The organism is Micromonospora sp. NBC_01740, from assembly GCF_035920365.1.
Classification (GTDB): domain Bacteria; phylum Actinomycetota; class Actinomycetes; order Mycobacteriales; family Micromonosporaceae; genus Micromonospora; species Micromonospora reichwaldensis.
Map to the genome: position 1 here is coordinate 1,975,926 of NZ_CP109150.1, position 451,487 is coordinate 2,427,412.

Sequence of the window (451,487 nt, forward strand, 5' to 3'; positions counted from 1 at the left end):
GCGTTGGCGTTGGTCACCGTCCACTCCTCGGTGCTGCCCCAGGCGATGGTGGTGTCGATCCGCGCCGGATCGAAGACCTTGCCGTCTATGTACGCCTGGTGCCCACCGGAGCCCGGCTCGTCCATCCGCAGCTCGATGTTGCGGCGCACGGTCGGCGTGGGCAGTGGAGGCAGGGTGCGCAGCCGCTGCGGTACCGAGGTGCGGTCCCGCCCCTTCGTCCGTACGACGTCGAAGCGCATCACCTGGCCTACCTGCTCGGCCGGGCCCGGCCCCATCAGGTTCTGCAGCACCACCGAGGTGCCAGGCTGGTAGCGGGCGAAGTCGATCACCACGTCGAGCCGTTCGCCGGGCGAGAACAGCAGGTGCTGCATGGTGACCGGTGCCTCCAGCAGGCCTCCGTCGGAACCGATCACCGTGATGTCCCCGCCGTCGGCGAGCCGCAGCAGGAAGAACCGCAGATTGCTTGAGTTGACCAAACGGAAACGGTAGCGGCGGGCCTGTACCTCAAAGCGCGGCCACGGCCGCCCGTTGACCAGCAGGGTGGTCCGGTTGTCGGCGTCGTCCATGGTCCAGACCAGCTGAGCGTTGGCGTCCAGGTGCGCGTCGCGTAGCACCAGCGGGACGTCGAACCGGCCGCGGGGCAACGGGAGCGCCGTCTCGGTGCGGTCGGTGAGCAGGTAGAGGCTGGACAGGCCCCGGTAGAGGTGCTCGGCCTCCATGTGGTGGGTGTGGTCGTGCATCCAGAGCGTGGCGTGCGGCTGCCGGTTCGGATAGTTGTAGACCCGCTCGCCGCCGGGCGGAATCGTGGCGTCGCCCGACCCGTCGTCGCCGGGGGCGGTGGCGCCGCCGTGCAGGTGCACCGCCGTGGGCATGTCCAGCCGGTTGCGCTGGCGTACCACCACCCGCCGACCCGACGTAGCGCGGATCGTCGGGCCGGGCAGGTCGCCGTTGTAGGTGTACACCTCGGTGCGAGTGCCCGGCACGATCTCCAGGCGCCTGCGGTGCATCGTGACCGAGTAGTAGTCGGTGGTGGCGGTCCGCAGCACCGGGCGCAGGGTCTGCGGCACGGTCAACGGGACGGTGAACGGGGTCACGGGCGGGGGCGTCGGGGAGGCTACCCCTGCCGCTGCGGGGGCTGCGCCCAACCTTCCGGCGAGGCTGGCCAGGCCGCTGGTCGCCCCGATGATGCCCGACGCCGCACCGAGGCGCAGCAGTTGACGACGAGTGGACAAGTTGGTCCCTTCCCAGGATGTTCGCGAGAGTTCCCGCAGGCGCCGGCGGCTGGCGGACCGGACGGTCGTCGCAGGCACGATGATGCCGGCAATCACACAGAGAGGTGACCCCTATCGGCCGCGCACCTGGAGACGCTCTGCGGGTCGAATGCCCCTATGGATGGCAGGGCGGGTGGGCGTGACGGGTGCGGGGAGATGCCGGTGGATCTCGCGGGCGACGACGGGCCGCCGAGGTGGCGAGGCGTGTCGTACGGTCGACGCATGCCCGCACCCGATGACGTCCTGGCCGCCCTCCGCGACTTCGTGGCCCGCGTCGACGCCCTCGATCCGGCCGCCGCGCCGCAGGGCGAGCTGGTCGTCGGCCTGCGGGGCGTGGAGTCGCGGCTGGCGCTGAGCGCCCCGGTCGCCCGCGCCCTGGTGGAGGCGTTGCGGGCGTACCACGACCCGCGCGACCGGGGTCGCTGCGACCACTGCGGCGGCGGGCGACTCGACGACAACTTCCTGTGCGGAGACTGCGGCCGACCCAGCGGGCTGTTCGGCCAGTTGGTCTCCGAGCGGGCCGCCCGGCACCCGGAGCAGGGCGCGGTCCCGGCGGCGCCCGCCGCGGGCGGCCGGCACGCCCGCGCCGACGGTCGCTGACCCCGGCGGGCCCGACCCGACCGCGCGGTGCCGCGGCCCTGCCGGCGGCGACCACGGCCGGGAGGCATGGCGTACGTCGGCGACCCACGACTTTTGTCGGTCCTCGTCGCTACCCTCCCGGCGTGACTGATCTGGTGGATGGCGTGCGGGTGCCGAGCGTCGAGGAGGAGGCCCGGTTCTGGGCCCTCGTCGAGGCCGCCTGGGAACGGCTCGGCGACGAGCCCGCCGCGCTCCGGCGCGCGTTGCCGACGCGGGACCCGGCAGCCGGCGACGAGGGCCTGTACGCCATCGACGCGTGGCTCGACCGGTTCCTCGACAACCTGCGCCAGCTCGCCGAGGGGCTGTCCAGCCGGGAGCTGACCGACCTGGACCGGGTGCTCGAGCGCAAACTGCACGACATCGACCGGGCCGACGTGCACGAGGTGACCGACGGCTCCGACGACGGTTTCCTCTACTCCCGGGGCCACATCGTCGCGCTCGGGCGGGATTTCTACGAGGCGGTGCACGCCGATCCGACCGTCGCTCTGCCCGACACCGCGTACGAGGCCATGTGCTACTTCTTCGCCAGGCTGCACAGGGAGCGCTTCGGCGCCTGGCCGGAGACCGGCTCGGGCATCTCCCGCGAGTCCTGCACCAACCCGGCCGGCTGGAGCGCCTGACACCACGCCCGCCACGGCGGGGGCAACCAGGAGTTCCGCGCGACGGCCCGCACACTGACCGTACGCAGTCGTCAACCCTCCGGAGGCAGCCTCATGCAGTACGCACCCGTCGTCGTCGCCCTGCCGATCGCCGACCGCCCCACCTCGTACCGCTTCTACTCGGAAGGGCTCGGCCTGGAGGCCATCGGAGAGTTGGCCGAGGACGGCATCCCCGAGCCCCTGCAGTACGCCGTCAACGACGGCCTCCGCGTCATGCTGGTGCCCACCGGCGGCTTCGGCTGGGTCATCGGCGACCACGAGGTGGCCCCGCGCGGGCAGAGCGAGTGCCTCGTCAGCCTCCCGGCCGCGACGCCGGCCGAGGTCGACGAACTCGTCGGGCGGGCCCGGGCCGCCGGCGCGCAGGTCGTCGTCGAGCCGGCTGCCCAGCCGTGGGGCTACACGGGCACCTTCGCCGACCCGGACGGTCACCTCTGGACGGTGCAGGCCGACGGGCGCTGACGCCACCGACCGGACCGAGACGAGCGGACGGCCCGGTTCGCGGGGAACCGGGCCGTCCGCCGACAGGGGCAGGCGTGCGGGGAGATCAGAGGGTGCGGTGCGGGTAGCCGGCGGGGCCGGGCTCCGGAACGACCTCGACCTCGGTCACCACGTACTCCGTGTCGGTCGTCGTGGTGGCCGGCCGGTCGTCGGCGTCGGAGCGGCGCTTCGCCGCCGCGGCGGCTCCGGCGGCTGCGGCGGCCCCGGCCACGGCGGCACCCGCCGCCACGGCCTTGCCGGACACGCCGGCGCTGCCGCTGTCGCCGCGGGTGGCGGCGGCGTGCTCGACGCCCGGGGTGCCGACACCGAGGCCGCTGTCGACCGAGCCGCGCCAGGCGCCGCTCTCGACGCCGCGCTCCTCGATGTACGTCTTGAACTTCCGCAGGTCGGATTCCGCCTGCCGCTCGATGATGTTGAGCTTGTCGCCGGCCTTCTCGAGCAGGCCCTCGGGCTCGTACTCGAGGTGCAGGCTGACCATGGTGCGGTCGGCGTCGACGGGCTGGAAGTAGACCGCGCCGGCGTTGGTCACGCCTTCGGTGGCCGCCCAGGCCACCTTCCGGTCGGGCACCTGCTCCAGCACCCTGGCGTCCCACTCGCGCTGGACGCCACCGATCTCGGCGACCCAGTGCATGCGCCTGTCGTCGAGCTGGCGCACCTCACGGACGCCCCCCATGAAGCGGGGGAACTCCTCGAACTGCGTCCACTGGTTGTACGCGGTGCTGACCGGAACCTGTACTTCGATGGACTTCTCGACCTTCGTGGTCATGGGCAATCCTCCTCGTCAGGTTGAGCCGTCATCGTCGACGAAACTCCTACCCCGACCGAGGGCACTCAACCGCCGGACCTGCCGACACACCACATCGGAGGGCCGCCGATCGCCCGTCGGGGCCGGTCAGTCGGCCTGCTCGGGGAGCCCGTGAAGGCGGCGTACCGGGGAGAAGGCGACCCACAGCACCCCGGCGAGCGCGCCCGCCGTCGCGATCCACAACGCCGGCCGTACGCCGAGGGCGGTGCCGAGCGCGCCGCCGAGCAGCGCGCCGATCGGCCGGATGCCGTAGTTGATGGTGCGCCGGGCCCCGGCGATCCGCGCCAGCAGCGCCTCCGGGGTCAGCGCGGTCTGCACCGAGCCGACCGTGATGTCGAGCAGCATCACCCCGGCAGCGGAGAGGAACTCGGCGGCGAAGAGCATCCCGACCATCAGCGGTGTCGGCCCGCCGGCGAGGGGGATGAGCACCAGGGGGGCGGGGAAGAGGACGAACCCGGCCAGCAGGGTCGGGCCGACGCCGAAGCGGCGGACCAGCCGGCCGGTGAGCGCCGCCCCGATCAGGCCGCCCACCGCCCCCGCGCCCAGCACGGCGCCCAGCAGGCCGGGCGCGAGGCCCAGCTCCTGCGTGGCGTAGAGCACGAAGAGCGCGATGAACATGAAGTTGAACAGGTTGATCGTGGTGGTGCCGAGCACGGTCGCGCGCATCATCGGCGTCCGCGCGATAAACCGCAGCCCGGCGCCGAGGGCCAGCCCACCGCCGCGCGCGGGCGCCGGCTCCGTCGGCCGGATGCGCACCAGGAAGTACGCGGACACGAGGTACGACAGCGCGTCGGCGACCAGGGCGATCGGCGCGGTGAGCACCTGCACCAGGACGCCGCCGATGCTCGGCCCGGCCACCAGGGACATCGCCCGGCTGCCGTTGATGAGGGTGTTCGCCTCGACGTAGTCGGCGCGCCCGACCACGGAGACGAAGAGCGGCCCCCGGGCGACCTCGAAGATCACGGCGAGCGTGCCGACCGCGAAGGCCGCCAGGTAGAGCTGCGGCATCGTCAGCAGGTCCAGCATGTACGCCACCGGCACGGCGGTGAGCAGCAGCGCCCGCCCGAGGTCCGTCAGGATCATGAGCCGGCGCTTGTGCGGGTACCGGTCGACCCAGGCGCCGGCGAGCAGCGAGAAGAGCAGGTTCGGGGCGAGCGCGGCGGCGGTCAGGTAGCCCATCTCGGCGGGGGTCGCCTCGAAGACCAGCACGGCCAGCAGCGGCAGGGCCAGGGTGGAGATCTCGTCGCCGAAGTACGAGACGGTCTGCGCCGACCAGTACCGACGGAACACGCGCTCGCGCAGCAACCGGGGCAGCGGGCCGCGCCGGGCGGGACCGTCGGGTGGGGCGGCAACCGGGACGCCGGTCGCCTGACCGCTCATCGGTCGCTCTCCTGCTCACCGAGGTCGCGGGCAACCGGTCCGCTGACCGGAAGCTCCCCGTCACCGCCACCGTCACCGTCCCCGCCGCCGGCGCCGGTGGTGGCCGCGTTGGCGTGGTCGGTGGTCGGGCTGGCTCCGGCGACGGCCGTGTTGGTGTTGGCGGTGGTCGGGCTGTCATTGGTGGCAGCGGTGGTGGTAGGGCCGGTGGCGTCGGCGAGGGCATCGGTGGGTGGCGGGTCGGCGAGGAGGGCCAGGCGGATGAGGCTGACCTTCCGGCTGCCGGCCGGACGCTTCGCCGGGTCGGCGATCCGGTCGTCGTACTCGGTGACCAGGGCGTCGATCCGTGCCCTGAGCGCGGCCATCTCGTCGACGGTGACGTAGACCGGCCGGTCGGCGAAGCCGGTGACCGCCCGCCAGGCCGTCGACTCCTCGGCGCGTCGGGCCAGGAACTCCTCGGCCTTGCGGACGTAGAGGGCGAGCTGGACGGCGCTCAGTTCGTCGACGGCCGCGCGGGTCTGCGGGTCGTCCGAGACGTCGTCCCAGGAGGTGTTGAGGGCGGTGGCCCGCCAGGGCCGCTCGCGGGCGTCGGCGCCGGGTGCCCGCTCGGCGAGCCCGTACTTGGCGAGCTGCCGGAGGTGGAACGAGCAGTTCGGGACGCTCTCGCCGAGCCGCTCGGCAGCCTGGGTCGCGGTCATCGGGCCCTGCTGGCGCAGCAGACCGATCAGCGCCATCCGCAGCGGGTGTGCGTACCCGCGCAGGGCCTTGGGGTCGGAGAGTTTCACCTCGGGCAACGACATACCCTAAAGCTATCTTTATAAAGAACCCTTTAGCAACACCCCAGCCGCCACCACGTATGACCAACACCCACCCGCCGATGGCCGCCCAACACCGCATCAACCGGAGGTGATCAGGACGCCATGGACGTCAAAAGCGCCCCTTGACGTCCATGGCGTCCTGATCACCAAGGGGCTCACTGGGGTGGGTGCCCTGGCGGGTGGCGCGGTGGGGCCAACGGCGTGCCACATCTGCGGCGGGTGGCAGCGCGGTGTCTCACCCGCGCGGGCGGCCAGGGGACGCGGCCCGGGAGACATGGCCCAGTGCGGGGGAGGGCTCAGGAGCTGACGGCTAAGCGTCAGGTGGGCACGAGCGAGGGCTCAGAAGCTGACGGCGAGGCGGCAAGTGCGGACAGGGGAGGGCTCAGGGACCGGCGGCGAGGTGTCAGGTGTAGATGGTGGTGGCGTAGTTCGGGCCGTAGTGGCGTTCCAGGTCGGCCAGGCTCTCGGCCGGGTTCTCGACCTCCTTGATCAGCCGGGCCCGGGACGGCAGTGCGTCCGGCTGCCAGCTCTCCGGCTGCCACAACTCGGAGCGCAGGAACGCCTTGGCGCAGTGGTAGAAGATCTGCTCGATCTCCACCACCACGGCGAGGATCGGGCGGTGCCCCTTGACCACCATGTCGTCGAACCACGGCGCGTCGCGGACCAGCCGGGCCCGGCCGTTGATCCGCAGCGTGTCCGTACGCCCGGGAATCAGGAAGATCAGTCCGACGTGCGGGTTGTCCAGGATGTTGCGGTAGCCGTCGGCGCGCCGGTTGCCCGGCCGTTCCGGGATGGCGATGGTCCGCTCGTCCAGCACCAGCGCGAAGCCGGGCGGGTCGCCCTTCGGCGAGACGTCGCAGCTGCCGTCCGCGCCTGCCGTCGCCACCAGGCAGAACGGCGACGCGGCCAGCCAGTCCCGGTCCCGGGCGTGCAGGACGGGCCGCTCCTTGGTCACCGCGCGCGGCATCGGCGCCCCCAGCAGCTCGCGCAGTTCCTCGTGCGAGGTGATGTCCACCGTCACGTGATCCTCCCCCGTGCGTTGACTCCGGTGGCGGGGTGTCCGCCACGAGTCAGCCTAGAGCGCGACCAGCGCGAGGTTTGTCCCTCCAGGGCGGGGGTACCGCCTCACCCGACCCGCCCCGGAGAGACCGACCCGCCCGGAGAGACTGACCCGACCCGCCCGGAGATATCGAGCAGTGGAGGCCCGATGGAGAGCCGGCTCAAGGTGCTGGGTCATCCCGTCCACCCGATGCTGGTCATGTTCCCGGTCGGCCTGCTGGTCACCGCGGTCCTGTTCGACCTGGTGGACACCGTCGGCGGGCCGGACTTCCTCGGCGAGGTCGCGTACTGGAACATCACCGTCGGCCTGATCGGCGGCCTGCTGGCCGCGGCGGCCGGGACGTTCGACCTGCTGGCCATCCCGTCGGCCACCCGCGCGAAGCGGGTGGCGCTGACCCACGCCGCCGCCAACGTGGCGGTGATCCTGCTCTTCGCCGCGATCTGGGTGGTCCGGCTCAACGCCGAATCCCGGGCCGCCGGGGGCGCGCTGATCGCCATCGAGGTGGTCGCGCTGGCCATCCTCGGCGTGAGCGCCTGGCTGGGCGGGGAACTGGTCGACCGGCTCGGCGTCGGCGTGGACCGGGAGGCCGGGCTGGACGCGCCCAGCTCACTGCGATCCCCGGCGGCCACCCACCGGATCGGAGAGGTGCAATGAGCGAGCGCAGCGAGCGGGTCGTCAGCGGAGGGCCGGCATGAGCGAGCAGAGCGGCGGGACCGGCCGGGGTTGGCGCGGCCGTCAGCAGGGCTGGGATCCGATGGGCGAACTCCAGTCGCTGCGTTCGGAGCTGCGCCGGCTGGTCGGGGGCCGGGCCGGGCCGCCGGACGTCGAGATGGCCGAGACCGCCGACGGCTGGGAGGTCGTGGTGCGGCTGCCCGGGGTGGCGCCGGAGGAGGTGGCCGTCGAACTGGACGACCGCGAGCTCTGCGTCCGGGCCCGCTCCGAGGCCGAGGTCAACGCCGACCACGGCATCCCCGGCGGCTTCGAGACCAGGGGCTTCGAGTACCGGGTCGACCTGCCGTCCCGGGTGGACCCGGACAGCATCGACGCGGTCATGGACCACGGCCTGCTCCGGGTGCGGCTGCCCCGGGCCGCCCGGCCCGCGCCGCGCACCATCACCGTCGGCCGCACCGGCCCCCGACCCGCCGGCCCCGACGGGGGTACGCCGAGCGTCCTCGACCCGGCCGCGGACCGGGAGATGCACCACCCGGACATCGCCGTCGGCGAGACCGACCGGCCGTAACGAGCCGCGTGGGCACCCCGAACCTGCTCGGCCCGGCCAGCGGCCGCGTGCCCGACGTCGAGCGGATCGCCGTGCTGCGCGCCAACGCGCTCGGGGACTTCATCTTCGTCCTGCCGGCGCTGGAGGCGCTGCGGGCCGCGTACCCGGAAGCGGAGATCGTGCTGCTCGGCGCGCCGTGGCACGCGAAGTTCTGGCGCGACCGGCCCGGGCCGGTGGACCGCGTGCTGGTGGTGCCGCCCGCGCCGGGGATCCGGGGTCCCGATCCGGGCGAGCCGGAGTCGACGCTTGACGACTTCCTGGCCGCGGCCCGTGGGGAACGCTTCGACCTGGCGTTGCAGCTGCACGGCGGCGGGGCCAACTCCAACCCGTTCGTCGCCGCCCTCGGGGCGCGGGTCACCGCCGGGCTGCGCGCCGAGGACGCGCCGCCGCTGGACCGCTGGATCCGGTACGTCTACTACCAGCAGGAGGTGATCCGCTACCTGGAGGTGGCCGGCCTGGTCGGCGCGGGCGCCACCACGATCGTCCCGGCGCTGGCCGTGACCGACGCCGACCGGGCCGAGGCGGCCGAGGTGCTCGGCCCGGCGGAGCGGCCGAGAGTGGCGCTGCACCCCGGCGCCACCGACACCCGCCGCCGGTGGCCCGCCGAACGCTTCGCCGAGGTGGCCCGCGAACTGGTCGGCGACGGGTACGAGGTGCTGATCACGGGCACGCCCGCCGAGCAGGACGTGGTGGACCGGGTGGTCGCGGCGGCCGGGGTGCCGGTCCGGCCGCAGGTGGGCACACTCAGCCTCGGCGGCCTGGCCGGCTGCTACGCCGGCTGCGAGCTGGTGGTCTCCAACGACACCGGGCCACTGCACCTGGCCGCCGCCGTGGGCACCGCGACCGTCGGCATCTACTGGGTCGGCAACCTGATCACGGTGGCGAACCTGCTGCGCGGCCGGCACCGGCCGATCAGCTCGTGGACGGTGCTCTGCCCGGTCTGCGGCGTGGACTGCACCCCGGGCATCTACCCGCACCGCCCCGGCGACGGCGAGTGCCCGCACCGGGACTCCTTCGTCACCGACGTGCCGGTGGTCGAGGTCCTGGAGGCGGCCCGCGAGCTGCTCCGCCCGGAGCCCGGCGCCTCCTGAACGGCCCCGGGGCGGGCGCGCGTCGGCTCAGGCCGGCTGCGCCGTCTCCTCCTCGGCGAGCACGACCTCCCACGCCTCCACCTCCCGGTCGGTGACCGTGGTGGGCGACTCCAGGTGGTAGGCGCCGCTGGGCAGGACGCCGGCGCCGCCGAAGCGCGCCAGCACGGCGAGCTGGGCGGCGACGTCCTCGCCCTGGTGCTTCTCGTCCACCCGCCGCCAGAAGTCGAACCCGCCGGAGTCGACCAGCTTCGCCCGGTCGAAGAGCACGCAGCCGCCGATCCAGGACACCCTGTACGCCCGCCAGCCACCCGACGGCAGGTCCAGTTGCCGCGTGACGTGCAGCAGGTTCGCCGCCGAATGGATCGACGCCCGCTCCCACTCCGGCGTGCCGGGGCGGATCCGTTCCGGCGTGGGCGGGCCGGTCCACTCCTCGTAGTGCCGGTGCGTCTCCGGCCGGACGTCGTCGGCGTACGACAGCCCGTGCACCGCGTTGCCGACGAAGCCGCAGCCCAGCTCCTCGATGGCGGTGACCAGCCGGCGCAACGTGCCCGGCTCCAGCCAGACGTCGTCGTCGAGGCAGAGCACGTACCGGGCGGCGGAGGCGGCCAGCAGGTACGCCCGGTGCTCGGCCAGCCCGCGCCGGGGGAGCCGGCGGGTCAGCAGCACGGGGTGCCCCCGGTGGCGCAGCGCCCGGACCATGGTGGCCGCCGCCGGGTGCCGGTACGCGGCGTCGCCGTCGGACTGGTCGCTGACCACCACGCCGAAGCCGGGTACGCCCTCCTGGGCGGCCAGCCCGGAGAGGGTGACCGCCAGTTCGGCGGGGCGGTTGCGGGTCGGGATCAGCACGTCGAGCAGCCGATCCGCGCGGAACCCGCCGGCCGTGCCGAGGTCTAGCGGGCGGTTCACGACGGCTCGGGCGTCAGGGAGGTGTCCTCCTGCGGCTCCTGGCCGTGCGCCCGGATCCGGTCGATGATCGCCGAGGTGGACCGGTCGGGGACGTACCCGAGGGTGCGGACCTGCCCGCCGAGGCTGCGTACCAGCGGCGCCTCGGGCACCATCTCCGGCGGGTAGTCGCCGCCCTTGACGTACACGTCGGGGCGGACCGCCTCGATCAGCTCCGCCGGGGAGTCCTCCTCGAAGACCACCACGTGGTCGACGCAGGCCAGCGCGGCGAGCAGGGCGATGCGGTCCTCCACCGGGTTGACCGGCCGGTCCGGGCCCTTCAGCCGGCGTACGCTGCCGTCGGAGTTGACCGCCACCACCAGCAGGTCGCCGAGCGCGCGGGCCTGCTCCAGGTAGCGCACGTGGCCCCGGTGCAGCACGTCGAAGCAGCCGTTGGTGAAGACGATCGCGCGGCCCGCCCGGCGGTGTTCCTCGACGAGCGCGGCCAGCTCGTCGATGCCGACCAGCGCCCGGTGGCCGGCCCCGTCGACCGGTGCGTCCAGCGCGACGAGCAGGTCCTCCCGGCGGCACACGCAGGTGCCGGTGTCCGAGACGGTGATGGTCGCGGCCAGCTGGGCCAGCTGCGCGGCGGTGGGCAGCGGCGCGTCGGCGGCCAACGCCAGCGTCATCGCCGCCAGGTACGCGTCGCCCGCCCCGACCGCGTGGCTGGCCGGCACGGGGGTGCTGTGGCTGCGTCGGGGCTCGCCGTCCGCCCCGCCGACCACCGCGCCGTCGGTGTCCAGGGTCACCGCCACCACGTCGGCGCCGGTGTGCGCGCGCAGCTCGGCGAGGCGGGACTCGGCCAGCACGGCCCGGTCGACGCCCTCGCCGGCCGTGGCGTTGACGGTGACGCCGGTGCCGGTCACGGTGAGCCCGTTCCCGGTCATCGCCACCCGGCCCTCGCCGGCCGTCGGCTCGCCGGTCGGGTTCGTCGGGCCGGGGCGGTGGACGGCGTGGTGCGGCGCGACACCGCCGGGGGAGACGCCCACCGTCAGTTCGGAGGGGCCGTCGGCCGGGTCGCCGTCCGGGTGGTCCAGGTGCAGCCCGGCACCGGGTGCCGGACGGGCGCCGGCGGCCCGGGCGAGCAGCCGGGTCGCCTCGGCGAAGCTGGGGGTCACCACCGTCGGGGCCAGGCCGCGCCAGTCGGCAAGGTCGTGGGCGTCCAGCGCGACCGTCGCGTACCGCTCCCGGTGGGTCACCAGCCAGGCGCGCACGGGCGCGGGCAGCGCGCCCAGGCCGTAGTCGCAGACCACCAGGGTGGGCGCCTCGCCGCCAGCGGCGCGCAGCTCCTCGGTGGCGCAGTCCAGCGCGGTGAGCAGCCGGGCCACCCCGTCGGCGTCGAGCACGTCGTCGGGGTCGCCGGAGTCCTCCCGGAGCAGGATCTGGTTGCCCGCCAGCATCCGCCGCTTCACCGGCGTCGGGCGTGCGGGCTGGTTGACCGTACGGTCCCAGACGCCGGCCCGGTCCAGACAGTCGTGCAGTTCGTCGCCGGCGACGTCCGCGCCGACCGGCGCCACCAGCACCGCCCGACCCCCGAGCGCGGCGACGTTCACGGCGGTGTTCGCCGCCCCGCCGGCCGCGGAGATCCGCCGGCGCAGGGTGAGGACCGGGGCTGGCGCCTCCCGGCAGAGCCGGTCGGACTCGGCGAAGCGCCACTCGTCGAGCATGGCGTCTCCGACAACCAGGACGGGACGACCCAGCCAGCCCTCCACCACCGCGGCGAGCCGGCGCTGTTCCGCTGCTCCTCCTGCCATGCCGTCCCGGGTCCCCCGGGGCATCCGGGCCAAACCTGCCGCCGCCGGTAGGGGTTTCGGGCACCGGGCCCCGGGAAGGGACGGACGGTACCCCCGGAGAGGAGAGAGACCGAGATGGCAGCGACGACACTTCAGGGCAAGCGGATCGCGTTCCTGGCCGCCGACGGCGTCGAGGAGGTCGAGTACGTCCAGCCCCGCGAGGCGGTGGAGCAGGCCGGCGCCACGGTGGAGCTGGTCTCGCTCAAGCCCGGCACCATCCAGTCCTTCAACCACCTGGACCAGTCGAAGACGTACGACGTGGACGTGACCGCGGCCGACGCGGACGCCGGCGGCTACGACGCGCTGGTGCTGCCCGGCGGGGTGGCGAACCCGGACTTCCTGCGGGCCGACGCGGACGCGGTGCGCTTCGTCAGGGCGTTCTTCGACGCCGGCAAGCCGGTCGGGGTGATCTGCCACGGGCCGTGGACACTCATCGAGGCGGACGTGGTGCGGGGCCGCCGGCTCACCTCCTGGCCCAGCCTGCGCACCGACCTGGCCAACGCCGGCGCGGACTGGGTCGACGAGCAGGTCGTCACGGACGGCGGCCTGGTCAGCAGCCGCAAGCCGGACGATCTGCCGGCCTTCTGCGCCAAGATCGTCGAAGAGTTCGCCGAGGGCCCGCACTCGTCCCGCTGACCGATCGTTGGTCGTGAGGTCGGTGGCCGGAGCGCCACCGGCCCCACGATCGACAAGGTGCCCTACGCTCCGCACGCATGTTTCGGGTGAGCGGGGAAAGGAGGCGGGATGACCACGGAAGCCCCGGCGCTCGGCGGGCGACAGATCCGGCTGCTGATGTTCGGCCTGATGACCGGCATGTTGTTGGCCGCCCTCGACCAGACCATCGTCGGCACCGCGCTGCCGACCATCGTCGGCGAGTTGGGCGGGATCAACCACTACTCGTGGGTGGTGACCGCGTACCTGCTGGCCTCCACGGCCTCGACGCCGCTCTACGGCAAGATGGCCGACCTGTACGGGCGACGCCCCGTCTTCCTCTTCTCCATCGGCACGTTCCTGCTCGGCTCGCTGCTGGCCGGCCTGTCGCAGGACATGACCCAGCTCATCGTCACCCGGGGGGTCCAGGGCCTCGGCGCCGGCGGCCTGATGACGCTGGCGTTCACCATCATCTCGGACGTGGTGTCGCCCCGGGAGCGCGGTCGCTACCAGGGCCTGTTCGGGGCGGTCTTCGGCCTCTCGTCGGTCGCCGGACCGCTGGTCGGCGGCTACTTCGCCGAGACCGACTGGCGGTGGATCTTCTACATCAACGTGCCGCTGGGGATCCTGGCGATCATCGTGTGCTCCCGGGTGCTGCGGCTGATCCCGTTCACCAGGCGCGACCACTCGATCGACTGGCTCGGCGCGGCGCTGCTGGTCGCCGGGGTGAGCAGCCTGCTGCTCGCGCTGAGCTGGGGCGGCAACGAGTACGCCTGGGGCTCCGGGGTGATCATCGGCCTCTTCGTCGCGGGCGCGGTGCTCGGCGTGCTCTTCGTGCTCCAGGAGGCCCGGGTGGCCGAGCCGATCCTGCCGCTGCGGCTGTTCCGCAGCGCCACGTTCGCGCTGGCCAACTCGGCCGGCTTCGTGCTCGGCCTGGTGATGTTCGGCTCGATCATCTTCATCCCGCTCTACCTCCAGATCGTCCGGGGCGCCTCGCCCACCCGCAGCGGACTGCTGATGCTGCCGATGATGGCCGGCATCATCGTCACCTCGGTGCTGACGGGCCGGGCGATGAGCCGGATCGGGCGGTACAAGTGGTTCCCGGTATCCGGCGCGGCGGTGCTGCTGGTCGGCATGCTGCTGTTCACCCGGCTGGAGGTGGACACCTCGCTCTGGGTGGCCTTCGGCTACATGGTCGTGATCGGGGTCGGGCTGGGGCTCTGCATGCAGTCGCTGATCCTGGCCGTGCAGAACTCCGTGTCGATGCGCGACCTGGGCGCCGGCACCTCGTCGGCGACGTTCTTCCGGTCGCTGGGCGGCTCGTTCGGCGTCGCCATCCTCGGCGCGGTGCTGTCGTCGCGGCTCACCTCGGAACTCGCGGACCGGCTGCCGGGCGCGATCGCCGTACTGCCGCCGGAGCAGCAGGCCGCCGTCGCGGCGAGCGGCGGGGCGGACGTCTCGGTCAACGATCCGGCGACCATCCTGGCGCTCCCCGCCCCGGTGCGCGCGGCCGTCCAGGCGGCGTTCGTCGAGTCGCTGCACCTGGTCTTCCTGACCACCGGCCTGATCGCGATCGTGGCGGTGCTGGTCACGCTGGCGCTGCCCAACGAGAAGCTGCGCGGTGCGGGCCCGGGCGGCGCCACGGGCGGCACGGACGGCCTCGGCGGCGAGGGCCCGGCGCCCGGCGGCAAGCCGCTGGACAGGGAGTCGAAGCAGGAGGCCGCCGCCGAGATGGAGGCGAAGAGCCAGACGATGCTCTGACCGGCCCGACCGCGGCTCCGGCTCCCGACCTCGGCCTCGGCTCCGGTCCCGACCTAGGGTCCGAGTCGGGACCGGTCGGGGCCGGGTCGGGCGGCCTACTTGAGGATCAGCCGGTTGGTCTGCTCGAAGACGTCCAGGTCGGCGACGGTCTCGGCGACGCTCGCGGAGAGCGGGGCCGGCAGTTGCGCCCGGTGGAAGAAGCCCGCGTCGGTCGTCTCGTCGGTGATCCGGGTCAGCGCGCCGTCCCACTCGTCGACGCGGAACGCGGTCGTGAAGATCTGGTACGTGTGGCCGTACATGTTGGTGTGGGTGCGGTCCGGGCCCGTGTAGAGGGCGAAGGCGCTGACCCGCAGCGCGCGCAGCCCGGTCTCCTCGCGTACCTCCCGGACGGCGCAGTCGGCGATGGACTCGCCCAGCTCCATCGCCCCGGCGGGCAGGGCCCACTGCCCGTTGTCTGAGCGCTGGATCAGCAGGAGGCGCCCCGCCTTGTCGCGGACCACGGCGCGGGCGCCGACGAACATCAGCGTCCGGTCACCGGCGAGCGCGCGTAGCTGTCCCACGTACGAATCGGCCCAGGAGATGCTCACCCGGACAATTTACGGTGCCGTTACGGTCTCGACCGGCATTCCAGGGTTCCCAACCTGTGACCGCCGACACTACTTTGTTACCCATGCGTAGCACGATGATGGACGCTCCCCTCCAGGTCTCCCGGATCCTCGGTCACGGCGCCACCGTGCACGGCACGGCGGAGGTCGTCACCTGGACGGGCGGCGAGCCGCGCCGGATGACGTACGCCGAGGTCGGGCGCACGGCGGCCCGGCTGGCCCACGCGCTGCGCGACGAGTGCGGTGTCACCGGCGACGAGCGGGTCGCCACCTTCATGTGGAACAACGCCGAGCACCTGGTGGCGTACTTCGCGGTGCCCAGCATGGGCGCGGTGCTGCACACCCTCAACCTCCGGCTCTTCCCCGACCAGGTCGCCTACATCGCCAACCACGCCGAGGACCGGGTGGTGCTGGTCGACTCGACGCTCATCCCGCTGCTGGCCCGGGTGATCGGCGAGATGGGCACCGTGCGGCACGTGGTGGTCGTCGGCGGCGGCGACCCGGCCCCGCTCGCGGCGGCGGCCGGCGACCGGATCGCCGTGCACCACTGGGACGCGCTGCTGGCCGACCGCCCGGACGTCTTCGACTGGCCCGAGGTGGACGAGCGCGACGCCGCCGCCCTCTGCTACACCTCGGGGACCACCGGCAACCCGAAGGGCGTGGCCTACTCGCACCGCTCGATCTACCTGCACTCCCTCCAGGTCTGCATGCCGGAGGGCTTCGGCCTTGGCCCGACCGACCGCGAGCTGGCCATCGTGCCGATGTTCCACGCGATGTCCTGGGGCCTGCCGTACGCGGCCTTCCTCTCGGGGGCGTCGCTGATCATGCCGGACAGGTTCCTCCAGGCCGGGCCGATCGCCGACATGATCGCCGCCGAGCGGCCCACCCTGGCCGGCGCGGTGCCGACCATCTGGACCGACCTGCTTGCCCACCTGGACGCCCACGACGTGGACAGTTCCTCGCTGCGGGAGGTGATCGTCGGCGGCTCGGCCTGCCCGCCGGCGCTGATGCACGCGTTCGCCGAGCGGCACGGCATCGACGTCATCCACGCCTGGGGGATGACGGAGATGTCCCCGTTGGGCTCGGTCTCCCGGCCGCCGGCCGGCGCGACCGGCGAGGAGGCCTGGCGCTACCGCTACACGCAGGGCCGGGTGCCGGCCGGGGTCGAGGCCCGCATCGTCGGCCCGCTGGGCGAGCCGCTGCCCGCCGACGGGGCGTCGGTCGGCGAGCTGGAGGTCCGCGGGCCGTGGGTGACCGCGCGGTACGTCGGCGACGACGTGCCGGACGAGGAGAAGTTCCGCGACGGCTGGCTGCGTACCGGCGACGTCGGCACCCTCTCGCCGGACGGCTACATCACGCTCACGGACCGGGCCAAGGACGTCATCAAGTCCGGCGGCGAGTGGATCTCCTCGGTCGAGCTGGAGAACGCCCTGATGGCCCACCCGGCGGTGCTGGAGGCCTGCGTGGTGGGGGTGCCCGACGAGCGCTGGGGTGAGCGGCCGCTGGCCACCGTCGTGCTCCGCGAGGGCGCGTCGGCGACGGTCGAGGAGCTGCGGGAGTTCCTGGCCGGGTCGGTGGCCCGCTGGCAGCTGCCGGAACGCTGGGCCGTCATCGACGCGGTGCCGAAGACCAGCGTCGGCAAGTTCGACAAGAAGGTCGTCCGTTCCCGGTACGCCGGGGGCGAACTGAGTGTCCGGGAGCTGACCGCCCCGTAACGTTCTCAGGCGCACCGTCGCCTGTTGGGGTAGGGAACACTCCTGAATTCCCTCCCCAGGGGCGGCCCCGGCGTTCGCACCGCGCCGGGGCCGCCCGCTCCATGCGGGGTACCCGCACCGTCATTGTTGCGAAACTTGTTCGCCTCTGTGCCCACTACGGGGAAATCCGCCCAGCTCAGAGGGCTTTCGGCCTCCGGCCGTCACTCGTCCCCGCTCGTGGTGATCAGCACCTTCCCGACCACCGAGTTCTCCACCGCCTCGTGGGCCGCGACGGCCGCCGAGAGCGGGTGACGGTGCAGCGGCAGGCCCGCGTCCTCGCCCACCCGGATCCCGCCCTGCGCCGCCGCGGCGGCCACGTCCACCACCGCCTGGGCCTTGGCCGCCTTCGGCTCGGTGTAGACGAGGACGAACTGGAACCGCGCGTTCGGCGCCATCAACGGCCGGATCGGCAGGGTCACCTCGTCCCCGCCGTCGTCGGCGTAGACGCAGACCGCCCCGCCACGCCGGAGCAGTTGGACGTCGGCGGCGGCGTTGCGCGCCGCGGAGACCTCGATGATCGTGTGCACCCCGTCGGGCGCGATCTTGCGGACCTCCTCGACCACGTCCTGCTCTCGGTAGTCGACCACGAAAGACGCGCCGGCCGCCGCCGCCAACTGCGCCTTCTCCGGGCTGCTGACGGTGGCGACCACGCAGGCGTCCGCCCAGCGGGCGAGCTGGATGGCCGCGTTGCCCACCGCGCCCGCCCCGCCCTGCACGAGCACCGTGTGGTCGCTGAGCGCGCCCGCGCGCAGCCGGTCCGGCGTGTACTCGCCGGCGGTAAGGCAGCGGTGCGCGGTGAGGAAGGGGATGCCCAGACTGGCCCCCAGTTCGAAGGAGGCGTCGCCGAGGGGCACCGCCTGCCGTACCGGCACCACCGTGTACTCGGCGGCGGTGCCCCAGGGCCGCTGCCACGCGGCCTCCCACAGCCAGACCCGCTCGCCGATCAGGTCCCGGTCGACGCCCTCGCCCACCGCCTCGATCACCCCCGCGCCGTCCTGCCCGGGCGTCTGCCAGTCGCCCGGCATCGGCCCCTGCGAGCGGGCCTTCCAGTCCGTCGGGTTCACCCCGGAGAATGCCACCCGCACCAGGACCTCGCCGGGGCCGGGCTCCGGCACCGGCCGGTCGACCAGTTGCAGCACCGAGGCGTCGCCGGTGCGCTCGTACACGATCGCCTTCATCCCCGTCTCCTCACCCGGCGGCCCCGGCCGGGGCGCCGTGGCTGCGGTACCCGGCGGATCCGCGCTCATGCCCGCGCCGGGCACGGTGCCTACCCGAGGCGGTCCACGGCCTGCGGGGTCAGCTCCCCGACCGTGCCCAGGACCAGCGTCGCGAGGCGCTCGGCGTCCGGGTCCAGCGGGTACGCCCCGTGCGGCACCGCCACCACAGTCATCCGGGCGGCGGCGGCCGAGCGGACGCCGTTGGACGAGTCCTCCACGGCCACGCAGCGGGCCGGGTCGACCCCCAGCCGCTCGGCGACCGCCAGGTAGACGTCGGGCGCCGGCTTGCCCCGCTCGGTCTCCTCGGTCGACAGCGTGGCGCCGAACGCCCCGGTCAGGTCCGTCGCGGCCAGCGCCGCCGCGATCAGCCGGGTAGGCGACGAGCTGGCCAGCCCCAGCGGCCACCGTTCGGCCAGCCGGCGCACGACCTGGTCGGCCCCGTCGATCAGCGGTACGCGCTCCGCGTACCGCCGGGTCATCTCCTCGATCACCTCGGCGGCGACCTGCTCGGGGCTGCGGTCGACGCCCAGCTCACCGCTCAGGTAGCGGGCCCACTCGCCGGTGCTCATGCCCATCAGCCGGCGCTGCGTGTCGGGCTGCCAGGTGCCGCCGTGCGCCGCGACGTACGCCCGCCGGACCTCCTCCCACACCGGCTCGGAGTCCACGATCACGCCGTCCAGGTCGAAGACCACCGCATCCGCCACGAACCCATCCTGCCCCATCGGCGGCGTCCGGGCCGGCGGGCGGGGGTCAGCTCCGCAGCGCGGGCAGGCCGATCGGGTTGCCCTCCGGGATGACGGTGTGGGCGGCGCGGGCGATCGGCTCGAGCAGCTCCCGCAGCCGCTCGGCGCGCTCCGGGCCCAGGGTCCGCCACGGGCGGGCGGCGGCGGCGTCGGTGGCGTCCTCGATCGCCTGGAACCGGGCGAGACCCTGCTCGGTCGGCTTCCCGTCCGGGGTGAGCCAGCCCCGCTCGGCCAGCCGGGCGCGGGCGGCGGCCCACTGCTCCTCGGACCAGCCGCGCCCGAGCAGGTTCAGCGGCGAGATGTCGACCGCGACCCGCCAGGCCAGCGTCTCCACCGGGTCGAGGTCGGCCGCGACCAGGGCGGCGATGTGCCCGTCGCCGCGCTGCTCGCGCAGGGTGGTGGCGGCCTGCCAGAGCCGGGCCAGCGGGTACTCGCCGCGCGGCAGGGCGGCGTTGGCGGCGCCCAGCACCCGGCCGGCGGGCTCCGCCTCGGCGGCGGCGGCCTCCAGCAGCTCGGCCGCCTCGACGAGGTGCGACTCCGGCAGCTCGTAGGTCAGCTCGGCCAGCGCCTGCACCGCGCCCGTGAGCCGCGCCCGCAGCGCCTCCTCCGGGGTGGCCAGCCGCCAGACGGCCGGCAGCGCCCGCGCCACCGTGTGCGGGGCGAAGTTGAAGAACGCCGCCGTCACCGGGGCGGGCTCGGCGGCCCCCAGCGGCGCGGCCCGGCCGGCGAAGTAGCCGCGCCAGAAGCCCCGCAGCCCGACCGCCTCGAAGGCGGCCCGGGCGCGGGGGTGGAAGTAGGTGATCGCGTGGACCGGCTCGTAGTGGGTCCACAACACCCGGGCGGTCCGCCCCGCGTCGTCCAGCGCCGTCACGTGCACCTCCGCGTCCGGTCCGGTCATCACCCCGGACGGTCGGACCGCCCGGGGTGACGCTGAACCTACTGCCGGTGGCTGAGGGGCCGGAAGCCCTCTGTGGGCTACTGCATCAACGACGGGCGACATCCCGGGCGAACCGGGCCGCTATCGCGGGGCAACGGCCCGGTCACGGGCCGCCCGGCGGGTCACTGGGCCGCGAGCACGTCTACCACGAAGCGCAGCGGGCCGGCGGGACGGCCGCCGGGCGGGTTCGTGCCGTACGCCAGCTCGGCCGGGAGGTCGAGCTGCACGCGGCTGCCCACGGTCACCCCGACCAGGCCCTGGTCCCAGCCCGGGATGACCTGGCCGACGCCGATGGCGAAGGAGGCCGGCTGCCCGGCGTTCCACGAGGAGTCGAACTCCTTGCCGTCCTTGTAGAAGACGCCGACGTAGTTCGTGGTGATCATCTGACCCTTCTTCACCGCCGGGCCGGTGCCCTTGATCATCGGGGTCACGACGAGCTTCTTCAGCTCGCCCTCGCCGGCGGTGACCTTCGGCTTGGTGCCCAGGGCCGGGTCGGCCCCCTCCGGCAGCTGCGGGGCGGGGGGCGCGTCGGCGGCGGGGGCGCTGGCGGACGGGCCGGCCGAGGGGGCGCTGGCCGTCTGGTCCTTGTCACCGTCGCTGTTGCGCCCGATCGTCACGAAGACGGTGATCAGCACCGCGACGACCGCGACCCCGGCGAGCCCGCCGGCCCAGGCCTGCCGGCGGCGCTTCGCCTCGGCCGCCTTCTGGGCGGCCAACTGGGCGGCCAGCCGCCGCTCCGACTTCTGGGACCGGTTCTGCGTACGCTCGCTCACGGCGTCGACTCCCTGCTGCGAAGGTGGTGGCCGGCATCGGAGTGCCGGGGGGAAAGCCGACGCACACGGTACCCGCCCGGCCGCCCACCGCGCCGCCTCGACCGTGGCCGCTCCCGTCGCACGGGTCACGCCGGCCCCGGCACCACCATGAAGTCGGTCACGAACGAGGTGACCCGGCCGTCGGCGGTCCGCCCGATCCAGGTGCCGTAGCAGCCGTCGCCCCAGCCGGACCAGACCGTCACCACGTTGGCCCCGGTCGCCTCGTCGAGCACCGCGGCGACGTGCCCCGGCACCGGCCCGCCCGCGGGCTCGTCCGCGACGAAGACGTCCGTCACCGCGCCCTCGTCCCACGTTTCCAGGGCGGCCAGCGCGGTGGGATCGGCCAGGGTGCCGATGCCGGTGTCCACCCCGTAGCCGAACCAACCGTCGGGCTTGAGGGCCGAGACGTCCTGGTCGCCGACCAGCGCCATCTCCCAGCGCGCCGTCGGCTCGTCGTGGACCACCAGTTCGAGGGCGGCCACCCGCCGGTCCGCCTCGGTGTCCTCGCCCCGCACCACCGCGACCCAGGCCCGCGCCGGGTAGCGGCCGGGGGCCACCCCGACCGTGAACGGTTCGTCCTCGGGGCAGGCCACCGGGTCGCAGCCGACCACCCGCCCCGTCGGCAGCACGACGTCGCCCAGCGGGTGCACCTCCACGACGTATGTGGCGTGCTCGTCGGCGAAGCGGGCGCCGGGTGTCAGCAGCCGGTCCAGGTCGGGGGTGTACGGCATGGGGTTCCTCTCGCGGCGGGGGCCGGCGGAGCGTACCCGCGGCGATCCGCACCCGCGAGACCGCACCGCGCCGGCCGGCGGTTCAGCCCTCGAGATGCCGTGCCAACCCCTGGCGCAGGTGGTGCTTCGGGCGGGAGCCGACGATCGAGCCGACCACCTGCCCGTGGCGGAAGACCAGGAGGGTGGGCAGGGACATCACGCCGTAGGTGCGGGTGGCCGTCGGGTTGGCGTCGGTGTCGATCGTGGCCACGACCAGCCGCCCGGCGAACTCCTCGGCGAGCTCGGCGAGGCTGCGGGAGATGGCCCGGCACGGCGGGCACCAGTCCGCCCAGAAGTCGACCACCACCGGCCGGTCGGCGGCGAGCACCACGGTGGCGAAGGTGTCGTCGGTGACAGCGGTCAGCGAGCCGTCCGGCGCAGTCTCGAGCATGTTTCCTCCCGGTGGGTGATGGCGTGGGCGAGTTGGTCGCGCAGCTCCTGGCGGACCGCGTGCAGCCGGTCGATGCCGGCGTCGAGCTCGGCCAGCTTGCGCCGCAGCACGGCCACCGAGTCGGGGCAGACGTGACCGGAGGCGTTTCCGGCCCGCAGGCAGGCGACGAACGGGCGGATGTCGTCCAGGCCGAAGCCCACCGCCAGCAGCGCCCGGATCTCGCGTACGACGTGCAGCTCCGCCTCGTCGTAGACCCGGTAGCCGTTGGCCGAGCGGGCCGCCCGGACCAGGCCGTGCGTCTCGTAGTAACGCAGGGCCCGGGTGCTCGTGCCGGCGCGCTCCGCCAGCTCACCGATCAGCATCCGACCTCCCTCGTCCGACCCGACCGACGCTAGACCTTGTCACCGGCGTCAAGGCAACCTCGGCCGGGCGGGCGGCGGTACGCGTACGACCAGGGGTCAGGCCGTCTTGCGGGCCGTCTTCTTCGCGGCGGCCTTCTTGGCGGCGGGCTTCTTCTCGCCCTCGGCGGCCTTCTTCGGGGCGGCCTTCTTGGCGGCGGCCTTCTTCGGCGCGGCCTTCTTCTCGGCGGTCTTCCTGGCCGGCGCCTTCGCCGCCTTCTTCTCGGCGGCCTTCTTCTGCGCGGAGCGGGCGGCCGAGATCGGGGTCGGCTCCCCGCCGCCGCCGGCCGGCGCCTCGCCCCGGGCGGACCGGGCGCGCTCGACGGACGCCTTCAGCGCCGCCATCAGGTCCACCGCCGCGGCCGGGGCCTCCTCGACCTCCTCCGGCTGGACCACCTCGCGACCCTCCACCTTGGCGTCGATGACCTCCTGCAGGGCCGCCCGGTAGTCGTCGGTGAAGGCGTCCGGCTCGAACTCGCCGGCCATCGAGTCGATCAGCGAGCTGGCCATCGCCAGCTCCGGCGGGCGGACCTTCAGGTCCTCGTCGAGGAAGCCGAAGTCGGGCTTCCGGATCTCGTCCGGCCAGAGCATCGTGTTGAGCAGCAGCACGCCCTCGCGGACCCGCAGCGTGGCGAGCTGCTCCCGCTGGCGCAACGCCACCTTGACGATCGCCACCCGCTCCGAGTCGGCGAGCGCGTCGCGCAGCAGCACGTACGGCTTGGTGGCGGTGCCCTCCGGCTCCAGGAAGTACGCCTTGTTGTAGAGGATCGGGTCGACCTGCTCGGCGGGGACGAACTCCAGCACGTCGATCGCGCGCGAGCTGGACAGTGGCAGCTCGGCGAAGTCCTCGTCGGTGAGGATCACCATCTCGCCGCCGCCGATGTCGTAGCCCTTGGCGATGTCGTCGTAGGTGACCTCCTCGCCGCAGATCTGGCAGGTGCGCTTGTAGCGGATGCGCCCTCCGTCCTCCCGGTGCACCTGGTGGAAGCGGATGTCCTTCTCCTCGGTGGCCGAGTAGAGCTTGACCCCGATGGAGACGAGCCCGAACGAGACGGCTCCCTTCCAGATGGCCCGCATCCCCGTGCTCCTCTCGCCGGTACAGCCCAGGATCGCAAATGATCGAAGGCCACGCGAGCGCTTCGGTGCGCAAGTACAGTCGGGACGTGCCCGGCGCGCCGCTCAAGCCGATGCTCGCGATGACCGGGCAGCTCCCGGCGGGTGCCGGCTGGGCGTACGAGTTCAAGTGGGACGGCGTCCGCGCGCTCGCCGACATCTCCGGCGGCCGGCAGCACCTGTACGCCCGCAGCGGCGTGGAGATCACCGCCGCGTACCCCGAGCTGGCCACCCTGCACGAGCAGGCGGGCGACGCGCTGCTCGACGGCGAGGTGGTGCTGCTCGGCGAGACCGGCCAGCCCTCGTTCACGGCCCTGGCGGAGCGGATGCACGTGCGCGACCGGAACAAGGCCGCTCGGCTGGCGGCGGTCGCCCCGGTGACGTACATGATCTTCGACCTGCTCCGGCTCGACGGCGAGGACCTGACCGGCCGGTCGTACGCCCGCCGGCGGGAGGCCCTGGACGGCCTGGCGCTCGGCGGTGCCCGGTGGGCGGTGTCTCCCCTCTTCGGCGACGGCCCGGCCACCTACGAGGCGGCCGGCGAGCACGGCCTGGAGGGGGTGATGGCCAAGCGGGTCGACTCGGTCTACCGGCCGGGCGTGCGCTCGCCGGACTGGGTCAAGGTCAAGCTGGAGGTCACCGGCGACTTCGTGGTCGGCGGCTGGCGGCCCGGGGCGCGCCGGATCGGCGGCCTGCTGGTCGGGGTGCCGCGCCCGGACGGGCGGCTCACCTACCGGGGGCGCGTCGGTGGCGGCATCGGCGCGGCCATCGAGCGGGAACTGCTCCGCGAGCTGGAGCCGCTGCGCGCCGGCGCGTCGCCGTTCGCCGGGGACGTGCCGCGCGAGGATGCCCGGGGCGCGATCTGGGTAACACCCCTGGTCGTGGTGGAGGTCAAGTACGGCCAGCGCACCCCGGACGGGCGACTGCGGTTCCCCCGGGTGCTCCGGCTGCGGCCGGACAAACCCGCCGAGGAGGTCGACGATGCCGGCTGAGCGGTTCAAGGTGGACGTCGAGGGACGCGCGCTGGAGCTGTCCAACCTGGACAAGGTGCTCTATCCCGAGGCCGGGTTCACCAAGGGCGAGGTGATCGACTACTACACCCGGATCGCCCCGGTGCTCCTGCCGCACCTGGCCGACCGGGCGCTCACCCGGATCCGCTTCCCCAACGGGGTCACCGGCGGCTCCTTCTTCGAGAAGAACGCCCCCGCCGCCACCCCCGGCTGGGTACGCACCGAGACGCTGCCCGCGCCCGGGTCCAGCAAGGGCCGGGACACCATCGACTACGTGGTCGCCGACGACCTGCCCACCCTCGTCTGGCTGGCCAACCTCGCCGCGCTGGAGCTGCACACGCCGCAGTGGAAGGTCGGCGAGCACCCCGACATGATGGTCGTCGACCTCGATCCCGGGCCGCCGGCGGCGCTGCGCCAGTGCTGCCAGGTGGCGCTGCTGATGCGCGACCGGCTCGCCGACGACGGCATCTCCTCGTATCCCAAGACGTCGGGGAAGAAGGGCATGCAGCTCTGCTGCCCGATCGCCGGCAGCCAGTCCTCCGACCACGTGTCCGACTACGCCAAGCGGATCGCGCAGGAGCTGGAGCGGGCGCACCCGAAGCTGGTCGTGTCGAAAATGGCCAAGAACCTGCGGCCGGGCAAGGTCTTCATCGACTGGAGCCAGAACAACGCCGCCAAGACGACCGTGTCGCCGTACTCGCTGCGGGCGCAGTCCGTGCCGTCCGTCTCCACCCCGCTGACCTGGGACGAGGTCGAGGCGGGCGCGGCGGGGAAGCGGCCGGCGACGAAGCCGTACACGGCGGGGGAGGTGTTGAAGCGGGTGGAGAAGCAGGGCGACCTGCTGGCCCCGCTACTCGACGGCGGCCCCGAACTGCCCGCCCCCTGACAGAACCCGGCCGGCGGGAGCGGGCCGGCCGGGCAGCGGCGTCAGGCGGCCGGCCAGGTGGTGTACGAGATCCGCGCGTTCAGGTTGGCCGGCACGCCCAGCCAGGTGTAGCAGTTGACCGAGACGACGGTGTCGGCCCCGGACGGGGACCACCCGGCCAGTACGCAGTAGCCGCGCGGCGGACGTTGGAGACTGGTCACGAACGAGTTCACGAAGGCGGTGCCGTAACCGGTGGCCGTGCCGGCGAAGCGCGCCTGGTAGCGGCCGGTGCCGAGCACTGTGCCCGTCGCGCCGCCGAAGCCCGGGATCGTCGAGTTGTAGCTCTCGCCGCCGATCCAGGTGCCGCTGACGTTCTCGCCGTGGAACACGCCGCTGGCGAAGCGCGGCCCGAACGCCCGGCCCAACAGGTCCACCCGGGAGCCGTACGTGACCACGAAGCGGGCGTCCACCGGGTTTCCGGCGGCGTTCGCACAGTGGACCACCCACCCGTCCGGCGGATCGAGCTGGCAGTGCACGGCGGTGCCGCCCAGCGCGGTCACGTGCGCCACCGGGAAGATCGCCCCGCCCTCGCTGGGCGGGTTCGGGTTCATCAGGAAGCGGTACCGGCCCTTGTCGAGGCGCTCGTAGGAGACCGTCCCGCCGGTCGAGTCGTAGCGGTAGGCGGCGGGCAGCGTGCGTACGCCGGTCGGCTGCGCCTGGTCGGTGACGAACCACGCCAGCCGGCCCTGACCGACCTGCCGGACGTTGGTGAAGGTGGCCACGAAGCGGCTGTCCGCCGGGCTGCCGGTCGCGGCGAAGCAGCGCACCTGGATCAGCAGGTCGGGAGCGCCGATCGGGCTGCGGTACCAGCTCGCCACCGTGCAGAGGACCGGCCCGCCCCCGTACGCCACCGCGTGCGCCACCCCGCCGCTGGTCGCCGCCCCCTCCAGCATCACCGTGTACGCCCCGGTGCCGGTCCGCCGCACCACGACGTCTCCGTCGCCGGAGTGGGCGCTGTAGCCGCCGGTGATGCGGTACTCAGTCGTGGTCGGGGCGTGCGCCCAGACCGTGGCGGTCACCGTGGGGTTGGGGTCCGGCAGCGGGTCCGCCACGGCGGGCACCGGCCGGGCCAGCGCCGCCCCGGCGAGCAGTACCGCCAGCGCCACGGCGCCCCGTAGCGTCCCGCCCCGCCGGGTCCGGGGCACACGTTCGTCTGTCTGCATGACGCAGCCTCCCTGGGCCTCGGCGGAGGTGTCCGCGTCACGAGTGTGGCAACGCCGGTCAATGCCCGTGCCGGTGCGGCGGCGCTGCCTGCCCGACCCACCGCACCCGGGAGTGTCACGCACGGTGCGGTGCCAGTGCCTGTGCGGTGCCCCCGCGGTGTCGGCGCGGGTGCCCGGGACCGGCGCGTCGGTGCCCCGTCGGCCCGTCGCCCGTTGAGTAGGGTGGCCGCAGCCTGCCGAGGAGTGCGAGATGAACATGACCGATGCCCTCGTTCGGGAGCCGCTGGCCGGTGGCCGGACGGCGGAGGTGGACCGGCCCCTGCTGACCTACCTCGACGACGCGACCGGCGAGCGGGTCGACCTGACCGCGACGGAGCTGGGCGGCTGGGCGGCGCGGGCCGCCGGGTTGCTGCGCGACGGGTGCGGGCTCGGTGTCGGCGACCGGGCGGCGGTGATGCTCCCGGCGCACTGGCAGACCGCCGCCGTGCTGCTGGGCGCCTGGTCGGCCGGGGTGGCGGTGTCGTTCCGCCCCCGGGCGACCGCCGGCCTGCCGTCGCTCGAACCGGGCGCCGACCGGCCGTACGACGCGCTCTTCGTCAGCGCGCAGCGGCTGGACGACTGGCTGGAGGACGTGCCCGAGGCGCGGCACCGCTACGTGCTCTCCCTCGGCGCCGCGCCGCGCGGGGAGCGGCCCCTGGGCTACCTGGACTGGCTCGCCGAGGTCGGCCGGCACACCGACGCGCTGCCCGCGTCCGCCCCGCTGACCAGCTCGGACGCGGCCAGCCCCGACGGCACGAGCTACCGCGAGTGGGGCAGCGTCGCGCTGGCCGTCGCGGAGCGGCTCGACCTGCGGGCGGGCGACCGGCTGCTGGTCGACGTCGCCGAGCACGAGCAACCCGTCTACTGGCTGCTGGCGCCGCTGGCCGTCGGCGCGTCGGTGGTGCTCTGCGCCAACCTGGATCCGGCCCGGCTCGACGCCCGGATCGCCGCCGAGCAGATCACCCGGGTGCTGTAGATGGCCGGGATCTACACCGAGGCGAGCATGTCGCTGGACGGCTACATCGCCGGCCCGGGCGAGAGCGGCTTCGACCACCTCTTCCAGTGGTACGGCAACGGCGACGTCGCCACCGCAACCGCCAAGCCGGAGATGACGTTCCACACCTCGCAGGCGAGCGCCGGGCACCTGCGGCACACCCTGGACGACACCGGCGCCCTGGTCGTCGGCCGACGGCTGTTCGACCTCGTGGACGCCTGGGACGGCCGGCACCCCATGGACAAGCCCGTCGTGGTCGTCACCCACCACGTGCCGGACGGCTGGCCCCGGCCGGGCGCGCCGTTCACCTTCGTGACCGAGGGCGTCGAGGCCGCCGTCGCGCGGGCCAGGGAGCTGGCCGGCGACCGCTGGGTGGCGGTGAACGGGGGCAACATCGCCCGCCAGTGCCTGGCGGCCGGGCTGCTCGACGAGATCAGGGTCAACCTGGTGCCGGTCCTACTCGGCGACGGCGTGCCGTTCTTCGACCACGTCCGCGACGCCCCCGTCGAGCTGTCGAACCCGACGGTCGTCGAGGGCGACCGGGTCACCCACCTCTACTACCGGGTCCGCCGACAGTAGCCGTCCGAAAGGACGAAACGAGCCTCGCCGGTACGCCCCGAACAGGCGTGGCGCGGGCCGCGGAACGCCCCGCGCGCCTTCGATCAGCGCTCCCCGGCCCCCTGGCGTTACAGGGAAACAGGCTCTTTCCGCAGGTCTGTTGCATGGGCGATCGACGTGGTCTCATACCGGGGAGACGACGTCATCGACCTGGTCATGACAACCCCGCGTCGACTTCGCACCGCCTCCATCCTCCTGAAAGGTGCACCGATGCACAGGAGACCCATCTTCCGACTCGCGGTCCTCACCGCCACCGCCGCGACGCTCCTGGCGTCCGGCGGCGCCTACGGCGCGGTGTCGGCGGCGCCCTTGCCCGTCTCCCCGGGCGCGGCCGAGTGCGAGCCGGACGCCCACGGGCACGGCGCGGCCCGGCTCGCCGAGGGCGCCACGGCCAAGGAGCCGGAGCTGTACTCCAAGAACGAGGCGAAGGCCTACGGCGTCATCAAGGACGCCCCGCGCCTGGCCAACGGCAGCGTCACCGTGCCGACGGTCTTCCACATGATCTCCGACCACCCGCTCAGCGCGGCCGAGACGACCCGGTGGAACACCCTGATCGCGGCGCAGGTGAAGGTGCTCAACGACTCGTTCGCGGGCCGTACCGCCGCCAACGCCTCCGACACGCCGTTCCGGTTCGACCTCGTCGACACGACGTGGACGGTGAACAGCAACTGGTACACCGTCGTGCCGGGCAAGAACGAGCGCGACATGAAGAAGGCGCTGTACACCGGCGACTCCGAGACCCTCAACGTATACGCGGCCAACATCGGCGGCGGCCTGCTCGGCTGGGCGTACTTCCCGAAGGGCTACAACAACGGCCGCGACTACATCGACGGTGTGGTCATGCTCGACGAGTCGATGCCGGGCGGCACGGCCGGCAAGTACGCCCTCGGTGACACGCTGACGCACGAGGTCGGGCACTGGCTGATGCTGGAGCACACCTTCGCGCACGGCTGCTCCGCCGCCGGCGACTTCGTCGCGGACACCCCGCGCGAGGCGGCGCCGCAGTTCAACTGCCCGGTGGGCGCGGACACCTGCACCGCACCCGGGCTGGACCCGATCCACAACTTCATGGACTACACGCAGGACTCCTGCATGAACATGTTCACGCCGGGTCAGGCGGACCGGATGAGCGACGCCTGGGTCGCCTTCCGAGCCGGCGGCGCCGGCTGACGCAGTGCGCGGGTGGCGGCCGGTCGTCGACCGGCCGCCACCGTCGGCCCCGGACCGGCTGATCCCGGGCCCGGGCCTGATCTCGATTCAGTCGAACGCGGCGGCGAACATGCCCGGCTGGTAGGAGCCGCCCCGCTGATGCACGATCACGGCGAGGCGATTGGCCGCGTTGATCAGGGCGACCAGCGCGACCAGCGCGGCGACCTGATCGTCGTCGTAGTGCTTGCGCACCTCGGCCCAGGTCTCGTCGGACACGCCCTGATAGGCGTCGGCGAGCCGGGTGCCCTCCTCGGCGAGCGCCAGCGCGGCCTGCTCGGCCTCGGTGAAGACGGTGGACTCGCGCCAGGCGGCGACCAGGTTGAGCCGGACCGCGCTCTCGCCGGCCGCTGCGGCCTCCTTGGTGTGCATGTCGATGCACCAGCCGCAGCCGTTGATCTGGCTGGCCCGCAGCGACACCAACTCCTGCGTGGCCTTGGGCAGCGGCGACTGCTGGATCACCAGGCCGGCGTTCGCGAACCGCTTGGCGAACTTCCCGGCGACCTTGTTGTCGAACAAGTTGAATCGGGCGTCCATGCTTCCGTCCTTCACTCCTGGAATTCGGTTGGACGAACACGAGATGCCGGCGTGCAGCGCCGTGTGACGGCGCGGCCGGGGTGACGACTGCCACAACCGGAGGTGTCACAGAACGGTCCGGTCCGGCATCTGATGGGTGACCCAGCCGCGAGGAACAGGAGCCACCCATGGTGGGTACGCCGCAGACCGCCGCCGACGATCGCCCGGACCCGGCCACCGAGGCGTTCCTCGCCCACCGCAACCTGCTCTTCACCGTCGCGTACGAGATGCTCGGCTCGGCCGCCGACGCGGAGGATGTTCTCCAGGAGACCTGGCTGCGGTGGGTGGGCGTCGACCTGGGCACGGTCCGGGACCGGCGCGCCTACCTGGTCCGCATCACCACCCGCCAGGCACTCGTCCGACTGCGTACGCTCAGCCGCCGCAGGGAGTCCTACGTCGGCCCCTGGCTGCCTGAGCCGCTGCTCACCGCTCCGGACGTCGCCGAGGACGTCGCGCTGGCCGACAGCGTCTCGATGGCGATGCTGCTGGTGCTGGAGACGCTGGCACCGACCGAACGGGCGGTGTTCGTGCTGCGCGAGGTGTTCGACCTCGGTTACGACGAGATCGCCGAAGCCGTCGACAAGAACCCCGCCGCTGTCCGTCAGATCGCCCACCGGGCACGGGCACACGTCGCGGCGCGCCGGCCCCGCCGCGTCGTCTCCGCGGCCGAGACCCGGTACGCGCTCGACGCGTTCCAGCGGGCGGTCGAGACCGGCGACCTGCAGGGCCTGCTCGACATCCTCGCGCCGGACGTGGTCCTGCTCGGCGACGGTGGCGGCATCAAGCAGGCAGTCCCGCGGCCCATCCTCGGAGCCGACAAGGTGGCCCGCCTGCTGGCCGGCGGGTGGGGCAAGATCGCGGGCAGCACGTCGTGGCGGCCGGCACAGGTCAACGGCCACCCGGCGCTGATCGTCCAACTCAAGGGCGAGATGGACACGGTCCTGGCCGTGCGCATCGACGGCGGCCTCATCACCGGAATCTACGCCGTACGCAATCCCGAGAAGCTGTCCCACATGGAACGGGAGACCGTCCTGCGCCGGTGAGCCGGAATTCCCCGTCCACCATGGACGCGATCCGATCCCGGTCAGCTTGGTAGCGTGCCCCGTGCGTCCTTCCCTCCTGCTGTTCGCCGGTGGTGCGCTGGCTCTCGCGCAGTCAGCAAGCGGAGCCCGCATCGTCCTTCGTGACGCGGTCGACGCGGAGGCGATGTACGGCGGCGGATTGGATGTCGTCCTGCTGCTGATGCTGGTGGTTACCTCGGTGACCGGCGCGGCCGTTCTGTTCGCCGCCGGTGGGCTGCTGGTTCGTCACCGGGTCAGGCCCGGCCGGACCTTGCTCTATCTGTGGACCGGTCCGATCCTCGTCCGGTCGGCATATGGCGGCTTCCTCGTGAGCGTTCCGAACGACGGTGGCCCGTTTCCGGCGTGGGCTGTCGTGACAGAGGCCGTCGCCGGTCCAGCTCTGGTTCTGACGGTGATCGCAGCAACGTGGTTGCTGTCTTGCGGTCCAGCCGCACGCGGCGACTCCACGGCCTGCCGGCCTGGGCTCGGCCCCGGTCCGAGTTGCGCAGGCACGTGGAAGGCCTGATCGGCGAGTCACGGACGGTCGGGTACGCCGACCACGGAGCCGCCGGAATGCTGACTCTCTTCATCCGGGTGTCCGGTGCCACTGGATGGTCTCCACCGGCGTCGTCGCCGCGGTGATCTCGACGTCCGTGTTGGGGGAGGTGATCGGGATGCGGATGCCGAACCTGGTCTTCTTTACATAGGATTCGAGCACTCCGTGGTGAAGAAGTTCCTGTTCCCTGCCGGCCTGATGCTCGGCGGTGACTTCTCCAACGGCGACTACCTGATGTAGAACGAGACTCAGACGGCGGTCGGCAACCTCGTCGGCGGTCTGGTCTTCGTGGGGCTCGACCTCTACGTGACGCACGTCTGTACCAGTGCGAACCGCAACCGCCCGCCACATCGGGAAGTCGGCATCCGGGCCACGGTGAGCACGGCAGTTCTCACGCGTGGATCTGGGGCGAAAGCTCCCGATCTGGTTCACCAACTACGGATCAGATGCCCGGCCGCACCCGTCTCGCGCAGGGCGGCAGGTGGTCGGTGGGCAGCGCACACCGCGCGCCGCCGGGCAGTGGCCGGGCGCAGAAGACCCAATGGCGTACGCCCTGCTGGTCCTCGGCCGACACGGTGACCCCGCCGGGCTCGACGCGGACGGTGAGCCGCGCCAGCACCCGGGCGGCGGTCCGGGCGAGGATCCGGGCCCGGGGCAGGTCGGGCGCGGTGACTGGCAGGTGGATTACCCAGCGGTCGGTCATCGGTAGAGATGGTTTGTCGACTGGGCGCTTTGCCAGGCGCGCAGCACGTTCTTGATCCGTACGTTCTCCTCCTGCACCGCGACCAGGGCGGTCTGCGCGACGGCGAGTTCGTCGGCCACTTGGTGCAGGAAGGCGCGGATCTCGACGGGGTCGAGGCCGCGCCGGCGGACGTTGAAGCACCGGTCGCGGATCTGCCACGGCCGTAGCTCGCGTGGCGGACGGACGACGTCCGCCGGAGGACGTTGCTCGCGTCGGCTCGTCAGCCGACGGATCAGATTGCGCACAGGTGATCGCCCTTCGTCGGGGTCGCGTCGGTGGAGGGGCGGCCTCCGCCGGTTGCGGGCGACGGAGACCGTCCCGCCCTGCCACCGCAGCCTCGATCGACGGTACGGCGATAGGGCCGCGCCGGGGAGCGCGGGGGAGTGGGGTCTTGGCGGCGATGCGAGACCGGTACGAGAGGCGCCAACCGACCGCAGCAGCACCGCATCACTGAGAGCGACGCTATTGCCACCGAGTTACCTATGTCATCAGTGCTACGTGTGTTGCCTATGCCGTGAAGGTCGATCGATACTGGGCGGGCCAACCGACTGCAAGGGGCCTGACGTGCCTATCCCGCCCACGATGGACGAGTTGCTCGCCGATTTGCTGAAGAAGATCAAGGACGGGGCGTATCCGCCCGGCTCGCAGCTGCCCTCCGGGCGGTCGCTGGCAGCGGAGTACGACGTCTCCCAGTCCACGATCAGCCGTGCGGTGGCGAGGTTGCGGGAGCAGGGCGTGCTGGTCGGCCGCCCAGGGCGCGGCGTCTTCGTCGCCGAGTCCCCCCCCTGCATGATCAGCCAAAACTTACGGCCGCATCCACTCCGCAATTTGCACTTGACAAGACGTCGCCGCTCTCGGGGGTTCTCCTGGCAGGGAATAGGACGTGGCTTGCTTCCCGACGCGCACTGCGGCCCACTCGTCATCTCACTGCCCCTTGCCCCGGCTCGCCCTACGCTTGCATGTAGCCCTCTCGGCCAGCGAACCCGCTACCTAGGCACCCGTGTCTGGTGACCTTGGTGGCTCCTTGGGGGTACGCTGCCAACGGCCCCATAGGAGACATCATGCTTACACGGCTGGAAGTTGACGGCTTCAAGAATCTGCTTGACTTGAACATCGAGCTCGGAGCCTTTACATGTATCGCCGGGCCAAATGGTACCGGTAAGTCGAACGTGTTCGATGCGATCCAGTTCCTGAGCTTACTGTCTGATATGCCGATGATGGACGCGGCGCAGCAGGTTAGGGGTGTCCATGGCGAGCGTGTCGGTGATCCTCGCGACCTGTTTTGGAACGGATATGACGCGAAAGAGCGTCGCATGCGATTCGCTGCGGAAATGATCGTGCCACTCACAGTTGAAGACGACTTCGGTCGGGTGGCAAGCCCAACTATCTCCTTCCTGCGTTACGAGCTTGAGATCGGCTATCAGTCCCCAACGGGAGTGGAGCGCATCGGGCGACTTCGCCTCCTCAAGGAGGCACTTCGGCACATTAACATTGGTGATGCGCCCTCTCGCCTCAGATTCCCGCATAGCGCGTCTAGATTCCGCTCACGCGTACTTCAGGGGCGCCGTAGCGGCGTCGCGTTTATCTCTACCTCAGAAGAGCACGGCGAGCCGGTAATTAGCATACATCAGGATGGAGGGAGTCGCGGGAAGCCTCGGCCATCTGCTGCGTCCCGCGCCCCTGGAACGGTTGTCAGTACTGTGACCGGAAGTGACGATCCGACGATTCTTGCGGCCCGACGTGAAATGCAGTCATGGCGGAGACTCGCGTTGGAGCCGTCAGCCCTTCGTACTTCGGACCGCTTCGTTGATCCGCGCTTCATGGAAGCGGATGGCAGGCATCTGCCAGGGGCGCTCTACAGAATTGCTACCTCTGATCCGAGCGGTGATCCTCAACGAGTCTACTCTCGTGTTGCGAACCGGCTAGCGGAACTTACAGGGGTTTCAGTTCATGGTATCGAAGTTGTGGCGGACGACGTGCGAGAGTTGTTAACGGTCTACCTCAAGGAGCGTTCGGGGCTTCGATTGCCCGCACGCAGTTTGTCTGAAGGAACTCTGCGGTTCCTCGCCCTCTGCGTACTTTTAGAGGATCCCGGAGCCGAAGGGCTCTTCTGCATGGAAGAGCCCGAGAACGGGATTCATCCCGCAAACCTTCCTTCGATGGTTCGCTTGGTCCAAGAGTTGGCAGTAGACACGTCGGACGCACCGGGAGAAGATAATCCGTTCCGTCAAGTCATCATCAACACTCATTCACCGTTCGTCGTGCAGTTGGTCAGCCCTGAATACTTGCTCTTTGCGTCAGTAGGCACTCGCCCCGCTCCAGATGGAACGGCCTCGCGAGGCCTTATTCTCAGGCCACTTTCGGATACGTGGCGGGCCGCACGCGAGGCCGGCACATATACGAAGGCAGACATACTTCCGTACCTTGTTGCGCCTCCTGGCGCGCAGCTAACTCTGGGACTGGATGCCGCGTGATTCACAGAGGTGTGTTCCTTGGGGAGGGGTCAAGTGACGCGGGAATTGCCGTTCACATCGAGCGAATCGCTACCGAGTGCGGTGTCGAAATCCAGCTGACCACACCTGACGCAGACCTGCTGCCAACTGCCGACAAGACGATAGCCGGCAAGCTTCGCGCGCTGATGCGGTTGGGGGGCGAGTATCATGTCATTTTCATTCATCGTGACGCTGACGGAGCCGGCCGAGAGGCCCGCTTATCTGAAATTCAGAATGCGATAATCGAAGTTGCGCCGGACGCTGTCCACGTTCCAATTGTGCCAGTGCGGATGACGGAAGCCTGGCTTGTGCTGGATGAAAGGCTAATTAGAGAGGTCGCGGGCAATCCGAATGGTCGGATTCGCCTCAACATGCCAACCTCCAGGGAAGCCGAACGGATTGCGGATCCTAAGGCACTTCTCAAGGAATTAATAGCAGACGCATCTGAGACGGCGGGTCGGCGAAGGAAATTACTGCAGGCAGCCTTTCCGTATAACAGACGCAGGCTCCTAGAGGAATTAGATCCAGGCGGGCCGGTTCGGCAGTTGGAGTCGTGGCGCCGTTTCATAGACGATACCGCTGAGGGCCTTCAGAAGCTTGGCCCGCTCTAACTTTGGTCGTTTTCTGATTGACCTGACTGACGGTGGCGGTGGCGTTACCGTTTTTCGCGCAGATCTGATCGGGCAGCGGCGGGCCCAGCTAGTGCAGGTGCTCGTCCTGCACGGGCGCACCGTGATCGGCTCCGCTCCGGAACGGCACGTCGGGGCTAATCCGAACGCGTTACATCCAACAATCGGCCTCGGTAAACATGGGTCAGTCGACCGTCGGGAGCTTCGGGCCGAGGACGTCGTCGGCGTCGACGATCGTGTACGCGTACCCCTGCTCGGCCAGGAAGCGCTGCCGGTGGGCCGCGTACTCGGTGTCGATCGTGTCGCGGGAGACGACCGTGTAGAAGTGCGCCTGGCGTCCGTCGGCCTTCGGCCGTAGGACCCGGCCGAGCCGCTGCGCCTCCTCCTGCCGGGAGCCGAACGTGCCCGACACCTGGATCGCCACGGCCGCCTCTGGCAGGTCGATGGAGAAGTTGCCGACCTTCGAGATGACCAGGGTCCGCACCTCGCCGGAGCGGAACGCGTCGAAGAGCCGCTCGCGTTCCTTGTTGGTGGTGGAGCCCTGCACGATCGGCGCGTCTAGGTACTCCCCGAGTTGGTGGAGCTGGTCGATGTAGCCGCCGATGACGAGCACCTGGTCGTCCGGGTGCCGGTCGACCAGCGCCTTCACCACGGGCAGCTTCGTGCGGGCGGTGGCCGCCATCCGGTAGCGCTCCTCGGCCTCCGCCGTCGCGTACGACATGCGCTCCGCGTCGGTGAGCGTCACGCGTACCTCGGTGCACTCGGCCGGGGCGATCCAGCCCTGCTGCTCGATGTCCTTCCACGGCGCGTCGTACCGCTTCGGGCCGATCAGGCTGAACACGTCGCCCTCGCGGCCGTCCTCGCGTACCAGCGTCGCCGTGAGGCCCAGCCGGCGGCGGGCCTGGAGGTCCGCGGTGAAGCGGAAGATCGGCGCGGGCAGCAGGTGCACCTCGTCGTAGACGACCAGGCCCCAGTCGCGGGCCCCGAACAGGTCCAGGTGGGTGAACGTGCCCTTCTTACGCGAGGTGAGCACCTGGTACGTGGCGATGGTGACCGGGCGGATCTCCTTGCGCTCGCCCGAGTACTCGCCGATCTCCTCCTCGGTCAGCGACGTGCGCGCGATCAGCTCGCGCTTCCACTGCCGGCCCGCCACCGTGTTCGTGACGAGGATCAGGGTGGTCGCCTTCGCCTCGGCCATCGCCGCCGCCCCGACCAGCGTCTTGCCGGCGCCGCACGGCAGCACCACGACGCCCGACCCGCCGGCCCAGAACGCCTCCACGGCCTCCCGCTGGTACGACCGCAGCGTCCACGGCTTGCGGCCGTCCTTGCCGGCCTCGGCCAGCTCGATCGGGTGCGCCTCGCCGTCGACGTAGCCGGCGAGGTCCTCGGCCGGCCAGCCCAGCTTGAGCAGCGCCTGCTTGAGCCGGCCCCGCTCGGACGGGTGCACCGCGATCGTGTCGTCGTCGAGCTTCGCGCCGAGCATCCCGGCGAGCTTCTTGCTCTTCGCGACCTCGATCAGCACCAGCCGGTCCAGCGCCCGCAGGACGAGGCCGTGCGCCGGGTCGTTGGCGAGCTGGAGGCGGCCGTACCGGTCCATCGTCTCGGCCACGTCGACCAGCAGCCCGTGCGGCACCGGGTAGCGGGAGTACTTGATCAGGGAGTCCACCACGCCCTCGGCGTCGTGGCCGGCGGCGCGCGCGTTCCACAGCCCGAGCGGGGTCAGCCGGTAGGTGTGCACGTGCTCCGGGGAGCGCTCCAACTCGGCGAAGGGCGCGATGGCCATCCGGCACGCCTGCGCATCCGGGTGGTCGATCTCCAGCAGCAGGGTCTTGTCCGACTGCACGATCAGGGGTCCACCGCTCACGCCAGTGCCTCTCCTCCACCTCGGGTCGCCGGCTGTCCGGGAGGCGACTGACCCGCCCAGGCCGACCCACCAGTGTTGCACGCAGCCGGGTGACCGCAGAAAAATCTGGTCACCTGGAGCAACCGGAGCGGTACTCGCAACGTCTAGCAAAGGGAACACCTGTCAGGGAGGCAGCATGAAGCATGTCCGGATCAGCAGCCGGCTGGTCGCCCTGGCAGTGGTCACGCTGGTCGGTGCCGGTGCGTGCACGTTCGATCCGCAGGCCGGTGGCGGTGGGGGCGGGGGACCCGTCGCGGCCGGGGCTGCGGAGCGGGTAACGGGGGCGAGCGGTACGCCCGGGCCGGACCAGCGGGCGCAGCCGACCACGGCGCCGCCGAAGCCCAAGGTCAAGCCGACGCGGAGCACACCGCAACCGACGCGCCCCACGGCGGAGCCGACGCGCCCCGCGACGAAGCCCACCGCGTCGCCGTCCGTCGCCGGCTGCCCGCAGGGCGAGCACCAGCGCGAGGTGGAGGCGTACCTCGCCCGGCTGGGCGGGTTCGGGCGGGTGACCGTCGACGGCCGGCAGTCCGCCGGCGACTGCGACGCCATCAGGAAGTTCCAGAGGCGGTACGACATCCGCCCCGCCCACGGTCGCGCCGGGCCGACCACCCACGACGTGGCGAAGCGGCTCGCCACCACCGACACGGCGCGCTGCCGGGCCGGCTCGGGCACCACCTTCTGCATCGACCTGACCCGGCAGACCACCTGGGTCATGCGCAACGGCAAGGTGCTCGTGCAGCCGACCGTCACCCGCACGGGCATGCCCGGCTACCGCACCCCCGCCGGCACGTTCACGATCAACTACCGCAACGTCAAGGAGTGGTCCGACCCGTACGAGGTGTGGCTGCCGTACTGGCAGCACTTCACCCAGGGCATGGGCTTCCACCAGACCACGACCTACCTGCACGAGAAGTCGATCGGGTCGCACGGCTGCGTCAACCTGCTGCCCGGCGACGCCGTCCGCTACTGGAAGCTGGGCAAGGTCGGCAGCAAGGTGGTGCTGGTGGGCCGGCGCCCCGGCACCTGAGCCGCCCGGCGCACCTGAGCCGCCCCGACACGCCTCCGTGGCATCGCACAACTCGTCCGATCCGGGTTTTATCCCCTGTCACTCCCGCCACGGCGGTGTCACGCTGGATGCCAGGCGTCGAACCGGACGGGGAGGCTGGAGATGACGGTCGACCGTGAAGTGATACCGGAGCACAGTCCCGCGCCCGACCGGTCGCCCGTCGAGGAGGTCTCCACCGCCACCGTGGTCGCGTACGGGGTGGCGGCGGTGGTGCTCGTCGGCTGGTTCCTCTTCGGCTGGCTGGTGCTCGAACAGGGCTTCGTCGACTCGGTCGGCGAGTCGGCCGGCGCCGGGTTCACGCTGCTGCTGATCGTCTCCGTCGTCGGGACCGTACGCCGCAGCCGGCGCTGACCCGACCCGCTCAGTCCTCCAGTACCGCCGCCGTGATCCGGTGCAGGGCGAACGTGTGCAGCATCTCCGTCCGGTCGTCCTCGGCGCGCAGGTAGCCCGCGCCCATCGAGACCGGCCGGACGAGCCGGGACGCGGTCGCCCCGTGCGCGTCGACGTACCCGACCCAGACCCGCGCCCGGTCCCGGATCGCCTGCTGGAGCACCGCGAGGGCGTCGCTGTGGGAGGGCGCCGGCGCCGGACCGGTGCGCCCGACCCCGCCCCGGACCATGGCCGGCGCCCGTCGCGCGGCCCGGGCGGCGGCGTCGCCCCGCCGGATCTGCTCCACCACGCCGAGCAGGCGGGGCATGGCCAGCTTCGATGTGGTCAGCGGGTCGACCGTCCGGGTCGTCACCGGCACCCGGGCCGGGGCCCGCCGGGTCTTCGGGCGGGCGAGCACCGCCGACCCGCTCGCGTCCTCCGGCACCGGGGCGTACCCGGCGTCGCGCAGCACCATCAGCATCCGACCCACCTGGTACGGCGTCGACAGCACCGTCGGCGCCAGCCGGCGCAACGCCAGCGGCTCCAGCCGCCGGTCGGCGAGCACCTCCGTCAGCAGCGCCTCGTCGTCGCTCCGTACGTACGCCCCGGCGGAGCCGACGCGCAGCCCGCCGTGCTTGCGGGCCACGTCGTCCACCAGGTACGTCAGCCCCTGCGGGACGGGGGTGCGGGACCGCCGGCGGAACAGGGCGTGCAGGTCGTCGGCCGAGTAGCCGGCGTCCAGGGCCCGGCGCACGCTGGCCGGGGTGACCCGGTGCACGCTGGCCCCGCCGGCCGACTCGTGCTCCGCCACCACCTCCAACTCGGCGGCCAGCGCCGGGTCGGGCGGGCCGGGAACCACGACGGTCAGGTCCGCCTGCACGAGGAAGTGGTCCACCGGGGCGGGCAGCAGCGCGTCCAGCGCGCGTACGGTGCTGGTCGGGTCGCCGCTCTCGGTGTCCGCCCGCAGCCCGAGCGGGTCGTCGCCGCCCCGCTCGTCGGCGGCGGTCACGTCGGCGAGCAGCAGCCGCCCGTACGAGGTGAGCGCCCCCAGCCCCGTCACGCCCAGCGTGGCCGCCTCGGTCAGCACCTCCCGGTGCGCGGCCTCCCGCCCCCGGCTGCGCCGCGGCGCCCGCCAGTCGAGCAGGGCCAGCACCTCCCCGGGGGTGGGCCCGGTGGCCGGCTCCAGGTCGGCGAGGACCTCCAGCACGGCCCGTCGGGCGGCCGGCGCGCCGGCCCGTTCCGCCTCGGCGGAGAGCACCGTGATCGGCCGGTCCCGGTCGTCGCGCTGCCCGACCAGCCCGGCCTGCCGGGTCATGGTCAGCCAGGCCCGGGCGAGCTGCTCCCAGCGCTGCGCGAGCGTCCCCGCCCGCCACACCTCGTACCCGGCGGTGGGCAGGACCTGCTGGTCGGCGCCGTGCCGGGTGGTGGTGGCCCCGGGCAGGTCGACCTCGCCGGCCAGCCCGCCCGCGTACGCCGCCTCCAGCAGCAGGGCCGCCGTCGACTCGTCCACCCCGACGGCCTTGGCGAGCCGGCGCAGGTCGCGGACGCCCAGGCCGCCCGAGCGCAGCACCGGCGCCGGTTCGGCGGCGAGCTGCTCCAGCAGCGCCTCGGTGTGGCGTACCACCTCCATGGTCTGCCCGGCCCCGGCGGAGTCGGCGGCCTTCGGCTCGCGCGGCGCCGTGGCCACGGGCGGCGGGCTGCTGCGCAGCGGGCCGAGCGGGCCGCTGTCGCGGCGCAGCAGCAGGCCCACCTCCCGGGGCAGTTCGACGGTGCCCGTGGCGCCGGCCCGGCCGCCGGAGACCGGCACCAGCAGGTGGTGGTCGACGAGCCAGCGCACCGGCGAGCCGGTCGGCACGCCGCCGTTCGTCGGGTCCGGGGGCAGGTCGGCCTCCGCACCGAGCGGGGGCGCCTGCAACGCGCCCGCCGGCACGCTGCCGACCGGCGGCCCGGCGGCCAGCCGGTCCAGGATCGCCCGGGCCGAGGGCGGGGCGGCCAGCAGCGTCCGCCGCAGCTTCGCCGGGTCCGCGCAGAGCGCCGCCGCCCGCGGGCCGAGCTCCGCCGCCGATCGACCCAGGCCCGCCGGGTACGGGGAGACCTCGTCGACGCTCGCCACCACGCGCAGGGCACTCTCGGGGCCGTACAGCACGAAGAGCGCGCGCAGCCGGTCCACGGCGGCGCGGACGGTGGTGGGGGCGGGCGGCTGCGACCCGGCGGTCGCCATGGCGAGCACCGCGTCGGTGGAGGTGGTCTGCTCGGCCGCGTCCCGGGTCAGCCGGGCGGCGTCGAGCATCAGCAGGGTGAACTGGTCCAGCGCGTCGAGGGCGCGGGCCACCGAGACCCGCGACTGGGCCCGGGTGGCGAGCGCGGAGACGTCGGCCGGCACGGGTACGACGAGGTCCGGCCGCAACTGGAGGAGGGCGGCGAGCGACTCGTCGGGAAGTGACCGCAGGTGGTCGGCGAGTGAGGTGGTCATCGTCGTTCCACGCTAGCCCGGCAGAGGGTCCTCCCGCCCCTCGGACGTCCGGCTGACCGGGGGTTGGGCGGGTACGTTCTCCCGCATGGCAGCGCTGACGGTCGGCTTCGACCTCGACATGACCCTGGTCGACTCGCGTCCCGGCATCGCCGACACGTTCCGGGCGTTGACGGCCCGCACGGGGGTGCACGTGGACGCGGCGGCCGCCGTGGCGCGGCTCGGCCCGCCGCTGCGTACGGAGATCGCCCGCTGGTTCCCGCCGGAGCAGGTCGACGAGGCCGTCCGGACGTACCGCGAGCTGTATCCGGCGTACGCGATCACACCCACCGTCCCGCTGCCCGGGGCGGTCGCCGCGATCGACGCGGTACGCGAACGCGGCGGGCGGGTGCTGGTGGTCACCGCCAAGCACGGCCGCCTGGCCCGGCTGCACCTCGACCACCTGGGCCTGGTGGTCGACGAGGTGGCCGGCGACCTGTTCGCGGAGGGGAAGGCGACCGCCCTGCGGCAGCACGGCGCGACCCACTACGTCGGCGACCACGTGGCCGACATGGTGGCGGCGGGGGCGGCGGGCGTACCCGGCATCGGGGTCGCCACGGGCCCGTGTGCCGCCGACGAGCTGCGCGCGGCCGGGGCGGCGGTGGTGCTGGATGATCTCACCGGATTCCCGGCGGCGCTGGACGGCATGATCCGGCTAGCCTTGGAGCGGTAGACGTCTCAAGCTCAAGCGAAGCAGGGGTTCTCAGGTGCCGACGGGTCGAGTGAAGTGGTTTGACGCGGCCAAGGGATACGGGTTTGTCACCAGTGACGAGGGTGGCGACGTGTTCCTGCCCAAGGGCGCGCTACCGACGGGTGTCACCGACCTCAAGGGCGGTCAGCGGATCGACTTCAGCGTGGTGGACAGCCGCCGGGGCGCGCAGGCGATGGGGGTCAAGCTGCTCGACGCCCCGCCGTCGATGGCGGAGTTGCGTCGCCGGCCGGCCGAGGAGCTGCACGGCCTGGTCGAGGACATGATCAAGGTGCTGGAGGCGAAGGTCCAGCCGGACCTGCGCCGGGGTCGCTTCCCCGACCGCAAGACGGCGCAGAAGATCGCTCAGCTGGTCCACGCGGTCGCCAACGAGCTGGAGGTCTGAGGCACCAGCCCGGCGTCGGCGGCCCGGCCGAGCAACGCCTCGACGGCGGCGAACCCCGCGTCCCCCAGGTCGGCGGTGAACTCGTTGACGTAGAGCCCGATGTGCCGGTCCACCACGTCGGGCTCCATCTCCTGGGCGTGGGTCAGCACGTACTCCCGGCTGGCGGCCGGATCGGCCCAGGCCTGGCGTACCGACTCGCGGATCCACCCGGCTGCGGCCTCCGGGTCGACCGCGCCGCGCCGGGCCAGGATGGCCCCGAGTGGGATGGGCAGGCCGGTGTCGGCCTCCCACCACTCGCCGAGGTCGACCAGGGCGGTCAGGCCGTGCCGTGGGTAGGTGAACCGGGCCTCGTGGATGACCAGCCCGGCGTCGTACCGGCCGGCGGCGACGCCCGGCATGATCTCGTGGAACGGCACGACCTCGATCCGCGCCGGGGGCCGGTCGGCCGCCCAGAGCCGGAAGAGCAGGTACGCCGTCGTCCGGTCGCCCGGCACCGCCACCGTGGCACCGCTCAGGTCGGCGCGCCCGGGGCCGTCAGGCCGGTCGGGGTGGTCGCCACGGGTCAGCACCAGCGGGCCGCAGCCGCGGCCCAGCGCGCCCCCGCAGGGCAGCAGGTGGTAGTCGTCCAGCAGCCACGGCAGCGCCGCGTAGCTCACCTTGACCAGGTCGAACGCACCCCGTTCGGCGGCCGTGTTGGTGACGTCCACGTCGGCGTACGTGACATCGACCGGCGGTGCGCCGGGCACGAGACCGTGCACCAGGGCGTGGAAGACGAACGTGTCGTTGGGGCAGGGCGAGAAAGCCAGCGAGAGCGCCACACCCTCACCGTATCCCCGCCGCCGGGGGCCCGGCTTCGCCCGGCCCTCACGACTGTGACCTGCCCCGCGAGGTGGCCCTGCCCCGCGAGGTGGCCCTGCCCCGCGAGGTGGAGGCGCGGGAGGTGGAAGTGTGCGCAGTGACGAGCAGCTAGCTTCCGCCGAGCGGGAGCTCTGACGCCACGAGCCACGGGTCGAGTGGACGCGACGGCGACAACCAGGGCGGCAATGGTGTTCTGTTCGGCCCCTGTCGAGCTGCCCTCACGGATGGGGCAAGCCGCGATTCGGCAGATAGGGCAAGCCGCGATGCGGCAGCTGGGCAAGTTGCGATCCGGCGAGTGCCGCCCGCACCAGCGCGGAAGCGGCCTGAGGCCGGTCGGTCCGGTGCGGCGGGCGCCGAGTACCGCTCGGTCGCCGCCGTCGCATCCCTGCTGCCGGATGACCCGGCTGATGCCCGAGTGCACGCACATCGCACGCCGGGGACCAGTGCAGACGGCCATTCCTGGATACCCGGCCGCTCAACGGTGCCGGCATCTCCGTAGGCCAGTGGTCTCACGAACGGGGCAGCTCGACAGCGTGCCGAAGAACACTCGGCCGTAAAGCGCCAAGCCAGTTGTCCACAGGATTGTCCACAGGTGTGTCGCGCTTGTTGACGGGCGCTTGTGGCGTCGCAACGATCGACATGTGGCGGAGCCGACCGGACCGATCGAGGTGGGGGCGGCGCTGCGTGCTCTCCGGCGCCAGGCAGACCTGAGCCAGCGGGAGTTGGCGCGTCGGTCGGGCGTACCCAAGAGCACGCTGGCGCGGATCGAGGCCGATCCGGCAGCCGATCCGAAGCTGCGGACGGTGGAGCGGTTGGTGCGGGCTGCTGGCGGAGAGCTGGCGGTGGGCGTCCGGACCGCTGACCAACGGAGCACGGACGGCGAACCGGGGGACGGCGAACTGGGGGCCGTCACCGTGTTGCCGTTCGTACCGCACGACGGACGACGCGACGAGGGAGGCCGCCGCTATCCCGCGCACCTCGACGTCCGGGAGGTCCGGACGCTGAAGGACTGGCCGGGTGCGTGGTGGGGGCACTGGTACGTTCCGCCGGAGCAGTGGCCGGCGCGGGTGCCGGAGAGGACGTACGACCTCCACCGTGGGCGACGCGACGCGCGACGGGTACGGGAACGGGCCCGCGCCGTCGTCAGTTTCCGTCGTGTGACGGAGGGGGTGCCGGACGGGTGCTGGCGGTTCGTGGCCCAACTGCCGGGCGGCGAACTGGTCGGCGAACTCCGGGCACACGAACGCAGCGAGGACCTGCTGCTCGGTGAGGATATGGGCGACCGGCGGGAGATGGTGCTGGACGGAGTCCTCGTCGTGCCCCAGTTGCGCTTCCTGGGCATCGGCCGCCGGCTGCTTCAGCTCCTCGGCGAGGGAATGGACGGGGCCGGTATCCAAACGGTGCGCGTCGTCGCCGACATCGGTGGGGCCGGCTTCCTGATCGCCTGCGGCTACCAGGTGGAGGCGGGGCGACCGACGGCTCTGCGGTTCGACCGGCGACCGACGTCCGGAGGATGATCGCAGGGCAGGGCAGGGCAGGGCAGGGGCAGGGGCAGGGGCAGGGCGGGCCAGCGCGAGGGCAGGTGGGCGGGCTCAGCTCAGGGCCGTGGCGGCGGTGGTGAGGGCGGCGAGCGCCTCGCGCATGCGCCAGGCGTCGCGGTCGCGGGGGCCGATCGGGTTGGAGACGGTACGCAGCTCGGCGAAGGGGACGCCGGCCTGCGCGGCGGCGACGGCCACGCCGTACCCCTCCATGGCCTCGGCGACCGCGTCGGGGTGACGCCGGCGCAGGGCGTCGGTGCTGGTGGCGCTGCCGGTCACCGTGCTGACGGTGAGCACCGCGCCCACCGTCGCCGTCGGCAGCGCGGCCCGCAGGGCGGCCAGCAGGCCGGGATCGGCGGCGAGCGCGATGCCGCCACCGAGCCACTCCGGGGGCATGCCCAGCTCGTCCACCGGGAGGAAGCCCGCCGGCGACTCGGCGCCCAGGTCGGCGGCGACGGACATGGCGCCCAGCACCGTCGCGCCGACGTCCGCCCGGCCGGCGAAGCCGCCCGCCACGCCCGCGCTGACCACACCGCGGTACGGGCGCCCGGCCGCCTCGGCGAGCACCAGCAGCCGGGCGGTGGTGGCGGCGGCGACGGCGGGGCCGACGCCCACGGGCAGCACCGTCGTCGACGCATCCGTCAGGCCCGCGCGGACCGCCTCGGCCTCGGCGGGCACCGCCGTGACCACCAGCAGGCCCGTCACGGCAGGGGCCCCTGCGGCTCCCGCCGGGTCTCGTCGTCCGCCCCGCCCGGCCCGCCGACGGCCGACGACGGCCGGTAGATGTGGTACCCCGGCGGGGCCAGGGCCGGGTCGTCCAGCGGCGAGCCGCCCTGGGCCGGAGCGGGCGAGACCGGTGCCACCCCCGTGTCGGGGCCGCCCCCTGCCTCGGCGCGTGCGCCGGCGTCCGTGCCGGCCGGGTCTTCCCCGTTACCTCTGCCGGTGCCGGTGTCGCTGCCGGGTTCGTCGGTCTCGTCGGACAGTTCGTCGTCGGCGAGTGGACGACCGGCCAGCCGCTCGGCGCGCAGGCGGCTTGCCACCACCACGCCTCGGACGGCGGCCAGCGTTCCGGCCCCGGCGGCGACCGCGATCCCGATCCGGCCGTCGAAGGGTACGAGCCCCAGCCCGCCCCCGGCGACGAACGCGAGCATCAGCACGGTCTCGGAGTGGGCGAAGGAGCTGGCCCGCAGCCGCTCCGGGATGCGCTCCTGGATCGAGGCGTCCACGGTGAGCTTGGCGATGCCGCTCATCAGCGCGGCCACCAGGCAGAGCAGGGCGACCATCGGCAGCGAGAACTTCAACGCGGCGAGGACCGCCACCCCACCCACGATGATCATGCCGCTGGACTGGATCGCGACGGGTCGGTGGATGCGCAGCCGGGTGCCGATCGCGGTGGCGAGGAAGGTGCCCACGGCCAGCGCGGCGCCGACGAGGCCCAGCGCTCCCTCGTCGCCCAGGTCCCGGCCGAAGACGACGGTGGTCAGGTCGCCGGCCTTGATCGCGAAGGCCAGGAAGAGCAGCAGGAACCCGTACAGCCCGCGCAGCGTTGCGGCACCGATCAGGGTGGCGATCACGAGCCGGCCGGCCGGCCGTCCCCGGCCCAGCGGGCGGTCGCCGGTGCGCCGCCAGAGCGCACGCAGCGGCCGGGGCACCCGCTCCGGTGGCTCGGAGTCGGCCTTCGGCGGCAGGCGCAGGGAGATCACCATACCGACCAGGAAGATGATCGAGGCGACCCGGAGCGGCCACTGCGGCCCGAACCAGAAGGCGGCCAGCCCGATCGGAGCGACCAGGGCGCCGGCCACCGTGCCGTAGACGCTGGCCCGGGCGCCCACCTGGGAGAGCCCCAGCCCCTCCGGCAGCAGCCGTGGGACGGCCGCCGAGCGGGCCACCCCGTACGCGCGGGAGAGCGCCAGCACGCCGAAGGCCGCCGGGTAGAGGCCGAAACCGTGGATGTAGTCGGAGATCAGCCAGGCCAGGAAGGCGCGGCCGAGCATGGTGGCGGCCAGCGCGTACCGGCGGCCGTGGCGGAAGTGGTCGAGCAGCGGGCCCACCACCGGGGCGAGCATGGCGAACGGCACCATGGTCACCAGCAGGTAGAGGGCGACCTTGCTGCGCGCCTCGCCGAGCGGGACGTTGAAGAAGATCGTCCCGGCGAGGCCGATGGCGATCAGCGTGTCCCCGGCGCAGGAGACGGCGTGCAGGTCGAAGAGGCGGACCATGCCGACCTCGCCCCCGGCGCCCCGGGTGCGGGCCCGGCCCGCCCGCCGGGTCATCCAGCGACCACTGCTGACCGAGCCACGGAACAGCAGGCGGACGGCCTTGATGCCGGTGCCGACGGTCCGCCCGAGTACGGACCGCCCGGAGCGGGAGAACAGCGGCATGCCCACCATCCTCACCCATCCGGTCCGTCCGTGCCGCACCACTGTCCCAGAACGTCGTCGGCGGGTGCCTGTCGGTCGGCCGTACGCATGGGGAACAATGGTTGGGTGACCAGGCCTGCCTCCGCCCGTGCCGCTCGTCTCGACCAGGTCTGCGCCGCCGCCGTCGAGGTGGCACGTGACGCCATCACCGAGGTCGACCCCTCGGACATCGGCGACCACCTGCAGGCCGTCGCGGAGGGCGATCGACTCGTCACCCATTATTTCGAGTGCCGGCTCGCCGGCTACCGGGGCTGGCGGTGGGCGGTCACCGTCACCCGCGTGCCGCGCAGCCGGCACGTCACCGTCTGCGAGACGGTGCTGATCCCCGGCACGGACGCGATGCTCGCGCCCGGCTGGCTGCCGTGGCAGGAGCGGCTCAAGCCGGGCGACCTCGGCCCCGGCGACCTGCTGCCCACCCCGGCGGACGACGACCGGCTCCAGCCCGGCTACCTGCTCTCCGACGACCCGGCGGTCGAGGAGACCGCGTGGGAGCTGGGTCTCGGTCGGGCCCGGGTGCTCTCCCGGGAAGGGCGCAGCGAGGCCGCCCAGCGCTGGTACGACGGCGACCACGGCCCGTCCGCCGCGATCTCGGCCGCGGCCCCCGCCGCCGCCCGCTGCGGCACCTGCGGCTTCTACCTGCCGCTCGCCGGCGCCCTGCGGCAGTCCTTCGGGGCCTGCGGCAACTTCTACGCCCCCGACGACGGCCGGGTGGTCAGCGCCGACCACGGCTGCGGGGCGCACTCGGAGACCCTGATCGAGGCCGCCGAGACCCCGGTCGAGGAGATGCCGACGGTCTACGACGACAGCGCGGTCGAGCCCATGGCGGTCAGCCGGGCGCCGGGCTCCGTCGAGGCCGCGGAGCCGGCGGAGCCGTACGGCCACCCCTGACGCCGTTGGCACGGCGCCGGTCCGGCGGACCGGTGTCGTCGCAGGTCAGCGGCCGGCGCGGCGGCGACGTCGGTTGGCGTCGTGCCGCATCATCACGGCGAGACCGGGGAAACCCCACAGGAAACCGGCCAGGCAGGTCCACAGCCAGTCCTGGTGATCGTGTGCGGTCAGCCAGTCGCGGAAGAAGACCAGCAGCACCAGCCCGGCGAGCGCCCAGGCCGCGATCCCGGCGAGGGCGAACGGCACCATCGGCGGGTCGAGCGGCTCGGGCCGCGGGGGCTGCTCCTTCGGCACGCGGCAAGCGTACGCGATCAACTTTTCCTGCTGGCCGGTGATCTGCGACGATGCGCGCGACAACGGAAGATCCACCTGCGAGGACCTGATGGCAGTAGCGCCGCCCGAGAACGGCACACCACCCGACCCAGCGCACCCCCGTAACGGTTTCGACCGGTACTTCGAGATCTCCGCCCGTGGCTCGACGATGAGCCGCGAGGTACGCGGGGGCCTGGCGACCTTCTTCACGATGGCGTACATCGTGGTGCTCAACCCGCTCATCATTGGTGGTGCCGTCGACGGCGACGGCAAGAAGCTCTCCATCGCCGCCCTCGCCGCGGCAACCGCCCTCGTCGCCGGCCTGATGACCATCCTGATGGGCGTGGTCGGCCGGTTCCCGCTGGCGCTCGCCGCCGGCCTCGGCGTCAACGCGCTGGTCGCGTACGAGATCGCCCCGGAGATGACCTGGGCGGACGCGATGGGCCTCGTGGTGATCGAGGGCCTGATCATCGCGGTGCTGGTGCTGACCGGCCTGCGTACGGCGGTGTTCCGCTCGGTACCGACGCAGATGAAGACGGCGATCGGCGTCGGCATCGGCCTCTTCCTGACCATCATCGGCCTGGTCGACGCCGGCTTCGTCCGCCGGGTGCCGGACTCGGAGAACACCACGGTCCCCGTCGGGCTGGGCATCGACGGCAGCCTCGGCAGCTGGCCGATGCTGGTCTTCGTGGTGGGCCTGCTGCTGACCATCGTGCTGATGGTGCGGCGGGTCAAGGGCGCGATCCTGATCGGCATCCTCGGCTCCACCGCGTTGGCGATCGTCGTCGAGGCGTTGTTGAACATCGGGCCGTCCTTCGTCGACGGCAAGCCCAACCCGAAGGGCTGGGCGCTGAACGTCCCCGAGCTGCCGAAGACCTGGGTGGACGTGCCGGACCTGTCGCTGCTCGGCAACTTCAACCTGTTCGACTCTTGGGGCCGCGCCGGCTGGGTCGTCGTGCTGATGTTCGTGTTCACCCTGCTGATCACGGACTTCTTCGACACCATGGGCACGATGGTGGCGGTCGGCCAGGAGGGGAGCATGCTCGACGAGCAGGGCACCCCGCCGCGGGCCAAGGAGATCCTGCTGGTCGACTCGATCGCGGCGGCTGCCGGCGGTGCGGCGAGCACGTCCAGCAACACGTCGTACATCGAGAGTGCCGCCGGTGTGGCGGAGGGCGCCCGTACGGGCGTGGCCAACCTGGTCACCGGCGGGTTGTTCCTGCTGGCGATGTTCCTGGCGCCGCTGGTCGTGGTGGTGCCGTTCGAGGCGGCGTCGACGGCGCTGGTGGTGGTCGGCTTCCTGATGATGACCGCGGTGCGGACGATCGACTGGTCCGACTACGAGATCGCGATCCCGGCGTTCCTGACGATCGTGCTGATGCCCTTCACGTACTCGATCTCCAACGGCATCGGCGCCGGCCTGATCTCGTACGTGGTGGTGAAGCTCGCCCGGGGCAAGGCACGGGAGATCCACCCGCTGCTGTACGGGGTGGCCGCCCTCTTCGTGCTCTACTTCCTGCGCGGGCCGATCGAGTCGGTGCTCTGAACACGGCCTGCTCCGGGCCGGTGACCGAACGGGGTACCCGGCCCGGAGCAGGACAAACTTCTCGTGAGCGTGGTCATATCAGTGGTCATTCGCCAAGCTAATTAGTTAGGCTAACTATCGTGACGGAGCGGACGGTGACGGCGAAACGCGTGCCACCGGCGCAGCTGGCACCTCAGTTGCGTGATGCGATCACCCGGCTGAACCGGCGGGTCCGCCAGGCCCGGCCGGTCGGCGACCTCACGGTCACCCAGCTCTCCGCGCTCACCAGCCTCCGGCTGGCGGGTGCGCTGACGCCTCGGGAACTGGCCGACGTGGAACGGGTGCAGCCGCCCACGATGACCAGGATCGTCGCGAAGTTGGAGGAGCGCGGCCTCGTGCAGCGCACCCCCCATCCGACCGACGGCCGGCAGGTCATCCTGGCGGCGACCGAGGGGGGACGGGCGGTGCTCGACCAGTTCGAGCGGGTCCGTGACGAGTGGCTGGCCCGCCGGCTGGCCGACCTGACCGAAGCCGAGCGGGAAACCCTGCGGCAGGCCGCCGAGATCCTTCAGCAGCTCGCCCGCGCCTGACCCGCGCGTCGTGCCACCGCGCCGTCCGCCGTCGATGACGCGTACGACCGCGAGGAGGCGCACCAAGAGTGCAGGCGAAGCTGAGCACGATGTTCCAGTCCCTACAGGTCCGCAACTACCGGCTCTTCGCATCCGGGCAACTGATCAAGCTGATCGGCGTCTGGATGATGTTCATCGCCCAGGACTGGCTGGTCCTCGAGCTCTCCGACAACTCCGCCACCGCGCTCGGCGTGGTGACCGCGCTCCAGTTCACCCCGGTGCTGCTGCTCACCCTGCTCTCCGGGCGGCTCGCCGACCGCTACGACAAGCGGATGCTGCTCTTCGTCGCGAACGCGTTCTGGACCGTCCTGGCCCTCGCCATGGCCCTGCTGGTGATCACCGGCCTCGTGCAGCTCTGGCACGTCTTCGCGTTCGCGGCCCTGCTCGGCGTCGCCAACGCCGTGGAGACCCCCGTCCGGCAGGCGTTCGTCTCCGAGCTGGTCGGTACGTCGCTGCTGCCGAACGCGCTCTCGCTCAACGCGGCCGTGTTCAACTCCGCCCGGATCGTGGGGCCGGCCGTCGCCGGCCTGGCCATCGCCGCCTTCGACGTCGGGCCGGTCTTCATGTTCACCGCGCTCAGCTCGATCGCCCCACTGGTCACCGTGATCCGGATGCGCCCCGCCGAGCTGCACCGGGAAGCGCTGCCGCCGCGCGACGAGCGGGCGTCGGCCAAGGTCGTCGACGGCCTGCGCTACGTCTGGCGCCGGCCCGACCTGCTGCTGCCCATGGCGGTGATGTCGGTGATCGGCATGTCGCTGTTCAACTTCCAGCTGACCCTCGCCGCGCTGGCCAAGACCGTGTTCCAGACCGGCGCCGCCTCGTTCGGGCTGTTCAGCACCGCGCTGGCGGTCGGCGCGCTGGTCGGGGCGCTCGCCGGCACCGGGCGGCGCAGCCGCCCGTCGGTCTGGCTGGTGCTCGGCGCGGGGGTCGGCTGTGCCAGCTTCGGCACGCTGGTGGGGCTCGCCCCGGCGTACTGGATGGTGGTGACGCTGCTGCTGCCGACCGGGTTCTTCATGGTCTTCTTCGCCCAGGCGGCCAACCAGCGGGTCCAGCTCGGCACGGACGCCGCCTTCCGCGGCCGGGTGATGGCCCTGTGGGTGCTGGTCTTCCTCGGCACCAACCCGGTCGGTGCGCCGCTCATCGGCTGGGTCGCCGAGACCTACGGCGCCGGTGCCAGCATCTGGATCGGTGGGCTGATCTCGCTGGCCACCATCCTGGTCGCGCTCACCTGGCAGCTGCGCCGCTCCGGCGCCCGGCTGCGCTTCCGCATCCTGCCGATGCCGCGCTTCTACGTCACCTCCGCCGACTGCTGAGCCTGTCGCCCGGGCGGGCCGACCGCTTCCTCGACCGAGGGCGCGGATGACACGAAAGCGGTGGCGGTAAGGGGGAAAGCGGCTTAGCGTCGATACGTGGAGCTCGGACGCGCGCTGCTGCTGATCCTGGCCATCGTCGCCATGGCCAGCCTGCCGGCGCTGATCGCCCTGGTCTTCTGCGCGGACGAGATCATCGACCGGGTCGCCTGCGGGTACGCCGAGTGGCGTGAGCGCCGGCGGGAGCGGCGCACCATCGTCCGGCTGGACCGGGCCGTCGAGGCAGACGCGCTGACCCGCGACATCGACCTCACCGCCTTCGACCGGCCCGACCGGCGCCCGCTGGAGGAACTCGCCGCCGACCTGCGCCGCCTGCGCAGCCAGGGGGTGGGTTCCGACGGCCGCCAGCCCGTCTGGCACGCCATGGTCCTCCAGGCGTACGACGACCGGCTCCGGCTGGCCTGCCGGGCCCTCGGGCTGGCCGAGCACCTGACGGAGCTGGAGGGCGTCGACCTGGAGCTGGAACGCGTCCGGGTGGAGGGCCTGCTGCACGCCGCCGGGCTGACCCTGCCGGCCGCCCGGGCCGGTCACTGGCAGCGTCACCGCTGAGGGCGGGGCCCGCGTGAGGCTCTTCGTCGCGCTCTACCCGCCGCCCGAGGCGGTCGCGCACCTCGGCGCGCAGGTCGCCCGCCTGCGGATCGGCGCGGCGGCCGCCGCCGGGACCAACGTCCGGCTCGCCGACCCGGCCAACGCGCACGTCACCCTCGCCTTCCTCGGCGACGTCGAGGCGGACCGGCTGGTCGCCGTGGAGAGCGCGCTCGGGCTCGCCGCCGAGTGGTCCCGCGACGGCCGCCAGGCCGCGCCCCGGCTCCGGCTGGCCGGCGGCGGGCGGTTCGGGCGGGGCCGGTTCACCGTGCTCTGGGTCGACCTGCGGGGCGAGGTGGAGCCGGTGCTGGTGCTGGCCCGGCTGATCCGCTCCCGGCTGCGGCACGCCCGCCTGCCGCACGACGAGAAGCCGTTCCGCCCGCACCTGACCGTCGCGCGCCCCGGCGACCGGGTGCCCCCGGCCGACGTGGCCGCCGACGTCGCCACCCTCGACGACTACGAGGGCCCGGAGTGGCCGGCCGGCGAGATGGTCCTCGTGCGCAGCCACCCCGGCCCCCGCCCCACCTACGACCGCCTGGCCGCCTGGCCCCTCTGACGCTCCCCGGTCACCAGGCCCAGGCCTCGGGGCCGGGGCCGCCGTTGCCGACGGGCGGGAAGAGCTCGTCCAGGCGGGTGAGGGTGTCCTCGTCGAGGTCGACGGTCAGGGCGCCCAGGGAACGGTCGAGCTGGTCGGTGGTGCGCGGTCCGATGATCGGGGCGGTCACCCCGGGACGGGACAGCAGCCAGCCGAGGGCCACGTCCGCCGGGTCGTGACCGAGGTCGCCGCAGAGTTTCTCGTACGCCTCGATGGTCGGCCGGTGCTCGGCGAGCGCGTCGGCGGAGCGGCCGCTGGCGCCCCGCGCGGCCCCGCCCTCGGCCATCTTCCGCAGCACTCCGGCGAGCAGCCCGCCGTGCAGCGGCGACCACGGGATGACGCCCAGCCCGTGGTGCTGCGCGGCGGGCACCACCTCCAGCTCGACGTACCGGGTCATGAGGTTGTAGATGCACTGCTCCGAGACCAGGCCGAGGAAGTGGCGCTTACCCGCCGCCTCCTGCGCCACGGAGATGTGCCAGCCGGCGAAGTTGGACGATCCGACGTAGAGGACCTTGCCCTGGGCGACCAGGGTCTCCATGGCCTGCCAGATCTCCTCCCACGGCGTGCTCCGCGAGACGTGGTGCATCTGGTAGAGGTCGATGGTGTCGGTCTGGAGGCGGCGCAGCGAGTCCTCGCAGGCCCGGACGATGTGCCGGGCGGAGAGGCCCTGCTGGTTGGGCCACTCGCCCATCTTGCCGTAGACCTTGGTGGCCAGCACGACCTTCTCCCGCCGGCCGCCGCCCTGGGCGAACCAGCGCCCGATGATCTGCTCGGTGATCCCCTCGCCGGTCTGCCAGCCGTAGACGTCGGCGGTGTCGAAGAAGTTGATGCCGTGGTCGAGGGCCCGGTCCATGATCGCGAAGCTGTCCGGCTCGGTGGTCTGCGGCCCGAAGTTCATCGTGCCGAGGCAGAGGCGGCTGACCGACAGGCCCGTACGGCCGAGGTTCGTGTACTCCATGAGGCCACCCTGCCACGGCGGCAGTTGGAGCGCCTCGCGTTGACTCCGGCGACCGGGTGGTCGCCGGAGTCAGGCGGTCACGAGGACTCGCGGGCCGCCGGGCCGCTGCCGAAGAGCACGTCGTCCCAGCTCGGCAGGCGCTTGCGCGGCTTACCGCTGGCGTCGGTCGACTCGCCCGACGCTGCCGCCGGCGCGCCCGTGCGACGGGGCCGGAGCACCGCCAGCGACGGCACGGCCGGCACCTCCTTGGGCGCGTCCGAGTCGTCGTCGAAGGCGGAACCCTGGCCACCGCCGAGCAGTGCCGCCGCCCCGCCACCGACCGGCCGCTGGCGCGGCGCGTCCTGCCCGGCAAGGGCGGCCGGGGTGCGGGGTTCGAGCCCACGACCCGAGGTCGAGCCGAGCGGACGGTCGAGCGAGGCGAGCAGGGCGTCCCGCCCGGCCCGGATCGGGTCGCGGCCGGGACGGCTGTGCTCCGCCGCCGCCGGCAGACCGTGCCCGCCCCGGCTCGGCTCGCCGCGCGACGGGCCGGGCAGCGCGTGGCCGCCCCGCTCCGGTGCCGGCTCCTGGCCGAGGATCGGGGTGGGCCGCTCGGCGCAGAGGTATTGCGCCATGTCGTCGTGCGGGGTGACCGACTGCCGGGTCTTGTCGAGATCCCAGATCGCCTGCGCGGTCGCCTTGCCCGAGGGCCAGGTCGCCACGATCCGCCAGGTGCCGTCGTCGCGGCGCCACGCGTCCCAGGAGATCTTCTCGGTGTCGATCCCGTGCTGGGCGAGCCGGCCGTTGACCACCTCGGCGAGCGGGGTGGGCTTCTCCGCGCCCTTCAGCCGGGTGCGGCGGGCGTGCTGGGCGAGCATGGCCCGCTCCTGGAGCACCGGGCCGGCGTAGCGCAGCACGCGGTCGACCGGCACGCCGGCGATCCGGGCGACGTCCTCGGCGGACTCGCCGGAACGGATCTTGGCCTGGATGTCCCGTGGGGAGAGTGAGGGCACCGGGTCGGCGGTCGCCGTCGGGGCCACCGCGAGCGGCGGGGCGCCGGGCTCGGCGTGCAACGCGCCGGCGATCCGCTCGTCGATGGGCAGGGCGAGCAGTCGCCCGACCTCGTCGGCGAGCACCAGGGCCTGGCCGTCCTCGGAGAGGGCGACGAAGCGTACTGGGCGCATGGCGTAGCCTCCGTCCCGCTTCGCTGGCCGTCACGCCACGAGCCGGCCACCCGGGCGTCCTCGCACCACCGTACGCGCATCTGTCCGCAGGTGGGGGATGCGACACCCGCATGTCGCGACTGAGCTGCGACGATGATCACGGTCGGTGGCCGCCGACGCGTCCGACGGCCACCGACCGTGACGGCGATCAGAGTCGCTCGACCACGTAGTCGATCGACGCGGTCAGCGCCTCGACGTCGGCCGGCTCGACGGCCGGGAAGAGCGCGACGCGGAGCTGGTTGCGGCCCAGCTTCCGGTACGGCTCCGTGTCCACGATGCCGTTGGCGCGCAGCGCCTTGGCGATCGCGGTGGCGTCGACGGACTCGGCGAAGTCGATGGTGGCGACCACGTTGGAGCGCAGCGCCGGGTCGGTGACGAACGGCGTCGCCACCTCGGAGCGCTCCGCCCAGCCGTACACGATCGCGGCGCTCTCGGCCGTGCGCTTGGCCGCCCAGGCCAGCCCGCCCTGGGAGTTCATCCAGTCGGTCTGCTCGGCGGCCAGGAAGATGGTGGCCAGCGCCGGGGTGTTGTAGGTCTGCTCCAGCCGCGAGTTGTCGATCGCGGTGACCAGGTCGAGGAAGGCCGGGATGTAGCGGCCGGACGCCTTGATCTCGCCGGCCCGCTCCAGCGCGGCCGGCGACATCAGGGCCAGCCACAGGCCGCCGTCGGAGCCGAAGCACTTCTGCGGGGCGAAGTAGTAGACGTCGGTCTCGCCGACGTTGACGTCCAGGCCGCCGGCGCCCGAGGTGGCGTCGACCAGCAGCAGCGAGCCGGGGTCGGCGCCGGCCACCCGGCTGATCGGCACCGCGACACCCGTCGAGGTCTCGTTGTGCGGGGTGGCGTAGACGTCCACCCCGGCCTCGGCGGTCAGGGTGGGCGCGGTGCCGGCCTCCGACTTGCGGACGGTGGGCTCGCCGAGGAACGGGGCGTCCTTGACGGACTTGGCGAACTTGGCGCCGAACTCGCCGAAGCTGGCGAACTGCGCCCGGTCGCGGACCAGGCCGAACGTCGCGACCTCCCAGAAGGCCGTGGTGCCGCCGTTGCCCAGCACCACCTCGTAGCCCTCGGGGAGGGAGAAGAAGTCGGCGATGCCGCGGCGCAGCCGGGCCACCTCGTCGCGGACGGTCTTCTGCCGGTGCGAGGTGCCGAGGTAGCTGGTCGCCACCTCTGCGAGGGCGGAGACCGCCGCCGGACGGACCTTGGACGGCCCGCAGCCGAACCTCCCGTCGGCGGGCTTGAGGTCGTCGGGAATCCGGATGGTCGGTGCGTCAGCCACGGTTGTCGAGATCCTTCCGCATGGGCGAGGGCGGGCCCGGTGTTCAGGCGGGCACGGATCGACGGCGGACGCGCGCTCAGGCGCACGACGTGGCCGGGACCCGGGCCCGGTCCGGCGTCACTGCCGGCCCTCATCCTCCCACCCGCGCCGGCCCCGCCGGCCGCTGATCCCACCAGCGACGTTGAGGCGTCCACCACAATCCGTGCCAGTGCGCCGCACCCGACCGCACCCGGAGGCAAGGAAGGGCCCCCTCCTGTACGCCAGGCGTTGGGAGGGGGCCCTTCCTCACATCTCAGACGCCGTGCGGGATGGCGTCCCAGCCCTCGACGTCGCTCGGCTTGCGGGTGCCCGGGCCGACGTAGCGGGCCGACGGGCGGACCAGCCGCTGGAGCTTCTTCTGCTCCAGGATGTGCGCGCTCCAGCCGCCCATCCGGGCGCAGGTGAACATGGAGGTGAACATGTGCGCCGGCACCTCGGCGAAGTCCAGCACCACGGCCGACCAGAACTCGACGTTGGTGGCGAGCACCCGGTCCGGCCGGCGGGCCTGGAGCTCGGCCAGGGCGGCCTTCTCCAGCGCCTCGGCGATCTCGAAGCGCGGCGCGCCCAGCTCCTTGGCGGTGCGGCGGAGCACTCGGGCGCGCGGGTCCTCGGCCCGGTATACGCGGTGGCCGAAGCCCATCAGCCGCTCGCCCCGGTCGAGGACGCCCTTGACGTAGCCCTCGGCGTCGCCGCTGCGCTCGACCGCCTCCAGCATGCTGAGCACGCGGGACGGGGCGCCGCCGTGCAGCGGGCCGGAGAGGGCGCCGATGCCGGAGGAGATGCAGGCCGCGGCGTCCGCGCCGGTGGAGGCGACGATCCGGGCGGTGAAGGTGGAGGCGTTCAGGCCGTGCTCGGCGGCCGAGATGAAGTAGGCGTCGACCGCCTTGACGTGCCGCGGGTCCGGCTCGCCCCGCCAGCGCTTCATGAAGCGCTCGACGATGGTGGACGCCTTGTCGATCTCCTTCTGCGGCACGGCCGGCAGGCCCAGGCCGCGCGCCGACTGGGCGACGAAGGAGAGCGCCGTGACCGACACCCGGGCGAGGTCCTCGCGGGCCTGCTCTTCGGAGATGTCGAGCAGCTGGTTGAGACCCCAGTACGGGGCCAGCATCGCGACCGCGGACTGCACGTCCACCCGGATGTCACCGGAGTGCACCGGCACCGGGAACGGCTCCGCCGGCGGCAGCCCCGGGCCGAACCGCCCGTCGACCAGCAGCGCCCACACGTTGCCGAAGGAGACCTGGCCGATCAGATCCTCGATGTCGACGCCGCGATAGCGCAGCGCGCCGCCCTCGCGGTCGGGTTCGGCGATCTCGGTCTCGAAGGCTACGACGCCCTCGAGCCCGGGTTTGAAATCGGCCATGTCGCTCTCCTGGATCTGCTCGGTGCGCCCGCCCGGGGCTCCGGTCCCGGCCCAGCCGGGCGAGCGCCTTAGGCGACCCTCAGGGATGTGTTCGTGACATCTTGCCTGCTGGGTAACCGGATTCGCGACCCACTGCGACTGTGCCGCACACGACATCCCCGGTCCGGGCGGCCCGGACCGCGTCGGTGACACTGTGCAGTGCGGGCTGGCCAGCGCCGCAGGCGGTGGGCCGGGTCGACGACGAGGAGGGGGAACGTGACGGGGGACACAGTCCGGCCGGCGGGTATGCGTAACGAGTACGCCCGGGAGCTGGGCCTTTCCGAGACGGATCTGGCCGCCGACTGGCACGGCCAGTTCGCCCGCTGGTTCGCCGACGCGGTCGCCGCCGGACTGCCCGAACCGAACGCGATGGTGGTCGGCACCGCCGACGCCGCGGGCCGCCCGAGCGCGCGCACCGTGCTGCTGAAGGGGTACGACCCCGAGGGCTTCGTCTTCTTCACCAACTACGGGTCCCGCAAGGGCGCCGAGGCGGCCGTCAACCCGCACGTGAGCCTCGTCTTCCCCTGGTTCCCGCTGCACCGGCAGGTGGTGGTGGCCGGCCGGGTCGAGCGGGTCGACCGGGCGGAGACGGAGGCGTACTTCGCCAGCCGGCCGCGCGGCTCCCAGCTCGGGGCCTGGGCCAGCACCCAGTCCCGGGTGATCCCCGGGCGGACCGTGCTGGACGAGGCGTACCGGGCGGCGGCGGAGCGGTTCGCCGAGGTCGAGCCGATCCCCGCCCCGCCGTACTGGGGCGGCCTGCGGGTGCGGCCGGAGTCGGTGGAGTTCTGGCAGGGCCGGGTCAGCCGGCTGCACGACCGGCTGCGGTTCCGGCTCACCGGGCCCGGGGAGTGGACCGTCGAGCGGCTGGCGCCGTGACCCAGCTCAAGGACGCGCGGCCGACCGGGCTGCGCCGGTTCGCGATCGACGTGCGCCCGCTGGCCGTGCCGGCGTACCGGCGGATGTGGCTCGGCAACGGCATCGCGATGTTCGGCATCCAGCTCACCGCCGTCGCCGTGCCGGTGGAGATGTACGCGCTGACCGGTAGCTCGCTCTGGGTCGGCCTGATCGGGATCGCGGCGTTCGTACCGCTGCTGGTCTTCGGGCTCTGGGGCGGCGCGGTGGCCGACGCGCACGACCGGCGCAAGGTGCTGCTGGCGACGGCGGCGGTGCTCTGGGCCGCCACGCTCGGCCTGGCGGTGCAGGCGGTGCTCGGGATCGGCAGCCCGCTGCTGCTGCTCGTCCTGGTGGCGGTGCAGTCGATCGCCTTCGCGATCAGCTCGCCCACCCGCAACGCGATCCTGCCCCGGCTGGTGCCGGCGGAGCTGGTGCCGGCGGCGACCACGCTGAACTTCACCACCTACACGGCCGCCTCGGTGGTCGGCCCGCTGGCCGCCGGCCTGATCTTCGCCTGGTGGGGCACCGACCTCGGCCTGCCGATCGCCTACGCGGCCGACGCGGTGCTCTACGCGGTCGCCGTCTGGGCGACGGTGAAGCTGCCGGCCATGCCGCCGGAGCCGGACCCGGACGCGTCCGCCGCCCCACGGCGGGCCGGGCTGGCCAGCATCGTCGACGGCCTGCGCTACCTGGCCACCACCCCGGTGCTGATGCTCTCCTTCGTCATCGACCTGATCGCCATGGTGCTGGCCATGCCCCGGGCGCTCTTCCCCGAGATCGCCGAGTCCCGGTTCGGCGGCGGCGCGGCCGTCGGCTGGCTCTACAGCGCGATCGCGGCGGGCGCGATGCTCGGCGGGCTGACCTCCGGGTGGATCGGGCGGCTGCGCCGGCAGGGGCTGGTGCTGGTGCTGGCGGTGGTCGGCTGGGGGCTGGCGATCGCGGCGGCCGGCCTCGCCGGCCAGCTCTGGCTGATGGTGCTGCTGCTCGCGGTGGCCGGGGCGGCCGACCTGGTCAGCGCCGTGCTGCGGCAGTCGATGCTGCTGGTCTACGCGCCGGACCGGATGCGCGGGCGGCTGATGGGCGTCAACACGGTGGTCATCGCCGGCGGCCCGCGCCTGGGCGACCTGCGGGCCGGTGCGGTGGCGGCCGGTTTCGGCGGCGGCGTCGCCTGGGTCGGCGGCGGGCTGCTCTCGGCGGCCCTCGCGGTGCTGCTCGCGGTGGCTTTCCCGGTGCTGCTGCGCTACCGGGCGGCGGACCCCTCCGGCGGTGACAAGGCGTGACGGGGCGGGTCGGGGCGAGCGACGGCGGGGCGGGAACCGTTAGGGTCGCCCGCATGGACACCCCCGACCAGCGTCCGCCCTCGGGCGCGCAGTGGACCATTTCCGCCGCCGGCCACGAGGCCGTCATCGTGGAGGTGGGCGGTGGGGTCCGGACATACCGGCACGACGGGACCGACCACCTCGACGGGTACGCCGCCGACGAGATCTGTCCCGGCTGCGCGGGACAGGTGCTGGCCCCCTGGCCGAACCGGATCCGCGACGGGCGCTACACCTTCGGTGAGCGGTCGTTGCAGCTCACCCTCAGCGAGCCGGACCGGGGCGTGGCCATCCACGGGCTGGTCAACTGGGTGCCGTGGCGGCTGGTGGAGCAGTCGTCCGACGCGGTGACCGTCGGCTACGACCTGCCGCCGCAGCCGGGCTACCCGTGGCCGCTGCGGCTGCGTACCCGCTGGAGCGTCGGCCCGGACGGGTTGCGCGCGGAGCACGAGGCGACGAACCTCGGTGCCGAGCCCGCGCCGTTCGGCTTCGCGGTGCACCCGTACCTGCGGGTGCCCGGGGTGGCGGTGGACGACCTGTCGATGCGGCTGCCGGCCCGGACGCGGTTGCAGGTGGACGGGCGGCTGCTGCCGATCGGGGGCACCCCGGTCGCCGGCACCGAGTACGACTGGACCAGCCCCCGCCGGATCGGCGGCGCCCGGCTCGACCTCTGCTTCGGCGACGTGATCCGCGACGACGACGGCGGTTCGGTGGTCAGCCTGGCGGCCCCGGACGGCACGGCCGGCGTACGGATCTGGGCGGACCGGGAGTTCGGCTGGTGGCAGGTGTTCACCGGCGACGCCCTGCCCGGCGAGCGGCGGCGCCGTTCCGTGGCGGTGGAGCCGATGACCTGCCCGCCGGACGCGTTCCGTTCGGGCCGGGACGTGATCACCCTGAAGCCGGGCGCGACCTGGCGGGGTGCCTGGGGCGTACGGCCCGGGGCCTGAGGCGGGGAGCGCATGGAGTTCGGCGAGGTGGTCCGGCGACGCCGGATGGTGCGCAACTACGACCCGGACCGGCCCGTCCCGCCCGACGTGGTGGAGCGGCTGCTCGACCACGCGGTCCGCGCGCCGTCGGCCGGCTTCGCCCAGGGCTGGGGCTTCCTGGTGCTGGAGGCGCCGGAGGACCGGGAGCGGTTCTGGGCGGCGACCACGCCGGGCGGCGGCGGCCGGGAGCGGTGGCTGGCGGGGATGCGCCGGGCCCCGCTGATCGTCGTCCCGCACGCGAACCGGTCGGCCTACCTGGAGCGCTACGCGGAACCGGACAAGGGCTGGGCGGACCGCTCGACCGAGCGCTGGCCGGTGCCCTACTGGTACGTGGACACCGGCTTCGCCGCCCTGCTGATGCTGCTGACCGCCGTGGACGAGGGGCTGGGGGCGTGCTTCTTCGGCATCCCCGCGCAGCGCCTCGACGCCTACCGGGAGGCGTTCGGGGTGCCGGGGGAGTACGAGCCCGTCGGTGCCGTCACGGTGGGTTATCGTGCGGCTGACCACCGGTCACCGTCGCTGCGCCGGGGGCGTCGCCCGGTGGACGAGGTGGTCCGGCGGGGGCGCTGGAGCTGACCGGCGCCGGACAGGCCGTCGGGTGTTTCCTCCGGTGGCGATCCGGATGGCGGGTGGCGAAACTGACATCGGGGAGCAGAACGCGGTGTGGTGCAGCCCGCTACGCTGGCACGGTCATCGGCGCCGCGGGTCGCGGTGCCGCGCCGCGACCCGACCCGGTGTCGTGGGTCGGCCCGGCCAGGGGGAGGGGAGCGTGCCGTCGTGATCTTCAGAGCGGTCCGGGACGGGCGTCCCTACCCGGAGCACAACCTGACGCTCAAGCAGTGGGCGGAGATCCCGCCGAGGCCACTGCGCCTGGACCAGTTGATCACCACCAAGCGTGAGCTGGCGCTGGACAAGCTCCTCGCCGAGGACTCCACCTTCTACGGCGACCTCTTCCCGCACGTCGTGCAGTGGAACGGCGGGCTCTACCTGGAGGACGGGCTGCACCGCGCCCTGCGGGCGGCGCTCCAGCAGCGCAACCAGATCCACGCCCGGGTGCTCGTCCTCTCCGGCCCGATCGAGTGAGCGCGGCCCGCCGGCCGTCCGACCCGTACTGACCTGCGATTTCGCGGATTCGACGCGGCGGTTTCGTCTGCCGGCGCCCTTCGACGAGCGGCTGTCGCACCGGAGCCGTACCGTCATCTCCAGACGACGTGTCTGACGAGGACGGTGAGGGCCATGGCCCGCGACGGTGACATCAACGAGCCCACGAGGGAGTTCCCCGGTTATCCGACCGGCGAGGCGCTCAAGGAGCGGTCGGCTGTCACAACCGAACCGGATCCGGGTGCGCCACCACCACCGGCGGGCGGGCCCGCGCGCGGCCTGCTCTGGGTGCTCGGCGCGGCGGCGCTGGCGGTGGTGGTGCTGCTCGGTGTGCAGGCCACCGGCCTGCTGCCGGACTTCCGCAACCCGTTCGCCAAGGAACAGACCGACCGCAGCCAGCCGCCGCTGCTCAAGTCGATCCAGGATCTCAGCCGCTACGTCGCGGCCGAGGGCAACTTCCAGGTGGTCGTCGATCTCCAGAACGACCGGCGCAACGTGCCCGACTGGCTGCTCAGCCAGCGCACCCTCTTCGTCGGGGCGGGCAGCGTGGAGGCGTACGTCGACTTCGCCAAGATCTCCGAGGGTGCGGTGGTCGAGTCGGCCGACGGCAAGTCGGTGGAGATCAGGCTGCCGGCGCCGCAGCTCGGCAAGACCAACCTCGACCTGGAGAAGAGCTACGTCTTCGCCGAGGAGCGCGGGCTGCTCAACCGGGTCGGCGAGCTGGTCAAGGGCGACCCCAACCGCCAGCAGCAGGTCTACCAGCTCGCCGAGGAGCGGATCACCACCGCCGCCCGCGACAGCGGCCTGACCCAGCGGGCCGAGGAGAACACCCGCAAGATGCTGGAGGGGCTGCTGCGCTCCCTCGGCTACGAGAAGGTGACGGTCACCTACACCGCCCCGTGACGGTGGGCCCACGACGCGACGGCGCCCGCCCCGGTCGACGGGACGGGCGCCTCGTGCTCACCCCCGCCTCGGGCGGGGGCGGGGCTCAGTAGCGGGCGGCGGCGTAGCGGTCCTCGTTCGGCATCAGGACCCAGAGCACCAGGTAGACGACCACCTGGGTGCCGGGCAGCAGCAGCGACAGCAGGAACAGCAGCCGGATGAAGCCGGCCGACCTGCCGAAACGCTGGGCCAGGCCGGCACAGACGCCGGCGATCATGCGCCCCTGACGGGGGCGGACCAGTTTGCGACTCATCGTCGTACTCCCACTCTGCGGCGTTCGCCGCCTCTGCCCTCAACGGTAGGAAGGGGTGGCCACCGCGCCCTCGGTCCGGAGGAGGATCGACGGTGCCCGTACCCGTAGGTGGTTACCCGGGAACCGGCCCCGCGACGCCCCCGGGACCCGCCGGGCCGTGCCGAGCGGTCGCGGCTGGCGGCAGGGGCTGAGCTGGGCGGGTAGGCTCGCCGGTCGGGCACCCACACCCCCGGGTGCCGGACGGCCGCCCCGACCGGGCCGGCCACGACCGTGCCGGAGACCCACGAGGTACGACGGCGAGGAAGTGCAGCCATGATCAGCGTTTTCGACCTCTTCAGTGTCGGCATCGGGCCGTCCAGCTCCCACACGGTGGGGCCGATGCGGGCCGCCCGTACCTTCGTCGCGGGCCTGAAGGCCGACGGGTTGCTGACCGGCACGGCACGGGTGCAGGCGGAGCTCTTCGGCTCGCTGGGCGCGACCGGGCACGGCCACGGCAGCGACCGGGCGGTGCTGCTCGGGCTGGCCGGCGAGGCCCCGGAGACCGTCGACACCGACACCGTCGACGCGCGGATCACCCGGATCCGTGCCGAGCGCCGGCTGAGCCTGCTCGACGCGCACGAGATCGACTTCGACCCGGACCGTGACCTGGTGCTGCACCGGCGCCGGTCGTTGCCGTACCACCCCAACGGGATGACCTTCGTCGCGTACGACGACCGGGGCGCGGAGCTGCGGGCACGGACGTACTACTCGGTCGGCGGCGGTTTCGTGGTCGACGAGGCGGCGGCCGGGGCGGACCGGATCAAGCCCGACGCCACCCGGGTACGGCACCCGTTCCTCACCGGCGCGCAGCTGCTCGGCGTGACCGCGTCGACGGGGCTGTCGATCAGCGAGGTGATGCTCGCCAACGAGCTCTCCTGGCGCGGCGAGGGCGAGGTGCGCGCCGGCCTGCTGGAGATCTGGCGGGTGATGCGCGAGTGCGTCGAGCGGGGCTGCTCGCGCGACGGGGTGCTGCCCGGCGGGCTGAAGGTCCGCCGCCGCGCGGCCGAGCTGCGCCGCAGCCTGGAGACGGAGTCCGATCCCGCCGACCCGCTGCGGGCGATGGACTGGGTGACCCTCTTCGCCCTCGCCGTCAATGAGGAGAACGCGGCCGGCGGCCGGGTCGTCACCGCGCCGACCAACGGGGCGGCTGGCATCATTCCGGCGGTGCTGCACTACTACACCCGGTTCGTGCCGGGCGCCTCCGAGGAGGGGGTGGTGCGGTTCCTGCTGGCGGCGGGCGCGATCGGCGTGCTGTTCAAGGAGAACGCCTCGATCTCCGGCGCTGAGGTGGGCTGCCAGGGCGAGGTGGGCTCGGCCTGCTCGATGGCCGCCGCCGGGCTGGCCGAGGCGCTGGGCGGCACCCCCGCGCAGGTGGAGAACGCCGCCGAGATCGGCATGGAGCACAACCTGGGTCTGACCTGCGACCCGGTCGGTGGTCTGGTGCAGATCCCCTGCATCGAGCGGAACGCGGTGGCTAGCATCAAGGCGATCACGGCCGCCCGGCTGGCGCTGCGCGGCGACGGGGTGCACCACGTCTCGCTGGACAAGGTCATCAAGACCATGCGCGAGACCGGCGCGGACATGAAGGTGAAGTACAAGGAGACGGCGCGCGGCGGACTGGCCGTCAACGTGATCGAGTGCTGAGGGGGCGTTCGTTCATCGACTGCTAGCCTGTCGTCCGTCCGGTGAGGCGGGAGGCGGCGGTGACCTCTGGCGTCGCGGCGTTGTGGTCGCACCGCACCTCGCTGCGCATCCTCGTCCGGCGCGACCTCGCCGTGAAGTACCAGCAGTCCGTGCTCGGCTATCTCTGGTCGCTGATCGAGCCCCTCGGCCTGGGCGCCATCTACTGGTTCGTCTTCGGGATCCTCTACTCCCGGGACACCAACCGCCACCTCGGCGACGCGGCCGACTCGTACCCGCTGTTCCTGCTCACCGGGATCTTCGCCTGGATGTGGACCAGTTCGGCGCTGAGCGAGGCGACCAACGCGCTGACCGGCCAGGCCCGGCTGATCACGACGATGAACGTGCCGCGGCAGGTCTTCCCGATCGGCCGGGTCACCGGCCGCTTCGCCGAGTACGCCGCCGGCCTGCCGATCCTGCTCGCCGTCGCCGTCGGGTACGCCGCGGCCGGCCGGGTCGAGCCGGGCTGGTCGCTGCTGGCCCTGCCGCTCGCGGTGGCGGTGCAGGCCGTCCTGCTGGTCGGGCTGGCGCTGCTGCTCTCGGCGGTCAACGTGCTGATGCGCGACGTCGAGCGCTTCATGCGGCTGGTCGTCCGGGTGCTCTTCTACGCCACCCCGATCATCTATCCGCTGAGCCTCGTGCGCGACGCCGACCTGCCGGGCTGGCTGAAGGTCGCCTTCGAGCTGAATCCGCTGGTCGGCATCTTCCAGCTGCACCACTCGGTCTGGTACCCGGACGAGTTCCCGGACGCCCGGCTGCTCGCCACCTCCGTCGGCGTCAGCCTGCTGGTGCTGGCCGCCGGCTGGTGGTCGTTCCGCCGGCTCGAACCCGCCGTGCTCAAGGAACTGTAGGGATGGCCGATCCGATCATCGAGGCGGAGGGGCTGGGCATCCGGTTCGTCCGCAACCGGCGGCGGCAGTTGCGGCTGCGGGAGCTGTTGATCCACCGGGGGCGGCGCGGCGCGGACGACGGGCGGTTCTGGCCGCTGCGGGACGTGTCGTTCTCGGTCCGGGCCGGGGAGACCGTGGGCGTGGTCGGCCGCAACGGCACGGGCAAGAGCACCCTGCTGCGGCTGATCGCCGGCGTGCTCATCCCCGACGAGGGCCGGATCCGGGTGCGCGGGGACGTCGCGCCGCTGCTGGAACTCTCCGCCGGGTTCTCCAACGACCTGACCGGGCGGGAGAACCTCTACCTGGTCGGCGGCCTGCACGGGCTCCCGTCGGGCTACCTGCGGCGGCACTTCGACGACATCGTCTCGTTCGCCGGCGAGCAGGTGGAGCGGGCCGTCGACACGTCGGTGCGGCACTACTCGTCCGGCATGAAGGTCCGGCTCGGCTTCGCCATCATCTCGCACCTGCCGCACCCGATCCTGCTCATGGACGAGGTGACCGCGGTCGGGGACGAGGAGTTCCGCAAGAAGTGTTATGCGACGATCGACCGTCTGCTCGGGGAGGGGCGCACTCTGGTGCTGGTGTCACACAACGAAAAGGACCTGACCCGGTTCTGCCGTCGGGGGTTGTACCTCGACGGGGGCCGGGTGGGCGTCGACGGCACGATCGCCGAGGCGCTGCACGCGTACCACGTCGCGGTTCCGCGGTGACGCTCGCGATCGTGCTCGCCGCCGACGCACCGGCCGCGAGCCTGCCGACCCGCTCGGGCGAGCACCTCGCCGACCGGCTGGCCGACCAGCTCCGGCGCGCCGGGGCGCACGAGGTGCGCCACGCCGCCGGCCTGGACGAGCTGGCCGACCTCGTCGACGCGGCCACGCAGCCGGTGCTCGTCACCGGCGCCGACCTGGTCGCGCACACCGCCGTACTGCGGCACCTGGCCACCAGCCCGGTGGGGCCGACGGTCGCGCTGGTGCTCACCGACCCGCCCGGCGACGGCCACACGGCCGTGCGCGAGGAGCGCGGCCAGGTGGTCGGGGCCGGACCGGCGCAGGCGCTGGACGGCGAAGCCACCGGCGTGTTCGGTGGCGCGCTGCGGGTCGGCGTCGACGACCTGCCGTCGCTCGCCGCCGCCGCGCGCGCGGCCGCCGCCGGGGTGGTGCCCGTCGGCGCGCCGTCGGCCGCCGCGCCGCCGCCGGCCGGGCCCGCCGTGGACCGGCTCTTCGCCGGCCTCGCCGGGCTCGGTGTGCTGACCTTCGCCCAGCGGGTACGCCTGCTCGTGGCGCACCGGGTGGGCGACCCGGCGGGGCTGGCCGCCGCGGAGGCGGCCGTGGCCGCCGTCGACGAGGACCGGGCCGAGCTGAAGCTCTCGGTGAAGGAGCGGGACGACTTCTTCACCACCTTCTTCGTCAGCACCTGGTCGCCGTACGTGACGAAGGCGTCGGCGAAGCTCGGGCTCGGCCCGACCGCCGTCACGATGATCTCGGTGGCCTTCGCGGTGGCCGCCGCCGTGCTCTTCGGTACGGGCGGCCGGCTGGCGCTGGTCGCCGGGGCGGTGCTGCTCTACCTCGGCTTCGTGCTGGACTGCGTGGACGGCCAGGTCGCCCGCTACACCCGGCACTTCAGCGCGTGGGGCGGCTGGCTGGACACGATGGCCGACCGGGCGAAGGAGTACGTGGTCTACGCCGGCCTCGGCTACGGGGCCACCCAGGCCGGCTTCCGGTACGGCTGGGCGCTGGCGATCGCCGCGATCACCCTCCAGACCGTCCGGCACATGACGGACACCTGGTACGGCGTGCTGCACGACGAGGCGGCGCGCCGGCCGAAGGCGGTCGGCACCGCCGGCGGTGGCATCGGCGACAAGCTGAACGCCGCCTCCAACCGGGTGCAGGCCGACACGGGTTCGGTCTCGTACTGGCTGAAGCGCACGGTGGTCTTCCCGATCGGGGAGCGGTGGGCGCTGATCGCGATCACGGTGGCGCTGTTCGGCCCGCTGGTCAGCCTGTACGCGGTGCTGGCCTGGGGGGTGCTGGCCTTCGCGTACACCGGGGCGCTGCGTACGCTGCGGGCCCGCTGGATGCGGGTGCCGGTGCTGGACACGGTCGACGCCACCCTGCACCGCGACGACGGGCCGCTGGCCCGGCTCCTGCCGGCGCTCCGGCCGGTGGGCCCGCTGGCGCTGGCGGTCGTCGCGGCGCTGGGCCCGGCGGCGCTGCTGGTGGCGGCGCTGCTGACCCGCGACGGGGCGGAGGTCCCGCGGTGGGCGGTGCCGGTCGCGCTGCTGGTGCTGCTGGTCGCCGGCCTCGGCGCGGGCGCGACGCACGCCGGGCCGCTGGACTGGCTGGTGCCGGCCGCGCTGCGGGCGGGCGAGTTCCTGTTCGCCATCGCAGTCGGGGTGGTCGGCGACGTGCCGCCGTGGCTGATCTTCGGGTACGTCTTCGTGCTGACCCTGCACCACTACGACCTGACCGCGCGGCTGGAGAAGCGGCAGTCCGCCCCGCCGCTGCATGGCGGCACGCTGGGCTGGGAGGGCCGGTCCGTGCTGCTGGCCCTAGCGGCGATCGTCGGTTTTGCGGGTATCGGGATGGCTACACTCGGTACGTACCTTCTCGTGGTTTTCGTGGGGAGTGTCGCCCTCGCCTGGGTCGTCCTGCCCGCCCGCGCCGCGCGGGCGTCGGTGGGCCTGGTCGGCGCGGGAGGTCGCTCGCCGGGCTGACGACAGGGGCCGGCCGATGACACTGATCAGCTTCGTCGTGCCGGCCTACCGGGTGCAGGGATACCTGCGCGAATGCCTCGACTCGATTCTCGGCCAGCCGGTCGCCGACATCGAGGTGATCGGCGTCGACGACTGCTCGCCCGACGACAGCGGCGAGATCCTCACCGAGTACGCGGCCCGCGACCCGCGGATGCGCGCCGTCCGGCTGACGGAGAACGTGGGGCTCGGTCCGGCCCGCAACATCGGGCTGGACCGGGCCGCCGGCGAGTACGTCTGGTTCGTCGACGGCGACGACTGGCTCGCCCCGGAGTGCCTGCCCGAGGTGGTCGAGCGCCTCCGCGCGACCCGCCCCGACGTGCTCCTGGTCGACCACGTCCGGACGCACTGGAACGACGCCACCAGCCGCAGCGCGATGGAAGAGGTGTTCCCGGAGCCGCCCGGCGAGGAGACCTTCCGGCTGCGGGACCGGCCCGAGACGCTGCGGCTGCTGCACACCGCCTGGAACCGGCTGGTCCGCCGGCAGTTCCTGATCGAGGAGGGGCTGCGCTTCGCCCCCGGCTGGTACGAGGACGTCTCGTTCAGCTATCCCGTGCTGATGGCCGCCGAGCGGATCGGTGTGCTGGACCGGGTCTGCGTCAACTACCGGCAGCGCCGCACCGGGGCGATCACCAGGACCAGGGGCGAGCGGCACTTCGAGGTCTTCGACCAGTGGCACCGGGTGTTCCGGCTGATGGACGCCTGGGGGCCGGCGGTCGACGACCTGCGTCCCGCGCTGTTCGAGCGGATGATTTGGCACTACCTGAGCGTGCTCGGCAACGGGGAGCGGATCGACCCCGAGCTGCGGCCGGCCTTCTTCGCCCAGATCACCGCCGACCACGCGCGCTGGCTGCCCCCCGGTGGCTATCCGGCCCCGGCGGGCGCGGAGGGGCTCAAGCACCGGCTGGTGGCGGCCGGGCGCTGGCGTACCTTCAGCGCGCTGCGCACCGCCTACCGCGCGCGGGACGTCGCCCGGCGTACCGCGCGGAGCGCGAAGCGGCGGGTCGCGCCCCCGGCCCGGCGCGCGGTCCGGCTGGCCCGGGACGCCCTGCTGCGCGAGTACTACCGGGCCGAACTGCGCCGCCCGGTCGATGAGGCGCTGGCCGTCTACGCGGCCTACTGGTACCGGGGCTACTCGGACAACCCGGCCGCGATCTTCGAGGCGGCCCGGCGGCTGGCGCCGCAGGTGCGCGGGGTGTGGATCGTCCGGCGGGACCGCGTGCACACCGTGCCCGAGGGCGTCGCGTACGTGGTCGCCGGGACGCCCGCGTACTACCGGGCGCTGGCCCAGGCGCGGTGGCTGGTCAACAACGTGAACTTCCCGGACCACGTCCGCAAGCGGCCGGGCAGCGTGCACGTGCAGACCCACCACGGCACGCCGGTGAAGGTGATGGGCCTGGACCAGCAGCGGTACCCGGTCGGCGCGGTCGGGATGGACTTCGCCGGGCTGCTGCGCCGGGTGGACCGGTGGGACTACAGCGTCAGCGCGAACAGCTTCTCCACGCAGATGTGGGAGCGCGCGTACCCGGCCGCGTACACCACGTTGGAGGTCGGCTACCCGCGCAACGACCGGCTGGTCACCGCGACCGCGGGGGAGGTGCGCCGGCTGCGTGCCGAACTCGGCCTCGGGCCCGACGAACGGGTCGTCCTGTACGCCCCGACGCACCGGGAGCACCTGCCCGGCTATCGGCCGCCCTTCGACCCGGAGCGGCTGCTCGACGTGCTCGGCCCGGCCGGTCGGCTGCTGATCCGCAGCCACTACTTCCACGACCGGGACCTACGCGCCCGGCGCCCCGCCGACCGGGACCGCGTACGCGACGTCAGCGGCCATCCGCGCGTGGAGGACCTCTACCTCGTCGCGGACGTGCTGATCACGGACTACTCCTCGGCGATGTTCGACTACGCCGTGCTCGACCGGCCGATCGTCGTCTACGCCCCCGACTGGGAGGCGTACCGGCTGGCCCGGGGCGTCTACTTCGACGTGACGGCGGAGCCGCCGGGCGCGGTGGCCACCAGCTTCGCCGACCTGCTCGACCTGTTCAGCGCCGGCGGCGTCGACTCGGCGGCGGCGCGTACGGCCCGGCAGCGGTTCCGGGCCCGGTTCTGTGCGCTCGACGACGGCCACGCCGCCGAGCGGGTCGTCCGCCGGGTCTTCCTCGGCGAACCGGCCACCGCCGGCCGGCCGGCGCGCGGAGTCGGCGCGCTGGCCCCGGCGTCGCAGGCGGGAGGCGGACCCCGCTGACGCCGGCTCGTCCCGCCGGGTGGGCGTCACAGGGCCGTCACAAGCCGAACATGGCACGTTTACCCGATGTGCGAACCGCATGATCCTCGTCACAGTCATTCGGGATTCGGTCGACGAGGTGGGGGGAGGGCACGGTGACAACCGTCGCACTCAAGGATGTCACGAAGGTGTTCCGGGACGGCACCCTCGCCGTCGACAGCGTCAATCTCGACGTCAACGACGGCGAGTTCATGGTGCTGCTCGGCCCGTCGGGCTGCGGGAAGTCCACCGTGCTGCGGATGGTGGCCGGGCTGGAGGACCCGACGTCGGGCGCGGTGATGCTCGACGGCGAGCTGGCCAACGACCTGCCGCCGCGCGACCGGAAGATCGCCATGGTCTTCCAGGACTTCGCGCTCTACCCGCACATGACCGTCGGCGACAACATCGCCTTCCCGCTCAAGCTGGCCGGGTTGGAGCCCGAGCCGCGCGGCGAGCGGGTCACCGACGTGGCCAGCGCGCTCGGCATCGGCGACGTACTCGGCCGCAAGCCCAGCCAGCTCTCCGGCGGGCAACGCCAGCGGGTCGCGATGGGCCGGGCGATCGTGCGCCGTCCGGGCCTCTTCCTGATGGACGAGCCGCTGTCGAACCTCGACAGCGGGCTCCGGGCCGAACTGCGCGCCGAGATCTCCGGCCTGACCCGGGAGCTGGGCGTCACCACCATCTACGTCACGCACGACCAGGCCGAGGCGCTGACCATGGCCGACCGGGTCGCCATCATGCGCAAGGGCGTCCTCCAGGACGTCGGCACCCCCACCCAGGTCTACGGCCGCCCGGCCACCCTCTACGTGGCCGCGTTCCTCGGCAGCCCGCGGATGAACCTGCTGGAGGCCTCGGTCTACGTCCACCTCGACCGCTACGTCACCCTCACCCTCGGCGACCAGGCGCTCCACCTGCCGTGGGACGACATCCGCAGCCGGGCGGTCGCGCACTACCACGGTGAGCGGATCGTGGTCGGGATGCGGGCCGAGGCGCTCACCCCGGTCGCGCCGGACACCCAGGGCGCCGTGCTGCACGGCCGCATCCGCTACCTGGAGCACCACGGGCACGAGTCGCTCGCCTTCCTCGACATCGGGGCCACCGCGATCGTGGTGGACGAGATGGGTACCCGGACGGAGGAGGCGCCCACCGGCCAGCGCGGCCTGCGCCGCTTCGGGCAGGTGATGCAGCGGCTGACCGGGCGCGCCCCCGAGGAGGAGGCCCCCGCCCCGGTTGCCGCCACCCGCACCAGCGTGCTCAACGACCCGGGCCGGCACCACCGGCGCCCCGCCGAGCTCGCGGTCCGGCTCGCGCCGTACCCGGGGATCGCCGCCGGGCACCCCCTGGCCGTCTCCGTACGCATGGACGCGCTGCACTTCTTCGACGAGCGCGGCGACCGGATCGACGTGGGCTGGCGCTGACGGGGGCGGTCCTTGCCGACAAAGTTACCGGCTAGTAACGTCGGGCTATGACCATCGACTCGCGCCAGGTGGCGGCCGGCATGCTGGCGGCTGTGCCGTTCGCCCGTACGCTCGGCATCGAATTCGTCGAAGTGGCCCCCGAGGCGGAGGGCGGGGTACGGGTGACCGTCCGACTGCCCGACTCGCCGGCCACCCACAACCACGTCGGCGGCCCGCACGCCGGGGCCATGTTCACCCTCGGCGAGACCGCCTCCGGCGCGGTCGTGCTGGCCGCGTTCGGGCAACTGCTCGACCGGGCCACGCCGCTGGCCGTGCGGGCCGAGATCGCGTACCGGAAGCTGGCCATGGGCCCCGTCCTGGCCACCGCGCGCCTCGACCGGCCGGTCGCCGAGGTGGTCGCGGAACTGGAGTCCGGCCGCCGGCCGGAGTTCCCGGTCCAGGTGGAGATCGCCACCGAGGAGGGCAAGCCGACCGGCGGGATGACCGTGGTCTGGACGCTGCGCCCGAACTGAGCCGCGCGGCAAGCGCACCGAAAGCGGTTTACGGGCGTGGAGGTCTGGATAGATTCGTACCGTGCTGGGCCTACCTGCTCACGTGACCGCCTGTCTCTTCGATCTGGACGGTGTGCTGACGCAGACCGCCCGGGTGCACAACGCCGCGTGGACCGAGACGTTCGACGCCTTCCTGCGCCGCCACGCCGCCACCACCGGCGCGGAGTTCCGTCCCTTCGACCCCGGGCCGGACTACAACCGCTACGTCGACGGCCGGCCGCGCGCCGACGGGGTGCGCACCTTCCTCGCCTCCCGGGGCATCGTGCTGCCCGAGGGGTCGCCCGACGACCCGCCGGACGCCGACACCGTCAACGGGGTCGGCAACAGCAAGAACGTGCTGCTGCTGGAGCGGCTGCGCACCCACGGCGTGGACGTCTACCCCGGCTCCGTCGCGTACCTGGAGGCGGCGAGTGCCGCCGGACTGCGCCGGGCGGTCGTCACGGCCAGCGCGAACGGCCGGGAGGTGGTCGCCGCCGCCGGGCTGGAACCACTGTTGGAGGCGCGGGTGGACGGGCTCGTCGCCCGCGCCGAGGGGCTGCGCGGCAAGCCCGAGCCGGACACGTTCCTGGCCGGCGCGAAACTGCTCGGGGTCGACCCGCGCAACGCCGCCGTCTTCGAGGACGCCCTCGCCGGGGTCGCCGCCGGCCGCGCCGGCGGGTTCGGGTACGTGATCGGGGTGGACCGGGTCGGCCAGGCCGCCGAGCTGCTGGCCCACGGCGCCGACGTCGTGGTCACCGACCTCGCCGACCTGCTCGACACCGGGCAGACCGCGTGATCCGGGAACGGGCCTATCCGGTCGAGCCGTGGCACGTCCGGGAGATACGGCTGGACATGGACGTCCTGGCCCAGTCCGAGTCGGTCTTCGCCCTCTCCAACGGGCACGTCGGGCTGCGCGGCAACCTCGACGAGGGGGAGCCCCACGGCCTGCCCGGCACGTACCTCAACTCCTTCTACGAGCTGCGCCCGCTGCCGTACGCCGAGGCCGGCTTCGGGTTCCCCGAGTCCGGCCAGACGGTCGTCAACGTGACCAACGGCAAGCTGATCCGGCTGCTCGTCGACGACGAGCCGCTCGACGTCCGCTACGGCGAGCTCCTCGCCCACGAACGGGTCCTCGACCTGCGCGCCGGCACCCTGCACCGGGAACTGCACTGGCGCTCCCCGGCCGGCCGCGAGATCAAGGTCCGCAGCACCCGGCTCGTCTCGTTCACCCAGCGTGCCGTCGCCGCGATCAGCTACGAGGTCGAGGCGGTGGACGGCCCGCTGCGGCTGATCCTCCAGTCGGAACTCGTGGCGAACGAGGCGCTGCCCGCGCAGAGCGGGGACCCGCGGGTCGCGGCCGTGCTGGAGTCGCCGTTGCAGGCCGAGGAGGAACTCACCACCGCCGACGGCGGGCTGCTGATCCACCGGACCAAGGTCTCCGGTCTGCGGGTGGCCGCCGCCATGGAACACGAGGTGTACGCACCGGGGCGCACGACCAGCCAGTCCGAGGGGTACGAGGACTGGGTGCGTACCACGATCGGGTGCGTGCTCCAGCCCGGCGAGACGCTGCGCGTGGTCAAGTACCTCGCGTACGGCTGGTCGAGCCGCCGGTCGTTGCCGGCGATGCGCGACCAGGTCGAGGCGGCCCTGACGGGGGCGCGGATCGACGGCTGGGACGGGCTCCTCCGCGAGCAGCGCGAATACCTCGACGAGTTCTGGGACGCCGCCGACGTGGTGGTGGAGGGCGACCCGGAGATCCAGCAGGCCGTCCGGTTCGGCATGTTCCACGTCCTCCAGGCCGGCTCCCGGGCGGAGCGGCGGCCCATCGCCGCGAAGGGCCTGACCGGTCCGGGGTACGACGGGCACGCGTTCTGGGACACGGAGATGTTCGTCCTGCCGGTGCTCACCTACACCCAACCGGCCGCCGTGCGGGACGCGCTGCACTGGCGGCACGGCACCCTGGCCGCCGCGCGCGAGCGGGCCCGGACGCTCAACCTGGAGGGCGCGGCGTTCCCCTGGCGCACCATCGAGGGGCCGGAGTCGTCGGGGTACTGGCCGGCCGGCACCGCCGCCTTCCACATCGCGGCTGGCATCGCCGACGCGCTGCGGCGCTACGTCCAGGTCACCCAGGACACCGAGCTGGAACGCGAGATCGGGCTGGAGCTGCTGGTGGAGACCGCCCGGCTGTGGCGGTCGCTGGGTCACCACGACCGGCACGGCCAGTTCCACATCGACGGGGTCACCGGCCCCGACGAGTACACGGCGGTGAAGAACGACAACATCTACACCAACCTGATGGCGCAGCGGAACCTGATCAGCGCGGCCGACGCGGTCATGCGCTACCGGGACGAGGCGTTCCACCTCGGCGTGACCGACGAGGAGGCGGCAGCCTGGCGGGACGCGGCGGCGTCCATGCACATCCCGTACGACGAGGAGGTCGACGTCCACGAGCAGGTGGAGGGCTTCACCCGGCTCCAGGAGTGGGACTTCGTGCACACGCCGCCGGAGAAGTACCCGCTGCTGCTGCACTACCCGTACTTCGACCTCTACCGCAAGCAGGTCGTCAAGCAGGCGGACCTGATCCTGGCCATGCACTGGCGCGGCGACGCCTTCACGCCGGAGGAGAAGCTGCGCAACTTCCTCTACTACGAGCGGCGTACGGTGCGCGACTCGTCGCTGTCGGCGTGCACGCAGGCCGTGCTGGCGGCCGAGGTGGGCCACCCCGAACTGGCGCACGTGTACCTGCGCGAGGCCGCGCTGATGGACCTGCACGACCTCAACGAGAACACCCGCGACGGCGTGCACATGGCCTCGCTCGCCGGCGCCTGGATCGCCCTGGTGGGCGGGTTCGGCGGGCTGCGCGACCACGACGGCAACCTCTCCTTCGCGCCGCGGCTGTCGAGCCGGCTCGAGCGGCTGGAGTTCTCCCTCCAGTGGCGCGGGATGCGGCTGCGGGTCGACGTCCGGCGGCACCAGACCACGTACGCGCTGCGCTACGGCGACCCGGGAGACGTGCTGGAGTTGCGGCACCACGGTGAGCCGGTCCGGGTCACCTGCGGGGAGCCGGTGACGATGCCGATCCCCGCGGCGGAGGTGTCGGGCCCCGTCCCGGAGCAGGCCCCCGGCCGGGCTCCCCTGCTCCGCCTGCCCGAGAGCGAGCCGTGACCGACCGCCGGCCCGCCGTCGACGACGGCGGGCCGGCGGCGTTAGGACCCTGGTGCCGGTCGCCCGGCGGCGTCGGTCAGAGCGGCTTGCCCTGTGACGGGCGGTCCGCCGCGTCGCGGGGCGCCATCGCCCGCGGGTCGTCGGCCGTGCGCGCCTGGGCGGCGTCGTCCGCCCAGTCCCGGCCGCGTTCGGTGTCCTGTTCCCGCCGGTCCTGGTCGGTGGTCTGCTGCCGGGTCTCCCGCTGCTGCTGGGCCATGGCGATCCTCGCGATCCGTCGGGGCGCGGCTGCGCCGGTACGGTCTGCGGTCACCCGACGCCTACCCGGGCCCCTCGGCGACAAACGCCGGGGGCGCCGGGGCCGCTTGCCGGCGCCGGGGACGGGTATGCGGCCGGAACGGGGACGACCGAGGACGTACGGAGGCGAGATGGACGTACGCAGCAGCGCGGTGGCGATCCCGGCGGGGGACGCCGAACTTCCGGCCGACCTGCTGGTCCCGGCGGAGCCGGCCGGCGTGGTGCTCTTCGCACACGGCAGCGGCAGCTCCCGGCACAGCCCGCGCAACACGGCCGTGGCGCACGTGCTCAACCGCAGTGCCCTCGGCACCGTGCTGGTCGACCTGCTGACGCCGGCCGAGGACCAGGTGGATGCCCGTACCGCCGAGCTGCGCTTCGACATCCCCCTGCTCGCCCGTCGGCTCGCCGCGATCGTGGACTGGCTGGCGGCGGAGCGACCCCTCGGCGCCGTGCCGATCGGGCTGTTCGGGGCCAGCACCGGGGCCGCCGCCGCCCTGGTGGCGGCGGCGGCCCGGCCGGACCTCGTCGGCGCGGTGGTCTCCCGTGGTGGCCGTCCCGACCTGGCCGGCGCCGCGCTCGATCAGGTGCGCGCGCCCACGCTGCTGCTGGTCGGCGGCCTGGACGAGCAGGTGATCACGCTCAACGAGCAGGCCCAGGAGGCGCTGCCGGACACGGCCGAGCTGACGGTGATCCCGGGGGCGACCCACCTCTTCGAGGAGCCCGGCACCCTGGAACAGGTGGCACACAGCGCCGCCGACTGGTTCACCACCCACCTCCCCTCCCCCCACTGAGGACCCACCCGGCAGGGTGGTCAGGCGGGGGTCGGGGGCGCGGGCGTCGGGCGCTGGCGGTGTTGCTGGATGGTGTCGATGACCCGCCAGACGACGGCGGTGATCGGCACCGAGACGAAGGCCCCGGCGATGCCGGCGATCAGGGTGCCGGCGGTCACCGCCACCAGGATCACCGCCGGGTGCAGGCGCACCTGACGCTTCATGACCAGCGGCTCCAGCAGGTTGCCCTCGACCTGCTGGACGGTGATCACGGCGGCGAGGACGAGCAGTGCGGTCACCGGCCCCTTCGCCGCGAGCGCGACCAGCACCGCCACGGCGCCGGCCACGGTCGCCCCGATGATCGGGATGAAGCCGCCGAAGAAGGTGATGAGCGCGAGCGGGAAGGCCAGCGGCACCCGGAGCACCACCAGTGCCAGGCCGATGCCGATCGCGTCGATCGCGGCGATCAGCATGGTGCCCCGGCTGTATGCGCCGAGTGTCCGCCAACCCATCCGGCCCGCCTCGGCGGTCACTTCCCGGTTCGGCCCGGTCGTGCGGGATAGCGTCCAGCGCCACATGGACCTGCCGTCCTTGAGCAGGAAGAACAGCAGGACGAGCGCGAGCAGCGCCGAGCCGAGCACCTCCGCGGCCGTCCTGGCGCCGGAGACCGGGTCGACCGAGCCCTGCCCGAGCCCCTGGCGGGCCTGGTCGAGCAGCTGGTCGAGCTGTCGGTCGCTGACCGGCAGCGTCGAGGTCACGAAGTCCCGGGTCCGTTGCAGGCCCTGCACCAGCTCCTCGCTCAACTCGCTGAACTGGTTGGCGGTGAGGCTCCACACCAGCGCGCCGACGCCGAACAGCAGGCCGAGCAGCAGCAGTACGGTGAGCAGGGCGGCCAGTGCGGCGGGCAGATGGAGCCGGCGCAGCGCGAGCTGCACCGGGTCGAGCAGCGCGGTGAGGAAGATGGTGACGGCCAGCGCGATGGCCAGCGGCGCGAGCAGCACCGCGATCTTCCCCAGCAGGTACAGCCCGGCGACGATCACCACCAGGCAGGCGCTCCACACCACGGCCGAGCGGACCAGCCAGGGGAGCGCGGCCCAGGTCTGTCGGGAGCCGGCGCCCCGGCCGGGCGTTCTCTCGGGCGTACGCCCGGCATCGTCTGCGACCACGTCGGCCCTCCTCGATCTCCGGCGAGTCGGTACCCGGCCGGCGTCCCTTCGACACCCGCGTCCCCTTTCACGCTAGATGGGCGGCCGGGGCGTCGGGGGCGACCGCCGTTTCCCGACCGCCCCCGGGCCGCTGCTCCGTCGCGTTTGGGCCCCCGGGCTCAGGGAAGGCAGGGATCGGAACCGGCTTCGAGGAGGACCCCGATGAGCGACTTCATGGACAAGGCCAAGGACTTCGCCGACAAGCACGACGAGCAGGTCGACAAGGGCATGGAGAAGGGCGGCGACATGGCCGACAAGCGCACGGGCGGCAAGTACGACGAGCAGATCGACAAGGGCGTCGACCAGGCCCAGGCGCGCACCGGCGAAGGCGACCAGGTCCGCTGAACCCCTCGTAGCGTCCCGGGTCGCCGCGTAGCAGGTGGCCCGGGACGACTGTTTCCTGACGGATCGACGCGTACCGCTAGCCAAGGATCGATGACTCTCGCTACTATCCGCAGTCGGAACATGACTCAACGTGGAGTCGTCCCCGACCGGACCGGCGCCCTCCCCTTGGGGCGCCGTGACGAGAGGAAACCATCCGGTGACCGAGGCCCCCGAGACGACCGTCCCCCACCGCTATCCGTTCAGCGACCCCGACCGGCTCAACCTCGACCCGCGCTACGCCCGGCTGCGCCGGGACGAACCGCTCACCCGGATCCGGATGCCGTTCGGCGAGCCGGCCTGGCTCGCCACCCGGCACGCCGACGTCCGGACCGTGCTCGGCGACGCCCGGTTCAGCCGGGCCGCCTCGGTGGGTCGGGACGAGCCCCGCAACTCGCCGCGACAGCAGGAGGGCGGGATCCTGTCGATGGACCCGCCGGAGCACACCCGGCTGCGTCGGCTGGTGGCGAAGGCGTTCACCGCCCGCCGGGTGGAGGAACTGCGGCCCCGGACCAGGGAGGTGGCCCACGAGCTGGTGGACGGCATGCTCGCGGCCGGTCCACCGGCCGACCTGGTGGAGCACCTGGCCACCCCGCTGCCGATCCGGGTCATCTGCGACCTGCTCGGCGTACCCGTGGCCGACCAGGACCGATTCCACGCCTGGTCCGAGGCGATCGTGTCGACCACCTCGTTGAGCCCGGAGCAGGCCCAGGAGTACATCGACAGTCTCCTCGCGTACATGGGCGAGCTGATCGCGCAGCGGCGCGAGCAACCCACCGACGACCTGATCGGCGCGATGGTCCGGGCCCGGGACGCCGACGACCGGCTCGCGGAGGACGAGGTCGTGCGCCTGGCCGCCGGGCTGCTCGCGGCAGGGCACGAGACGACGGTGACCCAGATCCCCAACTTCGTGTACGCCCTGCTCACCCACCCGGACGAGTGGGCCCGGCTACGGTCGCGGCCGCACCTGGTGCCGGCTGCCGTCGAGGAGCTGATGCGGTACGTGCCGCTCGGCGCGTCCTCGGCCTTCGCCCGCTACGCGATGGAGGACGTCGAGGTCGGTGGCGTGCTGGTACGGGCCGGCGAGCCGGTGGTGGTGTCGATCTCGTCGGCCAACCGGGACGAGACGGTCTTCGCCGACGCGGACCGGCTCGACCTGACCCGGCAGGTCAACCCCCACCTCGGCTTCGGGCACGGGGTGCACCACTGCGTCGGCGCGCAGCTCGCCCGGATGGAGCTCCAGGTCGTCCTGGAGACGCTGATCGCCCGCACGCCCGACCTGAGGCTGGCCGTGCCGGAATCCGAGCTGACCTGGAAGAGCGGCCTGCTGGTCCGGGGGCTCGTCGCCATGCCGGTGAGTTGGTGAACAGATGAGTGCGACGGACGAGCAGTGGCGGGTGCACGTGGACCCGACGCGGTGCATCGGGTCGGGGATCTGCGCGGGCACCGCGCCGAGGCACTTCGTGCTGGTGGACGGGTTGGCCCGCCCGCTGGCCGAGCGGGTGGCGCCGGACGACGCATTGGTGGACGCGGCGGACTCCTGCCCGATGGAGGCGGTCATCGTGTCCGAGGCGGACGGCCTGCGCCGGATCGCCCCGGAGACCTGAGCCGGCCGGTGACATGCCGGTGGCCACGCCCCGGGCCGGGCGTGGCCACCATGAGCGGCGGCGGTCAGCGCTGCTGCTGGCCCAGCTCCGCCGTCGACGTGACGCGGCCGCTCAGCGCGTCCCGCATCCGGTCCACCAGGCCGGCGCCGGGGTTGAGCAGCCGGTTCGCCGGCGGCCGGTCGGGTGCGGCCGGGTGCGGCCGGGTCGGGGCGGTCTTCTTGGTCGCCTCCACCTTGCCGGCCAGTTCGACCATCTCCTCGGTGGCGACCGCGGCGCGCAGGCGGGGGAAGAGGTCCGACTCCTCGTCCTTGACGTGGTGCCGGATCGTGCTCGTCAGGTGCGCCAGGAGCTCGTCGAAGCGCGGGTCGGACGGGTCGACCGACTCGAGCTCCTTCATGGTCCGCTCGGCGTCGGCGTGCTCGGAGATCTCGTGCTCGGCGATCTGGTCGCCGTCCGGCAGCGCCTTGCGGGCGGTCGGATAGACGTGCATCTCCTCGGCGACGGCGTGCCGGACCAGCTCGGCGATCACCACGTCGGCCAGCTGCCGACGGTGCTCGGGGGTGCCCTGCCGGCTCTCCAACTGCACGAAGAGCGCCTCGACCTCACGGTGGTCGGCGGTCAGGACGTCCACGACGTCCTGACCCCTGATGTCCTGTGGGTTGGTCATGTCTGCCCCTTACCGGTTGCGGAACGGTCGGTTGTGGGCCTGGTACCCGGGAACCGTCCACCGAATCCACCGGTCATCGATGTGTCGCCGACCCGCGTCCCGTGCTCGGGGGGCGCCCGTCGCGCCGGCACGGCAGAGGGCCGGCCCCCGTAGGAGGCCGGCCCTCGGCGGGTCGGATCAGGACGAGTAGCCGCGCTCGGCGGTCCAGTTGGCGACCTTCTCCAGGGTCATCCAGTACTCCCCCTCGGGGGCGGCCGGGTCGGCGATCCGGATCAGGTCGCCGCCGTCCCGGTAGCCGACCAGGGTCAGGTAGTGCCCGCCCTCGTACGAGTGCGGGTTGCCGACCGTGTCGACCGCGGTGCCCTTGATGTTGGCCACCACCGGCCGGCCCTTGTCGAGGGCCGCGACGACGTCGGACCGCAGCCGGTCGACCTGCTCCGGCTTGGCCACCGGATCCGGGATCTCGGTGGTCCGGTATCCGCCGCCGGTCAGCTCGTTGAGCACGCGGGTGATGTCGAGGGCGGAGTCGGTGCCGGCCTCGGTGGTGCCCAGCCTCTTCGCGACCTCGTCCTGGGGGAGCGCCCGGCCCAGCGCCGACAGGGCGATCCGGGTCGCGGCCGGACCGCAGTAGTAGAAGTTGGGCTGCGCCTGGTACTCGATGCCCACGGCGCGCTCGGCACGCCGGTCGGGGCGGCCGTTCTTGGCGGCGCGGTCGTCCGTGTGCACCGCGCCGACCGGGGTGGTCGTCGCCGGCGCCGCCTGGGCGGTCACCGCCGGACCCGCGAGGCATCCGCCGGCCACCAGCAGGCCGGCGACGGAGAGACCGCTCTTCTGGACGATCGGATTCATGGTCGGGCTCCAATCGGGGGTCGACGCCGCCGGGGGGACCGGGGCGCACAGCACCGGGAGAGGCGCTCGGCTCGGGGAATTCGACGGCCCGGGGCGGTCGGCCCACGGGGCGTACTCAGGGATGCAACGGCCCTGCTCCGGTGGGCATTCCGGGCCCGCGACCGGGGGCGCACCGGCCGCACGTCGAGGTTCAACCGGGCCACGGGCGGCAGGATTCCGGCGTACGGATGCCCCGCGTCACACCCGGACCGGTCAGGCGTACGTGGGTGGCGCGGGACGGGACGAACCGGTCAACCGGTCACAGGCTGCCCAGCAGGCGCGTCACCGTGATCTCGATGACCACCCGGTCCGGATTCGGGCGGGGCGTCCGGTAGCGCTCGGCGTACCGGTGCTCGGCCTCGGCGACGGCCGGCTGGTCGGAGCGCACGACGGCCCGCCCCTCGATGGTGAGCCAGCGCCGCCCGTCGACGTGGCAGACGGCCACCGGGGCGCCCCCGGGGCCGGCGGCGGCGACGTGCCGCGCCTTGCGGGACGCGCCGCCGGTGATCACGCGGGCCAGCCCGGTCGACGCGTCGAAGGTGACCCCCACCGGTACGACGTGCGGGGTGCCGTCCGGGCGCAGGGTGGTCAACGTGGCCAGGTGCCGTTCCCGGCAGAACGCCACGACCCGCTCGTCGTGGGGCGCCAACCGATGGTCGCCGGGCATGTCCGTCCCCTGTCTCGCGGTGCGGCGCCGATCATGGCACGCGACGGTCCGCCCGGTCGGCGCCGGACGGCGCGTCGGGTGCCCCGGGCAGCGGCGCGCTCGCGGCGCGGCGCTGCCGGACCAGCCGACCCAGGTAGAGCAGCGCGCCGGTCAGCACCGCCATGTCGTCCAGGTAGATGGGGTCGGGAAGCAGGTCGATCGGCAGGACGGTGTAGAGCATCGCCCCGTAGAAGGCGAGCTTGCCGTTCAGCCCGAGCGTGCCGAGCAGGCGGCGGGTGCGGATCACGCGGACGGCCAGCACCACCGCGCCGACCAACGTGACGACCGCCACGACGCCGACGACGATCCACGCCTCCCTGGACATGCCGTCACGCTAGCCCAGCGGGACCGGTTCCGCCCGGCCATGCCGGTCAGTACGCGGGAACCGCCGCCCGGCCCCGGGCCACCGACGGCACCTCGCGGCCGGTCAGCACCGGGAACTCCCGGGTCTGCTCCGCCACTGCGGCGCCCTCGACAAGCGGCAGCAGCGACTGCGACTCCTCGGGGCGGCGGTTGACCGCGGCGAACGCCTCGTCCCGCAGGCTGCGCGCCGCCTCGGCGGCGTTCTCGGCCGCCCGCCACGCCGCCTGCTCCCGCTCCCGGGCCGCCCGCTGCCGGGCGAGCAGGTGGTCGCGTACCGCCCGGCGCAGCACCAGTTCCTGCTCGACCGGGTGCAGCCGGGGGTCCCACCCGTCGCGGTGCGCGAAGACGTCGCTGAGTTGTTCGACCGACAACTCCTTGCGCCAGTACGCGTCGAGGGCGGCCCGGTGCAGGAAGCGCTCGCGCTCGGCGTACTCGGCGGGCGTCCGGACGGTACGCGGCAGGGGCATCGCCTCGGTGACCGCCAGCCGGCGGACGTCCACCTCGGCGGCCTCGTACGCCTGCCAGGCCGCCTCGACCTCCTCCTGCGCGGTCAGCCACTCGGCCCGCAGGCGGGCGGCGGTGGTGGCGGCCCGTTCCGCGGCGACCGAGACCTCCCCCGCGTACCGGGAACGTTCGCGCTCCTCCTCGGCCCGTTCCAGCTCACTCGGCATCGCGGCGCGCCGGATGCGGGAGCCGGCGTCGAAGCGGAGGCGACCGGGACGCAGCACCAGGCCGGCCACGGTGACGGCGACGACCCCGAGCAGGCTCAGCCAGATCACGGCGGCCCGGGGCACGTCGAGCAGGACGGAGGAGAACACGTTTTCCATGGTCAGCACCTCGCGGTCGATCGAGGGAATCGACAGGGTCTGTGCCCGGCGTACGGGCGGGTGGGCATCGTGGGCGCGCGTGCGGGCGTACCGCGGCGGTGGCCGCTCCGGCGACGGACCGACGGGTGGCCGCCGGTGACGTGGCGGCCGGGGCACGGGGCGGACGGACGCGCGTGCCGGTGGTCCGTCGCCCCGGCCGCGGAGCCGGTGGGCCGACGGTTCAGGCGGCGGGCGGACCGCGCCGGGCGGGGACGCCCCTGCCGGGGCCGCGGGCGGGGCCGTCCGGGCGGGCGACCGCCACGGCGGCGGTGTCGGCCGGAGTGTCGTCGCGCCGGACCGCCGGCGGGGCGGCGAAGCCGTCGGCCTGCTCGGCCACCGGCTCGCGGCGCGACAGCGGTGGGGTGAGCCGGGCGCTCGCGACGGCCGGACCGGCGGCCGGAACGGGGGCGGTGACGGCGGCCGGGCCGGCGGCGAACGGTGGCGGGGCCGGTGCGGCGCTCGCGGCTCCGAGGCCCACAGCGAGCACCAGCGCGGCGATCGCCAGCCGGGTCAGCTCACGCAGGGAGCGCAGCGTCAACGACCAGAACGGGTCGACGGACGCTACGGAGGGCACCCGTCCAACCTATCGCCCGGGCCGGGCTCGTGCAGCGCGCCGACGACCTGGGATCGGGTGACCGCCGCCACGATGTCCGAAAAGGATCGTCGAGCGGGTGTGACGGCGCCCGCCGGGACCGACGCCGCACGTGCGACGGCCCACCCGGTGGTACGCCCGCCGGGTGGGCCGTCGTCGTGCTGGTGCGCGTCAGCTGTCGGTGCCGAGCACGGGCGGAGCGGCGGCGGCGCCGTCGCCCCAGACCATGTCGTCCTCCGTCAGCCAGGTCAGCCGGCCGTCGGCGTCGTCGTCGTGCGTGCCCCGGGTGCCGCCCAGGACGCCGGGGCGACCCGCCCCGCCGCGTGCGCCGCCCGCACGTCCCGTCCCGCTGGCCGCCCGGTCGCCGCCCTGTCGTGCGCCGTTGTCGAAGCGCCGGCCCATCCCGGTCGCGGACCGGTTGTCCGCCACCGGAGTGCCGCCGACGGACCGGACCGCCGAGGCCGGTGCGTTGCCGCTCGCGGCGAGGGCTCCGGTGCCGAGCACGCCGCCCGACGGTCCGAACTGAAGGCCCGGCCCGCCGGCCGAGGCCGTCGAGGTGCCGCCCAGCCCGACGGGACCCGTCGTGGGGGGCGTGCCGGTCAGTGCCGTGGCACCGGCGAGGGAGGTGCCGGCCGGGACGCCGCCGGGAACGCCGTCGGTCACGCCGCCGCCCGGCTGCCCGCCGCCGACGGCGCCCGGGACGAGCGTCCCGGTCGCGCCGCCGCCCGGTCCGGAGCTCGGCCGGTCGGGGGCCGCGACGGTGGCGCCGCCGGGCTTCCCGGCGAGGCTGGAGGTGGTCGGCGCGGCCGTCGGCGTGCTGGCGCCCGGGCCGCTGCGCGGGGGCGTCGAATCGCGGCTGGTCGTGCCCGGGGTGTCCGGATGCGGTGGCGGCGGCGGGACGAGCCGGCCGTACGCCGAGAGGTCGTAGCCGGCGGCCAGCTCGGCCACCACGTTGACCATGCGCTGGTGGGCCTTCTCCTGCTCGGCCTTGTCCTGCTGGTGCCCCAGCAGCCCGCCGACCACGATGCCCGGCACGCCGAACACGGCGCCCTTGGCCGCGCCGGAGAGCGCCTGGTCGTGGTCGTCGGTCTCGGCCGGACTCTCCGCCTGCGTGCGGGCGGTGCGCAGCTCGCCGGACATCAGGGTCAGGCCCCGGCTCACGTCCGCCATGCCCTCGCCGAGCTTGTCGGCGTAGTCGGTGACGAGCGTCAACCGCCGCTGGAACTCCTGCGAGGCCGAGCCCGTCCAGGTGTTGGCGAGCTTGTCGAGGTCGCCGCTGAGCTCGCGGGACAGCCCGTCGAGCATGCCCTTGAGCGCCGTCCACTGCGCGGCGACGCCGTCGATCTGGCCCGGCTGGCCGGCCATCACGGCGTCGTAGAGCTGCTGGTGGCTGACGTGCTGGTAGCGCTGGGTGTATTCAGACACGCGGATCCTCCTTCCGCTTCAACGCGTCGTCCACGCCGTTCAGCGCGGCGGCGATGTCGGCGGAGTTGGCCGCGTTGCGCTCCTCGGCGGTGCGGTAGTTGGCCAGGATCGTCGCGGTGGCGCTCTGCGCGGCCTTCACCGCCGCACGCAGCCGGTCGACCTGGTCCACGTAGGACTGGTGGATCTCGGAGTAGCGGCGGGAGTTCTCGGTGGCGTCGGCGAACGAGCCCAGCGCCGGGGGCCGGCACTGCATCTCGGTGCTCAGCTTCCGCAACGCCTTCTCCGCCTCGGTCAGCCGGTTGGCCAACTTCTGGTGGAAGTCTTCCAGGGACAGCAGGTCGACTGTCGTGCGCCCGGTCATGGCAGCATCCCCGTACGTCATCGTCGATAACCGTTGGCAGGGCTCAGGTTAGTCGACGGGTGCGACGCGGGCGACCCGCCACCGGCGTCGATCCGTCACGCGCGGGTCCGGCCCCGCTCGCGGGCTGACCTCAGCCGTCCGCTCCGGGGCTGGCGGACGAGCCGTCCGGCGAGGCCGGCGCGTCCGACGCCGGTTGCCCGGAGGGCGTCACCGGCGTACCGGACCGCTCCGGCCCGGGGCTGCCCGTCGGCTTCGCCGCGCCGGCCGACGGCTTCGCCGGGGCCGACGGCGCGGGGCCGGGCGCGAAGTGGGCGAGCGCGTCGTCCCGCGAGAGCGTCGGCCCCGTGGGCACGAGGGCCAGCAGCGACGCGGGTACGGCCAGCGGGGCGACCCCCTCGTAGCCCAGCGCCGACATGGCGCCGACGCCGAGCGGGTAGCGGACGCCCTGGGCGCTGATCAGGTGGACGGTGGCGCCGGGGGCGGCCGTGCCGCTCTCGCCGGACCCGGGCGTGGCCTGCACGAGCACGCCCTTGCCGCCGGGCAGCAGCACGCCCTCGGCGGTGCGCACGCCGTCGCGCGCGCTCTGCCGCACGGGCACCCCACCGGGCGCGGCCAGCTCCGCCGGCACCCGGTCGAAGACCTCCAGCGTGGTGGTGGGCGGCCCGCCGTCGGCGCCCGCCCGGTAGGTCGCGCAGACCGCCGTCCGGCCCGCGGTGACCGGGTGCAGCGCGGGCAGGGCCTGCGGCATCCCGGCCTCCTCCGCCCGCTGGTCGGTCAGCAGCTTGCCGGCCTGCGCCGGGGTGATGTCGGTGACCTGGCCGCCGTCGCGCAGCAGCAGCAGCGCGCTGATCTCGCCGATCGCGGAGAGACCCTCCCGGGTGAGCACGTAGTGCTGACCCGCCGCCCGGAAGACCTGACCGACCTTGGCCGGGCGCTCGGTCAGGGTGCTGGCCTCGTCCTCGCCGGCGATCGTCGGCTGCCGCATGACCGGCCCGGCCGGCACGGCGTTGAGCAGCTGCTGCCCCACGGGCAGGCGGGGCGCGTTGGCCATCCGCAGCGCGGCGAGCGCGGAGTCGCCGCCCGTCACCTGCAACCGCCGGTCGCCGGTGAGCAGGTGCCGCTGGCCGTCGGCCTCCACCAGCACGGCCCGGTCGCCGAGCGGCGCACCACCGGGCAGCGGGCGGTCGATCACCACCCGGGTGCCGGAGCGGCGGGGATCGGCCGGGTCCGGGACGTCGCAGACGGACCACGGCAGGCCCGTCAGGGACTTGCGGTCCGGCAGCGCGTCGGGGGCGCCGACGATGCCGACCGTACGACCCCGGGGCCGGTCCCGGATCGACGCCTGGGACATCGTGCGGACCTGCGGGGCCGGCTCGTTGATGATCAGTCGGGCCGAGGCGTAGTTGAGGGTGGGGTGCAGCTGCCCGTCGACGAAGACGTACGTCGCCCCGGTCTCCCGCTCGATCACCAGGGTGTTCGGCTCCAGCGGCGCCGTGTTGCCGGTGAACTGCCCGTACGCGCCGACGCCACCGAGCACCACGGCTGCGGCGATGACGCTGCCGAAGACCGCCATGCCGAGCCGCCGCATCGGCAGGTTGCTGGTCTCCGGGTCGCCCGACAGCAACGCCGAGACGATCCGGCGGGTGACGAAGCGGTACGCCTGCACCTGGTCGCGGCGGGTCCGCATGACTTACCTCCGGCGGGGGTGGGTCCGCGACGAGCAGGTCCGAGTCGGTGTCGCGGGCTTCCCTACGATAAGGGGCCGTCGACGGGTCACCGGGACCAGCGCCCGACCCGATCCGGCGGACGCTCCGCCGTCCAGAAAGGGACTGTCAGCGATGACGCAGGTTCAGGCGCCACCCGGTCGTCCGGCACCGCAGCCGTCCGGCGTCGCCCAGCGGCCGGTCGTCCCGGCCGACCGGCGCGGCCGTGGTCGGATCGGGCCCGTGGCCGTGGGGCAGCTCGTGGTGCTGGAACTCTGCGCCCTGGCCGTCTGGGCGGCGCTGGGCGGGCAGGTCTGGCTGGCCGCCACCGTCGGGGTGCTGTCGCTGGCGGTGGTGGGCGCGGTCTTCGCCCGCCGGGGTGGCCGCTGGTGGTACGAGGACCTGCTGCTGCGCCGGCGGCTGCGGCGGCGTCGGGAGGCGGCCAGGAGCGCCGTCGCGGCGGGCGGCGGGACCGATCCGAGGCTGGCACCCCTGGCCCCGGAGCTGACTGTGACCGAGCTCACGGACCGCGGCACCCGCCTCGGCATCGGGCAGGACGCGCAGGGCTGGTTCGCGGCGGTGGCGTTGCAGGGCCACGCCGGGGCGCCCGCCGGATCGGTCGACGCGTCGGTGTTGGACCGGGCGCTGCGCGTGCTCGCCGACTTCACCGGCCCGGTCACCCGCACCCAGGTCGTCTCGCACACCCTGGTCTGGTACCCGGCGCCGGGGGCGCCACCCGCGGCCCACCGGACGGTCTGGCTGGCGCTGCGGCTCTCCGTACGGGACGCCCGCGTCGAGACCGTCAGCCGGGGCGGCGGCATGCCAGGCGTGCACCGCACGCTCTCCGCCGGCGTCGGCCGGCTGGGCAAGGCGTTGACCGCCGCCGGGCTCGCCCACCGCCCCCTCAGCCGCGACGAGCTGCGCGCGGCGGTCGTCTCGGCGGCCGGGCTTGACCTGGCGCCGGCGCCGCCGGCGGAGACCTGGACGGGGCTGCGCGGCGGCGGCTGGACCCAGCGTTGCCTGGTCCTGCGGCCCCGGGCCGACGCGCCGTTCGGCCCGCTGGTGGACGCGGTGACGGCCACGTCCGCCCCCTCGCACACCCTGGCCGTCGTGGTGCAGCCGGGCGGGCGCGTCGCCCCGCCGATGCTCCGGGTGGCGGCGCTCGACGACCACGTGGAGGCGCTGGTCAAGGCGGTACGGGAGGTGGCCCGCCGGTCCGGCGCCCCGGCCCGCCCCGTGGACGGCCAGCACGGCCCCGGCGTCTACGCCACCGCCCCGGCCGCCACCACGATCACGACCCTGCACCCGACCGACTGAGGACCGGGGACGCCGAGCGCGGGTCAGGGGCGCAGGTTGACGATCCAGCCGTAGAGGCCGACGACCCAGAAGGCCAGCGGGACCAGCGCGATGATCAGCATGATCTCCACGATGTCGAGCAGCCGGCCCCAGACCGGGGAGATCCGCTTGCCGGCCACGGTGAGCCCGTAGATCAGGCTCACCACGGCCGCGAGCACCAGGCCGCCGAGGATCAGGCCGAGGCGTACCGCCGTCGAGCCGTTGCCGAACGTGGCGGCGGCGGTCAGGCCGAGCCCGGCCGTGCCGGCGAACAGCACCGGGGTGCGCTGGGCGCGGCCCAGGAACGGCCGGGCCCGCAGCAGCGACAGCAGGGCCAGCACGAGGCAGAGCAGCACCGCCGGCAGGCTGCCGTGCAGCGCGAGCACGACCTGGGCGCCGAGCACCAGCAGCGACACCGTCCAGAGCAGGCCCGTCAGGAACCCGTCGGCCCGCTCGCTGAGCTGGAGGACCTGCCGGCCGTCCACCGACTCGGTGTCGCTCTTCAGGTCGTCGGGGCCGGTCGGGATGGACGGCACCGGCAGCCGGGCCAGCCGGTACGCCGCCATCGGCAGCGCCGGCACCGCGCCGAACGCGACCGCGGCGACGACGGCCGCCGCGGCCGGCGCGTCGGTGTCGAAGGCGAGGCTGACCACTGCGCCGAGGCCGGTGCCCGCGCCGACCGCGACCGCGCCGAAGAAGAGCGGAAGCCGGTCGCCGACGGCCAGCGCGGCCACCGCCGCGCAGAGCACCACCGCCGTGGCGCCGAGGAGCACGTGCGGGGCGCCCAGCCCGGTCAGCGGGCGGTCGCCGGCGAGCAGCAGCAGGCCGCCGACGCCCGCGTACGCCAGGCCGACGACCCCCAGCACCGACCCGGTCGCGCTGTCGGCGGCGGCCCGGGACAGCACGGCCGCGGAGACCACCAGGGCGACCGCGACGACCAGCGCGGCCAGCGCGCCCGGCAGGTGCGGCGGCCCGGTGAACAGCGCCGCCACCGCGCCGGCGCCGAGCGCAGCGGCGGCGAAGAGCACCGCGAAGGAACGGGTGGTGCCGACCTGCCAGGCGCCCGGGCGCTGGTTGGTGGCGGTGGCCACGGCGTCGACCACGTCGTCGAAGACGATCTCCGGCGCGGTGGCCGACCGGGGGTTGAAGTAGAGCACCTCGCCGTCGCGGACGCCGAGCTGCGTGGCGGTCCGGCCGCCGTCCAGCGGCTGGCCGCCCAGCCGGGCCAGGCTCCAGCCGCCGTGCCGCACCCCCTCGTCGGCCAGGTCCTCACCCGCGTAACGGAGCAGGGTCGGCAGCAGGTCGGCGAGCGGTACGTCCGACGGCAGCGCGAGGTCCATCCGGGTACGGGGCGCCACGATGGTGATCCGGCTCAGGCCGCCGGTCGCCGTCTTCGTCGCCACAGTGGCCTCCTCGCGCTCTCTACGATCACCCCTGGCCGGCGGCGCCGACGCACGGGTTCCTGACGCCCACGGGAGATTACCTACGATGGCGGGCACGTACGATGCCCACCCGACGACTCCGGTCGCTCGCCGAACTTCATCAGGGCCGCTTCTGGGGAGGAGACAGCCGTGAGCACGGTGGTGTTCCGCCGGCTCCCGCGTCAGCCGGGGCCTGCGCTGCCGCGAGGCGAGGTGCTGCTGGAGTCGCCTCCGGAGCTGCCCGAGCCCACCCCACGCGGGATGGGGCAGCTGCTGATGATCCTGCCGATGGTCTGCGGCGTGGGCGCCATGGCGTTCCTCTACGCCGGCCGGGGCGGCGGCACGATGACCTACATCGCCGGCGGCCTCTTCGGTGTCTCGATGCTGGGCATGGCGATCGGGTCGCTGAGCAACGGCAACAACGACAAGGCCGAGCTCAACGCCGACCGGCGCGACTACATGCGCTACCTGGCCCAGATGCGCAAGCGCACCCGGCGCGCCGCCGAGCAGCAGCGGGCGGCGATGGCCTGGCGGCACCCGGAGCCCGACGCGCTCTGGTCGATCGCCGCCTCCCGGCGGCTGTGGGAGCGGCGGATCACCGAGGACGACTTCGGCGAGACCCGGATCGCCACCGGGCCGCAGCGCCTGGCCGTGGAGATCGTCCCGCCGGAGACCAAGCCGGTCGAGGACCTGGAGCCGATGAGCGCCATCGCGCTGCGGCGCTTCGTCCGCGCCCACTCGAGCGTGCCGGACCTGCCGACCGCGCTCTCCGTACGGGCGTTCAGCCGGGTGGTCCTGCGCGGCGACCGGGAGCCGGTGCTCGACCTGACGCGGGCGGCGCTCGGCCAGCTCGCCACCTTCCACGCCCCGGACGACATGGTCGTCGCGATCGTCGCCGCGCCCGACCGGCAGCCGTCCTGGGACTGGGTGAAGTGGCTGCCGCACAACCACCACAGCGCCCGGACCGACGCGGCGGGCGCCCGCCGGATGGTCTTCGCGAGCCTCGCCGAGGCCGAGGAGGCGCTCGCCGGCGAGCTGGCCGGCCGGCCCCGGTTCGCGCCGGAGGCGAAGCCGCTGACCAGCGCGGCGCACCTCGTGGTGGTCATCGACGGCGGCGAGGTCTCGGCGGCCTGCCAGCTCATGGGGCCGGGGCTGCTCGGCGCGACCGTGATCGACCTCTCCGGCACCGTGCCCCGGGACGCCGGGCGCTGGCTGCTCTGCCTCGACGTGGGCGACGGCAGCTCCCTCGAACTGGTCCGCGGCACCTCCTCGTCGCGGCTCGGCCGGCCGGACCGGCTCACCGAGTCCGCCGCCGAGGGGCTGGCCCGGCAGATCGCCCCGTACCGGCTGTCGCAGCAGCAGACCACGTCGGAGGAGCCCCTGGCGAAGAGCATGGAGCTGCCGGACCTGCTCGGCGTCGGCGACGCCGCCGCGGTCGACGTGCAGCAGACCTGGCGCCCGCGCAGCCACCGCGACCGGCTGCGCATCCCGCTCGGCGTCGGGCCGGACGGCAACGTGGTCGAGCTGGACTTCAAGGAGTCCGCGCACGAGGGCATGGGCCCGCACGGCCTGATCATCGGCGCGACCGGCTCCGGCAAGAGCGAGCTGCTGCGCACGATCGTCGGCGCGCTGGCCGTGACGCACTCCTCCGAGGAGCTCAACTTCGTCCTGGTCGACTTCAAGGGCGGCGCCACCTTCGCCTCGCTGGACGCGCTGCCGCACACCAGCGCCGTGATCACCAACCTGGCCGACGAGCTGCCGCTGGTCGACCGCATGAAGGACGCGCTGGCCGGCGAGATGACCCGCCGCCAGGAGGTGCTGCGGGCCGCCGGCAACTACGTCTCCCGCTACGACTACGAGAAGGCCCGCGCGGCCGGCGAGCCGCTGGACCCGATGCCCAGCCTGCTCATCATCTGCGACGAGTTCAGCGAACTGCTCGCCGCGAAGCCCGACTTCATCGACCTCTTCGTGATGATCGGCCGGCTGGGCCGGTCGCTCGGCGTGCACCTGCTGCTGGCCAGCCAGCGGCTGGAGGAGGGCAAGCTGCGCGGCCTCGACACCCACCTGTCGTACCGGATCGGTCTGCGTACCTTCTCGGCGGTGGAGAGCCGGATCGTGCTCGGCGTGCCCGACGCGTACGAGCTGCCCAACGCCCCCGGCCACGGCTACCTGAAGACCGACACCAGCACCATGCTGCGGTTCCGGGCCGCGTACGTGTCCGGGCCGTACCGGGCCCCGGGGCAGGCCGCCGCGTCGTCGCGGGCGCTGGTGCAGCGCCGGATCGTCCGGTACGGGGTGGACTTCGTACCGGTGCAGAACCCGACCCTGCCGGTGCCGGACGCGCCCGAGCCGGAGCAGCCCGCCGACGGCAAGGCCGTGGCGATGCTGGACGTGCTGATCGACCGGCTGAAGGGGCGGGGTCGCCCGGCGCACCAGGTCTGGCTGCCGCCGCTGGCGGAGCCGCCGGGCCTGGGCGAGCTGCTGCCGCCGCTGAGCGTCGACCCGAGGTACGGCCTCTGCACCGCCTCGTGGCGTGGTCGCGGGCGGCTGGCCGCTCCGGTGGGCATCGTGGACCGGCCGTACGAGCAACGCCGTGACCCGATGCTCGTGGACCTGGCCGGCGCGGGCGGCAACGTGGTGATCGTCGGCGCCTCGCTCAGCGGCAAGAGCACGATGCTGCGCTCCATGCTCGCCTCGCTCGCGCTCACCCACACCCCACGCGAGGTGCAGTTCTTCTGCCTGGACTTCGGTGGCGGCGCGCTGCGCAGCCTGGACGGGCTGCCGCACACGGCCGGCGTGGCCGGGCGGCGGGACACCGAGGCGGTACGCCGTACGGTGGCCGAGGTGGTGGCCGTCCTGGACGAGCGGGAGAACCGGTTCGCCCAGCACGGCATCGACTCGGTGGCGAGCTACCGCCGCCGCCGGGCGGCCGGGGAGTTCGCCGACGACCCGTTCGGCGACGTCTTCCTCGTCGTCGACGGCTGGAACACCCTGCGCCAGGAGTACGAGGAGCTGGAGCAGACGATCACCACCCTGGCCAACCGTGGCCTGGGCTTCGGCGTGCACGTGGTGCTGACCGCCGTGCGGTGGGCGGAGATCCGGATCAACATGCGGGACCTGCTCGGCACGAAGCTGGAGCTGCGTCTCGGTGACGCCAACGAGTCGGAGATCGACCGGCGGGCGGCGGCGAACGTCCCGACCGGCTCGCCCGGCCGGGGTCTGACCCGCGACAAGCTGCACTTCCTGACCGCCATCTCCCGGATCGACGGCCGGCGCGACATCGACGACCTGACCGAGGCGTCCATCGCCCTGTCCCGGCACGTCGCGGAGGCCTGGAAGGGCCAGCCGGCGCCGAAGGTACGGCTGCTGCCGCGCAGGCTGCCCCTCAGCGAGCTGGCCCGGGTCGTGGACCGCTCGGCGCCGGGCCTGCCGATCGGCGTCAACGAGTCGGCGCTGGCCCCGGTCTACCTGGACCTCGCCAACGAGCCGCACCTGACGGTCTTCGGCGACGCCGAGTGCGGCAAGACCAACCTGCTGCGGCTGATCGCGCGGGGCATCACGGAGCGGTACACGCCGGCGCAGGCCCGGCTGGTCATCGCCGACTACCGGCGCGGGCTGCTCGGTGCGGTCGAGGGTGACCACCTGCTCGACTACGCGCCGTCGAACCAGGTGTTCGCGCAGGGGCTCGCCTCGATCCGCAGCGCGCTGTCCAACCGGCTGCCCGGCCCGGACGTCACCACCGCGCAGCTGCGCGACCGCAGCTGGTGGAAGGGGCCGGACCTCTACATCCTGGTCGACGACTACGACCTGGTCGCCTCGGGCGGGAACAATCCGCTCAGCGCCCTGCACGAGCTGCTGCCCCAGGCCCGCGACATCGGCCTGCACCTGATCGTCACCCGGCGCGCGGGTGGTGTGGCCCGGGCGCTCTACGAGCCGGTCCTGCAACGCCTGCGCGAGCTGGACCAGCCCGGCCTGCTGATGTCCGGCAACCGGGAGGAGGGCGCGGTCTTCGGCACGCTGCGGCCGAGCCCGCAACCGCCCGGCCGGGGCACCCTGGTGCGCCGCCGCGACGGCCAGCAGCTCATCCAGACGGCCTGGTCGGAGCCGGCCTGAGGGGCGCCCACCGATGCGGCGGTCGGCGGGACCGCCCCGGTGTGACGGCATCCGGTAACCTGCGGCACGAGCGTCGCAGCCGACGAGAGGACCGTTTTGAGCACATCGTGGACGCCCGGCGGCATGGGCGGGGCCGGCCTGGAGGGCATCCTGCGTCAGGCGCAGGAGCAGCAGCGCCGGCTCGCGGACTTCCAGCGGCAGCGCGCCGAGCTGCGGATCGTCGGGGAGAGCCCGGACGGCCTGGTCCAGGTCACCGTCGACGGCGACATGAAGGTCGGCGACATCCAGATCGACGCCCGGGCGATGCGGCTGGACAGCTTCAGCCTGGCCGAGTCGCTCCAGGCCGCCATCGACGCCGCCTACGACGCGCACGCCGAGCGGCAGCGCGAGCTGCTGGAGGAGATGCTCGGCGGTGCCGACCTGGTCCGGCGGGCCGAGGCGGGCAAGGTCACCCCCGAGGAGTGGTTCCAGCAGTTCGGGGTGGATCTCAACGACCCGCTGCGCCGGCTGCGCGGCTGACGAGAGGGAGGGTCCCGTGGCCAACGTCGTCGACGTCGACGCCATCCGCAAGGCCGGGCAGAAGCTCGCGGCCGCCGACGGCCCGATGGCCTACCTGCGCAACGCGCAGCGGGCACTGGAGGGCGTCAAGCTGTCGGGCATGTCCATGACACTGCTCGGCCTGTCCGCCGTCAGCGCGCACAACGATGCCGTCGACGGTCACCTCGACAACCTGCGCACCGGCGTCGAGCACCTGGAGAGGGCCGCCGCCAACCTCGAACAGAGCGCGCTCAACTGGGAGAAGTCGGACCAGCCCTGGGTGGTCAAGTGACCTCGCGGGTGCGGGACGCAGGGAGGGCTCGATGCCGGAGATCCTGATCGCGAATTCCTCGGGCTCGGTGGTGGGGACGCACAGCGTCGCCGCGCAGACCGCGCCGGTCCGCTCGCTGGCCGGGGCGGCCCGGGCCAACTGGGTGTGGCTGGTCGGCGCCGCCTTCCTGACCGCCGCCATCATCCACCTCGAGACGTTCGACAACGACGAGGTCAACCAGTCCATCAAGGAGTGGGGCGACGCGGCCCGCTTCCTGGGCGGCGACCAGTTCGGCGCGGCGCTGGAGAGCGTGATCCCGTCCAGCGAGGAGTGGGACTTCGACGACCGGGACGCGTTCGACGCCTTCGTGCAGAAGCTGAACGCCGAGATCGGGGCGCTCGCGGAGGCGCTCAACGCCAACAAGGACGCGCTGACCGCCGTCCGCGACCACTTCAACGCCTCGATCGACGCCCTGGTCGGCGCGCTGGTGCCGATCCTCATCGCGGTCATCGCGGCCGTGGCCCTCCAGGCGTTCCCCGCGACCGCGCCGCTGGCGCAGGCGATCGGGGTGGCCGGCCTCACCGCCACCGCGGCGATCCTCGGGCTCATCTTCACGGACATCGGCGCGCTGTTCTCCACGGTGGCGTCGGCGTTCCGCGGTAACAGTCAGTACAACTTCGTCTCGGACTCGCGCCCGGGCTGGGCGACCGGCGACGCCGACCCCGACATCCAGGACATCCAGATCGACTGGGTGCAGGACCCGGGCTTCTACCGGGCCTGACCGACCGGGCCGAGAGGTGGGGGCCACCGTGTGGCAGAGCATGTTGTTCGGGTACGCGCTGGTGACCATCCCGGTCTTCATCGTCCTGGGGCTGGTCGCGCAGCTCACCCGGTCGCGCCTGGCCCGCAGGGCGATGGAACTCGTCCTGCTCAGCGGGGTGGCAGCATTCGCGGTGGCCCTCGGCACCCTCGCCGACGACGCGGTGCAGTGGCTGCTCGCATCGATGCTCGCCCTGACCTTCGTGGTCGGGGTGGTGCTGCACGTGCGCTCGTACTCCCGCTCCGGATAGGTGCGAGGGGCCGCTCCGGCGGCGGTCGGGCAACCCACTCGGGGCAGGGCTGCGGGGCATGGACACCGTCCGCTACGGTCTTGACTGAGTGTCCGTCGGTGGGGTGATTGCCTTGCGGCGGGGGAGGACGCGGCGACTGCGCCGCCACAAGAAGACGGAAGGGTGTGAAGCATGGCGTTCGAGGTCGAAGCAGCGACTCTGCATACCGCCGCGGGTGACGTGCGCTCCACGCGCAGCGATGTCGACGGCGAGCTGAAGAAGCTGTGGAACGTGGTCGACGACCTGGCCATCGCCTGGAAGGGGCAGGCGTCCACCGGCTTCCAGTCGCTCATGCAGCGCTGGAACGAGGACACGGGCAAGCTGCTGACGGCGATGGACAACATCGCCGACCTGCTCGACAAGTCGGGTACGACGCACCAGGTCAACGACGAAGAGCAGCAGCAGATGCTGGACAAGTTCCACTCTGCACTCAACCCGTGATCCGCCGAGACGAGCAGAGGAGGAACTCATGAGCATCAAGGTCGACTACGCGGTCCTCGAGAGCAGCAACCAGCAGATGATGGCCATCTCGAAGACCATCGACGAGAAGCTGGACACGCTGCGTTCGATGCTGTCGAAGCTCCAGTGGGACGGCGAGGACCGTGCCGCCTACGAGCAGCACCAGGCGCAGTGGGACGCCGCCGTCCGGGATATCAACAAGATCCTGAACGACATCGGTGGCGCCGTGGGCATCGCCCGCGAGAACTACGTCAGCACCGAGATGAGCAACGCCAAGGCGTGGAACTGACACAGTCGCCGACGCGGCTCCGGTCCGGTTCGACCGGGCCGGAGCCGCGTCGCGTTGTGCGCCGATAGGTCCTGGGAGAATCATGCGTGCGGGCAAGCCTTCGCGGTCCAAGCTCCGGCTGGCCGTCGCGGCGCTGGCGGTGGTCGTCGTCGGCGCCGGTCTCGGTCCACTGGCCGCGCCGGCCCCGGCCCGCGCCGACACGGTGCGCGGCCTCCAGTGGTACCTCGACACCCTGAAGATCCCGCAGGCCCACAAGCTCACCAAGGGCAGGGGCGTGACCGTCGCGGTCATCGACACCGGGGTCAACCCCAACCTGCCGGACCTGCGTGGTCAGGTCCTGCCGGGCAAGGGCATCGGTTCCGGGACGGCGGCCGACGGTCGCCGCGACGACGACGCCAGGAAGGCCCACGGTTCGGCGATGGCCGGGATCATCGCGTCCCGGGGCGGTGGCGCGATGCGGCACCTGGGCATCGCCCCGGAGGCGAAGATCCTGCCCGTCGCGATGGGTGACTCCTTCGATTCGGCAGACCTCTCGAAGGGCATCCGCTGGGCGGCCGACGCCGGCGCCGACGTGATCAACATGTCCGTCGGGACGGGCACGGCGGCGACCCCCGACGAGATCGCCGCCGTCCGCTACGCCCTGGACAAGGACGTCGTGCTGATCGCCTCGGCCGGCAATCGGCTGCAGAACGACCGCGTCGTCACCAGCCCCGCCAACATCCCCGGCGTCATCGCGGTGACCGGGCTGGCGAAGAACGGCGAGTTCTTCGCGCAGAGCGCCACCGGTCGGGAGGCCGTGCTCGCCGCGCCGATGCAGGAGATCATCTCTCCCCGGTCCGCGTCCGTGTCGTCCAACGGTTACGGCATCGGCAGCGGCACGAGCGACGCCGCCGCCATCACCTCCGGGGTGGCGGCGCTGGTCCGCGCCAAGTACCCGGACCTGGACGCGGCCAACGTGGTGAACCGGCTGATCCGCACCGCCCGCGACCTGGGCCCGACCGGCCGCGACAGCCAGCACGGCTTCGGCGCGGTCGACCCGCTCGCCGCGCTGACGCGATCGGTGCCGGCGGTCGACGCGCACCCGCTGCTCGCCGGCGCCCCGGACGGCGCCGCCCCGTCCGCGGGCGCGGCCACGCCGCAGAAGGACGACGGGCCGGCGGTGTCGATCAGCATGAAGAAGGACACCGGCGCGCTGGTGCAGGGGGCGCTCTGCCTGCTCGTGCCCGTCGCGTTGCTGATCCTCGTGATCGTGCTGGTGCGCCGGTCCCGCCGGAAGGCGGCCGTCGCCCGGCCCGGCCCGCCGGGTTACCCGCCGCCCGGCGGCCCGCCCGGCTATCCGCCGCCGGGCTATCCGCAGGCCGGTCCGTCCGGTTACCCGCCGCCCCCCGGCCACCCGCCGGCCGGCGGCGCCCCGGGAGGATCGCACGGCAACCCGCAGTTCGGCGCGCCCGGCTATCCGCCGCCCGGCGGGGCACCGGGCACGCCCGCACCGCCCCAGGCGGGACCCCCGCCCGGGTACGGCCCGACGCCCACCGGCGGAACCCACCCGTACGGTGCGCCGCCGGCACCACCCCCGCCGGCCCCCGGCGGACACCAGCAGTAAGCCACATTGTCAGTCGGCGACGGGGAGGAACCGATGACGGACGATAGGACGGACCAGCCGGAGGAGATCCGGGTGGACACCCCATACATGCCCATCACCCCGCTGGCACCCACCGTGCACGTCAGCGGCATCACGATGGACAACGTCAACCGGGCGCAGACCCCCTCCGGCCTGGTGCCGGGGTCGGGCGAGAGCGGCGACAACACGGAGTGGGACGCGTCCAGCCTGGACAAGGCCATCGAGTGGTTGGAGTCGCACGCCTCGTTTCTCAACAAGCAGTCGTACACGATGGTCGAGATCCAGGACCGGATGGGCGGCGCGGCGGCGTCGGGCGGCATGAACGGCGTGGGGGGCGGGGCGACGAGCCCGCTCGGCGCCTTCGACCGGGCGGGCGACCTGGCCCGCAAGCACGGCAGCCTCTTCACCACCACGCAGCAGAGCGTCCGCAAGCTCGCCGAGGACCTCTACCAGGCCGCCAACGCGCTGCGCGAGGTCAAGGAGAACTACGAGACGGCGGAGAAGGCGAACGCCATGTCCGCCGCCGAGATGGAGCGTGCCTTCAGCCAAGCCGCCACCAACGGATCCAACGGCTGATCGGGAGGGTGACAGGATGCCGAGCTGGGAAGAGATGTGCCAGCAGATCGTCGTCGCGGGCAGGCCGGGCGACGTCACCAGCGCCGCCCTGGGCTGGGAGCAGCTGCTGAAGAACCTGAACTCCGTCAAGGAGAGCCTGGAGACGAACGTCGCCGATCTCGGTGAGGTGTGGAAGGGCCCGGCGTACGAGTCCTTCAAGACCCACGTCAAGCAGATCGCCACGGACACGGGCCGGGTCGTCGACGACGCCGAGAAGCACAACGGCATCGTCCAGTCGCTGAAGACCGCCGCCGACAAGCTGAGCGCCGCGCAGGCCGAGTTCCCCATCCCCGCGAGCTGCGTCAACGACGTGCTGGAGGCGCGCAACGGCCGCATCGTGATCGACACGGGCCTCTTCGAGATGAAGGTCAAGCCCGACTTCCTGGGCCTGCTCGACCCGCTCACCTCGCTCGCCGACTGGCTCAACGACAAGTCCGACGAGGCGGCCAAGGTCTACAACCAGGTCAGCGGCGAATACGTGACCATCGACTCGGGCACGCCCGGCCAGACCACGCCGGGCACCACCCAGTCGCCGGACGTGCAGACCCCGGACCTCGGCGGCGGCCCCGGCGCCGGCAGCACCGGCGGCGCGCCCAGCATGGGCGGGATGCCCTCGACCGGTGGCATGCCGGGCGGTGGCATGCCGTCGCTCAGCGGGGCCGGCGTGCCCGAGACCGGGACCACCGGGATCGGCTCCACCGCGCACCCCGGCCTGACCACTGGCGGCTACGACCCGAGCGGTGGTTACGACCCCAACGGTGGCTACGACCCGAGCACGGGCAGCCTCGCCGACGACTACGGCAGCGGTCTGGCCGGTGCCGGCGCCCCGACGGTCCCCGCGCTCGGCGGCGGTGGCGGTGGCGGCGGCCTGCCCGGCACCACCGGGCTCGGTGGCGGTGGCGGTGGCGGGCTGGGCGGCGGGGGCGTCATCCCGGGCGGCGGCTCGCTCGGCCGGCCGGTGAGCCCCAACATGGGCCCGATGATGGGCGGCGGCGCGGCCGGCGCCAATCGCGGTGGCGGCCGGGGCGCTGGTGGCAAGCTCGGCGCCGGCGGCAAGCTCGGTGCGGGTGGCATGGGCCCGATGATGGGCGGTGCGGCCGGTGGGGCCGGCCGTGGCGGCGGGCGCGCGGGTGCCGCCGGCGTGGGCGCCAAGGGCGTCGGTGCGGGCGCGCGGGGCGTCGGTGGCATGGCCGGCATGGGCGCCGGCTACGGCGAGGAGGAGACCCCTCGCAACACCTGGCTGGAGGAGGACGAGGACGTCTGGGGTGCGGACGGCGGCGGTACGCCGGGCATCCTGCGCTGACGGAGTCACGCCGAGCGCCGTCCACCGCACCGGTGGGCGGCGCTCGACGTTGTCCGGGCGGTGCGGGAGAAGGGCGTCAGCCGGTCGTGGCGTCCGTTGCGGACGGGCGGCGGCCCGGGCGCCAGCCCCGGCGTCGCCCGCGGATCAGGATCGGTTTGACGGACAGCAGCAGCGCGGCGACGAGCGCGCCGACGACGGCGGCCCAGACCGCGACGGTGCCCTGCCAGGCGAGCGGGTCCTCGGTGGAGGGCGGTGCCGGCATCGCGCCGGCCGGCGGATCGGTACGGGTGCCGAGCACGGTCGCCACCGCCCGGTACGGGTTCACCACCCCGTGGCCGACCTCGGCGTTCTTCCCCTCGGGCGGGCTGTCGGCCGTCCGGATCAGCCGGTCGGCGACCTGCTCCGGGTCGAGGTCGGGGTGGGCGGCCCGGACCAGCGCGGCCACCCCGGAGACGTACGCGGCGGCGAAGCTGGTGCCGCCCTGCGGCTCGGCGAGGAAGCCCTCGCCCCCGGGGGCCGGGCCGAGGATGTTCAGCCCGGGTGCCGCGAGGTCGACGTAGTCCCCGCTGACCGAGCTGCCCACGTGACCGCCTTCCTCGTCCACCCCGGCGACCGCGATCACTCCCGGGTAGGCAGCCGGGAACGCGGGCCTGTCCTGCTGGTTCTCCTGGCGGTTGCCGGCGGCGGCCACCACGACCACCCCCTCGTCGAGGGCGTAGCGGACGGCGTCGGCGAGGTCCTGCCGGTCCAGGGTCACCAGCGACAGGTTGATCACGTCGGCGCCGTTCTGCACCGACCAGCGGATCGCCTCGGCGATCTGCCCCGGCAGCCCCTCGTCGGCGGTGGTCCTGGTGTCGGGCAGGACGCGTACCGGGAGGATCCTGGCCTGCGGCGCGATGCCGCTGAACGACGCGCCGGTGCCCTCCTTCCCGGCGATGATGCCGCCGACGATGGTGCCGTGGCCGGCGAGGTCGCAGCGGCCCTGCTGCTGCGGCAGGCCGTTGAAGTCCCGGCCCGCCTTGACCTGGCCCTTCAGGGCGGGATGGAGGGCGGAGACGCCGGAGTCGATGACCGCCACCGTGATGCCGGCGCCCCGGGAGATCCGCCAGGCCGACGAGGGTTCGAGTCTCCTCAGCGGCCACGGCGTCTCGGCGGGGGCGGCGACGCCGGGGGGCCCGCAGCGGGGGACCGCCGCCGAGGCGGGCGACGGGGCGATGACGGCGGTGCCGAGCAGGACCGCGGCCGCTCCACCGAGGACCGCGCGGGCACCGCGCCCGCCTCGGCGGGCCGGCCCGGTCCCGCCCGGTCGGAAACTCTCGCGCACGCGGTGAGATTACCGCCGAGGGCCGGAGCGGCGTGCCGCCGCCCGGACCCCTCGTCAGGAACGCTCGCTGGCCTCGGCCGGCTCCTGGTCGTCGGCGAAGAGGGCGAGGAGGGCGCCGACCTGCCGGTCCGCTTCGGCGGGGTGTCGGAACCGCCCGGCGGGGTTGAGCGTGTACTCGTTGCGTCGGCCCACCCGGGTGCGGTTCAGGTAGCCGCCGGCCTCCAGGTCGGCGACGATCGCCTGCGCGGCCCGCTCGGTGACGCCCACCTCGTCGGCGACGTCGCGGAGCCGGGCGGTGGGGTTGCGGGCGATGGCGAGCAGCACGTGCCCGTGGTTGGTGAGGAAGGTCCAGTTGCGGGTGCTCCCGTTCTCCCCTGTCGTCGCCATGCCCGCCATCGTATGGCCCCTGCTTCGTGTTTTCCTGCGCGCCCTCGCGGCCGAGGGACGCGCGGAGGCCCGGCCGCCGTCGCACCGGGCCGCCGGACATATGAAATGCATATCACGCATCCCTTGACGTATCTTGCAGTGCGTGTGACGGTGGTGGCAGCCCGCGTCCAGCGTCGGCCCGGGTGACCAGGCCGTTCACGTGAGGTAGCGAGGTGTGGGATGAGTCGTCCCGGATCGCCAGGAACCCAACCGGGCCCGGAGCGGACGCTCCCGGCGCCGGCCACGGGCGGGACCCCGGCCGACGTCGGCACCGCGTTCGCCGTCCCCGCGAGTCCCGAGCAGGCGCTCGCCGAGCTGCACGCCGGTAACCGGCGGTTCGTGACCGGCGCCCCGCGCCACCCCAACCAGGACGCCGGGCACCGCGCCGCGGTCGCCGACGGGCAGCACCCCTTCGCGGTGATCGTCGGTTGCTCCGACTCCCGGCTCGCCGCCGAGATCATCTTCGACCGCGGCCTCGGTGACCTCTTCGTGGTCCGCACCGCCGGGCACACCATCGGTCCCGAGGTGCTGGGCAGCGTGGAGTACGCCGTCACGGTCCTGGGCACGCCGCTGGTGGTGGTGCTCGGGCACGACTCCTGCGGGGCCGTCCAGGCGGCGCGTACGGCGGCCGCCACCGGCACCCCGCCGGTCGGGCACCTGTGCGCCGTGGTGGACGCCGTGGTGCCCAGCCTGCGCCGGGCCGCCGCCGAGGGCGTGGACGACATCGACGGGATCGTCGACATCCACATCGCGCACACCGTCGAGGCGATGCTGGGCCGCTCCGCCGTCCTCGCCGCGGAGGTGGCCGCCGGCCGTTGCGGGGTGGTCGGCATGTCGTACCGGCTGACCGCCGGCGAGGTGCGGACGGTGGCCGAGGTGCCCGCCGCTGCGGCCGACGCGCCGGAGGCGGCGGCCAGCGCCGCGCTCGCCTGAACAACCACCCACCCACCGCCCGCCCGTCACCGCCCTGGCGGGCGGGTCCGTACGACGAGACAGGGCCGCCCCGCGTTCGGCGGGGCGGCCCTGTCCGCGCTCTCGGCTGTGCCGCGCGCGTGCGTGTCTACCAGAGGGACACGTGGACGTGGTCGGTGTGGTTCGACGGACCGCTGTAGGAGCTCCAGCCCGTCGCCGGGAACCAGATCTGTCTGTTCCAGATCACGTAGTAGACGCCGAGCCGGTCGGCGTTGCGGACCAGGAACGCGGTCAGGTTGTTGCCGTACATGTAGGTGTCGTCGTTGTGCCAGGGGGAGAAGCCGCTCTTCTGCAGCGACCAGTCGCAGGCCCGGCCCTTCGGGTGCTCGTAGGGCCCGCCGGGGCGGTAACAGCCGACGAACCGGTTGAAGCCGGCCCGCTTGACCTCCTTGTACATGTGCAGGGTGCGCGCGGTGATACGGCCGGAGGTGGTGGGGTCGGCCTCGGTGGGTGACAGCGGCGTCCAGTCGCCGTCGGCCGCCCGCCCCGGCGCGATCTTCGCCACCGGCGAGGTGGCGACCACCTTGCCGCTGGTCAGCCCTCTGCCGCCGACCAGCGCGAGCGCCTTCTCCGCCTCCCGCTTGCCGCGCGCCATCTCGTTCGTCAGCTTCTGCTGTTCGCGGACCTCGGTGTCGAGCGCCAGCTTGGCCTGCTCGGCGCGGTCCTTGACCGCGTTCACCTCGGCGAGCTTCTTGGAGTTGACCAGGTTGAGCTCGTCGAGGGCGGCGGCGCGCTTGACGAACGAGTCGGGGCTGGCGGTGTCCAGCAGCATGGACACCGCGCCGATCCGCCCGGTGCGGTAGGACTGGGCGGCGATCTGGCTGACCTGGGGAGCCAGCGCGTTCAGTTCGGCCTGCGCCCGGGAGACCTCCAGGGCCAGTTCGAGCTGGCGCTTCTTCGACTTCGCCAGCTTCGCCTTGGCCTGCACGTAGGACCGGTTCCGGGCCTCGATGAGGTCGTCGAGCAGCTTGGGCTCGTCGTCCCCGTGCCCGGAGGGCTTGGGCGGGGTGGGCGCGGCCGCCGCCGGGAGAGGCCCGGCGAAGACCGCCAGAGCGGCGAGTACGGCCACCACGGGCGTCAGCCAGCGGCGTAGGGGTGCCGTCACAGTTTTCCCTTCCGTCGACCGCCGACCGGGTTAGCTGACGGGTTCGGGGCGGAAGTGGCCCCTACCGCTGTCGCGGATTCACCCCACGTACCTGGGTCCCCGGTTCGCCTCGCGGCGATTGGGCGGCGGCACCGCAGGCGCCGCTGCGCGCCTTCGGCGGTGACCGGCAGCGAGGTTACCCGAGAACGCTCCCGGGGATCTACGTCCCTAAGCCGACTAAATGCGTTATTTCGTAATGGCGGACGGTGACCAGTGACGCATTTATCAGGACGAACGTCCTGTTCGGTCACGCTGAGGAGCGTCACCATGCGGTGTCCGTACTTCTGTGCCCATCGGGCCATCCGGCGGGAGCGGCGGACGGCGTGTCCCCGCGCGGCCCGCTGAGGGCCTCCAGCGCCTCGGACCGGTCGGTGGCCGGCCGGGGCGTCGGCGCGGGCGCGGTGGCGGCGCGGTCGGTCGCGTCCCCGCCGCGTCGGCCGGCCGTGGTCACCAGGGCCGCCAGCGCGGTGGTCAGCGGCACGGCGGCGATCAGACCCAGGGTGGCGACCGCGCTGCGGACGATCTCCTGGGCGAGGAACTCGCTGGTGAGAAGTTGGGTCACCGCCCGCGAGTCGGCGGTCAGCAGGAGCAGCACCGGCAGCGAGGCGCCGGCGTACGCCAGCACGATGGTGTTCACCGTCGAGGCGATGTGCGCCCGGCCGACCCGGGTCGCCGCCCGGTAGAGCTGCGTCCGGGACAGCCCGGGGTTGGCGTGCGCCAGCTCGGTGACCGTGGCGGCCTGGGTCACCGTGACGTCGTCCAGCACGCCGAGGGAGCCGATGATGATCCCGGCCAGCAGCAGCCCGTGCAGGTCGACGTCGGCCTGGTACATCGACAGCGTGGTGGCGTCCTCGGAGCCGAACCCGGTCAGGTGGGTCGCGGCGGTGGCGATCGTGCCGAGGACACCGGTCAGCACCAGGCTGCCCAGCGTGCCGAGCACGGCGACCGAGGTCTGCGCCGTCACGCCGTGGGTCAGGTAGAGCACCACGAACATGATCAGAGCGGCGCCGACGACCGCGACCAGCAGGGGCGGGTTCCCGGCGCTGATGCCCGGCAGCACGAAGGTCAGCAGGATGGCGAAGCTCGCCGCCAGGCCGCCCAGCGCGGCCAGCCCACGCCACCGCCCGAAGGCGACGATGGCGGCCGCGAAGAGCGCCACCAGCCAGACCAGCGGCTTGCCGCGCTGGTGCTCGGCGATGTTGTAGGTGCTGGCCGTGGGGTCGGCGGGGTCGGTGAGCTCGACCAGGATGATCTCGTCGTCCACGGCGACGGTCGGCGCGCCGGGGCCCGCGGGCACCGGCGTCTCCACCTGCTGGCCGGCGTCGGGGCCGTCCTGCACCCGTACGGTGACCGTGCCGCAGGGGCCCTGTGGCGCGTCGGGGCTCCCCTCCGGGGTCTCCGGGGCGGGCGGGCACGGCTCCGTCACCACCCGGGTCACCGTGCCGTGGTAGCGGGGCGCATCGGTGCCGGTCGCCGGGTCGGGCGCGTCCCACGGCCACAGCACCAGGGCGGCGATCAGCGTGGCGACGAAGAGGGGCACCACCGTCGCGACGAGGATCCGCCGCACCCTCGGCGGGGCGGACGGAGCGGGACGGGTGTGGTCGGCGCCCATCGAGTGTCTCCCTACGAATCCAGGGCGGGGTACGTGCCGGCGGGGCCGGTCGGTTCACCCGTCGCCGCGTGGCCGGGACGGGGATCGCTTCCGCGTGGCGGTGCGGTCACGTACCGCGGTCCTGGGCCCCCGTCCGGTCGCGGGCGGGCGGTGCCGCCGCCCGGCGGGGCGCGCGGGGCGGGCGGTGCGGAATCCGGAGGGCCACCGGCCGAATGGTAGCCACCCCGGCATCCGGGCGCAGGTCGTGCGGGTGGTGTCGGAGGTGTGGCGTCGGAGGTGTGGCGTCGCCGTGGGGCCGCGCCTCGCCGGGGGCGGGTGCCGGGACGGGTCAGCCGCGCTTCATCAGGCGGCCGACGGCGGCCATCATCTCGGTGGCCATCTCGTCGGCGCGGCCCTCGGCCGCGCCCTCGCGCATGCAGTGCCGGGCGTGCCCGTCGAGCAGGCCCAGCGCGACCTTGTCCAGAGCGGCCTGGATCGCGGAGATCTGGGTGAGCACGTCGATGCAGTAGCGATCCTCGTCGACCATCTTCTCGATGCCACGGACCTGCCCCTCGACGCGGCGCAGCCGCGCGAGCAGCTGATCCTTGCTGGCGGTGTAACCCCTGGTCGGGGTGGGCGTCGGTGTGGTCATGGGGTCGAGGATACCGTACCCCTCGGGGGTATGGTACGTTCGTTCCTGGCCGGGATACCCCCACCGGGTACCGGTACAAGGCACGGGCACCGGTCCGCCTCCGATGTACCCCTGGGGGGTATAGGCTGGGGGCGGCGAGAGGAGAGTTCGATGATCACCACGACGTACCAGGTGCAGGGCATGACCTGCGGGCACTGCGCCACCGCGGTCAGCACCGAGGTCGGCGCGATCCAGGGCGTCAGCGACGTCCAGGTCGACGTCGCCGCCGGTCGGGTCACCGTCACCAGCGAGGGCCCGTTGGAAACCGACACCGTGCGCTCCGCCGTCGACGAGGCCGGTTACGACCTCGTCGGCGCCTGAGATCGGGCACGGGGAAAACGAGGCACACCATGAACACGGCGACGAAGCTGAGCGGTTTCGCCCTCGGCCTCGCGGTGGTGTTCGGCGCGACGTACGGGGTCGGCCGGGTGGCCGACCCCGTGGCGCCGCCCGCCGAGGCCCCGCACGAGGCCGGCGGGGGGCACGGCGAGGACGGCGGAGCCGGACACGGGGGCGACAACGGCGCGGCGGCGCACCTGCCCGGCGGCCTGCTCGTCTCCGACCGCGGCTACACCCTGCGCCCGGTGGACGCCCCGGCCGGGCAGTTCGCCTTCCAGGTCACCGGCCCGGACGGCGGGGCGGTGACCGCGTACGACGTGGCGCACGACAAGCGCATGCACCTGATCGTGGCCCGCCGCGACCTCTCCGGTTTCCGGCACGTGCACCCCGAGATGGCGCCGGACGGCACCTGGCGGGTCGACTCGCCGCTCGCCGGGCCCGGCGTCTGGCGGGCGTTCGCCGACTTCACCCCGACGGGGGGCGAGGCGCTGACGCTCGGCGTCGACGTGACCGTCCCCGGCGCGCTGACCGGGCGGCCCCTGCCCGCCCCGGCGACCAGCACCACGGTCGACGGCTACACGGTGACGCTCGCCGGCGCCCCGGAGCCCGGCCGCACCGCCGAGCTGACCCTGACCGTGAGCCGCGCCGGCGCCCCGGTCACCGACCTGGAGCCCTACCTGGGCGCGTACGGCCACCTGGTGGCGCTGCGCCAGGGCGACCTGGCTTACCTGCACGTGCACCCGCACGGCGAGCCGGGCGACGGGCGGACGCGGCCCGGCCCCGAGGTGAGCTTCTCGGCGGAGATGCCGTCGGCCGGCGCCTACCGCCTCTACCTGGACTTCAAGCACGGCGGCGTGGTGCGTACCGCCGAGTTCACCATCGTCGCCGGCAGCCCTCCGACCGCGCCGGGTGTCCCGGCGGCGACCAGCTCCCCGACGGCGGGCACGCCCGCCGCCACGAGCTCCCCGACCGCCGGCGCCGGCCACGGCGTCCCCGGTCACGGGCACGACTGACGGGAAGCATGATGACCACCAAGCCCTTGCTGACGGCGCCGAACCAGATCGAGCTGGCGATCGGCGGTATGACCTGCGCCTCCTGCGCGGCCCGGATCGAGAAGAAGCTGAACCGGATGGACGGGGTGACCGCCACCGTCAACTACGCCACGGAGAAGGCCACCGTCCGGTACGCCGACGAGGTCACCCCGGACGAGCTGATCGCCACGGTGGAGAAGACCGGCTACACGGCGGCCCTGCCGCCCCCGCCCACGCCCGCCGGCGGCGAACCGGCCGCCGAGCCGGTGGACGAGCTGCGCGGCCTGCGTACCCGGCTGTGGGTCTCGGCCGTGCTCACCGTGCCGGTGATCGTGCTGGCGATGGTGCCCGCCTGGCAGTTCGACTTCTGGCAGTGGCTGTCGCTCACCCTGGCCGCCCCGGTCGTGGCCTACGGCGGGCTGCCCTTCCACCGGGCGGCCTTCATCAACCTGCGGCACGGAGCGGCGACCATGGACACCCTGGTCTCGCTCGGCACCCTGGCGGCGTTCGGCTGGTCGGTCTGGGCGCTCTTCCTCGGCACCGCCGGTACGCCGGGGATGACCCACCCGTTCAGTCTCGCCATCAACCGATCCGACGGCGCCGGCAACATCTACCTGGAGGCGGCGGCCGGGGTGACCGTGTTCATCCTCGCCGGCCGCTACTTCGAGGCGCGGGCGAAGCGGACCGCCGGCGCGGCCCTGCGGGCCCTGCTCGAACTCGGCGCCAAGGACGTCGCGGTGCTGCGCGGCGGCACGGAGACCCGGATCCCGGTGGACCAGCTCGTGGTGGGGGACCGGTTCGTCGTGCGGCCCGGTGAGAAGATCGCCACGGACGGCGTGGTCGACGAGGGCACCTCGGCGGTCGACGCCAGCATGCTCACCGGCGAGTCCGTCCCGGTCGAGGTCGGCCCGGGCGAGCCCGTGGTCGGCGCGACCGTCAACGCGGGCGGCCGGCTGGTGGTCACCGCCACCCGCATCGGCGGCGACACCCAACTGGCCCAGATGGCCCGGCTGGTCGAGCAGGCGCAGACCGGCAAGGCGGCGGTGCAGCGGCTGGCCGACCGGATCTCCGGCGTCTTCGTGCCGATCGTGATCGCCCTCGCGGTGGGCACCCTCGGCTGGTGGCTCGGCAACGGGTCGGGCGGCACCGCCGCGTTCACCGCCGCCGTGGCGGTGCTGATCATCGCCTGCCCGTGCGCCCTCGGGCTGGCCACGCCGACCGCCCTGCTGGTCGGCACCGGCCGGGGCGCGCAGCTCGGCGTCCTGATCAAGGGGCCGGAGGTGCTGGAGTCCACGAAGCAGGTCGACACGGTCGTGCTGGACAAGACCGGCACCGTCACCACCGGTCGGATGACGCTTGTGGACGTGGTCCCGGCGGCCGGCGAGGACCGTGCGGAGCTGCTGCGGCTCGCCGGGGCGCTGGAGTCCGCGTCCGAGCACCCGATCGCCCGGGCCGTCGCCGCCGGGGCGGCCGAGGCGGGCACGCTGCCGCCGGTGACCGGCTTCGTCAACGCCGAGGGGCTCGGCGTGAGCGGGACGGTCGACGGTCGGGAGATGCTGATCGGTCGGCCCCGACTGCTGCGCGAGCACGGCCTCGACGTACCGGAGGAGGTCGCGCGGGCGGCGGCCACGGCGGAGGCCCAGGGACGGACGGCGGTGCTGGCCGGCTGGGACGGTCGGGCCCGCGGGGTCCTCGCGGTGGCCGACGTGGTCCGACCGACGAGCCGGGCGGCGATCGCACAGCTGCGCGCGCTCGGCCTGACGCCGGTGCTGCTGACCGGCGACAACACCACCGTCGCCCACGCGGTGGCCGCCGAGTTGGGCATCGACGAGGTGGTCGCCGAGGTGCTGCCCGCCGACAAGGTCGACGTCGTGCGGCGGCTCCAGGACGAGGGTCGGGTGGTGGCGATGGTCGGCGACGGGGTCAACGACGCCGCCGCGCTGGCCCAGGCCGACCTCGGCCTGGCCATGGGCACCGGCACGGACGTGGCGATCGAGGCGTCCGACCTGACCCTGGTCCGGGGTGACCTGATGGCCGCCGTGGACGCGATCCGGCTCGCCCGGCGCACCCTCGGCATCATCAAGGGCAACCTGTTCTGGGCCTTCGCCTACAACGTGGCGGCCCTGCCGCTGGCCGCCGCCGGCCTGCTGAACCCGATGATCGCCGGCGCCGCGATGGCCTTCTCCTCGGTCTTCGTGGTTGCCAACAGCCTCCGGCTGCGGGGCTTCCGCCCGGTCTCCTGACCCCTGCGCACCGTGCCGCCGGCCCCGTCCGTCAGGGGCCGGCGGCACCGGTCGTGGCGGGCCCGGCGGCCCGCCGGCCGGCGGCGGTGGGTGACCGGACGGTTGGACGCTGGCGGTGCGGGGTATTCGAGGGGCGTACCGGCACCGCCAATCGGGAGGTCGACATGGGTTTCGAAGACAAGGTCAACAACACGACCGAGGATGCGGCCGGCAAGCTGAAGGAAGGCGCCGGCCGGGCCACCGACAACGAACGGCTCGAGGCCGAGGGGCGCAACGACCAGGCCAGCGCCAAGCTCAAGCAGGCCGGCGAGAAGATCAAGGACGCCTTCAAGAGCTGACCCGCGTACGCGCCCTCCGCCGGATCGGTCACCAGCCGACCCGGCGGAGGGCGTACTGGCGCGTCCGGCGGACGTTTCCCCCGGCAGGCGCCACTCGTTGGCAGGTCGACGTCCCGCCGCCCGGCGCCGGCCGCACCCGTGCCGTCACCCCCGGGAAGGCCGAGACCCCGAACGGGAGGTCCCGTGTCCCGATCCGTCGTCTACGCGCGCCGCGCCGCCGCCACGGTGGCGCTCGGGGTGCTGGCCGTGGGATGCCAGGACACCGCGCGGGAGGAGACCGCCCGGACCGGCGCGGCCCCGCCGAGCCCGACGGCCCCGGCGAGCGCCGCCCCGAGCCCCTCCCCGGTCGCCACGACCGCCGCCAACACCGTCGAGGTCTGCCGCGAGGTCGACCAGCTCATCCTCGCCGGCAGCCGGCGGATCGCCACCGACTCGGCGGCCTCGGTCCCCCGCGACCTGACCGGTGAGCAGGTCGCCGACCAGCTCCGGCGCAACCTGGCGGGGCTGGCGGACGACGTACGCGTGCAGGCCCGCCGCGCCGCCGACCCGGAGATCCGCGCCCTGATCCAGGACACCGCCGACCGGATCGACGCCGGTTCCCGGGCGTCCCGGCCGGCCGCCTGGATGGACTCCACCTTCACCGCGATCCCCCCGAAGCTGACCCGCGAGTGCCGCGCCTGAGGCCGACGGGCACGTCGCCCGGCGTCGTCGACACCTGACCCGGGACTCCGGTCGGCATGCACCCCCGTGCCGCACGCCGGCCGGCGTCCGTCAATGTGACTCCCGTGGGCGCCGGGACTCGTCGGTCCCCGTCAGCCGGGCGGCCCGCAACTCCAGGTAGCGCTGCTCCGGCAGGCTCGTCGTCCCCCGGGCCGCAGCCAGGTACGCCGCCCGGGCCCGCTCCGGTTCGCCGGCCAGCTCCAGCAGGTGGGCGCGGACGGCGGCGAGCCGATGGTGCCCGGCCGTGCGGTCGTCGTCGTCGAGCGGGGCGAGCAGGGCCAGGCCGGCGCGGGGACCGTCCACCATGGCCACCGCGACGGCCTGGTTCAGGGTGACCATCGGGCTCGGGGCGGTCCGGGCGAGCAGCCGGTAGAGCGCCAGGATCTGTCGCCAGTCGGTGCGTCCGGCGGACGGGGCCTCGGCGTGCACGGCGGCGATCGCCGCCTGGAGCTGGTACGGGCCGGGCGGTGACCAGGTCAACGCCTCGGTGACCAGCGCGGTCCCCTCGCCGATGGCCTCGTGGTCCCAGCGGTCGCGGTCCTGCTCGGCGAGCGGGACCAGCTCCCCGGCCGGCCCGGTGCGGGCGGCCCGGTGCGCGTCGGTGAGCAGCATCAACGCGAGCAGCCCGGTCACCTCGCCGTCGCCCGGGAGCAGCCGGTGCACCAGCCGGGCCAGCCGGATCGCCTCGGTGGTCAGGTCGGCCCGGTGCAGGTCCGGCCCGCTGGACGCGGTGTACCCCTCGTTGAAGATCAGGTAGAGCACCTGGAGCACGGCCCGTAGCCGCTCGTCCCGATCCCCGGGGGCGGGCATCGTGAACCGCGCCCCGGCGGCCTCGATCCGCTGCTTGGCCCGGCGGATGCGCTGGCTCATCGTCGCCTCGGGCACGAGGTACGCCCTCGCGATCTGCGCGGTGGTGAGGCCGCCGACCGCCCGTAGCGTCAGCGCGACCTGGGCCGACCGGGCCAGCGCCGGATGGCAGCAGAGGAACAGCAGGGCCAGGGTGTCGTCCCCTGCCGGTGACTGTTCGTCGACGGCCGGCGCGTACGCCGGCTCGCGGGCGGCCAGCGCGGCCTCCCGGTTGCGCCGGGCACGCTCGCTGCGCCACTCGTCGGTCAGCCGGCGCGTGGCGACGGTGAGCAACCAGGCCCGGGGGTTGTCCGGCACGCCCTGTCGCGGCCACTGCACGGTGGCGGCGAGCAGCGCCTCCTGCACGGCGTCCTCGGCGGCGTCGAACTGGCCGTGCCGGCGGACGAGCAGGCCGAGGACCTGCGGCGCCAGGTCGCGCAGCAGGTCCTCCAGGTGGCCTCCGCTCACATTTCCGTCCCGGCCTCATCCATGATCGCCCGCACCTCCAGCACGCCGAAGCCCCGCCGCACGTCCGGCCAGCTGGCGGCGATCTCGGCGGCCCGCTCGGGACTGTCGCAGTCGACCATCAGGTAGCCGGCGAACTGTTCCTTGCTCTCCATGTACGGCCCGTCGGTCACCTCCGGCCGGTCACCGGCCAGCCGGACCGTACGCGCCTGCGACGGGTCGGCCAGGGCCTGGCCGCCGAGGAACTCGCCCGACTCGGTCAGTTCCCGCATGAGCTCGTCGACCTCGCCGAAGAGCGCGCTGCGCTCCTGCTCCGACAGCCCGTCCACGAACCCCGGGCGGTTCCAGATCAGCAGCATGTACTTCATCGGGTGCTCCTCGTTTCCTCGGCCGAGCCCATGGTGGCGCGTTTCCGGTGAGGGGTCGGAGCCGACCCGCCGGTTCCGACAGCCGGCGGTACGGAATCTCAGCGCCGGCCGCGTACCTGGCGCTTCGGGGCGGGGCCGGCGCCGAGCGAGGCGCGGTCGGCGGCGGAGGTGCCCGACGACCAGCCCTCGGCGTCGCGCACCGTGAGCCGCCCCCGGACGACGCCGGGGAAGAGCGTGTCGAGGCGTTCGCGTACCGCCTCGGCGCGGGTGGCGAGCACCGGCAGCAGCCGTTCCGGCCCGGCCTGCGCCGTCGCCTCCCGGTCGGCCGCGTCCGTGGCGGCCCGCAGCCGCTCGCCGATCCGCAGCGCGAAGGCGTTGAGGAAGGACTCGTCGTAGTTCCGGGTCCGCCGGCCGGTGCTCCTGGCCCGCCGTTCCCCCCGGCCGCGCAGCATCGCGGTGGTGGCCTGCACCAGCAGCGAGGTGTAGAGCAGCTCGACCGCCTCCAGGTCGGCCGGCCAGCCCAGCACGGTAGTGAAGCCGAGGTCGTCGGACCAGACGGCCTCGCAGCGGTTCGCCGCCGCCACCTCCTGCGCCAGCAGCGCCTTCGCGCCCGCGTACGGGGGCTCGGTGCCGAGGCGCATCCCGCCGGGCCGGTCGGCGGGCTCGGCGACGCCCGCCAGCAGCGCCTGGTCGATGCTGTGCCGGGCGATCAGCTCCTGGGCCTTGCCGGTCAGCGCCTCCGCCTCGGCCGGGTAGGTGGTCGACTCCGCCTTGGCCAGCAGCGCCCGCACCCGGTCGAGCATCCGGGAGCCGCTGCCCGACCCGCCGCGCGCGACGGCCGTACCGGGCGCGCCGGGCGGCGGGCGCAGCACGGCGATCGGCGGGAGCCCCTCGACCAGGGCCAGCGCGTCGACCGCCGCCCGCAGCGCGGTGAACCGGTCGCACCCGACGCGGGTGGACCAGGCGGCCAGGTGGCTCTCGCCGGCGTCCCACCACACCCCGGCGCCCAGGTCGCGCAGCTGGTCGTCCCACCACGGCGGCACCGGGTCGGTCAGCTCGCGGCGCTGCGCGGCGAGCGCGTCGGTGACCAGCCCGGCCGCCCGGGGGTCGAGCCGGCGGGCGGCGAGCCGGCCGAGGTCCACCGGCTGCCAGCCGTGCTGGGCCAGCCGCCCCACGCCCCGCGCCAGGCGGCGCAGGAGCGCGGCGTCCACCGCCGCCGCGCCGTCCGCGGCGCCCGTCCCGATCATCAGCCGGTCCAGCTGCCGCTCCGCGAGGCGTACGTCGGTGCCGCGTACCGCCGCGAGCGCGTCGTTGACCAGTTCCTCGGCGTCCGGCACGGCCGTGTCCTCCTGGGGTCTGCTTCTTCCGCGCCGGGAAACGATCGTCGCCCGCCCGCCGAAGGTACCGCCGGGTCCGCGCGCCGTCCGCCGGTCGTGACCCGTGCCACCGGAAGGCCCCGGCCCGGCCGTCCCGTCAACGGGGAACTTCCGCATGGTTCGGCCGGTCCTGGGTAGTTCGGGGGTGGCGAGCGATGCGAGGTGGTGAGATGGCGGGATCGCGGTTTTCGGGCAACGGCTCCGGCGCACCTGATCTTCGCCGGTCGGTCCTCGCCGCCGCGGTCATCGGGGTGGCGGTGATGGCCGCCGTCGACGAGATCGTCTTCCACCAGATCCTCGGCTGGCACCACTTCTACGACCGGTCCACCCTCTCCGTCGGGCTGCTCTCCGACGGGCTGCTGCACTCGGCCGAGCTGCTCGCCCTGGTCGGCGGCTTCTTCTGGTTCGCCGACCTGCGCCGCCGGGGCGCCCTGGTGCCCCGGGCCGCCTGGGGCGGGTTCCTGCTCGGCGCGGGGGCGTTCCAGCTCTTCGACGGGATCGTCGACCACAAGGTGCTGCGGCTGCACCAGATCCGCTACGGGGTGCACCTGCTCCCGTACGACGTGGTGTGGAACGTGGCGGCGGTGGCGCTGCTGCTGCTCGGCGCGTGGGTGACCTGGCGGGTGCGGTCCCGCTCCGGCCGCGACGCCCGGTGACGGCGCTCGCGCACACCGGTGCCGCCGCGGGGCCCGCCCCGCTGCCGCTCGCGGCGGTCGCGTTGCTCGCCGCCGGCTACCTGCTGGCCGTGTCCCGGGACGGGCGCGGCTGGCGTCGCCGGCGTACGGTCGCCTGGCTGGCCGGCTGCGGGGTGCTCGCGGTCGCCCTCGGCCCGCTGGCGGGCGGGCCCGGCGACCCGCGCGTGCACATGGCCCAGCATGTGCTGCTGGGCATGGTCGCGCCGCTCGCGCTGGCCCTCGGCGCGCCGGTGACCCTGCTGCTGCGGGTCGTGCCGCCGGCGGCCGGCCGCCGGGTGGGCCGGTTCCTGCGGGCCAGGCCGGTGCACGTGCTCGCCCATCCGGTGACGGCGGGGCTGCTCACCACCGGCGGGCTGGCGCTGGTGCTGCTCACGCCGCTCTACGCGGCGGCCGAGCGGAACCCGGTGCTGCACCACGCCCTGCACGTGCACTACGTGGTCGCCGGCTACCTGTTCGCCTGGTCGGTGGCCGGCCCGGACCCGGCGCCGCGCCGGCCGGGCCCGGCGGTGCGGGTTGGCGCCCTGCTCGCGGCGGGGGCCGGGCACGCCGTGCTGGCCAAGTACCTCTACGCGCACGCCGCCACCCTCCCGCCCGGGCTGCCCGAGCGGGACATCGACGCGCTGCGCGCGGCGGCCCGGTTCATGTACTACGGCGGCGACGTCGCCGAACTGCTGCTCGCCACCGCCCTCTTCGCGGCCTGGTACCACCGGCGTCGGCCCCGCCGACCGGCACCCGCCGCCGGCGCGGGCCCGCCCGCAGTCGAGGCCGTCCCGGTCAGCCGGTGTACGCCTTCCCGGCCGTCAGCCGGAGCGTGAACCCGGTGTCGTCGCGCTGCCAGGTGACGTGGTTGCAGGACTGGTAGGTGATCCAGAGGCCGAGCCCGCCGGGGGCGCCGTCGGACACGGGGAGCAGCCCGCAGAACGGATCGCCCGGCCCGTCGCCGCCGTCGCTGACCGTCGCCACGATGCGGTCGTCGCCGGCCCACACGCGCAGTCGGACCGGCGGCCTGCCGTGGCGCAGCGCGTTGGTGACGATCTCGCTCACCGCGACGACCAGATCCTCCACGTCGTCGTCCGGCACCTGGCCCTGGTCGGCCTTGTGCACGGCGGCGCGCGCCTCGGCCGCCGTCGGGTCCGTCAGCTCCATGGCCGGCGGCTGCGCCTGGAGGGGGTCGGGCACGACCCGGCGGCCCTGCCGCAGGAATTCCCTCGGCGGCGTCCAGGTCGGGCTGGGCACGTGCCGCCCGTCGGGGGTGGCGAACCGGGGGTGCGTCCGGGCCACGTCCGCCAGCACCTCCGGCGGCGTGATCCGGGTGTCGTACGCGCACATGCTCCACAGCGGGAAGTCGTCGTACGCGTGGTTTATCGCCGACTCGTAGCGGGCCCACCAGTCCCAGGTCGCGCCGAACGAGACCGAGGGCACCTCACCGATGATCCGGATCTGCCCGGCGCCGGCGGCCACCTGCTCGGCGAGGAGCTGGCGGTAGGAGCGGATGGCGGCGGCGGGCCGGGCGTAGACGTCGCCGCCGGGCAGGAACTCGACCCCGGAACCGGCCGGCAGCGCCGAGCGGACCAGCCCGCCGGTGCGCTCGCCCAGGGCCACGAAGGTCGGCTCGCCCGCCTCGACGCCGCCGAGCAGGAACGGCACCGCCACGGCGAGCAGCTCGTCGTCGGAGTCGTAGCGCACGGCCTCGTGGTAGTAGCCGTGGTGCTGGGCGGCCGCACCCGTCCTCATGGCGTGACCTCCACCCGCACGCCGGGCAGGTCCAGCAGCTCCACCAGGCGGGCCGCGGCCGAGCGGGGGGTGCGCAGCACGGCGGTCGCGCCGCGGCGGTGCGCGTACTCGGCCAGGTGGGTCAGGGCGCGGTGGTCCACGAAACGCAGGCCGGCCGCCGACAGCACCAGCTCACCGTCGGTGGGCCGCAGGTCGGCGCGGTCCAGGGCGGTGCGGAACAGGTCGTGGTTCGACATGTCCAGCTCGCCGGCGAGCGCGGCGTGCCCGTCGGCGGGCGCCACGGCGTACAACTGGAACAGCAGGTCCTCGACGTTGGTCCGCGGGTGCATGCAGGCCAGCTCGGTGACCGCCCGGTCGCCCAGCTTCACCCGGTGGTAGGCGCACATGGCCTTGAACGGCCGGGTGCGCATGTAGCGGTCGATCTGGTGCTCGTAGCGGGTGAAGACGTCGAGCTGGGCCGGGGTGCGGACGAGTTCGGTGGCCTCCGCGACCACGCGTAGGCCGGTGTGGCCGGCGGCCAGCGCCTCGTCCGTGGCGGCCGCGTAGGCGGCGACCTGCGTCGCCGGGTCGACGACCTGGTCGGGCGAGTAGGTCGAGACCAGGGGGACCACCGCGGCGGCGCCCCGGCGCTCCGCGTCGGTGAAACTCGGCAGCGCGTGCAGCCGCTCGGCCACCAGGTCCGAGGGGCGCGGTGTCACGTACCAGAAGCGCTCGCCGGCCGCGAGGCCCGCGGCGAGGTGGCGCTCCGCCTGGTCGGCGAGGGATTCCAGGTCGTCGTACGACCAGCAGATGTGACTGCCCGGCGCGGTCCGCCGTTCGCTGTTGATCATGCTGGTCGCCTCACGCTGACCAGTGTAGGCCGCCTCGGAACGGGCACCGGGTCCGCGACCTGCCGGGACGCCGGGGGCGGATGCTTTCGACCGGTTCGCCGCCCGACGGTGGGCCGGCCGGCCGTTCCGCCCCCCGGGGGCTGCGCCGCCGCGCCGGCCGGTGCCCGGTCAGGCGCTCCGCGCGCCACTGAGGCGCTCGGTGCGGGGAAAGGACGCCCAGATGTTCTTGGTGGTGCCCGTGGCGTACCAGCCGACGTCGAGGGAGAGGGCGCGGGCCAGCTCCAGGCCGCGCCCGCCGTCGCCGACGGGCCGGGCCTCGGCGAGCTGCGGCAGGGACCCCAGGTCGTGGTCGGCGACGTCGAGGATGAGGCAGTCGTCGGTCGCGAGCAGCCGGACGATGGTCGGCGGGATCCCGTGGCGCAGGGCGTTCGTCGCCAGCTCCGTGGCGATCAGCGCGACGAGCTCGGGAACCTCCTCCAGGGCCTCGCCCTCCCCGAGCACGTCGCCGGTCAGTTCCTCGTGCAGGGACGCCCGCAGGGCACGCAGGTCCACCGCCTCCTGCAACGTCCACCGCCGCAGCTCAACGGCCTGCGGCGGGGGTGTGGAACTGCTCAGCTGGCCCATGGTCTCGTTCTACCCGATCTCCGGCCGGCTCACTCCAGGGCTCATCGGTCGGCGCACCGGATCGTGGGTGCCCCGGGGCACCCCCGGGCGGCAGCGACGCACCCGCTCGGCGGCCATCCGTCCGCCCACCGCCAACCCGTGCCGTTCCACCGCCGTCAACCCGTACGCCCCGCAGGTCGGCGTGAAGCGGCACCGTCCCGGCCAGTGCGGCGACAGCCACCGGCGGTAGCCCCGGATCGCCGCCACCCCCGCCCGGTCCAGCACCGGCGCCCGGGTCGCCGCCGCCGTCGCCGCGCCGAGCGTCAGCAGGGTCGAGAACAGCCCCAGGTCGCAGCAGTCGCAGCAGCCGTCGGGGTTCTTCGACTTCGACATGAGCCGTTGCTGCCGGCGGTTCTCGCGGGCCGTCTCCCGGAGGCGTCTGAACATCACGGTCCGATCATCGGCCAATGCGACGCCCGACGCGTTGTCGCCCCCGGAGCCGACCGGCCGGTGGGACCCGGAAGCGGTGTCGCCCCGGACGCGGTATCGACCGGTACCGCCGCGGGCCGCATGCCGGGCGACGGTCGCGGGTAGTGCACAGGCAATGACCGAGAGGAGAACGCCGTGCCAAGCACCACGATGCCGATGCTCGAGACGTACCCGAAGTCGATCAACCTGGACCGGGCCAAGCTGGCCGCCGTCGTCGAGGCGCTCAACACCTGCGCCCAGGCGTGCACCGCCTGCGCCGACGCCTGCCTGAGCGAGGACATGGTCGCCGAGCTGACGAAGTGCGTACGGACGAACCTGGACTGCGCGGACATCTGCACGACGACCGCCCGGGTGTTGTCCCGGCACACCGGCTACGACGCCAACATCACCCGCACGCTGCTGGAGGCGTGCGCCACCGCCTGCAAGTCCTGCGGCGACGAGTGCGCCGGCCACGCGGGCATGCACGAGCACTGCCGGATCTGCGCCGAGGCCTGCCGCGCGTGCGAGCGGGCCTGCCGGGACCTGCTCGCCACCATGAGCTGACCGTCCCCGGAGGACACGGCGCCGGCATCCCGCGTGGGGTGCCGGCGCCGTGCCGTCAGCGGCGATGGTCAGCGCAGCCGGACCGGGCCGGCGTCGATCCGGATGCGGAACAGGGCGTACGGCTTGCGCCGGAGGTCCTGCCCGCGCTGGTACTTCGCCTGGCGGTGCAACTGGTTGGCGGTCACGTACAGGTGCCCGTCGCTCGCCACGGACATGGTGTCGGGCCACAGCAGCCGCGGGTCGTGGGCCACGGTCTCGTATCCGCCGTCGGGGAGGCGGCGCAGCACCGCGTCGTGCTCGTACGACGTGAGGTAGAGCCGGCCGGCGTCGTCGGTCTCCAGGCCGTCGGAGGCGCCGCCCTTGTCGCCCTCGTCCACCACCGACGCGGCGACCTGATCGTCGGCAGTCGAGCGGTCGGTGAGCGCGTCGGTGGACACGCTGTACCAGCGGCGGGAGGCGAGCGGGCAGTAGTGGAGCCGGGACCCGTCGGCGGAGATGGCGATGCCGTCCGCGCCCATCGTCACCGGCTTCGGCGGCCCGTCGGCGGGGCGCTCCAGGAACGGCCGGCCCTCGACCACCGGCCGGAACGTCTCCAGCGGCTCGGCCTTCGTGGACGGATGGTCGTGCAGCCGCCGCCAGGACGCGCCGCTGGCCAGGTCCACCACGATGATCCCGTTCGGGCCGGAGTCGGAGGAGTCGGTGATGTAGGCGGTGCCCGCCTCGCCGCGGCGCAGGTCGAAGCGCACGTCGTTGAGGTAGGTGCTGGGCAGGGCGACGTCGGTCGGGAAGGTGATCACCTGGGCGACGGTGTCGGTGTCCAGGTCGACGCGGACCAGTTTCGGGCCGCCGGGCGTGGTGGGGCGGAACATCGGGCTGCCGGTGTCGAGGACCCAGAGCCGGTCGGCGGGGTCGACGACGACGCTCTGCACCGACACGAACGCCTCCGCGTCGTCGTCGCCCGACGGGCTGTTCCACCGTTCGTCGGGGAAGGGCACCTCGCGGCCGTCGCGCAGTTCGACCACCGTGGCGGGCACCTCGTCGCCCCACTTCGGGAAGTTGACGAAGATCCGGCCGGTGTGCGAGACGCTCACGCCGGTGGGCATCGGGCCGGTGAAGGCGTGGACGAGTTCCAGCTCGCCGACCGGCTCGGCGGCGACCGGCCCGCTCACGACGCGCCCCCGGGACGCGGCGCGGCCTCGTCCCTCACCCGACGCGGATCCTCATGGAGCACGTGCATGGCGTCATCTCCCTCTCGCGCGGGTTCGACCGTCGGGCTTCCCGGCGCCCACCGCCGCAAACCCTCCGCCCGCCTCTCCCAGGTGACCCGCCGGGGGTCAGCCAAACCCGGGGCTGCCGTGCGGGACCGCCGGGGAGGCGCGGGCCCCGGGGCCGGCTTCTCGAAGCGATCCGACGACGTATACCCGGAGGGGGTATATCGTGGGTCGGGAGGAGGCGCAGATGCCCCACGAGACGCACCACCACGACGGCCACCCGCCCCGCGCGACGGGTGCCTCCGACACGCACGCCGGCCAGCACGCCCACGGCGCGGGCGGGCACGCCGGGCACGACAAGCACGCCGGGCACGACCCGGAGATGTTCCGCCGGAAGTTCTGGCTGAGCCTGGCGCTCACCGTGCCGATCGTCCTGACCAGCGAGATGGTGATGGACTGGTTCGGCTACCGGCTGGAGTTCCCGGGCATGGCATGGGTCGGCCCGGTCCTCGGCACCGTCGTCTTCCTCTACGGCGGCTGGCCGTTCCTGGCCGGGGCCGTGCGGGAGGTGCGCGACCGGGCGCCCGGCATGATGCTGCTCATCGCGATGGCCATCACGGTGGCGTACGTCGCCTCGGCGGCCACCGCGCTCGGCGTCTTCGACCTGGACTTCTGGTGGGAACTCGCCGCCCTGGTCACGATCATGCTGCTCGGGCACTGGCAGGAGATGAAGGCCATCGGGCAGGCGCAGGGCGCGCTGTCCGCCCTGGCGGCGCTGCTGCCCGACGACGCCGAGCGGGTGGCGGCGGACGGTGGGGTCGAGCGGGTGTCCGTGGCGGACCTGCGGGTCGACGACCTGGTGCTGGTCCGGCCCGGTGCGCGGGTGCCGGCCGACGGCCGGATCGTCGAGGGCGGCGCCGAGCTGGACGAGTCCATGGTGACCGGCGAGTCGCGGCCGGTCTCCCGGGGCGTCGGGGACCGGGTGGTCGCCGGCACGGTGGCCACCGACGCGGCGGTCCGGGTACGCGTCGAGGCGGTCGGCGAGGACACCGCGCTGGCCGGCATCCAGCGCCTGGTGGCCCAGGCCCAGCAGTCCAGCGGTCGCGCGCAGGTGCTCGCCGACCGCTTCGCCGCCTGGCTGTTCTACGTCGCGACCGTGGTGGCCCTGGCGACCCTGGTGACCTGGGCCGTGCTCGGCGACCTCGGCGGGGCCGTGGTGCGTACCGTCACCGTGCTGGTGATCGCCTGCCCGCACGCGCTGGGCCTGGCCATCCCGCTGGTGATCGCGCTGTCGACCGCCGTGGCGGCCAGGGGCGGGATCCTGGTCAAGGACCGGTTGGCGCTGGAGCGGATGCGCACGGTCGACGCGGTGCTGTTCGACAAGACCGGCACCCTCACCCGGGGCGAGCACGTGGTGTCGGGGGTGGCGGCCACGGGGAACGGCAGCGAGGACGAGGTGCTCGCCCTGGCGGCGGCGGTGGAGGCGGACAGCGAGCATCCGCTGGCCCGGGCCATCGTGACCGCCGGGGCCGGGCGCGGCGTGGCCCGGCGGGCGACGGGGTTCCGCTCGCTGACCGGGCGCGGCGTCCGCGCCGAGGTCGACGGCACGGCGTACGCCGTCGGGGGTCCCGCCCTGCTCCGCGAGCTGGGCGCGCGGACGCCGGACGACCTGGCCGACCGGCAGGGCGAGTGGTCGCGCCGGGGCGCGGCGGTGCTGCACCTGCTGCGCCTCGACGGCGACACGGCCACCGTCCTCGGCGCCCTGGCGCTGGAGGACCAGGTCCGTCCCGAGGCCCGCGAGGCGATCGCCGAGCTGCGGGAGCAGGGCGTCGGCAAGATCGTCATGATCACCGGGGACGCCCGCCCGGTCGCCGAGGCGGTCGCCGCCGACCTCGGGTTCCGTCCCGGCGTCGACGAGGTGTTCGCCGAGGTGCTGCCCGCCGACAAGGACGACGCCGTGGCCGACCTGCAACGGCGCGGGCTGCGGGTGGCGATGGTCGGCGACGGGGTGAACGACGCCCCCGCCCTGGCCCGGGCCGACGTGGGCATCGCCATCGGCGCCGGCACCGACGTGGCGATCGAGTCCGCCGGGGTGGTGCTCGCCTCGTCCGACCCGCGGGGCGTCACCGGCGTGATCCGGCTGTCGCGGGCCTCGTACCGCAAGATGATCCAGAACCTGGGCTGGGCGGCCGGCTACAACGTCGTCGCCCTTCCGCTGGCCGCGGGCGTGCTGGCCTGGGCCGGGGTGACGCTCAGCCCGGCGGTCGGCGCGATCCTGATGTCCGCCTCGACGATCGTGGTGGCGCTCAACGCCCAACTGCTGCGCCGCGTACGCCTGCGCCCTCGGGAGGAGTGAGCGGCGGCCCCGCCGAACAATCCGATTGTCTTGACAAGAAAAATTGTCGGTGGGACGCTGTGCCCATGTTCGACATCGCAGTGATCGAGGACCCGGCGGCGGCCGAGGCGTCGCTGGACCCGATGCGGGCCCGGCTGCTGGCCGCGCTCGCCGAGCCGGCCTCGGCGACGATGCTCGCCGCCCGCGTCGGCCTGCCCCGACAGAAGGTCAACTACCACCTCCGGGCGCTGGAGCAGCACGGCCTGGTCGAACTGGTGGAGGAGCGCCGGAAGGGCAACGTGACCGAGCGGGTCATGCGGGCGACCGCGGCGTCGTACGTGATCTCGCCCGCCGCCCTCGCCGCCGTCCGGCCCGACCCGGCGCAGTCGCCGGACCGGCTGTCGGCGCGGTGGCTGCTGGCACTGGCCGCCCGCCTGGTGCAGGACGTCGGCGCGCTCGTCACCGGCGCGGAGCGGGCGAAGCGGCGGGTGGCGACGTTCGCGGTCGACGGCACCGTCCGGTTCGCCTCGGCGGCCGACCGGGCGGCCTTCGCCGAGGAACTGGCGGCCACCGTCACCGCCCTGGTCGGCAGGTACCACGACGAGAACGCCCCCGGCGGCCGCGAGCACCGGGTGGTGGTCGCCCTGCACCCCAGCACCGACCCCGACGACAGCACCGCGAACGAGGAGCACTGACATGGGACACCACTTCGAGCTGCGCAAGGACGTCGAGCTGGCCGCCACGCCCGAGCAGGTGTGGGAAGCCATCGCCACCGGTCCGGGCATCGACTCCTGGTTCATGGGCCGCACGGAGGTCGAGCCGGGCGAGGGCGGCCGGACCCGCCTGACGATGGCCGGCCACGTCGAGGAGTCGACGATCACCGCCTGGGAGCCCGGCAAACGGCTCGCCGACCGCACCGAACCGGCCCCGGACGGCACGTTCATGGCCATGGAATACCTGATCGAGGGCCGCGAGCGGGGCAGCACGACCCTGCGGCTCGTCCAGAGCGGCGTCCTCGGGGACGACTGGGAGACCGAGTACGAGGCCATGGGGATCGGCTGGGACATGTACCTCGGGACGCTGGCCGCGTACCTCGCCCACTTCCCCGGCCGGACCGCGACCCCGGTCTCGGCCTTCCGCCCGGGCGTCGGCGGCGCGGACCGGGCGTGGGCGGCCGTGGCCGAAGCCCTCGGCGCGGCCGGTCCGCTCGCCGAGGGGGAGCGCGTCCGGTTCACCGTCGCCGGGCTGCCGCCGATCGAGGGCGTCGTCGACCTGGCCGGCCTGCCGACCTACGTCGGTGTCCGCACCGCCGACGCGCTCTACCGGTTCCTGCACTCCGGTGCCGAGCGCGGCGACGCCCTGGTCCTCGGCCACCACGTCTTCGCCCCCGGGCAGGACCCGGCCCGGAGCGAGCGGGCCTGGCAGGACTGGCTGGCCGCCCTGCCCGTCGGCTGACCCCGACGACGAGAACGCCCGGCGGACGGGCCGGCCCGGACGCCCGGGTGGTGGACGGGGGCCGATCCGGCCGCCCGGCAGGCGCTGCCCGGTGGGAGCCGGGCCGGCCCCGCCGGGCGTCCGAGTGTGGTCAGGGCGTGAGGACGAGGCGCCCGCGCAGGCCGCCTCCGGCGAGGCGGTCGTGGGCCACGCCGACCTGGTCCAGCGGCAGGGTGTCCGCGACGCGCGGGCTGAGCCGTCCCGCGCCCACCAGCGCGGCCAGTTCGGTCAACCGCGCGCCGTCGGCGAACACCTCCTGCACGACGACGCGCGTGGCCCGCAGGGGCGGCGGCGCGAACGGTGCGACCAGGGCCACGAAGGTGCCCTCCGGCCGCAGTGCCTCGTGCGCCGCGACACCGACCACCGCGGCGTCGACCACCGCGTCGACGCCACCGGGCACCTTTCGGCGTACGGCCTCGGCGAGCCGTTGCGTGCGCGGCACGAACCAGGTCGCGCCCAGGCCGCGGACGACCGCTTCGTCGTCGGAGTCGGCGACGGCCACGGTGCGCACGCCCCGCATGGTGGCCAGTTCGAGCAGCAGCCCGCCGACGCCGCCCGCGGCGCCGGTGACGAGCAGCGTCTGCCCGGCGCGCAGGCCCGTGAGGGTGAGCGACCGGTCGGCCGTGAGCCCGGCGAGCGGCAGGGCGGCGGCCCGCGCGGCGGGGACGCCGGCCGGCGCCGGGGCCACCGCGCGGTCGTCCAGGACGACGTACTCCGCCTGGGCGCCGCCGGCCGACAGCACGTCGCGCAGGCCGATCACCTGGTCCCCGGGGGCGAACCGGGTGACGCCGGGGCCGACCTGGTCGACCCGTCCGGCCACGTCCCAGCCGAGCCACACCACCGGGGCGGGGGCGAGCAGTCCGGCCTCGCTGAGCGCCCCATTGCGGGTGGACAGGTCGATCCGGTTGACCGCCGCCGCGGCCACGCGGACGCGCACCTGGCCGGGCCCGGCCTCGGGCACAGGTACGTCGACGATTTCCAGGACCTCGGGGCCGCCGAAGCGGCGTACGGCAACAGCCTTCATGCCGCTCACGCTAGGGCTGCTACTCTCCAGCGGTAAGTAGGTACCCGAAGGTGCGTAACCCTCCCGGAGGTCCGTCATGGCGACCCTCAGCGCCGCCCAGCTGCGGGAGCACCAGCGCGACGAGTACAACGCCTTCCTCGCGCAGTGCCCGGGTCACCAGCTGCTGGCGACGCTCAGCGACAAGTGGGTGACGCTGGTCCTCGCCGCCCTCGCCGACGGGCCCCTGCGCTACAGCGACCTGAGCCGCACCATCCCCGGGGCCAGCCAGAAGATGCTGACCCAGACGCTGCGCAAGCTGGAACGCGACGGCCTGCTCACCCGCACCGTCACGCCGTCGGTGCCGGTGCGCGTCGATTACGGGATCACCGCGCTGGGTCGTACCCTGCTTCCGATCCAACAGGCGATCAAGAACTGGGCCGAGACGCACATCGAGCAGGTTCATCGCGCCCGCGCCGCGTACGACCGCGGCGCCGCCGGCTGACCGTCGCGCTCCGACGTGGACGGGGTGTGGCCTGGGCTACATGGCCGCCTGGCGCTTGTTGCACGAGATTGGCAATTGCGGAATGCTGGCGTTAGTGGCCGGCTGCCCCGGGCGCGATGATCCAGACCACGGCCGGGGCGTCCGCCCGCTCGTGACCGTGGACCGCCGCGGGCACGTCGGCCAAGATCAGGACGCCGGCCCGAGTGCGACGCCGGGCGGTCGTGCGAAGAACAGACCCGGGAGCATGTGATGGGTACGCCTGTGTCCAAGCGCGTGGCGGCGGTGGCCGTCGCCGGTGTCCTCGCCGTGGCCGGCTGCTCCTCGCCGACGACCACGTCGACGGGCGCGGCCGGCGCCGGCACGCTCGTCGTGGCGACGGCGGGCGAGCCGGACGCGTTGAACCCGGTGCTGAACTACGGCGTCGACGGCGGCTCCCTGATCTTCGACGGGCTGGTCGCCCGCGACGCCCGCAACGAGCTGGTGCCGGCGCTGGCCCGGGAACTGCCGACCGTGTCGGCGGACGGCAGGACGGTCACCGCGAAGCTCCGCGACGGCGTGCTGTTCCACGACGGCAGCCCGTTCACTGCCCAGGACGTGGTCTTCACCTACCAGGCGGTGCTGGACCCGAAGGTCGACTCCACGCTCCGCTCCGACCTGGACATGCTCGCCTCGGTCACCGCGCCCGACCCGTCGACCGTGGTGTTCACCCTGAAGTACGCCTACGCGCCCTTCGCGCAGCGGCTGGCCCTCGGCATCGTGCCGGCCAAGGCGCTGACCGGGCAGGACATCAACAAGGCCGAGTTCAACCGCAAGCCGGTGGGCACCGGCCCGTACCGCGTGACCTCGTGGACCCCGGGCGACCGGCTCGTGCTCGCGGCCAACGAGAGCTATTGGGGTGGCAAGCCCGCCAACGGCGGCGTGGTGGTGGCCTTCGTCGCCGACGACAACGTACGCGCGCAGCGGATGCGGGCGGGGGAGTTCGACGCGGCGGAGCTGGCGCCGAAGCTGACCACCGGCTTCGACGGGCAGGCCGGCTACCGGGTGCAGCGGGTGCCCACCGCCGACTACCGGGGCGTGATGTTGCCGATGGGCAACCCGGTCACCGCCGACCTCGCGGTGCGGCGGGCACTGAACGCGGCGGTGGACCGCGCGGCGATGGTCACCGGGCTGCTCGGCGGGGCGGGCGAGCCCGCGTTCGGGCCGGTCCCGCCGACGTCGGAGTTCGCCGAGCCGTCGATCGTGGGCAGGCCCGCCGCCGATCCGGCCGCCGCGACCGCCGCCCTCGACGCCGCCGGCTGGAAGCCGGGCCCGGACGGGATCCGTGCCAAGGACGGTCGGCAGGCGGCGTTCGCACTGATGTACCCGGCCACGGACAGCCTCCGCAAGGAGCTCGCCCTCGCGGTGACCGCCGACGCGAAGAAGGTCGGCATCAAGATCACCCCTGAGGGGCTGACCTGGGACGCGATCACCCCCCGGATGGGCAGCGACGCGCTCGTGATGGGCTACGGCACCCCGTACGATCCGGACTTCGTCTCCTACAAGCTGTTCGGCTCCGCCTTCGCCGGCCAGGGCTTCTTCAACCCCGGCTCCTACCGGTCGTCCGTGGTGGACAAGGCGTTGCAGGACGGCCGCGCCAACGCCGAACCGGCCGCCCGCAAGGCCGCGTACGCCACGTTCCAGAAGCAGCTCGCCACCGACATGCCGTGGGTGTTCCTCACCTACCTCCAGCACACCTACGTGGTGAAGGACGCGGTCGCCGGCGTGACCCCCCGGGTGGAGCCGCACGAGCACGACGTCGCCAACAGCCTCTGGTGGAACATCCACACCTGGACGAGGAAGTCGTGACGACGCCCGCCCCGACAGCGAAGACCCCCGCCCCGACCGCCGCGCCGCCCCCGGCGAGGACCACCGTCCGGCGCCGGCCGCGGCGGCTGGCGGGAGCCGGCACGGTGGTCCGCCGGCGACTGCTGGTGGCCGTACCCATCCTCGCCGCCACCAGCGTCGGCATGTTCGCCCTCGGCGCGGCCTCGCCCATCGACCCCGCCCAGCAGTACGCGGGCGCGGCGGCGTTCACCGCCACCGAGGAGAACCTGGCGCAGATTCGCGCCAACTGGGGCGTCGACGACCCGCTGCCCGTGCAGTACCTGCGCTGGGTGGGCAACCTGCTCCAGGGCGACCTGGGCTGGTCCACCAGCCGCCACGAACCGGTGACCGCCGTGCTCGCCGCCCGCGCCGGCTGGACCCTGCTGCTCGTCGGCGCCGCCCTCGCCCTCGTCCTCGTGGCGAGCCTGCTGCTGGGCACGCTGGCCGCGTACCGGCGGGGCGGCTGGTTCGACCGGGCGCTGCGCGCCACCGCGTACGCCGTGCAGTCGATGCCGGTGTTCTGGATCGGGCTGGCCGCGATCGCCCTGTTCGCCCTCACCCTCGGCTGGCTGCCGGCGGGCGGGCTCACCGACATCACCGCCACCGGCACCGACCCCGCCGACGTGGCCCGGCACCTGATCCTGCCGGTGGGCGTGCTGGCGATCGCCCAGATGCCGTGGTTCGTGCTGTTCATCCGGGACGCCGTCGCCGACAGCCTCCGCGACGACCACGTCCTCGCCGCCCGGGCCCGGGGCCTGCCGGGCCGCACCGTCCTGTTCGGCCACGCCCTGCGTACGGCCCTGCTGCCGTTCCTCACCCTCGTCGGCACCCACCTGCCGGAGCTGATCGGCGGCGCCGTCCTGGTGGAGACCGTGTTCTCCCTGCCCGGCCTCGGCGCGGTGACCGTACAGGCCGCGCTGGGCAGCGACTTCCCGCTGCTGGCCGCCACGACCCTGGCCACCACCGTCGTGGTGCTGGCCGCGAACCTGGGCACCGACCTCGCCTACGCCGCCGCCGATCCCCGGGTACGCCTCGATGACTGACCTCGCCCTGCCAGCCCGGCTCCGGCGGCCGAAGCCGCGTACGGGCCGGGTCGGTGCCGCCGTCGCCTGGGCCGTGCTCGTCGGCGCGGGCCTGGCCTGCCTCCTCGCCCCCGTCCTCTGGCCGCTCGACGAGAGCGCGGTGGACCTGGCCCGTACCCGGCTGGCGCCATCCTGGGCGGACCCGGCGGGCACCGACGACCTGGGCCGCGACGTGGCCCACCGCAGCCTCTACGGCCTGCGGGTCTCGCTGCTCGTCGGCGCGGTCGCCGCGCTCGTCGCCACCGTGATCGGCGGCCTCGTCGGCGCGGTGGCCGGCACCCTCGGCGGCTGGGTCGACCGGGTGCTGATGCGGGTGGTCGACACCATCGCGGCGCTGCCGCACCTGCTGCTGGGCATCTTCATCGTCGCGATGCTGCGTCCGAGCCTCGGCGCGGTGATCCTGTCGATCGGGCTGACGCACTGGCTCTCCACCGCCCGCATCGTCCGGTCGGAGCTGCTCAGCCTGCGCACCCGGCCGTTCATCGACGCCGCGATCTCTGGCGGCGCGAGCCGTGCCCGGGTCATCACCCGGCACCTGCTCCCGCACGTGCTGCCCCGGTTGGCGCTGGCCACCACGCTGATGGTGCCGCACGCCGTCTGGCACGAGACCGCGCTGTCCTTCCTCGGCCTGGGCCTGCCCCCGCACCTGGCCTCGATCGGCAACATGATCAACGACGGGCAGCGGTCCCTGCTCACCGGCGCCTGGTGGGCCAGCATCGTGCCCGGCCTGCTCCTCGTCGTCGTCACGCTGGCCCTGGCCGCCCTCACGGGCCGGTGGCGCGACCGCCTCGACCCGCGCGTACGAGCGGAGCTGCACCTGTGACCACCACCCGCGAGCCCACCGCCGTCCGGGCCGACACCGCCGCCCCCGCCGGCAGCGCCGCCACGGGCGACGCCGTCGCCCCGGCCGGTGCCGCCGCCGACGGTCGGCCGGGCCTGTTGGAGGTCGACGGGCTCACCGTCCGCTTCGAACTCCGCGACGCCGTCGTGCAGGCCGTCACCGACCTGCACCTGACGATCCACCCGGGCGAACTCCTGGCGGTGGTCGGGGAGTCCGGCTGCGGCAAGTCGGTGCTCGCGCACGCCCTGCTCGGCCTGCTCCCCGGCAACGCCACCGTCACGGGTCACGCCCACCTGCGCCCGCCCACCGGGGCGCAGGTCGACCTGGTCAACTCCTCCGAGCGGCACCTCGCCCGCGCCGTACGCGGCCGCGCGGTCGGGCTGGTGCCGCAGAGCCCCGCCACCGCCCTCACCCCCGTACGGACGGGCCGGCGGCTGCTGGAGGAGACCCTGCGCGCCCACGGGCGCACCCGGCGCGAGGCGCCCGCGGCGGCCGAGCGGGTCGCCGACGACGTCGGGCTCGACCCCGCCGACCTCGACCGCTATCCCCACGAGCTCTCCGGCGGCATGGCCCAACGCCTGGCCACCGCCCTCGCCCTCGCCCCCGACCCGCCGCTGCTGCTCGCCGACGAACCCACCACGGGCCTCGACCGGCCCCTGGTCGACCACACCCTCGACCTGCTGCGCCGCCGCTGCGACGCCGGCGGCGCCGTCCTGCTCATCACCCACGACCTGGCCGCCGCCCGCCGGGTCGCCGACACGGTCGCCGTCATGTACGCCAGCCGGATCGTGGAGCGGCGGCCGACGGCCGAACTCTTCGCGGCACCCGCCCACCCCTACACCGCCGGCCTGCTCGACGCCCGGCCCGAGCGGGCCTTCCGGCCGGTACCCGGCCACCCGCCGATGCTCACCGACCTGCCTCCCGGCTGCGCCTTCGCCCCGCGCTGCGACCGCGCCACCGACGTCTGCCGCACCCCGCCCGCGCCCTCGGCGGGCGCCCCGGCCCGGATCGCCTGTCACCACCCGCTGACCCTCGGAGCGCCGGCATGACCAGCACTGCCGGCATGACCAGCACTGCCGGCGTGCCCAGCACCGCCGGAGCACCGGCCATGAGCAGCACCGCCGGCATGACCACCACCGCGCTCGCCGCCCACGAGGTCGCCGTCTCCTACGGTGGCCGGCGCGTCCTCGACGGCGTCGACCTGCGCGTCGCCCCCGGCGAGACGGTCGGCCTGCGCGGGCCCTCGGGCAGCGGAAAGTCCACCCTCGCCCGGGTGCTGGCCCTGCTGCACGCCCCCGAGGCCGGGCACGTCACCCTCGACGGCCACCGGATCGTGGGGGCCCGGCACCGGCTGCCCGCCGCCGTCCGTACCCGCGTCGCGATCCTCTTCCAGAGCCCCCGCGCGGCCACCGACCCCCGGCTGGGCCTCGCCGACATCATCGCCGAACCGCTGCGCGCCACCGGCACGCCCGAGGCGCAGGCGCGGGCCCGCGCGGCGGAGCTGGCCGACCTCGTCGGCCTCACGCCCGACCTGCTCGCCCGCCGCCCCCACGCCGTCAGCGACGGGCAGCTGCAACGCGCCTGCCTCGCCCGCGCGCTCGTGCACCGGCCGGACTACCTGCTCTGCGACGAGGCCACCGCCATGCTCGACGCCTCCACCCAGGCGCACCTCGCGGCCGTCATCACCGACTACCAGCGGGAGCACGCCGCCGGGGTCCTGCTCATCACCCACGATCCGGCGCTGATGGCCCGCTGGGCCACCCGGGTGGTCGACCTGCCGTCCCCGCCGCAGCCCTGACCGGCCCGCCTCCTCCGGGCCGCGCGCCGACGCCTACGGGGTACGGGCCGACGTCGCGGCGGAACCACCGGAGTCGGCGGCGTCGGCGCGGCCGGCGGCGGCGAGGAACGAGTTGTAGTGGGCCAGGTCGTCCGGCTCGCCGGTGGCCTCGGCTCGGGCGGCGGCCCGGTCGAGGCGGGCCTGCTCCCGCCGGTCGGCGCGGATCCACTGGCGGACCAGCACGACCAGCACGATCGCGGCGGGGATCTCCCCGAACGCCCAGGCGATGCCCGCGCCCAGCCGCTGGTCCTCCAGCAGCGACGACGCCCAGTCGGGGTGGACGGCGACGTACCAGTCCGGCGCGATGACGCTGGTGGTCTGCATCAGCACGAGGCCGAAGAAGCCGTGCGCCATCATCGCCGCGAGGTGGATGATCACCAGGATGGGGTGGGGGAGCCTCGGCCGGCCCGGATCGACCCCGATGAGCACCCAGAACAGCAGGTACCCCGCGACCACGAAGTGCGTGAGCATGGCCAGGTGGCCGAGGTGGGAGCGCATCAGCGTGCCGAGCAGGTCGCTCAGGTAGAGACCGAAGAGGCTGCCGGCGTAGATGCCCAGCGCGACCAGAGGATGGGTGAGCAGCCTCGCGGGCCGGCTGTGCAGCACCAGCAGAAGCCACTCCCGGGCACCACGGACCTGCGGGTCGGCGGGGCGACGCAGGGCGCGCAGCGCGAGGGTGACCGGGGCGCCGCCGACGAGCAGGATCGGCACCAGCATCGACAGCACCATGTGCTGCACCATGTGGGCGCTGAACAGCACGTACGCGTAGCGGGCCACGCCCAGGTTGGTGACGGCGGCCAGCAGCAGCAGACCGGCCGACCAGCTCGCGGTCCGGGCCAGCGGCCAGCGGTGCCCGGCCCGGTGCAGCCGCCACACCCCGGCCAGGTAGCCGCCGATGCCGAGGACGGTGAGGGTCAGGAAGAACATGTCCGGCAGCGGCTGGCCCACCAGGCGTTCCGGGGTCGGCGCGGCGGGCATCGGGAAGCCGAGCAGCTCGGTGATCGGATCGGCGTCGAGCGGGTCCTGCGTCACCGGGGTGGGGCTGCGGGACAACGCCACCGCCAGCCCGACGGTGGCGGCGAACACGACCACCTCGCCGGCGGCAAGCCGGGCGAACGCGCCGCGTCGACCCGTACGCAGGGCCGGCAGGGTCCGCGACCGGTGCACGGCGCCCAGGGTGCCCAGGACCGCCAGGGCGACGAGCTTGCCGAGGACCAGCCAGCCGTACCGGGACTGCCAGAGCTGGGCGACGTCGCCGAGGCGTACGGCCGCGTTGGCCGATCCGCTCACCGCGACGGCCACGAAGCAGCCCAGAGCGAGGCGGCCGTACCGGTGGGCGGCGTCGGCGAGCTGCCGGCTGCGGCGGACCATCAGCAGCGCCACCAGCCCGCCGACCCAGAGGGCGGCGGCCAGCACGTGCAGGGCGAGGCTGGACACCGCGATCTGGTGGTTGCCCGCCCCGGCGGCGTGCCCGGTGAACGCCGGCGGCAGCACCCCGACCAGCGCGACCAACGCCGTCACGGCGGCGAGCCCGCGCGACACGCCCGCCCGGGCCAGCACGGCCACCGTCAGCGCCAGCCCCGCCTGGAGCAGCAGCGCCTGCCCCTGCGAGATCGAGGTGGCGAAGCTGACCACGGTGGGGGCGCCGAGCCCGTCCACGGGGACGCCGAGCAGGTCCGAGACCGTCAGCACGATCAGCGTCACCGCGGCCACCGCCCAGCCCGCCGCCGCCGTGCCCGCGCGGCGCAGCAGCAGCCAGCCGTACGCCGAGACGCTCCGCCCGTCGCCGGGCAGCAGGAAGGCCGCCGTCACCAGCATCCCGACCGTCAGGGTGGCGAGGCCGTCGGCGAGCAGCCGGACCACGGGCAGCGCCCACGCCGTGACCGGCCCCGGATCCGGCAGCCCGGGGATCGCGACCGCGAGCGCGTCGCCGGCCCGCAGACCGAGTAGGAGTACGGCCACCGCCGACGCCACGGCCGCGACGGGTACGAGCCACGCGCCTCGCCCCCGGGAGCCGGGACGGACGCCGGCGCCGGGCGGGCCCGCGACCGGCCCGGCGTCACCGGGCGGCGTCGTCGCCACGGCGTCGGCGTCCGGGCCCCGGGCGGGCTGGGCGGGGCGGGAGGTGGTGTCTGGCACGTCGGTGTCCCTTGGGTTCGGGGAGGGCGGCGGTTCGCGTCCGGGGGCGGCCCGGGGCGCGGTGCCGGAGGGGCGGGGTCGGGGTGCTGCCGGTCAGCGGGTCTCGCGGCGCCGGCGCAGCAGCAGCGCGGTCCCGCCGAGGACGGCGACCAGGACCCCGGCGGCCAGCAGCACGCCGCCCGTCCCGAGGCCGCCGGAGCCGGTCGCGGCGGCGGGGTCGACCGACCCGGCGGCCGGCGGGGCGGCAGCAGCGGTCGGGGCCGCGGCAGCGGTCGGTGCGGCGGCGGCAGACGCGGCGGCGGCCGGCGGATCGGTGACCGCCCCGGTCGCCGTGCCCGCCCCGCCGGTGGTGTCGCCGCCGCCGGCGACGGTGAACCGGTACGACCCCTGCACCGGATGCCCGTCGGCGGAGACGATCCGGTAGGCGACGGTGTAGGTGCCCTCGCCCAGCGTCTCGTCGACGGTCACCGTGCCCTTCGTCCCGTCGACGGTGGGCCCGCCGGTGGGGATCTTCCGCCGGGCGGCGTCGGTCAGCGCGATGGTGGTGAAGGTCGGGTCGAGCCGCTGCGCGAACTCCAGCGTGACCCGCGTCGGTGGTGTCGTCAGGCGGTCGCCGTCGGCGGGGCTGGCGGCCCGCAGCGTGTTGTGCGCGGCGGCGGGGGCGGCCGGTACGAGCAGCAGCGCGGCGGCCAGCGCGGCGGCGACGAGGGCCGCGACGGTCGGGCGGCGGGACGGGATGTGCATGTCTGGCGCTTCTCCTGGTTGGTGGTGGTCGGCCGGGCAGCTGGTGACCGGTCAGGCCGCGCGGCGGTCGGAGACGTGGGCGGAGCCGGGATACGGCGACGGGAGCAGCCGCAGCCCCGGTGCCTCCGTGGGCTCGTCGGCGGGCAGGCTCCAGCGGGGTTCGTCCGGGCGGCTGCGCCGCGCCGGGCCGTCGGGGCGCAGCCCCGGGCGGGACAGGGCGACGACGATGACGTAGCCCGCGAGCAGGAAGCCGTGGCTGACCAGCCGGGCGGTGTCCACCCGCCCGGTCAGCAGGTCGTTGACCGACAGCAGCGCCAGCATGCCGACGAAGGCGCTCAACATCGGCACCAGTCCGGTCGGCGGGGTGCGCCGGGCGGCCACGAAGAGGAAGCCCGCGCCCACGGCGACGTTCCACGCCGCCGACTCGTGCCACAGGTGCCCCGACATCAGCCCGCCGGTCGCCGCGTGTGCGTGGGCGCTCGCCGTGCCGCGTCCGATCTGCGCCAGGCCCAGCACGAGTTGCAGCGCCCCGACCAGGCCCAGGACCGCCCGCAGCGTGAGCACGACCCGTTCCCGCCGGCGGCGCGGAGCCGGGGCGGGCAGCGCGCCGAGGATGGCGTCGGTGCGGTCGTCACCGGCGACGGCGACCGACAGCCGCGCCCGGCGGGTCACCGCCGTGGCCCGGTCGTACCACGTCCGGCAGCCGGCGCAGCCGGCCAGGTGGGCCGCCACGGCTGTCCGCTCGGCGGCGGTCTCCTCCCCGTCCAACTGCGCCGACAGCACCTCACGCCACTGCTCACACCCCATGTACCGGTAGTCGTCCCGGACCCGTCGTTGGTTCCCGCGCAGTTTCGTGGGCCGTAGCCTTCCCGCAGGTCAGCGCGGGCGGGTGGGTCAACCGGTGGCGTCGCCGCCCCGGCCCGCGTCCGGCTCCGACCAGCCGTGCGCGGCGGCGACCAGATCCTCCCGGGCCCGGGCCACCCGGGAGCGGATGGTGCCCACCGGGCAGCCGCACACCTCCGCGGCCTCGGCGTAGGACAGGCCCAGCACCTGGGTGGCGACGAACGCCTCCCGCCGGTCCCTGGGCAACGCCGCGATGAGGCGTTCGAGCACGACCTGCCGGTCGAAGCCGCTGCGCGCCGGGTCGGGGACGTCGTACCCGTCGGGCATCGGCACCGTGCGCGGCCGTGACGTGACGGTACGGACGTGGTCCGCCGCGACCCGGCGGGCGATGGCGAGCAGCCACGTCCGCGTCGAGGAGCGTCCGGCGTACGACGGCAGCGACCGCATCGCTCGCAGGAAGGTCTCCTGGGTCAGGTCGTCCGCCTCGCGGGGCGCGACCAGCGCGGCGAGGAAGCGGCGGACCTGCTGCTGCGTCGCCCGGACGAAGCAGGCGGCGGCCGTCCGGTCACCCCGGCCGGCGGCCAGCGCCCACGCGGTCAGCTCCGCGTCGTCAGCCATCCGGCACCTCCGTGTCGGCCACCGGAGGGCGGGTGCCCGACGGTGATCACGACGGGTCGTAGTAGTGACTGGTCGGTAGCGTACCGCAAGCGGCCCGGTGGCGACCCTCCCCGACGCCCCCGCCGCCGGGTGCCACCGCGCCCGTCGCCGAGGGCTGCTGTCTAGCATGGACGGCCCCGCCCGACCGTCGAAGCAGGCAGCCCATGACCGGTACGGTTTTCGAGAACGCCCGGATCCACACCCTCGACCCCGCCCGTCCGCACGCCGAGGCGATGCTGGTGCGCGGCGAGCGCATCGTCGCCGTCGGGGACCTCGACGAGTGCCGTGACCGCGCCGGCGCCGGCGCGCGCCGCGTCGACCTCGGCGGGATGACGGTGCTGCCCGGCCTGATCGACAGCCACCTGCACTCGGCGCTCTACGTGCGCGGCCTGGAGCAGGTGGACCTGCGCGGCACCACCAGCCTCGACGAGGCGCTGACGCGGATCGCCCGGCACGCGGCCACCCTGCCGCCCGACGCCTGGCTCTTCGGCGGGCGCTGGGACAGCCACAAGTGGGACCGCCCGGTGCAGCCGACCCGGGCCGACCTGGACCGTGTCTGCCCGGACCGGCCCGCCGTGCTGCCCACCATCGACGGGCACACCACCTGGGTCAACACCGCCGCGCTCCGGCGACTCGGCATCGACGCCGGCACCCCCGATCCGATCGGCGGGCAGATCGTCCGCGACGAACGCGGCGAGCCGACCGGCATCCTGCGGGAGGCGGCCGGCGACGCGGCGTACGACGTCATGCGCACCTCGCTCAGCGGTGACCTGGTCGCGCAACTGCGCACCCACCTGCCCCGGCTGCTCTCCGTCGGCCTGACCAGCATCCACGACATCGACGGGCAGGACTGCCGGGCCGCCTACGAGACCCTGTACGCCCGGGGCGAGCTGCCGCTGCGGGTGCACAAGTCGATCCCGTCGACCGCGTTGGACGAGGTGATCGACCTGGGCTGGGCGACCGGCGACGGGGACCGCTGGCTGAGCACCGGCCCCGTCAAGATCTTCACCGACGGGGCGCTCGGCTCGCACACCTGCCTGATGACCGAGCCGTACGACGGCGAGCCCGACAACCACGGCATCGCCGTCACCCCGGCGGAGGAGTTCGAGCGGCTGGTGGCGAAGGCGGCCGGGGCCGGCATCGCCGTGGCGGCGCACGCCATCGGCGACGCGGCGAACGGGATGGTGCTGCGGGCGTACGCCAACTGGCAGGAGTCGGCGCGCACCAACCCGACGGCGGTACGGCGGCTGCGGCACCGGATCGAGCACACCCAGCACCTGCGCCCGGCGGACGTGCCGCTGCTGGCCCGGCTGGGCGTGATCGCCTCGATGCAGCCCACCCACTGCACCAGCGACATCCCCCTGACCAGCCGGATGCTCGCCGGCCGGGACCTCGCCTCGTACGCCTGGCGCAGCCTGCTGGACGCCGGCGCGACGGTGGCCTTCGGCTCGGACGCCCCGGTGGAGGACCCGGATCCGTTCTTCGGCATCCACGCCGCGGTGACCCGGCAGCAGCCCGACGGCACCCCGCCCGGCGGCGTGGACCCGCACGAGCGGGTCGATCTCGACACGGCGCTGCGCTGCTTCACCGAGGCGGGCGCGTACGCCTCCTATGAGGAGCACCTGAAGGGGCGGCTGACCCCGGGGATGCTCGCGGACTTCATCGCGCTGCCCACCGACCCGTACCGGGTCGAGCCGGCGGACCTGCGCGACCTCACGGTGGCGCTCACCGTGGTCGGCGGGGTCGTGCGCTGGCAGCGCTGACCGGGGCCGTCGCTCGGGGTCGCCCCTTGCCCGCCACCCCGCGTTCGCCCGCCGGGCCGGGGTCGGCGGTCAGGCGGGCCGCTCGGGCGGCAGGTCGACCACCAGTGCCGGGCCGGTCCGGCGGCCGCCGCCGGGGCGTCGGGTCAGCGCGACCACGGCGTCCGCGGCACGCGGGGACCGCAGCGCCTCCTCGGTCGGCCGGCGCGGCCCGGCGTCGGCCGGGGCGACCGTCAGTCGCCGGGCGCCGGCCGGCGCCTCCGTCACGCTGGTCGCCGCCCCGGTCAGGCCGAGCGGGCCGGCGTCGGGCAGGTCCGCGGGACGGGCCCCGTCTCCGGCGTGCGCGGTGACGTCCGGGCCGCCGCAGCGCAGCAGGGTGACGCGCCCCTCGGGGGAGACCTCCACCAGGGTGGCGGCGAGGTAACCGCCCGGGGCGATGCCCCGCACGAGGTCGTCGAGGGCCCCGGCGATCCGCGGCAACGATCCGCCGCCGCGCAGGGCCTCGTCGCGGAAGGCCGACTCCAGCGCCCGGGTGTGCTCCGGGCGGGCCAGGGTGGCGCCGTGCGCCACGCCGAGGAGGACGCGCAGGCCACCCCGGCGCAGCGGTACCGCCGCCGCGACCTCCCCGGGGGCGCGGCAGACGGCCAGCGCGGCGCGTCCCGTGCCGGCGGGCATGGTGAACACGGCGACGTCGCGGGGCGCGGGCACGCGGGCGACGGCCCGCGCCTCGCGGCGTCGCCTGGCCCAGGCCAGCAGCGGTACGGCGGCCAGGCTCGCCGCGGAGGCGCCGAGCGCCCACGGATCGGCGCGGTGTCCGGGTACGACGGGAACGACCACGGACGCCGCCAGCAGGACGGCCGCCCAGGCGGAGATCAGCGCCGCCACCCGGGGGCGGGTGGACACGCCGAGCAGCCCCGGAAGCAGCACCCAGCCGAGCGGCGTGCTCACCTCGGCCACACCCATCACGAGGGCGTTGCCCGTCGCCCCGGCGAGAGCCGTCCGGGTCGACACCAGCATCCCACTCCGCATCGCCCCACCCATCCGTCGCCCTCGATTTCCGGCACCGTCGCGTCGCGCCCGGGTGCGCGTCGTCGCCCTGCTCGCCAGGTCGCCAAGGGTATCCGCAAGGTGGGCGATCGCCTCCTGATCATGATAAGCAGGAGGGGCGCGGGCGACGAGGCCGCCGCATCGGCCCCCGTGGACCTCCCGACGGGAGGCCGACGGCCGGTCGTTCGCGCCGCCGGCGGGCACGGGCACGCCGGCGGCGCCGTATCGCCGATATGCAGATTCGCTCCTTACCGGTTAGGGTTGGCTAACCGGTTGTCGAACTCTGGGGAGGGTATGTGCTGGTTCTGGTGGCGGTCCACGCACTCGCAGCCGTGATCGCCCCGGGACTGATACGTATCTGGGGCCGAAAAGGGCTCTACCTGGTGGCCCTGGCCCCCGCGGCGACCCTGGTCTGGGCGCTGACCCGGACCGGGACGGTCCGCTCCGGCAATCCGGTCGTCGAGACGGTCACCTGGGTTCCCCAGCTCGGCCTGGAGATCGCCCTGCGGATGGGCACCCTGGCCTGGCTGATGGTGGTGCTCGTCGGCGGGGTCGGGGCGCTGGTGCTCGCCTACAGCGCCCGCTACTTCCGCTCCGACGACCCAGGCCTGGGCCGCTTCGCGGCCGTCTTCGTCGCGTTCGCCGGGGCGATGCTCGGCCTGGTGGTCTCCGACGACCTGCTGCTGCTGTACGTGTTCTGGGAGCTGACGACCGTCCTCTCCTACCTGCTGATCGGCAGCGACCCCACCAAGCGGGCCAGCCGGCGCGCAGCCATGCAGGCGCTGCTGGTGACCACCCTGGGTGGCCTGGCGATGCTCGCCGGGTTCGTCATGCTCGGCCAGCACGCCGGCACGTACCGCTGGTCGCAGATCGCCACCGACCTGCCCGGCGGCGGCTACCTGGCCGTGGCCCTGGTGCTGATCCTGCTCGGCGCGCTGAGCAAGTCGGCGATCTTCCCCTTCAGCTTCTGGCTGCCCGGCGCGATGGCCGCGCCCACCCCGGTCAGCGCCTACCTGCACGCCGCGGCGATGGTCAAAGCGGGTGTGTTCCTCGTCGCGCTGATGGGACCGGCCGTGGTCGGGGTCACGCCGTGGCGGCCGGTGCTGCTGGCCGGCGGGCTGATCACCATGTTCCTCGGCGGATGGGCGGCGCTGCGGCAGGCCGACCTGAAGCTGCTGCTGGCCTACGGCACGGTCAGCCAGCTCGGCCTGCTGATGGTGGTCCTCGGTGCCGGCACCCGCGACACCGCGCTGGCCGGCGCGGCGATGGTGCTGGCCCACGCGCTGTTCAAGTCCACCCTGTTCCTCGTCGTCGGGGTCGTCGACCACGTAGCCGGCACCCGTGACCTGCGCGAACTCAGCGGCCTCGGGCGGCGGGCGCCGGCGCTCGCGGTGGTGGCGGGCCTCGCGGCGGCCTCCATGGCCGGCCTCCCGCCGCTGGCCGGATTCGTCGCCAAGGAGGCGGCGGTCGAGGCGTTCCTGCACGGCGGCACCGGCGACCTGGTGGTGCTCGCCGGCCTGGTGCTCGGCTCGGCGCTGACCGTGGCGTACACGCTGCGTTTCGTCTGGGGCGCGTTCGCGACCAAAGGCGACGTGCCCGCCACCGAGGCCCGGTCGGCCGGGTGGCCCTTCCTCGCGCCGGCCGTCGTGCTCGCCGCCGCCGGCCTGGCGGTGGGGCTCTTCGCGCCCGCCGTCGACAAGGTCCTCGCCCCGTACGCGGACCTGTACGAGAGTGCGGAGCCCGGCTACCACCTCGCGCTGTGGCACGGGCCGACCCTGGCGCTGGGCCTGTCGGCGCTGGCGGTCGCCGGCGGCGTGGGGCTGTTCCTCCTGCGGCACCGGGGGCGACTGGGCGCGTCGGTTCGACTGCCCTTCGACGGGGCCGCGGTCTACGACCGGCTCATCGGCGGGGTGGACCGGCTTGCGGTGGAGCTGACCGGCGCCACCCAGCGCGGCTCCCTCCCCTTCTACCTCGGCGTCATCCTGCTGGTGATGATCACCTTGCCGGGTGGGGCGCTGCTGGCCGGGATGCCCTGGCCGCAGCGGTTCCAACTGTGGGACACCCCGTTGCAGGCCGTCGCCGCCGCGGTGGTGATCGTGGCCGCCGTGGCCGCCGCCCGCGCCCGGCGCCGACTGACCGCGATGATCCTCGTCGGCGTCGCCGGCTACGGCACCGCGCTGCTGTTCATCCTGCACGGCGCCCCGGACCTGGCCCTGACCCAGTTCCTGGTGGAGACCGTCACGATCGTCATGTTCGTACTGGTCCTGCGCCACCTTCCCGCCAAGTTCTCCGAACGGCCCATCCGGTCCAGCCGGCGCGGTCGCATCGCGCTCGGCGTCGCCGTGGGCGTGGTCACCGCAGGCATGGCGTACGTGGCGGCGGGAGCGCGGATCGCCACCCCGATCTCCGTCGACTTCCCCGACGAGGCCGTCTCCTACGGCGGCGGCAAGAACATCGTCAACGTGACCCTGGTCGACATCCGGGCCTGGGACACCATGGGCGAGATCGCCGTGCTGGTGGTGGCCGCCACCGGCGTGGCCAGCCTCATCTTCCGCCACTCCCGGGACCTCGACCTGCGCAGGGGCATCCCCGGCGTCGGCCGCACCGAGTCGGCGCGGCCCCGCTGGCTCACCACCGGCGCCACCACCCGTCAGCAGTCGGTCATCCTCCAGGTCGTCACCCGGCTGCTGTTCCACGCCATCGTGCTCTTCTCGATCTACCTGCTCTTCTCCGGGCACAACGCCCCCGGCGGCGGCTTCGCCGCCGGACTGGTGGCCGGGCTCGCGCTGGCCGTGCGCTACCTGGCGGGCGGGCGCACGGAACTCAACGGGGCCGCCCCGGTCGACGCCGGCGCGGTGCTCGGCGCCGGGCTGTTCGTCGCGGTCGGCACGGGCGTCGCCGCGATGCTGCTGGGCGGGGAGTTCCTCCAGAGCGCCCTGCTGGACCTGCACCTGCCGGTCTTCGGCCACGTCCACTTCGTCACGTCGGTCTTCTTCGACGTCGGCGTCTACCTCATCGTGGTCGGCCTGGTCCTGGACATCCTGCGCAGCCTGGGCGCGGAGATGGACCGGCAACAGGAGACCGACCAACGCGAGACCGAACAGGCCGACGACCGGACGAAGGAGCTGGTGTGAACCCGAACCTGACCTACGTCCTCGTGGTGGGCGTCCTCTTCGCCGCTGGGGTGACGCTGCTGCTGGAGCGCAGCCTGACGCGGGTGCTGATGGGCGTCATCCTGCTCGGCAACGGCGCCAACCTCCTGCTGCTCACCGGCGGCAAGGCCGGCGGGCCGCCGATCGTCGGCACCACCGCCGAGGGGGACATGAGCGACCCGCTGCCCCAGGCCATGGTGCTGACCGCGATCGTCATCACCCTCGGCATGACCGCGTTCCTGCTCGCCCTGGCGTACCGCAGCTGGCACCTCAACGGGCACGACGAGGTGCAGGACGACGTCGAGGACCGCCGCATCATGGAGTTGGCCGACCGGGACGAGGGACCGGGCACCGCCGACAACGACGCCGGAGACGGTGACGGCGACGGCGACGTCGCCCTGGCCACCGTGCCCGCCGACGACACCACGGCCAGCCCGGCCGGGGACGCGGGGAGGGGCCGATGACCTGGCTCGTACCCCTGCCGGTGGTGATGCCGCTGCTCGGCGCGGCCCTGACGCTGCTGCTCGTCGGCCGGCCCCGCGCCCAGCGCTGGGTCAGCCTCACGGTCCTCACCGCCACCGTCGCCGTGGCGGCCACGCTGCTGGTCCGCTCCTCCGTGGACGGGCCGCTGGTCGTCGAGGTCGGCGGCTGGGTGGCGCCGCTGGGCATCGTCCTGGTCGCCGACCAGCTCGCCGCGCTGATGCTCGTCGTCTCCGCCGCCGTCACCCTCTGCGTGCTCGTCTACTCGATCGGGCAGGGCACGGCCGACGGCAACGAGGAGACGCCGCTGTCGGTCTACCACCCGACCTACCTCGTGCTGACCGCCGGCGTGTGCAACGCGTTCCTCTCCGGCGACCTGTTCAACCTCTACGTCGGCTTCGAGATCCTGCTGGTCGCCAGCTACGTGCTGCTGACCCTGGGCAGCACGGAGACCCGGATCCGGGCCGGCACCACGTACGTCGTGGTCAGCCTGCTCTCGTCGCTGATCTTCCTGGTCGCGATCGGCCTGGTCTACGCGGCGACCGGCACGCTCAACCTGGCCCAGCTCGTGGACCGGCTCGACGCGCTGCCGGACGACATCCGGCTGGTGCTGCAGGGCATGCTGCTGCTCGCCTTCGGCATCAAGGCGGCCGTGTTCCCGCTGTCGGCCTGGCTGCCGGACAGCTACCCCACCGCCCCGGCGCCGGTCACGGCGGTCTTCGCCGGCCTGCTCACCAAGGTCGGCGTCTACGCGATCATCCGCACCGAGACGCTGCTGTTCCCCGGCGGGCGCACCGCCGACCTGCTGCTGGTGGTGGCGGCGCTGACGATGGTGGTGGGCATCCTCGGCGCGGTCGCCCAGTCCGACGTCAAACGGCTGTTGTCGTTCACCCTCATCAGCCACATCGGTTACATGCTCTTCGGCGTCGGGTTGAGCACCTCCCTCGGGCTGTCCGCGGCGATCTTCTACGTGGTGCACCACATCACCATCCAGACCACCCTGTTCCTCGCCGCCGGCCTCGTCGAACGCCGGGGCGGGAGCACCGCCCTGGACCGGCTCGGCGGGCTGGCCCGACTCTCGCCGCTGCTGGCCGTGCTGTTCTTCCTGCCCGCGCTCAACCTCGCCGGCATCCCACCGTTCTCCGGCTTCCTCGGCAAGCTCGGCCTCGTCCAGGCCGGCGTGGACGACGGCGGTCCGCTGGCCTGGACGCTCGTCGTCGGCGGTCTGCTCACCAGCCTGCTCACCCTCTACGCCATCGCCCGCGTCTGGAACCTGGCCTTCTGGCGTGCCCCGCACCCGGACATGCCCGCCGCCGGCGACGCCGTGCGGGCCGCCCGCACCGAGGGCGCCGAGCAGCCGCACCGGGAAGCGGACCCCGAGGCGTCGGGCGCCGTGCTGCCGCGGCTGATGATCGGGTCGACCGCCGCCCTGGTGGTGCTCGGCCTGGCGCTGACCGTGGTGGCCGGGCCGCTGTTCGACATCAGCACCGACGCGGCCGACGACCTGCTGCGCCGGACCCCGTACGTCGAGGCCGTGTTTCCGGACGGTGCCCCGTGACCAGTGACCCGATGAGCCCGCCGAAGCCCGTCGCGCCGGCGAACCCGCCGCTGACCCGCACGGCCCTCCGGCGCAACCGGATCGTCGCCGTGACCGGGCTGACCGGCGTCTGGGTGCTGCTGTGGGGCACCCTCTCCTGGGCCAACCTGATCAGCGGGCTGGTGCTCTCCGTCGTGCTGCTGGCGGTCTTCCCACTGCCACCGGTGACCTTCGCCGGACGGATCCGCCCCGTGCCGCTCGCGCGGTTCTGGGTGCGTTTCCTGCGGGACCTCGTGGTCGCCTCCGCCCAGATCGCCTGGCTGGCGGTGCGGATCGGGAAACCCCCGCTCAGCGCGATCATCGCCGTGCCGCTGCGGGTCAACACCGACCTCAACCTCACGCTGACCGCCGAGGCGCTGTCCCTGGTGCCCGGCAGCCTCATCATCGAGGCCGACCGGACGACCGGCACCCTCTACGTGCACGTCATCGGCGTACGCAGCCGCGAGGAGGTCGAGCGGTTCCGGCAGGGCGTGCTCGACCTCGAAGCGCGGATCGTCGCCGCCATCGGCTCGCCCGACGAACTGCGCCGCGTGACGCAACCCCACGCCGCCGGCCCGTCGGAGCCGGCCCACCCGGAAGGGGTACCCAGATGACCGTCGTCGCCGTGACCGTCGCCGCGCTGCTCGCCGTGGCCGTCGGGCTGACCCTCGTCCGCATCATCCGCGGACCGTCCATCCTCGACCGCGCCGTCGCGACCGACGTCCTGCTCGCCGTCGTCGTCGCCGCCATCGCCACCGAGGCCGCCTACAGCCGCGACGCCACCGCGCTGCCCGTGCTGGTCGTCCTCGCCATCCTCGGGTTCGTCGGCTCGGTCAGCGTCGCCCGGTTCGCCGCCCGGAGGAACGACAAGTGACGCTCGACGCCGTCCTCGACGTCGCCGCCGGCGTGTGCCTGATCGCCGGCGCGCTGCTCTGCGTCGCCGCCGGGGCGGCGCTGCTGCGCTTCCCCGACCTGCTCGCCCGGATGCACGCGGCGGCCAAGCCCCAGGTGCTCGGCCTGCTGCTCGTCCTGCTCGGCTGCGCGCTGCGCCTGCGTACGGGCGTGGACATCACCACCCTCGTGCTCGTCGGCGCCTTCCAACTCGCCACCGCGCCCGTCGCGGCGCACATGGTGGGCCGGGCCGGCTACCCGCACGACGAGATCCGCCGCGACCTGCTGATCACCGACGAACTCGCGCCCCACCTGGACCGCATCAGCTCCGGCCGCTCCTGACCGGAGGGCCCCGGCAGTTCTGCGAGGGCCGGCCGGGACGACTCGCGGGAACGGATCGAGGCCCATTCCGGGCCGGGGCCGTCACGATCGGCGTCCGACCGGACATGGAATGGACGTGACCTCCGCGACCGAGCACGAGGACCATTTCCGACGCGTCTACGCCGACGGCTTCGAGCCGCTGCTGGCGTACGCCCTGCGGCGCGTCGAGCATCCCGAGGACGCGGCCGACGTGGTCGCGGAGACCTTCCTCGTGGCCTGGCGGCGCAGACACGAGATGCCGACGGACGCCGAGACCCGGCTGTGGCTGTACGGCGTCGCCCGGCGTGTGCTCGCCAACCACCACCGCAGCGGCAGACGCCGGCAGCGGCTGGGCGAGCGGCTACGGCAGGGGATCACGGCCGCGATCGCCGCCGACCCGGGCAGTGAGGTGCCGGAACGGCTCGCCGTCCGGGCCGCGCTGGCCCGCCTGTGCGAGCTGGACCGGGAGGTGCTGATGCTGACCGTCTGGGAGGGCCTGGAGCCCCGTGAGGCGGCCGCGGTCCTCCGGGTGAACCCGGCCGTGGTCCGTACCCGCCTCTCGCGCGCCCGGGCCAGGCTGCGCGACCTCGTCCGTGACGACCCCGACCCAGCCGGACATGTACTCGACGTCCTGACCGCACCCACCCCGAAGGAGGACCGATGACCGAGGAGCACCTCGACCGGATGGTTCGAGACGCCGACCCCTACCGACCCGATGTCGTCGGGCACCTGGACGGGGCGAAGCAGATCCTCCTGGAGGAGATCATGTCCGAGCCGAGGCTCGAACGCGTCGTCGAATCACCGCCACCACGCTCCCGCGTGGGCCGCGGCACGGTCCGCCGCTTCGCCGGCGCGCTGACCGCCGCCGCCGTCCTCACCGGTGTCCTCGTCGTCTCCACCGTGTTCCGAGAGCATCCGGACGACAGCCAGTCCCCTCCCACGGACGCCGCCAGCGCGGGCGCCCCCGTCGTCTACTCGCCCGTGGCGATGAAGGCCGCCGAGGGGAACCCGCGGCTGCTCATCGACCAGCCGGGCTGGAAGGTGACCACCGTCTACGGGTTCACCGAGCAGCAGGGCACCATCGCGTTCAGCAACGGCGGGCGCCAGTTGGAGATGAACTGGTACCCGGCCGCACAGTACGAGGGCTACCACGCCGACCGGCGCAATGTCAGCCCCCCGAAAGCGGTGCGGGTCGACGGCTGGCCGGGTGACCTGTTCCGCTACAGCGCCGACGACTTCGCGGTCATGCTCCGCCCCCGCGACGGCGTCTTCGTCGAGCTCCGTACCGGAGGAGGCTGGAGCCGGGACGAGTTCGACGAGGTCCTCGCCGCCGTCGTCCGTGTCGACGTACGCACCTGGCTGGCCGCGCTACCGGCGGAGATCGTCACGCCCGCGCGGGTAAACGAGGAGGCGGCCAAGGTGCTCGCCGACGTGCCGCTTCCGCCGAACTTCGACCCCACCGCGCTGGGTGACGTCGGCACCAACGACTCCTACCAGTTCGGCGCCCAGGTGACCTCCCGGGTCGGCTGCGCATGGATTGCCGAATGGCTACGCGCGAAGCGGGTCGGCGACGACGCCGCTCTCCAGCGCGCCGGCGACGCCCTGCGCAGCAGCCACAACTGGCGGGTGCTGCACCAGATGAACGACGAGGGCGACTGGCCGGAGGTGTTCTGGGAGATCGCCGACAAGGTCGCCGCCGGGAACCCGCCGCCCGCGTACGCCCAGGGGTTGGGCTGCGACTGAGCACCTCGGCCGTTCCGACGCCGGCACTCGCGCAGCGTGAGTGCCGGCGCGGCCGAACGTCCAGGTCGGGCTGAAACTACTCGGTGGGCAGTTTCCGCGCGGTGGTGTCCGATTCCTGGGAGGCGGCCCAGGAGGCGAGCAGGCGCAGCGCGTCCTCGGACGGTGAGCCGGGTTCGGCGGCGTAGATGGTGAGGGTGAGGCCGGGTTCGGCGGCCATCTCCAGGCCCTCGTAGGCGAGGGTGAGGTCGCCGACGATGTGATGGTGGAACCGTTTCGCGCCGGTGCCGTGGTGGCGGACGTCGTGGGTTCCCCACCGGGTGCGGAACTCGGCGCTGCGGGTGGACAACTCCGCGCCGCCCGACAGCGACGGCGCAACAGCGCGGGAGGGTGCAGGGCGGTCCCACCGTCACCATCGCTGACGCCGGCTGGCACCGCGAGCAGATTCAACACCCGGCTAGAGGGAAGCCAGCCGGTGGCCCCGCAGCTTCCGCACCGGGCTGCGAGGCCATGACGAGCGCCCGCGCCAGCAGGGCGCTGCCTCGCCCCTGGCCGAGCACCACACCGAGGAGCAGTACCTGATCGCGAACCAGCACCACGCCTGACAGCCACCCGCCGGCACCCACGAGGGCACGAGCCGGCGCCACCGACCCCGACGACGAGGAGCAGACCATGACCGCCACGGGCAAGACCGCCGACTACGAGGGCAAGGTCGCCTTCGTCACCGGCGCGGCCAGCGGCATCGGCCGCGCCACCGCACTGGCGTTCGCCCGCGCCGGTGCCAGCGTCACCGCCGCCGACGTCTCCGAGCCAGGCGTCCGGGAAACCGTGCGCATGATCGAGGAACTCGGCGGTCGGGCGCTCGCCGTCCGGTGCGACGTCACCTCGTCCCAGGACGTGACCGCCGCCCTGGCACAGACCGTCGAGACGTTCGGCCGCCTCGACGTCGCCTTCAACAACGCCGGCGTCGAGCAGCCCGTCACGCCCACCGCCGACATCACCGAGGACGACTGGGACCGGACCGTCGCGATCAACCTGCGCGGCGTGTTCCTGTGCATGAAGCACGAGATCCCGCTGCTGCTCCAGCACGGCGGTGGCGCGATCGTGAACACCTCCTCCGGCGCCGGGGTCGTCGGTATCGCGGGACAGGCCGCCTACACCGCCGCCAAGCACGGCGTCGTCGGGCTCACCAGGTCCGCCGCCCTCGACTACGCCCGTTCCGGCGTACGCATCAACGCCGTCTGCCCCGGCATCGTCGCCACCGAGATGATGGACCGCTTCACCGGCGGCACTTCCGAAGGACGCGACCGCGTCATCGCCCAGGAACCGATCGGGCGCATGGGCACCGCCGACGAGATCGCCGCAGCCGTGCTCTGGCTCTGTTCGGACGCCGCGGCCTTCGTCATCGGCCACGCCATGGTCATCGACGGCGGCCAGACCGTCGGACCGGCATGAGCCCGAGGCCATGGCCTTGATGGACCCGCGAGGTGATGACGACCCGCCCCGAGCCGGCGCCGTCCGGCCGCAGCGTTCCCTCCACGGGCGCGGTTCCCGCTCCGTCAGTCATCACCGCCTTGAGCGGCTGGTCCCTAGGAAGCCTGGCGGACGGGCATGTCGGCCCGCCAGACGTCGGCCAGGTCGCTGAGCGGGACGTCGAGCGCCTGACTGAGGCCGACCACGGTGCCGAACGCCGGTGCGGGAAGGCGGCCCGCCTCGATCTTGCGCAGCGTCTCGGGGGAGATGCCGGCTGCCAGGGCCACCTCGACGAGGCTGCGGCCCGCCCGCGCGGCCCGGAGGGCGGCTCCGAGGCGCTGGCCCGCTGCGATCTGTTCGGCGGTGAGTGGTTGGCGAACCATGCCAGCAGGATACCCCCGGAGCATCCCGACCTGGCGTGGTATAAAAATACCGCACAGGGGAGAGGGAGGCTGTCGTGATCGAGCTCAAGTCCGCCGAGGAGATCGACCGGATGGCGGTGACCGGCCAGTTCGTCGGCGAACTGCTCGCCGAACTGCGCGACGTCGCCGCGGTCGGCGTCAACCTGATGGACCTCGAACACCACGCCCGCCGCCGGATCAAGGAACGCGGCGCCGAATCCTGCTACTGGGACTACGCCCCTTCGTTCGGCCGCGGCCCGTTCCGCAACGTGCTGTGTCTGTCGGTCAACGACGCGGTGCTGCACGGCCTGCCGCACGACTATGTCCTGCGCGACGGCGACCTGCTCAGCATCGACATGGCGGTCGGCATCGACGGCTGGGTCGCCGACTCCGCGCTCTCCGTCGTCGTCGGCACCCCCGACCCGGCCGACCTGAAGCTGATCGAGGCCACCGAGGTCGCACTGGAGGCCGCCATCACCGCCGCCCAGCCCGGTGGCCGCCTCGGCGACATCTCCGCCGCGATCGGCGAGGTCGCCCGCTCCTACGGCTACGGCGTCAACGCCGAGTTCGGTGGCCACGGCATCGGCCGCACCATGCACGAGGCCCCGCACGTGTCCAACGACGGCCGCCCCCGCCGCGGCCTGAAGCTCAACCCCGGCCTCACCATCGCCATCGAGCCCTGGTTCTGCCGCTCCACGGACAAGATCAAGTTCGACAAGGACGGCTGGACGATCCGCTCCGCCGACGGCTCCCGCACCGCCCACTCCGAACACACCGTCGCCATCACGGCTTCCGGCCCTCAGGTCCTGACCCGCCGCCTCACTCAGGGCGCCGCCTCGGCCGGCCCCGCCACGAAGTCCGCCACAGCCTCCTGACCCACTGCCCGCCTCGGGCGTCAGCGGATATCGACGGGACGGCGGGCCGGGGCTGCGCCGACGGCTCTCGCGGACGACGGTCCCGCTGACGGCTCTCGCCGACGACGGTCTCGCTGGAAGCTGAGACCTGGTCAGGATTCAGAGCGCCTGACGTTCCGCCGCTCCTGCTGGCCGGCCGGCACCGGGTCGAGCGCTGTCTCATCGGCCCGTCGGGGCGGCTGCCGGTCGTCGGGCGGTTGCGGCGGCGAGATCCAGGTGACCAGCACGACCGAAATGATCATCAAGAGAAACCACGACGTCAGCTTTGTCAGCGAGACCGGATGCCATCCGCCCACTTGGCTCGGGTAGAGCCAGGCGTTCGACCAGGTGGCGATGTTCTCCGCGAGCCAGATGAAGAAGGCGACGAGGAGGAAGGCCAGCAGCAGCGGTATCCGCCACCGCACCCGGAATATGCGGAAGTGCATGACACAGCGCCCGAACACGAGTGCGACGAGCGCGACGAGCAGCCACCGCAGGTCCTGCACGTAGTGGTTGGCGAAGAAGTTGAGATAGATCGCAGCCGCCACCACGGCCGTCGACCAGCGCTTCGGGTAGCGCGTGAAGCGCAGGTCGAACAACCGGTTCACCCGGACCATGTAGGAGCCGACCGCGGCGTACATGAAGCCGCTGAACAGGGGCACCCCGCCGAGCCGGAGCACGCCGTCGGGCTCGTAGGTCCACGAACCGATGTGGGTCTTGAACAGCTCCATGAGCGTTCCGACGAGGTGGAACAGGACGATCACTCGTAGCTCGCGCAGGGTCTCGAGGCGGCCGGCCACCATCGCGACCTGGATGGCGACGGCGGCGACCGTGAGGGCATCGTTGCGGGCGAACGCTGCTTCGTCCGGATACCACAGGTGCGCCGCGCAGATGACCGCGAGCATGGCAGCGCCAAACACACATGCCCATGCCTGTTTGAGCCCGAAGGCCAGGAACTCGGTCAGCCACCCGGCCGGCCCGTGACGCGGCAGCCGGGCCAGCGCGACGCGCAAGCGGGCATCGATCGCGCGTTCGGCCGAGGTGAGCGAGGCCGGTTCGACGGGGACGTGTCGCATCGCCCGAGGTTAGTGCTCTCGAAACGGCGACATCCGCGCCGGCGGCACGCGGATGGCCCACACGATCGCGACTTGCCGGACGGCGATGACGGCAGCAGCCGGCGGCACTGGAAGACCTACTGTGTTTCGTCGAGTGGGCCGCAGGACGGCGGTTCGTCTGGGTCGACGACGAGATGGCCGACGCCGAACGGACCTGGGTGGCGACGCACGACAACGCTGCCGTTTTCCTGCACCGCGTGTATCCCTGGCCGCCGTGACGCGTCAGGCCAGATCAGCCGATGCCGTCGACCGCGGCCCTGAGTGCATTGATCGACGGGTCCCAGCTGAAGTTCAGGACGGGGAGGCCGGAAGCGCCGGCATTGCTGTCGCCACCAAGGACCACCGCCCGCGGCTTGCCGGTGCCCTGGGGAACAACGAGGTACCAGTTGCCCTTCACATTCGCGATGAACACTTCATCTACCTCCTGGTCGGACGGGTTCGGGTTGGCGACGTCTCCGACGTAGTTCTCGAAATCCACCGTCGCGCGGAAATTCGTCGGACTGCCGGTGTTCAGCCAGAGACTCGTATGCACATGCGGCCCGACACCGCGGTCACTGCCGTTCGCCGAGGCGCCGGAGTACGCGATCGTCTGGCCTCGCGACACACGTTGCCCGGTCGAGACGGCGATCGTCGACAGGTGCAGGTGCCGGGTGTAGTTGCCATCATCGTGGGCCATCCCCACGACGCGCCCGGTCGCGGTGGAGGTGTCGGTCTTCACGTAACGGATGGTGCCGTTCGCCGCGGCCTTGACGGGAGTGCCGGTTCCGACCGCATAGTCGGTGCCCGGCTCTCCCGAGGGCGGCGTCCGGTTCCGGTGGTCTTGCCACGAGCTCGAGATCCGGACGTTTCCGCACGGCCTCTGATAGCTGCCGGCAGCCTGAGCGGAGCCGGGCAGCAGAGCAAAGGCGGCCGACACCCCGGATGCCGCCAACGCGGCGCCTGTGATGAACCCCCGTCTCGAAAGTCCACGCAGATAGGCGATGCCACCGAGATCCTCGGGCGGCAGATCGTGGCTGACACCCTGAGGAGGGTCAGGGCGAGGCTCCTCGCTGAGGATCATCGATGCAACCTAAGGCTACTTCCGTTGGAGGGCAAGGGTTTCCCTGCGATCGCTTTGGGGCGTCACGCGAGCCCTCTCCGTGAAGTAGCCAGGCCAGGGCATGCGTCTTCGTAGGTCACATTGCGCGTCGGTCGCTTCCAGGAAGATCGCCGGGTGGACCGGGCCGGTTGCTGCGTGCTTGGGCGACGCCCAGCCACTCGCTGCGCTGACGGCGGACCCGGCTGCGGCGATACCCGCCGTGCACCGCCCCGGTTGGTGGTGGATCAGACAGCGATCCCGACCCGGGTGCGGCTGTGGCCGGCTTGGTCAAGAACGTCGCGCTCCACCGGGCGACCAACGACTCGGAGGTATGCGGTGCCAGTGGGGTCGCGGCCAGCGCCAGGTGTGGGACCACCCCGTTGTTGCCTGCCTGTGCAGGCGGCGGCGCACGCGAGGATCTTGGCAGCGAGACGCGCCGGTGCGTACGCGGGCGGGATGGCTCGTAGTTGAATGTCGTTGATCTTCGATGAGGTGCGCGGTGTGTGCTCTCCGGCGGGTGCCAACATGGGCGAACCGGTGCCAGTGTGGGTCACCGCTGCCGACCATCGGCCGCAACCGGGTTCGTGTGCTCCGGGTGTAGTCCTGGGCTGGGAGAACGGCGGTCCGAGAAGCGTGGGTGAACGTGGGCCACGCCCTGCCACCCAGGTGAACCCTCAGGTCGCTAGACTAGGCCCTCGCGCCCTCGTAGCTCAGGGGATAGAGCATCGGTTTCCTAAACCGTGTGTCGCAGGTTCGAATCCTGCCGGGGGCACCTCGAAGATCAGCCAGAACGCCATCTGAGCAGCGGATACGTTCGTGCGTCGATCGATCGACCTGTGCAACCGGATGCCACCCGAAGCCGCCGTTCGTCGCTGCCCACGGACTATTCACGGATTGATCTTGGCTGCGTTTTCCCAGGTCGCGCCGGCTGTTTCCGCCAAGATCCGGACTGGTGAGGACACCTCGCAGACTACGCACCCGGACCACCCAACGCGGCCTCGATCTGCTCGTTGACCGTCGCCTCCTGGCCGTCGATGCACTTGGCGTACACCTTCAGCAGCACGTCCACGGAACTCCGGTGCAGGTGGTGTCCCCGCTGGCCAGGCGGCCGTACGACCCTACGGCACGCGGCGGTGTCGCTGCGGCTGAACTCCGGTGTTCCGGCAATCGACGTCGCCGCCCGTGCGGGGCACTTCAGCGCCAGCCCTCGCGCCGCCTTCCACACCCGCGAGTATGTCGACGCGGCCACCACGTTTCCCTTGTCGCTGCGGAACAACCGACCATCATCGGCGGCGCCGAACCGGTTGACGTGTCGCCGCAGGATCCCCACCAGCTCCGGCGGGATCGGCACGACCCGCGACTCCGCCCCGCCCGGTGCTTCAACCCACGCGGTCGTGCACCCGCTGACCAGGCGTACCGGACACATCACGACAGCCGAGAATGATCTCCAAAACTGGCGATCTGGCGCTGCTATGGTGCGGCCGTGCCGGATCCCGTGACCGTTGCCGCTCCACTTCGCCCGCTCCTGGGTCGACGACTGCTTGCGGTGACCGAGGCGCGGCACTGGTTCGACGACAAGCCGGCGACGGGAACTGACGGCCTGCTGCATTTCTGGCTGCACTTCGAGGGAGCGCCAGCCATCATGGCTCACGGCTGCGGTGAGCTGCTGAAGCTCACAGAGGAAGATCCCTACTCGTCGTACGATATGCAGGAGTACGGGCGGACCGCAGTTGGGCCGGTCCAACTCACAGACCTGCTCGGCGAGGTCATTGGACAGCACCTCGTTGACGTAGGGCTCCTCCAGGGATACAGCACGATTCCGGCTGTCGGTGGGCTCCTGCTGCGCTTCGACCGGACCGAGCTGCTCGTCGCGACCCTGGCGGACGAATGGGTCTGCCAGCCGGGGCCAATCCCGGACGAACTCCGCCAGTACCTGTCGCTCATCGGTTGGCTGAATAGCTCCGCGCCCACTGCCGAAGGGCAGTGACGGCGGACGCTGTGGCCTACCGAGGTCGCGGACTATTTACGGACTGATCTTGCCCACGGGGTGGCATACGTGACTCATTGCAGCAGATCAGAGGGCCGTATGCGCATTGAGCCGTACTCCATTCCTAACCCTGATCAAGACGCGCTGCGGACCGTTCTGCGGGCGCCTCCGGCCGTCCTCAGACGCCCGCAGCCCGTCATCCGGAAGTCAGCGGATTCTCAGCGAAAGCCGTACCCCGTGGCAACTATCGATCATGCTCGACGGCACGACCGGTACGTCTGACCACGCGGTACGGCACTTGACCACACTCGCCACTACGTCAGGTCACTTTCCCCGAAGGGGTCGTCCATCCGTGAGCGGTCTTCCGGCTCGGGTGAAGATCCGCCAAGCTCTACTCAATCTTCCAACCTTTGCGATCAAGAACATCCACCCGCCCGCGCGCACGCCTGACACGCCGGGCGTCGAGCCAAAGTGCTATCCGTTCGCGACAGCGGTACGCGGCGATGCCGGTCACCAGGACGGGGATGAGGATGGTCCAGAACCAGAATCGGGGGCCCACGCGGGGCGGGCTTGCCTCACGGGTGCGGCCGCTGCGGATCACGTCGTCGGAAACGTCGATCGCGACGACGTCCCTTGGGGCGGTGAGCAGGGTGGCGGGAGCGTCCGCGCCACGACCGAGGGCCAGCACCCGCACCGTGCCGACGTTGCCGTACGCCAGTCGTTGCTCCATCTCGAGGGGCCGGTCGAACGCGGCCGGAGCGTGGGGTGCGGGCTGGTAGGCGACGACCCACGCAGTCCCATCCACCGCCCAGCCCAGCAGCCTGATGGCGGTCACACCGGAGACGGCCGGCGTGCCGGTCGCGCCGAGGTCCCTGCCCGTGGCCGCGTCGATCCGCCACAGGCTCCAGCTGTCGCCGTCCCGCCGGGTGACCGTCAGCGTCCTACCGTCGGTGCTCCAGGCACCCTTGCCGGCCAACTCCGTGTCGGACGCGAGGGTGAACGAGGAGAGCCGCCGGCCGTCGAGGTCGGCGACGGTGACCGTCCGCCCGGTTTGGAAGGCGAGCCGTGCACCGTCCGGGGCGAACGCGATCGGGGACCCGTGCCCCTCGTGATCGTCGGCCAGCCGGGTCCGGCGGTCGCCAGTCAGCCAGACGATGCTGAGCACCTGCCGGTAGGCGCTGCGCTCCGGGTTGGCCGGCACAGTGTCTCGGACGACCAGCGCCCGCCCGTCCGGCGACCAGCCCGCCGGTTCGGCCATGGCGGTGCCGGCGACGCCGCTGGTCACGGTACGGCTGCGCCCGGTCACCAGGTCGACGATCTCCACTCGGGTGTTCGTGAAGCCGACTGATGTGAAGGCGACGCGGCGACCGTCGGGAGACAGCACCGTGTCCTCGCCGGCTTGAGCCTCGATTTCGCCTTTGATGATCCGGTAGCGGTCGGCGTCCGCGCCGACGACCGCGATGATGCTGCCCTCGTCGCCGTATGTCAGGCGCGGGGCCTGACCGGTGAAGATCACCGAGGCGGGACCGAGGCGCGGTCGATCGGTGGCGTGCAGGCTGCCGAGGGGCGGCACGCCGACCCGGTCGGGCAGCGCGGCCGCAGCTTCGGCCGCCGGGTCGACGGCGGGGGTACCCGCCAGCGGCAGCGCCGCCCCGGCCAGCGCGACCAGCACCAGCGCCGCCGCGGCCGCGAGGGCGGTACGGCGGCGGGAGCGGCGGGCGGTGGCGAGCGCCCGTTCGTAGACCGGGTACGCGGGAACGTCGGCCGCCGCTGTGTGCAGCGACTCGCGTAGTCGGTTGGTCATCGCGGAATCCTCTCCGCCGCTGGGTCGACCAGGTTGGGGGCGATGGCGCGCAGCCGGCGTACCGCATCGTGGCCGTGCCGCTTCACCGTGCCGACGGAGCAGCCCAGCACCTCGGCGACCTGCGTCTCGGTCAGGTCCTCGTAGAACCGCAGCACGACCACGGCGCGTTGGCGCGGGGTGAGTTGGCGCAGCGCAGCCGCCAGGGTGAGCCGCAGGGCGGTCGTGTCGGAGTGGTCGTCGCCGGGTTGGTCGCTGGGCTCCGGGTCCAGCCGTTCGGCGAGGCGGCGGCGCCGCCACCAGGAGACCTGATGGTGGTACATCACCCGCCGCACGTAGGCATCCGGGTCGCCGCTGCGGATGCGCCGCCAGTGCTGGTACGTCTTCGCCAGCGCGCTCTGCAGCAGATCCTCGGCGAGATGGTGATCACCGGTGAGCAGATAGGCCGTCCGGGACAACGCTGGTGAGCGGTGCGCCACGAACTCGTGGAACGTCTTGGTCATGCCCACCCCCTCGTCAGGTAAGACGCCTCCCGTCGCCACAATGGTTGAGGCCGGGCACGGTGGCGCACCGTCGCGCCTGACGCTGGTCAGCCGGTGAAACCGCCGTCCACGTCGACCACCGCGCCGGCCAGCTCCAGCCTGCTGGCGGCCTCCGGCCGCATCGGCTGGGCAGGCTGGCCACCTCAAATTTCTGCGCCCGCAGCAACGCCTGTGTGACCATCTGCGGTGGAGACCTGGACTCACGCTGGCAAGCAGTACGAGGTTGTCTCCCTCTACTGCCTGCCTGAAGAGGCCTGGTGCTACGAACTGGGCAAGCTGTGTGGAGCCCCAGGGGCCGGGCCACATATCGCCTTCGCCATCCCAGACGCAACGCCGTACGGGGGACCTTTCACGCCGCAGCCGGCCCGCCTCGCCGTAGTCCACGTTGACGAAGGCCAAACACCCTGGCCGGTCCTGCGCCGGTTCCTCGACCTGTCCGCACACCCGACGCCTCTCCGAACAACGGACCCTTCGTGCCCGAGGCAGCCGACCGCGTCACTCTTGTCGGCTCCGCCTGAAAACTGACCCCGTGGTTCCGGCTGAATTTTGACCCCTTCCGGAAGCATCGGGAGGTGCTGAGCGTGGAGGACTGGGCGGAGATCCGTCGGTTGCACCGGGCGGAGCGGATGGCGATCAAGGCCATCTGCCGTCGGCTGGGGGTGTCGCGGAACACGGTGCGCAAGGCCTTGGCCAGTCATGAGCCGCCTCGTTATCAGCGGGCGGCGAAGGGTTCGATCGTGGACGCGGTCGAGCCGCAGATCAGGGCGTTGTTGGCGGAGTTCCCGGACATGCCGACGACGGTGATCATGGAGCGGGTCGGGTGGACCCGTGGCAAGACGGTGTTCGCCGATCGGGTGCAGCAGCTGCGGCCGTTGTTCCGCCGCCCTGACCCGGTTCAGCGGACGGAGTATCTGCCGGGAGAGCTGGCGCAGTGCGACCTGTGGTTCCCGCCGGCGGACGTGCCGTTGGGCTTCGGGCAGGTCGGCCGGCCGCCGGTGCTGGTGATGGTGTCGGGGTATTCGCGGTGGCTGTCAGCGGTGATGATTCCGACCAGGCAGTCGCCGGACCTGCTGGTCGGGCACTGGATGCTGATCTCCGGCTGGGGTCGGGTGCCCAAGGCGTTGGTGTGGGACAACGAGTCTGCGGTCGGGCAGTGGCGGGCCGGGCGGCCGCAGTTGACCGAGGCGATGAACGCCTTCCGCGGCACCCTCGGCATCAAGGTGATCCAGTGCCGGCCGGCGGACCCTGAGGCGAAGGGCCTGGTGGAGCGGGCCAACGGCTATCTGGAGACGTCGTTCCTGCCCGGCCGCCGCTTCGCCTCACCTCAGGACTTCAACGCGCAGCTCACCGACTGGCTGGTGCGGGCGAACAACCGCCAGCACCGGATGCTGGGCTGCCGCCCGCTGGACCGGTGGGACGCCGACCGGGCCGCGATGCTGCCATTGCCACCGGTTGCGCCGGTGGTCGGCTGGCGGCAGACCACCCGCCTGCCCCGCGATCATTACGTGCGCTTGGACGGCAACGACTACTCGGTGCACCCAGCGGTGGTCGGCCGGCGGGTCGAGGTCACCGCCGACTGCGACCACGTGACGGTGCTCTGCGACGGCCGACCCGCGGCCCGGCACGACCGCTGCTGGGCAAGCCATCAGAGCATCACCGATCCCGCCCACCGGCAAGCCGCCGCAGACCTGCGCGTCGCTGCCCAACACACCCCGACGACCGCCGTCGACGCCCAGGTCGAACGCCGGCCGTTGAGCGACTACGACCGCCTGTTCGGCCTGGACGTCGAGGTGGCTGCGTGATGGCCGCCAAGACCAGCCGCAACGTCGCCTCGGAGATCGCGTTCCTCACCCGCGCCCTCAAGGCGCCGTCTCTGGCTGCCTCAGTCGAGAGGTTGGCGGAACGGGCCAGGACCGAGTCCTGGACGCATGAGGAGTTCCTCGCCGCCTGCCTGCAACGCGAGGTCGCCGCCCGCGAAGCCCACGGCGGGGAAGGACGCATCCGGACAGCGAGATTTCCGGCCCGCAAGAGCCTGGAGGAGTTCGACTTCGAGCACCAACGCTCTCTGAAGCGGGAGACGATCGCTCACCTGGGAACCCTCGACTTCGTGGCGTCGAAGGAGAACGTCGTCTTCTTGGGCCCGCCCGGCACCGGCAAGACGCACCTGTCCATCGGCCTCGGGATCCGGGCCTGCCAGGCCGGGCATCGGGTCGCGTTCGCCACCGCAGCCCAGTGGGTGTCCCGCCTCGCTGATGCCCACCACGCCGGTCGGCTGCAGGACGAGCTGGTCAAACTCGGCCGGATCCCGCTGCTGATCGTCGACGAGGTCGGCTACATCCCCTTCGAAGCAGAAGCCGCGAACCTGTTCTTCCAACTGGTCTCCAACCGCTACGAACGAGCCTCACTGATCGTCACCAGCAACAAGCCCTTCGGAAGGTGGGGCGAAGTGTTCGGCGACGATGTCGTCGCCGCAGCCATGATCGACCGCCTCGTCCACCACGCCGAAGTGATCTCGATGAAGGGCGACAGCTACCGGCTCAAAGACCGCGACCTCGGCCGCGTTCCCGCAGCCACCAAGACCAACGACTGAACATCAACAACCAGCGAGGGGGTCAACATTCGGCCGGAACAGAGGGGTCAAAGTTCGGCCGGCGTTGACAACTCTGACGGTCCACGGCACCTGGACCATCCCTTGGCCGCCATTCCGTCGCTTCATTGCAGCGATTGAGGCGTCCGGCGACATCGTGGGAGAACGGTCGGGACCGGACGGGCCAGAGCCGTAGCGGCCATATCGATTGCGTCGCTGCTCGCTCACCGTCGCGGGGCACACGTGCGAGAAGCGTGTCCAGACGGTCAGCAGCAGCCATGATCGGGCACCATGACGCCGCAGCTGAGCAGGCGTTCTAGGCGGATCAGGTCAGTCGAGAACGATCTTCCAAAGTGCAGCTGCACTCCGGCGTCATGCGTAGGTGTATCGCAGCAAGCAGGAAGTCCGGTGCGCACGGCGAGGTTATCGGGTCTCCGCCGGGCATGTGAGACGCCACGATCGCTGCCGCAGCGATGGCCGAGACGGCCTCGTCATGCTCGAGGTATCCGGTGTTGAGGGCGGCCGTTGTCAGGGCAGCGCGAACCATTGCCGACCGCGCAGACGGATCGGCATCGTGGAGGTCACCGCACCAGTCGGCGGCAGTGTCGTTGTCAAACGGATCGATCGGGCGATGATGGCTACGGCCGAGCCAGTCGGGGCAGGCCAGAGGCTCGGAGGTGACCCGGCCCGTACTCCATTCCTGAACCGTGTGTCGCAGGTTGGGATCCCGCCGAGGCACCTCGAAGATCAGCAAGGAAGCGCGCCATGGCGTCGCGCAGCTGCCAGTTCGGGTCACGCGGCCTGAGGTCAGGTTCGGAGAACGGGGGGCCGGCAACGAGTCGAGCCACAGTCGAGGCCAGGCGCTTCCGTTCGGCTCGGAAATTCGACCACGCTGAGTTTGATAGCCGCAGCACGTTGAAGAGCAGGTCGCCCGGATAGTAGTCACCCTCGGCCAAGGGATCGCGGAGCAAGACTTGCACCGCGAGAGGCAGCAGGGCCGACACCCCGATTTGCTGACCGAGCATGATGCGCAGGTCTTCGACCGTGAACTCTGCTACCGGCTTGCGCCGCAGCTCGGTGCAGCGTCGGACGAGGAAGGTGCTGTCCGGGTCGGGGTCCGGCCATACCTCCCGCTCAAGCTGCTCGATGGTCGTCACGGCGGCCAGGGTAGTCAGCCTTGTGCCCACGTGGGCGGCTGTTTCGCGCTGCTCGACGGCACGGCTCGTCGAACCAGATAACGATCTTGTTGGGGTGGCGGCGAGAAAAGCGGTCCGGGAGCGGAGTGTCGGACGACCAGCGAACGCACCGCGGCGACGTTGTGCGTCTTGCGGACGAGCTGGTACGTCCTCCGCGCCCCGGGCAGATCGCCGACGACCGGAAGGAGTGCGCCTGGTGGTGCCCGACGAACTCCTTCCGGCGATCGGCGAGGGGTGGCTCAGTTGAAGGTGTAGCAGTACAACTGCACGTTGGCGGTGTAGTAGTAGTCGCTGACCTTCGTGCTGCTGCTGTAGGTCGTGCGGCAGTCGAGGTAGGTGTTGAAGCCGCCCATCTGGGCCTTCCACTTGGCGTCGTTCTCCGCCGACCAGATGGCGAGCGAGGCGGAGGATCCCGAGCCGTAACCCGTGTACCAGCCGACTGCGTTGGCTCCAGCGTCGGCGGACGCGGGAGCCGCACCCGTCAGCAGGGACACCGCGGTCGCGCCGGTGACGGCGGTGGCAGCGAGGATCTTTCGAATCGCGCGCATTGAAGCTCCGTTCTGTTCGAAGGGATGCCCTGAGCCTGCCACGAGAATCAACCACTGTCAATTAAATCGCGCCTGGTGTTGACGGTTGTTAAATCGTTCGTGGGGCGCGAGAGCTGTTTCGAGGATGTCGTCTGCTACCCCCGCCCAGGTAGACGGCTTGAGGCGGCGTTCGTGCCGCGATCCAGGCGGTCACATCTGCTTTCAGGTCGGTGAGACTGCGCCGGGCAAGCCGACGTGGTTGCGGTAGGTTGGTTCGCGGAACCAGTTCGCCCAGGTTCAGCCACGACGAGTAGTTCGGGGTGAAGTTCAGGTGGAACTGGCGTGCTCAATGAGTCCCTGCTGGATGGCGGGCTGGCGTATCTGCCCAGCATGATATGTGGTTCCAGTTCGGTCCTGGCCCGCCCGGTCGATGGTGCGGAGGAAGCGCACAACTCCCTGGTCGCGGCGTATGCGCTGGGTCTGGCCGATGGGCCACGTCCACCGCGGCAAACAGGTCGGTGGTGCCGTGGCGGACGTAGTCGATGGTCACGGTCCGTCAAATTGGGCCAATCCCAGAGGGCGCGACCTTGGGGCGGCGCGGGCCGGTTAGTAATTGGTCGTTCGACCTGGCGCACCATGCTGTTGTTGGCTGCGATCGAGGTGGTTATGGCGACCGGTGCGGGGCGATTTGCCGAGTCGCGGTCGAGCCGCCCATGGGCGTTGGACCATTGGCAGCTCGCTCTTGCCCTAATGGCTTGGAGCGCCTTCCGTGGCAGCAGGTGATAGGCCCGCACGAGGCGTGCGTCGTGCGGTATTCCTGACCGGGCTGGTTGTCGCAGGTTCGGATCCTGGCCGGGCGAAGGGAATTGGCCATGACGCGACAGTGCTCGTCCCGAAAGGGAGGGGCTCGTTTGTCTGGTTGCCATCCCCCTGTACTCCGTCGTCGTACCCGAATCGCGGCCCGCGCGGCGCGGGGCGGCGGACGCCGCCGGGTGGGGTGGGCCTTTACGCGGCCGACACCGCCGGGGGCACCGGCGCGATCGACCGGTACGACCCGTGGAGATAGAGCAGCGGCGCCTTCGCCGGATTCAGTGGGCCGTACGACACCGCCTCCCCGATGACCACCGAGTGGTCGCCCTGGTCGGAGAGGTCGCGTACGCGGCAGTCGAAGTAGGCCAGTCCCTCGCTGAACACGAGGCAGCCGGTGGCCGGCGCCCGGTGCACCCGGACGCCGGCGAACGCGGCCGCGCCGGAGGGCCGCCGGGCGTCGGCGAACCAACGGGCGACGTCCCGTTGGTCCGCCGCCAGCACGGTGACCGCGAAGATGCCGGAGTCGCGGATCTGGGTGAGCAGTCGACTCCGGTGCTTCAGGCAGGTCAGGACCAGGGTGGGGTGCAGTGAGACGGTGGTGAACGAGTTGACCGTCATCGCCAGCGGGATGTCGTCGTACACGCTGCTGACGATGCCGACGCCGGTGGCGAACGCCCCGGCGGTACGGCGGAACTCCACTGCCCGGTCCTGGTTGGTCATGGCGTCAGTCCTGACCCCAGACCAGGCAGAACGGGTGTCCCACCGGGTCGGCGTAGACCCGGAAGCCGTGGTTGCGGCTGCCGCCGCCGCGCAGCCGGGTGGCGCCCAGCCGCAGCACCGCTTCCTCGGCCTCCTGGATGTCGTCCACCTCCACGTCGAGGTGGGCCTGCTGCGGGAAGGCCGGATCCGGCCACTGCGGCGGCTGGTAGTCGGCGACGCTCTGGAGGCAGAGGCGGGGATGCCCGTCCGCGCCCTTCAACGTCACCCAGTACCCGTCGCTGTCGGCCCACTCCAGGCCGGTCAGCTCGACGTAGAACTCCGCCAACTTCTCGGCGTCCGGACAGTCCAGCACCACCGAGTGCAGTCGACCGATCATCCGACCTCTCCCGTCATCGTCGTACGCGCGATGACCGGCGCCCCCGGTCACCGTGTCAGTGAAGGTACTCGCCGAAGGTGGTGAAGTAGTCGATGGCACGCACGGGTGGCCCGGTCTCGGTGGAGACCTGGAGCAGCACCACCCCGCGGTCGTCGCCGTCGCCCGGTCCGCCGCTGGCGACGACCACACCGCCGTAGTCGGCCTTGACGATCCGGCCGGGCGTGCCGCCGTGCGCCCGGGTCGGCCGGGTGGCGGCCTTGACCCACAGCCGGAACCCCCGGTGCGTCGTCCACGCGTTGACGAACGGGTCCGACTGGCCGCGCACCAGGTTGCAGATCGTGGTGGCGCTGTCCCGCCAGTCGATGCGGGTGTCCTCGACCCCGATCCGGTGGTAGAAGGACGCCCCCTCGGGCGGCTGCGGCTCGCCCCGGTGGCCCTCGGCGACCCGCTCCAACGCCTCGAGCGTGACCGGCACGTACTCCGCGAGGAGGCGCTCCAGGATCTGGCCGGCGGTGTCGTGCGGGCCGATCTTCACGCGGGCCTGGGTGATGACCGGGCCGGTGTCCAGCTCCTCCGCCATGTAGTGCACGGTGAGGCCGGTCTCCTCCTCGCCGTTGCGGATGGCCCAGTTGACGGCGCCGAACCCGGCGTACGCGGGCAGCAGCGCGTCGTGCGTGTTGACCGCGCCGCGTTCCGGGATCCGCAGCACCTCCGCCGGCACCCGGGTCCGCCAGTTGGTGGAGACGATGAGTTCCGGTGCGAGGTCGCGCAGCTGCTCGTGCAGGTCGGGCTCGCGGGCGGTGGCCGAGTAGCGCACCGGCAGTCCCAGCTCCGCCGCGGCCAGCTCCACGTCCGGCTCGCCGAGCCCGCTGAACTCGGCCCGGTGGGTGAGCACCAGCAGCACCTCGTGGTGCGGCGCGATGCCCCGCAGCACGGTCGCGCCGAGCTCGCCGTACCCGAAGAAGACGATCCTCACGGCTTCGCCGCCCGGGTGGCCCGCCCGGCCCGGAAGCGGACGGTGTTGACCCGCAGCCAGCCGGAGGAGTCGCGCTGGTCGAACACGTCGTCCGCCTCGAAGGTGGCGAACGCGGTGTCGTAGCGGCTGTGCGGGGAGCGGCGGCCGATCACCTGGACGGTGCCCCGGTGCACCCGCAGGATCGCGTCGCCGGTGACGTCCTGCTGGCTGAAGTCGATGGCGGTCTGCAACATCAGCCGCTCGGGGGCGAACCACAGGCCCCGGTAGACCAGGGCGGTGTACTTCGGCATCAGCTCCTCCTTGAGCTGCGCCACCTCCGGGTCGAGCACCAGCGACTCCACCGCCCGGTGGGCGTGCCAGAGCAGGCTGCCCGACGGGGCCTCGTAGATGTTGCGGGTCTTCATGCCGAAGATCCGGTTCTCCACGATGTCGAGCCGGCCGATGCCGTGCCGGCGGCCGATCTCGTCGAGCGCCTCCAGCACGGCGCTGGCGGACAGGGGAGTCCCGTTGACGCCGACCGGGTTGCCGCCCTGGAAGTGGATCTCGACGGTCTCGGGCTCGTCGGGGGTGTCGGCGATGTCGCGCACCCGGAACAGCAGCCCCTCGGGCGCGGGCTGCGCCGGGTCCTCCAGCGCCTCGCCCTCGTACGAGGTGTGCAGCAGGTTGCTGTCGATGGAGTACGGCCGTTCGCCGCTGCTCAGGTCCAGCTCGATGCCGTGCCTGCCGGCGTACGCGAGCAGGTCGCTGCGGGAGGCCAGGTCCCACTCCCGCCACGGGCTGATCACCGTGAGGTCGGGGCGCAGCGCGGCGAAGGTCATCTCGAAGCGGATCTGGTCGTTGCCCTTGCCGGTGGCCCCGTGCGCCACGGCGTCGGCGCCGACCTCCTCGGCTACCCGCACCTGCGCGGCGGCGATCAGCGGCCGGCCGATGGAGGACCCCATCAGGTACTGCCCCTCGTAGAGGGCGTTGGCCCGGTACATGGGGAAGGCGTAGTCCCGGGCGAACTCCTCGCGCAGGTCGACCACCCGCACCTCGTCGGCGCCGAGCTTCTCGGCCTTGCGGGCGGCCGTGTCCAGCTCCTCGCCCTGCCCGAGGTCCGCGATGAACGCGGTCAGCCGGCAGCGGTACCGCTCCTTGAGCCAGACCAGGGCCACCGACGTGTCGAGCCCGCCGGAGAAGGCGAGCACGATGTGCTGGGGGGCGATGTTGTTCCGAGTCGACATGATGGTCACACCTCTCCGGCGGGCACGGTCGCCCACAGCTGGTCCATGGTTTCGTGGGTGAAGTCGCGGGTCAGGTCGGACGTCGAGGCGTACCCCATGTTGATGATCTTGCGGCGGCCCTGGCGGACCGGGGCGACCCGGTGCAGCGTGGTGTTGGTCCGCATCAGGTACAGGTCGCCGGGGAACAGCTCCATCGAGTAGATCGGGCGGCTGACCAGCGCCCGGTTGATCTCCGGACGCTCCTTGTTCCAGACGGTGTTGGGCACGCACTGGACGAAGCCGCCGTGCTCCACCGGCGGGCACTCGACCACCCAGACCAGCGCGAAGGTGAAGTCGTCCCAGTGCCAGCCGTGGGTGTCGCCGTCCTTCTCCAGGCAGGTGATGACGAACTGCTCCGGCTCGTACGGGCAGGGGTGCACCGGCTCGCCGGCCACCTCCGACAACACCCGCAGGATCGGCTCCGCGGTGTAGATCCCGTTGATGACGGTGCCCAGTTCGGCGATCTCGGCCCGGGTCACGTTGCGCATCCGGCGGGGCGTGTAGTCGGTCTCGGCGAACCGCAGGTCCCGGCGCGTACCGGCCTTGTCGATCAACTCGTTGACCTCGTCGGCGACGGCCTTCTTGACGCTGTCGGGGGCGACGAAGGAGACCTTCGCGTGCCCCAGGTAGGAGAAGTCGCGGCGGGCTGTGGCGATGTCGTCCGGCGCCACGTCGCGCTCCACGTGCTCCCGCAGTTCCTGGTACAAGACTCTCGAGTCGAACACGGATCCTCCTTGGTTAACCTCGCGCCGCCGCGACGCGCGCGAAATCGATGACGGCCGCCGCCACCTGCGTCACGGCGGCGGAATGCAACACTCCGAAGTGGTCGGTGCCGATCCGCTGGGACCGGGCCGCCCCGACCCGCGCCGTCCACTGGGCGAGCTGCGCGTCGAGCAGGTCCGCGCCGATCACCAGCGCGGGAGTGTCGACCGGGCCGTCGTGGACGTACTCGGCGCTGGCCCGGACGTGGCGCTCGTAGCTGCGCCACCGGTGCGCCAGCAGCGCCGTGGGCACGGGCTGCTGGACGGCGGCCAGGCTGGCCGCGAGCGCGCCGAGGGCCAGCCGCTCGTCGAAGCCGGCCGGCTCCGGGCCACCCGTCACCCGGGGCCTCGGGGCGTCCGGCTCCAGGTCGAGGGCCCGGTGGATGTTCTCGGTGAAGGTGTCGAAGCGGTCCCGGACCTCGTCGGCCGGCAGCTCGTACCCGACGGGCGGGGCGGAGTCCAGCACGACCAGCGCCGAGCGCCGTCCGGCCTGGTCGGCGGCCATCTGGTAGGCGACCTGACCGCCGAAGGACCACCCGCCGAGCAGGTCCGGGACCATCCCCGCCGCGTCCAGGTCGGCCCGGTACCGGCGGGCCAGCGCCGCCACCGTCGGCAGCTCCGCGCTGTCGCGGGAGGCGGTCACCCGCCAGTGCTCCGGCAGCTCCGCCAGCAGGTCCTGGTAGTCCTGCGGGCTGCCCCCGGCGCCGTGCACGAGGTGCAGGTGCGGCCCCGGGCCCGCCCGCAACTCCACAAGCGTCGACTCCGCCGCCACCGGCTGCGACCCGTTGCCCAGCAGGTCGGCCAGCCGGCGGGGGGTCGGCTCGCCCAGCCACCGCACGACGTCCACCGCCGGTCGCCCGTCGGCCGTCAGCGCGTCCACGAGGCGCAGGGCGCTCAGCGAGTTTCCGCCGGCGGCGAAGAAGTCGACGTCCGCGTCGGCCGGCGGGCCGCCGAGCACGTCGGTCCAGGCGGCGACGACGTGCTGCCAGTCCGCCGACTCGGGCAGCGGGCCGGTCGCCCGGTCGCGGTCCATGGTGGCCGGGGCCGCGCGGCCGGCCCGGGCGCGGGTGGCGACGTCGAACGAGCCGACCGTACGCTGCGGCTCGGCGCCGCCGTCGGCCAGCACCTCGTCCAGGTCGTGCAGCAGGGCCAGCACGCTGCTCTCCCGGTAGCGCCCGGTGTGGTACTCGATCTCGGCGAGGTAGCCGCCGTCGGCCTCCCAGACGGACATCGCCAGGTCGGCCCGGGCGGCCCGGTTCGGGCTGGGCAGCAGCGTCGCCGGGACCGGGCCGAGCCGCAGGTCGGTGCCGATCGGGCCGAGGTAGCTCAGCAGCAGCGGCGCGGGATCGCCCAGCGCGCTCCGGGTCGCCTCGGGCAGCGCCCCGAACACCACCGGGTACGGCACCGCCTGGTGGGTCAGCATCTGCCACATCCCGTCCCGGGCGGCACCCACCACCCCCGCGACGGTGTCCGCCCCGTCGACCGTGGCCCGGGCCACGCAGAGGTTGGCGGTGTACCCGAGCAGCGCCTGGTCGCGGGCGGTCATCCGGTTCGCGGTCACCACGCCCACCGCCACGTCCGGCCCGGCGCCGGCCCGGGCGAGCACGATCTGCGCCGCGCCGAGGATGACCGCGAACGGGGTGGCGAAGGTGGCCTTCGCCAGGGCGGCGATCCCGGCGCCCGCCTCGGCGCTGAAGCCGTAGCGCAGGATCGCGCCGGGCGCGCCGCTGGCCACCTCGCCCGGCAGGTCGGGTTCCAGGACGGCGGAGGTGGCGCCCGCGAGCGCGTCGCGCCAGTACGCCAGGCTCTTGTCCCACCGGCCGTCCGCGCGGGCCGCGGCCTGCTCCCGCGCGTACGTGCTGAACGGCACCGGGTCGGCCGGGAAGCTGACGGCACGTCCCTCCCGAGTCGCCGCGTACGCCTCGGACAGCTCGCCGACGAGCAGTTGGACCGCCCAGCCGTCGAGCACCACGTGGTGCACGGTCAGCAGCACCTCGTGCCGGTCGCCGACCCGGACCAGGGTGATCCGGGCCAGTGGCGCCGCCTCCGGTTCCATCGGCCCGGCGTGCACCTCCTCGGCGACGAGCCGCAGCAGGGTGCCCGGGTCGGCGGGCCCCGGGTCGTCCACCTCCACCCGGTGCAGGCCCACGACGATCCGGGGCGCCACCACCAGCGTGACGGCGTCCGCCTGCCGTACGACCGAGGTCCGCAACGCCTCGTGCCGGTCGACCATCGCCTGCCAGGCGACGGCCAGCGCCGCCTCGTCGAGCGGCTCATCGACCGCGAGCCGCCAGGTGAGGTGGTAGACGGACCGGTTCCGGGCCCGCTGGTGCACCCACCACAGGGCCTCCTGCATGCCGGTGGCCGGGACCGGGCCCGGGGCCGCCCCGGCGTGCTGCTCAGCCACGGGTGGCGAGCAGCTCGGAGGTCAACCGCTTGCGGTCGACCTTGTCCACCTCGGTCAGCGGGATCTCCGCCCGGTGGTGGAACGCCCGCGGCCGCATGTACGGGGGCAGGTGTCCCACCAGGTGGGTGAGGTCGTCGTCGGCGAGCGCGGCGCCGGTGTAGACGGCGTGCAGGTCCAGCTCCCCGTCGGAGCCGGCCACGGTGAGCACCACGGCCTCCACCACGTCCGCGTGGGCGCGCAGGGCGGCCTCGATCTCGGCCAGCTCGACGCGGTTGCCGCGCACCTTCACCTGGTGGTCGATGCGGCCCTGGTGCACCAGCTCGCCGAACTCGCGACGGACCCGGTCGCCGGTGCGGTACCAGTGCGCGGCGGTCAACGGCCCGGTGCCGTCGTAGAGCCGGGCCCGGTCGCCGTCGAAGGAGACGAACCGGCCCGCGTTCTCCGTCGGGTCCAGGTAGCCGGGGAAGCGCTGCTCACCACGGACGCACAGCTCGCCGTCGTCGCACGGGCGCAGGTCCTCGTCGAGCAGCACGTAGTCGAGGTGCGGGTAGATGTCCCCGATCGGCACCGACCGGTTCGACGACTCGATCCGGGCGGCCGGGTCGGCGGGCACCTCGTACGCGGTGACGATGACCGTGGTCTCGGTGGGGCCGTAGCAGTTGATCACGGCGGTGTTCGGCGCGGCGGCCGTCCAGTCGTTGACCTGCTCGATGGTCAGCGGCTCCCCGCCGAAGGAACTCAGCCGCAGCGTCGGCATGCTCTCCGGCGCCAGCGCCCGCAACCGCTTGGCGAACGAGATCAGCGACGGTACGGACAGCCAGTGCGTGAGCCGCTTCGTGTTGATGAAGCGCACCGGCGTCAGCACGTCGCCGCGCTGCGCCACGCACAGGGTGGCGCCGGTGCCCCACGCGCCGAACATCGCCAGGATCGAGCCGTCGAAGCACATCTCGAAGGTCTGCGAGACCCGCGACTCGGGTCGGAACCGGTACCGCTTGGTCACCTCGGTCAGGAACGAGTCGACGTTGGCGTGGGTCGCCGGCACGCCCTTGGGCTTCCCGGTGGTGCCGCTGGTGAAGATGATGTACGCGAAGTCGTCGCGGCCCCGCTCCACCTCCGGCGGGATCTCCGTCGCGTCGCCCGGGGCGAGGAACCGGCGCCAGCCCTCACCGGTCAGGTCGAGGACCGTGACGGTGGTCTGCGCCCGCAACTCGGCCAGCCCGTCGCCGGAGGTGTCGTCGACCATGACGAGGTCGAGCCCTGCCTCGTCGGAGATGGCGAGGTTCCGGGCCGCCGGGTTGGCGGGGTTGAGCGGCACCACCGTCGCACCGAGCCGCAGGGCGGCCAGGTAGGCGATGTAGCCGACGAGGCTGCGGGAGGTGAGCAGCCCGACCCGTCGGGGTGGCCGTCCCGGCGCGCGCTGCATGGCGGCCGACAACCGCTCGGCCGCGGCCCGCAACTCGGCGTAGGTCAGTGCGTCCGAGGCGACCTCGATCGCCACGTTGTCCGGGTACTGCCGGGCCGACGTACGGAACCAGTCGTAGAGGGTACGGGTCTGCATCGCACATCCTTCACAAGGTCTGCCGGTGCGGGCGTTCCGCCGCCGGCGCTGGGGTGGTCGACCGGTCTCGTTCCAGGTGCCGCAGGTGGTCGAAGGTGGTCCGCACCAGCGCGGACCGGGGGCGTCCCCGGCGGGCCGACTCCACCGCGAAGCGCAGGGCCCGGGGCAGGTCCGCCCAGGCCCGCACCGCCTCGTCGTCGCCGAGGTGGCGGTACCGGAACGTCCGGTGCTGCGCGACGGCCCACAGGTCGTCCAGGTGCGCCCCGGCGGCCTCCGGGTGCGTGACGACGTGGTCGCGGAGGAACTCCAGGGCCGCGTCCTCGTCCAGCAGCCAGTCGCCGGGCAGCTCCGGCTCGTCCCCGGGGGCGCCGGTACGGACCAGCCAGTGCGGGTGCCCGCCGGCTGGCGGGGGCATCCAGAAGCCGAAGGCCAGCGCGTTGCGCCGGTCCTGTTCCGGGCGCCACGCGGGCGGCGGGGTCATCGCGGCGAGCAGCCCGGCGGTTCCGAGCCAGCCGGCGTACGGCTCCTGTTCGCCGGCGGGCAGCAGCCCGCTGAACCCGTCGACCACGTGCCAGTCGTCGCCGCGCCGGTCGTCGACCAGCAGCCAGTGCGGCGCGTGGGCCGTGCCGCCGGTCGAGGGGGACCAGGGCAGCGCCGCGTTGTCGGTGACCACCAGCACCCGGCCGTGGCGCCGCAGCTCCGCGTCGACGGACTCGACGATGCCGTCGGCCGGAGCGGTGGCCCACGCCAGTCGGGTGCCGTCCGGCAGCCGGTCGAGCGGCACCCGGTGGTGGGAGAAGGCGAGCTGCCCCTCCGGCAGGTCCGTGCGCACCGCGACGCGTACCGAGTCGGCGAACCGGTCGGGGGTGTCGGCGAACTCGCCGGCCCGGTAGCCGGCCAGGTTGGCGGTGTAGCAGCTCAGCCCGGCGAAGCGGGGGTCGGGGGCGGTCATCGCGTACCCACCACGTGCGCCACGCTCGCCGGCACCCGGCTGTGCCCGCGCAGGCTCACCCACCGCAGGTCGGCCCAGCGGCCCGTCCGTCGTCCCGCCGGCACTGGAATGGCCCAGGGCCGGCCGGCGAGGCCCGCGCCGGTCGCCTTCACGCACGCCTCCTGCACCGTCCAGATCCAGGCGAACTCGCGGTCCCGGGCCGGCGCGGGCAGCCGGTCCAGGGCGGCGCGGACCGCCGGGGCGCAGCAGCGGCGCAGCAGGGCCGGCGGCGCGGGCACGGGCACCTGGACGTCGACGCCGACCGGCACGCCCCGGCCGAGCGCGGCGGCCACCGTCCCGGCGTCGTGGGACAGGCTGACGCTGATCCCCGGCCACTCGGGCAGGTGGGGCTGGCCGCCGTCGCGGGCGGCGATCGGCGTGGCGCCGGCCGCCCGGCCCAGCTCGGCGGCGAGCAGCAGGCGCAGCAGCGCCCGCGCGGCCAGCCGTTCGGCGCGCGGGCCGGCGGGGAGGTCACCGACGGTCGCCAGGTCCGCCGGGGCCGGCGGAAGGTGGGCGAGCAGTCGCTGCTCGGCCACGGCCACCCGCACCCGGGCGCCCAGCCGCAGCCGGACGATGCCCCGGTGGCGGCCCGTCGGGTCCCGGCGCGGCCGTGCCCGGCAGGCCAGCGCCGTCCGCTGCCGGGCCGTCACCACGGCCGGTCCCGCAGCAGGTCCGGCACGTGCTCGGCGATCCCGGCGAGCATCGCGCCGGTGGCGCCGCCGGCCGTGGCGAACATGCCGGCGGCGGCCCGCAGCTGCGCCAGCCCGCCCTCGGCGTACGCCTCCGCGCCGAGCAGGGCGGCGCACTCGCCGAGCACCACGTCCAGGCCCTGCGCCACCGAGGTCTTCAGCAGCATGCTGGTCACCAGGGGCTCGGTGCTTCTCCGGTGGGCGTCGCAGGCCGCCCCGATCCGCCAGGCCTCCACCACGCACCGGGCGAACCGCTCCCGGATCGCCGCGTTGTCCCAGGCCCGGCCGTCGCCGAGGGGACGCTCGACGAGCCGGCGGTGGGTGTCGGCGAGCACCCGCCGGCACATCGCGGCGGCCCACACGCCGCCCGCGAAGCGTTCCGTGGCGATGTGCCGGGCGAAGCTGACCATGCCCCGGCCGGGCCGGCCGACCAGGTACGACCGGTCCAGGCACACCTGGTCGAAGTGCAGGTCGCCCAGGCCGGCGCCGCTCAGCGGGGTGCCCCGGGTCGCGGACACCCGCACGCCGGGGGCGTCCGTGGGCACCAGTACCCACACGAAGCTGGTGAAGTGCCGCTGCGGGCGGTGCCGGGCCAGCACGAGCGCGTGGCCGGCGGTGCGGGCGTTGGTGATCCACCGCTTCCCGCCGTCGAGCACCAGCGACCGGTCGTCGAGGCGTACCGTCGTGCCCAGCTCCATCAGGTCGGAGCCGGCGCCGTCGCGGTCCGTCGCGGCCAGCGCGAGCGTCGCGCGACCGGCGACCGCGTCGAGGTACGCGGCCCGCACCGGCCCGTCCGCCGGCTCCGCGTCGACCTGTTCGCGCAGGACGGGCAGCGCGCTGGCGACCTGGACGCAGACCGACAGCACCACCCCGACCGGGCAGTACGCGTCGAGGGTGCCGAGCAGCCCCGGCAGCTCGGCCGGCCCGAGGTCGCGCAGCAGGCCGTGCTCGCCGAGCGCCCGCCACACCGCGCGGGCGTCGGCGGGGGTGGCCAGCCCGCGCAGCGCCGCCTCGGTACGCGCGGCCACGTCGGCGCCGGGATCGGGTGCCGCCGGGACGGGCGCCGTGGGGGCCGTCGTCGGTGCCGTCCGCAGCTCAGGCAAGGTGCACCTGCCGGTCGCGCAGTGTCAGCGCCCCGTTGACGAGCAGCAGCCGGTCGTTGGCGTAGTTCAGCGAGGCCGAGCGGAGGTCCCGGAAGACGCGCTCCAGGTACAGCGGCGACGACCTGAGGTAGCCGTGCCGCAGGCCCACCAGCTCCACCATCTCGTCGGCGGCGGCGAAGCACTGCTCGGCGGCGTGCACCTTCAGGGAGTTGACCAGCAGCTGGGTCGACGGGTCGGCCACGTCCGGGGTGCCCTCCACGGCGGCGACGGTGTGCCGCAGCAGGGCGTTGACCAGGTCGAGCCGGCCCCGGACCCGGGCCAGCCGGGTCAGCAGCAGCTCCGAGGAGGGATCGAACTGGCCCCGGCCGGCGTCGCGGATGTGGTGCAGGATCCGCGACAGCGCGCCGGTCGCCGCGCCGAGCCACGCCGCCGACCAGCCGATGTGTGCCAGCGGCCCGAAGGTGGGGGCGACGATCTCGCGGAACTTCCCGGGTGCGCCGATCACCTGGTCGGCCGGCACCCGCCCGGTCAGCCGCATCGGCACGCTCTGGGTGGCCCGCATCCCGAGCGGCTGCCAGCCGCCGCGCACCTCCAGGGTCAGCTGGTCGCGGCGGGCGTACACCAGGGAGACCTGGCTGGGCGAGGTGGCGTCCGGCGCCAGCGTGGTGATGAGGTACGCGTCGGCGTGCTGGCCGCCCGTCACGATCGGGGCGTCCCGGTCGATCGTCAACGTCCCGGCGTCCTGCCGGACCGTCGACTCCGAGCTGAGCAGGTGTCCGCCCTTGCCGCGTTCGGTGGTCACCGAGGCGAGGTAGACGTCGCCCTTGCCGAGCTCCGGCAGGAGCCGCGCGGCGAGGGGCCCGTCGGCGTGCCGGACCACCGCCACCACCTGCTGGCAGTGCATTGCGAAGATCAACGCGACGGACATGTCCACCCGGGCCAGCCGCAGCGTCACGTCGACGAGGTCGCCGAGCCCGCCGCCCCCGCCGCCGTGCTCCGCCGGCACGAGCAGGCCGAGCAGGCCGGTGGCCCGCATCGCGTCCAGCGCCGCGACGGGGAACTCCGCCGCCTCGTCGGCCTGCTCCGCGTGCGCGGCGGTGGCGGCCAGCACCTGCTCCAGCGCGGCCTCGTGGCGGGTCGCGGTGCTCACGCCGCCCGCCCCCGCAGCGACTCGATGGTGTTCCACAGGCTGCCGGCGGTGGCGAAGGTGCTGTCGGTCAGCAGCTCGTCGGGCATGGACACGCCGTAGGTGTCCTCGATGGTGAACAGCAGCTCGATCGCGCGCATCGAGTCCAGGCCCAGCTCGTTGAGCGAGGCCTCGGCGGTGATGGGCTGCGTTCCCGCGTACTTGAGGAACGGCTTGAGCAGGTCCGGAAAAGCGGCGTCCATTGTCAGATCAACCCCTGTCGCTGCCGATGACGGTGTGCCGGGTGAGCTCCAGCCGGGTCACGCCGGTGATCCGGCCCCCGGCGACGGTGACCTCGACCGGCATGGGATGCGCGAGGAAGGCCACCAGGCTGGCGTAGAGGCCGTACGCGCCCACGTTGGGCACGGCGACCAGCTGGCCCGGGACCAGCGGCGGGAGGGCCGCGGCGCGGGCCCACGTGTCCAGCGGCGTGCACAGCGGCCCGGTGACGATGGTCCCGGGCACCGGCGCGCCGGCCGCCGCGTCCACGGTGACCAGGTCCGGCACGATCGGCGGCAGCCGGCGCAGCCCGGACATCCCGCCGAGGTGGTGGATGCCCGACTCCAGCACCACCACGGTGGCGCCCTGCGACCGCTTCACGTCCAGGACCCGGGTGACGAGCGTGCCGCAGGTGCCGACCAGGTACCGGCCGGACTCGAAGGCCACCCCCGGTCCACGCTCCGGCCAGCCCGGGAAGGCGTCGCCCAGCAACGCCGTCAGCCGGTCCGCCAGCTTCGGCAGGTCCGGTCGGTCGCCGGCCCGCGCGAAGGGCGCCCCGAAGCCGCCGCCCAGGTCGATCAGCTCCGGCTGCGTCCCGGTCGCCGCCGCCAGCCGCCGTACGGTGTCGACGGACTGGGTGAACTGGGCGAGCAGGGCGTCCTCGCCGTCGACGTTGCTGCCCATGTAGAGGTGGAACCCGACCGGGGACACGTTCCGGCGCGGCCCGAACAGCTCGGGCCGGTCCAGCACCCAGCGCACGTCCGCGCCGAACTGCGAGGCGACGCCGGTCATGGTGAGCCCCTGCCCGGGGGCCGGGGTGTCGTCGTTGATGCGCACCAGCGTGCGGACCTCGACGTCGTGCTCGCGGGCCACCCGGTCGAGCTGGTCCAGCCCGTACGGCGAGTCGACGGAGAAGAGCCCCACCCCGGCCCGTACGGCCTCGACCAGGTCGACGTCCCGCTTGCCGGGGCCGGTGTAGAGGACCTCGGCCGGATCGCAGCCGGCCGCCAGCGCGACGCGCAGCTCGCCGGGGGAGCAGACCTCCGCCCGGCACCCCGCGGCGGTGAGGTCGGCGACCACCGTCGGGTGCGGGTTGGCCTTGAGCGAGTAGAACAGCTCGGCGGGCCCGGGCAGGGCGGCCCGCAGCGCGGCGTACGAGCGGGCCAGCTCGTCGGTGTCGTAGAGGTACGCCGGGGTCTGCGGCGCGTCCGGCCGGTCGAAGAGTTCCGCGAGCTCAGACACGGGCGCGCTCCGACCACATCCGGTACAGCTCCGCCCGGTCGACCTTGCCGTTGCGGGTCAGCGGGATCTCCGGCACGACCAGGCAGGTCCGGGGCGTCTTGATCTCGTCGAGTTCGGTGCGCAGCGCGGCGAGCACCTCCGGCGCGGTCAGCTCGGTCACCGCGAACAGGGTGGCCGAGTCGCCGCCGTCCTCGGCGCGGGGCGGCAGCACGGCGGCGGCCTGCATCTGCGGTATCCGGTGCGCCGCCGCCTCGACCTCGGTGACGCTGACGCGGATGCCGCGTTCCTTGTAGATGTCGTCGCGCCGGCCGACGAAGTAGAGGTAGCCGTCGGCGTCGAGCCAGCCGTGGTCGCCCGTGCGTAGCTGGGGGAAGAGCCCCTCGGCGCGGGGGAAGCGCTGCGCGGTGAGGTCCGGGCGACGCCAGTAGCCGGCCATCACGTGCGGGCCGCGGACCACGATCTCGCCGACGGTGCCGGGCGGCACCGCCGCGCCGTCCGCGTCCACGATCAGGATCTCGGTGCCGGGCAGGGCCCGCCCGGAGGCGCCGGGCCGGCGCAGGTCCTCGTCCACCGGCATGATCGCGGCCCGCTTGCACTCGGTGAGCCCGAACATCAGCTGTACGCGCAGCGTGGGGATGCGGGCGCGCAGGTCGCGCAGCACCTCGGGCGGCATCGCCGCGCCGGTGTTGGTGAGCAGGCGCAGCGCCGGCACGGCCGTGCCCGGGCGGGACAGCATCCGGGCCAGGCCACGGGCGAGGGCGGGCACGGCGGGCAGCACGGTCGCGCCGCTGTTCACCAGGTGCCGGGGCAGCGTCGGGCCGGTGTCGGCGGGGGAGGCCAGGTGCAGCCGGGCGCCGGCCAGCGTGCTGAGGAAGATCTGGTACATGCCGTAGTCGAAGGAGAGCGGCAGGGCGCACCACACGACGTCGTCGGCCCGGTAGCCGAGCTGGGCGGCGATGGCCCCGGCGGCGAAGACCACCTGCGCGTGGGTGGACACCACCGCCTTCGGCATGCCGGTGCTGCCGGAGGTGTAGATGAGGCAGACCGGATCGACGGCCAGCGGGGCCGCCGCCGGCTCGGCGTCCGGGCCGTCGCGCACGATCCGGCGCAGCTCCGCCGAGCCGACGGCCGGCACCCCGTGCTCGGCGGCCACGGCGAGCGCCCGGGGGCTGTCGCTGACGAGCAGCGCCGGCTCGGCGTCGGTCAGCACGTGGGCCAGGGCGATCGCGGGGGACTGGTCGTTGACGACGCTGAACACGGCGCCCGCCCGGGAACAGGCGTACAGCAGGGCGGGCAGCAGCGGGTCGGTGGGCAGGCAGACCACCACCCGCTCGCCCCGGCGCACACCCCGCCCGGCGAGCCAGCCGGCGAGCCGCCGGCTGGCGGCGTCCAGCTCGCCGTAGCTCTGGACCAGGTCGCCACGCGCGATCGCCGGTGCGTCCGGCCGGGCGGCCGCGGTGCGGTCCAGCAGTTCGTGCAGCAGCCCGCTCACCGGCCCGACACCCCCTGCGTCGCCGGCCGGGCCCGCTCGAACACGGCGCCCAGCGAGTCGAGGTCGTGCAGGGCCGTCCCGGTGAGGTCGTCCGGGTCCAGCTCCACCCCCAGCCGGGTCTCCGCCCGCTCGATCACCTCGACCAGCCGGAACGAGTTGAAGCCCGACAGCGTCCGCAGCGGACGCCCGTCGACCGGCACCTCCGGGCCCACACCGAGGACGCCACGCACCTCGTCGGCCAGCACCTCGCGGATCCGGCCCGGGTCGGCGGCCGGCCCGCCCCTCGGCGGTGGCACCGGCCCGGCGTCGGCGAGCCGTCCGGCGAGCGCCACGTCGTCGCGCAGCAGGCCGGCGAGCTGGTCGAGGACGGGGGCGGGGAAGACGCCGCCCCGGCGGACCCGGCGCATCGCCACGTAGCTCTGCCCGGCGAGCGCGAGCCAGGCGTCGGCGCGACCGGCGGCCTCCCGTGCCGCGTCGGCGGCGTCCGGGTCGCCGGCCAGCCAGGCGGCGTGCAGGGCCCGGGACCGGCCGAGCAGCCACACGTCGAGCACCAGTTGGGCCGCCGCCTCCGCCTCGCCCGCCCGCCGCCGGACGGCCGCCAGGTAGTCCTCGATCCGGTCGGCCTCGGCGCGCAACGCGGCGGCGTTGTCCCGCAGCACCGCCGCCCGGTCGAGCACCGGGGTGCCGTCGGCGACGACGGTCATCGCGGTCGCGCGGGGCACCGCCGCGTCGAAGTCGGCGGCCGACATCCGCCACGTCCCCGGTCGCGCGTCACCCCACTGGGTGGAGTTGTGGTAGCCGTCGACCACGACGCAGTGCTCACCGGCGTCGACCAGCAGGAAGCTGTGCTCCATGTGCTGGTTTCCGGCGTACGGCAGCCAGCTCATGGTGAACGTGTCGGCGACCACGTAGAGCGGCGAGTGCTCCGCCACCAGCTCGCGCAGCCGCGCGCCCGGCACGTCGTCCCAGCGTCGGGCGACCCGCAGGCCGAGCAGGTCGGCCGCCTCGGCCAGCCGCTGGTCCACCGACGCGGTCACCGCCGGCGTCCCGGCCGGCCCCTCGGCGGTGTGGAAGCGCAGGGTGGCCCCGAGCGCCAGGTGCGCCCCGGGCCCGTAGGCCCGGTCGGCCAGCGCGGCCAGGTTCACCTGTACGCAGTCCAGCACGTCGGCGCGGAGACCGGTCAGCACCGGCGTCCACTCCCGGCGGCGCGTCGGCACCGCAGGCACAGCGACCATGTCACGCCCTTCAGATCTCGTGGACCGCGCGGAGCGACGCCGTCGCCGCCCGCAACGCGTCCGCGTCGGCCGGCCGGTCCTCGGGCAGACCGGCGAGGAGCTTGTCGTACGCGGCCAGGTCGAGCAGGCCGTGCCCGCTGACGCAGACCAGCACCCCGTGCCGCGCCGGGTGCCCGGACTCCCGCCCGGTCGCCACGCGGGCGGCGGCGGCCAGCGCGTGACCCGACTCCGGCGCGGGCAGCACCAGCTCGGTCAGGGCGAACGTCCGGCCGGCGGTCAGCGCCTCCCGCTGGCCCACCGCCAGCGCCGAGATCTGCTCCCGGTGCCGCATGGCGGAGATCAGCTTCGCCGCGCCGTGGAAGCGCAGCCCGGCCGAGTGCGACGCGGGGATCGCGTACCCGCTGCCGATCGTGTACATCGGCTCCATCGGGCCGGTGCCGGTGGAGTCGGTGTGGTCGTAGGCGTACACCCCACGGGTCAGCTTCGGGGTGGCGCTGGACTCGACCGCGATCAGGTCGGCGGGCACGTCCAGCTCGCCGGCCCGCCAGGCGGCGAAGAACGGCAGGGCCAGGCCGCCGAAGTTGCTGCCGGCGCCCACGCAGCCGATCACCGCGTCCACGGGGGCGTCGACGGCGGCGAGCTGGTCGATCGCCTCCAGGCCGATCACCGACTGGTGCAGGATGCTGTACGTCTCGCCGCTGCCGATGCAGAACGCCCGCTTGGGATCCGCCCGGGCGTACTCGACGGCCTCGCCGATGGCCAGCGCGAGGCTGTTGCCCTGCCCCGGCTGCTCGGCGGCGGCGCGTCCCACCCCGGTCAGCGGGCTGGGACTGGCGTGCAGCTCCGCGCCGTAGAGCCGCATCAGGCTGCCCCGGTACGGCTTGTCGCGCAGGCTCCCGCCGACCATGAAGACGGTGCAGGCCATGCCGAACGCGGCGCAGGCGGCGGCGAGGGCGCTGCCCCACTGCCCGGCGCCGGTGCCGGTGACCAGCTCCCGGAAGCCCGCCCGGTGGTAGTAGTGGGCCTGCGCCAGGGCGGTGTTGAACTTGTGGCTGCCGGAGATGTTCCCGCCCTCGTACTTGACGTAGATCGGGACGGTGGCCCCGATCTCGGCCTCGAAGCGGCGGGCCCGCCACAGCGGCGCCGGCCGGTAGGCCCGGTAGCGCTCGGCCACGGGCTCCGGGATCGGCCAGAACTCCCGGGCCGACACGCTCTGCCGGATCAGCTCCAGGGGCAGGGTGGCGGTCACCGGGCCGTCGGTGTCCTCCGGCGTCACGTCCGCGGGCAGTTCGTAGCCGAGGTGCGGCAGGACGCTGCGCCAGGCCCGGGGCGTCTCGGTCACGACTCCTCCTTCACCACGTCGGCGACGACGTCGACCAGGTCCGCGACGGTCGTGAAGACCCGCCCGGCGAAGATGTCGTCCGGCAGCGTCACGTCCAGCTCGTCCTCCAGCCGGACGAGCATGCCGAGGAAACCGAGCGAGTTGACCCGCAGCAGGTCGCCGTTGAGGGGCTCGTGGTCGTCGACCGTGCCGGGGTCGACCGCGAGCCGGGACTCGCGTACGACCAGCCGTTTCACCGCCTCGTTGATCAGGGACCGGTCCGTCATGCCGCCTCCGTCCCGTCGCCGCGCAGCCTGCCCCCGGCGTCGACGACCCAGCTCCAGGTCAGCAGGGCGGACAGGTCGACGGGCCCGCGTACGTGCAGCCGGCCCGTGCTGATGGACAGCTCCGGCCCCAGCGCCATCGTCGGACCGTCGTGCAGGCGCAGGGAGCCGTTGACCACCAGCGCGGCGGCGTCCACCCTGGCCAGGAACCCGTCCACGACCGTCGGGTCGGTGGCCACCACGCCCTCGGTGTGCCGGGAACCGAAGCGGCGGATGTGGGCCGCCGCCTCGTCGAGGCCGGCGACGGGCCGGATGCCGACCGCGCGTTCCAGGAACTCGCGGCCGTCGTCGGCGGCGGTCAGCTCGGCCACCGGCGCCCCGGCGGGCACGGCGGCGGTCAGCCGGGGGTCGACCCGCAGCAGCCACGGCTCGGTCAGCCCGGCGCCGGCCCGCAGCAGGGCCCGGGTCAGCTCCTCGGCCACGTCGGCGTGGGCCAGCACCAGTTCGAGCGTGTTGCACGCGGTGGGCTCGCCCAGCTTGCTGTCGAGCGCGATCCGGGCGGCCAGTTCCAGGTCGGCGCTGCGGTCGACGTAGAGGTGGTTGACCCCGCCGCCGCTGGCGATAACCGGGATGGTGGAGCTGGTCAGGCAGTAGTCGATCAGCGTCGGGCTGCCCCGGGGGATCAGCACGTCGACCGCGTCGTGCCGCTTCAGCAGGGCCCGCACCAGCCGGCGGTCGGGGTCGGTGACGATCCGTACGGTGCCGGCGGGCAGCCCCGCGTCCGCCAGCGCCTGCCCGACGACGACGGCGAGGGCCCGGTTGGTGGCCGCGATCTCCGACCCGCCGCGCAGGACGGCCACGTTGCCGACCGCCACCGGGAGCAGGGCGCCCTCGACCGTCACCGTCGGCCGCGCCTCGAAGATCATCAGAACCACGCCGAGCGGCTTGGGCAGCCGGCGTACGGTGGCGCCGTTGCCGGCCCGGTGTCCGGCGCTCGGCGCGGTCACCGCCGGCAGCGCCGCACGGGTCCGCGCGATCAGGTCGACCAGCGCGTCGAGGTGGCGCTTGCCGAGCGCCAGGCGGTCCACCAGTTCGGGGCCGAGGCCCGCCTCGGTGCCCCGGGCCACGTCGGTGGCGTTCGCCGCCAGGACGTCGGCCCAGCCGGCGGCGAGCCGGTCGGCGAGCGCCGCGCAGTACCGGTCGTAGCGCACGTCGCCGGGCGGGGGCAGCTCGGCCCGGGCCCGCGTCGCGCCGTCCAGGATCTCGTCCACATCGGTCACCACATGAACTGCCCACCGTCCACGATCAGCTTCTGCCCGGTCAGGTATCCACTCGCCGGCCCGACGAGGAACTCCAGGGCGTCGGCGATCTCCTCGGTGGTGCCGATGCGGCCCCGGGGGATCTCCGCGACCACCGCCGCCCGGGCGGCCGGGTCGTCCAGCCGGAACCGGGTCACCAGCTCGTCGGTCTCGGTCATGCCCGGGATCAGGCAGTTGACCCTGATCCGGGGCGCCAGCTCCAGCGCCAGGCACTTGGTGAGCTGGAGCAGGCCGGCCTTGCTGGCGCAGTAGTTCACGCCGTTGCGGCGGGGGCGGATGCCGGTGGTGGCCCCCACGTTGACGATCACGCCGTCGTGCCCGGCCGCCAGCATCGCGGGCGCGAACGCCCGGGTGAGGTGGAAGACGCCGGAGAGGTTGGTGTCGAGCACCCGCCGCCAGTCCTCGGTCGACATCTCCAGGAACGGCCGGTCGATGTTGATGCCCGCGTTGTTGACCAGCACGGTCGGCGGGCCGTGCTCCGCGAGGACCGTCTCCACGGCGGCGTTGACCGCGTCGGCGTCGCCGACGTCGAGCCGGACCGGGTGGAACGCGGCGCCGAGCTCGGCCGCCGCCGACGCCGCCGCGGCGGCGTCACCCCGGTACGGCGCGACCACCCGGTGCCCCAGCTTGACCAGCCGGCGGCTGAAGGTGAGCCCGATGCCCCGGGTGCCGCCGCTGACGACCGCGAGCGGGCTCATCGCAGCACCGCACCGGAGGCGCGGCCGAGGAACGGCGTCACCTCGTCGACGAGCTGCGGCAGGCGCTCGGGGTCGAAGACGTCGAAGTGCCCCGCGTCGAGCCGCCCGGCGCTCAGCTCCGGCGCCAGTTCCCGCCACCGGGCCTCGGCCTCGGCGCGGAACCCGAACTCCTCGTCGGTGCACATCAGCATCAGCACCCGGCCGGCGTACGACCGTTCGGCCCGGTAGTCGGCGAGGGCGGCGACCTGGGTGTCGAAGACCCGCCGGACCCGCTCGACGGTCGCCGGGGCGGGGCGCGGCCCGAGCATCCCGACGACGGTCTCGCGGACCCGGGCGTCCTCCTCGGCCGTGGCGCGGCGCGGCAGCGGCGTCGCGTCCACCAGCACCAGGTCGGGCAGGTGCCCCCGCTCGGCCAGCCGGACGCACAGCTCCCAGGCGACCGAGCCGCCGAGGGACCAGCCGAGGACGGCCGCCGGGACCGTGCCGTCCGCGTCCAGCGCCTGCGCCGCCGCGTCGGCCATCTCGGCGATGCTGAGTTCCGGCTCCTCGTCGGGCAGCAGGCCGGCCGCGCGTACCGCCGCGACGTTGTGGGTCTTGCCGATGGCCGCGGCGAGCCGCAGGTAGGGGTGCAGCCCGCCGCCGGCGCCCGGCAGCAGTACGCACGCCGGTCGGGCGCCCCGCCGCAGCAGGGGGACCAGCCGGCCGGGCAGCCTGGTCGTCACGGCGTCACCGCCGCATCGTCGCCGCCCCGCCCCGCGCGGACGAGCCCCGCCAGGGTGGCCACGGTGGGCGCGGCGAAGAAGTCGACAAGCGGCACCGCCACCCCGTAGCGCTCCTGCACCTCGGCGAGGGTGGTGAAGATGTTCAGCGAGTGTGCGCCGTACTCGATGAGCGGGCGGTCCGGCCGGATGCCCTCGACGTCGAGCACCCCGCCCCACAGCCCGGCCAGCTCCCGCTCCAGGTCGTCGGCGTACGCGACCTCGGCGGTGTCGGCGCTCTGCTGCTCGACCAGCAGCTCGTCGGCGAGCCGCAGCAGGGCGTCGCGGTCGGTCTTGCCGGTCGGCGTGGTCGGGACCCGGTCGACCGGGAAGATCCACAGGGGACGCATGTAGACCGGCAGCGCCGTGGTCAGCCGTTGGCGGACCTGTTCCGGGTCGACGGTCGAGTCCGCGTCGGGACGGACGAACAGCCCGAGTTCCCGGTCGGACCCGGAGCCCCGGACCACGGCCACCGACTGTCGGACGCCGTCGACCTGGTTCGCGACCGCCTCGATCTCGCCCAGCTCGATCCGGTACCCCCGGATCTTGACCTGGGTGTCCATCCGGCCCAGGAAGACCAGGTCGCCCCGGTCGTCGCGGACCACGAGGTCCCCGGTGCGGTACATGGTCGCGTCGGGCGCACCGGAGAACCGGTCGGGCACGAACCGTTCGGCCGTGATCTCCGGGTCGTTGATGTAGCCGTCGGCGGGGCAGTCCCCGCCCAGGAGCAGCTCGCCGGCGACGCCGGGCGGGGCGAGGTGGCCGGTGGCGTCGACCACGTACGCGCTCACCCGCGGGTACGGCTGGCCGATCGGCACGTGGGTCGGCCACACCGCGTCCCGGTACGACAGCCGGTGCGAGGTGACCGCGTGGGTCTCGGTGGGGCCGTACAGGTTGACCAGGGTGCAGTGCGGGTGGGCGAGGAAGAAGTCGCGGATCTCGTCGTCGACGATGAGCTGCTCGCCGGAGACGCACAGGTAGCGCAGCGCGGGCAACCGGGTGCCCCGGCTCGCGGCGGTCTGCACCAGGGGGCGCAGCGCCGCGACCGGCAGGTAGACGTGGGTCACCTCGGTCCTGGCGATCCGGCTGAGGACGGCGGTGAACATCCGCCGGTCGGCCGGCTCGCGGGAGACCACCGTCCCGCCCGCCGCCAGGGTCGGCAGGATCTCCTGGAAGGAGACGTCGAAGCCGAGCGGGGCGTACTGGAGGAAGCGGGTCTCGGCGTCCATGCCGAGGGCCGCGATCTGCCAGCTGGTGAGGTTGGCCAGGGGGCGGTGTCCCATCTGGACGCCCTTGGGCTGCCCGGTGGAGCCCGACGTGTACATCACGTAGATCGGGGCGTCGGGATCGGCCAGCGGGTCGGGCACCGGCTCCGTCGTGGCGGCCAGGTCCGCCACCGCGACCGTGGGCACGTCGGGCACCAGGGCCTCGCCGACGACGAACTCGCAGCCGGCCCGCCGGACCATGTACTCCAGCCGCTCGGCGGGCAGGCCCGGATCCAGGGGGAGGTACGCCGCGCCCCGGCGGAGGATGGCCAGGATGGCGGTCACCGTGTCGCAGAGCGTCGTCGCGGCGAGGCCCACCACGGCCCGGGGGCCCACGCCGTGCGCGGCGAGCCCGGCGCTGATCCGCTCGGCCTCGGCCAGCAACTGGCGGTAGTCGAGCCGGCGGGTCGGGTCCTCGATCGCGGGGGCGTCGGGTCGCTGCCGGGCCGCCGCCGTCACCCAGTCCCACGGCGTGTCGCCGGTCAGCGGGCTGGTCCAGCCGTCGGAGCGGACGCTGGCCGTGGCGGAGGCGTCGGCGAAGAGGTCACCGAGCCGTTGCGAGCCGTCCCGGACCGTTCCGCGTACGGCGTCGCGCAGCGAGGTGAGCAGCCCGTCGGCGACGACGGGTGCGATGAGCTGCCGGTCGTACTCGAGTTCGAGCAGCCAGCGGCCGTCGACGGGGGTGGCGCCCAGCCAGAGGTCGAACTTGGCGGTGCCGTTGCCGGGCTCCAGGACCCGCAGCACGGCCCCGCCCGGTTCGGGTGTGAAGGTGTCCTGCATGGCGAGCATCGCCGAGAACAGCGGGTTGCGGTTGCTGGATCGGTCGGGCCGTACGTCGGCGACGAGCCGGTTGAAGGTGACGTCGACGTTCGCGCGGCAGAAGTCGATGGACTCCCGGACCACCTTGCCGAGATGCTCGTCGACGGTGCGGCTCCACTCCACGTCGACGGTGACCGGCAGCGTGTTGACGAAGAAGCCGCCCAGGTCGAAGGCGCCGATCGTGCGGCGGGCCATGAACGGGCTGCCGACCAGGACGCTGGACACGTTGCCGTGCCGGGCCAGCACGGTGCCGTAGATGCCGGAGAAGAAGACGAAGGGGGAGATCTCCAGCCGCCGGCAGGTCTCCGACAGCGCGGCCGTCTCGGCCGCGCTCAGGTACCAGCTGACCCGGTCGCCGGTGAACTCCGTCTGCGCGGCGCGGCCGGGCAGGGGGGCCAGCACCAGGGGCGGGACCTCCCGCAACCGGGCCGCCCACTCCCGGGACCGGTCGACGACGCGGTCGGAGGTGGCGGTGCGGTTCTGCGCCGCCAGCTCCTTGACGAAGGCCTTCTCGCGGGCGGCGCGCCGCTGCTCGACCTCCGCCCCGGCGAGGCGGCCGGACAGTGCCTCCTGGAGGTCCCGCACCAGGGGCCCCATCGACACGCCGTCGAGGATGATGTGGTGGTCGCAGAGGATGACGGCCACCCGGGGCTCGTCGACGCAGCGGACGACGGCGAAGCGGTACGCGGGGCCGTTGGCCAGGTCGAACTCGGGTCGGCCGATCCGCCGCTGCGCCGCGCCGACGGCCTCCTCGAAGTCGCGCAGCCGAGCCGTGACCCGTTCGAGCGGGAAGTCCTCCGGACCCGGCGGCGGGGTGAGCCGCGCGTGCATCTCCGGGAGCAGCCCGAAGACCTGGCGCATCGCCGGCTGGACGGCGACCACCGTGGCCAGCGCGCGTTCGATCGTCTCGTCGGGGATCGACGGGTCGATGTCGAAGCGGACGAGCTGGTTGTAGACGGCGCGGCCGGGCGAGCGTTCGTTGACGACCAGCAGCCCCTTCTGCGACTCGGTGATCGGCAGTCGCACCGGCCCGGTGTCCGTCGCGGGTTCCGTCCCGGCCGTCGTGGTCACCGTGCGCCCCCGGTCTCGGCGCCCACGGCGCTCAGCTCGCGTAGCCACTGCTTGAGGTCACCGACGGTGCGGAGGTCCACCAGGCGGGTGGCGTCGATCTCCGCGTCGTCGTCGTCGGCCAGCTCGACGGCGAGCCGCAGCAGGGACAGCGATTCGAGGCCGGCCTCCAGCAGGGGGGTCGAGTCGTCGAAGGCCACCGACGCGTACTTCGCGATCGTCGTGTCGAGGTCAGCTGGAGTCGTCATCCCTGCTTCCCGTTCACCTGAGGTCGGCCGCGCCGCAATGATCGGAAACCGGGCGAGGAGCCGGGCCGCCGATCGAGGTGGGGGTCGACTGAATTTGCGCTTGAAAGTTCTACGGGTCCGAGCATCCCGGCGCCGATGTTCTCTCGATGTTCCCGGGATGGAATGTCGTTGGTCGCTGATTCGGGTGGCATCCCGGAGCCCGTCCGGTACCGGGCGGAGGCGGCGTAAAAGGGGCGCTGGCCAGTGGCGCGAGCCTGGAGGCGGGGCCCGGCGGGGCGGCAATGCCGCCGTAATCGCCTCAGATGCGGCACCGGGCGACAGAAACCCCCGTACGTATTATTCGGGTCCCCGGTGGGCTGCCGTGGCCGCCGCCGGAAGGGCCGGCCGACGCACTGACGTGAGGATGGACACGTTCCCCCGGATGACCTATGGTGCAACCAGCGCAACGCAGAGTATTCCCATAAGGTGCGAAAAGGACTTTCCGCGATTGTTGGAGCCGCCTGCCGATACCCGTACGACCACCCTGTCAACGCGCGGACCCCGATGACCTGCGACTCCGTTCAGCCCCGGCGACCGGTCCGATCGGAATTGCCGGCGATGGCCGGGGCGGAAGTGCGGGATCGGTCCCCGACCCGCCCGGCATTGCGTGTCAGCTAATTGACAAGCACGGTCGGGTAAATGGTCCCTTATCGTTTGTCCGGGTGCTGTGCGAACTCCGCGGCGGAGTTCTGATTCACTTCTCCCAATTCAAGACCGTGCGAGGGATTGTCGTGGCCACAGCTCAAACCACAGCGCAGGCGGATCCGCCCGGAGCCAGGCGAAACGAATGGATTCTGGTCATCTTCACGGGCACTACCAACATCGCCGACGCGGTGGCCCGGATCGCCCTCCCGCTGCTCGCCGCCCAGATCAGTCGATCACCCGTCGTCGTCACCGCCGTCGCGGCCATCATGAGCCTGCCGTGGTTGGTGGCCGCGCTGCACGTCGGCGTCTTCGTCGACCGGATGGACCGGCGGGCCCTGCTGATGGGCGCCGAGATCGCCCGGATGGTCGCCGTCGGCGCGCTCCTCGTCGCCGTGCTCGCCGCGAGCCCCACCCTGGCGTTGATCTACGCCGCCGCCCTGGTCATCGGCCTGGCCGACGTGGTGGCCGGGATCGCCGGAGTCTCCATCGTCCCGTCGGCCGTGCCGAAACACCGCTGGGAGACCGCCAACGCGCGGATCACGGCCCTGGAATACCTGTTCAACGGCTTCGCCGGGCAGCCGATCGGCGGCTTCCTGGTGGCGGTCGGGTTCGGGCTCGCGCTCAGCGTCACCGGGTTCGCCTACGTGGCCGGCGCGGTCCTGCTGCTCCTGTTGGTCGGCAACTTCAAGGTCGCGGCCCCCGAGCGCAAGCGCTCGGTCAACGAGGACATCCGCGAGGGCCTCCGGTTCCTCTGGCAGCACCGGCTGCTCCGGACGATGGCGCTGCTCATCGCGATCATGGCCGGCTGCTGGGCGGCGTGGCTCGCCCTCATCCCGGTCTACGCCGTCGGCGGCCCGCTCGGCCTCGACGAACGGCAGTACGGCTTCCTGCTCACCGGCCTCGGCGCGGGCGGGGTGATCGGCACCGTCATCGTCGGGCCGGTCAACCGGTGGATCGGCCGACGCTGGTCCATGTTCACCGACATCGTCGGCGCCTTCGCCCTCGTCGCGGCCCCGGCGCTGCTGCCCGCCGCGCCGTCCAGCGCCTGGGCCATCGGCGCCGCGGCGTTCCTCGCCGGCGCCGGCGGCACGATGTGGACGGTCAACTCCCGGTTCATCACGCAGTCCCTGGTGCCGGCCGACATGCTCGGTCGGTTCAGCGCCGCGAGCCGCCTCGTGGCCTGGGGCATGACCCCGGTCGCCGCGATCCTCGCCGGCATCCTCGCCGAGTTCTTCTCCTACCAGGTGGCGTTCGGCTTCTTCGCGGTGCTCTGCGTACTGCTGATCTACCCGTTCTTCAAGGTGGTCACCCGGGAGCGCATGGCTGAGGTCGACGGCCCGGCCGCCGCCCCGGCGTCCGGCGACCCGGACGACAGCGGGGGCGCCGGCACCGCCGACGACGGTGGGGACCTGCCGGAGGCGGCGACCACCGGCGGCTCCCGGTGAGCGCGGACGACCCGACGCTCTTCCAGGGGTTCACCGACACGGTCCGCCGCCATCCCGACGCCCCGGCGCTGCGCGTCGCCGGGCACGAGCTGACGTACGCCGAACTCCTGGACCGGGTCGAGCGGCTGGCCACCCGGCTGGTCGCCCTGCACGGCCGCCCGCCCCGGGTCGTCGGGCTCTGCGCGTCGCGCAGCCTCGCGGCGTACGTCGGCTATCTCGCCACGCTGCGGCTGGCCGCGACCGTCGTGCCGCTTGGCCCCGACGCGCCGGCGGAACGGATCCGGCGGACCTGCGCCCACGCCGGGGTGGACGCCCTGCTCTCCGACGACGCGGGCGGCCGGGTGGCCGACGAGGCGGCCGGGCCGGTCGGCGTCCTGCACCTGCCCGACACCCCGGAGCAGCGCTGGTACGACGTGCCGGCCGAGCGGTGGACCGACGCGTACGCCGGCGGCCCCGACGACGTCGCGTACACCCTGTTCACCTCCGGATCCACCGGCACGCCCAAGGGGGTGCCGATCCGGCACCGCAACCTCGCCCCCTACCTCGCGCACTGCGTGCAGGCCTACCAGGTGGGGCCGGGGTCGCGGCTGTCGCAGACCTTCGAGCTGACCTTCGACCCGTCGGTGTTCGACATGTTCGTCGCCTGGTCGTCCGGTGCGCTGCTGGTGGTCGCCGCGCCCGGCGACACCCTGGCCCCCGTCCGCTACGTGAACGACAACCAGATCACCCACTGGTTCTCCGTACCGTCGGTGATCTCCCTGGCCCGCCGCCTGCGCACCCTGCGTCCCGGCAGCATGCCGGGCCTGCGGTGGAGCCTCTTCGCCGGTGAGCAGCTCACCCTGGCCCAGGCGCGGGCGTGGGCGGACGCCGCGCCGGGCAGCACCCTGGAGAACCTGTACGGGCCCACCGAACTCACCGTCACCTGCACCCGCTACCAGCTTCCCGCCGATCCGGCGCGGTGGCCCCGCACCAGCAACGACACCGTGCCGATCGGGCGGATCCATCCGCACCTGGAGGGGGTCCTGCTGGCGGCCGACGGGGCCGCCGGGGACGACGGCGAGCTCTGCGTGCGGGGCGGCCAGCGGTTCGACGGCTACCTCGACCCCGCGCAGAACCCCGGCCGGTTCGTCGACCACGACGGCCGCCAGTCGACGCCGGTCGACGGCCCGCCCGGCCCGGCGAGCTGGTACCGGACGGGGGACCGGGTCCGCCGGGAGGACGGCGAGCTGGTCCACCTGGGGCGGCTCGACGACCAGGTCAAGATCCACGGCTACCGCATCGAGCTGGGCGAGATCGAGTCCGTCCTGCGCCGGCACCCGGGGGTGCACGACGTCGTCGTCCTGGCGCTGCCCGGTGCCGGAGCGGTCGAGCTGCACGCGCTCTACACCTGCGACACCGTGGCGGAGGCGGCCCTGGCGGAACTGGTGGCCGACCACCTGCCGCCCTACATGGCGCCGGCGCGGTACCACCGGGTCGAGTTCTTCCCGGTCAACGCCAACGGCAAGGTCGACCGCCGGCGGCTGGCAGCGGACGTCGGACTGGTCTGAGCGGCGCCGACTCCCACCACGCTCACGAATCGAGAGCAGAGATGCCCATCCCGCGGCAAGCACCACCCGCCCGCCTGCGTTTCCGGTTGATGGGGCCGGTGGAGTTCCACGACGGCGTCCAGTGGCGGGGGATCGGCTCGGCGAAACAGCGCGCGTTGCTGGCGATGCTGCTGCTCAAGGCCGATCAGGTGGTGTCGCTCGAACAACTGGTGGCCGAACTCTGGGACGACAACCCGCCGGCCTCGGCCAGCGGCCTCGTCGCCGGGTACGCGTGGCGGCTGCGCCGCGCCCTGAACGACCGCGACGGCCGCGTCCTGACCACCCGCAGTCCCGGCTACCGCCTGGTGGTCGCCGCGGAGACGATCGACATCGGCGAGTGCGAGCGGCTGATCAGGCAGGCCCACGCCGATCTCGCGGCCGGCCTGCCGGACGCCGCCGTCGAGGGGTTCGACGCGGCGCTGGCGCTGTGGCGCGGCGCCCCGCTGGCCGACGTCCGGCCGACCCCGCTGGTGATGGCCGAGGTGGCCCGCCTGGAGGAGACCCGGATCGCGACGGTCGAGGCCCGCATCGGCGCCGAGCTGGAGCTGGGCCGGCACGGCATGCTGCTGCCGGAACTCAAGGTGCTCGTCAGCCAGCATCCCCTGCGGGAGCGCCTGCACGCCCACCTGATGACCGCCCTGTACCGCGACGGCCAGCAGGCGGTCGCCCTGGGCGCGTACCGCGACCTGCGGCGGTTGCTGGTCGACGAGCTGGGCATCGAGCCCAGCGAGTCCCTGCGCGACCTGGAACAGCGGATCCTGCGCAACGATCCGGCGCTGCGGCTGCACCACCCCGGGGCCCGCCCACCCGTGCGGGTGGTCACGCCGAGCCCGCCGGCCTCCCGGTTCCCCGCCGACCCGGTGGCCCTGCACGGGCGGGGGGTCGAGCTGGGCCGGCTGGTCAAGGGAGTGCGGTCCGGGCGGCCGGGCGTGGTCCAGGGGCTGGCCGGCGCCGGCAAGACCGCCCTGGCGGTGCGCGCCGCGCACGAGCTGGCCGCGGAGCACCCGGGCGGGTCGGTGTTCGTGCCCATGGGCGGGGGGACACCCGACGGGCCGGCGGAGGCCGCCCGGGCGGTGCGGGTCCTGGCCGAGGCGCTCGGGTTGTCGTCGCCGACGGGCGACCACCCCGCGTCGGGCTGGTCCGCCCTGTTGACCGGCCGTCGGGTCGTGGTCGTCCTCGACGACGTGGCGACCGCCGCCCAGGTACGCGTCCTCGGGCCGGTGCCCGTCGGATGCGCCCTGATCGTCACCTCACGCTCCGGGATGACCACCCTCGACGGGGCCACCCGGGTCTCCGTCGGCGCCCTGGACACGGACGACGCGCTCGACGTGCTCCGGTACCACCTCGGCGCCGAGCGGGTGGACGCCGAGCCCGAGGCGGCGCGGACGCTCGTGCAGCGCTGCGACGCACTGCCCCTGGCCCTGCGGATCGTGGCCGCCCGGCTGGCGACGCGGCAGAACTGGTCGCTCGCCGCCTTCGCCGCCCGGCTGGCCGATCCCGCCGCCCGGCTCGACGCCCTGGTCTGCGAGTCGATGTCGATCCGGGACTGCCTCGCCGGCGCGGTACGGGTGCTGACCCGGTACGGCGACGGCGACGGTGTGGCGCTGCGGGCCCTGCGGCTGCTGAGTCGACTGGACCGGGGCCTGGTCGGCGTGTCGAACCTCGCCGCGCTGTCGGGCCAGCCGATGGCCGCCGCCGAGGTCGCCGCCGAACGCCTGGTCGACGCGGGGCTCGCCGAGGCGCTGCCCGACGGCCGCTACCGGATCCCCGAGCTCGTCCGTGCCCACGTACGCGAACTGGGCCGCAGCCCGGAGTGCGACCAGGTCGTGGCCCTGCGCGGTCAGCATCCCACCACGACTGCCCGACCGCGCCGGTGAGCCGGCCCGGACGGGCACGCGGCACGGCGGCCCGGCTGCCGGCGGGTGATCGTCGCCGGGTCGGCCGTCGGACGGGCCGGTCAGGCGACGGCGATCGCCTCGATCTCGATGATCCACTCCGGGTCGAAGATTCCGGTGACGATCACCGTCAGGGCGGGGCGGTGTGCGCCGAGCACCTCGTTGCGGACCTTGGTGTTGACGTCGGCGTGCCGGCGGTCGGCCAGGAACGTGGTCACCTTGACCAGATTGTCGACGTCCATGCCGGCGTCGGCGAGGACGGCCCGGATGTTGTCCCAGACCAGCCGGCACTGCGCCTCGGGGGTGGCCGGGACGTGGCCGTCCCGGGACTGGGGGATCTGCCCGCTGATGAACAGCATCCGCCCGGCGGTCTGGACCTCCAGCGCGTTGTGGTAACCGCCCGTGGCCTCCGGCACCGACTCGGGGTTGATCGGCCTCATCTGCATGGTCTCGATCACGTGTAGTCCTTCCGATTGTCCGGGGAATCCGGATTACGGACTGTGACCTTAGTCTAAAGGTCGTCCCGGGGGACCGAATCCCGGACGGACCGGAACCGCGTCTCGCCCGGGTGTCTTCTGGTACCCGGATCGGGGTCCGACCCAACCTTTCCGGGGGGTGTCTTCGGCGTGGGAACGTCAGCTACGGGCGGGAGGCCCCTCCGGGCTCGTCGGCGGTGTGCCTCATCGCGGCGGCGCGGCCCGGCGTGTAGCCGTACTCCCGGGCGAAGGCGGCGATGAAGGCGGACGGGCTGGCGTAGCCGATGCGGTGGGCGACCTCCCCGACGGGCCGGGTCTCCAGCAGCGCCAGCGAGGCACGCAGGCGCAGCTTCGTCCGCCACTGCGAGTACGACATGCCGAACTCGCGGGTGAAGTCGCGTTGCAGGGTCTTGACGCTGACGTGCAGGCGTTCGGCCCACTCGGCGAGGCCGGTGGTGTCACCGGGGTCGTGTGCCAGCGCCATGGCGACCGTCACCGCGACGCCGGGCCGGCCGGCCTGCCGGTCGTCGGCCGGGTGGGACGGGACGCCGATGCCGGCCATGATGCGGCCGCGGGCCTCGGGGGCGTCCCGCTCGTCGTACCCGGGGTCGGTGAGCGCGAGGACGAGCCGTGCCGCCTCGGCGTCGATGGCGGCGACGCCGGCCCGCAGCCCGTCGAGGGCGGCGGGCACCTCGCGCAGGCAGATCCGGTAGACGGTCTGCCGGTCCGCCGCCTGCACCTCGTGGGTCACCGCCCGGTGGGCCCAGAACACCTCGTCGGGGCCGATGAAGCTGGTGTGCCGGCCGTGCCGGGCGGAGAGCAGGCCGTCGGGCGACCAGTAGAGCTGGTGCAGGAAGTCCTGCCGGTTCTCGCCGAACGCCAGGCGGGTCACCGAGCGGTATCTCAGGACGAGGATGCCGTCGGGTTGGCCGAGGCCGTAGCCGAACTCCTCGCAGCTGACGGGATCCGCCGCGAGGGACTCCGTGACGGTGACGCTCTGACCTCTCCCCGACATGGGTTGACCTCTCGTCGACATCCCGGAACCTTTGGTAAGGCTAGCCTAAGCTTTGCAGCCCAGCGGGGCTGCCACCCCCTTGCAGCCCCTCGAAGGATCAGTAGATGTCCGTACGACAGCACTGGCGTCTGGCCGCCGCCGCCCTGGCGCTCGCCGTGGTCACCGGTTGCGGCTCCGACGGCGCCGAATCCGCCGCGACGTCCGACGGCTCCGCCGGGACCCGCGTCTTCTCCGCCGACAACGGCGAGATCACCATCCCGGTCGACCCTGAGCGCGTCGTCGCCACCGGATACGCGGTGCCGGTCCTCATCGAGGCGGACGCCGCCCTGGTGGGGATCTCCACCTGGAAGCGCGGCCTGGCGATGATGACCGCGCAGGACCGGGCCACCTACGACCGGCTGCCCAAGGTGGCCGGCGAGGCGGCCGCCGAGACCAACTACGAGGCCATCGCCGCCGCCAAGCCGGACCTCATCGTGATCGGCGTGCCGAAGCCCGTCCTCGGCGACATCGACATGAAGCGGCTCGAGAGCATCGCGCCCGTCGTGGCGATCGGCCCGACGGTCCCCGACGCCTGGCGCGAGCTGTCCCGCCGCCAGTCCGACGCCGCCGGGCGCACCACGCACTTCCAGGCGGCCAAGGACGCGTACGAGAAGAAGGCGGGGGAGCTGAAGGCCAAGTACGGCGACGCCCTCGCCAGCCTCAAGTTCGGGCACGTCGGCGCGTACGGCGACATCTCCAAGGGCACGTTCCACCGCGAGTTCGCCAAGTCGTGGGGCACCAACATCGCCCAGGACGTGGGCGTGACCTACTACGGCGAGGTCAAGGAGAAGGGCGGGGGCGGGCTCGAAGTCACCGAGTACCCGGCGATCGAGGAACTGCCGGAGAGCCTCGGCGCGGCCGACGCGATCACGTACACGCTCCAGCCCGACGGCACCCCCGCCGAGGCGGTGAAGCAGGTGCTCGACTCCGCACTGTGGAAGAACCTGCCCGCGGTCAAGGCCGGCCGGGTGTTCCCGTTGCAGTACACGGAGGCGGCGACGTACGAGTCTGCCCTCAGGACCCTCGACTCCGTCGACAAGGCGTTCGCGCCGCTGCTCGCGTCATGACCGCCGACCGCCACGATCCGGCCGGCCGGGTCGCCGCCCACCACCGCGCCGGCAGCGGTACGGCCCGGATCGGCTACCCGATCGGGGTGCGCGGCGTCCGGGTCGTCGCCCGGCGGCAGCTGACCCCGCGCATGCTGCGGCTGACCCTCGGCGGCCCGGCCCTCGCCGACTTCCACACCTACCAGGCGGACGACCACGTCAAGATCGTCTTCCCCGACCCGGACGGCACCCGCCGCGACCCCGTCCCGGACGGCCGGGGCATGCTCGACTGGCCACGCCCGCTGCCGACCACCCGCAAGTACACGGTGCGCCGGTACGACCCCGCCACCAACGAACTCGACCTGGACTTCGTGCTGCACGACGGCGGCGTCGCCTCGACGTGGGCGGCCACGGCGGCCGTGGGCGACGAGGTGACGATCGCGGGCCCGCCCGGAGCGAAGGCGTTCCCGCACACCTACGACCACTACGTCCTCGCCGTCGACGCCACCGCCCTGCCGGCCGTCGCGCGGTGGCTGGAGGAAGCGCCGGCCGACGTGTCGGCGCACCTGGTGGCCGAGGTCGACGACGCCGCCGAACGGGGCTACCCGCTGGCGCCGCGCGACCGGGTGGCCGTGACGTGGCTGGTACGCGAGGGCACCGGGTCGACGCTGGCGGAGGAGGTGCGGTCGCTGCGCCTGCCGGCCGGGCGTACGTTCCTCTTCGCGGCCGGCGAGGCGACCGACATCAGGCCCCTGCGCGCCTGGAGCCGGGACCGCCTGGACTCGCTGATCACCGGGTACTGGAAACGCGGGATCGCCGGGCTTGAAGACTGACCTGCCCCGACGGGCGACGCTCCTGCTCGTGTCCGCCGCGCTGCTCGTCGTCGCGGCGGGCACGAGCATGGCCGTGGGGGCGCGCCCCGTCGCGCCGGCCGAGGTGTGGCGGGCGCTCACCGACTTCGCGGGCACCACCGACCACCTCGTCGTACGCGACATCCGGCTGCCCCGCACGATCCTCGGCGTCTGCGTCGGCGCCGCCCTCGGCGCGGCCGGCGTGCTGATCCAGACCCTGACCCGCAACCCGCTGGCCGAGCCCGGGATCCTCGGCGTGACCGCCGGGGCCGGTTTCGCGATCAACCTGGGTGTCCTGGCGGGCGTCGCCGGGTCACAGGCCGGTCAGCTCGGCCTCGCGGTGGCCGGTGCCGTCGCCGCGGCGGTCGCGGTCCACGCCGTCGGGCGCTCCTCGCCGCTGCGGCTGGTCCTCGCCGGCGTCGCGCTGAGCTGGGTCCTGATGGGCGTCTCGCTCGGCCTGCGGCTGACCTTCCCCGACGTCTTCGACCGGTACCGGTTCTGGTCGGTGGGGGCGATGGCCGGCACCGAGCAGACCCCGTTGGTCCTGCCCGTGCTTGTGACCGTGGCCGGCCTGGTCGCCGCGATGGTCGCGGCCCGGCCGTTGAACGCGCTGGCGCTCGGCGAGCACGTCGCCCACGCGCTCGGCGCCCACGTGACGCGGATCAGGGTCACCGTCCTGGTGCTCGTCACGCTGCTCACCGGAGTCGCCACGGCCGTCGCCGGGCCGATCGCGTTCGTCGGCCTCATGGTGCCGCACCTGGCGCGGCGGCTCGCCGTCGACTCGATTCCCTGGATCATGGCGTACTCGATGCTGCTCGGCCCGTTCCTGCTGCTCGCCGCCGACGTCGGGTCGCGGATCCTGCTGCCCACGGGCGAGGTGCCGGTGTCGATCGTCACGGCGTTCCTGGGCGGCCCGGTGCTGATCTGGGCCGTCCGTCGCTACGGCACGGCGGCGCTGTGAGCACGCTGACGCTGCGGGCTGGGCCGGTGATGGTCGAGGTCGAACGGCGTACCGCCGTCGTGACGTCGGCGCTCGTCGCGGTCGCCGCAGCCCTCGCCCTGCTGGGGCTCTGCCAGGGGCAGGACTGGGCCAGCCCGGCGGAGGTGCTCACCGCACTGACCCGGGGCGGCGAGTCCGCCTTCGTGATCCGGGAGTGGCGGCTGCCCCGGGTGGCCGCGGCGCTGGTCTTCGGCGCCTCCCTCGGGCTCGCCGGGGCGGTCTTCCAGAACCTGACCCGCAACGCGCTGGGCAGCCCGGACGTCATCGGCCTCGACGCGGGCGCGTACACCGGGGCGCTGGTGGCGATCACGGTGCTGAACGGCACCGCCGGGCAGCTCGCGGCGGGCTCGGTGGCCGGCGGACTGCTGGCCGCCGCGGTCATCTACGTGCTGTCGCTGGACTCCGGGCTCAGCGGCCTCCGGCTGATCGTCGTCGGAATCGCCGTCAACGCGATGCTGACGGCGCTCAACTCCTGGATCGTCCTGCGGGCCGAGATCGACGTGGCGCTCGCCGCGACCGGGTGGAGCGCCGGCTCGCTCAACGGCGTCGACTGGGCCGAGGTCCGTCTCCCGTTCGCCGTCATCGGGCTGTTCGTGCTGCTGCTCGTCGTGATCTCCCACGCCATGCACCAGGCGGCGCTGGGCGACCAGGTCGCCCGCACCACCGGCGTACGCCTGGGCCGGCTCCGGCTGCTGATGGTCCTGGCCGGCGTCGGCTGCACCGCGACCGTGACCGCGATCGCCGGGCCGGTGGTGTTCATCGCCCTCGCCGCGCCCCAGATCGGTCGGCGGCTCGTGCGGGCCGCCGGGGTGCCCCTGGTGCCGGCGGCGCTGACCGGCGGGGTGCTGCTGCTGGCCGCCGACCTCGTCGCGCAGGTGCTGCTGGCGCCGGTCGCGCTGCCGGTCGGCGTGGTCACGACGGCCATCGGCGGCTGCTATCTCATCTGGCTGCTCGGCATGGAGGTGAAACGACGGTGACCAGCCGCCTGACCGCGGAGGACGTCACGCTCGGCTACGGCGAGCGGGTGGTGTCGACGCGGGTGAGCCTGGCCGTGCCGGACGGCACGTTCACGGCAATTGTCGGGCCCAACGCGTGCGGGAAGTCGACGTTGCTGAAGGCGTTCGTCCGGCTGCTCACGCCCTCGTCGGGCACGATCCGCCTCGACGGCCGGGACGTCGCCGAGCACCGGCCGAAGCGGTTCGCGCGTCAGGTCGGCTTCCTGCCCCAGGGCCTCGTCGCCCCGGAGGACATCGTCGTCCGGCGGCTCGTCGCCCGGGGCCGGTACCCGCACCAGTCCCTGCTCGCCACCGGGTCGGCCGCCGACGAGGAGGCCGTCCGGTCGGCCATGGCGGTGGCCGGCGTCACGGACCTCGCCGAGCGGCCCGTCGAGGAGCTCTCCGGGGGCCAGCGGCAACGGGTCTGGATCGCGATGGTGCTGGCCCAGGAGACGCCGTACCTGCTGCTCGACGAGCCCACCACCTTCCTCGACATCACCCACCAGTACGAGCTGCTGGCGCTCTTCGCGCGGCTGCGCGACGAGGGGCGCACGATCGTCGCCGTCCTGCACGACATCAACCAGGCGTGCCGGTTCGCCGACCACATCGTGGCGATGAAGGACGGCCGGGTCGTCGCGCAGGGGCCGCCGGCCGACGTGGTGGACGCCGCCCTCATGCGCGAGGTGTTCGGCCTGCCGAGCCTGGTGATGCCGAACCCGGCGACGGGGACCCCGATGGTGGTGCCGACCGTCTGACTCCGGGGTTGACCTGAAGCGGGATTGAGGTTGTCGGATGGGGACATGCGTGCCATTCGGCTTCACGAGTTCGGTCCCCCCGGAAACCTGGTGCTCGACGACCTGCCCGACCTGACACCCGGCCCCGGCCAGGTCCGGATCGCGGTGTCGGCCAGCGGCGTGCACCTGCTCGACACGACCCTGCGCCGGGGCGAGGCCGGCGGCCCGCTCCCGCTGCCCGACCTGCCCACCATCCCCGGCCGGGAGGTCGCCGGCGTCGTCGACGAGCTGGGCGAGGGCGTGGACGGGGCGTGGCGCGGGCGGCGGGTCGTCGCGCACCTGGGCATGGTGCCGGGCGGGTACGCCGAGCAGGCGGTCACCGACGTCGGCTCCCTGTACGCCGTACCGCCGGGGCTGACCGACGCTGAGGCGGTGGCCGCGGTCGGCACGGGCCGTACGACACTCGGGATCTTCGGCCTGGAGCCGCCGACGGCGGACGACGTCGTCTTCGTGCCGTCGGCGGCCGGCGGGGTCGGCTGGCTGCTGGCGCAGGCCGCGCGGACGACCGGCGCCACCGTGGTGGCGGCGGCGCGCGGCGCCGACCGGACGGCGAAGCTGCGCGAGCTGGGCGCGGACCTCGTGGTGGACTACGGCCAGCCGGACTGGGTCGGGACGGTGCGGGACCGGGTCGGCGGCCTGAGCCTGGTGTACGACGGGGTGGGCGGCGCGGTGGGCCGGGCCGCCCTGGAGCTGACGCGGCCGGGCGGCCGGTTCATGATGTTCGGCTGGTCGGCCGGCGAGGCGACCCGGATCGACACCGGCGACGTCATCGGTCGGGGCCTGACCGTGGGCTGGCTGGGTCAGCGGCTTCGCGCCCTGCCCGGCGGCATCCCGGCGCTGGCCGCCCGGTCGCTGGAGCTGGCCGGGCAGGGCTGGTGGCGACCGCTGGTCTCGACCTACCCGCTGGCCGACGCCGCCACCGCGCACGCCGACCTGGAGGGACGCCGGGCGCTCGGCAAGGTGGTGCTCACCGTCGCACGCTGACCCGGCGCCTCAGCCGGCCGGCCGGCGGGCCACCAGGTACGCCTGCGGCGTGCGCTCCGGCTGGCTCCCGAAGGCCTCGGGCTCGCGCACCAGCCGGACGCGGACGTCCAGCCCCGCGTCGGTCAGCAGCTCGGCGACCCGGTCCGGTCGGCGGCGCCGGAATTCCAGCGAGACCGGGTGGCCGAGCGCCTCGGTCAGGTGCAGCGGCTCGTCGCCGACCTGGAACGCCAGGACCAGGTGACCGCCGGGCGTCAACGTCCGGTGGAAGTCCGCGAAGGTGGCCGGGAGCAGGTCGTCCGGGACGTGGATGGTCGAGTACCAGGCCACGACGCCGCTGAGGGAGGCGTCGGGCAGCCCCAGATCGGGCATCGCGCCCACGTCGAAGCGCAGGTCGGGGTGGACCCGGCGGGCGACCTCGACCATCCGCGGGGAGAGGTCGATGCCGAACGCGTCGAGCCCGAGCCCGTGCAGGTACCCGGTGAGCCGGCCGGGGCCGCAGCCGACGTCGGCGACGGGCCCGTTCCCGGCGGCGCGCACGAGGTCGGCGAAGGCGGTGAGGACCGCCCGCTCCCACGGGTTGGCGACCAGCTCGTCCTGGAACCGCTCGGCGTAGTCGACGGCCAGGGCGTCGTAGGACGATCGGGTGTCATGCGGGTGCTCGGATTCGATCACGCCCAGGCACGCTACCGGTCCTGCGCGCCGAACGGCGAACACCTGCGCTACGCGGCGTAGGCAGACGTAACGAGATTCGTGCACAAGACGCTGCGCCGGCAGTCCGCGCGGATTCCCACTGGCGGGAATAGGCTCCGTCGTATCGGCGGCCAGCACGGCGATGGCCATCGCGTACCGGAGGTCGGACGCGGATCGAGGGGGCGCGTCCGGCGCCGGTGTCGCTGCCTCCCGTCGCGGCCCGGCTCCGTCAGCTCCCCGGGAGTTGCTCGGCCCTCGTGACCACCCGGTCGATCAGGCCGTACTCGCGGGCCTGCTCGGCGGTGAACCACCGGTCGCGGTCCCAGTCCCGCTGGATCTCCTCCAGGCTGCGCCCGCTGTGCCGGGCGATCAGCTCCTGCATTGTCTGCTTCACGTGCAGCATGTTCTCCGCCTGGATCGTGATGTCCGCGGCGGTGCCGCCCATCCCGCCGGACGGCTGGTGCATCATGATCCGTGAGTGGGGCAGCGCGTAACGCTTGCCGGCCGTGCCCGCGCAGAGCAGGAACTGCCCCATCGAGCCGGCGAAGCCGAGCGCCACCGTCGCCACGTCGTTGCGGACGAACCGCATCGTGTCGTAGACGGCCATGCCCGCGCTGACCGAGCCACCCGGCGAGTTGATGTAGAGCACGATGTCCCGCTCCGGATCCTCGGCGGCGAGCAGCAGCATCTGGGCGCAGATCTGGTTCGCCGAGGCGTCGGTGACCTCGGTGCCGAGGAAGATGATGCGCTCCTTCAGCAGCCGGTCGAACACCTGGTCGCCGAAGGACGGCTGCCCACCGTCAAACATCCGTACGTCGAGACCGATCATCGCGTCCGCCCTTCCGGCACTGCCGGCGGGCGACCGGAGGGGCGCCCGGGGGACCGGCACCTCCAGCCTGCGTGGAACGTGACGCGCGGGGCCAGCCATTCTGCCGGCGGCAGATCAGCCGACGGCAGATCAGCCGACGGCAGAACCGGCCGGCCTAGACGACGGTCAACGTCCGCGTGCCCGCCCGTGTCCGCCCGCAGCCCAGCGCGACGCGGGTACGCGGACCGGAGCGCCCGCCCACGGCGGAGGTGGGCCGCCCGACCCGCAGGGTCGTGCCGCCCGAACGCGGAGCCAGGTGGAGCAGGGGGCCGCCGGCCCGGGGAGCGACCCGCACGGCCGGGGCGGCGGCGTCGGGCCGGCCGACCTCCGCCCGCTCCAGCCGGGCCAGGCCGGCCCGGGGTGCGGACGGGATGCGCGGCTCGACCCGACGCAGGTCGTCGCGCGCCTCCTCCAACAGGTCGGACAGGTGGATGCCGAGCGCCCGGCAGATCGCCGCGAGCACCTCCGAGGAGGCCTCCTTGCGACCGCGTTCGACCTCGGAAAGGTAGGGCACCGACACTCCGGCGGCCTCGGCCACCTCGCGCAGCGTGCGGCCCTGCCGCAGCCGGAGCCGGCGCAGCACCCCGCCGATCACTCGTCGCAGCAACGACATGCGGGCCTCACTCTCGGGCTCGTCGTCCGGGACACCCCCATCATGCCCCCTGTCGGGCGCGCGGGTCGTCCCGTCGTGCCGCGCGTCGTGGGGTGAGCCGTGGGGTGAGCCGGGGTGACCCGGGTCGACGACCCCGCCGTGCGAGATCCGCGCTGGCCGCTATGTTGTGGTCGTGCAGGCGACGACAGGGCCGGGACAGGCCCTCACGTGATCCACTTTCCGGCCCAGCGACGGGGCCCCCTGAGCGCGCTGAGTCTCCGACTGGCCGCCGCCATCGGCCTGGTCTTCGCCACCGTCGCCGTGGTCTACCTCGACCGGGACGGCTACCGCGACGTCAACGAGGACGCGCTGACCCTCCTCGACTGCTTCTACTACGCGGTGGTCACCCTCTCGACCACCGGCTACGGGGACATCACCCCGGTCAGCCAGACGGCCCGGCTGATCAACGTCGTCTACATCACGCCCGCCCGGGTGATCTTCCTGATCATCCTGGTCGGCACCACCCTGGAAGTGCTGACCGAGCAGTACCGCACCGGGCGTCGCCTGTCGCGGTGGAGGAGAGCCGTGAAGGACCACGTCATCATCTGCGGCTACGGGACGAAGGGCCGCAGCGCGGTCTCCGCCCTGATGGAGAACGGGCTCGACAAGTCCCGGATCGTGGTGGTGGAACGCAGCGGTCCGGCGCTGCGGCAGGCCACCTCGGCCGGCCTGGTGGCGATCGAGGGCTCGGCGACCCGCTCGTCGGTGCTCAACGAGGCGCACGTACGCAACGCCAAGGCGGTGATCATCGCGACCGACAGCGACGACGCCTCGGTCCTGGTGGCGTTGACCGTACGGCAGCTCACCGCCGGGCAGGTGCGGATCATCGCCGCCGCCCGGGAGGCGGAGAACGCCCCGCTGCTCAAGCAGAGCGGCGCCCACCACGTGATCGTCTCCTCGGCCACCGCCGGCCGGCTGCTGGGCCTGTCCACCTCGGCCCCGCCGCTGATCGACGTGGTGGAGGACCTGCTCACCCCCGGCCAGGGCATGGCGCTGGCGATGCGCTCCGCCGAGCGCTCCGAGGTGGGCCGGTCGCCCCGCGAGCTGGAATCGCTGGTCATCGCCCTGGTTCGGCGGGGCAAGGTGGTCACCCTGGCCGACAAGGCCGGCGCGGTCATCGAGACCGGCGACATGCTGGTGCACGTACGCGACGACCGCCCGCACGCGACAGCCGCCCCCTGATCCGTGGTCGCCCTTGATCGGTCGGGCGTTGGTGGCGGGCCGCGGACGTCCGATCCGTGGGTCCGAGCCGGCACCGCTCTTCGCATGGTCAACGGACCCGTCTGTGGTCACGTTCGGTAACAACTCGTCATCCGAGCGCCACTGCAGTCCGTGCCCTTTGCTCTGCATCCATATACGCGCCAGCTACCCTGAGTGCCTGGTGCGTATGCGGCTGCAGAGCAAAGGGCCCACAAGGTCGGGGCGACCCGTCAGCGCGACTTTCAATGAATTCGCTGTTCACAGGGCTGCCAACCTCATTGGCGGCAGTTAGGGCTCGTTTCAAAGCCGACGTCGCTGTCACTGAACGTAGTGAATCGCGAGGAGGCGAGTCCTGTCACTCAACGTGACGCGGCGATGCGGCCCAGGCTCTCGGGTTCCGGCAACCGCGAGAAGGGTCCGCCACCGGTCGGTGGCGGACCCTTCTCGCGGTTCTGGCCCCTTGGGCGGCCAGCCTCCCCGACTTCTCGCTCAGGGGCGGCCGGCCGCGCCGGTCAGAGGATGGTCCAGGTGTCCCCGCTGGCGAGGAGTCCGGCGAGCTGCTGCTCCGGGGTCTCGGTGACCTTCGCCTTCGCCTCGGCGAGCTGCTCCTGCACCACGCTGTCGTACGACGGCCGGTCCACCGAGCGGAACACGCCGATCGGGGTGTTCCGCAGGTCCAGGCCGGGCAGGCGGGAGAGCGCGAAGGCGTACGCCGGGTCGGTGACCGTCGCGTCGTGCACGACGATCTCACCCGGGCTGACCGACGCGGTCTCCCGGACCTCCAGGCCGAACCCGCCGGGCGGGTGCACGACGCAGAACTGCCCGTCCTTGCCGAACGTGATCGGCTGCCCGTGCTCCAGCCGGATCAGGAAGTCGTCGCGGGTGGCCGGCTCCTTGAGCTGGTCGAACGCGCCGTCGTTGAAGATGTTGCAGTTCTGGTAGATCTCCACGAACGCCGAGCCCTGGTGCTCCGCCGCCGCCCGCAGCACCGACTGGAGGTGCTTGCGGTCCGAGTCGATGGTGCGGCCGACGAAGGTGGCCTCGGCCCCGAGGGCGAGCGACAGCGGGTTGAACGGCGCGTCGGCCGAGCCGGCCGGGGTCGACTTCGTGACCTTCCCGACCTCGGAGGTCGGCGAGTACTGCCCCTTCGTCAGGCCGTAGATCCGGTTGTTGAACAGCAGGATCTTCAGGTTGACGTTGCGGCGCAGCGCGTGGATCAGGTGGTTGCCGCCGATGGAGAGGGCGTCGCCGTCGCCGGTCACCACCCAGACCGACAGGTCGGGCCGGGAGACCGACAGGCCGGTGGCGATCGCCGGGGCGCGGCCGTGGATCGAGTGCATCCCGTAGGTGTTCATGTAGTACGGGAAGCGGGAGGAACAGCCAATGCCGGAGACGAACACGGTCCGCTCGCGGGGGATGTTCAGTTCCGGCATGAACTGCTGGATCGCGGCGAGGATCGCGTAGTCGCCGCAGCCGGGGCACCAGCGCACCTCCTGGTCGGACTTGAAGTCCTTGGCGGTGAGCTTGAGGGCGACGGGCTCAGACATTCTTCAGGACCTCTTCCAGCATCGTCTCCAGCTCGACGGCCGTGAACGGCAGGCCGCGGACCTGGTTGTAGCCGATCGCGTCGACCAGGTACTTCGCCCGGATCACATGGGCGAGCTGGCCGAGGTTCATCTCGGGGATGACCACGCGGTCGTAGGAGCGCAGCACCGTGCCGAGGTTGGCCGGCATCGGGGCGAGGTGCCGCAGGTGCGCCTGCGCGATGGCGTGGCCGCGCTGGCGCAGGCCCCGGCACGCCGCGCCGATCGGCCCGTACGTGGAGCCCCAGCCGAGGACCAGCACCCGGGCGTCGCCATCCGGGTCCTCGACCTCGACGTCCGGCACCGGGATCGTCTCGATCCGGGCCGCCCGGGTGCGCACCATGAAGTCGTGGTTCGCCGGGTCGTACGAGATGTCGCCGGTCTTGTCGGCCTTCTCCAGGCCGCCGATGCGGTGCTCCAGCCCGGCGGTGCCCGGGATGGCCCACGGCCGGGCCAGGGTCTCCGGGTCGCGCAGGTACGGCAGGAACGTGGTGCCGTCGTCGCCGTTGGGCTTCGTGGCGAACTCGACCCGCAGGTCGGGCAGCGACTCGACGTCGGGCAGCAGCCACGGCTCGGAGCCGTTGGCGACGTAGTTGTCGGACAGCAGGATGACCGGCGTGCGGTAGGTCAGCGCGATCCGGGCCGCCTCGATGGCCGCGTGGAAGCAGTCCGACGGCGACTTCGGCGCGATCACCGCGACCGGCGCCTCGCCGTGACGGCCGTAGAGCGCCATGTTGAGGTCGGCCTGCTCGGTCTTGGTGGGCATGCCCGTGGAGGGACCGGCCCGCTGCACGTCGACGATGACCAGCGGCAGCTCCAGCGCCACCGCGAGGGAGATCGTCTCGCTCTTGAGCGCGACGCCCGGGCCGCTGGTGGTGGTGACGCCGAGCGAGCCGCCGTACGACGCGCCCAACGCCGCGCCGACCGCGGCGATCTCGTCCTCGGCCTGCATGGTGAGCACGCCGAAGCGCTTGTGCTTGCTCAGCTCGTGCAGGATGTCCGAGGCCGGGGTGATCGGGTAGGCGCCCAGGAAGACCGGCAGCCCGGAGCGGACGCCGGCGGCCACCAGGCCGAGCGACAGGGCCGCGTTGCCGGTGATGTTGCGGTAGGTGCCCGGCCGCATCTTCGCCGGCTTGACCTCGTAGCGGACCGCGAAGTCCTCGGTGGTCTCGCCGAAGTTCCAGCCGGCCCGGAACGCCGCGACGTTCGCCGCGACCAGCTCGGGGCGGGCGGCGAACTTGCGCTCCAGGAAGCGCAGCGTCGACTCGTACGGCCGGTTGTACATCCAGGAGAGCAGGCCGAGGGCGAACATGTTCTTGGCCCGTTCGGCGTCCTTCTTGGACACGGCAAGCTCGGCGAGCGCGCCCACCGTCATCGAGGTCAGCGCCACCGGGTGCACGACGTAGCCGGCGAGGGAGTCGTCCTCGAGCGGGTTCGACTGGTAGCCGACCTTGGCCAGGTTGCGCTTGGTGAACTCGTCGGTGTTGACGATGATGTCCGCGCCCCGCGGCAGGTCGGCGAGGTTCGCCTTGAGCGCCGCCGGGTTCATCGCCACCAGCACGTTCGGCGAGTCGCCGGGGGTCAGGATGTCGTAGTCGGCGAAGTGCACCTGGAAGCTCGACACGCCCGGCAGGGTGCCGGCGGGAGCCCGGATCTCCGCCGGGAAGTTCGGCAACGTGGAGATGTCGTTGCCGAGCTGCGCGGTCTCCGAGGTGAACCGGTCGCCGGTGAGCTGCATGCCGTCGCCGGAGTCACCGGCAAACCGGATCACCACCCGGTCCAGTTGACGGATCTGCTTGGTCACGCCTGCACCTCGCTTCGCTGGGCGCGGTCGCGCGGGCGGCTGAACATGATGGTGACCTCGCCTTGCCCGGCCACGTGACCTCCTTGACGCACCGCTGCACCAGACCCGCCGAGGCGGGCCCGGTCCGCTGTAGTTACCTCACCTGAGAGCCTACGTCGAATCGCGGCCCCAACCTTCTCGGAGGCCGCCCTGTGGGATGCGATCCAGCGAGATTCCACCCCGATTTGAGGTGTTTCCGTCCGCCCGCCGTAATCCAGATCACCGGTCGCGGGGTGGGCGGGACGCAGACCCGGTCGGACCAGGGCCGCCCGGGTCACTCGGTCGGTGCCGTGGACGGTCCACCCGCCGGGGCGGTCGTCCGCCGCCGCAGGGACGTGGTCGCCAGCGTGAGGGCGAACACCACCAGCAGCGTCGAGACCACGATCAGCAGGATCGCCGTCCGCCGTACCGAGCCACCTCCGCCGTCGCCGCTGACGGCCGCGGCGTCGGCGGCGAGAACGCCCTGCGACCCGGTCGGCGCGGGCGGCGAGGCCACCGGGGTCGCCAGCGCGGCGGCGGCGGTGATCCGGAAGCTCATCTGCACCTGCCGGGCCCGGCCGCTGCGCGGGTCGAGCTGGCCGAGCACCGCGCCGGCCAGCGGGGCCTGCCGCTGCGCCTCGGGGGTCGCGGAGACCGGCAGCCGCAGCTGTACGGTCCGGCCGGCGGCGAGAGTGCCGAGCTCGCAGCGCGTACGGGAGGGGTCGACCGTGGTGCAGCCGGACGGGGGCGTCGGCACGGTCACCCCGGCCGGCAGGACCACCTCGATCCGGCCCTCGGCGTCCACCTTCCCGGTGTTGCCCAGGCGCACGTCGAGCCCGCTCGACCCGCCACTGATGTCGAAGGAGACCGCGTCGGCGTCCAGCCTGATCCCCGGCACCGGCGGGCCGGGCGGGAAGAGCACGGCGAACCCCTCGTCGTCGCCGACCGGGCCGGGCACGCCGGGGGCGGTCGCGGTGACCCGGACGGAGCCGCTGAGCGGCATCCGCTTCCAGGCGTCGCCGTCGACGCGTACCCGGAGCAGGGTGCTGAACCGGGCGCCGGGCGCGCTGGCCCACTCCCCGCAGCGGCGCTCCCCGCCGCCGACCGGGGCGCAGCCCGCGGTGCCGGCGTCGGACAGCCCGGCCGGCAGCGTGTAGGACAGCCCGATCCGGGTGGGCGTGGCGCCCGTGTTCGTGATGGTCACCCGGAGCGTGGTCACCGTGCTCGGCGCGTTCCAGTACGCGGCGGTCAGGGTGATGTCGTCGGTCGTGACGCTGACCCCGGCCAGGGGCGCCGGCGGGGTGGTGGCGGGCGCGGAGGGCCGGACCGGCGGCACCGACGGCGCCGGGGGCGGTGCGGCGGTGGTCGGTGCGGCGGTGGTCGGCGCCGGCTGCTCCGGGGCTGTCGTCGTCGGGGCCGGCTCGGTCGTCGGGGCCGGTGGCGTGGTCTCCGGCGGCGGCGCCGTGGTCGAGGGCGCCTCGGTGGGCACCGGCCCCGTGTCCGTCGGATCCGCCGTGGGCGTGTCCCCGCCCGGCTCGCCGGCCGGCTCGGTCGCGGTGGAGGCGGCCCGGGCGCCGGTCGGTGCGGCGGTCGCCCAGCCGGGCACCGCGGCGACGGTCAGCCCGACCGCGAGGCCGATCGCCAACAGGGGCACGACGCGTCGGTCACGCGCCCGCCGGCCGGGCCGTACGTCCACGCGAGCCATCTGTCCTCCGGTGACGATGAGTGAGATCCCAATATTCGGCAATTGTTGCCAGAGGGCACTAGTCCCGCCGGGAAACGAATCCGTAACGGGTTCGACCCGGGCCGCGACGAGGAGCGGTAGGCTCAGCGACCGTGACCGGTTACCTGGGCTCGTACGCGACGCTCGGGCTGCTGCTGCTCGCCAGCGTCCTCTTCTTCGTTACGGCGTTCTCGGCCAACCGGGTGTTACGTCCTGCCCGTCCGGCGGATCCCTTCGGCAAGCGCACCAGCTACGAGTGCGGCCTCGACCCCGTCGGCGCCGACTGGGCGCAGATGCAGATCCGTTACTACGTGTACGCGTACCTCTACGTGTTGTTCGCCGTGGAGTCGGTGTTCCTCTTCCCCTGGGCGGTCGTCTTCGACCGGCCAGGGTTCGGCATGGTCACGGTCGTGGAGATGGCGGTCTTCGTCGCGGTGCTGGCGCTCGGCATCCTCTACGCCTGGCGCAAGAACATCCTGCGCTGGTCCTGACCTCGGCCTCGGTCAGCCCCTCACCACCCTGTTCCGCCACGGGCGGCCGCCGCTCCCGCACGGCGACGGTCAGGCGAGCCCGCGCCGGGTCAGCGTCGGCGGACGGTCGCCCCGGATCGAGGCGACCATGTCGAGCACCCGCCGGGTGGGGCGCACCTGGTGCGCGCGGAACACCCGGGCGCCCAGCCAGGCCGAGACCGCCGTGGCCGCGAGCGTTCCCTCCAGCCGTTCGGCCACCGGCAGGTCCAGCGTCTCGCCGATGAAGTCCTTGTTCGACAGGGCCACCAGCAGCGGCCAGCCGGTGCCGGAGAGCTCGCCGAGCCGGCGGGTGATCTCCAAGGAGTGGCGGGTGTTCTTGCCGAAGTCGTGCGCCGGGTCGATCAGGATCCCGTCGGCGCGTACGCCCAACGCGACCGCGCGTTCGGCGAGCCCGGTCACCGTCGTGAGCACGTCGGCGACCACGTCGGCGAAGGCCGCGCGGTGCGGGCGGGTCCGGGGCGCCAGGCCGCCGGCGTGCGAGCAGACCAGTCCGGCGCCCGTCTGCGCCGCCACCTGGGCCAGGGCCGGGTCGGCGCCGGACCAGGTGTCGTTGAGCAGGTCGGCGCCCGCCGCCACCGCCTCCACCGCCACCTCGGCCCGCCAGGTGTCGATCGAGATCACCACGTCGGGGAAGGCGGCCCGGACGGCGGCGATGGTCGCCACCGTGCGACGGATCTCCTCGGCCACGTCGACCTCGGCGCCGGGACCGGCCTTGACCCCGCCGATGTCGATGATCTCGGCGCCCTCCTCGATCGCCCGCTCCACGGCGCGCAGCGCGCTGTCCTGCGCGAAGGTCGCCCCCTGGTCGAAGAACGAGTCCGGCGTGCGGTTGACGATCGCCATCACCACCAGCTCGTCCGGGCCGAACGTGCGCCCACCGAGCCGAAGCGCCCCGGCCATGCCGCCTCCTGAAGGTCCACCGCCGACCCGTCCCCGCCGTCGGCCGATGACGACGCTAGCCGGTCCGCCCGGGTCGGGCCCCGCCGGTCCGCCGTCGCCGCCTCCCGTACGGGTGCGTCGGGCGGGGGGTCTTCGGCACGGATCCGGGGCGCGGCGGGTGGCGGGGTCGCTCCCGGCGGTTCGACGTGCCACGATCTGTGCATGGGTCAGGTTCTGCTCCTGCTGGTCGTGGCGTTGACCGTCGCGGCGGTCGTGTTCGGGGTGACGGTGCTGGTCTCCGGCCGGGATCCCGGCCTGGTGCCGGCCGAGCCGGACGGACGGTCCGTGCCGCTGCCGGCGTCCCGCCCGCTCGCCGAGTCCGACGTGGGCGAGGTCCGGTTCGACACGGCGCCGCGGGGCTACCGCATGGCCCAGGTCGACCACGCGTTGCGCCGGGCGGCCTACGACATCGGCTACAAGTCCGAGCTGATCGGCGTGCTGGAGGCGGAGGTCGCCGCGCTGCGCGAGGGGCGGACGGCGGATGCCGACGCCCTGCGCCGGGCGCGGGAGCAGGCGGCCGGGGCCGCCGCCGCCGCCGAGCCGTCGCCGGAGGCCCGGGGGACGGTGCCGGTCGGGGCCGACCGGGCGGACGCACCGGGGGGCACCGACGTGGTCGTCGCGCCGATCCCCGCGTTCGCGGGCCCGACCGTCGCGTCGGCGGCGAAGGACGCGACGCCGGCCGGCTCCGCAGCCGCCAGGCACTCCGGCGACGCCGCCTTTGCCCGGCCCGGCGCCGACCGCGCCGCGGACCGGACCGGCGAGGACGACGCCGACACCGCCGCCGACACCCCCGTGGACCGGACGGGGGCGGGCGACACCGCCGTGGACCGGTCCGACGCGGGCGACGCGGCCGTGGACCGGCCCGGCGTGGGCGACGCCGCCGTGGACCGGCCTGACGCGGGCGACGCGGTCGTGGACCGGCCTGACGCGAGCGACGCCGCCGTGGATCGGCCCGGCGCGGGCGACGCCGCACCGCACCGCACCGACGCGGGCGACGGCACGACGCGGCCGGCGGGTGACGCGACCAGCCCCGGCCCGGTGGTCGGGTCGGGGTCGGAGTCGAAGTGACCGGTCCGGAACCCGGCGACGACCTGCGCGACGTGGCGCAGCCCGGCGCGGGCGAGGTCACGGCCACGGTGATCGTCGACGCGCCGGCGGAGCGGGTCTTCGCGGCGCTGACCGCCTGGGAGCGGCAGTCGGACTGGATCCCCTTCACCACCGTCCGGGTGGTCGAGGGCGACGGCGGCGAGGGCAGCCTGGTCGAGGCGGTCACGGCGCTCGGCCCCGCCGTGCTGCGTGACGAGATGCGGGTGGTCCGGGTGGACGCGCCCTACGAGGTGGGCGTGGTGCACTGCGGGAAGCTGCTGCGCGGCCCCGGCGTGCTCCGCTGCACGCCGCTGGAGCGGAACCGCACCCAGGTGGTCTGGCACGAGTGGTTCCACCTGCCCGGCGGGCCGGCGGGCCGGGTGGCCTGGCCGGTGCTCTGGCCCGGGTCGAAGTTCAGCCTCAGCCAGGCGCTGAAGAAGTTCGGTCGGCTGGTGGAGCAGGGCCGGCTCCCCTGACCGGGGCGGCCGGGGATCGTGCCCCGTCGGGCGACTTGGCGTGATCGACTCGATGTCGCCGACATCGGGGTGTCGGCGTGACCGGGACGCCCCGATGTCGGCGAACCCGGGCGGACCGGTCCCGGCGGCCGGGGCGCGGCGCGGGGCCGCAGGGCGCGGGCCCGTCGGGGCCGTGCCCTAGCGTGGACGCGTGACTGACCTGGTGATCGGCGCCGACGGGCTGCCGCGATGCGGCTGGGGGCACAGCACCCCCGACTACGCCGCCTACCACGACACCGAGTGGGGCCGGCCCCTGCGCGGCGACGACGCGCTCTACGAGCGGCTCACGCTGGAGGCGTTCCAGTCGGGGCTGTCCTGGCTGACCATCCTGCGCAAACGTCCCGCGTTCCGGCTGGCCTTCGACGAGTTCCGGATCGAGACCGTGGCCGACTACGGCGACGCCGACGTCGCCCGGCTGCTCGCCGACGCCGGCATCGTCCGCAACCGGGCCAAGATCGAGGCGGCGATCGCCAACGCCCGGGCGGCGCTGGAGCTTCCGGAGGGGCTCTCCGCGCTGCTCTGGTCCTTCGCCCCGCCGCCCCGGCCGGCCCGACCCACGTCGTTCGCGGAGGTGCCGGCGTTGACCGCCGAGTCCACCGCGATGGCCAAGGCGCTCAAGAAGCGGGGCTTCCGCTTCGTCGGCCCGACCACGGCCTACGCGCTGATGCAGGCCACCGGGATGGTCGACGACCACCTTGCGGGCTGCCACGTCGTGGCGGCACGGGCGGCGTGATGGGATGGAGGCCATGACGACCGACACCGCGCACCGGGTGGACGGGGCGCGCCCCGCCGACGGCACGGGCGCCTGGGCGGTGCTGCTGCCCACCGGGCGCTACGAGGCCGAGCGGCTCGTCCACCACGACACGCTCGAGTTGACCGGCCTGGCCGACGCCGCCCGACCCCGCCCCGGCGACCGGGTGGCCGTGCTGGTCGACGCGCCGCCCCGGCTGGTGGCGCTGGGCCGGGTCACCGGGGCCGGCGGCGAGGAGCGGGAGGACCCGGACGACCCGCAGTCCGAGCGGGTCGAGGCGCCGCTGGTGGTGGCGTACACCCGGCGGGCCTTCGACGAGCCGGCGCCGGCCGACGCGCTGGCGCTCGACGGGCCGGTGACCGCGCTGGACCCGGCGGCCTTCCGGGCCCTGGCCGACCGGCTCGGCCCGCCGCCGCAGCGGCGCTCCTGGCTGGTCAGCCTGGACCTGCCGATCGAGGCCGCGTCACCCGCCGAGGCGGTCCGCCTGTTCTGGGCCTACGTGCAGGAGCTGGGCCCCCGCGAGCTGCCGGCCTTCGTCTCGCCCTCCGGCGACGAGCTGGCCATGCAGGCGTTCGTGCTCGGCGCGGAGGCCAACCAGGATCCGGAGGAGGACGACTGACCCGACCGTCGACGGCCGCCGGCCCACCGGCCGGGTGGAATGCGGGGCCGGGCGGGTCCGGGGAGGCGTCAGCGGCCCTCGAAGACCGGCTTCTGCTTGTTGACGAAGGCCAGGGTGCCGGCGCGGTGGTCGGCGGTGCCTCCGCAGATCGACTGCGCCTGCGCCTCGGCGGACAGGGCGTCGGCCAGCGTGCCCGCGTCGGCGATGGAGAGCTGCCGCTTGATCGCCCCGTACGCGACGGTCGGGCCGGCGGCCAGCCGGGCGGCCAGCTCCTGCGCGGTCGGCAGCACCTGCTCGTCGTCCTCCACCAGGCGGTTGAGCAGCCCGATCTGGCAGGCGTCCGCCGCGCCCACCGGCTCGGCCAGCATCAGCAGCTCGATGGCCTTGGCGTGCCCGACCAGCCGGGGCAGCGTCCAGGAGGCGCCGGTGTCGGCGGCGAGCCCGACCTTGGCGAAGGCCATCAGGAAGCTGGTCGACGGCCCGCCGATGCGGATGTCGGCCAGGAAGGCCAGCGAGGCGCCCGCCCCGGCGGCCATCCCCCGCACGGCGGCGACCACCGGCTTGGGCAGGTTGGCCAGCCGGGCGGCGATCGGGTTGTAGTGCGCGCGGACGGTGTCCAGCGGGTTGCCGTCGGTGGACTCCAGGGTCTGCACGTGCTCACGCAGGTCCTGGCCGGCGCTGAACGACCGGCCCGCGCCCGCGAGCACCACCGCGCGGCAGGACCGGTCGGTCTCCAGCTCGGCCAGCGTGTCCCGCAGCGCCTCCTTGAGCGCGACGTCGAGCGCGTTCATCGCCGTGGGGCGGTTCAGCGTCAGGGTGACGACGGCGTCGGTTCGGTCGACGAGCAGCGGCTCGGTCACTTCTAACGACCCTTCTGTCGGGCGATGCGGTTGCCGGAGTCGAGGCACTGCTCGACGTACCGGTCGGCGGCCGGCCGCAGCCGCGCCGCGTGCCGGTCGAAGAAACTGGCCGCGGCGGTGCCGGGCCAACGCTCGGGGAGCAGCGCCGGGGGCAACTGCGGGTCCCGGAACAGGAAGGTACGCCACGCGTGCACGAGCCGGAACCGGGCGGCGTACGCCTCCTCGTCGAGGCTGCGCACGGTGACCCCGGCCAGCAGCGGTCGCTGCTCGGCGACGAACTGCTCGTACGCCTGGCCGATCTCCGTCAGGTCCCAGGCCCGGCGCACCACACCCATCGCGCCGGGGGTGCCGGCGGTGTGCGCGGCGGTGAACCGCTCGAAGCGCACGCCCGCCTCGTCGAGCAGCACATCCACGTCCTCGCCGGGCCGGGTCGCCACCCAGGTGCACTCGTCCAGGGCGCCGTAGCCGAGGAAGGTCAGGTTGGCGGCGAGCCGCTGCCGGTCCCGGCGGGACAGGGGGGCCTCCAGCACCAGCAGGTCGAACCGCCCGTCCCAGGTGATCCGACCCGTCCGGTAGATCCGCGCCGCCGCCTCGTCCAGCCGGCGGGCGGCTTTCGGGGTGATCGAATATCCCGGCCCGGAGGTCAGCCGACACGGGTCGAGCCACCCCTGGCGGACCATCCGGGAGACCGCCGTGCGCACGGCGGGCGGGGCGATCCCGAGCGGCGCCAGCAGCCTGACCAGGGCGGCGACGGGTGCCCGGCCGCCCCTCGCCCGGAGGTGGTCGCCGTACAGGTCGAAGAGTGCCGACCGTGCCTGCATGACCGCACATTGTGACAGGCCTTCTCAGGATAAGCTAGATGCTGTTACATCAATGCTGCTTCGGTTTGGGTCCGGCGGTGTTCATCAGGGAAAATCGTTGGTCGACACCCCCGCGTAGGTTGCGGTGGTCAAGACGAAGTGGCTGTGGGGCAACCCACCGACCCTGGTGTAGGTCTGAGGGGAGACAACATGGCGGCGATGAAGCCGCGGACGGGCGACGGTCCGCTGGAAGTCACCAAGGAGGGCCGGGGCATCGTCATGCGCGTCCCGCTGGAGGGCGGTGGCCGGCTCGTCGTCGAGATGACTCCCGACGAGGCCAACGCGCTCGGTGACGCACTGAAGGCAGCCGCCGGCTGACCGAGGAATCGTCCGCGCGTCCGCGTGGGCCTTTCGTCAAGCCCTGAGCCACCGGCCCCGCCGGTGGCTCAGGGTCTTCATTCTCCCGCGGAGCCACGCTCCGCGAGCTTCCTGGAGGTACGGCTCCGCGTGCTCGCCATCCGTCTGCTCGCCGAGCCGGACCGGCTCGACACCCTCGTTCTCCCCGTCCGGCCAGATGCGGCCGGCGACGAACCGGCCCGACCGGCCCCGACCGGGGCGACGCTGCCCGACGGCGTGGCCGAGGAGGCCGTCGCCCTGGTGCCGGCGGCACGACTGACCGGGCGCCCCGGTGAGGTCCATGCGCAGCTGCGACCCGGGCGAGACCCCGGCCGGCTGCTGCTGCTCGGCGTCGGCGAGGGCGACGAGGCGGGCTGGCGGACGGCCGGCGCGGCTCTGGCCCGGGCCGCGAAGGATGAGATACACGTCACGTTGGCCATGCCTGCCGACGTCACCGAGGCGGCCGTACGCGGACTTGTCGAGGGGCTGCTGCTGGCCTCGTACCGGTTCCGGCTGACCGACGCCGGCACCGCCCCCGCCCTGGCGGAGGTCGACGTCGTGGTGGCCGACCCGGACGCGCACAGCACGGCCCTCGATGTGGCCCGGACGACGGCCCGGATGACCCGGTTCGCCCGCGACCTCACCAACACCCCCTCGTCGGTGAAGAACCCGCAGTGGTTCGCCGACCAGGTCGCCGCCCTCGCCGCCGACGTGCCGGACCTGCACCTGCGGGTCCGCGACCCGGAGGAGCTGGCGGCCGAGGGCTTCGGCGGGATCCTCGCCGTCGGGGGCGGCTCGGCCAGCGGCCCGCGCCTGGTCGAGCTGGACTGGCGGCCGGCCGACGCGCGTACCCACGTGGTGCTGGTCGGCAAGGGGATCACGTTCGACACCGGCGGCATCTCGATCAAGCCGGTGGCGTCGATGAAGCTGATGCGCAAGGACATGGCGGGCGCCGCGGCGGTGGTTGCGGCGACCCTCGGCGCGGCGGCCCTGCGCCTGCCGGTCCGGATCACCACGCTCGCGCCGCTGGCGGAGAACATGCTGAGCGGCTCGGCGTTCCGCCCCGGCGACATCATCCGCCACTACGGCGGCACGACCAGCGAGACCACCAACTCCGACGCCGAGGGGCGGCTGGTCCTGGCCGACGCGCTCGCGTACGCCGTCGCCGAACTCCAGCCCGACCTGCTGGTCGACCTCGCCACGCTCACCGGGGCGAACGCGGTCGCGCTGGGCAAGCGCACCGGCGCCCTCTACAGCGACAACGACGGGCTCGCCGCGGACGTGCTGGCCGCTGTCGCCGCCGCCGGCGAGGCCGCCTGGCGGATGCCGCTGCCCGCCGACTACGCCGAGCACCTCGGCAGCGACCTGGCCGACCTGCACAGCTCGCCGGACCGGGGCGCCGGGTCCGTGATGGCCGCGCTCTACCTGCGGGAGTTCACCGGCGGGCTGCGCGACCGGTGGCTGCACGTGGACATGTCCGCGCCGTCGTGGGCCGACGGCGACGACGCCGAGCTGACCCGGGGCGCGACCGGCTGGGGCGTACGCTCGCTGCTGCGCTGGCTGGGCTCGCTGGGTTGACCGCCCGGCGGCGCCCGCCCCCGGCGGGCCCCCGGTCAGCGGCGGGTCAGCACTTGACGGCGGCGAGCAGCCCGTGGCCGACCGGCAGCAGCGCCGGGATCCAGTGCTCGGACTCCCGGATCGCCTTGATCGCCTCGCGGACGGTCACCGTCTCGACGTCCCGAGCGGCGGGGTCGCCGATCCGGCCGCCGGCCAGCGTGCCGTTGAGCGCGACCACGCCGCCCGGTCGCAGCAGCCGCAGCGCGGCGTCCACGCAGGCGGCGAACCCGGTCGCCTCCGCGTCCACGAAGACCAGGTCGTACGCGCCGTCGGCGAGCCGGGGGAGCACGTCCAGCGCCCGGCCGGTGATGATCCGGGTGCGACCGGCGGCGAAGCCCGCCTCGGTGAAGATCCGCCGAGCGATCCGCTGGTGCTCGACCTCGACGTCGATGGTGGTGAGTACGCCGTCGGCGCGCATCCCGCGCAGCAGCCAGACCCCGCTGACTCCCGTGCCGGTGCCGATCTCCACCACCGCCCGGGCGCTGCCGGCGGCGGCGAGCAGCCGCAGCGCCGCGCCGGCGCCGGGGGTCACCGCCTCCAGGCCGACCTCGTGGGCCAGGCTGCGGGCGGTGCGCAGGACGAGATCCTCGGTCACGTACGACTCGGCGAAGTGCAGGGTCTGGGCCGTCGAATTGCCGGAACCGGCGACCGTGGCGATGGGACACCTCCGGGCGGCATGCGTGGTGCGGGGGCGGGTGGGCACTGTGAGCCTAGAGGCGACGTCGAACGGGCGCAGCCGCGCGTCCGCCACCCGACGATCACGGTCGGCAACCGGTGACTCCATCCGCGGCATCCGTGTAATCCTGGAAGCGGTGTTCCGGCCAGCGCGACCGGGCGACGCTGTCGCCAGGTCCGTGGAGCGCGGGATCCGGGGATGGACTGGGAGGGCACCGACGTGACCGACGGCTGGGACTGGCGCCAGCCCGGGGGAACTCCGACACCGGCGCGACCGCCGGTGCCCGGACATCCGCCGGTGGGGTCGCCGCCGACGCCTCAGGGCGCCGGGGGCGGCACGACTTCGCCCTGGTGGACCGACGCGCTGGCCGACCCGTGGCGCGACCCGACCGCGCCGGCCGCCGTGGTGCTGCCGGCCGCGCCGAGCCCCGGCACCGAGCCGGAGCCGGTCAGCGACCCGGACGCACCGGGCCGGCCGACGCTGCGGCAGCTCCTCCTCATCCCGTTGATCACCGCGCTGCTCGCGGGCAGCCTGGGCGGCGCGCTCGGGTACGCCTTCGCGGTCCGCGGTGGCGCCGTGGCCGGCACGGTGCTCGGCGCGGACCCGCAGGCGCCCGGCCTGGCCCAGCGCAGGCCCGAGTCGCTGGCCGGGGTCGCCGAGCGGGTGCTGCCCAGCGTGGTGACCGTCCGGGTGGCGGGTCTCGGCGGCACGAGCGAGGGCTCCGGCTTCATCGCCAGCGCCGATGGGCACGTCATCACCAACGACCACGTGGTGGCGGGGGCGACCGGCAAGGCGTCGGTGGTCTTCAACGACGGCAGTTCGGCCCCGGCGACCGTCGTCGGGCAGGACCCGGAGTCCGACATCGCAGTGATCAAGGTCTCCCGGACGGGCCTGCGGCCGGTCGAGTTCGGCGACTCCGACGCGCTGGCCGTGGGCGACCCGGTGCTGGCCATGGGCTCGCCGCTCTCGCTGGCCAACACGGTCACGGCCGGCATCGTCAGCGCCCTGGACCGGACGATGCGGGCCGGTGAGCCCGGCGGCCCGACGCGCTACTACGCGGCGATCCAGACCGACGCGGCGGTCAACCACGGCAACTCGGGCGGCCCGCTGGTCGACGGCGCGGGCCGGGTGATCGGGGTCAACTCGACGATCAAGTCGCTGGTCTCCGAGGGGCAGGAGGCGGGCAACATCGGCCTCGCCTTCGCCATCCCGATCAACCAGGCCAAGCGGATCACGCAGGACATCATCGGCACCGGCAAGGCCCGGCGCACGGTTATCGGCGCCCAGGTCGGCGGGTCCGGCGCGGGCACCGGAGGAGCCGGCGTACGCCTGGCGGCCGTGGAGCCGTCCGGCCCGGCTGCCGGCGCGGGGCTGCGGGCCGGTGACGTGATCCTCAAGCTCGACGGTCGGCCGATGACCGAACCGACCGACCTGATCGCCCTGGTCCGCAAGTTCGCGCCCGGCGCGGTGGTGACCGTGGAGTACCGCCGGGGCGCCAACCGGCAGAACGCCTCCGTGACCCTGGCCGCGGACGCCAAGTAGGGACCGGTCACCCCCTCCCCGACCGGTGCCCCACGTGCGTAGTCTTGCTGCTGACGCCGAAGGAGGCCCGCGCAGTGTTCGAGAACCTGAACTGGTGGGAGATCGGTGCGCTGCTGCTCCTGGCGCTGCTGATCTTCGGTGACCGGCTGCCCGCGGTGATCAGCGACGGCCTGCGCATGGTGCGCAACCTGCGCGCGATGGCCAGCAACGCCACCACCGACCTCAGTCGCGAGCTGGGCACCGACATCCAGCTGGAGGACCTGCACCCGAAGGCGTTCATCCGCAAGCACCTGCTCAGCGAGGAGGACGAGCAGGCGATCCGGAAGCCCCTCCAGGGCGTCTACGACAACCTGCGGGCGGACGTCACCGGCGTGCACAACGAGCTGAAGGACGTGGCCTCCGCTGCCGACGTGCGCGCGAACGGCAGCCGCCCGGCGACCGCCACCGGCGCCGCCCCGGCCCCCGCCCCCCGGGCCAGCTACGACGACGCGACCTGACCCCGGGCCAGCTGCGACGACGTGACTTGCTTCCGGGTCAGCTACGACGCGAGCTGACTCCGGTCAGCGGCGACGCCGTGCCGCCCTGACCCCGGCCCGCCTCGGCGTCGCCACGGACGGCGACGGGGGCGGCGCTCCCGGGGGAACGCCGCCCCCGTGCGGGTGGCGACAGCGCCGGCCGTGGCCGGCGTACGGTCAGCGGCCGGCGGGCTTGAGGCCCAGCGGCTTGCCGAGCAGCGACTCCCGGCGCAGGGCGAGCCGGTCGGCGACCTGGCCCAGTGCCTTCGCGGCCGGCGACTCCGGCTCGGCCAGCACGATCGGGGTGCCCACGTCGCCGGCCTCGCGCACGCGGGTGTCGAGCGGGACCTGCCCGAGCAGCGGCACCTGCGCGCCGATGGTCTTCGTCAGCGACTCGGCGACCGCCTGGCCGCCGCCCGCGCCGAAGACCTCCATCCGGGAGCCGTCCGGCAGCTCCAGCCAGGACATGTTCTCGATGACGCCGACCACGCGCTGGTGGGTCTGCAACGCGATCGCGCCGGCCCGCTCCGCCACCTCGGCGGCGGCGGCCTGCGGGGTCGTGACGATCAGGATCTCGGAGTTGGGCAGCAGCTGGGCCAGGGAGATCGCCACGTCGCCGGTGCCCGGGGGCAGGTCGAGCAGGAGCACGTCCAGCTCGCCCCAGTAGACGTCGGCGAGGAACTGCTGCAACGCCCGGTGCAGCATCGGGCCGCGCCACACCACGGCGGCGTTGCCAGCGGTGAACATACCGATCGAGATGACCTTCACGCCGTGCGACTGCGGCGGCATGATCATGTCCTCGACGCGGGTCGGGCGCCCGTCCGCGCCGAGCATCCGGGGCACCGAGTGGCCGTAGATGTCGGCGTCGACCACGCCGACGGAGAGCCCGCGGGCGGCCAGCGCGGCGGCCAGGTTGACCGTCACGCTGGACTTGCCGACGCCGCCCTTGCCGCTGGCGACCGCGTACACGCGGGTGCGGGAGCCCGGCTGGGCGAACGGGATGACCGGCTCCTGGGAGGCGCCGCCGCCGCGCAGCTTCGCCTGGAGTTCCTGGCGCTGCTCGGGGCTCATCACGCCGAACTCGATCGCCACGCCGGTCACCCCGGACACCGCGCCGACGGCGGCCGTGATGTCCGAGCGCAGCTTGTCCTTCAGCGGGCAGCCGGCGACGGTGAGCAGCAGCTCGACCCGTACGACGCCGTCGTCGCCGACCTCGGCGGAGCGGACCATGCCCAGTTCGGTGATGGGCCGGCGGATCTCCGGGTCGTTGACGGTGGCCAGCGCGGCCTGGATCGCGTCGGAGACGGTGCTGACGGGTGCTGACATGCCCGCAATGCTACGTCGGTGGCCCTGACCCACCGCCGTCAGCGGGGGGCGGTGTGAGCGAATCGATGGCGACGGCCGCGCCGGGCGGCATATCGGACGAAGCGGGACGATCGAGTCGATCCCGCCGAGCCGGACCCCCGGGGCGGGCGGCGTCCGGGCCGCTCAGGCCTCGGCCTCCCGGCCCTCCGGGCGGCCGTCGTGGGCCTGATCGCCGTCCAGGTCGTCGCGGGGCTCCTCCAGCCCGTCGCCGTGCTGCGGGATCCTGTCCTGCTGCCGGCGCTCCAGCCGCTGCCGGCGCCGGCCCGCCTCGTCCAGCTCCTCGGCCAGCCGGGCCAGCTCCGAACGGAGGAAGTCCCGGGTCGCGACCTCGCCCATCGCGTTGCGCAGCGCGGCGATCTCCCGCGCCAGGTACTCCGTGTCGGCCTTCTGCATGGTCGCCCGGCGGCGGTCCTCCTCCAGGGAGACCCGGTCCCGGTCGGCCTGCCGGTTCTGCGCCAGCAGGATCAGCGGCGCCGCGTAGCTGGCCTGGAGGGACAGCACCAGGGTCAGGAACGTGAAGGTGTACGGGTCGAAGCGCAGGTGCGCGGGGGCCAGGGTGTTCCAGCCGAACCACAGCGCGATCACGATCGTCATGTAGACGATGAAGTTCGCGGTGCCCATCCCCCGGGCGATCCCCTCGGACCACCGGCCGAAGGCCTCCGGGTCGAACCGGGGCAGCTTGACGCCTCGGGGCTCGCGCGGCTGGTCGAGCCGCTGCGCCCGTCGCTGCTCAGTCATCCGCGCCGTCCAGCGTCGGCCCGGCGGCGGACGGGCGCTCGGCGGCGTCCCGGTCCCGCCAGTCCCGGGGCAGGAGGTGGTCCAGCACGTCGTCGACCGTGACCGCGCCGACCAGCCGGTTGTTGCGGTCGATAACGGGCATGGCGACCAGGTCGTACGTGGCCATCCGGCGGGTGATCTCCGGCAGCGGGGTGGTCGGCCGCAGCGGGTCGATGTCGTTGACCACGATGCCGCCGAGCAGGTCGGCCGGCGGCTCGCGGAGCAGCCGCTGGAAGTGCACCATGCCGAGGTAACGGCCGGTCGGCGTGGTCATCGGCGCCCGGGACACGAAGACCTGCGCGGCGATCGCGGGGGAGAGCTGCGGTTCCCGGATCCGGGCCAGGGCCTCGGCGACGGTGGCGTCCGGCGGCAGGATGACCGGCTCGGAGGTCATCACGCTGCCCGCCGTTCCCGGCGTGTACTTGAGCAGCTGACGCACCGGGTCGGCCTCGCCCGGCTGCATCAGGTCGAGCAGCACGTCCTGCTCGGGCGGCGGCAGCTCACTGAGCAGGTCGGCGGCGTCGTCCGGGTCCATCTCCTCCAGCACGTCGGCGGCCCGCTCGCGGTCCAGCGCGGCCAGGATCTCCACCTGGTCGCGCTCCGGCAGCTCGCTCAGCACGTCGGCCAGGCGCTCGTCGTCCAGCGCGGCGGCGACCTCGTTGCGCCGGGTGTCGGGGAGATCCTGGAGGGCGTTGGCGAGGTCGGCGGGGCGCATGTCCTCCAGCACCGAGAGCAGGTTGGCCGTGCCCCGGCTGTCGGCGATGCCGCTGAGCCCGCGTACCCGCTCCCACTCGACCTGGTGCAGGTGGCCCCGGCGGGTCAACCGGCCGGTCTGCTCGCGTACGGCGACCCGGGCCAGCGACCACTCGCCGCCCCGGCTGCACTCCATCGCCACGTCCACCACGGAGCCCGACTGCCCGCCGGGCTCGACCTGCACCCGGCGATCCAGCAGCTCCTGGAGCACGAGCAGCTCGTTCGGGCGCTTCTCGAAGCGGCGCAGGTTGAGCGTGCCGCTGCCGAGCACGACCGCGTCGGCGTCGATGGAGGTGATCCGGTTCAGCGAGAGGAAGATGCGCCGCCGCATCGGCATCTCGGCGACCAGACCGACCACCTCGGGCGGGCGTTGCGTCGGCCGCAGCCTGCCCACCGCGTCGCGGACCCGGCCCACCTGGTCGCCGTTGGGATCGAAGACGGCCACCCCGGCGAGCCGGGCGAGGTAGACCCGGGTCGGCGTGCTCACGGGCACCAGCCTAAGCGCCTAGTGTTTATCAACATGTCGACCTTGGCCTACGAGATCGTGGACGTCTTCACCGACCGCCCGTTCGCCGGCAACCCGCTGGCGGTGGTGTTCGGCGCCGAAGGGCTGGCCACCGAGCAGATGCAGGCGCTCGCGCTGGAGTTCAACCTCTCCGAGACGGTGTTCGTGCTCCCGCCCACCCAGGTCGGCGCCACCTACCGGGCCCGCATCTTCACGCCGGCCGAGGAGTTGCCCTTCGCCGGTCACCCCAGCGTCGGCGCGGCGGTGACCGCCAGCCGCCGTGGCATGTTCGGTGTGGGGCAGGTCACCCAGGAATGTGGGGCGGGCGTGCTGCCGATCGAGGTGACCGCGACCGGGGCCACGCTCACCGGCGGCGTACCCACCCTCGGCCCCGAGCTGGACCCGGAGCCGCTGCTGGAGATGGCCGGCCTGAACGCGGACGACCACGTCGGCCCGGCGCCCCGGGTGGCCGGCTGCGGGCTGGAGTTTCCCTACCTTCCGGTCCGCCCGGACGCGGTGGCCCGCGCACGGGTCAACGCGGCGGCGGCACAGCGGTACGGAGTGGAGCACGTCAGCGTCTTCTCCTGGGACGCCGCCGCTCAAACCGCGCACGCCCGGGTCTTCGTCCCCGGGTTGGGTGTGCCGGAGGACCCGGCCACCGGCTCGGCGGCCCTGGGCCTGGGGGTGTGGCTGGTCGCCAGCGGCCTGCTGCCCGCCGACGGGCGCGCGGAGTACACCGTCCACCAGGGCATCGAGATCAACCGCCCGTCCGTGCTGGCCTGCACGGTGACCGCCGAGGACGGTCAGGCGGTGGGCGCCACCGTGGCCGGGCACGTCGTACCGGTGGCCCGGGGCGAGATCACGGTCCCGCCGTTCGTCGGCTGACCTGCGCGATCCGTGCCGCCGGATCGGATCGTCCGGCGTCGTGCCCGTGCCGTGCGCCCCGACCGCGTCCACGGCGGCGAGCGGCCGGACCCGGGGCGGCACTGACGGGACGGGGACGGATGCGGGAGGATGCGAGGGTGACCGACGCGGAGCGGACCAGCACGCCGCTGGTCGACGAGGCGATGAAGAAGGCCGCCGTGGCCTGGGTGAGCGTGCCCGGCGGGCCGGCGCTCGCGCTGTGGTGCCTGCCCCTGCAGGGGGCGCTCTTCGTGGTCAGCGGCCCCGGGGAGCAGTCCGCCCCGGGGCTGGCCGACGCGACCGAGGCACAGGTCACCCTGCGCGGTGACCACGGCGGGCGGATCGTCACCTGGCCGGCGCGGGTGAGCCGCCTGGCGCCCGGCACCGAGCACTGGGAGACGACCGCGCCGTTGGTGGCCGCGAAGCGGCTCAACGCGCCCGGGCCCGCGGCGGAGCTGGCGGAGCGCTGGGCGACCGACGGCTGTGCGGTGAACCGGCTGGAGCCGGCCGGCGAGCCGCTCGCCGGCGCCGGGCTGCCCGCGGACTCGCTGGCCGAGGTGCCCCGCGAGACGCCGGCCGTCCGGGCGACCCGCAAGCCGTTCCGCCTGCACCGGGTCCGCCGCCGCTGAGACGCCCGGCCGCCGGCTCAGGAGACGCAGCCGGCCGGCACGGGGGCGATCGCGGGAACGAGGCCAGTCGCGCGCCCCGGCACCCGCGCGACGAGTTCGACCACCTCGTCGAGCGAGCGCAGCACCGGCCCGATCCAGGCCTCGTCGGCGTTGAACACCATGTGGCCGGCCAGGTCCGGCGCGGCCAGCCGTACGGCTGTCATCCCGGCCCGCTCCGCCCCGGTCAGCTCCTGGCTGCCGCCGTCGCCCACGTAGAGGCAGTCCGCCGGCGCCAGGTCGAGCCGCCGGCACGCCGCCTGGTAGAGCGCCGGGTCCGGCTTGCAGCGCCCCACCTGCACGGAGAAGACCCGCACGTCGAGCAGCGGGGCGATCGGCAGCTGCGGCAGGAACGCCGGCAGCTCGTGCGTGCAGTCGCTGATCACTCCCGTACGCAGGCCGAGCCCCCGCAGCGCGGCGAGCGTGGGCACGGCCTCGTCGCGCAGCCGGGTGTCGGCGCGGATGGCCCGGTGACGGGAGGCGACCGCCGCGCGGACGGCGTCGTCGGAGGGGTGCACGCCGGCCTGCTCGCAGACCCAGCGCAGGGTCGCCTCGGCGTTGCCGAGCCGCCCGCAGGCCCGCTCGTAGTAGGTGCGGTCGAGCACGTCGACGAGCGTGCGCGGGGCGCAGCCGAGCAGCTCGGCGGTCGACCGGTGGGCCTCGCCCCGCTGGACGGAACGGGTCAGCGTGCCGAAGAAGTCGAACAGGACCGCCTGGTAGGTGGGCATGGGGGAGCGCCTCCAGGCGGTAGGGGAATCGCCGGCGCGGACAGGCATGATCGTAACGGAGTGCTGACGTTCCGTGTCGGCCCGTGGCGTGTGAGGATTGCTCCCCGTGTCCCCCGCAGCGCACCGCCCGTCGTTCCACCCGGCGACCACCGGGGCGCTCGTCCTGGCCGTCGTCGCCGTCTCGTCGTCCGCGCCGCTGGTGGCCGTCGCGGCGGCGCCGGCGCTGGCCGTCGCGTTCTGGCGCAACCTGCTCTCGGTCGCCGTGCTCGGCCCGTTCTCGGCGGCCCGGCGACGCGCCGAGTTCCGGTCGCTGACCGTCGGCGCCGGCCGTCGCGAAGGCGTCTACTGCGTGCTGTCGGGGGTCGCGCTCGCCGCGCACTTCGCCACCTGGATGCCCAGCACCAAGCTCACCTCGGTCGCGGCGGCGACCGCGCTCTGCGCCACCCAGCCGGTCTGGCAGGGGCTGATCGCCCGCGCCCAGGGCCGCCGGCTGCCGGGCGCCGTCTGGGCCGGCGTCGGGGTGGCGGTCGCGGGCGCGGTCGTGGCGACCGGGGCGGACTTCGCCGTCTCCGGCCGGGCCGTGGCCGGCGACCTGCTCGCGGTGGCCGGCGGCCTGTTCGCGGCGGTCTACACCGCGCTCGGCGAGCGGGCCCGTACGACGATCAGCACGACCACCTACACCACCGTCTGCTACGGGGTCTGCGCCCTGGTCCTGCTCGTGGTCTGCCTGGTCGGCCGGGTGCCGCTGACCGGCTTCGACACCGGCACCTGGCTCGTCGTGCTGGCCCTGGTGGCCGGGGCCCAGCTGCTCGGGCACTCGATGTTCAACTACGCCCTGAAGAAGGTCTCGGCGACCACGGTCAGCGTGCTGGCCCTGCTGGAGGCCCCGGGCGCCGCCCTGATCGGCTGGGCCTGGCTGGGGCAGTTGCCCGGGGCGACCGCCCTGGCCGGGCTGGGGCTGCTGCTGGCCGGCGTCGCTGTGGTGGTGCTCGGCGGCGCCCGCTCGGCCCGCCGCCTCCGCCCGGTCGCCACCGCCGTCCCCCCCGACGCCGTCCCACCGCCCGACTGACGCGGTGGGATGGCCCCCGGCCGGCGAACGGCCACTCCTTCGGCGCGGGAACGGCCGTTCCGCCTGCCGGATCCGGCGGCGTCCGTGAGAGTGCGAGGGAGGGCACGCGGCGGCGGGAAGGCGGATGGCGGAGCGGGACGGCGACGAGGGCGGCACGACCGTCACGCCGTCGGCCGAGTTCCCGCCGCTCGACCCGGACGAGCTGCGGGCCCTACGCCGGATCGGTGACCGGTGGCGGAACGCCCGGCGGGGCCGACCCCCCGGCGCGGACACGCTGCCGGTGGACCCGACGCTGCGCCGGCACCCCGACCGGCCGGCCCCCACGCGGTTCGGTCGCCTCGCCCCGATCGCGATGTTCCGGATCGGGGAGCCGGACGAGTTGGTCGCCACCGCACCGGCCAACCTGCCCGGCAGCCGGCTCGGCCGGGCGACCACCCGGCTGCGGCGGGCGCTGTTCGGGCCGCCACTGACCAGCGCCGCCGTGGTCTACGAGCGGATGCGCAAGCTGGTGGCCCTGCCGGTGCTCTCCTCCGACCTGCTCAGCTCGGTGGCGTACGGGCCGGAGGCGATGCTCGCCGTGCTGCTGCTCGCCGGCAGCGGGGCGCTCGGGCTGTCCCTGCCGCTGGCCGCCGGGCTGGCGCTGCTCATGATCGCGGTCGGCGTCTCCTACCGGCAGACCGTCGCCGCCTACCCGCACGGGGCCGGGTCGTACATCGTGGCGGGCGACAACCTGGGCGCGGGGGCGGGGCTGGCCGCGGCGGCGGGACTGATGACGGACTACGTGCTCACCGTGGCGGTGTCCGTCTCCGCCGGCATCAGGGCGATCACCTCGGCGATGCCGGGACTGGCCGCCTGGACGGTGCCCCTCGGGCTCGCCGTGATCGGTCTGCTGCTGGCGGGCAACCTGCGCGGCGTACGGGCCGCCGGCAACCTCTTCGTGCTGCCCACGTACGCCTTCGTGGTCGCGCTGCTGGCGCTGCTCGCGGTCGGCTGGTTCCGCGCGGCCGGGCGGGGTTTCGTCCCGGTCGCCCCGCCGCCGGTGCCGGCCGTGGAGGGGTTGGGGCTGCTGCTGGTGCTCCGCGCGTTCTCCTCCGGCGCGGTCTCGATGACCGGCATCGAGGCGGTCTCCAACGCGGTTCCGGCGTTCCGGCCTCCCGAGTGGCGCAACTCGCGCACCACGCTCACCTGGATGGTCGCGATGCTGGTGCTGTTCTTCGGCGGCCTCGTCGGGTTGATCCACCTGTCCGGGCTGGTGCCCACCGCCGAGCAGTCGATCCTCTCCCAACTGGCCCGGGTCACCTTTCCCAGCGGTCCCTGGTACGCCCTGATCCAGGCCGCCACCGCGCTGATCCTGCTGCTGGCCGCGAACACCGCCTTCAACGACTTCCCCCGCCTGCTCTTCTTCATGGCCCGGGACGGGCACGCGCCGCGCCGGTTCCTGCACATGGGCGACCGGCTCGCCTTCAGTAACGGGCTGGTGGCGCTCACCGTCGCGGCGGCGGTGATCCTGGTGGCCTTCCGCGGGCACACCGAGGCGTTGATCCCGCTCTACGCGGTCGGGGTGTTCCTCGCCTTCACCCTGTCCCAGGCCGGGATGGTGCGGCACTGGCGACGCCGACGCGGTCCCGGCTGGCGCCGCCGGGCGACGATCAACGCGGTGGGCGGCACCTTCTCCGGCCTGGTGCTGGTGACCGCCGCCGTCACCAAGTTCACCGAGGGCGCCTGGGTGGTGGTCGTCGCCGTGCCGCTGCTGGTCCTGCTGTTCCGGGCCATCCACCGGCACTACCGGAGGCTGCACCGGTCCCTGGCGCTGCACCCGCCGCCGGGTGGCCCGGCGCCCGGGCCGCCGGTGGTGCCGGCCCCGCCGCCCGCCACCGGGCCCGCTGCGGAGGACGAGGAACTGCCCGAGCAGGTACGCCACCTCGTGATCGTGCCGGTCGCCCGGCTGAACCGGGCCTCGCTGCGGGCCCTGGCGTACGCGGCCTCGCTCGGGCAGCCGACGCTGGCCGTGCACATCGCCCCCGAGGAACCGGAGGCGGACCGGTTCCGGGAGCAGTGGCGGGTGTGGGGCGACCACCTGCGGCTGGAGACGATCGTGTCCCCGTACCGGGCGGTGGTCGGGCCGCTCGCGCACTACCTGGAGGCCCTGCACGCCTCCCGGGCCGACCTGGTGCTGACCGTCGTCGTACCGGAGGTGGTGGTGCGCAGCCGCTGGCACCGGCTGCTGCACAGCCGCACCGAGCAACGGCTGCGTACGGCGCTGCGCCGGCTGCCGGGGGTGGTGGTCACCAGCCTCCCGGTGCACCCGGGCGGGTAGCTCCCTCCGCGTCGTCTGCGCGGGTCGTCAGTCGCGTCGGGCGAGCACGGCGACCCGGGGCAGCGCCTCCGGGTCGGGTACGGGGGTGAGCAGGTCGTCGATGGCGGCGACGTGGCTCGTCGTCCAGCCGGCGTCGGCCAGGGCGGAGAGCACGTCGGCCACGGGGTGGGCGGTGTTGGTGATCGTCGTGGTGAAGGGGGCCGTGCGGCCGTCGTCGGTGCGTAGCTCCCCGGTGACGTGCAGCGGGCGGCGGTCGCCGTCGAGCGGGCCCCGGGCCACCTCGACCGAGACCGTGCCGTCCTGCCGGGCGACCGGGGGGACGTCGGCGAGGAGCCCCTTCGTCGTGGACATGTCGAAGCCGAACCAGCCGCCCGGCGCGACCGCCCGGTGCACGCAGCGCAGGTAGGCCCGGACCCGGTCGATGTCGCCGACGTGGTTGAGGACGTCGTACGTGGAGACCGCGAACGCGCAGGTGCGCGGCACCTCGAAGTCCGCGGCGTCCGCGGCGATGAGCACCGCGTCGGTGCCGGCCAGCCGTTCCCGGGCGCGGGCGATCATCGCCTCGGAGACGTCGACCCCGACGACCCGGTAGCCGGCGGCGGCGAACCGGGCGGCCACGATGCCGGTGCCGCAGCCGACATCCAGCAGGCTCAGCTCCGACCCGGGTGCGACGTGCGCGTGCAGCCGCAGCCACGCCTCGCCCATCCGCTCGGGGTACGGCGCCCAGAAGCGGTCATACGCCGTGACGAAGGCGTCAACGTACTCGGCCATCGGGTTGCCTTTCGTAGTGCCGGACGGTGGAACTGGCCAACGGGACGAGCGCGGCCACGAAGATCACCGTGGCCAGGGCGAGCAGGGCCGTTCGCACGCCGATCGCGGGTACGACGAGACCGGCGGCGATCATGACGGGCGGGCCCAGCCCCACCGCCCCCAGCCACTCGTACGCGCTCACGCGGGACATCGCCTCCGTCGGCACCTCGGACTGGACGGTCGTCTCCCACAGCACCCCGAAGACGTCGAAGGCGACCCCGGCCAGCACGGCGGCGAGGATCACGAACGGCAGGGCGGCACCGGCTCCGAGCAGCAGCGCCGGCAGCCCCAGCAGCGACACGGCGAGGACGGCCGTGCGCAGGGGCCGGGTCGTCCTGATCCGCATCGCCACCAGCACGCCGGCAAACATGCCGACGGCGTACCCGGCCAGGACGCCGGACCAGGCGCCCGCGCCGCCCAGGTGCGCCCTGGCGAGCAGCGGCCCCGCGAGCCCGAAGGTGACCCCGACGGCGGCGTTGATCACCGCTGCGGCGAGCACGATCTGCCACAGCCATCGTCGCCGGACGAACTCGCGCCAGCCGTCGCGCAGTTCGGCCGGCAGGTTCCGCCCGGCGGGCCGGGTCGTCGCGGCGAGGCGCAGCCGCGCGAGGAGTAAGGCGGCGACGGCGAACGTCGCGGCGTCGAGGGCCAGCGCCCAGCCCGGCCCGAGCCAGGTGATCAGCGCGCCGCCCGCCGTGAAGCCCGCCACCGTGGCGGTGTTCGTGCCGAGCCGCAGCAGGGCGTTGCCCCGCTGGCGCGCCTGCGGCGCGACGAGTTCGGCGGTCAGCCCGTTGAGCGAGGGCAGCAGCAGCGCGGAGGCGGTGCCGGCGACGGCCGCGCAGACGGCGAGGGTGGCGACGCCGGCCCGCCCGCTCAGCACGAGGACGGTCATCGCGCCGTACGCCGTACCGCACATCAGTTCCGCCGCCACGAGTACGCGGTGGCGCGGCAGCCGGTCGCCGATGACGCCGCCGAGCAGCATCAGCGCGATCCGGGGCACCGAGATCGCGGCGAGCACGAGCGACAGCGCCGTGGGCGATCCGCCGGGAAGGTCGAGCACGGCGAAGGTCAGCGCGAGCGGGCCCATCGCGTTGCCGAAGACGGAGATCGTCCTGGCCGTGGCGAACAGGACGAACCGGCGCTCGCGCAGCGGGTCCGCCGGGCGGTCCACGGACGCGACGGTGTCGGTCATGCCCGGTCCGGGCGGACGATCGCCTGCCACCGCGCCACCGGCTCGCCGGCGTCGAGCACGTGCAGCAGCGGCCGGCGGGCCACCACGGGGCACACGTGTCCGGGCAGCACCCGCAGCTCGTCGCCCACCGACACCGACCCCGCGTCGACCGGCCCGCCGTCGGGTGCGGTCAGCACGACACCGCTCATCCAGGTCTGGTCGGCGCCCGCCAGCAGTTCGTCGGCGTCGGTGCGCAGCACCTGCCCGTCGGTGCCGGTGACGGTCGTGGCGACGGATATCGCGACCGCCCCGGGATCGCACTCGCCCAGCCGGGCGAACCCGCCGTCGAGCAGCGCGTACGCCCCGGCGCAGACCTCGGTCACGCCGGCGACGTCCAGCACGCCGGCGAGGGTCGGGGTGCCCCCGACGCTGACGGCCGGGCAGGGCGACCCGGCCGCGCGGATCCGCTCGGCGACCGACACCAGCAGGCGCGCCTGGCGGCGGCCCAGCTCGACCCGGTCGCGCGCGGCGGCGGGGTCGGTGATCCCCACATAGCCGGTGACGCCCGCCATCCGCAGCCCGCCGGTCCGCGCGATAGTGGCGGCCAGCCCCACGGCGGCGTCGGGGTCGACACCGACGCGGTGCAGACCGGTGTCGACCTCGACGCGTACGCCGAGTTCGACGCCGTGGGCCTCGGCCGCCGCGCCGAGCCCGGCCACCGCGTCGGGGTGGTCCACGTGCACCGTCACCGCGCAGTGCCGCGCGAGCTGGGCGAACCTGGTCCACCGCCACGCGTCACGCCAGGGCCACGCCACCACCACGTCCGTCACGCCCACCGCCACGTAGGCCTCGGCCTCGGCCGCCGAGTGCACCGCGACGCCCACCGCGCCCGCGGCCACCTGCCGGGCGGCGATCTCGGGACTCCGGTGCCCCTTGACGTGCGCGCGCAGGGCGACGCCGGCCTCGGCCACCCGCCGGCCGTACCGCGCGACGTTCGCGTCCAGCCGGGCCAGGTCGACGGTCACCCGCGGCGTCATTCGCCGCGCCCGTGCCAGGCGTCCGGCGGGAAGGAGAACGCCGCGTCGCCGCCGGCGAGCATCGCCGCCTGGCGGTCCCGCTCGGCGGGGTGCGGCACGCCGACGCCGGAGACACCGAGGAAGGCCTCGTCCGGCCAGGACAGCCCGAGGGCGTCCTCGACGGGCGCGTCGCGGGTGGCGGCGGTGAAGAACGTCCCGAGCCCGAGCGCCGTCGCGGTGAGGTACACGGTCTGGCTCAGGTGGCCGACGTCGAGCAGGAGCGCACGGTACGCGCGGGCGGCCGGGTACTTCCACACGGTCCGGTCGAGCACCGCCGCGTACATCAGCAGGAAGCCGGCCTGGGCGGCGTGCGGCTGCCCGCCGCACCACTCGCGCAGCCGGTCCTCGCCGGGGGCGGGCGCGAGGCGCACCAGCTCGTGGCGGCGCACCGCGTAGTGGTAGATCCCGGGTTCCAGCCCCGCCACGTCGCGGACCACCGGGTAGACCTCGACCGGGTGGCGGGCCCCGCCGGAGGGAACGGTCTTGAGCAGCGCCGTCCCGACCCCGGAGACGTCCACCTCGCGACGGACCCCGGCCGTCCAGCGCAGCAGGGCCGCGAACGCGGGCAGCGGCACCGGGCGGTCCGGGTCGAACCATCGGGTCGAGCGCCGGGCCGCGAGGACCGTGGTGAAGTCGACGGCGGGCGGGTCGGCCGGGGGCAGGGCGATCCGTGGCCCGTCGTGCTCCCTGACCGGATCCGGCTGGCCGGACTTGGCGCGCAACACCGCCGCGTCCTGCGCCGCCGAGCGGAAGACGTCGCTGCCGAGCGTACGGCTGGCCAGGTGGTAGTAGGTGGCTGCCGGTCCCAGGTCGCGCCACGCGCCGAGGCGTTCCTCCTGGGCGTGCTCCGGCGAACCCTCGGCGACGAGCACGTGGGCGTCGAGGAGCTGCTGCGCGAGCCGGCCTTCGGGCTCGGCCCAGTCGGCATAGTCGCGCAGCAGCCTCTCCGCCTCCACAGTCAACGCGAACTGCCGGTGCCTCAGCGGGTCGTCGCAGACCAGTTGGCCGTCACGCCACAGGAAGACGACCAGCCGCGACACACGGACACGCATGACTACTCAGGCTTCGACCGGTCAGACCTCGACCGGAGGCTCCAGGCAGGTCAGTTCCTGGTCGTAGTCGTCGGACGCCACCGGCTCGAAGGCCTCGATCTGCTCGGTCATGCGGGAGCTCCCCTCACTAATCGGCGTTGATCACTGTGATGCACCGTATCAGACCGTCCACAGTGAACACACCCACCGACATGGATCGAGCCGACCCGCTCCCGCGCCGACTCAGGCCTCGTGGACCTCCAGCACCCGGGTGGTCGGGGCGGCGTCGCCCAGCTCACCGCGCAGCGCCACCCGCTCCGGGTCGGCCAGGAAACCGTCGTAGCCGGCGCGGGTGTCGAACCGGATCAGGTGCACCTCCGTACGCCCGTCGCCGGTGCGCTGCCGACGCTCCAGCCGCCCGCCGTGCCGCCCGAGCAGGCCGAGCACCGCGTCCTCGTACCGCTGGCCGGTCTCGACCGCGTCGGGGGCCAGCTCCACCAGCGCCACCAGGCGCACGGCGGCGGCCGGGTCGGTGACCAGCGACTTGAAGAAGTGGTGGTCGACGTGGCCGCCGGGGATGCCCTCCCGGCGGCCCGTGTCGAGGTAGCCGTGCCGGCGGTAGAACTCCGGCGCCTGGAACGAGAACGAGGAGACCGACATCTCCGTGCAGCCGCGCCGGCGGGCCTCGTCCTCGGCGGCCCGCAGCAGCCGGCCGCCCCACCCCTCGGCACGGCGGTCCTCGCGCACCCACACCATGTTGATCCCGGCGCAGCCGCCCCAGGTCCACCCGGTCAGGCCGGCCACCAGCTCGCCGTCGGCGTCGTCGACCCGGACGCAGAGGCCGGCCTCGTCGTCCGCGCCGGTCGCCCGGTTGTTGAAGATGGTCAGCTCCGCGTCGAGCCGTGCCTGGAGTTCCTTGTCCTCGCGGAGCACCCGAAGGACGCTGCCGGCGTCGTTCCCCGTGGTCGTCATGCGGCGGAGTATCGCAGCGCCCCGCCCCCGGTGACACCGCAAATCCGGCGGCGCCGCCTGCCGGGCGGGGCCCCGTTATCCGGCGACGCCGACCGCCTCGGCGCTGGCCGTCCAGAGTCGGGCGGCGAGCTGCGGATCGGTCGCCCTGGGCAGCGGCCGGCGCAGCCGCCGGTCGACGTGGTAGCCGCCCGTCACCAGCCGCTCCGGGTCCTGGTTGGCCAGCCAGACCAGCGTCTCCGCGCCCTTCTCCGGGCTGCGCAGCGGCAGGATCCGCATGCCCAGGGCGACCAGCCGGTTGTCGTTGCCGAACCGGCTGCGCACCACCCCCGGATGGAAGGAGTACGCGGGGATCTCCGGCCAGCGCCGGGCCGCCTCGGCCGTGAAGAGGATGTTCGCCTGCTTGCTGGTGCCGTACGCCTGCATGGGCCGGTAGCGGCGCAGCGCGGCGTTGAGGTCGGCCGGGTCGAGCACGCCGCTGCGGTGCGCGCCGGAGGCGGTCACCACCATCCGGCCGATCCGGTCCCGCAGCAGGTTGCTGAGCAGGAACGGGGCCAGGTGGTTGGCCTGGATCGAGAGCTCGAAGCCGTCTACCGTGGTGAGCGGCTGGAGCGCGATCGCCCCGGCGTTGTTGGCGAGCACGTCGATCCGGTCGTACGCCTCGCGCAGCTTGCCGGCCAACCGGCGGACGTCGTCCAGCACCGCGAAGTCGGCCCGGAACAGCTCCGGTCGCTCGCCGGACGCCTCCCGCACCTGTTCCGCCGCGGCCTGGAGTCGGGCCGGGTCGCGGCCGACCAGTACCACCTGGTCACCGCGGCGCGCCAGGTCGACGGCGGCCGCCAGCCCGATGCCCGAACTGGCCCCGGTCACCACCACGATCCGACGCCCAGTGAGATCTTCCACAGGTCCATTCACCCCGGTCACGGCACGAGGTTACCGTGGCGTCACAAAGACCTTTGGGATCGTTAAGCCCTCGCATTTCGTCAGGTGACGTCGGCGTGCCCGCGCACGCTGGAAGGAGCGCATCCATGGCCGCAGTCGGTCGCCCCCGTCGGTCCTGCCTCGCGGTACCCGGCTCCAGCGTCAAGATGCTCGGCAAGGCCCAGGGGCTCCCGGCCGACCAGGTCTTCCTGGACCTGGAGGACGCGGTCGCCCCGCTGGCCAAGCCCGACGCCCGGAAGAACATCGTCGCGGCGCTCAACGAGGGCGACTGGTCGGGCAAGACCCGCGTCGTCCGGGTCAACGACCTGACCACGCCGTGGACCTACCGGGACGTCATCGACGTGGTGGAGGGCGCCGGCGCCAACCTCGACTGCGTCATGCTGCCCAAGGTGCAGAACGCGGCCCAGGTGCAGTGGCTCGACATGACCCTGACCCAGCTGGAGAAGACGCTCGGCCTGGAGGTCGGCCGGATCGGCATCGAGGCGCAGATCGAGAACGCCGCCGGCCTGGTCAACATCGACGCCATCGCGGCCGCCTCGCCCCGGGTCGAGACCATCATCTTCGGTCCGGCCGACTTCATGGCCTCGATCAACATGAAGTCCCTGGTGGTCGGCGCGCTCATCCCGGACTACCCGGGCGACCCCTACCACTACATCCTCATGCGCATCCTGATGGCAGCCCGGATGCACGACAAGCAGGCCATCGACGGCCCGTTCCTGCAGATCCGCGACGTGGACGCGTTCCGCGAGGTGGCCAAGCGCTCGGCGGCGCTCGGCTTCGACGGCAAGTGGGTGCTGCACCCGGGCCAGATCGACGCCGCGAACGAGGTCTACTCGCCGGCCCAGGCCGACTACGACCACGCCGAGCTGATCCTCGACGCGTACGAGCACTACACGTCGGAGGCGGGCGGCCGGCTGGGCGCGGTGATGCTCGGCGACGAGATGATCGACGAGGCGTCCCGCAAGATGGCCCTCGTGGTGGCGGCGAAGGGCCGGGCCGCGGGCATGACCCGCACCTCGTCCTTCACCCCGCCGGCCGAGTAGTCCCCGCGCCTCCCGACATCCGTGCCGCCCCGGTCCGCGCCGGGGCGGCACCGTCGCGTCAGTAGTTGGTGCCGCCGGTGTCGGCCTGGGAGATCGCGAAGATGATGATCGCCACGTAGAAGAGGACCACCAGCAGGTAGAGGCCGGTGACGATCCAGCCGACGATGATGCCGGCCTTCGCCATGCCCTCGCCGCCCTCGCCGGTCTCCCGGATCTGCTTCTGCGCGACGTGGCCGAGGATCGCGCCGATCGGCGCGGTGATGCAGGAGCCGATGCCGACCAGGGCGAGCACCAGTGCGGCGATGGCGAGGCCGTTGGTCCTCAACGAGGGGGCGTAGCCGTAGTTCGGGTAGGCCGGCGGGTAGGCGGCGGGCCCGGGCTGGCCGGCGGCGTGCTTCATCCCGGCGTACGGGTCGCCGCCCGCGTACGGGTCCGGGGCGTACGGGTCGGCCGGCGCGTACGGGTCGGGGCCGGTGGGCTGGGTGGGGACGGGTTGACCGCTCACCGGGAGGGCGGGGTCGGCGGGTGGGCTCGACTGCTGGCCCGACCACGCCGGGTCGTTCCAGCCGCCGGAGGGCGGGGGATATGTCATTCGTCTGCTCCGTAGGGTGCGGGGTGCGCCCGTCAGGGTAGTCAGGCCTGCCCAGACCCCGAGGTGTCACCACCGGGTGTGCCGCGTTGCCCGGGCCGGAGGAAGCGGGCAGGATCCTGGCATGGTGATTGACGCGCGAGCCGCGGACCGCTCCGGCAGCCGACCGAGACGGGACGCGAGCCGCCCCGGCGTGGCCCGGCGCACCCGCGCCGCCGCCCAGCCGGGCACCGCCGGCATCGACGAGCCCGCGCCGCTGCCGGACCCGGTGACCATGCGCCTCGACGGGAAGGTCGCCCTGGTCACCGGGGCGGGCAGCCCGGACGGCATCGGGTACGCGACGGCCCGCCGGCTGGCCGACCTCGGCGCCCGGGTGGCCATCGTCTCCACCACCCGACGCATCCACGACCGGGCCGGCGAGCTGGGCGTGACCGGCTTCGTCGCCGACCTCACCGACGAGTCGGAGGTGGGCGCGCTCGCCGACGCGGTCGCCGAGCAGCTCGGGGACGTCGAGGTGCTGGTCAACAACGCGGGCCTGGCCAGCCGGGCCAGCCCCGAGGTGCTGCGCCCGGTCGCCCAGCTCAGCTACGACGAGTGGCGCGGTGAGATCGACCGCAACCTCACCACCGCGTTCCTGTGCAGCCGGGCCTTCATCGGCGGCATGGCCGAGCGGGGCTGGGGCCGGATCGTCAACCTGTCGGCCACCGCCGGGCCGGTCAACGCCCTGCCCACCGAGGCGGCCTACGCGGCGGCCAAGGCGGGCGTGGTCGGGCTGACCCGGGCGCTGGCGATGGAGATGATCGCCGACGGGGTGACCGTGAACGCCGTCGCGCCGGGCACCATCCACACCGCGGCCTCCACGGTGGCGGAGATCCGGCAGGGCCTCGGCACCCCGGTCGGCCGCCCCGGCACGCCGGACGAGGTGGCCGCGGCGATCGTCTTCCTCTGCTCGCCGGCCGCCTCGTACATCACCGGGCAGATGCTGGTGGTGGACGGCGGCAACAGCGTCCGTGAGGCCGAGTTCCGCTGATCTGCGGGGCTCAGTAGTTGGGGCCGTTGTTGCCGGCGAGGGCGATCAGCGCGATCCAGCCGCAGCAGGCCAGCACGCCGAGCCCGGTGATGACGTAGCTGAGGATGAGGCCCCACGTGGCGAGCTGGTCGCCCTCCTCGCCCGTCGTACGGATCTGCCGCTTGGCCAGGTGCCCGAGGACGATGCCGATCGGGGAGAAGACGAACGCGAAGACCAGCGAGAGGATGGCGAGCACGTTCGTCCCGCCGGCCCGGGGACCGGACGGCGGGCCGTACTGCCCGTAGGGCGTCTGCGGGGTGTACGGGGGCTGGTGCCCCCACTGCTGCCCGTGCGGCGGTTCGCCGGGCTGCTCGTAGCTGGGCTGCCCGTACGCGGGCTGCTGGTGGGCCGGCTCGTAGGACGGTGGTTCGTAGGACGGCTGCTCGTAGGACGGCGGCCCGTACGACGGTGGCTCCGGTGGGGGCTCGTAGCTCGACGGATCGTGCCCCGGCGGGGGCTCCCAGGGTGACGGCGACCGGTCCGGATCGGGCGGCCCCGACGACGGTGGCTGGCTCACGGTCTCCTCCTGCCGGTGGCGGATCGCGTCCCCTCTTGCCGGACGCTACCCGCAGCGGTGAACCTTTTCACAGCGGTTGTGTGGACTGGTCACCTTGGCCTCGACCGCCGTGCGGCCAATACTGACGAAGCGTTCAGTTACCCATGAGTAAGGCGCCGACCCCCGGAGGCTGAGATGGCCCGACTCGCCCAGACGCCCGGCCTGACCGATGTGCAGCGGTCGATCCTGGAGACCGTCCGGGAGTTCGCCGACAAGGAGATCATCCCGCACGCGCAGCGGCTGGAGCACGCCGACGAGTACCCGAGCGACATCCTCGACGGGATGCGCGAGATGGGCCTCTTCGGTCTCACCATCGACGAGGAGTACGGCGGGCTCGGCGAGTCCCTGCTCACCTACGCGCTGGTGGTCGAGGAGCTGTCGCGGGGCTGGATGTCGATCTCCGGCATCGTCAACACCCACTTCATCGTCGCGTACCTGATCTCCCAGCACGGCTCCGCCGAGCAGAAGGCCCGGCTGCTGCCGAAGATGGCGACCGGCGAGGTGCGCGGCGCCTTCTCGATGTCCGAGCCCGAGTGTGGCTCCGACGTCTCCGCGATCAAGTCGAAGGCCGTCCGCGACGGCGACCGGTACGTCATCAACGGCCAGAAGATGTGGCTGACCAACGGGGCGTACTCGTCGGTGGTGGCGACCCTGGTCAAGACCGACACGGGCGCCGACTCCGTCTACGGCAACATGAGCACCTTCCTGCTGGAGAAGGAGCCCGGCTTCGGCGAGACCGCGCCAGGCCTGACCATCCCCGGCAAGATCGACAAGATGGGTTACAAAGGCGTCGAGACCACCGAGATGGTGCTCGACGGGGTCACCGTCGGAGAGTCCGCCGTCCTCGGCGGCGCGGAGAAGGTCGGCCGCGGCTTCTACCAGATGATGGACGGCATCGAGGTCGGCCGGGTCAACGTGGCCGCCCGCGCCTGCGGCATCTCCATCCGCGCCTTCGAACTCGCCGTCGCGTACGCCCAGCAGCGCCACACCTTCGGCCAGCCGCTCGCGAAGCACCAGGCGATCGCCTTCAAGCTCGCCGAGATGGGCACCAAGATCGAGGCGGCCCACGCGCTCATGGTCAACGCCGCCCGGCTCAAGGACGCCGGCCAGCGCAACGACGTCGAGGCCGGCATGGCCAAGCTGCTCGCCTCGGAGTACTGCGCCGAGGTCGTCCAGGAGGCGTTCCGCATCCACGGCGGCTACGGCTACTCCAAGGAGTACGAGATCGAGCGGCTGATGCGGGAGGCCCCGTTCCTGCTCATCGGCGAGGGCACCTCGGAGATCCAGAAGACGATCATCTCCCGCGGCCTGCTCAAGCAGTACAAGCTCTGACGCAAGGAAGGGCACCCTCCTGACGCCTCAGGTAGCGGAAGGTGCCCTTCCTGACACGTCGGCGCCGGCGGCGGGCTCCGGTGCGGTGACCGGCCCCGCCGCCAGCACCTGCGGTCGTTCCCGGTACGCCTCGATCGCGGCGGCCAGGCGTTGCTCCGGCACCGCCACGTCACGGCCGCCGACCACCGGCGCCGGCTCCAGCGACCGCCACACCCTCGGCCGCAGCCGCACTCCGGCGAGCCGGCCGTCCTCCCGGTGCAGGCTCACCCGGTCGATGTTGGACCAGTCGTACCGCCGGCGGCCGTGCCGGATCCCACTCGCCGTCAGCGCCAGCCGCCCGGTGAACCGCATGCCGAAATAGGCGACGAGGCCGCCCGCCGCCGCCACCGCGACCAGGAGCACCAGCCGGACGACCCGGGCCCACTGCGGGTCGGCGGGCAGCGCCATCGTCACCACCAGCATCACCGCCGTCGCCCAGGCCAGCGCGGTGACGAGGTCGACCCAGCCGGCCAGGGACCGCCGAGCGACCAGACCGGGCTCCGTCCCGTCCACGCCGGCCACCCGTTCCCGCCAGATAAGCCGGGCGTCCTGCCGCGGACACCACCGCCGCAGCAGCGCGGTCACACCGACGAAGAGCCAGAAGACACAGACATCGGGATCGAACCGGGGAACCCGGAACAGCGCGGCGGCCATCGGCACCGCCACCATTGCGGCCACCGTCGCGGCCAGCAGCCGGCGGGACCAGAGCCCGTCGTCGCGCTTCGGCAGCCGGCCGGACAGGCGGACAGACATGACCGCAGGGTACGAGCCGTCGACAACGTACGGGCCCGACCAACCGCCCAGCCGACTCGTGCAACCGCCACGGCGGACGGGACCGACCGCCGTGCCGGGACTTCCCGAACCCGGTCAGCCCAGCCGGGTCAGGCCGGCGGCGGCGCGCTCGACGATCAGGCAACGATCCTCGACGTAGTCGACGCCCGCCTCCGTGGCGATCCGCCGCGCCTCGGCCGAGACGATGCCGAGCTGCAACCAGACCGCCGGAGCGCCGATCGCCACCGCCTCGCGCACCACGTCGACCGCGTCCTGCGCCGGCCGGAACACGTCGACCAGGTCGACCGGGTGCGGGATGTCGGCCAGGGACCGGTAGACCCGCTCGCCGAAGAGTTCATCGGCCGTCGGGTTCACCGGGATGATCCGCCAGCCGTACCGCTGCATCTGCAACGGCACGCTGTGCGCGGCCTTGCGCGGGTCGCGGGACGCGCCCACGACGGCGATCACGGCGGAGTCGGCGAGGATCTGCTGAGCGGAGCGCACCCGCCGACTCTAACCCCGCCGCTCAGCCGCCGCCCGCGAGCACGTGACGCAGCCGGGCGTACTCCTCGGGCGTGCCGATCGCCGCGCGGTGCTCGGGATACGCGGCGTAGTGCTGGATCGCCCCGGCCAGCAGCTCCGGCGCGACATCCAGCTCGCCGGTCTCGACGACGACGTGGCGGCGCGAGGCAAGCCCTCGTTGCCGGACCAGGTCACGGCTGCGCACCGGCAGCCGCTGGAAGCCGGACTGCCGGGACGGCCCGCCCGCAGCCGCCGGGTCCAGGGCCTCCCACGGTACGGAGGTGTGCCGCAGCGGGTCACCGGCGGTGATTCCGGCCGGGGTCAGCGCGACTGTCGGCACCCGGCGCCAGAGGGCGACCGACAGCAGAACGGCGAACGGGCCGGTGATGCTCGGGTAGAGCCACCACATCCCGTCCTGACCCGAGCTGAGCTGGTAGGTCGTCGTGTAGGCGAGGAAGGCGAGGAGGACCCAGCGGTAGCTCACCCGGCCCCTGGGCGGGCCGAAGAAGGCCTGCTCCCGCTCGTCCACCCGCAACTCGGCGGCACCGGGCCGCCCGAAGACGCGCATCAGACTCAACAGCAGCGCGACCAGCGGCAACAGCGTGAGCAGGGCGGCCGGACCGTCCGTGCGTCGCGCCCAGCCGGCCGCAACGCCCCAGAGCACTCCGGCGGCCAGCGCGACCGCCACCGCCACCCGCGGCCGGCGGAGCGCCCGGACAATCGTCTCCCGCACGCCGGCAGCGTATCGGCAGCCGTCTACAGGAGGGTGAGCTGCTCGGCGGGCGGCGGCGCGGGCGCCGGTCCGGTGCGGCGGTGGTCCTCGCCGCGCTCGCCCCGGGGCAGCCCGTGCCGGCGCGCCGCGATGCGCACCCGCGCCGTCAGTTCCCGCTGGTAGGACTGCGGGGCGTACGCGCCGGAGCGGTAGAGCTCGCGGTAGCGGGGGACCAGGTGCGGGAACTCGCGGCCCAGCCAGCGCGCGTACCACTCCCGGGCACCTGGGCGCAGGTGCAGCGCCAGCGGCGTCGCGCTGGTCGCCCCGGCGGCGGCGATGGCCGCCACGGTCGCGTCGATCGACTCGTCGTCGTCGCTGAGCCCGGGCAGGATCGGCGCCATCAGCACGCCGACGTCGAAGCCGGCGTCGGCCAGCGCCCGTACGGCGTCGAGCCGCCGCCTCGGGCTGGGGGTGCCCGGCTCCACCGCCCGCCAGAGCCGCTCGTCGACGAAGCCCACCGAGTACGACACGCCGACCCGGGTGACCTCGGCGGCCTGGCGCAGCAGCGGCAGGTCACGCAGGATCAGCGTGCCCTTGGTGAGGATCGAGAACGGGTTCGCGAAGTCGCGCAGCGCCGCGATGATCTGCGGCATGAGCTGGTAGCGCCCCTCGGCCCGCTGGTAGCAGTCGACGTTGGTGCCCATCGCGACGTGCGCGCCCCGCCAGCGCGGCGCGGCCAGCTCCCGCCGGACCAGCTCACCGGCGTTGACCTTGACGATGACCTTCCGGTCGAAGTCCTCCCCGGCATCGAGGTCGAGGTAGGTGTGCGTGTTCCGTGCAAAGCAGTTGTGACTCACGACGCCGTCGGCGATGAAGTCGCCGGTGCCGGTCGTGATGTCCCAGAGGGGCAGTTCCAGCCCGAGGGGCTCGATGCCGACCACCCGGAGCGCCGCCTGGCATTTCAGCGCCGCACCGTCGATCGACCGCTTCCGGGTGATGGCCGGGTCGGTCAGGTGGAAGAACCGTAGCCGTTCGCGTAGCCCGCCGGTCAGCCGAATGTTACGTACGCGGTTCGCGCGGCCTGGATCTTCGACCACGCTCGTAAAGCCGAAGTGGCTCAGCGCCGCCGACGTCTGGTCGAGGATCTCGTTGCTGCTGTTGCTGATCCGGAGAACGCCCTGGCTGCAACTGCCCTCTGCGTCGAAGATCCCTGCCAGGAAGCCCAGCCGCCAGTCGTCGGTGGGATCGTCGGGCCACCGCACCAGCGCGGTGATGGCCTCGATCGAGCGCTGCCGGGACGTCCGGATCGCGGAGATGGCGCGTCGCGTCGCACTTGCCGGGGTGTACGCGAAGCTGTCCGTCTCCACCCCGGCACTGACGAGGAAGCGCTTCGTGCGACCCAGCGCCTCCTCGTCGGCGAGCGCCAGGCGGAACCGGTGCACCACCCCGTAGGAATAGCCGTAGGTGCCGAGGTTCGCGTCACCACGGATCATCCCGCAGAGGTAGCCCTGCCGGTAGTCGGCCGAGTCCTTGGGGCCAGTGGCGAAGCGGCCGGTGCCGATCAGGCGGTTGTTCGTCGTCAGATAGGGGCGTTGCCCCGCGCCGTTCATCGCGCCGGTCACGTGTTTCCAGCCGCGCTCGGAGAGGAACCGGTGGTCACCGCTGGCGATCAGCGTCGTGCCGTCCTCCAGGGTGACCCGGTAGGCCGGCTTCACGGTCGACCATTTGGCCAGGACCGTGGTGACGACGTAGCGACGGTAGGCACCACGACGCTGCGTGCCGTAGATCCGGTCACCGATCTCCAGTTTGCTGATCGGCTTCGTGCGCCCGTCGGCCATGAGGATCGGCGTCTCGCCCGAGAGGCAGTAGACGCACGCATGGGAGCAGCCGCGGTAGGGGTTGATCGTCCACTCGAACGGGACCCGGGACGTGCCGGGCACCTTGTTGATGATCGACTTGGCCTGCACCTCGTAGAACGTCATGCCGGCGAAGCCCGGCGTGTCGAAGGTGCGGGCGACCGCTCCGGGCAGCGCCAGCGGCAGGGGTGGTGTCGCCGGCGCTGCCCGGTCGGGGACTCCCTCGTCCGGGGGAGCGGCGAGGTTGTCCCAGCGCATGGCCCTCATTCGAACACGCGTACGAGCGGAACGCAAGCGACCCGCGGTGTTCCCGCCCACCTCGCGGCACCGCACGCGCCCGGCGGGTGGAGGATGGAGGGCATGGAGAGGTCGACGTTCGTCTACGACGGGGACTGCGCGTTCTGCACCCGGTGCGCCGAGTTCATCGACCGGCGCATCCCGACGGGCGTGCGGGTGGTGCCGTGGCAGTTCGCCGACCTCGACGCGCTGGGCCTGAGCGAGGCCGAGTGCGAGGAGGCGGTGCAGTGGGTGGGCGCCGACGGGTCCCGCGCGGCCGGTCCGGATGCCATCGCCAGGCTGCTCCGCGACAGCGGTCCGCTCTGGCGGGTCGCGGGCGCCGGCCTCGCCTTCCCGCCGGTACGCGCCGCCGCCTGGCCCGCGTACCGCTGGGTGGCCCGGAACCGGCACCGGCTCCCCGGCGGCACGGCCGCCTGCGCGCTGCCGCAGGAGGCGCGGGAGCGCCTCTACGGACCGTCCGGTCGCCCGGCCGCCGACGCCTGACCCGCGAGTGCCGGCGCGGCGCCGGCGGGCGCTGCGGTGTCCCGTCCCCGGCGGGTGAGCAGCCGGCGCGCCCAGACCACCGGCCGGACCCGCTCCAGCGGCAGGAAGCTGGTCATCGCCGCCAGGTGCGGGGCGAACGAGATCGTGATGGTCGCGACGGTGACCAGGTGGAACGAGTAGAAGAAGCCCACCGTGGCCAGCCGCCAGCGTTCCTTGAGCAGGAACACCACCGGGCTGAACAGCTCGAACGCGACGATGCCGAACTGGGCGACGATCAGCAGATACGGCACCGAGGCGACCAGGTCGGCCAGCTCGGTGCCGCGCCGGAGGATCGCCCGGGCCAGCACCGAGCCGGTCAGCCAGTCCAGTCCGCCGAAGCGCAGCTTGGCCCAGGCGGCCAGGAAGTACGTGCAGATGACCGCGATCTGGGTGACCCGTAGCGCCCATCCGCCCGCCTCGGTGCGGGTGGTGTCGCCGTGCCGGGCCCGGCCGGCGGTGGGCAGCACGGCCAGCGCGACGAGCAGGCCGAACCGGTCGTGGTCGACCTTGCCGTAGCTCATCGCGACGATCATCCACTCGAAGTAGAGCGCGAAGACCGCCCAGCCGAGCAGGCGTGGTGCCCGGCCGGTCGCGGCGAGCAGGGCGAGCAGCAGCAGGGCCCAGAAGACGACGGTGACCAGCGTCTGGGTCGGCGTCGGCAGGGGCAGCACCCGACCGACCAGCAGCGGCTGGTAGAGCTCGCCGGGCACCGCCACCCGGGTGCGTACCCAGGGCGTGAAGACGACCAGGTCGGCGGCGACGAAGAGGTAGATCAGCGTGCGGAAGGCGGCCACCCGGCCGCGGGGCACCGCCTCGGTCAACCAGCGGCTCATCGGTCCGCCTGCCAGGCGACCACGGTCTCGTCGGTCCAGCGGCCGGTGGGTCGCCCGTCGCGGATGCCGTGCCAACGGATGACGATGCGGACCTCGACCAGCTCCGCCGCCTCCGGGTGGCGCTCGGCGTACGCGTCGGCGACCTCGGCGAGCAGCGTGGGGTCGGCGGCGTAGCGGCTCTGCTGGCCCTCGATCTCGGCCCGGCGGATGCCGGTGGCCCGCTCGCCCAGGTCGACGACCGCTCCGCTGCTGTCCACGCCCTCGACGCGGGTGTCCGGGGCGGGGGAGTTCGGCGGGTTGGACGTGGAGTACATCCGGAACGGGCCGAACGGGAAGTGGTCGTCGGTGCCCCAGGCGGTGCCGGCCACCAGGACGGCCAGGCCGAGGGCGGTGACGGCGAGCCGGACGGCGCGACCGCGGGTGGTCAAGGTTTCCATCGGGTCGTGACGATACGGGATGTACCGCCCGCCTCGGCTCCCTCCGACGGCCACTTCCCGCTGGCCGGCGGGCCAGGGCTGCCGCGTCTCGGGCGCATGGCGGAGACGTCTCCACGGGCGCATGGCGGAGGTGCGGGTGCCGGCCGCTCCCCGTCACCCGGCGGGTGTACGCCGACGGCCGGGCCCGTCGGGGTCCGGCCGTCGTGGAGCGCTGCGGCTCAGTGGCTGTGTCCGGCCAGCTTCTCGCGGACGTCGTCCATGTCGAGGGCCTGGACCTGCTCGATCAGGTTCTCCAGGGCGGACTCGGGGAGGGCGCCGGGCTGGGCGAAGACGATGACGCCGTCGCGGATCGCCATGATGGTCGGGATCGAGCGGACGTCGAACTTGGCGGCCAGCTCCTGCTGCGCCTCGGTGTCGACCTTGCCGAACACGATCTCGGAGTGCTTGTCGGAGGAGCGCTCGTAGACCGGGGCGAACCGCTTGCACGGGCCGCACCAGTCGGCCCAGAAGTCGACCAGCACGATGCCGTCGCTGCCGGTCACCTCGTCGAAGTTTGCCGTGGTCAGCTCTACGGTTGCCATGAAAGTCTCCGATCGGCGCGGAATAGCTACGTCTGGTGGAACCAGGGCGTACCTCGTGGAATTCCCGGCCCGTCTCCGCCGAAACGTGCTCGTCACGGCGTTGCGCGGGTCACGTTCACATCGATGACGATGGTTCCTGCTCGCCGTTGCGGTACGCAAGTGCACGACGCATTTGCGTGACCGGTCGTGATGGGAGCGTTTCCAGGGAGATCGACACGATTGACCGGAACGAATGAGCAATCAGGCGGTTGACAAGCGGCAATCCGGCGTGCGGAGATCGCCGAGGTCCGGTCGACCGAGCACGCACAGTAGTGTTACGAAAAGGTAAATGTGACCTCCGTCTCTGTTCGGTTCGCCTTCCCGTACGGCAGAATCTTCCGCATCAGAGCGTGGGCGGCGGGTGCCGGGGAGGGCCCCGCCGCTCATTGCGTCTCCCCCCGGTTGTGGCGGATGTGACATTTCCGCACGCCCCGCGCCCCGCACCTCGCCTTAACACTCCATAAGGCATGCTGTGCCGAACTCCATCGCCGCCCGTCGAAGGGGACAAGGATGCAGTTCGGCCGCTACTACGAGGAGTTCGAGGTCGGCGCGGTCTACCGGCACTGGCCCGGCAAGACGGTCACCGAGTACGACGACCACCTCTTCTGCCTGCTCACCATGAACCACCACCCGCTGCACATGGACGCGCACTACGCCGAGACGGCTAGCCAGTTCAAGCGCAACGTGGTGGTCGGCAACTACATCTACTCCCTGCTGCTGGGCATGTCGGTGCCCGACGTCAGCGGCAAGGCCATCGCGAACCTCGAGGTGGAGTCCCTGCGGCACGTGGCGCCCACCTTCCACGGCGACACGATCTACGGCGAGACCACCGTGCTGGACAAGCGCGAGTCGTCCTCCAAGCCCGACCGGGGCGTGGTCTCCGTGGAGACCCGGGGCTACAACCAGGACGGCACGATGGTGTGCGTCTTCCGCCGCCGGGTGATGGTCCCGAAGAAGGAGTACGCGACGGCGGCGGTGCCCGAGGGCGTCGACCCGGAACGGCCCAGCTTCCCCGAGCCGCGCTGACCGACGGGCCCCTTCTCATCCGGGTTCCGGGTGGTAGGGGCCCTTTTTCCGATCCGGGGCATATGCTGGCGCCGGAGGTCCCCATGAGCCACTCCGTCGCCGGAGAGCCGTCCTCTGCCGGCCGCCGTGCCGCACCGCTGACCACCGCCGTCTACTCCGCCGCCGAGTGGGACCTGCTGACCAGCCTGCCCGGCCGCGTGATCGTGGCCGCCGCCGCGCCCGGCCCCGGACGGCCCCACCCGGGAGTCGCCGCCGGGCTCGCCGGCCTGGGCGCGGTCGCCGCCGGCCGGGCCTTCGACAGCGATCTCGTACGCGCGGTGGTCGCCGCCATCTACGCCCGGCACGACGGGGCGGGCGATCCCGTCGAGCGCCTCACCGACGTGGTGGACCTGCTCGCCGCCTGCCGCGCCGCGACCCGGGTGCTGCGGCGGCGGGCCGATCCCGCCGACTCGGCCGCGTACCGGCAGTGGGTGCAGTCGGTGGCGGCCCGGGTGTGCAGGGCGGCGACGGCCGGAGCCCCCGGGCTGCCGCCGGCCCCCGCCGACCGCCGCTTCCTCGACCGGCTCGGCGGCGCATTGGGGCTGCGCTGAACCGCCCCGGTCGACCTGGCGTCCGCCCTGTCGGTGCCATCCGCGTCGGCCCGGTCCGGTGCCGCGCCGGGGTCGCGACCCGGGGCGGGGTCCGTGGGCCGTACCCTGCGTGACCGTGACCGGAGACCAGCTCGACGTCGGCGTGGGACCGTGGCCCGGGGACCCACCGGACGACCCGCGGTACGACCCCGAGCTGCTCGCCGAGGGCGACCGGCGCAACGTCGTCGACCGGTACCGCTACTGGCGGCGCGAGGCCGTGGTGGCCGACCTGGACCGACGGCGGCACGACTTCCACGTCGCGATCGAGAACTGGCAGCACGACTTCAACATCGGCACGGTCGTCCGCAACGCCAACGCCTTCCTCGCCGCCGAGGTGCACGTCGTCGGCCGCCGGCGGTGGAACCGGCGCGGCGCCATGGTGACCGACCGCTACCAGCACGTCCGGCACCACGAGACCATCGAGGAGTTCGTCGCCTGGGCGGCCGGACGGGAGTTGCCGGTTGTCGGCATCGACAACCTGCCCGGCTCCCGGCCACTGGAGACCACCACCCTGCCCCGGCGCTGCGTCCTGCTGTTCGGGCAGGAGGGCCCCGGCCTGTCGGATCCGGCGCGTGCCGCCTGCGACCAGCTCTTCTCGATCGCCCAGTACGGCTCCACCCGGTCGATCAACGCCGGCGTGGCCAGCGGCATCGCCATGCACGCCTGGATCCGTACGCACGCCGGACCGCCGCCGGACTGACCGCCGCCACTCGCCGGGCTGCCTGCCGTCGCTCGCCGGCCTCGGGCTCGCCGGGGGACCTCAGCCGACCCGCCCCGGGAGGTGGTCGGCGGCACCGAAACCGGCGCTCCGCTTGACGGGGCGGCGTGTGGGGGTGACGGTGGGATGGTGAGTGTCGCGGTGAGTTGCCCCAAATGTGGTGGACCGGTGCGGGCGCCGGACCTGATGCACACCGAGTCGCGCTGCCTGGACTGCGGGCCGGTCTCCCCGCTGCACGTGCCCGAGCACATCGGGACCGAGATCGTGGCCAGCGTGGTGGAACGGATCGTCGCCGCCGCCGACCCGCCGACCCGGCCGAGGACGCCGCTGTGGTGCCCGTGGCCGCTGCCGACGGGCTGGACCATGACCGGCGTGGCGTACGCCGGCGACGACCGCACCGGGGTGCGCGCCACGGCGGTCGCCTGCGCCGGGCCGGAGCCGCTCGGCGGGGGTCCCGCGGACCTGGTCTTCGTCGCCGAGGAGCCGGGCGTCGGCCTGGGCACCCGGTTCGCGGGTCTGGCCGGCCCGGATCCGGGCCCGGAACTCGCGCAGGCGTTGACCGATCCCGGGCCGGGCCATCCGGAGCATGTCGGGCAGGCCAGGATCAAGGTGGCCGGTCATCCGACTCCACTGTGGCTCGTGAACTCCCCGACGGATCGAAGCGCGTACGCCGGCGAGGCTCGGGGATTGTGGCTCCATGCGATAGCCTGGCCGGCGAGTGCGGGTCACCTCCTCGCGGAAGAAGTCGTGTTGCACGACTTGACCGAGTGGACACCGCCCGAGCTCGTGTACGGCGCACCGTCTCCGTATCTGCACGGGAAGGCTTGACGGGCCCTAGGGCTTGACAGGCATCCCGGAATGTCGGAGAACGGACGCAGATATTCACTGTACGACACCACACTGATACTCTGGGTGCCGCTGCGGTAATGGGACCCGGCGCCGCGCGAGAGGATGGCCCGCCATGGTCAAGAAGGTCCTCACCTGGGCCGGAATCGCATTCTTGATCTTCTTCGTCGCATACCGGCCAAATTCTGCGGCGGACGTGTTCAAGTCACTGGGCGGCGGGATCATGGACATCGCCCAGGGGTTCGGCGACTTCTTCACCAGCCTCGTCGCCTAGCCGCCGATGGGAAACCCCTCCGGTCCACCCTTCGATCCCGACGATCCCGATCGGGAGCGCCGGGAGCGGGACACGGAGCCGATCCCCCGGATCGGCCCCGACGACGGGCCGGGCTACGGCACCGGTCCGGGTCTCTCCGACGGTCCCTCCCTCTCGGACGACGCCGGCTTCGGCGACGGCCCGGCGTACGCAGGGGAGGGGCGGTCCGGTCGGGCCTGGGTCCGTGACCCGGAGGCCGGCTACCAGCCACCGCAGATCTCCGAGGACGAGCTGGCCGGTCTGCGGGCCGACGCCGCCGGCATGGCGCCCCGCCGGGTGCTGCCGTTGGAGGACGAGCCCAGCTCGCTGGTGGCGCGCTACCTCTTCCCGACCGAGCGCTACCGGGGCGAGTGGAAGCGGCACTGGATCCACCTCTCCACCCCGCTGCTGGTCGGCATCGCCGCCACCTTCGTGCTGGGCTACCTCTCCGGCTTCCTCGCCGGGCAGGACGTGGGCGCGCTCACCACGATCGCGGTGCTGCTCTGGTTCGCCGTGATGGGATGGGTGGCCTGGAAGGTCGCCGACTGGTGGTACGACCGCTTCATCCTGACGAACAAGCGGGTGATGGTGGTCAACGGCATCATCACCCGGCGGGTCGCGATGATGCCCCTGGTCCGGGTCACCGACATGAAGTACGAGCAGAGCCCGACCGGCAGGGCGCTCAACTACGGCACCTTCGTGCTGGAGTCCGCCGGTCAGGAGCAGGCGCTGCGTGAGATCAAGAACCTGCCCAACCCCAACGAGCTCTACCTGCGTGTCGTCGAGGAGATGTACGAGCCGCAGGCGGTCGAGGCACGGCTGGGCAAGGAGGCCGACGAGGCCAAGGCCGACGACGGGGCGTGAAACTTTTCGTCCGAACATCGGAGGAACTGCGCACCATTCGCCGTCGACCCGACCACCCCGGGCATGGCAACCTGCCAGGACAACGGGGTGCGGAGGTGGCCGATGGTGAGCAGGGATCCCCTGGAGGAGGAGTTCCGCGACTTCGTCGCGGCCCGCTCCGGCGCCCTGCTGCGCACCGCCTACCTGCTCAGCGGCGACTGGGCCACCGCCGAGGACCTGTTGCAGACCGCGTTGACCAAGACGTACCTGGCCTGGAAGCGGCTCGGCGGGATCGAGGCGATCGAGCCGTACGCCCGCCGCGTCATGATCAATACCTCGACCAGCTGGTGGCGGCGGCGCTGGCACGGTGAACGCCCCACCGACGTGCTGCCGGAGCGGGCCGGGGTCGACGAGATCGAGCAGCAGCTCGACCGGGACCTGCTCTGGCGTCACCTGAGCGCGCTGCCCAGCCGGCAGCGGGCGGTGCTCGTGCTGCGCTTCTACGAGGACATGTCCGAGGCGCAGACCGCCGCGCTGCTCGGCATCTCGCCGGGCACGGTCAAGAGCCAGACGTCGCGCGCCCTGGGCACCCTGCGCCGCCGGATGGGCGCCGAGGCCGTCCTCGACCTGTCGGCCGGGGCCGACCCGACCCCGGCCCTGCCCCGGGCCGACGGCACCGACCGCCCCACCCCCGCCCGCGATCGCGCCGACCGCCCCGCTCCCGCGCAGGGCGGCACCGACCGTCCCGCTCCGGTCCGCGGCGGCGCGCCGATCCGCCCGTCGACGGCCTACGGGGCGCCGACGATGGTGGTGGGCGAGGACGCGGCGGCCGTGGTCGCGGCGACGAACGCCCCGTCGCCGCTCGTCGCGCCGGCCACGGCGGGCCGGCCGGACGGCACCACCACCGCCGCCCCGAGCAGGTCGGGAGGCGCCATCGCCCCGGGTCGGTCGGGAGGCGTCACCGCCGCTCCGGGCGGTGCCGCGACCGGACTTCCGGCGCAGCCGGCCACCGTTGCTCCGGCGCCGGACGCCGGACGTGCCACGTCGGCCGCCGAGCTGACCGACGAGTCGGCGGGCGATCCTGTGCCCGTCGCCTCGGGGGCGCGGGCCGGGGCCGGGGCGGTGTCGCGTACCGCCCGTGACGAGCAGCGCGGCCGGCAGGCCGCCCTCCCGGCCGTACCGGCCGGCTCCGGAGAGCACCGGTGAGCCGTCCCGTCGGTCGTGGTGACAACCGGACCGAAGGCCCGACGCGTCCATTCGCCGTGACCGAGGACGAGCTGGCGCAGGCGGTACGGGAGACGTTCGCCCGCCGGGTGTCCGTCGCGCGTCCGCTCGTCGCCGATCCGGCGGGACTGGCGATCCGGCGGGCCGACCGGTCCCGGCGCCGGCGGACGTTGACCGGGATCGCCCTCGCCGCGGTGGCCACCGTGACGGTCAGCGCCGGAATGGCCCAGCTCGGGCAGCAGCCCGGGCGACCCACCCATCCGACCGTGGTGCTCGGTGACCCGTACGCCTCGCCGTTGCCGGACCCGACCCCGCAGCTGTCGGCCGCTCCCCGGGCCGACCTGGGGCGGGGCGAGGTGGACCTCATCCTCAACGACGTGCTGGTCACCGCCGGCGGGCAGCGGCTCGCCCTGCCCGACGTGGGCACGGCCGCCGAGCGTGCCCAGCGGCTCCCCGACCGGGCCGGGTGGGCGGTGGTGGGCGCGCCGACGGCGGCCGGCCGGTCGCTGTGGATCGTGCTGTCGGACGGCAAGGCACACCTGCTCCTGGCCGGGGCCCGGGACATCGTCCTCAGCCCCGACGCGCGGCAGGTCGCCTGGCGGGAGGGGACGGATCTGGTCGTCGCGGGCATCGTCGGCACCCAGGTCGTCGCCGCCGCCCGCACCCCGGCGTCGCCCGACGCGGTACCGGTCGCCTTCGCCGGGGACACGGTCCTGGTCCGCCTCGCCCCCGACCGGCCCGGCCACGCCCTGTGGCGCCCGGCGGCGGGTCCGCCGCGCGGCGCGGGCGACGCCGCCCTGCACGTCTACGGCACCCGCCCGGACGGGCTGGCGGTCGCGTTGGTGTCCGCCGGCACTCCCCGCCGGCCCTGTGTCGCCCTGCTCGACCCGGCCCGGAACCTCGCACCGGTACGGACCGGATGCGGGCCGACGCTGACCGGCGCCGGAGCCGGCGGGGTGTCCGCCGACGGGCGGTGGCTCCTGGTCAACGGGAAGGCGGGCCGGCAGGACCGCGCGTTGCTGGTCGACCTGGACCAGCTCGCCGCCGCACCGGCGACCCGCCCGGCCGGTCCGCCCGTGGCCGGGCCGGTGGCGTGGACGCCGCAGGGGACGGCCCACTACCCGGCCGCGGACGGCGCCCTGGTGCGCGTCGAGGTGAGCCGCGTGCTCGACGGCGAGGTGGCCGTGTCCGTGCCCGTGGCCGGCCTGCCCGCCGGAGAACGCGTGGTGCCGGTGGGCGGCGACCGCCGTCCCTGACCGCGCCCGCGCGCCCGGGGCGGGCCGCCGGCCGGTAGCGTCGGGCCGATGAGCGCGGCACCGCGGATCGACCTGCACACCCACTCCACCGCCAGCGACGGCACGCTCAGCCCGGCCGAGCTGGTGCGGGCGGCGGCGGAGTCGGGGCTCGACGTCGTGGCGATCACCGACCACGACACCACGGCCGGCTGGGCGCCGGCCCTGGCGGCGCTGCCGGCCGGGCTCAGCCTGGTCCGGGGCGCGGAGCTCTCCTGCCGGTGGTACGGCGAGGAGCCCGCGCTGCCGCTGCACCTGCTGGCGTACCTCTTCGATCCGGACGCCCCGGAACTCGTCGCGGAGCTGGCCCGGGTGCGGGCCGCCCGCGAGGAGCGGGGCGAGCGGATCGTGGCGCTGCTGCGGGCCGACGGGATCGACGTGAGCTGGCCGGAGATCCTGACCGGCGCGGGCGGCGGAACCGTGGGCCGGCCGCACATCGCGCAGGCGCTGATCCGGGCCGGCCTGGTGGCCACCACGACGGAGGCGTTCGGGCCGGACTGGCTGGGCGAGCGCTACCGGCTGCCCAAGGCGGACATCGACGTCTTCCGCGCGGTCCGGCTCGTCCGCGCGGCGGGCGGTGTGCCGGTCTTCGCCCACCCCCGGGCCACCCGGCGGGGGCGGATCGCGCCCGACGAGCTGATCGCCGACCTGGCCGCGATCGGGTTGGCGGGGCTGGAGGTCGACCACGAGGACCACTCCGCGGCCGAGCGGGCGCACGTGCGGGCCCTGGCCGGCGAGCTGGGCCTGCTGGTGACCGGCTCGTCGGACTTCCACGGCACCCACAAGACCGTCCGGCTCGGGGCGTTCACCACCGATCCCGGGGCGTACGAGCGGATCGTCGCCGAGGCGGGCGGAGTGACCGAGGTCGCTTCCGGCTGATCCGCGTTTCCGCCTCCGGCGGCGCGGCTACGTTGATCACGTGGATGCCAAGCTGTTCGGCGAGGTCTTCGTGACCCTGCTGGTGATCGTCGACCCGCCGGGCATGATGCCCATCTTCCTGGCGCTGACCGGCCCCCTGACGGCGCGGGACCGCAACCGCGCCGCCTGGCAGGCCGTCGCCCTGGCGCTGGGCGTGATCGTGATCTTCGCGGTGGCGGGGCAGACGCTGCTCGACTACCTGCACGTGGACCTGCCGGCGTTGCAGGCGGCCGGCGGGCTGCTGCTCATCCTGGTGGCGTTGGAGCTGCTCACCGGCAAGGCCGACGACCCGAGCCAGCAGGCCACCTCGAACATCGCCCTGGTGCCGCTGGGTACGCCGCTGCTGGCCGGCCCCGGCGCCATCGTGGCCACCATGCTCTTCGTCCAGCAGGCCGACGGCGGGGCGGACGTCACGGCCATCGCCGCCGCGATCGTGGCCGTGATGGTCACCGTCTGGATCGTGCTGCGGTTCTCCGGCGGGATCGTCAAGATCCTGCGACCCGGTGGGATCGAGGTGCTGACCCGGATCGCCGGCCTGCTGCTGGCCGCGATCGCGGTGCAGCTCATCGCGGACGCGGTGGCCGCGTTCGTGACCCAGTACGCCAACATGACCTGACCGGCGGCCGGTTCTGTCGGGGGTGGATGGCAGGATCGCGGTGTGCGACGAGCCTCTTCAGCCGGACGGTCCTCCACCAGCGGCGGCCGGGCGCCCCGGCCGCGCGGCGAGCAGCCCGAGCAGCTCGGCTTCGAGGGCATGCCGGAGCGGCTCTTCGTCTGCACCCCGAGCAAGCTCGGCGCCTATGCCGACTGCCCCCGCCGCTACCGCTACTCCTACGTCGACCGTCCGGCCCCGCAGAAGGGCCCGCCGTGGGCGCACAACTCCCTCGGCGCGAGCGTGCACAACGCCCTGAAGAACTGGTATGCCCTGAGCCCCGAGCGGCGTCGGCCGGAGGCGCTCGCCGCGTTGCTCAAGGGCACCTGGGTGCGTGAGGGCTACCGTGACGACGAGCAGGAGCGGGCCGCCTACCGGCGGGCCCTGGGCTGGCTGGAGTCCTACGTCGAGACCCTGGAGCCCGGGGCCGACCCGCTCGGCGTGGAGCGCGTGGTGGCGGTCAAGACTGCGGTGCTCGCCTTCAACGGCCGGGCCGACCGGATCGACTCCCGCCCCGGGCCCGACGGCCCGGAGCTGGTGATCGTCGACTACAAGACGGGCCGCACGGGACTGGACGCCGACGACGCGCGCGGCTCGCAGGCGCTGGCGCTCTACGCGTACGCCGCCGAGCGGGTGTTCCGCCGGCCGTGCCGCCGGGTGGAGCTGCACCACCTGCCGACCGGCACGGTGGCCGCCCACGAGCACACCGTGGAGTCGCTGGCCCGGCAGCTCACCCGGGCGGAGGAGACCGCCCGCGACATCATGGCCGCCGAGCGGGCGGTCGCCGACGGGGAGGACCCCGACGAGGCGTTCCCGACCACGCCGGGCCCGCGCTGCGGCTGGTGCGACTACCGGCGCACCTGCCCGGTGGGGGCGCAGGCGCCGGGCAAGGAGCCGTGGGCGGCCGTCGAGCGCGCCGCCGACCCGGTGGTCGCGCCCGCGATCGACCCGGCGTCCGGCCAGGACTGACCACCCCCGCAGGCACGGTCACCCTGCCGGCGACACGGTGCCGGCCCGGGTCGCACAGGGCGCCCACCGGGCAGCCGGTTCGGCCGTGGGTCAGGCCGGCGTGCCGGTGAGCCGGGCGGCGCGTTCCTTGGCGGCCTGCTGCAACGGCCCCTCCCGCCACCGGCGGGGCAACGTGGCGAGGGTCAGCCGCAGCGCCCGGACGCTCAGGTCGGCGGAGAGTGCGGTCGTGGGCAGGCCCAGCCCGCCGTACATCCGCCGGGCCCAGGCCGGCAGCAGCGCGAGCGCCGTGCCGGCGATGCCGAAGTACGCCCAGCGGGGCGGCCCGAGGTTGAGCCCGATCCGGGCGGGCAGGCTGAGCTTCCACGGGATCGGCGGCGCGGTGAGGAAGAGCGCCGTCTCGGCCGCCTCGCGGGTCATCCGCAACTCCGGACGGATCCGCCGGTAGTAGTCGGCCACCTCGGCGGCGGTGCCCGGCACCGTCGCCGGGTCCAGGCCGACCAGGGCGGCGGAGCGCCGCTGCTCGGTGTAGTAGCCGTCGATCTCGTCGGCGGTCAGCGGCAGCCCGGCCCGGCGGGCCGTGTCGAGGAACGATTCGACCTCGGTGACGTGCACCCAGCGCAGCAGTTCGGGATCGTCGACCCGGAACTCCTCCCCGGTGAACAGGTCGGTGGCCCGCAGGCGGGCGTGCCGGCGGCGTACCCGGAGCCCGGCGGCCTCCGCCTCGGCGGTGGTGCCGTAGATGGTGGTGCCGACGTAGGTGGCGGTACGCACCAGGCGGCCCCAGGCGTCGGAGCGGTAGTTGCTGTTTTGGGCGACCCCGGCCATGGCCCGGGGATGCAACGACTGGAGGTAGAGCGAACGCAGGCCGGCGACGATCAGGATCGGCTCCTCGTGCACCTTCCACGTGACCGAACCCGGACCGAAGAGGCCGAGGTCATCGGAGTCCACCGACCAAGGGTGCCACGCGGTGCCGCCGCGCGCCGCGTGGAGAGCGGTCGGCCCTCAGTCGTCGGCGGAGCGGCGGGCCTGGCAGGTGGGGCAGAGGCCCCAGAACGTCACTTCCGCCTCGTCGACCTCGAACCCGTGGGCGATGTCCGGGTCCAGGCAGGGCGCGCTGCCGACCGCGCAGTCGACGTCGGCGATCTCCCCGCAGCCCCGGCAGACGACGTGGTGGTGGTTGTCCCCGGCCCGGGCCTCGTAGCGGGCGGGGCTGCCGGCCGGCTCGATGCGGCGGGACAGCCCGGCGCGCGACAGCGCGCCCAGCACGTCGTAGACCGCCTGGGTGGAGACCGAGTCGATGCGCTGGCGCACCTGGCGGGTGATCTCGTCGACCTCGAGGTGGCCGCCGGCGGCCAGCACGTCGAGCACGGCGAGGCGCGGCCGGGTGACCCGCAGGCCCCTCGACCGGAGCAGTTCCTCGCCACCGGGCATGTGCCAATGACAGCACGCGGGTCGGGGACCGACAACCGGCCTCCGGTGCAGGGTGGCGCCGGCCACAACCCCGGTCGTCCCGAGCCGGCCGCCGGGTCGGCGGGTTCCTCGCCGGGGAACGGTGAACCGGACCGGCTCCGGGCGCGTGTTCCCGATCGAGATTGACTGGGCGGGTCGACCGGCGCACCGTACGCTGGCCCCGCGACCGCGTACGCCGGAGGTGTGGATGTTCAAGGAGATCCTGGGTCTGCCGGCCCACGTGCTGGTGGTGCACGCGGTCGTCGTGCTCGTGCCGCTGCTGGCCCTGCTCTCCGCCGCGTACGTGGCGTTGCCCCGGTTCCGGGCGCGGCTGGACTGGGCGGTGGCGATCCTCGCCGTGGTGGCGCCCGTGTCGGCCTTCGTCGCCGTCGAGTCGGGGGAGGAGCTGACGGACGCGTTCCTCGCCCGGGGCATGCAGGGCCCGATCGTGGAGCAGATCTTCACGCACTCCCGCTACGGCGACATCCTGTTCCGCTGGGTGCTGCCGCTGGCCGTGGCGTCGCTGCTGCTGCTGTTCGTGACGAGCGGGCACCGGCGGGTGCCGAAGCTGCCGTCCTGGGTGACCCCGGTGCTGTCGGTCGTGGTGGTGGCGCTCGGCGTCGTCAGCCTCGTCTACGTGTACCTGACCGGGCACTCCGGGGCCGAGACCGTCTGGGGCAACACCCTCTGACGTCCCGCCGGCCGCGTCGGGCCGACAGGCGGCGTGGGCCGCGACCGGGCCGAGGTCAGAACACGAGCCGGGAGCAGAGCACGCAGACGAGGAGCACCAGCACCACACCGGCCACCGTGCCCACGCCGTACGTGAGTCGTTGCGCCCGCTGCTCCGCCGCGTCGAGTTCCGCCATGTCCTGCGCCGGCAGCCGCCGGGGCGGTGGCGGTCGCAGGTGCACCGGTGGGCGCCACCCGGCCGGTGGCGGGGTGGTCGCGGGCGGGCCCGCGTAGCCACTCCCACGCGCCGGGGGTGGCGTGGCCGGCCCCGGCGGCGCGCCCGTGGGCCGCTCGGGCGAGGCGTCGGGCCGTCGCCAGTACTCGTCCGGGGCGTCGCCGGAGGTGGGGGTCGTCACGCCGTCCGACGCTACCAACGCCCCGGCCCGGCGGCCGGCCGGACGCGGCGGCCCGGCGGTTCGTCGTCGCTCCCGCCGGTGGTGGCTGCGCTAGTCTTGCCGCTCGTGAGCATCACCGAGGATCCGGGCATGCCGGCGGTACGCGGCGACGACGACCGCGCCGTCGACCTCAGCGACGACTTCGTGGTGCTGCCCGAGCAGACCGCCGACGACACCGACCGAGGCTGGGGCGAGCGCTCGGGCGGCAACGACGACTGGCTGCTCGCGGAGCGCCCCCCGCACTGGGACTGAGCGGCTCACCGCCGCCCGGTGGACGAGCGCGGCCGGCCCGGGGACCGGCCCAGCTTCGGGGGCCGGCCCCCGGCCGGGGCGGCGTGGGTCAGGAGGAGCTGGCGCTGCTGGCGGCCGGGGCCTTGCCCCCGCCGCCGGTGGAGCCGCCCGAGCCCGACGACGGGGACGAGCCCGACGACGAGGACGAGGAACCGGCGGACGAGCCCGACGACGAGGACCCGCCGGACGAGCCGGAGTCACCGCCGCCGGACGAGTCGGACTTCGCCGGCTTGGCGGCGGCGCCGCTCTTCGCGCTGTCCGAGCCGGACGAGCGCGAGTCCGTGCGGTAGAAGCCCGATCCCTTGAACACGATGCCGACGGAGTTGAAGACCTTCCGCAGCCGTCCCTCACACGCCGGGCACTCGGTCAGCGGTGCGTCGGAGAAGGACTGCACCGCCTCGAGCTGGTGGCCGCACGCGGTGCAGGCGTACTGGTACGTGGGCACGTTCTCCTCCGGATCTGGCACGGCCGTTCTGGCACTCGACGGATTCGAGTGCCAATGGTGCGTCATCGCCCCCGGATTCGTCCAGCGGAAGTGTGGGGCGCGACACCCGCCACGCCCCCCGGGGCGGCGTCCAGCGTACGCAGGCCGTCGGCGGGCGTGACGACCGCGCGTACCGGGCGGTCGTGCGGCTCGGCGGGAAGCGCCTCCACCAGCTCGCCGTCGTGCAGCGGGACCACGGTCAGGGCGGTCGCCGGCACCCGGGCCAGCGCCCGGTCGTACGAGCCGCCGCCCCGGCCCAGCCGCAGCCCCCGGCGGTCCACCGCCAGCGCGGGCAGCACCACCAGTTGCGCCCCGGCGACCGCCGCCCGGCCCAGCCGCGGCCCGGCCGGCTCGCGCATCCCCCGCCCGGCGGCCACCAGCCCGGCCGGCCCGCTCCAGGCCGCCCAGTCGAGGTCGAGGTCGTCGCACAGCACCGGCAGCAGCAGCTCCCCGCCCGGCGGCAGCGCCGCGTGCAGCACCGCCGGCAGGTCGGGCCCGCCCGGCTCGGAGCCGACCGGCACGTACGCCGTCATCCGCAGCGGGCGCAGCCGGCGTACGAGAGCCACCAGCTCGGCCTGGACGCGCCCGGCGGCGTCGGCCCGCTGCGGCGCGGTCAGCGCCCGGCGGCGGGCGAGAACGGCGGCGCGCACATCCCGCTTCGCCTCTTGCGCTCCATCAGAAAAATCGGGCACGCAACACTCCTGACGCAACGTTTGTCGCCTGGTGGCTCTGTGTCAGCATCGCAAGCAACGGCGGCGGAACTTCCGGGGGGACCGAGTGACGCTACGCGGGCGGTTGACCACAGCCTTCCTGGCGGTGGCGCTCGGCCCGGTGGTGCTCGGGGTGATGTTCGTCGGGGCGACCGTGGCGGCGGTCGACTCGAGCCGCTCCACCGAGCGGCTCGCGGTGGCCGCCGCGACCGTGCGCACCTCCGTCGACGCCCTCTGCCAGCAGTTGCGGGCCGCCGCCGACGCGGTCGCCCTGGCCGGCGACCGGCCGGCCGCCGCGAGCCAGGTGGTCCGCCGTGGCCTGGCCGCCGCGGTGCGGGTCGCCGACGTCACCGGCCGGGTCACCTACGCCAGCCCCGGCGGCCCCGCGGGGCCCTGGCGGGACTGCGCCGACCCGCCGGCAGCCGGGCCGGTGCGGGCGCTCGCGGCCCGCGCCGACCTGCGCGACCGGGCCGGTGGGCCGCTCGGCACGGTCACCGCCGCGCAGCCGGTCGACCCGGCCTTCGTGGCGCGCCTCGCGGCCGTGACGGGGGTGGCGGTCACCCTGATCGACGACGCCGCGGCGCCCGTCCGGCTCGCCCACAGCACCGAGTCGACCGGCGTACGCGACGCCGTGCTCGCCGCCGCCGACACGCTGCACGGCGAGCGCGTCGCCGAGACCCCCGACGGCCGGTACGTCCGCCTGGTCGGCCCGTCCTCCGGGCAGCCCCTGCCGCTGGTGCTCTCTGTCCCCAGCGAACGACCACGCGGCCTGTACGTCGCACTGGGCTCGGCGGTGCTGGTGGCGACCCTGCTGGCCGTGGTGGCCGCCTGGCGGCTGGCCCGGGTCACGACCCGCCCGCTGGTCGAGCTGGCGGGCGCGGTGGACCGGGTGGCGCGCGGCGACCTGACCGCCCGGGTGCCGGTGCGCAGCCGGGACGAGATCGGCCGGCTGGCCGGCGCGTTCAACCGGATGACCCGCGAGACGGGCACCTACGTGGCGGCGCTGACCAGCAGCCGCGACCAGCTGCGCGGGCACCTCGCGGTGCTGGGGGACACCCTGGCCAGCACCCACGACCTGCAACGCATCCTGCGGGTGATCCTGCACAGCGCGATCGCGGCGACCGGCGCCCGGGCCGGGGCGGTGCTGCTCGTCGACGACGGCGGGGTGCTCGTCGCGCAGTGCACCGAGGGGCTGGACGAGCCCGACCCGGCGGACGAACCCTCGGGGCCGTTGCGGGTGCCGCTGGGCAGCGGTGTGGTGGGCGCCGTCGCGGCGACCGGGGAGCCGCGCCGGGGGCGGGTGGAGCCCTCCGTCGCGCCGCCGGGGGAGCCGCACTGCCGGACGTACATCGCGGTGCCGTTCGCGGCCCCCGGCACGACGGGCCCGCCCGACGGCACCGCCCGCGACGGGCCCGCCCCGCGCCCCGGGGCGGAGCCGGCCGCCCCCGCCGGGGCGCTCGGTGTGCTGGCCCTCTACGACCGGCTCGGCGCGGACGAGTTCGACGACGACGACCTCGTCACCCTGCGCACCTTCGCCGGCCACGCCGCGGTGGCGGTGGACAACGTCCGGGTGCACGAGGAGGCGCAGCGGCTCTCGCTGACCGACCCGCTCACCGGGCTGTGGAACTACCGCTACCTGAAGGAGTCGATCCGCCGGGAGGTCGAGCGGGCGAGCCGGTTCGGCCGGATGCTCAGCGTCCTCGCCCTCGACCTGGACCGGTTCAAGACCGTCAACGACACGTACGGCCACGCGGCGGGGGACGCCGTGCTGGCCGAGTTCGCCCGCCGGGTGCGCGGCGAGATCCGCGAGGTCGACCTCGCCTTCCGGCAGGGCGGCGAGGAGTTCGTGCTGCTGCTGCCGGAGACCGACGCCCGGGGCGCGGCGATCGTCGCGGAGCGGCTCGGCGCGGCGATCCGGGACGCCCCGATCGCCGCCGACGGGCACGGCGGGGCAGCCGTGGCCATCGGTGTCACCGTCTCCGTCGGCATCGCCGTGCACCCCGACCACGGCAGCACCGGCCAGCAGGTGCTGGACGCCGCCGACGACGCCCTCTACGCCGCCAAGGCGGCCGGCCGGGACACCTGGCGCATCGCCGAGGAGCGGGCCGGACCGTCGGCGCGGGAGATCCCCGTCCCGGCCGCGGCGGCCACCCCCGAGGACGGTCTGCCGCGCGCTGGCGCTCCCCGCCAGCCGGTGCGGGTCCGCCCCGAACCGGCCGATCCGGCCGACGCCGCCCCGGGGAGCGCTCCGGGCGCGCCCGACCCGGTGCGGCCGGGTCCCTGCGGCGGCGCGTCTTCCGGTCCTCACCCTCCACGACAGAGCCGTGGCCGATAGTCTCGCGACATGTCGGAGCACTCAGCGAACCCCTCATCGGCGACCGCCGCAACCGGTCGCTCCCGCGCGGTCAAGGCCGTCATCCCGGCCGCCGGTCTGGCCACCCGGTTCCTGCCGGCCACGAAGGCGGTGCCCAAGGAGCTGCTCCCGGTGGTCGACCGGCCGGTGCTGCAGTACATCGTCGAGGAGGCCACCCAGGCCGGCATCGGCGACGTCCTGCTGATCACCGGGCGGGGCAAGACGTCGATGGTGGACCACTTCGACCGCCGCCCCGACCTGGAGGCGCGGCTGGAGGCGAAGGGCGACGCCGAGCGGCTGGCCGCCGTGCGCGGCCCCAGCGAGCTGGCCGAGATCTACACCTGCCGGCAGCCCGAGCAGCTCGGCCTGGGCCACGCCGTCGGCTACGCCGAGTCGCACGTCGGCGACCAGCCCTTCGCGGTGCTGCTGGGCGACGAGTTCGTCAAGCCGGCCGAGCCGCTGCTGCCCGCCATGCTGGAGCTCCAGGCGCGCACCGGCGGCGTGGTGCTGGCCTTCTTCGAGGTCGACCCGGCCGAGACGAAGCGCTACGGCATCGCCTCGGTGGAGCCGGCCGAGGCGGAGCTGACAGACATCGGCGAGGTCGTCCGGGTCACCGGCATGGTGGAGAAGCCCAAGCCGGAGGACGCGCCCAGCAACCTCGCGGTGCTGGGCCGCTACGTGCTGCCGAGCAGCATCTTCGACGCGATCCGGCGGACGGAGCCGGGCAGCGGCGGGGAGATCCAGCTGACCGACGCCATGGAGCTGCTGCGCAGCGAGGGCACCCCGGTGCACGCGATCGTCTACCGGGGCACCCGCTACGACACCGGCATGCCGCTGGGCTACCTCCAGACCGTGGTGCAGATCGCCGCCGAGCGCGACGACCTCGGCGCCGAGTTCCGCAAGTGGCTGGCCGAGTTCGTCAACTCCGACGCGTCGGGCGTGACTGGTACATGACAGCGTCGGCCGACGCCGAGGCGGCCGCGAACGAGTTGACGCCGCTCGCCGACTACCTGGGCAGCGTGCTGCGCAGGTTACGCGCGCTGCCTCCGCTCGACCTCGACCTCACCCAGGCGCACGGCAACGTCCTCGCCGAGGACGTCGTCGCGCCGCACTCCTTCCCGGCCTTCGACCAGTCGGCCGTGGACGGGTACGCCGCCCGCTGGGAGGACATCTCCGGAGGCGGTCGGGGCGTGGGCTACGTCCCGAGCCAGTCCGGCGGGCCGGGCGGGCGCAACGTCCGGCTCAACGTCGTCGGCGACCTCGGCGCGGCGAGCTGGCGGCCGGTCCGGCTCACCCCGGGCGCCTGCTTCTCCGTCGCCGCCGGGGCGCCGCTTCCGCTCGCCGCGGACGTGGTCGTCCCGGTCGAGTGGACCGACCAGGGCATGGCCGCCGTGGAGATCTTCCGCGTGCCCAAACGCGGGTACGGGGTGCGCCGGGCCGGTGAGGAACTGCCCGCCGGCACCCTGCTGGCCCGGGCCGGCACCTACGTGTCGCCGGCGCTGGTGGCGGTCTTCGCCGCCACCGGCATCGGGCACGTCGTGGTCCGGCCCAGCCCCCGCGTGGTGATCGTGGCCACCGGCGACGAGCTGGTCGACGTGGGCCGGGGCAGCCAGCCCGGCCAGACGGTCGACGCCAACTCGCACGCGCTGACCGCCGCCGCGGCCGAGGTGGGCGCCCTGGCGTACCGGGTGGGCATCTGCGACGACGATCCGGAGGGGCTGCGCGGGCTGCTGGAGGACCAGACGCTGCGCGCCGACCTGATCATCACCACGGGTGGGACCGGCACCGGGCCGGGCGACATGGTGCGGCGGATCCTCTCCCGGCGGGAGGGCAGCCGGGCCGGCCCGGTCACCTTCACCGAGGTCGCGCTCTACCCCGGCACCTCGCTCGGTTTCGGCACGGTCGGCGCCGAGGAGGTGCCGGTGGTCTGCCTGCCCGGCGACACGGGCTCCGCCCTGATCGGCTTCGAGGTGCTGGCCCGCCCGGCGATCAACCTGCTGGCCGGGGCGGAACCGGTGTTCCGGCCCAGCGTCCGCGCCCACCTGCTGGAGACGATCTCGTCCCCGGTGGGGCTGCGCGAGTTCCGCCCCGCGCACGTCGCCGAGCGGCGCGGCGGCGGCTACACGGTGCAGCCGCTCAACGGTGGCCCGTACACCCTCTCCGGGCTGGCCGAGGCGAACGGGCTGATGGTGCTCGGCGAGCGAGTGACCACCGCGGCGGCCGGATCCACTGTGGACGTCCTCCTGCTGGACCGGCGCCGGTGAGCGCCGTCCGAGATTCGGTTTCGTCGGTCGTGAACGGAAGGTCGGCCCGGTGAGTGCCGTCCGGGCTCTAGTTTCGTCGGTCGTGAGCGGAAGGTCTGTTCCGTGAGTCTGTTCGGGGTCGGGCGGGCGCCGGGGTGGCCGGCGGTGCTGGCCGACGGGCCGGTGCTGCTGCGGCCCTACCGGCGTTCGGACGCCGCCGCCTGGGCCGAGGTGCGCCGCGCCAACCGGGAGTGGCTCGCGCCGTGGGAGTCGTCCGTGCCGGGAAGCTGGCACGAGCTGAACTCGCCGGCCGCGTTCCGCTGGGTCTACCGCGACCAGCGCCGGTCGGCGCGCACCGGCGAGGGGATGCCGTTCGCCGTCTGCCTGCGCGAGGACGGCCGGGATCGGCTGGTCGGCCACCTCAACGTGGGCAGCATCGTGCGGCGGGCGTTCTGCTCGGCGTACGTGGGCTACTGGGTGGACTCCCGGGTGGCCGGTCGCGGCGTCATCCCCACGGCGCTGGCGCTCGCGGTCGACCATGCCTTCAGCGTGGGGCTGCACCGGGTCGAGGTGAACATCCGCCCCGAGAACCGGCCGTCCCGGCGGGTGGTGGAGAAGCTGGGCTTCCGCGAGGAGTCGTACCACGTGCGCTACATGCACATCGACGGTGCGTGGCGGGACCATATCGGATACGCGATGACCAGCGAGGAGGTCGCGGCCGAGGGTGGGCTGCTGGCCCGCTGGCACCGGCTCCGCGCCACCACGGGGTGAGGCGTCCCACGCACGGGATCGGCGCGGCGTGTCAGCATCCGCGTCCACGGCCCGTAACCTCAAGTAACTGCAAGCTGTGGCAAGCGCTGCTCCACCCGTACGATCCGCGCACCCGACCACCATCGGTGGAAGATCCTGCGGCCGGGCGGCGGTTGCTCCGAATTCGGTGACGGGAGGGGTGAGGGTGCCGACCTCGGTGCTCCTCGCCGTCCTCGCCGCCGCCGGTCTGCTCGCCCTCGCCCCGGCGCTGGTTCGCCGGTACGACGCCACCGAGCGGCTGGTGGCGGAGCGGGCGCAGTCGACGGCGCGGGTGCTCCAGCGCCGCCGGCGGCGCCGCACTGTGCCGGGGCGCCGCCCGGTGCACCTGCCCCGCAGCCTCGTCATCACCCTAAGTGAAGACGCGAACACGGGCGGGCTCTCCGCGCCGGTCTCCGCGCCCCCCGCCACGCGCCGGTCGAAGCGGCTGCGCGCCGTGCCGCCGGCCCCCCGCAAGGGCCGCCGCCGGCCGCCGCCCCGCCGACAGCACACCCCCGCCGTCTACCGCCGCCGTCGGGTGCTCGCCGCGCTGCTGCTGCTGAACTTCGTCGAGCTCATCGGCGTGATCGTGGTCAGCCCCGGCTTCTGGATCAGCTTCGGGGTCACCGCCGCGCTGCTGGTCGCGTACGTCGTACACCTGCGGCGGCTGGCACTGGCGGATCGCCGGCGGCGGCGGGCGCAGGCCCGCGAGGCGGCGTGGCTGGCCGCCCGGCAGGCCGAGGTGCGGCGGGAGCAGGCCCGCCGGGCGGCGGCCCGCCGCGAGGCGCAGCGCCGCCTGGCGGCCCAGCGCGAGGTGGTACGCCGTGCCGCGATGGGCCTGGACCGCCCGGCGGACCTGCCGGCGGCGGCCAACGGCGGCTCGGTCTCCTACCGCCGCTCGGGTGGCCTGCGCGGTCGCCCCTACCAGTCCGGCCGCGGCTCCCACTCGGCCTGACCGGGCACGTCAGCTCGTGGCTGGCAGGCGGTAGACGGACACGTGCGACCGCGAGTCGGCGGTGAACTCGGCGCCGGACCAGTCCGCGTGCCGGCTCTCCAGCTCGAACCCGGCCAGCTGACCCATGAGGTCCAGCTCCGCCGGCCAGATGTAGCGGTGCGGCGACCGGAACAGCTGGGCGTGCGTGCTCTCGTCGAACCGGAAGTGGTGCGACACGACCTGCTGGCGCAGCACGTCGTAGGTGTCGAGGCCGATGTACCCCGGCTCGGACGACCAGACCGTCGCCTCCAGGCCCGGTGGGAGCTTACGCAGCTCCGGCACCCACAACTCGATCACGAACCGGCCGCCCGGGGCGAGGTGGCGGGCGGCGTTGCGGAAGCAGGCCACCTGCTCGGACTGGGTGAGCAGGTTCGAGATCGTGTTGTAGACGAGGTAGACCAGCGAGAACTCGCCCGGGGCGGTGGCGGTCGCCATGTCACCGATCACCACCGGAACGGTCGCCTCGTCCACCTTCGTCCGCAGCCGCTCCACCATCGGGCGGGACAGCTCGATGCCGCTGACCGGCACCCCGCGCGCGGCGAGCGGGACGGCCACCCGGCCGGTGCCGACGGCGAATTCGAGCGCCGCCCCGCCGCCGGCCAGCTCGGCCAGGCGGTCCACGGTCGGCCCCAGCACCTCGGGGGCGAACATGCCGGTGCCCGGGGTGTCGTAGCGGCGGGCGGTGTCGTCGTCCCAGACGTCTTCCTGTCGCATACGCCCCACGCTTCCCACCACCGCCCGCGATGTCCACCGACTTTCGCGCCGATCGGCTCCCCTCCGCCGCCTGCGCCGGGTCCCTTCTTTGAGATCTTGGTGGCTGGCGGCCCCCGGAGGGGCCGTTTCGTGCCAAGATCTCGGCGCGCGGGGGGTGGATTCGCGGCGGGGGCGGTGAACCTGTTAGCCTTGGCGCCGGCCCGCCCGGTGAAAGCCGGGTGGGACCGATGCCGGTCCGCCGGCGGAGGGGTTGTGGCGCAGTCCGGTAGCGCACCTCGTTCGCATCGAGGGGGTCAGGGGTTCGAATCCCCTCAACTCCACCTAGCTCAAGGCCGTTTCCGCACGTCGGAGACGGCCTTTTCCGATCTTGTACGGCAGCTGAGTGCAGCAACGGCGTTCAGGCTAGGTCCTCGGGCTTCACCCTTCCCTTCCCGAGAAGCTTTCTAGCGAGGATCAGGCGGCCGAGGATGATCGCGTAGACGTTGCCGATCAAGACCAGCGCAGCTGCGCCAATCTCGCCGTGACCGGCCAACATCAGGGCAGGAATGCCGGCGAACAGCAGCACGGGCACCACGAAGAGCCACAAGGGGAACCGCAGGTAGTAGAGAAGTGAGGGGGACGAGGGTTTCGGCACGAGGCCATTAGAACGCACGCGGCCAAACAAGCCCGCCCGTGGACTGAGTGACTACCGAGGGGGTCAGGGGTTCGGGTCGGCGACGGTCTCGGCGATGCGGGTGAGCCAGTACTGGTCGTTGGCGCGAGATTCCGGACTGGCCTCGGGGTTGAGGACGCTACGCAGAAATGCAGCGACGTCGTCGAGGTGCCGCTCGCTGCGGTAGTAGCTCAGCAAGGTCTGGTCCGGTTCCAGCGGCCCGTAGCCTCGGCGGAAGAGTTCGGCGCGGTGCGCGTCGATCGGGTGGTCGCCGAAGTCCTGGCTGTGGATGAACATCAGGTCCCGCTCGCGTGGCGCGAGGATCGGCGCGTCCCAGTCCACGACGTGCAGGGGACCGTCGTCGTCAGCGATCAGGTTGCCGGGATGGATGTCGGCGTGGCAGATGACGTGTCGAGCGTGCGTCACGCGGGAGGCCAGCTCGTCGACCGTCTCCGCCAACCGGTGCAGCGCGGCGCCGTACCGGGCCCAGAACGCGCCGAGGACCTCGCTCGTCGCAGCCTGTCCGCCGAGGGCCCGCAGCCGCTCGCCAGCGTCCGATCGGTAGGTCTCGACCGGCAGGACGGCGGCGAGGTCTGCGCTCGGCGTGACGGCGTGCAGGCGACCCAGGAACTCGCCGTACTCGCTCCACTGGCGGTCGGTGAGGCCGCGCCGCCACAGGCTGCCGCCGTCGTGGAACGGGTAGAGCAGCAGCTGGTACTCCCCGAAGCCGTGACAGGCTCCGCCGTCCGGCAGGTCGATGGGTGCCACGACCTGCCCGACGCCCTGCGCCTTGAGGAACCCGGGCAGCAGGACGGCCGCCCGGGTGAACGTGCCGCGGCGCAGCTTCAGGAAGTATCGCTCCCCGTCGGACGCGTCCACCCGGTACGCCCATGCGTGCCCGTCGAGCCCGACCGGCATGAACACGATGTCGACGATGGTGACGGCCCAGGCGGCGGCCACCTCAGCCGCCAGGAGCCGTTCGTCGACGCCAGGCTTGTCGATCATCGGCGGAGCGTCGCAGTTGGCAGTCCGGCCGGCAAGGGATTTGCCACCTACGGGCGCGCGGGCACCTGGCTGGCCCGCGAGTCGGGTCAGCCATGCCACGGCGCCTGTCAGCCGCCCGCCGTCACGGCTTCACCGCCCGGGTGGCGAAGTAGCCGGGCAGCCATCCGGCGGTGGCGTCGGAGTGGTGCGGCGCCTCTTCGAAGCCGACGATGACGAAGCCGGCGGCGAGCTGACCACCGATCTGCGCGGTCATCGTGTGGCTGTACTCCAGCGGTGCGTCCGCGCCCCACAGGCGTTCGCGCTCCGCCGCCGGGACGTGGGTCAGGTCGCTGTACGGCAGCCGGTGGCGCACCACCAGTTCGCCGCGCTGGTCCAGCGCCTCGCTGTCGAAGAGGAAGACGTCCGGGTTGAGGAAGCCGGACAGCAGCGTCCCGCCCGGTCGCAGCACCCGGAAGCACTCCCGCCACACCGGCGCGAGCTCGGGCACGAACAGGTTCGACACGGGGTGGAAGACCAGGTCGAACGAGGAGTCCGGGAACGCCGACAGGTCGCGCATGTCCCCGAGGACGGTACGCAGCTCCAGGCCGTCCCGCCGGGCGACCGACTCGTCCTGTTCGAGTTGACGGGGCGAGTTGTCGAAGACGGTGACCCGGGCCCCCGCAGCGGCCAGCGTCGGGCCCTGCTGCCCGCCGCCCGAGGCCAGACACAGGACGTCCGTGCCCGCGAGGTCGGTGGGGAACCAGGAACGGTCGACGGGCTGGTAGCCGATCAGGACGACCGACCAGTCACCGGCCCGCGCCCTGGCGATCGTCTCGCTGGAGACGGGGCGTGACCACTCGTTGCCCTGCTCGACCTGCCGGTCCCAGGCGGTGCGGTTGTGTGCTACCGGGTCAAGGGGCATGGCCTCACGTTACAGAGCTGGACTGACCAGGCTGGGCGCGCTATGCCGCGCCACCGGTGTTCAGGATCAACTGCCGGAGAACCTTGAGGGTCGCGACGTAGTCCGCGTCGTCGATGCCCTTGTGGATGCGGGCCCGGATTGCCGGCGCGTGCTGTTTGAGGCTGACTCGGGCGTCTTCTCCGGCTGCGGTGATCCACAGTCTTTCTTCCTCGTCGCGGGTCAGCCACCCGCGCTCCAGCAGAGCCTCCGCCTCGACGTCCAGATCGTCTTCGGCCCTGAGATACGAGCTCATCGCCCGTCGGAGCTCAGGAAGTGTCATCCCGCCGCCGTCGGGCAGGAGGTCGTTCCTGGAGAGGTTCCGCAGCAGCCAGAACTGGGGCTGAGTGAACCCGAGTTCGGCATGCCGGGCTCGGGTGAAAGCGATGAGGGATTCGTAGGCGACGCCTGTCCAGTAGGCGGCCGGTTGGCCCGCGAGTTCTGCGTCGGACAGTTGCAGCGTCGTCATGTGATCTCCTTCGCCGAGGACGGAACCATTGGGAACGAAGGTAGGACCTCAACGTCGGTTCAGGTCAAGAGCCTGGCGTGAGCGTGGACCGGCACCCCGGCACGCGCCCGGAAGCGCCGATGACAGAGTGGTACTCGTGGGCAGTGCGACCGAGCGCGAGATTCGCTGGGTCGAGTCGGCTTGGCAGCGTCGGATCACCAGGGTGCGGCGTCTCACGGGTGGTTGCACGTCCACGATGCTTGGCCTGACCGGACACGACGGCGAACAGGCTGTACTCCGACTGATGACGAAGGAGCCGTGGCGCCGACACGCTGCCGGGCTGCTTTCCAGGGAGGCGGCTGTCCAGCACCAACTGCAACGGTCATCGATCCCAGCGCCTCGAAGTGTCGCCCTCGATCTGTCCGGGGACTCCGCCGGGGCACCGGCACACCTCATGTCCTGGCTGCCCGGGCGTCTGTGCCTGACCTCTGCCGCGGACGGCATCCTGGAGGCGATGGCGCAGGTCCTCGTCAGCATCCACCAATTCGCGCCCGGCCGGGACAGGCCACGGCAGTACCAGTCCTGGGCGGCGCCGGACAAACGAGTCGTGCCGCCGTGGGCGCAGCGGCGACAGCTCTGGCATCAGGCGTTCGAGTTGCTGGACCAACCCGTACCGGCCTATGCCGGTACGTTCCTGCACCGAGATTTTCATCTGGGGAATCTGCTGTGGTCGCAGGGGCGTGTCAGCGGCGTCGTGGACTGGGTCGAGACATCGTGGGGACCGGCGACCCTGGACGTGGCACATGCCGCGACCTACCTCGCGATGTTGCACGGCGTTGAGGCTGGAGCCAGATTCACGAACGCGTACCGTCGCCGGGCTGATGACCGTCACGACGAGGACGAGTGCCGGTACTGGAACGTCATGGACATTGTCGGCTACCTGCCGGACCCGGTGAAAGTCGTCCAGCCATGGCGCGACTCTGGACTAAGCATCAGTGACGACCTTGCTCGCAGCCGACTCGAGCAGCGGCTTGAGCACGTTCTGCGAGCTCACTGACGACCTGACTGGCTCCCGCTCGGTCGGTGCCGCACCCGCCCACCCACCCACCATGGCTGCGACGCTGACGCGCCCGGACTCACCATGGAAACGCTCGTTGCCTCGTCGGTGCGGCCTCCCGCACCGACGAGGCAACGAATTACCGGATGGGCGCTACCTACTTGACGATCGTCACCGTCGCCGAGCGGTAGTTCTTGCCGTTCTTCTCCGGGTCGTAGCCCTTCTCGACGTTGCCGGAGGCGTCGACCGAGAACCAGCGGAACGTGGTGGTGCTGGTGACGCGGAAGACCTGCCCCGGCTCACGGAACTCGGTGGCCTGGTAGCGCGGCGATTCGAGGGTCGGCCGGCTGCCATCCGTCGTGTAGTAGATGGTGGCCGGCTCGCTCGTCTCGAAGCGCACGTCGACGGACCCGGTGTACCTGCCGCCGCCAGGGACGAGCTCGGAGGTCGGCATCTTCTTGTCCTTGCCCCACTCTGCCGCGATCCGGAACATCTCCATGATCCCGTTGGCGTACTCCATCGTCTCGGAGTGGCCGCTGACGAGCGCCGGATTGCCCTCCCACGCCGGCTGGAACGAGCCGCCCTGCCAGTTGCCGGTGGCCGGGTTGTAGATCGAGCCGCCGACCTCCCAGCCGAAGGAGTAGATCCCGTAGGTGTGGTACATGTCCTCACGGACGTTGCCGGCGGAGGAGTACAGGACGTCCGACGAGCCGCCGACGTTCTCCGGCGTGACGACGGTCTCCCGGTACGCCTTGACCTGCGACAGGATCCTGCCGGCCGACTGCCAGTAGAACGCCTCGTCGCCCAGCGGCGGACGCGGCGTGGTGACCCGGCCGTCCGCGATGTAGGCGCCGGGCTGCCAGAACAGCTGGCCGCCGTTGGAGTGCACCGACATCATGAACTTGATGTTCGAGTACTTCTCGACCAGCCAGACGATGTTCTTCGACTCGGGCTCGGACAGCTTCTCCGGCCCCTGGTAGGTGCCGCTCGTGCACACCGTCGACCCGCCGGCGTAGCCGTCGTGGCCCGACCCGACCCGGTAGTTCCGGTTCAGGTCGACGCCCCACGAGTTACGGCGGTCCGGGTCGGCGTTCGCGTCCTCGCAGTGGTTCGTCAGGTTCTTACGCTGCGAGGCGTAGTTGTAGAAGCTGTAGTTCGCGCCGTCCGGGTTGTTCGACAGGACGAGGAAGATGTCCGTCTCCTGGACGATCTTCTTCGTCTCCTTGTCGGTCTTGTAGTTGTGCACCAGACGTTCGGCCGTCTCCAGCGTCGTCGTCGCGGGCACCCACTCGCGGGCGTGGTCCTGGGCCTGGATCAGGACACCGGGGTTGCGGCCGTCGCGGTGCTTGCCGATCCGCAGGACCGGGATGGTGGCCTCGCCGCGGGGCACCTCGCCCTCGGGCGCGCCGACGCGCTTCTGGTCGAGGAAGTCGCTCAGCGCGACCGGGGCGGACGTCGGCACGACGAGCCCGGTACCCGCGTTGCTGCGGTACGGGTGCGCCCGGTCGATCAGGCCCTGCGACTGGGTCTCCAGTGCCGCCGCCACCTGCGCGGCGGTGCTGGCGAGCGCGCCGTTGGCGTCCTTCGCGAGGAGGACGCGGACCGCCTTGCCCGACACGTCGACGCCGAGCGGGAGGCTCGCCCCCGGCCGCTCCACGAATTCGACGGTGACGTCGTTGCCACCCTCGTGGCCCCACGCCGCCGAACTGACGACGACCGCCGCCTGCCCGGTACCGCCGATCGTGGCCTGCGCCTTGCGCTGGTAGCCGTTCGTCTTGTGCGGCAGGTAGACGATCTCGGCGATGTCCGGGTACTGCCGGGCGATCTCCTCGGCGCGGCTGAAGAGCTGCTGCGGATGCTTGTAGCCGTCGATGAAGTCCGACCTGTAGCCCGGGTTGTCGGTCAGCGGCGGCGGGGCGCCCTCGAGCCAGTTGGAGACCTTGCCGGTGGTGACGCCGCCGGTCGAGCTGCTGACCTTGATCTGGTCAGGACGCGCGTCGAGCTTGAACAGGTTCCGGTGGAACATGTACTGCCCGGAGTCGACGAAGCGGCTCATCGTCCGGGCGGAGCCGAACGGCGTACCGACGCCCGAGTCGTTCTCGAGCTGCATCAGGACGATCGGGTTGGTCTGCGCGCCTTCGGTGGTCCGTGCCTCGACGTAGAGGAAGCCCTGGCCCTTCGTGGTAAACCAGTCGGCGCGGACGACCCGTACCGTCGCGTCGTTCGCCTCGGTCACCTGTGCCGGCTGGGCGAGCGGCTGGGCGGCCCGTGCCCCGGCGGCCCGGAAGCCGCCGTCGGCCACGTCGCTCCAGGTGAAGCGCTCGTTCTCGCCGAGGATCTTGACGCCCATCGCCTTGAGCTCGGCGACCTGCCCGGCGTCCACGTGCGCCTCGCCCTCGATGCCGTCCGGCACACGGGTGAGGCCGTGCTCGACGTCGTAGCCGGCGGCTACCACCTTGTCGAGCATGTCGGATCCGGTCAGCTTGATGCGTACGTGGTTCGACTCATGATCCGCGTGGTGGGCTCCTTCGGAGCCCGTGGCGGTGGGCTTCGTGGGGTCCGCGCCCGCAGGCGCGGTCGCGACGAAAGTGGTTGCCACCAGGGCGGACATCGCGAAGAACACGATGCGTGGCTGTCTACCTCGCATGCTCCCCTCCTTCTGTCTGTGGCCGTCAGTGATGTCGCGGCCGGCCCGAGCGCGGGCCGGACCGCATCGATTCATCCAAAGATGGACATGCTGCACCCGCGCACGACGAGCCCGGCTCCGACGGATCGCGTCGGAGGATCGTGCCGGGTGCGAGCGGGCCGGGTGCGTCGGATGCAGTGCGTCGTGTGTCCGCCCACGGCGATCCAGGCCTCGACGGATCGCGTCGAGGACCGTGTGGAGCATGGGCGGAACTGAGGCGGCGGAGGCGTCTTTCACGTCGACGACGTGGCTTGACCTGGATCTTTGCATCGCCTGAGCCGTTTGATCAACCCTTCGATGCGACGGCCAGAGGGAACCTTGAGGATTCGGTGTGCGGGCCAGCGCCGCAGGTGGCGCCCGTGACCGGCGACCACCACGACGGTGGCGCCGTCGAGGGCGACCGGATGAAGGCCTACGGGCGCAGGTCGACCGAGACGTGCCCGGACAGGGCGCGAAGGAAGTCGGGCGCGTCGAAGATCGCGCCGGCGGAGGCGACGCCTACGGTCCTGGTCCGTCCCGTGAGGACACGGTCGACGAGGCGAAGGCGCTACCTGGTTTGCCCGTCGTCACGCAGGGCGAGGAGCGCCGCTTCGAGCCGCAGCCCGAGCCCCGTCATGACGAGCAGGGCGGCGAGGACGTATCCCCCGGTCGAAGGATTATCCGGGCTGATCATCAGTAGCGAGATGAGCAGCCCGGCGGCCAGGACGATGTTGCCCATCACTCTGGTCGAGCCACTATGCGTGTACCGGAGATCCACGCAAGTCACCGTATAGGGCTGGAGCGGGCGCCAATGTCCCTTGCCGACGTCACACGCGCGCCGGGCCCCTCCGAGCGGCGGCAGGCAGGGGCCGCAGGGTGAGCACCTCACCGAGCCCGTCGACGTGGGTCAGCCTGGTGGCGAACGCGGCGCTCAGGGCGCGGCGCAGGTAGTCCAGCACCGCCGGCCCCGGGGTGAGCGGCGCCGATCCGGTGTCGCCCGTGCCGACCAGGTGCACCTCGCGGGCGAGCCGTCCGGAGGTGTTGACGAACCGGCAGAGATCGTCCCACCGCAGGTACCGCCAGAAGTCGACGCTGACCACCGCGTCGAGGCTGCCCGGTGGGATGGGCGGGTCCATGCCGACCAGGTGGTGGTTCGTCGGGCCCGGCGGGGCGGAGTAGTCGAAGGTCAGTGCCCCGGTCGGCAGGTCGACCTGATCGCTGCCGGTGCCCACCCACAGCACGCGGGGGCCGGGCAGACGGTCGGCGAGCCGGTCGAACGCCGGCCCGATCCGGCACGTCGAGCGCCGCGCGCAGTCGGTGGCCGCGGAGCGGTAGTACACGATGCGCTCCAGCGAGTCGTACACGTCCAGCAGGCCGTAGAACTCCCATTCGATGACGTGGTACTGCCCGGTCAGGAGGCTCCGGTTGGCCGCGAAGTCGGACCAGTTGCGGTCGGTGTTGCGGTGGTGCGGGAGGTGGAAGGCGCGGGCCTCGTCGTCGAAGGCGAAGTTGAGTTCGGTCACGCCGAGGTGCCGGTGCACCCGGTAGAACAGCTCGATGTCCTCCAGGCCCCAGCGCAGCCCGGAGCGTTCGTCGAACCCGCCGGTCCGGTCGAAGAGGTCACGGGCGAGCGAGATGTTGTGGGTGTAGGCGAGCGCCCAGCCCGCCCGGAGCCACTCCGGCCCCGGGGGCTGACCGTGCGGGAAGCGCAGGTCGCCGGCGCGGTCCGCGCGGCGGCGGGGGACGTCGGTCATCTCCCCGTCGTCGAGGGCGGCCTCGACGTGCTCCAGGCTCAGCTCGTCGCGCCGGCCCATCAGCACGGCGGGCCGGCCGGCGACCGCGTGGTGGGCCAGGTGGCGCTCCAGCAACTGCGGGGAGGCGTACGAGTCGGCGTCGAGGAACAACAGCAGCGGCGCCCGGGTGTGCCGGACCGCCTCGTTGCGGGCTGCGGAGCGTCCCCGCCGTCTGGGGAACTCCAGCAGGCGGAGGTCGAGACCGGTGGCGGCCTCGACGGCGTCGGCGTAACCGGCGGGGGAGCCGCCGTCGCGGATGACCACCACCTCGAAGCGCTCGGGGCTCACCGTCTGTCGCGTCAGCGACCGCAGCGTCAGCGCCAGGCACTGCGCGTCCTGGTAGGTGGGTATGACCACGCTCAGTTCGACCGCGTCGTTCGTCCGTGCCGTCATTCGACTTCCCCGTCATGGTGGTGGTGCACGATCTCCGTCGACGCGCCTCGCGCGGGAGCGCGGCCCGGCCGGGTCACGCGTGGTGGTTCACGCTCACCGGCCAGGACCATCGTCGTCGAGGGTGCCGGTGGGAGCTAAGCAGCGCGCCAAATGAGGATCAATCGATTCGTCGATGTCTGGGGTGCGATCAGTGGATCGACAGGGGTCCCGACGACACCGGGTGACGAATGCGAGGCGCGGCGTCGAGGAAACCCCGCAACCCGGCCGGCAGCCGGATCCGCGGCCGCCACCGTCCGGGGACGGGCGCGCGTGCGGCCGGTCACTACGCTGCGGCCCGTGGAGCGGATGGCGGGTGTGTTCTGGACGGGTGGCTGCGCGGCAGTCGCCGTCCTGCTCGTGGCGGGCGTCGTCGCGCTGGTCGTGGCGTCCCACCGGCGGGAGCGGGAGCGGCGGGAGCACTGGCGACAGTGGGCCGCCCGGTACGGCTGGACCTTTGACGAGCGGCCCCAGATCACCTGGACCGACCGGGTGCCGGGCCGCAACCGCCGGGGCGTGCGGTTCGCGCTGACCGGGACGCTGCACGGCCGACCCGTCTGCGTGGCCGAGTACGCGTACACCGAGACGCACAGCTCGACCGGCGCGGACGGCAACCAGACGACCACCACGCACACCCACACGTACGTCGTCTGCTCGGTGTGGCTGCGGCGGCCGTTCCCGGCGCTCTCGGTCGGACCACGCCACGCGTTCTCGAAGCTGGGCCGCGCGCTGTTCGGCAGCGACACCTACGCCACCGGGCACGAGGAGTTCGACCGGCAGTGGCGGGTGGCCGCCGCGGCCCCGGGGCAGCAGGCGCTGGTCGGGCCGACCCTGATCGCGGCGCACCTGGCGGGAGCGGTGCCGGCGTGGAGCGTGCGGGGGGCGGAACTGGTCACCTACCGGCGCGGCCGGCTGGAGGACGCCGCCCTGGTGCCGTCGCTGGTGACCCCGCTGATCACGGTCGCCGACCTGCTGGAGCAGGGCCGCTGACGAGCGCCGGCCTCCCCGACGGGACGGCCGGCGGGAAGAGCGCGGGAGGCCGGACCCCAGGGGCCCGGCCTCCCGTCACGAGCTGTGGATCACGGCCGCCAGGAGCCGGTGGTCTCGAACCTGTGCAGGTACTCCAGCGCGCCGTTCTTGTCGGCCACGTTGAACACCACCGTGCCCGCGCGCCTGCTGCCCTCGGGCAGGTTGTTGCCGGAGTCCAGGGTGTCGCCGCAGCCGGAGAGCGCGCTCGCCAGGCCGTTGGCGGTGGTGCCGTTGGCGGCCACCCAGTTGAAGTAGAACGGGTTGATGGAGCTCTTGCCCTTGGTCACCGTCGCGGTGACGTGGGCGATCAGGTACATGCCCTTGTCGGGGGGCGGGGCGTACGACCGGCAGCCCTTGGTCTCCGTGGTGAACCGGGTGACCGTGATCTCCATGGTCCCGTCGTCGTCGGAGACCACCAGGGTGGCGCCGGGCTTCATGTTGAAGGTCTCGCCGTCCCTGGCCGACGGGGACGGGCCGTCCGGCTGCAGCGTGATTCGCGGGGCGGCTTTATTCAGGTCGTCCGCCGCCTTGTTGGCGCCGGCGATGAGCGCGACGACGCCGCCGATGCAGCAGAGCAGGGCCAGCACGGCCACCACGGCCACGACGATCAGGACGGTCTTGTTCTTCTTCGGCGGCGCGGCCGGATGCGGCGCGCCGAGGGGGTAACCGGGCGCGCCGCCCGGGTAGCCGGGCCCACCGGGCGCGTAGCCGGGCCCACCGGGCGCGTAGCCGGGCCCACCGGGCGGCGGGTAGCCGGGCCCGGCGGCCGGATACCCCGGCGTGCCGGACACCGGCGGGTACGGCGTGCCCGAGGTCGGCTGGTGCGGGGCGGCCCACGGCTCGCCCGGCATCCCGGACACCGGTGGCTGCGGCATCCCGGACACCGGCGGCTGCGGCACCCCCGAGACCGGCGGCTGCGCCCACGGCTCGCCGGGCGCGCCCGACACCGGTGGCTGCGGTGCCCCGGAGACCGGCGGCTGCGGCGCGGCCCACGGGTCGCCGGCCGGCTGCTGCGGCGGCACGGGCGGGAGCGGGGCCCACGGGTCGCCCGTGGCCTGCGGGGCGCCGGAGGTCGGCGGCTGCGGCGGGTGGCCGCCCTGGTCGGCGGGGAACTGCGGCATCGGTGCCGGCGGGTACGGCTGCGGCTGCTGCTCCGGGCTCGGTTGGTTCGGATCCTGCGGCCCGTAAGGGGGCGGGGGGTGACTCACCGTACTCCTAGGCACCTGACGACGACGGCAAACGCGGCTGACGCTACCGTGCGCGGACAACGGACCATCTTCGCGTCTCCGGCAGCGCCGCGCCGTCCCCTGTTCGGATTCCGTGCCCGGGTCAACCGGGCAGCAGCACGGCGGCGGTGCGGACCAGCGCGTCGTCGACCGCGAACCGGCCGGTGACCAGCGCGGGCGGACGGGCGAGCGGGGCCGCGTCGAGTCGCGCCGGGGCGATCCGGGCGGTGAAGGTGCCGGCGTCCGGATCCAACTCCACCAGCGCGTCGTGGAAGTCCAGCCACGTGCCGACGACCGGGTGCCACACCTTGTAGACGGTCTCCTTGGCGCTGAACAGCACCGCCGGCCAGGAGGTGCCCACCGGCAGGCGGGCGCACCGGTCCTGCTCCTCGGGCAGGCAGATCAGCCGGCGTACGCCCGCGTTGAGCTCCCGGTGCCCCTCGGCGTCGATGCCGACCGACCGGACCTCGCCGGAGCGGGCCGCGACCGCCGCGCAGTAGCCGCGGGTGTGGGTGATGGCGCCGACCACGCCGGCCGGCCAGACCGGCGACCGGTCCGCGGCCGACGGCACCGCCACCGGGGGTACGCCGAGGGCCGCCATCGCCCGGCGGGCGCAGACCCGCCCGGCGGTGAAGTCGCGGCGGCGGCTCTGCACCGCGCGTTCGCCCAGGCAGGCCCGCTCGGCCGGCAACAGCTCGCCAGCCCAGTCCGACGCCCCGGCCACGGCCACCGCCACGGCCGGCGGCAGCAGGTCACGCACCGCCGCCCCCCGACAGGTGCGACCGTCCGCGCGCCCGCCCGGCTCCGAGCCCGTCGGCCGGTGGCCGGTGCGGCGGCTGGCGAGCGGACCGCCGGGCCGGCGCCCCGCCCACGGTCGGCGTCGCGAGGGTCATGGTTGGTGAACGTACCGCAAGGCGTAACACCGCAGCGTCCTGCGGCGCTGACAGGGCGTCGCCGGTGGGCGGGAATGGTCCACTGTCGACCAGCCCACCGGGGGCGGGTCGCCACGTGAACCGGAGAGGGAGTGCGATGACCGGTGGTGCGGAATCCTCGGCGTCCGGGGCGGACGAGCACGCTCCACTCGCTCCCGGCTGGACCTGCGGCACGTGCGGGGCGGAATGGCCGTGCCCGGCCAAACGGTCCCGGCTGCTGGAGGAGTACCGGCGGGACCGCGCCATGCTCAGCGTGTACCTGGGGTCCTGTCTCGCGGCCGCCGCGCAGGACCTGCCGCCGTCCTCCGGCACGTCCCTGCAGGACCGGTTCCTCGGCTGGCTGCCCCGCAACCCCCGGACGTCCTGACCGCACCCCGGGGCGACCGGTCGCCCCGGGGTGCCCGGCGGTCAGTACGCGTGCGTCACCGTGATCGTGATGTTCGTGCAGGAGTTCGCCCGGCTGGTCAACGCGCTCTTCTCGGCGCTGTCGATGCTCAGCCGCCACCGGGTCTTCACCGCCACCCACTCGCCGACGTACCGGCACTTCTCGTTGGTGGGCTGCCAGGTGGCCGGGTCCTGGTCGCCCTTGGCCTGGTTGACGTTGTCGGTCACCGCGACCAGCGACCTGACGTCGCCGAGGTCGTTGGCGAATGCCTGCCGCCGCGACGTGGTCCAGTTCCGGGCACCCGAGTCCCACGCCTCGGCGAGCGGAACCATGTGGTCGATGTCCAGGTCGGACGGGTTGGTCCAGTAGGCGGCGTCGTAGTAGGAGCGCCAGCGCCCGCCGGTCAGTTGGCAGCCGGAGCCCACCGTGGGGCGGGTGGTGGCCTCGGCGATCAGCACCTCGTAGCGGGTGTTGCAGCCGTCGGAGTCCGCGTCGGTCCAGTGCGGGAACAGGTCCCGGTTGTAGCCGGTGCGGCTCTCGGCGGCCACCGGCAGGTCGGCGACGAGGGTACGCAGCGGCACCGAGACGGTGGCCGCGTGGGCGGGGGCGGACAGGCCGAGGGTGGCGGCGGTGACGGTGGCCAGCAGGCCGCCGGTCCAGCGGAGGGTACGGGTCATCGTGAACTCCGTCCGATCGATCGGGATGGCTGACAGTGCAACCGGCCCGGGTGCCGACGGACCGGACCCAGGGTTACTGGAGAACCAAATCGATCGATACGTTACGGGAAGTCTCCCATCGATGGGAATCCCGATGGCTGCGAAATCTGGCAGATCCCGGTCCCGCCGGCGCTGCCGATCCGTACCGTTTGCGCGAGATGACGGACCGTTAGTGCCGGATGTAAACCATCCGTGCGGTGTCGCGTTGGTCGGAAATCTGACCGAAGTCGACCCGTTGTGCCAGTGGTAGGTGGTGGTTAAGCTCTTGATGCGCGCCCCAATCGCCCGCTTCCCCCGTGGCAGGCGATCGGGGCGCGCATCTACGTCGAACGGGCCCGCACGCCACCGCGTGCGGGCCCGTTCCTTGTGCACCCGCCGCGCCGCCCGGGGCGCGCGGCGGGTGCCGTGCCGTCCTCAGATCCAGCGGCCGTCCAGCCACATCCGCGCCGACCACTCGGCGTACGGCAGCACCTTCCCGACGAAGATCGGATGGAAGTACGCGAAGCAGAGCGCGACCAGCAGGACGTACGCCCCGGCGATCACCCCGCCGACCAGCCTGCGGTCCCGGATCTCGTCCGACTCCTCGCGCGCGGCGACAGGGCCGCCGTCTCCCGGCTGCGCGGCGACGGCGCCCGGTGGGCCGGCCGGCGTGATGATCGCGCCGAGCACGTAGACCACCGCCAGCACCAGGAACGGCAGGACCGGCGCGGTGTAGAAGGAGAACATCGTCCGACCGTCGAGGGCGAACCAGAACCAGGGCAGCAGACCGGCCGCCACGACGAGCAGGATCGCCCCCGCCCGCCAGTCCCGCCGGGCCAGGCCCAGCCAGGCCAGCGCCGCCAGGGCGGGCAGGAACGACCACCAGAGCAGCGGGGTGCCGAGCAGCAGGACCTCCGAGGCGCAGCTCGGCGCCCCGCAGGGCCCGTTGCCAACCCAGTAGAAGGCGACCGGCCGGCCGAGCAGCAGCCACTGCCACGGCCACGACTGGTACTTGTGCGAGTCGTCGAGGCCGGTGTGGAAGCCGTACGCGGCCTTGTGGTACTCGATCAGGTTGTTCAACGCGCCGAAGACCGGGGTGTCGCTCAGCGGGGCGTTCGGGTAGCGCTCGGCCAGCCGGTAGTAGCCCTCGTCGCTGAGCAGCCAGCCGGACCAGGTGGCGACGTAGGTGACCACGATCAGCACCCCGGCCAGCACCAGCCACGGCACCTCGTCGAGGAGGGTGTCCCGCCACGGTCGGCGTACGCCGGCGGAGCGGCGGACCCCGACCTCCCACAGGATCACCAGCAGCGCGAAGACCGGCAGGAAGTAGAGCGCGCTCCACTTGACCGCGCAGGCGCAGCCGAACAGGACCCCGGCGGCGAGCCGCCACCACGGCCAGTTCCGCCAGCCGCCCGCCGGACGCCCGGCCCGCCCGGGCTGGCCCGGGTCCAGGCCGGCCTCCAGCGCCCGGGCCCACCGGCGGCGCCGGGCGTCCCGGTCGAGCACCAGGGCGCCGAACGTGGCCAGCACGAAGAACAGCAGGAAGATGTCGAGCAGCGCGGTGCGGGAGAGCACCAGGTGGAAGCCGTCCAGCGCGAGCAGCAGGCCGGCGGCGCAGCCCAGCGCGGTCGAGCGGAACATCCGCCGGCCGATGCGGACCAGCAGCAGCACCGACAGGGTGCCGATGACCGCCGCCGAGACCCGCCAGCCGAACTCCGGGGCGGTCGTCATCAGGTGCCCCGGCACGGAGATGCCGTGCTCGGCGTCGGCGTAGCCGAAGGCCCACTCGCCGAACCCGATCAGCCACTTGCCCAGCGGCGGGTGGACCACGTACGACGCGCCGCCGTCCTTGTAGTTCCACTCGACGCCCTTGTCGATGAGCCCCCAGCCCTCCCGGGCGTAGTAGGTCTCGTCGAAGATCTTGCCCGGCGGGTGGCTCAGGCCGACGAAGCGCAGGATTGCCGCGATGGCGACGATCACGCCGGTGGCGAGCCAGGAACGCCCGTCCAGCCGGGCCTCGACGGTGGCCAGCCGCCGCCGGACCACGCCGGGGATCCCGCCGGAAGCCGGGGACCTGCCCTCCGGCGGACTCCCGTCCGTGAGGTCCTGCCCCGCCTGGTCCGCGCTCTGTGCTGTCGACGCACTCGTCACCCGGCGATCGTAGGCTGCGAAGGTGCCCGGTGGCGCCCGTCGTCCCCGATACCGGTAAAGCCGTCGATGAAGGAGTTGCATCTCGTGGGTGAAAAGTCCGAAACCGGGCGCCTGGTCCTGCTCGGCGCGCCGCTCGGCAACCCCGCCGACGCCTCCGCCCGGTTCCGTGAGGTGCTCGCCGCCGCGGACGTGGTGGCCGCCGAGGACACCCGCCGGCTGACCCGGCTGGCCCGGGACCTCGACGTCACCGTCGGCGGCCGCATCGTCTCCTACTTCGAGGGCAACGAGGAGCGGCGCACCCCCGAGCTGGTCGACGTGCTGACCGCCGGCTACCTGGTCGCCCTGGTCACCGACGGCGGCATGCCGAGCGTCTCCGACCCGGGCTACCGGCTGGTCCGGGCTGCCCTCGACGCCGGCGTGCCGGTCACCGCCGCGCCGGGCCCGAGCGCGGTCACCACCGCCCTGGCACTGTCCGGCCTGCCCTGCGACCGGTTCTGCTTCGAGGGCTTTCTGCCGCGCACCGGCGGCGCCCGGCGGTCCCGCCTGCGGGCGCTGGCCGCCGAGGAGCGGACGCTGGTCTTCTTCGAGGCGCCGCACCGGATCGCCGCCGCGCTCGCCGACCTGGCCGCCGCGTTCGGCGCCGACCGGCCCGCCGCACTCTGCCGCGAGCTGACCAAGACGTACGAGGAGATCGTCCGCCGCCCGCTCGGCGAGCTGGCCGACTGGGCGGCCGAGGGGGAGCCGCGCGGCGAGATCACCCTCGTCGTGGCCGGCGCGCCCGAGTCGGCCCCCGAACGGCCCGACGACGACACGCTGCGGGCCGCCGTCGCCGCCCGCGAGGCCGCCGGGCTGTCCCGCCGGGACGCGATCACCGAGGTCGCCACGGAGTACGCCCTGCGCCGCCGCGACGTCTATGCCGTCGTGCACGCCTGACACCCGAGTCGGCACGCCTGACGCCCGACTGGAATTTCCACCCGGCCCGGCCGGGCACCCTCGGCGGCCCGGCCGTCGGGCGCCCGGCAGCACCCGACGGGCTCACCAGGCGGCGACGAGGAAGCCGAGGGTGATCGCCAGCGGGCCGGCCACGGCGCCCGTCACCGCCCAGCGGCGGGCGCGGGGGTCGGCGATCCGGGTGGACCCGGTCCACCGGACGATCCCCGCGCCGCAGCCCAGCACCACCAGCAGGCCGAGCAGCCAGCGCAGGTGCCCGGCCGCGCCGGTGTCCGCGTACGCGGTGCCGCCGTCCGGGCCGGTCATCCGGGCCGGCAGGATCGTGCCGGCCGCGGTGCGCTCCGCGGCCACCCCGCTCACCCGCACGCCGTACGCGGTCCACGTCTCGTCGGCGGGAGCGAAGTTGCCCCGGCAGCGCTGCGCGAGGCCGCCCCCGGTGCAGTCGGCGATCACCACCGTGCCCCGCGTGGCGTGCCCCACCGCCAGCCAGAACGGGCCCGCGCTGACCCAGGCGAAGAACGCCGCCATCAGGCTCAGCGCCAGCAGGGCGGCCAGCCCCGGCAGCGGATCGGGCGGACGCGGGGTGCGCCGGGCCCGACGCCGCGCGGCCTCCTCCCGGGCCGACCGCTCCCGCTCGTGCGGCGGTTCCTCCCGGATCGGGGTGCCGTCCCAGTGCACCAGCTCGATCGGCGGCCAGTACGCCCCGTCACCATCGTCGGACCCGTCCCCGCTGTCCGGCGTACGCCCGCCGTCGCCCCGGTCCGGTGGGTCACCGGCGGACGGACGTCCCCGGCGGGGCCAGCGGTTCGGCTGTCGGACGGGGACCCGGCGCGGTACGGCGTCGACCGGCGCCCCGGTCGTGGGCTCCACCTCGACGGCGGGCGCGGCGGACGGCGGGGCCGCCACCGGTGCGGCGGCCTCGACGGGCGGTTCCGGTGGCGACTCCGGCGGCGCGGCGGCCTGGACCGCCCGGGGGTGCGGCGCGCGGGTGCCGCGCGGCGCCCTCCCCGCGTCGCCGTCCGTCGGGCCGGAGGGACGGTCGTCACGATCCCGGGCCGCTCGTCTGCCAGTCACGGCGTTCATTGCACCCCGCGACCAGGGCATCCGCAGGCAGCTCAGGCCGCGTGTCGGCGACAAATCGGGCGAACAACGGATCCGGTCCCGCCGGGCCGCCGACCCGAGGGCCCTATTGGTTCGCGGTCACCGCGAGCGGGTCACTAGGCTTGCTGGTCATGAGTCACGTTCTCGCGGCGGTCGCCTGGCCGTACGCCAACGGCCCGCGCCACATCGGCCACGTCTCCGGTTTCGGCGTTCCCTCCGACGTCTTCAGCCGGTACATGCGGATGGCCGGGCACGACGTGCTCATGGTGTCGGGCACCGACGAGCACGGCACCCCCATCCAGGTGCAGGCGGACGCCGACGGCGTGACCCCGCGCGAGTTGGCCGACCGCTACAACCGGGTGATCGTGGAGGACCTGCACGGCCTCGGGCTCTCCTACGACCTGTTCACCCGCACCACCACCCGCAACCACTACGCGGTGGTGCAGGAGCTGTTCGAGGGGATGTACCGCAACGGCTACATCGTCCCGAAGACCACCATGGGGGCGATCTCCCCGTCCACCGGCCGGACGCTGCCCGACCGCTACATCGAGGGCACCTGCCCGATCTGCGGCTACGACAGCGCGCGCGGCGACCAGTGCGACAACTGCGGCAACCAGCTCGACCCGATCGACCTGATCGACCCGAAGTCGCGGATCAACGGGGAGACCCCGAAGTTCGTCGAGACCGAGCACTTCTTCCTCGACCTGCCCGCCCTCGCCGACGTGCTGCGGCAGTGGCTCGACACCCGCGAGGGCTGGCGGCCCAACGTGCTGCGCTTCTCGAAGAACCTGCTCGACGACCTCCAGCCCCGGGCCATCACCCGTGACCTGGAGTGGGGCGTGCCGATCCCGCTCGACGGCTGGCGGGACCGCCCCGACAAGCGCATCTACGTCTGGTTCGACGCGGTGATCGGCTACCTGTCGGCCTCGATCGAGTGGGCCCGCCGCTCCGGCGACCCCGAGGCGTGGCGCCGGTGGTGGTCCACCGACGGTGAGGGGAAGGACGCCCGCGCCTACTACTTCATGGGCAAGGACAACATCGTCTTCCACTCGGTGATCTGGCCGGCGCTGCTCTCCGGCTACTCGGGCGAGGGCAGCCGCGACGGCGCGCCGGGCGACCTGGGCCGGCTCAACCTGCCCACCGAGGTGGTCTCCAGCGAATACCTCACGATGGAGGGGAAGAAGTTCTCCTCGTCGCGCCGGGTCGTCATCTACGTACGGGACTTCCTGGAGCGCTACGACGCCGACGCGCTGCGCTACTTCATCGCCGCCGCCGGCCCGGAGAGCAACGACACCGACTTCACCTGGGCCGAGTTCCTCCGCCGCAACAACGACGAGCTGGTCGCCGGCTGGGGCAACCTGGTCAACCGGTCCGTCTCCATGGCGGCGAAGAACTTCGGCGCGATCCCGCCCGTCGACCCGGCCGGCCTCACCGAGGCCGACGAGGCGCTGCTCGCGGTCGCCCGGGCCGGCTTCGCCACCGTCGGCGACCTGATCGCCCGGCACCGCCAGAAGCAGGCCATCGGCGAGGCGATGAGGGTGGTCGCCGAGGCCAACCGGTACCTCTCCGAGCAGGCGCCGTGGAAGCTCAAGGGCGAGGACGACAAGCCGCGGATGGGCACCATCCTGCACGTCACCCTCCAGGTGGTCAGCGACGCCAACACGCTGCTCACCCCGTTCCTGCCGCACTCCGCGCAGAAGGTGCACGAGCTGCTCGGCGGCACCGGCGTCCACGCGCCGATGCCGGTCATCGAGGAGGTCGAGGACCTCGACGGCGGGCCCGCGTACCCGGTGCTGACCGGCGACTACACCGTCGGCGCGCGGTGGGAGTCCGTACCGCTGGAGGCCGGCCGGCCGCTGGCCGCGCCGAAGCCGGTCTTCCGCAAGCTCGACCCGTCGATCGTCGACGAGGAACTCGCCCGCCTGGCCGACTGACGGCCGCCTGCGTGCCGACGGGCGCGGCCCCCGAAGGGGCCGCGCCCGTCGCCCGTCGTGCCGGCCGCCGCGCCGGACCTGGCGCCGGTGCGCGTCAGGCCCGGGCCATCGCCGGCGCGCCGATGAAGTCCATGATGCTGCGGTTGACCTCGGCCGCGTTCGTCCACGGGGTGCCGTGCGGCGCGCCCTTCAGCGTGACCAGCTGGCTGCCGGGCAGCATCGGCTGCAGCCGCTGACCGGTCTTCGGGTACGGCAGCACCGCGTCGGCGTCGCCCTGCACGATCAGCACCGGCACGTCGATGCGGGACACGTCGCCCCGGAAGTCGGTCTGCCAGGCGTCCACGCTGTCGTGGGTGCCCTTCGCCGAGGCCCGGGCGCCGATCTCCCAGTGCGCCCGGAACGCCTCCTCGCTGACCAGCTTGCCCTTGTTCTCCTGGTAGTTGAAGAACGCCTCGCAGAAGGTGGTCAGGTAGGCGAACCGGTCGTCGATGATGGCCTGCTGGAAGCCCTGGAAGAGGCTCTTGTCGACGCCCTCCGGGTTGTCCGAGGTCTTCAGCAGGAACGGCGCGAGCGGGGCCAGCAGCACCGCCCGGTCGACCCGCTGCGAGCCGTACACGCCCAGGTAGCGGGTCACCTCGCCGGTGCCCATCGAGTGGCCGACCAGGATGACGTTCCGCAGGTCCAGCTCCGTCATCAGCACGTCGAGGTCGGCGGCGAACGTGTCGTAGTCGTACCCGGACGCCGGCTGGGCGGAGTTGCCGAAACCCCGCCGGTCGTACGTGATCGTCCGGTATCCGGCGGCCTGCAACGGCCCGGTCTGCTTCTCCCAGGTCGACCCGCTGAACGGGAAGCCGTGGATCAGCACGATCGGCTGACCGGAGCCGTGGTCCTCGTAGTACAGGTCGATGGGGGCGGAGTTCTCCGTCCCCACTGTGATGAAAGGCATGCGCGTCTCCTGGTCACGTGACGATCGGACGCCCGCGCTTTCCCACCCCACCCGGGGTTATGCCGCCCGGGACCGGCGCCCAGCCCCGCTCACAGCGCGTACGGCAGGTCCACCACCCGGTCGTCGGTGACCTCGGAGGCGGGCGCCCACGTCTCGTAGACGCCCCGCTCCTGGCACTGCGCCCCGGTCTCCGCCACCGCGTCCGGGCCGGGCCGACGCAGGCGCAGGCGCAGCCACCTGGACTCCTCCCGCAACACCAGGCAGGGCACGCCCCGCCAGTCGGCCAGCCGCAGCCGGCGGGCCGCCGACTCCACCGGGTACCGGGCGGCCCGGGTCATCGCCAGCACCCGGAACCCGCCCGGCTGGTCGGCCACCGCCTCGTACTCGCCGCCGGCGTAGTCGCCGACCAGCCGGGTGGAGCGGGGCGTCTCGCCGGTCGGCACGTACTCCTGGTCGGGGGAGAGCCCCGGCACCGCCGCCAGCAGGTGCCGCCACTGCGGGCCGGCCATCCGCAGCCAGCCGCGCTGCTCGGCCTGGTAGCTGTAGAGCACCACCTCCACGCCGTCGGCCGGATAGGCGAGCAGGGTGGCGTTCGCCGGCATCGGCAGGTCCGCGAAGTCCCGGGTGACGAACTCCGGGACGAGCTGGGCGCTGCTGGGCACGAAGCCGGTGCCGAGCACCGCCCCGCCCAGCCGGTCCCGGGGCGCGAGCGCGGTCAGCCCCCGGTGCGCCCCGCCGACCGGCACGTCGTAGTCGGCCGGGTCGGCCGCCCGCCAGCGCAGCGCGTACGTCACGTCCGCGCCGTCGGTACCGGCCGCGCCGTCGGTGCGCAGCACGGCCGTCGCCGACGGCGTACGCAGGTGCGCCACGTCGTGCTCCCGGTAGCAGAAACCGTGCGGCAGCCACCCGCGCACGTAACCGGCGAGCTGCCGCGCGGAGAGCACCTTCACCATCCGGGTGCCCCGCCGGATTACCGCGGAGGCGCGCACCGCCGCCAGCGTCGGATCCCCGGCCGCCGCGGGCTGCTGGCTGAGCTGCTGCACGTACGCCCAGCCCCGCTCCCGGTGCAGCGGCACCAGCAGCGGGGACTCCGCCTCGTCGCCCGGGTCGGCCACGGGAGGCAAGACGGTGACCTCGGTGGCGTGCACGAACCTGCGCCACGGCAGCGCGGCGCCGGACCGGGGCGCCCACTCGAAGCCGGGCGCCTCCTCGGCACTGAACAGCTCGTACGCCGCGCCCCGGGCGATCTCCTCCGCCGGGTACACCACGCCCCCGTACGTCACACGCGGGCCGTTTCCGCTGGCCTGAGGGGTGATGGTCACGCCGACGACGCTAGGCGCGAGATGTGCCGTCCCGGTGAACAGGCGGTGGCGTCCCCACGACACGGGCCACCGGCGGTGTGTGATGCTGGCCGCGATGAGCGAGCCCACCGAAACCCGCAAGCAGCGCGCCGCCCGCCGGGCCGGGGAGTTCCCGCCCGTGCCCGAGCCGCTGCCCCGCCCCGTGCTGGACAGCCACACCCACCTCGACATCACCGTCAGTGAGGCCGGCGTGCCCCCACAGCCGCGGGCGGACGGGGACCCGGGCGTCGTACCCGTCGAGGACCCGGTCGCCGTGGCCGTGGCCGTCGCCGCCTCGGTGGGCGTCGACCGGCTGGTGCAGGTCGGGGTGGACGTCGCCTCCTCCCGCTGGGGGGCCGACGTCGCCGACAGCCACCCGGCCGTGCTGGCCACCGTGGCGCTGCACCCGAACGAGGCCCCCCGCCTGCCCGACCTGGACGAGGCGCTGCGCGAGATCGAGGCGCTCGCCGCCCTGGACCGGGTACGGGGGATCGGCGAGACGGGGATGGACTTCTTCCGCACCGGCGAGGAGGGACGCGCCGTCCAGGAGGAGAGCTTCCGGGCGCACATCGCCATCGCCAAGCGGTACGGCAAGGCCCTGGTCGTGCACGACCGGGACGCGCACGCCGACGTGCTGCGGATCCTCGACGACGAGGGCGCGCCGGACACCGTGGTGCTGCACTGCTTCTCCGGCGACGCCGACTTCGCCCGCGAGTGCGTCCGCCGGGGCTTCCTGCTCAGCTTCGCCGGCACGGTCACCTTCGGCAGCGCCGCCGCGCTGCGGGAGGCCGCCGCGCTGACCCCGGTCGAGCAGATCCTGGTGGAGACCGACGCGCCCTACCTGACCCCGATGCCGCACCGGGGCCGGCCGAACGCCTCGTACCTGATCCCGCTGACCGTACGGTCGCTGGCTGAGACGACGGGCACGGACCTGGACGAGCTCTGCGCCGCCGTCTCCGCCACCGGCGACCGCGTCTTCGGCCCGTGGTGAGCAGGAGGGCCCCTGGCCCGCGCGCCCCCCACGCCGCCCGCATAGGCTACGGGGCGTGACCGGTCTCCTCGGCCCGGCGGAGATCCGGGAACTGGCCGCCCGGCTGGGCGTCACCCCCACCAAGAGGCTCGGCCAGAACTTCGTGCACGACCCGAACACCGTCCGGCGCATCGTCACTGCCGCCGGGCTGGCCCCGGACGACGTGGCGCTGGAGGTCGGCCCCGGCCTCGGCTCCCTCACCCTCGCCCTGCTCCCGGCCGCCGCGCACGTGCACGCCGTGGAACTCGACGCGACGCTGGCCGGCGCGCTGCCCGACACCGCCGCCCGGCACGCCGGGCCCGACGCCGCGCGGCTCACCGTGCACCACGCCGACGCGCTGCGGGTCCGCGCCACCGAGTTGGCCGAACCCGCGCCCACCGCGCTGGTGGCGAACCTGCCCTACAACGTGGCCGTGCCGGTGGTGCTGCACCTGCTCGCCGAGCTGCCCAGCCTGCGGCACGGGCTGGTGATGGTGCAGAAGGAGGTCGCCGACCGGCTCGTCGCCGGCCCCGGCTCCAAGGTGTACGGCGTGCCGTCGGTCAAGCTCGCCTGGTACGCCTCGTCCCGCGCCGCCGGGAAGGTCCCGCCGAACGTCTTCTGGCCGGTGCCGAACGTCGACTCCGGGCTGGTCGCCTTCACCCGCCGCGAGCCGCCCCGCGCCGACGTACCCCGGAAACGGGTCTTCGCCGTGGTGGACGCGGCCTTCGCGCAGCGCCGCAAGACCCTGCGCGCCGCGTTGGCCGGCTGGGCCGGCGGCGCGGACCGGGCGGCCGAGGCGCTCACCGCCGCCGGCGTCGACCCCGGCGCGCGCGGGGAGTCGCTCACCGTCGAGCAGTTCGCCGCCATCGCCGCGTCGGCCCCGGCCGCCCCACCCGCCGCGCAGTAGGCTGACGCCCGTGACCGAGGCCTGGGGACCGGACGACGAGGACGAGCAGCGGCGGCGCGGAGCCAGCGGACCGGTGCGGGTCCGGGTGCCCGCCAAGGTCAACCTGCACCTCGGGGTGGGACCGCTGCGCCCCGACGGCTACCACGAGCTGAACACCGTCTACCACGCCATCTCCATCCACGACGAGCTGACCGCCCGCCGGGGCGACACGCTCACCCTCACCATGGAGGGCGAGGGCGCCGGCGAGCTGGCCCTGGACGACACCAACCTGGCCATCCGGGCGGCCCGCGCCCTCGCCGGCTACGCGGGGGTGCCGCCGCACGCCCGGCTGCACCTGCGCAAGCAGATCCCGCTGGCCGGTGGGCTGGCCGGAGGCAGCGCCGACGCGGCCGCGGCGCTGGTCGCCTGCGACACGCTCTGGGGGACCGGGCTGTCCCGCGACGAGCTGGCCCGGATCGCCGCCGACCTCGGCTCCGACGTGCCGTTCCTGATCCACGGCGGCACCGCGCTCGGCACCGGCCGGGGCGAGTCGGTCAGCCCCGTGCTGGCCCGCCCCACCACCTGGCACTGGGTGGTGGCCGTGGCCGACAGCGGCCTCTCCACCCCGGTCGCCTACCGGGAACTGGACCGGCTGCGCGAGGCCGGCACCGCCGGTGAGCCGCTGGGCAGCACCGACGCGCTCTTCGCCGCGCTGCGCCAGCGGGACCCGCGGGTGCTCGCCGCGGCCCTCGGCAACGACCTCCAGGACGCCGCCCTGGCCATGCGCCCGTCGCTGGCGGAGACGCTGAAGGCCGGCGAGGCGGCCGGCGCGCTGGCCGGCATCGTCTCCGGCTCGGGGCCGACCTGCGTCTTCCTCGCGGCGGACGCCGCCGACGCCGAGCGCATCGCCGCGGAGCTGGCCACCGCCGACGTGTGCCGCGAGGCGCGCACCGCGTACGGTCCGGTGCCCGGCGCGCGCATCGCCTGACCGGCCCACCCACCCCGATCCCGCGCTCCCGGCCCCCGGGTACCGCCTCTCCAGGGGGCGCCGGGTGGAGCCCGCGCCCGGCGGGCGGCGGGGCGGTCCGCGTACGCTGGAGACTCAGGCGTCCCAGGTGCCGGCCGGCACCTGGGACGCCTTGATCATGGGAGGTGAGGTCGTGGCCAACATCGTCAACCTGGACCGGGTTTCCAAGGGCTACGGCGCCGCCGGGCCGCTGCTCACCGACGTGTCGCTCGGCCTGGACGACGCCGACCGGATCGGCGTGGTCGGCCTCAACGGCGCCGGCAAGTCCACCCTGCTGCGGTTGCTCACCCGCATCGAGGAACCGGACGACGGGCGGGTCACCCACCGCCGCGACCTGCGGGTCGCCTGGCTGCCGCAGAGCCTCCAGCTCGCCCCCGAGGCCACCGTCCGGGACGTGGTGCTCGGCACCGCCTGGCTCGGCGAGAGCATGGGCGCCGAGCACGAGTGGGCCGGCGACGCCGGCGTGCGGGCCATCCTCGACGGCCTCGGCATGCCCCACCTCGGCCTCGACCAGCCCGTCGGTCCGATGTCCGGCGGCGAGCGGCGGCGGGTCGCGCTGGCCGCGCTGCTGGTCCGCGAGTCCGACCTGCTCATCCTCGACGAGCCCACCAACCACCTCGACGTCGGCGGCGTCGACTGGCTGGCGAAGTACCTCGTCGGCCGCAAGGGCGCGCTCGTCGTGGTCACCCACGACCGGTGGTTCCTCGACGCCGTCTGCACCACCACCTGGGAGGTCGCCGACCAGACCGTCCGGGCGTACGAGGGCGGCTTCGCCGCCTGGACCCTCGCCCGCGCCGAGCGGGACCGGGTCGCCGCGGCCACCGAGGCCCGCCGGCAGAACCTGCTCCGCAAGGAGATCGCCTGGCTGCGGCGCGGCCCGCCCGCCCGCACCTCCAAGCCGCAGTTCCGCATCGACGCCGCCAACGCCCTCATCGCCGACGTCCCGCCGGCGCGCGACACCATGTCGCTGCAACGGCTCGCCACCGCCCGGCTCGGCAAGCAGGTGTACGACCTGGCGCAGGTCACCCTGCACGCCGGCCCGAAGGAGATCCTGCGCGACACCACCTGGCAGGTCGGCCCCGGCGACCGGATCGCCATCCTCGGCCGCAACGGGGCCGGCAAGACCACCCTGCTGCGGATGCTGGCCGGCATCACCCGCCCCGACGGCGGGCGCTTCGCCACCGGCTCGACCGTCCGGCCGGCCTTCCTCTCCCAGGAGCTGGCCGAACTGCCCGGCCACCTGCGGGTGCTCGAAGCGGTGGAGGAGGTCGCCCGGCGGGTGCAACTCGGCGACCGGGAGGTCTCCGCCGCCCAACTCGCCGAGGTCTTCGGCTTCGACGACCGGCGGCTCTGGACGCCCGTCAGCGACCTCTCCGGCGGCGAGCGTCGCCGGTTGCAGATGCTCCGCCTGCTGGCGGGGGAGCCGAACGTGCTGCTGTTCGACGAGCCCACCAACGACCTGGACACCGACACCCTCGCCGCGCTGGAGGACCTGCTCGACTCCTGGCCCGGCACCGTCATCGTGGCCAGCCACGACCGGTACCTCATCGAGCGGGTCACCGAGGTCGCGTACGGGATGTTCGGCGACGGGCGGCTGGTGCACCTGCCCGGGGGCGTCGACGAGTACCTCGCCCGGGCCGCCGGCCAGCCCGGCCCCGCGATGCCGGAGACGGCCCCCGGGGGCGGCGCCGACACCCCCGCCGCGACCGGCATGTCCGCCGCCGAGGCGCGGCAGGCCCGCAAGGAACTGGCCCGGCTGGAACGGCAGGTCGGCAAGCTGGAGCAGAAGGAGGCGACGCTGCTCGACCAGCTCGCCACGCACGCCACCGACTACGCGAAGGTCGCCGAGCTCGACGCCCAGCTCAAGGAGCTGCGGGCCGAGCGGGAGCGGACCGAGGAGTCCTGGCTGGCCCTGGCCGAGGAGATCCCGGCGACCTGAGTCGCCCCCCTGGTCGCGGCGCCGCACACCGGAGGCCCCCGTGTGCGGCGTCACACCTCGGGGTGCGGGACAATCGTCGGCGACCCCTCACCCGAACGGCGTTGGAGACTCAGACATGGCCCACACCCCCGTCAACCACCCCGCGCGGCCGGTCTACCGGGCGATCGGCGGGCTGACCGGTCTGTACCTGGTGGCCTTCGGCGTGCTCGGCATCATCGCGAGCGCCGGCAACGAGGCCCTCGCCCAGGATGACACCCAGGTCCTCGGTCAGGGCACGAACCTCGGTTTCTCGCTGCTCAGCGTCCTGCTGGGGGCCGTGGTGCTGGCCGGCACCGCGATCGGCCGCAACATCGACGTCATGATCAACCAGTGGCTGGCGTACGCCATCATGGTGATCAGCCTCGCCGGTCTCGCCTTCATCCAGACCGAGGCCAACATCTTCAACTTCAGCATCTTCACCGTCATCGCGCTGATGGTGGTCAGCCTGGTCCTGCTGATGGTCGGCATGTACGGCAAGGTCGGCACGGACGAGGAGCAGGAGGCCTGGCAGAAGGCCCGGCTCGTGCTCTGAGTGGTTGTGGGGGTTTCGCCGGAGCCCGACCCGCTCCGGGCGGTCAGGCTTGATCCCTGCGCGGGTCGGGCTCCGGCGAAACCCTGTCGTGGTCCCGCTCCCGTCCGGCCGTTGCTGCCCGGTGGGGTGGGGATCTTCGTGGTTGCGCCTGTCGTCGGTTGCCACGCCCGTCCTGGTCTCCTACGCCGTCCATCCTTTGCGCGGTTTGGCGGACGGGTGACCTCCTCCTTTGGGACAATCGGGGCGAATGTCCTGACTGGTGGAGGGGTCATGCCGCACTTTCCCGTGAACCATCCGGCGCGGCCGGTCTACCGGGTCCTCGCCGGCCTGGTGGGGCTCTACATCCTGGTCTTCGGGGTCTGGGGCGTCGCCCTGACGGCCGGCGACCCGCTCTTCGACCGGGGCGACAACTGGGCCCTCGGGCTCCGCACCAACCTGGCCTTCTCGCTGGCCTCCGTCGCATTCGGGATCGTGCTCATCGTCGGCGCGTCCCGGCGCGGCAACCTCGGCCACTACATGAACCTGACCGCCGGGGTCGTCTTCCTGGTCACCAGCGTCCTCATGATGTCCGTGCTCCAGACCGAGGCCAACTTCCTCAACTTCTCGATGTCCACGGTCATCGTGTCGATGCTCTTCGGCCTGCTCCTGCTCGGCACCGGCCTGTACGACAAGGTCGGCACCGACGAGCACGCCGAGGAGGAACGGCGGCTGCGGCACCACCCGGTCTCCGAGGCCCACGGCCGCTGACCGACGTCGGGGTCAGCGACCCCGCACCGTGATCAGGCCCGGCTTGGCCTCCAGGTGCGACAGCCCGCTCCAGGCCAGGTTGACCAGGTGCGCCGCCACCGTCTCCTTGCGCGGCTTGCGCACCTCCAGCCACCAGCGGCCGGTCAGCGCCACCATCCCCACCAGCGCCTGCGAGTAGAGCTCGGCCAGCTTCGGGTCGTAGCCCCGGCTGGAGAACTCGGCGCCCAGGATGTGCTCCACCTGGTGCGCGACGTCGTTCATGACGCTGCTGAAGTTGCCCGCCGCCGACAGCACCGGCGACTCCCGCACCAGCACCCGGAAGCCGCTGGTCTCCTCCTCGATGTACGTCAACAGGGCCAGCGCCGCCTGCTCCAGCAACTCGCGGGGGTGCCCGGCGGTCAGGGCCGTGGTGATCCGGTCCAGCAGGGCGCGTACCTCCCGGTCCACCACCACCGCGTAGAGCCCCTCCTTGCCGCCGAAGTGCTCGTAGACCACCGGCTTGGAGACCTTCGCGCGGGCCGCCACCTCCTCGATGGAGGTGGCGTCGAAGCCGCGCTCGGCGAAGATCTGCCGGGCGGTCGAGATCAGCTGCTCCCGGCGCTGGGCCGCCGACATGCGTACGCGTGAGGGGGGTTTGGGGGCCGCGGCGGGAATCGCCCGCCGCCGGCCGGTCGTGCCGTCGTTGCCAGGGACATCCGCCATGTTCTCGTCATTCCGCCGGCGCTCGGTCACCCGGCCATCCTGCCAGGCGACCTCCGCGCCCATCGACCGCTCTACCGGCCGGTGGCCGGTGCGACGAGCTTGGCCGCGATGCGTTCGGGCTTCGGCCAGCGCACGTCCCACGCCGCGCCGACCCTCTCGAACAGCCAGATCACCCGGGCCGAGATGTCCACCTGGCCGCGCAGTACGCCGTGCCGGGCGCTGGTCGGGTCGGCGTGGTGCAGGTTGTGCCAGCTCTCGCCGAACGACACGATCGCCAGCGGCCAGAAGTTCGACGCGCGGTCGCCCTGGCGCATCGCGAACGGCCGCTCCCCGTAGACGTGACAGACGGAGTTGATGGACCAGGTCACGTGGTGCAGGAGCGCGATGCGCACCAGGCCGGCCCAGAAGAGCGCGGACAGCGCTCCCCGCCAGGACCAGGTGAGCAGGCCGCCCATCAGCGCGGGACCGAGCACCGAGACCACCACCAGCAGCGGGAACAGCCGGTCCACCCTGGTGATGTCCCGGTCGGCGAGCAGGTCCGGGGCGAACCGCTTCCGGTTGGACAGCTCCCGGCCGAAGAGCCAGCCGACGTGCGCGTGGAACAGGCCCTTCGTCAGGCCGCGGAGGCTCTCCCCGAACCGCCACGGCGAGTGCGGGTCGCCCTCCAGGTCGGAGAAGGCGTGGTGGCGCCTGTGGTCGGCCACCCACTGGATGATCTCGCCCTGCACGGCCAGCGAGCCGGACACCGCCAGCGCGATCCGCAGCCAGCGCTTCGCCTTGAACGACCCGTGTGTGAAGTACCGGTGGTAGCCGACCGTGATGCCCAGCCCGGAGAGCACGTACCAGAACCCGGCGACGGCCACGTCGGTCCAGCTCAGCCAGCCACCCCAGGCGACCGGTACGGCGGCGACGAGGGCCAGGAAGGGGATCACCACGAACGCCCATAGGGCGATGAGAATGCCTCGGGACTGGGTGCCCTGGGTGAGGGGCTTCGGTCCGGCGGCGGGGTCGAGGGACGTAGCGGACATGGGCACCTCGCAGAGGGACGGAGTGATCACGAAGTTACGCCTACGTCACCGTAACTTAGGCGCTGGCGAGGCGCATGGGACAGCGTCAGGCATGAATATCTGACCCTGTCGTACGTCTGTTCTAAAGTGCTGCTCATGAACGATCCGATACCTGATCAACCACACCCGCCGTCGGTTCGGAAATACCGTGGACCGACCCCGCATCTGCATGAGGAGGCGCTTCGCCTGCGGCGCCGAGGCTGCACCGTCCCGGAGATCGCGAAACGGGTCGGTGTGGCCCGCTCCACCGCCTATCAGTGGGTGCGGCACCTGCCGATAGATCGCGACTCCGAGGAGGTTCGGGCGCGCCGACGAGCGCACTCGAAGGCGATGACGGACGCCCAGTGGGGTGAATATCGTGCTGCCCGCGACGCAGCACGGGCGGAGACGGTCGCGAAGGTCGCCGCCTGGGTCAAGCGCCTGCGATATCGGGAGCTGGTCCTGGTGGGAGCGGCAATCTACTGGTGCGAGGGGGGCAAGGCGAAACCCTGGCGTCCGAACGACTGTCGGCTCAAGTTCATCAACAGCGATCCGACGCTGGTGCTGTTGTTCCTCCGGTTCGTCGAGGCGCTCGGAGTTGCCCGGACCACGCTTCGGTTCCGGGTCAGCATCCACGAGAGCGCGGACGAGGCGGAGGCGGTGCGATGGTGGGCCGGTCTGGTCGGGGTGCCGGCGGCGGAGTTTCAGCGTTCGTCACTGAAGCGGCACCGGCCGGCGACGAAACGGCAGAACGTCGGGGCGGACTATCGGGGCTGCCTCACGGTTTACGTCCCGCGATCGAGCCGCCTCTACTGGAAGGTCGAGGGGATCATGAAGGGAATGGGCGATGGCGTCACGGGCGAGGGGCGCTAAGGTGTAGGGGGCTGGCAAGCTGTTCCTTTGCCCGTTTTAGACCGTCCCGGGTCGTCTAATGGCAGGACGTCAGGTTTTGGTCCTGATTGTAGGGGTTCGAGTCCTCTCCCGGGAGCTTCCGTTCGTCGCGGACGATGTCTGGTTAGCATGGCCGCGAGACTGTTCGCCGTCCCGACGGGAGCCCGTGTCGTGTCCCAGCCCCACCTCCGCACCGTTGTCGTGCTCGCCGCCGGTGAGGGCAAGCGGATGAAGTCGGCGCTGCCCAAGGTGCTGCACCCGCTGCTCGGCCGTACTCTCGTCGGCCACGTGCTCGCCGCCGCCGCTCCGCTGGCCGCGGACCGCACGGTGGTCGTGGTGGGGCACGGCGCAGACCAGGTCCGCGCGCACCTCGCGGAGATCGCCCCCGAGGCCACCCCGGTGCTCCAGGCCGAGCAGCTCGGCACCGGGCACGCCGTCCGGATCGCGCTGGACGCCGCGCCGGACGCCACCGGCACCGTGGTCGTGATCAACGGTGACGTGCCGCTGCTCCGCCCGGAAACGGTGGCCGCGCTGGTGGCGGCGCACGAGGAGGCACGCGCTGCGGCGACCGTGCTCGCCGCCGAGGTGCCCGACCCGACCGGCCTGGGCCGGATCGTGCGCGACACCGACGGGCGGCTGGAGCAGATCGTCGAGGAGCGCGACGCGACCCCCGCGCAGCGGGCGATCCGGGAGATCAACGCCGGCATCTACGCGTTCGACGCCGCCCGGCTGCGCGACGCGCTGGGCAAGCTGTCGACCGACAACGACCAGGGCGAGGAGTACCTGACCGACGTCTTCGCCCTGCTGGGCTCGGCCGGCGAGCCGGTGGCGGTGCACGTGGCGGCGGACCACGTGGAGACGCTGGGCTGCAACGACCGGGTCGAGCTGGCCGCCCTGCGCCGGCTGCTGCGCGACCGGGTCAACGAGGCGTGGATGCGTACCGGGGTCAGCCTGCTCGACCCGGACACCACCTGGATCGACGTGACGGTCGCTCTCGACCGGGACGCGGTGGTCGACCAGAACACCCAGCTGCGCGGCGGCACGGTGGTCGGCACGGGCGCGGTGGTCGGGCCGGACGTGACGCTGATCGACACCGTCGTCGGCCCGGGCGCCACGGTGCTGCGCAGCCACGCGGTGGGCGCGGAGGTCGGTGCGGGCGCCAGCGTCGGGCCGTACGCGTACCTGCGGCCGGACGCCCGGCTCGCCGAGAAGGCCAAGGTCGGCACGTTCGTCGAGGTGAAGAACTCGGAGGTGGGTGCGGGCGCGAAGGTGCCGCACCTGTCGTACGTGGGGGACGCGACGATCGGCGCGAAGGCCAACATCGGCGCGGCGACGATCTTCGTGAACTACGACGGGGTGAACAAGCACCGCACCACGGTCGGCGAGGGCGCGTTCGTCGGCTGCGACACCAGCCTCATCGCGCCCGTCGAGGTGGGCGCCGGGGCGTACGTGGCGGCGGGCAGCGCGATCGCGCAGGACGTGCCGGCGGGCGCGCTCGGGGTGACCCGGGCGCCGCAGCGCAACATCGACGGCTGGGTGGCCCGCAAGCGGGCGGGCACGGTCTCCGCCGAGGCGGCCGCGCGGGCCCAGGCAGCGGATGAGGGTGCGTCGGCGCCGGGATCCGGGGCAAGTGAAGGTGAGGCAATCCACGGGGATGCCGAGCCGGTCAGGTCGGCCCCGGGCGCGGGGGATACTGCAACCGAATAGTCCCCGGCCCACCACCACCGCCGGGTACCACCGACCAACGGGAGCAGACGGGCCCATGGGCAGCATCGTCGCCGAAAACCGCAAGAGCCTGATGCTTTTTTCCGGACGTGGCTTTCCGGAGTTGGCCAAGGAGATCGGTGAGGTGCTCGGCGTCGCGCCGACGCCGGCCGACGCGTACGAGTTCGCCAACGGCGAGATCTTCGTACGGTTCAAGGACTCGGTACGCGGTTCGGACGCCTTCGTGGTGCAGTCCGTCACGCACGGGGTCAACACGTGGGTCATGGAGACCCTCATCATGATCGACGCGCTGAAGCGCGGTTCGGCCAAGCGCATCACCGTGGTGCTGCCCTTCTACCCGTACGCCCGGCAGGACAAGAAGCACCGCGGCCGGGAGCCGATCTCGGCCCGGCTGGTGGCGGACCTGCTGAAGACGGCCGGGGCGAACCGGATCCTCACCGTCGACCTGCACACCGCGCAGATCCAGGGCTTCTTCGACGGCCCCGTCGACCACCTCTTCGCGATGGACATCCTCGCCGAGTACGTCCAGCACAAGTACGCCGGCCGCCCGATGACGGTGGTCGCGCCGGACTCGGGCCGGGTACGGGTGGCCGAGCGGTGGACCGACCGGCTGGGCGGCTGCCCGCTGGCGTTCATCCACAAGACCCGGGACCCGCTGAAGCCGAACCAGGTGGTGGCGAACCGGGTGGTCGGCGAGGTCGAGGGCCGGGTCTGCCTGATCGTCGACGACATGATCGACACGGGCGGCACGATCTGCGGGGCGGCGGACATCCTCCGGGAGTCCGGCGCGGCCGACGTGATCGTGGCCTCGACGCACGCGCTGCTCTCCGACCCGGCGACCGAGCGGCTGAAGAACGCCCCGATCAGCGAGGTCCTGGTCACCAACACGCTGCCGCTGCCGCCGGAGAAGCAGCTCGACAAGATCACCGTGCTGTCGATCGCGCCGCTGCTGGCGCGGGCGATCCGCGAGGTCTTCGACGACGGCTCCGTGACGACCCTCTTCGGCGGCCTGAGCTGACCGTCTGACGCCGGGCCGGGCGGGTACCGCCGCCCCGGTCCGGCGTCGACCGCCGTGGCGGCGACGCTGCATCGACCGGTCACGGGCGGAAAGGCCGGTCGGCGGCGGGCCGGCCCGGCGGCCGGGCGGTCGCCCTACGGCGGCGTCGCGCGGCTCCCGGCGGCGGGTGCCGCCGGGGCAGGCCGAAATCGCCCTGCGGGCCTGCGGGAACGGTGATAAGGGGACTGCCGGAACGCGCGGAATCACCTCGGGTAGACTGGTGCGGTTGCCACGGCGAGGGTGCCCGGCGGGCCGCTGAGAAGCGCCGCACGGAGGCACCGTCATCGACGCGGTGCTCCGGGCAGTCGTTCTCGACGCATGAGCCCCAGCGAGCCCCTCGCCCCAGCACCGCCAGACGACAAGCCGCCGCAGCGAAAGCATCAGGAGTTCTCCCGTGTCCGAGGTAAAGATCAGCGCCGAGCCCCGCACCGAGTTCGGCAAGGGTGGTGCCCGTCGTACCCGCCGGGCCGGCAAGGTGCCCGCCGTGCTGTACGGCCACGGCGAGAAGCCCAAGCACATCGCGCTGCCGTCGCGTGAGTTCGCCGCCGCGATCCGCAAGGGCGGCGCCAACCAGCTCTTCGCGATCGAGGTCAGCGACGGCACCCAGGTGCTGGCGCTGCCGAAGGCGATCCAGCGCGACCCGATCAAGGACACCTTCGAGCACGTGGACCTGCTGCTGGTCCGCCGGGGCGAGAAGGTCACCGTCGAGGTCCCGGTGCAGCTGACCGGCGAGGCCGCGCGGGACACCCTGATCGTGCACGACCACGACACCCTGTCGGTCACCGCCGACGCCACCAAGGTGCCGGACCACCTGGAGGCCTCGATCGAGGGCCTGGAGGCCGGCACCCAGGTCACCGCCGGCGACGTGGAGCTGCCGGCCGGCGTCGAGCTGGCCGCCGACTCGGAGCAGACCGTCGCTTCGGTGACCGCCGCGCCGACCGCCGAGCAGCTCGAGGCCACCCTCCCCGAGGTCGAGGAGGCCGCCGAGGAGGCCGAGGCCGGCGTCGGCGAGGAGACCGCCGAGGCTCCGGCCGCGGAGGGCGAGGAGACCGCCGAGGCGAAGACCGAGGCCTGATCGGTTCGCATCGTTGCGACAGGCGTCCCCGCGCGGTCGGGGGCGCCTGTCGGCGTATCGGTGTCCGGGCGGTCGGGTGACGGCGAGCAGCGGGAGGGACGGGGCGTGACGGACGAGACGGGGCCGTGGCTGGTGGTCGGCCTGGGCAACCCGGGTCGGGAGTACGCCGGCAACCGGCACAACGTCGGCTTCATGGTGGCCGACCTGCTGGCGGGCCGGCTCGGCGCGAGGTTCGGCCGGCACAAGCGGGCGGTGGCGGAGGTCGCCGAGGGGCGGCTCGGGCTCGGCGGGCCGAAGCTGGTGCTGGTCAAGCCGCTGACGTACATGAACCTCTCCGGCGGGCCGGTGACCGGGCTGGCCCAGTTCCACAAGGTGCCGCCGGGCCGGGTGGTCGCGGTGCACGACGAGTTGGACATCGGGTACGGGCAGGTGCGGGTGAAGTGCGGCGGTGGCGAGGGCGGGCACAACGGCCTGCGCTCGATGTCGAAGTCGCTGGGCACGAAGGAGTACGTCCGGGTGCGGTTCGGCGTCGGCCGGCCTCCGGGGCGGCAGGACCCGGCGGACTACGTACTGTCGGATTTCGGCGCGGCGGAGCGCAAGGAGCTGGAGTTCCTGGTGGACCGGGCCGCGGATGTGGTGGAGTCGGTGATCACCAGGGGCGTGGAGCCGACGCAGAACCTCTACCACGGGGTGTGAGGGCCGGGTCGGGCGCCGGGGGCCGGTAGTCTTCGCCTTTCGGCGCGACGCGACCGTCGGGGCGGCTCGTCGGCGGCGGCGTGCCGGGTGCGGAGCACGGCGAGGCGACGGGAGCAGGAGTCATGGGCAGTCCTCCGATGATCGACGGCGCTTTCGCCCGGTGGCTGGCGGCCCGGGCCGGTCAGGCGCTGCTCGGCCTGCGGTCCGAGATGGGTTTCGCCGACGCGGGGGCGTTGAAGTCGGCGGGCGACAAGGTCTCGCACGACCTGATCCGCACAGAGCTGGCGAAGTGGCGGCCGGGTGACGCGGTCCTCTCCGAGGAGGACGAGGGTTCGCGGCTGGCCTGGGCGGCGGAGGTGAACGCCGAGGCGGTCTCCCGGCTGGCGGCGGACCGGGTGTGGATCATCGATCCGCTGGACGGCACCCGGGAGTTCGCCGAGGAGGGCCGTTCGGACTGGGCGGTGCACGTGGCGCTCTGGGCGCGTGACGCGCCGACGCCGCACGGGCTGGTGGCGGGCGCGGTCGGGCTGCCGGCGCAGCAACGGGTGCTGGGCACCGACTATCCGCCGGCGTACCCGCAGCTGACCCCGGAGGCGGCCGCGGCGCCCGGCGGGCGGACGATCCGCCTGGCGGCGAGCCGGAGCCGGCCGCCGGTGTTCCTGACCGACCTGGCGGAGGACGTCGGGGCGCACCTGGTGCCGATGGGCTCGGCCGGGGCGAAGATCGCCGCGGTGGTCACCGGTGAGGTGGACGCCTACATCCACGCGGGCGGCCAGTACGAGTGGGACTCGGCCGCGCCGGTCGCTGTGGCGACGGCCACCGGGCTGCACGCTTCCCGGATCGACGGTTCTGCGCTGAGATACAACGAGGCGGATCCGCGCCTGCCGGACCTGCTGGTCTGCCGCGAGGATCTCGCCAGTCGGTTGCTTGCAGCGTTGCAGCGTCATTCCGGGTAGCCTGAGCGGCACTTCTTGGCATGCCCGACCGGAAAGGTCTGGAATATCGATGAGCGGATTCGAGCGAAGCGAGCCCGTGTCATGACCGCCCCCGCCGCCTACCAGGTGTCGCACCTCGACGCGCTGGAGGCCGAGAGCATCTTCGTGATGCGCGAGGTGGTCGCCGAGATGGAGCGGCCCGTGCTGCTCTTCTCGGGCGGCAAGGACTCGATCGTGATGCTCCGGCTGGCCCAGAAGGCGTTCGCCCCGGCCAACATCCCGTTCCCGGTCATGCACGTGGACACCGGGCACAACTTCCCCGAGGTCCTGGAATACCGGGACCAGCGGGTCGCCGAGCTGGGGCTGCAACTGGTGGTGGCGAGCGTGCCGGAGGCGCTGGCCAGCGGGCTGGTGCGGGAGTCGGGCGACGGGATGCGCAACCGGATCCAGACGCCGGTGCTGCTGGACGCGGTGGAGAAGCACCGGTTCGACGCGCTCTTCGGCGGCGCCCGCCGCGACGAGGAGAAGGCCCGCGCCAAGGAGCGGGTGTTCAGCTTCCGCGACGAGTTCGGCCAGTGGGACCCGAAGAACCAGCGCCCGGAGCTGTGGTCGCTCTACAACGGCCGCCACCACCCGGGCGAGTCGATCCGGGTCTTCCCGCTGTCCAACTGGACCGAGCTGGACGTCTGGCACTACATCGCGCGCGAGCGCATCGCCCTGCCGTCGATCTACTACGCCCACGAGCGCGAGGTGGTCGAGCGCGACGGGATGCTCTACGCGGTCAACGAGTTCTTCCGCCCCCGGGCGGGCGAGGACCGGTTCAAGGCGCGGGTGCGCTACCGGACGGTGGGCGACGCGTCCTGCACGGCGGCGGTCCGTTCCGACGCCGACACGGTCGAGAAGGTCATCGAGGAGGTCGCCGCCACCCGGATCACCGAGCGCGGCGCCACCCGGGGCGACGACCGGGTCAGCGAGGCCGCCATGGAGGACCGCAAGCGGGAGGGCTACTTCTGATGACCACCGAGACCGTCGCGCCCGCGGCCACCGAGACGCCCGGCAGGCCGATGGACCTGCTGCGCTTCGCCACCGCCGGCAGCGTCGACGACGGCAAGTCGACGCTGATCGGCCGGCTGCTTTACGACACGAAGTCGCTCTTCACCGACCAGCTCGCCGCCGTCGAGGCGGTCAGCGCGGCCCGGGGCGACGAGTACACGAACCTGGCGCTGCTCACCGACGGCCTGCGGGCCGAGCGCGAGCAGGGCATCACCATCGACGTGGCGTACCGCTACTTCGCCACCCCCCGGCGGAAGTTCATCATCGCGGACACCCCGGGGCACATCCAGTACACGCGCAACATGGTCACCGGGGCGTCGACGGCCGACCTGGCGCTGATCCTGGTGGACGCCCGCAAGGGCCTGGTCGAGCAGTCCCGCCGGCACGCGTTCCTCTGCTCGCTGCTGCGCGTGCCGCACCTGGTCCTCTGCGTCAACAAGATGGACCTGGTCGACTTCTCGCAGGAGGTCTTCGAGCGGATCGCGGACGAGTTCACCGCGTTCGCCGCGAAGCTCGACGTGCCCGACCTGACGGTGGTGCCGATCTCGGCGCTGCGCGGCGACAACATCGTCGCCCGGTCGGAGAACATGCCCTGGTACGAGGGCCCGTCGCTGCTGCACCACCTGGAGCGGGTGCACATCGCGAGCGACCGCAACCTGGTCGACGTCCGGTTCCCGGTGCAGTACGTGATCCGCCCGCAGTCGACCACCGTGACCGACTACCGGGGCTACGCCGGCCAGGTCGCCTCCGGCGTGCTCAAGCCGGGCGACGAGGTGATGGTGCTGCCGTCCGGGTTCACCAGCCGGATCGCCGCCGTGGAGACCGCCGACGGGCCGGTCGCGGAGGCGTTCCCGCCGATGTCGGTGACCGTACGCCTGGAAGACGAGATCGACATCTCCCGGGGCGACATGATCTGCCGTCCCAACAACGCCCCGGCGGTGTCCCAGGACATCGAGGCGATGGTGTGCTGGATGGACGAGACCCGTCCGCTCCAGGTCGGCGGCAGGTACGCGATCAAGCACACCACCCGCTCCGCGCGGGCGATCGTGCGCGGGCTGCACTACCGGCTGGACGTCAACTCGTTGCACCGCGACGAGTCCGCCGACGGGCTCGGGCTCAACGAGATCGGCCGGGTGCGGTTGCGGACCACCGTGCCGCTGCTCGCGGACGAGTACCGCCGCAACCGGACCACCGGCGGCTTCGTGATCATCGACGAGGCCACCAACCGCACCGTCGGCGCGGGGATGATCGTCGAGGCGCAGTGAGTCCCGCCGACGGGCGGGTGCCGACACCCGCCCGTCGCCTGCCGGGCTGACCGCGCCCGGCGCAGGGCCCCGGGCCGGCAGCCGCCGCTGCCCGCCGGGCGGCCGGCGGGGCGCCGCGTCGGTGCTCAGTCCAGCCGGGTCGCCCCGGGGCCGGGCAGGACGGTGACGTGGCCGGGCGCGGCGAAGCCCCGCTCGGCGTACGCGGCCGTGACGGCGGCGGCGACCGCGTCGGCCCGTTCCGCGTCGACGAGGGCGAGGACGCAGCCGCCGAAGCCGCCGCCGGTCATCCGGGCACCGAGCGCCCCGGCGCCCAGGGCCGCCTCGACGGCCGTGTCGATCTCCGGGACGGTGATCTCGAAGTCGTCGCGCATCGAGGCGTGCGAGGCGGTCAGCAGCGGGCCGATCTCGCGTACCCGCCCGGCGCGCAGCAGCGCGACCGTGTCGAGCACCCGCTGGTTCTCGGTGACGACGTGCCGTACCCGGCGGCGGGTCTCGTCCTCGTCGAGCCGGGCCAGGGCGTCGGCCAGTCCGTCGGCCGGGACGTCCCGCAGCGCCGCGACGCCGAGCAGCCCGGCGGCCCGCTCGCAGGAGCCGCGGCGGGCGGCGTACTCGCCGTCGGCGTGCCGGTGCGGGGCCCGGCTGTCGACGACCAGCACGGCGAGGCCGGCGGCGTCCAGGTCGAAGGGGACCTGCTCGACGGACTCGTCCCGGCAGTCGAGGAAGAGCGCGTGCCCGGCGCGGCACCGGATCACCGCCGACTGGTCCATGATCCCGGTCGGCGCGCCCACGTAGTCGTTCTCCGCCCGCTGGGCCAGCCGGGGCCGTCGCTCGGCGGGCAGGTCCAGCCCGCCCAGGTCGACCAGGGCGGCCAGCACGGCGGCCTCCAGCGCGGCCGAGGAGGACAGCCCGGCGCCCAGCGGCACGTCGGAGGCGATGGCCAGGCGCGCGCCGGGTGCCGCGTGCCCCGCCTCCCGCAGCGCCCAGACGACCCCGGCCACGTACGCGCCCCAGCCGTCGACCCGGCCGGGCCCGGCCAGCTCGTCGGCGCCGAAGGCGACCGTCTCGCCGGTGAGCTCGGAGCAGACCGTCCAGGTGTCGCCGGGCTGCGGGGCGGCTGCCACCACCGTGCGCAGCGGCAGGGCGAAGGGGAGCACGAAGCCGTCGTTGTAGTCGGTGTGCTCGCCGATGAGGTTCGCCCGCCCGGGAGCCGCCCAGCGGCCGGCGGGCGGCTCGCCGTACGCCGAGCGGAAGCCGGCGGTGGCGCGGGCCGCGACGTCGTCGGTCACCGCGGCCCCGCGACGTGCGTGCGGTAGAAGGCCCAGGCGTCGGCGACGATGTCGGGCAGGGTCGGCTTCTGCGGCACCCAGCCCAGCTCCTCGCGGGCCAGCGCGGACGACGCGACCAGCTCGGCGGGGTCGCCCTCGCGGCGCGGCGCCACCTCGACCGGCACGGGGTGGCCGGTGACCTCGCGGACCACGTCGACCACCTGCCGGTTGGTGAAGCCGTTGCCGTTGCCCAGGTTGTAGATCCGGTGCTGGCCGGCGGTGGCGGCGCCGAGCGCCAGCAGGTGGGCGCGGGCCAGGTCGGCGACGTGGATGTAGTCGCGCACGCAGGTGCCGTCGACGGTCGGGTAGTCGTCGCCGAAGAGCTGGAGCTTCTCCCGCCGGCCGGCGGCCACCTCCAGCGCGATCGGGATCAGGTGGGTCTCGGGGTCGTGCCGCTCGCCGAGCGCGACGTCGCCGTCGAGGTAGGCGCCGGCCACGTTGAAGTAGCGCAGCGAGACGGCGGCCAGGCCGTGCCCGATCGCCTCGGAGGTGAGGGCCATGTCGACGGCGAGCTTGGTGGCGCCGTACGTGTTGGTGGGGGCCTTGACCGCGGTCTCCGGGATCGGCAGCTCAGTGGGGTTGCCGTAGACGGCGGCGGTGGAGGAGAAGACCAGGCGGGGTACGCCGGCGGCCCGGACGGCGTCGATCAGGGCGATCGAGCCGACCGTGTTGGCGTGCCAGTAGAGCTCGGGCCTGGTCATCGACTCGCCGGCGGCGATCAGCGCGGCGAAGTGCAGCACCCCGTCGAAGCCCGCGCCCGGGGTGAGCACCCGCGCGGCGTCGTGGACGGACGCGTCGACGTACGTCGCGTCGGCGGCGAGCGCCTCCCGGTGACCGGTGCGCAGGTTGTCGAGCACCACCACCTCGTGGCCGGCGTCGAGCAGCATCCGGGTCACCACGCTGCCGATGAAGCCGGCGCCGCCGGTGACGAGCAGTTTCACGTCGGTCTCCTCCTAGCCTGGCCGCCCGGTAGCGGCCCATGTCGTGATCACCCTACGGCCGGTCGTCCGGTGGCCGCCCTCCGTCAGCGACCTTGCCATTCCACCATGATTCCCCAACTTCGAACAGAGCCGAACACGGACAGCCTGTCGGCGCCGTGCTGTCTACCATCACAGTCATGCGGGAAGCGGGTGCTCCCGGGCCGCGGCGACGCGCCCGGGGCCGGCCACGCCGCGAGCCGGGGCCGCTGCCCCGGGCCGTCGCCCGGATGGTGGTGCGCGCCGCCGACGCCGCCACCCGGGCGGTGACGGCCCTGCTCGGCGCCAGCCCGGCGGCCGGCCGGGAGCGGATCAGCGAGGCGGAGCTGCGCGACCTGGTGGCCGCCAACACCCTGCTCGACCCGGTCGAGCGCCGGATCATCGACGAGGTGCTGGCCGCGGGCGCGAGCCTGGTCCGCGAGGTGATGATGCCGCGCACCGAGGTCGTCTTCCTCTCCGCCCGGCACACCATCGCCGAGGCGGAGCGGCTGGTCCGGGCCGAGACGCACACCCGCTACCCCGTGGTCGACGGCACCCACGACGACGTGGTCGGCTTCGTGCACCTGCGCGACGTGCTGCTCCGCCCCGACCTCGACCCCCGCACCACCGTCGGCGAGCTGACCCGGGAGGTGAAGCGGCTGCCCGGCAGCAAACGGGTGCTCGCCGCGCTCAGCGAGATGCGCCGGGAACGCCACCACCTCGCCGTCGTGGTCGACGAGTACGGCGGCACCGCCGGCATCGTCACCCTGGAGGACCTGATCGAGGAGCTGATCGGGGAGATCCACGACGAGTACGACACCGCCCCCGAGCCGGTGCACGCGGGCCTGCCCGCCGTGGTGGACGGCCGGCTCAACCTCGCCGACTTCGCCGAGCGCACCGGGGTGAGCCTGCCACCCGGCCCGTACGAGACGGTCGGCGGATTCGTGATGGCCGCGCTGGGCCGGCTCCCGGTCGCCGGCGACGAGGTGCCGGTGACCGCCGGCCCGGCCGCCGACGGCGGCGCGGCACCCGACGACCCGTCCGGCGGATGGCTGCTGCGGGTGCTCACGCTGGAGGGACGACGGGTGGCCCGGCTCACGGTCACCGCCGGGCGCCTGCCGGAGCCACGGCGCGAGGCCGCCGCCCCGACACCGACGGGGCGGAGCCGACCCGCCGGGCCGTCATGACGCGCACCGGGTCTTGCTGACAGAATTGCCGCCATGTCCGACGTACCCGCCCGCCCCCGCGTCTTCTCCGGCATCCAGCCGACGGCCGACTCGTTCCACCTCGGCAACTACCTGGGCGCCGTGCGGCACTGGGTGGCGTTGCAGGACACCCACGACGCCTACTACTGCGTGGTCGATTTGCACGCGATCACCGCGGGGCACGACCCGAAGACGCTCATGCAGCGTTCCCGGATGGCGGCCGCCCAGCTCTTCGCCGTCGGCCTCGACGCGGAGCGCAGCACGCTCTTCGTGCAGTCGCAGGTGCCCGAGCACTCGCAGCTCGCCTGGGTGCTGGGCTGCATCACCGGGTTCGGCGAGGCGAGCCGGATGACGCAGTTCAAGGACAAGTCGCAGAAGCAGGGCGGCGAGCGGGCGAGCGTGGGCCTGTTCACCTACCCGGTCCTGCAGGCCGCCGACATCCTGCTCTACCAGGCCAACGCCGTGCCGGTGGGCGAGGACCAGCGCCAGCACCTGGAGCTCTCCCGCGACCTGGCCCAGCGGTTCAACTCGCTGTTCGGGCCGACCCTGACGGTGCCCGCGCCGCACATCGTCAAGGACACCGCGAAGATCACCGACCTCCAGGACCCGACGGCCAAGATGTCGAAGTCGTCCTCGTCGCCGGCCGGCATCGTCAACCTGCTGGAGGACCCGGCCCGCTCGGCCAAGAAGATCCGTTCCGCGGTCACGGACACGGGGCGGGAGATCGTCTTCGACACCGAGACCAAGCCCGGCATCTCCAACCTGCTGACCATCTACTCGGCGCTGAGCGGCCGCGGCGTCGACGACCTGGTCGCCGCGTACGCCGGCAAGGGCTACGGCGACCTGAAGAAGGACCTCGGCGAGGTGGTGCGGGAGTTCGTCGGCCCGATCCAGGAACGCACCCGGACCTACCTCGACGACCCGGCGCAGCTGGACAAGCTGCTCGCCGCCGGCGCGGAGAAGGCCCGCGCGACCGCCGGCGAGACGCTGCGCACCGTGTACGAGCGGGTGGGCTTCTTCCCGCCGGTGCGCGGCGAGTAGCGCCCCGGCGCGACGGGTGAGGGCGGACGGGCCGGTGGCCGGAGGGATGACGCACAGCGTGGATCGCAGGGACGGGACGCCGGACGCCGGTGACACCATCGAGATCGGCATCGCGGTCGACATCCCGGAGCCGTGGGGCGGCATGCTCACCCGGCGGCGGGTCGAGGCCGGCGACCCTCGGGTCGTGCCCGCGCACGTGACCCTGCTCGGGCCGACCGAGATCCCGGTGGCGACGCTGCCGGCGGTGGAACGGCACCTCGGGGCGGTCGCCGCCGCCCACCTGCCGTTCACCCTGCACCTGCGGGGCACCGGGACGTTCCGGCCGGTGACCCAGGTCGTCTTCGTGGCGGTGGCCGCCGGGATCAGCGAGTGCGAGCTGCTCGCCGCCGCGATCAGGGCCGCCCCGGAGCTGCACCGCGAGACGCGCTTCCCGTACCACCCGCACGTCACGGTCGCGCAGGACGTCGCGCCGGAGGCGCTGGACCGGGCGTACGAGGACCTGGCCGACTTCTCGGCCATGTTCGAGGTCGAGGCGTTCACCCTCTTCTCGCACAGCGGGCAGACCCGGTGGCAGCCGCGCCGGGACTTCCGGCTGGGCGGCTGAGCGGTCGGCCCGGGTGCGCCACGAGCGCCACGGCGCCCACCTTCCCGGCGCCGGCCCGCGTCGGACGACCGCCGCCCGGTGCGGGGCGGCGTCCGGTTGCCCGCACGGGGGCGAAGGATCGGCGAGGATGACGGCGTGAACGTGCTGAGCCGCATCGAGGCGGGCATCGACAGCAGGATCAGCGCGGTGCGCCGCCGGTGGGGCGTCGCGGACCACCTGTGGCGGGCCGGCGTGCTCTACACCGACGTGCTGGGCGGGCGGCTGGCCGCCGCGATCGCCTACTACGGCTTCTTCGCGGTCTTCGCGCTGGCGCTGGTCGGGTACTCGATCTTCGGGGCCATCCTGGAGGACAACGACGAGGTCAGCGACGCCGCCGCCGACTTCCTCCGGGAGAACCTGCCGTTCCTCGACCCCGTGCAGATCGCCGACAGCAGCGGCACGGTCGGGGTGGTCGGCCTGATCATCCTGGCGTTCACCGGGATCGGCTGGGTCGAGGCGATCCGCTCCTCCCAGCGGCTCATGTACGGGCTCAACCAGCAACCGGGCAACCTGGTGGTCCGCCGCCTGGTCGACCTCGGCGTGCTGGTGGTCATCTTCGTGCTGCTCGGCGTCTCGGTGGCGGCGGTGGACACCCTGGAGTCGCTGCTGCGCTTCCTGCTGCGCAGCACCGGCTCGGCGGGCCTGACCACGGTCAGCGCGGTGCTCAGCGTGCTGGTCAACGCGGTGCTGGCCACCCTGCTGCTGGTGGCGGTGCCGAGGCTGCGGATGACCCGGTCCCGGCTGCGCCCCGTGGTGCTGCTGGTCGCGGTCGGCATCACGCTGCTGAACACCGTCGGGCGCTTCTACGTGGTACGCACCGAGCGGAACCCGGCGTACACGGTCGTGGCGGGCGCCGTGGGCCTGCTGCTCTACCTCTACCTGCTCAACCAGTTGGTGCTCTTCGGCGCGGCGCTGGCCGCGACCAGCCCGCGCGGTCGGGTGGTGGACCTGGCGGCGAGCCCGGCGCCGGCCGAGACGGACGCGGAGACGGATCCCGGCACCCCGGGCGGGGCCGGATGAGCGGGGGAGCGGGCGTGCGGATCTCGGTCGACCAGGCCTCGGCGGTGCCGCCGTACGAGCAGGTGCGCGGGCAGCTCGCGGAGCTGATCGGGACGGGCCGGCTGGCGGTGGGCACCCGGCTGCCCACCGTCCGGGCGTTCGCGGCCGACCTCGGGCTGGCGGTCAACACCGTGGCGCGGGCCTACCGGGAGCTGGAGGCGGCCGGTCTGCTGGAGACCCGCGGCCGGCACGGCACCTTCGTCGCGCCCGGGCGCGACGACGCGACGGACCGGTTGCAGCGGGTCGCGGCCGACTACGCCGCCGAGGCCGCCCGGTTGGGCGTGCCGCCCGCGGCGGCGCTGGCCCTGGTCCGCGCGGCGTTGGACGCGGCCCGGCCGGGCTGACGCACGGCGGAGTCCCGACAGCCACGACGGCGGTGAATAGGGGCGAATGCCTCCCGGCCCGGGGGCGCGACGGACCATGATGGGCGCGTGGGCGCACTCGTGACACTGGACCTGCCGGACGACTCGCCGATGCTCGGCCTGCCGTGGATCATCACCTTCGGCCCGCTCGGCGATGCCGACGAGTGGGAGCCGGTGGTCTGCGGCCCCTACGAGCGGCCGCACGCCCTCGCGCTGGCCGAGGCGATCGTCGCCGAGGAGCAGCTGATGGCGGTGGTCGAGCCGCTGCTGCCCGCGGTCTCGGCCGAGGAGATCCGGGGCGAGATCGCCGCGGCGCAGGTCGCCGCCGAGGACGAGGCGGCGCAGCTCGACCAGGCCGACCTCTACGGCGACTTCGAGGACACCATCGACGAGGAACTGGAGGCGGCGGCCGAGGAGGCCGACCTGGCGGAGCCGCTGGCCCCGCCCACCGAGGCCGAGCTGCGGGCTGGCTTCGGGCGCATCGCCGCCAAGCTCACCAACGGCGCCTGAGCCGGCCCGGGCGGGGCCGGGCCGCCCGGGCGGCGCGGGTCAGCGGCGGTGGGGCGAGCTGTGCAGTACGCAGAACTCGTTGCCCTCCGGGTCGGCCAGCACCGTGAACCCCTCGTCGCCGCGCTGCCCCACGTCCGTGGGCCGGGCGCCGAGCCCGATCAACCGGCTCACCTCGTCCGCCGGATCGCCGTCGGCGACCACGTCCAGGTGCAGCCGGTTCTTTCCGTGCTTGGGCGTGCCGGAGCCCTGCAACCAGACGGTGGGAGCCCCGACCCGGTCGTCCGGGGGATGGAGCTTCGCGCTGCCGTCGCCGCCGGCGTCGACGGCGTAGCCGAGCGCCGCCGCCCAGAAGGCGGCCATCAGGTCGAGATCGACGACGTCGAGGGTGTACTGCGCGACGCGAACCACCATGGGTCCGTCGTACCCGCAGGGGCCGGGGGCGACACGCGCTCCGATGGACGCCGGCGCCGCCGGAGCGGACTCCGGTGGCGCCGGCGCCACCTCACCCCCCACCACAAGGGGTCGGTAGCCCAGTCGCCCGTCGGCGCGGGGCACAACGGACGACCAGGTCGATGACGGGTTACCCGCTCAGCGCCGTTCGAACCAGGCCGCCGCGTCGACTCCGAGCAGATGGCCGGAGCCCTGCCCGGTGAGCGGCTCGCTGGCGGCGATCGGCACGCCGTACCCGTCGATCAGGGCCGGCGCACCGCTGATGTTGACCACGCAGGTCAGCACGGTGTCGCCGGCGGCGCGGCTGAAGGCGAGCACGCCCGGCCCGGCCTCCAACCAGGTGACTCCGCCCGCGTCGGCGGCCAGCGCCGGGTGTTCCCGGCGGATCCGCAGCGCGGTGCGGTAGAGCTCCAGCGTCGAGCCGGGCACGCCGGCCTGGGCGGCGACCGAGAGGCCACGCCAGGTCGCGGGGGCCGGCAGCCAGCTCAGCTCGCTGCCCTGCGGCCCGAAGCCGTACGGGGCCAGCTCGCCGCTCCACGGGATCGGTACGCGGCAACCGTCCCGGCTCTGGCCGGTGCGCAGGAACGCCGGGTCCTGGCGCAGCTCGTCCGGCAGGTCGAGCACCTCCGGCAGGCCCAGTTCCTCGCCCTGGTAGATGTAGGCGCAGCCGGGCAGGGCGAGCATCAGCAGGGTGGCGGCCCGCGCCCGGCGGAGCCCCTCGGCGCCGTCGCCGTAGCGGGTGACGTGCCGCTGCTTGTCGTGGTTGGACAGCACCCAGGTGGTGGGCGCGCCGACGATCGTCGACTCGGCGAGCGCGGTGTCGATGACCTTGCGGAACGAGTCGGCCGACCAGGTCGCGTCGAGGAAGTCGAAGCTGAACGCCTGGTGCAGCTCGTCCGGGCCGATGTAGCGGGCGAGGCGCTGCGGGGTCTCGGCCCACGCCTCGGCGACCGCCATCCGGCCGCCCGGGTAGCTGTCCAGGATCGGCCGCCAGGCGCGGTAGATGTCGTGCACCTCGTCCTGGTCGAAGTAGGGGAGCCGGCCCTTGCCGAGCAGTTCCGCCTGGCGCTGGCCGGTGGTCATCGAGCTGAACCCGACGTCCGGCAGCCCCTCGGCCTTGATCATGCCGTGCGCCACGTCGATCCGGAAGCCGTCCACGCCCCGGTCGAGCCAGAAGCGCAGGACGCCCTCGAACTCGGCGCGCACCTCGGGGTGGCGCCAGTTCAGGTCCGGCTGGGCCGGGTCGAACAGGTGCAGGTACCACTGGCCGTCGTCGATGCGCGTCCAGGCGTGGCCGCCGAAGATGCTCTCCCAGTCGTTCGGGGGCAGCTCGCCGTTCTCGCCCTTGCCCTCGGCGAAGAGGTAGCGCTCGCGCTCGGCGGAGCCCGGGCCGGCGGCCAGCGCCGCCTGGAACCACGAGTGCGCGCTGGAGGTGTGGTTGGGCACCAGGTCGACGATGATCCGCAGGCCGAGGGCGTGCGCGTCGGTGATCATGTTGTCGAAGTCGGTGAGGGTGCCGAACATCGGGTCGACGTCGCGGTAGTCGGCGACGTCGTACCCGCCGTCGATCATCGGGGAGGTGTAGAAGGGGGTCAGCCAGAGCGCGTCCACCCCGAGATCGCGCAGGTACGGCAGGCGCTCACGGATGCCCTGGAGGTCGCCGACGCCGTCGCCGTTGGAGTCGGCGAAGCTGCGTACGTACACCTGGTAGACGACCGCGGAGCGCCACCAGTCGTCGTCGGAGGTCAGCGGCGTGGGGTTGCTGACGGTCATCGGTGGCGTTCCCCGTTCTGTGGCGCGGGACGGCGGCACCCGGCGTGGCGCGGGTGCGGGTGCGGTGTCTGAGCAGAATGCCGCCCGCGACTGCAAGAGTCAAGCATTCCTTGCGCAAGAAATGGCAATGATCACGCCAAGACTCCGCCGGCTCACGCCCGGTGAGCCCTTCCGGGCGTGCGGCCGGGTCGGAGAGGGCGGTCAGGCGGGAGCCGGGGCGGTCAGGCCGGGACGGCGAGCGCGGGCGGGGCCGGGCGCTGCCGCGTCGCGCCGCCCGGGGCCGGCCGCGCGGCGTCGGTGGGGGCGACCGCGGTGGAGCCACGCACCACCAGTTCCGGGCGGAACACGTACTCCGAGTGCGGGGCGGCGTGCCCGTTGATCTCGTCGACCAGGGCCCGGACGGCGGCGACGGCCATCGCGGCCACCGGCTGCCGCATGGTGGTCAGCGGCGGGTCGGTGAAGGCCATCAGCGGGGAGTCGTCGTAGCCGACCACCGACAGCTCGCCGGGGACCGACATGCCGCGCTGCCGGGCGGCCCGGATCGCGCCGAGCGCCATCAGGTCGGAGCCGCAGACGATGCCGGTGACGCCGCGCTCCAGCAGCCGGGCGGCGGCGGCCTCGCCACCCTCCACACCGAACAGGGAGAGCTCGGCCAGCTCGTCGAGGCCGGCCTCGTCGACGCCGACCAGCCGGCTCATCGCGGCCCGGAAGCCGGCCACCCGGCGCTGCACCGGCACGAAGCGGTCCGGGCCGGTGATCAGGCCGATGCGGCGGTGCCCGAGCGCCACCAGGTGGGCCACGGCCAGCTCGGTGGCCTCGCCGTCGTCGCAGGAGACGAAGGGCGCGGGGATGCCGGGCGCGTACCCGTTGATCATCACGACGGGCAGCGGGCGGGCGATCAGGGCCCGGTAGCGGTCGTGGTTGGCGGCGGTGTCGGCGTGCAGGCCGGAGACGAAGACTATTCCGGAGACCTGCCGGTCCAGCAGCATCTCGACGTACTCGTCCTCGGTGACCCCGCCGGCCGTCTGGGTGCAGAGCACGGGGGTGAAGCCGCTCTGCGCCAGGGTCGACTCGATCACCTGGGCGAAGGCGGGGAAGATCGGGTTGTCGAGTTCGGGGACCACCAGACCCACGAGACCGGCGCTGCGCTTGCGTAGCCGGGCCGGGCGCTCGTAACCGAGCACATCGAGGGCGGTGAGTACGGCTTGCCGGGTCTCGGGGGCCACTCCCGGGCGGTCGTTGAGCACCCGCGACACCGTGGCCTCGCTGACTTCGGCCTGTAGGGCGATGTCGGACAGTCGAGCGCGCATGGGCGCACTTTAGCTCAAAGGCAAGTTCTTGCGTACACTTCTGCAAGCCCTTCCATTCTCTGCAACCTCTTGCTAACGTCCCCGCAACACGCGAGAGCAGCGGCGCAGCACGCCGAGCGCCGGTTGGCAAGAAACTTACAGAGCTTCCACTGGCGGGATCGCCTCTCCCCCGGCGTGCCGCCATGACGACAGGAGTACCGATGCGCATCCGTACCGCGGGTGTGGTCGCCGTCCTCGGCCTGGCGCTCGCCGCCTCCGGCTGTGGTGGCGACAGCAACGACGAGCCGGCCGCGAAGGAATCCAGCAAGGCCGCCACCGGCGGCAAGCTGGTGATCTGGGCCGACGACAAGCGCGCCGCCGCCCTCAAGCCGTTCGGCGAGAAGTTCGGCAAGGAGAACGGCGTCACGGTCGAGGTCCAGGCCGTCTCCAAGGACCTCCAGACCAACTTCGTCACCGCCTCCCAGCAGGGCAGCGGCCCGGACGTCGTGGTCGGCGCGCACGACTGGATCGGCAACCTGGTGCAGAACGGCGCCATCGACCCGGTCCAGCTCGCCGCCGAGCAGAAGAGCGCCTTCAACGAGACCGCCGTCAAGGCCGTCACGTTCAACGGCCAGCTCTACGGCGTGCCGTACGCCATGGAGAACCTGGCGCTGATCCGCAACACCGAGCTGGCTCCCGAGGCGCCGAAGACCATCGAGGACCTGGTCGCCGCCGGCAAGAAGCTCAAGGCCGAGAAGAAGGCCAGCGAGATCCTCTGCCTCCAGTCCGGCCAGAACGGCGACGCGTACCACATCTACCCGCTCTACACCTCGGCCGGCGGCTACCTCTTCGGCACCGCCGCCAACGGCGACTACGACCCGAAGGACCTGGGCGTGGGCAAGCCGGAGTCGATCGCGGCGTTCCAGAAGATCGCCAAGCTGGGTGAGAAGGGCGAGGGTGCGCTGAAGCGCTCCATCACCGGCGAGAACTCCATCGCCACCTTCACCGGCAAGAAGTGCGCCTTCCTGGTCTCCGGCCCGTGGGCCATCGCCGACGCCAAGAAGGCCAACATCAAGTACGACATCTCCCCGGTCCCCGGCTTCGCCGGCGGCAAGGAGGCCCAGCCGTTCGTGGGCGTCCAGTCCTTCTACGTCGCGGCCAAGGGGCAGAACAAGGCCCTGGCGCAGGAGTTCGTCGCGAACCACGTGACCACCCCGGACCTCGCCATGGCGCTCTACAACGCCGAGCCGCGTCCCCCGGCGCTGACCGCCGCGCTCGACCAGGTCAAGGGCAGCGACCCGGACCTGGCCAAGTTCCAGGAGGCCGGCAAGAACGGCCAGGTGCTCCCGGCGATCCCGGCCATGGCCGCGATCTGGGACCCGTTCGGCAAGGCGGAGGCCGCCATCATCGGCGGCGCCGACCCGGCCAAGACGATCACCGCCGCCGGTAAGACGATCGCCGGCCAGATCAAGTAATGAGCACGTCGTCGTCCGGCCCGGGGACTGCCACGCAGCCCCCGGGCCGGGGGCCCGTACGGTCCGGGTCCCCGCGCACGTCCCGTACCGCGCGGAACCACGCGCCGATCACCCTGACGGGCCTGCTCGTCAAGGTGGTCCTGCTCGGCCTCGTGGCCGGGATCGCGGTCTGGGCGGCGTTCCCGCTCATCGAGGCCGAACTCTGGGTCGGGTTGGCGGTCCTGCTGGCGACCACCGCCGGCCTCTTCTACCTCTACCTGACGCCCCGGCACATCCCCGTCAAGTACCTGATCCCGGGCACGCTCTTCCTGGTGGCGTTCCAGATCATCCCGGTGCTCTACACCGCGAGCACCGCCTTCACGAACTTCGGCGACGGCCACCGGGGCAGCAAGGACGACGCCATCGTCGCCATCCAGAGCGGCTCGGTGACGCAGGTCCCCGGCTCGGTCCAGTACCCGCTGACCGTCGCCACGAAGGGCGACCCGGCCACCGGCGCGCTGGTCTTCCTGGTCACCGACCCGCAGACGAACACCGTCTCCGTCGGCGACACCGAGGGCCTGCGCCCGCTCGACGCCGGCAGCGTCACCGTCGCGCCGGGCGGCAAGGTCACCGCCGCCGACGGCTACCAGATCCTCAACTTCGGCGAGGCCAGCACGCGGAGCAAGGACATCACCGACATGGTGGTGCCGACCTCCGGGGGCGCGCTGCGCTCGTCCGGCCTGTCGCGCGCCTACGAGGGCAAGGCGGTCCGGGCGTACGACGCGGGCTGCGACTGCATCCGCGACAGCGAGACCGGTAAGACCTGGACCGCCGACGGGAAGGTCGGCTCCTTCGTCGCCGCGGACGGCGAGACGCTGGCCCAGGGCTGGCAGGTCAACGTCGGGCTGCGCAACTTCGCCGACGTGCTCACCGACCCGGCCATCTCCGGCCCGTTCTTCAGCACGCTGATCTGGAACTTCGCCTTCGCGCTCGGTTCCACCGGCTTCACGTTCCTGCTCGGCATGGGCATCGCGCTGGCGCTGCACTCGCCCCGGATGCGGGGCACGAACTTCTACCGGGTGCTGCTGATCCTGCCCTACGCCATGCCGTCCTTCGCGATGCTGCTGGTCTGGCGGGACATGTTCAACACCGACTTCGGCCTGATCAACAACCTGTTCGGGCTGGGGGTGGACTGGTTCGGCGAGACCTGGTCGGCCCGGCTCGCGGTGCTGCTGGTGCAACTCTGGCTCGGCTACCCGTACATGTTCCTGGTGACGACCGGCGCGTTGCAGGCCATCCCACGTGAGCTGACCGAGGCCACCTCGGTCGACGGGGCGTCGCCGTTCCAGTCGTTCCGCGCGGTGACCATGCCGCTGCTGCTGGTGGCGATCTCGCCGCTGCTGATCGCGTCCTTCGCGTACAACTTCAACAACTTCAACGCGATCCAGTTCGTCACCGAGGGCGGACCGTTCCCGGCGGACAACCCGACGGCCGGCGCCACCGACCTGCTGATCACCTACACCTACCGGCTGGCCTTCGGCGCCCAGGGCGCCGAGTACGGACTGGCCGCCGCTGTCTCGATCTTCATCTTCGCGATCGTGGCGACGGTGTCGGCGATCAGCTTCTCCCGGACCCGCAAGCAGGAGGAGGTGTACTCGTGAGCACCCGCACCGAAGCGCCCGTCGCCAACCGCAACGCGACCGGACGGCGGAACCGCTGGTTCGCCCAGGTGGGATGGCGGCACCTGGTCGGCATCCTGGCGGTGGCGTTCAGTCTCTTCCCGATCCTGTTCGTCGTCTCGGCGGCGCTCAACCCGCTCGGCACGCTCTCCTCCACGGAGCTGGTGCCGACCGGTGCCTCGCTGGAGAACTTCACCAACCTCTTCGAGCGGACCGCCTTCGGTCGCTGGTTCCTCAACTCGCTGCTCCTGGCGGGGGTGGCCAGCTTCGCGTCGATCTTCCTGTCGGCGCTGGCGGCGTACGCCTTCTCCCGGATGCGCTTCGCCGGCCGCCGCGTCGGGCTGCTCTCCCTGCTGCTGATCCAGATGTTCCCGCAGTTCCTGGCGATCGTGGCGATCTTCCTGATCTTCACGAAGGTCACCGAACTGTGGCCGGTGATCGGCTTCAACACCCCGTGGGGTCTCTTCCTGCTCTACATGGGTGCCGCCCTCGGCGCGAACACCTGGCTGATGAAGGGCTTCTTCGACACGCTGCCGAAGGAGCTGGACGAGTCCGCCACCATGGACGGCGCCTCGCACGCCCAGATCTTCTTCCGGATCATGCTGCCGCTGGTGGCGCCGATCCTGGCGGTGACCGGCCTGCTCGCCTTCATCGGTTCGATCAACGAGTTCGTGATCGCCAACGTGTTCCTCACGAACACCAACTCGAAGACCCTCGCGGTCGGCATGTTCGGGCTGGTGGCCGGCGAACGCAACAACAACTTCGGGATCTTCGCGGCGGGCACCCTGCTCACCGCCATCCCGACGGTGCTGGTGTTCCAACTTCTCCAGCGCTACATCGTCAACGGCCTCACGGCCGGGGCGGTCAAGGGCTGAGCCTCCTCGGCTCACCGCTGCGGCAAGGGCGTCGGCGTCCGACGTACACCGGAGCAGTCACGGATCGACCGCCGCGGTCGGGGAACCGGCCGCGGCGGGAGACCCATTTCTCTCCCCGTCCGACCGACGCGAAAGGCGCCACCATGTCCCTGTTGCCGCACCACGACGGCTCCGCCCTGTACGTCCCCGAGCAGGAGCCCGCCCTCGGCGACGTCGTCGACGTCTTCGTCCGGGTGCCGGCCGGCGCCGACGTCCGGCAGGTGCACGTGCGCACCACCGGCGACGGCGAGCCCCGGTTCACCGAGGCGGTCGTCGACCGCACCGACGGCGCCGACGTCTGGTGGCGGGTGCCCGTCGAGGCCCGCAACCCGGTCAGCAACTACCGGTTCATGCTCACCGGCAGCCGCGGCAGCCGCTGGCTGAACGCCGCCGGCGTGGTGGGCCACGACGTGCCCGACAACGGCGACTTCAAGCTGGTCACCCACGCCCCGCCGCCCGCCTGGGCCCGCGACGCGGTGATCTACCAGATCTTCCCGGACCGGTTCGCCCGCTCCGCCGCCGCCGCGGGCCGCGAGGTGCCGGACTGGGCGATCCCGTGCGACTGGGACACCCCGGTGATCGGGCGCGGGCCCGAGACGCCCCGGCAGTTCTACGGCGGCGACCTGGACGGCGTCGCCGAGCGGCTGGACCACCTGGACCGCCTCGGCGTGAACACCGTCTACCTGACCCCGGTCTTCCCGGCCCGCTCCAACCACCGCTACGACGCGGCCAGCTTCGACACCGTCGACCCGCTGCTCGGCGGGGACGCCGCCCTGGCCCGCCTCGCCGACGCCGTACGCGCCCGGGGCTGGCGGCTGCTCGGCGACATCACCAGCAACCACACCGGCGACGCGCACGAGTGGTTCACCAGGGCCGCCTCCGACGTGTCCGCGCCCGAGCGGGAGCTGTACTACTTCGACGAGGTCTCCGGTGACTACGAGTCCTGGAACGGGGTCAAGTCGCTGCCGAAGCTGAACTGGGGCAGCGCCCAGCTGCGCCGGCGCTTCGCCACCGCCGACGACTCGCTGCTGCGCCGCTGGCTGCGCTCCCCGTACGGGCTGGACGGCTGGCGGGTGGACGTGGCGAACATGACCGGGCGGCGGGGCGCGGACGCGTACACGCACGAGGTGGCGGCGCTGCTGCGCGAGGTGGTCGCCCGGACCCGGGCCGACGCCCTGCTGATGGCCGAGCACGGTCACGACCACACCGGCGACCTCGACCGCAACGGCTGGCACGGCACGATGAACTACGTCGGCTTCACCGACCCGGTCTGGTCCTGGCTGCGGCACGGCGACCAGCCCGTACCGAACTTCCTCGGCACGCCGGGCGGGGTGGTGCGCCGGGACGCGGACGCGGTGCTCGCCACCATGGACGCCTACCGCTCGCTGGTCTCCTGGCGGTCGTACACCCACTCGTGGCAGCTGCTCGGGTCGCACGACTCCGCCCGGATCCGCACGGTGGTCGGCGACGCCGCGCGGCAGGAGGTGGCCGCCGGCCTGCTCGCCACCATGCCCGGCACTCCGATGATCTTCGCGGGCGACGAGCTGGGCCTGACGGGCAGCAACGGCGAGGGCTCGCGTACGCCGATGCCGTGGCACCGGCCGGAGAGCTGGGACGCCGTGACGTTCGCCGCGTACCGTGCCCTGGTGGCGCTGCGTCGCGCGGAGCCCGCGCTGCGCCACGGCGGCCTGCGCTGGCTGCGCGCCGACGCGGACACCCTGGTCTTCCTGCGCGAGGCCCCGACCGGCACGGTGCTGGTGCTGGCCCGCCGTGCGGCTGGCGAGCCGCTGCGCCTGACCGGGCTGGGTCCGGCCGAGAACCTGTACGGCGGCGCCCCCGCCCTGCGCCCCGACGCCGACGGCGCGGTCACCCTCCCGGCGGACGGCCCCACCTTCCAGGCATGGCGGCTGCCCTGACCCCCTACCGCCCCGCTACTACAATCCGTCGTTGATGGGGGAGGATGGTGGGCGTGGAAGCTCTGAGACTGATACTTCGCTACGTCCATTTGATCGGTTTCGCCCTGCTGCTCGGCGGCGCGATCGTCCAGTACATCAGCGGGAAGCTGCGGATCAACCCGGCCATGCTCTGGGGGTCCGTGATCATGCTGGCGACCGGGATCGGCCTCTCGGCGCCGCTGCGTGACGGCGACGAGCCGGCCCCCGCGAAACTTGTTACCAAGTTGGTGCTCGCCATACTGATCTTTGTCATGGTCTTCTTTTCCCGGAAGCGCGACGTGGTCAACCGTGGGCACTTCCTGGCAATCGTCGGGTTGACCCTGGTCAACGCGGCGGTGGCCGTCTTCTGGCGGTAACGTCACCGGCAGGGGACGACGCGCAGAACCGGACGTTTCGCGACGCCCCGCCGCGCACCCACCAGCACTGAGAGTGATCTGCCCCACCTAAGGGTTACGTAGGGGTAACAGGCGCTCAACAGTCGTGCACGATTGTCGGCCGGTGGGTGGGCGCGGGCGTACGCTCCCGTCCGTAACGTGGGACGCCGGCGGCGCAGCGCAGGCCGGCTCAAAGGGCTGCCACCGTGCAGGACGCGGTGTGCAATGGGAAGGAGACGTCTTGCGCTCTGTGCGTGGGATGCGGATTGCCTCCGTCTTCGCGATGGGTGGGCTCGTGCTGAGTGCCGCCGCGTGTGGCGAGGCTCCCGAGGAGAACAACAACGCCGGCAGTGGCGACAAGAAGTACAGCGCCTGCATGGTGACCGACGTCGGCGGCATCGACGACAAGTCGTTCAACACCTCCGCCTGGAAGGGCCTGGAGGAGGCGAAGAAGGCCAACGACAAGATCGACATCAAGTACGTCGCGTCGAAGGCCGAGGCGGACTACGAGGTCAACCTGACCCAGTACGTCAACCAGAAGTGCGACTTCATCCTGGCCGTCGGCGGCCTGATGGAGAACGCCACCAAGAAGGTCGCCCAGGCGAACCCGAACCAGCAGTTCGGCATCGTCGACTCCAAGCCGGGCGTGGACAACGTCTACCCGATGCAGTTCGACACCGCCCAGGCCGGCTTCCTCGCCGGTTACCTGGCCGCCGGCATGAGCAAGAGCGGCACGGTGGGCACCTACGGCGGCCTGCCGATCCCGCCGGTCACCATCTTCATGGACGGTTACGCCGACGGCGTCGCGCACTACAACAAGACCAAGAGCAAGAGCGTGAAGGTCGTCGGCTGGGACAAGGCCACCCAGAAGGGCTCCTTCACCAACGACTTCGTCAAGCAGGACGAGGGCAAGAAGGTCAGCGACGCGCTGGTCGCCCAGGGCGCCGACATCATCATGCCGGTCGCCGGCGGCGCGGGCCTCGGCACCACCGGCGCCGCGAAGGCGTCGGGCGGCAAGTACAACACCATCTGGGTGGACGTCGACGGCTGCGAGAGCACCCAGGACTGCGCGGCGATCATCACCACCGTCGAGAAGAACATCCCGGACGCCGTCAAGGAGGCCGTCGTCAAGGCCGCCGGCGGCGAGAAGCTGTCGGCCACCCCGGGCTACCTCGGCAACCTGTCCAACAACGGCGTCGGGCTCGCCCCGTACCACGAGTTCGACGGCAAGGTCCCGGCCGAGCTGAAGGCCGAGATCGACAAGCTGAAGGCGGACATCGCCGCCGGCACCGTCACCGTCACCTCCGCGGCCCAGCCGAAGTGAGGCTCCGCCGGCCGCCCGTGGTGAGACGATCACCCCGGTAGGCCGGCGGGCGGTACAGCACGACGATCCGGCCGCCCCGGCGTCGTGGGGGAATCCACCCCACGGCGCCGGGGCGGCCGATCCGCTCCAACCCGACGACGGCCCCGCGCCGCGAGCGGTCCACCGGCAGCTACGCTGCACCATCGCTTCGCACTCCAGGAGGTTGCGCTGAGACTCGAACTGCGCGGCATCACCAAGCGGTTCGGTGATCTGGTCGCCAACGATCACATCGACCTGACGGTGGAGCCTGGAGAGATCCACGCCCTGCTCGGCGAGAACGGCGCCGGCAAGTCGACCCTGATGAACGTGCTCTACGGGCTCTACCAGCCCGACGAGGGCGAGATCCTGGTCGACGGCGCGCCGCTGAAGCTGCGGGGACCGTCGGACGCGATCGGTGCCGGGATCGGCATGGTGCACCAGCACTTCATGCTGGTGCCCGTCTTCACCGTCACCGAGAACATCATGCTCGGCGCCGAGCAGGTCCGGGGCGGCATCGCCGGCTTCCTGGACCGGCGGCGGGCCCGACGCGAGGTCGCCGAGGTCTCCGAGCGGTACAACCTGCGGGTCGACCCGGACGCGGTGATCGAGGACCTGCCGGTCGGCATCCAGCAGCGGGTGGAGATCGTCAAGGCGCTCACCCGCGACGTCGACCTGCTCATCCTCGACGAGCCGACGGCCGTGCTCACGCCGCAGGAGACGGACGAGCTGCTCACCGTGATGCGGTCGCTCAAGGCCGCCGGCAAGTCGATCGTCTTCATCACCCACAAGCTTGGCGAGGTCAAGGCCATCGCCGACCGGATCACTGTGATCAGGCGGGGGAAGACCGTCGGCACCGCCTCCCCCGAGGCGAGCCGCGACGAGCTGGCCGCGCTGATGGTCGGCCGCAGCGTCCGGCTCACCGTGGACAAGGAGACCGCCACCCCCGGCAAGCCGGTCCTGGAGCTCTCCGGCCTGGTCGTCGACGACGACCGGCAGATCCGCGCGGTCGACGGGGTGGACCTGACCGTACGCGCGGGCGAGGTGCTCGGGATCGCGGGCGTGCAGGGCAACGGCCAGACCGAGCTGATCGAGGCGATCATGGGGCTGCGCCCGACGCTCGCCGGCACGGTCACCCTCGACGGGCAGCGGGTCAACGGCTGGTCGACCAAGAAGGTGCTGCGCGCCGGCGTCGGCTACGTGCCGGAGGACCGCAGCGTCGACGGCGTCGTCAAGGAGTTCTCCGTCGCGGAGAACCTGGTGCTCGACATCTACGACCGGCCGCCCTTCGGCAGGGGCCTGGCGCTCAAGCCGGACGCCATCGCCAAGTCGGCGAAGGAGCGGATCGCGCAGTTCGACGTGCGCACCTCCTCGGCCGACGCCCCCGTCGGCACCCTCTCCGGCGGCAACCAGCAGAAGGTGATCGTGGCGCGGGAGCTGTCCCGGCCGCTGAAGCTCTTCATCGCCGCCCAGCCGACCCGCGGCGTCGACGTCGGGTCGATCGAGTTCATCCACAGCCAGGTCATCCGGGAACGGGACGTCGGCACCGCCGTCATGGTGGTCTCCAGCGAGCTCGACGAGGTGATCGGCCTGGCCGACCGGATCGCGGTCATGTACCGCGGCCGGATCATCGGCATCGTCGGCCCGGACACCCCCCGCGAGGAGATCGGCCTGCTGATGGCCGGCATCACCCCCGACGCGGCGCCCGCCGCCGCGACCGGCACGACCCCGGCCGACGGCGGTGCGGCGGCCCCCGCCGCCGAGGGCCCTGGTAGCAAGGACGAGGCATGACGAACCCGAACCCCGGGTCGGGCTCCCCGGGCAACCCGAACCCCCCGTCGGGCTCCCCGGACAAGGAGCCGGCGACCGAGGCGCAGGCCGCGCAGACCGCGCTCGGCAACACCGAGCGCGCCGGTACGGCCACCTCCCCGAAGGTCCCGGCCCCGGAGGCGAAGCCCTCGCTGGGCCGGCTGTTCCTGGACAACCTCTGGGCGGCGAACACCTTCACGGTGACCCTGCTGTCGCTGGTGCTGGCGATGATCGTCGGCGCGATCCTGATGATCGTGTCCGATCCCGACGTGCTCGCCACCTACAGCTACATCACGGCCCGGCCGGCCGACGCGCTCAACGCGAGCTGGACGCTGGTCAGCGAGGCGTACGGCAACCTGTTCAAGGGCGCGGTCTTCGACCCGGACGCGGTCGGCTTCCAGGCGGTGATGAGCCCGATCTCGGAGACGCTCACCTACACCGCGCCGCTGGTCTTCACCGGCCTGTCGGTGGCGCTGGCCTTCCGGGGCGGCCTGTTCAACATCGGCGCCCAGGGCCAGGCCACCATGGGCGTGATCCTGGCCGCGCTGGCGGGCTTCCTGCTGCCGCTGCCGCCCGGCCTGCACCTGCTCGTCGCGGTGCTCGCCGGCGCGCTCGGCGGGGCGATCTGGGGCTTCATCCCGGGCATCCTCAAGGCGCGCACCGGCGCCCACGAGGTGATCAACACGATCATGCTCAACTACGTCGCCACGTACTTCCTGACCTGGATCATCGTGCAGAACGGCGTCCAGGACCCGAACCGTACGGACGCGATCAGCCGGCCGGTCGACGGCTCGGCCCAGCTGCCCCGGCTGCTCGGCGACGGGCTGCGGGTGCACGCCGGCATCATCCTGGCGGTGCTGGCCACCTGGGCGGTCTGGTGGCTGCTCAACCGCTCCACGCTCGGCTTCGAGCTGCGCGCCGTCGGCGCCAACCCCGACGCCGCGCGGACCGCCGGCATCAGCGTCACCCGGACGTACGTCCTGATCATGGTCTTCGCCGGGATCCTGGCCGGCCTCGGCGGCTCCAACATGGTGCTCGGCTCCACCGCCAGCGCGCTGACCCCGCTGGTGGTCGCGCAGATCGGCTTCGACGGCATCCTGGTGGCGCTGCTCGGCCGCGTGAAGCCGTGGGGCGTCGCGCTGGCCGCGCTGCTCTTCGGCGCGCTCCAGGCCGGCGGCAACCGGATGCAGTCCTACTCGGGGATCTCGCTGGAGCTGGTCACCGTGCTCCAGGCGCTGATCGTCATCTTCATCGCCGCGCCGGCCCTGGTGAAGGCGATCTTCCAGCTCCGGGCCGCCCGCGCCGCCCGGTTGCAGACGAGCCTGGCGAAGGGCTGGTAACTCATGTCCACCATGGCTGTCGAAGACGTCGCGGTCGCCCCCGTCGACCAGGGATTCTGGACCCGTACCCGCAAGGTCGGCGCCGTGCTGCTCGCCCTCGGCCTGCTGGCGACGGTGCTGTTCGGGGCGCTCGCCACCGGCGAGCAGGCCCGCTTCACCCTCAGCGAGGACACCGCCGGCGCCGCGCTCGAGATCCACGGCACGGTCGGCGCGATCCTCTTCGGCCTCGTCGCGGTCGCCGCCGGCGTCGCGATGCTCGCCGGGCTGCCGAAGCGCTGGTTCACCCTCGTGCTCGGCGTCGGCCTGGTCGGCTTCGTGCTGTCGTTCCTCTGCTGGCAGGTCTCCGACGCGCCGCCCGGGCAGAACTTCATGCCGCTGGTCAACATCCTCCGGAACACCTTCATCCTGGCCCTGCCGCTGATCTTCGGCGCCCTGGCCGGCGTGCTCTGCGAGCGCTCCGGCGTGGTCAACGTCGCCATCGAGGGCCAGCTGCTGATGGGCGCCTTCAGCGGCGCGCTCTTCGGCAGCCTCTCCGGCAGCGTCTGGGTCGGCCTGGTCGCCGCGGCGATCGGCGGCGCGTTCATCTCGCTGCTGCTGGCCGTCTTCTCGATCCGCTACCTGGTCGACCAGGTCGTCATCGGCATCGTGCTCAACCTGCTGGCCGTCGGCGTCACCGGCTTCCTCTACGAGCGGCTGATGCAGACCAACGCCCAGAAGTACAACAGCGCCCCCCGGTTCGGCAACTGGGAGATCCCGCTGCTGTCGGACATCCCGCTGCTCGGCCCGGCGCTGTTCCGGGGCAACATCTTCCTCTACCTCGGCCTGCTGCTGGTGCTGGTCATCCACATCGCGCTGTTCCGCACCCGCTGGGGCCTGCGCACCCGTTCGGTCGGCGAGCACCCGACCGCCGCCGACACGCTGGGCGTCAAGGTGCTCGGGCTGCGCTACCGCAACGTGCTGCTCGCCGGGGTGGTCGCCGGCATTGGCGGCGCCTCCTACACGCTGGCGCTCTACTCGTTCACCAAGAACATGATCGGCGGCAAGGGCTTCATCGCCCTGGCCGCGCTCATCTTCGGCCGGTGGAGCCCGACGGGGGCGCTGCTCGCGGCGCTCTTCTTCGGCTTCGCCGACCAGCTCGCCACCTACCTGGGCGCCATCAACAGCGTGATCCCGAACCAGTTCCTGGCCATGCTGCCCTACCTGGCGACCATCCTGGCGGTGGCCGGGCTCGTCGGTCGGGTCCGGGCGCCGGCCGCCGACGGCAAGCCGTACATCAAGGGCTGACGGGGGAGTACCACATGGAGATCGACTGGGAGCGGCTGCGGGCCGCCGCCACCGAGGTGATGCGGCACGCGTACGTGCCGTACTCGAAGTTCCCGGTCGGGGCGGCCGCGCTTGTCGACGACGGCCGGGTGGTGGTCGGCTGCAACGTGGAGAACGCCGCGTACGGCGTGGTGCTCTGCGCCGAGTGCGGCGTGGTCTCCTCGCTGCACGCCACCGGCGGCGGCCGGATCGTGGCCCTGTCCTGCGTCGACGCCACCGGCGAGCCGCTGATGCCGTGCGGCCGGTGCCGCCAGCTGCTCTGGGAGCAGGGCGGCCCGGAGTGCCTCATCGAGGCGAGGGGCGGGCCGCTGCGGATGGCCGAGCTGCTGCCGCACGCCTTCGACGTGACCGACCTGGAGGCCGTGACGGGGGAAGCCCCGGTGCCCGTGGTGCCGGAGCGGCTGGCCGCCTGGCGCGGGCGCGGCACGGTCTTCGTGCACCCCGACCTCTCCGCCGGCCAGCAGGTCTGGACCGGCTACTGGGAGCGGTCCGCGGGCGACGACGACGGCGCCGAGACCGGCGTGCTGGAGGAGGGCCCGAGCTGGGACGAGCCGGCTGAGGCGATCGCCTGGGGCCTCGCCCGTACGCCCCGGGTGGTGGTTGTGGACGCCTCGGGGGCGATCTTCTGGGCCGGCGAGGGTGAGCCGCCGATGGAGATCCCGGTCCGCTGGGGTTGAGCTTTGGGGCTCGGGCCGACCGTGCCCGGCTCCGGGCGGTCAGGCTTGATCCCTCCGCCGGGCACGGTCGGCCTGAGCCCTCGGTGGTCGCGGTCCGCGTGCCGGTATCTGCATACGACTAGGAAGATCTTTTCTGATGAGTGCTTTCACGGCGGTTGACGTCATCCGGGTCAAGCGGGACGGGGGTGTGCTCTCCGACGCGCAGATCGACTGGGTGGTGGACGCGTACACCCGGGGGGTGGTCGCCGACGAGCAGATGTCGGCGCTGGCCATGGCGATCCTGCTGCGCGGCATGACCGGGCCGGAGATCGCCCGGTGGACCGCCGCGATGATCGCCAGCGGGGAGCGGCTCGACCTCTCCGCCGTCGACCGGCCGACCGTCGACAAGCACTCCACCGGCGGCGTCGGCGACAAGATCACCCTGCCGCTCACCCCGCTGGTCGCGGCCTGCGGTGCCGCCGTGCCGCAGCTCAGCGGCCGGGGCCTCGGGCACACCGGCGGCACGCTGGACAAGCTGGAGTCGATCCCGGGCTGGCGGGCGGCGCTGGGCAACGACGAGTTCACCGCCCAGCTCCGGGACGTCGGCGCGGCGATCTGCGCGGCCGGCGCGGGGCTCGCGCCCGCCGACCGCAAGCTGTACGCGCTGCGCGACGTGACCGGGACCGTCGAGGCCATCCCGCTGATCGCCAGCTCGATCATGAGCAAGAAGATCGCCGAGGGCACCGGCGCGCTGGTGCTCGACGTGAAGGTCGGCTCCGGCGCGTTTATGAAGTCCGTCGAGCAGGCCCGCGAGCTGGCCCGGACGATGGTGGAGCTGGGTGGCGCGCACGGCGTACGGACCGTCGCCCTGCTCACCGAGATGTCCACCCCGCTGGGCCTGGCCATCGGCAACGCCGTCGAGGTGACCGAGTCCGTCGAGGTGCTCGCCGGGGGCGGTCCCGCCGACGTGGTCGAGCTGACCCTGGCGCTGGCCCGCGAGATGCTCGACGCGGCCGGGCTGCCGGACGTCGACCCGGCGGCGGCCCTGCGTGACGGCCGGGCGATGGACTCCTGGCGGGCGATGATCCGCGCCCAGGGCGGCGACCCGGACGCCCCGATGCCGACCGCGAACGAGGTCGAGATGGTCCGCGCGGACACGGACGGCTTCGTCGCGGCGATCGACGCGTACGACATGGGGGTGGCGGCCTGGCGGCTCGGCGCCGGGCGGGCCCGCAAGGAGGACCCGGTCAGCGTGCCGGCGGGGGTCGTGCTGCATCGGCGTCCGGGCGACCCGGTGCGGGCGGGCGACGTCCTCTTCGAACTGCGGGCGGAGGACGCCGCCCGGATCCCGGCGGCCCGGGAGGACGCCGCGCGGGCGGTACGGATCGCGCCGACCGCACCCGCCGCGACGCCGCTGGTCATCGAGCGGATCGGCTGAGCGCGGCGGTCACCGGGGCGGCATGGTGCCGGCCCGCTCGGACCGCTATCCTCCCTGGCCAGGGGGGACAACCGGCGCCGAGTCGTCGCGAGCAGACAGGAAATTTCGCCGTGACCGTACCTGCCCCCGATCCACGGGAGGTGCGTGAGGCGAGCCTGGACGAGCTGTCCCGGCTGGGCCTCCCGCTGCCGCCCGCCCAGTTCCCGCTCGTGTGGGAGCCCGGCGACCAGATCGAGCTCCGTCCCACCGTGGAGATCGAGGCCCGCATCGCGGTGCTGCACCTGATCCTGGCCCGCTGCTTCGGGATGCCGCCGCAGTCGGCGATGAGCTGGCTGCTCGCCTCGCACCTGGTCGAGATGGTCACGCCGCCGGAGTTCCAGTTCGTGACCGGAGGCAAGGGCGACCACCGGTCGTTCGTGCTGCACCACGACGCGCTCTTCGCGCTGGCCTGGGTGCTCGGCCTGACCAAGCAGCTCGACCCGACGCTGCCGGTCGACGAGCGGCTGGTGGAGCGGATGCCGCACATCCACGACGGGGAGACCTTCGGCCACTGGCGGGCCCGGATCCTCACCGCCCCGCAGCACCCCGCCGACGCGGCCGCCCTGCTGGACCTGCACTACTGCCTGGACTGGGCCTACCTGGAGACGGAACGGGCCGGCCGTACGCCGCCGGGGCTGGTGGACGCGAACGCCATCGGTCAGCGCCGGTGGGCCCTGGAGTGGGCGGTGATGCTGCGCGGGCCGTACCACGACGAGCCCCCCGGCTGGGAAGAGGTCGACCTCTCCACCTGACCCGGCGTTCAGCGCGGTGCGGGGCGCCAGACGGTCAGGCGTACCGCGACGGTCACCCGGACCGGCTCGGCGAGGGCGGCGACCCGGGCGGCGAGCCCGGCCGGGTCGGTGTGCCAGGCGCTGGGGCCCATCCCGACCAGCGTCGCGACCTCCGGGCCGGTCAGCGCCAGCTCCCGCCGGTGCAGGGTGGACGCCGCCGGGGTGAAGTGCCCGCCCAGGCTCTCGGCGACCCGGTCCGCCTTGGCCGGGTCCACCCGCAGCAGGCCGAGGGCGCCGACCAGCTCGGTGAGGTGGTCCTCGGCCGGCGTGACCACCAGCAGGGCGCCGGCCGGGTCGAGGACCCGGTGGAACTCCGCGCCGTTGCGCGGCGCGAAGACGTTCAGCAGCACGGCCGCGCCGGCGTCGGCCAGGGGGAGTCGCTGCCAGGTGTCGGCGAGCGCCGCCGCCGCGCGCGGGTGCGCCCGGGCGGCCCGGCGCAGCGCCGGCTTCGACACGTCCAGGGCGAGACCCGCCGCGGCCGGCAGCGCCGCCAGCACCGCCGCGAGGTGCCGGCCGGTCCCCGCCCCGGCGTCCACCACCAGGGGGTACGCCCCGTCGGCGCGCGCCTCGGCGACGTGCCGTACGGCCTGGGTCGCGGCGGCGGCGAGGGCGGCCGAGACGAGGTCGTAGTGGCCGGCGGCGAGGAAGTCGGCGCGGGCGGCCACCATCTCGGCGGTGTCCCCGGCGTGCGGGGCGCGGCCGGCGAGCAGGTTGACGTAGCCCTGGCGAGCCACGTCGAAGCTGTGCCGGCGCGGGCAGCGCAGCGCACGGGCGCCGCCGGTGGCGACCTCGGTCAGCGGCTCGGCGCAGACCGGGCAGCGGAGCCGGTCCACGATGCGGGGGTCCACCGGCTCATTCTCCGGGTCGGGTGAGGTGGTCGACCACCCGGTGGGTGAGCGCGTCCAGCGCGGCGACCTCGTCGGGGGTCAGCAGGTCGATGAGGTGTCGACGGACGGCCGCCACGTGACCGGGGGCGGCGGCCTCGATGGCGCGCCGGCCCTCGGCGGTGAGTACGACGACGGCGCCGCGCCCGTCCGAGGCGCACTCCTCGCGGGTGACGAGGCCGCGCTGCTGCATCCGGGTGAGGTGGTGGGAGAGCCGGCTGCGCGACCAGAGCATCCGGTCGGCCAGCTCGCTGAGCCGCAGCCGCTGGTCGGGTGTCTCCGAGAGGTCGGAGAGCACGTCGTAGTCGGGCTCGGAGAGCCCGGCGTCGCGCATCAGCTCGCGGGCCAGCTCCAGGTCGAGCAGGCGGCGCATCCGCCGGTAGCCCCGCCAGGCGTTCTGCTCGCGCTCGTCCAGCCAGCGTGGTTGTGCCATGCCGATCATCCTAGCTATCTGGTTGACATGTCATCAACCTGCCTCCTACGGTGAGTGACATGTCAACCAGATTGCCGGGCCGGCTGGCCCGACTCACCGCCGCCCTCGCCCCGCTGCGGGTGACGGCGTGACCGCCCGGCTGTGGGAGCTGTTCGGCGAGCGCGGCCGGGGCGTGCTGGTGACCCTGCGCCGCGACGGCCGGCCCCAGCTGTCCAACCTCGACTTCCTCGCCGAGCCCGGCCTGATCCGATGCTCCACCACCGACGGCCGGGCCAAGGTGCGCAACCTGCGCCGCGACCCGCGGGCCAGCCTGCACGTCACCACCGCCGACGGCGGGGCCTACGCGGTCGCGGAGGGCGTGGTCACGCTCACCCCGCCCGCGGCGGCGGCCGGTGACGCCACCGTCGAGGAGCTGGTCGAGGTCTACCGGCGCATCCGCGGCGAGCACCCCGACTGGGCGGACTACCGGGCGGCGATGGTCGCCGACGGCCGGCTGGTGCTCCGGCTCGCCGTCGAGCGGCTGTACGGCTGGCGTCCCTGACCGGATCCCGGCCGGTCCCGTCGGCCGCTTCCCGTGCGGCCGACTAGGGTCTGAGCATGGTCGCGACAATCCGTTACGAGGACATCGTCAAGGTCCCGAAGGCGCTGCTGCACGATCACCTCGACGGCGGCCTGCGGCCGGCGACGATCGTCGAACTGGCCGCCGAGGTGGGGCACGAACTGCCCACCACCGACCCCGAGGCGCTCGGCCGCTGGTTCGTCGAGGCGGCCGACTCCGGCTCCCTGGAGCGCTACCTCGAGACGTTCGCGCACACCGTCGCCGTCATGCAGACCGCGTCGGCGCTGCGTCGGGTGGCCCGGGAGTGCGCCCAGGACCTGGCCGCCGACGGGGTGGTCTACGCCGAGGTGCGGTTCGCCCCGGAGCAGCACCTGGAGCGGGACCTCACCCTGGACGAGGTGGTCGAGGCGGTGCTGGCCGGCTTCGTCGAGGGCACCGCGCTGGCCGCCGAGGAGGGCCGGCAGATCCGGGTCGGCACGCTGCTCACCGCGATGCGGCACGCCGCCCGGTCGCAGGAGATCGCCGAGCTGGCCGTCCGGCACCGGGACGCCGGGGTGGTCGGCTTCGACATCGCCGGTGCCGAGGCGGGCTTCCCGCCCACCCGGCACCTGGACGCCTTCGAGTACCTCCAGCGGGAGAACTTCCACTTCACCATCCACGCCGGCGAGGCGTTCGGCCTGCCGTCGATCTGGCAGGCGATCCAGTGGTGCGGGGCGGACCGGCTCGGCCACGGGGTGCGGATCGTGGACGACATCACGCCCGGCCCGGAGCCGGTGCTCGGCCGGCTGGCCGCGTACGTGCGGGACAAGCGGATCCCGCTGGAGCTGTGCCCGTCCTCGAACGTGCAGACCGGCGCCGCCCCCTCGATCGCCGAGCACCCGATCGGGCTGCTACGGGACCTGCGGTTCCGGGCGACGGTGAACACCGACAACCGGCTGATGAGCGGCACGTCGATGTCCCGGGAGATGGCCCTGCTGGTGGACGCCTTCGGCTACGGCTGGAAGGAGCTCCAGTGGTTCACCATCAACGCCATGAAGAGCGCCTTCATCCCGTTCGACGAGCGGCTGAAGATCATCGACGAGGTGATCAAGCCCGCGTACGGCAAGCTGCTGGGCTGACCACGGCGGGCCGCCGCGTTCCGGCGGTCCGGTCAGGTGCGGTGCGGGTGGCCGGCGAGCAGGCCGGCCACCGCGCGCAGCACCTCGCCCGCCCGGGCCGCCTCGGCACCCAGGCCGGTCTGCCGCCGCAGCACCGCCGGCTCGGCGCGCAGCAGCGCCAGGCCGCGGCGCACCAGCACCCCGGGCGCCTTGCGCTGCTCGGCGAGGTCGCGCGCCAGCCGGCGGACGAAGGTCGCCCCCCGGGGGCGCCGCAGGGCGTACGCCCCGGCCAGGACCCCTCTCCGGCGGCACTCCTCGACGATCTCGGCCGCGAAGATCCCTTCGGCCACGAAAAGTGGCGAACCGGCGACCTCGAATGGCCGGGTGGACACCCGACGGTCCGCACCGATCGCATAAACCGGCACATCGGCCTTGCCCTCCCTGGCCAGTCGGGCAATCGTCTCCACGGCCGCTGCGGCGTCCCAGGAGCGCGGGGACTCCCAATCCACCAGGCCGTTTCGTCGCGGCAACGTAGGGTCGTCACCGTCCTTGTAGAAGTCGTCCAGACAGAGCACCGGAAGACCGGTTCGCTGCGCTATGTACGACTTTCCGGACCCGGATGGACCGGCGAGCAGGACAACGCGATGGGGCTGCTTCATTACCTTCAGTGACTCCGGCCAGACGGATTGCTATCAAATTGCATCAACATCTCATCACACCGCTGGCTGCGGCCAACCTGGGCTTTCTCTTTCGCAGGTAGCGTGATGGAATCTCGGATGGTCCGGCCCGCAGGGTCGGCCGCTGGTCCTTGTCCAGGGGCAACGCGGATCCAGAAATCGCGAGGGCGGTGACGTGAGCAAACGGCCAAAGCCGGCGGGCTCCTTCCTGTCGCGTCTGCGCCGGCCGGCCGGTCGGTTCCGCGACATGCCGATCTGGTCCAAGCTCGGTCTCATCATGATCGTGCCGACCATCGCCACGGTGGTCGTGGGCACCAGTGGTCTGGTCGACCACCTGGAGACCCTCAACAACGCCAACCGGGCCGGCGACCTGGCCAACCTCGTCGGCTACTCGGGCGACCTGGTCGACACCCTCCAGGACGAGCGGACCAACGCGCTGCGCCTGCTGGGCGTCCCGCGCGGCCAGGACAACGCTCGCTACAAGCAGGCGTACGAGCGGGCCAACGCCGAGGTCGACGAGGCCAAGAAGTCGTACTCCCAGCAGCGGGCCGAGGTCGAGGACCTTCCGGCCAACCTCGACGGTCTGCTGGGCGAGATCGACCAGACGCTGACCGACCTGCCCGGCACCCGCAGCCAGGTCTTCAACGGCAAGCTCGGGCTCGTCCCGGCCATGCAGGCCTACGACGGCCTGATCGACGACCTGATCAGCATCCGCGACTCGGCCACCCAGCTCGCCGGCGACAACGAGCTCAGCGACAAGATGCGCGCGTCGACCGCCACCGCCCGGAACAAGGAGTTCCTCTCCCGCCGCCGCGACGTGGTGCACCGGGCGTTCATCCAGCAGCGGCTCACCCCGAACCTGCGCAACGAGTACATCGCCACCAGCACCGGCTCCAGCCAGTGGCTGCAGAGCTTCCAGGTGGTGGCCAGCCAGCCCGAGCAGGAGTACTACGCCCAGGTGGTCGCCGGCCCCGACCTGCGCGAGGCGAACACCTACAACAGCTGGCTCAACGGCATCACCACCGCCGACAGCCTGACCGGCGCCCCGTTCGACGCCGACCAGTGGGACGCGGCGATGGTGGCCAACGCCAAGCTGATCCGCACGGTCGAGACGAAGATCGACCGTGAGGTCGTCGCGGGCGCCGAGAACCTCCGCTCGGACGTGCAGCGCCAGGTGTTCCTGGAGACCGGCCTGCTGCTCAGCATGCTGCTCCTGGCGATCCTCTTCGCCTACCTGGTCGCCCGCTCGATGGCCCGCTCCCTGCGCGACCTGCGCCAGGGCGCCCTCTCCATCGCCCAGTACGGCCTGCCCCAGGCCGTGGCCCGGCTGCGCGACCCCAAGGTGACCGGTCAGCTCTCCCCGGTGCAGCTCGCCAACCAGATCGCCGAGCCGCTGCCGGTGCGCAGCAAGGACGAGTTCGGCCAGGTGACCGAGGCGTTCAACGCGGTCCACCTGGAGGCCGTCCGCACCGCCGCCGAACAGGCCGCGCTGCGCGCGTCCGTCGCGACGATGTTCGTCAACCTGGCCCGCCGCTCGCAGATCCTGGTCGACCGCCTGATCGGTCACCTCGACCGGCTGGAGCGCGGCGAGGAGGACCCGGACCGGCTGGCCGAGCTGTTCCAGCTCGACCACCTGGCCACCCGGATGCGCCGTAACGACGAGAACCTCCTGGTGCTCGCCGGCGCCGACTCCACCCGCGTGCAGCGGCAGCCGGCCGCGCTGATCGACGTGCTCCGGGCGGCCCAGTCCGAGGTCGAGCACTACACCCGGATCGAGTTCGGGGTGATCGACCGGGACATCGAGGTCGCGGCGCACGCCGTCAACGACCTGGTCCACCTGGTCGCCGAGCTGTTCGACAACGCCACCGCCTTCTCGCCGCCGGACTCGCACGTCATGGTGGAGGCCCGGCGCGTCGGCGACCGCGCGTCGCTCTACGTGGAGGACCGGGGCATCGGGATCAGCCCCGACCAGCTCCACGACCTCAACGAGCGGCTCGCCACGCCGCCGCAGGTCGACGTGGCCGTCTCGCGGATGATGGGCCTGGTCGTGGTCGCCCGGCTGGCGTCCCGGCACGGCGTCAAGGTCGAGCTGCGTCCGGGCACCGACCGGGGGACCGTCGCCGAGGTGGTCATGCCGACCTCGGTGCTCGTGCCCCGGGCGCTCTCCGGCCGCCCGCAGTCGTCGCCCGCGCTGCCGGCGCCCGGCCCGCAGTCGCACGGCCCGGCTCCCGCCTTCGGCGCGCTGCCGGCGCTCGGCAACGGCCCGGCCAACCCGATGCCCACGCAGCGCCCCGGCGAGTCCGGCAACCAGGTCACCCTGGGCGGCCGGCCGTTCGACCCGGCGCCGCGCAACGGGGCCGGCACGCCGACCGGCTCGACGCGGTCCATGCCGGCCTGGTCGGACCTGACCGGCGCCAGCGGCTTCAACGGCGGCGAGGCCTACCGGCCGCGCACGTCGAACGGCGAGCCGATCGACCCGCTGCCGCAGCGCCGGTTGACCGACGACCAGGACGCCACGGGCCAGCAGCAGGCCGTTCCCCGGCAGCTGCCCAGCAGCCCCGAGGCCCGGCCGTACTCCGTCCCGCCGGTCTCCGCGCCGCCCGTGCCCTACGCGGGCCCGCCGGTGTCGACCCCGCCGGTTCCCTACTCCGCGCCGCCGGTGTCCAGCCCGCCGGTCTCCGGCATGCCGGTCTCGGCGTCACCCGTCTCCGGCCACCCGTACTCGGGCCCGCCGGTCTCGGCCGCGCCGTACTCCGGCCCGCCGTACTCGCCGCCGTCGACCGGCCCGCTGCCGCAGCGCCCGGCCCCCGGCATGCCGGGTCCGAGCACGCCGGCGCCGCCGGCCTGGCCGCCGGTCGCCGGTGCGGACCGGGACGTGGCGACCCCGCCGGTGCCCGAGCGGCTGGCCGCCGCGCTGGACATGACGACCGAACTGCCGCGGGTGCCGCGCTCCGGCGCGCCGACCCCGGCGGCCCAGGCTCCCGCGCCGGCGGAGCGGTCGGCACCGGCCGTCCCGCAGGCGCGACCGACCACGCCGCCAGCCCAGACCCCGCAGCGGTACGCGGACGAGACGATGGAGCTGCCGATCTTCCGGGAGCTCGAGTCGGCCTGGTTCCGTACCCGCCGCCCGGGGCCGGAGGAGGCGGCACCGGCCGCCGAGAAGACGCCGACCAACGGTGCACCGACCCAGCAGTTCGCCCGGGTCGACGCCGGCGGTCGGGCCGTGCAGCCGACACCACCCGGGACGACAGGTAACGCACCGATGGCAGACACTCCGGCGGCCGGAGGAGCGCCGCGCGAGAACGGACCGACGACCAACGGGGGTGCCCGCCCCGGCGTCGCCGACAGCTTCGGTCACCGCCGGTCCTCGCAACAGACCGGGGGTTGGCAGACCGCGGCCGACGACGGGTGGCGCGCCGCCTCGGCGGCGACCGAGGTGCCCGTCGCGGCGACCACCTCGACCGGTCTCCCCAAGCGCACCCCGATGGCGCAGCTGGTGCCCGGCGCGGTGGAGAAGCCCACCACCTCGGTGCAGCGGCGTACGCCGGAGGCTGTCCGAGGCCTGCTTTCGGCCTACCATCGGGGCGTGCAGCGGGGGCGTACGAACCCGTCGGACAGCAACCCGACCAGCCCGGAGGCGACTCCGGGAGGGCAGCAATCCTCGCAGTCTGGCTCAGGCCCAATGGCCGGGAGCGGGCAGAAGGAGCAAGAACGATGACAACTACGCAGGATCTCGGTTGGCTGCTGGCCAACTTCGCCGACCGGGTACCCGGTGTCGCGCACGCGGTCGCCGTCTCCGCGGACGGACTGCTCCTCGCGTCGTCACGGGACCTCCCGCGGGACCGGGCCGATCAGCTGGCCGCGATCGCGTCCGGTCTGGTCAGCCTCACCCAGGGCGCGGCCCGCTGCTTCGAGGGAGGCGCGGTGCTGCAGACAGTGGTGGAGATGGACAATGGCTTCCTGTTCCTGATGTCCATCTCGGACGGATCGTCGTTCGCGGTGCTCGCCGCCCGCAGCAGCGACGTGGGACAGGTGGGCTACGAGATGGCCCTGCTGGTCGACCGGGTGGGCGACGCGTTGACCCCGCAGCCACGCGCGGCTGCGGGAATGCTGGGCTGACGACACGTTGACCCGTGAGGTCGGCGGGGTGACAACGACAACGACGACGACGGCTCCATCCGGGGCCGGTGCCGGGTGCGAGGGAGGTGAGCGGCGACATGGTCGATCGTGACGAGCCGACCGGAGCGTTGGTCCGTCCATACGCCGTTACCCGTGGTCGTACCCGCCCCCGCCTCGACATCGCGCTGGAGGCGCTCGTCGAGACGACGGTGCGCGGCCGCGCCGCTGCCAATGGCAACGGCGCTCAGGGCCGCGAGCACCAGTACATCGCTGCGCTGTGTGATGGACGTGTGCAGTCGCTCGCCGAGATCGCGGCGCGGCTGCAGCTCCCGCTCGGTGTGGCACGGGTGCTCATCGCCGACATGGCGACGGACGGCCTGGTCGCGGTCCACGAGCCGACCATTCTGGACGACTCGGACGACGCGGTGGGCACTGAACTGCTGGAGAGGGTGCTGAGTGGACTTCGCAGGCTCTGACATGTCGCACCGCCCGCCGACCCCGAGTGGGCGCGTGACGTCGGCGAAGATCGTTATCGCCGGTGGATTCGGCGTCGGCAAGACGACGCTGGTCGGCTCGGTCTCGGAGATCACGCCGCTGACGACCGAGGCCATCATGACCTCCGCCGGCGTGGGCGTCGACGACACCCGGCAGGTGCCGGGCAAGACGACGACCACGGTGGCGATGGACTTCGGCCGCATCTCGATCGACCGTGACCTGATCCTGTACCTGTTCGGTACGCCGGGGCAGACCCGGTTCTGGTTCATGTGGGACGAGTTGGTCCGCGGCGCGATCGGCGCGGTCGTGCTGGTGGACACCCGCCGGCTGGCCGACTGCTTCGCGGCGATCGACTTCTTCGAGCACCGGCGGCTGCCGTACCTGGTGGCCATCAACTGCTTCGACGGGATGCAGTACCACGACCCGCAGGACGTTCGGGACGCGCTCGCGATCCCCGGCGACGTGCCGGTGGTGGCCTGCGACGCCCGTAACCGGGAGTCGACGAAGCACGTGCTGATCTCGCTGGTCGAGTACGTGCTGACCATGCGGCGCTCGCGCGCCGTGGCGCCGGCCTGATCGCTGCGACGCGCCCGGTGACGGCCTCGGCCGCCACCGGGCGCTCGTTGCTGCCCGCACCAGGGTGGCGCGGGGTCAGGACACCCGCGTCCAGGCACCCGCGTTGACGGTGTAGACGCCCAGTGAGCCCTGGTCCATGCCGCCGTGCCGGATGGGGGTGAAGGAGTACATCCCCGCCATCCCCTCGGTGACCTGGTTCTGCAGGAACGCCCGGATCCGTCCACGGTCGACGCTGGTGGACAGCCGCGCCGCGTCGGCGACCAACTGCACCGCGTCGGACGCGTACGGGGCGAAGCCGCTGAACCCGCCGTGCAGCTGGACGTAGCGGTAGACGAACTCCTTGCGGTCCAGCGCCGACATGGTGGTGTTGGCGAGCATCGCCCCGCCCAGCGAGGTCGGGTGGACGGCGTACGCGCCCTCCAGGAGGGCCGCGTTCCCGCCCTCCAGGGTCTGCTCGGCGACCCCGCCCGCGTCGAGGAACACCGGCCCGTCGTAGCCGGCCCGGCGCAGCGCCCCGACTGCGGCGGCCGAGTCCGGTGCGGTCGCCCACACCACCACCCCGTCGGGGCGCGAGCCCGTCGCCGCGCGGGCCGCCCGGCGGAGGTCCGTGCCGGTGCGGGGCAGCCGGGTGGCGGTGCTCAGCGCCACCCCCGCCGTCCGCAGGGCGCCTGTCATGGCCCGTACGCCGGAGTCGCCGTGCAGGCCGTCCGCGGCCAGCAGCGCCACCCGGGAGAGCCGCTGCGAGGCGATGAGCCGGGCGAGCCGTCGGGCCATGTCGCCGGCGTCCGGGGTCATCTTGAAGACGTACGTCCGCTGCGCCAGCGGCAGCACGATCCCGTCGCCGAAGGCGAGTGAGAGGAACGGCACCCGCTCCTTCTGCGCCACCCCGGCCAGGGCCATCGAGGTCTCGGCCATGGTGCCGCCGACCAGGGCGTGTACGCCGCCCTCGCGGGCCAGTGCGGTGGCCTGCCGGGCCGCCAGCGCGGGGTTGCCGGCGTTGTCCCGCACCTCCAGCCGTACGGCGCGGCGGAGGTTGCCGATCGGCACGCCCTTGGCGTTGAGCGATTCGAGGGTGATCTCCAGCGCCCGCTGCTGGAGGACGCCGAGCGCGGCGCCGGGACCGGTCAGCTCCAGGCTGACCCCGACCAGCAGCTCCTGACCGCCCGGTGCGACGGCCGTGGCGCGACCGCCCTCGCCCGTCTCGCCGCGCCCGCAGGCGCCGAGCAGGAGCGTGCCGGCCGTCGCGGCCAGCAGGCCCCGACGGGTGAACACGGAGGGGCCGTTCGCCGATGTCGCCATGAGTCGCCTTCCCACCCGGCGACCCCTGCCGCCGGCTGTTCCGCCGGTATGCTCCCGGCCGCCGCGACATGGCGTCAAATTATCCGGGTGTGGGCAGGAACACGCAGGTGGGAGGCGGTTTCCCGGCGGTCAGGAACGGTAGCCGGCGGAGCGGTACTCGTATTCCCGGTCGTCGTCGCGGTCGCCCGTGTCGCGGGTGAAGTCCCAGCCGCCAGCGGCCTCCCGGCCGGGTCGGCCGCCGACCGCGAACCCGCCGATCTCCTGTCCACGGCGCCAGCCGCGGAAGTAGCCGGTGGTGTTCTCGGCGAGGCTCGCCGCGTCGCGGACGATCCGCAGGGGTCGCTCGTCCCGCAGCGGTGAGCCGGGGACGAGGTTGGCCTGGGGGACCCGCTTCGGCAGCCCTGCCGAGGTCTCGGCACCGACCGCCGGGCGGGCGGCCTGCTCGGCCGCCTGCCAGCCGGTGTCGGCCGTGGTCGACCATTCCATGTCGGACTCGTCGTCGTGCCCCACGAACCAGGCGGACTTGGCCTGGGCGAAGATCAGCAGGTCGCCGTCGCCCTCGTCGGACACGGGCGGCGGGCGGCGCTCCATCGGGGGCGCCGGGCGGTAGTCGGCCGCCGGTCGCTCGTCGCGGAGTGCGGGCCGCTCGTCGCGGAGTGCCGGCCGGTACTCGGCCGCCGGCCGCTCGTCGCGGGGTGCCGGTCGCTCGTCGCGGAGGGCAGGCCGCTCGTCGCGGAGTGCGGGCCGCTCGTCGCGGAGTGCCGGTCGGTAGTCGGCGGCCGGTCGCTCGTCACGAGGTGCCGGCCGGTACTCGGTCGGCGGTCGCTCCTCGCGGGGGGCGGGCCGGCCATTACGGGCGGCCTCCTCGCGGTCGACCAGCCGCAGCGGGGGCGTCTCGGGCTGGGCGTCGGCGGCCGGGCCCGTTCCGCCGCGCAGCGCGCGGTCCGCCAGCGGCGGCGGCTCGACCAGCCGCAGCACCGGAGGCTCCTGGGGCAGGTCGTCGGCCAGCCAGGGCGGGGTGACCCGGCGCTCCGCCCCCGGATCGGTCGGGGCGTCGACGCCGCGCCCGTCGCGGTCGCCGTAGGAGCCGACGACCGGGTTCTTGGCGGAACTGTCGGCCGGGTCCTCCGGGTTGTTGACCAGCGGCCAGTTCGCCCGGGACCCGGGGGGAGCGGACTCCGCCCGGTCGGCCGTGGGTTCCTGGCCGGGGCGTGGCGTGGGCACGGGAACGCTCAGGTCGGTGGCGCTGAAGCCACCCGTGGGCGTGGCCGGCTCGCCGTTGGTCTTCGGGCGGGGCGGGATCACGGTGCGCTGGCGCTCCGCGCGGGCGCTCTGGATCGCCGCCGTGGTCAGGGTGGGGCGGAACGGCTCTCCCGCCTCGGCCGGCGGCACCGTGCCCCGCTGCGCCGGAGCGATGGGGGTGATGCCCGGCGGCGGAGGTGGCGGCGCGGACACCGGGCGGTTGGTCGGGCCGTCGATTCGGCTCGGCAGCGACCCGGGGCGTGTGGGGGGCGCGGAGACCGGGGGACCGGCGACCGCTGCCGGCGTCACCGGCGTCGGCGCGACCGGCGGCGGGCTGACGGGGGCCGGTGCGACCGGCGGCGGGCCGAGCGGCCGGGGGGCCGGGGGCGGCGTCGGGCCGGAGGCGGGCTCGGGCCGGCTGCGGCGGCCACCGCCCGGGGCGGGCTCGGGCTCGGCGGGCCGGAGGGCACGCAGGCCGTTGCCGGCGGGGGTGAGGCCGGGCAGAGCGCCGCCGGTGGGGGCGAGGCCGGGTGCGTCGCCGAGCGGTTCGCCGTGCCGGATCGCGGCGCGGCGGCCGGGGGCCGGGGTGGCGGGCGTGCCGACCCGGTCGTTGAGCGCGCCCACCAGCGCCTGGCAGCCGGCGTCGCAGGCCCGGACGGAGGCGACCGCCTGCCGCACGGTCTCCGCCACGGCGGAGGTGAGGGCGCGGTTGACGGTGGCGCGTCGGGGCGTCTCGCTGATGGCCACCCGCAGGGCGGTCACCGCTGAGGTGAGCTCGTCGGCGTCGGCGACCCCGTCGGCGGCGAGCCGCGCCGTGACCGCCTCGGCGGGGGCCGGGGCGTCGTCGCCGTGGCCCACGGTGCCGCTCAGCATGCCGGGCTCGGGCAGGGCGTCCAGCACGGCCAGCGAGACCGGCTCGGCCGGGTCCGGGTACGCCCGCAACGCGGCCGGGTAGAGCTCGCGGAGCACCTCCCGCAGCGCGACGGCGGCGGAGTGCCGGCCGCTGGCCAGGGCGGCGTGCGCGGCGAGGACCTGCTTGTAGCCGGCGAGGTCCCGGGGGGCCGGGAGGGTGACGGCGGAGAGGGCGCCGGCCTGCAGGGCGCGGGCCAGGCCGACGGCGCGCCGCTCGGCCGGGGGCGACTGCATCTCCTCCAGGGAGTCGTCGTCGGCGAAGCGCTCGGCGAAGTCGTCGACGGAGTCGTCGTCGGCGATCGCCAGTGGACGCCCGGCGGCGCTGAGCAGCGAGGTGACCGTGTGGTCGTCGCTGTCGGCGGCGATGGCCGCACCGCTCGGCCCGCCCGACCGCTCCACGAGCAGCGCGACCAGCTGGGCGTAGCCAGCGGGGTCGTCACCGATCTCGCAGACATGCAGCAGACGGCCTGCGTCGTCGACCACAGCGGACGTCAGCGTCGAACCGGCCGAGACCGGTCGGTCGGCCGGATCCGCCGAGGCCAGACCGCAGTACACGCGCACGAGCGCCACGGCGTCGTCCTCCTCCCGGGACACAAGGCTTTCACTGCCAGAGACTGATGCTCCCCGTAAAGGGTCAGTCGCGCCAGTCCACCGTCGCAGAGATCTTCCCGACAATGGTGCGCCAACCCAGACTTGCGGTTTGTGCCCCGATTTTCCTCAGCCGGCGCCGACCGAAGAACCCGCCCACACCGCCGTCGACCGAGGCGCGCAGCGCCTCGTCCAGGTCGTCGAGGCTGGAGCCGGCGGAGAGCATGTCCAGCACCGCGGGCAGCCGCAGCGCGTACGCCAGGTCGCGGGCCACCTCACCGGCCTCGATGAGCAGCGTCCAGTCCCAGGTGTCGTGCCCGCCGCGGAGGTTCTCCACCACCAGGTCGAGCTCGTAGACGTCCTCGTCGAGCGGCGCGATGTCGGCCGGCTCCACCCGTTCGGACAGTTCATTCCAGCTGTCCAGTTGAGACAGGTCGTTCGGCGCCCCGGAGCGGATGAAGCTGACCAGCGACTCGGGCGTCTTGAAGAGCAGCAGCTTCCCACGGTGGGTGAGGAAGACCGGCACCTCCTCGTCGCCCGCCTCGTCCTCGTCGTCCTCGGCGGCGGTCTCGGCGTCCTCGTCGTCGGTCGCGTCGCGGCGGCGGCCCTTGGCCTCCTCGTCGTCGCTCTCGGCGAACTCCTGGGCGACCTCCTCGTCGAGGATGACGACGGCCTCGTCGTCGTCCTCCTCGTCCTCCTCCGTGACCTGGCGGCGGGCCAGGAACGGGTCGTCCTGGTCGCGCTCGGTGACGTCGGTCGGGGTCAGCTCCCGCGCCGGCCGGTAGGCCCGCAGGGTGTAGCCCGTGCCGGCGGGCAGCGCGATCTCCACCGGGTCGATCCGCAGCTCGTCCCAGAGGGCGCGGGCGGCCTCGGCCGAGACGGTTGCGGTGCCGGACTCGGCCGGGGCGTCGGCGTCGTCGAGCTCGGGCTCGTCGGCGTCGGGCCGTTGGGGCGACTGGCGGGCCACGCTGACCTCCGTGTGCTTCGGGTTGCCCGCCGGCGTCCGCCGCCGGCGAGTGACTCTGGGCACATACCCTAGTGGGCGTCTCCGGGAGACCGGTGCCCGCACCCCGGTGGCGGAGCGGGCGGCCGACAAGTAGCGTTGCTACGCATGAAGGCCCAGGCGCTGCACGGACACCTCGACGCGCTGCTGCTCGCGGTGCTCGAGCAGGGCCCGCTGCACGGCTACGCGATCATCGAGGCGCTGCGCAACCGCAGCGACGGGCAGCTCGACCTGCCGACCGGCACCATCTATCCCGCGCTGCGCCGGCTGGAGCGGGCCGGCCACGTGGCCAGCACCTGGAGCACCGTCAACGGGCGGGAACGGCGGACGTACCAACTCACCGACGAGGGCCGGCGGGCGCTGGCCGGCGAGCGGTCCGGGTGGCGCGAGTTCCGCTCCACCGTCGGCCGGTTCCTCGACACCGACACCACGCCGGCGGCGCCGGCCTGACGGGCACCGGCCAGCGCGACAGACCGGTGTCCCTCGTCCGTCCTCCGTCGTGCGGGACGGGCGGCAGCCCTCGACCCGGGCGAGGCGCCCGATCCGTGGCCGGGATCAGCGGGCCGCGAGCAGCCAGGTGCGGGCGGCCCGGCCGAGCCAGAGGTAGCCGGCGGCGGCCACCGCCGCGCCGATGATCATGGGCGGCCAGGTGAGCGCGTCGTCCCAGAGGCCGATCGACCACGCGAAGAGTGCCGAGCCGGTCAGTACGCCGAGGGCGAGGACCCCGACGAGGGCCGCCCCCACCGCCCGGTCGGCGCCGCCGCGCAGCGCCGCCCGGCCGGCCCGCAGCAGCCCTGTCGCGGCCAGCGCGAACGCCGCCGCCCAGATCCAGCCCACCGACGCCGACAGCAGCTGGTAGGCGGCCGGCGGCGGGGAGCCGCCCCAGCTCGACCCCTGCCAGGTGAGGTCGCCGGCGACGAACGCGACAGTGGCGAGCGCGATGACCCGCAGCGACAGCCCGCGCAGCGCGCCCGCCGCCAGCTCCGCCTGGTAGGCCGGGGCGAGCTCCGCCGGCGAGCCGAAATCGGCCACCGCCCGGTGCTGCGCCTCCGTCGCCGGCAGCCCGTCCGCCCGGTACGCGTCGACGGCGTCCAGCAGCCCGTGCCGTGCCTCGGTCAGCAGGTCGGACTTGAGCCGGCGCGGCCCCCGCAGGTGCGCGCCCAGCTCCCGCAGCCGTTCCTCCACCGTCGTCGCGTCGTCCTCGCCCCGCATGGCCCCACCCTGTCACGGGTCGCCGCCGGACGTCGTCGGGGACAAACCCTGGCCCGACCCGGAGCCGACGGGCGGTCGGGCCGGGCGGAGATCAGGGGCGCAGCGCCAGGTACCCGCGTTCGGCCGCCTCCTGGATCAGCCACTGGTCCCGGTACCAGCCGGGGGCGGCGACCAGTTCGGCGTGCCGGCCGCGCTGGGCCACCCGCCCGGCGTCCAGCACCACGATCTCGTCCAGCTCGGCGAGCCCGCTGAGCCGGTGGCTGATCAACAGCACGGAGTGCCCGGCCGGGGTGGCCGCCAGCGCGGAGGCGAGCACCGCGTCGGCGGCGGCGGGATCGAGCCCCTCGGTCGGCTCGTCGAGCACCAGCACACCCGGCGCCGCGAGCAGCGCCCGGGCCAGCGCGAGCCGCTGCCGCTGGCCGCCGGAGAGCTGGCCGCCCTCCTCGCCGACCACGGTGTCCCAGCCGTCGGGCTGCTCGTGCACCCAGTCCAGCAGCCCGGCCGCCGCGGTCGCCGCCGCCAGCTCCTCCTCGCCGGCCGCGGGCCGCCCGAGCAGCAGGTTCTCCCGCACGGAGGCGTGGAAGACGTACGCCTCGGCGAGCAGTCCGCCGACCGCGCGGGGCAGTTCCTCGGCCCGGTACGCCGACAGCCCGCGCCCGTCGAGGGTGACCCGGCCGTGTGCGGGGCGCACCGCGCCGGTGAGGACGGCGGCCAGGGTGCTCTTGCCGGCGCCGCTGGGCCCGACCACCGCGACCCGGCGACCGGGCGGCAGGTCCAGGCTGAACCCGTCCAGGGCGGGCGGGGCGCCCTCCCGGTACCGGACGGTGACCTCCTCGAACCGGACGTCGTACGGCCCGGGGCCGACCTCCGCGCCGTCGGAGGTGGCCGGACCGGCCGGGGCGTCCAGCAGGGCGGCGACCCGGGTCAGGCCGGTCCGCAGCTGGGTCCACTGCCGGGCGGCCCCGACCAGCGCCAGCGCGATCTCGACGGCGGCGAGCGTGCCGACCGCCAGGACGCCGACCAGCACCCCGTCCACGTCGTCGGCGAGTGCGGCGAGCACCACCGCGCCGGCGGTCAGCCCGGCCACGAGCACCCCCGTCGCGTCGACGGCGAAGCCCGTGGCGGCGAGCCGCCGCTCCAACCGGGCCAGCCGGTGGGTCCGTGCCCCGGCCGCCTCCAGCGCGTGCCCGGTGGCGCCGAACGCGGCCAGGTCGGCGGCGCCGTGGGTGAGGTCGACCGCGTCGGTGGCGAGGGCGCCGCGCAGCGGCGCCAGCTCGGCGGCGGCGCGCCGGGTCAGCGCGGTGGCCAGGGCGGGCAGCGCCACCCCGGCGACCAGCAGCCCGACCGCGAGCACCCCGGCGGCGGCCGGCGACATCAGCGCCGCCCCGCCGACCGCGAGCACGCTGACCAGCGCCGCCGCCGAGGCCGGCACCAGCACCCGCAGCAGCAGGTCCTGGACGGCCTCCACGTCGGAGACGAGCCGGCTCAGCGCGTCGCCGGAGCGCTGCCGGGCCGTCGGGCGGGCGGCGAGGGTGCCGAAGACCCGGGCCCGGACGTCGGTGATCAGCCGCAGCACGGCGTCGTGCCCGGCGAGCCGTTCGGTGTAGCGGAGCACGCCCCGGCTGATCGCCAGCGCCCGGACCGCCACGATCGCCACGGTGAGGCGGTCCAGCGGGGGCTGGCCGGCGGCGCTCATCAGCAGCCAGGTCGCGGTGGCCATCAGGGCGAGGCCGGCGAACTCGGTGGCGGCGGCGAGCAGTCCCGCGCCGAGCAGCCGGTTCAGGTACGGCCTGGCCAGCCGCAGCACGGCCCGCTCGGCGGAGCCGGCCCGCCCCGGCCCGGTCCGGGCGTCGGCAGCGTCCCCGGGGGCGTGGGTGCTCTGCGTGCCGGGTCGGGCGTCGGCGGCGGCACCGGGCGCGTGGGTGGGTCGGGCGTCGGCGGGAGGACGGTCGTCGGTCATCGGGTGGCCTCCCCGGCCGCCGTGGGCGTCAGCTCGGTGACCCGGCCGTCCTCGATGCGCAGGATCCGGTCCGCGTCGGCGAGCAGCGCCGGCCGGTGCGCCACCAGCAGCGCCGTCCGCCCGGCCACCAGCCGGCGGGTGGCGTCGAGGACGACGGCCTCGGCGGCGGTGTCCAGCCGGGCGGTCGGCTCGTCGAGCAGCACCACGGGCGCGTCCCGCAGGAACGCGCGGGCCAGCGCGACCCGTTGCCGCTGCCCGCTGGACAGGCCGTGCCCGCGTTCGCCGAGGACGGTGGCGAGCCCGTCGGGCAGCCCGGCGACCACGTCGTCCAGGGCGGCGTCGTGGACCGCCGTGGCGAGCGCCGCGTCGGGGGTGTCCGGCGCGCCGAGCCGGATGTTGTCGGCCAGCGGGGCGGCGAAGAGGTGGGCCCGCTGGGGCACCCAGGCCACCTGGCGGCGCCAGCCGTCGGCATCGGCGTCGGCTAGGTCGACCCCGCCCACGGTGACCTGGCCGGCGGTCGGGGTGACGAAGCCGAGCAGCAGGCCGAGCAGCGTGCTCTTGCCGGCGCCGCTGGGGCCGATCACGGCGACGCGCTCGCCCGGCCGGATGGTCAGCGTGACGTCGCGCAGGGCGGTGGTCCGCTCGTACGCCACGGTCACCGCCTCGAACCGGATCTCGCCGCGGCCGTCGGGGACGGCCGCGCCCGCGCCGCGCGCCGGCGCGGGGGCGGCGGCCGACAGGGTCAGCGCCTCGTCCAGCGCGGTGAGCCCCTCCATGCTGGCGTGGAACCGGGCGCCGGCGGCCCGCAGCGGGAGGTACGCCTCCGGGGTGAGCAGCAGCACCAGCAGCGCGGTCTGGAGGGTCAGCCCGCCGCCGAGCAGCCGCACGCCGACCGGCACGGCGACCAGCGCCACCGAGAGGGTGGCCACCAGCTCCAGCACCAGGGCGGACAGGAACGCGATCCGCAGCGTCTTCATGGTCGCGACCCGGTGGCCGTCGGCCATCCGGCGGACCACGTCGGTCTGCGCCCGGGCCCGGCCGAACGCGCGCAGGGTGGGCAGGCCGGCGACCATGTCGAGGAAGTGCCCGCCGAGCAGGGAGAGCCGCCGCCACTGCCGCTCGGTGGCGGCCTGCGCCTGCCAGCCGAGCAGCGCGCCGAAGATCGGGATCAGTGGCAGGGTGACCGCGATGATCAGCGCCGAGCTCCAGTCGGCGAGGAAGATCCGGGCCAGTACGGCGACCGGCACGGTGACGCTGAGCACCAGCTGCGGCAGGTAGCCGGTGAAGTACGCGTCGAGCGCGTCCAGCCCGCGCCCGGTCAGCGTGGCGAGCTGCCCGGCGCGCTGTCCCGCGACCCAGCCGGGGCCGTGCCGCCCGACCGCCCCGAGCAGGTCGGCCCGCAGCGTCGCCTTGACCGTCGCCGCGACCCGCGCCGACACCGTGCCCTGCGCCCAGAGCAGCAGTGAGCGGGCGGCCACCGCGGTGGCGAAGCCGGCCAGCGCGGGCCGGTCGAGCCGCCCTTCGAACGCGGTCGCCAGCAGCGCGGCCAGCGCCGTGGCCTGCGCGACGACCAGCCCCGCGGCCAGCACGCCGAGCAGCGCGAGCACGGCGAGGTCGCGCCGGGCCCCCGGGACCCGGCGCAGCAGACGCGGGTCGAAGGGACGGCGGTTCACCAGTACACCGGTGCCCTGCCGTCGGTCCGTCCCCGGAACACCCACCAGCACATCGCCTGAAAGCCTAGTAGGGCCGGCAGGAGCGGCAGCGTCAGCCAGCTCAGCAGCCGCAGCGTGGGGGTGCTCGCCGCCGCGTCGGCCACGGTCAGCGACGCGCCCGGGTCGACCGTGGAGACGAGCGCGTAGGGCCAGATGGTCGCACCGGCCAGCGCCACCGGCAGCGCCAGGGACGCGCATGTGGCGGCGAAGGCCAGCCCCGGCCGCCGCCGCGCGAGCGCCGCCCGGGCCGTCAGCAGCGCCGCGACCAGCAACGACAGCAGCAGTACGCCCACCACCGGCTGCCGTGCGGCGGCGCGTACGTCGGCGGAGAGCAGGCCGAGGACGGTGGCCGCGCCGACTGTGGTGAGCGCGACCGGGACGAGCCGGCCGGCCAGTCGCCCGACCGGCGCGGCGTCGGCGGCGGGCAGCCGGAGCGTGAGGAAGGTCGCACCGTGCAGCGCGACCAGCGCGACGACGGCGAGCCCGGCGGCGGCCACGAACGGGGTGAAGAGGTGGGTCACCCCGGCGACGTGGCCGTCGGCGTGCAGCGGTACGCCCTGGAGCAGCCCGGCCAGCACGGCACCCCAGCCGAGCGCGGCGAGCACGCTGCCGACGACCACGATCCGGTCCCACCAGGCGCGGGCCCGCTGCCCGTCGGGGCGGCTGCGCAGCTGCACGCCGGCGGTCACCAGGATGACCCCGGTCAACGCGGCGAGCACCGCCGGGTAGAAGCCGGAGAGCAGTTCCCCCTCCAACACGGGGAAGGCGCCGAACAGGATGCCGACGGCGGCCACCAGCCAGACCTCGTTGCCGAGGAAGAACGGGCCGACCGCGTTGAGCGCGGCGCGGCGGCGGGCAGGGTCGGTGCCCCGGGCGAGCAGCAGGCCGACGCCGTAGTCGTAGCCGCCGAGCACCAGGTAGACGGCGAAGAAGAGCCCGAGCAGGGCGTACCAGGCGAGTTCCACGGTCGTCTCCTCAGGCGAAGGCGGGCTCGGGGTGGGGGTCGGCCGGCGGCTGGTCCGGTTGCCGGCCCAGGGCCGGGTCGTGCGCGCCCCGGGCGGCGTGCCGGGCCAGCAGCACCCAGTTCGTGACGGCGAGCGCGCCGAGCAGCAGGCTGAAGCCGATCAGCGAGGTGAGCATCAGCCAGGGGCTGACCGGCGACACCGCCTGGTCCACGGGCAGGAGCCCGTACGCGGCCCAGGGCTGGCGGCCGACCTCGCGGGCGATCCAGCCGAGGATCATCGCGACGAACGGCAGCGGCAGGGCGAACTGGAGGATCCACAGCGGGACGCGCAGCCGGATCACCCAGTCCCGCCAGAGCAGCGGGAGCATCAGCCAGAGCAGGCCGAGGGTGAAACCGATCAGGATCATGAAACCGAGGCCGACGTCGGCGAGGGCCGGCGGGGTGTAGTCGCCGGGGCCGAACCGGGCGGTCCAGTCGGCGATCAGCGGCGCGGCGGCGGCGTCGTCGCCGAACTTGGTGGGCTGCACGTCGCTGATCGCGAAGAACTGGGCGAAGCCGAAGCCCTGCACGAAGAAGATCGCCACCGCCGAGGTGATCAGGCCGATGCGTAGCCCCTTGCGGTGCAGGGCGAAGTCGTCGGTGCGCCGGACCAGGTGCCACGCGCTGACCGCCGCCATCAGCATTCCGCCGACGAGCAGCGCCGCCGTGACGACGTGCCCGAAGGCCACGCGGAAGGTGGGGTTGTCCAGCAGCGCGGAGAAGTCGGTGAGGTGCGCGACCCCGTCGCGTACCTCGTAGCCGACCGGGTTCTGCAACCAGGAGTTCGCCACCATGATCCAGAACGCCGAGGCGTACGCGGTGATCGCGACGCCCCAGAGCAGGGCGAGGTGGACGCCCCGACGCAGCCGGTGCCAGCCGAAGATCCACATGCCGAGGAACGTCGACTCCAGGAAGAACGCGACAAGCGTCTCGATGGCCAGCGGCGCGCCGAAGACGTTGCCGACGTAGCGCGACAGTCCGCTCCAGTTCAGCCCGAACTGGAACTCCATCACGATGCCGGTGGCGATGCCGAGCACGTAGTTGATCACGTAGAGCTGGCCCCAGAAGCGGGTCAGCCGTTCGTAGACCGGCTTGTTGGTGATCACCCAGGCGGTCTGGAGACCGACCAGCAGGGTCACGAGGCCGAGGGTCACCGCCACGAAGAGGAAGTGGATCGAGGTGGTGGTCGCGAACTGCAGGCGGGCGAGGAGCAGGGTGTCCATGGCCGGCTCTCCGTACGGTTGGCTCACTTGTCGTAGCGAGCCTACACGTAGATTCCCTACGCATAACTACTATGGCCCGTCGTAGACGATGCTACGACGTTTTGTAGTAGCCGTGGGGGAGGGTGGGGGCGCCGGGCGGTTCGCGTACGCGGGCGGTCCGGTCCCAGCATGTCCGGCGGCGATCCACGCGGCGGTAACTCCACCGGGCGCGGGAGCACGCCGGCGGTCCCCGAGTGCCGGCGGGCGGCACGGGGGCGGGCCGGCGCCCGGTCAGCTCAGGAAGAGGGAGACCGGCAGGGCGGCCACGTTGGTCGCCACGGTCAGCGCGGCGGCCCCGAGCAGCCGGGGCGGCCGGTCGGCGACCAGGAGCCGCTGCACCCGGACGTCGAGGTCCCGGTCGCCCAGGCCGAGCGTGCCGGCCGGAGTCACCCGGTTGCCGGCCGCGGCGAACCGGCGCAGCGCACCGGCCAGCGGGGCGTCGGCGTGCGCCTCCCGGGCCTTGTCGTCGGCCCGCATCTCGACCAGCAGGGCGACCCGGTCGTGCGCCTCGCGGACCCAGGCGAACCAGGGCAGCGCCCGGCTGAGCGCGGTGAACGGCAGCAGCACCAGGTCGTGCCGTTCCTGGGCGTGCGCCCGCTCGTGGGCGAGCACGGCCGCCAACTCGGCGCTGTCCAGCAGGTCGAGCGTGCCCGCGCTGACCACCACCCGGGGCTTCATCCCGGGCAGGCAGTACGCCGCCGCGCTCGGATGGTCCAGCACCAGCGCCCCGGGCACCGTCGGGTCCCGGCGGGCGACCAGGGCGAGCAGGTCCCGGTGCCGGCGCTGGGCGCGTACGGTGCCGTGGATGCTGCGGACGGTCGTCGTCAGCAGCACCGCGCCGATGCCGAAGCCCACCCCGACGGCGGCCAGGTGCGGCGCGCCCAGCCCGACGGGCAGGGTGCCGTGGGCGAGGTCGGTGGCGAGGGCGACCAGCGCGCTGCCGGTCGGGCGGTCGTAGGCGGACAGGCCCAGCGCCATCGGCACACCCATGGCGGAGAGCCCGAGGGCCAGCCCGACCGCCTGCCAGCAGACGATCGCGACCCGGGGACTGCGCCACGTCCAGGTGGAGCGGGACAGCACCTGCGCGGTCAGCCAGCAGGCCAGCATCGACGCGGCGAAGTGCAGGGCGTACGCCACGACCGCCGCCCTACCTGTCCGCTGCCCTGTCGGCCCGGGGCGGTTGGCCGTCGACCGACGGCGCCTCGACCCGGTCGGTCAGCGCGTCCCCACCGTGCCCGGCCCCTTCGGCCTCGGCCCCGAGGGCGGCGCGCAGCACCTCGGCCTCGGTGCCGGTCACCGAGCGGGCGAAGCGCACCAGCGCGGCGTCCCGGCTGCCGCCGAGGTCGAGGGCGTCGAGCATGAGCTGGGCGATGTACGCCTCGCGGCTGGCGGCGGCCCGGTATCGCCAGGCCCGCCCCTCCCGCTCGCGCTGCACCATGTCCTTGCCGGCGAGCCGGTCGAGCACGGTCATCACCGTCGTGTACGCCAGCTCGCGGCCGTCCAGCGCGTCGGCGACCTCGCGCACGGTGATCCCGTCCGACGTGCCCGGGACCGAGTCCCACAAGACGTCCATCACCGCACGTTCGAGATCACCAAGCCGAGTCACGCCGCAATCCTACCCCCCGTAGTAGACCCGCCCCGCCCCGCACACCCGACCACCCCACCAAGGCAGCACCCCAGAGCCGACTCCTCCCGAGGCAGCACACCTGAGCCGAGCTCTCCCACGAACCTGTCCACGAACGGTTTTCCGGGGAGCCCCGCCCGCGCAGGGATCAAGCCTGACCGCCCGGAGCGGGCGGGGCTCCCCGGAAAACCCAGGACAGAACAGTCACACCCCCTTGGGGTGCCAGACCGTCTTCGTCTCCAGCAGCGTGGTCATCCGGGTGATGCCGGGGTCGGCGGACCAGTCGTGGTCGGCCGGGGCCGGCCGGAGCACCCGTTTGAGGTTCTGCGCCGCCTTGACCTCCAGTTCCGTCGCCAGCTCGGCGTCGGCCACCCCGGTCAGGTCGATGGCGTTGACGTCCATGTGGGCGGCCAGCGCCGGCACGGTCTCGGCGATCCGGCCGGTGAGCAGGTTCACCACCCCGCCGGGCAGGTCGGAGGTGGCGAGCACCTCCGCCAGGGTCACGGCCGCCAGGGGCTGCGTCGGCGAGGTCGCCACCACCACCGTGTTGCCGGTGACGATCGCCGGGGCGATCACGCTGACCAGGCCGAGCAGCGCCGGGGACTCCGGGGCCACCACGGCCACGACGCCGGTCGGCTCGGGCGCCGACAGGTTGAAGTACGGCCCGGCGACCGGGTTGGCGCCGCCGTAGACCTGGGGGAGCTTGTCGGACCAGCCGGCGTACCAGACCCAGCGGTCCACGGCCGCGTCGACCTCGTCGCCGGGCACGCCGAGGGCGACGAACTGCTCGCGCCGGCCCTCCAGCATCTCGGCGACCCGGTAGAGGATCTGACCCCGGTTGTACGCCGTCGCCCCGGCCCAGCCCTTCACGGCGGCGCGGGCGGCGACCACGGCGTCCCGCGCGTCCTTGCGGGAGGCGAGGGAAACGTTGGCGTCCTGCACGAGATACGACCGTCCCGACTCGCTGCGCGGGAACTTCCCGCCGATGAAGAGCTTGTACGTCTTGCGTACCGCGACCCGCTCAGACATTGAGGTAGCCCTCCAGCCCGTGCCGGCCGCCCTCGCGACCGTAGCCCGACTCCTTGTAGCCGCCGAAGGGCGAGGTGGGGTCGAACTTGTTGAACGTGTTGGCCCAGACGACGCCGGCGCGCAGCCGGTCCGCCATCCACAGGATCCGGGAACCCTTGTCGGTCCAGATCCCGGCCGACAGCCCGTACGGCGTGTTGTTGGCCTTCTCGACGGCCTCGGCCGGGGTGCGGAACGTCAGCACGGAGAGCACCGGGCCGAAGATCTCCTCGCGGGCGATCCGGTGCGCCTGGGTGACCCCGGTGAAGATCGTCGGCGCGAACCAGAAGCCGCGGTCCGGCAGCTCGCACGGCGGCGACCAGCGCTCCGCGCCCTCGGCGGACCCGGCGTCGGAGAGCTCCCGGATCCGCGCCAGCTGCGCGGCCGAGTTGATCGCGCCGATGTCGGTGTTCTTGTCCAGCGGGTCGCCGACGCGCAGCTGGGCCATCCGCCGCTTCAGCGACTCCAGCACCCGGTCGGCGACGTTCTCCTGGATCAGCAGCCGCGAGCCGGCGCAGCAGACGTGCCCCTGGTTGAAGAAGATCCCGTTGACGATCCCCTCGACGGCCTGGTCGACGGGGGCGTCGTCGAAGACGATGTTGGCGGCCTTGCCGCCCAGCTCCAGGGTGAGCTTCTTGCGGGTGCCGGCGACCGAGCGGGCGATGGCCCGGCCGACCTCGGTCGAACCGGTGAAGGCGACCTTGTCCACGCCCTGGTGCTCGACCAGCGCCCGGCCGGTCTCGCCGGCGCCCGTGACGATGTTGACCACGCCGGCGGGCAGATCGGCCTGCTGGCAGATCTCGGCGAAGAGCAGTGCCGTCAGCGGCGTCGTCTCGGCCGGCTTCAGCACCACCGTGTTGCCGGCGGCCAGCGCCGGGGCGATCTTCCACGCCAGCATCAGCAGCGGGAAGTTCCACGGGATGACCTGCGCGGCCACGCCGAGGGGGCGCGGGTTCGCGCCGAAGCCGGCGTGCTCCAGCTTGTCGGCCCAGCCGGCGTAGTAGAAGAAGTGCGCCGCGACCAGGGGCAGGTCGACGTCGCGCGACTCCTTGATCGGCTTGCCGTTGTCCAGGGACTCCAGCACGGCCAGCTCGCGGGAGCGCTCCTGGAGGATCCGGGCGATCCGGAAGAGGTACTTCGCCCGGTCCCGGCCCGGCATCGGGCCCCAGACCTTCTCGTACGCCTGGCGGGCGGCGCGGACGGCGCGGTCCACGTCCTGCGCGCCGGCCTCGGCGACCTCGGCGAGCACCTCCTCGGAGGCCGGGTTGACCGTCTTGAACGTGCCGCCGTCGGTGGGGTCCACGAACTCCCCGTCGACGAAGAGCCCGTAGGAGGCTTTCAGGTCCACCACCGAGCGGGACTCGGGGGCGGGTGCGTATTCGAACATCGGCTCTCAGTCCAGGGTGAAGTAGTCGGGACCGGAGTAGGTGCCGGTCGTCAGCTTGGTGCGCTGCATGAGCAGGTCGTTGAGCAGGCTGGAGGCGCCGAACCGGAACCAGTCCGGGTCCAGCCAGTCCGCGCCGACGGTCTCGTTGACCATCACCAGGTACTTGATGGCGTCCTTGGTGGTCTTGATGCCGCCGGCCGGCTTCACGCCGACCTGCCGGCCGGTGGCGGCCCGGAAGTCGCGGACGGCCTCCAGCATCACCAGGGTCACCGGCGGGGTGGCCGCCACCGGGACCTTGCCGGTGGAGGTCTTGATGAAGTCGCCGCCGGCCAGCATCGCCAGCCAGGAGGCGCGCCGCACGTTGTCGTACGTGGCCAGCTCGCCGGTCTCCAGGATGACCTTGAGGTGCGCGTCGCCGCAGGCCTCCTTGGTGGCCACGATCTCGTCGTAGACCTCCTGGTAGCGGCCGGCGAGGAAGGCGCCCCGGTTGATCACCATGTCGATCTCGTCGGCGCCGGCCGTCACGGCGGCCCGGGTGTCGGCGAGCTTGACCTCCAGCGGGGCCTGGCCCGACGGGAAGGCGGTCGCCACGCTGGCCAGGTGCACGCCGGAGCCGCGCAGCACCTCGGCCACGTGCGGGACCATCGCCGGGTAGACGCAGACCGCGCCCACGTGCGGGCAGGACGGGTCGGCCGGGTCGGGGCGCAGCGCCTTGGCCGCGAGGGCCCGCACCTTGCCCGGGGTGTCCGCCCCTTCGAGGGTGGTCAGGTCGACCATCCGGATCGCCAGGTCGATGGCCTGGGCCTTGGCGGTGGTCTTGATGGAGCGGGTGCCGAGTTGTGCCGCCCGCTGCTCCGCGCCGACCTGGTCCACGCCGGGCAGGCCGTGCAGGAAGGTCCGCAGAGCGGTCTCGGATCGTCCCAACTCGGAGAGCTCCGACCGGGCCGACGTCGCTGTCGCCGTCATGCCCCGAAGTCTACGCACCCGACCGGACAGTGATCTTGGTCACCGTGCTGTCGCCGGCGCGGTGGTGAGCGAGGTCGCCGGTCCGGCCGCACCCGCAGTGCCGGGACGGGTGGACCGGTAGGTTGAGCGATCGTGGACGTACACGTCATTGACCATCCGCTCGCCCAGTCGCGGCTGACCGCCATGCGGGACGCGCGCACCGACTCCTCCTCGTTCCGGGCGGCGCTGCACGAACTCACCACCATGCTGGTGTACGAGGCCGCGCGCTCCTTCCCCGTCGAGAAGTACCCGGTGCAGACCCCCGTCACCGGCACCGAGGGCACCCGGCTGGCAAACCCGCCGCTGCTCGTACCGGTGCTGCGGGCCGGCCTGGGCATGGCCGACGCCGCGCTCGGCCTGCTGCCGGAGTCCTCGATGGGCTTCGTCGGCCTGGCCCGGGACGAGGAGACGTACGAGCCGCGCGCCTACATGGAGTCGCTGCCGCGCGACCTGAGCGGCCTGCCGGTGCTGGTGCTCGACCCGATGCTCGCCACCGGCGGCTCGCTGGAGCACTGCTGCCGGCTGCTGGCCGACCGGGGCTGCACCGACATCACCGTGCTCTGCGTGCTCGCCGCGCCCGTCGGCATCGAGCGGCTGGAGCGCTCCGGCCTGCCGCTGCGCCTGGTCACCGCCTCGATCGACGAGGGGCTCAACGACCGCATGTTCATCGTGCCGGGGCTCGGCGACGCGGGCGACCGCCAGTTCGGTGGCATGCCCCGCTTCTGAGGTCCGTCGCGCGGCTGCGCGTGAATCCGTGCGCGAGTCCGTGCGCGGGATGCGCGCAGCCGCTACCGTCTCCGGCCATGACTGGTGTTGCGCTCGCCGAAGAGCTGCTTCTCCTCGCGTACGACGACGAGACCGGCAAGGCGACCATGCCGCGGATCAGCCTCGACCTGGGGATGGCCGCCGCGGTGCTGATCGAACTGGCCCTGGCCGGGCGGATCGTGTACTCCGAGGGGTCCCTGACGGTGGTCGACCCGACGCCCACCGGCGAGCCGCTCGTCGACGGGGTCCTCGCCCGCATGGCCGCCGACACGCCCCACAGCCCCTCGTCCTGGGTGCAGCGGCTGCGGCACGGCCTGCGCGACAAGATCCTGGGTGACCTGTGCGCCCAGGGCGTGGTGCGCGACGTCGACGAGACCGAGCTGGGCTTCATCCACGTGCACCGCTACCCGACGGTGGACCCGGCCGTCGAGGCGGACACCCGACGCCGGCTCGCCGAGGCGCTGGCCAGCGGCGAGCTGCCCGACGAGCGGACGGCGGCCCTGGCCACCCTGGTCGCGGTGCTGCGGATGGAGCCGGCGCTCGGCCTGAGCGGTGACGCGGCCCGGGAGGCCCGGCAGCGGCTGGAGGAGATCGCCGGCGGCGCCGGCTTCTCCGGCACCGTCAGCCTGGACGACTCCGTGGTCCGCCCCTCCGTCGGCCTCGTCGTGGCCGCCCTGGGCAGCGCCGTGGACGCCGCCCTGGGCCCCCGCCGCTAACCACCCGACCTGGACCACCCGCCCCGCCCCGCCCCGCCCCACCCACCACCCACCACCCTCGACCGGCGGCCCCCGTCGCCGGCCCTTGTCGATCAAGAAGTTTGCGTCCTGGACAGGCGCGTTCCCTGACGCAAACTTCTTGATCACCGGGCCTCGCCCGGGGCGCCTGGCTGCGCGGCGGCGCGGTCCCGTGGGTGGGGGTGGGGGCAGCGTCAGAGGCCCAGGGTGGTGGCCATTTCCTTGCGGAGGGTGGCTACCGCGGCGGTGGCGCGGGCGCGGGCTGCGGCGACGTCGCCGTCCGCCACCGGCTCCACCACCTCCAGGTACGCCTTGAGCTTCGGCTCGGTGCCCGAGGGGCGGATCACCACCCGGGCGGTGCCGGTACGCAGGATCACCACGTCCGCCTCGGGGAGCAGGTCCTGCGCCTCGGTGACCGGCTGCCCGAGCAGCGTCGTCGGGGTGGGGGCCCGGATCCGGGCCATCGCGTCGGCGATCAGCCGTAGGTCGTCCACCCGTACGGAGAGTTGGTCCGTGTGGTGCACGCCGAACTCGGCGGCCAGCTCGTCCAGCCGGTCGGTCAGGGTGCGCCCCTGCGCCTTGAGCCCGGCGGCCAGCTCCGCCACGGTCAGCGCGGCGGTGATGCCGTCCTTGTCGCGTACGTGCTCCGGGGCGACGCAGTAGCCGAGCGCCTCCTCGTAGCCGAAGACCAGCGGCTGGGTCCCGCCGCCGGCCCGGACGATCCACTTGAACCCGGTCAGCGTCTCGTCGTACGGCAGGCCCCGGGCGGCACACATCGCCCGCAGCAGCGACGACGACACGATCGTGGTGGCGTACAGGCCGGTCACGCCGCGCCGCATGAGGTGGTCGGCCAGCAGCACACCCACCTCGTCGCCGCGCAGCATCCGCCAGCCGGGCGGGTTCCCCACCGCCTGATCCGGGCCGGCGACCGCTGCCTGCGTGCTCACCGCGGGACCGGTGTCCCGGACGGCCACCGCGCAGCGGTCCGCGTCGGGGTCGTTGGCGATGGCGATGTCCGCGCCCGTCGCCTCGGCCAGCGCGACCAGCCGGTCCACCGCCCCCGGCTCCTCCGGGTTGGGGAAGGAGACGGTCGGGAACGCCGGATCGGGCTCGGCCTGCTCGGGCACCACACCGGGCACGGGGAAGCCCGCGCGGGCGAACGCCGCGGTGAGCACCGCCGCGCCCACCCCGTGCAGCGGCGTGTACGCCACCGCCAGGTCGCGCGACCCGTCCGGGTCGATGACGGCGGCGGCCCGCTCCACGTAGGAGGCCACCAGGTCGTCGCCGAGCACCTGACCGGCCGGCCCGAGGGGCACCTCGGCCAGCGACCCGACCGACCGGATCGCGGCCTCGATGCCGGCGTCGGCCGGGGGCACGATCTGGGCGCCGTCGCCGAGCGTCCCGCCCAGTTCCGCGCCGAGGTAGACCTTGTAGCCGTTGTCCTGCGGTGGGTTGTGGCTGGCGGTCACCATCACCCCGGCGACCGCCCCGAGGTGGCGCACCGCGTACGCGAGCACGGGGGTGGGCAGCGGGCGGGGCAGCAGTAGCGCCGGGCGTCCGACGCCGGTGGCGACCTGGGCGGTCCGCTCGGCGAACTCGCGGGAACCGTGCCGGGCGTCGTACCCGATCACCAGCGGGCCGGAGCCGCCCTGGGCGGCGAGCCAGCCGACCAGCCCGGCGGCGGCCCGCGTGACCACCGCGAGGTTCATCCCGTTGGGGCCGGCGCGCAGCGGGCCGCGCAGCCCGGCGGTGCCGAAGGTCAGCGGGCCGGCGAAGCGGTCGGCCAGCTCCGGGGCGCTCGCCGGCAGGCGGTCGAGCACCGCCCGCAACTCCTCCCGGCTGGCCGGGTCGGGATCGTCGTCGAGCCAGCGCCGTGCTTGCTCGCGAATGTCGTCGATGTCAGTGGTTTCCGCCGGCATGTCTCTTGATAGCACGCCGGCGGATCACCACCGCGCTTCCCCCGGGCTCAGCCGGCCTCGGTGAGCTGGAACGACTTCACCATCTCGTCGAAGATCGGCCGGCTGTCGGCGAACTTCGTGTCGGTCGAGGTGAGGTAGAACGAGTAGACCTTGCCCTCGTGGACCACGCCGCGCCACACGCCGTGCCGCTTGGCCTCACCCTCGCCGCAGGTGTACTCGAACTCGGCCGCCGCCTTGCCGACCCACTGCACCTCGTTCATGGCGAGCTGGGCGTACGGCTTGGCGCAGGACTTGGAGCGGTTCTTCAGACCGTCCTCGGCGACCTCGGCCCAGCGCATCGAGTTGGTGCGGAAGTCCTCCACCAGGATCCGGACCTTGCGGCCCTCGTCCTCCGGGTCGACGTAGTCCACCCAGTTGCCGGCGCTCTTGATCTCCCAGCCCTGCGGCACCATGACCCGTACGCCCTTGCCGGTGTGCTCCTTCATCTCGGGCACGCCGGCGGCCGGGGCCTGCGACGTCGGGGCGGCCTGCGGGACGGTCGGCGCCGGGTCGTCGCCGCCGGTGAAGAGGACGACCGCCCCGATCAGCAGCAGTGCGGCGAGGCCGCCGGCGGCGGCGAGCTGCACCTTGCGCGGCCAGCCCTTGACGGTGCCGACGAGCTGGTTGCCGACGGCGCCGACCCGGCCGCCGAAGCCACCGCCCGAGTCGCTCGTGGCGGGCGCGGTGGCGGGGGTCGCCCACGGCTGCCCGGTGCCCGGCACCGACCACTGGCCGCCGCCGTAGGTGCCGCCGAGGTGCTGGGTGGCCTCCGGCGGCGGTGCGCCGAAGACGGGCGCTCCGACGCCCACCCGCTGGGTGGCCTCCGGCGGGGTGCCGAAGGTGGGCGTGCCCGCCTTCACCCGCTGGGTCGCCTCGGTCGGGCCGCTGAAGCCGACCAGGCCGGCGGCGTTGGTGCGCAGCTGCTGGGTGGCGTCCGACCCGCCGGACGTCATCCGCTGGGTCGCCTCGGCGCCGCCGTAGGTGCGGCCGGCCGGCGTGGACCCGCTCGGCGCGGGCATCGCGCCGGTGGGGGTGTGCAGCGGCCCGGCCAGGGCGTCGGCGCTGGTGTCGTCCATCGCGGCGGGGCTCGCGGCGAGGGCGGCCTGCGCGGGGCGCTCGCCCCGGCGCAGCGCCGCCAGCCGGTCGGTGAGCGACTCGCCGGGGTTGAGCATCGCCCGGCCGCCGATCTGCCCGCTCGGCTTCGGCTGCTCCGGCTCGGCGGCCGGCGGGGTCGGCACGGGCCGCTGCACCGGGACCACCGAGTAGGGGTCGGTCACCGAGTTCACGGCGGCGGCGTTGCTGGTCAGCGGGCCGGCGAGCAGCTCGCGCAGCATGGCCCGGGCGGTGTGCACGTCGAGGCGGCGGGCCGGGTCCTTCTCCAACAGGCCCATCAGCACCCGGGCCAGCGGCCCGCTGCGCTGCGGCGGGGCGGGCGGGTCCTCGACCACGGCGTGCATGGTCTCGATCGGGTCGCCCTTGTCGAACGGGGGCCGCCCCTCCACCGCCGTGTAGAGCGTGACGCCCAGCGAGAATAGGTCGCTCGGCGGGCCGAACTCCTGGCCCATCGCCCGCTCGGGGGAGATGAAGTGCGGCGAGCCGAGCACCATCCCGGGGGTGGTGAGCTGCACGTCGGTGGGCATCCGGGCCACGCCGAAGTCGGTCAGCACGCAGCGCCCGTCGGCGCAGATCAGCACGTTGGCCGGCTTGACGTCGCGGTGCAGCACGCCGATCGCGTGCGCCACCTCCAGCGCGCCGAGCAGGGCGATGCCGATCTTGGCGACCACCCGCTGCGCGACCGGCCCGTCCTCGATCACCATGTCGGCGAGGCTGCGGGCGTCGAGCAGCTCCATCACGATCCACGGCCGGCCGCCCTCGGTGACCACGTCGTAGACCTGGACGACGGCCGGGTGCTGGATGGCCGCCGCCGCGCGGGCCTCGCGAAGGGTGCGCTCGTACATGGCGTCGCGGTCGCTGGGGGCCAGCCCCGGGGGCAGGACGACCTCCTTGACGGCCACGTCCCGCCGCAGGAGTGTGTCCGTGGCACGCCAGACCGTGCCCATGCCGCCGTTGCCCACCGCCGAGCGCAGCGAGTAGCGCTCGCCGATGGTCGTGCCGGGCGTCGCGCGTCCGTTGGGGGAACTGACTGGTCCGCCGCTCCACGTCGGGATCTGAGTCACAGAAAAGCCACCGGGGGAATTCGAGGGGGGCTGGGACACAACCCCCCTATCTTGCTGGTTCCGACGCCCGATGCGAAACCCGACGCGGCGGACGTTTGTCGAACTGGACGGTACGTGTCCGAGCGTTCACCTCTCGTCGATGCCCGTCGACGTGTCGCCCGGTGTGCGGTATCCCTCACCCGCCGACGCCGTCGCGCGTCCTACCATCCGCTAATGAGCGAACCGCGGTCAAGCGAGTCCGGTTTTCCGATCAAGGGCGTCTACACGGCCGCGGACCTTCCGGAGGACCTGGATTCCCGGCTCGGCGGCCCGGGCGAGTTTCCGTACGCGCGCGGGGTCTACCCCACCATGTACACCTCCCGCCCCTGGACGATGCGCCAGTACGCCGGCTTCGGCACCGCCACCGAGTCCAACGCGCGCTACCACCAGTTGTTGCGGGCCGGCACGATGGGTCTCTCCGTGGCCTTCGACCTGCCGACGCAGATGGGCTACGACTCCGACGACCCGATCGCGCACGGCGAGGTGGGCAAGGTCGGGGTGGCCATCGACTCGATCGACGACATGCGGCTGCTCTTCGACGGCATCCCGCTCGACAAGGTCTCGACCTCGATGACCATCAACGCGCCCGGCTCGGTGCTGCTCCTGCTCTACCAGCTCGTGGCCGAGGAGAACGGGGTCGCCGGCTCGGCCCTCAACGGCACGATCCAGAACGACATCCTGAAGGAGTACATCGCCCGCGGGACGTACATCTTCCCGCCGAAGCCCTCGCTGCGGCTGGTCGCCGACACCTTCGGCTACTGCCGCAAGGAGGTGCCGAAGTGGAACACCATCTCCATCTCCGGCTACCACATGGCCGAGGCCGGCGCGTCGCCCGCGCAGGAGATCGCGTTCACCCTGGCCAACGGCGTCGAGTACGTCCGGGCCGCGCTGGAGGCCGGCCTGGCCGTGGACGACTTCGCGCCCCGGCTGTCGTTCTTCTTCGTCGCCCGCACCACCCTGCTGGAGGAGGTGGCGAAGTTCCGGGCCGCCCGCCGGATCTGGGCCCGGCTGATGCGCGACGACTTCGGCGCCAAGAACCCGAAGTCGATGATGCTGCGCTTCCACACCCAGACCGCGGGCGTGCAGCTCACCGCCCAGCAGCCGGAGGTCAACCTGGTCCGGGTGGCGGTGCAGGGCCTCGGCGCGGTGCTCGGCGGCACCCAGTCGCTGCACACCAACAGCTTCGACGAGGCGATCGCGCTGCCCACCGAGAAGGCGGCCCGGCTGGCGCTGCGGACCCAGCAGGTGCTGGCGTACGAGACGGACCTGACCGCCACCGTCGACCCGTTCGCCGGCTCGTACGTGGTGGAGGCGATGACCGCCGAGATCGAGGCGGCGGCGACCGAGCTGATGGAGCGGGTGGCCGACCACGGCTCGGCGGTCGACGCCATCGAGGCGGGCTTCCAGAAGCGGGAGATCGAGCAGTCCGCGTACCGGATCGCGCAGGAGATCGACTCCGGCGAGCGGGTGGTGGTGGGCCTCAACCGGTTCACCGTCGACGAGGAGGAGCCGTACGAGCCGCTGCGGGTCGACCCGACGATCGAGGCGGCGCAGGCCGAGCGGCTGGCGCGGCTGCGCGCCGAGCGCGACGCCGGGGCGGTCGAGCGGGGACTGGCTGAGCTGCGGGCCGCCGCCGAGGGCACGGAGAACGTGCTCTACCCGATGCGGGATGCGCTGCGGGCCCGCGCCACGGTGGGCGAGGTCTGCGGCACCCTGCGCCAGGTGTGGGGGCTGTACCGCCCGAGCGACCGGTTCTGATCACGTCGGCCGACGGCCGTCCGACCTCCCGCCGCGTCGGGGGCGGGCGGCCGTCGGCGTCCGGTGCGGCACCGCTTCACCCGTGCGCCGTAACCGGCCGGTGCACGTCCGGGTAACGACCCGCCCACGGCGCGTTCCTGCTGGTCGCGGGCGTGCGGGGCGGAGCGCTACAGTCGGAGCAGACGCTGGCCGCCCATCGGCGGCGCGGGCGCGTGGAGCAGTCCCGGCGACGCCGCCGGAGGGCCGCGCGCGGTGCGGGGCGACGTGGCCGACCGGCCACGGCGTGTGCCGGACGGGTTCGGGGGTAACCCGACCGGGTGGACGTGGACGCACACGGTGTGCGGTTGGTCGGCGACGGGGTGTGTGACCGTCTCGGGTGCCCTCGCTCGGGCGATGGTCGGGTAATTGTCGGAGTGTCCGTCGGTGTGACCGACTAATGCGACAATTCGGAAAAGCGGCCTCTGCGATCGGCATCGATTTCGCGGCGGCCGGGCCGATTACGCGTTGTAGGAGGTGGGGGGCGGATGACGGCGTTCGACCGCGATCTACCTGCTGTCCCGCAGATCTACGAGCGCTCCGAGCAGGGCATACGTGACGCTGTGCGGTCCGACGGCTACCGGAACGACGTTGCGCAGCGTCACCGTCGGAGGTCTAGGCTGTCTGCTGTTCCTGATGATCCATCCATCTCTAGCGAACGAGATTTCGACGTGACGAGTGCGTTGACGCTGCCCACCGGCAACCAGCTGGCGTCGTCCTGGCCGGAGGCGCCGGCCGGCTCCCAGCCCCTGCCGTTCGAGCTGGACCACCTGCTCGCCCTCCGGGTGCCCGGGCTGATCGCCACCCGTCGCCACCTCCACTCCCACCCGGAGCTCTCCGGCGAGGAGTTCGAGACGGCCGCCCTGATCGCCCGGGAGCTCACCCTGGCCGGGCTGAGGCCGCGGCTGCTGCCGAAGGGCAACGGGGTCATCTGCGACATCGACGGCCGCCCCGACGGCCCGGTGGTCGCGCTGCGCGCCGACATCGACGCCCTGCCGCTGACCGACTCGAAGGACGTGCCGTACCGCTCCACGGTGGACGGCGTCTGCCACGCCTGCGGCCACGACGTGCACACCACCGTGATGCTCGGCGTCGGCATGCTGCTGGCCCAGCTCGCCGACCTCGGCGAGCTGCCCGGCCGGGTCCGGCTGATCTTCCAGCCCGCCGAGGAGATCCTGCCCTGCGGCTCGCTGGAGGTCATCGAGGCCGGCGGCCTGGACGACGTGGTGCAGATCTTCGCGCTGCACTGCGACCCCAACCTGCCGGTCGGGCAGATCGGCCTGCGGGTCGGCCCGATCACCGCCGCCGCCGACAACGTCACCGTCCGGCTCACCGGCCCGGGCGGGCACACCGCCCGCCCGCACCTGACCGTCGACCTGGTCGACGCGCTGGGCCGCCTGATCACCGAGGTGCCGGCCCTGGTCAGCCGCCGGGTGCCGGCCAACAGCGGGCTGCTGCTGGTCTTCGGCCACGCCTCGGCCGGCACCCGTTACAACGTCATCCCCTCCGAGGCGTGCGCCTCCGGCACCCTGCGGGTGATGGACCGCGACACCTGGGAGCTGGCCCCCAAGATCGTGGGTCAGGTGGTCCGCGACGTCGTCGCGCCGACCGGTGCCACCGTCGACCTGGAATACCTGCGGGGCCGCCCGCCCGTGTGCAACGACTCCCGGGCCATCCAGGTCCTGACCGGCGCCACCGTCGCCGCGCTCGGGCCGGAGGGCGTCGCCGAGACCCCGCAGAGCATGGGCGGCGAGGACTTCTCCTGGTACCTGGAGTACGTCCCTGGCGCGCTCGCCCGGCTGGGCGTCGGCCGCTCCGGCCCGAACGTGGACCTGCACCGGGCCTCGTTCGACGCGGACGAACGGGCCATCCCGGTCGGCGTACGACTCATGGTCCAGACCGCGCTGCGGGCACTGGCGGCGGCGCGGTAGGCGGCAGCGGCGCGGCCGGTCCGGTCGGCGTCATCGCCGGCGGGGCCGTACGCCGCCGCCGGCGCAGCACCACCAGCAGCACCGCCACCGGTACGCCGATCGCCAGCAGCCACGGCAGCACCGCGCCCAGCACCGTCAGCAGGATGGTCATCGAGGTCAGGAAGACCTTCCAGCCGCCCTTGAGCCCCACCAGGAAGCCGACCTCGGTCTCCTCGTCGGCGGTGCTCGCGTCGGGGCCGACCAGCGACACGGTGATCGTCGACAGGCTGGTCAGGTCCGCCAGCCGCTCCTTCTTCGCCTCCAGCGAGGCGAGGTCGGCCTCCCGGCGCGACAGCTCGTTCTCCAGCGACACCAGATCGCTGATCGAGGTGGCCCGGGCCAGCAGCTTGCGGGCGCTCTCCACCCGGGCGCGCTGCGTGGTGATCCGCGCGTCCAGGTCGACCATCTGCTCGGTGACGTCCTCCGTGCGGATCTCCCGCCGCTGCTGCCGGCCGAGCTTCGCCAGCTCGTCGACGACGCCGTGGAACTTCGCCGCCGGCACCCGCAGCTCCAGCTCGGCCCGCGCGTCCGCGTCGGCGCTGCGCCGCTGGTCGCCGCCGATGAAACCGCCGGCCGCCGTGACCGTGGCGATCGCGCTCCGCGCCGCCTCGTCCACATCGTCCACCTGCACGCGCATCGTGCCCGTGTAGATGATGGAGCGCTGGTCGACCCGCAGGTCCGGTGCGCCGGCGCCGCTGCCCTGCTCGGCCTTGCCGCCGCCCCGCTCCGCCGCGCCACCCGCCGGGTCCGCAGCGCCACCGGCCTGGTCCGCCGCGCCACCGGCCCGGTCCCGCTCCGCTGGGGCCGCCGCCGGTCCGCTGTCGGCGTTGTCCCGCGCGTCGCTGCCGCAACCCGCGAGCGCGAACAGCGCCACCAGCGCGGCGGCCGTCAGCCGTACGCCTCGACGTCGCCGATCCCGTCCGTCCATTCCGCCTCCATCGTCCTCGCCCCCGTGCGGGGCGATACCTCAGACGTGACGCGTCCCCACGTCGGTTCCGGCAGACTGCGCTCAGGACATCACGATTCGATAATCTTGGAGTCACGATGCAGCTCACCAAGTACGCCCACTCCTGCCTGCGGGTGGAACACGACGGGGGAGTGCTGGTCATCGACCCGGGCGTGTTCAGCGATCCGGCTGCGCTCGACGGGGCCGACGCGGTGCTCATCACCCACGAGCATCCCGACCACCTCGACGTCGAGGCGGTCACCCGGCAGCTCGACCGACGGCGCTTCGTCATCCACGGGCCGGCGTCACTGGCCGACACCCTGGGCGACGCCGCCGAGGCGCTCGACGCGGTCCGGCCCGGACAGGCGTTCACGGCCGCCGGCGTGCCGGTACGCGCCCACGGCGGCCGGCACGCCGTGATCCACCCCGACATCCCGGTGATCGACAACCTGGCGTACCTGCTGAACGACACGGTGTACCACCCCGGGGACAGCCTGGTCGTCCCCGAGGACGCGCAGGTCGACACGCTCTTTCTGCCGATCCACGCGCCGTGGACGAAGTTCTCCGAGTCGCTGGACTTCCTCCGGGCGGTCGCCCCGCGCCGGGCGTACGCGCTGCACGACGGGCTGCTCAACGACAACGGGCTCAACGTGCTCAACGGCAACTTCACCCGGCTGTCCGACGTGGAGTACCGCCGGCTCGAACCGGGCACCCGGATCGACGCCTGACGGCGATGCCCGGCCCGCCCCGAGAGCTGGTGCACCGGCTCTACACCACCCCGCCGGACCGGTTCGTCGCGATCCGCGACGAGGCCGTCGCCGAGGCCCGCCGCGCCGGCGACCCGAAGGCCGCCCGGGAGATCGCCCGGCTGCGCCGGCCCACCGTGGCCGCCTGGCTGGTCAACCTGCTCGCCATCCGCCGCCCCGAGCTGGTCGCCGACCTGGCCCAGCTCGCCGAGGCCCTGCGCACCGCCCAACGCGAACTGCGCGGGCCCCGGCTGCGGGAACTCTCCACCCAGCGGCGGGCGGTGGTCGGCGCGCTCGTCGCCGAGGTACGCAAGCTGGCGGCCGGGGCGGAGGAGGCCCCGCCGGCCGGGAAGCTGCCGCTGGGCGAGGTGGAGGCCACCCTCAACGCCGCGCTGGCCGACACCGACGTCGCCGAACAGGTCCGCTCCGGCCGGCTGCTGCGGGCCGCCACGTACGCCGGCTTCGGCGAGGTGCCCCGCCCCCAGTTGCGGCTGGTGACCGGCGGGGAGGAGCCGGAGCCGGAGCCCCGGCCCGAGCCGACCGGGAAGCAGCGGGGCGGCGTCGACCGGGCCGCGCTCCGCGCCGAGCAGGCGGAACGGGCCGCCCGGGCGGAGCGGGCGCGCCGCCGACGGGCGCTGGAGAAGGAGCTGGCCAGGGCGCGTACCGACCAGGAACGCGCCGAGGCGGAGCTGGCCGGCGCGACGGCGGCCGAGCGCGACGGCGTCGGCGCGCTGGACGCGATCGAGGCGGAACTGGCCGAGCTGGAGCGGCGCCGGGCCGTCGCCGAGCAGGACCTGAGCCGGGCGAGGCTGGCCCGGCGCGGGGCGGAACGCACGGTGACGGCCGCGCGCCGCCGCGCCGGCGAGGTCGAGGCGGCGGTGGAGGCACTCGACGCCGAAGAGGGGGATGCCGAGTCGGGCGGCGGCGCGGCAGACTGACCCCTGTGGACGGACGGGGAGCGGGCGGATGACGCCGGAACAGGTCGCCGCGGCCAGCAAGCCGATCGTGCTGGACCTCGGCGACGTCTTCACCCGCTGCCCGACCACCCTGCGTCGGGCCCGGCTGCTCGGCATCCCCGGCTGGGCGTTCTACGTCACCGGGCGGGCCGGCGCCCTCGGGGACGTGCGCGCCGAGACGGTCGCCGCCGCCCTCGGCTTCCTGGCCCCCGAAGCGGTCGCCGACGGCTGGGACGCGGCCCGCCGGGTCGTCCCGCCGGTCGAGGTGGCCGCCGCCACCATGGTCGAGTGCTGCCGGTGGGGCGAGGAGCGGCTCGACGCCCTCGCCGGGGTGAGCCGGCTCGCCGCCCTGCTCAGCCGCGCGGTCGACGCCGCGGACGCCAGCGGCATGCCGCTCTTCGCGGCCTGGCGCGCCATGCCGGTGCCGGTCCGGACGGCCGGCGCCCGGGCGGCCGTCGGCCTGCGCCTGCTCCGGGAGCACTTCGCCGGGGCCCACCTGATCGCGGTCCGGGCCAGCGGGATGACCCCGCTGGAGGCCGTGCTCGCCGGCCCGGACGGGGAGGCGGGCGCGGTCGCCTGCGGCTGGCCGCCGCCGTACCCGCCGGTCGGGCCGTTGGTGCGCAGGCGGCTCTGGGCCGAGGCGGTGACCGACCGGCTGGCCTCACCGGCCTTCGCGGCGCTCGGCCCGGCCGACGGCACCGAACTGGTGGAGCTGCTCACCGCGACCCGGGCCCACCTGACCGACCCGGGCTGAGCCGCCGCGCCGGACCCCGGCCCGCGCCGGACCCCGGCCCGCGCCGGACCCCGGCCCGCGCCGGACCCCGGCCGCCGGGGCGGGCCGGAAAATCGGCGGCGACCCGCCGGCCCGCCTGTCAGGATCGCCCCCGTGACTCTTCCCGCCGGCTGGCACGCCCGCCGACCCACCCTGGACGACGTACCGGCGATCCTGGCGGTGGTGCACGCCGCCGACACCTTCGCCATCGGCTATCCGGACTTCGACGCCGACGACGTGCGCGACGCGCTCACCGCGCCGCACGTCGACCCGGAGCGGGACTCCTGGGTGGTGACCGATCCGGAGGGCGCTCTGGTGGCCTGGGCGATCCTGCAGAACGAGACCGGGATGGGCCGGGAGTTCGTCGACGTGTTCGTCGACCCGGCCCGGGGCGCGGAGGTGCGGGGGCCGCTGCTGGCCCGGCAGCTGGACCGGGTGGCCGCGCGGGCCGCCGAGCGCGGCCTGCCGGACCTGACCGTGCGCTGCCCCGCCTGCGAGCCCGAGCGCCGGTGGGCAGCCGAGCTGACCGAGGCGGGGTTCGACTTCGTCAAGCGGTACCAGCTCCTGCGCCGTTCGTTGGCGGGGGTGCCCGGCGAGCCGCCGCCACCGCCGCCCGGGGTGACGGTCCGGCCGGTGCGTCCCGGCGACGAGTCGGAGCTGCGCGACTTCCACCGGATCTTCGACACCGCCTTCCGCGACACCCCCGACTACGAGCCGTCGGGCTACGACCGGTGGCGGGCCCTCATCAGGCCCGGGACGGCCTGGGACGAGTGGTTCGTCGCCGAGGTGGACGGGCAGCCCGCCGGCGTACTCCGGTCGTCCGACCAGGCGCTCGACCGGAACGAGGGATGGGTCAGGAACCTCGCGGTGCTGCCCGGTCACCGGCGTCGCGGGGTGGGCGCGGCACTGCTGAACCACGCGTTCGCCCGGTACGCGGAGAAGGGCCGGGAGACCGTCGGCCTCGGGGTCGACCTGGCCAACCCGACCGCCCCGCTCTCGCTCTACCGGTCGGTGGGGCTGCGCGAGGTGCGCTGGGTCGACATGTACGAGCTGGTCGTGCCGGCCACCGGTGTGTGATTGACGACGCCGGGCGGGGCCGGATGGGGGCCCCGCCCGGTGCCGGAGCAGACTGGGGGCCGTGGGATACGCGCGGGGCCGACCGTACGGGCTAGGCCGACGCGGTGCCGGTGGGGCGGGACCGCAGCTCGGTGACGTAGTCGTCCGGCGCGCCCGCCTTCTCGGCGGCGTTCGCGATCTCCGAGAGGTACCACGCCGTGGGCAGCCCGCCCTCGTACCCGTCGAAGACGTAGATCCACGCGGTCACGTCGCCGTCGAGGGTGGAGATCCGCACGTGCAGCTTGCGGTACGTGCCGGCGGTCACCCCCTCCAGCTCGTCGAGCTGGGCGGCGTCGTAGGGGTGGATGTCGTAGATCGCCACGAAGACCCGGTCACCGGGCGACTCGACGACCGTGCTGACCGCGCCCTCCCAGCCGATCACGTCCTCGCCCGCGAAGGTGAGCCGCCAGCCTTCCAGCCAGCCGGTGCCCACCATCGGCGAATGCGGACAGTAGGCGCGCATGCGGGCAGGGTCGAGGTTAGAGCCGTAGGCGGCGTGATGACGCACGGCGATGACGATAGCCCGCCCGCAGGGTGGGGGAGAATACGACTGAGCGTGTCGGACGCGTTCGGGAAAAGAAAGTCACTGTGAGCATCGGTCGGGGGCGGGCACGGTGAGCGCGAGGAGTGCAGCGGAGCGGACCCCCGCAGCCGCGAACGAAAGGATGGCCCTGTGAGCCGGATCGTGATCATCGGCGGTGGACCGGCCGGCTACGAGGCGGCCCTGGTCGCCGCGCAGCTGGACGCTGATGTCACCGTCGTGGAGGCCGAGGGCGCCGGCGGGGCCTGCGTGCTGTCCGACTGCGTACCGTCGAAGACCTTCATCGCCAGCTCGGAGGTGGTGACCGGCTACCGGGACACCGAGGAGTTCGGGGTGGACTCCGACGGCCTGGAGGCGGTCACGGTCGACGCCGGCGCGGTGCACGAGCGGGTCAAGCGCCTCGCGCTCGCCCAGTCCGCCGACATCCACGCCAAGCTGGTCAAGGCCGGGGTGACCTTCGTGTCGGGCACCGCCCGGCTCGGCGAGGACACCCTCGGGCACACCCACCGGGTGCTCGTCACCCCGACCGACGGCGGCGGCGAGCAGTCCATCGCCGCGTCGACCGTGCTGGTCGCCACCGGCGCCACGCCGCGCCAGCTGCCCACCGCCGTACCGGACGGCGAGCGCATCCTGACCTGGCGCCAGGTGTACGACCTGCCGGAGCTGCCCGAGCACCTGATCGTGGTCGGCTCCGGTGTCACCGGCGCGGAGTTCGCCAGCGCCTACCTGGCGATGGGCGTGCAGGTGACGCTGGTGTCGAGCCGCGACCGGGTGATGCCGCACGAGGACGCCGACGCGGCCATGGCCATCGAGCGGGTCTTCCGCACCCGGGGCATGAGCATCCTCAACAACTCCCGGGCCGACGCGGTCCGGCGTACCGCCGACGGGGTGGAGGTCGAGCTCTCCGACGGCCGGAAGGTGGCCGGCTCGCACGCGCTGATTGCGGTCGGCTCCATCCCCAACACCGCCGACCTGGGCCTCGCCGAGTACGGCGTCGCGCTGGCCCGGGGCGGCTACGTCACCGTCGACCGGGTCTCCCGGACCAACGTGCCCGGCATCTACGCGGCCGGCGACTGCACCGGGGTGCTGCCGCTGGCCAGCGTCGCCGCCATGCAGGGCCGGATCGCGATGTGGCACGCGCTCGGCGAGGCGGTCCGGCCGCTGCGGCTGCGTACCGTCGCGGCGAACGTGTTCACCGACCCGGAGCTGGCCACCGTGGGCGTCTCGCAGGACGAGGTCGACTCGGGCAAGGTGCCGGCCCGGCAGGTCATGCTGCCGCTGGACGGCAACGCCCGCGCGAAGATGGATGGCCTCGCCGACGGCTTCGTCAAGCTCTTCTGCCGCCCGGCCAGCGGGCAGGTGATCGGCGGCGTGGTGGTGGCGCCGAAGGCGAGCGAGCTGATCCTGCCGATCACCATGGCGGTGGAGAACAACCTCACGGTCAACGAGCTGGCCCAGACGATCACGATCTACCCGAGCCTGTCCGGCTCCATCACCGAGGCCGCCCGCCAGCTCATGCTGCACGAGCTGGAGTGATCCGCCGGAGCAGGGCGACCGCGACGACGACGAGCACGGCGACCTCGGTGAGGATCAGCAGGCGCTCGACCAGGCCGAGCAGCAGCCGGTCGCCGGGGTAGGCGGACCAGACCATCGCCGCCGCCAGGACCACGCTGGCCGTGGCGAGACCGCGTACCCGGCGGCCCGCGGCTGCCGGCAGGCGTCGGGCGAGCAGCCAACCGGCGGCCGGCAGCGCCAGGAAGGCGACCACCGAGGCGTACCGGTGGACGTAGGCGGCGGTGTCCATGGGCAGGCCGGGCTCGTTCGTCGGCACCACCGCGGCCAGCAGCAGCCCGCCGACCCAGGCGGCCAGGAACGCCTCCGCCGCCCGCCCCGCTCCGGCGGCGGCCGGCCGGTGGCCGCGCCACAGGGCGGGCAGGAGCACGGCGGTGGCCGCCGCGAGCACCAGCATGGCGACGTCGATGACGCCGCCCCGGTCGGAGACGGCGTAGTCGCTGACGGTCAGCGTCCACGGGTCCAGGTTCTCGCTCACCTCGACGTGGCCGATCACGGCGAGCAGCGTCGCCAGGGCGATCCCGCCGAGGGCCAGCAGTCCACTGTTCCGGGTTCCGCGCATGGCTCAGCCTGTCCCGCGAGGGACCCCAGACGGATCCGGGCCGCCCACCGAGATCGGTCCCCGGGACCACCCCTAGGCGGCGCCGGGGCGGCCGGTCACTCCGCCCCGGGCGCGTCCCGCCTCGCCGCGACGACGACCGGCACCGCGACCGACTCGGCCGCCCGCCGGGCCCCGACGGCGGTCATGGCCCAGCCCGCCGCCGCGAAGCCGGCCGCCGCGACCCCCGCGATCAGCGCCAGCCGCCACGCGGACTCGGTGAGGGCCGTCCCGCCGAGGTGCCCGACCAGCCCGCCGTACGTCGCCCAGGCCAGCGCCGCCAGGCCCTCGTAGAGCAGGAAGAGGCGGTACGGGTACCGGCTGCGGCCGGCCGAGAAGCAGGCGGCCATCCGTCCGCCGGGCACGAAGCGGCAGAGCAGGATCACGAGCGGCCCGGGTCGGCGCAGCCCCTGGGTGACCCGGCTGGCGACGCGCCGGGCCCGGCCCCGTTGGGCGTCGCGCGGCGCCCGGCGGTCCGGCGCGCCCCGCCCGAGCAGGTAGCAGGCCAGGTCCCCGACGAAGACGCCGAGCGCGCCGACGGCGATGGTCACCGGCAGGTTCAGCCCGCCGTACACGGTGAGGGCGCCCCCGGTGATCATCACGACCTGGGTGGGGATCACGGGGACGAAGGCGTCGGCCACCAGCAGTGCGAGCAGTGCGAGGTACGCCCAGGCCGGCGTTGCGACCTCAGTGAGTAGTTCGGGCACGACTGCCACCTCGCCGGACGGGGCCGATTGCGGGTACCGAGCCTGACGGGTCGCCCGGCGTCACGGGGCGGGACCCTGGCGCGTGGTGACCACCGACACGGCAGGGCCACCGGACACAACGAGCGGAGACCGCCGCAGGTGACGGATGGGCGCGGCGGCGAGGGTCGGCGGACCGGGGCACCCCGGCGTACCGTTGTCGGGGCGCGGCCCCACGACCGTCGGGTCCCCCGTTCCTGACGGTGCGGCCGCCGCGGGCCGTCGGCAGGTCCCGTGCCGGCGGCCCGCCCCTGTGCCCGTCCGCGCTTCCGCCCCCGTGCCGGAGCGCCCGGAAAAACCGGCTGCGGTCCCCGCGGGCAGGGCCGTACCGTCGCGGCATGCGCAGTGCGGTATCCACCACGACGCCGGGAGACCCCGGCGCGCCGTACTGACCTGACCGTCGACGAGGCCCCGGGGCGATCCGCCCCGGGGCCTCGCGGCGTCCGGTGACCGGGTCGACTCCGGGTCGTACCCGATCAAGGAGCGCGACATGATCGACCACCGCAGGCTCGGCCGGGAGCTGGAGCTGTTCGCCTCCGACCCGCTGGCTGGCGCCGGGCTGCCGCTCTGGCTGCCGGCCGGTGCCGCCGCCCGGCACGCCGTCGAGGAGTACGTCCGCGAGCTGGAACGCCGCGCCGGCTACCGGCACGTGTCCACCCCGCCGCTGGGCAGGCGGGAACTCTTCGAGCTCTCCGGCCATCTCGGCTACTTCGCCGACGACATGTTCCCGCCGATGCGGCTCTCCGCCGACGACGAGTTCGTGCTGCGGCCGGCGCTCTGCCCGCACCACGCCCTGGTGTTCCGGGCCCGGGGCCGCTCCTACCGGGAGCTGCCGCTGCGGATCGCCGAGCTGGGCGGCATGTACCGCGCCGAGCGCTCGGGGGTGCTCGGCGGGCTGTCCCGGGTGCGCGCCATCTCGCTCAACGACGCGCACAACTTCTGCGCCCTGGAGCAGGTGGGCGAGGAGGTCGCCGAGATCCTCCGGCTGATCCGCGAGGCGCACGCCGCGCTCGGCGTACGGGCGGCGGGGTTCCGGCTGTCGCTGCGCGGGCCGGGGGAGAAGTACGTCGGGGACGACGCCCAGTGGGCGCGGGCGGAGGAACTGCTGCGCGCCGCGCTCGACGGGGTGGAGTTCACCGAGGCCCCGGGGGAGGCCGCGTTCTACGGCCCGAAGATCGACATCCAGGTGCGGGACGCCGCCGGCCGGGAGTTCACCCTCTCCACCGTCCAGCTCGACTTCGACAAGCCGGAGCGGTTCGACCTGTCGTACACCGACGCGTCCGGGGCGCGGCGTCGACCGGTGATGGTGCACCGCAGCCTCGTGGGCAGCATGGAGCGGCTCTTCGCGTACCTGATCGAGGTGCACGAGGGCGCCTTCCCCGCCTGGTACGCCCCGGTGCAGCTGGTGGTGCTGCCCGTCGGCGACGACCAGGCCGGGGCGGCGGCCCGGCTCGCCCGCGACGCGCTGGCCGCCGGGCTGCGCGTCGAGGTCGACGGGGCCGGTTCGCTGGGCTCCCGCATCCGCGACGCGGCCCGCGCCCGGGTCCCGTACGCCGCCGTCGTCGGACCCCGCGAGGCGGCCGAGGGCGCGGTCTCCCTGCGGTTGCGCGGCGGCCGGGCCCTGGACCCGATGCCCGCCGCCGACGCCCTGCGGCTGATCGGCGCGGTGGTGGCCGACCGCGGCCCGGCGCTGCTGCCGACCCGCTGAGCCCCCGCCCGGCCCCGACCCCGTCGACCGCCCGCCCGTCGCCGCCGGCGGTCTCCCCGTCACCGGGACGACCCTTCGAGCGGCGCGGGCTCGGGGCCGGCCTGGAGGTCGAGGCCGGGCTGGGGGTCGGGGTCGGGGTCGGGCTGGAGGGCGGCGGTGAACTGCGACCGGTACAGGCGGTGGTACGCGCCCCGCGCGGCGAGCAGTTCCTCGTGCGTGCCCTGCTCCACGATCCGGCCGTCCTCCATCATCAGGATCAGGTCGGCGTCGCGGATGGTGGAGAGCCGGTGCGCGATGACGAAGCTCGTCCGGTCCGACCGCAGCGCGGCCATCGCCCGCTGGAGCAGCACCTCGGTGCGGGTGTCCACCGAGCTGGTCGCCTCGTCCAGGATCAGCAGCGACGGCTCGGCGAGGAAGGCCCGGGCGATCGTGATGAGCTGCTTCTCGCCGGCGCTGACGTTGCTGCCCTCCTCGTCGATCACCGTGTCGTAGCCGTCGGGCAGGCTGCGCACGAACCGGTCCACGAACGTGGCCCGGGCCGCGGCCAGGATCTCCTCCTCGCTCGCCCCGGGGCGGCCGTACGCGATGTTGTCGCGGATGGTGCCCCCGAAGAGCCAGGTCTCCTGGAGCACCATGCCGATCCGGCCGCGCAGGTCGTCGCGGCGCATCGTGGTCACGTCCACCCCGTCGAGCGTGATCCGGCCGGCGTCCAGCTCGTAGAAGCGCATGACCAGGTTGACCAGCGTGGTCTTGCCGGCCCCGGTCGGCCCGACGATGGCGACCGTGTGGCCGGGCTCGGCGACCAGGGAGAGGTCCTCGATCAGCGGCTTGTCGGGGGCGTACCGGAAGGAGACGTTCGCGAACTCGACCCGGCCGTGCGGGTCGCGTACCCGGGCCGGCTCGGCCGGGTCGGGGCTCTGCTCCTCGGCGTCGAGCACGGCGAAGACCCGTTCGGCGGAGGCCACCCCGGACTGGAGCAGGTTCGCCATCGAAGCGACCTGGGTGAGCGGCTGGGTGAACTGCCGCGAGTACTGGATGAACGCCTGCACGTCGCCGAGGCTCATCGACCCCGACGCCACCCGCAGGCCACCGACCACGGCGATCGCCACGTAGCTGAGGTTCCCGACGAACATCATCGCCGGCATGATGATCCCGCTGATGAACTGGGCGCCGAAGCTAGCCCGGAACAGCTCGTCGTTCTTGGCGGTGAAGGCGGCCTCCACCTCGCGCTGCCGGCCGAAGACCTTCACCAGCTCGTGGCCGGTGAACGCCTCCTCGATCTGGCCGTTCAGCTCGCCGGTGTGCTCCCACTGGGCGATGAACTGCCGCTGCGACCGCTTGGCGATGGCGGTGGTGACGACCACCGAGACCGGGACCGCGACCAGGGCCACCAGGGCCAGCAGCGGCGAGATCCAGAACATCATGGCGAGCACGCCGACGACGGTGAGCAGCGAGGTGAGCAGCTGGCTCAGCGTCTGCTGGAGGCTCGTCGAGATGTTGTCGATGTCGTTGGTGACCCGGCTGAGCAGCTCGCCCCGGGGCTGCCGGTCGAAGTAGGGCAGCGGCAGCCGGTTCAGCTTCTCCTCCACCTCGGCGCGCAGCCGCAGCACGGTGCGCTGCACCACCCCGTTGAGCAGCCAGCCCTGCCACCACATCAGCAGGCTGGCCACCAGGTAGAGCCCGAGTGCCAGCAGCAGCACCCGCGCCAGCGCGGTGAAGTCGATGCCCTCGCCGGGCACCACGTCCATCCGGGCGAGCATGTCGGCGAAGTTGTCGTTGCCGGCCGCCCGCGCGGCGGCCACCGCCTGGTCGGCGGTGGTGCCCGCCGGCAGCTGCCGGCCGATCACCCCGGTGAAGATCAGGTCGGTGGCCCAGCCGAGCACCTTCGGCCCGACCACGCTGAGCCCGACGCTGAGCACGGCCAGCGCGATCACGGCGACGAGCTGGAGGCGCTGCGGGCGCAGCCGGCCCAGCAGCCGCCGGGCCGAGGGCCCGAAGTTCATCGACCGCTCGGCGGGCATCCCGACGCCCGCGTGCGGACCGCCGCGCTGCCCGCCGGGCGGCAGCCGCTTCGGCGTCGCGGCGTCGGCGGCCGGCTTCTGCTGCGGTACGGCGCTCGCGCCCGCGCTGCTGTGCCTGACGGTTGGCTCGCTCCGCTCGCTCACGCGACCACCTCCGTGGTGTTCTGCGACGCCACGATCTCGGCGTACGTCGGGCAGGTGAGTAGTAGCTCGTCGTGCCGGCCGATCCCGACCACGCCCCCGTTCTCGAGCACGACGATCTGGTCGGCGCCGACGATGGTGCTGACCCGCTGCGCCACGATCACCACGGCGGCGTCCGCGGTGACGGGGCGCAGCGCCGCCCGCAGCCGCGCGTCCGTGCCGAGGTCGAGCGCGGAGAACGAGTCGTCGAAGAGGTAGATCTCCGGCCGCCGGACCAGGGCGCGCGCGATGGCCAGCCGCTGCCGTTGCCCGCCCGAGACGTTCGTGCCGCCCTGCGCGATCGGCGCCGCCAGCCCCTCGGGCATCGCCTCGACGAAGTCCCGCGCCTGGGCGATCTCCAGCGCCCCCCAGAGTTCCGCGTCGGTCGCGTCCGGGTTGCCGTAGCGCAGGTTGCTCGCCACGGTCCCGGTGAACAGGTACGGCCGCTGCGGCACCAGCCCGATGCGGCGCCACAGCTCGTCCGGCGCCAGCTTCCGCACGTCGACGCCGTCGACCAGCACCGCGCCGGCGGTCGTGTCGACCAGCCGGGGTACGAGCGACAGCAGGGTGGTCTTGCCCGCGCCGGTGCTGCCGATGACCGCCGTGGTCGTCCCCGGTGTCACCCGGAACGACACGTCGCGCAGCACCGGCTCGGCCGCCCCCGGGTACTGGAACGCGACGTCGCGCAGTTCCAGCTCGCCGTGGCTCGTCACCTCGGTCACGGGGCGGGCGGCGGGCACCACGGAGGAGTCGGTGTCGAGCACCTCGACGATCCGTTCGGCGCAGACCGCCGCCCGCGGCACCATCATCAGCATGAAGGTGGCCATCATGACGGCCATCAGGATCTGCATCAGGTACTGGAGGAAGGCGGTGAGGGCGCCGACCTGGATCGCCCCGGCGTCCACCCGCTCGGCGCCGAACCAGAGCACCGCGACGCTGGAGACGTTGAGCACCAGCATCACCACCGGGAAGATCAACGCCATCAGGCGGCCGATCCGCAGGGCGGTCGCGGTGAGGTCGGCGTTCGCCGTGGCGAAGCGGTCCGTCTCGTACGGCTCCCGGACGAACGCCCGCACCACCCGGATGCCGGTGATCTGCTCGCGCAGCACCCGGTTGACCGTGTCGATGCGGGTCTGCATGAGCCGGAAGCCCGGCACCATCCGCCGGATGATCAGCCACAGGGCGACGGCCAGCACGGGCACGCTGACGAGCATCAGCCAGGAGAGCCCGACGTCCTCGCGCAGCGCCATCACCACGCCGCCGACGCTCATGATGGGCACGGCGACGAGCATCGTGCAGCTCATCAGCACGAGCATCTGCACCTGCTGCACGTCGTTGGTGTTGCGGGTGATCAGCGAGGGCGCGCCGAACCGGGCGACCTCGCGGGCGGAGAAGCGGTTGACGTGCCCGAAGATTGACGACCGGACGTCCCGGCCGAAGGCCATCGCCGTGCGCGCGCCGAGGTAGACGGCCGCGACCGAGCAGACGATCTGGATGAGGCTGACCGCGAGCATCCAGCCGCCGGTGCGCATGATGTAGCCGGTGTCGCCCCGGGCCACGCCCAGGTCGATGATGTCGGCGTTGAGGCTGGGCAGGTAGAGCGACGCCATGGTGCCGACGAACTGGAGCAGCACCACGGCGGCCAGCGGCCGGTGGTACGGGCGAAGGTGCGTACGCAGCAGCCGGGTCAGCATGCCGGGCTCCCTTCCGGGGTGCCGTGGTCGCCGTTGCCGATGACCTCGAGGAGGAACTCGCGGATCACCGCCGCCTTCGCCGGGTCGGCGTCGACCGAGGTCAGCGGCTGCCCGGAGCGGATCATGGCGGTCAGCGCGTCGATCCGGGCGCGGCCGGCCGGGGTGATCGCGATCTTGACGCTGCGCCGGTCGGCCTCGTCGCGCTGCCGCTCGACGAGGCCGTCACGTTCGAGGGTGTCGACGATGCCGGTCAGGGTGGCCGGCCGGACGAAACAGTGCTCGGCGACCGCGCGGTGCGCCAGTTCGCCGTGCTCGGCGAGAGTCATCAGAGCGACCATCCCGGCCTGGGTGAGGCCGTGCGCCTCGGCCAGGTAACGATTCCACCGCTGTCCGGTGACGTGCCCGGCGACCACGAGCAGTCGCGCTATCGGCACGTCCCGCAGCGTCAACAGTTCCATGGACGGCAGATTAGCGCCCTGAACGTCAGGCCCCAAACGAAATAGCGACGGCCACTCCGACGAAGAGGATCTGCTCCGCCGTACGCGGGCCGAGGGGGGTCGCCGGGCGGCCGGCCAGGGTCAGGCCGCGCCGCACCGCCGAGACGTTCGCCGGGAACATGGCCAGCATCAGCAGGGCCAGCCCGGCCGCGGTCCAGCGGGCGGTCGCCGGCACCAGCAGCCCGACCGCGCCCACCAGCTCCAGCACGCCGGTGACGGTGACCAGCAGGTCGGGCCGGGGCAGGCGCGGCGGCACCATCGCGATCATGTCGGCCCGGTAGGCGGGGGCGAAGTGCGCGACACCGGTCACCACGAACATCAGCGCCAGGCCCACCCGCAGCGCCGGATGCCAGCCGTCGAGGGCGGCCACTCCGGCCAGCCCGGCCAGCCGGGCGAGCGCGGTGCCGGCCACGAGTGCGATCAACGGAGCCATCGGTACCTCCTCGGTAGCAACTTGTCGCCGACAAGATTGCCGTCGGAGGTGTCATCTTGTCAATGGCAAGATATGATGGCGGCATGACCGGAACGCGCGGCTACCACCACGGCGACCTGCGTCGCGCCCTGCTCGCGGCGGCGGTGCAGGTGATCGAGGAGTCGGGCCCGGCGGCGCTGAGCCTGCGCGACCTGGCCCGCCGGGCGGGCGTCTCGCACGCCGCCCCGGCCCACCACTTCGGCGACAAGGCCGGGCTGCTGACCGCCCTCGCCACCGAGGGCTTCCACCTGCTGGCCGAGGCGCTGCACGGCGCCGGCGGCGAACTGCTCGACCGGGGCGTCGCGTACGTCGACTTCGCGGTCCGCCACCGCGCGCACTTCGAGGTGATGTTCCGTCCGGACCTCTACCGGGCCGACGCGACGGAGTTGGTGGCGGCCCGCCAGCGCGCCGGGGCCGCGCTGCACTCGGGCGTCGCGGGGCTGTCCGAGCGACGCCTGACGGCGGAGGATCCGCAGGGCGACGCGCTCGCGGCCTGGTCCATCGTGCACGGCTTCGCCACGCTCTGGATCTCGGGCGCGCTGCCGCCGCGCGTCGGCGACGACCCCCGGAAGGCGGCCCGCGAGGTGATCCACCGCCTCTTCCCGCAGCCCTGACGGGCGCGGGACGGCCAGGTGGCAGTGCTCGTGCCGGTCCTGTCGAGCTGATGTCGTAGCCGATTCAGCCCGACAGGCACCGCTCTCGACGGGCACCGCTCACCGACAGGCACCGCCAGCCGGCTGCGGCGCGGCCCGCTGGTGGCGGCGGTGTCACCAGCTGGTGGGCAGCGGCATCCCCTCGGTGTAGCCGGCCGTGCTCTGCACGCCGACCAGGGCCCGCTCGTGGAACTCCGCGAGGTCGCGCGCACCCGCGTAGGTGAAGGCGCTCCGTACCCCCGCGATGATCTCGTCGATCAGGTCCTCCACGCCCGGACGGGCCGGGTCCAGGTACATCCGCGCCGAGGAGATGCCCTCCTCGAAGACCGCCTTGCGGGCCCGGTCGTACGCGCTGTCGTCGGCAGTCCGCGCGCTGACCGCCCGCGCCGAGGCCATGCCGAAGCTCTCCTTGTAACGCCGGCCGTCGGCGTCGGTGTAGAGGTCGCCGGGCGACTCGTAGGTGCCGGCGAACCAGGAGCCGATCATCACGTTCGAGGCTCCGGCGGCCAGCGCCAGCGCCACGTCGCGCGGGTGTCGCACGCCGCCGTCGGCCCAGACGTGCCGGCCGAGCTGCCGGGCCGCCGCGGCGCAGTCGAGCACGGCGGAGAACTGCGGCCGGCCCACCCCGGTCATCATCCGGGTGGTGCACATCGCGCCCGGACCGACGCCGACCTTGACGATGTCGGCCCCCGCCCGCACGAGGTCGCGTACGCCCTCGGCGGTCACCACGTTGCCCGCCGCGACCGGGACCGCCGGGTCCAGCGCGCGGACCGCCCGCAGGGCGGTGATCATGCGTTCCTGGTGCCCGTGCGCGGTGTCCACCACCAGCGTGTCCACCCCGGCCTCCAGCAGCGCCGCCGCCTTGCCGGTCACGTCGCCGTTGATGCCCACGGCGGCGGCGATCCGCAACCGGCCCCGGTCGTCCACCGCCGGCCGGTAGAGGGTGGCCCGCAGCGCACCCTGCCGGGTCAGCACCCCGACCAGGCGCCCCTCGGCGTCGACCACCGGGGCCAACCGGCGTCGCCCCGCCGAGAGCCGCTCGAAGCCGGTACGCGGGTCCGCGTCCGCCGGCACGGTGTGCAGCTCCGTGGACATCACGTGCCGGAGCTGGGCGAAGCGGTCCACGCTGACCGTGTCCGCCTCGGTCACCACGCCCACCGGCCGGCTCTCCTCGTCGATGACCACCACGGCGCCGTGCGACCGCTTCGGCAGCAGGTGGATCGCGTCGCCGACGGTGTCGGTCGGGCCCAGCGTGATCGCCGTGTCGTGCACCAGGTGCCGCTGCTTGACCCAGGCGACGACGTTCGCCACCACCTCGATGGGGATGTCCTGCGGGATGACCGCGATCGCGCCGCGCCGGGCGACCGTCTCGGCCATCCGGCGGCCGGACACCGCCGTCATGTTCGACACGACCAGCGGGATGGTGGTGCCCGTGCCGTCGGGGGTGGCCAGGTCGACGTCGAGCCGCGAACCCACCTCGGAACGGACGGGCGCCATGAAGACGTCGTTGTAGGTCAGGTCGTGCGCGGGGACCGCGCCGTGAAGGAACCGCACGTCGCCATCATTCACGCCCGCCGGCGCCCGCGCCCCGGGTGGTAGCCGAAAACACCCCGACCACGCCCGGAACACCAACGCCCGCACCACCAACGCCACCACCGGCGCGCTCAGTCGAACAGCAGGGTGGCCGCGACCGCCACCATCACGACGGCCACCGTCCCGTCGATCACCCGCCAGGCCACGGGGCGGGCCAGCACGGGCGCGAGCCGGTGGGCGGCGGCGCCGAGGACCGTGAACCAGACCGCGCTGGCCAGCACGGCGCCCGCGCCGAAGACCCAGTGGTGCGGGTGCTGGCGGGCCACCCCGCCGAGCAGGAGGACGGTGTCGAGGTACACGTGCGGGTTGAGGTAGGTGAACGCGAGGCAGGCCAGCAGCGTCGCCCCGAGCGTGGCCGGCGGCCGGTCGGCGGGGGAGAGCGCGCCGGGACGCAGCGCGCGGCGGGCGGCCAGCGCGGCGTACCCGAGCAGGAACGCGGCGCCGAGCCACCGGACGGCGGTGAGGGCGGTGGGGTGCTCCGCCGTCGCGCCGCCCATGCCGGCGATGCCGAGCGCGATGAGCAGCGCGTCGGACGCGGCGCAGACGGCGACGACCGGCAGGACGTGCTCGCGGCGCAGGCCCTGCCGCAGGACGAAGGCGTTCTGCGCGCCGATGGCGGCGATCAGCGCGATGGCGAGGGAGAAGCCGGCGGCGGCGGAGCCGGCCACGGAGCTGCTGAGGATGTCGGGCACGAGCCGAGGCTACGAGCCCCGCGTCATGCAGCCCAGCTAAAGATTCTCATGGCGGATAAGCTCTGCTTCATCATGCTGGACACCACGCAGCTCCGGACCTTCGCCGCGGTGGTCCGCGAGGGCAGCTTCGAGGCGGCGGCGCGGTCCCTGCACGTCACCCCCTCGGCCGTCAGCCAGCGCCTCAAGGCGCTGGAGCAGTCCGTCGGTCAGGTGCTCGTCCAGCGGACGAAGCCGTGCCGGGCCACCGACGCGGGCCGGCCGCTGCTGCGGCTCGCCGGGCAGGTGGCCCTGCTGGAACGGGAGGCGCTGGACGCCGCCCGGCCCGCCCTCGGCGGGCCCGCGCCCACCCGGGTGACGGTCGTGGCGAACGGGGACTCGCTGGGCACCTGGTTCGTCGGCGCGCTGGCGCGACTGCCCACCGAGCTGGCGCTGCTGTTCGACGTCCGCCGGGACGACGAGGACCACACGGCGGAGCTGATCCGCGACGGCACGGCGATGGCGGCTGTGACCGCGCAGCGCGAGGCCGTGCAGGGCTGCCGGGTGGAGCGGCTGGGCGCCATGCGGTACGTCGCCTTGGCCGAGACCGGGTTCGCCGCCCGCCACTTCCCCGACGGTCTCACCGAGGCCGCCCTGGCGTCGGCGCCGATGATGGCGTTCGACCGCAAGGACCAGCTCCAGCAGCGGTTCGCCCGCACCGTCACCCGGCGTCGGCTCGACCCGCCGGTCCACTACGTCCCGTCCTTCGACGGCTTCAACGAGGCGGTGCGGCTCGGGCTCGGCTGGGGGATGGTCCCGGAGCGGATCGCCCGCGCCGACGTCGCCGCCGGACGCTGCGTCGACCTCGGCGCCGGGCGTCACCTGGACCGCCCGTTGTACTGGCAGCACTGGCGGGTGGACTCCGCCACCCTGGACGCGCTGACGGCCGCCGTCCGAACGGTGGCGGGCGCCGAACTGCGCTGACCGCCCGGGCTGCTTGCCGCGCCCTGTCCGGCGGGCTGGTGCCACGCCGCGGCGCACCCCGGCCGGCCGTGCCGCGCTGCGCCGTTAGGAAGGGCACCTGTACCGAAACATCAGGAAGGTGCCCTTCCTTACACCCTCAGGCGATGGTGCAGATCGCCGCGCCGGCGGTGATGACGGCGCCGACCTCGGCCGCGAGGCCGCTGACCGTGCCCGCCTTGTGGGCGTGTAGCGGCTGCTCCATCTTCATCGCCTCCAGCACCACGACCAGGTCACCCTCGGCCACGGTGTCGCCGTCGGCGACCGCGATCTTGACGATGGTGCCCTGCATCGGGGAGGTGAGCGCGTCGCCGCTGACCGCGACGCCGGCCTTGGTCCCGCCGCCCCGGCGGGCCGGCTTGCGCGCGGCGGGCGCGGCGGTGGCCGTACCCCCGCCGAAGCCGGTGGGGAGGCTGACCTCCAGCCGCTTGCCCCCGACCTCGACCACGACGGTCTCGCGCTCGGCCGGCGCGTCGGCGGGCCCGGCGGCGGCGGTGAACGGCGCGACGGTGTTGTCGAACTCGGTCTCGATCCACCGGGTGTGCACGGTGAAGGGCTCGGCGGTGAAGGCCTCGTCCCGGACGACCAGCCGGTGGAACGGCAGCGCGGTGGCCATGCCCTCGACGACCATCTCGTCCAGGGCGCGGCGGGCGCGCTCCAGCGCCTCGGTACGCGTCTCGCCGGTGATGATCACCTTGGCCAGCAGCGAGTCGAAGTTGCCGCCGATCACGTCGCCGGCGGAGATGCCGGTGTCGACCCGGACGCCGGGGCCGGTGGGCAGCCGCAGCGCGGTGACCGTGCCGGGGGCGGGCAGGAAGTTGCGGCCCGGGTCCTCGCCGTTGATCCGGAACTCGATCGAGTGCCCGCGCGGCGTCGGGTCCTCGGTGAACCGCAGCTTCTCGCCGTCGGCGATCCGGAACTGCTCGCGGACCAGGTCGATGCCGGCGGTCTCCTCGGTGACCGGGTGCTCGACCTGGAGGCGGGTGTTGACCTCCAGGAAGGAGATGGTGCCGTCGGCGCCGACCAGGTATTCCACCGTGCCGGCGCCGTGGTAGCCCGCCTCGCGGCAGATGGCCTTGGCGCTGTCGTGGATCTGGGCGCGCTGCGCGTCGGTGAGGAACGGCGCGGGAGCCTCCTCGACCAGCTTCTGGTGCCGGCGCTGGAGCGAGCAGTCCCGGGTGCCGACCACGATCACGTTGCCGTGCCGGTCGGCCAGCACCTGCGCCTCGACGTGGCGGGGCTTGTCCAGGTAGCGCTCGACGAAGCACTCGCCCCGGCCGAACGCGGCGACCGCCTCGCGGGTGGCCGACTCGAACAGGTGCGGGATCTCCTCCATCGTGCGGGCCACCTTGAGCCCGCGCCCGCCGCCGCCGAAGGCGGCCTTGATGGCGACCGGCAGGCCGTGGTCGACGGCGAACGCCAACACCTCGTCGGGGCCGCCGACCGGGTCGGGGGTGCCGGGCACCAGGGGAGCGCCGGCGCGCTGGGCGATGTGCCGGGCGGTGACCTTGTCGCCGAGGTCCCGGATCGCCTGCGGGGTGGGGCCGATCCAGGTCAGCCCGGCGTCGATGACGGCCTGGGCGAAGTCGGCGTTCTCGGAGAGGAAGCCGTAGCCGGGGTGGACCGCGTCGGCGTCGGCCTTCGCGGCGACCTCCAGCAGCTTGTCGATCCGCAGGTACGTGTCGGTGGCGGTGTCCCCGCTGAGCGCGTACGCCTCGTCGGCAAGCGTGGCGTGCAGAGCGTCCCGGTCGGAGTCCGCGTAGACGGCGACGCTGCCGAGGCCGGCGTCGCGACAGGCACGGATGACGCGGACGGCGATCTCGCCGCGGTTGGCGATGAGTACCTTGCGCACCTTGCTGGCTCCTCCCGGAGGGTCACTGACCGGGAGTGTATCGGCCACCGTGGCGACCCTAACGATCGCTCAGTGTGGGATGCCGCACTGTTCACCGCGCCCTAGTCAAATTTGCTTATTACGCTCATCCGGTGTCTGCCACGCGAATGATGATCCTCGGCCTGGTGCGCTGGATGCAGCCGGTGCACGGCTACGACGTGCGCCGTGAGCTGCTCAGTTGGAGCGCCGACAGGTGGGCGAACGTGCAGCCTGGGTCGATCTACCACGCCCTGCGCAAGCTGACCCAGGAAGGGCTTCTGCGCGAGGTGGCCACCGAGCAGGTGGGCGCCCGTCCGGCCCGCACCACGTACGAGGTGACGCCGAAGGGCGAGGAGGAGTTCGAGTCGCTGCTGCGCGGCCTGTGGTGGCAGCTGCACGAGCCGCCGGACCCGTTCGCGGCGGCGTTCTCCTTCCTGCCCGCGATGCCGCGCGAGGAGGCGGCGGCCGCCCTGCGCAACCGGGCGAACCTGCTGCGCGCCGGTGTCGAGTGGATGCGTACGTCGTTGAGTTCTGGCTGGATGCGTTCGACCAAGCCGGTGCACGTGGGGTGGATGTTCGAGCTGTGGACCGCCCGCTCCGAGGCGGAGATCTCCTGGTGCGAGCGGATCGCGGAACGGATCGAGTCGGGGGTGTCGTACCTGCCCGAGGGGCTGGAGCGGGCGCAGGGCTGGGAGGGCTGGGAGGAGCAGCTGCCGCCCCGGCCGACGGAGGGCGAATAATCAACGTTGACTAAAAGAGCTATATCGCGTTAGCCTGCCCGGGGCGCCACGGGGGAAGCATGCCGTCCGGCGTCGTCTCCGAGGGACAGACAGGTGGCCGGTGGCACCGGCCCGGACGACCAGGAGCAGAGATGATCGAGACCAGAGGGTTGCGGAAGTCGTTCCGCTCCCGAGAGGGTCGCCAGAAGAAGACCGTCGACGCGGTGCGGGGCGTCGACCTGAAGGTCACCGAGGGGGAGATCTTCGGCTTCCTCGGCCCCAACGGCGCCGGCAAGACCACCACCCTGCGGATGCTGGCCACGCTCATCGAGCCGGACGGCGGCGAGGCGACCGTCGCCGGGGTCGACCTGCGCAAGGACCCGGCCGAGGTGCGCCGCCGCATCGGCTACGTCGCCCAGGGCGGCAGCACCTGGGACGAGTCCACCGCCCGGGAGGAACTCGTCCTGCACGCCCGGATGTACGGCATCGGCAAGGCCGACGCGCACCGGCGGGCCGCCCGCGCCCTCGACGCCTTCCAGCTCACCGAGTACGCCGACCGCAAGTGCAAGACCTACTCCGGCGGTCAGCGCCGGCGGGTGGAGATCGCCCTCGGCATCATCCACGAGCCGAGCATCGTCTTCCTCGACGAGCCGACGACCGGCCTCGACCCGCAGAGCCGGGCGCACATGTGGGACGAGATCCGCCGGCTGCGGGGCGACGGCATGACCGTCTTCATCACCACCCACTACCTGGAGGAGGCCGACGCGCTCTGCGACCGGATCGCGATCATGGATCACGGCGAGGTGGTCGCGGAGGGCACCCCGACGGAGCTGAAGCGCGAGATCTCCGGCGACGTCGTGCTGGTCGGGCTCGACGCGGCGGCCACCCCGCAGGCCGCGCAGCTGCTCGACGGCGAGCCGTACGTCAACAAGCTGGAGACCGCCGAGGAGGGCGGGCTACGCCTCTACGTCGACGAGGGCGCCACCGCCATCCCGCAGATCCTGCGCCGCGTCGACACCGCCGGCCTCGGGCTCAGGTCCATCGAGCTGCACCGGCCCAGCCTCGACGACGTCTTCCTCACCAAGACCGGCCGCTCGCTGCGCGAGTCCTGATCCCGACCGGAGAGATCCCATGAAACTCGCCCGTGACACCTGGCTGATCTTCCAGCGCCAGCTTCAGCTACTGCTGCGCAACCCCGTCTGGGTCTTCGTCGGCGTCTTCCAGCCGGTGATGTACCTGCTGCTCTTCGCCCCGCTGCTCAAGCCCGCGCTGAACGCGCCCACCCAGGCGGAGGCCTACAAGATCTTCGTACCCGGCCTGCTGGTGCTGCTGGCCATCTTCGGCGGCCTCTTCCAGGGCTTCGGCCTGATCGCCGAGCTGCGCGCCGGGGTCATCGAACGCTCCCGGGTCACCCCGGTCAGCCGCCTCGCCCTGCTGCTCGGCCGCTCGCTGCGCGACGTGGTGTCGCTCATCGTGCAGGCGGTCATCATCACCCTGCTCGCGCTCCTGTTCGACCTGCGCGTCTCCCTCGTCGACCTGCTGCTGGCGTACCTGATGCTCGCCCTGATCGCGCTGATGACCTCGGCCGTCTCCTACGGCATCGCGCTCAAGGTCAAGAGCGAGGACGCGCTGGCCCCCCTGATGAACACCGTGGCCCAGCCGGTGCTGCTGCTCTCCGGCATCCTGCTGCCGCTGACCTTCGCCCCCGGCTGGCTCCAGGGCATCGCCGAGTGGAACCCGTTCTCCTGGGCGGTCGACGGCACCCGGGCCCTCTTCGCCGGCCAGCTCGGCGACGACAAGGTCTGGCAGGGCCTCGGCATCATCGCGCTCCTCGCCGCCGCCGGCGTCGTCTGGGCGGCCCGGCAGTTCGCCAGCAGCGTCCGGTGAGGTGAAAGGAAGGGCACCTTCCTGACGCCTGCGGTAGCGGAAGAGGCCCTTCCTGACGCCGGGGAGAGTTGCCTCTCACCAGGGGCGGGGCACCGGCCCGACGCTTGTAGCGTGAGGCCGGTGCCCCGCCTCACCCGTGACCGGCTCACCTGGCTGACCTACGCCCAGCTCGGGCTGTGGGGCTTCTTCCTCTACGGCTTCGGGCCGGTCGTGCCGCTGCTGCGCGACGAACAGGGCACCTCGGCCGCCGTCGCAAGCCTGCACAGCACCGGCATCGCCGTCGGCGCGCTGGCCGGCGGGGCGCTCTTCGCGCCCCTGGCCCGCCGCCTCGGCCGGGGCCAGGCGATCTGGGTCGGGCTGGCGGGCGTGGCGGCCGGCGTCGCCGCCCTGGGCGTCGTCCGCGCCCTGCCCGCCACGATCACCGCCGTCGCCGTGATCGCCACCTTCGGCATGCTGGTGATCAGCGGTGTGTCCGTGGTACTCACCGACCGGCACGGCACCGGCGCGCCCGCCGCGCTGACCGAGGCCAACGCCGCCTGCGCCGGCGCCGGCATCCTCGCCCCGCTGGTCATCGGCGCCAGCGTCGACGCCGGGTGGGGCTGGCGACCGGCGATGGCCGTCGAGGTCGGCCTGATCGCGCTGGTCGCGCTCGCCGCCGTGACCTTCCGCGTACGCCTGCCGCAGCCCGCCCCCGCTGCCGCGGCTCCTGGCTCTCCGGCTCCTGGCTCTCCGGCTCCTGGCTCTCCGGCTCTCGACTCTTCGGCTTCCGGCTCTTCCGCTTCCGGCTCTTCGGGTTCCGGCTCTTCGGGTTCCGGCGGGGTCGCCTCGGTGGCCGGCGCCCATGGATCCGGCCGGCGCCTGCCGGTGGCGTACTGGATCGCCTGGGTGCTGATGGCGGTCACCGGCTCGATCGAGGTCTGCCTGTCGCTCTGGACGGCCGACGTGCTCCGCTCGCACGCCGGGATGGCGGCCGGCGGCGCCTCGGCCGCCGTCGCCGCGATCGTCTGCGGCATGTTCGTGGGCCGGCTCGCCGGGGGTCGGCTCGCCCTGCGGTACCGGCCCGTGCCGCTGCTGCTGGCCGCGCTGGGCGTCTCGCTGGCCGGGTTCGCGCTCTTCTGGATCGCGCCGGTCGGCTGGCTCGCCGTCACCGGCCTGGTCGTCCTCGGCCTCGGCAACGCCCTGCACTACCCGCTGGCGATCTCGATCGCGCTCGCCGTCGCCGGGCCGGCCGCGGACCGGGCGGCCGGCTATGCGTCGTACTCGATGGGGGTGGGCTTCGGGATCGCGCCGGTCGCGCTCGGCTGGGTGGCCGACGGCGTCGGACCGCACCTGGCCTTCCTGCTGCTGCCGGCCTTCATCGCGGCGGCTGCGCTGCTCGCCGCCCGCCTGGGCCGCGCCCTGCGCCCGGCCCCCGCCGACCTCCGATCCCCGACCCCCGTCTGACGCCAAGCGCCCCCGCGGACCTTGGGTCCTCCGGCGGACCTTGCGTCTCCCGTGGATCCTGCGTCTCCCGTGGATCCTGCGTCCTCCGACGGTTCTTGCGTCCCCCGTGGATCTTGCTTCCGGGTGGACCTTGGGTCCCGCGCTGGATCTTGGTAGGAAACGGCCCCTCCAAGGGCCGTTTCCTACCAAGATCGCGATGAGGTGGGGCGTCAGTGCACTCGGGCCAGGGTGAGGCCGTCGGCGATCGGGAGCATCACCGCGTCGACGCGGACGTCGGCGAGCACCTCGTCGTTGAACGCCGCGATGGCCCGGTCGTCGGCGTTCTGCGGGGCGATCACCCGGCCACCGCGCAGCACGTTGTCGACCGCGATCACCCCGCCGGGACGCATCCGGGGCACCAGCTCCGCCCAGTAGACCGGGTAGCCGGTCTTGTCGGCGTCGATGAACGCGAAGTCCAGGTGGCGCTCGTGGGGCAGCTCGCGCAGCGTGTCGCCGGCCGGACCGATCCGCAGCTCGATCCGGTCGTCCACGCCGGCGCGGGCCCAGTACCGCCGGGCGATGCCGGTGAACTCCTCAGAGATGTCGAAGCAGGTCAGCCGCCCGCCCTCGGGCAGCCCACGGGCGATCGCCAGCGACGAGAGGCCGGTGAACGTGCCCACCTCGACGGCCTGCCGCACTCCGAGCAGCCGGGTGAGGAAGGTCAGGAAGGCGGCCTGCTCCGGTGCGACCTGCATCTGCGCGTCGTTCGGCAGGGCCGCGCGGGTCTCCTCGGCCAGGTCCCGCATGATCTCGTCCGGCGGCGCACCGTGCCCGACCAGGTACGCGTGCAGTTCCGACGTGAGCGGGATCGACTTGGTGGTCATCGAAAACCTCCGTGGAACCCCTGGCTTTAGCCGTGGGGAGGAAACGGAACTCTTGCAGAGCGGGACAGGAAAGGCCGATCCGCGGCCAAGGAGGATGGGTGTCCACCCGCATGTCACCGTAAAGCTTACTGGCTATCTTGCTAGGCTGTGAGCCATGGCCAGGGCTGTGAAGCGGGCGTTCAGGTTCCGCTTCTACCCGAGCCCCGGGCAGGTTTGCGAGCTTGCCCGCACGTTCGGGTGTGTCCGGCTGGTCTACAACATGGCGTTGCAGGCCCGCACCGAGGCGTGGGCCCTGCGTCAAGAACGGGTGAACTACAACGCGACGTCGGCGATGTTGACCGCGTGGAAGAAGACCGACGACCTGGCGTTCCTCAACGAGGTGTCGTCCGTGCCGTTGCAGCAGACGCTGCGGCACCTGCAAGTCGCGTTCACCAACTTCTTCGCCAAACGAGCCCGGTACCCGAGCTTCAAGAGCAAGAAGAAGTCGCGCCGGTCGGCGGAGTACACCACCAGCGGGTTCCGCTACCGCGACGGCCAGCTCACTTTGGCGAAGATGGCCGAACCGCTGAACATTGTGTGGTCCCGGCCGCTTCCCGAGGGCGCGAAGCCGTCCACGGTGACCGTGTCGCAGGACGCGGCCGGGCGCTGGTTCGTGTCGCTGCTGTGCGACGACCGGATCGAGCAGGCTCCGGCACCGAGCCCGGCCGTCGGGATCGATGCCGGCCTGGACAGCCTGCTCACGCTGTCCACCGGCGAGAAAGTCGTCAACCCGAAGCACGAACGCCGCGACCGAGCCGCACTCGCCAAGGCGCAGCGGAACCTGTCCAAGAAGGAGAAGGGCTCCGCGAACCGGGCCAAGGCCCGAATCAAGGTCGCCCGCGTGCACGCCCGGATCACCGACCGCAGGCGGGACCATCTGCACAAGTTGACCACTCGGCTTGTTCGTGAGAACCAAACGATCGTCGTCGAGGACCTGACCGTGCGCAACATGGTCACAAACCACAGCCTGGCTCGCGCCGTCAGCGACGCGGCTTGGCGGCAGTTCCGCACCCTGCTCGAATACAAGGCCGACTGGCACGGCCGCAACCTCGTTGTTGTGGACCGCTGGTTCCCGTCGTCCAAACTGTGCTCGGTGTGCGGTGCGCTCGCGCAGCGGATGCCGCTGAACATGCGGTCGTGGACCTGCCGATGCGGGCAGACCCACGACCGCGACGTCAACGCGGCCCGCAACATTCTCGCGGAGGGGCTCTCCGTGATTGCCTGTGGAGGCGGTGTAAGACCCCAACGGACGAACGTCCGGACGGGGCGGCCGTCGGTGAAGCAGGAAACCCAGCGGGCGACCGCTGGAATCCCCCGCCTCTAGGCGTGGGAAGGAAGTCAAGAACGGACGCTAACCGAGCGGCTCGACCGTCTGGTTGCCGGGCGCGACCTTCGTCCACAAATCTGTGAGCCGCAGGTCCAACTCGGCGAGGAGGCGGCGCAGCAGCGGCAGGCTGAGCCCGATCACCGTGCTCGGATCACCCTCGATCCGCTCCACGAAGGGCCCGCCCAGGCCGTCGATCGTGAAGGCACCCGCCACGGCCAGCGGCTCGCCCGTACCCACGTACGTGGCGATCTCGTCGTCGCCGATGTCGGCGAAGTGCACGACGGTGGAGGCGACCGCCTCGGCCCGCCGCCCGGCCTCGACGTCGATCAGGCAGTGCCCGCTGTGCAGCACGCCGCTGCGCCCGCGCATCCGCTCCCAGCGCCGGGTGGCGTCGGCCGCGTCGGTCGGCTTGCCGAAGATCTCCCCGTCGAAGGCCAGCACCGAGTCGCACCCGATCACCAACGTCCGCTGGTCGTCGGCCGGCCGCAGCCGGGTGAGTACCGCCTGCGCCTTCATCCGGGCCAGTTCCAGGCAGAGCTCCTCGGCCCGCTCCGTGACCACGAGGGACTCGTCGACGCCGCTGACCAGCACATCCGTCTCGATCCCGGCGGCCTGGAGAATCTTGCGGCGGGCAGGGCTGGCGGAGGCGAGCACGAGGCGGAGCGGCAAGGACTTCGGCACGTCGCCGACGTTACCGGCTGACCCGGACGACGACGTGTCGGGTAGGACGTGTCGACCCTTCCTCGCCCGTCTCCGTCTTTTGGGTCGCTCAGCGACTGACGCGGGGCGGCGGGTCGCCGCCACGACGACGCCGACGGGCGATGAACGTCCACGCGCCGCCGGCCGCCACGATCACGCCGAGGGTGACCAGGCCACGGGCCATCGCCGCACCATTCCCGTCGCCCGCTGGCTCCGCTACCGCCGTCGTGGTCGAGGGGGTGCGGGCCGGCACGCTCGCCGTCGCCGATCCGAAACCCAGCGGCGGTACGTCAGCCGTCAACGCCGCCACCAGATCGATGACCCCGTGGCCGTACTCGTCGTCCCGTCCCGGCGGGCCCTTGTCGATCGCTGTGGCGGTGAGCCTGTGCGCCACCTCGGCGGCGGGCAGGTACGGGTACTTGGACCGGATCAAGGCGACGGCCCCAGCGACGATGGCTGTGGAGTCCGAGGTGCCGGTGCCCTTGCGATACTTGCCGTCGATGCTTGTGCTGAAGATGTCAACTGCCGGGGCGACCACGTCGATCTCTGGTCCGGTGACTGACACTGAGGCTCGCTGGCCGAGCCGATCAACCCCACCTACGGCAATTACGCCAGGGTAGGCGGCAGGGAATCCGACGTGTCGGCTAAGGGGCTTGTTGCCTGCTGCAGCGACAATAACTATGTCCGCGCGAATTGCGGCCTCGACTGCCGTATGTAATCGGCTATCTGCCGCTCCTGCTGCTGAAATGCTGATTACTTTGGCATTTTGCGTGATCGCGTAGTTGATCGCATCTTTCAATTGGTGACTGGTTCCCCCTTGGCCGTTATTCTTTACGCGTATGGGAAGGATCTTCGCCTTCGGTGCGATGCCAAGGGCGCCTTGCTGGCCAGCTCGCCCGTGGGCGGCGATTAGACCTGCCATGCCGGTTCCGTGGCTATCTCGGTCTTGTCGGCCGTCGCCACTACCTCCAGCAACAATATCTGTGCCTCGGCGCAGATTGTGCGCAAGGTCGGGATGCGGATGAACGCCGGTGTCTGGCACCGCAACCGTCACATCTTCGCCTTGAGTGATCTTGTGTGCTTCGGCGACCCTGAGAAAGCTCAGGTGCCACTGGTCCCCTCGGATCCGGTCAACTCCCTGCGGACTTGCGGCGCCACGGTTAGACCAAGCATGCGAGGCAGTCGGCGGCAGGAGTGCTGCCGTAAGAGTGAACAGCGCCAAGGCGGCCTGGATGGTCCGAGTCCTCAACGGTTGAAGCCAATAGCCGGACCTGGGTCGATGGGGCCATCTTCGTCCGGAGGGCGGACTACCGGGCTTACGCCTCGGTCCACTTCCCATGGGTGGTCCGGATCCCAGTGCCGCGACTCCTTGTCGCTGCCGTCGTACCGTCCCGACCGACCCGCCATCCCGCCTGAACGGGCAGTGCCCATGCCAGGTGCTCCGCCGATTGGCGGTATACCCTGCACCGCGCTGAGGTTGCGGCCAACCCCAGGACGGGAGCCTGCGCCCCCGGTCGGAGCGGTGCCCGCGCCCCCGCCGCCGATTACTCCACCAATCGGGTTAACTCGACGTTGCTGTGCGCCGCTGCCACTAGAGGGTCCAAATCCCATTCCGGGGGTTCCGCCGATCAGACCACCTGGTGGCATGGGCCGGGGTGATGCCGGTGGCGTGGCAGGCGGGAGCCCCGGAATGGCTCCGTTGACCGGCCGGCTGCTAGGGCCAGGCTGACCGATCGGCAACCCAGAGATCCCGTGCCCAGGCCGCACGCCTGGCGGCATCGCAGGCATCGGTCCACTGCCGGAGCCAGCGGGGAGGCCGGGTGGAGTTGGACCTGGCATTGCGGGATTGATTGGAGAAGGCGCTACACCAGGTTTCACCCCGCCGAGGACAGGCCCGACGTTACGGGTGGTTGGTGCGGAGATTTGTCGCGCGTTAGTGGTCGGCCGTGCAACGGACGAAGTAGTCGAACTTGACAACGGCACGGGAACGACGGGAGGAATTACCGGAGCGGCCGAAACGGCGCCTCCGTAGATATCGGAGTTGTGCTGGTCCGCCTCAGGCAGAGGCTTAGGCCTGGGTGGTGGTTGGCGGAGCATTACTCGGGCGTGTTGGAGTTCGCCGCTGAGGCCGTACATGATGCCGCGCGCCTGGACGTTGAGGCGTTCGAGGTCCGCGTCCGTCACGGGGCGGTCGGGGACCCGGCTGCCCATGGCCGCCTTCGGGTCGGCGAGCGTCGCGTCGTACGTCTGCTTCTCCTGGACCTTGACGGCGTACGTCTCGTAGATCTTCTTCAGTTCCGTGCGGGTGGCGCTGATGGCCTGTGTGGCGGCGGAGAGCGCGGTGTAGTTGGCGCTGGCCGCGTCGTGCGTGCGCTGCACCTTGTCGATGAGCTCGTCCAGCTCGCGGACGTAGGCCCGGGCCGCCTCGTTGGTCTCCGGGGGCCATGCCTCGGCGAGCCCCTTGCGGTATTCCTGGAGCCGGCTCAGGTGCATCCGGGCGAGGTCGCAGATCTTGCGCCAGCCGGCGACCTGCTTCCAGTGGTTGGTGGTGTCGTGGTCCTGGAGGCAGGCCCACATGCTGGCGACATCCATCAGTCGCCAGTCGGTGAGGGCGGACGTGCGGCCGCCGGTGCCCCGTTCGATCATGGCAGCACCACCGGACCCCGTCCCCGTCCCTGACCCGGTGCGGGTTCCGGCCCGGTGGGATCGGGCAGCATCGGCGGCGCGCCGCGAGGCGCCGTGGGGGCCGGGTTGGCGAGGGCCCGCTCGATGTCGGTCACGCGCGCGGCGGCGAAGGCGTCGGACCCGGTGTAGCGGGTGGCGACGGTGCCGGCGGCGACGGCCAGGTGGCCGGTGACGTCGCGGACGCCCCAGACCATGTCGGCGGTGGCCTGCTGGGTCTCGTGGTGCGCGCGCAGGAAGTCGACCAGCTCGATGAACGCGTCGGCCGGGTTGGGCACCGGTGCTGTCAGGTCCGCGGCGATGTACGACAGGTGTGGGGCGTAGTTGCGTTCCACTTCGGCCTGGAGCTTGTCGGCGAACTCGCGGAGCTGGCGGATGTCGGCCTCGATGCCGCCGTAGCCGCGGAGCCAGGACGCTGGACCGTCCTCCTCGGGGATCATCGGCCCTCCCTGCCCGTCACTGCGTCGTTTCCCTGAGTGAGGTTAATAGGTCCCCGGGGGTGTCGGCAGCCCCGCCCCGGCACACACCGGCCACCCTGCGGGTGCGCAGGGGCGCCGAGCTGCGGTGATCCGTGCGGAAAAGGTCAGCGGGGCAGGCCGGACGCCCGCCAGGCGCCGGGGCCGGCGACCGTCGCTGCGACGGGCCGGCCGGAGCGCGCCCAGGCGGACGCGGCGACCGGAGGGGTCGCGGGGGCCGGGCGGGACCGTACGACGATCGCGCCCACCAGCGCGGCCAGTTCCTCGGCGGTGGGGACCCCGCGGACGACCCGGAACAGCGGCTCTTCGGCAGACATGGCGTCAGCGTACGCGGCGGAGAGGTTGACCTTGACCGCACAGTGGCGTGCCGGCGGTGTGAGCGTCGTCGGCTCCGGGTACCGTCTGGGCGATGTCGAACGCGCTGCCCCAACTCGTCGCTGACCGATACCGGCTCCTCTCGCCGCTCGGTCAGGGCGGCATGGGTCGGGTGTGGAAGGCGCGCGACGAGGTGCTGCACCGGGACGTGGCGATCAAGGAACTCGTCCCGCCGCCCAGCCTCACCGACGAGGAACGCCGCGAGATGCGGGAACGCTCGCTGCGTGAGGCCCGGGCCATCGCCCGGCTCAACCACATCAACGTGGTCCGCATCTTCGACGTGCTGCGCACCGACGGCGACCCGTGGATCGTCATGGAGTACGTGGCGTCGAAGTCGTTGCAGGACACGCTCGCCGAGGACGGCCCGGTGACGCCGGCGCGTGCCGTGGAGATCGGCCTGGGCGTGCTGGCCGCGCTCAAGTCGGCGCACAAGGCCGGCGTGATGCACCGCGACGTCAAGCCCGGCAACGTGCTGCTCGGCGACGATGGCCGGGTGGTGCTGACCGATTTCGGCCTCGCCACGATTCCCGGCGACCCGAACGTGACCCGCACGGGAATGGTGCTCGGGTCGCCCGCGTACATCTCGCCTGAGCGGGCCCGCGAGGGCACCGCCGGGCCGGAGGCCGACCTCTGGTCGCTGGGCGCCACCCTCTACGCGGCGGTCGAGGGCAAGTCGCCGTACGCGCGACCGTCGGCGATCGCCACCCTGGCGGCGCTCGCCACCGAGCCGATGCCGCCACCGAAGAACGCCGGGCCGCTCAAGCCGGTGCTCAACGGCCTGCTGCGCAAGGACCCGAACGAGCGGATCACCGCCGAGGTGGCGGAGAAGTTGCTGCGCCGGGCCGGCGGCAAGCGCACCCGCACGATTCCGCTGCTCGACGGCGTACGCCGGCCGGGGCCGAACGGTCCGCGTGAGCCCCGCCCGCCGCTGGTGCCGGCGCCGCGACCGGCCGAGGGTGGAACCGACAAGCCGGTCAGCCCGCCGGCGCCGCGCGCGCCGCTGGCGGCCGCCGCCGGTGCCGCCGCGGCGTCCACCGCCGAGGACGCGACGGCGGCGCTCTCCTCGGACTCCGTGCCGACCGCCAAGGTTGGATCCTCCACCTCGGACGCGGCCCCGACGGCGAAGGTCGACCCGCCGAAGCCCGCGCTCGACGACACGAAGGCCGAGCCGGCGGTCCCGGCGCCCGGCAGGCCGGCGAACCCCACCTCGGTGATGCCCGCGCCGGTCAGCCCGCCGTCCGGCCGGGCGACGGTCGTGGCGTCCAGCGGTACGAAGCCGAACAACACCCGGCGCAACGTGCTGATCGGGGCGCTGGTGGCGCTGCTGCTGATCGGCCTGGTGGTGATCGTGCCGATGCTGACCAGCGGCGACGGTGGGGACGGCGGCGGCACCCCGCAGGCCGACCCGACCGGCGCGGCGACCTCGCAGGGGCAGCCGCCGCAGTCCTCCGCGCCGGCCCCGCCCACGAGCGCCGCGCCGAGCCCGACGCCCTCGGCCACCCCGTCGCCGACCCCGGACGCGCTGCCGGCGGGCTGGAAGCTGCACAAGGACCCGGGCGGCTTCACGGTGCCGATCCCGGCGAACTGGGTGCGCCGCAACGCCGGAGCGAACACCGTCGTCTTCGACGAGCCCGGCGGGCCGGGCGAACTGCTGGTGCAGTGGACGTCCAGCCCGAAGTCGGACGCCTACGCCGACTGGAAGGGGGCCGAACCGGCCCGCAAGAACTACGTGAAGAACTACCAGTACCTGAGCATCAAGCGCTGCGACTACTGGAAGACCTGCGCGGACTGGGAGTGGCTGGAGACCCGCGACGGCACGCGGATCCACGTCCGCAACCGGGGCTTCGTCACGGCCAAGAACCGCGGTTACGCCCTGCGCTGGGAGGTCGCCGCGAAGGACTGGCAGGCCAACCTGGCCAACTTCGACCGGATTGCCAAGGGCTTCGTGCCCGACCGCAAGGACTGATCCGCGGGATTCGCGCCCGTTGCGAGATCGACTCGCATGACCTTCCGCCGTACGGGGTATCTGACCTTCACGACGGAAGGGAGGGTACGACATGGGTTACCGACGGAGGGACGCCCGGCCCCGAGTGGCACTGTGGATGCTCGTGGCCCTCGGCGACATCGTCCTGCTGCTCGCCGCCGCCGGCCTGCCGCTGCTGTTCGCGCTGCTCAGCGTCGTGACCGTCACCCTCGCCGGGGTGGGCGTCCGGCGCTTCGCCCGGCGGAACGCGCTCGCCCGCGAGAACGCGGCGGCCGTGCCCGTGGCGGCCCGACGGCAGGTCTGACGCCCGCGAGAGCGGCCTGGCGGCAGCCGGATCAGTTGTCGACCGTACGGTGACAACCGATCCCGCTGCCGCCAACCGCCTCCCCAGGCGAGTCAGGCTCAGGTGTTGTTGGCCAGGGCGATCAGCCGGCTCCGGTCACCGTTCCAGTGGTTGCGGTCGACCCCGCCGCTGATTCCGGCGACGCTGCCCCGGTCGGTGTACTGCCAGAAGCTCCAGAACGGCGCCCCGGCCGGCAGCGCGCCGACCGTGCTCGACCAGCGGGCGACCCAGAGCGGATGGTTCGCCCACGGGGCGCTCCAGCTGCCGGTGCACTGGTTCCACCAGCTCGTGGTGGTGTAGATGACGGCGTAGCGGCCGGTGCGGGCGCGGTAGGTGTTGAGGAAGTCCTGGACCCAGTTCCGCATGCCCGTCGTGCTCAGGCCGTAGCAGTAGCCGCCCGCGTACGGGTTGGCTTCGAGGTCCAGCGCGGCCGGGAGGGTGCGGCTGTCGGCCGACCAGGCGCCACCGTTGGAGGCCAGGTAGTTCGCCTGGACCGCGCCGGAGGAGATGTTGGGCCGGGCGAAGTGGTACGCGCCCCGGATGACGCCGGCGTTGTAGGCGGCCACGTAGTTCGTGTTGAACCGCGGGTCCTTGTAGCTGGTGCCCTCGGTCGCCTTGATGAAGGCGAACTGGATGCCCGCGTTGCGGACGCTGGTCCAGTTGATGGCGCCCTGGTAGTGGGACACGTCGATGCCGGGCGTGGTGGCGGCCGCCGCGGGGGTCGCGGTCGCGACGAGCCCCGCCGCCGCGGTGGCGAGGGCCGCGAGGGTGGCGGCCAACAGCTGCCGCAGGGATGTTCCGGTACGGGTCATGGATGCCTCCAAGGACGCCGGACTGAATAGACGTTCATCTTTGGAGGTAAGTGCCCCGAATGGCAAGGGGAGCTAAGGAAATCTTCAGGAACGGCGAAACTGGCCGCCCTGACGGCAGGTGTCTCCGCCGCTGGCGAGCGGACCGGGTGAGGCGCTCTCCGCCTCAGCGCAGCGTGGCCGGGTCGACGCGCCAGCGGATCGGCTCGGCCAGGCGGAACTCCTCGCCCGGCTTCGCCACCTGGTCCTCGACGTAGTGCGCGCCGTCGAGCCGGTGCAGCCGCAGCGAGTGGCCGGCGCCGTCCTGCTCCACCAGCAGGTACCACGGAATCCCGGCGATCGCGTAGAGCTGCATCTTGACCAACCGGTCGGCTGCCGCGTTCCCCGGCGAGACGATCTCGCAGACGAGGACCACCTCGCCTGCCTCGACGACGGTGCCCTCGTCGTCGGTGTCAGCCACCACCACGTCGGGGATGACAATGCGGTCGACGCCGAGCCGGACGTTCACCGCCTCGAAGACCAGTAGGCCCTGCGGCAGCGCTGCTGGCCGCAGGCTGTTCGTCAGGCTCCACGACACCAACTGGTGCCGCTTGCTCGGGGCAGGGCTCACGATCAGGCTCCCGTCGAGCAACTCGATCCGGTTCGACGTCTCGCTCATGGCGAGGTACTCGGCCTCGGTCCACAGGCCGACGTGGGGTTCCAGGGGTGCCGCAGTCACCGGCGTCCACCTCCCGCTCCTGTCGCCACCGGATCAGCCTTCCACGATACGGGCCGGAGAGGACGCAGTGACACAGGTCGGGGCCGGTAGGCTCGCGCCCCATGGTGTCGATCGACGGGCTCGGCGGTCTCTGGGACAAGCTGTTCGCGGCGCAGCCGGACCCACCGCCCCTGCTGGTGCTGCTGACCGCCGCCGTCGCCCTGGTGGTCGTCTCCACCCAACTGCCCTGGCGGATCGCCCGCAACGCCATCACCATCGCCCACGAGGGCGGGCACGCGCTGGCCGCCCTGCTCACCGGCCGCCGGCTGCACGGCATCCGGCTGCACTCGGACACCTCGGGGCTGACCCTCTCCGCCGGCCGGCCCACCGGCCCCGGAATGATCCTCACCCTGCTCGCCGGCTACGTCGCCCCGCCGCTGGTCGGGTTGGCCGGCGCGTGGCTGCTCGGCGGCAACCGGATCACCCTGCTGCTCTGGGTCGCCGTGGCGCTGCTGCTGGCCATGCTGATCATGATCCGCAACGTCTTCGGCGTGCTCTCGCTGCTGGTCACCGGCGGAGTGGTCCTCGCCGTCTCCTGGTACGCCGAGCCGCAGGTGCAGGCGGCGTTCGCGTACGCCGGGGTGTGGTTCCTGCTGCTCGGCGGCGTGCGGCCGGTGGTGGAGCTGCAACGGCTGCGCTCGCGGGGTCGGATGCCCGCCTCCGACGCCGACCAGCTCGCCGGCCTCACCCCGCTGCCGGCCCTCTTCTGGGTCACCGTCTTCGCCCTGGTCAACCTGGCCGCCCTCGGCGCCGGCGCGCTGCTGCTGGCCGGCCCGATCCTCACCGACGCCGGCCTGATGCCCGGAAATTGACCGGTCGACCGGGCAACCGGCGGCACCGTCCGACGCGTGTCCCCTGCGACCGTCACGGGGAGGTAGCAGGTGCCGGACGTCGACGGATTCGACGAGTTCTACCGGGGCAGCCGCCAACGGCTGCTCGGCTACGTCTACGCGCTGACGGGCGACCTCGCCGAGGCGCAGGACGCCGTGCAGGAGGCGTACATCCGGGCCTGGCAGCGCTGGTCGACGGTGAGCGCGTACGAGGAGCCGGAGGCGTGGGTGCGGGTGGTGGCGAGCCGGATCGCGGTCAGCCGGTGGCGCAGCCTGCGCAGCCGGGCCCGCGCCTACCTGCGGCACGGCCCAGGCGAGAGCGTGCCCGGCCCGGACACCGCCACCGTCGAGGTGGTCACCGCCCTGCGCCGGCTCCCCGAGGAGCAGCGCACCGCGATCGCCCTCTACTACCTCGTCGGCATGCCGGTCGCCGAGGTGGCCCGGCAGACGGCCGCCCCGGTGGGCACCGTCAAGGCCCGACTCTTCCGGGGGCGCGCCGCGCTCGCCGGGCTGCTCGCCGTCTCTGACCTGGAGGAGGCCGCCGATGCGTGACGAGACGACGTTCGTCGAGCAACTGCACCGGGACCTGCGCGAGGTCCGCTGGCCGGAGCCGGCGGAGATCCGCGCCCGGGCCCGCAGGCGCAGCAGGCGTACGGCGGTGCTGGCGGCGGTCGCGGTGCTCGTCGTCGTCTCCGCCTCGGCCGTGGCGGTCGGGGACCGGTCCGGGCGGCGGGGGCTGGCCCCGGCGGCGTCCCCCTCGCGACCGGCGGCGCCGGGGAAGGTCGAGATCCCCCCGGCGGCCCTGCTGCAACAGGACGACCTGACGGCGCGCAGCGGTCTGCAACTTAGCGAGGCCGGCCTGGGCGGGAGCGTCGACGTGGGCATGGCCCTCCGCCGGTGCGCCACGAGGCACGACAGCGGTGTGCCGGCGCAGGAGACCTGGGTGAGCCGGTCCCAGACGGTGCTGCGACCGGCGACCGGCGGGGGGCGGCTCGGCGACGTCCTGGTCGTCCAGGACCTGCACCGGATGCGGGACGACGGGGCCGCCCGGTTCTTCGACGGACTGCGCCGGCAACTCACCGTCTGCCGGGAGTGGCGGGAGGTGCGGTCGATCGAGTGGGGCGGCGAGTCTGTCACCGTCGAGGACGTGCATCGCTGGGACGTGCCGCGCCGCGACTTCGCCGGTGACGAGTCCCTATTGCTGCGCCACTCCGTCGCCGCGACCCTCGACCCGGCCGACGCAAAGGCGCCCGGCCACCCGTCCACGCCGGACGCGACCGTGGTGGTGCGGGTCGGCGACCTGGTGAGCGTGTTGATCCTGGAACCGACCGCCGAAGCCGACCTGGTCCGCCTCGCCGGGCTGGCCGCGCGGCGCATGTGCGCCGCCGCCAACCCGTCCTGCTGACCGCCGCCCACCGATCGGCCGCCCCGCCCCCGGGTCCGCGCGATGTCAGGGCAGCCGTGGCCTGCCACGGTCGACGGGGGACACCGCGCGGATCCCGCGGGGGAGGGGCGTCACAGCGGGATGTTGCCGTGCTTCTTCGGCGGCAGGGTCTCGCGCTTGGTGCGCAGCACCCGCAGCGCGCGGACGATCTGGGTCCGCGTCTCGTGCGGCGGGATGACGCTGTCCACGTAGCCGCGCTCCGCCGCGATGTACGGGTTGGCGAGGGTGTCCTCGTACTCGGCGATCTTCTCGGCCCGCACGGCGGCCGGGTCCTCGGCGGCGGCCAGTTCCGAGCGGTAGAGGATGTTCACCGCGCCCTGCGCCCCCATCACCGCGATCTGCGCGGTCGGCCAGGCGAAGTTCAGGTCCGCGCCGAGGTGCTTGGAGCCCATCACGTCGTACGCCCCGCCGTACGCCTTGCGGGTGATGACGGTGACCTTCGGGACGGTGGCCTCGGCGTACGCGTAGATGAGCTTCGCGCCCCGGCGGATGATGCCGTCCCACTCCTGGCCGGTGCCGGGCAGGAAGCCGGGGACGTCGACGAAGGTCAGCACGGGGATGTTGAACGCGTCGCAGGTGCGCACGAACCGGGCGGCCTTCTCGGAGGCGGCGATGTCCAGGGTGCCGGCGAAGTGCATCGGCTGGTTGGCGACCACGCCGACCGGCCGGCCCTCCACCCGGCCGTAGCCGATGACCATGTTCTGCGCGTAGAGCGGCTGGACCTCCAGGAACTCGCCGTCGTCGAGGACGTGCTCGAGCACCCGGTGCATGTCGTACGGCTGGTTCGCCGAGTCGGGGATCAGCGTGTCCAGCTCCCGATCCTCGTCGGTCACGTCGAGGTCGGCGGGCGCGTCGAAGACCACCGGCTCGTCCAGGTTGTTCGACGGCAGGTACGACAGCAGCGCCTTGACGTAGTCGATCGCGTCCTGCTCGTCCGTGGCGAGGTAGTGCGCGTTGCCGCTGCGCGAGTTGTGCGTACGGGCGCCGCCCAGCTCCTCCATGCCCACGTCCTCGCCGGTGACCGTCTTGATGACGTCCGGGCCGGTGATGAACATGTGCGAGGTCTGGTCGACCATCACCGTGAAGTCCGTGACCGCCGGGGAGTAGACCGCGCCGCCGGCGCACGGGCCCATGATCAGGGAGACCTGCGGGATGACGCCGCTGGCCCGTACGTTGCGGAAGAAGATCTCGCCGTAGAGGCCGAGCGAGGCGACGCCCTCCTGGATGCGCGCGCCCCCGGAGTCGTTGATGCCGACGACCGGGCAGCCGATCTTCATGGCCAGGTCCATGACCTTGACGATCTTCTCGCCGAAGACCTCGCCGAGGGAGCCGCCGAAGACGGTGAAGTCCTGGGCGAAGACGCAGACCTGCCGGCCGTCGATGGTGCCGTAGCCGGTGATGACGCCGTCGCCGTACGGGCGGGTCTTCGCCAGCCCGAAGTTGGTGGACCGGTGCCGGGCCAGCTCGTCCAGCTCGACGAAGGAACCCTCGTCGAGCAGCATCTCGATCCGCTCGCGGGCGGTCTTCTTGCCCCTCGCGTGCTGCTTCTCGACCGCGCGCGCCGACCCGGCGTGCACCGCCTCGTCGACCCGCCGATCCAGGTCGGCCAGCTTGCCCGCGGTGCTGTGGATGTTGATCCCGGTCTCGGTAGTCACCCTGGGAATATAACGATGGTTCAGGCCGTCGCCGCTGTGCAGTTCGCCTCAGCCGGGCCGCGACGTCCCCGGTCGGCCGGACGGGGGCGGCCGTAGGCTGACGGGATGCCGGGCTCGCCGTACACCGATCTGGACCGCCCGCCGCTGTCGGCGGCGCGGCTGCGGCGGGCGCTGGTCGCCCCGCACGGGCCCTGGACCCGCCTGGAGTTGCGCGTCGAGACCGGCTCGACCAACGCGGACGTCGCCGAGGCGGCCCGGGCCGGCGAGCCCGAGGGCCTGGTGGTGGTCGCGGAGCGGCAGACCGCCGGGCGCGGTCGGCGCGGCCGGGCCTGGCAGTCGCCGGCCCGGGCCGGCATCGCCACCAGCGTGCTGCTCCGCCCCGGGGAGGCCGTCGCCGACCGTGGCTGGCCGTCGGCGCCCCAGACGGGGTACGGCTGGCTGCCGCTGCTCGCTGGCGTCGCCCTGGTCGAGACGGTGACCCGGCTGGCCGAGCTGGACGCGGGCCTGAAGTGGCCGAACGACCTGCTCGTCGGAGACGCGAAGTGCGCCGGCATCCTCGCCGAGGCGGTGCCGGGGCCCTCGCCGGCCCGGCCGCCCGCGATCGTGCTCGGTGTCGGCCTCAACGTCACGCTGCGCGCCGACGAGCTACCGGAGAACCCGACGGGGCTGCCGGCGACCTCCCTGCAACTGGCCGGCGCGGCGGCCACCGACCGGGATCCGCTGCTGCGGGCGCTGCTGCGCGGGATCGCCGACTGGTACGGCGAGTGGCGCGCGGCCGGCGGGGACGCGGTCGCCAGCGGCCTGCGCGACGCCTACCTGGCGAGCTGCGCGACGATCGACCGGCAGGTACGCGTGCTGCTGCCCGGCGGCGACGAGGTGACCGGCACCGCGACCGGCGTGGACGCCGACGGCCAGCTCCTGGTCGCCACCCCCGCCGGCACCCGCGCCCTGGCGGCCGGCGACGTCCTGCATCTCCGCTGATCGCGGACTCCCGCCGCGCGGCTGATCCCCCGGCGGGAGGGGAGCGGCTACGGTCAGCGCGTCCGTTTCTGCGAGGAGGTTCCCGTGGCGTTCCCCGATGACGTGCTCACCGAGGACGAGCACGTCGTGCTGCACCTGCACCCGCACTGGAAGGCGCTGATCCGGCCGGTCGCGGTGCTCGTGCTCGCCGTCGCGGCGGTGGTGGCCGGACTGGTCCTGCTGCCGTCCGGCGGGGGCGGCTCGATCGCGCTCGCCGTCATCGGCGGCCTGGCCCTGCTGGCGGTGCTGTGGCTGGCCCTGTGGCCGTTCCTGGTCTGGCGGAGCACCCACTACCTCTTCACGAACGAGCGGGTGCTGCTCCAGCAGGGGGTGCTCTCGCGCGACCGGCGGGACATCCCGCTGACCCGGATCAACGACCACGCGATGAACCAGCGGTTCGTGGAACGTCTGCTCGGCTGCGGGACGCTCACCATCGAGTCCGCCGGCGAGCGCGGCCAGTCCGTTTTGCACGACGTGCCGGGGGTCGGCCGCGTGCAGACCAAGCTCTACGAGCTGGTGGAGGCCCACCACGACAAGCACTCCCTCGGCGACGACGAGATGCGCGACATCCTGGCGGACCTGCACGAGGGCAAGCCGCTGCGCGACCCGACCGCCTGAACCTGCGCGCCTCGACCGCCTGAACCGGCACGGCCCGACCGCCTGAACTGGCACGGCCCGACGGCCTGAATCGGTACGGCCCGACCGGCGCGGCCCGGGAGCGGGCCGGAACCGGTCGGGCCGGGACGGCGCATGGGTCAGGACGGGCGGGTGGGCCGGGACGGCGGGTGGGTCAGCGGCGGGGCGGGCGGCGGGTGGTGGCCTGGAGTTCGGCGGCCAGTTCCGCCTCCAGCTCCCGGTCGAGGGAGCCGCCGAGGCCGGCGTCGAGCGGGACGGGGCGCCCCTGGACCGGGGCCGCCGGGCCCGCCGCCGACGCGGGTTCGGGGCCGGGCTTGCCGCGTGGGGCACGCCGCGCGGCGCCGGGCGGTGGTTCGGACTCCTCCAGCTCGGAGATCGACTCGGCCAACTCGGCCACCGGGTCCATCTCGGCCATGGTGTCCCACTCGTCGCGCGGGATGCTGTGCCACGTCTCGGCCGCGTGGGCGGGCGCCGGTTGGAAGACGAACGTGCGGTAGGACCAGAAGCGGAACAGCGTCGCGAGCAGCACGCCACCGGTCTTGGCCACGTTGAGGGCCAGCAGGCTGGTCAGGCCCAGCCCGTACTTGGCGGCGGCCAGGACGCCCAGTTCGATGAGCAGGCCCGCCCCGTTGAAGAGGAAGAAGAGGACGTACTCGCGCCGCATGGCCGATTTGGGGCGATCCCGGTACGTCCAGTGACGATTCATCAGATAAGACGTGATCGTCGCCACCACGGTCGCGATGACCGTCGCCTTCAGTTGACCGTCCACGAAAACGGTCAGTGCGAGCACATTGAACACGGCGTAATTGATTACGGTGTTGACGCCGCCGACGATTCCGAACTTGAGCGCCTCGTGGATGAACTTCTGCCAGCGCTCAGGCAGCAGACGGACAAGACGCATGCGGAACACCTTAGGGCAGTGGGCGGGGCCGGCAGGCTCCGGCCGGGACGAAGGTGGGCGGTTGGTCACGCCCGGTGGTCTCGGTCGTGCTTCTCTTCCGGAACGGAGGGGGTTCCCGCTTCGACGAAGACGAACCGTCGGTAGGACCAGAACCGGAACAGCGTCCCGAGCCCGGTCCCGACGATGAAGCTGGCGATGTTGTCGGCCAGCGGGGTCTGGAACACCTCCGGCCAGATGCTGCCCAGGCCGTAGCGGCTGACCGCCAGGCAGGCCACGGCGATCCCCAGGCCGACGCCGTTGAAGAAGAAGAACAGTGCGTACTCGCGGGCCGGGTTGGAGCGCTTGCGGTGCCGCCACGTCCAGAACCGGTTGCCGACGAACGCCACGGACGCCGCGATCACCGTCGAGATGGTCTTCGCGGTGACCTGCTCGACGCCCCGCACGCTCGTCAGGTAGTTGAAGAGGGCGAAGTCGATCAGGAAGGCGATCCCGCCCACGGTGGCGAACTTGCTCAGCTCGCGGACCAGGTGGCCGAAGCGGTCCACCAGCGCGCGGACCAGACCCGGGCGGGTCTGCGGAGAGCCGGGCTCCCCGGTCGTCGTCGCGGCCACGACGCGAGCCTACCGGCTGGGGTCATCCCGCACGGGTAGCAACGGCGGACCGCTCACCCGGGTGTGCGCCTGTGGACAGAGCGTAACGAGATCGGACCGCCTGCGGAGCGGTTCGCGGGTTCCGCCGTCCGGGGCGCCGCCGGCCCGGCCGGTGACGGTTCCCCACAGGATTTGCGTGAAACTGCGCGTGAAAGCGGGTATTAGCTCGTGATGCCGCAGCGTGCCCGTACCTTGTGCAGTTCTTCACAACCAGTCCCACTGACTGGTGACCTCGCCCGGTTTACGCTGAGGCCAATCCCAGGTTTCCACGAAGACGACGCATAGCGCCGTCAAGACTCGTGCATCCCATAGATCGGTCAGCGTCGACCACAAGGAGATGTGTCATGGTTGCTCCGGCTACCGTTCGGGGTATCGATCAGGCCCCGACGTCCCACCCGAAACTGCTCGCCTGGGTCCGTGAGGTCGCTGAACTGACCACCCCCGACCGCGTCGTCTGGGTGGACGGGTCCGACGAGGAGTGGCGGCGCCTCACCGACGAGCTGGTCGAGGCCGGCACCCTGATCCGGCTCAACCCCGAGAAGAAGCCCAACTCGTTCTACGCGCGCACCGACCCGACGGACGTCGCCCGGGTCGAGGAGCGCACCTACATCTGCTCCGTCGACGAGGCGGACGCCGGCCCCACCAACAACTGGATGGCGCCGGCCGAGATGAAGCGGACGATGACGGAGCTCTACCGCGGTTGCATGCGCGGGCGCACCATGTACGTCATCCCGTTCTGCATGGGCCCGGTCGAGGCCGAGAGCCCCATGTTCGGCGTCGAGATCACCGACAGCCCGTACGTGGTCGCGTCGATGCGCATCATGACCCGGATGGGGGCCAAGGTCTTGGAGGCCATGGGCGACGACGCGGACTTCGTCCACGCGCTGCACTCCATCGGCGCCCCGCTCAACCCCGGCCAGCAGGACGTGGCGTGGCCGTGCAACGAGACCAAGTACATCTCCCACTTCCCGGAGACCCGGGAAATCTGGTCCTTCGGCTCCGGCTACGGCGGCAACTCGCTGCTCGGCAAGAAGTGCTACTCGCTGCGGATCGCCAGCGTGATGGGCCGCGACGAGGGCTGGCTCGCCGAGCACATGCTCATCCTCAAGATCACCTCGCCGGAGGGCAAGGTCTACCACGTCGCCGGGGCCTTCCCGTCGGCCTGCGGCAAGACCAACCTGGCCATGCTGGAGCCGACCGTCCCGGGCTGGAAGGTCGAGACCATCGGCGACGACATCGCCTGGATGCGCTTCGGCCCGGACGGCCGCCTCTACGCGGTCAACCCCGAGTACGGCCTCTTCGGCGTTGCGCCCGGCACCGACTGGAAGACCAACGCCAACGCGATGCGGACGCTGGACCGCGGCAACTCCGTCTTCACCAACGTCGCCCTGACCGACGACGGGGACATCTGGTGGGAGGGCATGGGCGAGCCGCCGGCGCACCTGGTCGACTGGAAGGGCAACGACTGGACGCCGGAGAGCGACAGCCTCTCCTCGCACGCGAACAGCCGGTTCTGCACCCCGATCACCCAGTGCCCGATCCTGGCCGAGGACTACTTCGACCCGAACGGCGTGCCGATCGACGCGATCCTCTTCGGTGGTCGCCGCCGGGACACCATCCCGCTGGTGACCGAGGCCCGCGACTGGGTGCACGGGGTCTACATGGGCGCGACGCTCTCCTCGGAGACCACCGCCGCCGCCTCCGGTGCGGTCGGCGTCGTCCGGCGCGACCCGATGGCGATGCTCCCGTTCATCGGCTACCACGCCGGCGACTACTTCCGGCACTGGATCGAGATGGGCAAGGGCACCGACGGCGACGAGTCCAAGCTGCCGAAGATCTACTACGTCAACTGGTTCCGCAAGGACCCGGAGGGCAACTTCCTCTGGCCCGGCTTCGGCGAGAACTCCCGCGTGCTCAAGTGGGTCATCGAGCGGATCGAGGGGCGCGCCGAGGCGGTGGAGACGCCGATCGGCATGGTCCCGGCCCAGGACGCGCTCGACGTCGAGGGCCTCGACATGACCCCGGAGGACGTCCGGATCGCGCTGAAGGTCGACCCGGAGGAGTGGCGCAAGGAGCTCCCGATGGTCACCGAGTGGTTCGAGAAGTTCGGCGACAAGCTGCCGGGCGTGCTCTGGGCCGAGCTGGACGCGCTGCGTGCCCGGCTCGACGCGGCGCCGCAGCGCTGAGGACAGGTGTGACCGACGCCCCGACGGGGCATCACCGGATCCCATGAGGACGGCCGCCGCGACCGAGGTCCGGCGGCCGTCCGCCGTCCGGGCGCTGACCGCACTGCTCGCGCTGACCGCGGCGGCCACCGTCGTGGTCGAGCTGCTCAACTGGTGGTACGCCCCGGAGCAGGGCTTCGGGCTGGCGGTGCGGACGGGCTGGGCGATGCTCCGTTCGCTCGGCTTCCTGCTGCTGATCGGGCACGTCCGTCGGGGCCGGACGGTGGCCCGGCCGTTCGGGCTGATCCTGGCGGTGACCACGGTCTTCGCGGTCGGCCGGCTGATCGTGCCCCGGCAGGGAGTGCCGCCGCTGCCGGGGCTGCTCGGGTTCGCCCTGCTCACCGTGCTCTGCGCCGCCGTGGTCTGGCTGCTCTACCGCTCGTCCGCGGTGTCCGGGCACCTGGTCCGCCACCGGCCCCGCCTGGTCATCGACCGGGAGGGCATCTCCTGGCGGGAGACCCCGCCCCGCCGGCCGGAGGTCAGCGGTTGGCTGCTCACCAGCCGGGTCGCGGCGTTCACGTACAGCCCGCTCATGCTGGTCCCGGCGCTGGTCGCCGGCGGCGCGGTGCTGGACGACCGGCTCGCCGCCGTGCCCGCCGTGCTGCTCTGGTTCGCCGCCGGGATCGTGACCAGCTACGCGGTGCTCTTCTGCACCGCCTTCCTGATGCGCGGCAAGGGCTGGGCGCGCACGCTGCTGGTGGCCGTCACCGCGATCGTGCTCGCCGTCGACCTGCCGCTGTGCTGGTGGCTGCTCGGCCCGGACGGGCTGGTCCGCGACGGCGGCCCGCTGGTGGCCGCCGCCGGCCTAACGATCTACGGCCTCTGGCGCGCCACCCGCGCCGAACGCGCCACCCGCCCGGCGTAGGACGCCCAGCCCGAGCAGGGCCACGGGGCCTGTTCCCCACCCGCCCGGGGACGGTGCCTTCGCGCTGTCGACCTGCCCCGCCCACGAGACCGCCCGCGGGCCCGCCCCGCTCCGCCCCTCGTCCCCCCGCCCACGCAAGCGTCCGCGGGCCCGTCACGCCTAGCCCTTCGCCGATCTTGGTAGGAACATGCCCCTCCAGGGGCACGTAACTACCAAGATCTCCTGCGCGCGCCGTCATCCCGCGATGCGTGGGGAGGCGCCGTCGCTGCCGGGGAGGGTCCGGGGGACCCCGGCCGGACCTCGGCGTCTGGTTCGTGGGCCGCCGGGAGGGCCCCGCGAGGGCTTCGGGAGGGCCCCGCGAGGGCTTCGGGAGGGCCCCGGGAGGACGCCGGGAGGCCCCCGGGAGGAGACTCCGGGAGGGTCCCGGGAGGGTCCCGCGAGGGCTTCGGGAGGGTCTCGGGAGGACGCCGGGGAGTTCGGGGGTCCTCGTTGACGTGCCGGGCGGGTTTCGGCGCGGTGTGCACCCGCGGCGGGAGGATGACCCGCAGGAGCCGGACCGGCGGTGGGAGGCGACGCGTGGGCGACGAGTCCGTGGGCGACGAGTTCGACGTGGTGGTGGTGGGGGCCGGTCCGGCGGGGTCGGCCGCCGCGCTGGCGGCCCGGCGAGCGGGGGCGAGCGTACTGCTGCTGGACCGGTCCGACTTTCCCCGCGACAAGGCGTGCGGGGACGGCATCGCCGCGCACGCGCTGGACGTGCTCGACGAGCTGGGGGTGCCCGACGCGGTGACCGGGTACGCGCCACTGCCGGCGCTGCGGCTGGTCGGGCCGGGCGGCGGCGCCGTGGCCCGGGCGCTGCCCCGGCCGGCGTACACCGTGCCCCGCAGGGTCTTCGACGCGCGGCTGGTGGCTGCGGCGGTCGGTGCCGGCGCGCGGCTGCGCCGGCACGCGGTGCGGCACGTCGAGGTGCGGGCCGACCGGGTGGTGCTCGACGGCGTGCTGGCGGCGCGGGCGGTGGTCGGGGCGGACGGCGCCGGGTCCGTCCTCCGGCGGACGCTCGGGCACCGGCCGAACCCCGACCGTCACCTGGCGCTCGCCATCCGGGGGTACGCCCCGGCGCTGCCCGGCCCGCCCGAACAGCTCATCGTCACCTCGGCGCCGCGCTGGCCGGCGTACGCCTGGTCGTTTCCGATCGGGGACGGCCGGGCGAACGTCGGGTACGGGGAGGTGCTGCGGGGCGAGCCGTTGACCCGGGCGCACCTGGTCGACCGGCTCGGCGCGCTGCTGCCCGGCACGGACCCGGCCACGGTCACCGACCTGCGGGCCCATCACCTGCCGCTGTCGACGCACCGTCCCGCCCCCGGGCGCGGCCGGTTGCTGCTCGCCGGCGACGCGCTCTCCCTGATCAACCCGTTCACCGGCGAGGGCATCTTCTACGCGCTGCTCTCCGGCGCGCTCGCCGGCGCGGCGGCGGCGGGCTCGCCCGAGCAGGCCGCCCGGCGGTACGCGGCGACGCTGCGCCGCCGCCTCGGCACCCACCTGCGGCACAGCTCGCTCGCGGCGTGGCTGGCCCGGCGCCGGCGCGTGGTCGACGCGGCGGTCCGCGCGGCGGGTCGGGACGACCGCGTCTACCGGACGGTGGTGGAGCTGGGGCTGGGCGACGGGCGGCTCGACGCCCGCACGCTGGGCATGATCGGCATCGGTCTGCCGGCGTGGGAGCGGACTCCGAGGCGGTGATTCGGCGCGCAGGTCGCTACGCTGCAAGGTGATGACTCTGCGGGACCTGATCTATTCCGTGTACGAGCGTCGCCTCACGGCGAAGCTCGCGGGCAAGCCGGTGCCCCGGCACGTCGGCGTGATGTGCGACGGCAACCGCAGGTGGGCCCGGGAGATGGGCTACGTCGACCCGAACGACGGTCACCGGATGGGCGCCGTCAAGATCAAGCACATGCTGGGCTGGTGCAACCAGGCCGGCATCGAGCACGTGACGCTCTACCTCCTGGCCACCGACAACCTGCGCCGACCGGCCAAGGAGCTCGACCCGCTGCTCCAGATCATCGAGGACCTGGTGGTCGAGCTGGCCGAGGAGGGCAATCCCTGGCGGCTGCGCATGGTCGGCGCGCTCGACCTGCTCCCGGCCTCGACCGCCGCCGCGCTGAAGGCCGCCGAGGAACGCACCCGGGACCGCAGCGGCGGGACCGAGGTCAACATCGCGGTCGGCTACGGCGGCCGGCGGGAGATCACCGACGCGGTGCGGTCGCTGCTGCTGGAGTACGCCGCCAACGGCGGCACCCTCGAGGAACTGGCCGAGGTGCTGGACGTCGAGCATATCGCCGAGCACCTCTACACCCGGGGCCAGCCCGACCCCGACCTGGTCATCCGCACCAGCGGCGAGCAGCGCCTCTCCGGCTTCATGCTGTGGCAGTCGGCGCACTCGGAGTTCTACTTCTGCGAGCTCAACTGGCCGGACTTCCGGCACATCGACTTCCTGCGCGCCCTGCGCTCGTACGCCAACCGCCAGCGCCGCTACGGCGCCTGACCGACCCGGAGCACCTCGCCGGCCCCGAGGGCGTCAGGTGAGGTGTCGGGTGGCGTCGGTGAGGAACGTGCCGAGGGCGGCGGGGGAGTCCAGGGTCAGGTCGGCGGCCTCCGCGACCTCGTGGCCCGTCTCCGGGTTGGCGACGGCGACGCAGACGCCGAAGAAGTCCGGATCGGCGGCGGCCCGGGCCCGCAGCGCGGCGAACGCCTTGATGTCGGAGACGTCGTCGCCGAAGTACCAGGCGCCCTCGGCGTCCCGGACGATCTCGTCGATCACCATGCCCTTGTCGCGGTCGACCGGGGGCTTGAGCTCCAGCACCATCCGCCCGGCCTGGACCTTGAGCCCGAGCCGCTCGGCCTGGGCCTGGCCCCACCGCTCCACGGCCGCGCCGAGCTGCGGCGCGGTGCGCCAGTGCAGCGCCACGGAGAGCCGCTTGTATTCCACCAGCGCGCCCTCGGGCAGCTCGGCCCGGGCCAGGTCGGCCAGCTCGGCCATGGTGGGCACCCAGGGCAGGGCCGCCGGCTCCGTCACGGTCTCGCCGCCGGAGTGGCTGTGTTCCAGGCCGTAGAGGCCGTACAGGTCGACGCCGGTGAGCCCGCCGAGGTGGTCGCGGAGGAAGTCGACCGGACGCGCGGAGACGATCGCGATCCGCCGTACGACCGGGGCGAGCGCCTCGATCGCCGCCAGCACCTTCGGGGCGGGACGCACGGCGGTGGGATCATCGTCGACAGGCGCCAGGGTGCCGTCGAAATCGAAGAAGAGGACGGTCCCGGCCGCCCTCCCGGCGGTCGTCCGCCAGGCCTGGTCGGCGTCCAACGGGTTCCTCGGCTGCTGGTTGCCCAGATTCAACGGCGGCACGCGCGACAGCGTACCCCGGGCGGGGCGGCTCAATCCCCGGCCGAGAGGTGGCCTCCGGCCGGCGCCTCGGGGGGCGCGCGGTCGAGGTGCGACGGGCCCGACGGTCAGCGTTCGGCGGCTCCCCGTCCCCGCCGGCCGAACGGCACGACGGCGGCCTCCTGGCCGTGGTTGAGCAGGTAACCCTCGACGAACCCGCTGTTGCGGTCGCCGGTGCGCTCCTCGATCTCCTGGAGCCGGCCGACGAGGAAGTCGGTCAGGGCGCTGACCTTGTTGTCGAGCCGGTCGTGCAGCTCGGCGACCACGGCCAGGATCACCGCGGTGCCGGCGCAGGTGAGCGCGACGAGGTTGACGAGCAGGGGAAGCTGCCCGCCGTTGACCGCCAGGGTCACCACGTTTCCGGTCACGCCCAGTGTCAGCGACACGGTGGCGATCACGACTGCCATCCACTTCAGGGTCATGGACAGACCCCTCCTTCTGTCCCGCAGGGCTGGGTTCGGCCTTGTCCCGTCCCCCCGCCGACGACGAGCCCAAGCAGTACGAGTACGGACGCTAGCGCGCCCGTTCCGGCCCCGGAGCGAAACGAATGAGTCTGACCTGCCGTTCTTTCGCCATCTGAGGAACTAGCCGGCCTGTTTACCTCGTTTTCGGACATGGACCGGGAGGGTGGGGCGATACGCGAGATATCTGATGGTTTCCCGGATGTGGAACTTCTCCGCGTCGGAGACGTCGGGGTCCACGAGCCGCCGCAGCAGCGCCTCCACGTCCGGGTCCATCGGCGGCGTGGCCGGGGTGCTGCGCGGGGCGGTCGCGCGTTCCCAGCCCAGCGCGGCGAAGGCGGTCGCCGGGCTGAGGCCGAGGCCCTCGCAGAACGCCACCACGCGTTCGGCCTCCGGGTCGCTCGCCCAGTCGCCCCGGACCCAGCGGTTGATGGTCTGCCGGGAGACGCCGGTGCGACGGGACACCTCGGTGCCGCTCCACGCCCGGGTGGCCCGGGCCTCGTCGAGCGCCCTCCGAACGAAGGTGGCGAAGGCGATCTTCCGTGCGTTGGCCGTCTCGGTCACCCGGTGACGGTACGACCATCCGGCCACCGGTGCGTGTCCTGGCACGCTGTTGTCACGCGGACGTGACGTGTTCTTCGGGATGCCGGTAAACGATCCGGCACCGCTTCTGAGGGGTGTCACCTGGGCAGAATAGATGCCCGTAGAGGCCGCCGTAAACGGACGAAAAGCTGATACTGTCACGCCCATGAGACAATCTACGGTGTGTCACGTGCATGAGACGATCAGTGCTCACATGCGTCACGCCCCCGGCGCGAGGGGGGTGTGGTGACCGAGCTAGCCACCCGTGCCCAGGCCTTCGGCCTGATCGCGGAGGGGGTGGCCACGGGCCTGAGCGCGCCATGGCGGCTCTATCTCGCCCGGGGCTGCCGTTACCTGTCACTCAGCGTCGGCGACCGCACCGAGTGGGACGCCTGGCGTACCCACTTCGGCTGCCCCGAGGTCAGCGTCCGCGTGTACGACGCCGGCGGGGAGATCCGCCGCTCCTCGGTGGCCGAGGTCGTCCTGGACGGCTGCCGGATCAGCGTCGAGCTGGTCGAGGAGGTCAGCACCGACGACCTGGACCGGCTCCTGGTCGCCGAGCCCACGCCGACCGAGCCGGAGGAGCGATGAAGCGGGACCCGCGGCGCACCGGAGCCGCCGGATGAGCCCCTTCCTCGCCGTCTTCCTCGTCCTCGTCCTCGGCGCCACGAGCTACGCGGCCGGGCGGCTGCACGGCCAGCTCAGCTACCGCATCGGCTACCGGTTCGGCTACCGGCAGGGCTACTTCGACGGCGACCGGGGGGCCTGGAACCGACGTCGCCGCGACGCCCAGGCCGCCATCGCGTCCGCCCTGGCCGGCCCGTCGCCCGCCACCGCCCGGGTCACCGGCACGGTGGTGCGGCCCGGCACCACGTACACCGGCTCGTCGTTCTCGACGCCGGTCGCCCCGGTCGCCGGGCGGCACCCGACCGGCACCCTGGTCCGGCGGACCGGTTGAACCCCGGTCGACGGGGAGCCCGAGGCCCCGTCGACCGGAACCAGGACACGGTGCGTCGTCCGCGGCGGACACGCACCGTAGGGACCACGTCAGACCGGTGACGGTGGTTCCCGCCGGCCGGGGTGCGCGCAGGGGGCATGCATCCCGGCCGGATCCGCCGCCGGCCGAGTTCACCCGCCGGTCCCCGGAGATCCACCGCCGACCTCTAGCCGACGGGGTCCGACGCGGCTAGCGTCTAGGCATGGCACGGGGTTCTCCCGGGCCAGCCGGTCCGCCCGGATCTGCGACCTCGCGCACGGGGTTCCGCATCCGACCCCGTGTCCCCGGGCACCGGAGGAGGCGGAACGCGGGTGGCGGGTGCCCATCCGTCGGAGCAGGCCTGTGACGACTCGCCGTACGCCCGCCGGGACCGACCAGACCCCGGCCGCGACTGCCACGACCCGCCGCGCCACCCGGAGCCGCCGCGGCGCGTCCGCCGCCCCGGTGGACACCGAGGAGCCCCGACCAGCGGGCCAGGCGTTCGTCCTGGACACCTCGGTGCTCCTGTCCGACCCGGCGGCCTTCCACCGATTCGCCGAGCACGAGGTGGTCCTGCCCCTCGTGGTCATCTCGGAGTTGGAGGGCAAGCGGCACCACCCGGAGCTGGGCTGGTTCGCCCGGCAGTCCCTGCGCATGCTGGACGAGCTGCGGGTCCGGCACGGGCGGCTGGACCGCCCGGTGCCTGCCAACGACTCCGGCGGCACGCTGCGGGTGGAGCTCAACCACTCCGACGACGGCGTGCTGCCGCCGGGGTTCCGCACCGACTCCAACGACACCCGGATCCTCTCCGTCGCGCTGAACCTCGCCGCCGAGGGGCGGGAGGTCACCCTGGTCAGCAAGGACATGCCGCTGCGGGTCAAGGCCGCCTCGGTGGGCCTGCGGGCGGACGAGTACCGGCACGGCCAGGCCAGCGACCCCACCTGGACCGGGATGGCCGAGCTGGAACTCGCCGAGGAGCAGATCGGCCGGCTCTACGCCGGCGAGGCGCTGGACCTGGACGCCGCCGCCGGGCTGCCCTGCCACACCGGCCTGGTGCTGCACTCGGGCCGGGGCTCCGCGCTCGGCCGGGTGCTGCCCGACAAGACCGTACGGCTGGTCCGTGGCGACCGGGAGGCGTTCGGGCTGCACGGCCGCTCGGCCGAGCAGCGGATCGCGCTCGACCTGTTGCTGGACGAGTCGGTGGGGATCGTCTCGCTGGGCGGGCGGGCCGGCACCGGCAAGTCGGCGCTGGCTCTCTGCGCCGGGCTGGAGGCGGTGATGGAGCGCCGCCGGCACAAGAAGGTCGTCGTCTTCCGCCCGCTCTACGCCGTCGGCGGCCAGGAGCTGGGCTATCTGCCCGGCTCGGAGTCGGAGAAGATGTCGCCCTGGGCGCAGGCGGTCTTCGACACCCTCGGCGCGGTGGTGCACGAGAACGTGCTGGAGGAGGTCACCTCGCGGGGGTTGCTGGAGGTGCTGCCGCTGACGCACATCCGGGGCCGCAGCCTGCACGACGCCTTCGTGATCGTGGACGAGGCGCAGTCGCTGGAGCGCGGCGTGCTGCTGACGGTGCTCTCCCGGATCGGCCAGGGCTCCCGGGTGGTGCTCACCCACGACGTCGCCCAGCGGGACAATCTCCGCGTCGGCCGGCACGACGGAGTGACCGCCGTGATCGAGGCGCTCAAGGGCCATCCGCTCTTCGCCCACGTCACCCTCAGCCGTTCGGAGCGTTCGCCGATCGCCGCGATGGTGACGGATCTTCTGGAGGACATCCCGCAATGACGGACGTTATGTAGGGGTTTGTCCGCATTCTCTTTGTGGCGCAGATCACAATCGGCGCTCTTCGTTTCCCATCAGCCTCACCGTGCGCGATGGTGTCCCACGAGCGCCCACGTACCGAGAAGATCGTTGGTGATCGTTCGTCACAGGACACACCAACATTCACCGGGGTACGTCGGCTGCGACCGGCACCGGGTCGGGGCGCTCGCGACGCGGACGCGACCCACCCGGGTTGACGCCCCGCGCCGTGTCCTTGCACCCGACGAAGGGACCACTTCGTGAGTCGGCTGTGGAGCCGGTTCGGCGCCCGTACGGCCGCTGTCGCACTGCTCTCCGTGGGCGTTGCCGGCGGTGTCTACCTGGGTGAAGACCGACAGACCCAGCAGCAGGGCCTGACCGCGCAGGTCGGCGCCGCTGTCGAGCAGGCCGAGTTCGAGTACCAGCGCGAGCGGCAGGCCGCCCAGCAGGTGCAGTCCGCGAAGCAGCGGACCGCCGAGTACCAGGCGAAGCTGCGCGCCGCCGCGGCTGCCAAGGAGGCCGCCAAGCGCGCCCGCGAGGCCGAGGCCGCCGCCGCGTCGCGGAAGAAGGCCCGCGAGGCCGCCGCCAAGGCCGCGGCCGAGAAGGCCGCCGAGAGCAAGCCGTACACCGGACCGATCCCGGCCTCCTGCGCCGAGTTCAGCGGCAACCGCGAGGTCGGCTGCGCGCTCATGGTGAAGGCGGGCTTCGGGATGGACCAGTTCCCGTGCCTGAACAAGCTCTGGGACAAGGAGAGCGGCTGGAACCACAAGGCCCGCAACCCCTCGTCGGGGGCGTACGGCATCCCGCAGTCGCTGCCGGGCAGCAAGATGGGCTCGGTCGCCGACGACTGGCAGACCAACCCGGCGACCCAGATCAAGTGGGGCCTCGGCTACATCGAGGGCCGCTACGGTTCGCCCTGCAAGGCCTGGGCCCACTCGCAGGACGTGGGCTGGTACTGATCGACCTTCGACGGCGGGGTGTGTGGGCGTCCACACACCCCGCCCTCGTCGTTCCGGGTACGGATCGCCGCAGAAGTGGCGGCTGTGGCCGACACCTGATAGCTCTTGACGGGTGACCCTGCACCCGGGAAGCGGCGACCCGCACCGGTTCGGCACCGAGGCGTTCTACGCCGCGCTCGGCCGGGCCTTCGTCGCCATGTGCGCGGTGGTGCCGTTCCTCTTCCTCATCGAGGCCCTCGACCAGGGGCTCGCGGTCGGCCTCGACGCCACGGCCGGAATCATCCCGAAGCGCATCGACGGGCTCGACGGGGTCTTCTTCTCGCCGTTCCTGCACCACGGCTTCGACCACCTCTACAGCAACAGCATCCCGCTGATCCTGCTCGGCACCTTCGTGCTCGCCGCCGGCGCCCGCCGCTTCCTCTGGTCGACGCTCGTCATCATCCTGGTCAGCGGGCTGGGTGTGTGGTTCACCGGCTCGTCGACCTCCGTGGTGGTCGGCGCGAGCGGGGTCATCTTCGGCTACCTGGGCATCCTGCTGACCCGGGGCATCGTCGAACGGAGCTGGTGGAACTTCGCGGTCTTCCTGCTCGTCGGCCTGCTCTACGGCTGGCAGCTGGTCGGCATCCTCCCCACGGACGAGCGGATCTCCTGGCAGGGGCACCTGTTCGGGCTGCTCGGCGGGGTGGTCGCCGCGATCATCTTCCGGCGCCGCCGGGGAGACCTGGGCGGCCCCCACCGCTCGGAGTCCACGCTCACCATGCCCTGAACGCCGACGCGCCGGTGCCGCGCGGCCCGGTGGGACATGCTTGCCCCGGGTGCGCCGCCGGCCCTACCGTCGGGATCAGCACGCGTTGATCCGTGAGCGGAAAGCGACGGTACGCACATGCGCGAGGTCGATGTCGCGGTGATCGGGGCCGGCCCCGCCGGGCTGTTCGCGGCCTACTACGCCGGATTCCGAGGGCTCTCCGTCGCGGTCGTCGACGCGCTGCCCGAACCCGGCGGCCAGATCACCGCCATGTACCCGGAGAAGTTGATCCACGACGTCGCCGGCTTCCCGGCCGTCAAGGGGCGGGACCTGGTGGCCAACCTCGTCGCCCAGGCGGCTCCCTTCGACCCGTGCTACCTGCTCGGCACCCGCGCCGAGAAGCTCTCGTACGCCGACGGGCAGCCGGTGCTCGGCCTCGCCGGGGGCGGGCAGCTGCGGTGCGGGGCGGTGATCGTCACCGGTGGGCTGGGCAGCTTCACGCCCCGCCCGCTGCCGGTGGCGGAGCACTTCGCCGGCGCCGGGATCGTCTATTTCGTACCGCAGCCGACGGAGCTGGCCGACCGGGACGTGCTGATCGTCGGTGGCGGCGACTCCGCCTTCGACTGGGCGTCGACGCTTGAGCCGCTGGCCCGCTCGGTGACGGTGGTGCACCGGCGGGAGAAGTTCCGGGCGCACGCGGCCACCGTCGCCCGGGTGCTGGGGCTGCCGGTGCGCGTGATCGTCAACGCCGAGGTGACGAGGCTGCACGGCGACGGCACGGTCACCGGCGCCGAGATCACCGTACGCGGCGGCGCGGCGGAGCTGCTGCCCGTGGACACGGTGGTGGCCGCCCTCGGCTTCACCGCCGACCTCGGCCCGCTGGCCGAGTGGGGGCTGCGGCTGGACCGCCGGCACATCGTCGTCGACAGCGCGATGGCGACGAACCTGCCCCGGGTCTTCGCGGCGGGCGACATCACGGAGTACCCGGGCAAGGTGCGGCTGATCGCGACCGGCTTCGGCGAGGCGGCCACGGCGGTCAACAACGCGGCGGTGGCCATCGACCCGAGCGCGCACCTGTTCCCCGGGCACTCGTCCGACGGCACCTGACGCGCCGGTACCGGATGCTGCCCCGGCCGTGGCCGGATCGAGATCAACGACTGTGATCGTGGGCCGATGAGCGCTCCGCCCCCGCGCCGCGACGGCGCTCCCGCGACCCTGGCCTGGCTGGGGCACCCCGCGACGGTCGCCGCCCTCGTCCTGCTGGTGACCAACGACCACCTGCTCAAGGCGGCCTTCCCCGGCCCGGTGACCGGCAAGCTCAGCGACGTCGCCGGGCTGGTCCTCGCGCCGCCGCTGGTCGCGGTGCTGCTCGCGCTGCTCGCGCCGCGGCTGCCGGCCCGCGCCGCCGCCGGGCTCGGGCTCGGGCTCGTCGCCGTCGGGTTCACCGCGGTCAAGTCCAGCGGGTACGCCGCCGGCGTCGCCTCGGCGGCGTGGAGCGCCGTGAGCGGGCCGTCGCTGGTCCGGGCGGACGGCACCGACCTGCTCGCCCTGCCGGCGCTGGCCGTCGCGTGGTGGAGCTGGTCCCGGGCGCGGCGGGAGCCGGTGCGACGGCGCTCCGCCCGGCTGGTCCGGCTGCTGGTGCTGCTGCCGGCGGCGACGCTGGCGGTGGCGGCCACCAGCCCCGTCCACCACCCCGACGCCGTCCGGGCGGCGGTCCTCGACGGACGGTTGGCGGCCGGCATCGGCCACGGCTACGCCGACAAGGTCTTCGACGACAGTCCCGCCTGGCGGGTGAGTGACGACGCCGGGGCGACGTGGCGCGACCCGACGCGGGGCGAGGTCGAAGCGTTGACCGGTGCGAAGGGGCCGGTCGCCGGCGCCGTCAGCCGGGGCTGCTCGACCGCCACGCCGACGCGCTGCTACCGGATGGTCCCCGGCCGGCTCGCCGTGGAGCAGAGCGACGACGCGGGTCGCAGCTGGCGTCCGGCCTGGGGGGCGACCGAGGCGCAGCGGGCCGTGCTCCGCCGGCAGTACCCGGATCCGGGGCCGCGCGGGGAGCGGATCGCCGCGCAGGAGCTGACGGTGCGGGACACCGGCGACGGCCGGCACGTCGTGCTGGTGGCCAACGGCCGGGACGGCTTCGCCGTCCGTCGGCCCGACGGGAGCTGGGAGCGGCTCGGCTTCGTCGGATCCGAGGAGGCCGGAGGATATGCGTTCGACGGGCGACCACCGGCACTCGGCCGGAGCACCCCCGGGGACCGACGCGACGATCCGCTCCTGGCGCTGTTCCTGGGGCTCACGCTGGCCGGGTCGGTGCTCGCCGTGTCGGGTGTGCGGGCGGGGCTGCGGGCCGGCACCGCCCGCCTGCGGCTGATCTGCCTGGCCGCGCTCGGTGTCGCCGCCTGGGCGCTGCTGGCCGTGGTCTGGTCGGGTGCGCTGCTCTTCGCGCAGGCGGGTGTCGTCGCCCTGCTCACGGTCCTGCTCGGTGTGCTGCTGCTGTCCGTCCGGACGCCGGCCGAGCAGTCGGGGCGGTGGACGCTGGAGGTGCTGCTGGCCGCCGCGCTGGCCCTGGCGCTGGCCGCGCTGCCGCTGGTCGGCTGGCTCTACGGGCGACCCGCGTACACCCACACCGCGCTGCTGCTCGCCGTGGCGGCCACCGCGCCGGGGCTGCTGCTGGGCTGGCGGGCGGCCCGGCTGGTCACGGCGCCCGCCCACCGGGCCGACCCGCCCTGGCCAGCGGGCCCCGCCTGGCCGCCCCGCTGATCCCGCCGCCGGTGTGGTGCGGGGCCCGGCCGGCGGTTCCCTGGCCGCCGGGCGCGGTCGGCGACGGTCAGCGGACCGAGGGCCGGGGCGCGGTCGGCGCGAGGGCGGCGACGCCGACCGCGGCCAGGGTCAGCGCCGCGCCGAGCAGGGTGACGGGCCCCGGGCGGGAGGCCGCCGTGGGCAGCAGCAGGTCCAGCAGTACGGCACCGACGATCTGCCCGGCGATGGTGGCCAGGCCGAGCAGCAGCACGCCGGTGAACCGGACGATCGCCGCGGCGATCGCGATGAACACGATCCCGATCGGCCCGCCCAAATAGAGCCACGGCTCGGCCGGCGCGCCGCCCGCCGGCCAGCCCCGGATCGCGACGTCGACGGCGAAGGCGACCAGCAGGGCCACCGTGCCGACGGAGAAGTTGACGAGCGTGGCGGTCAGCGCGCTGCCGGCGGCCATCCGTACCCGGCCGTTGACCGCCTGCTGCCAGGCGATGGCCACCCCGGCGAGCAGCGGCAGCAGGGCCAGCACGAGGGTGCCCGGGTCGCCGAGCCGGTCGCCGACGGCCAGTAGGACCGCGACCACGGTCAGCGCCGCGCCGGCCAGCCGCTGGCCGGTGACCGGCTGGCGACCGCCCGGACCGATCCCGGCCCGGTCGACGGCCAGGCTGCTGCCGGACTGGCCGGCGACCACCGCGACGGTGAAGATCGCTACGCCGAGGGTGCCGATGGTCAGCCCCTGGGCGGCGACCAGGAGCGCGCCGCACGCCCCGCCGAGGCAGTGCCACGGCCGCAACGTGCCGTCGGTGAGCGCGCCGCGCAGGGCGACCAGCCCCCGCCGCCCACCCGGGGTGGCGGGGACCAGCACCAGCAGCACCAGCAGGCCCACCCCGAACGAGACGACCGCGGCGGCGATCCCGTCGGCCAGGCGTACGCCCAACTCGCCGTTGATCCGGGACTGCACGGCCACGGCCAGCCCGGAGGCGGTCGCGAGGCCCACGCCGGTGATCCGGCGGGCCGCCGACGTGGCTGGAGTGGCCAGCGTCCCGGCGACGCTCACTCCTGCTCGGCCAGCGGGCGGCCGTCGAAGTCGACGGCCGAGTAGAGCGCGAGCTTCTCCAGCCGGTGGTACGAGTCGATCACCCGGATCGTGCCGCTCTTCGAGCGCATGACGATCGACTGCGTGTACGCGCCCCCGGCCCGGTAGCGGACGCCCCGCAGCAGGTCGCCCGAGGTGACGCCGGTGGCCACGAAGAAGCAGTTGTCCCCGGTGACGAGGTCGTCGGTCGTGAGCACCCGGTCCAGGTCGTGCCCGGCGGCGAGCGCCTTCTCCCGCTCCTCGGCGTCGCGCGGCCAGAGCTTGGCCTGCATCGCCCCGCCCATGCACTTCAGCGCGCAGGCGGAGATGATGCCCTCCGGGGTGCCGCCGATGCCCATCAGCACGTCGACGTCGGACTCGCCCCGGGCCGCCGCGATGGAACCGGCGATGTCGCCGTCGGAGATGAACCGGATGCCCGCCCCGGCCCGGCGGATCTGCGTGACCAGGTCGTCGTGGCGGCTGCGGTCCAGCACGCAGACCGTGACCTCGGAGACGTCGGTGCCCTTGACCTTGGCGATCCGGCGCAGGTTCTCGGCCACCCCGGCGTTGATGTCCACCACGTCGGCGTAGGCCGGGCCGACGGCGAGCTTCTCCATGTAGAAGACCGCGCTCGGATCGAACATCGCGCCCCGCTCGGAGACGGCGAGCACCGCCACCGCGTTCGGCATGCCCTTGCTCATCAGCGTGGTGCCGTCGACCGGGTCGACGGCGACGTCCACCTCCGGGCCGGTGCCGTCGCCGACGTGCTCGCCGTTGAAGAGCATCGGGGCGTTGTCCTTCTCACCCTCGCCGATCACCACGACGCCCCGCATGGGGATCGAGTTGATCAGCTTGCGCATCGCGTCGACGGCGGCTCCGTCGCCGCCCTCCTTGTCGCCCCGACCGACCCAGCGACCGGCGGCCATCGCCGCGGCCTCGGTGACCCGGACCAGGTCGAGGGCGAGGTTGCGGTCGAGATCCTGTGGGATCCGCGTCCTGGTGTTCGTCATGACGGCTCCTCCTCGCGACGTTGCGGGGCGGCAGGGTGCGGCGTCGCCGCTGCCGGGTTTGTCGCTGATCCTCACACGATCGCTCACCCGACGCGGGGTCGGGGCGGTGATGGCCCGGATACGGCCGGTCGGGAGGCTGCGAAGATGGTGGGGTGGAAGCCGCACAGCCTGCCGAACGCGTACCCGCCGACTCGACGCCGCCGGACGGCCAGCCGCCGGTCGCCCCGACCCGGGCCGCCGCCGTACCGGAAGGGGAGCCGGCGCTGGTCGAACCCGCCGGCGCCCCCGGGGTGGCCCCGCCCGACGGCGGGGCGGAGACGGGCGAGCGGCCCGCGCCGCCGCCGGCGGTCGACACCCGCAAGTCGGAGCGCTCGCCGAAGGACATGGCGATCTCGCTGCTCGTGCTGCTGATCCCGATCGCCCTGCTGCTCGCCTTCTACCGGGGGTTCCTCGGCGGCGACCAGCCGACGACCGTCGACCCGGCGCCCGCCCTCGAATCGGCGCGGGCCGCCAACGCCTTCCCGGTCAGCGAGCCGGCGGGGCTGGACGACGGCTGGCGCACCGTCAGCGCGAACTTCCAGACCGTCGAAGGCGGGTCGAGCCTCCGCCTCGGCTACCTCACCCCGGAGGGGCGGGCCGCCCAGTTGGTGCAGAGCAGCGTGCCTCCGGAGCGGCTGCTGCCCACCGAGCTGACCGCCGAGGGGCAACCGCAGGGCCAGACGGACCTGGGCGGGCGTTCCTGGCAGCGGTACACCGCCCGCGGCAACGAACAGGCCCTGGTCCTGCTCGAACCGAACCGGACCGTGATCGTGGTCGGCGACGCCCGGGACAACGAACTGCGGCACCTGGCCTCGGCGATCCGGTAGCCCGCTTCCACGGCTGCCCCCCGGGTGTCGGTCGGATCGGCTACGCTGCCCCGGCTCACTGCCCGGCGGCTGAAGTCCGCCAGGTGCTTACCGTTTCGCGTGAAGAGAGACAACTGACTGTGAACATTCGACGGTGGAGCGTCGGCGTGCTCGCCGCCACCCTGCTCGTTCCCGGCCTGACTGCCTGCAAGGCGGACGATCCCGCGCCGACCGCCGCGGGCTCGGCAGCGTCGGCGGTGCCCGCCGACCCCAAGGAGGCGCTGCTCGCCTCCACCAAGGAGATCGAGAAGGGCAACTTCACCTTCACCCTCACTGGTGCCGGGCTGAGCGGCAAGGGCCTGGTGCACAAGCCCAGCAACAGCGCCCAGTTCAGCATGAAGTTCGACGACGAGTCCGGCGGCATGTCGATGGGCATGGAGCTGATCTACATCGAGCCGGACAGCTGGGTGATGCTCGACCTCGGCGAACTGGGCGCCATGATCCCGGGCGCGGAGAAGTGGAAGGGCAAGTACCAGCACCTCGACCAGTCCAAGGTCAAGGGCGCCGGCGAGCTCAGCCGCTACATGGAGGAAGTCGACCCGGCGGGCAGCGCGAAGCTGACCAAGGGCATCACCGAGGTGCAGAAGACCGCCGAGGGCAGCTACACCGGCAAGCTCGACGTGTCCGCCGCGGGCGACGCCGCCACCCTGGACGCCGACCTGGTCAAGGCCCTCGGCGCGCAGGCCAAGACGCTGCCCTTCACCGCCAAGCTGGACGCGGAGGGCCGGCTCACCGAGCTGGTGATCTCGGTGCCGGCCGCCGGTGAGACCAAGGCGCACGACATCAAGGTCACGTACGCGGACTACGGCAACGCCGCCGCCGCGCAGAAGCCGCCGGCGGACAAGGTGGTCGAGGCGTCCCCCGAGACGTACGAGATGTTCAAGAAGTAACAGCGACACACGGAAACGGGGCGGCTCCGGCCGCCCCGTTTCCGCGTTCCGGGGTCACCCGTCCGGGGCAACCGGACATCCCGGTGATTGTGCGACGCGGCGACAGGGAACAGGAGTGGGGCGGACCCGGACCGGTCGCCCCGGCAGCCGGCCTCAGGGGGTTCGCGCGGCGCAGCCGACGTGGTGCGTCGCCCGGTTTCCGGCCGCCGCCAGGTGCGTCGGGTGACCCATGTGGGAGACACGTATGACTGTTCGACGCCTGAGCGCCGGCCTGGTGGCCGCCGCCCTCTTCACTCCCGGCCTGGCGGCCTGCAACTCCTCCGGGACCCCGACGGCGGGCTCGTCCGCCTCCCCGACCGTCTCGGCGTCCGGCACGCCCGCGCCCTCCGGCAGCGCGGCCCCGGCGTCCGGTGACGCCAAGCAGGCGCTGCTGGCCTCCACCCGTGAGATCAGCAACGGCAACTTCCGGTTCACCATGTCCGGCGTCGGCTCGACGGCCGAGGGACGGGTGCACGAGCCCACCCAGAGCGCCGAGATGCGGGTGACGATCGGCAAGCCGACCGACGACCTGTTCATGAAGCTCGACCTCGTGCACTACAAGCCGGACAGCTGGGTGAAGGTCGAACTCGGCGGCACGACCGCCAACAGCGTGCCGGGGGTGCAGAAGCTCAACCTCGGCAAGTACCAGCACCTGGACCAGACCCGGATCAAGGGCAACCGCAACCTCGGCTTCGACTTCGACAAGGTCGACCCCGCCGGCAGCGAGGTGCTGACGCAGGGCATCACGGAGGTACGCCAGACCGGCGACGGCGCGTACGCCGGCACGATCGACGTGTCGAAGGCGGCGGAGGCGGGTTCGGTGGACCCGACGGTGATCACGGCCCTCGGGGCGCAGGCGAAGTCGGTGCCGTTCACCGCGAAGCTCGACCCGCAGGGCCGGCTCAGCGAGATGGTCGTCCAGATCCCGGCCGCCGGCCAGAACCAGGCGCAGGACATCAAGATCACGTACTCGGACTACGGCAGCGCCACCGCCGCCCAGAAGCCCCCGGCGGACCAGGTCGTCGAGGCCCCCGCCGAGCTCTACAACCTCTTCAACTAACCCCCCTCCCCACCCCCGCGCTCCCGCCCGCGCCCCCGCTCCCGCCCGCGCCGATCATGCAGTTGTGGTGGGTGACACAAGGTGCAGAACGCCCTGTATCGCCCACCACAACTCCATGATCGCCGGGCGAGCGGGGCCCGAGGCGCGAGCCGGGTCCGCGAGGGGAGCGCGAGCCGGGGCCCGGGCGGGGGAGGTCAGGAGGCGGGGTCCTGGCGGGCGGCGTCGATGCGGGCGCGGGCGCCGTCCAGCCAGCGCTGGCAGGTCTCGGCGAGCTTCTCGCCGCGCTCCCAGAGCGCCAGTGACTCCTCCAGCGTGGTGCCGCCGGTCTCCAGCCGCTCGACCACCGACGCCAGCTCGGCGCGGGCCTGCTCGTAGCTGAGCTGTTCGGCCTTCTTCTCGTCAGTCATCGCTGCCATCCCACCACATCGTGATCCCGTCGCCGTTCAGCGTCGACCGTCGCGGCCGGCCCGCCATCGTGTGTTCCGCTTCCGTTCAGCCGTCGACCGTCGCCGCCAGCTCGCCATCGTGTTTCCACTTCCGTTCAGCCGTCGACCGTCGCCGCCAGTTCGCCCTCGGCGAGGCGTACCCGGAGCGGGTCGCCCTTGCCCACCTCGGACGCGGCGCGCAGGACCTGGCCGTCGGCACGCTGGACGATCGCGTAGCCCCGGTCGAGGGTGGCGGCGGGGGAGAGGGCGCGCAGCCGGGCCAGGGTGTGCCGCAGGTCGTCGTCGGCGGCGGCGAGCCGGTGGTCCAGGCAGCGCCCCGCCCGCTGGCGCAGCCCGGTCAGGTCGGCGAGCCGCTGGTCGACCATCACCTGCGGGCGGGCCAGCACCGGTCGGGAGCGCAGACCGTCGAGCCGGTGCGACTCGCGGTCCACCAGGTTGCGCACCGCGCGTTCGAGGCGGTGCCGGGCCTGCCGGATGACGCGCACCTCCTCGGTGAGGTCCGGGACCACGCGCTTGGCGGCGTCGGTCGGCGTCGAGGCCCGTACGTCGGCGACGTAGTCGACCAACGGCGCGTCGGTCTCGTGGCCGATCGCACTGACCACCGGCGTGCGGCAGGCGAAGACGGCCCGGCAGAGCGCCTCGTCGGAGAAGGGCAGCAGGTCCTCGATGCCGCCCCCGCCCCGGGCGATGACGATCACGTCGACGGTCGGGTCGGCGTCCAGCACCTTGAGCGCGTCGACGATCTGCGGGACGGCACTCGGCCCCTGCACGGCCACGTTGACCGTGCGGAACTCCACCGCCGGCCAGCGCCGGCGGGCGTTGGTCAGCACGTCCCGTTCGGCGGCCGAGGCGCGACCCGTGATCAACCCCACCCGGTTGGGCAGGAACGGCGGCCGGCGCTTGCGCGCCCGGTCGAACAGCCCCTCGGCCGCGAGCAGCTTCTTCAGCTTCTCCAGCCGGGCCAGCAGCTCGCCGAGGCCGACCTGCCGGATCTCGTCGGCGCGCAGGCTCAGCGTGCCCCGGGCCGCGTAGAACTCCGGCTTGGCGTGCAGCACCACCCGGGCGCCCTCGCGCAGCTCAGGGGCGCCGACGTCCAGGACGTCCCGGTTGGTGGTGACCGTCAGGCTCAGGTCGGCCGACGGGTCCCGCAGCGTGAGGAAGACGGTGCTGGCGCCCGGTCGGCGGCTGATCTGCGCCACCTGCCCGTCCACCCACACCCAGCCCAGCCGGGCGATCCAGGCGCCGACCTTCTGGCTGACCACCCGGACCGGCCACGGCTCCTCGGACGTGCTCCGCCCCACCTCGCCTGTGCTCACCCGCCCACCCTACGGCCCGTCCCGGACAGTTCCGTGCGGCTCGGCCGGGGGTGGGCGGCGTGCGGCCGGCATCGCGCCGTGGTGGCGGTCGCGGCCCGTGTCGCCCTCCGGGACGGCACGTACGATGGGCGGGTGACTCAGGCTGAAGTGACGTCCCGGACCGGCAAGCGCGTGATCCTGGCCAAGCCCCGCGGCTACTGTGCGGGCGTGGACCGCGCGGTGCAGACCGTGGAGGAGGCACTCAAGCTCTACGGCGCCCCGATCTACGTACGCAAGCAGATCGTGCACAACAAGCACGTCGTGCAGACGCTGGAGGCCCAAGGCGCGATCTTCGTGGAGGAGAACGAGGAGGTGCCGGAGGGCGCCACCGTCATCTTCTCCGCGCACGGGGTGGCCCCGGAGGTCTACGAGCAGGCCCGGACCCGCTCGCTGCGGGCGATCGACGCGACCTGCCCGCTGGTCACCAAGGTGCACCAGGAGGCGAAGCGGTTCGCCGCCGAGGACTACGACATCCTGCTCATCGGCCACGAGGGGCACGAGGAGGTCATCGGCACCTCCGGCGAGGCCCCCGAGCACATCCAGCTCGTGGACGGTCCCGAGGACGCCGACCGGATCACCGTCCGCGACCCGAACAAGGTCGTCTGGCTCTCCCAGACCACCCTCTCGGTCGACGAGACGCTGGAGACGGTGGCCCGGCTCAAGAAGCGGCTGCCCATGCTCCAGTCGCCGCCCAGCGACGACATCTGCTACGCCACCTCCAACCGGCAGCACGTGGTCAAGGAGATCGCGCCCGAGTGCGACGTGATGATCGTCGTCGGCTCGGCCAACTCCTCCAACTCCGTACGCCTCGTCGAGGTCGCCCTGGACGCCGGGGCGCGCGCCGGTCACCTCGTCGACTTCGCGCACGAGATCGACGACGCGTGGCTGGAGGGAGCGCGCACGGTCGGCCTGACCTCGGGCGCCAGCGTTCCCGACCAGCTCGTCCAGGAGGTCCTCGCCCACCTCGCCGCGCGTGGCTTCACCGACGTCGACGAGGTGGTGACCGCCAACGAGCGGTTGACCTTCTCGCTGCCGCAGGAGCTCAAGCGGGACATGAAGGCCGCCGCCGCGGCCCGTGGCTGACCGGCGGGAACGGTGGGCGGTCCCGCTGCGTCAGACCAGGGTATGAGGACTCTTCGGCTCGCCGTCTCCGCGTTGGCCGTCTGCGTGGCGCTGAGCGCCTGCGGCGGGCAGGACGGTACCGGCGACACCCCCACCCCGACCCCGACGGGAGCGCAGCCGGTGACCAGCCCGCCCAGCCCTGATCCGAGCAGCCCCGCGGTCCCGCCGACCCCCGGCGACCCGGTGGACCCGACGGGGCCGGCCCTGCCCCCGCCCACGAGGCCCAGCGGCGGGCCGACGAAGACGCCGCCGGCCGGCGGCACCACCCTGAACGGGACCGTCACCTCCGGGGTGGAGCCCAACTGCCTGCTGCTCGACAACTACCTGCTGATCGGCGGCCCGCGTGACCTGCTGAAGCCGGGCGCCAAGGTCACGGTCACCGGCCGGGTCCAGCGCGACCTGCTCACCACCTGCCAGCAGGGCACGCCCTTCCTGGTCGAGACCGCCCGCCGGGGCTGACCGGCTCCGCCCGCAAGGGCTGACCGGTACCGCCCGCTGGGGCTGACCGGACGGCCGTCCGCCGCACGTGGGTGTGCCTGCCCGCCAGGGGCGAGGGTGTCCGTCCGTGGCCGCGTCGGGCGGCCCGAGCCTCCTGCGTCGCGACGGACGTGGCGAGCACGTCCGTCCGTGCTGTGTCGGGCGGCCCGAGCACCCCGCGTCGCGACGGAGGTCACCGCAACGGGCGGAGCCCGCCCCCGGGTGGGGACGGGCTCCGGTGTTCCGGTGCGGGACGGGTCAGTTCACGGCGCCGATGGAGACGGCACCGCGGCCGACGACCGCGCCCTCGGTGGTCACCACGGACAGCTCACCGAAGAGCGCCCGACCGGCGACCGGGGTGGACTGGGCGGTCACCGTACCGGTGAGGGTGGCGGTGGCGCCGTGGGCCAGGTTGAGCGGGGTGGCGGGCGCCGAGAGGGTGCCCAGCGCCGCCGCGGAGAACGAGTCCCGGTAGTCGTAGGCGGTGCTGCCACCGGCCCCGTCCACCGCGTAGCCCTCGACGACCACCCGGTAGGTGCCCGCCGGCGGGTTGTTGATGGTCACAGCCTCCTCGGAGTCGCCGTCGGCGGCCCGACCAACCTCCGCGGTACCGCGGAAGACGTAGAGGTCGAGGTCGGCCGCGGCGCTGGCCGGGTTGCCGATCCGGGCGGTGAAGCGGGTCGCGCCCGCCGGCACCTCCACGGTGTACTCCTGCGACGTGCCCTCGGTGATGGTGGGCCGCTCAGCGTGGACGCTGGAGAGCGGGCCGCCCTGACCGGTCACCGCGACCGGGCCGAAGGTGTTGGTCAGCGACCAGGTCACCGGGGTCGCCGCACCGGCGGTGACCGACGGCAGCTCGACCACGGCCGGCTCGACCGCGACACCCTGCACCCGCGCCGTGAGCTGGAACGGGTTGTTCAGCGACGGCGAGGTCCGACGGGACTCCACCTCGATCTCCCAGACCCCGGCGATCGGGTTCTGGTAGTCGCGCTCCTGCGGCTTGCAGGCGTTGGCGTCGGAGAAGTTGGTGTAGCAGGCGAGGCTGGAGGTGCTCTCCACCGGAACGCCGTACGGGTTGAACGCGATGAACCGGGTCTGCGAACCGGTGGCGATGCCGGAGAGGTTCACCTGGAGGGCGCCCGTGCCCGGCGGAACCGTCACGAAGTACGAGGTGAAGCCGTTCCGGTCGACCGAGCCCTCGGTCGAGAAGGAGAAGTTCGGCTTCTTCACGTCGTTCGAGGCGACGACGACGGTGGAGACCTCGAAGTCGATCACCGAGGTGGCCGGGTCGTCGATCGTCATGATCGCGCCGTGCGCGCCAGCGGTGGCGGGCTTGGCGGTCACCGAGACGGTGACGGTCTTGTTCAGCGGGAGCGAGACGGCCTTCGGCGCCGTGAAGGTGCCGTCGTTGCCACGCAGACCCACGTTGTGCTTCACGGTGCCGGCCGGCCCGCTGGTACGGGTGACCTTGACCTGGTAGCTCTTCGACTGGCCGATCCGCTGCCCACCCTCGGTGGAGGCGCAACGGTTGTAGAGGCCGGTGCCCAGGTTCGGGGTGCCCAGCTGACCGGACAGGACGGTGCAGACCGGCGCCTCGGAGGTGTAGGAGCGCGTCTCCACGCCCTTGCGCAGCAGCTTCCACGCGCCCGGCACGTCGAACATGCCGTTGCCCTGGCCGTACGTCGGGACGTCCTTGATCGGCTTGGCCGAGCTGTAGATCGCCCGGCGCAGCGCGGCCGGGGTGACGCCCTTGTCGGTCGCCTTGGCGGCCGACAGCAGCAGCGCGGCGGCGCCGGCGGCCTGCGGGGAGGCCATCGAGGTGCCGTTCAGCATCGCGTAGCCCGGGGGCAGCGGGTAGCCGGCCTCGGGGACGGCGTTGCCGGGCTGCCAGGTCGGGGCGGTGGAGATGGCCGAGCCGGGGGCGGCGATGTTCGGCTTGATGCCGCCGTCCTCACGCGGGCCCCGGGAGGAGAAGTTGAACAGCGCGTTCTTCGTCTTCACCGCGGAGCCGTAGTTGGCCAGCCAGGTGTCCTTGCTGATGCTCGCCGCGACGCTGACCACGTTGGCGGCCACCGACGGGTCGCCGATGGTGTTCAGGCCCGGGCCGGAGTTGCCGGCCGAGATGAACATCTGCACGCCGTAGGTGGTGATCAGGTTGTTGTACAGTTCGGCGCGGGCGTTGTTGCCGTCGTTCAGCGCCGGCAGACCGCCGATCGACATGTTGACCACGTCGACCTTGCGGTTGATCACCAGGTCGGCCATGCCGGTGGTGAGGGCGGCGTAGGTGCAGCCGCCACCCCACGAGCAGGCCCGGGCGGAGACCAGCTTGGCACCGGGCGCGGCACCGTCGAAGGCGCCGTTGCCGAGCATGTCGTTGGCGGCGGTGATGCCGGCGACGTGGGTGCCGTGGGTGCTCTCGACGATGCCGATGTTGACGTAGTCCACCAGGCCGGGACCGCCGATGGGGGCGGTGTCCACGTCCTCGCGGTACTCGACCACGAACGGGATCCGCTCGACCACCGGGGTGGCCGGGTTGTCGGTGCCGAAGTGCCCGACGTCGAACTTCTCCTTGTACGGCCGCATCAGGGCGTCGTCGGTGAAGTCGTTGTTCTGGTTGACGTCCACCCAGATGTTGTGGGTGGCCGGGTCGTAGAGGATGCCGAACGTGTCGGTCCGGTCCCCGTCGCGGTTGACGTCACCCGCCGGGTCGCTGGCGGCCGTGATCGACTCGCTGAACCGGTTGAACCGGTAGGTGCCCGCCGGGGCCTTCCAGGTCGCGCCGCCGGAGGTGAACGTCGGACCGGTGACCTCGGTGAGCATCGGGCGCCAGGTGGCGTCCTCGAACGGGTCCGTCGCGGTCACCCAGTCGACGATCTTCCGCTCGCCCGTGGTGGTCTTCTGCAGCGCCGGGTGACCGAGGTCCACACCGGAGTCCATGATGCCGATCGTGACGCCGCGGCCGTCCCACTGGGGGTTCTTGGCGACGAAGTCGACCGCGCCGATCTCGTTGGTCGGCATGTAGGGGTTGGCGGCCCGGGTGTCGGCCCCGGGGCCGGGCAGGGCCGCCGCCTGCTTCGCCGCCTTCTTGCCGGAGGGGGCGACCTCGGGCGTCGGGTCGGGCAGCTGGATGGTCTCGTCCAGGTCGACGGCGGAGACGCCGGGCAGCGTGGCCGCCTTGACCACCTTGGAGGTGGGGACCTTGGCCAGGACGTAGCCGATGCTGTCGTACCGCTCGGTGACGGCCGCGCCCAGGTTCTTGAGGTCGGCGGCGACGTCCTTCGCCTCGCCCTTCTTGGTGGCCACGATCAGGGTGACGGTCGGGGCCTTCTTCGCCTCCGCCTCGGCGAGCAGCTTGGCGTCGTGCGAGCCCAGCGCCTCCACAGGGGTGGCCTGGGACGCGTCGGGTGCGGCGGTCGGCGCGGCGCTCGCGGTGGCGGCACCACCGGCCACCGTCACCGCGCTGGCCGCCACGACCGACGCGAAGAGCGCGGCGGAGGTCCGCCGGCTCAGGTTTCGGGGTTTGCTCACGTTCTCTTTCCTCCAGAGAACAGGGCCCTCAGATGCAGGGCACGCGTGAGGCGAATCCTTCGCGCTGCCGCTGGTCACTGTCACTACCGTGGAGTTCGTTGTGACCACTTCGTGACATGGGTGAGCGTCCATTGTCACATCGGCGATGATAGGTATCGGCCGTCAGTCCAGTGCCGACCGACCGCTCGGCGCCCCGGCCTCAGCGTTTCCGAGAAGCTCCGGGGCCTGCGGCTGACGGGGCGCCAGCTCGACCTGCGCCGGCGCGGCCAGCTCCTGGTCGGAGACCCCGAGCTCGGCGAGCTTGCGGGCGCTGACCAGCACGCGCGCCTCCAACGACCCCACGGCCCGGTTGTACGCGGTCACCGCGCCGCCGAGCGACGAGCCGAGCTTGCCGACGTGCTCACCCAGGGTCGACAGTCGCCCGTAGAGCTCCCGGGCCAGCGAGTGCACCGCGACCGCGTTGCGCGCCAGCGCCTCCTGCCGCCACGAGTAGGCGACCGTACGCAGCAGTGCGACCAGGGTGGCCGGGGTCGCCAGCACCACGTTGCGGGCGAACGCGTGCTCCAGCAGCGTCGGGTCGCGTTGCAGCGCGACGTCGAGGAACGGGTCGGCCGGCACGAAGAGCACCACGAACTCCGGCGTGCTGTCGAACGCGGCCCAGTAGGTCTTGGCGGCCAGCGCGTCCACGTGTCCGCGCAGGTGCTTGGCGTGCGCGTCGAGGTGGGTGTCGCGGCCCCGCTCGTCGCGGGCCTCCATCGCCGTCAGGTAGGCGTCGAACGGCGCCTTGGCGTCCACCACCACCGACCGGCCACCGTGCAGCCGGACCACCAGGTCGGGGCGGACCCCCTGGTGGTCGGTGGCGGCGGTGACCTGCTCCGAGAAGTCGCAGTGCTCCAGCATGCCGGCCGCCTCTACGATCCGGCGCAACTGGTGCTCGCCCCAGCGGCCCCGCACCTGGGGTGCGCGCAGGGCCGCCACCAGCTGCTTCGTCTCCGTACGCAGCTCGCCCGAGACCGTGCTCATGGAGCGGACCTGCTCGCGCAGCTCGGCGTACGCGTCGATCCGGTCGTGCTCCAGTTCGGCGACGCGCTGCTCGTAGCGGCGCAGCGTGTCGTGCAGCGGGGCGACGGCGCGGGCCACCGCCTCCTGGGACTGCGCGGTGGCCTCGTAGCTCAGCGCCCGCATGGACTGTTCGAGCCGGCCCTCGCCCTCCCGGGTGGCCCGCAGCGTGGCGTCCAGCCGGGCGATCTCGGTCGCCGAGCGGGTCCGGGCGGCGTACCAGCCCGCCGCGCCCCCGGCGGAGAGGCAGACGATCACCACGGCCAGCGTCGAGAAGTCCACCCCCGGAGCTTGCCAGACCGGCGCGCCGCGCGCCGCCGTGCCGCTCTCGTCGCACCCGCCGCCTTTGTCGCGGATGGACGTTGTGGCCGATCGTGCCGAGCGGCGCGGCGGGGTTTGGCCGTTCCGGGGCAGACAGGAAGCGACGACATGGCTCAGAGTGACGACAGGGCCTCGGAGGGAGACGGCATGGCTGGTCGGTTGCGTCCCGTACGGACACTCGTCGTGACGGCGGCGGGAGTCCTCCTCGCCGCCCTGGCCACGCCGGTCGCGGTGGTCGCCGCACCGCCCGGGGGCGCAGGCGGCTGGCGGGACCTCGGGACGCTGGGCGGCGACTGGAGCGTCCCCGTCGGGCTCACCGACTCCGGGCTGGTCCTCGGCGACAGCCAGACCGCCGACGGCCGCGTCCACGCGTTCGTGTGGCGGGACGGGACCCTGACCGACCTCGGCACGTTGGGCACGGACAGCCACGGCGTCGCCGTCAGCGAGCGGGGCGTGGTGGTCGGCACCACCGTCCTGGCCGACGGGCGGACCAGGCCGTTCCGGTGGCGCGACGGCGTCATGACCGACCTCTCCGCCGTCCACGGGCCGTCCTCGGCCCTCGGCGTCAACGAGCGCGGCGAGGTGATCGGCACGAGATACACCGACGACAGCGGCCAGTACGGCCGGGCGTTCCGCTGGCGCAACGGGATCAGCACGGACCTGCCCGGTCGCGGTGGCGACACCCTCGCGGCGGCGATCAACGACCGCGGCGATGTCGTCGGCTTCACCAACAGCGCGGACGGGTCCAGCACCGAGGCGGCGCTGTGGCGCGACGGCAGGCTGGTCCGGCTGACGCCGCCGGCCAGCGCGACAAGCATGGCCACCGGCATCAACGACCGGGGCCAGGTGGTCGGCACCATGCGGGTCGACGGCTCCGGATGGCACGCCTTCCTGTGGTACGACGGTGTCTTCACGGATCTCGGCACCCTCGGCGGCACCGACAGCTACCCGGTGGGCGTCAACGGACGCGGGCAGGTCGCCGGCAGCGCGCAGACCCCGACGGACATGCGCGCCGTGCGGTGGCACCACGGCGTCGTCACGAATCTGGGCACTCTCGGCGGCTCGTACAGCCAGGCCATGGCGATCAACGAGGCCGGCACCGTGGTCGGTGAGGCGACCGTCGCCAGCGGCGCGAAACACGGCGTGGCCTGGGTGTGGGGCCGCGGCGTCGACCTCGGCCCCCTGGATCTCGGCCGCTCCGGCGGCCGGGTGGGCTTCGTCAACGACCGGGGGCTCGTCGCCGGCCAACTGGCCGCCACCGGCGGCGACGTGCACGCCGTCGTGTGGAACCTCGGCCGACGACACTAGCCCGGCCGGAGACCGCTCCGGCCCGGGACTGCGCCCCGCCCCGGCCCGGGACCCGCCCCGGCCCGCCCCTGCCCTCGCCCGGCTGGGCCTGGCCCGGACATCCTCGGCCCTGCCTCCGATCCGCGCAGCCGAGCTGCGTCGATCGGAGGCGTGGCGCTGGCCTGGCCTGGGTAACGTCGCAGACATGAGATATCTGCCGCTGCTCATCCTCGTGGTGTTGCTGGTGGGTGCGGTCGTCTGGTGGCGTGGGGAGAGCGCCGCCCGGGCGGAGCGCCGCCTGGCCGACGCGCGGGCCGACGCCCAGCGCTGGTACGAGCGGCTCGGCGGCCAGGTGATGAACCTGCACGGCGACCACCCGGCCGTGCGCCAGGCGCTGGTCGACGCCGGGGAGCGTTACAACGCGGCCGGCAGCCAGCTGGAGCAGGCCCGCAGCGTCGAGCAGTACCGCCTGGCCCGGGAGACCGCGCTGGAGGGGCTGACATATGCCCGGGCGGCCCGCGTGGCGCTCGGCATCGACCCCGGCCCCGAGCTGCCCCCGCTGGCCGCCGCGCAGGGCGCCGGGCAGCTCACCCGGGAGCGCCAGGTCGACGTGCAGGGGCAGACCTTCAAGGCCGGCCCGCAGCCCGGCCGCGACACCCCCTACTACTACCCGGGCGGGCGCTACCAGGGCCGGCCGGTGCCGGCAGGCTGGTACTCCACCCCGTGGTGGAAGACCGCGCTGGGCGCTGGCGCGGGTGTCCTCGGCGGCGTGCTGATCGCCGACGCGCTCTTCTCGCCCGGCTTCGGCGACCCCGGGTACGGCTACGAGGCCGGCTACCAGGAGGGCTTCGGCGACGGCACCGGATTCGGCGAGCAGGGCGGCGAGGCCGGCGGCGGTGACTTCGGCGGCGGCGGGTTCGGCGGCGGAGATTTCGGGGGTGGCGACTTCGGCGGCGGTGACTTCGGCGGCGGCGACTGGTAGGGCCGACACCGACGGCAAGACTGGTACCGACAGCGCTGGCCGGCTCGGCGGTGCCGGGGGAAGGAAGGGCACCCTCCGCTGCGGGAAGCGCGGAAAGGTGCCCTTCCTCGCTGCTCAGCCCGTGTTGCGCATGCCGGCGGCGATGCCGTTGACCGTGGTCAGCAGCGCCCGCTCCAGCGCCGTACCGTCGCTCGGCGCACGCCGGCCGCCCGGCGCCGTGGCCACCGCCCGGCCCGCCGCCCCGGACTCCCGGTACTGGCGCAGCAGGGCGACCTGGAGGTGGTGCAGCGGCTCCAGGTACGTGTCGCGGACGGCCAGGGTGCGCTGGAGCACGGGGGAGTTCTCCAGCAGGGCCGGCGAGGAGGTCACCGCCAGCACCTCCTGCTTGGTCAGCTCGTACTCCTGCTCGATCTTGTGGAAGATCGGGTGCAGCTTCTTCGGCACCAGCGTCTCGACGTAGCGGCGGGCGATGCTCAGGTCGGTCTTGGTGAGCATCATCTCGACGTTCGACAGGAACGTGCGGAAGAAGTGCCAGTTGCGGTGCATCTCGGCCAGCACGTCCTCCAGCCCCGCCTCGCGGGCCGCGGCCAGGCCGGAGCCGACCCCGAACCAGCCGGGCACGATCTGTCGGGTCTGGGTCCAGCCGAACACCCACGGGATGGCGCGCAACCCGGCGAGCCCGGCCCCGGTGTTCGGCCGCTTCGCCGGCCGGGAGCCGATGTTCAGCGCGCCGAGCAGCTCCGTCGGCGTCGACGCCCAGAAGTACGCGGGCAGGTCCGGGTCCTCGACCAGCGACCGGTACGACCGGAAGGCCGAGTCGGAGACCGTATCCATCGCGGCGTCCCAGCGTTCCAGCATCTCGGCGGGCTGCCGGGGCGCGGTGTGCAGCAGGGTGGCCTGGAGCACCGCGGCCAGGGTCAGCTCCAGGTTCTCCCGCGCCAGCGACGGCAGGGAGTACTTGTCGGAGATGACCTCGCCCTGCTCGGTGACCTTGATCGCGCCGTCCAGGGTGCCGTACGGCTGGGCCAGGATCGCCTCGTGCGTCGGCCCGCCGCCGCGACCCACCGTGCCGCCGCGGCCGTGGAAGAGCCGCAGGTGTACGCCGTGCCGGGCCGCCACGTCGCGCAGCGCGCGCTGGGCCCGGTGGATGGACCACTGGCTGGTGGTGATGCCGGCCTCCTTGTTGGAGTCGGAGTAGCCCAGCATCACCTCCTGCACGTCGCCCCGCGCCGCCACCAGGGCCCGGTACGCCGGCAGCGAGAGCAGCTCGTCGAGGAGTTCGCCGCCCGTGTTCAGCTCGGCCGGGGTCTCCAGCAGCGGCACGAAGCCGATCCGGGAGCGGCCGCTGTGCACGTCGACCAGGCCGGCCTCGCGCGCCAGCACCACGGCGGCGAGCACGTCGTCCACGCCGAGCGTCATCGAGACGATGTACGACTCGATGACCTCGTTGCCGAACCGGTCCTGTGCCTCGCGGATGGTGCCGAACACGTCGAACGTCTTGCGGGTCGCCTCGGTCAGCGGGGTGTCCAGCGTGGAGAGCGGTCGGCGGCCGGTCAGCTCGTCGGCGAGCAGCTTCGTGCGTTCCTGCCGGCTCAGCGACGGGTAGTCGGAGACCTCGCCGACGGCCGCGTAGAGCTGGGCGAGCACCGCGTGGTGCGCCTCGGCGTGCTCCCGGACGTCCATGGTCGCCAGGTGCAGCCCGAACGCGGAGACCGTACGGATGGTCGAGGCGAGCCGGCCCACGGCGGTGAGCTGGCCGGCGTTGCGGGCCAGCGAGGCGCGCAGCAGCTCCAGGTCGGCGACCAGCTCGGCGGAGCCGCGGTAGTCCCGACCGGGCACGTGCGCGGTGCCCTGGCGCAGCCGCTGCCGGGTGTTGGCCAGCTTCGCCTTCACGCAGCGGGCCTTGAGCCGGTAGGGCTCCTCGGCGTTGACCCGGCGGAACCGGGCCGCCACCTCGGGCAGCGCGTCCAGGTCGGCGGCGAGGCTCGCGGAGAGGTCGAGCGACACCCCGCGCAGCCGCCGGGACACCGACACCTCGTCGATCAGGTGGTCCATCGCCTTCTCGGTGGCCGCGATGCCGTGCTCGTGCTGGATGGTCAGCACCTCGCGGGTCACCGCCGGCGTGACGAACGGGTTGCCGTCGCGGTCGCCGCCGATCCAGGTGCCGAAGGACAACGGCCGGGCGGTCGGGGAGGTCTCCACGCCGAGGGTGCGCAGCGTGTCGGCGAGGTCGTCGAGGACCTGCGGGGCGGCCTCGGCGTACAGGTCGCGCAGGTAGTAGATGGCGTTGCGGGCCTCGTCGGTCGGGTCCGGCCGGTCCAGCCGCAGCTCGTCGGTCTGCCACATCAGGTCGAGCAGTTCGGCGAGGCGGCGGTTGGCCGGGCCCTCGTCGCTGGCGCCGTAGAGGATCGCGTTCGCGGTCTCGGTGTCGAGCTCGTCGGCGATGGCGCGCAGCTTGGACAGGATCGACCGGCGGGCCGCCTCGGTCGGGTGGGCGGTGAAGACGGGCCGTACCGCCAGCCGCCGGGCCGCCGCGGCGATCTCCTCGGCCGGCACCCCGCGCTCGGCGATCATCTTGGCCGCCTGGTCCAGCCAACCGCCCTGCACCGCCCGGCGGCGCCGCAGCTCCCGGGCCCGGTGCACCTGCTCGGTGATGTTCGCCAGGTGGAAGTAGGTGGAGAAGGCGCGGGCCAGCTTGGTGCCGGTGGTGACGTCCAGGCCGGCGAGGCGCTGCGCGGCGGTGGGCGCATCGGAGCGCACCTGGGCGCGGATCTCCTCGACGAGGTCGAGCAGCGGCCGGCCCTCCTGGCGGGCGAGGGTCTGCCCGAGCAGGGTGCCGAGGCGGCGGATGTCGGCCCGCAGGGCGGCGTCGGGGCCGTCGTGGTCGTGCTGGTCGGTCACGATGCGCTCCTTACGCGAGTACGAAGGACAGCGCTGTCCGACTCCCTGGATCGTATCCGCGTCCCCCGCCGGGAAGGAGGGGACCCTTGCAATCGTCTGCGGCAGAGGAAGGAGCCGTTCCTCGCGTCTCAGCCGGCGCGGGGCGCATCTTCGCTGGTGGGGCCGGGTGCGGTGCGTCGACCGGCGCGACGGCGGGCCTGGAACGGGGTGGCGCTGAGCACACCCGCCACGCCCAGCGCCGTCCAGATGGTGAGCCCGGCGATGGGCCAGCCGGTCGACCGGCGGTCGAAGTAGACGACGGACTTGAGCAGGTCGGTGGCGAGCCCCGGCACGTTCCACCGGTGCATGCCACGCAGCCAGGTCGGCAGGAACTCGGGGGCGTAGATGCCGCCGGAGCCGGGGTTGCCGAGCACGACCAGCAGCAGGATCACCAACCCGGTGCCGAACAGCCCCAGCCAGCCCTGCACCGCCGAGGCGATCATCGCCGCCGCGAGGACCGCCAGCGTCCCGCTCGCGGCGACGCCGACCAGGTCGTGGTCCCAGACGTCCAGGACGGGTCCCACCACGATCGCGCCGGCGGCCCCGAGCACCAGGCTGTAGCCGGCCAGCGCGGCGATCCGCAGCCCGGCGCGGCGCAGGCTGCGCGGGGCGGTGCCGTTGCCCAGGCCGAGCACGGTGGCGGCGAGGTAGCCGCCCAGTACGTACCCGACGGCCAGGTAGAACGGCACGAGCCCGCGCGGATCGGTCGCGGCCACCGGCACCTCGTCGGTGACCCGCAGCGGCATCTCCGCCTGCCGGGCGGCGGTGTCGAGGACCCGGACGACGACGTCGGTCGCGGCCGGCGCTGCGGCGCTCGCGGTGGTCAGCACCAGCCCGCCCTCGGCGCCGGTGGCGAGCACCCCGTACACCTCGCGGGTGAGCAGGCCGTCGTCGGCGGCGCGCGGGTCGGCGTACTCGACGGCGTCGAGGGTGTCGCTCTGGTTGCGTACGGCGGCGAGGACGGCTTGTGCCTTCTGGTCGCCGCGCACCACCCCGACCGGCACGTCGCGGGGCGTGGGACGGTGCAGCGCGCCGACGTACGCGGTGATGAACGCGGTGGCGAGCACCAGGGTGCCGAGCAGCAGCGCGACGGTACGCGGCAGCCCGTCGCGCATCTCCTGGTCCACGCCGCCAGCCTAGGGCGGCTCGTGCCCGGTATGTGACGTTTCCCGGCCTGGGCCGCCGGTGCCGCATCGGTCAGGTGAGCTGGCAGCGGCCCGCGCTGTAGTGGGCGACCGCCGCCATGATCTCCGCCTCGGACCGGTCCGCGAAGTTGAGCGTGGCGACCAGCCCCGAGCCGTAGAAGGCGCTCAGGGCCGCGCTGTCGAGCGCCGTGAACGCCCCGAGGTGCTGGAGCGCCCGCGCGTCGCGTGGCGTGACAACCAGCATCTTCTCCAGGCTCCACCGGCGCCGGGAGATCCGCGCGACGCCCTCCCACGGCAGCCAGATCGCCTGGCCCCGGGTCGGCCGGGTGCGGATCCAGAGCCCGGCCGGGCCGAGCGCCAGCACCGGGCCGCCGGAACCGATCAGCCAGAGCTGGATCCCCAGCGGCAGGGCGACCAGGGCCAGCAGGCAGCCCACCACGCCGAGGATCGCGACCACGGACTGGGAGCGCAGCTGCGGATCGGACGAGTTCACCATGCCGAGACCGGCGCAGCAGGCGATCGGGAGGATGAGGACCAGCACCACCCCCATCATCAGCAGGCCGCGTTTCGCGACGTTGGGCCGTACCACGAAGGGCTGGTCCTCCGGGATGCGCCTGGTCACCGGCGGCGGCACGGGGCCTCCCCACGGGCCGCCGTGCGGTGGGCCGTGGTGGAAGGGCTGCGGCGGATGTCCGGCGGGGGTGCTCACGCGGCCTCCGATACTCGATCAACTTCGGCGGGGCCAGCCTAGAGGCCGTCCGCCAGCGTCCCGGCGGGCCGGACCAGCGGAAAATCGCTGGAGCCGGTCGGTAGCGTCCGATCATGACGTCGCCGAGCTATCCCCCCAAGCCCCGACCGGGAGACCGGGTCGCGGTCGTCTCGCCGTCCGCCGGCCTGCCGGCCCTCTTCCCCCACGTGTACGAGTTGGGCCTGCGCCGGCTGCGCGAGGAGTTCGGCCTGGAGCCGGTGGAGTACCCGACCACCCGGGTACTCGGCGCCGACCCGCGCGACCGGGCCCGGGACCTGGCCGCCGCCTTCGCCGACCCGACGATCGCCGCCGTGCTCGCCACAGTGGGCGGGGACGACCTGATCACGGTCACCCCGTACCTGGACGACGCCGTGCTGCGGGCCAACCCGAAGCCGTACTTCGGCTACTCCGACAACACCAACGTCCTCAACCACCTGTACCGGCTGGGCGTCGTGTCGTACCACGGCGGGTCCGTGCTCGTGCACCTCGGCCGGCCCGGCAGCCCGCACCCGCTGACCTTCGACTCGCTGCGCGCGGCCCTCTTCACCTCCGGCTGGTACGACCTCACTCCCGCGCCGCAGTGGGGCGACCGGCCGAACGACTGGCAGGACCCGGCGACGCTGGCCGACGAGCCGGAGATGCTCCCGGGCGAGGGCTGGCGTTGGCAGGGGCCGTCGACGGTGGTCGAGGGGCGCACCTGGGGCGGCAACCTGGAGATCCTGCACTGGCTGCTGGCCGCCGACCGGGTCCCTGACGCCGGGGACCTGGCCGGATCGGTGCTGATGGTCGAGACCTCCGAGGAGTTGCCCCCGGCCACCGAGGTGTTCCGGATCCTGCGCAACATGGGGGAGCGCGGTCTGCTCGCCGGCTTCCCGGCGGTCCTCGTCGGCCGGCCGAAGGCGTGGGACTTCACCCGGCAGCACACCCCCGACGAGCGGCGGGACTGGGCGGAGGCGCAGCGGGAGGCGGTCACCCGGGCGCTGGCCGCCTATTGCCCCGACGCGGTGGTGGTCTTCGACGTCGACCTCGGCCACACCGACCCGCAGCTGATCGTCCCGTACGGCGGCGAGATCCGCATCGACGCGACCACCCGACACATCTCGGTCCGCTACTGACCCACCCTCGCCTTGGCGTGCGTGCGGGCGCCCCGGTGATCAGGACGCCATGGACGTTAACTGGCCGTTTTAAGGTCCATGGCGTCCTGATCAGCATTGGCCGGGGCGGCGTTCCTGGATTGCGGCAGTCACCAGCCGGACAATTCGGGCGGGGTGCCGCAGTGCGTCGTCCGCGGTGAAGCGCAGCACCAACCAGCCCGCCGCGCGGAGTGCGTTGAGCCGAGCCACGTCGCGCTGGAAGTGGGTGCGTTCCCGGTGGTGGTCACCCTCGTACTCGATGGCGATTCGCCACCGGGGGTAGGCGAGGTCGACGCGACCGAGGAAGACGCGTCCCCGGTGCGGGTGGGTGCCGTACACGTCGTGCTGCGCGGTCAGGGGTGGCAGACCGGCGTCGTGCAGGACGAGCCGGAGCCGGGTCTCCATGGGGGACTCGCTCAGCGGCTCGGCCAGCGTGAGCACCTCCCGCAGTTGGGCGGTGCCGGGCCAGCCGTTGTGCGTGTCCAGGTAGCTGCCCAACGCCGGGAGCTTGACCACCCGCCGATGCAGCAGCGCGTCCACCGCGACGAGCGCGTCCGTCCGGGGCAACTGCCGCCCGAGGTCGAAGGCCGTGCGACGCCGGTGGTGACCGGCAAGCCGGCGAAGCGGGTGATCTCCCGGGCGGAGAACGACCGTTGGTCGACCGACACACGCCGAGTGGAGCGTCGGTGGGCCGTCGCCGGGAGCGTGACGAAGACCGGGCTCGCGTGTGGGAGGAGTTCCACGCCCCACAGGAATGCCGCGCTGAGACCGCTGATGGCGGCCCCCGCCGGCAGGGCGAGGGCAACGGCGTCGCACCACATCCGGTGGTCGTTCTCACGGTAACCGTCGACGTGGACGTAGATGTCGGGCAGCAGCCGGCACCAGGACGGCCCACGGAGCATCCGCCACGTGACCAGGCCGGCGGCGACGGCCCAACTGCCGGAGAACGGGAGGAACGCCAACTCTCTGGGGACGCGCGGTGCCCGTGACATTCCGGCAGCCTGCTGTCACAGCCCGCCCGCGCGCCGACCCGAAGGTTGATCCCGGGCTGTCGACGTGGCCCTCGGTCGTCGATCAGGTGGGATTGAGGACCGCGAACGCCCGTACCGGGAAGGTGCCCATGCCGGCCACCATCGGTGGGGCGGCCGTGAACCGGAAGCCGGTCGGGGGCAGCGCGTCGAGCCCGGTCAGGTGCTCCACGATCGGGACGCCGGCGGCCAGCAGGGCGCTGTGCGCCGGTCGTTCGCCGGCCGCCGCCGGGCTCATGTCGTCGATGTTGATCGAGTCGATGCCGACCAGGGCGGCGCCCGCGTCGACCAGGGCCCGGGCGCCGTCGCCGGTGAGGTAGGGCGCCTCCGGCGCGCCGTACCGGTCCGTGCCGAAGTGCGCCGACCAGCCCGTGTGCAGCAGCACCGCGTGCCCGGCGACGTCGTACGGTGCCAGCAGCAGCCGGTCCACCGCGCGGGTGCCGGCCGGTACCCGGACCACGACGCCGGGCAGGTCGGCGAGGCGGTCCAGCGGGGTGCCGGCGAGGTCGGCGCCGTCGGCGAAGCGGTGGGCGGGCGTGTCCAGGTACGTGCCGGTGTTGGCGATCATGTCGATCCGCCCCACCTGGAACTCGGTGCCGGGGGCGTAGTTGGCGCGGGACGCCTCCCGGGTCAGCCATTCGGTGATCCGTGGCGCCGGCCAGCCCGGCAGGGTGGTCATGCCGTCGGTGACGACGTGGCTCAACTCGACCAGCCGTCGCCGGGAACTGTCCCCCGGGCCGGCGGCCACACCCCGGCCGCCCTTGTGCGGCTCCTCGATGATCGTCCGGCCGGTGATCCGTACCTCGGCCACCATCAGCAGCCCGAGGTGCCGGACGAACAGCGCCGCCAATTCGTCGTCGGCGATGTCGCGGCCGGGAATGTCCAGACGGAACCCGTCCGTCCGCAGCCCGCCGCCGTTGGCGAAGGTGACCTCCGCGTCGAACTGTGCCCGCCACTGGTTGCCCATCAGCGCAGCCGATCACGGCCGGCCACCCCCGTCAAGATCCTTCGAACGGGCCGCCCCGTGCCCACCGGAGTGCCATACAGGGGGGGGTGTACGGCACCACCGGCGGGCGGCGACGGCGCCTCGCCGTCGCCGAGGTCGCAGCCGGTTGGAGCTGCGGGCCTCCCCGAACAGGTCCGCGCACCCCGCGACCGCCGATCCGGCGGCTCGATCCCGGCTGACGGATTCCATCTTCGGCCGCCGGGCGGTCCGGGTCTTGAACATCGATGCTCGATTGACCGCCAACTCAGAACCCCGCCTCCGACCCGACCCGGTCCGATCCGGCCCGACCAGCCCGACCCAACCCGACCCGGCCGACCCAACCCGACGACCCGACCCAGCCGCCCGACCGACCCAGCCGCCCGACCCGGTCCAAACGCAGGGACAGCGGCTGGGGATGCGGTGGGGTCAGGTCCGTCGGGTTTGGGTGAGGAGTCGGCGCAGGTGGGCCGGGGGGTGGCCGACGTGGTCCCGGACCACGCGGGTGAGGTGGGCCTGGTCGGCGAAGCCGTGCTCCGCCGCCACCGCGCGCAGCGGCCGCTCGTCCGACTCGGCGAGGGTGTCCAGCACCGCCCGGACCCGCAGCCGGTTGCGGTAGGCGGTGAGGCTGCTGCCGGTGACCCGGTGGAACACCCGGCTCAGGTGGTGCGGGGAGGCGCCCACCTCGCGGGCCACCTCGTCGAGGCTGAGCGAGTAGTCGCCGGCGGTGAGCACCTCGCGGGCCCGGTCGGCCAGGCGACGGTGGGCGGCCTGGGTGGCGGGTCGCCGGCTGACCGCGCGTGCCAGGTCCGTCCCCGGCTCGTCCCGGGCACCGGTACGGCTGAGCACCTCGTCGAGGAAGCGGTGCAGCCGTTCCGCCATCTCGAAGCGGTCCAGCCCTCGACGGAACTCCGCGATGAGCATCCGGTGTGCCAGGTCGAGCGCCGCGTCGGAGGTGCCCTCCCAGCCGGCGGTCTCCAGCCAGCGGGTCCCGTCCGGGCGTTCGGCCAGCACCGCCGGGTCGACCTCCAGGCAGGTGTACGAGTCGCCGCAGCCCAGCGGGTGGGACACGGACATCTCGTCGCCCGGCCGGGTGAGCAGCACCGAGGTGGCGTCCGAGAACGCCGTACGACCGTTGAGTCGCCGCCGGTACGCCCCCGACCGCCCGAGAATGAGGTTGTAGTTCAGCTCGATGGCCGGTGTCGTCCAGCCGTGGCTCTCGACGATGCAGCGGACCTCGTAGATGAGGATCCCGTCCGGGTGACCCAGCATCCGCCACCGGGCCGGCGTGGTCTTCCGGCGTGGATCGCTGCCGGTTCCCTCAGGCATCCGTTCTCCCCCCGGGTGGCCCTGCGCCGATTGTCGACGATCCAACCTACGCGGGGGTGGTTCGTCCGACCGGAGAGATAGTGTCGACCGGTGGCCCCCCGTCCAGCCGGACGAGGGGTGATCGTCGTGTCCTCCCGCTGGAAGTGATCACATGCTCACCGGTCTGTTCTCCGCCGCCCTGGCCGACCCGGGGCTGGCCCGGGCACGTGACCTGGCGCGCTCCGGTGCCGCGCAGGTCGACGGCCTCGACATCACCGCCCCGCCCGCGCTGCGCCCGTTCGCGGTCGCCGCAGTCGCCGCCGACCAGGCCGGCGACGGCGGGCCGGGCGGCGGCGCGGGCCGTCCGGTGCTCGCCGTGACCGCCACCACGCGGGAGGCCGACGACCTGGCCGCCGCGCTGGGCAGCCTGCTCCCGCCCGAGCAGGTGACGGTCTTCCCGTCATGGGAGACGCTGCCGCACGAGCGCCTGTCGCCCCGCTCCGACACGGTCGGCCGTCGGCTGGCCGTGCTGCGCCGGCTCGCGCACCCCGGTTCGGCTGACGCGCACGGTCGCACCGGCCCGCTGCGGGTGGTCGTGGCGCCCGTCCGGTCGCTGCTGCAACCGCAGCTCAAGGGGCTCGGCGACCTGGAGCCGGTGCAGCTCGCCGCCGGGCAGGAGGCCGACCTGGAGGAGGTCGCCCGCCGGTTGACCGACATGGCGTACGGGCGGGTCGACCTGGTCACCAAGCGGGGCGAGTTCGCCGTGCGCGGCGGCATCCTCGACATCTTCCCGCCCACCGACGAGCATCCGTCGCGGGTCGAGTTCTGGGGCGACGAGGTGGAGGAGATCCGCACCTTCGCCGTCGCCGACCAGCGCACCATCGAGCAGGTGCCGCAGCTGTGGGCGCCGCCGTGCCGGGAGCTGCTGCTCACCCCGTCGGTGCGCAAGCGGGCCGCCGCCCTCGCCGAGGAGCACCCGGAGCTGGCGGAGATCCTCGACAAGCTGGCCGAGGGCATCCCGGTGGAGGGCATGGAGTCCCTGGCCCCGGCGCTGATCGGCGCCGACTCGATGGAGCTGCTGCTGGACGCCATGCCGGCCGGCACCCACGTGCTCCTGTGCGACCCGGAGCGGATCCGCACCCGGGCGCACGACCTGGTGCGTACCTCCGACGAGTTCCTCCAGGCGAGCTGGGCCGCGGCCGCCGTCGGTGGCCAGGCCCCCGTCGACCTCGGCGCCGCCGCCTTCCGGACCCTGGGCGACGTACGCGCCGTCGCGGCGAAGCTGCGCCAGCCCTGGTGGACGCTGTCGCCGTTCGGGCTCGTGGAGGCCGAGGCCGCCCCGGCGCGGCAGCCCTGGGAGGACGGGCCGGAGGCGTACGACGTCACTCCCGACGACGCGATCGCGGTGACCCTCTCCGCGCAGCCGGCCCCGCTCTACCACGGCGAGACCGCCCGGGTGGTCGAAGACCTCAAGCGCTGGACCGGCGAGGGCTGGTCGGTCGCGCTGGTCTTCGAGGGGCACGGCCCCGCCCAGCGGGCGGTCGAGGTGCTCCGCGACGCGGGCCTCGGCGCGCGGCTGACCGAGGAGATCCCGACCGCGCCCGCCCCCGGCGAGGTGCTGGTCGCCTGCGGCAGCCTGACCGGCGGCTTCGTCGACGAGGCGTCCAGGTTCGTGCTGCTCACCGGCAACGACGTCACCGGCGGGCGGGGCACCTCGACCCGCGACATGCGCAAGATGCCGAGCCGACGGCGCAACACCATCGACCCCCTGGAGCTCAAGGCCGGCGACCACGTCGTGCACGAGCAGCACGGCATCGGCCGCTATGTCGAGCTGGTGCAGCGCACCGTCAACGGGGCGTCGCGGGAATACCTGGTCATCGAGTACGCCCCGAGCAAGCGTGGCCAGCCCGGGGACCGGCTCTTCGTCCCCACCGACCAGCTCGACCAGCTCTCCCGCTACGTCGGCGGCGAGCAGCCCACCCTGCACAAGATGGGCGGCTCGGACTGGCAGAAGTCCAAGGCCCGGGCCCGCAAGGCGGTCAGGGAGATCGCCGCCCAGCTCATCCAGCTCTACGCGGCCCGCAAGGCGTCCAAGGGGCACAACTTCGGCCCCGACACGCCGTGGCAGCGGGAGCTGGAGGACGCCTTCCCGTGGCAGGAGACGCCGGACCAGCTCGCCGCGATCGAGGAGGTCAAGCGGGACATGGAGCAGACCGTCCCGATGGACCGGCTGATCTGCGGCGACGTCGGCTACGGCAAGACGGAGATCGCCGTCCGGGCGGCGTTCAAGGCGGTGCAGGACGGCAAGCAGGTGGCGGTGCTGGTGCCCACCACGCTGCTGGTGCAGCAGCACTACAACACGTTTGCCGAGCGGATGAGCCAGTTCCCGGTGACCATCCGGCAGCTCTCCCGCTTCCAGACGCCGAAGGAGGCGGAGCAGGCCCTGGAGATGGCCGCCGCGGGCACCGCCGACATCGTCATCGGCACCCACCGGCTGCTCCAGGCGGCCACCCGGTTCAAGTCGCTCGGCCTGGTCATCGTCGACGAGGAGCAGCGCTTCGGCGTAGAGCACAAGGAGCACCTGAAGACGATGCGCGCCTCGGTCGACGTGCTGAGCATGTCGGCCACGCCGATCCCGCGCACGCTGGAGATGGCGATCACCGGCATCCGGGAGATGTCGACAATCGCCACCCCGCCGGAGGAGCGGCACCCGGTGCTCACCTTCGTCGGTGCGCACGACGAGCGGCAGGTGGCCGCCTCCATCCACCGCGAGCTGCTCCGCGACGGGCAGGTCTTCTACCTGCACAACCGGGTCGAGTCGATCGACCGGACGGCCCGGAAGCTGCGCGAGCTGGTGCCCGAGGCGCGGGTCGCGGTGGCGCACGGCCAGATGGGCGAGGAGGCCCTGGAAAAGGTCATGGTCGGCTTCTGGGAGAAGGAGTTCGACGTGCTGGTCTGCACCACGATCGTGGAGTCCGGCATCGACATCCCCAACGCCAACACCCTGATCGTGGAGCGGGCCGACCTGCTCGGCCTGGCCCAGCTGCACCAGATCCGCGGCCGGGTCGGCCGGGGCCGGGAGCGGGCGTACGCCTACTTCCTCTACCCGCCGGAGAAGCCGCTCACCGAGCACGCCCACGAGCGGCTGGCGACCATCGCCCAGCACACCGAGCTGGGCGCCGGCATGTACGTGGCGATGAAGGACCTGGAGATCCGGGGCGCCGGCAACCTGCTCGGCGGCGAGCAGTCCGGGCACATCGAGGGCGTCGGCTTCGACCTGTACGTGCGGATGGTCGGCGAGGCGGTCTCCGCGTTCAAGGGCGAGCGCCCGGAGGAGGAGACCGAGGTCAAGGTCGACCTGCCGGTCGACGCCCACCTGCCGCACGACTACGTCGCCGTGGAGCGGCTGCGCCTGGAGATGTACCGCAAGCTCGCCGAGGCCCGCGACGCCGACCGGCTGCGCGAGGTGGTGGCCGAGATGACCGACCGCTACGGCGAGCCGCCCGCGCCGGTGCAGAACCTCGTCGCCGTGGCCCGGTTCCGGCTGCTGGCCCGCCGCTACGGCCTGACCGACGTCTCCATGCAGGGCAAGCACATCCGGTTCGGTCCGCTGCCGCTGCCCGACTCGAAGCAGCTGCGGCTCAAGCGCTACCACCCCGACTCGGTCTACAAGCAGGCGCTCGACCAGGTCAGCGTGCCCCGGCCCAGCACCCGGCGGGTGGGCGGCGAGCCGCTGCGCGACCAGGCCCTGCTGGAGTGGTGCGCCCAGTTGCTCAAGGACGTCCTGGGCGAGCCGGCGACGGCGGGAGCCGCCGCGCGGTGAGTGGCGGTCGACGATGGCTGACCGGCAGCCGGCGGGTGAGCAGGGGGTGGGGACCCGGGCGCGCGCGGGGCGGGCGCGCGGGGAGACCGGTGGGCGGTGTCACGGCGGCCCCGGGCGGCATGAGAGAGTGACCGACATGCGTGCTCGCCGTCTTGTCGCCGTCGCCAGCGTGGCGCTCGGCCTCGTCGCCCTCTCCGGTTGCCGTGCCGAGCCCGGTGTCGCCGCCTACGTCGGTGACCTGCGGATCACCGAGGATGCCGTCACCGGGATCGTCGACGACCTGCGGGCGAAGAACCCGATGCCGACCGGGCAGCCCGAGGCGCCCGAGGCGCCCGAGGGGCAGCCCCCGGCGCAGGTGCCGCAGCTGCCCGACCGCGGCCAGATCGTCAGCATGCTCGTGTTGACCGAGGTCTGCGAGCGGCTCTCCGCGGACAAGAACTACCAGCCGCGCGGGCAGGTCGCGCCGGAGCAGGTCGCCCAGCAGTTGCGCCTGTCGCCCGACACCGGCTATGTGCGCCAGTCCGCCGAGCTCTACAACTGCCTGTCGGGGGTGCCGACCGGGGCACCGGCCGAGCCGACCGCGCAGGATCTGGCGGACGTGGTGGCGGCGGGCCGCAAGGCGGGCGCCATCCCGGCCGACGTGCCCGACGAGGCGGCCGCCCGCCAGCTCGACGGCGAGCAGTTGCGCGGCGCGCTGGCCACCCGCAAGTCGCTGGCCGACGCGGTCGCCGCGTACGACGTGACGGTCAACCCCCGCTACCGCCCGCTGGAGTTCCCCGTGCTGAGCTTCTCCGGCAACGCGCCGGCGGTGAGCGTGCCGCTGGGCGAGGCCGGCTCCAACGGGGTCACCGACGTCTCCACCCCGGATCCGCTGCCCACCGTCGTGCCCGAGGCGGCCGGCGAGACCCACAGCTGAGCATGCCGGCGCGGATCGTCCTGCTCGTCACCTCGCCCCGGCTGCCGGCCGGGCTGCTGACCGCCGCCGCGTGGGACGTCGTACGCCGGCATCCGGTGCTGGCAGGGGCGGAGAGCGAGCTGACGACGGCGGTCCGCGTGGCGGGCGCCGAGGTCACGGTGGTCGACGGCCGGGCGACGCAGGCGCTGCTCGACGCGGCGGCGTCGCACGGCGTCGCGGTGTGGCTGGCCGGCCCGGCCGGCGACGAGTCGCTGGCCCGCGAGCTGGGCCTGCGGCTGGCCCGCGAGCCCGGCCTGGCCGAGCTGGAGCTGATGTACGGCTCCTGGGACCCGCCGGGCGCCCGGCTGCTCGACGCGGTGGCGGTGATGGACCGGCTGGCCTCTCCCGGCGGCGATCCCTGGAAGCGCGCGCAGACCCACCGCAGCCTCGCCGGCTTCCTGATCGAGGAGTGCTACGAGGCGTACGACGCGATCAGCGCCGGGGACACCGACGCGCTGCGCGAGGAGCTGGGCGACGTGCTGCTCCAGGTGGTGCTGCACGCCCGCCTCGCCGAGGAACTGCCCGAGGAGCAGCGGTGGACCGTCGACGACGTGGCCGGCGGGCTGGTCGACAAGATGGTCCGGCGCAACCCGCACGTCTTCGCCGACGCCGAGGCCGGCACCCTGGAGGAGATCGAGGCCAGCTGGGAGCGGATCAAGCGGACCGAGAAGGCGCGTGACTCGGTGCTGGACGGCATCGCGCTGAGCCAGCCGGCCCTCGCCCTGGCCGCCAAGATCCTCGAGCGCGCCGGGCGGGTCGGCCTCGCCGTACCGCCGCCC

The 451,487-nt window shown here is 73.4% G+C and carries 427 protein-coding genes, 3 tRNA genes, 8 pseudogenes and 1 riboswitch (2 of these 439 cut by a window edge); of the genes and pseudogenes, 230 read left to right on the forward strand and 208 right to left on the reverse strand.

Annotation, left to right across the window (positions count from 1 at the left end; all coding sequences use genetic code 11):
• Window positions 1-1,232, reverse strand: the 5' portion of a protein-coding gene (locus tag OG989_RS09495; protein WP_327030298.1) for a multicopper oxidase family protein. It extends 232 nt beyond the left edge of the window; the window shows 1,232 of its 1,464 coding nt (coding positions 1-1,232); it begins with the start codon at window positions 1,230-1,232; the stop codon falls past the left edge of the window.
• A gap of 261 nt (window positions 1,233-1,493) precedes the next feature.
• Here OG989_RS09495 and OG989_RS09500 point away from each other — a divergent pair, with 261 nt between their 5' ends.
• The 3 genes from OG989_RS09500 to OG989_RS09510 all read left to right on the forward strand — a co-directional run bounded on the left by OG989_RS09500 (window position 1,494) and on the right by OG989_RS09510 (window position 3,028).
• Window positions 1,494-1,871 (forward strand): hypothetical protein, encoded by a 378-nt coding sequence (locus OG989_RS09500; RefSeq protein ID WP_327030299.1) that lies wholly within the window; start codon window positions 1,494-1,496, stop codon window positions 1,869-1,871.
• 122 nt (window positions 1,872-1,993) lie between these two features.
• Window positions 1,994-2,530, forward strand: a complete 537-nt coding sequence (locus OG989_RS09505; RefSeq protein WP_327030300.1) for a DUF4240 domain-containing protein — start codon at window positions 1,994-1,996, stop codon at window positions 2,528-2,530.
• A gap of 93 nt (window positions 2,531-2,623) precedes the next feature.
• Window positions 2,624-3,028, forward strand: coding sequence for a VOC family protein (locus OG989_RS09510; RefSeq protein WP_151457088.1), 405 nt, complete (start codon window positions 2,624-2,626; stop codon window positions 3,026-3,028).
• 355 nt (window positions 3,029-3,383) lie between these two features.
• Here OG989_RS09510 and OG989_RS09515 read toward each other — a convergent pair.
• The 4 genes and pseudogenes from OG989_RS09515 to OG989_RS09530 form a co-directional block, all read right to left on the reverse strand.
• A pseudogene (locus tag OG989_RS09515) lies at window positions 3,384-3,833 on the reverse strand (SRPBCC family protein); the annotation flags it as partial.
• A 126-nt stretch (window positions 3,834-3,959) separates the two neighbouring features.
• Window positions 3,960-5,252, reverse strand: a complete 1,293-nt coding sequence (locus OG989_RS09520) for an MFS transporter (protein ID WP_327030301.1) — start codon at window positions 5,250-5,252, stop codon at window positions 3,960-3,962.
• Window positions 5,249-6,049, reverse strand: a complete 801-nt coding sequence (locus OG989_RS09525; RefSeq protein ID WP_327030302.1) for a helix-turn-helix domain-containing protein — start codon at window positions 6,047-6,049, stop codon at window positions 5,249-5,251. Before OG989_RS09525 ends, OG989_RS09520 begins: the two co-directional genes overlap by 4 nt.
• A 421-nt stretch (window positions 6,050-6,470) precedes the next feature.
• Entirely contained in the window at window positions 6,471-7,088 is a 618-nt protein-coding gene (locus tag OG989_RS09530; protein ID WP_132232018.1) for a pyridoxamine 5'-phosphate oxidase family protein, read from the reverse strand.
• Between the two features lie 186 nt (window positions 7,089-7,274).
• Between OG989_RS09530 and OG989_RS09535 the strand changes: the two genes are divergently transcribed.
• Genes OG989_RS09535 through OG989_RS09545 form a run of 3 tightly spaced genes read left to right on the forward strand, consistent with a single transcriptional unit; the run spans window position 7,275 to window position 9,497 of the window.
• Entirely contained in the window at window positions 7,275-7,781 is a 507-nt protein-coding gene (locus OG989_RS09535; RefSeq protein ID WP_151456572.1) for a DUF2231 domain-containing protein, read from the forward strand.
• 37 nt (window positions 7,782-7,818) lie between these two features.
• A complete protein-coding gene (locus tag OG989_RS09540) occupies window positions 7,819-8,367 on the forward strand; it encodes an Hsp20/alpha crystallin family protein (RefSeq protein ID WP_151456573.1) in 549 nt (182 codons plus the stop codon).
• A gap of 8 nt (window positions 8,368-8,375) precedes the next feature.
• Window positions 8,376-9,497 (forward strand): glycosyltransferase family 9 protein, encoded by a 1,122-nt coding sequence (locus OG989_RS09545; protein WP_327030303.1) that lies wholly within the window; start codon window positions 8,376-8,378, stop codon window positions 9,495-9,497.
• A gap of 27 nt (window positions 9,498-9,524) precedes the next feature.
• On the opposite strand, the gene OG989_RS09550 is transcribed toward OG989_RS09545, so the two are convergent.
• Entirely contained in the window at window positions 9,525-10,403 is an 879-nt protein-coding gene (locus OG989_RS09550) for a glycosyltransferase family 2 protein (RefSeq protein ID WP_151456575.1), read from the reverse strand.
• Window positions 10,400-12,193 (reverse strand): D-glycero-beta-D-manno-heptose 1-phosphate adenylyltransferase, encoded by a 1,794-nt coding sequence (gene rfaE2 / locus OG989_RS09555; RefSeq protein ID WP_327030304.1) that lies wholly within the window; start codon window positions 12,191-12,193, stop codon window positions 10,400-10,402. Before rfaE2 ends, OG989_RS09550 begins: the two co-directional genes overlap by 4 nt.
• Before the next feature lie 114 nt (window positions 12,194-12,307).
• Between rfaE2 and OG989_RS09560 the strand changes: the two genes are divergently transcribed.
• Window positions 12,308-12,868 carry a type 1 glutamine amidotransferase domain-containing protein gene (locus OG989_RS09560; protein ID WP_327030305.1) on the forward strand — a complete coding sequence of 187 codons (561 nt, stop codon included), beginning with the start codon at window positions 12,308-12,310 and terminating at the stop codon, window positions 12,866-12,868.
• A gap of 108 nt (window positions 12,869-12,976) precedes the next feature.
• Entirely contained in the window at window positions 12,977-14,644 is a 1,668-nt protein-coding gene (locus tag OG989_RS09565; protein ID WP_151456578.1) for an MDR family MFS transporter, read from the forward strand.
• A gap of 95 nt (window positions 14,645-14,739) precedes the next feature.
• Here the strand turns inward: OG989_RS09565 and OG989_RS09570 are convergent, their stop codons facing one another.
• A complete protein-coding gene (locus OG989_RS09570; protein WP_151456579.1) occupies window positions 14,740-15,231 on the reverse strand; it encodes an NUDIX domain-containing protein in 492 nt (163 codons plus the stop codon).
• A gap of 83 nt (window positions 15,232-15,314) precedes the next feature.
• On the opposite strand from OG989_RS09570, the gene OG989_RS09575 reads away from it, so the two are divergent.
• A complete protein-coding gene (locus OG989_RS09575) occupies window positions 15,315-16,964 on the forward strand; it encodes a fatty acid--CoA ligase (RefSeq protein ID WP_327030306.1) in 1,650 nt (549 codons plus the stop codon).
• 200 nt (window positions 16,965-17,164) lie between these two features.
• Here OG989_RS09575 and OG989_RS09580 read toward each other — a convergent pair whose 3' ends face one another.
• From OG989_RS09580 to ku, 8 genes and pseudogenes are all read right to left on the reverse strand, one after another.
• The gene (locus OG989_RS09580; RefSeq protein ID WP_327030307.1) at window positions 17,165-18,181 is read right to left on the reverse strand and encodes an NADPH:quinone reductase; all 1,017 of its coding nucleotides are present in this window, start codon (window positions 18,179-18,181) and stop codon (window positions 17,165-17,167) included.
• Between the two features lie 89 nt (window positions 18,182-18,270).
• Window positions 18,271-18,924: an HAD family hydrolase gene (locus OG989_RS09585; protein WP_151457718.1), complete on the reverse strand. Its 654-nt coding sequence runs from the start codon at window positions 18,922-18,924 to the stop codon at window positions 18,271-18,273.
• Between the two features lie 46 nt (window positions 18,925-18,970).
• A complete protein-coding gene (locus OG989_RS09590) occupies window positions 18,971-19,861 on the reverse strand; it encodes an SCO6745 family protein (RefSeq protein ID WP_151457717.1) in 891 nt (296 codons plus the stop codon).
• A gap of 161 nt (window positions 19,862-20,022) precedes the next feature.
• A pseudogene (locus tag OG989_RS09595) lies at window positions 20,023-20,710 on the reverse strand (FKBP-type peptidyl-prolyl cis-trans isomerase).
• An 88-nt stretch (window positions 20,711-20,798) separates the two neighbouring features.
• A complete protein-coding gene (locus OG989_RS09600; RefSeq protein ID WP_327030309.1) occupies window positions 20,799-21,443 on the reverse strand; it encodes a DUF4241 domain-containing protein in 645 nt (214 codons plus the stop codon).
• A gap of 82 nt (window positions 21,444-21,525) precedes the next feature.
• Complete coding sequence (gene trxA, locus OG989_RS09605; RefSeq protein WP_151457488.1) at window positions 21,526-21,873, reverse strand: thioredoxin; 348 nt, start codon at window positions 21,871-21,873, stop codon at window positions 21,526-21,528.
• A complete protein-coding gene (locus OG989_RS09610) occupies window positions 21,843-22,235 on the reverse strand; it encodes a MerR family transcriptional regulator (protein ID WP_151457489.1) in 393 nt (130 codons plus the stop codon). The genes trxA (OG989_RS09605) and OG989_RS09610 overlap by 31 nt, the downstream gene beginning before the upstream one ends.
• Window positions 22,236-22,331: 96 nt before the next feature.
• Window positions 22,332-23,348 (reverse strand): non-homologous end joining protein Ku, encoded by a 1,017-nt coding sequence (gene ku, locus OG989_RS09615; RefSeq protein WP_327030310.1) that lies wholly within the window; start codon window positions 23,346-23,348, stop codon window positions 22,332-22,334.
• A gap of 86 nt (window positions 23,349-23,434) precedes the next feature.
• Here ku and ligD (OG989_RS09620) point away from each other — a divergent pair, with 86 nt between their 5' ends.
• Window positions 23,435-24,376, forward strand: coding sequence for a non-homologous end-joining DNA ligase (gene ligD / locus OG989_RS09620; protein WP_311410693.1), 942 nt, complete (start codon window positions 23,435-23,437; stop codon window positions 24,374-24,376).
• Window positions 24,366-25,280, forward strand: a complete 915-nt coding sequence (ligD, locus tag OG989_RS09625; RefSeq protein ID WP_327030311.1) for a non-homologous end-joining DNA ligase — start codon at window positions 24,366-24,368, stop codon at window positions 25,278-25,280. Before ligD (OG989_RS09620) ends, ligD (OG989_RS09625) begins: the two co-directional genes overlap by 11 nt.
• Window positions 25,281-25,321: 41 nt before the next feature.
• Here ligD (OG989_RS09625) and OG989_RS09630 read toward each other — a convergent pair whose 3' ends face one another.
• Window positions 25,322-26,482, reverse strand: a complete 1,161-nt coding sequence (locus tag OG989_RS09630) for a hypothetical protein (protein WP_327030312.1) — start codon at window positions 26,480-26,482, stop codon at window positions 25,322-25,324.
• A gap of 250 nt (window positions 26,483-26,732) precedes the next feature.
• Here OG989_RS09630 and OG989_RS09635 point away from each other — a divergent pair, with 250 nt between their 5' ends.
• The 3 genes from OG989_RS09635 (at window position 26,733) to OG989_RS09645 (ending at window position 29,303) form a co-directional block, all read left to right on the forward strand.
• On the forward strand, window positions 26,733-27,497 hold the full coding sequence (locus OG989_RS09635) for a TIGR03089 family protein (protein ID WP_442791920.1): 765 nt from the start codon (window positions 26,733-26,735) through the stop codon (window positions 27,495-27,497).
• Window positions 27,498-28,094, forward strand: a complete 597-nt coding sequence (locus tag OG989_RS09640; protein ID WP_327030313.1) for a dihydrofolate reductase family protein — start codon at window positions 27,498-27,500, stop codon at window positions 28,092-28,094.
• A gap of 249 nt (window positions 28,095-28,343) precedes the next feature.
• Window positions 28,344-29,303 (forward strand): zinc metalloprotease, encoded by a 960-nt coding sequence (locus OG989_RS09645; protein WP_151456862.1) that lies wholly within the window; start codon window positions 28,344-28,346, stop codon window positions 29,301-29,303.
• Between the two features lie 87 nt (window positions 29,304-29,390).
• Here OG989_RS09645 and OG989_RS09650 read toward each other — a convergent pair whose 3' ends face one another.
• Entirely contained in the window at window positions 29,391-29,876 is a 486-nt protein-coding gene (locus tag OG989_RS09650; RefSeq protein WP_327030314.1) for a carboxymuconolactone decarboxylase family protein, read from the reverse strand.
• A 167-nt stretch (window positions 29,877-30,043) separates the two neighbouring features.
• On the opposite strand from OG989_RS09650, the gene OG989_RS09655 reads away from it, so the two are divergent.
• Entirely contained in the window at window positions 30,044-30,958 is a 915-nt protein-coding gene (locus OG989_RS09655) for an RNA polymerase sigma-70 factor (RefSeq protein WP_327030315.1), read from the forward strand.
• A 61-nt stretch (window positions 30,959-31,019) separates the two neighbouring features.
• The gene (locus OG989_RS09660; RefSeq protein ID WP_327030316.1) at window positions 31,020-31,502 is read left to right on the forward strand and encodes a hypothetical protein; all 483 of its coding nucleotides are present in this window, start codon (window positions 31,020-31,022) and stop codon (window positions 31,500-31,502) included.
• A 60-nt stretch (window positions 31,503-31,562) separates the two neighbouring features.
• On the opposite strand, the gene OG989_RS09665 is transcribed toward OG989_RS09660, so the two are convergent.
• The 3 genes from OG989_RS09665 to OG989_RS09675 form a co-directional block, all read right to left on the reverse strand.
• On the reverse strand, window positions 31,563-31,847 hold the full coding sequence (locus OG989_RS09665) for a hypothetical protein (RefSeq protein WP_327030317.1): 285 nt from the start codon (window positions 31,845-31,847) through the stop codon (window positions 31,563-31,565).
• Window positions 31,848-31,974: 127 nt separating this feature from the next.
• On the reverse strand, window positions 31,975-32,235 hold the full coding sequence (locus OG989_RS09670; protein WP_327030318.1) for a hypothetical protein: 261 nt from the start codon (window positions 32,233-32,235) through the stop codon (window positions 31,975-31,977).
• Window positions 32,232-32,519, reverse strand: coding sequence for a DivIVA domain-containing protein (locus tag OG989_RS09675; protein WP_442791921.1), 288 nt, complete (start codon window positions 32,517-32,519; stop codon window positions 32,232-32,234). Before OG989_RS09675 ends, OG989_RS09670 begins: the two co-directional genes overlap by 4 nt.
• A 337-nt stretch (window positions 32,520-32,856) precedes the next feature.
• Between OG989_RS09675 and OG989_RS09680 the strand changes: the two are divergent.
• A pseudogene (locus tag OG989_RS09680) lies at window positions 32,857-33,054 on the forward strand (winged helix-turn-helix domain-containing protein); the annotation flags it as partial.
• 281 nt (window positions 33,055-33,335) lie between these two features.
• Window positions 33,336-34,748 carry an AAA family ATPase gene (locus OG989_RS09685; protein WP_327030319.1) on the forward strand — a complete coding sequence of 471 codons (1,413 nt, stop codon included), beginning with the start codon at window positions 33,336-33,338 and terminating at the stop codon, window positions 34,746-34,748.
• Between the two features lie 831 nt (window positions 34,749-35,579).
• Here the strand turns inward: OG989_RS09685 and OG989_RS09690 are convergent.
• Complete coding sequence (locus OG989_RS09690; protein ID WP_151456858.1) at window positions 35,580-37,259, reverse strand: DNA repair helicase XPB; 1,680 nt, start codon at window positions 37,257-37,259, stop codon at window positions 35,580-35,582.
• Window positions 37,260-37,434: 175 nt separating this feature from the next.
• Between OG989_RS09690 and OG989_RS09695 the strand changes: the two genes are divergently transcribed.
• A complete protein-coding gene (locus tag OG989_RS09695; protein WP_327030320.1) occupies window positions 37,435-38,328 on the forward strand; it encodes a L,D-transpeptidase family protein in 894 nt (297 codons plus the stop codon).
• Between the two features lie 141 nt (window positions 38,329-38,469).
• A complete protein-coding gene (locus OG989_RS09700; protein ID WP_151457787.1) occupies window positions 38,470-38,718 on the forward strand; it encodes a hypothetical protein in 249 nt (82 codons plus the stop codon).
• A 10-nt stretch (window positions 38,719-38,728) separates the two neighbouring features.
• On the opposite strand, the gene OG989_RS09705 is transcribed toward OG989_RS09700, so the two are convergent.
• A complete protein-coding gene (locus OG989_RS09705) occupies window positions 38,729-41,209 on the reverse strand; it encodes a helicase-associated domain-containing protein (RefSeq protein WP_327030321.1) in 2,481 nt (826 codons plus the stop codon).
• Between the two features lie 85 nt (window positions 41,210-41,294).
• On the opposite strand from OG989_RS09705, the gene OG989_RS09710 reads away from it, so the two are divergent.
• Together OG989_RS09710 and OG989_RS09715 are read left to right on the forward strand one after the other, a co-directional pair.
• Window positions 41,295-41,918, forward strand: a complete 624-nt coding sequence (locus OG989_RS09710; protein WP_151457672.1) for an HAD family hydrolase — start codon at window positions 41,295-41,297, stop codon at window positions 41,916-41,918.
• Between the two features lie 34 nt (window positions 41,919-41,952).
• Complete coding sequence (locus tag OG989_RS09715; RefSeq protein ID WP_132231948.1) at window positions 41,953-42,339, forward strand: cold-shock protein; 387 nt, start codon at window positions 41,953-41,955, stop codon at window positions 42,337-42,339.
• On the opposite strand, the gene OG989_RS09720 is transcribed toward OG989_RS09715, so the two are convergent.
• Window positions 42,300-43,157 carry a 1,4-dihydroxy-6-naphthoate synthase gene (locus tag OG989_RS09720; RefSeq protein ID WP_151457670.1) on the reverse strand — a complete coding sequence of 286 codons (858 nt, stop codon included), beginning with the start codon at window positions 43,155-43,157 and terminating at the stop codon, window positions 42,300-42,302. The genes OG989_RS09715 and OG989_RS09720 overlap by 40 nt on opposite strands.
• 681 nt (window positions 43,158-43,838) lie before the next feature.
• Between OG989_RS09720 and OG989_RS09725 the strand changes: the two genes are divergently transcribed.
• Window positions 43,839-44,714, forward strand: coding sequence for a helix-turn-helix domain-containing protein (locus OG989_RS09725; protein ID WP_327030322.1), 876 nt, complete (start codon window positions 43,839-43,841; stop codon window positions 44,712-44,714).
• Between the two features lie 75 nt (window positions 44,715-44,789).
• Here OG989_RS09725 and OG989_RS09730 read toward each other — a convergent pair whose 3' ends face one another.
• Both OG989_RS09730 and OG989_RS09735 read right to left on the reverse strand, forming a co-directional pair.
• Window positions 44,790-45,440 carry a futalosine hydrolase gene (locus OG989_RS09730; protein ID WP_327030323.1) on the reverse strand — a complete coding sequence of 217 codons (651 nt, stop codon included), beginning with the start codon at window positions 45,438-45,440 and terminating at the stop codon, window positions 44,790-44,792.
• 271 nt (window positions 45,441-45,711) lie between these two features.
• Window positions 45,712-47,116, reverse strand: a pseudogene (locus OG989_RS09735) (MFS transporter); the annotation flags it as partial.
• 87 nt (window positions 47,117-47,203) lie between these two features.
• Between OG989_RS09735 and OG989_RS09740 the strand changes: the two are divergent.
• Window positions 47,204-48,043, forward strand: coding sequence for a DUF3027 domain-containing protein (locus tag OG989_RS09740; RefSeq protein ID WP_151454151.1), 840 nt, complete (start codon window positions 47,204-47,206; stop codon window positions 48,041-48,043).
• 45 nt (window positions 48,044-48,088) lie between these two features.
• On the opposite strand, the gene OG989_RS09745 is transcribed toward OG989_RS09740, so the two are convergent.
• Window positions 48,089-48,337, reverse strand: coding sequence for a DUF2530 domain-containing protein (locus OG989_RS09745; RefSeq protein WP_151454150.1), 249 nt, complete (start codon window positions 48,335-48,337; stop codon window positions 48,089-48,091).
• 88 nt (window positions 48,338-48,425) lie between these two features.
• Between OG989_RS09745 and OG989_RS09750 the strand changes: the two genes are divergently transcribed.
• The 5 genes from OG989_RS09750 to thpR all read left to right on the forward strand — a co-directional run bounded on the left by OG989_RS09750 (window position 48,426) and on the right by thpR (window position 53,020).
• Window positions 48,426-49,901: an NCS2 family permease gene (locus OG989_RS09750; RefSeq protein WP_151454149.1), complete on the forward strand. Its 1,476-nt coding sequence runs from the start codon at window positions 48,426-48,428 to the stop codon at window positions 49,899-49,901.
• Between the two features lie 119 nt (window positions 49,902-50,020).
• Window positions 50,021-50,470, forward strand: coding sequence for a MarR family winged helix-turn-helix transcriptional regulator (locus OG989_RS09755; protein WP_192581363.1), 450 nt, complete (start codon window positions 50,021-50,023; stop codon window positions 50,468-50,470).
• 68 nt (window positions 50,471-50,538) lie between these two features.
• Window positions 50,539-51,822 carry an MFS transporter gene (locus tag OG989_RS09760; protein WP_151454148.1) on the forward strand — a complete coding sequence of 428 codons (1,284 nt, stop codon included), beginning with the start codon at window positions 50,539-50,541 and terminating at the stop codon, window positions 51,820-51,822.
• 96 nt (window positions 51,823-51,918) lie between these two features.
• A complete protein-coding gene (locus OG989_RS09765; protein WP_151454147.1) occupies window positions 51,919-52,428 on the forward strand; it encodes a hypothetical protein in 510 nt (169 codons plus the stop codon).
• A gap of 13 nt (window positions 52,429-52,441) precedes the next feature.
• On the forward strand, window positions 52,442-53,020 hold the full coding sequence (thpR, locus tag OG989_RS09770; RefSeq protein WP_327030325.1) for an RNA 2',3'-cyclic phosphodiesterase: 579 nt from the start codon (window positions 52,442-52,444) through the stop codon (window positions 53,018-53,020).
• Between the two features lie 10 nt (window positions 53,021-53,030).
• On the opposite strand, the gene OG989_RS09775 is transcribed toward thpR, so the two are convergent.
• From OG989_RS09775 to OG989_RS09790, 4 genes are all read right to left on the reverse strand, one after another.
• Window positions 53,031-54,017, reverse strand: coding sequence for an aldo/keto reductase (locus OG989_RS09775; protein WP_151454145.1), 987 nt, complete (start codon window positions 54,015-54,017; stop codon window positions 53,031-53,033).
• Window positions 54,018-54,094: 77 nt separating this feature from the next.
• Window positions 54,095-55,177: a septation protein SepH gene (gene sepH / locus OG989_RS09780; RefSeq protein WP_151454144.1), complete on the reverse strand. Its 1,083-nt coding sequence runs from the start codon at window positions 55,175-55,177 to the stop codon at window positions 54,095-54,097.
• A 187-nt stretch (window positions 55,178-55,364) separates the two neighbouring features.
• Window positions 55,365-56,492: a phosphoserine transaminase gene (gene serC, locus OG989_RS09785; RefSeq protein WP_151454143.1), complete on the reverse strand. Its 1,128-nt coding sequence runs from the start codon at window positions 56,490-56,492 to the stop codon at window positions 55,365-55,367.
• A 292-nt stretch (window positions 56,493-56,784) separates the two neighbouring features.
• Window positions 56,785-57,891 (reverse strand): citrate synthase 2, encoded by a 1,107-nt coding sequence (locus tag OG989_RS09790; protein ID WP_151454142.1) that lies wholly within the window; start codon window positions 57,889-57,891, stop codon window positions 56,785-56,787.
• A gap of 285 nt (window positions 57,892-58,176) precedes the next feature.
• Here OG989_RS09790 and pdxH point away from each other — a divergent pair, with 285 nt between their 5' ends.
• The 6 genes from pdxH to OG989_RS09820 all read left to right on the forward strand — a co-directional run bounded on the left by pdxH (window position 58,177) and on the right by OG989_RS09820 (window position 63,130).
• A complete protein-coding gene (pdxH, locus tag OG989_RS09795) occupies window positions 58,177-58,806 on the forward strand; it encodes a pyridoxamine 5'-phosphate oxidase (protein WP_327031140.1) in 630 nt (209 codons plus the stop codon).
• Entirely contained in the window at window positions 58,803-60,104 is a 1,302-nt protein-coding gene (locus OG989_RS09800) for an MFS transporter (RefSeq protein WP_151454141.1), read from the forward strand. The genes pdxH and OG989_RS09800 overlap by 4 nt, the downstream gene beginning before the upstream one ends.
• A 53-nt stretch (window positions 60,105-60,157) precedes the next feature.
• Window positions 60,158-61,087 (forward strand): aldose 1-epimerase family protein, encoded by a 930-nt coding sequence (locus OG989_RS09805; RefSeq protein ID WP_327030326.1) that lies wholly within the window; start codon window positions 60,158-60,160, stop codon window positions 61,085-61,087.
• Between the two features lie 12 nt (window positions 61,088-61,099).
• Entirely contained in the window at window positions 61,100-61,702 is a 603-nt protein-coding gene (locus OG989_RS09810; protein ID WP_151454139.1) for a nitroreductase family protein, read from the forward strand.
• 201 nt (window positions 61,703-61,903) lie between these two features.
• Window positions 61,904-62,209 (forward strand): type II toxin-antitoxin system VapB family antitoxin, encoded by a 306-nt coding sequence (locus OG989_RS09815; protein WP_089002310.1) that lies wholly within the window; start codon window positions 61,904-61,906, stop codon window positions 62,207-62,209.
• Between the two features lie 153 nt (window positions 62,210-62,362).
• The gene (locus OG989_RS09820) at window positions 62,363-63,130 is read left to right on the forward strand and encodes a DUF4230 domain-containing protein (RefSeq protein WP_151454138.1); all 768 of its coding nucleotides are present in this window, start codon (window positions 62,363-62,365) and stop codon (window positions 63,128-63,130) included.
• Between the two features lie 85 nt (window positions 63,131-63,215).
• On the opposite strand, the gene OG989_RS09825 is transcribed toward OG989_RS09820, so the two are convergent.
• A complete protein-coding gene (locus OG989_RS09825; RefSeq protein WP_121396981.1) occupies window positions 63,216-63,422 on the reverse strand; it encodes a PspC domain-containing protein in 207 nt (68 codons plus the stop codon).
• Window positions 63,423-63,734: 312 nt separating this feature from the next.
• On the opposite strand from OG989_RS09825, the gene OG989_RS09830 reads away from it, so the two are divergent.
• From OG989_RS09830 to OG989_RS09870, 9 genes are all read left to right on the forward strand, one after another.
• Window positions 63,735-65,105, forward strand: coding sequence for an L-serine ammonia-lyase (locus tag OG989_RS09830; RefSeq protein ID WP_327030327.1), 1,371 nt, complete (start codon window positions 63,735-63,737; stop codon window positions 65,103-65,105).
• A 59-nt stretch (window positions 65,106-65,164) separates the two neighbouring features.
• Window positions 65,165-65,992 carry an ABC transporter permease gene (locus OG989_RS09835; RefSeq protein ID WP_327030328.1) on the forward strand — a complete coding sequence of 276 codons (828 nt, stop codon included), beginning with the start codon at window positions 65,165-65,167 and terminating at the stop codon, window positions 65,990-65,992.
• 2 nt (window positions 65,993-65,994) lie between these two features.
• Window positions 65,995-66,741: an ABC transporter ATP-binding protein gene (locus tag OG989_RS09840; protein WP_151454135.1), complete on the forward strand. Its 747-nt coding sequence runs from the start codon at window positions 65,995-65,997 to the stop codon at window positions 66,739-66,741.
• Window positions 66,738-68,744 carry a DUF5941 domain-containing protein gene (locus tag OG989_RS09845; protein WP_442791922.1) on the forward strand — a complete coding sequence of 669 codons (2,007 nt, stop codon included), beginning with the start codon at window positions 66,738-66,740 and terminating at the stop codon, window positions 68,742-68,744. The genes OG989_RS09840 and OG989_RS09845 overlap by 4 nt, the downstream gene beginning before the upstream one ends.
• A gap of 16 nt (window positions 68,745-68,760) precedes the next feature.
• The gene (locus OG989_RS09850) at window positions 68,761-71,022 is read left to right on the forward strand and encodes a bifunctional glycosyltransferase/CDP-glycerol:glycerophosphate glycerophosphotransferase (protein ID WP_327030329.1); all 2,262 of its coding nucleotides are present in this window, start codon (window positions 68,761-68,763) and stop codon (window positions 71,020-71,022) included.
• A gap of 134 nt (window positions 71,023-71,156) precedes the next feature.
• Entirely contained in the window at window positions 71,157-72,458 is a 1,302-nt protein-coding gene (locus OG989_RS09855) for an ABC transporter ATP-binding protein (protein WP_327030330.1), read from the forward strand.
• Between the two features lie 47 nt (window positions 72,459-72,505).
• A complete protein-coding gene (locus OG989_RS09860) occupies window positions 72,506-72,970 on the forward strand; it encodes a DUF4442 domain-containing protein (protein ID WP_327030331.1) in 465 nt (154 codons plus the stop codon).
• A gap of 61 nt (window positions 72,971-73,031) precedes the next feature.
• Window positions 73,032-73,784: an HAD-IA family hydrolase gene (locus OG989_RS09865; RefSeq protein WP_151454130.1), complete on the forward strand. Its 753-nt coding sequence runs from the start codon at window positions 73,032-73,034 to the stop codon at window positions 73,782-73,784.
• Window positions 73,781-76,153 (forward strand): glycoside hydrolase family 65 protein, encoded by a 2,373-nt coding sequence (locus OG989_RS09870; protein WP_151454129.1) that lies wholly within the window; start codon window positions 73,781-73,783, stop codon window positions 76,151-76,153. Before OG989_RS09865 ends, OG989_RS09870 begins: the two co-directional genes overlap by 4 nt.
• Window positions 76,154-76,229: 76 nt before the next feature.
• Here OG989_RS09870 and OG989_RS09875 read toward each other — a convergent pair whose 3' ends face one another.
• Window positions 76,230-76,409 (reverse strand): hypothetical protein, encoded by a 180-nt coding sequence (locus OG989_RS09875; protein WP_327030332.1) that lies wholly within the window; start codon window positions 76,407-76,409, stop codon window positions 76,230-76,232.
• A 169-nt stretch (window positions 76,410-76,578) separates the two neighbouring features.
• Here OG989_RS09875 and OG989_RS09880 point away from each other — a divergent pair, with 169 nt between their 5' ends.
• Window positions 76,579-77,238, forward strand: a complete 660-nt coding sequence (locus OG989_RS09880) for a dienelactone hydrolase family protein (protein WP_327030333.1) — start codon at window positions 76,579-76,581, stop codon at window positions 77,236-77,238.
• A 20-nt stretch (window positions 77,239-77,258) separates the two neighbouring features.
• Here the strand turns inward: OG989_RS09880 and OG989_RS09885 are convergent, their stop codons facing one another.
• The gene (locus tag OG989_RS09885; RefSeq protein WP_151457269.1) at window positions 77,259-78,383 is read right to left on the reverse strand and encodes an AI-2E family transporter; all 1,125 of its coding nucleotides are present in this window, start codon (window positions 78,381-78,383) and stop codon (window positions 77,259-77,261) included.
• Between the two features lie 201 nt (window positions 78,384-78,584).
• Here OG989_RS09885 and OG989_RS09890 point away from each other — a divergent pair, with 201 nt between their 5' ends.
• The 3 genes from OG989_RS09890 to OG989_RS09900 all read left to right on the forward strand — a co-directional run bounded on the left by OG989_RS09890 (window position 78,585) and on the right by OG989_RS09900 (window position 80,410).
• Window positions 78,585-78,767 carry an antitoxin gene (locus OG989_RS09890; protein WP_151457270.1) on the forward strand — a complete coding sequence of 61 codons (183 nt, stop codon included), beginning with the start codon at window positions 78,585-78,587 and terminating at the stop codon, window positions 78,765-78,767.
• Window positions 78,768-78,963: 196 nt separating this feature from the next.
• Window positions 78,964-80,169, forward strand: a complete 1,206-nt coding sequence (locus OG989_RS09895; protein ID WP_327030334.1) for a cytochrome P450 — start codon at window positions 78,964-78,966, stop codon at window positions 80,167-80,169.
• A 4-nt stretch (window positions 80,170-80,173) separates the two neighbouring features.
• Complete coding sequence (locus OG989_RS09900; RefSeq protein WP_132231878.1) at window positions 80,174-80,410, forward strand: ferredoxin; 237 nt, start codon at window positions 80,174-80,176, stop codon at window positions 80,408-80,410.
• Between the two features lie 64 nt (window positions 80,411-80,474).
• Here OG989_RS09900 and OG989_RS09905 read toward each other — a convergent pair whose 3' ends face one another.
• The 9 genes from OG989_RS09905 to eccB all read right to left on the reverse strand — a co-directional run bounded on the left by OG989_RS09905 (window position 80,475) and on the right by eccB (window position 87,965).
• Window positions 80,475-81,077 (reverse strand): hemerythrin domain-containing protein, encoded by a 603-nt coding sequence (locus OG989_RS09905; protein ID WP_151457272.1) that lies wholly within the window; start codon window positions 81,075-81,077, stop codon window positions 80,475-80,477.
• 177 nt (window positions 81,078-81,254) lie between these two features.
• Complete coding sequence (locus OG989_RS09910; RefSeq protein ID WP_327030335.1) at window positions 81,255-81,926, reverse strand: C39 family peptidase; 672 nt, start codon at window positions 81,924-81,926, stop codon at window positions 81,255-81,257.
• Window positions 81,927-82,224: 298 nt separating this feature from the next.
• Complete coding sequence (locus OG989_RS09915) at window positions 82,225-82,632, reverse strand: pyridoxamine 5'-phosphate oxidase family protein (RefSeq protein ID WP_327030336.1); 408 nt, start codon at window positions 82,630-82,632, stop codon at window positions 82,225-82,227.
• A gap of 31 nt (window positions 82,633-82,663) precedes the next feature.
• On the reverse strand, window positions 82,664-82,996 hold the full coding sequence (locus OG989_RS09920; protein WP_151457275.1) for a DUF1232 domain-containing protein: 333 nt from the start codon (window positions 82,994-82,996) through the stop codon (window positions 82,664-82,666).
• A 46-nt stretch (window positions 82,997-83,042) separates the two neighbouring features.
• On the reverse strand, window positions 83,043-83,861 hold the full coding sequence (locus tag OG989_RS09925) for a hypothetical protein (RefSeq protein ID WP_151457276.1): 819 nt from the start codon (window positions 83,859-83,861) through the stop codon (window positions 83,043-83,045).
• Window positions 83,862-84,081: 220 nt separating this feature from the next.
• Window positions 84,082-84,474, reverse strand: coding sequence for a hypothetical protein (locus OG989_RS09930; protein WP_327030337.1), 393 nt, complete (start codon window positions 84,472-84,474; stop codon window positions 84,082-84,084).
• A gap of 189 nt (window positions 84,475-84,663) precedes the next feature.
• Window positions 84,664-85,917, reverse strand: coding sequence for a WXG100 family type VII secretion target (locus OG989_RS09935; protein ID WP_327030338.1), 1,254 nt, complete (start codon window positions 85,915-85,917; stop codon window positions 84,664-84,666).
• Window positions 85,910-86,278, reverse strand: a complete 369-nt coding sequence (locus OG989_RS09940; RefSeq protein WP_151456012.1) for a hypothetical protein — start codon at window positions 86,276-86,278, stop codon at window positions 85,910-85,912. Before OG989_RS09940 ends, OG989_RS09935 begins: the two co-directional genes overlap by 8 nt.
• Before the next feature lie 130 nt (window positions 86,279-86,408).
• Window positions 86,409-87,965 (reverse strand): type VII secretion protein EccB, encoded by a 1,557-nt coding sequence (eccB, locus tag OG989_RS09945; RefSeq protein ID WP_151456011.1) that lies wholly within the window; start codon window positions 87,963-87,965, stop codon window positions 86,409-86,411.
• A 151-nt stretch (window positions 87,966-88,116) separates the two neighbouring features.
• Between eccB and OG989_RS09950 the strand changes: the two genes are divergently transcribed.
• Entirely contained in the window at window positions 88,117-89,298 is a 1,182-nt protein-coding gene (locus OG989_RS09950; RefSeq protein WP_327030339.1) for a type VII secretion protein EccE, read from the forward strand.
• Window positions 89,299-89,321: 23 nt separating this feature from the next.
• Here the strand turns inward: OG989_RS09950 and eccD are convergent, their stop codons facing one another.
• Complete coding sequence (gene eccD / locus OG989_RS09955; RefSeq protein WP_151456009.1) at window positions 89,322-90,719, reverse strand: type VII secretion integral membrane protein EccD; 1,398 nt, start codon at window positions 90,717-90,719, stop codon at window positions 89,322-89,324.
• 168 nt (window positions 90,720-90,887) lie between these two features.
• On the opposite strand from eccD, the gene eccCa reads away from it, so the two are divergent.
• The 10 genes from eccCa to OG989_RS10005 all read left to right on the forward strand — a co-directional run bounded on the left by eccCa (window position 90,888) and on the right by OG989_RS10005 (window position 101,054).
• On the forward strand, window positions 90,888-94,850 hold the full coding sequence (gene eccCa, locus OG989_RS09960; RefSeq protein WP_151456008.1) for a type VII secretion protein EccCa: 3,963 nt from the start codon (window positions 90,888-90,890) through the stop codon (window positions 94,848-94,850).
• 96 nt (window positions 94,851-94,946) lie between these two features.
• Window positions 94,947-95,369, forward strand: coding sequence for a YbaB/EbfC family nucleoid-associated protein (locus tag OG989_RS09965; RefSeq protein WP_225852345.1), 423 nt, complete (start codon window positions 94,947-94,949; stop codon window positions 95,367-95,369).
• Between the two features lie 16 nt (window positions 95,370-95,385).
• On the forward strand, window positions 95,386-95,679 hold the full coding sequence (locus OG989_RS09970) for a hypothetical protein (protein ID WP_121396953.1): 294 nt from the start codon (window positions 95,386-95,388) through the stop codon (window positions 95,677-95,679).
• Window positions 95,680-95,710: 31 nt separating this feature from the next.
• Window positions 95,711-96,439: a hypothetical protein gene (locus tag OG989_RS09975; protein ID WP_132231854.1), complete on the forward strand. Its 729-nt coding sequence runs from the start codon at window positions 95,711-95,713 to the stop codon at window positions 96,437-96,439.
• A 28-nt stretch (window positions 96,440-96,467) separates the two neighbouring features.
• Entirely contained in the window at window positions 96,468-96,728 is a 261-nt protein-coding gene (locus OG989_RS09980; RefSeq protein WP_327030340.1) for a hypothetical protein, read from the forward strand.
• A 171-nt stretch (window positions 96,729-96,899) separates the two neighbouring features.
• A complete protein-coding gene (locus OG989_RS09985) occupies window positions 96,900-97,208 on the forward strand; it encodes a WXG100 family type VII secretion target (protein WP_089002280.1) in 309 nt (102 codons plus the stop codon).
• Window positions 97,209-97,236: 28 nt separating this feature from the next.
• On the forward strand, window positions 97,237-97,515 hold the full coding sequence (locus OG989_RS09990; protein WP_101413905.1) for a WXG100 family type VII secretion target: 279 nt from the start codon (window positions 97,237-97,239) through the stop codon (window positions 97,513-97,515).
• A gap of 82 nt (window positions 97,516-97,597) precedes the next feature.
• Window positions 97,598-99,118 (forward strand): S8 family serine peptidase, encoded by a 1,521-nt coding sequence (locus OG989_RS09995; protein WP_327030341.1) that lies wholly within the window; start codon window positions 97,598-97,600, stop codon window positions 99,116-99,118.
• A 33-nt stretch (window positions 99,119-99,151) separates the two neighbouring features.
• Window positions 99,152-99,712, forward strand: a complete 561-nt coding sequence (locus OG989_RS10000) for a hypothetical protein (RefSeq protein ID WP_132231850.1) — start codon at window positions 99,152-99,154, stop codon at window positions 99,710-99,712.
• A 16-nt stretch (window positions 99,713-99,728) separates the two neighbouring features.
• Entirely contained in the window at window positions 99,729-101,054 is a 1,326-nt protein-coding gene (locus OG989_RS10005) for a WXG100 family type VII secretion target (RefSeq protein WP_327030342.1), read from the forward strand.
• Between the two features lie 76 nt (window positions 101,055-101,130).
• On the opposite strand, the gene mycP (OG989_RS10010) is transcribed toward OG989_RS10005, so the two are convergent.
• Entirely contained in the window at window positions 101,131-102,378 is a 1,248-nt protein-coding gene (gene mycP / locus OG989_RS10010; RefSeq protein ID WP_327030343.1) for a type VII secretion-associated serine protease mycosin, read from the reverse strand.
• Window positions 102,379-102,432: 54 nt separating this feature from the next.
• Complete coding sequence (locus OG989_RS10015; RefSeq protein WP_151457619.1) at window positions 102,433-102,774, reverse strand: helix-turn-helix transcriptional regulator; 342 nt, start codon at window positions 102,772-102,774, stop codon at window positions 102,433-102,435.
• Window positions 102,775-102,984: 210 nt separating this feature from the next.
• On the opposite strand from OG989_RS10015, the gene OG989_RS10020 reads away from it, so the two are divergent.
• The gene (locus OG989_RS10020; RefSeq protein ID WP_151457618.1) at window positions 102,985-103,737 is read left to right on the forward strand and encodes a carbonic anhydrase; all 753 of its coding nucleotides are present in this window, start codon (window positions 102,985-102,987) and stop codon (window positions 103,735-103,737) included.
• Between the two features lie 127 nt (window positions 103,738-103,864).
• Here OG989_RS10020 and OG989_RS10025 read toward each other — a convergent pair whose 3' ends face one another.
• From OG989_RS10025 to OG989_RS10035, 3 genes are all read right to left on the reverse strand, one after another.
• Window positions 103,865-104,881 carry a coiled-coil domain-containing protein gene (locus tag OG989_RS10025; RefSeq protein WP_151457617.1) on the reverse strand — a complete coding sequence of 339 codons (1,017 nt, stop codon included), beginning with the start codon at window positions 104,879-104,881 and terminating at the stop codon, window positions 103,865-103,867.
• 3 nt (window positions 104,882-104,884) lie between these two features.
• Window positions 104,885-105,016: riboswitch (cyclic di-AMP (ydaO/yuaA leader) on the reverse strand.
• Window positions 105,017-105,182: 166 nt separating this feature from the next.
• The gene (locus OG989_RS10030) at window positions 105,183-106,532 is read right to left on the reverse strand and encodes a YibE/F family protein (RefSeq protein ID WP_327030344.1); all 1,350 of its coding nucleotides are present in this window, start codon (window positions 106,530-106,532) and stop codon (window positions 105,183-105,185) included.
• 328 nt (window positions 106,533-106,860) lie between these two features.
• Window positions 106,861-107,163 (reverse strand): metal-sensitive transcriptional regulator, encoded by a 303-nt coding sequence (locus OG989_RS10035; RefSeq protein WP_327030345.1) that lies wholly within the window; start codon window positions 107,161-107,163, stop codon window positions 106,861-106,863.
• A 150-nt stretch (window positions 107,164-107,313) separates the two neighbouring features.
• Here OG989_RS10035 and OG989_RS10040 point away from each other — a divergent pair, with 150 nt between their 5' ends.
• From OG989_RS10040 to OG989_RS10060, 5 genes are all read left to right on the forward strand, one after another.
• Window positions 107,314-107,523: a heavy-metal-associated domain-containing protein gene (locus tag OG989_RS10040; RefSeq protein WP_151455118.1), complete on the forward strand. Its 210-nt coding sequence runs from the start codon at window positions 107,314-107,316 to the stop codon at window positions 107,521-107,523.
• A gap of 29 nt (window positions 107,524-107,552) precedes the next feature.
• Entirely contained in the window at window positions 107,553-108,554 is a 1,002-nt protein-coding gene (locus tag OG989_RS10045) for a hypothetical protein (protein WP_327030346.1), read from the forward strand.
• Between the two features lie 8 nt (window positions 108,555-108,562).
• A complete protein-coding gene (locus OG989_RS10050; protein WP_327030347.1) occupies window positions 108,563-110,815 on the forward strand; it encodes a heavy metal translocating P-type ATPase in 2,253 nt (750 codons plus the stop codon).
• A gap of 164 nt (window positions 110,816-110,979) precedes the next feature.
• Window positions 110,980-111,153, forward strand: coding sequence for a CsbD family protein (locus OG989_RS10055; RefSeq protein ID WP_151455121.1), 174 nt, complete (start codon window positions 110,980-110,982; stop codon window positions 111,151-111,153).
• A gap of 183 nt (window positions 111,154-111,336) precedes the next feature.
• The gene (locus tag OG989_RS10060; RefSeq protein ID WP_327030348.1) at window positions 111,337-111,834 is read left to right on the forward strand and encodes a hypothetical protein; all 498 of its coding nucleotides are present in this window, start codon (window positions 111,337-111,339) and stop codon (window positions 111,832-111,834) included.
• A 90-nt stretch (window positions 111,835-111,924) separates the two neighbouring features.
• Here the strand turns inward: OG989_RS10060 and OG989_RS10065 are convergent, their stop codons facing one another.
• From OG989_RS10065 to OG989_RS10075, 3 genes are all read right to left on the reverse strand, one after another.
• The gene (locus OG989_RS10065) at window positions 111,925-113,187 is read right to left on the reverse strand and encodes an RNA polymerase sigma factor (protein ID WP_327030349.1); all 1,263 of its coding nucleotides are present in this window, start codon (window positions 113,185-113,187) and stop codon (window positions 111,925-111,927) included.
• A complete protein-coding gene (locus tag OG989_RS10070; RefSeq protein WP_151455124.1) occupies window positions 113,184-113,552 on the reverse strand; it encodes a YciI family protein in 369 nt (122 codons plus the stop codon). Before OG989_RS10070 ends, OG989_RS10065 begins: the two co-directional genes overlap by 4 nt.
• A gap of 98 nt (window positions 113,553-113,650) precedes the next feature.
• Window positions 113,651-114,889, reverse strand: coding sequence for a DUF2786 domain-containing protein (locus OG989_RS10075; RefSeq protein WP_327030350.1), 1,239 nt, complete (start codon window positions 114,887-114,889; stop codon window positions 113,651-113,653).
• Between the two features lie 209 nt (window positions 114,890-115,098).
• On the opposite strand from OG989_RS10075, the gene OG989_RS10080 reads away from it, so the two are divergent.
• Together OG989_RS10080 and OG989_RS10085 are read left to right on the forward strand one after the other, a co-directional pair.
• A complete protein-coding gene (locus tag OG989_RS10080; protein ID WP_151455126.1) occupies window positions 115,099-115,584 on the forward strand; it encodes a DUF2243 domain-containing protein in 486 nt (161 codons plus the stop codon).
• Window positions 115,581-116,438 carry a cytochrome c oxidase assembly protein gene (locus OG989_RS10085; protein ID WP_327030351.1) on the forward strand — a complete coding sequence of 286 codons (858 nt, stop codon included), beginning with the start codon at window positions 115,581-115,583 and terminating at the stop codon, window positions 116,436-116,438. Before OG989_RS10080 ends, OG989_RS10085 begins: the two co-directional genes overlap by 4 nt.
• On the opposite strand, the gene OG989_RS10090 is transcribed toward OG989_RS10085, so the two are convergent.
• From OG989_RS10090 to yidD, 4 genes are all read right to left on the reverse strand, one after another.
• Window positions 116,398-117,357, reverse strand: a complete 960-nt coding sequence (locus OG989_RS10090) for a sensor histidine kinase (RefSeq protein ID WP_327030352.1) — start codon at window positions 117,355-117,357, stop codon at window positions 116,398-116,400. The two genes, OG989_RS10085 and OG989_RS10090, sit on opposite strands and share 41 nt — an antisense overlap.
• Window positions 117,354-118,187, reverse strand: a complete 834-nt coding sequence (locus OG989_RS10095; protein ID WP_327030353.1) for an MEDS domain-containing protein — start codon at window positions 118,185-118,187, stop codon at window positions 117,354-117,356. The genes OG989_RS10090 and OG989_RS10095 overlap by 4 nt, the downstream gene beginning before the upstream one ends.
• A gap of 168 nt (window positions 118,188-118,355) precedes the next feature.
• Window positions 118,356-118,811 carry an ATP-binding protein gene (locus OG989_RS10100; RefSeq protein ID WP_327030354.1) on the reverse strand — a complete coding sequence of 152 codons (456 nt, stop codon included), beginning with the start codon at window positions 118,809-118,811 and terminating at the stop codon, window positions 118,356-118,358.
• A 9-nt stretch (window positions 118,812-118,820) separates the two neighbouring features.
• Window positions 118,821-119,237, reverse strand: a complete 417-nt coding sequence (yidD, locus tag OG989_RS10105; RefSeq protein ID WP_225852250.1) for a membrane protein insertion efficiency factor YidD — start codon at window positions 119,235-119,237, stop codon at window positions 118,821-118,823.
• 177 nt (window positions 119,238-119,414) lie between these two features.
• Between yidD and OG989_RS10110 the strand changes: the two genes are divergently transcribed.
• Complete coding sequence (locus OG989_RS10110; protein ID WP_225852248.1) at window positions 119,415-119,822, forward strand: four-helix bundle copper-binding protein; 408 nt, start codon at window positions 119,415-119,417, stop codon at window positions 119,820-119,822.
• 68 nt (window positions 119,823-119,890) lie between these two features.
• Here OG989_RS10110 and OG989_RS10115 read toward each other — a convergent pair whose 3' ends face one another.
• Window positions 119,891-120,991, reverse strand: coding sequence for a major royal jelly family protein (locus OG989_RS10115; RefSeq protein ID WP_225852249.1), 1,101 nt, complete (start codon window positions 120,989-120,991; stop codon window positions 119,891-119,893).
• Between the two features lie 289 nt (window positions 120,992-121,280).
• On the opposite strand from OG989_RS10115, the gene OG989_RS10120 reads away from it, so the two are divergent.
• The 3 genes from OG989_RS10120 (at window position 121,281) to OG989_RS10130 (ending at window position 124,823) form a co-directional block, all read left to right on the forward strand.
• Window positions 121,281-123,389 carry a heavy metal translocating P-type ATPase gene (locus OG989_RS10120; protein WP_327030355.1) on the forward strand — a complete coding sequence of 703 codons (2,109 nt, stop codon included), beginning with the start codon at window positions 121,281-121,283 and terminating at the stop codon, window positions 123,387-123,389.
• A gap of 65 nt (window positions 123,390-123,454) precedes the next feature.
• Window positions 123,455-124,063: an ArsR/SmtB family transcription factor gene (locus tag OG989_RS10125; RefSeq protein WP_327030356.1), complete on the forward strand. Its 609-nt coding sequence runs from the start codon at window positions 123,455-123,457 to the stop codon at window positions 124,061-124,063.
• A 1-nt stretch (window position 124,064) separates the two neighbouring features.
• A complete protein-coding gene (locus tag OG989_RS10130; protein WP_327030357.1) occupies window positions 124,065-124,823 on the forward strand; it encodes an SRPBCC family protein in 759 nt (252 codons plus the stop codon).
• A gap of 130 nt (window positions 124,824-124,953) precedes the next feature.
• Here OG989_RS10130 and OG989_RS10135 read toward each other — a convergent pair whose 3' ends face one another.
• Window positions 124,954-125,886, reverse strand: coding sequence for an alcohol dehydrogenase catalytic domain-containing protein (locus OG989_RS10135; protein WP_327030358.1), 933 nt, complete (start codon window positions 125,884-125,886; stop codon window positions 124,954-124,956).
• A 76-nt stretch (window positions 125,887-125,962) separates the two neighbouring features.
• On the opposite strand from OG989_RS10135, the gene OG989_RS10140 reads away from it, so the two are divergent.
• The 6 genes from OG989_RS10140 (at window position 125,963) to OG989_RS10165 (ending at window position 131,951) form a co-directional block, all read left to right on the forward strand.
• Window positions 125,963-126,367, forward strand: coding sequence for a winged helix-turn-helix transcriptional regulator (locus OG989_RS10140; RefSeq protein ID WP_151455135.1), 405 nt, complete (start codon window positions 125,963-125,965; stop codon window positions 126,365-126,367).
• 249 nt (window positions 126,368-126,616) lie between these two features.
• Window positions 126,617-128,212, forward strand: coding sequence for an ABC transporter substrate-binding protein (locus OG989_RS10145; RefSeq protein WP_327030359.1), 1,596 nt, complete (start codon window positions 126,617-126,619; stop codon window positions 128,210-128,212).
• A complete protein-coding gene (locus tag OG989_RS10150) occupies window positions 128,209-129,273 on the forward strand; it encodes an ABC transporter permease (RefSeq protein WP_327030360.1) in 1,065 nt (354 codons plus the stop codon). Before OG989_RS10145 ends, OG989_RS10150 begins: the two co-directional genes overlap by 4 nt.
• Window positions 129,266-130,135, forward strand: coding sequence for an ABC transporter permease (locus OG989_RS10155; RefSeq protein ID WP_327030361.1), 870 nt, complete (start codon window positions 129,266-129,268; stop codon window positions 130,133-130,135). Before OG989_RS10150 ends, OG989_RS10155 begins: the two co-directional genes overlap by 8 nt.
• Window positions 130,132-131,202, forward strand: coding sequence for an ABC transporter ATP-binding protein (locus OG989_RS10160; protein ID WP_327030362.1), 1,071 nt, complete (start codon window positions 130,132-130,134; stop codon window positions 131,200-131,202). Before OG989_RS10155 ends, OG989_RS10160 begins: the two co-directional genes overlap by 4 nt.
• Window positions 131,199-131,951 (forward strand): ABC transporter ATP-binding protein, encoded by a 753-nt coding sequence (locus OG989_RS10165; protein WP_225852551.1) that lies wholly within the window; start codon window positions 131,199-131,201, stop codon window positions 131,949-131,951. Before OG989_RS10160 ends, OG989_RS10165 begins: the two co-directional genes overlap by 4 nt.
• Before the next feature lie 33 nt (window positions 131,952-131,984).
• Here the strand turns inward: OG989_RS10165 and OG989_RS10170 are convergent, their stop codons facing one another.
• From OG989_RS10170 to OG989_RS10185, 4 genes are all read right to left on the reverse strand, one after another.
• Window positions 131,985-134,129 (reverse strand): bifunctional copper resistance protein CopD/cytochrome c oxidase assembly protein, encoded by a 2,145-nt coding sequence (locus tag OG989_RS10170; RefSeq protein WP_327030363.1) that lies wholly within the window; start codon window positions 134,127-134,129, stop codon window positions 131,985-131,987.
• A 93-nt stretch (window positions 134,130-134,222) separates the two neighbouring features.
• A complete protein-coding gene (locus OG989_RS10175) occupies window positions 134,223-134,873 on the reverse strand; it encodes a copper resistance CopC family protein (protein WP_151453960.1) in 651 nt (216 codons plus the stop codon).
• A gap of 51 nt (window positions 134,874-134,924) precedes the next feature.
• Window positions 134,925-135,680 (reverse strand): zf-HC2 domain-containing protein, encoded by a 756-nt coding sequence (locus OG989_RS10180; RefSeq protein WP_327030364.1) that lies wholly within the window; start codon window positions 135,678-135,680, stop codon window positions 134,925-134,927.
• 87 nt (window positions 135,681-135,767) lie between these two features.
• Window positions 135,768-136,334: a sigma-70 family RNA polymerase sigma factor gene (locus OG989_RS10185; RefSeq protein WP_151453962.1), complete on the reverse strand. Its 567-nt coding sequence runs from the start codon at window positions 136,332-136,334 to the stop codon at window positions 135,768-135,770.
• 203 nt (window positions 136,335-136,537) lie between these two features.
• Between OG989_RS10185 and OG989_RS10190 the strand changes: the two genes are divergently transcribed.
• Window positions 136,538-138,136 carry an amidohydrolase gene (locus OG989_RS10190; RefSeq protein ID WP_151453963.1) on the forward strand — a complete coding sequence of 533 codons (1,599 nt, stop codon included), beginning with the start codon at window positions 136,538-136,540 and terminating at the stop codon, window positions 138,134-138,136.
• 69 nt (window positions 138,137-138,205) lie between these two features.
• Here OG989_RS10190 and OG989_RS10195 read toward each other — a convergent pair whose 3' ends face one another.
• Window positions 138,206-139,162 (reverse strand): hypothetical protein, encoded by a 957-nt coding sequence (locus OG989_RS10195; protein ID WP_225852116.1) that lies wholly within the window; start codon window positions 139,160-139,162, stop codon window positions 138,206-138,208.
• Between the two features lie 314 nt (window positions 139,163-139,476).
• Between OG989_RS10195 and OG989_RS10200 the strand changes: the two genes are divergently transcribed.
• From OG989_RS10200 to OG989_RS10235, 8 genes are all read left to right on the forward strand, one after another.
• Complete coding sequence (locus OG989_RS10200; RefSeq protein WP_327030365.1) at window positions 139,477-142,314, forward strand: Na+/H+ antiporter subunit A; 2,838 nt, start codon at window positions 139,477-139,479, stop codon at window positions 142,312-142,314.
• Entirely contained in the window at window positions 142,311-142,796 is a 486-nt protein-coding gene (locus OG989_RS10205; protein WP_225852117.1) for a Na(+)/H(+) antiporter subunit C, read from the forward strand. The genes OG989_RS10200 and OG989_RS10205 overlap by 4 nt, the downstream gene beginning before the upstream one ends.
• Complete coding sequence (locus tag OG989_RS10210) at window positions 142,793-144,370, forward strand: Na+/H+ antiporter subunit D (RefSeq protein ID WP_151453965.1); 1,578 nt, start codon at window positions 142,793-142,795, stop codon at window positions 144,368-144,370. Before OG989_RS10205 ends, OG989_RS10210 begins: the two co-directional genes overlap by 4 nt.
• 11 nt (window positions 144,371-144,381) lie before the next feature.
• Window positions 144,382-145,002, forward strand: coding sequence for a Na+/H+ antiporter subunit E (locus OG989_RS10215; RefSeq protein ID WP_442791948.1), 621 nt, complete (start codon window positions 144,382-144,384; stop codon window positions 145,000-145,002).
• Window positions 144,999-145,262, forward strand: coding sequence for a monovalent cation/H+ antiporter complex subunit F (locus OG989_RS10220; RefSeq protein WP_089002241.1), 264 nt, complete (start codon window positions 144,999-145,001; stop codon window positions 145,260-145,262). Before OG989_RS10215 ends, OG989_RS10220 begins: the two co-directional genes overlap by 4 nt.
• A complete protein-coding gene (gene mnhG, locus OG989_RS10225) occupies window positions 145,259-145,621 on the forward strand; it encodes a monovalent cation/H(+) antiporter subunit G (protein WP_151453966.1) in 363 nt (120 codons plus the stop codon). The genes OG989_RS10220 and mnhG overlap by 4 nt, the downstream gene beginning before the upstream one ends.
• 109 nt (window positions 145,622-145,730) lie before the next feature.
• Complete coding sequence (locus tag OG989_RS10230; protein WP_327030367.1) at window positions 145,731-146,303, forward strand: RNA polymerase sigma factor; 573 nt, start codon at window positions 145,731-145,733, stop codon at window positions 146,301-146,303.
• Window positions 146,300-147,382 carry a hypothetical protein gene (locus tag OG989_RS10235; protein WP_327030368.1) on the forward strand — a complete coding sequence of 361 codons (1,083 nt, stop codon included), beginning with the start codon at window positions 146,300-146,302 and terminating at the stop codon, window positions 147,380-147,382. Before OG989_RS10230 ends, OG989_RS10235 begins: the two co-directional genes overlap by 4 nt.
• 76 nt (window positions 147,383-147,458) lie before the next feature.
• Here the strand turns inward: OG989_RS10235 and OG989_RS10240 are convergent, their stop codons facing one another.
• Complete coding sequence (locus OG989_RS10240) at window positions 147,459-147,728, reverse strand: MmyB family transcriptional regulator (protein WP_327030369.1); 270 nt, start codon at window positions 147,726-147,728, stop codon at window positions 147,459-147,461.
• Between the two features lie 323 nt (window positions 147,729-148,051).
• On the opposite strand from OG989_RS10240, the gene OG989_RS10245 reads away from it, so the two are divergent.
• Entirely contained in the window at window positions 148,052-148,834 is a 783-nt protein-coding gene (locus tag OG989_RS10245) for an SDR family oxidoreductase (RefSeq protein ID WP_327030370.1), read from the forward strand.
• A gap of 134 nt (window positions 148,835-148,968) precedes the next feature.
• On the opposite strand, the gene OG989_RS10250 is transcribed toward OG989_RS10245, so the two are convergent.
• Entirely contained in the window at window positions 148,969-149,235 is a 267-nt protein-coding gene (locus OG989_RS10250; RefSeq protein ID WP_132231774.1) for a helix-turn-helix domain-containing protein, read from the reverse strand.
• Between the two features lie 74 nt (window positions 149,236-149,309).
• Between OG989_RS10250 and map the strand changes: the two genes are divergently transcribed.
• Window positions 149,310-150,128 (forward strand): type I methionyl aminopeptidase, encoded by an 819-nt coding sequence (gene map / locus OG989_RS10255; protein WP_327030371.1) that lies wholly within the window; start codon window positions 149,310-149,312, stop codon window positions 150,126-150,128.
• Between the two features lie 131 nt (window positions 150,129-150,259).
• Here map and OG989_RS10260 read toward each other — a convergent pair whose 3' ends face one another.
• Both OG989_RS10260 and OG989_RS10265 read right to left on the reverse strand, forming a co-directional pair.
• Entirely contained in the window at window positions 150,260-151,222 is a 963-nt protein-coding gene (locus OG989_RS10260) for a DUF817 domain-containing protein (protein WP_327030372.1), read from the reverse strand.
• Window positions 151,223-151,493: 271 nt separating this feature from the next.
• Window positions 151,494-152,321 (reverse strand): M23 family metallopeptidase, encoded by an 828-nt coding sequence (locus tag OG989_RS10265; RefSeq protein ID WP_151453971.1) that lies wholly within the window; start codon window positions 152,319-152,321, stop codon window positions 151,494-151,496.
• Window positions 152,322-153,038: 717 nt separating this feature from the next.
• Between OG989_RS10265 and OG989_RS10270 the strand changes: the two genes are divergently transcribed.
• Window positions 153,039-153,111: transfer RNA gene (locus OG989_RS10270), tRNA-Arg, on the forward strand.
• Window positions 153,112-153,309: 198 nt separating this feature from the next.
• Here the strand turns inward: OG989_RS10270 and OG989_RS10275 are convergent.
• A complete protein-coding gene (locus tag OG989_RS10275) occupies window positions 153,310-153,690 on the reverse strand; it encodes a hypothetical protein (protein WP_327030373.1) in 381 nt (126 codons plus the stop codon).
• Window positions 153,691-153,822: 132 nt separating this feature from the next.
• Between OG989_RS10275 and OG989_RS10280 the strand changes: the two genes are divergently transcribed.
• Window positions 153,823-154,326 carry a hypothetical protein gene (locus tag OG989_RS10280; RefSeq protein ID WP_225852079.1) on the forward strand — a complete coding sequence of 168 codons (504 nt, stop codon included), beginning with the start codon at window positions 153,823-153,825 and terminating at the stop codon, window positions 154,324-154,326.
• Between the two features lie 391 nt (window positions 154,327-154,717).
• Here the strand turns inward: OG989_RS10280 and OG989_RS10285 are convergent, their stop codons facing one another.
• Window positions 154,718-156,130, reverse strand: coding sequence for a PD40 domain-containing protein (locus tag OG989_RS10285; protein WP_151453743.1), 1,413 nt, complete (start codon window positions 156,128-156,130; stop codon window positions 154,718-154,720).
• Window positions 156,127-156,630 (reverse strand): SigE family RNA polymerase sigma factor, encoded by a 504-nt coding sequence (locus OG989_RS10290; RefSeq protein ID WP_327030374.1) that lies wholly within the window; start codon window positions 156,628-156,630, stop codon window positions 156,127-156,129. Before OG989_RS10290 ends, OG989_RS10285 begins: the two co-directional genes overlap by 4 nt.
• 611 nt (window positions 156,631-157,241) lie before the next feature.
• Here OG989_RS10290 and istA point away from each other — a divergent pair.
• Both istA and istB read left to right on the forward strand, forming a co-directional pair.
• Window positions 157,242-158,471, forward strand: a complete 1,230-nt coding sequence (istA, locus tag OG989_RS10295) for an IS21 family transposase (protein ID WP_327027810.1) — start codon at window positions 157,242-157,244, stop codon at window positions 158,469-158,471.
• Entirely contained in the window at window positions 158,471-159,259 is a 789-nt protein-coding gene (gene istB, locus OG989_RS10300) for an IS21-like element helper ATPase IstB (RefSeq protein WP_091404255.1), read from the forward strand. The genes istA and istB overlap by 1 nt, the downstream gene beginning before the upstream one ends.
• Before the next feature lie 322 nt (window positions 159,260-159,581).
• Here the strand turns inward: istB and OG989_RS10305 are convergent, their stop codons facing one another.
• From OG989_RS10305 to OG989_RS10425, 25 genes are all read right to left on the reverse strand, one after another.
• Window positions 159,582-159,995 carry a DUF4259 domain-containing protein gene (locus OG989_RS10305; RefSeq protein ID WP_327031142.1) on the reverse strand — a complete coding sequence of 138 codons (414 nt, stop codon included), beginning with the start codon at window positions 159,993-159,995 and terminating at the stop codon, window positions 159,582-159,584.
• The gene (locus OG989_RS10310; RefSeq protein ID WP_327030375.1) at window positions 159,895-160,413 is read right to left on the reverse strand and encodes a contact-dependent growth inhibition system immunity protein; all 519 of its coding nucleotides are present in this window, start codon (window positions 160,411-160,413) and stop codon (window positions 159,895-159,897) included. Before OG989_RS10310 ends, OG989_RS10305 begins: the two co-directional genes overlap by 101 nt.
• Window positions 160,414-160,691: 278 nt before the next feature.
• The gene (locus OG989_RS10315; protein WP_151453745.1) at window positions 160,692-161,000 is read right to left on the reverse strand and encodes a hypothetical protein; all 309 of its coding nucleotides are present in this window, start codon (window positions 160,998-161,000) and stop codon (window positions 160,692-160,694) included.
• Between the two features lie 984 nt (window positions 161,001-161,984).
• The gene (locus OG989_RS10320) at window positions 161,985-162,509 is read right to left on the reverse strand and encodes a flavin reductase family protein (RefSeq protein ID WP_132231728.1); all 525 of its coding nucleotides are present in this window, start codon (window positions 162,507-162,509) and stop codon (window positions 161,985-161,987) included.
• A 4-nt stretch (window positions 162,510-162,513) separates the two neighbouring features.
• Window positions 162,514-162,885 (reverse strand): VOC family protein, encoded by a 372-nt coding sequence (locus OG989_RS10325; RefSeq protein WP_132231726.1) that lies wholly within the window; start codon window positions 162,883-162,885, stop codon window positions 162,514-162,516.
• A gap of 55 nt (window positions 162,886-162,940) precedes the next feature.
• The gene (locus OG989_RS10330) at window positions 162,941-163,861 is read right to left on the reverse strand and encodes a methionyl-tRNA formyltransferase (protein ID WP_151453747.1); all 921 of its coding nucleotides are present in this window, start codon (window positions 163,859-163,861) and stop codon (window positions 162,941-162,943) included.
• Window positions 163,858-165,084: an argininosuccinate synthase gene (locus OG989_RS10335; protein WP_151453748.1), complete on the reverse strand. Its 1,227-nt coding sequence runs from the start codon at window positions 165,082-165,084 to the stop codon at window positions 163,858-163,860. Before OG989_RS10335 ends, OG989_RS10330 begins: the two co-directional genes overlap by 4 nt.
• A gap of 5 nt (window positions 165,085-165,089) precedes the next feature.
• Window positions 165,090-165,848: a HalD/BesD family halogenase gene (locus OG989_RS10340; RefSeq protein WP_151453749.1), complete on the reverse strand. Its 759-nt coding sequence runs from the start codon at window positions 165,846-165,848 to the stop codon at window positions 165,090-165,092.
• Between the two features lie 13 nt (window positions 165,849-165,861).
• Entirely contained in the window at window positions 165,862-168,291 is a 2,430-nt protein-coding gene (locus tag OG989_RS10345) for a condensation domain-containing protein (protein ID WP_327030376.1), read from the reverse strand.
• Window positions 168,284-169,849 carry an amino acid adenylation domain-containing protein gene (locus tag OG989_RS10350; protein WP_327030377.1) on the reverse strand — a complete coding sequence of 522 codons (1,566 nt, stop codon included), beginning with the start codon at window positions 169,847-169,849 and terminating at the stop codon, window positions 168,284-168,286. Before OG989_RS10350 ends, OG989_RS10345 begins: the two co-directional genes overlap by 8 nt.
• 10 nt (window positions 169,850-169,859) lie before the next feature.
• Entirely contained in the window at window positions 169,860-170,801 is a 942-nt protein-coding gene (locus tag OG989_RS10355) for a hypothetical protein (RefSeq protein WP_327030378.1), read from the reverse strand.
• Window positions 170,798-171,493, reverse strand: a complete 696-nt coding sequence (locus tag OG989_RS10360) for a 4'-phosphopantetheinyl transferase family protein (RefSeq protein WP_327030379.1) — start codon at window positions 171,491-171,493, stop codon at window positions 170,798-170,800. Before OG989_RS10360 ends, OG989_RS10355 begins: the two co-directional genes overlap by 4 nt.
• Entirely contained in the window at window positions 171,487-172,623 is a 1,137-nt protein-coding gene (locus OG989_RS10365; RefSeq protein WP_370518920.1) for an acyl-CoA dehydrogenase family protein, read from the reverse strand. The genes OG989_RS10360 and OG989_RS10365 overlap by 7 nt, the downstream gene beginning before the upstream one ends.
• Window position 172,624: 1 nt before the next feature.
• Complete coding sequence (locus tag OG989_RS10370; RefSeq protein ID WP_151453754.1) at window positions 172,625-173,782, reverse strand: acyl-CoA dehydrogenase family protein; 1,158 nt, start codon at window positions 173,780-173,782, stop codon at window positions 172,625-172,627.
• The gene (locus OG989_RS10375; protein WP_089002193.1) at window positions 173,779-174,021 is read right to left on the reverse strand and encodes a phosphopantetheine-binding protein; all 243 of its coding nucleotides are present in this window, start codon (window positions 174,019-174,021) and stop codon (window positions 173,779-173,781) included. The genes OG989_RS10370 and OG989_RS10375 overlap by 4 nt, the downstream gene beginning before the upstream one ends.
• Window positions 174,022-174,028: 7 nt before the next feature.
• Complete coding sequence (locus OG989_RS10380; protein ID WP_151453755.1) at window positions 174,029-175,279, reverse strand: type III PLP-dependent enzyme; 1,251 nt, start codon at window positions 175,277-175,279, stop codon at window positions 174,029-174,031.
• Window positions 175,272-176,771: a class I adenylate-forming enzyme family protein gene (locus tag OG989_RS10385; RefSeq protein WP_151453756.1), complete on the reverse strand. Its 1,500-nt coding sequence runs from the start codon at window positions 176,769-176,771 to the stop codon at window positions 175,272-175,274. The genes OG989_RS10380 and OG989_RS10385 overlap by 8 nt, the downstream gene beginning before the upstream one ends.
• Window positions 176,768-178,006 (reverse strand): phosphopantetheine-binding protein, encoded by a 1,239-nt coding sequence (locus OG989_RS10390; RefSeq protein ID WP_327030380.1) that lies wholly within the window; start codon window positions 178,004-178,006, stop codon window positions 176,768-176,770. Before OG989_RS10390 ends, OG989_RS10385 begins: the two co-directional genes overlap by 4 nt.
• 10 nt (window positions 178,007-178,016) lie before the next feature.
• Window positions 178,017-179,348, reverse strand: a complete 1,332-nt coding sequence (locus OG989_RS10395) for a TrpB-like pyridoxal phosphate-dependent enzyme (protein ID WP_327030381.1) — start codon at window positions 179,346-179,348, stop codon at window positions 178,017-178,019.
• Window positions 179,345-179,614, reverse strand: a complete 270-nt coding sequence (locus OG989_RS10400; RefSeq protein ID WP_151453759.1) for an acyl carrier protein — start codon at window positions 179,612-179,614, stop codon at window positions 179,345-179,347. Before OG989_RS10400 ends, OG989_RS10395 begins: the two co-directional genes overlap by 4 nt.
• Entirely contained in the window at window positions 179,611-180,891 is a 1,281-nt protein-coding gene (locus OG989_RS10405) for a glutamate-5-semialdehyde dehydrogenase (protein WP_327030382.1), read from the reverse strand. Before OG989_RS10405 ends, OG989_RS10400 begins: the two co-directional genes overlap by 4 nt.
• Window positions 180,888-181,628: an SDR family NAD(P)-dependent oxidoreductase gene (locus OG989_RS10410; RefSeq protein ID WP_327030383.1), complete on the reverse strand. Its 741-nt coding sequence runs from the start codon at window positions 181,626-181,628 to the stop codon at window positions 180,888-180,890. Before OG989_RS10410 ends, OG989_RS10405 begins: the two co-directional genes overlap by 4 nt.
• The gene (locus tag OG989_RS10415) at window positions 181,625-182,350 is read right to left on the reverse strand and encodes an alpha/beta fold hydrolase (protein ID WP_327030384.1); all 726 of its coding nucleotides are present in this window, start codon (window positions 182,348-182,350) and stop codon (window positions 181,625-181,627) included. Before OG989_RS10415 ends, OG989_RS10410 begins: the two co-directional genes overlap by 4 nt.
• Window positions 182,347-185,496, reverse strand: a complete 3,150-nt coding sequence (locus tag OG989_RS10420) for a non-ribosomal peptide synthetase (RefSeq protein WP_327030385.1) — start codon at window positions 185,494-185,496, stop codon at window positions 182,347-182,349. Before OG989_RS10420 ends, OG989_RS10415 begins: the two co-directional genes overlap by 4 nt.
• 41 nt (window positions 185,497-185,537) lie before the next feature.
• On the reverse strand, window positions 185,538-185,786 hold the full coding sequence (locus tag OG989_RS10425; protein WP_151453764.1) for a phosphopantetheine-binding protein: 249 nt from the start codon (window positions 185,784-185,786) through the stop codon (window positions 185,538-185,540).
• A gap of 770 nt (window positions 185,787-186,556) precedes the next feature.
• Between OG989_RS10425 and OG989_RS10430 the strand changes: the two genes are divergently transcribed.
• The 3 genes from OG989_RS10430 to OG989_RS10440 are packed head-to-tail and all read left to right on the forward strand — an operon-like array spanning window position 186,557 to window position 191,378.
• Window positions 186,557-187,915 (forward strand): MFS transporter, encoded by a 1,359-nt coding sequence (locus OG989_RS10430; protein WP_327030386.1) that lies wholly within the window; start codon window positions 186,557-186,559, stop codon window positions 187,913-187,915.
• Entirely contained in the window at window positions 187,912-189,462 is a 1,551-nt protein-coding gene (locus tag OG989_RS10435) for an amino acid adenylation domain-containing protein (RefSeq protein WP_327030387.1), read from the forward strand. Before OG989_RS10430 ends, OG989_RS10435 begins: the two co-directional genes overlap by 4 nt.
• Window positions 189,463-189,503: 41 nt before the next feature.
• On the forward strand, window positions 189,504-191,378 hold the full coding sequence (locus OG989_RS10440; protein ID WP_327030388.1) for an AfsR/SARP family transcriptional regulator: 1,875 nt from the start codon (window positions 189,504-189,506) through the stop codon (window positions 191,376-191,378).
• A gap of 80 nt (window positions 191,379-191,458) precedes the next feature.
• Here the strand turns inward: OG989_RS10440 and OG989_RS10445 are convergent, their stop codons facing one another.
• A complete protein-coding gene (locus OG989_RS10445) occupies window positions 191,459-191,854 on the reverse strand; it encodes a RidA family protein (protein WP_151455537.1) in 396 nt (131 codons plus the stop codon).
• 181 nt (window positions 191,855-192,035) lie between these two features.
• Window positions 192,036-192,887: a helix-turn-helix transcriptional regulator gene (locus OG989_RS10450; RefSeq protein ID WP_327030389.1), complete on the reverse strand. Its 852-nt coding sequence runs from the start codon at window positions 192,885-192,887 to the stop codon at window positions 192,036-192,038.
• Window positions 192,888-192,991: 104 nt separating this feature from the next.
• Between OG989_RS10450 and OG989_RS10455 the strand changes: the two genes are divergently transcribed.
• From OG989_RS10455 to OG989_RS10480, 6 genes are read left to right on the forward strand one after another with little or no spacing between them, the layout of a single operon-like run.
• Window positions 192,992-193,993: an ABC transporter substrate-binding protein gene (locus OG989_RS10455; RefSeq protein WP_327030390.1), complete on the forward strand. Its 1,002-nt coding sequence runs from the start codon at window positions 192,992-192,994 to the stop codon at window positions 193,991-193,993.
• The gene (locus OG989_RS10460; RefSeq protein WP_327030391.1) at window positions 193,990-194,805 is read left to right on the forward strand and encodes a siderophore-interacting protein; all 816 of its coding nucleotides are present in this window, start codon (window positions 193,990-193,992) and stop codon (window positions 194,803-194,805) included. Before OG989_RS10455 ends, OG989_RS10460 begins: the two co-directional genes overlap by 4 nt.
• Window positions 194,795-195,784 carry a FecCD family ABC transporter permease gene (locus OG989_RS10465; RefSeq protein WP_327030392.1) on the forward strand — a complete coding sequence of 330 codons (990 nt, stop codon included), beginning with the start codon at window positions 194,795-194,797 and terminating at the stop codon, window positions 195,782-195,784. Before OG989_RS10460 ends, OG989_RS10465 begins: the two co-directional genes overlap by 11 nt.
• Window positions 195,781-196,800 carry a FecCD family ABC transporter permease gene (locus OG989_RS10470; protein WP_327030393.1) on the forward strand — a complete coding sequence of 340 codons (1,020 nt, stop codon included), beginning with the start codon at window positions 195,781-195,783 and terminating at the stop codon, window positions 196,798-196,800. Before OG989_RS10465 ends, OG989_RS10470 begins: the two co-directional genes overlap by 4 nt.
• On the forward strand, window positions 196,797-197,573 hold the full coding sequence (locus OG989_RS10475) for an ABC transporter ATP-binding protein (RefSeq protein ID WP_327030394.1): 777 nt from the start codon (window positions 196,797-196,799) through the stop codon (window positions 197,571-197,573). Before OG989_RS10470 ends, OG989_RS10475 begins: the two co-directional genes overlap by 4 nt.
• Window positions 197,574-197,618: 45 nt before the next feature.
• A complete protein-coding gene (locus OG989_RS10480; RefSeq protein WP_327030395.1) occupies window positions 197,619-198,596 on the forward strand; it encodes a zinc-binding dehydrogenase in 978 nt (325 codons plus the stop codon).
• 9 nt (window positions 198,597-198,605) lie between these two features.
• On the opposite strand, the gene OG989_RS10485 is transcribed toward OG989_RS10480, so the two are convergent.
• The 3 genes and pseudogenes from OG989_RS10485 to OG989_RS10495 all read right to left on the reverse strand — a co-directional run.
• Window positions 198,606-199,268 (reverse strand): class I SAM-dependent DNA methyltransferase, encoded by a 663-nt coding sequence (locus OG989_RS10485; protein ID WP_225852290.1) that lies wholly within the window; start codon window positions 199,266-199,268, stop codon window positions 198,606-198,608.
• 247 nt (window positions 199,269-199,515) lie between these two features.
• The gene (locus tag OG989_RS10490; protein ID WP_151455529.1) at window positions 199,516-200,115 is read right to left on the reverse strand and encodes a ClpP family protease; all 600 of its coding nucleotides are present in this window, start codon (window positions 200,113-200,115) and stop codon (window positions 199,516-199,518) included.
• Between the two features lie 319 nt (window positions 200,116-200,434).
• Window positions 200,435-200,767 (reverse strand): annotated as a pseudogene (locus OG989_RS10495) (helix-turn-helix domain-containing protein); the annotation flags it as partial.
• A 207-nt stretch (window positions 200,768-200,974) separates the two neighbouring features.
• Between OG989_RS10495 and OG989_RS10500 the strand changes: the two are divergent.
• Entirely contained in the window at window positions 200,975-201,988 is a 1,014-nt protein-coding gene (locus OG989_RS10500; protein ID WP_151455527.1) for a potassium channel family protein, read from the forward strand.
• Between the two features lie 530 nt (window positions 201,989-202,518).
• Here the strand turns inward: OG989_RS10500 and OG989_RS10505 are convergent.
• The 3 genes from OG989_RS10505 to OG989_RS10515 form a co-directional block, all read right to left on the reverse strand.
• Entirely contained in the window at window positions 202,519-203,553 is a 1,035-nt protein-coding gene (locus tag OG989_RS10505; RefSeq protein WP_151455526.1) for a 2-oxoacid:ferredoxin oxidoreductase subunit beta, read from the reverse strand.
• Complete coding sequence (locus OG989_RS10510) at window positions 203,546-205,393, reverse strand: 2-oxoacid:acceptor oxidoreductase subunit alpha (RefSeq protein ID WP_151455525.1); 1,848 nt, start codon at window positions 205,391-205,393, stop codon at window positions 203,546-203,548. Before OG989_RS10510 ends, OG989_RS10505 begins: the two co-directional genes overlap by 8 nt.
• Before the next feature lie 313 nt (window positions 205,394-205,706).
• Entirely contained in the window at window positions 205,707-207,116 is a 1,410-nt protein-coding gene (locus OG989_RS10515) for a hypothetical protein (RefSeq protein WP_327030397.1), read from the reverse strand.
• A 131-nt stretch (window positions 207,117-207,247) separates the two neighbouring features.
• Here OG989_RS10515 and ndhC point away from each other — a divergent pair, with 131 nt between their 5' ends.
• Window positions 207,248-207,625 carry an NADH-quinone oxidoreductase subunit A gene (ndhC, locus tag OG989_RS10520; protein WP_121396759.1) on the forward strand — a complete coding sequence of 126 codons (378 nt, stop codon included), beginning with the start codon at window positions 207,248-207,250 and terminating at the stop codon, window positions 207,623-207,625.
• Window positions 207,626-207,694: 69 nt separating this feature from the next.
• On the opposite strand, the gene folP is transcribed toward ndhC, so the two are convergent.
• A complete protein-coding gene (gene folP / locus OG989_RS10525; RefSeq protein ID WP_327030398.1) occupies window positions 207,695-208,564 on the reverse strand; it encodes a dihydropteroate synthase in 870 nt (289 codons plus the stop codon).
• Window positions 208,565-208,765: 201 nt separating this feature from the next.
• Here folP and OG989_RS10530 point away from each other — a divergent pair.
• From OG989_RS10530 to OG989_RS10545, 4 genes and pseudogenes are all read left to right on the forward strand, one after another.
• Window positions 208,766-209,128 (forward strand): annotated as a pseudogene (locus tag OG989_RS10530) (DivIVA domain-containing protein); the annotation flags it as partial.
• 539 nt (window positions 209,129-209,667) lie between these two features.
• Window positions 209,668-210,165: an SRPBCC family protein gene (locus OG989_RS10535; RefSeq protein WP_132231660.1), complete on the forward strand. Its 498-nt coding sequence runs from the start codon at window positions 209,668-209,670 to the stop codon at window positions 210,163-210,165.
• A 190-nt stretch (window positions 210,166-210,355) separates the two neighbouring features.
• On the forward strand, window positions 210,356-210,937 hold the full coding sequence (locus OG989_RS10540; RefSeq protein ID WP_151454727.1) for a DNA-3-methyladenine glycosylase I: 582 nt from the start codon (window positions 210,356-210,358) through the stop codon (window positions 210,935-210,937).
• A 13-nt stretch (window positions 210,938-210,950) separates the two neighbouring features.
• The gene (locus OG989_RS10545; protein WP_151454726.1) at window positions 210,951-211,574 is read left to right on the forward strand and encodes a hypothetical protein; all 624 of its coding nucleotides are present in this window, start codon (window positions 210,951-210,953) and stop codon (window positions 211,572-211,574) included.
• A gap of 68 nt (window positions 211,575-211,642) precedes the next feature.
• On the opposite strand, the gene OG989_RS10550 is transcribed toward OG989_RS10545, so the two are convergent.
• Both OG989_RS10550 and OG989_RS10555 read right to left on the reverse strand, forming a co-directional pair.
• Entirely contained in the window at window positions 211,643-212,434 is a 792-nt protein-coding gene (locus tag OG989_RS10550) for an enoyl-CoA hydratase-related protein (protein ID WP_151454725.1), read from the reverse strand.
• 2 nt (window positions 212,435-212,436) lie between these two features.
• Window positions 212,437-213,255, reverse strand: a complete 819-nt coding sequence (locus OG989_RS10555) for a PaaX family transcriptional regulator (protein ID WP_151454724.1) — start codon at window positions 213,253-213,255, stop codon at window positions 212,437-212,439.
• A 189-nt stretch (window positions 213,256-213,444) separates the two neighbouring features.
• On the opposite strand from OG989_RS10555, the gene OG989_RS10560 reads away from it, so the two are divergent.
• On the forward strand, window positions 213,445-213,612 hold the full coding sequence (locus tag OG989_RS10560; protein WP_007455245.1) for a DUF3117 domain-containing protein: 168 nt from the start codon (window positions 213,445-213,447) through the stop codon (window positions 213,610-213,612).
• Window positions 213,613-213,741: 129 nt separating this feature from the next.
• A complete protein-coding gene (locus tag OG989_RS10565; protein WP_327030399.1) occupies window positions 213,742-215,208 on the forward strand; it encodes a leucyl aminopeptidase family protein in 1,467 nt (488 codons plus the stop codon).
• Between the two features lie 46 nt (window positions 215,209-215,254).
• Here OG989_RS10565 and OG989_RS10570 read toward each other — a convergent pair whose 3' ends face one another.
• Window positions 215,255-215,842, reverse strand: a complete 588-nt coding sequence (locus OG989_RS10570) for an O-methyltransferase (RefSeq protein ID WP_089003702.1) — start codon at window positions 215,840-215,842, stop codon at window positions 215,255-215,257.
• 279 nt (window positions 215,843-216,121) lie between these two features.
• On the opposite strand from OG989_RS10570, the gene OG989_RS10575 reads away from it, so the two are divergent.
• Window positions 216,122-217,465, forward strand: coding sequence for a S1C family serine protease (locus OG989_RS10575; protein ID WP_151454722.1), 1,344 nt, complete (start codon window positions 216,122-216,124; stop codon window positions 217,463-217,465).
• Between the two features lie 74 nt (window positions 217,466-217,539).
• Window positions 217,540-217,962 (forward strand): preprotein translocase subunit TatB, encoded by a 423-nt coding sequence (locus OG989_RS10580; RefSeq protein WP_151454721.1) that lies wholly within the window; start codon window positions 217,540-217,542, stop codon window positions 217,960-217,962.
• 195 nt (window positions 217,963-218,157) lie between these two features.
• Here the strand turns inward: OG989_RS10580 and OG989_RS10585 are convergent, their stop codons facing one another.
• From OG989_RS10585 to OG989_RS10595, 3 genes are all read right to left on the reverse strand, one after another.
• Entirely contained in the window at window positions 218,158-219,306 is a 1,149-nt protein-coding gene (locus tag OG989_RS10585) for an Mrp/NBP35 family ATP-binding protein (protein ID WP_327030400.1), read from the reverse strand.
• Between the two features lie 162 nt (window positions 219,307-219,468).
• A complete protein-coding gene (locus OG989_RS10590) occupies window positions 219,469-220,083 on the reverse strand; it encodes a DUF1003 domain-containing protein (RefSeq protein ID WP_151454719.1) in 615 nt (204 codons plus the stop codon).
• Window positions 220,076-221,362: a magnesium transporter MgtE N-terminal domain-containing protein gene (locus tag OG989_RS10595; RefSeq protein WP_327030401.1), complete on the reverse strand. Its 1,287-nt coding sequence runs from the start codon at window positions 221,360-221,362 to the stop codon at window positions 220,076-220,078. Before OG989_RS10595 ends, OG989_RS10590 begins: the two co-directional genes overlap by 8 nt.
• Before the next feature lie 33 nt (window positions 221,363-221,395).
• Between OG989_RS10595 and OG989_RS10600 the strand changes: the two genes are divergently transcribed.
• Entirely contained in the window at window positions 221,396-222,265 is an 870-nt protein-coding gene (locus tag OG989_RS10600) for a PhzF family phenazine biosynthesis protein (protein ID WP_327030402.1), read from the forward strand.
• Window positions 222,266-222,384: 119 nt separating this feature from the next.
• Entirely contained in the window at window positions 222,385-222,912 is a 528-nt protein-coding gene (locus OG989_RS10605) for a hypothetical protein (protein WP_442791923.1), read from the forward strand.
• A gap of 17 nt (window positions 222,913-222,929) precedes the next feature.
• Here the strand turns inward: OG989_RS10605 and OG989_RS10610 are convergent, their stop codons facing one another.
• Window positions 222,930-223,676 (reverse strand): HAD family hydrolase, encoded by a 747-nt coding sequence (locus OG989_RS10610; protein ID WP_151454715.1) that lies wholly within the window; start codon window positions 223,674-223,676, stop codon window positions 222,930-222,932.
• Between the two features lie 97 nt (window positions 223,677-223,773).
• On the opposite strand from OG989_RS10610, the gene OG989_RS10615 reads away from it, so the two are divergent.
• The gene (locus OG989_RS10615) at window positions 223,774-224,745 is read left to right on the forward strand and encodes a DMT family transporter (protein ID WP_442791924.1); all 972 of its coding nucleotides are present in this window, start codon (window positions 223,774-223,776) and stop codon (window positions 224,743-224,745) included.
• A gap of 124 nt (window positions 224,746-224,869) precedes the next feature.
• Complete coding sequence (locus tag OG989_RS10620) at window positions 224,870-227,062, forward strand: APC family permease (RefSeq protein WP_327030405.1); 2,193 nt, start codon at window positions 224,870-224,872, stop codon at window positions 227,060-227,062.
• A 27-nt stretch (window positions 227,063-227,089) separates the two neighbouring features.
• Here the strand turns inward: OG989_RS10620 and OG989_RS10625 are convergent, their stop codons facing one another.
• From OG989_RS10625 to OG989_RS10650, 6 genes are all read right to left on the reverse strand, one after another.
• Entirely contained in the window at window positions 227,090-227,833 is a 744-nt protein-coding gene (locus OG989_RS10625) for a class I SAM-dependent DNA methyltransferase (RefSeq protein ID WP_327030406.1), read from the reverse strand.
• Window positions 227,817-229,064 carry an MFS transporter gene (locus OG989_RS10630; RefSeq protein ID WP_151454712.1) on the reverse strand — a complete coding sequence of 416 codons (1,248 nt, stop codon included), beginning with the start codon at window positions 229,062-229,064 and terminating at the stop codon, window positions 227,817-227,819. The genes OG989_RS10625 and OG989_RS10630 overlap by 17 nt, the downstream gene beginning before the upstream one ends.
• Complete coding sequence (locus OG989_RS10635; protein ID WP_327030407.1) at window positions 229,061-230,068, reverse strand: alanine racemase; 1,008 nt, start codon at window positions 230,066-230,068, stop codon at window positions 229,061-229,063. Before OG989_RS10635 ends, OG989_RS10630 begins: the two co-directional genes overlap by 4 nt.
• Window positions 230,069-230,076: 8 nt before the next feature.
• Window positions 230,077-231,171: a SagB family peptide dehydrogenase gene (locus OG989_RS10640; RefSeq protein ID WP_151454710.1), complete on the reverse strand. Its 1,095-nt coding sequence runs from the start codon at window positions 231,169-231,171 to the stop codon at window positions 230,077-230,079.
• A 222-nt stretch (window positions 231,172-231,393) separates the two neighbouring features.
• Entirely contained in the window at window positions 231,394-232,122 is a 729-nt protein-coding gene (locus OG989_RS10645) for a GNAT family N-acetyltransferase (RefSeq protein WP_327030408.1), read from the reverse strand.
• Between the two features lie 75 nt (window positions 232,123-232,197).
• Window positions 232,198-233,022, reverse strand: a complete 825-nt coding sequence (locus OG989_RS10650) for an SDR family NAD(P)-dependent oxidoreductase (protein ID WP_311410652.1) — start codon at window positions 233,020-233,022, stop codon at window positions 232,198-232,200.
• Between the two features lie 125 nt (window positions 233,023-233,147).
• On the opposite strand from OG989_RS10650, the gene OG989_RS10655 reads away from it, so the two are divergent.
• Window positions 233,148-234,104 (forward strand): HpcH/HpaI aldolase/citrate lyase family protein, encoded by a 957-nt coding sequence (locus OG989_RS10655; RefSeq protein ID WP_132231620.1) that lies wholly within the window; start codon window positions 233,148-233,150, stop codon window positions 234,102-234,104.
• A gap of 58 nt (window positions 234,105-234,162) precedes the next feature.
• Here the strand turns inward: OG989_RS10655 and OG989_RS10660 are convergent, their stop codons facing one another.
• Complete coding sequence (locus OG989_RS10660) at window positions 234,163-234,696, reverse strand: DUF4190 domain-containing protein (protein ID WP_327030409.1); 534 nt, start codon at window positions 234,694-234,696, stop codon at window positions 234,163-234,165.
• A 121-nt stretch (window positions 234,697-234,817) separates the two neighbouring features.
• Between OG989_RS10660 and OG989_RS10665 the strand changes: the two genes are divergently transcribed.
• Window positions 234,818-235,723, forward strand: coding sequence for an SDR family NAD(P)-dependent oxidoreductase (locus tag OG989_RS10665; RefSeq protein ID WP_151454935.1), 906 nt, complete (start codon window positions 234,818-234,820; stop codon window positions 235,721-235,723).
• Window positions 235,724-235,733: 10 nt separating this feature from the next.
• Here the strand turns inward: OG989_RS10665 and OG989_RS10670 are convergent, their stop codons facing one another.
• Window positions 235,734-236,279 (reverse strand): DUF4190 domain-containing protein, encoded by a 546-nt coding sequence (locus tag OG989_RS10670; protein ID WP_327030410.1) that lies wholly within the window; start codon window positions 236,277-236,279, stop codon window positions 235,734-235,736.
• Between the two features lie 174 nt (window positions 236,280-236,453).
• Between OG989_RS10670 and OG989_RS10675 the strand changes: the two genes are divergently transcribed.
• Entirely contained in the window at window positions 236,454-237,650 is a 1,197-nt protein-coding gene (locus OG989_RS10675; RefSeq protein ID WP_327030411.1) for an acyl-CoA dehydrogenase family protein, read from the forward strand.
• A gap of 27 nt (window positions 237,651-237,677) precedes the next feature.
• Here the strand turns inward: OG989_RS10675 and OG989_RS10680 are convergent, their stop codons facing one another.
• The 4 genes from OG989_RS10680 to OG989_RS10695 all read right to left on the reverse strand — a co-directional run bounded on the left by OG989_RS10680 (window position 237,678) and on the right by OG989_RS10695 (window position 241,808).
• Entirely contained in the window at window positions 237,678-238,442 is a 765-nt protein-coding gene (locus OG989_RS10680) for a hypothetical protein (protein WP_327030412.1), read from the reverse strand.
• Between the two features lie 114 nt (window positions 238,443-238,556).
• Window positions 238,557-238,964: a CoA-binding protein gene (locus tag OG989_RS10685; RefSeq protein WP_121396731.1), complete on the reverse strand. Its 408-nt coding sequence runs from the start codon at window positions 238,962-238,964 to the stop codon at window positions 238,557-238,559.
• Window positions 238,965-238,986: 22 nt separating this feature from the next.
• Window positions 238,987-239,715: a hypothetical protein gene (locus OG989_RS10690; protein WP_327030413.1), complete on the reverse strand. Its 729-nt coding sequence runs from the start codon at window positions 239,713-239,715 to the stop codon at window positions 238,987-238,989.
• 23 nt (window positions 239,716-239,738) lie between these two features.
• Window positions 239,739-241,808, reverse strand: a complete 2,070-nt coding sequence (locus tag OG989_RS10695; protein WP_442791925.1) for an intein-containing Rv2578c family radical SAM protein — start codon at window positions 241,806-241,808, stop codon at window positions 239,739-239,741.
• A gap of 102 nt (window positions 241,809-241,910) precedes the next feature.
• On the opposite strand from OG989_RS10695, the gene OG989_RS10700 reads away from it, so the two are divergent.
• Entirely contained in the window at window positions 241,911-242,330 is a 420-nt protein-coding gene (locus OG989_RS10700; RefSeq protein ID WP_311410661.1) for a thiol-disulfide oxidoreductase DCC family protein, read from the forward strand.
• On the opposite strand, the gene OG989_RS10705 is transcribed toward OG989_RS10700, so the two are convergent.
• From OG989_RS10705 to trxA (OG989_RS10715), 3 genes are all read right to left on the reverse strand, one after another.
• Window positions 242,294-243,202, reverse strand: a complete 909-nt coding sequence (locus OG989_RS10705) for an HTTM domain-containing protein (protein WP_151454941.1) — start codon at window positions 243,200-243,202, stop codon at window positions 242,294-242,296. The two genes, OG989_RS10700 and OG989_RS10705, sit on opposite strands and share 37 nt — an antisense overlap.
• Window positions 243,199-243,639, reverse strand: a complete 441-nt coding sequence (locus OG989_RS10710) for a hypothetical protein (RefSeq protein ID WP_327030415.1) — start codon at window positions 243,637-243,639, stop codon at window positions 243,199-243,201. Before OG989_RS10710 ends, OG989_RS10705 begins: the two co-directional genes overlap by 4 nt.
• A 218-nt stretch (window positions 243,640-243,857) precedes the next feature.
• Window positions 243,858-244,220, reverse strand: a complete 363-nt coding sequence (gene trxA / locus OG989_RS10715; RefSeq protein WP_151454943.1) for a thioredoxin — start codon at window positions 244,218-244,220, stop codon at window positions 243,858-243,860.
• Window positions 244,221-244,769: 549 nt separating this feature from the next.
• Here trxA (OG989_RS10715) and OG989_RS10720 point away from each other — a divergent pair.
• The 11 genes from OG989_RS10720 to OG989_RS10770 all read left to right on the forward strand — a co-directional run bounded on the left by OG989_RS10720 (window position 244,770) and on the right by OG989_RS10770 (window position 253,668).
• A complete protein-coding gene (locus OG989_RS10720) occupies window positions 244,770-245,285 on the forward strand; it encodes a MaoC family dehydratase (RefSeq protein ID WP_132231598.1) in 516 nt (171 codons plus the stop codon).
• A gap of 62 nt (window positions 245,286-245,347) precedes the next feature.
• Window positions 245,348-245,875: a hypothetical protein gene (locus tag OG989_RS10725; protein WP_327030416.1), complete on the forward strand. Its 528-nt coding sequence runs from the start codon at window positions 245,348-245,350 to the stop codon at window positions 245,873-245,875.
• A gap of 115 nt (window positions 245,876-245,990) precedes the next feature.
• Window positions 245,991-246,614: a TrmH family RNA methyltransferase gene (locus OG989_RS10730; RefSeq protein ID WP_151454945.1), complete on the forward strand. Its 624-nt coding sequence runs from the start codon at window positions 245,991-245,993 to the stop codon at window positions 246,612-246,614.
• A gap of 144 nt (window positions 246,615-246,758) precedes the next feature.
• The gene (locus OG989_RS10735) at window positions 246,759-247,460 is read left to right on the forward strand and encodes a DUF6758 family protein (protein ID WP_327030417.1); all 702 of its coding nucleotides are present in this window, start codon (window positions 246,759-246,761) and stop codon (window positions 247,458-247,460) included.
• A gap of 133 nt (window positions 247,461-247,593) precedes the next feature.
• On the forward strand, window positions 247,594-247,752 hold the full coding sequence (locus OG989_RS10740) for a hypothetical protein (RefSeq protein WP_007455302.1): 159 nt from the start codon (window positions 247,594-247,596) through the stop codon (window positions 247,750-247,752).
• Window positions 247,753-247,758: 6 nt separating this feature from the next.
• On the forward strand, window positions 247,759-248,634 hold the full coding sequence (locus tag OG989_RS10745; protein ID WP_132231592.1) for a PH domain-containing protein: 876 nt from the start codon (window positions 247,759-247,761) through the stop codon (window positions 248,632-248,634).
• A 102-nt stretch (window positions 248,635-248,736) separates the two neighbouring features.
• Window positions 248,737-249,819 carry a SigE family RNA polymerase sigma factor gene (locus OG989_RS10750; protein ID WP_327030418.1) on the forward strand — a complete coding sequence of 361 codons (1,083 nt, stop codon included), beginning with the start codon at window positions 248,737-248,739 and terminating at the stop codon, window positions 249,817-249,819.
• Window positions 249,820-249,875: 56 nt separating this feature from the next.
• Window positions 249,876-251,093 carry a hypothetical protein gene (locus OG989_RS10755; protein ID WP_151456759.1) on the forward strand — a complete coding sequence of 406 codons (1,218 nt, stop codon included), beginning with the start codon at window positions 249,876-249,878 and terminating at the stop codon, window positions 251,091-251,093.
• A 48-nt stretch (window positions 251,094-251,141) separates the two neighbouring features.
• Window positions 251,142-252,008, forward strand: coding sequence for a PHP domain-containing protein (locus tag OG989_RS10760; protein ID WP_327030419.1), 867 nt, complete (start codon window positions 251,142-251,144; stop codon window positions 252,006-252,008).
• A gap of 40 nt (window positions 252,009-252,048) precedes the next feature.
• Entirely contained in the window at window positions 252,049-252,663 is a 615-nt protein-coding gene (locus tag OG989_RS10765; protein WP_151456757.1) for a MarC family protein, read from the forward strand.
• 138 nt (window positions 252,664-252,801) lie between these two features.
• Entirely contained in the window at window positions 252,802-253,668 is an 867-nt protein-coding gene (locus tag OG989_RS10770) for a RecB family exonuclease (RefSeq protein WP_370518987.1), read from the forward strand.
• 90 nt (window positions 253,669-253,758) lie between these two features.
• Here the strand turns inward: OG989_RS10770 and OG989_RS10775 are convergent, their stop codons facing one another.
• Window positions 253,759-254,616 carry an oxygenase MpaB family protein gene (locus OG989_RS10775; protein WP_151456755.1) on the reverse strand — a complete coding sequence of 286 codons (858 nt, stop codon included), beginning with the start codon at window positions 254,614-254,616 and terminating at the stop codon, window positions 253,759-253,761.
• A gap of 54 nt (window positions 254,617-254,670) precedes the next feature.
• Window positions 254,671-255,099, reverse strand: coding sequence for a Fur family transcriptional regulator (locus tag OG989_RS10780; protein ID WP_151456754.1), 429 nt, complete (start codon window positions 255,097-255,099; stop codon window positions 254,671-254,673).
• 226 nt (window positions 255,100-255,325) lie between these two features.
• Here OG989_RS10780 and OG989_RS10785 point away from each other — a divergent pair, with 226 nt between their 5' ends.
• Window positions 255,326-255,808, forward strand: a complete 483-nt coding sequence (locus OG989_RS10785; protein WP_151456753.1) for a DUF2231 domain-containing protein — start codon at window positions 255,326-255,328, stop codon at window positions 255,806-255,808.
• A 55-nt stretch (window positions 255,809-255,863) separates the two neighbouring features.
• Here the strand turns inward: OG989_RS10785 and OG989_RS10790 are convergent, their stop codons facing one another.
• Window positions 255,864-256,202, reverse strand: a complete 339-nt coding sequence (locus tag OG989_RS10790; RefSeq protein WP_327030420.1) for a hypothetical protein — start codon at window positions 256,200-256,202, stop codon at window positions 255,864-255,866.
• 105 nt (window positions 256,203-256,307) lie between these two features.
• Between OG989_RS10790 and OG989_RS10795 the strand changes: the two genes are divergently transcribed.
• On the forward strand, window positions 256,308-256,493 hold the full coding sequence (locus tag OG989_RS10795; protein ID WP_132231574.1) for a hypothetical protein: 186 nt from the start codon (window positions 256,308-256,310) through the stop codon (window positions 256,491-256,493).
• An 83-nt stretch (window positions 256,494-256,576) separates the two neighbouring features.
• Complete coding sequence (locus OG989_RS10800) at window positions 256,577-256,822, forward strand: hypothetical protein (RefSeq protein ID WP_327031291.1); 246 nt, start codon at window positions 256,577-256,579, stop codon at window positions 256,820-256,822.
• Between the two features lie 62 nt (window positions 256,823-256,884).
• Here the strand turns inward: OG989_RS10800 and OG989_RS10805 are convergent.
• Both OG989_RS10805 and OG989_RS10810 read right to left on the reverse strand, forming a co-directional pair.
• Window positions 256,885-257,043: pseudogene (locus tag OG989_RS10805) on the reverse strand (FmdB family zinc ribbon protein); the annotation flags it as partial.
• Window positions 257,040-257,708, reverse strand: coding sequence for a 5-formyltetrahydrofolate cyclo-ligase (locus tag OG989_RS10810; protein ID WP_327030421.1), 669 nt, complete (start codon window positions 257,706-257,708; stop codon window positions 257,040-257,042). The gene OG989_RS10810 and the pseudogene OG989_RS10805, both read right to left, overlap by 4 nt.
• A gap of 85 nt (window positions 257,709-257,793) precedes the next feature.
• Here OG989_RS10810 and OG989_RS10815 point away from each other — a divergent pair, with 85 nt between their 5' ends.
• From OG989_RS10815 to sepX, 5 genes are all read left to right on the forward strand, one after another.
• The gene (locus OG989_RS10815; RefSeq protein ID WP_327030422.1) at window positions 257,794-260,061 is read left to right on the forward strand and encodes a diguanylate cyclase; all 2,268 of its coding nucleotides are present in this window, start codon (window positions 257,794-257,796) and stop codon (window positions 260,059-260,061) included.
• Window positions 260,062-260,070: 9 nt separating this feature from the next.
• A complete protein-coding gene (locus OG989_RS10820) occupies window positions 260,071-261,033 on the forward strand; it encodes a UTP--glucose-1-phosphate uridylyltransferase (protein ID WP_327030423.1) in 963 nt (320 codons plus the stop codon).
• The gene (locus tag OG989_RS10825; protein WP_151456791.1) at window positions 261,030-262,343 is read left to right on the forward strand and encodes a molybdopterin molybdotransferase MoeA; all 1,314 of its coding nucleotides are present in this window, start codon (window positions 261,030-261,032) and stop codon (window positions 262,341-262,343) included. Before OG989_RS10820 ends, OG989_RS10825 begins: the two co-directional genes overlap by 4 nt.
• A gap of 144 nt (window positions 262,344-262,487) precedes the next feature.
• Window positions 262,488-263,093 (forward strand): GNAT family N-acetyltransferase, encoded by a 606-nt coding sequence (locus OG989_RS10830; protein ID WP_370518989.1) that lies wholly within the window; start codon window positions 262,488-262,490, stop codon window positions 263,091-263,093.
• Between the two features lie 178 nt (window positions 263,094-263,271).
• Window positions 263,272-264,063: a divisome protein SepX/GlpR gene (sepX, locus tag OG989_RS10835; RefSeq protein ID WP_192581548.1), complete on the forward strand. Its 792-nt coding sequence runs from the start codon at window positions 263,272-263,274 to the stop codon at window positions 264,061-264,063.
• 9 nt (window positions 264,064-264,072) lie between these two features.
• Here sepX and OG989_RS10840 read toward each other — a convergent pair whose 3' ends face one another.
• On the reverse strand, window positions 264,073-264,816 hold the full coding sequence (locus tag OG989_RS10840; protein ID WP_151456794.1) for a class I SAM-dependent methyltransferase: 744 nt from the start codon (window positions 264,814-264,816) through the stop codon (window positions 264,073-264,075).
• Between the two features lie 246 nt (window positions 264,817-265,062).
• Between OG989_RS10840 and OG989_RS10845 the strand changes: the two genes are divergently transcribed.
• Window positions 265,063-265,136, forward strand: a tRNA-Ala gene (locus OG989_RS10845).
• 77 nt (window positions 265,137-265,213) lie between these two features.
• On the opposite strand, the gene OG989_RS10850 is transcribed toward OG989_RS10845, so the two are convergent.
• From OG989_RS10850 to OG989_RS10865, 4 genes are all read right to left on the reverse strand, one after another.
• Window positions 265,214-265,381: a hypothetical protein gene (locus tag OG989_RS10850; RefSeq protein ID WP_327030424.1), complete on the reverse strand. Its 168-nt coding sequence runs from the start codon at window positions 265,379-265,381 to the stop codon at window positions 265,214-265,216.
• Between the two features lie 132 nt (window positions 265,382-265,513).
• Window positions 265,514-266,473: a phosphotransferase enzyme family protein gene (locus tag OG989_RS10855; RefSeq protein WP_327030425.1), complete on the reverse strand. Its 960-nt coding sequence runs from the start codon at window positions 266,471-266,473 to the stop codon at window positions 265,514-265,516.
• 121 nt (window positions 266,474-266,594) lie between these two features.
• Entirely contained in the window at window positions 266,595-267,374 is a 780-nt protein-coding gene (locus tag OG989_RS10860) for a class I SAM-dependent methyltransferase (RefSeq protein ID WP_151456796.1), read from the reverse strand.
• Between the two features lie 40 nt (window positions 267,375-267,414).
• Complete coding sequence (locus tag OG989_RS10865) at window positions 267,415-267,879, reverse strand: MarR family transcriptional regulator (RefSeq protein ID WP_151456797.1); 465 nt, start codon at window positions 267,877-267,879, stop codon at window positions 267,415-267,417.
• Between the two features lie 136 nt (window positions 267,880-268,015).
• Here OG989_RS10865 and OG989_RS10870 point away from each other — a divergent pair, with 136 nt between their 5' ends.
• Window positions 268,016-268,915 (forward strand): aminoglycoside phosphotransferase family protein, encoded by a 900-nt coding sequence (locus tag OG989_RS10870; RefSeq protein ID WP_327030426.1) that lies wholly within the window; start codon window positions 268,016-268,018, stop codon window positions 268,913-268,915.
• Window positions 268,916-269,072: 157 nt separating this feature from the next.
• On the opposite strand, the gene OG989_RS10875 is transcribed toward OG989_RS10870, so the two are convergent.
• The 3 genes from OG989_RS10875 to OG989_RS10885 form a co-directional block, all read right to left on the reverse strand.
• On the reverse strand, window positions 269,073-271,562 hold the full coding sequence (locus tag OG989_RS10875) for a M14 family metallopeptidase (protein ID WP_327030427.1): 2,490 nt from the start codon (window positions 271,560-271,562) through the stop codon (window positions 269,073-269,075).
• A 586-nt stretch (window positions 271,563-272,148) separates the two neighbouring features.
• Window positions 272,149-272,358, reverse strand: a complete 210-nt coding sequence (locus tag OG989_RS10880) for a hypothetical protein (protein WP_327030428.1) — start codon at window positions 272,356-272,358, stop codon at window positions 272,149-272,151.
• A 49-nt stretch (window positions 272,359-272,407) separates the two neighbouring features.
• A complete protein-coding gene (locus OG989_RS10885; protein WP_327030429.1) occupies window positions 272,408-273,766 on the reverse strand; it encodes a glycosyltransferase family 2 protein in 1,359 nt (452 codons plus the stop codon).
• Between the two features lie 336 nt (window positions 273,767-274,102).
• On the opposite strand from OG989_RS10885, the gene OG989_RS10890 reads away from it, so the two are divergent.
• On the forward strand, window positions 274,103-274,792 hold the full coding sequence (locus tag OG989_RS10890) for a hypothetical protein (RefSeq protein WP_151453480.1): 690 nt from the start codon (window positions 274,103-274,105) through the stop codon (window positions 274,790-274,792).
• A gap of 89 nt (window positions 274,793-274,881) precedes the next feature.
• On the opposite strand, the gene OG989_RS10895 is transcribed toward OG989_RS10890, so the two are convergent.
• Together OG989_RS10895 and OG989_RS10900 are read right to left on the reverse strand one after the other, a co-directional pair.
• On the reverse strand, window positions 274,882-275,952 hold the full coding sequence (locus tag OG989_RS10895) for a hypothetical protein (protein ID WP_327030430.1): 1,071 nt from the start codon (window positions 275,950-275,952) through the stop codon (window positions 274,882-274,884).
• 208 nt (window positions 275,953-276,160) lie between these two features.
• Window positions 276,161-276,817, reverse strand: a complete 657-nt coding sequence (locus tag OG989_RS10900; protein WP_327030431.1) for a 4'-phosphopantetheinyl transferase family protein — start codon at window positions 276,815-276,817, stop codon at window positions 276,161-276,163.
• Window positions 276,818-277,086: 269 nt separating this feature from the next.
• On the opposite strand from OG989_RS10900, the gene OG989_RS10905 reads away from it, so the two are divergent.
• Window positions 277,087-277,356, forward strand: coding sequence for a hypothetical protein (locus tag OG989_RS10905; RefSeq protein ID WP_151453477.1), 270 nt, complete (start codon window positions 277,087-277,089; stop codon window positions 277,354-277,356).
• Between the two features lie 41 nt (window positions 277,357-277,397).
• Here the strand turns inward: OG989_RS10905 and OG989_RS10910 are convergent, their stop codons facing one another.
• Window positions 277,398-278,051 carry an HNH endonuclease family protein gene (locus OG989_RS10910; RefSeq protein WP_327030432.1) on the reverse strand — a complete coding sequence of 218 codons (654 nt, stop codon included), beginning with the start codon at window positions 278,049-278,051 and terminating at the stop codon, window positions 277,398-277,400.
• Between the two features lie 453 nt (window positions 278,052-278,504).
• A complete protein-coding gene (locus tag OG989_RS10915; protein ID WP_327030433.1) occupies window positions 278,505-280,220 on the reverse strand; it encodes a dolichyl-phosphate-mannose--protein mannosyltransferase in 1,716 nt (571 codons plus the stop codon).
• A gap of 66 nt (window positions 280,221-280,286) precedes the next feature.
• On the opposite strand from OG989_RS10915, the gene rsmI reads away from it, so the two are divergent.
• The gene (gene rsmI, locus OG989_RS10920; protein ID WP_370518919.1) at window positions 280,287-281,153 is read left to right on the forward strand and encodes a 16S rRNA (cytidine(1402)-2'-O)-methyltransferase; all 867 of its coding nucleotides are present in this window, start codon (window positions 280,287-280,289) and stop codon (window positions 281,151-281,153) included.
• A gap of 102 nt (window positions 281,154-281,255) precedes the next feature.
• On the opposite strand, the gene OG989_RS10925 is transcribed toward rsmI, so the two are convergent.
• Window positions 281,256-282,254: a hypothetical protein gene (locus OG989_RS10925; RefSeq protein WP_327030434.1), complete on the reverse strand. Its 999-nt coding sequence runs from the start codon at window positions 282,252-282,254 to the stop codon at window positions 281,256-281,258.
• A 149-nt stretch (window positions 282,255-282,403) separates the two neighbouring features.
• On the opposite strand from OG989_RS10925, the gene metG reads away from it, so the two are divergent.
• The gene (gene metG / locus OG989_RS10930; protein ID WP_151453473.1) at window positions 282,404-284,206 is read left to right on the forward strand and encodes a methionine--tRNA ligase; all 1,803 of its coding nucleotides are present in this window, start codon (window positions 282,404-282,406) and stop codon (window positions 284,204-284,206) included.
• A 94-nt stretch (window positions 284,207-284,300) separates the two neighbouring features.
• Here the strand turns inward: metG and OG989_RS10935 are convergent, their stop codons facing one another.
• Both OG989_RS10935 and OG989_RS10940 read right to left on the reverse strand, forming a co-directional pair.
• The gene (locus OG989_RS10935; RefSeq protein ID WP_327030435.1) at window positions 284,301-285,152 is read right to left on the reverse strand and encodes an alpha/beta fold hydrolase; all 852 of its coding nucleotides are present in this window, start codon (window positions 285,150-285,152) and stop codon (window positions 284,301-284,303) included.
• Window positions 285,153-285,241: 89 nt separating this feature from the next.
• Window positions 285,242-286,474 (reverse strand): hypothetical protein, encoded by a 1,233-nt coding sequence (locus OG989_RS10940; protein WP_327030436.1) that lies wholly within the window; start codon window positions 286,472-286,474, stop codon window positions 285,242-285,244.
• Window positions 286,475-286,556: 82 nt separating this feature from the next.
• On the opposite strand from OG989_RS10940, the gene OG989_RS10945 reads away from it, so the two are divergent.
• The 6 genes from OG989_RS10945 (at window position 286,557) to OG989_RS10970 (ending at window position 292,671) form a co-directional block, all read left to right on the forward strand.
• Window positions 286,557-287,483: a TatD family hydrolase gene (locus OG989_RS10945; RefSeq protein ID WP_327030437.1), complete on the forward strand. Its 927-nt coding sequence runs from the start codon at window positions 286,557-286,559 to the stop codon at window positions 287,481-287,483.
• A gap of 55 nt (window positions 287,484-287,538) precedes the next feature.
• Entirely contained in the window at window positions 287,539-288,408 is an 870-nt protein-coding gene (rsmA, locus tag OG989_RS10950) for a 16S rRNA (adenine(1518)-N(6)/adenine(1519)-N(6))-dimethyltransferase RsmA (RefSeq protein ID WP_327030438.1), read from the forward strand.
• Between the two features lie 10 nt (window positions 288,409-288,418).
• Entirely contained in the window at window positions 288,419-289,375 is a 957-nt protein-coding gene (locus OG989_RS10955; RefSeq protein WP_327030439.1) for a 4-(cytidine 5'-diphospho)-2-C-methyl-D-erythritol kinase, read from the forward strand.
• A 172-nt stretch (window positions 289,376-289,547) separates the two neighbouring features.
• Window positions 289,548-291,353 (forward strand): ABC-F family ATP-binding cassette domain-containing protein, encoded by a 1,806-nt coding sequence (locus OG989_RS10960; protein WP_151453467.1) that lies wholly within the window; start codon window positions 289,548-289,550, stop codon window positions 291,351-291,353.
• Window positions 291,354-291,468: 115 nt separating this feature from the next.
• On the forward strand, window positions 291,469-291,924 hold the full coding sequence (locus OG989_RS10965) for a DUF4383 domain-containing protein (protein ID WP_151453466.1): 456 nt from the start codon (window positions 291,469-291,471) through the stop codon (window positions 291,922-291,924).
• 270 nt (window positions 291,925-292,194) lie between these two features.
• The gene (locus OG989_RS10970; RefSeq protein ID WP_151453465.1) at window positions 292,195-292,671 is read left to right on the forward strand and encodes a DUF4383 domain-containing protein; all 477 of its coding nucleotides are present in this window, start codon (window positions 292,195-292,197) and stop codon (window positions 292,669-292,671) included.
• Between the two features lie 12 nt (window positions 292,672-292,683).
• Here the strand turns inward: OG989_RS10970 and OG989_RS10975 are convergent, their stop codons facing one another.
• The gene (locus tag OG989_RS10975; protein ID WP_151453464.1) at window positions 292,684-293,373 is read right to left on the reverse strand and encodes a TetR/AcrR family transcriptional regulator; all 690 of its coding nucleotides are present in this window, start codon (window positions 293,371-293,373) and stop codon (window positions 292,684-292,686) included.
• Window positions 293,374-293,444: 71 nt separating this feature from the next.
• Window positions 293,445-294,401 carry an acyl-CoA desaturase gene (locus tag OG989_RS10980; protein WP_327030440.1) on the reverse strand — a complete coding sequence of 319 codons (957 nt, stop codon included), beginning with the start codon at window positions 294,399-294,401 and terminating at the stop codon, window positions 293,445-293,447.
• A gap of 135 nt (window positions 294,402-294,536) precedes the next feature.
• On the opposite strand from OG989_RS10980, the gene OG989_RS10985 reads away from it, so the two are divergent.
• The 9 genes from OG989_RS10985 to OG989_RS11025 all read left to right on the forward strand — a co-directional run bounded on the left by OG989_RS10985 (window position 294,537) and on the right by OG989_RS11025 (window position 303,116).
• Window positions 294,537-295,292 carry a helix-turn-helix domain-containing protein gene (locus OG989_RS10985; protein ID WP_225852029.1) on the forward strand — a complete coding sequence of 252 codons (756 nt, stop codon included), beginning with the start codon at window positions 294,537-294,539 and terminating at the stop codon, window positions 295,290-295,292.
• A 44-nt stretch (window positions 295,293-295,336) separates the two neighbouring features.
• Window positions 295,337-295,407 (forward strand) — tRNA-Gln (locus tag OG989_RS10990).
• Between the two features lie 32 nt (window positions 295,408-295,439).
• Window positions 295,440-297,017 (forward strand): bifunctional UDP-N-acetylglucosamine diphosphorylase/glucosamine-1-phosphate N-acetyltransferase GlmU, encoded by a 1,578-nt coding sequence (glmU, locus tag OG989_RS10995; RefSeq protein WP_151453462.1) that lies wholly within the window; start codon window positions 295,440-295,442, stop codon window positions 297,015-297,017.
• A 55-nt stretch (window positions 297,018-297,072) separates the two neighbouring features.
• Complete coding sequence (locus tag OG989_RS11000; protein WP_151453461.1) at window positions 297,073-298,053, forward strand: ribose-phosphate diphosphokinase; 981 nt, start codon at window positions 297,073-297,075, stop codon at window positions 298,051-298,053.
• A 433-nt stretch (window positions 298,054-298,486) separates the two neighbouring features.
• The gene (locus OG989_RS11005) at window positions 298,487-299,167 is read left to right on the forward strand and encodes a 50S ribosomal protein L25/general stress protein Ctc (protein WP_327030441.1); all 681 of its coding nucleotides are present in this window, start codon (window positions 298,487-298,489) and stop codon (window positions 299,165-299,167) included.
• Between the two features lie 105 nt (window positions 299,168-299,272).
• The gene (gene pth, locus OG989_RS11010) at window positions 299,273-299,863 is read left to right on the forward strand and encodes an aminoacyl-tRNA hydrolase (protein ID WP_151453459.1); all 591 of its coding nucleotides are present in this window, start codon (window positions 299,273-299,275) and stop codon (window positions 299,861-299,863) included.
• A 122-nt stretch (window positions 299,864-299,985) separates the two neighbouring features.
• Window positions 299,986-300,819, forward strand: coding sequence for an inositol monophosphatase family protein (locus OG989_RS11015; RefSeq protein WP_151453458.1), 834 nt, complete (start codon window positions 299,986-299,988; stop codon window positions 300,817-300,819).
• An 81-nt stretch (window positions 300,820-300,900) separates the two neighbouring features.
• On the forward strand, window positions 300,901-301,812 hold the full coding sequence (gene cysD / locus OG989_RS11020; RefSeq protein WP_311413708.1) for a sulfate adenylyltransferase subunit CysD: 912 nt from the start codon (window positions 300,901-300,903) through the stop codon (window positions 301,810-301,812).
• Complete coding sequence (locus OG989_RS11025; RefSeq protein ID WP_151453456.1) at window positions 301,812-303,116, forward strand: sulfate adenylyltransferase subunit 1; 1,305 nt, start codon at window positions 301,812-301,814, stop codon at window positions 303,114-303,116. The genes cysD and OG989_RS11025 overlap by 1 nt, the downstream gene beginning before the upstream one ends.
• Before the next feature lie 125 nt (window positions 303,117-303,241).
• Here the strand turns inward: OG989_RS11025 and galK are convergent, their stop codons facing one another.
• Window positions 303,242-304,402 (reverse strand): galactokinase, encoded by a 1,161-nt coding sequence (gene galK, locus OG989_RS11030; protein WP_327030442.1) that lies wholly within the window; start codon window positions 304,400-304,402, stop codon window positions 303,242-303,244.
• Complete coding sequence (gene galE, locus OG989_RS11035) at window positions 304,399-305,382, reverse strand: UDP-glucose 4-epimerase GalE (protein ID WP_151453454.1); 984 nt, start codon at window positions 305,380-305,382, stop codon at window positions 304,399-304,401. The genes galK and galE overlap by 4 nt, the downstream gene beginning before the upstream one ends.
• Before the next feature lie 176 nt (window positions 305,383-305,558).
• On the opposite strand from galE, the gene OG989_RS11040 reads away from it, so the two are divergent.
• The 6 genes from OG989_RS11040 to OG989_RS11065 all read left to right on the forward strand — a co-directional run bounded on the left by OG989_RS11040 (window position 305,559) and on the right by OG989_RS11065 (window position 310,217).
• The gene (locus tag OG989_RS11040) at window positions 305,559-306,584 is read left to right on the forward strand and encodes a hemolysin family protein (protein ID WP_327030443.1); all 1,026 of its coding nucleotides are present in this window, start codon (window positions 305,559-305,561) and stop codon (window positions 306,582-306,584) included.
• A gap of 33 nt (window positions 306,585-306,617) precedes the next feature.
• Window positions 306,618-307,643, forward strand: coding sequence for a tryptophan--tRNA ligase (gene trpS, locus OG989_RS11045; protein WP_327030444.1), 1,026 nt, complete (start codon window positions 306,618-306,620; stop codon window positions 307,641-307,643).
• Between the two features lie 46 nt (window positions 307,644-307,689).
• Window positions 307,690-308,247 carry a 2'-5' RNA ligase family protein gene (locus tag OG989_RS11050; RefSeq protein WP_151453451.1) on the forward strand — a complete coding sequence of 186 codons (558 nt, stop codon included), beginning with the start codon at window positions 307,690-307,692 and terminating at the stop codon, window positions 308,245-308,247.
• A 135-nt stretch (window positions 308,248-308,382) separates the two neighbouring features.
• Window positions 308,383-309,306 carry a YihY/virulence factor BrkB family protein gene (locus OG989_RS11055; RefSeq protein WP_151453450.1) on the forward strand — a complete coding sequence of 308 codons (924 nt, stop codon included), beginning with the start codon at window positions 308,383-308,385 and terminating at the stop codon, window positions 309,304-309,306.
• 14 nt (window positions 309,307-309,320) lie between these two features.
• Window positions 309,321-309,689, forward strand: coding sequence for a GntR family transcriptional regulator (locus OG989_RS11060; protein WP_393170328.1), 369 nt, complete (start codon window positions 309,321-309,323; stop codon window positions 309,687-309,689).
• 87 nt (window positions 309,690-309,776) lie between these two features.
• Window positions 309,777-310,217, forward strand: coding sequence for a hypothetical protein (locus OG989_RS11065; RefSeq protein WP_151453448.1), 441 nt, complete (start codon window positions 309,777-309,779; stop codon window positions 310,215-310,217).
• 39 nt (window positions 310,218-310,256) lie between these two features.
• Here OG989_RS11065 and OG989_RS11070 read toward each other — a convergent pair whose 3' ends face one another.
• The 3 genes from OG989_RS11070 to OG989_RS11080 all read right to left on the reverse strand — a co-directional run bounded on the left by OG989_RS11070 (window position 310,257) and on the right by OG989_RS11080 (window position 313,750).
• Window positions 310,257-310,628 carry a VOC family protein gene (locus tag OG989_RS11070; protein WP_327030445.1) on the reverse strand — a complete coding sequence of 124 codons (372 nt, stop codon included), beginning with the start codon at window positions 310,626-310,628 and terminating at the stop codon, window positions 310,257-310,259.
• Window positions 310,629-310,805: 177 nt separating this feature from the next.
• Window positions 310,806-312,440 (reverse strand): glycoside hydrolase family 13 protein, encoded by a 1,635-nt coding sequence (locus OG989_RS11075; protein ID WP_327030446.1) that lies wholly within the window; start codon window positions 312,438-312,440, stop codon window positions 310,806-310,808.
• 221 nt (window positions 312,441-312,661) lie between these two features.
• The gene (locus tag OG989_RS11080; protein ID WP_327030447.1) at window positions 312,662-313,750 is read right to left on the reverse strand and encodes a LacI family DNA-binding transcriptional regulator; all 1,089 of its coding nucleotides are present in this window, start codon (window positions 313,748-313,750) and stop codon (window positions 312,662-312,664) included.
• A 200-nt stretch (window positions 313,751-313,950) separates the two neighbouring features.
• Between OG989_RS11080 and OG989_RS11085 the strand changes: the two genes are divergently transcribed.
• The 12 genes from OG989_RS11085 to OG989_RS11140 all read left to right on the forward strand — a co-directional run bounded on the left by OG989_RS11085 (window position 313,951) and on the right by OG989_RS11140 (window position 328,801).
• Window positions 313,951-315,204 (forward strand): sugar ABC transporter substrate-binding protein, encoded by a 1,254-nt coding sequence (locus OG989_RS11085; RefSeq protein ID WP_327030448.1) that lies wholly within the window; start codon window positions 313,951-313,953, stop codon window positions 315,202-315,204.
• Window positions 315,204-316,844, forward strand: a complete 1,641-nt coding sequence (locus tag OG989_RS11090) for an ABC transporter permease subunit (protein WP_151454463.1) — start codon at window positions 315,204-315,206, stop codon at window positions 316,842-316,844. The genes OG989_RS11085 and OG989_RS11090 overlap by 1 nt, the downstream gene beginning before the upstream one ends.
• Window positions 316,841-317,737 (forward strand): sugar ABC transporter permease, encoded by an 897-nt coding sequence (locus OG989_RS11095; RefSeq protein WP_151454464.1) that lies wholly within the window; start codon window positions 316,841-316,843, stop codon window positions 317,735-317,737. The genes OG989_RS11090 and OG989_RS11095 overlap by 4 nt, the downstream gene beginning before the upstream one ends.
• 143 nt (window positions 317,738-317,880) lie before the next feature.
• The gene (locus tag OG989_RS11100) at window positions 317,881-319,692 is read left to right on the forward strand and encodes a glycoside hydrolase family 13 protein (protein ID WP_327030449.1); all 1,812 of its coding nucleotides are present in this window, start codon (window positions 317,881-317,883) and stop codon (window positions 319,690-319,692) included.
• A gap of 53 nt (window positions 319,693-319,745) precedes the next feature.
• On the forward strand, window positions 319,746-320,087 hold the full coding sequence (locus OG989_RS11105; protein ID WP_132231464.1) for a hypothetical protein: 342 nt from the start codon (window positions 319,746-319,748) through the stop codon (window positions 320,085-320,087).
• 277 nt (window positions 320,088-320,364) lie between these two features.
• On the forward strand, window positions 320,365-321,429 hold the full coding sequence (locus OG989_RS11110) for a BMP family lipoprotein (RefSeq protein ID WP_327031143.1): 1,065 nt from the start codon (window positions 320,365-320,367) through the stop codon (window positions 321,427-321,429).
• A 267-nt stretch (window positions 321,430-321,696) separates the two neighbouring features.
• A complete protein-coding gene (locus OG989_RS11115) occupies window positions 321,697-323,235 on the forward strand; it encodes an ABC transporter ATP-binding protein (RefSeq protein ID WP_327031144.1) in 1,539 nt (512 codons plus the stop codon).
• Window positions 323,232-324,593 (forward strand): ABC transporter permease, encoded by a 1,362-nt coding sequence (locus tag OG989_RS11120; RefSeq protein WP_327030450.1) that lies wholly within the window; start codon window positions 323,232-323,234, stop codon window positions 324,591-324,593. The genes OG989_RS11115 and OG989_RS11120 overlap by 4 nt, the downstream gene beginning before the upstream one ends.
• Window positions 324,594-324,596: 3 nt before the next feature.
• Entirely contained in the window at window positions 324,597-325,877 is a 1,281-nt protein-coding gene (locus tag OG989_RS11125; RefSeq protein WP_327030451.1) for an ABC transporter permease, read from the forward strand.
• A gap of 14 nt (window positions 325,878-325,891) precedes the next feature.
• Window positions 325,892-326,593: a cytidine deaminase gene (locus tag OG989_RS11130; RefSeq protein ID WP_151454468.1), complete on the forward strand. Its 702-nt coding sequence runs from the start codon at window positions 325,892-325,894 to the stop codon at window positions 326,591-326,593.
• 136 nt (window positions 326,594-326,729) lie between these two features.
• A complete protein-coding gene (locus OG989_RS11135; RefSeq protein ID WP_327030452.1) occupies window positions 326,730-328,010 on the forward strand; it encodes a thymidine phosphorylase in 1,281 nt (426 codons plus the stop codon).
• Window positions 328,011-328,120: 110 nt separating this feature from the next.
• Entirely contained in the window at window positions 328,121-328,801 is a 681-nt protein-coding gene (locus tag OG989_RS11140; RefSeq protein WP_132231450.1) for a DUF4272 domain-containing protein, read from the forward strand.
• 8 nt (window positions 328,802-328,809) lie between these two features.
• On the opposite strand, the gene OG989_RS11145 is transcribed toward OG989_RS11140, so the two are convergent.
• Window positions 328,810-329,688 (reverse strand): putative RNA methyltransferase, encoded by an 879-nt coding sequence (locus OG989_RS11145; RefSeq protein WP_327030453.1) that lies wholly within the window; start codon window positions 329,686-329,688, stop codon window positions 328,810-328,812.
• Window positions 329,689-329,692: 4 nt separating this feature from the next.
• The gene (locus OG989_RS11150) at window positions 329,693-330,157 is read right to left on the reverse strand and encodes a MarR family winged helix-turn-helix transcriptional regulator (protein ID WP_151454472.1); all 465 of its coding nucleotides are present in this window, start codon (window positions 330,155-330,157) and stop codon (window positions 329,693-329,695) included.
• Between the two features lie 127 nt (window positions 330,158-330,284).
• Between OG989_RS11150 and OG989_RS11155 the strand changes: the two genes are divergently transcribed.
• On the forward strand, window positions 330,285-330,698 hold the full coding sequence (locus OG989_RS11155) for a PPOX class F420-dependent oxidoreductase (RefSeq protein WP_327030454.1): 414 nt from the start codon (window positions 330,285-330,287) through the stop codon (window positions 330,696-330,698).
• A 56-nt stretch (window positions 330,699-330,754) separates the two neighbouring features.
• Window positions 330,755-331,834, forward strand: a complete 1,080-nt coding sequence (locus OG989_RS11160; protein WP_132231438.1) for an adenosine deaminase — start codon at window positions 330,755-330,757, stop codon at window positions 331,832-331,834.
• A gap of 32 nt (window positions 331,835-331,866) precedes the next feature.
• Here OG989_RS11160 and OG989_RS11165 read toward each other — a convergent pair whose 3' ends face one another.
• On the reverse strand, window positions 331,867-332,205 hold the full coding sequence (locus tag OG989_RS11165; protein WP_311413734.1) for a hypothetical protein: 339 nt from the start codon (window positions 332,203-332,205) through the stop codon (window positions 331,867-331,869).
• A 460-nt stretch (window positions 332,206-332,665) separates the two neighbouring features.
• Here OG989_RS11165 and OG989_RS11170 point away from each other — a divergent pair, with 460 nt between their 5' ends.
• From OG989_RS11170 to OG989_RS11185, 4 genes are all read left to right on the forward strand, one after another.
• Window positions 332,666-336,208 carry a sensor histidine kinase gene (locus OG989_RS11170; protein ID WP_327030455.1) on the forward strand — a complete coding sequence of 1,181 codons (3,543 nt, stop codon included), beginning with the start codon at window positions 332,666-332,668 and terminating at the stop codon, window positions 336,206-336,208.
• Window positions 336,205-336,609, forward strand: a complete 405-nt coding sequence (locus OG989_RS11175; RefSeq protein ID WP_007455462.1) for a roadblock/LC7 domain-containing protein — start codon at window positions 336,205-336,207, stop codon at window positions 336,607-336,609. Before OG989_RS11170 ends, OG989_RS11175 begins: the two co-directional genes overlap by 4 nt.
• A gap of 98 nt (window positions 336,610-336,707) precedes the next feature.
• Window positions 336,708-337,085 (forward strand): DUF742 domain-containing protein, encoded by a 378-nt coding sequence (locus tag OG989_RS11180; RefSeq protein WP_151454479.1) that lies wholly within the window; start codon window positions 336,708-336,710, stop codon window positions 337,083-337,085.
• Window position 337,086: 1 nt separating this feature from the next.
• Window positions 337,087-337,680 (forward strand): GTP-binding protein, encoded by a 594-nt coding sequence (locus OG989_RS11185; RefSeq protein WP_132231432.1) that lies wholly within the window; start codon window positions 337,087-337,089, stop codon window positions 337,678-337,680.
• Window positions 337,681-337,755: 75 nt separating this feature from the next.
• On the opposite strand, the gene OG989_RS11190 is transcribed toward OG989_RS11185, so the two are convergent.
• The 3 genes from OG989_RS11190 to OG989_RS11200 form a co-directional block, all read right to left on the reverse strand.
• Window positions 337,756-338,979 carry an ABC transporter substrate-binding protein gene (locus OG989_RS11190; protein ID WP_327030456.1) on the reverse strand — a complete coding sequence of 408 codons (1,224 nt, stop codon included), beginning with the start codon at window positions 338,977-338,979 and terminating at the stop codon, window positions 337,756-337,758.
• A 129-nt stretch (window positions 338,980-339,108) separates the two neighbouring features.
• The gene (locus OG989_RS11195) at window positions 339,109-341,727 is read right to left on the reverse strand and encodes a transposase (protein ID WP_327030457.1); all 2,619 of its coding nucleotides are present in this window, start codon (window positions 341,725-341,727) and stop codon (window positions 339,109-339,111) included.
• A 40-nt stretch (window positions 341,728-341,767) separates the two neighbouring features.
• Window positions 341,768-342,751, reverse strand: a complete 984-nt coding sequence (locus OG989_RS11200; RefSeq protein ID WP_370519015.1) for a DNA primase — start codon at window positions 342,749-342,751, stop codon at window positions 341,768-341,770.
• An 81-nt stretch (window positions 342,752-342,832) separates the two neighbouring features.
• Between OG989_RS11200 and OG989_RS11205 the strand changes: the two genes are divergently transcribed.
• A complete protein-coding gene (locus tag OG989_RS11205; protein WP_327030458.1) occupies window positions 342,833-343,174 on the forward strand; it encodes a PadR family transcriptional regulator in 342 nt (113 codons plus the stop codon).
• 105 nt (window positions 343,175-343,279) lie between these two features.
• Here OG989_RS11205 and OG989_RS11210 read toward each other — a convergent pair whose 3' ends face one another.
• From OG989_RS11210 to deoC, 10 genes are all read right to left on the reverse strand, one after another.
• Window positions 343,280-343,936 (reverse strand): permease prefix domain 1-containing protein, encoded by a 657-nt coding sequence (locus OG989_RS11210; RefSeq protein WP_327030459.1) that lies wholly within the window; start codon window positions 343,934-343,936, stop codon window positions 343,280-343,282.
• A 91-nt stretch (window positions 343,937-344,027) separates the two neighbouring features.
• Window positions 344,028-345,896 carry a thiol reductant ABC exporter subunit CydC gene (gene cydC / locus OG989_RS11215; protein ID WP_327030460.1) on the reverse strand — a complete coding sequence of 623 codons (1,869 nt, stop codon included), beginning with the start codon at window positions 345,894-345,896 and terminating at the stop codon, window positions 344,028-344,030.
• Window positions 345,893-347,569, reverse strand: a complete 1,677-nt coding sequence (cydD, locus tag OG989_RS11220) for a thiol reductant ABC exporter subunit CydD (protein ID WP_151457431.1) — start codon at window positions 347,567-347,569, stop codon at window positions 345,893-345,895. The genes cydC and cydD overlap by 4 nt, the downstream gene beginning before the upstream one ends.
• Window positions 347,566-348,573 carry a cytochrome d ubiquinol oxidase subunit II gene (locus OG989_RS11225; protein WP_327030461.1) on the reverse strand — a complete coding sequence of 336 codons (1,008 nt, stop codon included), beginning with the start codon at window positions 348,571-348,573 and terminating at the stop codon, window positions 347,566-347,568. Before OG989_RS11225 ends, cydD begins: the two co-directional genes overlap by 4 nt.
• Before the next feature lie 10 nt (window positions 348,574-348,583).
• Window positions 348,584-349,834: a cytochrome ubiquinol oxidase subunit I gene (locus OG989_RS11230; RefSeq protein ID WP_327030462.1), complete on the reverse strand. Its 1,251-nt coding sequence runs from the start codon at window positions 349,832-349,834 to the stop codon at window positions 348,584-348,586.
• Window positions 349,835-350,104: 270 nt separating this feature from the next.
• The gene (locus OG989_RS11235) at window positions 350,105-351,010 is read right to left on the reverse strand and encodes a M56 family metallopeptidase (RefSeq protein WP_151457434.1); all 906 of its coding nucleotides are present in this window, start codon (window positions 351,008-351,010) and stop codon (window positions 350,105-350,107) included.
• Window positions 351,011-351,020: 10 nt separating this feature from the next.
• Window positions 351,021-351,479, reverse strand: a complete 459-nt coding sequence (locus OG989_RS11240; RefSeq protein WP_151457435.1) for a BlaI/MecI/CopY family transcriptional regulator — start codon at window positions 351,477-351,479, stop codon at window positions 351,021-351,023.
• 222 nt (window positions 351,480-351,701) lie between these two features.
• Window positions 351,702-352,526, reverse strand: a complete 825-nt coding sequence (locus OG989_RS11245; RefSeq protein ID WP_151457508.1) for an aldehyde dehydrogenase family protein — start codon at window positions 352,524-352,526, stop codon at window positions 351,702-351,704.
• Window positions 352,519-353,949 carry an aldehyde dehydrogenase family protein gene (locus tag OG989_RS11250; RefSeq protein ID WP_151457507.1) on the reverse strand — a complete coding sequence of 477 codons (1,431 nt, stop codon included), beginning with the start codon at window positions 353,947-353,949 and terminating at the stop codon, window positions 352,519-352,521. Before OG989_RS11250 ends, OG989_RS11245 begins: the two co-directional genes overlap by 8 nt.
• 6 nt (window positions 353,950-353,955) lie before the next feature.
• On the reverse strand, window positions 353,956-354,915 hold the full coding sequence (gene deoC, locus OG989_RS11255; RefSeq protein ID WP_327030463.1) for a deoxyribose-phosphate aldolase: 960 nt from the start codon (window positions 354,913-354,915) through the stop codon (window positions 353,956-353,958).
• A gap of 132 nt (window positions 354,916-355,047) precedes the next feature.
• On the opposite strand from deoC, the gene upp reads away from it, so the two are divergent.
• Both upp and OG989_RS11265 read left to right on the forward strand, forming a co-directional pair.
• On the forward strand, window positions 355,048-355,680 hold the full coding sequence (gene upp, locus OG989_RS11260; RefSeq protein ID WP_089002050.1) for a uracil phosphoribosyltransferase: 633 nt from the start codon (window positions 355,048-355,050) through the stop codon (window positions 355,678-355,680).
• Between the two features lie 77 nt (window positions 355,681-355,757).
• The gene (locus tag OG989_RS11265; protein WP_151457505.1) at window positions 355,758-356,435 is read left to right on the forward strand and encodes a GOLPH3/VPS74 family protein; all 678 of its coding nucleotides are present in this window, start codon (window positions 355,758-355,760) and stop codon (window positions 356,433-356,435) included.
• A gap of 212 nt (window positions 356,436-356,647) precedes the next feature.
• Here OG989_RS11265 and OG989_RS11270 read toward each other — a convergent pair whose 3' ends face one another.
• Together OG989_RS11270 and OG989_RS11275 are read right to left on the reverse strand one after the other, a co-directional pair.
• On the reverse strand, window positions 356,648-358,372 hold the full coding sequence (locus OG989_RS11270; protein WP_327030464.1) for a phospho-sugar mutase: 1,725 nt from the start codon (window positions 358,370-358,372) through the stop codon (window positions 356,648-356,650).
• 47 nt (window positions 358,373-358,419) lie between these two features.
• Window positions 358,420-360,486, reverse strand: a complete 2,067-nt coding sequence (locus OG989_RS11275; protein WP_425854242.1) for a protein kinase domain-containing protein — start codon at window positions 360,484-360,486, stop codon at window positions 358,420-358,422.
• A 315-nt stretch (window positions 360,487-360,801) separates the two neighbouring features.
• Here OG989_RS11275 and OG989_RS11280 point away from each other — a divergent pair, with 315 nt between their 5' ends.
• Together OG989_RS11280 and OG989_RS11285 are read left to right on the forward strand one after the other, a co-directional pair.
• Complete coding sequence (locus OG989_RS11280) at window positions 360,802-362,385, forward strand: acyl-CoA mutase large subunit family protein (RefSeq protein ID WP_151455636.1); 1,584 nt, start codon at window positions 360,802-360,804, stop codon at window positions 362,383-362,385.
• A 707-nt stretch (window positions 362,386-363,092) separates the two neighbouring features.
• On the forward strand, window positions 363,093-364,352 hold the full coding sequence (locus OG989_RS11285) for an amidohydrolase (RefSeq protein ID WP_151455637.1): 1,260 nt from the start codon (window positions 363,093-363,095) through the stop codon (window positions 364,350-364,352).
• Here the strand turns inward: OG989_RS11285 and OG989_RS11290 are convergent.
• Window positions 364,309-365,319 carry a DUF4349 domain-containing protein gene (locus OG989_RS11290; protein ID WP_151455638.1) on the reverse strand — a complete coding sequence of 337 codons (1,011 nt, stop codon included), beginning with the start codon at window positions 365,317-365,319 and terminating at the stop codon, window positions 364,309-364,311. The two genes, OG989_RS11285 and OG989_RS11290, sit on opposite strands and share 44 nt — an antisense overlap.
• A 116-nt stretch (window positions 365,320-365,435) precedes the next feature.
• Between OG989_RS11290 and OG989_RS11295 the strand changes: the two genes are divergently transcribed.
• The 4 genes from OG989_RS11295 to OG989_RS11310 all read left to right on the forward strand — a co-directional run bounded on the left by OG989_RS11295 (window position 365,436) and on the right by OG989_RS11310 (window position 368,888).
• Entirely contained in the window at window positions 365,436-366,065 is a 630-nt protein-coding gene (locus OG989_RS11295; protein WP_151455639.1) for an MBL fold metallo-hydrolase, read from the forward strand.
• A gap of 5 nt (window positions 366,066-366,070) precedes the next feature.
• Entirely contained in the window at window positions 366,071-367,021 is a 951-nt protein-coding gene (locus tag OG989_RS11300) for a hypothetical protein (protein ID WP_151455640.1), read from the forward strand.
• A 28-nt stretch (window positions 367,022-367,049) separates the two neighbouring features.
• The gene (locus OG989_RS11305; RefSeq protein WP_132233287.1) at window positions 367,050-367,793 is read left to right on the forward strand and encodes an SCO6745 family protein; all 744 of its coding nucleotides are present in this window, start codon (window positions 367,050-367,052) and stop codon (window positions 367,791-367,793) included.
• Between the two features lie 132 nt (window positions 367,794-367,925).
• Entirely contained in the window at window positions 367,926-368,888 is a 963-nt protein-coding gene (locus tag OG989_RS11310) for a GNAT family N-acetyltransferase (RefSeq protein ID WP_151455641.1), read from the forward strand.
• A 91-nt stretch (window positions 368,889-368,979) separates the two neighbouring features.
• Here the strand turns inward: OG989_RS11310 and OG989_RS11315 are convergent, their stop codons facing one another.
• Window positions 368,980-369,435, reverse strand: coding sequence for a gamma-glutamylcyclotransferase (locus tag OG989_RS11315; protein ID WP_132233291.1), 456 nt, complete (start codon window positions 369,433-369,435; stop codon window positions 368,980-368,982).
• 165 nt (window positions 369,436-369,600) lie between these two features.
• Between OG989_RS11315 and OG989_RS11320 the strand changes: the two genes are divergently transcribed.
• Entirely contained in the window at window positions 369,601-371,004 is a 1,404-nt protein-coding gene (locus tag OG989_RS11320) for an NAD(P)H-quinone dehydrogenase (RefSeq protein ID WP_151455642.1), read from the forward strand.
• On the opposite strand, the gene OG989_RS11325 is transcribed toward OG989_RS11320, so the two are convergent.
• Both OG989_RS11325 and OG989_RS11330 read right to left on the reverse strand, forming a co-directional pair.
• The gene (locus tag OG989_RS11325) at window positions 370,982-371,602 is read right to left on the reverse strand and encodes a DUF998 domain-containing protein (protein ID WP_327030466.1); all 621 of its coding nucleotides are present in this window, start codon (window positions 371,600-371,602) and stop codon (window positions 370,982-370,984) included. The genes OG989_RS11320 and OG989_RS11325 overlap by 23 nt on opposite strands.
• A gap of 95 nt (window positions 371,603-371,697) precedes the next feature.
• Complete coding sequence (locus OG989_RS11330; RefSeq protein ID WP_327030467.1) at window positions 371,698-372,345, reverse strand: DedA family protein; 648 nt, start codon at window positions 372,343-372,345, stop codon at window positions 371,698-371,700.
• Window positions 372,346-372,871: 526 nt separating this feature from the next.
• Between OG989_RS11330 and thrS the strand changes: the two genes are divergently transcribed.
• On the forward strand, window positions 372,872-374,089 hold the full coding sequence (thrS, locus tag OG989_RS11335; protein ID WP_327030468.1) for a threonine--tRNA ligase: 1,218 nt from the start codon (window positions 372,872-372,874) through the stop codon (window positions 374,087-374,089).
• 59 nt (window positions 374,090-374,148) lie between these two features.
• On the opposite strand, the gene OG989_RS11340 is transcribed toward thrS, so the two are convergent.
• The 4 genes from OG989_RS11340 to OG989_RS11355 all read right to left on the reverse strand — a co-directional run bounded on the left by OG989_RS11340 (window position 374,149) and on the right by OG989_RS11355 (window position 378,914).
• Entirely contained in the window at window positions 374,149-376,110 is a 1,962-nt protein-coding gene (locus OG989_RS11340) for an ABC transporter ATP-binding protein (RefSeq protein WP_327031145.1), read from the reverse strand.
• A 140-nt stretch (window positions 376,111-376,250) separates the two neighbouring features.
• Entirely contained in the window at window positions 376,251-377,984 is a 1,734-nt protein-coding gene (locus OG989_RS11345) for an ABC transporter ATP-binding protein (RefSeq protein WP_327030469.1), read from the reverse strand.
• Window positions 377,978-378,442 carry a MarR family winged helix-turn-helix transcriptional regulator gene (locus tag OG989_RS11350; protein WP_151454434.1) on the reverse strand — a complete coding sequence of 155 codons (465 nt, stop codon included), beginning with the start codon at window positions 378,440-378,442 and terminating at the stop codon, window positions 377,978-377,980. Before OG989_RS11350 ends, OG989_RS11345 begins: the two co-directional genes overlap by 7 nt.
• A 25-nt stretch (window positions 378,443-378,467) precedes the next feature.
• The gene (locus OG989_RS11355) at window positions 378,468-378,914 is read right to left on the reverse strand and encodes a DoxX family protein (RefSeq protein ID WP_151454433.1); all 447 of its coding nucleotides are present in this window, start codon (window positions 378,912-378,914) and stop codon (window positions 378,468-378,470) included.
• Between the two features lie 83 nt (window positions 378,915-378,997).
• On the opposite strand from OG989_RS11355, the gene OG989_RS11360 reads away from it, so the two are divergent.
• Complete coding sequence (locus tag OG989_RS11360; RefSeq protein ID WP_151454432.1) at window positions 378,998-379,567, forward strand: TetR/AcrR family transcriptional regulator; 570 nt, start codon at window positions 378,998-379,000, stop codon at window positions 379,565-379,567.
• Between the two features lie 153 nt (window positions 379,568-379,720).
• On the opposite strand, the gene OG989_RS11365 is transcribed toward OG989_RS11360, so the two are convergent.
• Window positions 379,721-381,160 (reverse strand): GuaB1 family IMP dehydrogenase-related protein, encoded by a 1,440-nt coding sequence (locus OG989_RS11365; protein WP_327030470.1) that lies wholly within the window; start codon window positions 381,158-381,160, stop codon window positions 379,721-379,723.
• A gap of 110 nt (window positions 381,161-381,270) precedes the next feature.
• Window positions 381,271-381,867 (reverse strand): LysE/ArgO family amino acid transporter, encoded by a 597-nt coding sequence (locus OG989_RS11370; protein ID WP_327031146.1) that lies wholly within the window; start codon window positions 381,865-381,867, stop codon window positions 381,271-381,273.
• 96 nt (window positions 381,868-381,963) lie between these two features.
• Here OG989_RS11370 and OG989_RS11375 point away from each other — a divergent pair, with 96 nt between their 5' ends.
• The gene (locus tag OG989_RS11375) at window positions 381,964-382,851 is read left to right on the forward strand and encodes a LysR family transcriptional regulator ArgP (RefSeq protein WP_327031147.1); all 888 of its coding nucleotides are present in this window, start codon (window positions 381,964-381,966) and stop codon (window positions 382,849-382,851) included.
• Window positions 382,852-382,987: 136 nt separating this feature from the next.
• Here the strand turns inward: OG989_RS11375 and OG989_RS11380 are convergent, their stop codons facing one another.
• Window positions 382,988-384,739 (reverse strand): acetyl/propionyl/methylcrotonyl-CoA carboxylase subunit alpha, encoded by a 1,752-nt coding sequence (locus OG989_RS11380; RefSeq protein ID WP_327030471.1) that lies wholly within the window; start codon window positions 384,737-384,739, stop codon window positions 382,988-382,990.
• A 146-nt stretch (window positions 384,740-384,885) separates the two neighbouring features.
• Here OG989_RS11380 and OG989_RS11385 point away from each other — a divergent pair, with 146 nt between their 5' ends.
• The 4 genes from OG989_RS11385 to OG989_RS11400 all read left to right on the forward strand — a co-directional run bounded on the left by OG989_RS11385 (window position 384,886) and on the right by OG989_RS11400 (window position 388,806).
• On the forward strand, window positions 384,886-385,497 hold the full coding sequence (locus OG989_RS11385) for a PadR family transcriptional regulator (RefSeq protein WP_132233960.1): 612 nt from the start codon (window positions 384,886-384,888) through the stop codon (window positions 385,495-385,497).
• Between the two features lie 131 nt (window positions 385,498-385,628).
• Window positions 385,629-386,588: an ATP-binding cassette domain-containing protein gene (locus OG989_RS11390; protein ID WP_151454429.1), complete on the forward strand. Its 960-nt coding sequence runs from the start codon at window positions 385,629-385,631 to the stop codon at window positions 386,586-386,588.
• 19 nt (window positions 386,589-386,607) lie between these two features.
• The gene (locus OG989_RS11395) at window positions 386,608-387,363 is read left to right on the forward strand and encodes an ABC transporter permease (protein ID WP_151454428.1); all 756 of its coding nucleotides are present in this window, start codon (window positions 386,608-386,610) and stop codon (window positions 387,361-387,363) included.
• Between the two features lie 120 nt (window positions 387,364-387,483).
• Complete coding sequence (locus tag OG989_RS11400; protein WP_327030472.1) at window positions 387,484-388,806, forward strand: MFS transporter; 1,323 nt, start codon at window positions 387,484-387,486, stop codon at window positions 388,804-388,806.
• A gap of 209 nt (window positions 388,807-389,015) precedes the next feature.
• Here the strand turns inward: OG989_RS11400 and OG989_RS11405 are convergent, their stop codons facing one another.
• Window positions 389,016-389,669, reverse strand: coding sequence for an O-methyltransferase (locus tag OG989_RS11405; protein WP_327030473.1), 654 nt, complete (start codon window positions 389,667-389,669; stop codon window positions 389,016-389,018).
• 154 nt (window positions 389,670-389,823) lie between these two features.
• On the opposite strand from OG989_RS11405, the gene OG989_RS11410 reads away from it, so the two are divergent.
• Window positions 389,824-391,032: an RNA-guided endonuclease InsQ/TnpB family protein gene (locus OG989_RS11410; RefSeq protein ID WP_327030474.1), complete on the forward strand. Its 1,209-nt coding sequence runs from the start codon at window positions 389,824-389,826 to the stop codon at window positions 391,030-391,032.
• 27 nt (window positions 391,033-391,059) lie between these two features.
• Here OG989_RS11410 and OG989_RS11415 read toward each other — a convergent pair whose 3' ends face one another.
• The 4 genes from OG989_RS11415 to OG989_RS11430 form a co-directional block, all read right to left on the reverse strand.
• Window positions 391,060-391,716, reverse strand: a complete 657-nt coding sequence (locus OG989_RS11415) for a Maf family protein (protein WP_151454425.1) — start codon at window positions 391,714-391,716, stop codon at window positions 391,060-391,062.
• Window positions 391,717-391,804: 88 nt separating this feature from the next.
• Window positions 391,805-392,968: a type VII secretion-associated serine protease mycosin gene (mycP, locus tag OG989_RS11420; RefSeq protein ID WP_442791949.1), complete on the reverse strand. Its 1,164-nt coding sequence runs from the start codon at window positions 392,966-392,968 to the stop codon at window positions 391,805-391,807.
• Between the two features lie 1,408 nt (window positions 392,969-394,376).
• Window positions 394,377-394,856, reverse strand: coding sequence for a hypothetical protein (locus OG989_RS11425; RefSeq protein ID WP_327030476.1), 480 nt, complete (start codon window positions 394,854-394,856; stop codon window positions 394,377-394,379).
• A gap of 143 nt (window positions 394,857-394,999) precedes the next feature.
• Complete coding sequence (locus tag OG989_RS11430; protein ID WP_151454421.1) at window positions 395,000-395,209, reverse strand: acyl-CoA carboxylase subunit epsilon; 210 nt, start codon at window positions 395,207-395,209, stop codon at window positions 395,000-395,002.
• A 92-nt stretch (window positions 395,210-395,301) separates the two neighbouring features.
• Between OG989_RS11430 and OG989_RS11435 the strand changes: the two genes are divergently transcribed.
• On the forward strand, window positions 395,302-397,233 hold the full coding sequence (locus OG989_RS11435) for a serine/threonine-protein kinase (protein WP_327030477.1): 1,932 nt from the start codon (window positions 395,302-395,304) through the stop codon (window positions 397,231-397,233).
• A 91-nt stretch (window positions 397,234-397,324) separates the two neighbouring features.
• Window positions 397,325-397,555: a hypothetical protein gene (locus OG989_RS11440; RefSeq protein ID WP_327030478.1), complete on the forward strand. Its 231-nt coding sequence runs from the start codon at window positions 397,325-397,327 to the stop codon at window positions 397,553-397,555.
• Between the two features lie 98 nt (window positions 397,556-397,653).
• Here OG989_RS11440 and OG989_RS11445 read toward each other — a convergent pair whose 3' ends face one another.
• Both OG989_RS11445 and OG989_RS11450 read right to left on the reverse strand, forming a co-directional pair.
• A complete protein-coding gene (locus OG989_RS11445; protein ID WP_151454418.1) occupies window positions 397,654-398,406 on the reverse strand; it encodes a GH25 family lysozyme in 753 nt (250 codons plus the stop codon).
• A gap of 163 nt (window positions 398,407-398,569) precedes the next feature.
• On the reverse strand, window positions 398,570-399,121 hold the full coding sequence (locus OG989_RS11450; RefSeq protein WP_192581384.1) for a Uma2 family endonuclease: 552 nt from the start codon (window positions 399,119-399,121) through the stop codon (window positions 398,570-398,572).
• A 101-nt stretch (window positions 399,122-399,222) separates the two neighbouring features.
• On the opposite strand from OG989_RS11450, the gene OG989_RS11455 reads away from it, so the two are divergent.
• From OG989_RS11455 to OG989_RS11465, 3 genes are all read left to right on the forward strand, one after another.
• The gene (locus tag OG989_RS11455; protein WP_327030479.1) at window positions 399,223-399,972 is read left to right on the forward strand and encodes a M50 family metallopeptidase; all 750 of its coding nucleotides are present in this window, start codon (window positions 399,223-399,225) and stop codon (window positions 399,970-399,972) included.
• Window positions 399,973-400,041: 69 nt separating this feature from the next.
• Window positions 400,042-400,542, forward strand: a complete 501-nt coding sequence (locus OG989_RS11460; protein ID WP_132233334.1) for a SigE family RNA polymerase sigma factor — start codon at window positions 400,042-400,044, stop codon at window positions 400,540-400,542.
• Window positions 400,535-401,395 (forward strand): hypothetical protein, encoded by an 861-nt coding sequence (locus OG989_RS11465; RefSeq protein ID WP_327030480.1) that lies wholly within the window; start codon window positions 400,535-400,537, stop codon window positions 401,393-401,395. The genes OG989_RS11460 and OG989_RS11465 overlap by 8 nt, the downstream gene beginning before the upstream one ends.
• Before the next feature lie 110 nt (window positions 401,396-401,505).
• On the opposite strand, the gene OG989_RS11470 is transcribed toward OG989_RS11465, so the two are convergent.
• A complete protein-coding gene (locus tag OG989_RS11470) occupies window positions 401,506-403,089 on the reverse strand; it encodes an acyl-CoA carboxylase subunit beta (protein WP_151454415.1) in 1,584 nt (527 codons plus the stop codon).
• Window positions 403,090-403,194: 105 nt separating this feature from the next.
• Between OG989_RS11470 and OG989_RS11475 the strand changes: the two genes are divergently transcribed.
• Both OG989_RS11475 and OG989_RS11480 read left to right on the forward strand, forming a co-directional pair.
• Window positions 403,195-404,070: a biotin--[acetyl-CoA-carboxylase] ligase gene (locus OG989_RS11475; protein WP_327030481.1), complete on the forward strand. Its 876-nt coding sequence runs from the start codon at window positions 403,195-403,197 to the stop codon at window positions 404,068-404,070.
• Window positions 404,071-404,154: 84 nt separating this feature from the next.
• On the forward strand, window positions 404,155-404,727 hold the full coding sequence (locus OG989_RS11480) for a PH domain-containing protein (RefSeq protein WP_132233342.1): 573 nt from the start codon (window positions 404,155-404,157) through the stop codon (window positions 404,725-404,727).
• 172 nt (window positions 404,728-404,899) lie between these two features.
• On the opposite strand, the gene OG989_RS11485 is transcribed toward OG989_RS11480, so the two are convergent.
• From OG989_RS11485 to OG989_RS31920, 3 genes and pseudogenes are all read right to left on the reverse strand, one after another.
• Window positions 404,900-405,646 (reverse strand): GtrA family protein, encoded by a 747-nt coding sequence (locus tag OG989_RS11485; RefSeq protein WP_327030482.1) that lies wholly within the window; start codon window positions 405,644-405,646, stop codon window positions 404,900-404,902.
• A gap of 65 nt (window positions 405,647-405,711) precedes the next feature.
• Complete coding sequence (locus OG989_RS11490; RefSeq protein WP_151457548.1) at window positions 405,712-406,257, reverse strand: GtrA family protein; 546 nt, start codon at window positions 406,255-406,257, stop codon at window positions 405,712-405,714.
• 155 nt (window positions 406,258-406,412) lie between these two features.
• Window positions 406,413-406,504, reverse strand: a pseudogene (locus OG989_RS31920) (GtrA family protein); the annotation flags it as partial.
• A 136-nt stretch (window positions 406,505-406,640) separates the two neighbouring features.
• Here OG989_RS31920 and OG989_RS11495 point away from each other — a divergent pair.
• From OG989_RS11495 to OG989_RS11510, 4 genes are all read left to right on the forward strand, one after another.
• Entirely contained in the window at window positions 406,641-408,482 is a 1,842-nt protein-coding gene (locus OG989_RS11495) for a phosphoenolpyruvate carboxykinase (GTP) (protein WP_151457547.1), read from the forward strand.
• 43 nt (window positions 408,483-408,525) lie between these two features.
• The gene (locus OG989_RS11500) at window positions 408,526-409,386 is read left to right on the forward strand and encodes a hypothetical protein (protein WP_327030483.1); all 861 of its coding nucleotides are present in this window, start codon (window positions 408,526-408,528) and stop codon (window positions 409,384-409,386) included.
• 537 nt (window positions 409,387-409,923) lie between these two features.
• Window positions 409,924-411,120, forward strand: coding sequence for a geranylgeranyl reductase family protein (locus tag OG989_RS11505; protein ID WP_425853958.1), 1,197 nt, complete (start codon window positions 409,924-409,926; stop codon window positions 411,118-411,120).
• A gap of 31 nt (window positions 411,121-411,151) precedes the next feature.
• The gene (locus OG989_RS11510; RefSeq protein WP_132233354.1) at window positions 411,152-411,922 is read left to right on the forward strand and encodes an isoprenyl transferase; all 771 of its coding nucleotides are present in this window, start codon (window positions 411,152-411,154) and stop codon (window positions 411,920-411,922) included.
• A gap of 33 nt (window positions 411,923-411,955) precedes the next feature.
• Here OG989_RS11510 and otsB read toward each other — a convergent pair whose 3' ends face one another.
• From otsB to OG989_RS11525, 3 genes are all read right to left on the reverse strand, one after another.
• Entirely contained in the window at window positions 411,956-412,780 is an 825-nt protein-coding gene (otsB, locus tag OG989_RS11515) for a trehalose-phosphatase (RefSeq protein WP_327030485.1), read from the reverse strand.
• Window positions 412,781-412,884: 104 nt separating this feature from the next.
• A complete protein-coding gene (locus OG989_RS11520; protein ID WP_327030486.1) occupies window positions 412,885-413,238 on the reverse strand; it encodes a hypothetical protein in 354 nt (117 codons plus the stop codon).
• A 162-nt stretch (window positions 413,239-413,400) separates the two neighbouring features.
• Entirely contained in the window at window positions 413,401-413,841 is a 441-nt protein-coding gene (locus OG989_RS11525; protein ID WP_151455784.1) for an XRE family transcriptional regulator, read from the reverse strand.
• A gap of 264 nt (window positions 413,842-414,105) precedes the next feature.
• Between OG989_RS11525 and OG989_RS11530 the strand changes: the two genes are divergently transcribed.
• The 7 genes from OG989_RS11530 (at window position 414,106) to OG989_RS11560 (ending at window position 421,096) form a co-directional block, all read left to right on the forward strand.
• Window positions 414,106-414,450, forward strand: coding sequence for a hypothetical protein (locus OG989_RS11530; RefSeq protein ID WP_327030487.1), 345 nt, complete (start codon window positions 414,106-414,108; stop codon window positions 414,448-414,450).
• Window positions 414,451-414,481: 31 nt separating this feature from the next.
• Window positions 414,482-414,817 carry a hypothetical protein gene (locus OG989_RS11535; protein WP_151455783.1) on the forward strand — a complete coding sequence of 112 codons (336 nt, stop codon included), beginning with the start codon at window positions 414,482-414,484 and terminating at the stop codon, window positions 414,815-414,817.
• A 381-nt stretch (window positions 414,818-415,198) separates the two neighbouring features.
• Window positions 415,199-416,614: a PhoH family protein gene (locus OG989_RS11540; protein ID WP_132233364.1), complete on the forward strand. Its 1,416-nt coding sequence runs from the start codon at window positions 415,199-415,201 to the stop codon at window positions 416,612-416,614.
• A gap of 275 nt (window positions 416,615-416,889) precedes the next feature.
• On the forward strand, window positions 416,890-417,588 hold the full coding sequence (locus OG989_RS11545; RefSeq protein ID WP_132233366.1) for a lytic transglycosylase domain-containing protein: 699 nt from the start codon (window positions 416,890-416,892) through the stop codon (window positions 417,586-417,588).
• Between the two features lie 112 nt (window positions 417,589-417,700).
• Entirely contained in the window at window positions 417,701-418,354 is a 654-nt protein-coding gene (locus tag OG989_RS11550; protein WP_151455782.1) for a rhomboid family intramembrane serine protease, read from the forward strand.
• Between the two features lie 117 nt (window positions 418,355-418,471).
• Entirely contained in the window at window positions 418,472-419,440 is a 969-nt protein-coding gene (locus tag OG989_RS11555; RefSeq protein ID WP_151455781.1) for an NAD(P)/FAD-dependent oxidoreductase, read from the forward strand.
• A 66-nt stretch (window positions 419,441-419,506) separates the two neighbouring features.
• Window positions 419,507-421,096: a hypothetical protein gene (locus OG989_RS11560; RefSeq protein WP_151455780.1), complete on the forward strand. Its 1,590-nt coding sequence runs from the start codon at window positions 419,507-419,509 to the stop codon at window positions 421,094-421,096.
• Between the two features lie 67 nt (window positions 421,097-421,163).
• Here the strand turns inward: OG989_RS11560 and OG989_RS11565 are convergent, their stop codons facing one another.
• Both OG989_RS11565 and glpX read right to left on the reverse strand, forming a co-directional pair.
• On the reverse strand, window positions 421,164-422,147 hold the full coding sequence (locus OG989_RS11565) for a DMT family transporter (RefSeq protein ID WP_370518966.1): 984 nt from the start codon (window positions 422,145-422,147) through the stop codon (window positions 421,164-421,166).
• Window positions 422,144-423,175 carry a class II fructose-bisphosphatase gene (gene glpX, locus OG989_RS11570; protein ID WP_151455779.1) on the reverse strand — a complete coding sequence of 344 codons (1,032 nt, stop codon included), beginning with the start codon at window positions 423,173-423,175 and terminating at the stop codon, window positions 422,144-422,146. The genes OG989_RS11565 and glpX overlap by 4 nt, the downstream gene beginning before the upstream one ends.
• A 152-nt stretch (window positions 423,176-423,327) precedes the next feature.
• On the opposite strand from glpX, the gene OG989_RS11575 reads away from it, so the two are divergent.
• The 3 genes from OG989_RS11575 to OG989_RS11585 all read left to right on the forward strand — a co-directional run bounded on the left by OG989_RS11575 (window position 423,328) and on the right by OG989_RS11585 (window position 426,069).
• Entirely contained in the window at window positions 423,328-424,041 is a 714-nt protein-coding gene (locus OG989_RS11575) for a DUF4245 domain-containing protein (protein ID WP_151455778.1), read from the forward strand.
• Between the two features lie 119 nt (window positions 424,042-424,160).
• A complete protein-coding gene (locus tag OG989_RS11580) occupies window positions 424,161-424,970 on the forward strand; it encodes a hypothetical protein (RefSeq protein ID WP_225852319.1) in 810 nt (269 codons plus the stop codon).
• 244 nt (window positions 424,971-425,214) lie between these two features.
• Window positions 425,215-426,069 carry a hypothetical protein gene (locus tag OG989_RS11585; protein ID WP_151455777.1) on the forward strand — a complete coding sequence of 285 codons (855 nt, stop codon included), beginning with the start codon at window positions 425,215-425,217 and terminating at the stop codon, window positions 426,067-426,069.
• Between the two features lie 194 nt (window positions 426,070-426,263).
• On the opposite strand, the gene OG989_RS11590 is transcribed toward OG989_RS11585, so the two are convergent.
• Together OG989_RS11590 and xseA are read right to left on the reverse strand one after the other, a co-directional pair.
• Window positions 426,264-426,476, reverse strand: coding sequence for an exodeoxyribonuclease VII small subunit (locus OG989_RS11590; RefSeq protein WP_151457736.1), 213 nt, complete (start codon window positions 426,474-426,476; stop codon window positions 426,264-426,266).
• Between the two features lie 134 nt (window positions 426,477-426,610).
• On the reverse strand, window positions 426,611-427,777 hold the full coding sequence (gene xseA / locus OG989_RS11595) for an exodeoxyribonuclease VII large subunit (RefSeq protein ID WP_311414055.1): 1,167 nt from the start codon (window positions 427,775-427,777) through the stop codon (window positions 426,611-426,613).
• A 186-nt stretch (window positions 427,778-427,963) separates the two neighbouring features.
• Between xseA and OG989_RS11600 the strand changes: the two genes are divergently transcribed.
• The gene (locus OG989_RS11600; RefSeq protein ID WP_132233380.1) at window positions 427,964-428,953 is read left to right on the forward strand and encodes a 4-hydroxy-3-methylbut-2-enyl diphosphate reductase; all 990 of its coding nucleotides are present in this window, start codon (window positions 427,964-427,966) and stop codon (window positions 428,951-428,953) included.
• 42 nt (window positions 428,954-428,995) lie between these two features.
• On the forward strand, window positions 428,996-429,451 hold the full coding sequence (locus OG989_RS11605) for a hypothetical protein (protein WP_327030488.1): 456 nt from the start codon (window positions 428,996-428,998) through the stop codon (window positions 429,449-429,451).
• Window positions 429,452-429,727: 276 nt separating this feature from the next.
• Here the strand turns inward: OG989_RS11605 and OG989_RS11610 are convergent, their stop codons facing one another.
• Complete coding sequence (locus OG989_RS11610; RefSeq protein ID WP_327030489.1) at window positions 429,728-432,997, reverse strand: S8 family serine peptidase; 3,270 nt, start codon at window positions 432,995-432,997, stop codon at window positions 429,728-429,730.
• 162 nt (window positions 432,998-433,159) lie between these two features.
• Complete coding sequence (locus OG989_RS11615) at window positions 433,160-434,338, reverse strand: DNA recombination protein RmuC (RefSeq protein WP_327030490.1); 1,179 nt, start codon at window positions 434,336-434,338, stop codon at window positions 433,160-433,162.
• Window positions 434,339-434,524: 186 nt separating this feature from the next.
• Here OG989_RS11615 and OG989_RS11620 point away from each other — a divergent pair, with 186 nt between their 5' ends.
• Entirely contained in the window at window positions 434,525-435,685 is a 1,161-nt protein-coding gene (locus OG989_RS11620; protein ID WP_327030491.1) for a hypothetical protein, read from the forward strand.
• 184 nt (window positions 435,686-435,869) lie between these two features.
• Entirely contained in the window at window positions 435,870-436,646 is a 777-nt protein-coding gene (locus tag OG989_RS11625; protein WP_327030492.1) for a hypothetical protein, read from the forward strand.
• Between the two features lie 114 nt (window positions 436,647-436,760).
• Here the strand turns inward: OG989_RS11625 and ppc are convergent, their stop codons facing one another.
• The 3 genes from ppc to OG989_RS11640 form a co-directional block, all read right to left on the reverse strand.
• Window positions 436,761-439,547, reverse strand: a complete 2,787-nt coding sequence (ppc, locus tag OG989_RS11630; RefSeq protein ID WP_327030493.1) for a phosphoenolpyruvate carboxylase — start codon at window positions 439,545-439,547, stop codon at window positions 436,761-436,763.
• Between the two features lie 128 nt (window positions 439,548-439,675).
• Window positions 439,676-440,713, reverse strand: a complete 1,038-nt coding sequence (locus tag OG989_RS11635; protein ID WP_327030494.1) for a hypothetical protein — start codon at window positions 440,711-440,713, stop codon at window positions 439,676-439,678.
• A gap of 70 nt (window positions 440,714-440,783) precedes the next feature.
• Window positions 440,784-441,365 carry a hypothetical protein gene (locus OG989_RS11640; protein WP_327030495.1) on the reverse strand — a complete coding sequence of 194 codons (582 nt, stop codon included), beginning with the start codon at window positions 441,363-441,365 and terminating at the stop codon, window positions 440,784-440,786.
• 188 nt (window positions 441,366-441,553) lie between these two features.
• Between OG989_RS11640 and OG989_RS11645 the strand changes: the two genes are divergently transcribed.
• Window positions 441,554-442,594 carry a S66 family peptidase gene (locus OG989_RS11645; protein ID WP_327030496.1) on the forward strand — a complete coding sequence of 347 codons (1,041 nt, stop codon included), beginning with the start codon at window positions 441,554-441,556 and terminating at the stop codon, window positions 442,592-442,594.
• A 90-nt stretch (window positions 442,595-442,684) separates the two neighbouring features.
• Here the strand turns inward: OG989_RS11645 and OG989_RS11650 are convergent, their stop codons facing one another.
• The 3 genes from OG989_RS11650 to OG989_RS11660 all read right to left on the reverse strand — a co-directional run bounded on the left by OG989_RS11650 (window position 442,685) and on the right by OG989_RS11660 (window position 445,951).
• The gene (locus OG989_RS11650) at window positions 442,685-443,179 is read right to left on the reverse strand and encodes an endonuclease domain-containing protein (protein ID WP_327030497.1); all 495 of its coding nucleotides are present in this window, start codon (window positions 443,177-443,179) and stop codon (window positions 442,685-442,687) included.
• A gap of 507 nt (window positions 443,180-443,686) precedes the next feature.
• On the reverse strand, window positions 443,687-444,607 hold the full coding sequence (locus tag OG989_RS11655; protein ID WP_327030498.1) for a cyclase family protein: 921 nt from the start codon (window positions 444,605-444,607) through the stop codon (window positions 443,687-443,689).
• 444 nt (window positions 444,608-445,051) lie between these two features.
• Entirely contained in the window at window positions 445,052-445,951 is a 900-nt protein-coding gene (locus tag OG989_RS11660; RefSeq protein WP_327030499.1) for a helix-turn-helix domain-containing protein, read from the reverse strand.
• Between the two features lie 151 nt (window positions 445,952-446,102).
• Between OG989_RS11660 and mfd the strand changes: the two genes are divergently transcribed.
• The 3 genes from mfd to OG989_RS11675 all read left to right on the forward strand — a co-directional run.
• Entirely contained in the window at window positions 446,103-449,753 is a 3,651-nt protein-coding gene (gene mfd / locus OG989_RS11665) for a transcription-repair coupling factor (protein WP_327030500.1), read from the forward strand.
• A gap of 136 nt (window positions 449,754-449,889) precedes the next feature.
• Window positions 449,890-450,669: a hypothetical protein gene (locus tag OG989_RS11670; RefSeq protein WP_151456300.1), complete on the forward strand. Its 780-nt coding sequence runs from the start codon at window positions 449,890-449,892 to the stop codon at window positions 450,667-450,669.
• A 2-nt stretch (window positions 450,670-450,671) separates the two neighbouring features.
• A protein-coding gene (locus OG989_RS11675; protein ID WP_327030501.1) for a nucleoside triphosphate pyrophosphohydrolase crosses the window boundary here: on the forward strand, window positions 450,672-451,487 show its 5' portion. Its footprint extends 156 nt past the window's final position; the window shows 816 of its 972 coding nt (coding positions 1-816); the start codon lies at window positions 450,672-450,674; its stop codon lies beyond the right edge, outside the window.

Coding starts and splice junctions, on each gene's coding strand:
- OG989_RS10610 (WP_151454715.1), bottom strand. CDS start 223,676: ATGCCCACCTACCAGGCGGTCCTGTTCGACTTCTTCGGCACGCTGACC.
- OG989_RS10490 (WP_151455529.1), bottom strand. CDS start 200,115: ATGATCGGTCTCGACGTACGGATGTTTGACGGTGGGCAGCCGTCCTTC.
- OG989_RS11325 (WP_327030466.1), bottom strand. CDS start 371,602: ATGCGCGGAACCCGGAACAGTGGACTGCTGGCCCTCGGCGGGATCGCC.
- OG989_RS11210 (WP_327030459.1), bottom strand. CDS start 343,936: ATGCGGGGCGAGGACGACGCGACGACGGTGGAGGAACGGCTGCGGGAG.
- OG989_RS09925 (WP_151457276.1), bottom strand. CDS start 83,861: ATGGAAAACGTGTTCTCCTCCGTCCTGCTCGACGTGCCCCGGGCCGCC.
- OG989_RS10020 (WP_151457618.1), top strand. CDS start 102,985: ATGAGTCGTCCCGGATCGCCAGGAACCCAACCGGGCCCGGAGCGGACG.
- OG989_RS11110 (WP_327031143.1), top strand. CDS start 320,365: ATGCGGATTGCCTCCGTCTTCGCGATGGGTGGGCTCGTGCTGAGTGCC.
- OG989_RS10910 (WP_327030432.1), bottom strand. CDS start 278,051: ATGACCCGTACCCTCCGCTGGACCGGCGGCCTGCTGGCCACCGTCACC.
- OG989_RS11475 (WP_327030481.1), top strand. CDS start 403,195: ATGCCGGGCTCGCCGTACACCGATCTGGACCGCCCGCCGCTGTCGGCG.
- OG989_RS11160 (WP_132231438.1), top strand. CDS start 330,755: ATGGTCGCGACAATCCGTTACGAGGACATCGTCAAGGTCCCGAAGGCG.
- OG989_RS09890 (WP_151457270.1), top strand. CDS start 78,585: ATGAGCGACTTCATGGACAAGGCCAAGGACTTCGCCGACAAGCACGAC.
- OG989_RS10725 (WP_327030416.1), top strand. CDS start 245,348: ATGCTGGCGCCGGAGGTCCCCATGAGCCACTCCGTCGCCGGAGAGCCG.
- OG989_RS10860 (WP_151456796.1), bottom strand. CDS start 267,374: ATGCCCCTTGACCCGGTAGCACACAACCGCACCGCCTGGGACCGGCAG.
- OG989_RS09580 (WP_327030307.1), bottom strand. CDS start 18,181: ATGAAGGCGATCGTGTACGAGCGCACCGGCGACGCCTCGGTGCTGCAA.
- OG989_RS09590 (WP_151457717.1), bottom strand. CDS start 19,861: ATGACCGGACCGGACGCGGAGGTGCACGTGACGGCGCTGGACGACGCG.
- OG989_RS10235 (WP_327030368.1), top strand. CDS start 146,300: ATGACCGAGGAGCACCTCGACCGGATGGTTCGAGACGCCGACCCCTAC.
- OG989_RS11605 (WP_327030488.1), top strand. CDS start 428,996: ATGAGGACTCTTCGGCTCGCCGTCTCCGCGTTGGCCGTCTGCGTGGCG.
- OG989_RS11535 (WP_151455783.1), top strand. CDS start 414,482: ATGAGCCCCTTCCTCGCCGTCTTCCTCGTCCTCGTCCTCGGCGCCACG.
- OG989_RS10785 (WP_151456753.1), top strand. CDS start 255,326: ATGTTCAAGGAGATCCTGGGTCTGCCGGCCCACGTGCTGGTGGTGCAC.
- OG989_RS09600 (WP_327030309.1), bottom strand. CDS start 21,443: ATGCCGTACACCCCCGACCTGGACCGGCTGCTGACACCCGGCGCCCGC.
- OG989_RS10245 (WP_327030370.1), top strand. CDS start 148,052: ATGACCGCCACGGGCAAGACCGCCGACTACGAGGGCAAGGTCGCCTTC.
- cydC (WP_327030460.1), bottom strand. CDS start 345,896: ATGACCGACGACCGTCCTCCCGCCGACGCCCGACCCACCCACGCGCCC.
- OG989_RS11050 (WP_151453451.1), top strand. CDS start 307,690: ATGACGCACAGCGTGGATCGCAGGGACGGGACGCCGGACGCCGGTGAC.
- OG989_RS09560 (WP_327030305.1), top strand. CDS start 12,308: ATGGCAGCGACGACACTTCAGGGCAAGCGGATCGCGTTCCTGGCCGCC.
- OG989_RS09905 (WP_151457272.1), bottom strand. CDS start 81,077: ATGACCAACCCACAGGACATCAGGGGTCAGGACGTCGTGGACGTCCTG.
- OG989_RS10210 (WP_151453965.1), top strand. CDS start 142,793: ATGACCTGGCTCGTACCCCTGCCGGTGGTGATGCCGCTGCTCGGCGCG.
- OG989_RS09880 (WP_327030333.1), top strand. CDS start 76,579: ATGGACGTACGCAGCAGCGCGGTGGCGATCCCGGCGGGGGACGCCGAA.
- ligD (WP_327030311.1), top strand. CDS start 24,366: ATGCCGGCTGAGCGGTTCAAGGTGGACGTCGAGGGACGCGCGCTGGAG.
- OG989_RS11520 (WP_327030486.1), bottom strand. CDS start 413,238: ATGACCCTGAAGTGGATGGCAGTCGTGATCGCCACCGTGTCGCTGACA.
- OG989_RS09700 (WP_151457787.1), top strand. CDS start 38,470: ATGACGGTCGACCGTGAAGTGATACCGGAGCACAGTCCCGCGCCCGAC.
- OG989_RS11395 (WP_151454428.1), top strand. CDS start 386,608: ATGAAACTCGCCCGTGACACCTGGCTGATCTTCCAGCGCCAGCTTCAG.
- OG989_RS10250 (WP_132231774.1), bottom strand. CDS start 149,235: ATGGTTCGCCAACCACTCACCGCCGAACAGATCGCAGCGGGCCAGCGC.
- OG989_RS09540 (WP_151456573.1), top strand. CDS start 7,819: ATGAGCGAGCAGAGCGGCGGGACCGGCCGGGGTTGGCGCGGCCGTCAG.
- OG989_RS09910 (WP_327030335.1), bottom strand. CDS start 81,926: ATGAATCCGATCGTCCAGAAGAGCGGTCTCTCCGTCGCCGGCCTGCTG.
- OG989_RS10710 (WP_327030415.1), bottom strand. CDS start 243,639: ATGGAAACCTTGACCACCCGCGGTCGCGCCGTCCGGCTCGCCGTCACC.
- OG989_RS09500 (WP_327030299.1), top strand. CDS start 1,494: ATGCCCGCACCCGATGACGTCCTGGCCGCCCTCCGCGACTTCGTGGCC.
- OG989_RS09565 (WP_151456578.1), top strand. CDS start 12,977: ATGACCACGGAAGCCCCGGCGCTCGGCGGGCGACAGATCCGGCTGCTG.
- OG989_RS11485 (WP_327030482.1), bottom strand. CDS start 405,646: ATGCGTCTTGTCCGTCTGCTGCCTGAGCGCTGGCAGAAGTTCATCCAC.
- OG989_RS10980 (WP_327030440.1), bottom strand. CDS start 294,401: ATGTCCGCTACGTCCCTCGACCCCGCCGCCGGACCGAAGCCCCTCACC.
- OG989_RS10145 (WP_327030359.1), top strand. CDS start 126,617: ATGGGTACGCCTGTGTCCAAGCGCGTGGCGGCGGTGGCCGTCGCCGGT.
- OG989_RS10015 (WP_151457619.1), bottom strand. CDS start 102,774: ATGGCGGGCATGGCGACGACAGGGGAGAACGGGAGCACCCGCAACTGG.
- OG989_RS11620 (WP_327030491.1), top strand. CDS start 434,525: ATGGCTGGTCGGTTGCGTCCCGTACGGACACTCGTCGTGACGGCGGCG.
- OG989_RS10335 (WP_151453748.1), bottom strand. CDS start 165,084: ATGTCGACTCGGAACAACATCGCCCCCCAGCACATCGTGCTCGCCTTC.
- OG989_RS11230 (WP_327030462.1), bottom strand. CDS start 349,834: ATGGACACCCTGCTCCTCGCCCGCCTGCAGTTCGCGACCACCACCTCG.
- OG989_RS10155 (WP_327030361.1), top strand. CDS start 129,266: ATGACTGACCTCGCCCTGCCAGCCCGGCTCCGGCGGCCGAAGCCGCGT.
- OG989_RS10865 (WP_151456797.1), bottom strand. CDS start 267,879: ATGACGACGCTGCAACTGTCCGACGCAGAACTCGCGGGCCAACCGGCC.
- OG989_RS10005 (WP_327030342.1), top strand. CDS start 99,729: ATGCCGAGCTGGGAAGAGATGTGCCAGCAGATCGTCGTCGCGGGCAGG.
- OG989_RS11150 (WP_151454472.1), bottom strand. CDS start 330,157: ATGGCACAACCACGCTGGCTGGACGAGCGCGAGCAGAACGCCTGGCGG.
- glmU (WP_151453462.1), top strand. CDS start 295,440: ATGGCCGCGAGACTGTTCGCCGTCCCGACGGGAGCCCGTGTCGTGTCC.
- OG989_RS09875 (WP_327030332.1), bottom strand. CDS start 76,409: ATGGCCCAGCAGCAGCGGGAGACCCGGCAGCAGACCACCGACCAGGAC.
- OG989_RS10350 (WP_327030377.1), bottom strand. CDS start 169,849: ATGCAGACCCGTACCCTCTACGACTGGTTCCGTACGTCGGCCCGGCAG.
- OG989_RS10985 (WP_225852029.1), top strand. CDS start 294,537: ATGAACGATCCGATACCTGATCAACCACACCCGCCGTCGGTTCGGAAA.
- trpS (WP_327030444.1), top strand. CDS start 306,618: ATGTCCGACGTACCCGCCCGCCCCCGCGTCTTCTCCGGCATCCAGCCG.
- eccB (WP_151456011.1), bottom strand. CDS start 87,965: ATGCGGACCCGCCGCGACCAGGTGCAGGCGTACCGCTTCGTCACCCGC.
- OG989_RS10040 (WP_151455118.1), top strand. CDS start 107,314: ATGATCACCACGACGTACCAGGTGCAGGGCATGACCTGCGGGCACTGC.
- OG989_RS10135 (WP_327030358.1), bottom strand. CDS start 125,886: ATGAAGGCTGTTGCCGTACGCCGCTTCGGCGGCCCCGAGGTCCTGGAA.
- OG989_RS09525 (WP_327030302.1), bottom strand. CDS start 6,049: ATGTCGTTGCCCGAGGTGAAACTCTCCGACCCCAAGGCCCTGCGCGGG.
- OG989_RS10750 (WP_327030418.1), top strand. CDS start 248,737: ATGGTGAGCAGGGATCCCCTGGAGGAGGAGTTCCGCGACTTCGTCGCG.
- OG989_RS11130 (WP_151454468.1), top strand. CDS start 325,892: ATGGAGATCGACTGGGAGCGGCTGCGGGCCGCCGCCACCGAGGTGATG.
- OG989_RS11645 (WP_327030496.1), top strand. CDS start 441,554: ATGACGTCGCCGAGCTATCCCCCCAAGCCCCGACCGGGAGACCGGGTC.
- OG989_RS09520 (WP_327030301.1), bottom strand. CDS start 5,252: ATGAGCGGTCAGGCGACCGGCGTCCCGGTTGCCGCCCCACCCGACGGT.
- OG989_RS09655 (WP_327030315.1), top strand. CDS start 30,044: ATGGTGGGTACGCCGCAGACCGCCGCCGACGATCGCCCGGACCCGGCC.
- OG989_RS10655 (WP_132231620.1), top strand. CDS start 233,148: ATGGCCGCAGTCGGTCGCCCCCGTCGGTCCTGCCTCGCGGTACCCGGC.
- OG989_RS10740 (WP_007455302.1), top strand. CDS start 247,594: ATGGTCAAGAAGGTCCTCACCTGGGCCGGAATCGCATTCTTGATCTTC.
- OG989_RS09950 (WP_327030339.1), top strand. CDS start 88,117: ATGACGCAGGTTCAGGCGCCACCCGGTCGTCCGGCACCGCAGCCGTCC.
- OG989_RS10460 (WP_327030391.1), top strand. CDS start 193,990: ATGACCGCCGACCGCCACGATCCGGCCGGCCGGGTCGCCGCCCACCAC.
- OG989_RS10165 (WP_225852551.1), top strand. CDS start 131,199: ATGACCAGCACTGCCGGCATGACCAGCACTGCCGGCGTGCCCAGCACC.
- OG989_RS09985 (WP_089002280.1), top strand. CDS start 96,900: ATGGCGTTCGAGGTCGAAGCAGCGACTCTGCATACCGCCGCGGGTGAC.
- OG989_RS11435 (WP_327030477.1), top strand. CDS start 395,302: ATGTCGAACGCGCTGCCCCAACTCGTCGCTGACCGATACCGGCTCCTC.
- OG989_RS11340 (WP_327031145.1), bottom strand. CDS start 376,110: ATGCCCGCCGAGCGGTCGATGAACTTCGGGCCCTCGGCCCGGCGGCTG.
- OG989_RS11500 (WP_327030483.1), top strand. CDS start 408,526: ATGAGGACGGCCGCCGCGACCGAGGTCCGGCGGCCGTCCGCCGTCCGG.
- OG989_RS09790 (WP_151454142.1), bottom strand. CDS start 57,891: ATGGCCGATTTCAAACCCGGGCTCGAGGGCGTCGTAGCCTTCGAGACC.
- OG989_RS10375 (WP_089002193.1), bottom strand. CDS start 174,021: ATGGACGCCGCTTTTCCGGACCTGCTCAAGCCGTTCCTCAAGTACGCG.
- OG989_RS11245 (WP_151457508.1), bottom strand. CDS start 352,526: ATGTCTGAGCGGGTCGCGGTACGCAAGACGTACAAGCTCTTCATCGGC.
- OG989_RS10120 (WP_327030355.1), top strand. CDS start 121,281: ATGCCCCACGAGACGCACCACCACGACGGCCACCCGCCCCGCGCGACG.
- OG989_RS11670 (WP_151456300.1), top strand. CDS start 449,890: ATGCGTGCTCGCCGTCTTGTCGCCGTCGCCAGCGTGGCGCTCGGCCTC.
- OG989_RS10050 (WP_327030347.1), top strand. CDS start 108,563: ATGATGACCACCAAGCCCTTGCTGACGGCGCCGAACCAGATCGAGCTG.
- OG989_RS11190 (WP_327030456.1), bottom strand. CDS start 338,979: ATGGCGACATCGGCGAACGGCCCCTCCGTGTTCACCCGTCGGGGCCTG.
- OG989_RS10455 (WP_327030390.1), top strand. CDS start 192,992: ATGTCCGTACGACAGCACTGGCGTCTGGCCGCCGCCGCCCTGGCGCTC.
- OG989_RS11185 (WP_132231432.1), top strand. CDS start 337,087: ATGTCGCACCGCCCGCCGACCCCGAGTGGGCGCGTGACGTCGGCGAAG.
- OG989_RS11175 (WP_007455462.1), top strand. CDS start 336,205: ATGACAACTACGCAGGATCTCGGTTGGCTGCTGGCCAACTTCGCCGAC.
- OG989_RS10400 (WP_151453759.1), bottom strand. CDS start 179,614: ATGACGGACCGGTCCCTGATCAACGAGGCGGTGAAACGGCTGGTCGTA.
- OG989_RS09670 (WP_327030318.1), bottom strand. CDS start 32,235: ATGACCGACCGCTGGGTAATCCACCTGCCAGTCACCGCGCCCGACCTG.
- OG989_RS11090 (WP_151454463.1), top strand. CDS start 315,204: ATGAGCACGTCGTCGTCCGGCCCGGGGACTGCCACGCAGCCCCCGGGC.
- OG989_RS11405 (WP_327030473.1), bottom strand. CDS start 389,669: ATGACCACCAAGTCGATCCCGCTCACGTCGGAACTGCACGCGTACCTG.
- sepH (WP_151454144.1), bottom strand. CDS start 55,177: ATGCGCCCAGTACGCTTCGTCGCCCTCTCCGAGGACGGCCAGGCCCTG.
- OG989_RS11070 (WP_327030445.1), bottom strand. CDS start 310,628: ATGGTGGTTCGCGTCGCGCAGTACACCCTCGACGTCGTCGATCTCGAC.
- OG989_RS09995 (WP_327030341.1), top strand. CDS start 97,598: ATGCGTGCGGGCAAGCCTTCGCGGTCCAAGCTCCGGCTGGCCGTCGCG.
- OG989_RS09575 (WP_327030306.1), top strand. CDS start 15,315: ATGCGTAGCACGATGATGGACGCTCCCCTCCAGGTCTCCCGGATCCTC.
- OG989_RS09750 (WP_151454149.1), top strand. CDS start 48,426: ATGGCAGTAGCGCCGCCCGAGAACGGCACACCACCCGACCCAGCGCAC.
- OG989_RS10140 (WP_151455135.1), top strand. CDS start 125,963: ATGGCGACCCTCAGCGCCGCCCAGCTGCGGGAGCACCAGCGCGACGAG.
- OG989_RS09850 (WP_327030329.1), top strand. CDS start 68,761: ATGACACTGATCAGCTTCGTCGTGCCGGCCTACCGGGTGCAGGGATAC.
- OG989_RS10265 (WP_151453971.1), bottom strand. CDS start 152,321: ATGATCCTCAGCGAGGAGCCTCGCCCTGACCCTCCTCAGGGTGTCAGC.
- OG989_RS10745 (WP_132231592.1), top strand. CDS start 247,759: ATGGGAAACCCCTCCGGTCCACCCTTCGATCCCGACGATCCCGATCGG.
- OG989_RS10875 (WP_327030427.1), bottom strand. CDS start 271,562: ATGCGAGGTAGACAGCCACGCATCGTGTTCTTCGCGATGTCCGCCCTG.
- OG989_RS11345 (WP_327030469.1), bottom strand. CDS start 377,984: ATGCTGACCCGGCTGCTGCGTACGCACCTTCGCCCGTACCACCGGCCG.
- OG989_RS09710 (WP_151457672.1), top strand. CDS start 41,295: ATGGCAGCGCTGACGGTCGGCTTCGACCTCGACATGACCCTGGTCGAC.
- OG989_RS09650 (WP_327030314.1), bottom strand. CDS start 29,876: ATGGACGCCCGATTCAACTTGTTCGACAACAAGGTCGCCGGGAAGTTC.
- OG989_RS11585 (WP_151455777.1), top strand. CDS start 425,215: ATGACTGTTCGACGCCTGAGCGCCGGCCTGGTGGCCGCCGCCCTCTTC.
- OG989_RS10090 (WP_327030352.1), bottom strand. CDS start 117,357: ATGAGGACGGGTGCGGCCGCCCAGCACCACGGCTACTACCACGAGGCC.
- OG989_RS09740 (WP_151454151.1), top strand. CDS start 47,204: ATGGGGAACAATGGTTGGGTGACCAGGCCTGCCTCCGCCCGTGCCGCT.
- OG989_RS09510 (WP_151457088.1), top strand. CDS start 2,624: ATGCAGTACGCACCCGTCGTCGTCGCCCTGCCGATCGCCGACCGCCCC.
- OG989_RS10215 (WP_442791948.1), top strand. CDS start 144,382: ATGAGCCCGCCGAAGCCCGTCGCGCCGGCGAACCCGCCGCTGACCCGC.
- OG989_RS10035 (WP_327030345.1), bottom strand. CDS start 107,163: ATGACCACACCGACGCCCACCCCGACCAGGGGTTACACCGCCAGCAAG.
- OG989_RS10975 (WP_151453464.1), bottom strand. CDS start 293,373: ATGGCGGATGTCCCTGGCAACGACGGCACGACCGGCCGGCGGCGGGCG.
- OG989_RS10070 (WP_151455124.1), bottom strand. CDS start 113,552: ATGAAGTACATGCTGCTGATCTGGAACCGCCCGGGGTTCGTGGACGGG.
- OG989_RS10600 (WP_327030402.1), top strand. CDS start 221,396: ATGTCGACCTTGGCCTACGAGATCGTGGACGTCTTCACCGACCGCCCG.
- OG989_RS10935 (WP_327030435.1), bottom strand. CDS start 285,152: ATGCCTTTCATCACAGTGGGGACGGAGAACTCCGCCCCCATCGACCTG.
- trxA (WP_151454943.1), bottom strand. CDS start 244,220: ATGGCAACCGTAGAGCTGACCACGGCAAACTTCGACGAGGTGACCGGC.
- OG989_RS11655 (WP_327030498.1), bottom strand. CDS start 444,607: ATGGGCAACCAGTGGCGGGCACAGTTCGACGCGGAGGTCACCTTCGCC.
- OG989_RS09840 (WP_151454135.1), top strand. CDS start 65,995: ATGGCCGATCCGATCATCGAGGCGGAGGGGCTGGGCATCCGGTTCGTC.
- OG989_RS09645 (WP_151456862.1), top strand. CDS start 28,344: ATGCACAGGAGACCCATCTTCCGACTCGCGGTCCTCACCGCCACCGCC.
- OG989_RS11085 (WP_327030448.1), top strand. CDS start 313,951: ATGCGCATCCGTACCGCGGGTGTGGTCGCCGTCCTCGGCCTGGCGCTC.
- OG989_RS10675 (WP_327030411.1), top strand. CDS start 236,454: ATGGCCCGACTCGCCCAGACGCCCGGCCTGACCGATGTGCAGCGGTCG.
- OG989_RS10185 (WP_151453962.1), bottom strand. CDS start 136,334: ATGGCTGACGACGCGGAGCTGACCGCGTGGGCGCTGGCCGCCGGCCGG.
- OG989_RS10780 (WP_151456754.1), bottom strand. CDS start 255,099: ATGCCCGGTGGCGAGGAACTGCTCCGGTCGAGGGGCCTGCGGGTCACC.
- OG989_RS10190 (WP_151453963.1), top strand. CDS start 136,538: ATGACCGGTACGGTTTTCGAGAACGCCCGGATCCACACCCTCGACCCC.
- OG989_RS11355 (WP_151454433.1), bottom strand. CDS start 378,914: ATGGCTCCGTTGATCGCACTCGTGGCCGGCACCGCGCTCGCCCGGCTG.
- OG989_RS11295 (WP_151455639.1), top strand. CDS start 365,436: ATGCAGCTCACCAAGTACGCCCACTCCTGCCTGCGGGTGGAACACGAC.
- OG989_RS09805 (WP_327030326.1), top strand. CDS start 60,158: ATGGACACCCCCGACCAGCGTCCGCCCTCGGGCGCGCAGTGGACCATT.
- OG989_RS10820 (WP_327030423.1), top strand. CDS start 260,071: ATGTCGGAGCACTCAGCGAACCCCTCATCGGCGACCGCCGCAACCGGT.
- OG989_RS10585 (WP_327030400.1), bottom strand. CDS start 219,306: ATGTCAGCACCCGTCAGCACCGTCTCCGACGCGATCCAGGCCGCGCTG.
- OG989_RS10180 (WP_327030364.1), bottom strand. CDS start 135,680: ATGGGGTGTGAGCAGTGGCGTGAGGTGCTGTCGGCGCAGTTGGACGGG.
- folP (WP_327030398.1), bottom strand. CDS start 208,564: ATGGCCGGGGCGCTTCGGCTCGGTGGGCGCACGTTCGGCCCGGACGAG.
- OG989_RS10575 (WP_151454722.1), top strand. CDS start 216,122: ATGGACTGGGAGGGCACCGACGTGACCGACGGCTGGGACTGGCGCCAG.
- OG989_RS10825 (WP_151456791.1), top strand. CDS start 261,030: ATGACAGCGTCGGCCGACGCCGAGGCGGCCGCGAACGAGTTGACGCCG.
- OG989_RS09915 (WP_327030336.1), bottom strand. CDS start 82,632: ATGCCCGGCGACCATCGGTTGGCGCCCCACGACGAGCGGGTCGTGGCG.
- OG989_RS11000 (WP_151453461.1), top strand. CDS start 297,073: ATGGGCAGCATCGTCGCCGAAAACCGCAAGAGCCTGATGCTTTTTTCC.
- OG989_RS11425 (WP_327030476.1), bottom strand. CDS start 394,856: ATGATCCCCGAGGAGGACGGTCCAGCGTCCTGGCTCCGCGGCTACGGC.
- OG989_RS11290 (WP_151455638.1), bottom strand. CDS start 365,319: ATGGACGGACGGGATCGGCGACGTCGAGGCGTACGGCTGACGGCCGCC.
- OG989_RS10045 (WP_327030346.1), top strand. CDS start 107,553: ATGAACACGGCGACGAAGCTGAGCGGTTTCGCCCTCGGCCTCGCGGTG.
- OG989_RS09830 (WP_327030327.1), top strand. CDS start 63,735: ATGATCAGCGTTTTCGACCTCTTCAGTGTCGGCATCGGGCCGTCCAGC.
- OG989_RS10095 (WP_327030353.1), bottom strand. CDS start 118,187: ATGATCAACAGCGAACGGCGGACCGCGCCGGGCAGTCACATCTGCTGG.
- OG989_RS10355 (WP_327030378.1), bottom strand. CDS start 170,801: ATGACCGCCCCCGACCCCCGCTTCGCCGGGCTGAGCTGCTACACCGCC.
- thrS (WP_327030468.1), top strand. CDS start 372,872: ATGATCGACCACCGCAGGCTCGGCCGGGAGCTGGAGCTGTTCGCCTCC.
- OG989_RS11250 (WP_151457507.1), bottom strand. CDS start 353,949: ATGTTCGAATACGCACCCGCCCCCGAGTCCCGCTCGGTGGTGGACCTG.
- OG989_RS11360 (WP_151454432.1), top strand. CDS start 378,998: ATGACCGGAACGCGCGGCTACCACCACGGCGACCTGCGTCGCGCCCTG.
- OG989_RS11135 (WP_327030452.1), top strand. CDS start 326,730: ATGAGTGCTTTCACGGCGGTTGACGTCATCCGGGTCAAGCGGGACGGG.
- OG989_RS10630 (WP_151454712.1), bottom strand. CDS start 229,064: ATGACCGACACCGTCGCGTCCGTGGACCGCCCGGCGGACCCGCTGCGC.
- OG989_RS09975 (WP_132231854.1), top strand. CDS start 95,711: ATGCCGGAGATCCTGATCGCGAATTCCTCGGGCTCGGTGGTGGGGACG.
- OG989_RS10080 (WP_151455126.1), top strand. CDS start 115,099: ATGGCGGGATCGCGGTTTTCGGGCAACGGCTCCGGCGCACCTGATCTT.
- OG989_RS10665 (WP_151454935.1), top strand. CDS start 234,818: ATGGTGATTGACGCGCGAGCCGCGGACCGCTCCGGCAGCCGACCGAGA.
- OG989_RS10260 (WP_327030372.1), bottom strand. CDS start 151,222: ATGCGACACGTCCCCGTCGAACCGGCCTCGCTCACCTCGGCCGAACGC.
- OG989_RS11025 (WP_151453456.1), top strand. CDS start 301,812: ATGACCACCGAGACCGTCGCGCCCGCGGCCACCGAGACGCCCGGCAGG.
- OG989_RS11660 (WP_327030499.1), bottom strand. CDS start 445,951: ATGCCTGAGGGAACCGGCAGCGATCCACGCCGGAAGACCACGCCGGCC.
- OG989_RS10175 (WP_151453960.1), bottom strand. CDS start 134,873: ATGCACATCCCGTCCCGCCGCCCGACCGTCGCGGCCCTCGTCGCCGCC.
- OG989_RS11440 (WP_327030478.1), top strand. CDS start 397,325: ATGGGTTACCGACGGAGGGACGCCCGGCCCCGAGTGGCACTGTGGATG.
- OG989_RS10660 (WP_327030409.1), bottom strand. CDS start 234,696: ATGACATATCCCCCGCCCTCCGGCGGCTGGAACGACCCGGCGTGGTCG.
- OG989_RS09775 (WP_151454145.1), bottom strand. CDS start 54,017: ATGGAGTACACGAACCTCGGCCGTACGGGCCTGTCGGTCAGCCGCCTC.
- OG989_RS10945 (WP_327030437.1), top strand. CDS start 286,557: ATGCTGGCCGCGATGAGCGAGCCCACCGAAACCCGCAAGCAGCGCGCC.
- OG989_RS09635 (WP_442791920.1), top strand. CDS start 26,733: ATGAACATGACCGATGCCCTCGTTCGGGAGCCGCTGGCCGGTGGCCGG.
- OG989_RS11375 (WP_327031147.1), top strand. CDS start 381,964: ATGCTGGACACCACGCAGCTCCGGACCTTCGCCGCGGTGGTCCGCGAG.
- OG989_RS09940 (WP_151456012.1), bottom strand. CDS start 86,278: ATGACCGGGCGCACGACAGTCGACCTGCTGTCCCTGGAAGACTTCCAC.
- istB (WP_091404255.1), top strand. CDS start 158,471: ATGGCCGCCAAGACCAGCCGCAACGTCGCCTCGGAGATCGCGTTCCTC.
- trxA (WP_151457488.1), bottom strand. CDS start 21,873: ATGCTCGAGACTGCGCCGGACGGCTCGCTGACCGCTGTCACCGACGAC.
- OG989_RS10905 (WP_151453477.1), top strand. CDS start 277,087: ATGACCGGTGGTGCGGAATCCTCGGCGTCCGGGGCGGACGAGCACGCT.
- OG989_RS11270 (WP_327030464.1), bottom strand. CDS start 358,372: ATGCCGGCGGAAACCACTGACATCGACGACATTCGCGAGCAAGCACGG.
- OG989_RS10735 (WP_327030417.1), top strand. CDS start 246,759: ATGGTGAGTGTCGCGGTGAGTTGCCCCAAATGTGGTGGACCGGTGCGG.
- OG989_RS10720 (WP_132231598.1), top strand. CDS start 244,770: ATGCAGTTCGGCCGCTACTACGAGGAGTTCGAGGTCGGCGCGGTCTAC.
- OG989_RS10480 (WP_327030395.1), top strand. CDS start 197,619: ATGCGTGCCATTCGGCTTCACGAGTTCGGTCCCCCCGGAAACCTGGTG.
- OG989_RS10855 (WP_327030425.1), bottom strand. CDS start 266,473: ATGATCGACAAGCCTGGCGTCGACGAACGGCTCCTGGCGGCTGAGGTG.
- OG989_RS10325 (WP_132231726.1), bottom strand. CDS start 162,885: ATGATCGGTCGACTGCACTCGGTGGTGCTGGACTGTCCGGACGCCGAG.
- OG989_RS11555 (WP_151455781.1), top strand. CDS start 418,472: ATGCGCGAGGTCGATGTCGCGGTGATCGGGGCCGGCCCCGCCGGGCTG.
- OG989_RS10620 (WP_327030405.1), top strand. CDS start 224,870: ATGGCGGAGCGGGACGGCGACGAGGGCGGCACGACCGTCACGCCGTCG.
- OG989_RS10000 (WP_132231850.1), top strand. CDS start 99,152: ATGACGGACGATAGGACGGACCAGCCGGAGGAGATCCGGGTGGACACC.
- OG989_RS09640 (WP_327030313.1), top strand. CDS start 27,498: ATGGCCGGGATCTACACCGAGGCGAGCATGTCGCTGGACGGCTACATC.
- OG989_RS11280 (WP_151455636.1), top strand. CDS start 360,802: ATGAGCGAACCGCGGTCAAGCGAGTCCGGTTTTCCGATCAAGGGCGTC.
- OG989_RS10840 (WP_151456794.1), bottom strand. CDS start 264,816: ATGCGACAGGAAGACGTCTGGGACGACGACACCGCCCGCCGCTACGAC.
- OG989_RS11205 (WP_327030458.1), top strand. CDS start 342,833: ATGAAGGCCCAGGCGCTGCACGGACACCTCGACGCGCTGCTGCTCGCG.
- OG989_RS10230 (WP_327030367.1), top strand. CDS start 145,731: ATGGACGTGACCTCCGCGACCGAGCACGAGGACCATTTCCGACGCGTC.
- OG989_RS10410 (WP_327030383.1), bottom strand. CDS start 181,628: ATGAGCCCGCTCGCGGTCGTCAGCGGCGGCACCCGGGGCATCGGGCTC.
- OG989_RS10545 (WP_151454726.1), top strand. CDS start 210,951: ATGACGACCGACACCGCGCACCGGGTGGACGGGGCGCGCCCCGCCGAC.
- OG989_RS10605 (WP_442791923.1), top strand. CDS start 222,385: ATGCGGGAGGATGCGAGGGTGACCGACGCGGAGCGGACCAGCACGCCG.
- OG989_RS11015 (WP_151453458.1), top strand. CDS start 299,986: ATGGGCAGTCCTCCGATGATCGACGGCGCTTTCGCCCGGTGGCTGGCG.
- OG989_RS11625 (WP_327030492.1), top strand. CDS start 435,870: ATGAGATATCTGCCGCTGCTCATCCTCGTGGTGTTGCTGGTGGGTGCG.
- OG989_RS09810 (WP_151454139.1), top strand. CDS start 61,100: ATGGAGTTCGGCGAGGTGGTCCGGCGACGCCGGATGGTGCGCAACTAC.
- OG989_RS11125 (WP_327030451.1), top strand. CDS start 324,597: ATGTCCACCATGGCTGTCGAAGACGTCGCGGTCGCCCCCGTCGACCAG.
- OG989_RS10220 (WP_089002241.1), top strand. CDS start 144,999: ATGACCGTCGTCGCCGTGACCGTCGCCGCGCTGCTCGCCGTGGCCGTC.
- rsmI (WP_370518919.1), top strand. CDS start 280,287: ATGAAGGAGTTGCATCTCGTGGGTGAAAAGTCCGAAACCGGGCGCCTG.
- OG989_RS10895 (WP_327030430.1), bottom strand. CDS start 275,952: ATGCCGCAGTTCCCCGCCGACCAGGGCGGCCACCCGCCGCAGCCGCCG.
- OG989_RS11560 (WP_151455780.1), top strand. CDS start 419,507: ATGAGCGCTCCGCCCCCGCGCCGCGACGGCGCTCCCGCGACCCTGGCC.
- OG989_RS10030 (WP_327030344.1), bottom strand. CDS start 106,532: ATGGGCGCCGACCACACCCGTCCCGCTCCGTCCGCCCCGCCGAGGGTG.
- rfaE2 (WP_327030304.1), bottom strand. CDS start 12,193: ATGGCAGGAGGAGCAGCGGAACAGCGCCGGCTCGCCGCGGTGGTGGAG.
- OG989_RS11510 (WP_132233354.1), top strand. CDS start 411,152: ATGACTCTGCGGGACCTGATCTATTCCGTGTACGAGCGTCGCCTCACG.
- OG989_RS10100 (WP_327030354.1), bottom strand. CDS start 118,811: ATGGGCCAGCTGAGCAGTTCCACACCCCCGCCGCAGGCCGTTGAGCTG.
- OG989_RS10425 (WP_151453764.1), bottom strand. CDS start 185,786: ATGACGACTCCAGCTGACCTCGACACGACGATCGCGAAGTACGCGTCG.
- metG (WP_151453473.1), top strand. CDS start 282,404: ATGAGTCACGTTCTCGCGGCGGTCGCCTGGCCGTACGCCAACGGCCCG.
- pdxH (WP_327031140.1), top strand. CDS start 58,177: ATGCGTAACGAGTACGCCCGGGAGCTGGGCCTTTCCGAGACGGATCTG.
- OG989_RS10320 (WP_132231728.1), bottom strand. CDS start 162,509: ATGACCAACCAGGACCGGGCAGTGGAGTTCCGCCGTACCGCCGGGGCG.
- OG989_RS11410 (WP_327030474.1), top strand. CDS start 389,824: ATGGCCAGGGCTGTGAAGCGGGCGTTCAGGTTCCGCTTCTACCCGAGC.
- OG989_RS10770 (WP_370518987.1), top strand. CDS start 252,802: ATGCCGGAGCGGCTCTTCGTCTGCACCCCGAGCAAGCTCGGCGCCTAT.
- OG989_RS10760 (WP_327030419.1), top strand. CDS start 251,142: ATGAGCGCGGCACCGCGGATCGACCTGCACACCCACTCCACCGCCAGC.
- cysD (WP_311413708.1), top strand. CDS start 300,901: ATGACCGCCCCCGCCGCCTACCAGGTGTCGCACCTCGACGCGCTGGAG.
- OG989_RS10700 (WP_311410661.1), top strand. CDS start 241,911: ATGGAGAGGTCGACGTTCGTCTACGACGGGGACTGCGCGTTCTGCACC.
- OG989_RS11080 (WP_327030447.1), bottom strand. CDS start 313,750: ATGCGCGCTCGACTGTCCGACATCGCCCTACAGGCCGAAGTCAGCGAG.
- OG989_RS09860 (WP_327030331.1), top strand. CDS start 72,506: ATGACCATCGACTCGCGCCAGGTGGCGGCCGGCATGCTGGCGGCTGTG.
- OG989_RS10965 (WP_151453466.1), top strand. CDS start 291,469: ATGGCCCACACCCCCGTCAACCACCCCGCGCGGCCGGTCTACCGGGCG.
- OG989_RS09900 (WP_132231878.1), top strand. CDS start 80,174: ATGAGTGCGACGGACGAGCAGTGGCGGGTGCACGTGGACCCGACGCGG.
- OG989_RS11385 (WP_132233960.1), top strand. CDS start 384,886: ATGATGATCCTCGGCCTGGTGCGCTGGATGCAGCCGGTGCACGGCTAC.
- OG989_RS11390 (WP_151454429.1), top strand. CDS start 385,629: ATGATCGAGACCAGAGGGTTGCGGAAGTCGTTCCGCTCCCGAGAGGGT.
- yidD (WP_225852250.1), bottom strand. CDS start 119,237: ATGTTCAGACGCCTCCGGGAGACGGCCCGCGAGAACCGCCGGCAGCAA.
- OG989_RS11265 (WP_151457505.1), top strand. CDS start 355,758: ATGACTGGTGTTGCGCTCGCCGAAGAGCTGCTTCTCCTCGCGTACGAC.
- OG989_RS11455 (WP_327030479.1), top strand. CDS start 399,223: ATGGTGTCGATCGACGGGCTCGGCGGTCTCTGGGACAAGCTGTTCGCG.
- OG989_RS09695 (WP_327030320.1), top strand. CDS start 37,435: ATGAAGCATGTCCGGATCAGCAGCCGGCTGGTCGCCCTGGCAGTGGTC.
- OG989_RS11300 (WP_151455640.1), top strand. CDS start 366,071: ATGCCCGGCCCGCCCCGAGAGCTGGTGCACCGGCTCTACACCACCCCG.
- OG989_RS11445 (WP_151454418.1), bottom strand. CDS start 398,406: ATGACCCGTACCGGAACATCCCTGCGGCAGCTGTTGGCCGCCACCCTC.
- OG989_RS10555 (WP_151454724.1), bottom strand. CDS start 213,255: ATGCAGGCACGGTCGGCACTCTTCGACCTGTACGGCGACCACCTCCGG.
- OG989_RS10590 (WP_151454719.1), bottom strand. CDS start 220,083: ATGACTGAGCAGCGACGGGCGCAGCGGCTCGACCAGCCGCGCGAGCCC.
- OG989_RS11350 (WP_151454434.1), bottom strand. CDS start 378,442: ATGGAACTGTTGACGCTGCGGGACGTGCCGATAGCGCGACTGCTCGTG.
- OG989_RS10055 (WP_151455121.1), top strand. CDS start 110,980: ATGGGTTTCGAAGACAAGGTCAACAACACGACCGAGGATGCGGCCGGC.
- OG989_RS10645 (WP_327030408.1), bottom strand. CDS start 232,122: ATGACGACCACGGGGAACGACGCCGGCAGCGTCCTTCGGGTGCTCCGC.
- OG989_RS11040 (WP_327030443.1), top strand. CDS start 305,559: ATGCGGGAAGCGGGTGCTCCCGGGCCGCGGCGACGCGCCCGGGGCCGG.
- OG989_RS11465 (WP_327030480.1), top strand. CDS start 400,535: ATGCGTGACGAGACGACGTTCGTCGAGCAACTGCACCGGGACCTGCGC.
- OG989_RS11305 (WP_132233287.1), top strand. CDS start 367,050: ATGACGCCGGAACAGGTCGCCGCGGCCAGCAAGCCGATCGTGCTGGAC.
- OG989_RS11505 (WP_425853958.1), top strand. CDS start 409,924: ATGACCCGCAGGAGCCGGACCGGCGGTGGGAGGCGACGCGTGGGCGAC.
- OG989_RS10125 (WP_327030356.1), top strand. CDS start 123,455: ATGTTCGACATCGCAGTGATCGAGGACCCGGCGGCGGCCGAGGCGTCG.
- OG989_RS11075 (WP_327030446.1), bottom strand. CDS start 312,440: ATGACCGTCAGCAACCCCACGCCGCTGACCTCCGACGACGACTGGTGG.
- OG989_RS09630 (WP_327030312.1), bottom strand. CDS start 26,482: ATGCAGACAGACGAACGTGTGCCCCGGACCCGGCGGGGCGGGACGCTA.
- OG989_RS10925 (WP_327030434.1), bottom strand. CDS start 282,254: ATGAACGCCGTGACTGGCAGACGAGCGGCCCGGGATCGTGACGACCGT.
- OG989_RS10625 (WP_327030406.1), bottom strand. CDS start 227,833: ATGGCCGAGTACGTTGACGCCTTCGTCACGGCGTATGACCGCTTCTGG.
- mfd (WP_327030500.1), top strand. CDS start 446,103: ATGCTCACCGGTCTGTTCTCCGCCGCCCTGGCCGACCCGGGGCTGGCC.
- OG989_RS09535 (WP_151456572.1), top strand. CDS start 7,275: ATGGAGAGCCGGCTCAAGGTGCTGGGTCATCCCGTCCACCCGATGCTG.
- OG989_RS11180 (WP_151454479.1), top strand. CDS start 336,708: ATGGTCGATCGTGACGAGCCGACCGGAGCGTTGGTCCGTCCATACGCC.
- OG989_RS10440 (WP_327030388.1), top strand. CDS start 189,504: ATGCCCATCCCGCGGCAAGCACCACCCGCCCGCCTGCGTTTCCGGTTG.
- OG989_RS10505 (WP_151455526.1), bottom strand. CDS start 203,553: ATGTCTGAGCCCGTCGCCCTCAAGCTCACCGCCAAGGACTTCAAGTCC.
- OG989_RS10680 (WP_327030412.1), bottom strand. CDS start 238,442: ATGTCTGTCCGCCTGTCCGGCCGGCTGCCGAAGCGCGACGACGGGCTC.
- OG989_RS10695 (WP_442791925.1), bottom strand. CDS start 241,808: ATGCGCTGGGACAACCTCGCCGCTCCCCCGGACGAGGGAGTCCCCGAC.
- OG989_RS10560 (WP_007455245.1), top strand. CDS start 213,445: ATGGCGGCGATGAAGCCGCGGACGGGCGACGGTCCGCTGGAAGTCACC.
- OG989_RS10290 (WP_327030374.1), bottom strand. CDS start 156,630: ATGACCAAGACGTTCCACGAGTTCGTGGCGCACCGCTCACCAGCGTTG.
- OG989_RS09825 (WP_121396981.1), bottom strand. CDS start 63,422: ATGAGTCGCAAACTGGTCCGCCCCCGTCAGGGGCGCATGATCGCCGGC.
- OG989_RS10195 (WP_225852116.1), bottom strand. CDS start 139,162: ATGCGGAGTGGGATGCTGGTGTCGACCCGGACGGCTCTCGCCGGGGCG.
- OG989_RS10285 (WP_151453743.1), bottom strand. CDS start 156,130: ATGACCAACCGACTACGCGAGTCGCTGCACACAGCGGCGGCCGACGTT.
- OG989_RS11495 (WP_151457547.1), top strand. CDS start 406,641: ATGGTTGCTCCGGCTACCGTTCGGGGTATCGATCAGGCCCCGACGTCC.
- OG989_RS11590 (WP_151457736.1), bottom strand. CDS start 426,476: ATGACTGACGAGAAGAAGGCCGAACAGCTCAGCTACGAGCAGGCCCGC.
- OG989_RS10970 (WP_151453465.1), top strand. CDS start 292,195: ATGCCGCACTTTCCCGTGAACCATCCGGCGCGGCCGGTCTACCGGGTC.
- OG989_RS09610 (WP_151457489.1), bottom strand. CDS start 22,235: ATGCTGATCGGTGAGCTGGCGGAGCGCGCCGGCACGAGCACCCGGGCC.
- deoC (WP_327030463.1), bottom strand. CDS start 354,915: ATGACGGCGACAGCGACGTCGGCCCGGTCGGAGCTCTCCGAGTTGGGA.
- OG989_RS09820 (WP_151454138.1), top strand. CDS start 62,363: ATGGCCCGCGACGGTGACATCAACGAGCCCACGAGGGAGTTCCCCGGT.
- OG989_RS10640 (WP_151454710.1), bottom strand. CDS start 231,171: ATGCGTGTCCGTGTGTCGCGGCTGGTCGTCTTCCTGTGGCGTGACGGC.
- OG989_RS11100 (WP_327030449.1), top strand. CDS start 317,881: ATGTCCCTGTTGCCGCACCACGACGGCTCCGCCCTGTACGTCCCCGAG.
- OG989_RS10515 (WP_327030397.1), bottom strand. CDS start 207,116: ATGGCTCGCGTGGACGTACGGCCCGGCCGGCGGGCGCGTGACCGACGC.
- OG989_RS10390 (WP_327030380.1), bottom strand. CDS start 178,006: ATGGTCGCTGTGCCTGCGGTGCCGACGCGCCGCCGGGAGTGGACGCCG.
- OG989_RS11120 (WP_327030450.1), top strand. CDS start 323,232: ATGACGAACCCGAACCCCGGGTCGGGCTCCCCGGGCAACCCGAACCCC.
- OG989_RS11430 (WP_151454421.1), bottom strand. CDS start 395,209: ATGTCTGCCGAAGAGCCGCTGTTCCGGGTCGTCCGCGGGGTCCCCACC.
- OG989_RS10315 (WP_151453745.1), bottom strand. CDS start 161,000: ATGCGCGCGATTCGAAAGATCCTCGCTGCCACCGCCGTCACCGGCGCG.
- OG989_RS09990 (WP_101413905.1), top strand. CDS start 97,237: ATGAGCATCAAGGTCGACTACGCGGTCCTCGAGAGCAGCAACCAGCAG.
- OG989_RS09685 (WP_327030319.1), top strand. CDS start 33,336: ATGCTTACACGGCTGGAAGTTGACGGCTTCAAGAATCTGCTTGACTTG.
- ku (WP_327030310.1), bottom strand. CDS start 23,348: ATGCGGGCCATCTGGAAGGGAGCCGTCTCGTTCGGGCTCGTCTCCATC.
- glpX (WP_151455779.1), bottom strand. CDS start 423,175: ATGACGAACACCAGGACGCGGATCCCACAGGATCTCGACCGCAACCTC.
- OG989_RS10705 (WP_151454941.1), bottom strand. CDS start 243,202: ATGAGCCGCTGGTTGACCGAGGCGGTGCCCCGCGGCCGGGTGGCCGCC.
- OG989_RS10450 (WP_327030389.1), bottom strand. CDS start 192,887: ATGTCGGGGAGAGGTCAGAGCGTCACCGTCACGGAGTCCCTCGCGGCG.
- OG989_RS09920 (WP_151457275.1), bottom strand. CDS start 82,996: ATGTCCAGGGAGGCGTGGATCGTCGTCGGCGTCGTGGCGGTCGTCACG.
- OG989_RS09705 (WP_327030321.1), bottom strand. CDS start 41,209: ATGACCACCTCACTCGCCGACCACCTGCGGTCACTTCCCGACGAGTCG.
- OG989_RS10885 (WP_327030429.1), bottom strand. CDS start 273,766: ATGACGGCACGGACGAACGACGCGGTCGAACTGAGCGTGGTCATACCC.
- OG989_RS10130 (WP_327030357.1), top strand. CDS start 124,065: ATGGGACACCACTTCGAGCTGCGCAAGGACGTCGAGCTGGCCGCCACG.